Raw genomic sequence first — 461,373 nt, 5'->3', positions numbered from 1 at the left:
AAACCTGAATAGAGCCAGCCAACTGCGGCCGCAACATCTTGTCGACCTGGATTATTTAAATAAATGACCCGACGCCCCGCTTTTTCTGGGGTAACCAACTCAACCGAGCGTAGTACGTGCTCACGTAAATCATGGTAGCGCCATAACACAGGAACTGATGAAGACTGCGGCTGCCAAGGCTCTATTTTGTTCGCAACCGTCCATAATGCGCCGGTTTTCAAATCAGCTAATTGTTTGTAATACTCAACCAGCTCTGGAGTATCAGCAACATCAGCACGCCCTGCTATATTTTCTCTATATTGATCATGCGATTGGGTACCCATTGTTTCCTCCTAATAGCCATTACATTTAGCGATTTTTTGCTTGTTGTATCAGTTGTTGGCGCCCGTATTCATAAGGTGCTGGCCAACTCACCGTGTTCCAACCAAATCGAGCACACTCATGTAGTAACCAAGCAGGATCAGCCAGTAATGGGCGGGATAGCGCACACAGATCAGCGCGCCCTGAAGCAATAATACTGTTGACCTGATCAGCATCAGTAATCGCGCCAACAGCAATAACCGGCACATCACCTTCATTGCGAACACGATCGGCCATCGGTGTTTGATACATACGTCCATAGACTGGCTGCTGTAGTGGAGAGACTTCCCCAGAAGAGCAATCAACAATGTCAGCACCAGCCTGATACATGGCTTGGCCTATGAGAACTGCCTCATCAACTGTTGTACCACCATCAACCCAGTCAGTAGTAGAAATACGTACAGAAAGAGGTTTATCCTCTGGCCATACTTGACGAACAGCACTCACGACAGCGAGAGGGAAACGTAGACGGTTTTCGAGCGTACCGCCAAAATTGTCGGTGCGGTGATTTGCCAATGGTGAGATAAAGCTTGATAGCAAATAACCATGCGCAGCTTGCAACTCTAGCCAATCAAAGCCTGCTTCATCGGCACGTTTTGCAGCTGCGACGAATTGGTCAATGATCTCCGCCATCTGAGACTCTGTTAATTCACTAGGTACCTGTGAAATATTCACTAAATAAGGCAATGCAGATGCGCTGACTAAAGGCCAGTTCCCAGATTTCAATGGATGGTTTTCTTGTTCCCAACCACGCTGCGTGGAACCACGACGTCCCGCGTGCCCTAGTTGAATACCAATTTTGGCATCCGTTTTTTGATGTACAAACTGTGTTACCGATCGCCAAGCATCCACTTGTTGAGAATTCCAAATACCGGGGCAACCTTCAGTGACTCGTGCTTGAGGAGAGATCGCGGTCATTTCTGTCATGATCAGGCTAGCACCACCTAATGCACGGCTACCGATATGTACCAAATGAAAATCACTGACTAAGCCATCCGTTGCGCAATACAGTAACGTTGGTGAAGCAATAACTCGGTTCTTCAACTCAACACCACGCAAACGGTATGGCGTTAGCATTGGTGGTATCTGCTGCGCAGCAGGAGCTAAATCCACACCTGATTTTGCTGCAAACCAGTTTTCGTAATTTTGTAGCCACTGCGAGTCACGAACACGTAAATTTTCATGAGAGATGCGTTGAGAGCGTGTCAGTAATGAATAAGCAAATTGCTCTGGCTCAAGGTTTTCATAACGACTCACATTTTCAAACCATTCTGTTGAGTTACGTGCAGCGTTTTGAATTTTTAGTACTTCCACACTCCGTACTTTTTGATAGTGCTCTAATCCTTTGCGCAAATCACCACCAGTTGCCTTCAGGCTTTCAGTAAGCTCAATGGCATCTTCAAGTGCTAATTTAGTTCCTGAGCCAATGGAAAAATGTGCGGTGTGAGCAGCATCTCCCATGAGCACAACGGGAACATCTTTCCCATCGGTTGGTGTTGTCCAATGTACCCAATTTTCACAGATCACCCGAGGGAAGCGGATCCAAATCGCTGCTCCACGTAAATGAGCCGCATTGGCTATCAATTTCTCACCCTCTAACCATGGTGCAAAAAGCTTTTCGCAATAGGCAATACCATCCTCTTGCGACATTTGATCGATGCCAGCTTTGAGCCAAGTTTCTTCTGTTGTTTCAACAATAAATGTCGATAAGCCTTCTTGGAACTGGTAAGCATGGACTTGAAACCAACCATGTTCATTTTCTGCGAAAAGGAAGGTAAATGCGTCGAAGATCTTCTTAGTACCTAACCAAACAAACCGACAACGACGCTGATCAATGTCAGGTTTGAACACATTTTCATAACGTGTACGCACCGCGCTATTGATCCCATCAGAGGCAATAATAAGATCGGCGTTATATTGTCGAGCAATTTCTTGATCGTCGGTCACCTGAGTTTCAAAAACGAGCTCAACCCCAACGTCTAAACAGCGGTCTTGTAAGATATTGAGTAATTTTTTACGCCCGATCCCAATGAACCCATGACCACCACTCCGATTACATTCACCTTTAAAGTGGATATCAATATCATCCCAATGACTAAACTCAGCAGAAATAGTTTCAGCTGAAACTGGATCTGCTTTGCGCAAATTGCTGAGCGTAGCATCAGAAAAAACCACGCCCCAACCAAACGTGTCATATGGACGATTGCGCTCCACAATGACCACACGATTTTGTGGGTTTTGTAATTTCATCAGCAACCCGAAGTAAAGCCCTGCTGGTCCACCACCGATACAAACGATATTCATACAGTTTCTCCTTTGTTGCGTCGTGCCATCACACAGGTTGCTGCTGGGTTAAGGCGTGATATAGCTCATCAGGGATTGCTATGGCCTGATGCGTTTCTAAAGACGTCGTGACATAAGTTTGAGTGACTTGCATACGCAACTCCCCTACATTACTGGTACAGACCTGACGCAACGTAATTGATTTGCGTCCAATGCGCTCAACCTGCAACTCCAGTTGAACATCATCGCCCATCCGACTAATCGCTTTGAATTCAGCCTCTAAATGTACGGTAGGTAGGCCAAAACGCTGATCAAGAATGTAACCCGCAAAACCTTGAGGAAGCAGTTCGTCCACCCAACGCTCTAATAGGTTGTTAAACATAATGAAATACTGTGGGTAAAATACGATCCCCGCAGGATCGCATTCAGAAAATAGAATCTTATGTGGTCGAGTAAATTTCAGTAGGCTCATTATGTTTTCCTTATTCCATCGCCAAACGCTGGCGGCATTTGCGCAATTCGTTGCCATGTTCATCAGCCAGAGCAGCTTCACGCAGTTCTCGCAAATCAGTAGGAACCAATTGAGCGCCATAACTATCGACAATATCCATTAATATCTGGAAGTTACGTAAGCCTCGCGCATGAGTATCGCTATAACCTTTCACCACCCGCTGACACTGGGCAATTTCAGTCGCTAAAGCCGGATTAGTTTGCGCGGCTTTTAAAACTGCCGATAACCACTGCTCAATACGCTGAGTTTCTAATTGATAGCGCAATGTTGTACGACGCCCACGTCGCCAAGCTGCGAGTAGATATAACTGTAAGAATCCCCCCAGTGAACTGGTAGTGATTGTGCGTCCCTTTTGTGTAAACTTGCGAAGCGCTTTGTGTATCCAATGTGGTCGCATTAACCACTTACCTAAATTTTTGGGAAGGGTTTCGCAAATCTCTTCAATACGTGGATGCATAAATTCATTGATATCGAGCAGTTGGTTATCATTAGCGCGTACTTCATTACGTACGCGTTGAAAACGGCTGTGTCGAATTTTTAAATCGGCAACACGAATGGTGTCCTCGTATGACATCCACAGTGCTAAATGGCGCACTAATGCACGCTGCAAGCGTTCATCATTGCCGCCTTGTTGGCTAAACAATTTGATTAAACGATCTAAATAAAGAGAGGCATATGCGGGATCTTGGTAATCAATTAAACGGCGTACTCCCTCCCTAGCTAAATAGTGAGTGTGTTGAGGGAACTCATGTTCAATACGTGCCAATAATTGGACAACTTGCTTATTTTTCGGGTTAAAAGGTGCCGATTCTGCACTTTGTGGTTTATGAGCTTCCTCGGGGTGAGCCGCCATTTCAGCGCCAAGAGAGAAAGCACGTAAGCTTGGCTTAACACCAACACCACCACGCACAATGGTTTCTTCAAATTGCGCACGACTAAACGGAAGGACTCCAGCACCAAATAATGCGCCAAATAATACTGCACTGATCACACTGCCACTTTCCTGTGCAGCTTTCTCCATATCGAAATGGATGAATTGGCGCGCTGCAAGACTCGCATGACGGATCAATGCTTGACTATCAACACGCCCATCACCCATGGCGGATTTTTCAGCGATAGAGTAGACACGGTGTGTTGAACTAATCAGTGTGGTACGCTCTGGTGTCACAAAACCACGCTGTACTGCTCTGCCAGCTTCCATCAATTCTGATGCAAGCACAACATCCACATCGCCGGGCATTGGCATGAGTGCGAGTACAGGTTTTGGCGTGAGAGGGTTCTCTGCACCAGGGAATAATTCAACATAATAAATAGTTGCGCCAGTACGTTGCGCAACCCCTGGAACCGAAGTGGTTTGCGCAAAGTAACCATTTTCTTCACCTAGATTGACTATCCAATCAGCGAGCACGCCACCACCTTCGCCGCCCATCGCTAAAATCGCTATTTTAATGGGTTGTAATGCAACCATGTGTTTCTCCTTAGAAGCTCAGTTGCTCACGACGACGTGTGTCACGACGTTGCAAATAGCCAATAAACCAGCCGCGAACACGATGACGTAATTTGTCCCAGCCATTTGGATTAGTGATAATCTGTGCTTTGAAAAAAGAAGGACAAAGAACTGCGGCATGGGAAACTTCACCGCAAAGGCCACAACCAACACAGCTGTCCATCACTGTTGCCACCGGATCTGTACGTAATGGGTCTGGGTTTGGCTTAATCGATAAAGAGGGGCAACCAGATAAGCGAATACATGAGTGATCCCCTGTGCATGTATCTGGATCTACACCGAAACGCTCGCGAACCACGCGTTTACCCGCTGCAACATCACTACGCACTTTTTTCTTTTCACGACGCTGTTTATTCAACATACATTCGCTTTGCGCAATCAGCACTTTAGGGCCTTTTTCTTGAGTTGTTAGTGCTTCGCGTAATGTATTAGTCATGGTTTTTAAGTCATAAGTACGCTTAATGGTTTTGACCCATTTAACACCGACGCCTTTTACGGCTTTTTCTATCTCATGACCTGTGCTGCGCGTTGGATTCAATGCTGTTGATGACAAAATATCTTGCCCACCAGTCGCAGAGGTATAACTGTTATCGATGACGATAGTTAAATTGTCGCTACGGTTAAACACGCTATTAGCAATCCCGCTGGTTAAACCGTTATGCCAAAAACCCCCATCCCCCATTACTGATATGGCTCGCTTATCCGCTTGAGCATTTAGCGCAGCCGCTCCTGCGCCACCTAGGCCATAGCCCATAGTGGTATTTCCTAAGTTGAAAGGCGGTAGAATAGAAAATAGATGACAGCCAATATCCGCACTAACGTGGTGTTCACCTAACTCACGTTCGACTAATTTCATTGCGGTAAAAATTGGTCGCTCGGGACAACCGGTACAAAACCCTGGTGGGCGCGAATGGACGGTTTCATCCAAAGTGGGTTCCGCTGCGTTGATATATTCAGGCTCTTCAGCAGCATCTGTCTGTGGGGCGGCTACCGTAATTGTAGGTATACGGATTTGTTTTGCGGCAGCTTTTACTTGCGGTTCAATCTTGCCATATCTTTCTAAAAAAGAACGAATACCAGCTAAAACGGTGGCTGTATTGTACTCACCTGCCATGGGTAACATGTCTTTGCCATGTAACCCAATGTCGATATTGCGTTGACGTAAAATGTTAGCCACATTTTGTTCAACAAAATTCGGTTGTCCTTCTTCAAGAACTAAAATTGACTTTTTATTACGACAAAAACGTTCAAATTCATCGTCAATAAGCGGGTAAGCTACGTTCATCACATACAATGGAATTTTGCTATTACCAAATACATCCGCTAGACCAATTTGGTTTAATGCACGGATCAAGGTGTTATAGCAGCCACCTTGTAAAGCAATGCCAACATCATCGCTATCTTCAGCAAAAAATTCATTCAATTGACGCTCTTGAATAAATTTCACAGCCGCAGGCCAGCGAGCTTCTATTTTTTCTTTTTCATGCAGGAAACTTGCCGGAGGTAATACAATACGGCTGACATCGCGAGTTGGATTTTCTAATGCATCTTTTACGGTAAATTTAGGATGCTGATTATCGGAACAAATAAATTGCCCATGAACATGGCAAGACCGAATACGCATCTGCAACATAACGGGTGTATTGCTCGCTTCAGAAAGATCGAATCCATCTTTTACAGCTTGAACAATTGACGGTAAATTAGGACGCGGATCAAGTAACCACATCTGTGATTTCATTGCAAACGCATGACTACGTTCCTGCATAATCGAGGAGCCTTCGCCATAATCTTCACCGACGATGATCAAGGCTCCACCCAGTACACCACCTGAAGCCAAGTTAGCCAGTGCATCAGAAGCAACGTTAGTACCTACTGTTGCTTTAAATGTCACAGCACCTCGTAGTGGATAATTGACCGATGCCGCAAGTGTTGCAGCAGCAGTCGCTTCACTGGCACTATTCTCAAAACGGATACCATAATCAGATAAAATATCTTGTGCATCAGCAAGCACATCCATTAAATGCGAGATAGGCGCACCTTGATAGCCTGCCACATAAGAAACACCGGATTCTAATAAAGCTTTGGTGACTGCGAGGATCCCCTCACCACTAAAAACTTCACCTTCCCCTTGCCGTAATTTCTGCACTTCTTGTACAAACGATCGCTCAGCCATTTTAACCTCACAATGAACGTCAGAACGTTGTTATCATTTTTGCGTTTCTTTCTTGTATCTTTTTTGTTACCAAAAGGTCAATGCATGATTAATCATGTATATTAGATTTCTGCAAAGAGTGGATAAGCCCTGCATTGATTGGACAAAAACCAGTAAAAACAATAAGGAAATACGATTTATATCGGGGAAGGAAAATAGAAGAGAACAATAGGACTATGAATAAACGATTAGCTCACTTAGTCAAAAACACCACTAATAACCATAGTTAAGCTAGTGTTATAGTGTAATAATCTAAAATAAATGAATAAACATCATTATTAATTTAACGTTAGCTTATAAAGGCAACAGAATATAAGAATAAATATGATTTATCATGAATATTTCACCATTATATAATTCAAATAGCTTTATTTTTTATACTGATAACACCATCACATTAACTAATATTGGGGGATTTTTTTGCATTTTATGGATAGTTTTTGCACACAACTACCTATGTCTACCACATCATTCGTGCTATGTTCGAGACACAATAGTTACAAGTATTTTAATAAAATGTTAACAAAGCGAGCTCTATTTCGCATTGTCATTCCTTGAAAAAGGCTTATGGATAAATAAAAAAAGAATGGATCAGGCACTGCGTAAATAAAGCCTCTATTCTGAATAATTCAAGGTGCAGCTAGGCGACAAGTGAATGAGTCGCTAGGAGCATACATCAGTATGTGATGAGCAGCGAATGAGCGTAGTCAACACACTGCAACTTGAAGTATGACGAATATATAACAATAAATAGCCTGACGAATTTATTTGGAGGTCCTACGATGTTGAGCAACTCGTGGTCCCAATCATCTGCACCCCAGATTGAAAATCAGCTCTGTTCAACAGAGCGTTTGCTATTTACTTCGGCTGATCCTGAAGAGATCAAATCTATGGTTGGCCGAGTGATGAAACCACACCAGTTTAATTTACTTAACCCACATCAACGCCTAGATGCTCGCATGCACTATATCCCAATGGGAGATATTTCATTGAGCCGCCTGCGTTATGGTGCTGATGTACGGATTGCCCCAGGCCAACTAGAAGATTTTTTTCTGGTACAAATGCCACTTTCCGGAAGCGCAGTGATTGAAAGTGGCGGAAAGCGATTAGAATCAACACCTCATATGGCATCATTACTCAGCCCAGAAGAATCAACGAGTATGTGTTGGAATAGCGATAACGACCAGTTCATGTTACGTATTTCACGTTCATTATTAGAGCGCTCACTCGTTGGACAACTCGGACATACTTTAGATAAGCCTTTAGTATTTGAATTAGGGTTTGAATGGCAATCTTGTATTGCATGGCGAACCCTAATGAATTATTTGATTGAATGCGCTACAGGCACTCCCGATCTTTTACAACATAAATTGATTATCTCTCAAGTTGAACAATTAGTATCTGTCACTTTGTTATCAACTCAATCCCATAATTATACGGAAGATCCCGGAACTCGACGTGCCACGATCCGTCCAAGGCATGTTAGGCGTGTGCAGGAGTACTTAGAAGCCCATGCTCACGAGCCAATTACGGTAGAACAGCTCGCACATATCGCAGGTGTTAGCCTTCGCAGTTTATATGCAGGGTTTAAAGAATTTCTAGATATCAGTCCTATGCAATATTTACGTGACTTACGAATGGAACGTGTACGTTCTGAATTACTTTCTGGCGAAGCAGTCAGTGTTGCTGGTGTCGCGCTACGGTGGGGTTTTGCACATATGGGGCGTTTCAGCGCTGAATATAAGCAACGCTACGGTGAAACGCCAAGCCAAAGCATAAAAAAGACTTAATTGTTGCACCTCAATAAAGGCTTCTCTTTATTACGTAAGAAAAGCCTTCATCCTTTGCTATTACATGAGACTATACCCTAAATAATTTAAGGTGCAGCTAGGCGACAAGTGAATGACTCACAGAGAGCCTACATATAGTAGATGACTAGTACGAATGAACGTAATCAACAACGCTACAATTTGAAATATCACGAGTATAGCCCAGTAATCACCTTACTGGGCTACGTCATATTAGAAAGGAATCGAGGCCTTTAAGTAAAGCTGTGAGCCTTCAGGACGATTTCTCACTTCGAAATCTTTTTCCCATTTAGCCGTAAATAGCCAGCCTTGCTGGTTAGCATAACGAATGGATGGGCCAATCGAATAAGCACGAGCCTTACCTTGTGCTGAATTAGGACCACTATCATCCGTTGTTTGTAGGAAAGCATAGCCCCCCACACCAGCAACCCAGCCATTTCCAAAACCCCAGCCCAGTGCATAATCAGCATGAAATGCCTGACCTGAACGCGTTTTTGTCTCATCATTACGGAAGTTAAAATCATACATCATCTTTAAGTCCGCATTTACACCTACGGGTGGAATATAGCTAATTGCCCAAACAGGTTGAATGGTCCAATAGTTTTTACCTAAGCTAGATGGGTCAGTTTTACTGTATTTACCTGTTGGTGTAAAAGTATCTAATCCAATAACATAATGTAAATCAGCGGATGGGTGATAACCTAACCCTGCCCCCACCGTAATATCACCAAGGCCACGACTGGTTTCTTTATGGCCCGCCGCTTTTGCCGTAACATCCAGTAATGGAATAACCGTATGAACAACAAAGTCACCGTTCAATATTTTTTGATCAGTTACCCAAATCAAACGTGGTGCTAATACATTCACGTTCACGCTAAAACCTGGGATAGGTACTTTATTTCCTTTATTATCTCTGACGCTGTCATAGTGTGCATTCCCCGCGTACATCAATACATGCAGCCCCGGTGGAGGCAATGCCCCTGACATAAAGTTTTCTAATCCATCCGGATAGATACCTAATCCACCGCCTTCAGTTGCCATCGCACCGAACGAAAGTGCACCTAAACATGAACCTGCTACCAACTTACTGATCATTCTTTTATTCATCATTTATCCTGCCATAGTGGTTGCGGTAATTGCTGTGTTTGTCTTTGCTTGTTATGGTGTACATTCCGTTGCACTTATAGTTACTTCCTACGTTTTACTGCTAATTTTTGTGCAACAAGATAGCCAGATCCCCCACCTAAACCGGGGCCTGGATGTGTTGATGCGCCAATGTGGAAGAGATTTTTGACTGCTGTTTGATGTGTTTTCGTTTGTCCTGTGGCAGCAAATGGGCGTAACCAGAAAAACTGATCAGGAGAACAGGTTCCTGAATAGGGGTCGCCGCCAACAAGGTTACAATTATAATTTTCAAGATCAGCCGGAGAGATTGCAGTTCGGCCTACAATCAATGATGAGACTCCGGGCATGACTAGCTCTAGACGTTGTTGAATACGATCGGCAACAGCTTCTCGCACTTCATCGTTCCAAGTACCATCTGCGGGTATATTAATGAGCCCCGCAGCATCACCTTTTAATTGCCGAGGCAGCTCTTGCATCTGGATCCATAAGATCCAACCACCTTCTGGTGCACGGCTAGGATCAAGCGCCGTTGGTTGGCCAATACCGAAAGTCGGTTTATCCGGCAAATAACCGTTGTTTGCTTGCGTCACAGACAAGCAAACTTGTTCCATACTTTCCGTAAAGTGTACCAGTGGAACATGCAATAATTCAGAATTGCACCATGGTGGTGGGGCACTCAAGGCAAAGTGAATTTGCATGCCTGCTCGCCCATAGCGATACCCTTTTGCTTTTTGCCTCACTTGCTGTGGCACATCGTCAAGCAAACTGCCGTATAGCTGTGTTGGAGTGACGTTGCACACCACGCTCTGTGTCGCCAACAACACTTGACCGTTAACTTTCACACCAGTTGCACGCCGTTGCTTTCCTGTGCCTTCAGTGATGATTTTTTCCACATTCATGGAGGTTTGTAATTGCCCACCATGCTGTTCAATAACGCGAGAAAATGCCTCGACAATGCGATAACTACCGCCTTTTACAACAGGCATTCCACCGGCAACCACCGCTGCAAAGGTTAATTTACCAATTAATGCCGAACTTGCTTCATCAGGTCCTAAACCTGTATGCAACACCCATGGCGCCATCAAGGCACGGCTAAAATCATGCTGTAACTCACGTTCAGACCAGCGCCTAAAGCTTTCGACCCCTGCTTTAGCAAAATCGAGTAGCCCATCGACACCGCGTTTACGCCATTCACTGAACAATAGCTTTAGCATGCTGCCGCTGTAAGGGTTCTGTCCGAGCAAGCCAAAAGTCAAAGAGGCATCTTCACTAAACAATTTTTCTGCCATTTGCCGGAAAACTTGCCCATCACCTTCTGCCACTTGATCTAACTGTTTTGCCGCTTCAGTAATATCGCGTTTTAATGCTATCGACTGCCCATTCGGTTGTACTAATCCAGTTGAATAGTCACATTGAGCAAATTCTAGCCCTTGCTGTTTTAAGTAAGGTTCGAGTTCTTGGTAGCCAGGACTACCAACAAATAACGAATACCAACAAGAAAGCACATCGTGGGTGTATCCCTCATAGAGATTTTCGGTGCGAATACAACCACCCAATCTATCATTGCGCTCTAACACTAAGACCGATTTTCCACGTACCGCCAATAAGGCGGCACACATTAAGGAGTTCATACCACTCCCTACGACAATCACTTGGGGGTTAGATTGCATCGCCATACATCACCCCACCAATGCAAGAACACGCAATGGGCTACCAGAACCCCCTTCAATTTTTAATGGCGCAGCAACGATAACAACCCCCGTTGCTGGCAATTGATCGAGATTTTTCAAGCACTGTAGGCCATACTTATTATTACCATGCATCAACGTATGACATGGGTAAGGGATCGGCCAGCTATAGGATTGGCCTGCGTCGGTATTAATAGTTTCAACACCAAATCCTTTCACATCACGTTGATGAATTAACCATTCGACGGCTTCTTGTGAAGGACCCGGTGTATGTGCTCCATCTTCACGCATATTGACGTAAGCTTCTGGGTTATCGGCTTTTTTAGACCAATCTGTTCTCAATAGTACCCATGCCGCTGCGGGAATTTTCCCGTGTTGAGCCTCCCACTTTTGTAAAAAATCAACGGTTAATACCCAATCGGCGTTTTCCGCCACCTCTTTACTGGCATCAACCACTACAGCAGGGGCAATAAAATGCTGTAATGGAATAGTGTCGACGGTGTTGTTCGCCTGATCTTTGCCACTAATCCAATGAATGGGAGCATCAAAGTGGGTTCCTGTATGCTCCCCACAACTAAAGTTGTTCCAATACCATGCAGGGCCGTTCTCATCGTAGCGAGAGATTTGCTCCATGCTAAATGACCATACCTGACCAAACTGTTCAGGTAGCTGCAATGCCGGAAATGACGGTGACAATGTTTGAGTCAGATCGACAATGCGAATTTGGCCTTTTTGTAACTGTGTCGCGAATGACATTAAGGTTTGCTGGTTCATAGTGTCTCCTGCGCTTATTGCGCGTCATGTAGGGCAGTAAAGCTACCGCCGTGGAAAACTAAAGGTTTACCTGCCTCGCTACCAATGCGACGCACATGACCAACCATTAATAAGTGGTCACCGATATGATCTTGTTTGTGGTTTTCACACACGAGTGTGGCAATAGCTCCTCGTAATGCAGGCATACCTTCTGGCGTGATGTGCACAGCAACATTTTCAAACTTGTTGGTGATCCGTGGGTTAGCAAAGCGTAATGCAAGCTCTTGGTGATCTTTACCCAGTATATTGATGGTGAAGTGCGTACAATCACGGAAGACATCTAAATTGGGTGAATGATTAACTAAGCTCCATAAAACCAAAGGAGGATCGAGGGATAGCGAAGCAAATGAGTTGATAGTCAACCCAACATCGCGGCCATCGGCAGTACGCGTCGTGACAATCGCAACCCCTGTTGGGTAGCATCCCAACAGGTTACGCAATACTTTCGATTCAAACTCGGTATGTCCCCATTCGCTCTCACGCATTGTTATATCCTCTGCAATCATCGACATACATCTACCCTCTCTTGTTATGACGCTCGCGCATCTTCCGTCATTAATGATTGAATGTAGGCATCACAAGCGTGCCCATCTTTCCACCAAGGAAATAGCACTGGAGGATAGTTAAACGCATTTGCGATTGTGTGTGATAAGGCTGGCAGCTGTTGTGCTGCTCCCAATAAATTGAGGATATGTGGCTCTGGTGGGGCTAACAGAGAGTTAGTCCATTCAACCACATGACGCCCATATTTCCAGAATTGCTCAAAGGTGTCGTTCATCCATTGAGCAGTAAATGGCTTGTCACCATGGGCGAGGATCGCATCATAGTAGACTTTGCACGCTTTAGTGGCGTTGTTTGACCCTTGTCCTGTTAGAGGATCATTGGTTACCAATGCATCCCCTAAACCAAACACTTGTTTGCCTGAAGGCAGTGTCAGTACTGGCTTACGAACGGTAGGTGCAAATCGACCAGCTAATATCCCGTTATCATCCGTTAACTCAATATAACGGCAACGTTCAGCCTCCCACGGTAGATAGGTATCAAGGATTTTTTTACTGTATGCTAAATGCTCTTGTGGTGTTCTTGCTTCATTCCACTGATCCATTGGCCCGCCGGGGATCCCTTCAAACACCATGATATGGCAGGCACCCGTGGTGGTCAGTGATGGAAACACAAAGTATTCACCAACACCGGGGATCAAATTAAAAGAAACTTGTGAGAATTCAGGTGTTGGGGTCATACCATGTACATAGGTTAACGCCAATGCACGCTGCGGTTTATCATAAGGAGAACGTGTTGCATCACGTTCTAATAATTTAACAATTTCCCCTTTTCCGCCCGCCAGCACAACCAAATCATGGGTCTCAGCTAATTTTTCTAACTCAGCGACCCCCACATCCTCAATGCGTAAATTACCGCCACGTGCCGCAAACAGCTCCATCCAATATGGCATTTTGATCCGCTGATCGACCGCCTGTGCGTAATTATCGAGACGCGAACGCCATGTAATTGCTTTCTCACCACATTTTTCTGGATTTGGTATCGTAAAACCAATACCTTCTACAGGCGGGCACTCTTCTTCCCAAAAGTTAATGCCAAGGTCACGCTCAAATTGCAGTGAGATATCAAACATGCATTGGCTTGACATCACGCGGCCATTCTTAACATCATCGGGTGTTCTGTTTGTCGCAACGGTCACTTGATAACCTTTATCTAATAGGCCAAGAGCCAATGGCATCCCCGCCTGACCACCACCTACGATCGCTATACTACGCATAGTTATTTCCTCAATACTGTTTTACAAAATGAAGGCTACCGAGGGTTACTCAGCAAGACGTGGAATTGCGGGTTTGGCTTGTTCTGGGCCCATAGTGGAGTAGCCACCATCAACCGCGTAATCAGCACCAGTGACAAAACTGGCAAGGTCAGACAATAAGAAAGCCACCACTTGAGCGACCTCTTCAGGATCACCTACACGTTTTAGTAAGTGATAATCGGCAGCAACGCGGTCTGTTTTTTGACGGTCGCCTCCAGTGATTTCATCCATCACACGAGACCATGTCCAACCGGGAGAAACTGAATTCACTCGAATACCATCTGCCGCATAATCCATCGCTTGGCTGCGAGTCACTTCGAGCATGGTGGCTTTGGAGGCAGGGTAGAGCCAGCGCCCTGTTTGTGCGACGGAAGAAGAGATACTGGTAAAGTTAACAATCGCCCCTTTACCTGCTTGTACAAAATGAGGTTGAGCGAATTGTGCCGCCATGACTGCACTCACAACATTAATATTTAAAGCGGTGAGCCAATCCTGTCTTGTGGATGACTGGCCTTCATCAAGATAAGTTGCGGCCAGATTGACTAAAAAATCCAGTTGACCGTATTTTTGTGCAACACGATCAATTCCCAATTTCAGCTGCTGATCATCAGTAATATCAACAGCCAAAAAATCAATATTTGGCTCTGATTGAGCAACTTTTTCACCATTGGTTTGGTCAATATCAAAAATCGTGACCTTAACACCATAAGAACTCAATACTTTGGCAACAGTCGCCCCGATCTTAGTTGCACCACCCGTGACAATGGCTATTTTGCTATTCAAACCTTTCATTTGCTGTGCCCTCTTTGCGCTCATTCGCTCACAATAAATTCACAATTAATTAACATGAGGCATGATTACGTAAAAAAGAGAAAAAGCTGTAGCCGCTGTATGCAATGATTATCCATACAGCGCGATAATTTTAGATTTAAAACGATGATATTATTGGATAAATATCCAATTTAAGCACTGGATATCCAATTTACGAAAACTGTGATTGATGAAGGGAAATGGCGACCATCAAAAAAAGAGCACCATTGCCATTAACAATAGTGCTCTTAATGAGGAGCTTAATTTATTTCTTTTTAATTAATAATGGTAATAATAATGCAGCCGATAACAAGGTTGCCATGATCATGGCCATAAAGAAGCCATTCCAGCCTGTGCTCTCAATGATCTTAGCCAATGGATAGCCCGCTAATGCCGCCCCTAAATAGCCAAATAACCCAACAAACCCTGTTGCCGCTCCAGCTGAATCTTTATGGGAGGCTTCCGCGGCGGCCATACCAATCAACATTTGTGGACCAAAAATAAAGAATCCAACAAAGAAGAAGCATACGGATATCAACAAATAGCCCATTTCAGGAAATAGCCATAAGAAAGCAGCAACAACACCAATGCCAATCATAAAAATGATGTTCATTGGCGTTCGATTTCCTTTAAAGAAAAAATCCGATCCCCAGCCTGCAACTAAGGTGCCAATAAACCCTCCAATTTCTAAGAAAGAAAGTGCAGAGTTCGCCTTAATCAAATCATATCCATATTCTTCAACTAAATATAAATTAGTCCAATCATTTAATCCAATACGCACAATGTAAACAAGAATATAGGAAGCCGCTAATAACCAAACATATTTATTGGTAAAAATATATTGTACTAATATCGGCCAAAGTTTTAATTTCCGGCTAGAAGCTTCTTGTTGTAATTCGAGTTGGTCATTACGCCAATGCCCAACTGTGGGTAGCCCCATCGTAGATGGCTTATCACGTAAGCGTAAGCAAACAAATAGTCCGATCACAATGGCTATTACCCCTGGAATATACATACCATAGCGCCAACCATAATGTACCGCCAAACCACCTGCTAATAATGGAATAATCGCCCCACCCACGTTATGTGAGGTATTACAAATAGACCACCACAGGCCACGCTCATTACGTGAATACCATGAAGTTAATGATTTAGAGCATGGCGGCCATCCCCAACCTTGGAAAAAAGCATTTAATATCCAAAAGAAGGCAAATAACCACAAACTTGAACTCATGCCAAAAAAGATATTAATAAAACCAGTAATGATTAGGCCAACCCCCATGAAAAAACGAGGGTTTGATGCATCACTCATAATACCCGAAGCAAAACGCGATACACCATAAACTAAATAGAATGCAGTGGTTAGAATACCAACATCAGAAATACTAATTCCCAGATCCTTGATCATTTCTGGCATCACGTAATTAAAGCTCTTACGCGTAAAATAGTATGTGGCATATCCTGCATATAGCGCGATCATAATGTGAATGCGCCAATAGCGGTACAAGTCATCAATCTCTTTTTTATCGGTTATCGGCTCTTGGTCAGGCAATGTTTTGATCCATCGAAACATAACATTCTCCTTAATAATAATTTTTATTTTTTGAGTGTTATTTGTATTGATGCAATACATCTAAGGCTTGTTGATGGAGTTCAGGCGTCCCTGCTGCAACAACAGTTTTACCTGAATGCATAGTTAAAGGTTTGCCTTCCCAATCCGTAATTTTTCCGCCCGCACCTTCGATAACAGGTACCAGTGCGCAATAATCCACCTCTCTCATCCCCCCGCTATCAATACTTAAATCGATACGTCCGGTTGCGAGACAAGCATAGGAGTAACAAGCTGCGCCATAGACGCGCCACTTAGTTTTAGGAATGATGTGTTCATAACCAGCACGATGTTCAGGTAGGACAGGTTCAGTATTACTGGAAGACATCAGAGCAAGCTCTAATTGAGTACATTTGCGCGTTTCAATTGGTAGACCATTTAACGTTGAAGGATGACCTTTTATACCAATCCAACGTTCTAAAACCGCGGGGTGTTCGATGATCCCCAGAACAGGCACACCATGGTGGCAAAGCGAAATTAAAGTACCGTAAATCGGGATCCCCGCAATAAATTGCCGAGTACCATCAATTGGATCAATTACCCATGTAAATTCAGATCCCCCTAACTGAAAACCGTACTCTTCACCTAAAATATTATGATCTGGATGAAATGTTTGAATGATTTGACGAATTTCCCGCTCAACGTACTGGTCGATCTCAGTTACTGGGCTTTCGTCATCTTTAGTATCAAAATAAATATGTTCGTAAAGCTTATTTTTTCGATGCTCAGTCAGAATGTAACGAGCTCTATCCGCCGCAATCTGAGCCGCCTGTAAAAAAATACGATAATCCATACTCGCCTCTCTTTTGTTTATTGTTCTTCGTAACAACCGTCTTAGCGATCGAGAAATACTCACTGCCTGATTGTTTTTGTTGTGTTTTTATTGCATTGATTGTTGCTGACAATAACTCATTTACTTTTATTGTGAAATTATTGTTACATTTTTGTTTCAGATTATAGCCTGCGGGATTTTGCTAAGATGATCTTGATGAGTTTCAATAGAAATGGTGCGCAATTCGGCATAACAGCAAAAAAATGCTATTCAAATATCGAAAAATCAGAGAGAGCGAGTCAGTATTAACCGAAAGAACAGAAATAGAGCCATTAAAAAGCGAGACTCGAAAGGCTCGCTAAGATATTAGAAGGGTGTAATCTAAAACTAGGGTCGTTCCAAAATACGAGCACCGGGTCCCTTTCGTCCTAAAACATCATCAGGGTTGCGTAATGGACAGTCACTCAATGATAAGCAACCACAGCCAATACAGTGATCCAGCTCATTTCGCAAACGCGTTAACTGACGAATTCGTTTATCTAAAGAGACTTTCCATTGTGTCGACATTTCCTTCCATTGCTCTGACGTTAATTTGCTATTAGCGGGAAATTTACCTAATGCATCTTGAATTTCTTTTAGAGGGATCCCCGTACTTTGCGCCACTTTGATAATGGCAATATAACGCAAAACGACCGCCGGAAAGCGCCGCTGATTACCTTGTGTTCTGGTACTTTGAATGAGCCCTTTTGATTCGTAAAAATGTACCGTTGAAACAGGTACACCTGAGCGTTTCGCAACCTCACCAACCGTTAATGCCCTTGTATAATCAATCTTTATTTCGCCACTACCACGGCTTTTTGTCGCTTTTGTGTCTTTCTCTACCATTTTTAGCTACCTATACTTGACCTCAACTTAACTTAAGGTTTTATAGTGCCAGCCTCTGAGTTTGTCAATTCAGTTTATTCCACATTATTTTCCTGCATGAGGTGGTGACAGCGCTTATTAAATGTCATGCAGGCTAACTTAATTTTTAAAGGGGATGGGCTATGCCATTGATCATTGCCAGAATTTTAGAGAGCAGCACACTATGGTTTATCGCTCGATTACTGTTACTGGTTTTATTTATTTCGTCAGGTTTAGCAAAAATTTTTGATTACCAAAACAGCCTGATAGAAATGCGGGCTGCGGGTTTACACCCAGATTGGTTTTTTGCGATTGCATCTGCATTTGTCATGTTAGCCAGCTCAATTTTAGTACTGCTTAATCGTCTACTGTGGCTTGCTACTGGTGCTCTCGCTGTTTTTCTATTTCTTACCATCATTATTGTTCATACATTTTGGCTTTACAGTGGCCCAGAAGCCCAAATTGCCCTGTTTTGGGCTATTGAACATGTCTCCGTTATCGGTGGACTCATGGCTCTCGCCATTGCAGGGCATTTCCGTGATCTTTATTACGCTGTTAAAGCACAGAAAAAGTAGGTACTAATAATGAATAAAACCACCCTTATTACATTAGGTGCGCTGATCATCGCTGCTGGTGGAGGTATAGCTGTTTACACTTCTTACGCACAAGATGGTGAAAAACAACAAGCTGCATATCAATATCCGCCAGTAAAAGTCGCCTTAGCACCTGTTACTCAAGACAGTGCGCCGCGTACATTTTATGGTGTAGGTGAGCTAGAAGCAGGCAGCCAAGTCTTTGTTGCCGCAGAAACTAGCGGACGTATCACCAAAATTGATTTTGAATCTGGGCAGCAAGTCAAAAAAGGCCAATTGTTAGTCCAACTTAATGATGCTGTTGAACAAGCTGATTTAGCTCGTTATCAAGCACAGTTGCGCAATGCTGCACGTCTCTATAATCGAACTCAAACGTTAGCGGCTAAAAATTTAGTTGCGCAAGCACAAGTTGATAGCACTCTAGCAGAACGTGATATTGCCCAAGGGCTGATCCGTCAGACTCAAGCGTTGATTGCGCAAAAAGCCATTCGTGCCCCTTTTGATGGCACTATAGGTATTCGTCAAGTACATGAAGGACAATACCTGAGTCCCGGTGAGGCAATTGCCAGTTTAGTTGATACTAAGACATTGAAACTCAATTTTTCCCTTGATGAACAAGCGTCTCCCGAATTGCATATCGGGCAAATTGTTGATATTCATGTTGACGCCTACCCAGAAAAAACCTTTCCAGCACGCATCAGTGCTATCGATCCTCTCGTCGGCAAGTCGCGCACCATACAATTGCAAGCCACCCTTGAAAATAGTGATGGAGCGTTAAAAGCAGGTATGTATGCCAATGTTAATGTGGTACGCCAAGCTGCCAGCCAAGTTCTGACAATACCTGAAACCGCCGTCACCTATACCGCTTATGGCGATACGGTATTCGTGGTAGAAGGCAATAACGATGCAATGACCGTCAAACAAGTGTCAGTGAAAACAGGTCAGCGTTGGAATGGAAAAATTGAGATTGAACAAGGCTTGAAGGCGGAAGATAAGGTCGTTACCTCTGGACAATTGCGCCTTAATAATGGCTCCGCAATTACCCCAGTCGCACAAGATACGTTAACTGAAACACCGGTTAATCCTCATCAAGGCTCCTAAGGAGGCGCAATGAAATTTACAGATATTTTTGTTCGCCGCCCTGTGTTAGCACTGGTAGTGAGTTCACTCATCGTATTGATGGGGCTATTTGCCTTAAGTAAGCTGCCTATTCGCCAGTATCCACAACTGGAAAGCTCCACGATTACTATCACAACCCAATACCCCGGCGCATCAGCCAATCTTATGCAGGGTTTTGTGACTCAACCTATTGCGCAAGCTGTTTCATCGGTTGAAGGCGTGGATTATTTATCGTCATCATCGGTACAAGGTAGTAGCTTAGTCACCGTAAGAATGGAGCTCAATCGTGATTCAACCCAAGCACTTGCGCAAGTCATGGCAAAGGTTAATCAGGTACGCTACAAGTTACCAAAAGAAGCTTATGATCCTGTTATTGAACTCTCTTCCGGCGAATCAACGGCTGTCGCTTATATTGGGTTTTCCAGTACCACACTGTCTATCCCTGCATTAACCGATTATTTATCTCGTGTTGTTGAACCTATGTATTCATCCATAGATGGGGTTGCAAAAGTTCAAGTATTCGGTGGACAGCAACTCGCGATGCGCTTGTGGTTAGATGCCGATAAATTAGCAGGCAGAGGCCTATCAGCGGCAGATGTCGCTCAAGCCGTAAGACAAAATAACTACCAAGCCGCCCCGGGTAAGGTGAAAGGCGAATATGTTATTTCTAACGTCTATGTGAATACTGACCTAACCAATGTGGCCGAATTCCAAGACCTCGTGATCCGTAATGATGGTAACGGGTTGGTTCGTTTACGTGATGTAGGAACAATTGAATTGGGAGCCGCATCCACTGAAACGAGTGGTTTGATGAATGGTGAACCGGCTATTTATTTAGGCTTATTTGCAACACCAACAGGAAACCCGTTAGTGATTGTTGACGGCATGAAACAGTTAATGCCAGATATTATCAAAACTCTGCCACCTAACGTGAAAGTTGAGATGGCATTTGAGACGTCGCGCTTTATCAAAGCTTCTATCGATCAGGTCTTTCACACCCTTATCGAAGCATTACTCATTGTTATCGCAGTTATTTATCTATGCCTAGGTTCCATCCGCAGTGTGATTATTCCTATATTGGCTATCCCATTATCCATGCTAGGTGCTGCCGCCTTGATGATGGCATTTGGCTTCAGTATCAATCTACTCACTTTGCTCGCCATGGTATTAGCGATTGGCTTAGTTGTGGATGATGCGATTGTGGTGGTTGAGAACGTGCACCGTCATATTGAAGAGGGAAAATCCCCCGTACTCGCTGCATTAATTGGCGCTAGGGAAGTTGCAGGCCCCGTTATTGCCATGACGATTACTTTAGCGGCTGTTTATGCGCCTATTGGTCTGATGTCTGGCTTAACAGGCGCTTTATTTAAAGAATTCGCTTTAACCTTAGCCGGTTCAGTTATCGTTTCTGGTGTTGTTGCTTTAACATTATCACCAGTAATGAGTTCATTTATGTTGAATTCAAAACAGAATGAAGGCCGTATGGCGCACATGGCTGAACGATTTTTTAATTTCCTTGCGCACTACTATACAAAAGGGTTGAATTTTTCACTGAAGCATCGCTGGATCACGGGTATTGTCGCGATTACCGTGTTTGTTAGCTTGCCAGTATTATACCAATCAGCGCCCCGTGAACTCGCCCCAGTTGAAGACCAATCCGCCGTTTTAACTGCGATCAAATCACCACAACATGCCAATCTTGAGTATGTTGAACGTTTTTCTCGCAAGCTACACGACGTAATGATGGAGTTACCTGAAACGGAAAGTACTTGGATCATTAATGGTACTGATGGTATTTCAGCCAGTTTTGGGGGAACTAACTTAACCTCATGGGAAGAACGTGAGCGGCCTGCCTCAGCCATACAATCTGACTTGCAGGGGAAGGTCGGGGATGTTGAAGGTAATAGCATTTTTGTTTTCCAATTACCTGCTCTACCTGGCTCTACAGGTGGTTTACCGATACAGATGGTACTTAGGAGCCCACAAGGTTATCCAGTACTGTATAAAACAATGGAAGAGATAAAGCAGCAAGCACGTGAAAGTGGCTTATTTATGGTGGTTGATAGTGACCTCGATTACAACAACCCTGTGGTTGAAGTCAAAATTAACCGTTCCAAAGCGAATAGCCTTGGAATTAGTATGCAAGATATTGGTGAGTCGCTGACATTGCTGGTTGGGGAAAATTACATTAACCGCTTTGGTATGGATGGACGCTCTTATGACGTGATCCCACAAAGTGTACGTAGCCAACGCCTCACACCTGATGCGCTCTCTCGCCACTATGTTAAAGCCCAAGATGGCAGCATGATCCCGCTCTCAACAGTCGTTGATATCAATACGCAAATTGAGCCCAATAAATTGACGCAATTTAATCAACAAAATGCGGCTATTTTCCAAGCTATCCCCGCTCCGGGAGTCACTTTAGGTCAAGCAGTCGCTTATTTAGATGATATCGCCAATGAATTACCAGCAGGCTTCAGTCACGACTGGCAATCAGATTCGCGCCAATATAAACAAGAAGGAAACACCCTCGCCTTTGCGTTTATGGCGGCGCTGATCATCATTTATCTGGTTCTTGCTGCACAGTATGAAAGCTTAGTGGATCCCTTAATTATTTTGATCACAGTCCCGCTTTCAATTTGTGGCGCGCTGATCCCACTCGCATTTGGCTACGCCACACTCAATATCTATACCCAAATAGGGTTAGTGACACTGATCGGATTGATCAGTAAGCACGGTATTTTAATGGTGGAGTTTGCGAATGAATTACAAGCACATGAAGGTCTTGATAGACGCCAAGCTATTCTAAAAGCGGCGCAAATTCGTTTACGACCAATCTTAATGACCACCGCAGCCATGGTGATTGGCTTAGTTCCACTACTATTTGCAACAGGTGCTGGTGCCAATAGCCGTTTTGGATTAGGTCTAGTAATTGTAACAGGTATGTTAGTCGGCACGCTGTTCACACTGTTTGTTCTACCTACGATTTATTCCCTACTGGCACGTAACCACAGCGCGACTGCATTAACACCTAGACGCTATGAACTTGCTGAAGCAGATCGTCTATTGAAAGAAGATGAGGAGAAGGCATTATGAATCATCGCATAACAGATCGTCATTCAAAAAATAACCGATCCACTAATGATGTCCCTATCAGTAACATGAATAATAGCTTCGCGATGCTAATGATTTACCATGGCGTTACCGATAGCATAGTCAAACCTGAAGCGGAGAGTAGCGTACCTCAATCATATAAAATGAGGAAATAACTCGCCAAAATAGCCGTTTTAATCAACCAGTATGGTAAGCACTATTTTAGCCGACAAAGCACTCGATGATTAAAACTGATCAGCCAAGTCTGAAGCCTCAATTACACGAAAACAAGCACTAAGTATGATTGAGCTTCAGACTCCATAAGTAAGCATGTCTACAAAAACTCAGCTGAGGAAAACTTGAACAACTTTTCGATTTGCTATATTATAATAGCATGAAAATCGAAAAGGAGGTTTTATGACTACTGCAATTAAGAAAGAAAAGATTGCTACTCGCTCCTCCGATAAGCATCTAAAGCTTTCAATCAATAATGAAGGGTCGAAAGTCACCCGGTTAAAAAACATTTTTAATGATATGCTGGATGTTGCTAGTTCCAGTGAGGTTGTTTTAAAAAATAATAATCTGTCACAAACTGATGATGAGTACGCTATAGATGCAATCATTGAGCTGATCCGTCATAAATACGAAAATTCACCATCCAAAGAGAAACAACGTCTATTAAGACGAGCTAAAAATAAATCGATGTTTTTAGCTAGACTCAACCAAGATGGTGGCTACTTAAGTTCAGCAGAAACAGCTGAATCATTAGGTATCACAAAAACGACTGTTAGGAATTGGAAAGAGCAAGGGAATTTATTCGCAATTAAGCTTGATAATGAGTTCGTTTACCCAATTTTTCAATTTACAGATGAAGAGCACATTTCCAATAAAGGTGTGCTTAAAGGGCTTCCTGAGTTACTCAAACTGATTAATACATTTAGTGACCGGATGCAGTACTCTTTTTTTATGGAAAAAAGGCATGTAGTGCTCAATGGCTTTAAGCCAACTAAAGAAAGTTATACTGTCATTGATGTGCTAAAAACAAATCCAAACTCAGAAGTCATGGAAGAGCTTTATCGCCTAGCGAGATTACATGGATCACAAGATCCAGCCTAGTACACCTTAAAATTAATCTTCTTCAACCGATACACCTAACTCAAAAACAAGGATGTCCGCTACTTCTTTACCATTACTGAAGTCCCAATCAGTAAACTTAGATTGTTGAGATATTTTCACTATCCCTTTGCCTGAAGGATCACCGTGCCATAAAACAAAACATGGCTCAGTGGTTACATTCGATGGATATTCCATTCCATCAAAGCCCGCATGATGTACGACACGAGCGAGATATTGGATATCTTGTCGTACAGATGTTGTCAGGTCATGAAGAGTTAGACTTATTTTACGTATCAAATCAGAGCTCCGTAATATAGTCAGATCTCTTTCTGTTGTTACAATCCCCATATAATAACCATCAAGATCAGATTCAATTAGGCTCTTATTTTGAAAAACTTCTTTCATCGCTGTTTCAGGGGATGTTGCTAGGTACATAGCCCCAGTTTTTCCATCAACCAAATTAAAACGACAATCAGAACCAGCTTGGTTAAAAAAGACATTACTACCACCATGACTCTCAGATTGAAGTCGGTAATAATCTGAATCAGCTGGTAATGTATGACTACATTCTTTCAGCATCTCAGGAGCAATTTGCTTAATTTTAGCAACCACTGCTGAATCAGACTTTTGCGAGCTAGCACTCTTAGATTTATTGGCGGTTTTATTTTGTTGCTTCTGGCGGTTTCCCCCTAATTTTGATGTCAGAATCAATTATTCCTTTTATTATTAAATTAAATATATTTAGCATAAGATGGTTCTCTCATTGCTGATAAGTTTAAATACACTGTGCTTGCCCAGAGTATTGTATGGTTGCAATTTCATACTAAATTGCGGCCTATATCATAGCCAAATTTGGCTAAATATTAATGTGATATAAAAAATTTAATTTAAAAAATTAGCGATGTATTCATATTTTGTCGCCACGAATAAAATCCACAAAATAAGACTGACATTTAATGATCAAATGTCATGATTTTTGCTTAAATCATTGTCCCTAAATCAAATAAAATACTATTGAAATAATATTAGGCTTATAACTTTATATTTAATATGAGGTTAGAAAACCAACGGAATAGAAAAATGAAAGCAACGTTGTTTATAGAAAATTCAATTTAGACGATCAAAAATCACCACAAAATCTTACTCTATACCATCCAAGAATAGGATTTATGGCTATCCTGTTACTGTAAAAAGCTTTGCGAATAAAGCTAGAAAAAATGCTTGCGAGAAATTGCTCATCAATGGTAACACATTCATTCAACATGATGTGGATACTCAATATCGATGAGCAATTCCCTATCACTCCCAGCCGATTAAGCTATTTACGGCCTTCATAAAGGGCAAACACTAAATTACCTTCATGAATAATCGTAGGGTTTCCGGGTAAAGCAGACAAAATATTATCTTGAGAGCCTTCAACAACCACGGCGACATCTTGATAATTATGCTGTTCTAGCAACGTTGGTAACTGATCTAAACGATAGAAACGATTTGCCGCATCAGGGTATTTTATTCCATAAGCTAACTCGCCCGTTTGGTGCAGCATCGTAATATCGCTACGCTTTAACACCCAAGCAAGTGCTGTTCCTAGCCCTACATTGTTGGTCAGCAAATAAGTTTTATCGGACAGCTGGGGACGATACTTTTCAATCAATTTTTGTGGGGTGTTATTACTTTCTACCTTAGCAGGAAGCACATGACCCACGACAAGACTCACAGCCAAAGTACAAGCGGCTGCCACTGACCAAAAACGACGGCGATAGGAAACAATACCAATCACGCCCCAAAACAAAAATGCGCCAGCAGCAAGCAATCTTTTATTCTCTTCATCTACTGCATACACATTTAATTGAGAAAAATGAGGTGCAAAAAACAGTGCTATGGTGACAACTAAACCAATAATGATATTAATTATCGCATTGAAGCGGATCGCCGCAACTCGTTTTTGTTGTAGAATTTTATCGATATAGGCTGCCATTAAAACGGCTAACGGTGCAAGACATGGCAAGATATAAGTTAATAGCTTACCTTTTGTAATACTGAAAAAGAGAAAAGGGATGATAAACCACATCAAGAAATAGATATGCAGACCTTTTTCTTTAACACTATTAATCAATGAAGCGACTAGATAACCTAACCATGGTAGTACAGCCGCAATCAGTATAGGAATATAAAACCAGAAAGGTGAACGGTTTTGCGCATTATCCGACATAAAGCGTTGAACATGTTCCACCCAGAAAAAATAATTCCAATAATCAGGCTCGCGACCTGCAATCACAAGCGCCCACGGCAGACAAACCACAAACATAGTGAAAAGAGAGACAAAAGAAAAAAAGAAAATCTCTTTAAATTGCTTGTAGTAAATTGAACTCACCAAGATCACTAAGCTAGGGATGACTAATACTAAGAAACCTTTAGTCATTAAACCGAGTCCACCAGCCACTCCTAACAGAATAAAGGCCAGTAGTTTTTGCGAAAAAACTCGTGTGGTCAGCCCCCATTGATAAAAGAAAATCGACATAGTAATAAATGCCGTCAATATTGGGTCAAGCACATTGTAAGTACCAATGGTTAGTACCATCAGCATAGAGAGGTAAATTAAAACAGCATTAAAGGCAAGATCGGCTTTTTTCCAAGCCATCTTTGCCGATAGGTAGACAAACACCCCACTGGTGAGGGTACTAAACACCACCCCAAGTCTCACTGAGACATTATTTTCACCAAACAGCATTTGGAAAAATGCATTTACCCAATAGCCAAAAATAGGTTTTTCAAAATAACGAATATCAAGAAGCTCAGGTACACTCCAATTGTAGCTTAAAATCAACTCACGACTGATTTCTGCATAGCGTAGCTCATCTGGTTGCCAGAGAAGCCGTCCATTGAGGGGAATAAAATAAGTTAGTAATACAAACCCAAATAACAGGCACCACTTAAGGTAGGCAATTTTATTATTTGCCATATTCATTTTTTCTCAACCATTCTTGTAATAAATATTTAATAATTAGATATAGGCCTAAATACGATTTTCGAGTAAAAGCGTGACATGTCACGCGATAACCATTTAGCATTAATATGGCTTAACTCACTATTATCAATAGTGCGAGTAAACCTCACATAAACAAAGAAATAATTAAATTATGATTCTTAAACAATCAATAAATAAAGATAAAATAGAGAGTTAGCAAGGCTCTACTGCTCTCGCTAATTTAAGACTGGAGCCTAAGAGAATAGTTCAACGTTTAAAATAAAATAGATCAACCAATCAAAATATGATTATCAATCATTTCTCTTTTGTAAATTCACCAAACGAATAGTCAGCTGGGTTATATTAAAATTTCTAATAAAAAGCAGCTATTGAGCATGAAAATTTCCCAATAGCTGCCAGTATTAAAAATATTATTTCGCTGCGCTTAAAGCTTGCTCTAAATCTGCCAAAATATCATCGATATGTTCAATGCCTATCGAAAGACGGATCATATCACGAGAAACCCCCGCCTTCGCGAGCTCCTCATCATTGAGCTGTCGATGCGTGGTTGAAGCTGGGTGACATGCAAGTGACTTTGCATCACCAATATTCACTAATCTTACAATCAGTTTTAGCCCATCAATAAAACGAGCACCTGCTTCTTGCCCGCCTTTAATACCGAATGACATGATCCCCGCAGGTTTACCTTGCATATATTTCTGCGCTAGTGCATGTTCAGGATGACTTGGTAGCCCTGCATATTTAACCCAAGCAACCTGAGGGTGTTTTTCCAAATACTGAGCTACTTTTTGGGCATTTTCAGTATGACGTTCCATGCGCAAAGCAAGCGTTTCAAGCCCTTGTAAGATCAAGAACGCGTTAAAGGGTGATAATGCTGCACCAGTACCGCGTAATGGAGCAACACGACAGCGTGCAATAAAGGCTGCTGCCCCAAAATGTTCTGTATAACTGACACCGTGGTAAGCGATATCAGGTTCAATTAGCAATGAGAAACGCTCTGCATGTTCCGTCCAAGGAAATTTTCCAGAATCCACAACCATACCGCCAATTGATGTACCATGACCGCCTATATACTTTGTTAATGAGTGCACTACAATATCTGCACCATGCTCAAATGGGCGGCACAGATAAGGTGTTGCAACTGTATTATCGACAATTAAAGGGACACCATGACGATGCGCTATTTCAGCTAATGCCGCGATATCAACAATGAAACCTGCTGGGTTAGTGATAGATTCACAAAAAACCGCTTTGGTTTTATCATCAATTAATGCTTCTAGCGCGGCCAGATCATCATGCTCAGCAAAACGTGTTTCAATACCAAAACGAGGCAATGCGTGCGCCATCAAGTTATAGGTTCCGCCATATAATTTAGCGACCGAAACAATGTTATCCCCTGCCTGAGCAATGGTTTGAATTGCATAAGTGATCGCCGCCATACCAGATGCCACGGCGAGCCCTGCAACTCCCCCTTCTAAAGCTGCAACGCGTTGTTCTAAAACATCGTTAGTTGGGTTCATGATCCGAGAGTAAATATTGCCAGCAACTTTCAAATCAAATAAATCAGCGCCATGTTGGGTGTCATCAAATGCATAAGACGTTGTTTGATAAATAGGGACTGCCACTGCTTTTGTGGTTGGATCGGGTGAGTAGCCTGCGTGAATCGATAATGTTTCTAACTTCATTTGTTATCCTTATTATACTGCCGCTAATTTATCGCAATTCCCACTTTATGGGACTCCATGATTAACGACTATTTTGTTATATAAATAGATATTACCTAACACTTTTCAGCAGACAACCCATCATCACTTGAAATTATTTCATACAGGTTAATATCTTAGTGATCAGCCATCACACGGCATGAACACGAGGTTATTCACTATTTTTAACGTTATTTCTTATAACGTTAAACCATAAAAAAAAGCTCACCATAAAACTAAAGTGAGCTTTTTCTATCAATGTATCGGTTAACGATAGTTTATTGTAACGCGCCGTATATCACTGAAGTAATAGAGGCCAATCCACAAATAAAGGTGAAAATTTGAGCCGCGATTGAAGTGCTATACTTTTTCATTGCAGGTACGATTTGCATTGATACAACAGGCAAAATAAATAAGATGGCAGCAATCATTGGGGCTCCCATCGTTTCGATCATCCCTAAAATGCTTGGGTTTTTGATAGTCACTAACCATGTTGTTAATACAATAAAAAGCATTGAAGCCGTTTCAATTTTCTTAATAGAAAAAGAAGAACGTGATTTAATTAAACCAACTAAACCTTCATGAGCCCCTAGGAAGTGACCAAAGTAACTTGAAACAATCGCCGCGAACGCCACAATTGGCCCTAAGTAAGAGAGGATTGGTGATGGGTTGATATTGGCAATATGCGATAACACGCTAATGTTCTCTTTTTTCGCGACTTCTAACTCGGTAGGATTTAAAGATAACACGACAGAAAAAACGAAAAACATGACAAAACCGGTTAGCATTAGCGCTGCGCCCCCGGTGATCATATCCGTTTTAACTACCGCTTTATCGCCAAACTGTAAGCGTTGGTCTTTGGTAAATTGGCTGATGATCGGGCTATGGTTAAATGAGAATACAATCAATGGGATAGCCATCCATACTACGACTGGCATCGCGCTCCAATCAGGAGCGACTTCTAACATTGATGTGTTCCACTCAGGGATCAAATACAGTGACAGCGCAAGTAAAATAAATACCAACGGATAAACCATCATTGAAGTGACACGTAGCATTAAATCACGGCCAAACAGCACACCGGCAGTCATCGCACCAATCAGCACACCAGAAAGTAACCAACGCGGGAGCGGCTCCATACCAATCTGATTCACTAGAAATGAATCGACGGTATTCGTGATACCAACACCATAGATTAATACGATTGGGTAAATGGCAAAGAAATAAGCAAACGTAATGATATTTGCGCCAACTTTACCAAAATGCTCTTCTACCGTGTCAGTAATGTCTGCATGAGGGTTTTTAGCGGATAAAACAAAACGTGCCAATCCTTTATGAGCAAGCCAAATCATTGGCGTTGCAATGATCGCAAGAATAACTAACGGCCAAAAGCCACCAGCACCTGCTTTAATCGGTAAAAAAAGTACTCCAGCTCCAACCGCTGTACCAAATAGGGATAAAACCCACGTAAAATCTTTATAAGTCCATTTATTAACTGGTTTGTCTGTCGCGTTCATAAAATTATCATTAATTGTTCATATAAAAAAGATGTGCGGATTTTGCATCAATTGATATCAAGTACCTAGCTTATTTTTGTGGTTTTGTCTGGCTTTTTGGCACAGATCGCAAAAAAGCGCTTAATAATGAGAAATGAAATTAATGGTGAAATAAAAGACCGTAATTTGTTTAAACAAACCACACTTAAAATTAACAAATTTTTGATTAATAGCGTTATTAACTATTCGTATTTAAATAAAAAATGGCTGAGAGTTCACCTTCTCAGCCATTTTTAATGATATTCTAAATAAGTCGAGATGCAGGTAGGCGACAAACGAAGATAGTCGAACTACATAGGTAAACGATGTAATTCGACTAAATAAGTGTAATCAACACCACTGCACCTTGATGTATGACGAGTCTATCTAATTAAAGATATACAGGAACCAATATTTCAGTCGCAACGATCACCACAACTAAACCGACAAGAACGGGTATTGATGTCCGCTTCACGACTTCAAACGGTGAAATTTTCGCCATCCCCGATACCGCAACCACGACACCAGACACCGGCGATAATGTGCGACCTAAATTAGAGGCTTGCAGCATTGGGATCACTAAATAAGCAGGGTTTACCCCCATTTGTTTCGCTAAATGAGGGATCAACTCAACAAATGCATAGAAAGGTGCATTACCCGAACCTGTTGTCATTGCGGCTAACATCGTAATAATCACCAATGCAATCATCATTACAATTGCCCCTGAACCAAAAGATTGAGCAAGATCGATCAGACCTTTAATAAAGCCAATAGTGCTTAAACCTTGAGCAAACACACCCGCAGCAACTAATAGCATTACCACGCTGGCGAAAGCATCAGCCATACCTTTATAGCAAGCATCTAGCCCCGAATAGACATGCTTGGCACTAAAGCTACGTATGAATTCAATGATCGCAGCCATAATGATACAACCAACAATAATCGTAACAATATGCAGCTCAGGCGCCCATTTACCATCAAAAATCAGGACACCAATAATGGGGGTAAACGGTAAAATAGCATAAAAACTTGGTGCATGAGTTTTGATTTCGTTCACATCAAGCATTTCTGTTTTAACGTTTTCTTTTCTATCAAGGAAACGTTGCCAAAAGAAATGCGCAATAGACATCGCAACAATCGCTGCAATTGAGATAGGTAACGTGGTTTTAAAAGCAAAATCAATCAGGGGCATCTCAGCAGCTTTTGCAGCTAAAATCACATCGCCAGATGTTGGCGCTAAGATGATAGCAGCAGGAGAAGCACAGATTGCTGCCGCAGCACCACGACTGATCCCAACATTCACCATCACAGGGAATAGTGTCGCCATTAACAACACCCCTAGTCCTGTTGCTGAAGAAACCGCTAATGACATCAAACACGCCACAATATAAGCCGCAACCATCAGCAAATAAGGTGAGTTGATCATTTTTAGCGGTTTCGAAGCAATTTTAACCACCACATCATTGGCACCAATGTGAGTCATATAAGAAGCAAACCCACATAACACCATGATCATCATTCCTAGATCGCCACCACGGCTCATCAATAGGAATTTAATATATTCCAGAATATCGGTAACGCGCCAACCTGTTGCTTTCACCGATTCGGGTAAAATGCTTTTACCCATTATGGCCGTAATGATTAAGAGTAAAATACCCCCTGTCATTAACACACCCGTTGCTGAGTAGCCTTTGATAATATAGCGCCCAACGCCTATCGCAACGATGACGCCGATTAAAAGCTCAATCATGTATTTCTCCTGCCTGTCTCATATTTTAATTTTATCTCACTGTACTCTGCACAAATGATAAGCAAAATTTACTGACGCGGATCATATCAGTAGCGGATAGTTATGATAAAAAATTTGCTGATCATTATATCGAATGGCTAATAATTTTTTGCAGGAAGGAATATAGAGGCTATCTCTCCAAATTTGTAGCATTTTCTGAAGAGAAAGCCCCCTAACAACTTAACAGTTAAAACTCATATTTGAAACGAACGCGAAACCCATAACGTTCATCATCCGATTTATCAATTAATTCTGCTTTTGCAGTATAAATTGTTGAATAATAAGCACCTAAATAAATCTTATAATTATCAAGGTCTAAGATTTTAGGAATTTCATAAGAAGCATAGATGGTATGGAGATCATATTTTCCCGGTACCCCATTGAGTATCGAGTCATCATCTAACACATATTGATATTTATTAGGGTTAAAATCTTTAATGTTATTATGAGCATAAATATAACCTAAAACAAAACGACGCCATTTAGCATACCCACCTACTGAAAAATCCGTTTCAGCATCCGCATCCATATAAGCCATATTAAGCGCCGTTTTTATGCCACTCATATTATCCTTTGCTATAGAATCCCAAACCATACTTAGCCCATAACCATTACGCTTTGACAGATCCTTCCATTGACCATCAATAGTCGTGCCATAGGCGTTATCCATCACTTGGCTTTCCATTGCTAACGCAATTTTAAATGGCTTTGGCTGCCAAACCGCAACAGGTCGGATATAAAGGGAGTTTTTACGATTATCAAGATCATAACCATGGTAGCGCTCGTCACCAAATAATGCGGTACCATCTTCAACTAGCGCATTAATCTCAAAATACCAATCATCGATAGTTTTCGACAGTTGAATGCTACCTCCATCATCCGAACGCCCACGACCTTCCTTCATCATATACACATACCCGTAACCATCGGTGTATAAGCTGTTCGATGTGTTTCCTGAGTAGGAAATAAAGATATCTTGCTCAAGAGGAAACATACTGTAGCCTTCATAACGTCCAACTTTGATTTTCCAGTTATCCTTCTTGCCAAAGTAAAAGAAAGCATCATCTAGCCCCATACCACCGTCAGCTTCAGCTAACGGCTCAGCTTTGAAACCAGCCATATTGCCATTAGCAAGGTAGTGCTTGCCCTCAAAGCCGAGCAAGATCCGCCCATTAATATCCCAGTTATCGTTTTTACCGCCACTCGCACTTTTACTGACTGCTGTACGTATCGAAGTAATTTGCCCTTTACGGCTCGAACCATCCATATTCAATTCAATATCGCCATACATATTGAGCTCACCGTTTTGAGCGTTATATTTGACATTAGATTTTTCAGGCTCTTTTTTGGGCACCTTTTGCGGTTGATTTGATGAAACTTGTTCTTGCACTACCATCATTTGTTCTAACTTGCTGGCTCTATTTTCAGCCTTTACTGCTCGAGAGACGGCTTCTGCCATCTGAGCCTCAAGTGCTTTAATACGCGATTCCATCGCAGCTAAATCGACATTTGCCATAGCAGTAATGGGCAATAGTGCCCAAAAAACGAGTTTTAATTTATATAACGAGCTTATTTTCATGATCATTCCTAGTTGAGGTGACATTGTTTTTATCGCCCAAACCAGTTTGATGAAATGAACTACAAGTTTTATTTTTTATTATGCAAGCAATACTTCACCTTGAACAGGTCAATTAGCGGCAAAGTCGTCGAATTTTAGCAGGTATTAATGGCGGATTTATGAATAAAAAACGGTCTAATGATAACGCATTATAGAGATAAGCACTCGCTAACGAAACTGCTCGAAAATCATATCGCCAGAGAAGCCACGATATTGTAAGTAACGAATTTGTTTACTTTTTTCTTTAAAATCACTCGGGGGTTCATCACCAAATTTTTTACAGCGTACTTGTCGCGCAAGCTCAAACCAATCAACATCAAGGTTTGCAAATTGCAAATCAATTAAAGAAGATGTGAAACCTTTTTGCTTTAGTTCTTGCTTAATTCTCAATGGTCCATAGCCTTTACGAATATACCCCTGTAAGTGCAGTTTAATGACTCGGACATCGTCAAGAAAATGTTGTTCATTTAAGCGAGCAATCACTCTCTCAATCAACGTTTCATCAATAATACCTTCATTTTTTTCATACATACGGCGTTTCATACGGGCGTGTAACTCTACCGTTCCATAATCACGGCGTGACAGCATAAATAATGCGTATTGATATAATTCAGATTCATTCATTAGCGAGCTCTATCATTAAAAATGGGCATTGTTATGCCCATTTTATCTATTCTCTTTAGTTAAGTAAGAAACAAATAACTTAGTGCACCTGTGCACCCGACAGTAATTTATAAATAGTATCCGGTGTGTAACTACCGTCTTGGTAATAAATAGTCCAATCCGTAATGTCATCACGGGTCAATGGATAGATATTCCCTTCTTGCATCGTTTGAACATAGAAAGGATGGTTAATCAAACGACCTTCAAATTGATCACCATTCCAAGATGTTGGCTCAAACCACATATGTTCATGACCATCATAATCTTCTTCGTCATTATGATAACCAATACCGCATTTTACTAAGAAACGCCATTCAGATTCTTCTTCAGTAGGCTTACTCAGTAATTTAGAAAGAAACCCTTTTTTCTGTGCCGCTGGTTTAGGGCCATAGTTATCTAACATGTGAGTAAAGTATTGCCAACGCAATTGAGCTTTACGAGACATATCGGCGGTTTCTTCGTCGGTACGCATAAACATCATCGCATTTTGATCTTCAAAGCCTTTGAAAAAACTTTCCAATACTGGCTCTTCTTGCGTCACACGGAATAACATCACCGATGGGTGCTGATGTGATTCATCACGATCATGCCAATCCCCCATAAAGCGCTGTGAATTTTCATCACCAAATTGATAATTCATCTCTTCAAGCGGTTTTAAATCATCGATAGGCGTTGATTGCCCAACGTGCTTTAACCCCTCTTCAAATGGCAATGCAACTAAATACTCATAACCACTCTCAGTTTGGCCGATAAAAATAGGTTCATTAAATACAATTTTGCCATGAGTGATACTGTTATTCACAAAGCTCCAAAACAACTCAGGAATACCATAATAAGAAGCAATGGGATGAGGAATGATAATTTCCGCTTCAGATAAGCCACAACGCGCCAAACCATGTGTATGGAACCAATACATCGTTGGGCTACGTTCAGCGTCATCTGGCTGTTCATCGCTATCATCTTGATCATAGATTGCATGCACGACATACAATGAATCAATACTTGGCATTAAATCATCTATTAGTTGGAAGTTTAGCCACTCACGAGTAAAAACTTTTCCTGCGGCAGATAAATCCAAACCTAACAATAAGTCAGGTACTAATATTTGGATCATTCTCAATTGCTGCAAATAGCTAACGAGTGGCTGCTCTTGAAAGATACATTCAACAATCACCGCTTGTGGTGCTGCACTTGCCTCCGCATACAATTCAGGGCTGATAGGATCCGTTGCAAAATACGGATTAATCACATATTCAGGGTCACTATGGACAAGAGAGATATAGAAACGCAGTTCTTCATCACCTCGTTTACAAGAAAAGAAAAAATCGCCTTCCCCTTCAGGTAAGTAATCGATTTCACCATCAGTAAAATATTGTTGCTCTTCTAAACGCTGTTCGAGGAGAGATAACGTTAATTCAGAAGCAGGAATAGCCACCATCATGGAGGCTTCTTTTTCACCTTGACCAGCAGCAATATCAAGATATTGTTGTTTATTATTCATTATACAAATCCATAATTTATAGCCTGTTCAAAGAATAGCAGCTTAAATTACCGATTTGTATTGTGAATAATCTTAACGACATCATATCGTGACATTAGACCAACCATTGCAGAATTGTCATTATACTCGCCATACTTCAAGTTATCGTGCCATCACCTATATCAACCCACACCAACCCTCGTGCTTTCTATACTCTCCGCTATCCATTCACGTTCGGTCTAACTGCATTTCGAATGATTTAGAGTATATGCGGCAACCGTTTATTCTACTTTTCAATGAATCAACACTCAGGCACAATACCCTTAACTCAACTGTCCAGTCATGGACATTTCTTTTATAAGCATGGGTTTATACAATGACAGAACTCACAAAAGAGCAAAAAAAATACGTTGACCAGCTCGCGATGGAACGTGTTTATGACATGAATAATGATGATGTGTTAATTAATGCACTAGAAAAAAAAGTTCACCAAATGGAAGATCATTTAAAGGCCTATTTCCACGAACGTGTACACTTTCATCAAAACAATCCAAAATAGTCTCTTCACTTTCAAAGTAAACTCAAAATAAAACCGATATCGCTTAGGTTATCGGTTTTTTCATGTCTTCAGCACGCATTACTTAATCTAGCTCAAGCTTTATTAAAACAAAGCATTTAACGCCATTTATCAATTCTCTCAATATGCTAATCTTAAATACATCTTTTATTGATGTATTTCTTCTGTCTATTTCAATGTCGAGCTTATCTATGACACGCATTCAACTTAGCAAAGCGTTGCTACTCTCTTGCTGTTTTTCAATTCCGTTCAGCTTTGCTGATAATGATCGCCCACTTTTTTCAGTCACCATGAGTGAATCCGGTGTTCCCAAAAATAATAATGAAGGTGGTATAACTCGCTCATCATCAAGCGAATCCCGTATATTGCCTATTTGGGGCGATGAAGCACGTGCGCGCGGCTATGATATCCCTGAGCCATTTGGGGTTAGTTATGGCTATATGAATTTACGGCAAGATATTGTGGTGGATAAAATCGGCTTTGCTAGCGAAAAATACCCTTTCTTAGCCGATTGGGTCACCGTAGAAGCAGGTCACACAAGAGAAAAAAATGAATCTCATATGCTGAAGCTTGATACATGGGTGTTCCCATTTATGAATGTTTATGGGGTTTATGGGAAAACAAAGGGTACATCAACAACAAAATTAAAAGGGGTTTACTTTTTAGGCTCTGAAATGGACGCACTCACTGGTCTCCCCTTCGACCTTGATTTTGAAGGTAAAACCTATGGTGGTGGTGTAACATTTGCTGGCGGATACAATCAATTTTTTAGTACGTTAGATTTCAATTACACTAGAACTAACCTTGATATATTAGATGGCGATATCACCGCATTTGTTGTTACCCCAAGAATTGGCTATGAATTTGTATTTGAACCATTAATTAGTGGTCAAGGAAATACAAAAGTACAAGTATGGACAGGTGCTATGTATCAAGACATTACTCAACGATTTAAGGGTGATGTTAATAAATTAAACTTACCTAGTGAGTTAGATGAATTAATGGGCATATTACCTGACGCAAACATTAAATTCGACGTCAAACAACACCTAGCCCATAAATGGAATAATACTGTAGGTGCGCGCGTTGAATTAACTCGTAATTTTAATGTGCTAACTGAAATCGGTTTTAATAACCGTAATAGCTTCTATATCTCAGGTGAGTTCCGTTTTTAATGTTGCAGCTATACCATTTACAAAGGCTGGCATTGCTCAGCCTTTTTATTACTCTGCCAACACAAGCCGAATTATTACCTGATCAGCAAAAGATAGATACTTGGTTAAATCAGCTTGGTGGCTCGAATAGTTTTGACGAAAGCAAGACGATTGATTGGGGTTTACTGCCCGGCCCTTTTTATACGCCAGAAATGGGCATTGGAGTTGGTACTGCATTAGTAGGTTTATATCGTATCGATAAAAGCGACAAAATAACTCAACCCTCATCAATTGGATTAAGTGGCTTTGCTTCATCCACGGGAGCATTTGGTGTAAATTTCACCAACTATAATTTTATTGACCATGACCAGTGGCGATTATTCGTTTCAGGCACCCTTAATAACATTCCAACCTATTATTGGGGAAAAGGTTACGCTGCGGGTAAAAATGACCATAATAAAGAAAAATACCATTCTCAAGAATTCCAAATCACACCTCGCGCCCTATATCGCCTGACCGATGCCACCTATATTGGAGTAGGCTGGAATTTCTCATCGATTAACGCAAGTGATCCCGATGAAGGTGCTAAACGTTACTTTCAGCAAGCAGAAGGGGGACGCTCGGTCATTAACTCAGGTATCAGTGCTTATTTTAGCTATGATACTCGCGACTTTTTACCAAATGCGCATCATGGGCAAACTTTCGAAACGATTTATACTTATTTTTCCCCTAATTTAGGCAGTGATACACGTTTTCAAAGCACACAACTGCAATACGCTTATTATCATGAGCTTACTGAGAAGACGGTTGTGGCACTGGATAACTATGCGCGATTTACTACCGGTGATGTCCCATGGAGTCAACTTTCTTTATTAGGTAATAGCAATCGCATGCGTGGCTACTATGAAGGCCGTTATCGCGATAACAATATTTTTACGACTCAATTAGAACTGAGACACAAACTTGATTGGCGACATGGCATTGTGGGCTGGGTAGGCACAGGAACAATGAGTGATACCCCTTCCGAATTAGGCGAAGGGCACTGGTTGCCAAGTATTGGCGCTGGGTATCGGTTTGAATTTAAGCCTAGAATGAACGTGCGTCTCGATTTTGGTGTTGGTCGTAACAGTACGGGTTTTTATTTCCAAGTAGGGGAAGCTTTTTAATGCTAAAACCGTTAGCCATAATAATATTTGCTCTCGTGTTGAGTGCATGTCAAAGCAATCCAGTCGCTCATTTACCTTCGGTATCTCCTCAATTAAGCAGTGATAGCCACGAATCCGCCTCTCAAGTATGGCCTGTTATTGAAACTTTAAATCCACCACAGGGTTTAAGGGCATGCTGTGCTTTCGGTTATGATTTACAAGCGCAATTATGGGGTTTACCTGTCCCTTTCTATACTATCGATAATATCGTTGAAGCCGATAAACTGGGTGAACACCATTATAACGATAGTTTTTTAGGTGCAACCGCAGCGTTAATGGGAATAAGCAATGAAAAAATTGGGCTTTTATACACAAATAAAAGTGGTTTTATTGATATTTCCCATGTCCGTGATACCGCTGACTATACCCTGTACTTATTTAGCCAAATCTATCCGCGGTTAGGTGAAAGTTGGACATTAAAATTAAGCGATGAGCTCGCCAGTAGGCAAATCGTTTTTATGGCTTTCGAACCTCCCACTAGCCCTGAACAACGCTACACGCTAAGTGCTTACTTAGCCGCAAAATTAGCTTTTCAGCTTGCCGTATGGCATGAAATAGCACAGTGGTACGGATATCAGTCGGTTCCCGGTTTTTCTGAAGGAATATCGGCCTTTTCCCCAGAAGATCTGTATTCCAATTTATTAGGGGCGCGTTTAGCACTGACGCTGATCATACAAGGACGAGCTCAATCACTCCCCATGTTTTCTCAATCAATGGAAGGGATTTTACCGCAAGCCTTACATCAGCTCGGCGCAAATGATAAACAACACACTCGCACTATGTTTGACCGTGTGGATGGGCTATGGTGGAACAGCTATCGACGAGTCCCTGAAAAATTCCTCGTGCTCACTCGAGACTACCAAACAAGTGACGATCGCTATCCATTAATGCCATCTCAAATTGTACCAGTAGAAGGTTTGCGTTTAAGTTTACCTGCCTCTTATCAACATTATCATTTGCAACAACTCGCACAATTGAGGCTCTTGCCAACATCAAATATGGCTCGACTACCGATACCGCAGGATTTTTGGAGCGAGGTCGATTTCACGACCTTATCTGAAAAAGCGCAAGAACAAGATCAACAACAGCAACGAGTACCGTTTTGAGACAAAAATGACGCGCTTCTTGATAATGTTTCACAATGAAACTTTTGAGCATTTTTCACCCTGACGCCCTAGATGAGTAGCTCATTTTTCAATCATTAAAAAAGCTCATTTTTGTATCTTCAGTCTCCGACAAAAGTCTGAATTTTCAAATTTGAGCAAAAAACAAGCGATTAATCGCTTAATAAATAGACAAAATACCCTTATAATAACCAAGTGAACTGTATGAATAACAACCAAATTTAACTTAAGTTAACTCAATTTACTCGCATAAGCGTTAGAGAGATTAATTAATTCAATGCGGAAACAAAGCAAATAAAAATAAATTTCATTTAATAACAATAGATTAAAAATAATCAAAAATACAAACAAAACAATACAGTAATTTAGTTAAAGCCAGCCTGATAAAAGTAGCTCCCTAAAAATTATTCTGCTACTATTCGCTCGATTTTTGTTCAGAGAAATTAGGAGAAGCAAATGCCCTCTCGAACGATGAGGACAAAGGCCGTCTTCGCTTTCTTACTGTTATTTTTATTTTCGGGTTTGAGTTTCGGCTCAACTAGCACCAGTACCTTACTCAAGAAAGAGTATTCTCACAAGGCCGTGCAGAGCTCAAATCAGGCTCAAACATCTCTGCCTGATTTGCGAAAATACCCGTCCGGTACACCACGTAAGAAAGCGTTTTTGAAAACGGTTGTTCCTGTGATTGAAAAGGTCAATCAAGAAATAATGGCAGAGCGTAAATGGTTACTCTCTGTACGCGCTAATAAAAAATGGAGCGCTCAAGAGTTACGTCGCCTAGCACAAATTTGCAGTAGCTATGGCATGACCTGTACCACCCCAAATCGTATTAATTGGGATAAGTTGTTGAGCCGTGTTGATATTATGCCAACACATTTAGTCGCTACACAGGCTGCCACTGAATCAGGTTGGGGAACTTCACAACTCGCTCAGCAAAATGGCAATCTGTTTGGGATGAGATGTGGCAGCGGCTGCCGAATCAAGCAAGGAAAAGTGAAAGGCTATTCAGCTTACGATTCTGTAGAAGAAACTGTATCAGCCTATATGAAAAACATGAATACCCATAATGCTTACGAGTCATTACGTTCGTCTAGAGCAAAACAAAGATTATCAAAGGATGAGTTAGATACATCAAAACTTATCAGAGATATGAAAGGGTACTCACAGTTAGGTTCTACGTATAACCGTTATTTGCAAGAGATGTACACGAGCAACGAAGAATTGATCACACAAGCTCAGAAAACGGCATCTAATCGAATTTAATTGATATCATCAGGTATAAGCTTTGGCTAAAAATCCACTTCTAATTGAAGTGGATTTGAGGTTGCTGACGAAGCGGGATAAAAGCGTGGTTTTTCCCGCTCCGTGTTATCAGCCGAAAATCAATGAATTGATTTTCCTTGTTTATTTCAAAACCCCTAACGACTGCTGCCAAACATGATATGTTTGTCAACAGTCTAAAATCCACTTCTAATTGAAGTGGATTTTTTTATTAGCGCATATAAACAAAATTTATCCCTAATCCATCCCCGCTTTATTGCAAAATCAATTTTTTCTTATTGCAACTACGTTGATTATTAATATGATGTGAACATTCATCTATACTCTAAATGATTCAAAGTGCAGCTAAGCAACAAAAATGAACGTCTAGTAAGCATGATAAACCTATCACTAGTAAACATGACTATTGTCCACTGTGCTGCAACGAGAAGTCTGACGAGCAACAACAATAATTAACAACTTGAGTCCTCTATGAATTTTTTCTCATTCGAATTTCTTGGCTCTTTTTTGGTGTTTTTCCTTATATATTGGAGCTGCCAGCCTAGTGCAAAGCTTCAAAATGGCTTACTTATCACGGCAAGTTACTTTTTTGTTTATTCGTTTAGCCCTGATTTCGCGTATATTTTATTCGGATACACGCTATTTATTTATTTTCTGACTAATTGGTTATCAAATTGGCTTGCGAGTAAATGGATATTTACGCTTCTTGCTATAGGTATTATTAGCTGCTTCACCGCATTTAAATACTACTCGTTCTTTCAAGAAACATTGCAGCAAACCTTCGACAAATTAGGATTGAATGTTGGGCTACCTATTATCGAATTATTAGCCCCTCTTGGGTTATCTTTTTATGCATTCCATTCCGTAAGCTACACAGTCTCAGTTTGTCGCAAAGAAATTCCTAAAGCAGATTTCTTTGATGTCGTCTTATACCTTAGCTTTTTTCCGAGTATCGTCGCTGGCCCGATCAACCGCGCTAAAAACTTTATTCCACAAATCCAAGCTGACAGCCGTGAAATACTTGATGCAAGAAAAGCCATCCTGCTCATCTCTTTAGCATTAGTGAAACTTTTCTTATTTAGCGCTTATTTATCAGAGAATTTCGTCAATCCCGTTTTTGACGCTCCAGCAGGCTTCGGTGTTGGAGAAATACTCGTCGCAACTTACGCATATGCTTGGAATATCTACTTTAACTTTTCTGGCTATACTAATTTAGTCACAGGAATTGCTTTACTACTTGGTTTTCGTGTCCCAGTGAACTTTAATGCGCCTTATATGGCAAACAACTTAAAAGAGTTTTGGGCGCGCTGGCATATCAGCCTATCAACCTTTATTCGCGACTATATCTATATCCCATTAGGTGGTAATCGCAAAGGTTTCAGCCGAATGAACACCAATGTTTTCTTAGCTATGGTGATATCAGGTTTATGGCATGGTGCAGCGATGACATTTGTCGTTTGGGGGGCAATCCATGGACTCGGTATTGTATTACTGAATTTGAAAACACTCTGCTTAGAGAAATTGGGTTGGACTCAACGTCTTCCAAATAAAGCGCTGTCAGCATTACTTTCGCGGATCATTACCTTTCATTTTGTGTGTTTCGCTTGGATTTTTTTCCGTAGCCAAACTTTCGATGATGCGTTAACGATGCTTTCACAGTTTGCTGCCCCTGGATTTATCAGCTCCCTCGGTTCTAGTTTAGGGCTATTAATTGCATTTTGGGCTTTACTGCTACTCTATCCTTATTTTGTGCAGTCTTATCATTATGTCGCGAAGAAGTATCAAAACATCGCTTGGTACTATTACCCGATCCCACTCGCTGTCATCTTGACCATTATGTTTATGCTTTCACCTTCAGGAATGCCGGGATTTATTTATGCTAACTTCTGAGTTTAAAAAGAATCTAATAAAAACCGGACAAGTCTTGTTTATTGTTTTGATCGCAGGCTTGTTACTCATTTGGCTCAATCAGGGCTCACTGGAACGTTTTTGGCAGCAAAAATATCATCGAGATACTCCATGGTCAGGTCTATCCGGTAACCCTGTGTGGGATTACGGTGCTTATTTAAATGATGGCGCCTTAGCCGCAGGTAGTGCATTTTTATATCATGCATCGGGACAGCAAGCACAAGATGCAAAAGAAGCCGAAGCACTCGTTGCGGCTAATGAAAACAAAAAACAGGTTTTCCCAGAAGGCTATCGAGTTGGTTTGCATTTTGTAAATGGTTATATTTACCCAGCTGAATCATTGTCCATCACCTTCCCTGAGCTACTGAAACGCCAGCCAGTACGTTCACCATTGAAATCAGATAGATTAGGCCCCATAAAAGCGATTAATACAGGACCTATTATTCCCAAAACCATTGCAAAATTGGAAAAAGAGGATCAGGTCCTGTTTGCAGGCGATTCAATGATGCAAGGTGTGGCACCGCATGTAAAAAACATGCTATTGAAAAAATATAATATTGATAGCATTAATTTAAGTAAGCAAAGCACCGGTCTTGCCTACCCACGCTTTTTTAATTGGCCTAAAACCATTGCTAAGGCATTGGATGATAATCCTAAAATTAAAGTTCTCGTGGTTTTTCTAGGGCCAAATGATCCTTGGGATATGCCACCAGATACTGGCTATAAATATGTGAAGTTTAAAAGCGAAATGTGGGAGCAGGTGTATCGTTCCCGCATTAATGATATATTAACGGTAGCGCGTCAACACAATGTCGATGTCATTTGGGTTGGCCCTCCTAATATGCGTAAAACCTCCCTATCAGATGGTATGCAGTTCCTAAGAGGACTCTACCAGTCCGAAGTCGAAAATAGCGGTGAAATTTATTTTTCTGTTAATGATGTCTTTAAATATAAAGATCTCACCTATTCTGATTATTTCGGCGATGATAGCAGCAAAATTAAGCTAAGAAGTGGTGATGGGATCCATTTCAGTCCTAAAGGACAACAAGCGATTGCTGAAAAAGTGTTTTCACTCATCCATTATGATGTAGAAGAAGAAAAGGTCCCTCATGAAGCGGAACAAATTGCGTCAGGCCAGATCCAAAGTAGCGGCAGCTAGCGTTATCGCGTTGCTGTCTCTAGGCCTGTTGTCCTGCCAGCAAGGCGTAGAGCGAACACAGAAAAGCTCAACACGGATGCTGGCTGAAGCCGATGTTCAAGGTCAATTAATCAACAATGCTGAGCCAAATCTAAGTCGCCTTGATAACAAGCTAAAGCAAGGCAACCAGCAAATCCATATAGTACAAATTGGCGATTCACACACTGCGGCAGATTTTTTCAGTGGTGAGCTAAGAACCTTGTTCCAGCAGCGCTATGGCGATGCGGGACCTGGCTTCGTACCTACCATTTCAATACCGGGGCAACGCACTGCGACTATCAATCGTAAAAGTGATAAGCAACAATGGGAACTGTTTAGCAGCCGTAAAGATGAGCGTTTTGATTACCCTCTGGGAGGGCTAGTCGCATTGCCAATGAAACCAACAAGCCGCGTACAATTGGTCCCATTGCAAACCGCAGCAGGCACTTATCAATTACAAGCGCTGTACCAAAACTCATCGGGTGGGCAAATGTTTGTCTCCCCAGCCAGTTCATCACCTATTTCATTACCTACGACAGGTAATACATGGCGTTTCTCTACCCCAGTCAGCACCCAGCTTCCAGCTGAAGTGACGGTGAGTAATGACAACAATCTCAAATTGGGTGGATGGCTACTGCGTTCTAATCACCCGGGTGTCACTTTATCTGCCTTAGGTATTAATGGCGCGACCATTAATATGCTCGATAAATGGCAGCCTCAATGGGTCGAAACATTAGCGGAAATGTCACCTGATATGGTGATCTTAGCCTATGGCACCAACGAAGCCTTCAATGACAACTTAGATTTAGTTGCTTACCAACAAAACTTACGTGAAAAAATCCGTCAAATCCGCCAACGAATGCCAGAGAGCGTAATTTTATTGGTCGGGCCAAATGACTCGATAAAATTTAGTCATGCAGCCAGTTGCGAAGCGAAAATGCCAGTGCATTTAATGAATGTGATAAAAATCCAAAAAGCGATTGCTGCGCAAGAAAACACGCTGTTTTGGGATTGGCAAGCTTTTATGGGCGGCCCTTGCTCTATCCGTTCATGGGCAGCTCAAGATCTCGCTCGACCTGATAACGTTCATTTATCCGCTGAAGGCTATAAAAAGAGTGCCCAAGCGCTCTACCGCCAACTAAGCCAAGTGTTGAATTAATCTTGAAAAAAGGTTGTGAACTCGTTTTCACAGCCCTTTTAAAATATCATTTTAAATACAATTACTTCACAGTGAACCTTTAACAGTCCTAATGGTCAGGTTTGCACGCAAAATCAGTATTGTTTATAACAAAAGAGTGCGGTAGTCTTAACCATACTCTAAATAATTCGAGGTGCAGCTAGGCGACAAGTGAGCGAAGCGCTAGGAGCATAGAAAACTATGTGACTAGTGTGAGTGAGCGTAGTCAACAACGCTGCAACTTGAAGTATGACGAGTATAAACTCTTTAGCGTTGGACGTTTTATGTCTTGTCGGGTGATTAGCCAGATACTAATTTATTGAGCACATTTAGGGTTGCGGTGTTGCCGCCCCCTGAATTGCTTTCAGGTGGCGTCAACACCGCTTCCTCTAGTAAAGAGTGACTCCGAAAGCTTCAATGCTTTCGGAGCTGTTATAGGTAATATTATGCAGATAATTAATCAATTAGCTAAAAGCCTAAATCTCAGTGAGTTAGATGTAGAGCTTTATCTGCAAAATGCACCTAGCAAATACAAAGTTTATAAAATTCGTAAGCGTACAACAGGCTTTCGCCTCATTGCTCAGCCAACAAAAAAGAAAAAACCAAAACTCACTTCAATTCCGCAAGTTTTGGCTTATTCACGTAATTTAGGCGTTTAACTTACAAGAACGCAAAGAACACCATTCCGACAATGGCACCCGTCGTTCCTAAGATAGTTTCCATCACTGTCCATGTTTTTAAGGTTTGTGCTTCTGTTGCACCCGTAAATTTACCGAATAGCCAGAAACCTGAGTCGTTCACATGACTTAAAATCAAAGAACCACCGGAAATACAAGTCGCCAATGCGGCTAGCTGTGCGCCTGAGTATCCTAATTCACCAATGACTGGTAGTACTAAACCCACGGTTGTTAAACATGCAACGGTTGCAGAACCTTGGATAACACGTACTGCACCAGCTAGTACAAAACACGCCACTGCGATAGGCAGACCCGCGCCAATCAATGAATCGCCAAGTGCTGGGCCAACTCCTGAATCCACTAAGATCTGTTTGAACACCCCACCAGCCCCAGTCACTAATAAAATAATACCAGCAGGTTGGATAGCTGCGGAGCACACTTCCATTACTTTTTCTTTATTCATCCCATAGCGAAAACCTAGGCCATAAATTGCCAGCAGACAAGCCAATAACAGTGCAGTGAATGGATGGCCGATAAATTCGAGCCAATGCTCAAGGTTCGAGTTCGGTTCAACAAAATGTGTACCTATTGTTTTTAGACCAACTAAAACCAGAGGGAATAAAACAAGGCTCAAGCTAAAACCAAAACTAGGCATTTTGCCATGATCCATTTTTGGTGCTTGATAATCCGCAGGGATATCAATTGTCACGTGCTTACTGATAAAACTACCAAATAGTGGACCTGCTAATAACATACCAGGAATAGCGGCACACAGACCGATCAGGATCATCCAGCCATAGTCAGCCCCCATCTGTGAAGCGACTAGCATTGGTGTTGGCCCCGGTAATAAAAACGCTGCCGCAGCTGCAACCCCTGCGAATAAAGGTATAGCCATGCGTACAACGTTATGACCGGTACGATTTGCGACAGCGAATACCACGCCGATTAGTAGCACGATGGCGACATCAAAGAACAGTGGTAAAGCACAAATTAAACCTGCGATACCCACTGCGTAATGAGCTCGCTTTTCACCAAATAGATTCAATAACTTAGTCGCGACTTGATCAAGTGCTCCAGTTTCATGAAGGATCTTACCGAACATCGCGCCAAGTGCGACAACAATTGCCAAGAACCCTAGAGTGCCGGCCATCCCTTTTTGCATGGTGGCGGTGATCTCTTGTACTGGCATACCTGAAAAGAGCCCTGCACCGATAGAAACGATCATCAGAGCCACAAATGCATGCAAACGTGCATACATGACGAGGAACAGCAGTAGTACAACGGAGCCGACTGCCGTCAGCACCAATGTTAAAGTACTTAATGTTTCAACAGGGGTGTTCATGGATTGCCTCCAGATACAATTTGATGAATAGCCGTACGCGTATTTTTTATAACCTCATCAAGTGATGGGCGAATATCGACAATATGAACATCCTGTTCTTCTAATGTAGGCTCTTGCAATGCCTGAAATTGGGATACCAACATTTCAGGTTTAAAGAAATGACCTTTACGTGCTTTGAGGCGGTTTTCAATGAGTTCAGCATCTCCTTTCAGATAGATAAAATAGAGGTTCTTATTTCCTTCTCTCAATCTATCGCGATAGCTTTTTTTCAATGCGGAACAAACAACTAATGAAATTGCATTAGTGCGTTGCATGGCAAAAATAGCGTCATTTAGTGCGGCAAGCCAAGGTTGGCGATCTTCATCATTCAAAGCATGACCTGAAGCCATTTTTTGAATATTTGCGCGAGGATGTAAAAAATCACCGTCTAAAAAAGCCGCATTCGTTTGTTGCGCGACACCGTTTGCAACAGCTGATTTACCGCTACCCGATACCCCCATAAGGACAAACGTATAATTTTGTGTTTGGGTATCACTCATTGGAAACTCCTCAGGTGTTAAATAGAAACTAGTGCTAATTTAGTTTACTGATAGTAGGCATTCGATTGTTACCGGTAACAGTTACCAGTAACATTATCAGCAGTGCTGCTATTTTTATCAATTATCTTTGTGGGGAAATAAATAGATTTGTGATGGCTATCGCACTAATTCAGTGCATCACTGATACTCGTCATACTTCCAGTTACAGCGCTTCACATTGAAGGAATGGTGACTACACTCACTTGCATCAGTCACATACATATTTATGCATGCGCCTGACGACTTATTTGCTTGTTCCCTAGCTGCACCTCGAATTATTTAGTGTTTTTTATTTCAAATGCTTTCACCAGGTAGTAACTCAAAACCAACATCAAATAGCGTTTGTGGTAGTTTTTTACCATTAATACGTCCAAGAAGAACTTCGGCAGCTTTACGCCCCATGCTATCTCTTGGTGTTAAGATACTGGCTAGTTTTGGTGTCATGACTTGCCCAACATCATGTCCGTGGAAACCCGCAATGGCTAAATCGTCGGGGATCTTAATACCAAGACGCTGGCACTCAAAGATTGCCCCTATCGCTAGGTCATCATTCGTACAAAATAGCCCATCTGTTTCAGGGTATTTTTGTTTACACTCATGCAGTAATTGGGCGCCTAATGAATATGAGGAGCTGACTTGCGTCATCACATTGCGTGGCTCAAGCCCCGCATCTCGCATCGCCTGCTCGTAGCCTTGTAGGCGAATAATTGTTCTTTCGTCATGCCGAGCACCTAGGTACACCACATGTTGGCAACCGCGATCTAACATCGCTGCCGTCATTTGCCGTGAAGCTTCAAAATTATCAATACCGACCGCAGTATCTAAACAAGGCGATACACTATCCATAATTTCAACGACAGGGATCCCCGCCGTTTTTAACATACGTAAAGTACGCTCGGTATGAGTTCGTTCAGCTAAGATCACGCCATCGATATTATAAGAAAGCAAAAAAGTGAGTCGCTCTTCCTCTTTTTCGGGCAAGTAACCATAGTGAGCCAACATAGTTTGATAACCATGACGGTCCGCTATCGCTTCAATGCCTCGGATCACTTCAGCAAATACTTGGTTAGTTAATGAAGGTAATAAAACCCCAATTGCATGGCTGGTTGCGTTCGATAACAAATCAGGCGCTTTATTTGGAATATATCCTAGCTCCTCAACAGCTTGTGCAATTTTGCCACGTAGCACTTCAGAAACCTGCTCAGGGTTTCTTAAAAAACGACTAACGGTCATTTTAGTGACACCGATGCGATCGGCAATATCCTGTAATGAGGGTCTTTTTTTCTTCATATGTCCAATATAATAAGTGTTACCTAAGTTCGAATGACGATAACTCATCCTGCTTCAAACTGCGGCTAAAATGATGGCATCGTGACTATACTACTACTCATCGCATAGTTTTCTATGCTCCCAGTGACTCATTCACTCATTACCTAGCCGCACCTTGGATTATTTAGAGTGTATGTTCAGCGATCTTTTTATAGATAGCAATGTTTGTTACTGATTTACATCACAGAATAGTCGAGTTTTCCCATAATTGTCTTTTTTGTAGTTGACTCTACAGCATGACTCCGCTAATTTTCGCGCTATATACAAATAAATATAACGAGTCATTATTTAGCGCTATGGGAATCAATCGCCGACACTTTATCAAATCCTGTGCCGCATTAGCTGCATTTTATTATTTCCCTGCTTGTGGGCGAACTCCTAGTACGGTCGAACAAGCCTTGTTTGGTCAATTGCCAAAACCGAGCCAAATTCAACGTGTCATTAGCTCAGGCGCACCATCTGATCTCCTTCTATTCGCTTTAGCACCAGAAAAAATGGTAGGGTTCTCCTCTATTAATTTACAAAAAAATCATAGCGATTTATTTGCTAAACCATGGAGAGAATTACCGATATATGGACGTTTAGCGGGACGTGGTAGTACGCTTTCTCTGGAAAAACTACTCGACTATAACCCTCAACTGATCCTTGATACAGGCAATATTGATGATACATATCGTTCCCAAGCTGAAAAAGTAGCGCAACAAACGGGAATTGCCTATCTGCTGATTGCGGGGGGACTAGAAGACTCCCCTCAGCAGCTACGCCAATTAGGCCAACTCTTGAATGTCCAACAATCAGCGCAACAACTTAGTGACCTTGCCGAACAATACCTCAAAAGTGCCAAACAGTTTGCGCAAAAAAATCAGACCAATACATTAAGTTTTTATTTAGCGAGAGGGGCTAAAGGGCTCCAAACGGGCACTAAAGGTTCAATTCACACCGAAGCGATAGAAATTTTAGGTTTACGCAATGTGGCCGATATGCCTAACTTTAAAGGATTGACCGAAGTTTCTATGGAGCAACTGTACGAATGGAACCCTGATATTATCATTACCCAATATGAAGAAGCTGTTCAATTTATCCACAGCTCACCATTATGGAAAGGGCTCAATGCTATTTCATCTAACCGTTTGTTCACCTTTAGTGGCATGCCATTTGGTTGGTTAGATGGACCTCCAAGTGTGAATCGTTTATTAGGTATGCGCCGTCTACAAAGCCATTTTGATCAACAGCTAGCGCTAAGCATACATGATGATATTAAACAATTTTTCGCACTGTTTTATCACTCGTCACTCACAGATGAGCAAATTGATAAATTAATGAGATCATCATGAGTCGTCTTGCCAAACAGTCTCTTTTAGCGGCCATTTTTATTATTTGTTTTATCGCTGCATTGATAAATGGTAAGTACTCACTTACTCTAAATCAACTATTGAGTTTGCTCTTCTCAGAATTAGGTTTTCAAATCGCGATTGAAGATCCACGTCATCACACTGTGTTTTGGCAAATTCGTTTTCCTCGAACATTAGCAGCAATTATGATTGGGGGCGGCCTAGCGATTGCTGGCGCTGCCTATCAAGGCATGTTCCGTAACCCATTAGTGTCTCCAGATATCTTAGGGGTTTCAGCTGGTGCTGGGGTTGGTGCTGTGATTGGAATATTCCTTGGACAATCACTGATTTATATCCAATTAGCCGCTTTTATTGGTGGGTTATTGACTGTCACACTCGTTTGTCTAATTGCTCGAATGGCACGCCAGCACGACCCCATTTTGTCCCTCGTTTTAGTTGGGGTGGCTATTAGCGCCTTATGTGGCTCTGCGATATCTTTAATGAAAATTTTAGCCGATCCTTATACCCAACTACCTTCTATTACCTTTTGGCTGCTTGGTGGTCTTTCATCTATTACTCAAAGCGATCTATTATCCGCATTACCTATTATGTTAATAGGCATTATTCCGTTGCTATTGTTACGCTGGCGTATGAATTTACTGAGTTTATCTGATGAAGAAGCTAAAAGTCTCGGGATCAATGTCAGCTTAATTCGTGGTATTTTTATTGTTTCAGCAACCTTAATTACCGCTAGTGCCGTTTCTATTGCAGGTATTATTGGCTGGATAGGACTCATAGTCCCACACATAACCCGAATGATAGTAGGCGCTAACTTTCGCTATCAGCTCCCTGTATCAATGATGATTGGTGCAATTATGTTGCTGATCACTGATACATTGGCACGTAGTATCGCCTCAATTGAACTGCCGCTCGGTATACTAACCTCGGCTGTCGGTGCGCCTTTCTTTTTAGCAATCCTGTTGCAGGCAAGGAGAGTTAAATGAGCCTGATGACATTAGAAAATGTTGCTATTGGCTATCATCATCATGCCATTGTGACGAACATTAATTTGTCACTTTTGACAGGGAAAATCACTTGTTTATTAGGCGCTAATGGCTGCGGTAAAACGACACTAATTAAAAGCTTACTCGGCCTAATTCCCATTATAAAGGGTGATATTTATCTCGCTCAAAAATCATTAAAGTCTTATAAGCAGCAAGATATAGCGAAAGTGATTGCTTACGTACCTCAAGCACATGATACGCCATTTAATTTCACTGCTATTGATATGGTCATGATGGGGTTCACCACGCAACTATCAATCTTTTCAATTCCGAGTCATAAAGAAAGAGCATTGGCTCTTTATCAGCTTCAGAAATTGGGCATTGAGCATCTTGAATTGCGTTTATATAGCACGCTAAGTGGCGGCGAAAAACAGCTGGTTTTGATCGCACGCGCCTTAGTACAAAATCCACAGCTGCTGATCATGGATGAACCGGCTGCTAGCCTTGATTTTGGGAACCAAATCCGCTTATTACAACAAGTAGAACAACTTAAGCAGCATGGAATTACTATTTTAATGTCAACCCATCACCCACAGCATGCCGCTGCTGTTGCAGATAATGTGATCCTACTTAATAAACAGCTTGGTGTTTCCCAAGGCACAGTAAAAGATATGTTAACGCTTACTAACTTAGCAGATCTCTATTCAATTGATGAACAGAGCATCGCATCTCATTTTCAATTTCCCTCTCATTTTACTTGTTAAGGCCAAGGTTATGCTTATTGATCAATTAGATTTTGCAAAAATGTATCAACAACATATGCAGCAAGCACAGCGCTCACGCAAAGAGCCAGAACATTGGGATAAAAAAGCACAACAAATGGCAAAAACTTGTGCTAACCCTCAAGATCCCTATTTAGTCCGTTTTCGTGAATTGATTAATGATACTGATGCCGAAACTTTGCTAGATGTTGGTTGTGGTCCGGGCTCCATTTGCTTAAATTTAGCGGATAAATTCACATCAGTGATAGGAATTGACTATAGTCGGGGCATGTTAGAGGCCGCTCAACAACGTGCTCAAGCACTTAATATTCACCATGCCCAGTTCGAGCAACTCGCGTGGGAAGACAGCTGGGCACATTTACCTAAAGTTGATATCGCTGTTGCATCACGTTCAACACTCGTCGATGATCTTAAACAAGCCCTGCTGAAACTCAACCACCAAGCAAAACTGCGTGTTTACACCACACACACCGTTAATCCCACTTTTATTGATGAAGAGATCATCCGATTTATTGGCCGTGAAGTGGTACGTTTACCAACCTATATTTATGCGGTGAATATTTTACATCAAATGGGCATTCATGCTCGTGTGGAGTTTATCGATAGCCCTGATAAAGGCGGCTTTGATAGCTTTGAAGCCTTTAAAGAAAGCGTTAATTGGTCATTGAAAAACTTAACCGCCGAAGAGACTGAAAAACTATACCAATACTACCAACAAAGAGTCAGTGCAGGTAAACCAATCGCCTATCCTTCTCGCAATTGGGCAATGGTATCATGGGATGTTGTGCCACAAGAGGATCTCACGCCATGATTTATCTCCCTGATAGCTTAATTGATCAATTACTACTTGATGATATTCAATATGGTGACCTCACAACACGCTCATTGGGGTTACATCATCAACCCGCTACCATGACATTTACCTCTAGACAAGGCGGATGTATTAGTGGTCTGGAAATCGCATCACGTATGCTTAATAAATTAGGTATTGAACATCAATGCAATTATCGAGATGGTGAAATCGTAGAGGCAGAAAGTTGCTTGATTATTGCTTCAGGTACCGTTGAAACACTTCATCAAGGCTGGAAGGCCGTACAAAATGTCTTAGAATGGTGTTGTGGTGTTAGCCATTACACCCACCAAATGGTGACTATCCTTAAGCAATATCAACCTGATGCCCAGCTGGCCTGTACGCGCAAAACGATCCCCGGTACAAAAACACTCGCATTAACAGCTATCGTTGCTGGTGGAGCGATTATTCATCGAGCAGGTAGTGCAGAAAGTATTTTGTTATTTACTAATCACCGCCAATGCCTTGCTGCGCCAGATGATTGGTATTCGCACATTAATACATTGAGAGCGGCCGCACCCGAAAAACAGATCATTGTTGAAGCTGACAATTATGAACAAGCCACCCTTGCTATTGAAGCAGGTGCCGATATTGTACAACTGGATAAATTCAGCCCATCATTGATCCGCCAGTTGCAACAGAACCTCCTTAAACAAAAACGTAGCTGCCGTTTATCAGCGGCTGGCGGGATCAATCTACAAACTATCAATGAATATGCGCAAACGGGTATTGCTTTGTTTATAACATCAGCGCCTTATTACGCACCACCTAGAGATATTAAAGTAAAAATTTCCACCTCATAACCCAAGTAACAACCTAACTTAAGCGAAACTACAACCAATTTGGCTGGGGGTTTTCACTTAATTAAATAAACGCTAACTATCGTTATATAAAAAATAATATATCGAATTATATAAACTGGAATTTCATAATGAAAATAAAACAAATTACCTATCTGGTTGGGATGGCTTTATTTACAACACATAGCTTCGCGGAAACGACAGAAGAGAAAATCAATCGTGATGTTATGACAGTTTGGAGCACGCCACTTGCTGCTGATGAACATGTCATTACCCAATCACAAATGCAGCAATTAAATCGAACCAATGTTGCTCAAGCTCTGAGTACCATGCCTGGCGTTGTGATCCAAAAATCAGGCAACCGTAACGAAACGCAAGTTAACGTACGTGGTTTCGATAGCCGTCAGGTTCCAGTCTTCTTTGATGGGATCCCAACCTATGTCCCTTATGATGGCACATTAGATTTAGGTCGTTTTATGACCAGTGAATTATCCAGCGTCGAGCTATCAACAGGTTATACCTCTTTACTACAAGGACCAAACCTGATGGGAGGCGCTATCAACTTAACCACTGCAACCCCAAAAAAACCGTTAGAAGCTAATATTAACCTGAATCAAGGCTTTGCTCGTGGTGCAGATAATGCACATAATATCAGTGCTCGTTTAGGTGCTCGCAATGATCTTGGTTTTATTCAAATCAGTGGAAGCCAATATAAACAACGCTTTATGGGCCTACCCGCATCAGAAGACAATAATCCACTCGCTGGCACCCATGGCCGTCGCACTAATTCTGCAACAGATGATAAACGTCTTATGCTTAAAATGGGTTGGACCCCCAGAGAAACTGATGAGTATGTCGTCACGTACTTAAAACAAGATGGCGATAAAAATAGCGCACCAAATGCCGACAGCCCAAAACAACAGATTTGGCAATGGCCTGAATATGATAAAGAAAGCGTTTACTTTAATGGCAATACTCAACTTACGAACGATATTGCATTACAAAGCCGCCTTTATCACGATAAATTCACCAATACCCTTCACCAATACAAATCCGTCAAAGATTATAAAAATGGGGTATATAACTACAGCCATTATGACGACTACAGTAATGGTGCTGATATGCGTATTGATTTTACACTTCGTGAACTCGATATGCTGTCCTTTGCTGCGCATTGGAAAGAGGATATTCACCGTGCTCGTAGCAATAAAGAAGTGCCCTATGATCGCTACAAAGATCAAACATGGTCAGTTGCGACTGAATACCAATGGGTTGCAACTGACAAGCTAGATATTATCGGTGGAATTGGTTTTGATTGGCGCAGTAGTGATGATGGCAAACGCTACCTGTACAATAAAAAAAACGTTGTTACTGGTATCGAAACCTATGATGACAATCGCCAACGTGCATTTAACTGGGAATTGATGGCGCGCTACCATTTAGACAATAATGATACTGTACAGTTTTCTATTTCAGATAGAAGCCGTTTCCCGACACAAAAAGAGCGCTACACCAAAAACAAGATGAAAAATAAAGATAGCTTTGTGATCAACCCTCATCTTGACGCCGAACGCGCACTTACCTATGACTTAACCTATAAAGGCTATATCACCCCTAATTGGTCCTACAATGCAAGCGCTTACTATAATCATGTTTCTGACGCGATTATGGCTCATTATATGTACTATGATCCCACAGAAGATTCAGATGTTTATCAAAATAGAAATAGTGGCAAAGTGAATTACGCGGGTATTGATCTAGGCAGTAATGGACAAATCTCCGATTGGATGTCCATTGGTCTAAATTATAGTTATATTCATGCAGATCCAAAGCATTATAGCGTAAAACATATTGCTGAATTACCGTCACACAAGGCATTTGTCTGGGTCAAATTCACTCCTTATGAGCCTCTCAGTTTCACAATAACAGAGGAAGCAAGAAGTTGGGCTTTTAATTATATTGATAATAATGACAAAGTACGTGGTTTTGCTAAAACAGATATTCGTATTGATTATGATCTAGGTCAAGGTATCTCCGTAAATACATCTATAAATAATTTGTTCGATAAATCATATCAATATACAAAAGGTTATATAGAAGAGGGCCGTAATTATTGGTTGGGTATTGAATATAATTATTAATATGACTTAGGTAAGGTAAGGAGTTTTTCCTCCTTACCTAATTAGAAATCATTTTAATTTTCTATCTTAAATTAAAATTATTAAATAACATCCAAATATATAGGTATTAACACTTAAGACCATTCTTAATAAATAGCCAAATATAATACAACAATGATACCCAAACCTATATTTTAGATACATATATTTTTTACACATGAAATACTTCTTTATTAAGAATAAAAATCCATCCAACGGCAAAAAAAACACCCTATAACTCCATTGCACCTCTCAGTTCAATATATTTGAACTCAGGATTCAAAAAAGCTCATAGCTCAATACTTGAAGTTAATTGCATCCCTATTTAAACTACATGCATTACAAATATTTATAAAAAAACATATAAATTAACAATTTTTCCATTAAAACGTTTTTTCCTTTTATTATAAAAATCAAATTTTTCTATAGTTAAAATTAGAGAGAGTAAGCTACATTTATGACAAAGATCAAAAACTATCTCATTAATAATAAATTTATTTTTGAGACTGAAAAGTGTCTCATTTTTTTAAATAATGAGACAGATCAATTTATTGAGCTTTCAAAGCCTGCATCCCGCTTATTGAGTGAAATAATTATTCTAAATCAAGAGTCCCAAATAGCGACCAGAGATGATTTACTTACCAATGTTTGGGAAAAACATGGATTAGTAGGCTCAAACAATAACTTAAACACCTATGTTAGTGAAATAAGAAAAAAATTTGAGCTTATTGGTATTGATCCAAAATCTATTGTTACAGTACCTAAAAGAGGTTTTCGCTTTGACTGTAAAACAGTAGAAATAATCACCCAAGAAAATAGTGTATCTAGCTTACCAGAAGAGGAATTTATACATTATGGTGACAAACCAAAATCAACTAATATTGTTCATCACGATGAGAACAGTATTAATCCTAATAAAACACATGATAATCAAAGCATAACAAACAAAAATGCTGAGATTCATGAATTCTTAACTGTTGACCAAGAAAATAAGAATGAAACCGCATTAACTCAACCTGTTAAAAAACAAGAAAACATTAGAAAAAATTATGTTTTATTCATTTTAATTGCAATTGTTACTGTTTCATTAACGTTAACTTTTCATTTTATAAAAGATTCTGATGCCAGTATGCAAATGAATGGCTACATTGCAGTGAACCAAAGAGCTCAATGTATTATTCAGATCCCCATTCATTTAGCTGAAAATTCATCTAAAGATCATCTCGATTTTATCAATAGAAAACTTGATAAATATAATGTTGATTGTAATCAGCCGAAACGCATCATTTTACTTTCAGAACCCAACAATATGCAGCCTGCTGATAAAAACCTTTCTATCAGTATTTGTAAAGAAAAAAATACTCAATATGACTGTGTCTCGATCAATGATCAGAGAATTTAAATGAAAAAGTATATTTTATTATCTTTGCTTGCTGTATTTTCAGCCTTATTTACGGCAGTTTTTCTTCATCAAAAAAGCCATAATATTAATATGTGTCATTCAGAACTTTTATGGATAAAAGATAACGGAACAGATGAAGGCTTGATACTAAAATCAAAAACCAATATTCTCATTGACAATGATAATACTGGTAGAATAAAGATGTATGGCTATATAAAACAAAACAATGTATTTTATCGCTTAGATAGAGCTATATACTTTAACTTTCAATCAATTGATAAAAATCATCATTATTCCATACATTTTAGCCAACTATCTATAACAAACTCAGATAATGTGCCAAAAGAGTTATTTGCCAACTTTATTCAGTTAGAAGAAGAAAAGATAAACTACTACGTTAGCATTACTAAAATGGATGATGATATTTATATTCTAACAGATGAAGCTTACTCATCTTTTACTTGTTACGTAGAAAAGTAAAAAATCAAAATACTAGCAACATGAAAAAATAATAAGCACACTATTTTAGTGTAACCATAGCAAGGATAATTCATTTACTAAATATACTAGGAATAACTGTTTCATTAGTCACTAAAGTTGACTTAGTATAAATGGGAACGTTAACATTAACTTTTATACTCTAAATAATTCGAGGTGCAGCTAGGCGACAAGTGAACGAATCGCCAGGAGCATAGAGCACTATGTGACGGGCGTGAGTGAACGTAGTCAACAACGCTGAAACTTAAAGTATGACGAGTATATATTGTATAATCCTTATTGATACAAAATTAATATCCAACCTAATATCAAACATAAATGAATATAGTTATCGCTCATATTTTATATAATTTGGCTGATATCGCTTTATGACAAACGACCGAACAGAATTCATGTTGCTTACTATTTGATTCATCCACTGTTAATGGAGTATGCCCTGATGCTCAATGAGTTTGGCTTAATAAGGCACCTTTTCCCCAAATTGAGTTATACCATCTCTAAATCAAATTATTGAGTGGCAAGCAACAGAACTAAAACTTGTTGGTAACTTTCATTAAAAATGCGAGGATTACCTAGATATTTCTAAATTATGGTAGACTACCCTCAACAGCAATAACAGTTTTGAGTAGGGCTCTCGACCATGAAAAAAATGAATGAAGAAAAGTTGCTCGCAATGGCTGCGCGGTTATGTGGAGCTCGAGGTGTTAGGCTCACATCGCAGCGAGAAACTGTTTTACGTTTGATAGCTAAACAACACGGAGCCATCAGTGCATACGATTTACTTGACCTGCTCCGTGAAGTAGAACCACAAGCTAAACCCCCTACTGTCTATCGTGCTTTAGAGTTTTTGATGGAACAAAGCTTTATTCATAAAATAGAATCCACTAATAGCTATGTTATTTGCCATCATTTTGATAACCCGAGTCATATATCAGTAATGTTAATCTGTGATCATTGCGGCAGTGTCGCCGAAAGTGATTGTGGGGTAATTGAAGCTGCCATTTTAGAATTAGCCAAACAAAATCAATTTCAGCTACGTCATACTGTGGTAGAAAATCATGGGGTATGCCAAGCTTGCAGCGAAATCGTGAATTGCCGAGATCATCAACATTGCGATCATGATCATCAACAGCCCTCAGTAAAAACAAAGAAAAAAACTTAAAAAAAGAGCTATTGATAGGCTGATAGGCTGATAGGCTGATAGGCTGATAGGCTGATAGGCTGATAGGCTGATAGGCTGATAGGCTGATAGGCTGATAGGCTATATTAAACCATCCGTTTTCCTACCCATCACGCTTTAAATTGAAAAATAAACACTTATATCGCGGGCAGATCCCCAAAAACATTAATGGGTACAATCTGCCAGCAACATTTTAATCATCTTTACGATGCAATCTTAGCACCATTCACCATTACGGATCACCCCCACAGCTAACCCCTCAATCGTGAAGTTTTGCTGGCGTAGATCGACAATAATAGGTGCAAACTCAGCGTTCTCCGCGATTAATTCGACACGATTACCTTGTTGTTTAAAACGCTTTACCGTTACTTCATCTTCAATTCGTGCGACCACAACTTGCCCATTATGGACATTTTGGGTTTTATGAACAGCTAACAGATCACCATCCATAATACCAATATCTTTCATCGACATACCATTCACACGCAGTAAAAAATCCGCATGTGGTTTAAAAAGTGCTGGATCAACTTGATAGTGGCTCTCTATATGCTCTTGAGCTAATAATGGTTCACCCGCAGCTACACGGCCAATCAGAGGAAGCCCTTGAGTATCATTCTCTTCTTCAAGCAGTAAACGAATACCGCGAGAAGCACCAGAAACAATCTCAATAACCCCTTTACGCGCTAACGCCTTAAGATGCTCTTCTGCCGCATTAGGCGAACGAAAACCAAGGCTTGCTGCTATTTCAGCGCGTGTAGGTGGCATACCCGTCTGAGAAATGTGATCGCGCACCAGATCATAAACCTGCTGTTGTCTAGCCGTCAGTGCTTTCATCTCGTTCCCCTGTTTGTTTATACAGTCAGACTGTGAGTATATACAGGTAAATGAAGATTTGAAACACTTAAATCACGGAAGTGCCACATTTATCGAGACTAACCGACACTTTAAGACTAACCAGCAAAATAACGCTGCCACAATACTGTAGCCCAGATAACTAGCGCCAATCCAATTGTGATAAATACCGCCGCCGAACCGATATCTTTTGCTCGTCCCGATAATTCATGGTATTCACTACCAACACGGTCGACAACCGCTTCAATTGCACTATTAACTAACTCTACAATAGCTACCAGCACAACAGAACTAATCAGTAATAGCCGATCGACATAACTGACGTCCAAATATAAAGCAATAATTACCGCAAAGATCGCAGCTACCGCCTCTTGGCGAAATGCCGCTTCATGCACCCATGCCGCTTTTAATCCCTTAAGAGAATACCCCGCAGCCTTAATTACACGGGTGAATCCCTTAGTTTGGTTTGCCATATTTATTCCTCAAACTTACAAACGTTCATCATTTTTTGCGGTCAAAGTTAACTGTCAGTAACAGATTTACCCGTTGATTTCTGGTATGCTTACAAAGCATTGTTAACAAGAGGCTATAATCATTTATGTCACTATGGCGTAAAATATATTACAACACGTTGAATTTACCACTTAAATTACTGGTAAAGAGTAAATTAATTCCAACGGACCCAATTTCAGAGCTTGAGCTGGACACGACTCGGCCCACATTATATGTGTTGCCTTACCATTCAAAATCTGACCTTTTAACATTACGTCACCAATGCTTATCTATCGGCTTGCCTGATCCTTTAGTCGATAATGACATCAACGGGACTAAATTACCTGCTTACGTCTTTATTGATGATGGCCCGCGGGTCTTTCGCTACTACTCCCCAGATCCGCGTAAAGAGTCGGTAAAAATATTTCATGCCTACCTAGACTTACATCGCAGTAATCCGAATCTCGACATTCAGCTATTGCCTGCGTCTGTCATGTTTGGTCGTGCTCCTGGGCGTGAACGTGAAGGGCATACTCCTGCACCGCCATTACGTTTGCTCAATGGTATTCAAAAATTCTTCGCCGTCATCTGGCTTGGGCGAGACAGCTTTGTGCGATTTTCACCGATTGTCTCGATGGGATTAATGGCACAAGAGCATGGTACAGATACCATTATCGCGAATAAATTGGCACGTGTTGCACGCATTCATTACTCACGCCAACGTCTTGCGGCTGTCGGCCCCAAACTTCCTGTACGCCAAGAGCTATTCAATAAATTATTGACCTCAAAAGCAATTGAAAAAGCGGTTGAAGACGAAGCTCGCAGCAAAAAAATACCATTGAAAAAAGCCCAGCAAAATGCTGTGAGTATGATGGAAGAAATAGCGGCTAACTTTTCTTATGAAGCTGTACGATTGACTGATCGAGTACTTGGTTGGACGTGGAACCGTTTATATCAAGGGATCAACGTTCAGCACGCAGAGCGCGTACGCCAATTAGCACAAGATGGCCATGAAATCGTTTATGTCCCTTCCCATCGTAGCCATATGGACTACCTACTGCTTTCATATGTTCTCTACCATCAAGGGCTGGTTCCACCGCATATTGCAGCGGGTATTAACTTAAATTTCTGGCCTGCTGGGCCAATTTTCCGCCGTCTTGGTGCGTTCTTTATTCGCCGAACGTTTAAAGGAAATAAGCTCTATTCAACTGTTTTTCGCGAATACCTGAGTGAATTGTTTGCACGTGGTTACTCGATTGAATATTTTGTCGAAGGTGGTCGCTCCCGTACTGGTCGTTTGCTTGAACCTAAAACAGGGACATTATCGATGACCTTGCAAGCCATGCTACGTGGAGACTCTCGTCCTATCACCATAGTGCCAATTTATATTGGCTATGAGCACGTTATGGAAGTGGGAACCTACGCCAAAGAGTTACGTGGCGCAGAAAAAGAAAAAGAAGGCTTTTTCTCAATGATCCGTGGCCTACGTAAATTACGTAACTTAGGTCAAGGCTATGTGAACTTTGGTCAACCGATATCGCTCACCCAATATTTAACTAAGCACGTGCCTCATTGGCGTGATTCCATTGACCCTATTGAGCCACAGCGTCCAAGTTGGTTAAACCCTGTTGTCAGTGGTTTGGCTGATAACATTATGGTCAATATCAATAATGCAGCAGCAGCAAATGCAATTAACCTTTGCTCAACCGCATTACTCGCTTCACGTCAACGTTCATTAACTCGTGAACAATTAATTGAGCAAGTTGAATGCTATCTACAACTATTGCGTAATGCGCCTTATACCGCAGATGCTACCACGCCAAATAAAACGGCTGAGCAACTGTTAGAGCACGCACTACAAATGGATAAATTCGAAGTTGAAAAAGACAGCATGGGGGATATCATTATTCTCCCTCGAGAAAATGCCGTTTTGATGACTTACTACCGTAACAATATCCATCACTTGCTGGTACTCCCCTCACTTATTGCCAGTATTCTGCTGCACAATGAACGTATCAGCCGACAAGAGATCCATTATCAGGTTGGGCAAATTTACCCATTCCTCAAAGCTGAGCTGTTTATGCGTTATAACAGTGAGTCGCTAACTGAAGTGGTTGACACTTTGATAGATGAACTAACCAGTCAAAAGTTAGTCTGTCTAAAAGAAGACGATATTGTGGTATTAAATCCACGCCGTATCCGCCCATTACAGCTATTAGCCGCCGGGGTTCGCGAAACCTTGCAGCGTTATGCCATCACATTATCTCTGCTCAATGCGAGTCCTGAAATTAGCCGTAATACATTAGAAAAAGAGAGCCGTATGTTAGCTCAGCGTCTTTCTGTATTGCATGGCATCAACGCGCCTGAGTTTTTTGATAAAGCCGTATTCTCAACACTAGTAGAAACATTACGCGAAGAAGGCTATATCGATAATGATGATAATGATATTTTCACGGCAAATGCGAAAAAACTGTACGCAGTGATTGCTCGCTTAATGTCACCAGAAATACGTCTAACTATCGAAAGCGTTAGCCAGCCAGAAGAGCGCGCTGCGGAAAAAGAGAGCGAGAAATCAAAACAAGACTAGCGATTTGGGTATAAAGAAATAAAACGGGGCATAATACTATTCATATTCCCTGACTAGTCCTGATATAGGTTGACAACTTTTCAGGTATAAAATGCTCGATGAACCTCATCGGGCGTTTTATAGTTTAATGATAAATGAGGTCGCCTTTCATTATAAATCTGTATTGATTCTTCAACCAACCTCCTAGCCTGTTCTAAATTTCTCGGCTTTATTAACAAATATTCCATTTTTAATATCCCATTGACTCGCTCTGCTAATGCATTTTGATAACAGTCATAGCCATCCGTCATAGAACATTGAATATTATGTTTTTTATGGATTTCCTGATATTCCGACGAACAGTATTGTAAGCCTCGATCTGAATGATGGATCAAGGTCGTGGTTGAACTTCGTTTTTTTAATGCTTGTACAAATGATTTCTTGACGGCTTTTGTTTTCATATTGTCATCAAGATGATAACCCACTATTTTTCGCGAATAAGCATCGGTGATCAGACTTAAATAAGTATCTCCTTCGTGTGTGGATAAATACGTAATATCAGCAACCCACAGTTGCTCCGGTTGTGAAGGGATAAACCCTGATTTAATTAAATTTGGATGTCGATGAAATCGATGATGACTCAATGTTGTTCGATGATATGACCGCTTATTAGGCACTAATAAGCGATGTTCTCTCAACAAAGAAAATAATCGGTCACGACCAATAATTAATTGTTTTTGTTTCAAAAGAAAGTGTAATTTTCTCACCCCAAGCCTAGGGTGAACTGTTCGCTCAGATTTCACAGCACAAACAATAATTGCATCTAATTTTTTCCGCTTATCAGACGTATCTTGACGTTTGTAATAGGCTTGCCGAGTGATTTTCATAAAACGACAAGCTTTGGTTACGGTGAGTTTTTCAACCGTTTTTTCCTTAATAACTCGGCTTTGCGCTTTTTTGAGAGGCGAACTCCAAAATCCCTATCCATCACTTTGACAACCGCCTCAAAAAAATCAGCTTTGAGCTGCATCTCCTCAAGCTCTTTTTCAAGGGCTTTAATGCGTTGTTCAGGTGTTTGTTGCTCCGAGGTTTGGTTCATAGCAGCACCTTTATAAAGAGTATTGGGCGTACCTTCCGACCAATCTAATCTACCATGCTTACGTAACCAAACCAAAACAGTTGAACGCCCCTGTATGCCATATCGATATTGAGCTTGTTTATAGGTGAGCTCGCCTTTTTCTACTTGGTCAACAACCGCCAGTTTAAAGGCAAGAGAATAATCACGTTGAGTTCGTTTACCTATTGGTTTCATTACACTCTCCAATTTTAGATTGGAAAAGTGTCAACTTTATTTAGGACCGGTCACCCTTATAAATAAAGCCCCCGCGTTAAAACGTGGGGCTTTTAGTCATCAAAGATAACATTACTAGTACCATTTTCCGCCTTCTATATCAGATATTAATTGCACAAATAAATGAATAATTAAAAATGCAATCAGCAGAATTAACAACATGTCACTTAAAGTATAGCGAATATAAAAAGATTTTATTAATTCATAGTAAATCAATCTTCCTTAATTAATTCCGCTATTGATTACTTTTTATTTAATCCAAACCAGTGAGTTTTTATTATTAATCTCAATATATCTATTATATTCAAAGAAAAATATCCGTATCGATTCAGATCCCCCTCCTCTAACAAAAAAAATAATACTATTATATAACAGTAGGTTATTTTTAAAGCTCAATATCTATCTAGCTCATTATACTATTATTATTTATCTCCTTGTAACGTTCGGCTATCGTTGTTATTTAAATAGTTTGATAACAGACCTATCTGAGTAAAGTAATTAGTATTTATTACCCAGTTATTAGTAATGGAAATATACCCATTACGGAGACATCACCTTAACGAAAGGGATAGATACATGACTTTTGGTATTAACTATTACAGTCTCAAATCATCTCAGGTACATTTATTATTGCCAATGTTACTGTTGGTATCCATCATACCGACCAATTCAGTATTTGCTGCGAAATTTGTGGATGGAGTGGAAGTAAAGTCTTACGCCTTACGAACGGGTGAAACTGTTGATAGTGTTGCTCATCAGTATAATTTGACGCTGAAGGAACTGAAAACGCTAAATCAAACGCGCAAGTTCACTCGCCCATTTGAAACGTTATCCGCAGGGGATGAAATTGATGTTCCGAGCACACCCCCGAAAAAAACAAGAGTCAAAAATACAACTGTAACAAATTTAGCTGATAAACCAGATCATAAAATACAGGACTGGTTATCTCGTCGTGCCCCTAGCTTTTTCGACGCAATAAACACACAAAGTGCCGAAAAATACCTTTCTAGACAAGCCCAAAATATAGCTATTACCAAAGCCTCATCAACAATAGAGAACTGGTTGAACCAATATGGTACGGCACAAATAGGAGTACAACAAACAAATAAGCTATCACAAAGCGCCATATCAGCAGATATACTGTTACCGATGTATCAAAGCCCAGATTGGCTAGTATTTACCCAGTTCGGTGGTCGTAACTTTGATGATCGCACAACCTTGAACTTAGGTAGCGGGATCCGCCGCTTCAGTGATCCATGGATGTATGGTGTAAACACCTTCTACGATATCGATATTACTGGTCACAACCGTCGGATCGGCATCGGGGCAGAGTTGTGGTCCGACTATCTACATTTCTCTGCCAATGGATATCTACGGCTCAACAATTGGCATCAATCGCGAGATTTTGATGACTACGACGAACGCCCCGCCAACGGATTTGATATCACCGCCAGTAGCTGGTTACCCGCTTACCCTCAACTCGGAGCTAAACTAAAATACGAACAGTATTTCGGGAATGAAGTCGCACTGAAAGACAACGATATTCGCAGTCAAGCTCCAAAAGCAATGACGGTTGGAGTGAACTACACACCTTTCCCATTGATTACCCTCGGGGCTGATTGGCGTAAAGAAAAGGGAGTCAATGAGCTACAACTTGAAGCGCAGCTTACCTATTCATTAGGTGTGCCTTGGAATGAGCAAGTGTCATCTGTATCAGTAGCAAGCCTACGCACACTACCGAGTAACCGAATGGCATTGGTTGAACGCAATAACAACATTGTACTCGAATACCGTAAGCAGGAGCTTATCAGCCTGATACTACCACAAGAAGTCCGTGGTCGAGGCGCTAGCCAGCAGTTAGTCAACATAATTTTGAAAGCAAAATACGCAGCTGAACGCGTAGAATGGGGATTACAGACAGAATTTTCATCCAAAGGAGGGAAAATCCTGTCTGTTGGTAAAAGCCTTACTGCTTGGCTGATCCATCTCCCTCCTTGGCAGGCAGGCACCACCAACACCTATACCCTGAGCGCCAACGCATGGGATGAGAAGGGAAATTCGTCCCCACCTGCCTATATAAAGGTCATAGTGGATGCGGGGCTTTCTGCCTGCCATTCCCATTTAACCGTAGGCTCCGGTACGTTGAATCTAGATCAATCCGAGGTATTGATTCTGACAATACGAGATGAACAAAACGCACCAGTGACTGGGCTCGCTTCATCTATTCAATTACCGTTCACCTTCACGATACCAAAAGGCACATCATCTCTATCGCCTTCGCAAAGTGGCATTAAGTTAACCGAATTAAAAGAAACCGCACCCGGTGTGTACACCAGCACAGTAACAGCCGGAAAACTTCTCGGCACTCTCATTCTTAATCCACAGATAGATGGTATCCGTATCGCTTCAGCAACAGTCGAAGTGATAGCAGCCCCCATAGGGATACAAATATTTCGTAACGGTATTGCCATCGTAGGAAACCCAGTTGTAGGAGATCGCCTAACCGCCACGCCAGATTGCCAAATCAACTGTATTCTACCCACTTTCTGGCAATGGGAAGTCGAAACATCCCAAGGGTCAGGACGGTATCAAGCCATACGTGGTGCAACAACCACTACCTATATCGTCACAACAGACATGCAAAAGCGCAGATTGCGAGTAACGGCACAATAAATATGACCATAAAGCATTTAAAAAAATATAAGGTAAAAATAAGATGAACATGAACCAACAGCAAACCCAAATAATACGCAAAGGCAAACTATCGATCCTGTGTGTCAGTGTCGTTCTCAATCTGCTTGTCACTACACCAGCGCTAGCAGCCACTGTCTCGATTACCTCTCCTGCGACCCAACCAGTTATCGGACATGCGCCAGAGCTAAAAGGAGGTACAGTCAAAGCCAGTGATGATAACGGGGACGGAATATTAGGTCTGGGGGATTCTTTAAAAGCTTCAGACTTTATTTTCAGTGATGAAGATGGCGATAAGCAGACAAGCATCCTCTATGAATGGTATGAAGACGACAATATCATTAACGGCACGACTGGCGATACGCTGAAACTAACCGCGGCGTTGCTAGGTAAAACGATCACGGTCAAAGCGGTCGCAAGCACTGATCCCGCCATTACTGAGCCGTCAAAGAGCTTGTCTGTACCGGCAACAACCTACAGAGATATCAAAAATAACGCGATATCGGGAGGTAAAGGCATTACCACAATAGAAGGCAATATCGCCAAATCAGTGAGTATCTCAGGCATCTCAGGGACACAACCTTTAGTTGGCGAGAAACTAAAAGCCAATACCGTTTGTTACGCGACCTGTGATAATAGTCTGGTTTATCAGTGGCAGATTGAAGATGCAGTGAGTTCTGGCAGATACACGAACATCATGAATGCAACCACATCAGAGTACACGATAAAAGGAACTGACCAGAAACGGAAAATTCAAGTCATCGTCTCTAACCCATAATCAGTATTACCGATAACAGAACTATCCCATTGTGGTGCTTTTTAATCATAAGCAACACCAGCGGTAGAGAATATTCATAAACTGAATGATAAGAGAGTGATTAACCTTTTTATGCGTTTAATAACTCAAACAACGGGGCTAATTATAGAAGGAGGAGTATCCACTTTTGTGATGAAATCAATGCCATAATCTCTTTTTAAGAGCATGCATTGATGAGTAGAGTAAAATATGGTCAGAACCGTGAAGGAACAGAGGTAATTTGCACACCCTGTCACAAAAAATGACAAACCTCACGTTTTTAAACGTGAGGTCAGATTGCTTACCAATAACTTAAAAAAATCCCGATAAATAATATAAAACCAACATAATTATTATTCATAAAGGCTTTAAAACAAGGCGCTCGTTCTCTATTGACCATTAATTTTTGCTGATAAACAAACAATAACGCAGCTAGCAACAAACAAACATAATAAGTGATACCTAATTGGGCAAGTAAACCAATCGCTACCAGCAAACCAAGCATCACGACTTGTAAAACCCCAATAATCAATTTGTCATACTGACCAAATAAAATTGCCGTTGATTTCACACCTATTTTTAAATCGTCATCACGATCAACCATCGCATACTGTGTGTCATAAATCACTGACCACAAGATATTAACTAAAAACAGTAACCAACAAACAAAAGGTAAGGACTCACTGACGGCCGAAAACCCCATAGGGATCGACCACCCAAAAGCCGCACCTAAAACCACTTGAGGTAAATTACTGACACGTTTAACAAATGGATAAATCCATGCGAGTGCCAGCCCTGCAATTGATAGCCAGATAGTCATTGCGTTCAGTGTCAGAACAAGCAAAAACGAAAGCCCTACGAGAGCAGCAAACAATATTTTTGCCTCTTTTTCGGTAACATCGCCACTTGGCAACGGTCGATGTTTTGTTCGCTCAACATGTCCATCAAAATGGCGATCAGCAAAATCATTTATCACACACCCTGCGGCGCGCATCAAAAACACGCCAGCAGTAAACACAATCAGGATGTGCAAACTGGGGATACTTTGAGCTGCAATCCATAGTGCCCAATAGGTTGGCCATAACAACAACAATGAGCCAATAGGCCTATCAATTCGCATCAAACGGCTGTAGGCATGCCATTTAGTTAGCGCCATACTTCCCTCCACTGTCGTGCTCCTTTTATTTTCTATATTTTATAAGCAGGTGATTCAGGTAAAAATAGTTCTGTTAATAATAATGGTTTTTCAGACAACCTTAATAGGGAGCGACGGATCCATCGCGAATTTTGCAACCCTATCTGGATATAATCACGGCTCAGATTATCATGACTGAACAGATAACGCCCCAATGGTACCGCGCCGATATCAACTAGCTGTTGGTCTTCGCCTGTGAGTGTTTCTTGCGGAATTAGCGTCCTTCCCAATAACCATGGAATATTATCACCGTACATAATCACTTCACGTAACCAATAATATTCACTGACAGGTAAACTCAGCGCCTCTTCTTCACTCAAAGCGTCCAAAGTTACGTAGCGTTGTGTATAAGGTATGACAGTAACCCGCTGGCAGTGCTGCTCTAGGCGTTTCGTCATTGACCCCTGCTCATACAACCAACTTAAAATATTATCAGGAACAAGGTCATCAGTCTCAGATAACCAAGTTATAGGGCGAGGGGCAAAAAGCGTTTCATCCATTACTTATAATTCCACCACCATATAGTGTGGTATTGCATCATATTGGTTCTTAACTATAAAGGATATCACGTTGTTTTGCTGCAAGGTTAAAGATAACTAACAATTTAGTTAAAAAGTCATAAATTCAACACAATTTGAAAACTAACCGTAATAAAATTTTTAATTACTAATAGGTTAGCGATAATACAAAAATCATTAATATTGAAATGATTAATAAACTACAGCCTAGTGTATTGGTAGTCGTTAAGGCTTTTGCAATAAACAAGGAAAATCAATTTATTGATTTTTGGCTGATAACACGAAGCGGGAAAAACCACGCTTTTATCCCGCTTCGTCAGCAACTTCAGCCTACCCTATTGGTAGGCTGTCATGAATAACAAACTAGGTTAACGCCATGTTTTATAACAATTAATCAATCCATTTGTTGAGCTATCATGACTACTCACCTCATCACGACTTTCTAATTCAGGTAAAATACGGCTAGCAAGCTGTTTACCTAGCTCAACACCCCACTGATCAAACGTGAAGATGTTCAGGATCGCGCCTTGAGTGAAGATTTTATGCTCATACATCGCAATCAATGCACCTAAAGAATAAGGTGTGATCTCTTTGAGTAAGATTGAGTTAGTTGGGCGATTGCCTTCAAATACTTTGTATGGCGCCACATACTCCATATCTGCTGGGTTTTTCCCCTGTGCTGCAAATTCTGCGTCAACCACTTCACGAGTCTTACCGAATGCTAACGCTTCTGTTTGCGCAAAGAAATTCGATAATAGCTTGTCGTGATGATCACCTAACGGGTTATGCGTTACTGCTGGTGCAATAAAATCACAAGGGATCATTTTTGTTCCCTGATGAATTAATTGATAGAAAGCATGCTGGCCATTTGTGCCCGGCTCTCCCCAAATAATCGGCCCTGTTTGATAAGGCACTTTATGACCATTACGATCGATATATTTACCGTTTGATTCCATATTCCCTTGTTGGAAATAAGCCGCAAAACGATGCATATATTGATCATATGGCAGAATCGCTTCAGTTTCCGATTCAAAAAAGTTGTTGTACCAAATGCCAATTAAACCTAGCAATACAGGAATGTTATTTTCAAAAGCCGTTTGTGTGAAGTGCTTATCCATTGCATGGGCACCTTCAAGCAGCTGCACAAAATTGTCATAACCGACTGAAAGAATGATGGATAAACCAATCGCCGACCACAATGAATAACGACCACCAACCCAGTCCCAAAACTCGAACATATTTGCGGTATCAATACCAAATTTCGCAACTTGTTCACTGTTTGTCGACAGCGCAACAAAATGTTTTGCAATGTGCTGTTCGTCTTTTGCCACTGCCAATAACCAATCACGAGCTGAGTGCGCGTTAGTCATAGTTTCTTGAGTGGTAAAGGTTTTTGATGCAATTAAAAACAACGTTGTTTCAGGGTTTAGCGGTTTGAGCGTTTCAGCTATTTGCGTTCCATCAACGTTGGAAACGAAATGCATATTCAAATGGTTTTTATAAGGGCGCAATGCTTCTGTAACCATGAATGGTCCCAAATCAGAGCCACCAATGCCAATATTCACCACATCTGTGATAGCTTTACCTGTATAACCTTTCCATTCACCGCTAATAATGCGCTCACTAAATTTGTGCATTTTTTCTAGCACAGCGTTGACATCTGGCATCACATCTTTGCCGTCGACATAAATCGGTGTGTTGTCACGATTACGTAATGCAATATGTAAAACAGCGCGATCTTCTGTGCGGTTAATTTTTTCGCCGCTGAACATGCTGTCGATAGCACTTTTCAGTTCAGTTTCCTGAGCCAATGCTAATAATTTATTCAGCGTTTCTTCAGTAATTCGGTTTTTGGAGTAGTCCACCAAAATTTGCCCATCAAATGTGGCAGAAAATTTGGTAAAGCGATTATTGTCTTGCTTAAACAGGTCACGCATATGGGTATCTTTCATTTGCGCAAAATGTTGTTCTAGCGCCCGCCATGCTGCCGTTTGGCTTGGATTAATACTTTTCATGGATAACACTCTCCAAAATATTTGTAATAAATATAAATTGTAACTCTTCGAGGCATCACGACCTATCAGTTTCCTGTGATAGTTAAGATATTGGTCAATTTTTTGTAATTTTTCCAGAGCTTATTACGACTCTACTCTAAATAATTCATGGTGCAGCTAGGCGACAAGCGAAGATAGACGGGGAGCATAGATAAACTATGTGACTCGGCGAGCGTAGCGTAGTCAACAACGCTGCGACTTGAAGTATGACGAGTATATCGGGAAAAACGATAATAAATGGCTCATCATTAAAATTACTGATTAACATCGATTCTTCATTGACGCCATAGCTCTAACCCGATATTTCTATATGCAAAATAGTTTGCCTAAAGGGATTGATATCATGAATGCAGTAGCGTCTTCGTCAGAAAATAGTCCATTCATTATCGCTAAATTTGGTGGCACCAGTGTGGCCAATTTTGATGCAATGAATAAAAGCGCTGACGTCGTTTTATCTAACAGCCATGTTCGCGTAGTGGTACTTTCCGCTTCAGCGGGGATCACCAATTTGTTAATTGAACTTGCCGAAGGCTGTGATACAGATAAACGTAATCAACTACTGCAAAAAGTACAAGATATTCAATATGCTATTATTGATAAGTTACAGTATGCCGATGTCATACGCGAAGAAATTGATCGTTTATTAGAAAATATCGCACATTTAGCGGATTCAGCATCACTTGCCACATCTGATGCTCTCACCGATGAAATGGTCAGCCACGGCGAGCTCATGTCAACCTTACTGTTTGTTGAAGTCCTCCGCCAGCGTGGTGCAAACTCACAGTGGTTTGACGTTCGTAAAGTCATGAAAACCGATGGTAGTTTTGGCAAAGCCGAACCTGATTTACTGCAATTGAAGGAAGCAGCACAACTACAATTATTGCCACGTTTGCAAGATAGTTTAGTGATCACTCAAGGCTTTATTGGTCAGGACAGCAAAGGCCGTACCACCACGTTAGGCCGTGGAGGCAGTGACTATACCGCTGCATTACTGGCAGAAGTGCTCAATTTATCTCGTGTTGATATTTGGACCGATGTACCGGGTATCTACACCACCGACCCACGTGTGGTTCCCGCTGCTCAACGTATCGATGAAATTGCTTTTGATGAAGCCGCTGAAATGGCTACATTTGGCGCTAAAATTCTTCACCCAGCGACATTATTACCCGCTGTACGCGCAGGCATCCCTGTATTTGTCGGTTCAAGTAAAGATCCAGAGGCTGGTGGCACACTCGTTTGCGATAAAACAGTCAACGCCCCACAATTTAGAGCACTCGCATTACGTCGTAAACAAACCTTACTGACCTTGCATAGCCTAAAAATGCTCCATGCACGCGGCTTTTTGGCTGAAATATTTACCATATTATTACGCCATAATATTTCTGTTGATCTGATCACCACTTCCGAAGTGAGTGTTGCTCTAACATTGGATACAACGGGCTCTACAGGCACCAATGGTAGCCTATTGACCAATTCACTGATGACGGAACTTTCTGCATTATGTCGTGTGGAAGTCGAAGAAGATCTGGCTCTCGTGGCCATTATTGGTAATGAACTGTCGCAAGTGAATGGCTTAGGAAAACAAATTTTCGGCGCATTGGAATCATTTAATATTCGAATGATCAGCTATGGCGCAAGTAGCCATAATATCTGCTTATTAGTACCCGGTGCCGATGCAGAAGAAATTGTACGCACTCTCCATTCTAATTTATTTGAGTGATTGAAGATAATAAGGCGGCTAGTATGATAAGCCGCCATTTTTGACTATTTTTTTATTAATTTTTGCACATTATCGGTATATTTCAGCATTGATGCTGTCACACCTTGATGCTCTTGCAGTAACTTTAAATTGGCGATTGCGGCACTATTACCCGCTTTTGCTGCACGCTCGAACCACATCATGGCACGGAAAATATTTTTCTCACCGCCAAGTCCTGTTGCATACATCACCGCAAGGTTATTTTGTGCATCACTCACATCTTTAAATGCCGATTGCTGTAGCAATTCACGGGCTTTCTGCTCGTTTTGTTGCACTCCAGTCCCCGTTAAATAAAACAGAGCCAGTTGGTTTTTAGATTGCACATTACTCTTTTCAGAGGCAAGTAACCAGCTCACCACTTTTTGGCTGTCAACATCCGATAATTGGCCTGCAAGATAGAGCTCGGCCAATTTTATTTGTGCTTCAGGAATACCATCGTCTGCCATACTCATATACCATTCGATGGCTTTATTATGATCGGCTTTAACGCCACCGAGTCCTTGCTCATAAAACTCAGCAACCTTCATGGCGGCAGGTGCTGAGCCATTATCAGCGCCTTGTCGATACCAATCAAAAGCGCTGACCAAATCCTTACCTATTCCGTTCCCTTTTTCATAACCCCTACCCATGGCAAACTGCGCATCTGAATTACCTTGCAGAGCCGCTCGTTTGTACCAATAAATGGCTTGATAGTCATTTTTTTCAATTAAACGGTGGCCTTCATAATAAAAGTCCCCCATATTATTTTGCGCAGTGGCGGAGCCCATATTGGCAGCTTGGCGATACAGATTAATGGCCCTTTCTTCATCTTGTTCTACACCTTCACCATTTTCATACAATACCGCTAAATTATTCACCGCCGAAGCAACACCTTGTTGGGCACTTTCTTCATACCACTCCCTCGCTTTTTTATAATCGACATCACCGCCAAGCCCATCATGGTAAAACATACCCAATGCAAATTGCCCATAGGATTGTCCTTGTTCAGCCGCCTCAGAGTACCATGCCTTTGCTTGCTTATAGTCTTGCTTAACACCTAAGCCGCGCTCGTATAAAAAGCCTAACCCGTATTGGCAATACGCATCGCCTTGTTCTGCACCTTGACGGTACCAACGCGCAGCTTCTTCATATTTCTGCTGATTTTGCGCTAACAGACCTAAATAGTAATCACCATCGGTGTTACCAATATCAGATGCCTTTTTAAACCAAGTAAATGCTTTTGTTGAGTCTACAGGAAGATAATCAGTACCATCCATATACACTAGCCCGATATCGAGCATAGCATCAACATCGCCTGATTCAGCTTCTTTTAGTCTATTAATGAATTCTTCTGGAAGATTATTTTGCGGTGCGGTAAGGGAGGCTGGCGACTGTTGCTTTTCTTTTACAGAGAGCATCTCTGTTGTGTCTGCTTGCGCAAAAGCTGCGTTACCTAAACAAAGCAACAGCATTAAAGATCGTAAATTCATCAGTTCAGTCCATTCACCGGCATTATGCATATAACATAACATTCCTTATGAAAAAGGATAAGTGATTAAGACATAAAATATAGAATAGCAATATTATCTGGGGAAATAATTCCCCAGATAAATGTTCCCTAATTCACTCGATAGCCACCATGCTTACTCGCGAATAGGTTAAATTTCCCCCACTCTACTAGCATTGCTTCTAAAGTTTCATGGCTAACTTTACACAAATCAGCAATTTGCGATACGACAAATTGGTTCTCTCCAACCAGCTCAGGTGAAAAAATTTCAGCTATCCAACCACATTCTTTCACTGTCACTAACCAGCCATCGTTAGTCGCAAATTTATGTACAGGTATCATGCCTTCTTTCGGGCTTTCTTTCGCCAACAGTTTGTCTTCATCACGTTGTGCCTGATGGAAAGCATCGATCTCTTCTTTAGAAGGAATAAGATCGATAGATTGTGGGTTTTCTAAGTAAAGATAGATCTCTTCAGCACGTGCTGGCGTGAGTTCACTGCGCAACCAAATCTTGTTAAAACAATGATCATCGAGCATATCATCCGTATCCAATTTATCCATGATTTGCAAAATGCTCATCATGGCACTGACGAAATCTTCACTCATGAAAAAAGTTTCAGGTGCAGCGCTATTTTGGATCTTGTAGGGATAAACTGCCGTCGCCGGCAGAGTATCTTCAATAATAAATTCATAGCTCATTGTTCACAGTCTCTTTAAATTTCCTATTGTTATAAGATGGTGCCGAACAGATGAAAAATCAATCCTCTGGATCATAACCCAAATTAGGTGCTAACCAACGCTCCAATTCTGTGTTCGACATGCCTTTGCGCTGTGCATAATCTTCTATTTGATCTCGTTGTACCTGAGCAACCGCAAAATATTTGCTTTCAGGGTGACTAAAATACCAACCTGAAACAGAAGCGCCCGGCCACATAGCATAAGAGCTAGTCAACTGCATACCAATTTGCTTTTCAACATCAAGTAACTGCCAAATTTTGGCTTTTTCGGTGTGCTCAGGGCACGCAGGATAACCTGGTGCAGGACGAATACCTTGGTATTTTTCACGGATCAGTTCTTCATTAGGTAAATCTTCATCAGGTGCATAGCCCCAATGTTCTTTTCTTACCTGCTGATGTAAGTACTCCGCAAATGCTTCCGCTAATCGGTCCGCCAATGCCTTTAACATGATCTTGTTATAGTCATCATGTTGTTGTTCATATTGGTCAGCTAAGGCGTCTTCTTCTAAACCACCTGTGACCGCAAATGCACCAATATAATCTGCCTTACCACTGTCTTTTGGTGCCACAAAGTCAGATAAGCAATAATTCGGAAACTCTTTTTTCTCTGTCTGTTGACGTAAATTGAGAGCAATACAATTAACGTTATCACGCGCAGGTGAAGTATATATTTCAACGTCATCCCCCACACGATTAGCAGGGAACAACCCAAAAATTCCTCGCGGTACCAAAGATTGGCTTTCAGAAAGCTGATCTAACATAGCATTAGCGTCACGCAGTAATTTACGTGCTTCTTCCCCCACCACTTCATCCTCTAAGATACGTGGGTACTTGCCCGCCAAAGACCATGTCATAAAAAATGGTGTCCAATCAATATAATGACGCAATGTTTCGATTGATGCTTGTACTTCTTTGACACCTAAAAAACGCGGTACTGGTGGCTGGTAATTTTGCCAATCAATCTTCACTGCATTTGCGCGAGCGGCTTCTAATGATACTGGCGGTGTTTTGGGTTTTTTACGCCCATGTTGTTCACGAACCACTTCATATTCACGGCGTGTTCGTGCAACAAACTCTTCTTTTTGTGTTGCGGAAAGTAGCGCTGAGACCACACCTACCGTGCGGGATGCATTCTGTACATAAGTCACCGAATGATTATAGTTTGGCTCTATTTTGACTGCCGTGTGCGCTTTTGATGTCGTCGCTCCGCCAATCATCAGAGGGATGGTAAAACCTTGTCGCTCCATTTCTTTTGCAACATGCACCATTTCATCCAGTGATGGCGTGATCAAGCCTGACAAGCCAATAATATCGACATTCTGCTCACGTGCTGTTTTCAAGATAGTTTCACAAGGCACCATGACGCCTAAATCAATAATTTCATAATTATTGCACTGTAAAACAACACCCACGATATTTTTACCAATATCATGAACGTCGCCTTTGACCGTCGCTAATAATATTTTACCTGCACTGCTACCCGCCTGCTTAAGTTCTTGAATATAAGGTTCTAAGTAAGCTACGGCCTGTTTCATCACTCGCGCAGATTTGACTACTTGAGGTAAGAACATTTTACCTTCGCCAAATAAATCCCCCACAACGTTCATACCATTCATCAGAGGCCCTTCAATAACTTCTATTGGGCTCGCTGCACGCTGTCGGGCTTCTTCTGTGTCTTGGACAATAAATTCGGTGATCCCTTTCACTAAGGCATATTCCAGACGTTTTTCAACGTCCCATGAACGCCACTCTGCTTGTTGAATTTGTTGCTCACCACTACTCGTTGCACGGTATTTTTCGGCTAACTCTAATAACCGCTCTGTACTGTCCTCTCGACGGTTTAAGATCACATCCTCTACCGCCTCTTTCAGTTCTATAGGGAGATCATCATAGATCGCTAATTGCCCTGCATTTACGATCCCCATATCCATTCCGTTACGGATCGCATAGTAGAGGAATACGGCATGGATCGCCTCACGAACAGGATCATTGCCTCTGAATGAGAACGAGACGTTCGAAACACCACCTGAAATCATCGCGTGAGGGAGCTGTTGTTTTATGTCCTGACAAACTTCAATAAAATCGACAGCGTAGTTATTGTGTTCTTCAATCCCAGTCGCTACAGCAAAAATATTGGGGTCAAAGATAATATCTTCTGGAGGGAAGCCAACCGTTTCGGTTAACACCTGATAAGCACGACGACATATTTCAATTTTGCGTTCACGTGTATCTGCTTGACCGACCTCATCAAACGCCATGATAACCACAGCCGCCCCATACTTACGCACCAACTTGGCATGCTCAATAAAAGCCGCTTCGCCTTCTTTCATTGAAATAGAGTTAACGACCCCTTTACCTTGAATGCACTTGAGCCCTTTTTCAATCACATCCCACTTGGATGAATCTATCATAATAGGAACACGGGCAATATCAGGCTCCCCTGCAATCAAATTCAAAAACCGCACCATGGCAGCTTCTGAATCCAGCATTCCTTCATCCATATTGATATCAATAATTTGTGCGCCATTTTCAACTTGTTGACGCGCAACATCTAATGCTTCTTGGTAATTACCTTCTTTAATTAAACGCTTAAACTTTGCAGAACCTGTTACGTTCGTCCGTTCACCAACGTTAACAAACAGGGATTTTTCGCCGATATTAAGAGGTTCTAAGCCTGATAAGCGGCATTCAACAGGAAGTGTCGGTAAAACACGCGGAGCAATCCCTTGTACCGCTTCGGCCATTTTTTGGATATGCAAAGGTGTCGTCCCACAACAACCACCGACAATATTTAAAAACCCCGCTTGCGCCCATTCATTGATTTGCTCGGCCATATTTTGTGCATCAAGATCATATTCACCAAAAGCATTCGGTAGGCCTGCATTCGGGTGCGCGCTTACATAACATTCAGCAATGCGAGATAACTCAGAAACATATTGCCGTAACTCATCAGGGCCTAATGCACAATTTAATCCAAATGAAATCGGTTTCGCATGACGAAGCGAATTATAGAAGGCTTCAGTCGTTTGCCCCGATAGGGTTCGTCCTGAAGCATCAGTGATCGTGCCTGAGATCATGACAGGTAATTTAATGCCCAATGATTCAAATTCAGTTTCAACCGCAAAAATAGCCGCTTTGGCATTTAAGGTATCGAAAATAGTTTCAATCATGATCAGATCAACACCGCCTTTCACCAAAGCACGGGTTGACTCACGATAAGCTTCAACAAGTTGATCAAAACTCACATTACGATAGGCAGGATCATTCACATCAGGGGAGATCGACGCTGTACGGTTAGTCGGGCCTAAAACGCCTGCGACATAACGTGGCTTTTCAGGTGTCTTTAATGTCCATTTATCTGCACATTCACGGGCAATTCGTGCTGCCGCTTCATTTATCTCAGCGGACAACGATTCCATTTTGTAGTCTGCCATCGCAATGGTGGTTGAGTTAAACGTATTGGTCTCAACAATATCAGCGCCTGCTGCAAAATATTGGTCATGGATGTCACGAATAATTTCAGGCTGCGTTAAAACAAGTAAATCGTTATTCCCTTTGAGATCACTTGGCCAGTCGGCAAATCGTTCTCCACGAAATTGTTGTTCAGTGAGCTTATGACGTTGGATCATGGTTCCCATTGCACCATCCAGTACTAAGATCCTATTTTTTAATTCTTTTTCTAATTGACTGATTTTATACGACACTTGCACCGCCTCCTAAAAAACAACCACCATATACTCAAAATAATTCAAGTTGCAGGTAGGCGACAAGCAAAGATAGACGGGAAGCATAGATAAACTATGTGATTCGGCTAGCTGAGCGTAGTCAACCCCCCTGTAACTTGAAGTATGGCGAGCATAGTCATAAGTTAAATTACTGCCATTATCATCCTATCATAGTTTTCGCGTCGAAAATTCGAGCCTATGATGAGAGTTTTTCAGGTTGTCTCAGATCTAATTTTTCACTGATCCGATGAGTATTTTGGGGTGAGATCATCCATAATAGAAACAAAAATTCATTCCAGTCAGGAGAGACTTAATGGCGACTTCATCAATTAGTAAAAAAATAAAGAAGGCAAAAGGACCCGCAAGTGGCGCGCCAGCAGCAGGTCAAGTCCAGTCATTAAGTCGTGGACTAACACTTTTGGAATATATTTCTGAATCAACAGGCGGTATTGCTCTTACTGATCTTGCGCTGCAAGCAGGCTTACCCAACTCAACTACCCATCGCCTACTGATGACATTAGAACAGCATGGGTTTGTGCGCCAAACTGGTGATCTGGGGCTATGGGTGATCGCATCTAACGCATTTATCATTGGTAGTAGCTTTCTTGAAAGCCGTAATTTACTTGCATTAGTTCATCCTATTTTGCGCCGTTTAATGGATGAATCTGGAGAGACGGTCAATTTAGCTATCTTGGATCATACTGAATTTGATGCAGTGATTGTTGACCAAGTGCAATGTAATGCGTTAATGCGTATGTCAGCGCCTATCGGTGGTAAATTGCCACTACATGCTTCAGGAGCAGGTAAAGCATTTATCGCTACCTTACCTGAAGATCAACTGATCCCATTACTCAGTAAGAAAGGGCTTCATGCCTACACGCCTTATACTCTAACTACGCCATCAGCATTAAAAGAAAATTTACAACAAGCAAAAAAACAAGGCTTTTCCTATGATGATGAAGAGCATGCATTGGGCCTGAGATGTATCGGAGCATGCATTTATGATGAACATAAAGAAGCATTTGCAGCTATTTCTATTTCAGGCCCATTATCTCGCATCACAGATGATCGTGTGACAGAGCTTGGGGCAATGGTGATCAAAGCCGCTAAAGAGATCAGCCGTGAATATGGAGCGATCCGTTAATTGAGATCTGAATACACGGCAAAAAGTCAAAGGTATGTGACATATCACATACCTGAACGCTTAATATCATCAATCCCCTTCTTGTGAACCTTGTAGATATTCAAGCTGATTTAACGATAAAAATTTAGGCATATCACGATACTTTTCAATCAATGCTAAAGCTATCGCCTCTGTTTCTGCGTCCGCCAATCCATCAATATTACGTGGTCGAAAATGCATTTGAAACGCGCTGATCGTTTTTTGTGTCGCGGTATCTAATTCACCTGACAGAGGAATATCTGCATAACCATAAAACCTAAGTGCTTTTTGTAATAATAAAATATTACTTGGTTCATTCACTGATCGATTAGATAAATAGTTTGCAACCGTTTTTGCATCAGGCCAAGCACCAATACCTTGTTTTGACAATGCCTCCCAAGGGAAAGCCCTACCAGGATCTTCTTTACGTAATGGCGCAATGTCACTATGACCAATAATATTTTCAGGCGGAATGTTATAACGCTGCATAATATCTTTAACTAGAGGAATTAATGCAGAAATCTGCGATGGATTAAATGGTGCCCATACCCTGTTACCATTCTGATCCACCTTAAATCCGGCATTCACTATTTCAATACCAATTGAACTATCATTTAAACTACTATGGTATCGCCAACGGCTATCCCCTGCATGCCATGCTCTCAATGCTTCGGGCACAAGTTGCAATATTACGGGGAGGTTATGTGCCTGTGTAGGCTGACTCGGGATTAAATAGTGTGAACTGACTTTGCCTTTAGTTAGCAAGTGGAGGGAGTACTCATCATCAGAAACCGTATAATGTATTATCACATATTGTATTCTTTGGTTACTATTTTGTGATGGATGACTGGTATCAACATAGTAGCCAGTTCGAGAAGAGAGTGTTGAGCAACCCGTTATTATAAATACTAATAAAAGCAATAAATTACGTATCATTCAAAATCCTTTTATGCTGTACTTAACCCATATATTTTCTATTGTACCTCTTTATTTGATTACAAAAAATACACAAAACTCCAACGAAATGGCATTTAAAATGTGAGTTAATCTAAAAAATATTAAATTTATCAGTAAATGTAGTTAATAATTCAATATCAATCTTATTTTTTCATAGCATTTAAATTAGCTTTACCCCATCATTTTCTATCTGTTTTTATTCACAATGCCTCTGAAGATGAATTTTTATTCATACTGGAACCATTTAGGTAAGACGGCAAGTCCCCCCACCTAGAGAATGAGGCAAAACTTCTCAGCGTAGCATCACATGAGTGAAACACTCTTTAATCGAATTGGTAGGGCAACATTCACACGATAATACTTAACCAAGTTAATAGTAATAAGCCCAATTAATAAATACAAAAATCCATTTTTTAGACTTTTATTTAATCCTTTTAGTTGTAAAAATCACCAGAAAAGGTTTGCAGACTCTAGACAGGTTAGAAAGGCGGGGCTTCTTATTTATCTATTATTCGATATTTTTAGATTCCTCTTGGTGATAAAAAATAATACCTCATAGTAAAAAGTGCATTAAAAGATAAACTACCTAGAATTAATATAAAAATATATTACTGAAAACACACCAATTACGCATAAAAATAAATAAAAAAATTCTATTGATATTATTAAAGTTTCTTATTGTTTTTTATGGTAACTAATAAATTCATATCAGTTACCCATATGTATTTAAGATATAAATTATATGAAATAGGTAAAACCCCTTATTTTATTACTGAATAGGCGATTCGTTTTTCATGCTCAACCTCTGTTAGAATAACTTTAACGATATCTCCTACATCAATATCTAAAAAAACAACAATTTCTATAAGCTTATCTAAACTTAGTTTATTAATACCTCGTTCATAGCGAGATATCTGTTGTTGACTTAAATTAATAATATCTGCTAATTCATTACCAGATAACCCTTTTTGCATTCTTGCTTTACGTAAATGATGCCCTAATAAGGCATATACGTTTTTCCTTTTTGTGATAGCCGTATCCCTCCCCTAGAACAGGAAATAAATATTATTTTTTTATATGTTCTATTATAGAACGTCAAATTCCCATTATAAATAGTTAACGACAATTAAATGGTTAAAAATCGATAGCTTAAACTTATCAAGAGGATAATATAATTATTAATTTTTAATTGATTAATAGTAATTCATTGCTTTTAAATAACTTTTTATTTTATTAAATAAAATAACTATTTTTATAATTAATTATTTTCACTTAACACATTCATAATAACTTACATTTTAAATCGTTATAGAAATAGTTAGACACTTAAAACAATATATTTATTTTTAATGAGAAGAGTACTGCTATCAATAATATGATACAGATCATACTTTGGACAGCGAAAAAGTCAAAATACCAATATAAACGGCAACTTAAATAATATGTAATGTTAGAATTAAACAATTATCATCGTTTAGTCTAATTGACCAAATTGTGATCTCAGTACGACTATCCCTGTTTTCCCTTGTAAGTATTGCTTTAAATCTACATCACTCACTTTTAAAACTCGCTTTATTGAAGATGCATTTCTAAAATAAACCTTCTCACCTTGGCGAATAGCAATTCCTACATGACTCACATCTAATTCAGGTTTGCTCGAATAAACACCAATATAATCACCAGTTTTTATCGATCCTAAAACAGAATTATCAATATGTTTAGTTGGAATATATCTAATTAACCGATTTGTTATAGGCAGATCTTGTATGAGTAATTGACCATTATTTTTTTTATTAAGTGTTTTATTTACTAGAATTGAGTTCGAGCTAATCTGTTGTGTAACGTCAGAGATAGAACTATCTGCTTGCTGTAGCCAATCAGTAAAGAAATGCCGGCGGGTCACATATGAAATACCATTTTCTGAATAACGGATTTTTTCTAGGTTCTGAATAAAATCATCATAGTCATCAGAACGCTTGAAAGCTTCTGTATATTCAATAAAAGTCATACAATCCATTGATTTTAAATTTATAATTAACTTCTCTTCTGCTGTGGCTTGTGAATTTAATGTATGGTTGTTATACGGTGTACCGAGCAACTTTTCTGTTATCACTTTGACTCGCAGCTCGGGGGTTAACCCTACTGTATCCCGCTGAATATTATTCAGAATAAAAAGTGACCCCGGTTCCAACACTACCGATACAGCACAACTCATTGATGAAATAAACAATAAAGCCACTGCCATTAATCGTTTTAACATGAAATTCCCATTAAAATTGATAGTGATATCAACCTACTCGATCACCATTGTATTATTGACTTCTAACAACAGATAGATAACACAATTTATTCAAGATAATAACTCGTCACAGCAAACAAGCCCCTTGTTTATAGTCTTCCCCTGAATAATTTTGATTCAGATCACAGATAGTTCGAAATTTATCTATCAACCATTGCAACTACCGCTATTTCAATAAACAATGTTACCGGTAACATAACGTGAATGACGAAAAGATTTTTACGCGATATGCCCGATAGAACCCAAGTTAGTCGCCAAAAATCGCTATAATGAGGTCAGCAATCATGAGCAATTCTAGTCCGATAGAGAAATCTACTCTTGCCGTTCATCCTGAAATCATGCGTATTACGGAGCGAATTATTGAACGCTCAAAAAATACACGAATACACTATCTTAACAAAATTGAACAAGCTCGAAGCAGTACTGTGCATCGGGCCGAGCTAGCCTGCGGTAATCTTGCTCATGGATTTGCAGCTTGCCAACCTGAAGACAAAAAGATCCTTAAAAGCATGACACGCTCTGATATCGCAATTATTAACTCTTATAATGATATGCTGTCAGCACACCGTCCTTATGACAATTACCCCGAGCGCTTAAAACAAGCACTACTTGCAGCAGGTGCAATTGGCCAAGTGGCAGCAGGAGTCCCTGCCATGTGCGATGGCGTTACCCAAGGGCAAGATGGCATGGAGCTCTCTTTACTCAGTCGTGATGTCATTGCAATGTCTACAGCGATCGGGTTATCACACAATATGTTTGACGGCGCTTTATACCTTGGTATTTGCGATAAAATTGTTCCTGGCCTCCTGATGGGAGCCCTTTCCTTTGGTCATCTTCCTGCTATTTTTGTTCCCGCAGGCCCAATGGCAACAGGGTTACCTAATAAAGAAAAAGTCCGTATTCGCCAGCTCTATGTCGAAGGAAAAGTTGATCGAAATGCATTATTAGAAGCAGAAGCCGCCTCTTACCATGGTATTGGTACTTGTACCTTCTATGGTACCGCAAATTCGAATCAAATGGTGATGGAAGTCATGGGGCTTCATTTACCCGGCGCTTCCTTCATACAACCCGATTCTCCTTTGCGTGATGCATTAACTGATGCAGCGGCCCGCCAAATCACTCGTTTAACAGAGCAGTCAGGTAATTATTTGCCTATTGGGAAACTTGTCGACGAGAAAGTGATAGTAAATGGAATTATTGCATTACTCGCCACAGGGGGCTCAACAAACCTAACCATGCACCTTGTTGCTATTGCGCGGGCAGCAGGCATTATCATTAATTGGGATGATTTTTCAGAGCTATCAGCCATTATTCCACTAATTTGCCGTATCTATCCAAATGGGCAAGCCGATATAAACCAATTCCAAGCAGCAGGTGGTGTTGCGCTACTGATCCGCCAGCTATTATCTAAAGGTTTATTACATGAAGACGTACATACTGTTGCTGGTAATGGCCTCACGCGCTATACCATGGAACCATGGCTAAATAATGGCCTTTTAGAATGGCGCGAGGGGGCCAAAAATTCATTTGACCAACATGTGATCGCCGATATTAATCAGCCTTTCTCTCGGCATGGAGGCACTAAGGTTTTAGCGGGTAATTTAGGCAGAGCAGTAATGAAAACATCGGCCATACCTGAAGATAATCAACTGATCGAAGCACCGGCTGTTGTATTTAACAATCAGCACGATATTTTACCGATTTTTGAATCTGGAGCGTTAGATAAAGACTGTGTTATTGTCATTCGCTTTCAAGGCCCTTCAGCTAATGGCATGCCAGAGCTACATAAGCTCATGCCACCATTGGGTGTATTAATGGATAGAGGCTATAAAGTAGCACTTGTTACCGACGGTCGATTATCCGGAGCTTCTGGCAAAGTTCCCGCGGCGATCCATGTCACACCTGAAGCTTATAATAATGGGCTGCTAGCCAAAGTCCAAGATGGTGATCTGATCCGAGTGAACGGCTTAACGGGTGAATTAACGCTACTCGTTGATGAAAAAGAACTCGCTAACCGCCAAGCCTATCAACCTGATTTAAGTTCTGAGCATTCAGGCTGTGGGCGTGAATTATTTGGTGCTCTCAGAAGCAATTTTTCAGGTGCGGAAGAAGGCGCTTGTAGCATTAACTTTTAAGTTATTTCAATGAATTAGGTAAATATTATGCATAATTGGAAACTCGCTGCTGTAGATGTACTCAATGCCGGTCCTGTCGTTCCTGTTATTGTCATTCATAAACTTGAGCAAGCTGTTCCTCTCGCAAAAGCCTTAGTAAAAGGTGGCGTGAAAGTCCTTGAAGTGACATTAAGAACAGAGTGTGCCGTTGCAGCAATCCGTCTGATTGCCAATGAAGTGCCAGAAGCCATTGTCGGTGCAGGAACGGTTATCAATGCGCAACAACTTGCTGCTGTCACTGAAGCAGGAGCCCAGTTCGCTATCAGCCCAGGCCTTACTGAAGAGTTACTCAGTGCAGCAACCAAAGGCACTATTCCATTGATCCCTGGCGTTTCAACTGTCTCTGAATTAATGTTAGGGATGAATTACGGACTAACAGAATTTAAGTTCTTTCCAGCAGAAGCTAATGGTGGAGTTAAAGCTCTAAAAGCCATAGTAGGCCCCTTCCCACAAGTAAAATTCTGCCCTACAGGTGGTATCTCCCCAGCAAACTATCGTGATTATTTAGCGTTAAATAGTGTGCTATGTATTGGCGGCTCGTGGCTAGTCCCTGAAGATGCTTTAGAAGCAGGTGATTATCAACGTATCACCGAACTTGCAAAACAAGCTATTAGCGGTGCAAAACTCGCATAATTGCGATTCGATTTTCTGCTAATAATATGAAGCGGGAACCCCCGTTCCATCCCGCTTCACCAACAGTCTCAACCATAAATCATCCCGCATTATGTGCTGGTTATCATTTCTTGAGTATGATTAAAACGCAGCTCTTCATGGTATGCGTAAACATCTTCAATATGACCGTTTCGAATTCTTTCTTGTAATCCTTGCCAATATTGCGCTGTAAACAGATCCGCATGCTTCTGTTGTAGATAACTACGTATTTTAGGATCTTGACATAAAAATTGAGGAAACTCCTCTGGGAAAACATCATTTTCCCCCACACTATACCAAGGTTCGCTCGATAGCTCCTGCTCGGGATACATAGGTTCTGGAATTTGTCGAAAATTAACTTCGCTCATATAACAAATCTCATCGTAATCATAAAATATCACACGACCATGACGTGTTACCCCGAAGTTTTTAAATAACATATCACCAGGGAAAATATTTGCGGCAGCAAGTTGTTTTATTGCTTGGCCATACTCATCAATGATATGGCATAACTGAACTTCATTTGCATCATCCATATAAATATTCAGTGGCGTCATTTTTCGTTCCATATACAAATGACGAATAAGTATTTTGTCACCTAAATCTTCAATCAATGAAGGCGCTTCTTTTAATAATTCCTCCATTAATTCATCACTGATAAAACGCTTATCAATAATAAAGTTTTCAAACTCCTGTGTATCAGCCATACGACCGACTCGATCATGTTCCTTAACTATGCGATAGCACTCTTGTACACGCTCCCGAGTGACTTCTTTTTGTGGCGCAAATTTATCTTTAATTAACTTAAAAACACGATCAAACGAAGGGGAAGTGAATACTAACATCACCATGCCCTTTACCCCTGGAGCAATGGTAAATTGTTCACGAGAAAAATTAATAAAAGCCAGATATTCACGATAGTATTCGGTCTTGCCATGTTTTTGACAACCAATCGCCATATATAATTCAGCTATTGATTTACTTGGTAAAATATCCCGTAGCCAAAAAACTAAAGCAGCAGGAAATGGAGCATAAACCATGAAGTAAGAACGAGCAAAACCAAAAACAATACTCGCTTCATCAAATCCCGTTAAACAAGCATCCACGTAAATCTCATCCTGCACATTACGGTGAATGGGCAATAAAAATGGATGGATCTCATTATTAATAACTAACTTTCCAACTAACCAAGCGGCTTTATTACGATAAAATAGCTCATCAACAATATGTAATGATACAGTTTCATGAGTAATATTAGGAAATCGCTGCGTTAATACGTCAACAATAGATTGCACATCATCAGATAAACAGTGCCATTTTAACCGTAAAGGTAACGTACTCAGGATCCTTGTCAGCACCTCAGATAAACAAGTATTAACATGATATTCCTTAGTCAATCGTCTCGGTAATTCGCTGAAACGGCGCGCAGGCTGTGAAGTGAAAATAAATAGATTTTCCTGAGTTAATTCACGATGCTTAAATAAGCGGCAATAAACTGAATTAAAAAAGCTTTCTGCAATTTCGAAACGAGGATAGCCCGGTAGTAATTCGGTAAAAACATGTTTGATTTTTGATATTTTTTCAGGTGTTAATGATTGAGTTAATCCCATAAATTGCAGTTGAGCAACTACCAGCCCTACATGATGATCATAAAGCTTGATCCTTTGTTTCATCGCATCTTGGACTGCATGCCAATCTGCTCGTTCAAATCGCTCTTGTGCCTCTAAGGTAATTTCTAAGAAACGACCATATTGAGCATCGAAGCCCTGCAAGATAGTTTGTGAGATGATCTGCTCAATCGATAATGTCATAGCGGCTCCCGATAAAAAATGGCACTCGAAAGTGCCAATAAAATAAACAAATATCTATGAACAAAAGAAAAGCATACTTGGCTTAATTAGAACTGCTCTTCTTCCGTTGAGCCTGTTAGTGCCGTAACCGATGATGCTCCACCTTGGATCACTGTCGTGACTTTATCGAAGTAGCCTGTCCCGACTTCTTGCTGATGCGAAGAGAAAGTATAGCCTTGCTTAATTGCAGCAAACTCACGTTCTTGCACTTTCTCAACGTAATGCTTCATTCCTTCGCCTTGGGCATAAGCGTGTGCCAAATCAAACATGTTAAACCACATACTGTGAATACCCGCGAGTGTAATGAATTGGAAGCGATACCCCATTGCCGAAAGTTCATCTTGGAAACGGGCAATTGTTGCGTCATCCAAGTTTTTCTTCCAGTTAAATGAAGGAGAGCAATTATAAGCCAATAATTTACCTGGATATTGTTCATGAATAGCTTCGGCAAACTGTCGAGCCGCTTCTAAATCAGGCTTCGATGTTTCACACCATACTAAATCAGCATAAGGAGCGTATGCCAATCCACGACTGATTGCTTGCTCAATTCCCGCATTAGTTCTGAAAAAACCTTCATTAGTTCTTTCGCCCGTAATGAAGTCCGCATCATAAGGGTCACAATCAGATGTTAATAGATCTGCCGCGTCCGCATCCGTTCTCGCGATGAGGATCGTAGGCACCCCAGAAACATCAGCAGCTAAACGTGCAGCAACCAATTTTTGCACCGCTTCTTGTGTAGGAACCAGTACCTTCCCTCCCATATGACCACATTTTTTAACTGCGGCTAATTGATCTTCAAAGTGTACAGCGGCGGCACCCGCCTCAATCATGCCTTTCATCAATTCGAACGCATTGAGTACGCCACCAAACCCAGCTTCCGCATCAGCCACAATGGGCAAAAAGAAATCGATATACTCTTTGTTTTCAGGACCAATACCATTCGCCCACTGGATCTGATCTGCTCGACGAAAAGTATTATTAATCTTTTTCACCACTGATGGCACAGAATCAACAGGGTACAATGATTGATCAGGATACATACTTGATGCGGTATTCGCATCAGCAGCAACTTGCCAGCCTGAAAGATAGATCGCTTCAATACCTGCTTTCGCTTGCTGCAACGCTTGACCACCCGTTAATGCACCGAGTGCATTCACATAACCTTTCTTAGAATTGCCATGCAGTTGATCCCATAATCGCAGCGCACCTTTAGTCGCTAAAGTATGTTCAGGATTCACTGACCCACGCAGCTTCACCACTTCTTCAGCGCTATAAGGACGAGATATCCCTTTCCAACGTGCTTTTTTCCATTCATTTTCTAATTGGGTTATCTGCTCTGCGCGTGATATCGTCATGTTAATATTCCTTATAATGTAGGGTAATTCGGATGTTTTTATGTTCTATTAATCAATAAGTTGATAACCAGGAATGGTTAAAAATTCAATTAACTCATCTTGTGTAGTGATCCTTCGCATTAAATCCGCGGCTTCACGAAAACGCCCATTCTGGAAGCGTTGATCACCAAGCTCTTTTTGAATCACTTGCAGTTCCTCATCTAGCATTTCTTCAAAAAGTGCCTTAGTAACCTTTTCACCATTTGAAAGCGATTTACCATGACGTATCCACTGCCAAATAGAAGTACGAGAAATCTCAGCTGTTGCGGCATCTTCCATTAGCCCATAAATAGGGACACAACCATTACCTGAAATCCATGCTTCGATATACTGAACGGCCACTCGAATATTCGCTCGCATGCCTTCTTCAGTTCTTTCTCCTTCACAAGGCTGTAATAGCTCTTGAGCACTAATTTCTGGATCCGTTTCACGTAAAACATGCAGCTGATTTTTATGACTACCAAATGCTTGATTAAATACATTCATTACAGTATCAGCCAGCCCTGGGTGAGCTACCCATGAGCCATCATGACCATTACTCGCCTCAAGCTCTTTATCCGCCTTAACCTTAGCTAATATCGCTTTATTCTCTTCTTCATCTTTACTTGGAATAAACGCAGACATTCCCCCCATAGCAAAAGCGCCCCTACGATGACATGTTTTGATCAACAAGCGAGAGTATGCACTTAAGAATGATTGGGTCATCGTCACGACCTGCCGGTCAGGTAGAACCTTATCTGAATGCTCTTTTAACGTTTTAATATAACTAAAAATATAATCCCAACGGCCACAATTTAGTCCAACGATATGGTGGCGCATGTAATACAAAATCTCATCCATTTGAAAAACAGCCGGCAATGTTTCTATCAAAACGGTTGCTTTAATCGTTCCACGTGGTAGACCCATAGTATCTTCTGCGGTACTAAATACATCGCTCCACCACTTAGCTTCCTGCCAAGATTCAAGTTTAGGTATATAAAAATAAGGACCACTACCTTTCTCTAATAAGGTGGCGTAGTTGTGAAAAAAGTAGAGAGCAAAGTCAAATAATCCACCTGGGATAGGCTTGCCTTCAAATAGAACATGCTTCTCATCTAAATGCAGACCCCTTACTCGAGCAATTAAAACCGCAGGATCTGACTTGAGTTGGTAGACTTTACCGTTTTCATTGGTATACGAAATATCTCCTCGTATAGCATCACTTAAGTTTATTTGACCATCGATCAACTTATCCCAAGATGGAGAAAGCGAGTCTTCGAAATCGGCCATAAAAACTTTAACATTTGCATTAAGTGCATTTATCACCATTTTTCGTTCAACAGGCCCAGTGATCTCAACACGACGATCTTGTAAATCCTCAGGTATATTTTGAATCTTCCAATTGTCATTTTTAATGGAATGAGTTTCTGAAATAAAATCAGGAAGAATACCCGAATCAATTTTTTTCTGTCTGACTAGGCGCTCTTGTAATAGTGATTCTCTTTGAGCTGCGAACTTCTCTACTAATTCAGAAAGAAATACAATAGCTTCAGCTGTTAACACCCTGCTATCCTGCTGATTAAAGCTATTGATAAATGTTAAGGTCGATGTTGATAACTGCTGCTCCATAGGTCAATCCTCATTCTTATCTGCCGATAGAATTAAGATTAACTCAAAATAAAAATAAATCAAAAACGGTTTCCATTTTAATAAAAACTAACCATATATATTTGTTTTTAAAGAGATTTAATTACAAACAAATTATGACCACCAATTCCTTTTAAACCTAAAAAAATGTTAAATATACGTTAAATCAATGTGTTGTATAAGAAACAAATTTTGGTCAATTTATATTGAAAAACAAAAAAGCAGCCATTTTTAGGCTGCTTTTATGTCTATCCACTATAAAATATTAATTTTTATATCTATAAATACGTGACTTTCTGAATATTAAGTCCAAATAATATAAGCTTATTAGTTATTAATTTTTAATTTAATCTAATGTAGGTTGCATGTGAGAAAGATCGAATGGTGTGATCTGGTACACAAAATAATTTAACCAATTTGAAAAAAGTAAGTGGCCATGACTTCTCCAACTAATAATGGGAGGGTTTTCCGGATTATTGTCTTTAAAATAATTACATGGAATATTTGGTGAAATTCCTGCATTAACATCACGATAATATTCTTGTGCTAAAGTGTCACCATCATATTCAGGATGACCCGTTACAAATGCCAGCCGCTTATCTTTAGAAGCAAATAAATATGCGCCAGCTTCTTGAGAGCTCGCTAATATATCTAAATCAGTGTGCTTACGAATCAGCTCTTCTGGAAAATCAGCATAACGAGAGTGTGGTGCATAAAATGTAGCATCGAACCCTCTGGTTAATAGAGCAAAAGGTTCTAATGTTTCGTGCTGATAGATCCCTGATAGCTTCTCTTCACGTGTCCACTTTGGTAGATCATAAAGAACCTTAAGAGCAGCTTGTACAGCCCAACAAACAAATAACGTTGAAGTAACATGCTCTTTCGCCCAATGAATCACTTTTTCTATTTGCTGCCAATAAGCCACATCATTGAATTCAACCAATCCTAAAGGGGCACCTGTAACAATTAATCCGTCAAAGTTTTGCTGTTTGATATCTTCAAAATCACAATAAAACGTATTTAAATGTTCCGTTGGCGTATTTTTGGATTCACGTTGATCAATTCTCAAGAGTTGAATATCAACTTGTAACGGAGTATTAGATAACAAACGTAAAAATTGGTTTTCAGTCTCAATTTTTTTAGGCATCAAATTAAGTATCAATACTTTCAAGGGGCGGATCTCCTGCAAGCTTGCTCTCGTCGTTGTCATGACAAAAACATTCTCTTCTCGTAAGAAATTTACCGCTGGCAACTCATCTGGTAAACGAATTGGCATCATTCATCCCCTTTTATACATTTATACGTTTAGACTTCTAGAATGCTAAATAATCTAGCGAATGTTGTAACACTTGTCGAGTCTTTCAGGGCAAATTGAAATAATTTCAAGTAATTAGTAGAAAACTACCTATGTCCAAAAATATAACATAAACATAACCGATTGATTATAATCATATAATATGAATGGTTATTACTTTATATAATTCAAAGATTATTAGATTTTTTTCTTATATAGTATATGGGGGATAAAAGAGAAAAGAAGCCGCCGTTATAACTAATTAATAATAACCCTACGTTAGAATAGTATTAGACATCAAAAAATACGGCTTATAGCAGCGATCCAGAAGATATAGGATGGAGTTGGCATGACTTTGCTTATGATGTTGCCGGTGCCGTCGCGGGTTATAGTCTGTATAACACAATGAAATAGTTATCTCTTTATAGCTTTATCGCACTTTATCTCACCAAATCACTTCTCACAAAGCGCTAAAATATTTCTTCCCAAACGCAAAAAAGCCACCCATTGGGTGGCTTCTTCACTAATTTAATGTCTGGCAGTTCCCTACTCTCACATGGGGAGACCCCACACTACCATCGGCGCTACGGCGTTTCACTGCTGAGTTCGGCATGGGGTCAGGTGGGACCACCGCGCTATTGCCGCCAGACAAATTCTGTTTCGTTCCCGTTTGCAGTTATCTCAACGCAAACCAGAACCTCAATCTCAAACAAGCTGCGTGTCCCTCACCTTTCGGCTTCTCACTACGCAAAAACAACTCAATCTCTCTAAAACACCTTCGGTGTTGTCAGGTTAAGCCTCACGGTTCATTAGTACTGGTTAGCTCAACGTATCGCTACGCTTACACACCCAGCCTATCAACGTCTTAGTCTTAAACGTTCCTTTAGGACCCTTAAAGAGTCAGGGAAGACTCATCTCAAGGCAAGTTTCCCGCTTAGATGCTTTCAGCGGTTATCTCTTCCGCACTTAGCTACCGGGCAATGCCATTGGCATGACAACCCGAACACCAGTGGTGCGTCCACTCCGGTCCTCTCGTACTAGGAGCAGCCCCTTTCAATCTTCCAACGCCCACGGCAGATAGGGACCGAACTGTCTCACGACGTTCTAAACCCAGCTCGCGTACCACTTTAAATGGCGAACAGCCATACCCTTGGGACCTACTTCAGCCCCAGGATGTGATGAGCCGACATCGAGGTGCCAAACACCGCCGTCGATATGAACTCTTGGGCGGTATCAGCCTGTTATCCCCGGAGTACCTTTTATCCGTTGAGCGATGGCCCTTCCATTCAGAACCACCGGATCACTAAGACCTACTTTCGTACCTGCTCGAGCCGTCACTCTCGCAGTCAAGCTGGCTTATGCCTTTGCACTAACCGCATGATGTCCGACCATGCTTAGCCAACCTTCGTGCTCCTCCGTTACTCTTTGGGAGGAGACCGCCCCAGTCAAACTACCCACCAGACACTGTCCGCACCCCGGATTACGGGGCAACGTTAGAACATCAAACATTAAAGGGTGGTATTTCAAGGTTGGCTCCATGCAGACTGGCGTCCACACTTCAAAGCCTCCCACCTATCCTACACATCAAGGCTCAATGTTCAGTGTCAAGCTATAGTAAAGGTTCACGGGGTCTTTCCGTCTTGCCGCGGGTACACTGCATCTTCACAGCGAGTTCAATTTCACTGAGTCTCGGGTGGAGACAGCCTGGCCATCATTACGCCATTCGTGCAGGTCGGAACTTACCCGACAAGGAATTTCGCTACCTTAGGACCGTTATAGTTACGGCCGCCGTTTACTGGGGCTTCGATCAAGAGCTTCTCCTTACGGATAACCCCATCAATTAACCTTCCAGCACCGGGCAGGCGTCACACCGTATACGTCCACTTTCGTGTTTGCACAGTGCTGTGTTTTTAATAAACAGTTGCAGCCAGCTGGTATCTGCGACTGGCTTCAGCTCCATGGGTAAACCACTTCACCTAGCGCCAGCGTGCCTTCTCCCGAAGTTACGGCACCATTTTGCCTAGTTCCTTCACCCGAGTTCTCTCAAGCGCCTGAGTATTCTCTACCTGACCACCTGTGTCGGTTTGGGGTACGATTAATGATAATCTAGAGCTTAGAGGCTTTTCCTGGAAGCGGGGCATGAGCTACTTCATCACCGTAGTGACTCGTCATCAGACCTCAGCATGTAGTGAACCGGATTTGCCTAATTCACCTGCCTACATCCTTAAACCGGGACAACCGTCGCCCGGATAGCCTAGCCTTCTCCGTCCCCCCATCGCAATTATCACCAGTACAGGAATATTAACCTGTTTCCCATCGACTACGCATTTCTGCCTCGCCTTAGGGGTCGACTCACCCTGCCCCGATTAACGTTGGACAGGAACCCTTGGTCTTCCGGCGTGCGGGTTTTTCACCCGCATTATCGTTACTTATGTCAGCATTCGCACTTCTGATACCTCCAGCATGCCTCACAGCACACCTTCGCAGGCTTACAGAACGCTCCCCTACCCAACAACATCTAAATGTCGCTGCCGCAGCTTCGGTGCATGGTTTAGCCCCGTTACATCTTCCGCGCAGGCCGACTCGACCAGTGAGCTATTACGCTTTCTTTAAATGATGGCTGCTTCTAAGCCAACATCCTGGCTGTCTGAGCCTTCCCACTTCGTTTCCCACTTAACCATGACTTTGGGACCTTAGCTGGCGGTCTGGGTTGTTTCCCTCTTCACGACGAACGTTAGCACCCGCCGTGTGTCTCCCGTGATAACATTCTTCGGTATTCGTAGTTTGCATCGAGTTGGTAAGTCGGGATGACCCCCTAGTCGAAACAGTGCTCTACCCCCGAAGATGAGTTCACGAGGCGCTACCTAAATAGCTTTCGGGGAGAACCAGCTATCTCCCGGTTTGATTGGCCTTTCACCCCCAGCCACAAGTCATCCGCTAATTTTTCAACATTAGTCGGTTCGGTCCTCCAGTTAGTGTTACCCAACCTTCAACCTGCCCATGGCTAGATCACCGGGTTTCGGGTCTATACCCTGCAACTCATTCGCCCAGTTAAGACTCGGTTTCCCTACGGCTCCCCTATACGGTTAACCTTGCTACAGAATATAAGTCGCTGACCCATTATACAAAAGGTACGCAGTCACACCCGAAGGTGCTCCCACTGCTTGTACGTACACGGTTTCAGGTTCTATTTCACTCCCCTCGCCGGGGTTCTTTTCGCCTTTCCCTCACGGTACTGGTTCACTATCGGTCAATCAGGAGTATTTAGCCTTGGAGGATGGTCCCCCCATATTCAGACAGGATAACACGTGTCCCGCCCTACTCGTCGAGTTCACAACACCAACACCTTCGGATACGGGGCTATCACCCTTTACTGCCGGACTTTCCAGACCGTTCTCCTGATGCTGATGCTGATTAAGACTCTGGGCTGCTCCCCGTTCGCTCGCCGCTACTAGGGGAATCTCGGTTGATTTCTTTTCCTCGGGGTACTGAGATGTTTCAGTTCCCCCGGTTCGCTTCGTTTGACTATGTATTCATCAAACGATAGTGCAACGAATTGCACTGGGTTTCCCCATTCGGAAATCGTCGGGTATAACGGTTCATATCACCTTACCGACGCTTATCGCAGATTAGCACGTCCTTCATCGCCTCTGATTGCCTAGGCATCCACCGTGTACGCTTAGTCGCTTAACCTCACAACCCGAAGGTGTCTTTTTTGTCAGTCGACATGAAACCCGACGGTTTCTGTCTGTTGACGACATCTTCAAGTTGAGATTTTTGAGAGACTCTCACATTGTTTAAGCGATAAACAATGTGCGTTGTTTTCAATTTTCAGCTTGTTCCAGATTGTTAAAGAGCATAATTATTCGCAATAGACTATTTAATTAACTAATCTATTCTGAATAATTCAAAAGTATTATGGTGGAGCTAAGCGGGATCGAACCGCTGACCTCCTGCGTGCAAGGCAGGCGCTCTCCCAGCTGAGCTATAGCCCCATAACAGGTTTGACAGTATCATCGCCGTCTTTAATCGGTGTGATTAAAAACGAAATCGAATTAAGGCAAGGCGTAGCTTAGCGACGTTTACACTAGGTAAACGAGCTGAGATACAACGTAGCATTCATTCGATTTTGGTAGGCCTGAGTGGACTTGAACCACCGACCTCACCCTTATCAGGGGTGCGCTCTAACCACCTGAGCTACAAGCCTATATGATACCGTTGACTCTATTTCATCAGACAATCTGTGTGAGCACTTCACAAAAACACTTCAATGGTAAGGAGGTGATCCAACCGCAGGTTCCCCTACGGTTACCTTGTTACGACTTCACCCCAGTCATGAATCACAAAGTGGTAAGCGCCCTCCCGAAGGTTAAGCTACCTACTTCTTTTGCAACCCACTCCCATGGTGTGACGGGCGGTGTGTACAAGGCCCGGGAACGTATTCACCGTAGCATTCTGATCTACGATTACTAGCGATTCCGACTTCATGGAGTCGAGTTGCAGACTCCAATCCGGACTACGACGTACTTTATGAGTTCCGCTTGCTCTCGCGAGGTCGCTTCTCTTTGTATACGCCATTGTAGCACGTGTGTAGCCCTACTCGTAAGGGCCATGATGACTTGACGTCATCCCCACCTTCCTCCGGTTTATCACCGGCAGTCTCCTTTGAGTTCCCGACCGAATCGCTGGCAACAAAGGATAAGGGTTGCGCTCGTTGCGGGACTTAACCCAACATTTCACAACACGAGCTGACGACAGCCATGCAGCACCTGTCTCAGAGTTCCCGAAGGCACAAAGCATCTCTGCTAATTCTCTGGATGTCAAGAGTAGGTAAGGTTCTTCGCGTTGCATCGAATTAAACCACATGCTCCACCGCTTGTGCGGGCCCCCGTCAATTCATTTGAGTTTTAACCTTGCGGCCGTACTCCCCAGGCGGTCGATTTAACGCGTTAGCTCCGGAAGCCACGCCTCAAGGGCACAACCTCCAAATCGACATCGTTTACAGCGTGGACTACCAGGGTATCTAATCCTGTTTGCTCCCCACGCTTTCGCACCTGAGCGTCAGTCTTTGTCCAGGGGGCCGCCTTCGCCACCGGTATTCCTCCACATCTCTACGCATTTCACCGCTACACATGGAATTCTACCCCCCTCTACAAGACTCTAGCTGACCAGTCTTAGATGCCATTCCCAGGTTAAGCCCGGGGATTTCACATCTAACTTAATCAACCGCCTGCGTGCGCTTTACGCCCAGTAATTCCGATTAACGCTTGCACCCTCCGTATTACCGCGGCTGCTGGCACGGAGTTAGCCGGTGCTTCTTCTGTCGGTAACGTCAATCGCTGATGATATTAGCATCAACGCCTTCCTCCCGACTGAAAGTACTTTACAACCCTAGGGCCTTCTTCATACACGCGGCATGGCTGCATCAGGCTTGCGCCCATTGTGCAATATTCCCCACTGCTGCCTCCCGTAGGAGTCTGGGCCGTGTCTCAGTCCCAGTGTGGCTGATCATCCTCTCAGACCAGCTAGGGATCGTCGCCTAGGTGAGCCATTACCCCACCTACTAGCTAATCCCATATGGGTTCATCCGATAGCGCAAGGACCGAAGTTCCCCTGCTTTGCTCCTAAGAGATTATGCGGTATTAGCCACCGTTTCCAGTAGTTATCCCCCTCTATCGGGCAGATCCCCATACATTACTCACCCGTCCGCCGCTCGTCAGCGAGAAGCAAGCTTCTCCTGTTACCGCTCGACTTGCATGTGTTAGGCCTGCCGCCAGCGTTCAATCTGAGCCATGATCAAACTCTTCAATTAAAAGTAGTCTGATGCTCAAAGAATGTCTTACTGACCGTAACGTTCTTTTGTTCGGCTAACTTTGTCAGCTGCACATTGCCTCACCTTGCCGTACCTAAGTACTGTCTCGGCTCATCGCTGCTTGCTTTCGCGTTACCCTTCCAAAATAAGCGTTACTACCTTATTTCATATATATGAATTAACGTGTTAGTCACTCTTCAAAACTTTAAAATCAAATATTTTTTTGATAGTGTCTTGTGAGTGCCCACACAGATTGTCTGATAAATTGTTAAAGAGCGTTGCGACTTTATCTTTCGATATTAACCGTTTAGGTTGTTGTCGCGAGGTGTCGTATACTACGTTTTTCTATCAGAAAGTCAAGTGATTATTTTTAACTTTTTCTTTCTTTTTCACCTCAACTGTCATCGGGGTTATTTTTCAAACCTCACCACCGGAGCGGCTTGCCGTGTCAGTGGATGCGCATTATAGGGAGTCAGAAAATTCTGGCAACCCCTTTTTTGCATTTTTTTATTCAACTGCTGCATTACACAGCAAAAGCGGTGTTTATACAGAGTTATACACAAAGTTATCCACGACAATAAAAATAATTGAAATATATCGCGCATTACGCAAACGTTTGCGTTACAATTAGCCTGAAAATTCATCGTTGATTTTCTTTTTATGGTCTGAAATTGTAGTGGCTTCTTCTATATCTATAACCATGTCGATGTAATCACACAGCAGCAATAGTAAATAGGTATATAAGAAAAGCCTTTATTCTTTAAACTCACTGTTACGGTTTTATTGCTTTCAATATCCAAGGGATCTATCTCATGCAACAGCTTCGTCCAATTCGTCGTGCCCTGCTAAGTGTTTCTGATAAAACAGGTGTTGTTGAATTCGCTAAGGCGCTTTCTCAACGAGGTGTTGAACTGCTCTCTACGGGTGGAACTGCAAAACTGCTCGCCGAATCAGGTTTAAAAGTCACTGAAGTTTCAGACTATACAGGTTTCCCTGAAATGATGGATGGCCGCGTCAAAACACTGCATCCTAAAGTGCATGGTGGGATCTTAGGTCGCCGTGGTACCGATGATGAGATCATGCAACAACATGACATCCAGCCCATTGATATGGTCGTCGTTAACTTATATCCATTTGCACAAACTGTCGCAAAACCTAGCTGTACATTAGAAGATGCCGTTGAGAATATCGATATTGGTGGGCCAACAATGGTTCGCTCTGCGGCAAAAAACCATAAAGATGTTGCCATTGTGGTTAATAGCAATGACTATGAAAAAATTATTGAAGAGCTCGATAATCATAATAATTCATTAAATTGGTCTACACGTTTTGACTTTGCGATTAAAGCGTTTGAGCATACGGCAGCGTATGACAGCATGATTGCCAACTATTTCGGCGAGTTGGTTGCACCATACTATGGCGACACCACTCAACCATCTGGCCGTTTCCCACGTACCTTGAATTTAAACTTTATTAAAAAACAAGATATGCGTTACGGTGAAAATAGCCATCAAGATGCCGCATTCTATATAGAAGAAGATCCAAAAGAAGCGTCTATCGCTACTGCTACACAAATTCAGGGCAAAGCTTTATCTTATAATAATATCGCTGATACCGATGCTGCCTTAGAGTGTGTTAAATCCTTTGAAGAGCCAGCTTGTGTGATCGTAAAACATGCTAATCCGTGTGGGGTCGCTATTGGCAATAATCTTCATGCAGCTTATGACCGTGCATTTAAAACAGATCCAACTTCTGCATTTGGAGGCATCATTGCATTTAACCGTATGCTTGATAAAGCAACCGCAGAAGCCATCATCGAACGCCAGTTTGTTGAAGTGATCATCGCTCCAACAGTAGCGACTGACGCACTTTCTGTATTAGCCACTAAGCAAAATGTCCGTGTCCTCACTTGTGGTGAGTGGGATAAGCCTGTTGCAGGCCTAGATTTTAAGCGTGTTAATGGTGGTTTATTAGTACAAGATCGTGATTTAGGTATGGTCGAACAAGACAATCTCCGCGTTGTCACTAAGCGCCAGCCTACTGAGCGTGAATTTAAAGATGCCTTGTTCTGCTGGAAAGTGGCTAAGTTCGTTAAATCGAATGCAATTGTTTATGCCAAAAATGATATGACTATTGGTATCGGTGCAGGGCAGATGAGTCGCGTATACTCTGCGAAAATCGCAGGTATCAAGGCTGCTGATGAAGGTTTAGAAGTTGCTGGTTGTGCGATGGCATCAGATGCATTTTTCCCATTCCGTGATGGTATTGATGCAGCGGCTGCTGTCGGCGTCACTTGTGTTATCCAGCCTGGTGGGTCAATTCGTGATAATGAAGTAATTGATGCCGCTAATGAGCATGGTATCGCGATGATTTTCACTAATATGCGTCATTTCCGCCATTAATAATCTGGAGTTTAAGTATGAATATTTTAATTATTGGTGGCGGTGGCCGTGAACACGCTCTAGCATGGAAAGCGGCTCAATCACCACTTGCAGATAAAGTTTATGTTGCTCCCGGTAATGCAGGAACAGCATTAGAATCCGCACTTGAGAATGTTGATATTGCGGCAACTGACATTGATGGCTTACTGCAATTTGCAAAAGATAAGCAGATTGGTTTAACCATCGTCGGTCCTGAAGCGCCATTAGTGATTGGTATTGTTGATGCATTCCAGAGCGCTGGATTAACTATTTTTGGCCCAACACAGGGCGCGGCTCAGCTAGAAGGATCTAAAGCATTCACCAAAGACTTTTTAGCTCGCCATAAAATACCAACTGCCGATTACCAAAACTTCACGGAAGTTGAACCTGCGCTCGCTTATTTAGATAAGGTCGGCGCACCAATCGTAATCAAAGCTGATGGCCTAGCTGCGGGTAAAGGTGTCATCGTTGCAATGACACTAGCTGAAGCCAAAGATGCCGTAAAAGATATGCTTGCAGGCAATGCATTTGGCGATGCAGGTCATCGTATCGTTATTGAAGAATTTCTGGATGGCGAAGAGGCAAGTTTTATTGTGATGGTGGATGGTGAGAATGTCATTCCAATGGCAACCAGCCAAGATCATAAGCGTGTAGGTGACGGTGATACAGGCCTAAACACCGGAGGTATGGGGGCATATTCACCCGCTCCTGTTGTGACAGATGAGATCCACCAACGCGTTATGGAACAAGTTATCTATCCCACTGTTAAAGGGATGGATGCAGAAGGTCATCGTTATCAAGGTTTTCTCTATGCAGGCCTAATGATTGACAAAGCAGGCAATCCAAAAGTTATCGAATTTAATTGTCGTTTTGGTGATCCTGAAACTCAGCCAATTATGATGCGCCTACAATCTGATCTCGTTGAATTATGTCTTGCTGGAGCAAAAGGTGAGCTAGCAGGTAAAGATTCATCATGGGATGAGCGCCCTGCATTAGGTATTGTTATTGCCGCGGGTGGTTACCCTGGCGACTATCATAACGGTGATGTGATCCATGGCTTACCAACAAAAGACGCTGCTGATAGTAAAGTGTTCCATGCAGGTACAAAGCTAAAAGAGGGTGAAGTGACGACAGCCGGCGGTCGTGTGCTGTGTGTCACAGCCCTCGGTAATGATATTGCTCAAGCACAGCAAAAAGCCTACCAAGCGGCAGAAAATATCCATTGGGATGGCAGTTTTTACCGTAAAGACATTGGTTACCGCGCCATTGCACGTTTGAAGTAGCGATCACAAAAAGCTAAGCACACTAAGCTGATAAAAAGGTTTCAACAAAACCGCTTTATCAGCTTTTTTATTGCATTTTTCTGTTAGGTTTTGTTTTTTACTAACAGGCAAAAGCTCCAAGTATTTCGTAGCCTAACTAGGCGGCAAAGTAACTTATCCCTAGGAGCATAGATAACTATGTGACTAAGGTGAGTTGTTGAAGCCAACAACGTTAGGATGCGAAAGACGACGAGCGGTGAGGTTATAACGAATCTTTACTCGGTTGCCAGCGGCAAAAATCCGTATCCGCTACCATTAAAAGCTGATTACCTTCTGGGGCCTCCAGCCAAGCAATATTCAATTGCTTATGCCAAACCTTAGCTCGGCTTTCCAGCCAGTTCTGTGCATAAGGTTCAAACTCAACTTTCTTAATATCACCATCACAAGTCACGACTTGATTTTGTGACCAGCGGCCTTGATAAAGTTGAACCCCACCAACGACTAACGCGGTATTAATATCGAGAATGCGTTTAGCTTCGAATTGCCAACGGATAATTTCATCTTGTGAAAGTGCGGTTTTTTGCTCTTTTTCGACTCGCTGCATAAAAATGACATTCTCATTCTTATCAAATCGCAACTGTTCCATAATTTGTTGCTGGCCTGCATTTAGAATTTGGCTACGAATTTGCCAGAGCTGGCCTGAGCGATATTCAAAGAAATTGACTGAAGTATCTGTGCCTTTATAAGGGCTATACACGACCATCAGTACTTGGGGGTTGTCTTTTGCGTCATTAAGACGCCACATGCGGATCACGCCATCATCGGCAATAAATCCACTAGCACTAAATTCAGGAAATTGGGAACGAGAGGAACAGGCGCTGAGCATTGAGAGAACTCCCAATACCAGCAGCCCTTTTCGCATGAACAAAAGGGGTCTTCTAATACCCCTCTTGGTGATCATTGCTTGCAACTTTATTATTTTACTGCTTCTTTCAGTGCTTTACCGGCAGAGAAAGCTGGAACGTTAGTTGCTGGGATAGTGATTTCTTCGCGAGTTTGCGGGTTACGACCGGTACGCTCTGCACGGTGGCTGACTTTGAAAGTACCGAAACCGACCAGTTGTACTTGCTCGCCTTTTTTCAGCGTTTCTGAAATAGCATTCAGAGTTGATTCTAATGCTGCTTTAGCCTGTACTTTAGTCAGGTCTGCTGATTCTGCGATAGCATCAACTAATTCAGTCTTGTTCATAAATTATCCTTACACAGTGTGTTTATCGTTTGCTAAGCATCGAGTGCGTCGGATATGCCAAATTGACACCCCTGATACACGCCCCGATAGCCACTTCTCTTCTCGCCCCTAAATGTAGACCAGTCTAGGGGCAAATGTGAAGTCTTAGTCATCAGCATTACTGTGCTAAGTCACGTTTTGATCATTGAAAACGTCAATTTAGCCTATTGTAATGCCAATATTGCTCACCCCCGCTTCACGGAGGTCAGATTTTAATCCTTTAATTAACTCTAAGTCTCGCTCTTCACAGGCTGCCAGTAAACGGAAAATTTCCCACTGGATATCCCATTCTTCCTCGATAGAGGATAATTCTTTAAGTTCTTCTTCTGACATTTCCTTACCGGCTTGCGTCATTTCGAGCATGGCCACGGTACGAATTGATGCTTCACTAACTGCAATTGCATGACTAAGGGTTTCACCGCTCAGTTTTGAGTGAATGACTTCACCTAAAGCAATACAAGCATCAATAGCAGGATAAACGCCATAAATATCGAAATCATCTGCTGAAGGAATAATTTCTTCCAATTTCTCTAACTGGCTGTCGAAATTAACTTTGCTATCTTTTATGACTAACGTTTCCCACACCAGATCAAGAATCGATCGAAACGCCTTCGCATCAGCAAAACCACTTTGCTGACAAAACATTTGATAGTTGGGATACATTCTTTCGCACAAACACGCCATAAAAGTGACATGTTGCCAGCTTTCTAATTTTTCCAACCTCAAATGAATGGGATTTCTCAACATAATTTCAGACTCATCAATCTCAATACCTCGCAGTTTACCTGAAAAACTGCCAATGCCACATATTTTGCTGATAATTAGCTGTATTTCTCATTCATTCGCTCAAAAAGTAGTCTGTTTGAGGCTATTCCATCAGCAAATCGTGTTGGCTCAGGTAGTCGATAACCTCGCAAACAGCGTTCGACCCATTTGAGGGATGAGTAAATACTCACTTTATGACCCGGTGAAATGAACAAAGGATTACAACGTTTTTTACTTTTTAGTACCCATCCCAATTGTTCATCGCAATGAGTCAATGGCTGAAAACTGCCTTTTTCTTCATCAACAGGCGCGTACTCACCATACAATCGGCTTTTTGCCACCCCAATTGTTGGAATATTTGCCTGCAAACCAAAATGACAAGCCACACCAAAACGCCGAGGATGAGCGATGCCTTGACCATCCACTAATACAATATCGGGTTTCTGTTGCAATTGTTGCCAAGCGGCCATCAATCCTGGGACTTCACGAAAAGATAACAATCCCGGTATATAGGGTAATGTTGTTGGCACTCGTGCTATTTGATACTCCACCAGCTGTAGGTCAGGCCATGACAATACAGCGATCACGGCTCGCGTTATCGCTCCTTGTTGTTCAAACCCAACGTCTGCACCACCAATAAAAGCAGGCTGGATATCACTATCATCTAGAATAATAAGCTGTGCTTTATCGGCTTGCTGTTGCCGTAATCTTTGAGTATCTATAACCATAGCAAATACAACGCGTAATATGTTTAAAGATTAATGATAGAAGATAACAGCGCACTTACAAGAAACATAGGAACTGCTGACCTTTCTCGTTGTAAAAACCAACAGCTCCTAATACACCGTTATAAAAACCGATCAATTATTGATGGTATTGGCGAGAAAACCGGTGTACTGCATCAACGAATGTACCTGCATGCTCAGGTGGAACATCTTGATGAATACCATGACCTAAATTAAAGACGTGCCCGTTGCCGTGGCCAAAGCCAGCCAATATATTTTGCACTTCCTCTTCAATGCGTGCTGGCGGTGCATATAACATAGATGGATCCATATTGCCCTGTAGAGCAACTTTATCCCCGACTCTACGACGCGCATCAGCAATTTCAGTTGTCCAATCAAGTCCTAATGCATCACACCCCGTTGCAGCCATTTCTTCTAACCACTGACCGCCACCTTTAGTAAACAAAGTTACAGGCACGCGGCGCCCCTCGTTTTCACGTACTAAACCATTGATGATTTTATGCATATAGTTAAGAGAGAACTGGAGGTAATCACGCTTAGTGAGCACGCCGCCCCAAGTATCAAAAATCATCACGGACTGTGCACCCGCACGTATTTGTGCATTTAAGTATAAGATCACACTATCAGCGAGTTTATCGAGTAGAAGATGCAGTGCATTCGGGTCTTCATACATCATTTTTTTAATTTTAGTGAAGGCCTTACTGCTTCCCCCTTCAACCATATAAGTGGCCAATGTCCATGGGCTACCTGAAAAACCAATCAAAGGAACATCACCATTGAGCGCTTTACGGATGGCTCTCACTGCATTCATAACATATCCCAGCTCCATTTCAGGGTCAGGAACAGGAAGGTTTTCGATATCAGCAAAACGGGTTATTGGTTTTTCAAAACGAGGGCCTTCACCAGTTTCGAAATATAGCCCTAGCCCCATCGCATCAGGGATAGTTAAAATGTCTGAAAACAAAATAGCAGCGTCTAATGGAAAGCGGCGTAATGGCTGAAGTGTCACTTCACATGCAAGCTCAGTATTTTTGCACAGAGCAATAAAATCACCAGCCTGAGCACGAGTTGCTTTGTACTCTGGTAGATAACGCCCTGCTTGACGCATCATCCATACAGGGGTGGTATCTACTGGTTGGCGCAACAGGGCACGTAGATAGCGGTCATTTTTCAACTCAGTCATTATTTACTCCATTATAATCAGTGGCCGCCGCAAATGGCTAAGAGCGGCTATTGTAGCATGATAGGCATAACAATATCAGCGCCTAAGCAAATTGGTATATCAATAGTCCTCTTGGCGACATAATGCCACTGTATCCTCAATTAAACGTCTCGCTATCGTGTCACCGGGTGGGATCTTGGGAAGATCATTGTAGTGATACCACGCAGCATTTAATAACTCCTTGGGATCGACATTGATTTCACCGCTTTCATAGTCAGCTAAAAAACCCATCATTAACGAATGGGGGAAAGGCCAAGGCTGGGAAGAGACATAGCGAATATTATTAATTTTAATACTGCTTTCTTCCATGACTTCGCGTGCAACCGCTTCTTCTAGCGTTTCACCGACCTCAACAAAGCCCGCCAATACGGTAAAAAGTGGATTTTGCGTATGACGACGATGTTGTGCCAATAAGATATGATCACCACGGCGAATAGCGACAATAATACAAGGGGCGATTTGGGGGTAATAACGCTCATGGCAATGATCACAAAGGCATGCCCACTCGGATGTACTATGACGCATCGCGGTACCACAATAGCCACAATAGCGGTGAGAACGATAAAACTCGGCGAGTTGAACGCCTCTCCCTGCTAAGCGAAATAAACCTTCATCCTGCGAAGTGACTAAGCGAGGTGAAGCCATATCCGTTGGCATTTTTTCAGCAATCAACCAAACTGTTTCCCCTTGCCATTCACCGATAGGCGTCGCTATCTTACCTGATAAAGACCAATGACTGGCGGTTCCTCTCGGGACATCACCTTGCGGCAACCACAAGCGCCCAGCGAAACAAACAAACCACCAACCTGTTTCTGTTCCAGTTAATGTTATTTTTTGCATTTTTTACATCGTATATTGATTTAAATGATTTTATCTCTATATAAGATACGCTTTTTTTACCTGATGTAATCTAGTCATTTTACTTAATCACTTTTCATGATCCTTTTTGACATTTTTTAGACAGTTTCTTCGCAGTATCTACACCCTAAATAATTCGAGGGGCCGCTAGGCAACAAGCAAACGAGATTCTAGGAGCATAGAAACGATGTGACTTGCGCGAGTGAGCGCAGTTCAACAACGCGGCAACTAAAAGTATAACGAGTATAAAAAGCGTCACAAAACCGTCAACTCACTGTCATGTTGGATAACTAGCATGCTAACTAACCAATACGACTCCTCTATAGTGAGAGACAACATGAAAGCTATCGTACCTGCGGTTTTGATTTCGTTAACTACTTCAAGTCTTGCCTTAGCAGCAGATACCGATTTAACTTCACTGATCGATGCAGCGAAAAAAGAAGGTCAAGTATACAGCGTTGGCATGCCAGATACATGGGCTAACTGGAAAGGGACTTGGCAAGATCTTGAAAAAAACTATGGATTAAAGCATCAAGATACGGATATGAGCTCTGCTCAAGAAATTGCTAAGTTTGCCGCAGAAAAAAATAACGCAACAGCTGATATTGGCGATGTGGGAGCCTCATTTGGCCCAGTAGCTGTACTAAAAGGTGTAACTCAGCCCTATAAACCCACCACATGGTCACAAATTCCTGACTGGGCAAAAGATAAAGAAGGCCATTGGGCACTTGCTTATACCGGTACCATCGCTTTCATGATTAATAATGAATTAGTCAAAGATGCGCCCAAAAGTTGGGACGACTTACTCAAAGGAAAATATAAAGTGACCGTTGGTGATGTCGGTATTGCTGCTCAAGCTAATAATGCGGTATTAGCCGCAGCATTTGCACGCGGCGGTAATGAAAATAATCTACAACCGGCAATCGCATTTTTTGCTGAGTTAGCGAAACAAAAACGTCTTTCTGTTAATGACCCAACTGTGGCCAATATTGAAAAAGGCGAAGTTGAGGTTGGCATTCTTTGGGACTTCAACGCATTAAATTACCGCGATCAAATCAATCGTGACCGCTTTACTGTCATCATTCCTTCTGACGGTTCAGTCATTTCTGGTTACACCACCATTATTAATAAATATGCCAAAAACCCAAACGCGGCAAAATTGGCTCGTGAATTTATCTTTAGTGATAAGGGACAAATCAATTTAGCAGAAGGTTACGCACGCCCGATTCGAGCGGAACACCTAACGCTTCCTGAAGATATTAAAGCCAAACTACTACCTGATGAGCAATATAAAAATGTTCATCCAATTAAAGATGGCGATGGCTGGGAAAAATCCTCTCGCACGTTACCAAAAATGTGGCAACAACAGGTGCTAATCCACCAGCAATAATACATATTCAGGAATTTATTGTCTCATGTCTGATAAAGTCATACTTGTTGTTCTAGACGGCCTGAGCTATCAAGTAGCCCATCATTGCATGGGCTATCTTAATGGCCTTATCGAAGCTGATCGCGCAACATTATATAAAATGGAGTGCGAGCTTCCCTCCATGTCACGCCCATTGTATGAGTGTATCTTAACGGGTATTGCCCCCGTCAATAGCGGTATTGTTAATAATGAGATTGTTCGACTTTCTCACTTTGACAGTATTTTTTCGTTAGCACAAAAAGCAGGAAAGACCACGGCTGCCGCCGCCTACTACTGGGTTAGCGAGCTGTACAATCGATCTCCTTTCGTTGCTACGCGGGATCGTTTTACCAACGATAAGCAACTCGCCATTCAACACGGTTGCTTTTACCAAGCTGATCATTATCCAGATGACCACTTATTTATTGATGCTGAATACCTTCGTACTCAATATCTACCTGACTTTTTACTCATCCACCCGATGAATATTGATGATACAGGCCATAAATTTGGGCTGGATTCGTCACAATACCGTAATAGTGCACGTAAAGCAGATATTATTTTAGCTAATTACTTACCTTCATGGATTGAACAAGGCTATCAGATCATCATCACCAGTGATCATGGAATGAATAATGACCATAGTCACGGTGGTACCCTCCCTGAAGAACGTTCCGTTCCATTGTTTGTTATTGGCGAACGCTTTTCACACCAAGCAGCATGTCGTGTAGAACAAACTGCGCTTTGTGGAACCGTTTGTGCCCTGCTCGGTGTTGACTATGTAGATAAAAATATCTGTAACGAGCTATTGGCAGGAGACAAATAATGGCTGACATCAGTACTCGCTACCAGCAAGCAAGCCATCAACAAGGAAAAATAGCGATGTACAAAAAATATTTTTCACGTTTTCACTGGCAAGCTGCTCTGCTAACGCTACCTTTTCTGATCCTGTTCTGTTTATTCCAAATTGCTCCCATGATTTGGGTATTCGTGAATAGCTTTATCTATGAAGAGAGTTGGTCTTTTGCAAATTATCTTGAAATTTTTAGCAACGATTTTTATCTGCAAGCTTTTGAAAACACTATGTGGTTATCGATTATTTGTAGTGTGATTGGCCTGCTAATCTCTGCTGTGACTGCATTTTCAATTTATAAAATGCAGGGCAAAATTCGCAGCATGATGATCTCTTTCACGACCATGGCAAGTAACTTTAGTGGAGTCCCGTTAGCCTTTGCTTTTATTATTATTTTAGGATTTAACGGGGCAATTACCCTACAGCTTAAAGCATGGGGGATTATTGAAGATTTCAATATCTACAGCGCTAGTGGGCTCATGGTGTTGTATATCTACTTCCAAATTCCACTTGGGATTTTATTACTTTACCCCGCTTTTGATGCTTTAAAACCTGAATGGGAAGATGCCGCCAAAACCATGGGGGCGAGCAAGTTTTCTTATTGGTGCAAAGTAGGCATTCCTGTCATTGCACCTGCATTATTGGGAACATTTATTATTTTAGTTGCTAATGCGGTAGGTGCTTATGCAAGTACATATGCACTGACAAGTGGCAATTACAATCTTGTCACGATCCGTATAGCCAGCCTTGTTTCAGGTGATCTCTATTTAGAACCCAATATGGCAGCTGCATTATCGGTACTGCTGATCATGATCCTAGGGTTTATTACTGCCATTCATCATTGGCTGTTAAAACGGAGCTACCATGCCAAGTCATAGCATGACAACAAAAACAAGCCACAACTCAGGACTGTGGCTGCATAAATTAATTCTGATTAGTGTCGTCAGTGTGCTTGCGCTACCCATTGTTGCAACCTTTATTTATTCCATTGCAACACAATGGGGAGCAACCATACTGCCTGATGCTTTATCGCTAAAATGGTATCTACAGCTATGGCAAGATCCGCGATTTTTACTCGCCTTTGGCCGTTCATTGATTATTTGTTTTGGCACATTACTGATTAGCACCTTAGTCATTTTGCCGATGACCTTCGCGGTGTTCTATCGATTCCCAAAACTAAAAGGATTGATGGATTTATTGATCATCCTACCATTTGCTATTCCCCCTGTCGTTTCCTCCGTCGGGCTATTACAAATTTTTGCCGATGAGCCTTTTATGTTAGTGGGTACCCCGTGGATCCTAATTGGCACATACTTCACTATCACATTACCTTTTATGTACCGCGCACTGGCGAATAGCTTCCAAGGCATTAATTTACATGATTTGATGGATGCAGCACATTTACTAGGATCAAGTACTTTTAAAGCCTTTTTATTGATCATATTGCCGAATATCCGCAAAGGATTATTAGTCTCTTTGCTAATTTCATTTTCATTTTTAATGGGTGAGTTCGTATTTGCCAATATTTTAGTCGGCACCCGTTATGAAACATTACAAATTTACCTGTTTAACATGCGTCAAACCAGCGGCCACTTTACCTCTGCGTTAGTGATGTCCTATTTCCTATTTACTCTACTACTGACTTGGCTAGCGACTCGTATGAGTCGTTCTGGAGATGAATAATGAGTTATGTGATTGCTGAAAATTTAACTAAATCCTTCGGCCAAAACCAAGTGTTCTCAAATATCCAATTTACGATTGAAAAAGGTGAGTTCATCACTCTATTAGGACCAAGTGGCTGTGGAAAATCAACATTATTACGTTGCATTGCCGGCCTTGAACAACCTGATAACGGTGAACTGTATATCAACCGTAAAAACATTACCCAGCAAGCCGCTCAGCAACGTGGGGTTGGGATGGTTTTTCAAAGTTATGCCTTGTTCCCAAATATGACGGTTGAAGACAACATTGCCTTTGGTTTGAAAATGCGCAAAGTGGAGAATAGCGAGCGTAAAAAAGCCGTTGCCGAAGTGATCGATATGGTGGAATTACAAGGCAAAGAGCAACAATTTCCTCATCAACTTTCTGGCGGTCAGCGTCAGCGCGTAGCCTTAGCGCGTGCTTTAGTGATGAAACCTCAGATTTTGTTACTTGATGAACCCCTTTCTGCACTTGATGCACGTATTCGTAAACACTTACGCCAACAGATCCGTCACATTCAACGCGAACTCAAACTGACCACCATTTTTGTTACTCATGATCAGGATGAAGCCATGATCATGTCTGATCGCATCTTTTTAATGAATAAAGGGGCGATTATCCAAAGCGATACCGCCGAAAATATTTATACTCAGCCTGCAAGTGAATTTGTCGCCCGCTTTATGGGCAACTATAATCTTGTTGAAGCGGAAAAGGCTAACGCATTACTCGGCCTGAATTTGCAAGGCACACTCGCTATTCGCCCTGAATCCATTTATGTTAAAGAAGCGGGCCGTCACTATGGCGATCATATTTCACACCCTGTTGATGCCATCATTGTTGACCACCAACTATTAGGCAATATTATTCGTTATTCAGTGAATACCCAAGTGGGCAACATGACTGTCGATTTACTTAACCGTTCATCGGAGCGTTTATTTGAACCCGGTACACGACTCGAGTTAATGTTCAATAAAAATGAAATTCGTGCGCTCAGTTAGCCGAAATGGAAAGGAATACAATGCATAATAAATTGGCTATTTTTGATTTAGATGACACCTTAATCGAAGGAGATAGCAGCGTATTGTGGACACAATACTTATGGGACAAACAGGTGATCACCGACCCACGTTTTGTTGAGGCTGATAAACAGATGATGGCTCAATATAACGCGGGCACACTTGATATGACGACATACCTGCGGTTTAGCTTACAAGCGCTGTCAGGTATCACCACTCAAAAAATTGATTCATGGCTAGATGATTTTATCGATGAAGTGATCATCCCTCGAATGTACCCAGAGGGGATCCGCACTTTAGAACATTATCGGCAACAAGCGATCCCGATCATAGTGATCTCTGCAACTGTTTCATTTATTGTGAAGAAAGTCGCTCAACGCTTTGGTGCTGACGTGGCCATGGGGATTGATATTAAACAACAAAATGGTTGTTATACGACTGAAATAGAAGGTATTCCCACCTTCAAGCAAGGCAAAGTTAAACGGTTATTGCAATGGATCAGCCACCAGCCAATCACTGATGCTTATTGTTATTTTTACACCGACTCCGCCAATGATCTGCCAATGTGTCAATTTGCCGATGAAGTGTTTATTGTTAATGGCGATCAAAAGCTACAACAAGCCGCAGAAGAAAATAATTGGCGGCAGTATCGTTGGCACTTATAGCCTTATTTTTAGTTTGTGACCGGTCCTAAATAAAGTTGACACTTTTCCAATCTAAAATTGGAGAGTGTAATGAAACCAATAGGTAAACGAACTCAACGTGATTATTCTCTTGCCTTTAAACTGGCGGTTGTTGACCAAGTAGAAAAAGGCGAGCTCACCTATAAACAAGCTCAATATCGATATGGCATACAGGGGCGTTCAACTGTTTTGGTTTGGTTACGTAAGCATGGTAGATTAGATTGGTCGGAAGGTACGCCCAATACTCTTTATAAAGGTGCTGCTATGAACCAAACCTCGGAGCAACAAACACCTGAACAACGCATTAAAGCCCTTGAAAAAGAGCTTGAGGAGATGCAGCTCAAAGCTGATTTTTTTGAGGCGGTTGTCAAAGTGATGGATAGGGATTTTGGAGTTCGCCTCTCAAAAAAGCGCAAAGCCGAGTTATTAAGGAAAAAACGGTTGAAAAACTCACCGTAACCAAAGCTTGTCGTTTTATGAAAATCACTCGGCAAGCCTATTACAAACGTCAAGATACGTCTGATAAGCGGAAAAAATTAGATGCAATTATTGTTTGTGCTGTGAAATCTGAGCGAACAGTTCACCCTAGGCTTGGGGTGAGAAAATTACACTTTCTTTTGAAACAAAAACAATTAATTATTGGTCGTGACCGATTATTTTCTTTGTTGAGAGAACATCGCTTATTAGTGCCTAATAAGCGGTCATATCATCGAACAACATTGAGTCATCATCGATTTCATCGACATCCAAATTTAATTAAATCAGGGTTTATCCCTTCACAACCGGAGCAACTGTGGGTTGCTGATATTACGTATTTATCCACACACGAAGGAGATACTTATTTAAGTCTGATCACCGATGCTTATTCGCGAAAAATAGTGGGTTATCATCTTGATGACAATATGAAAACAAAAGCCGTCAAGAAATCATTTGTACAAGCATTAAAAAAACGAAGTTCAACCACGACCTTGATCCATCATTCAGATCGAGGCTTACAATACTGTTCGTCGGAATATCAGGAAATCCATAAAAAACATAATATTCAATGTTCTATGACGGATGGCTATGACTGTTATCAAAATGCATTAGCAGAGCGAGTCAATGGGATATTAAAAATGGAATATTTGTTAATAAAGCCGAGAAATTTAGAACAGGCTAGGAGGTTGGTTGAAGAATCAATACAGATTTATAATGAAAGGCGACCTCATTTATCATTAAACTATAAAACGCCCGATGAGGTTCATCGAGCATTTTATACCTGAAAAGTTGTCAACCTATATCAGGACTAGTCATTGAATACACCATTATTTAAATATGATTTGTCTCTAGCCCATAGATATGTGATTTCCCCTAAATCACACATATGTCATTTCCCCTAAATCACACATATGTCATTTCCTCTAAATCACACATATGTCATTTCCTCTAAATCATTCATTCGAGAAAAAGGCGGCAAGTAAAGATATCCCAAGGAGCATACACAAGTATGTGACTTGGGTAGCTGAGCGCGGCCAACGCATTTATCGTATGAATGATGACGAGGAAAGACAAGTAAAGATATCCCAAGGAGTGCATACACAAGTATGTGACTTGGGTAGCTGAGCGCGGCCAACGCATTTATCGTATGAATGATGACGAGGAAAACGCTTGAGAATAATGGGGAGAACACTATACTGGGATCTCTTGTCGGAGTGCTCAGTGGTGTAAACCACGGGCTGAGACCGTTAATTCGGGATCCGCGGAACCTGATCGGGTTAATACCCGCGAAGGGAACAAGAGTAATCATTTAGCGTCTAATTTTGGTTGTTTCGCCGCTCACCTTTAGGTTGATGAAAAAACTAGCAATATGGCGAAACTAATAGTACCGCAAAATTAACGCACAACGTCTTACCATTACTCCATCCGACTCCAGACAAGCAACTTTCTTACGATAAACCAGAGCAATATGTTTGCTCGTGACAATGTCAGGAAATTGCTATGTCCCAAAATAATGTTATCCCTACAACTGATCTTTCGCCGAAAGCAGCACCTGCTCGCACCCGTAAACAACAACGCGATGCTGCTGAAGACTTCATCAACACCATTTCTGGTGTTTCATTTCCAAATTCACAACGTATCTACCTTACTGGCTCAAGAGATGATATTCAGGTTCCTATGCGTGAGATACAGCTCTCTCCAACCCTGATTGGCGGTGATAAAGATAACCCTATACTGGAAGACAATGAGCCAGTTCCTGTTTATGATACTTCAGGCCCTTACGGCGATCCCGCTTCAGACCTAAATGTTCATAAAGGGTTAACAAAAATTCGTGAAGGTTGGATACGCGAAAGAAATGATACCACCCAAGTCGACAGCCTAAGCTCTGACTTCACACAGCAACGTTTAGCCGACGCAGGACTCGACCATTTACGTTTTAATCATCGCCCACAGCCTTTAAAAGCACTCGCTGGTCACTGTGTGACTCAACTTCACTATGCACGCAAAGGCATTATCACGCCAGAAATGGAGTTTATTGCTATTCGTGAAAACATGGGTCGCGAGCGTATCCGTGGTGAAGTATTACTTCAGCAGCACCCAGGCCAAAGCTTTGGAGCCAATCTACCTGAAAATATTACGCCTGAATTTGTTCGCCAAGAAGTTGCTGCGGGTCGCGCTATCATTCCAGCCAATATTAATCATCCTGAATCAGAACCGATGATTATCGGCCGTAACTTTTTAGTCAAAGTTAACGCCAATATTGGAAACTCCTCAGTAACCTCTTCTATTGAAGAAGAAGTCGAAAAACTGATTTGGTCGACTCGCTGGGGTGCCGACACTGTAATGGATCTGTCCACTGGCCGTTATATCCATGAGACTCGTGAATGGATTTTACGCAACAGCCCTGTACCAATCGGTACCGTTCCTATCTATCAAGCGTTAGAAAAAGTCAATGGCGTTGCTGAAAACCTCACTTGGGAGATGTTCCGCGATACGCTACTTGAGCAAGCCGAGCAAGGTGTCGATTACTTCACCATTCATGCAGGTGTCCTACTTCGTTATGTGCCAATGACTGCGAAACGTCTCACCGGTATCGTCTCGCGTGGTGGGTCGATTATGGCGAAATGGTGCCTATCTCATCATCAAGAAAACTTTTTATATGAAAACTTCCGCGAAATTTGTGAAATCTGCGCCGCCTATGATGTTTCTTTGTCATTGGGCGATGGATTGCGCCCCGGCTCCATTCAAGATGCCAATGATGAAGCGCAATTTGCAGAATTACATACATTAGGTGAATTGACGAAAATTGCTTGGGAATATGATGTTCAAGTGATGATTGAAGGCCCGGGACATGTGCCAATGCAGATGATCCGTCGTAATATGACCGAAGAGCTTGAACATTGTCATGAAGCCCCGTTCTACACACTAGGCCCACTGACGACTGATATTGCACCTGGTTATGACCATTTCACTTCAGGGATTGGTGCTGCAATGATCGGTTGGTTTGGCTGTGCAATGCTGTGTTATGTCACACCCAAAGAGCATTTAGGCTTACCGAATAAAGAAGATGTTAAACAAGGGCTGATCACTTACAAAATCGCCGCTCATGCCGCTGATCTCGCCAAGGGGCATCCCGGCGCACAAATTCGTGATAATGCCATGTCTAAAGCACGTTTTGAGTTCCGTTGGGAAGACCAATTCAATCTTGCCTTAGATCCTGACACGGCACGTGCTTATCATGATGAAACCCTCCCGCAAGCTTCTGGTAAGGTGGCGCATTTTTGTTCCATGTGTGGACCTAAATTCTGCTCGATGAAAATCTCACAAGAAGTTCGTGATTATGCCGCGAAAAAAGAAGCGGGTATGGAGCAAATGTCTGAAGCATTTCGCTCTCATGGTAGCGAGTTGTACCACAGTGCAGAGGTTGTGACCGATGAAAAAATTGCCTAATACCCCTTTTCCACCAACAGAACGGTATCTCGGTTTGTACCCTGTTGTGGACTCTGTGGAATGGATTGAACGCCTGCTAAATGCAGGTGTTACTACAATTCAATTGCGTATTAAAGATAAACAAAATGATGAAGTACGTGATGCTATCCAACAAGCCATTGCACTAGGAAAACAACACAACGCACGCCTCTTTATCAATGATTATTGGCAATTGGCTGTTGAACTTGGTGCTTATGGTGTTCATCTCGGACAAGAAGATCTTGAAACAACCGATCTTGTGGCGATACACCAAGCGGGATTGCGTTTAGGTGTTTCAACTCATGATGAACACGAACTTGCCATCGCTAAATCAGTGCGCCCTTCTTATATCGCAATGGGGCATATTTTTCCTACTGAAACGAAGGTGATGCCATCATCCCCTCAAGGACTGGAAACCCTAAAATCGATGGTTGAGGCAACGCCTGATTATCCCACTGTGGCTATCGGTGGGATCTCTATCGATAAAGTACCAGCGGTACTCGCAACTGGGGTAGGTAGTGTTGCGTTGGTTAGTGCGATCACAAAAGCTGATGACTGGTTAGCGGCAACCAAAAGCTTGTTGCAACTCGTCGAAAATCATTGATTACCTGAATCAAACCGATCGTTTGTGCCTCAAGCCGATCGGTTAATTCAAGGAGCATATCATGTTAAATGATCAAGAATTTATGCGTTATAGCCGTCAATTATTACTCGAAGATGTTGGTCCTGAAGGGCAAGCTAAGCTCAAAGCAAGCAAAGTATTAATTGTTGGCCTCGGCGGTTTAGGTGCCCCTGCTTCACTTTATTTAACGGCGGCAGGTGTCGGTGAATTATGGCTCGCAGATCACGATGAGTTGCATATTTCTAATCTGCAACGGCAGATCCTGTATAGCACCGATGACATTCCACAATCAAAAGCAAAACTCGCTTCTGAGCGGCTTAAAAACTTAAACCCTTTAGTCAAAACACATGTGCTACAGCAGAAATTAGATGCGAAAACGTTACTGCCTTTAGTTGAGCAAGTCGATTTAGTGCTTGATTGCTGCGATAACATGGCCACTCGGCATGCGGTCAATGCAGCGTGTGTCCTTACCAATACGACATTAGTCAGTGGTAGCGCGGTGGGTTTTGGCGGTCAATTAATGGTACTTGAGCCACCATTCAATCACGGTTGTTATGCCTGTTTATATCCAGATCAAGAAGAGCCACAGCGGAATTGCCGTACTGCGGGTGTACTTGGTCCTGTCGTTGGTGTGATTGGTACATTACAGGCACTAGAAGCAATCAAATTACTGATTGGGTTACCTTCATCACTCAGCGGTAAGTTGCGATTATTTGATGGTAAAAACCAACAATGGAATACATTGCAGCTGACACCTTCAGTTGAATGTCCAGTCTGTCGAGAAGAAACATGCGCCTTATAATTAATGACCAACCGATGGAGTTTAGCGCTCCCTTAACAGTGACTCAGTTGTTAGCGGCTCTACAGCAAACTACTGCGGGTACAGCATTAGCCATCAATCAAGTCATCATTCCGCGTCATCAATGGGATTCGCATACCGTGAATGACCAAGACAATATTTTACTGTTCCAAGCTATTGCAGGGGGCTAAACATGTTAACAATTGCAGATGTCACTTTTCAATCACGCCTTTTTACAGGTACAGGTAAATTTGCCAACTCGACTCTGATGCAAGATGCTATTTCAGCATCAGGTAGTCAATTGGTCACGATGGCCATGAAACGTATCGATTTACGTGGCAGCAATGATGGCATTTTGCAGCCATTGCAAGAAATCGGCGTAAAGTTACTACCAAATACATCTGGCGCTAAAAATGCCCAAGAAGCCATTTTTGCTGCGAGATTAGCACGTGAAGCGCTGGGAACTCATTGGGTAAAACTGGAGATCCATCCTGATGTGAAATATTTGCTACCAGATCCAGTCGAAACACTGATTGCAGCGGAACAGCTGGTCAAAGAAGGATTCGTCGTTCTGCCTTATTGCAGTGCCGACCCTGTTCTTTGCCGTCGCCTAGAGGAAGTCGGTTGTGCGGCGGTCATGCCTCTTGGAGCGCCGATTGGTACTAACAAAGGGCTGGCAACCAAAGAAATGTTGCAAATCATTATTGAACAAGCAACGGTTCCTGTCGTCGTTGATGCCGGTATTGGTGCACCAAGCCATGCTCTCGAAGCGATTGAAATGGGGGCAGATGCTGTACTGGTTAATACTGCCATCGCGGTGGCTAAAAATCCTGTTCTCATGGCTCAAGCATTCAAATTAGCCCTAGAAGCCGCTGAGTTTGCGCGACTTGCAGGGCTAGCAGCCACAAAACAGCATGCCGAAGCCTCTAGCCCATTAACTGAGTTTTTGGGGGCATTACAATGAACAACAGTTTCCGTCAACGCTGGCAGCAGCTTGATTGGGATGATCTGACATTACGCATCAATGCGAAGACCACTCAAGATGTTCAAAATGCACTTGCTCGCGACACACTTATATTAGACGATTTTATGGCACTGTTATCACCAGCAGCGCGCCCATTTATTGAACCTATGGCTCAAAAAGCTCAGCGATTAACTCGCCAACGCTTTGGCAATACAGTGGGTTTCTATGTGCCATTATACCTATCCAACCTATGTGCTAATGATTGTACTTACTGCGGTTTTTCAATGAGTAACCGTATCAAACGTAAGACTCTCGATAAAACGGAAATCATCAATGAATGCGAAACCATCCGCAAAATTGGTTTTGATAGCTTGTTATTGGTCACTGGAGAGCATCAAACAAAAGTAGGCATGGATTATTTTCGCGAGCACTTACCTACGATACGCCGCTATTTCAGTTCATTAATGATGGAAGTACAACCACTTAGCACAGAGGAATACGCAGAACTGAAAACATTAGGGTTAGATGGCGTCATGGTTTACCAAGAAACTTACCATGAACCCGCCTATCAATTGCATCATCTTAAAGGTAAAAAACAGGACTTTCACTGGCGATTAGAAACCGCAGATCGCCTAGGCCAAGCCGGTATCGATAAAATTGGCCTCGGTGCTTTAATTGGATTATCAAACAATTGGCGTACTGACTGCTATATGGTGGCAGAACACCTTATTTATCTACAAAAACGTTATTGGCAAACCCGTTACTCGATTTCGTTTCCTCGATTACGTCCCTGCGCTGGTGGTATAGAGCCCGCCTCACTCATGAGCGAAACTGAATTAGTACAACTGATCTGTGCATTTCGTTTGCTAGCTCCGGATGTAGAACTATCGCTCTCAACACGTGAATCACCCTACTTTCGTGATCACGTTGTTCCCTTGGCTATCAATAACGTCAGTGCAGGATCAAAAACCCAGCCGGGAGGCTATGCAGATGACCACGCAGAGCTAGAACAGTTTTCTCCACACGATAACCGTAGTGCCGCTCAAGTCGCTCAATCACTGATCCGCGCGGGGCTACAACCCGTTTGGAAAGATTGGGATGGTTACTTAGGTCGTTAGCCTATCTTTACCTTATCGACATGTTGAGTGGTCATTTGGCGATAAGTAAATGAAAAATGCTGAAAACCAAATATGAGCACTACATTAGCCAGCTTCAAGGACGAAGCTGACTCTTCGAGTCACTATTAAACCGTTTATACGCCAAATAATTTAGAATATGCAGCTAGCACGAGAGAGAGTAATACCATTTGTATGAATTAACATAGCCACACTACGGTAATAAAAAAAACGGTAATTTGAAATACAACAATATATAGCTTATTATTAACCTTTCTTTATCATTTAAGTCAAATTTACACTGATTATTTTTAACTTATTTATTTAGATTTTATAAAATAATAGAAAAAGCAAAATACACATCGCGAACAATTCAAAAACACGTCAACAAAAAATAGGCATTCGTTATTAAATTCATTATAAACACCCAGCATTACCACAATAAATCAATATATTACAACAAATCATTATTATATTAATAAATATAAAAATAATTAGAATGATTCACTAACTTAGTGCCAGAATTAAGTCAAATCATAAGAGGATTTGTTTCAATAGCAATATATTAATTGAAAAATCAGGTAAACAGAAGGCCGGATATCTTAATTCATCGCATGAAAAATGTCCTCTATTAATTATCATTTTTCAATACTCGGTAGCATTTTGAAAAAAATTAATTAGCCTATTATTTGTCTCATCATTATTCATGATAAAAGAAAGATTGCGATAAAAATGGAAGCCTCTTTTTATCGCCGCAATCATAAAATAATACATTCATCATTATGATGTTGGAGAATGAAAATAATGAATATTGTTGATCGGTTTATTTCTTATACCCAAATTAATACCACCACCAATAGGGAAAACGGCGCGGCAGGTATCATGCCATCTTCAGAAGGCCAGCGCGTTTTAGCAAAGAAATTAGAGCAAGAATTAGAAGCTCTGGGGGTCGAAGACATTAAATTACGCGACACCGCCATTGTGACTGCAACCCTCCCTTCTAATCTTGACTACGATGTACCAACAGTCGCTTTCTTTGGCCATTTAGACACCAGTGCAGAACAAACTAACGATACAAAAGCGCAAATCTTACCTTACACAGGGGAAGATCTATGCTTAAACCAAGAACTCAATATTTATCTACGTAAAAGTGAGTTTCCCGAGTTAGCTGATTACTTAGGTGACGATATTATTGTGACCGATGGAACGAGTCTACTCGGTGCTGATGATAAAGCGGCCATCGCCTCTATCATGGACATGCTGCAATATTTCAAACAAAACCCAGACATTAAACACGGTACCATCAAAATTGGCTTTGTTCCTGATGAAGAACAAGGCTTACGTGGTGCAAAAGCCTTTGACGTACAAGAGTTTGGTGCTGACTTTGCTTATACCCTCGATTGTTGTGGTATTGGCGAATTAGTGTATGAAAACTGGAACGCAGGTGATGTTGAAATCGTTTTTACAGGTAAATCTGCTCATCCCATGTCAGCAAAAGGTAAATTAATCAATTCATTATTGATGGCACAAAAGTTTATAGCCATGTTACCTGGGGGAGAAGCACCTGAATATACTGAAGGTCGCGAAGGTTATTACTGGGTCAAACAGATGTCTGGTAATAGCGCACGGACGGTCTTAAAAATGGATGTGCGTGATTTCACAGAAGAAGGCTACCGTGCCCGCATGGCATTTTTGAAAAAATTGGCAAATCACTGTGAAGATTTATGGGGTAAAGAAAGCGTAACTTGTACGCTCGCCGATCGCTATTCAAACGTTTATAACAGTTTACAGGGTGAAAACCGTTACCCTATTGATATTGCGGTTGATGCTTATCAAGCCTGTGGTATTACACCTAAAGTGATCCCAATGCGTGGCGGCTATGACGGTGCAGCTCTGTCACAAAATGGTTTACCGTGCCCAAATATCTTTACTGGTGCACATAACTTCCACTCAATCTATGAATATTTACCCGTTAAATCACTCTATGCTGCCAGTGATGTACTAAAACAGGTAGTCCAGATCACCGCTGAACGCTTCAAACCAGGAGCTAAAGCATGATCCCAATTCTAACGGTTCTCATTATCGTTGTTTTGGTCGCGCGCTTTATCCTTAAAGGTTACAAAGCTGAACCTGTGTTATTTATTGCGGGTTTAGTATTGATGATCTTTACTTTAGCGCTCGGCTGGGGGCCTGTTCTCCCCAAGAATGTAGCATCCACAGGCCTAACATGGCTTGATCCATTTGAAGTTATGCGTGATCTGTTTAGTAGCCGCGCAGCAGATCTTGGATTAATGATCATGGCACTAATGGGTTTTGCCCATTATATGGATCACATCGGTGCTAATGAGGCCGTTGTGCGAGTGGCAACTAAGCCGCTGAAAAATATGCGTTCTCCATATGTACTGCTATTTTTCTCCTTTCTGCTTGCAAGTATCCTACAACTGGCCATTCCGTCAGCAACAGGCTTAGCCGTACTATTGATGGGAACCATGTTTCCAATCATGATTGGGCTTGGCTTATCGCCTGCATCTGCTGCGGGGGTGATTGCAACGTCATTAGGTGTGGCCTATACGCCAACAGCGATTGATGCGATCCGTGGTGCAAAAGCCGTTGATATGTCTGTCGTTGAATATGTGCTGTATTATCAAGGTCCCGCAGCGCTTGCAACTGTTTTAGCTGTCGGTATCACGCATATTTTCTGGCAACGCCACTGTGACCGCAAGGCTGGCTTCATTCCTGAAATCGGTAAAGCAGTACTATCTCATGAAAAAGAAGATAGTAAAAAAAGCATTCCAGGGTATTACGCTATCTTACCTATGCTACCGATCATCATGGCCGTTGGCTCTTCAAACCTGTTTTTTGAAGGGATCCATCTTGATGTGGTGACTATTGTACTGATTGCGATGGCAATTTGTATGCTGCTCGAAACACTACGTCTTCGCGACTTCAAATCAGTGTGTAATGGCTTCCAACACTTTTTAAATGGTATGGGTCATGCCTTTAGTAACGTAGTTGGCTTACTTGTTGCTGCTGGGGTGTTTGCACATGGTATCAAAGTCAGTGGTGCGATTGACCAATTGATTTTGATGGCTGAATCTGTTGGCTTACCACCATTTGCAATGGCGCTGGTATTTGCATTAGTCACCTTAGCTGCGGCAATCATCATGGGATCAGGTAATGCACCTTTCTTGGCCTTTGTGGAATTGATCCCACAGATCGCACATAGCATGGGAGCAAATCCAATTGCAATGATCTTACCAATGCAACAGGCTTCCCATATGGGCCGTGGTATGTCACCCGTTGCAGGGGTCATTATTGCCGTATCAAGTGGGGCTAAACTGCAACCATTTGATGTCGTCAAGCGAACCGCTGTACCACTCATGGTTGGATTCGTGATCCACTGCGCAATTATCGGTCTATTTTACTGATCATAGTTCTATTGAAAAATATCAGAGGGGGAAATACTTCCCCCTTTTTCTATTTATTTGAATTTAACGTTTACCGTACTGATCTAGATAATTACGACTCTCTTTTCCGCAACAAGAATCAATTGTACGATTGATTATGTCCGACATTTTATTCACAGCTGCAATGATATTTGGCAGTTGTTCACACACAGAATTGCAATCTACAGAGTCTTTATGCGGTAAAACTGGTGGTGTCAGGCTATCACACAGTACTTCTTCCAGTACTAACACAAAATTGGCGATACCTGTCGTGTAAATATATGCACGCCCATCGGTTTCTTTTGCCAAACGTTCATATTCCCTTGTCACATTGTCTCTATCCGCAAGGGTGGGAAAACGATCAAGGTTTGTTGGGCTATCATCTGGCGTCCCTTGATAAGTATAAACCTTAACCCCTGCTTCTTGAGCCACAGATATTGCCTCATTGTTTTTCGCTATCGCAGCGCGAGTCAAAATTCCACCACCTCCCTCCATTCCCTCATCACCTAAAACAAAAATTGCTCTACGTGCATCATCACGCCAATCAAAGTGTTTGCTAATATCAATAACAGCTCGGCAAAGATCTTCTTTATTTCCAGCATGATCTCGTCCATCTGATTCTCTAAACGGCAGCCTAGCCTGTAGATCACGTTCATTAACCCCCAACTTGATCAGATACTCACTTGCTGATTGATCAAACTTTGTACCAGCCCATGTCCCTTCAATACCTAAAAATGTCGCACGTAAACGAGATGGGCAATTTGCTGATGCTTTTTCAATTGCGGCATCAATTTGCTTACTAAGGTCGCTTGCCTCATCAGACATTGAGCCGCTCGTATCAATAACAACGACTAAATCTAATGCGATTGCACCATTTCCAGTCACTAATTGAGCTGTTTGACTTCCCTTCATCGTAGTTGATAAATAAGCAGCGGCAGCAGAAGGCATATCAGAAATAAAAGAATTAACCTTATTGTCACTACTATCTATATTTTTATTCATAACGATGCTCCTTTGAATTTTATAGTTTCAAATATATTGAATTAAAATATTATGATGATGTATTTCTGAATGAAGTTACATAATCCCTCAATTGCTAGTTGAGGATGAGCATTATTAATTTATTCTCGCAAACAATCACTCCACAATTAATAGAATGCGTTTTCAAAATTTAACAAAATATTGTTAATTTAATTGTGAAATATAAAAACAGAATTATTATCGGCAATGTTTTTATATATATAATTTTTAAATTCATAGATTTACCACTAAAATAAATCCAAAGAAACAAAATAACCCGTTTTAGCCGTACATCCTATTAATGTTAATCATTTCTCAGGCTCTGCCTTTGACAATTTATCTAGTTTCTTATGGCAGCCCTCAAAATAGACAATAAAATCTTTATTATTAATAGGTTATGCAGAAAAAAGATTTATTCCCACTAAAATTTAATAGTCGGACTAAAATATTATTACAACCGTTTTTAAATATACGAATAAAACTTAATTTTTAAAACACAATGAGAGTCATTCCTCTTTATAGCGTATTTTCCTAATTTAACACTTATTAAAGTTTCAAAAAATGAATAACTACTAGCATGATGGCAAATTTTAATGATAACACTGAATATTAATATTCCAGTGTGAGATTATGCGTTATGTTATTCAAATAGTCATTCTTTTAATTTTAATATTTATTCCTTAATTTATAAGGCCACTTTCCATATATATAACAGAAAAATAAAAAGCTAAAATAAATAACTCAGTATAAAATTCACCTGCATAAATTAAGATTACCACTACCGAGAGATTATTAATGGGTTATCTAATGATATTTACTACCATCGGTTAGGATGATTATTGAAAATAAGTTTTAAACATAAAAAAACCGGTGCATTTTATTGCACCGGTTCTATTATTGCGCTCTAATCAGACTAACGAGTCTTAATTATTATCGCTGCTGAAACCTGCATTTAACAGTTCAGCTAAGTTAGCCGTTGCTTCATCTGCGCTAACTTGTGGAGCTTCCACAACATCATTCAGATGACGACGACGAATACGATCTTGGTGATACGCAAAACCAGTACCCGCTGGGATCAGACGACCAACAATAACGTTTTCTTTCAGACCGCGAAGTTCATCACGTTTACCTGCAACCGCAGCTTCTGTCAGTACGCGTGTTGTTTCTTGGAACGATGCTGCTGAGATAAAGGATTCTGTTGCCAGAGATGCCTTCGTAATACCCAACAGGTCGCGATCGAATTTAGCAGAAATCTTACCTTCAGATTCCAGTTTACGATTCGATACTTTAACACGTGAATATTCTACCTGCTCACCTTCGAGGAATTCAGAGCTTCCTGCATCCGCGATAGTGACTTTACGTAGCATCTGACGGACGATAACTTCAATGTGCTTATCGTTAATCTTAACGCCTTGTAAACGGTAAACTTCCTGAACCTCGTTAGTGATATAACGTGTTACTGCATGTACACCACGCAGACGCAGAATATCATGTGGAGATTCTGGACCATCAGAAACTACATCACCACGTTCAACGATCTCACCTTCAAACACGTTGAGCTGACGCCATTTAGGGATCATCTCTTCGTACGGATCGCTACCATCTAGTGGGGTAATAACCAAACGACGTTTGCCTTTGGTTTCTTTACCGAACGAGATAATACCGCTGATCTCAGCCAGAATTGCTGGCTCTTTCGGACGACGTGCTTCAAACAAGTCAGCTACGCGTGGCAGACCACCCGTGATATCTTTAGTACCCACAGATTCTTGTGGAATACGTGCTAAAGTATCACCCGCGTTGATCGCGATGCCATCATCTAACTGAACAATTGCTTTACCCGGTAAGAAGTATTGGGTTGGCATATCAGTGTTAGGAATAAGAACATCGTTACCATTTGCATCAACAACACGTAATGCAGGACGCAAGTCTTTACCACCACTTGTACGCTCAGCAGTATCCAATACAACAATTGATGACAGACCGGTTAATTCATCAGTCTGACGGGTCATTGTTTGACCATCAATCATGTCAGAGAAACGGATAATACCGGATACTTCACTGACAACTGGCATTGTATGTGGATCCCAGTTAGCAACGGTTTCACCGCCTGCAACTGCCGCACCATCACCTTTAGTTAGATGCGCACCGTAAGGTACTTTATAGCTTTCTTTCGTACGACCGAACTCATCGATCAGACGCAATTCAGTATTACGTGAAGTAATAACTAGTTTGCCTTCTGAATTAGTTACGTACTTCGCATTGAACAGCTTCAGTGTACCTGAGTTACGAACTTGAATGCTAGATTCAGCCGCCGCTCGAGATGCCGCACCACCGATGTGGAACGTACGCATCGTCAACTGTGTACCCGGCTCACCGATTGACTGTGCTGCGATAACCCCGATAGCTTCACCTTTGTTGATGATATGACCACGAGCAAGGTCACGACCATAACAGTGAGCACATACACCGAAGTCAGTTTCACAGCTAACGACTGAACGGACTTTAACGCTGTCAACAGAGTTCTCTTCTAACAGGTCACACCATTTTTCGTGTAGCAGTGTATTACGTGGAACTAGGATGTCAGCAGTACCTGGGATCAGGATATCTTCTGCTGTTACACGACCCAATACACGCTCACGCAGTGGTTCTTTAACGTCGCCACCCTCGATAACCGGAGTCATCAGGATACCTTCGTGAGTACCACAGTCATCTTCAGTCACTACCAAGTCTTGTGCAACGTCAACTAAACGACGAGTCAAGTAACCGGAGTTCGCTGTTTTCAATGCGGTATCCGCAAGACCTTTACGAGCACCATGCGTAGAAATAAAGTACTGAAGAACGTTCAGACCTTCACGGAAGTTTGCCGTGATTGGTGTTTCGATGATTGAGCCATCTGGCTTAGCCATCAGACCACGCATACCCGCTAGCTGACGGATCTGCGCAGCAGAACCACGAGCACCGGAGTCGGCCATCATAAAGATACTGTTGAAAGAAACCTGTTGCTCTTCTTCACCGTCACGGTTAATCACCGTTTCAGTAGACAGGTTTTCCATCATCGCTTTAGCAACACGTTCGTTTGCCGCTGCCCAGATATCAATAACTTTGTTATAACGTTCACCAGCTGTTACCAGACCAGACTGGAACTGCTCCTGAATTTCTGCAACTTCTGCTTCGGCTTCTGCGATGATCCCTGCTTTTTTCTCAGGAATAACCATATCGTCGATACCAACCGATGCACCAGAACGTGCCGCGTAGGCAAAACCGGTATACATGATTTGGTCAGCAAAAATAACAGTCGGTTTCAGACCCAGTACACGGTAACAAGTGTTCAGCATTTTAGAGATCGCTTTCTTACCTAACGCTTGGTTAACCAGCGAATAAGGTAGACCTTTTGGTACGATCATCCATAAAATTGCACGACCAACAGTAGTATCAACTAAACTAGTGTTAATCGTAATGTTACCTTCACCGTCTTTCACTTCTTCAGTGATACGGACTTTAACACGGGCATGCAGTGATGCATGACCTGAACGGTAAACACGCTCAGCTTCTTTAGGGCCGGCCAAAACCATGCCTTCGCCTTTCGCGTTTACACAGTCACGAGTCATGTAGTAAAGACCCAATACAACGTCCTGTGAAGGAACGATGATAGGCTCACCACTTGCTGGTGACAGAATGTTGTTGGTTGACATCATCAACGCACGTGCTTCTAACTGAGCTTCCAGAGTTAGAGGAACGTGTACCGCCATTTGGTCACCATCGAAGTCGGCGTTATATGCCGCACAAACCAATGGGTGCAATTGGATAGCTTTACCTTCGATCAAAATTGGCTCGAACGCTTGGATACCCAGACGGTGAAGTGTTGGTGCACGGTTCAGCATAACTGGGTGCTCACGGATAACTTCATCCAAGATATCCCAAACAACCGCTTCTTCGCGCTCAACCATTTTTTTCGCTGCTTTGATGGTTGTTGCCAGACCACGTAGTTCTAGCTTGCCATAGATAAATGGTTTGAACAGTTCAAGAGCCATTTTCTTCGGCAGACCACATTGGTGCAGACGCAGGTATGGACCTACTGTGATAACCGAACGACCAGAGTAGTCAACACGCTTACCAAGCAAGTTCTGACGGAAACGACCTTGTTTACCTTTGATCATATCAGCCAAAGATTTCAGAGGGCGTTTGTTAGAACCTGTAATCGCACGACCACGACGACCATTATCTAACAGTGCATCAACCGCTTCTTGCAACATACGTTTTTCGTTACGTACGATGATGTCTGGCGCAGCCAGATCCAGAAGACGCTTCAGACGGTTATTACGGTTAATTACGCGGCGATACAGATCGTTCAGATCTGATGTCGCGAAACGACCACCATCCAGTGGAACTAATGGACGTAGATCAGGTGGTAAAACTGGCAGAACGTTTAAGATCATCCACTCTGGTTTGTTACCAGACTGAATAAACGCTTCTAGCAATTTAATACGCTTAGTCAGCTTCTTACGCTTCGTTTCAGAGTTAGTTTCATTTAACTCTTCACGCAGTGTTTCACACTCGTTTTCAAGATCGAGGTTTTTCAGCAGACCTTGGATTGCTTCCGCACCCATTTTCGCGTCAAATTCATCACCGAACTCTTCCAACGCATCTAAGTATTGCTCTTCTGTCAGAATCTGTGCGCGTTCAAGGCTAGTCATACCGCCTTCAACAACCACATATGATTCAAAGTACAGAACACGTTCGATATCGCGCAAAGGCATATCTAACAGCAAACCGATACGGGATGGCAGTGATTTTAAGAACCAGATATGTGCAGTCGGAGAAGCAAGTTCGATATGACCCATGCGCTCACGACGGACTTTAGTCTGAGTGACTTCAACGCCACACTTCTCACAAATCACACCACGGTGTTTTAAACGTTTGTACTTACCGCACAGACATTCGTAGTCTTTTACTGGCCCGAAAATACGCGCACAGAAAAGGCCGTCACGCTCAGGTTTGAACGTACGGTAGTTAATGGTTTCTGGCTTTTTCACTTCACCGAATGACCATGAACGGATCATATCAGGTGATGCCAGAGCAATTTTGATCGCATCAAACTCTTCGGTCTTGGTTTGCGCTTTCAGAAACTTAATTAAGTCTTTCACAAAATGGCTCCTGTCGGAGTTAGACCTGTCAGGTGAGTGGCCCCTGCCGCTCTCCCCTAATCCCAGTACTTATTACTGGCCGGAAGGCAAAATTCGCCTTCCGGTACAAACGAATTACTCGTCTTCCAGTTCGATGTTGATACCCAGTGAACGGATCTCTTTCAACAATACGTTGAAGGATTCCGGCATACCTGGTTCCATCTGATGGCTACCATCGACGATGTTTTTATACATCTTCGTACGGCCGTTAACGTCATCCGACTTAACAGTCAACATTTCTTGGAGCGTATAGGCTGCACCGTATGCTTCCAGTGCCCACACTTCCATCTCCCCGAAACGCTGTCCACCGAACTGCGCTTTACCACCCAGCGGCTGCTGAGTAACCAAGCTATAAGAACCTGTAGAACGGGCGTGCATCTTATCGTCAACCAAGTGGTTCAGTTTCAGCATGTACATGTAACCAACAGTTACTTGACGCTCAAACTTCTCACCAGTACGACCATCGAACAATGTAATCTGACCTGAAGTTGGCAGACCACCCAGTTTCAACAGTTCTTTAATTTCAAACTCTTTCGCACCATCGAACACTGGTGTTGCAATTGGCATACCTTTTTTCAGGTTCTCAGCCAGACGCATAACTTCATCGTCAGAGAAAGTATTTAAATCGACTTTCTGACGTGGGTCATCACCAAGATCGTAGGCTTTCTGGATAAACTCACGCAGTTTAGCAACTTCTTGCTGCTGTTTAAGCATAGCATTGATTTTGTCACCAATACCTTTCGCTGCCATACCCAAGTGGGTTTCCAGAATCTGACCGATGTTCATACGTGATGGTACGCCCAGCGGGTTCAGAACGATGTCTACAGGGTTACCGTTTTCATCGTAAGGCATGTCTTCAACTGGGTTGATTTTTGAGATAACACCTTTGTTACCATGGCGACCCGCCATTTTATCACCCGGTTGGATCTGACGTTTAACAGCCAGATAAACCTTAACAATTTTCAGTACGCCTGGAGCCAGATCATCACCTTGGGTGATCTTACGACGTTTCGCATCGAGTTTTTTCTCGAACTCAGATTTCAGTTCGTCGTACTGTTCAGCTAATTGCTCTAACTGGTTCTGTTTCTCTTCATCAGCCAGAGACAGCTCTAACCAACGATCGCGAGGCAGTTTATCCAGTTTTTCAGCTTCAATTCCGCCGTTAACCAATACAGAACGAATACGTGCAAACAGACCTGCTTCGAAGATACGTAGCTCTTCAGTTAAGTCTTTTTTCGCTTCACGTAACTGAGTTTCTTCGATTTCAAGCGCACGTTTGTCTTTCTCTACGCCATCACGAGTAAATACCTGTACATCGATAACTGTACCGGAAACACCGTTAGGAACACGTAAAGAAGAGTCTTTAACGTCAGACGCTTTTTCACCGAAGATTGCGCGCAGCAGTTTCTCTTCTGGAGTCAGTTGAGTTTCACCTTTAGGTGTCACTTTACCAACTAGGATATCGCCGCCTTTAACTTCAGCACCGATATACACAATACCAGACTCATCGAGTTTAGAGAGTGCAGCTTCACCGACGTTTGGAATGTCAGCAGTAATTTCTTCAGGCCCTAATTTGGTGTCACGAGACACGCAAGAGAGTTCCTGAATATGGATCGTTGTGAAACGGTCTTCTTGAACAACACGCTCAGAAACAAGGATGGAGTCTTCGAAGTTATAACCATTCCATGGCATAAATGCCACGCGCATGTTTTGGCCAAGTGCCAATTCACCAAGGTCAGTTGAAGGACCATCAGCTAACACGTCACCACGTTCGATTGGTTCACCTAACGATACACAAGGCATCTGATTAATACAGGTGTTCTGGTTAGAACGGGTATATTTAGTCAGGTTATAAATGTCGATTCCAGCTTCGCCTGGATACATCTCGTCTTCGTTAACTTTGATAACGATACGTGACGCATCAACGTACTGAACTGAACCACCGCGTCTTGCAACCGCAGTTACACCGGAGTCAACCGCTACTGCACGTTCCATACCTGTACCGACTAATGGTTTGTCAGCACGTAAAGTAGGAACCGCTTGACGTTGCATGTTCGCACCCATCAATGCACGGTTAGCATCATCGTGTTCAAGGAATGGGATCAGTGACGCACCAACAGAAACCACCTGTTGAGTCGAAACGTCCATATATTCAACCTGATCGCGGCTGAATAAGCTTGATTCACCATGGTTACGACAAGTAATCAGTTCTTCAACGAAACCACCATCTTCATCTAATACGGTGTTTGCCTGTGCAATGATGAAGTTACCTTCTTCAATTGCAGACAGATAGTGAATTTCGTCAGTAACGATACCATCACGAACTAAACGGTAAGGGGTTTCAAGGAAACCATACTCGTTGGTCTGTGCATAAACAGACAATGAGTTGATCAGACCGATGTTCGGACCTTCAGGCGTTTCGATTGGACATACACGACCGTAGTGAGTTGGGTGAACGTCACGTACTTCAAAGCCCGCGCGCTCACGAGTCAGACCACCAGGGCCTAACGCAGAGATACGGCGTTTATGCGTGATTTCAGACAGTGGGTTGTTCTGGTCCATAAATTGAGACAACTGGCTGGAACCAAAGAACTCTTTCACTGCCGCAGAAATTGGCTTCGCGTTGATCATATCTTGTGGCATCAGTGCATCAAGGTCGCCCAGAGAAAGACGCTCTTTCACTGCACGCTCAACACGGACCAGACCTACACGGAACTGGTTCTCTGCCATTTCACCAACAGAACGAATACGACGGTTACCTAAGTGGTCGATATCATCGACTTCGCCTTTACCGTTACGGATATCAATGAGCTTACGCATCACATCAATGATGTCTTCTTCACTCAGGATACCTGAACCTTCGATTTCATCACGGCCCAGTGAACGGTTGAACTTCATGCGACCTACCGCAGACAAGTCGTAACGGTCTTCAGAGAAGAACAGGTTATCGAACAAGTTTTCAGCAGCTTCACGAGTTGGTGGCTCACCAGGGCGCATCATGCGGTAGATTTCTACCAATGCACTCAGGCGGTCATTCGTTGGGTCGACACGAACGGTTTCAGAGATATAAGCACCGTGGTCTAGGTCGTTAGTAAACAATGTTTCAATTGTTTTATGACCAGACTGGCTCAGGCGTGCCAACATATCTAATGAAAGTTCCATGTTTGCTGCACAAATCAGCTCACCGGTGCTTTCATCAATGTAATCTCTTGCGACCACTTTACCGGCGATGTATTCAACAGGCACTTCAATGCTGTTGACTTCTTCTTTCTCCAGTAAACGGATGTGACGAGCAGTGATACGACGGCCTTTTTCTACATAGACTTTGCCGTTTGCTTCGATATCAAACGAAGCCGTTTCACCACGTAGACGCTCAGGAACTAGCGTCATCATCAGTTTGTTGTCACGGATTTGGAAAACAGTTTTTTCGAAGAACAGGTTTAAGATGTCTTCAGTGCTGTAATCCATTGCACGCAGAATAATGGTCGCTGGTAATTTACGGCGACGGTCAATACGTACAAACAGGTTATCTTTCGGATCGAATTCGAAATCAAGCCATGAACCACGGTAAGGGATAATACGCGCGTTATACAGGACTTTACCTGATGAGTGTGTTTTACCTTTGTCGCTGTCGAAGAACACACCTGGGCTACGGTGTAACTGAGAAACGATAACACGCTCAGTACCGTTAATAACGAAAGTACCGTTTTCGGTCATGAGTGGAATTTCACCCATGTAGACTTCTTGTTCTTTGATGTCTTTTACGGTGCCTTCAGGTGCTTCACGCTCATAAACAATGAGGCGTAACTTAACACGCAATGGCGCAGAGTACGTGACACCACGGATTTGACATTCTTTAACGTCAAAAACAGGCTCACCTAGGCGGTAGCTGACATATTGCAGTTCAGCATTGCCGCTGTAGCTCTGAATAGGAAACACAGAACGGAATGCTGCTTCCAGCCCGTTCTGACCATCAGGATCTTGCTCGATAAACTTCTGGAACGAGTCAAGTTGGATAGAAAGGAGATAAGGTACATCCAACACTTGTGGACGTTTACCAAAATCCTTACGAATACGTTTTTTCTCGGTATAGGAGTAAACCATAGGGTTCCTCAGCTCGCTGATCAGTGACCCACTCTGTCCGTCCATAAGGACAGCATCGCTAACGCTATTTTTTGAAATGGAAAATGAACACTTTCCGTAATACTCATTGCTATTACTCTTAAATCATTTCATTGTGCCACTCTGACTACCGAGCTACCCGAGCGGGTCGTAGCTGAGAACACAGTATATTAAGTCGTCAATAGAAAGAAGTATTGGAGGGTTTGTTAACATCAAAATTGCGTGAAAAAGCTGTTAACACCCAATCACGCTTTACAGCGCAAAAAGGCTGGTGATTAAAAAATCACCAGCCATCAGCCTTTAAGTTAGGCTGCAAACTGAAAACTGAACTTATTTAAGCTCAACAGAAGCACCAGCTTCTTCAAGAGATTTTTTCAGAGTTTCAGCTTCGTCTTTGCTAGCAGCTTCTTTGATAACTGCTGGCGCAGATTCTACCATATCTTTAGCTTCTTTCAGGCCAAGACCGGTTGCACCACGAACTGCTTTGATAACTGCAACTTTGTTACCGCCAACAGCAGACAGAACAACGTCGAACTCAGTTTTTTCTTCAGCAGCTTCAGCTGGGCCCGCAGCTACAGCTACAGCAGCAGCAGCAGAAACGCCGAATTTTTCTTCCATCATAGTGATCAGTTCAACAACGTCCATTACAGACATTTCAGCAACTGCGTCAAGGATTTGGTCTTTAGTGATAGACATAACAAGTGTTCCTAAAATTCAGAAATAGTTTATACGTTAAAAAGCAACGAAGGAAAGGGCTTATGCAGCTTCTTTCTGATCGCGCAGAGCAGCCAGAGTACGAACCAGTTTGCCTGCAGCGGCTTCTTTCATGGTTGACATCAGGCGTGCGATTGCTTCTTCGTAAGTTGGGAGTGTTGCCAGACGATCGATATCTTTCGCTTGGATTAACTCACCTTCAAAGGCCGCAGCTTTAATCTCAAATGCTGGATTCGCTTTCGCGAACTCTTTGAACAGACGAGCAGCAGCGCCCGGGTGTTCGTTAGAGAAAGCAATTAAGGTTGGACCAACAAACGCGTCTTTCAGAACATCATAAGAAGTTCCTTCAACAGCACGGCGGATCAGTGTGTTACGAACAACACGGATATAAACGCCAGCTTCGCGACCTGCTTTACGCAGTTCAGTCATTTTTGCTACAGTTACGCCGCGTGAATCAGCAACAACTGCAGAAAGCGCGCCTTTGGCTACTTCGCTGACTTCAGCAACAATCGCTTGTTTGTCTTGAAGATTTAGTGCCATTAGCTTCTTGCTCCTGGATTAACCGGGAAACCCCGGGACTCACATCACCCAAACACGACATGTGTAGGGCGCTAAAACACGGTGAGCAGAAGCCAAAATAAAATTCTGGGTATCTCTGTCACCGTCTACGCAGGTAAATTAAGTAGTTATTAATAACTAAGAACCACACCTGCGGTCTTGGACGGGGTCTGGAAAGGCCAGACTCCATACCGAAATTCGTGGTTTGCTAACACTTTAAATAGCACTAACAAACTCAAGGCGTCAGATTTTATACAAATCTGACGCAAAGGTAAAGTTTAATTACCAAATTAGCTATCAGCTAAGGTATTAAACTGCTGCTGACAGACCTGATTGGTCAATAGCAACACCAGCACCCATCGTAGTAGACAGGCTAACTTTCTTAATGAAAACACCTTTAGCAGAAGCTGGTTTTGCTTTTTTCAGCGCAACTAGCAGTGCTTCTAGGTTTTCTTTCAGTTTGTCAGCATCAAAGTCAACTTTACCGATAGTAGTGTGGATAATACCGTTTTTGTCGTTACGGTAACGAACCTGACCTGCTTTAGCATTTTGAACTGCTTCAGCAACGTTAGGCGTTACAGTACCAACTTTCGGGTTTGGCATCAGACCACGTGGGCCTAAGATTTGACCTAATTGGCCAACAACGCGCATTGCATCTGGAGAAGCAATAACAACGTCAAAATCCATTTCGCCAGCTTTGATTTTATCAGCCAGATCTTCCATACCAACCAGTTCAGCACCAGCTGCTTTAGCAGCTTCTGCGTTTGCGCCTTGAGTAAAGACAGCAACGCGAACTGAACGGCCAGTACCGTGTGGCAGTACAGTAGCACCACGTACGTTCTGGTCAGATTTACGAGCGTCGATGCCGAGGTTAACAGCAACGTCAACGCTTTCTACGAACTTAGCAGTCGCTAATTCTTTCAGCAGAGCAACGGCTTCATTGATGTCATACTGTTTAGTTGCATCAACTTTTTCACGGATATTGCGCATGCGCTTATTCAGTTTAGCCATTGATTAATCCTCCACAACCAGGCCCATGGAACGAGCAGTACCTTCGATTGAACGCATCATAGCGTCAACATCAGCACCAGTCATGTCCGCAGCTTTAGTTTCAGCGATTTCGCGAATCTGAGCAGAGGTCACTTTACCTACTTTGTCTTTGTTCGGCTTACCAGAACCAGACTTAACGCCAGCTGCTTTTTTCAGCAGAACTGCCGCAGGAGGAGTCTTAGTAACGAAAGTGAAAGAACGGTCTGCATAAACTGTGATAACAACAGGAATTGGCAGGCCTTTTTCTAGGCTGTCTGTTTTTGCGTTGAACGCTTTACAGAATTCCATGATGTTCACACCTTGTTGACCCAGTGCTGGACCAACCGGTGGGCTTGGGTTAGCCATACCAGCTGCAACTTGCAGCTTGACGTAGGCTTGTACTTTCTTAGCCATGAATATTTCCTCTAGATGGGTAATAGCGCCTAAATAATAGGCTCCCCGTTAATTAACACGCCCCGCAAATTAACTTTTACGGCTAATTTTGCGTAACGTAAAAAACAAAAGGCGCGAAATTATAGATAAATTTCACACCTTTTGCAAGCCAGTTTTGTCGCTAAGACTATGCTTTTTCGACTTGGCTGAAATCCAACTCGACAGGCGTCGCACGACCGAAAATAGATACAGAGACCTTCAAGCGGCTCTTTTCATAATCCACTTCTTCCACAACACCGTTAAAGTCAGCAAATGGACCATCGCTAACACGAACCATTTCACCCGGCTCAAACAAGGTTTTCGGACGTGGTTTATCACCAACTTGTTGCAGGCGATTCATAATCGCATCAACTTCTTTATCACTAATTGGTGCAGGGCGATCCGAAGTCCCACCGATAAAGCCCATAACACGAGGTACGCTACGTACTAAGTGCCATGACTCATCATTCATAACCATTTGAACTAATACATAGCCTGGAAAAAACTTACGTTCACTCTTACGGCGCTGACCACTACGGATCTCAACAACTTCTTCCGTTGGCACCATAACTTCGCCGAAAGAGTCTTCCATACCATGTAATTTGATATGTTCGCGCAGGGACTGCGCTACACGGCCTTCAAAACCAGAGAAAGCCTGAATCACATACCAGCGCTTTTTAGGTGAATCTGACATTTAGAATAACCTCAGGCTTGTAATAAACGAAACTAAACGTACTAGGATACCATCTAATCCCCACAGTATTAACGACATAACAGCCGTTACTACAGCAACAATCAAAGTCGTTTGTAATGCTTCTTGGCGAGTTGGCCAAATCACTTTTCGCATTTCAATGCGAGCTTCACGCGCAAACGCTAATGTTTGTTTGCCCTTTGTGGTCCACAAAGCGACAGCCCCTGCAATGGCGACAACAACCACAACAGCAAAAGCACGCAGCGCGAGATTATATTGACGGAAGTAATAGTTGCCAACTATAGCAATCATTAGCAGGACCGCAACCACGACCCACTTAAAGACGTCTACACCGCGTCCACTTCCTTGAGCTTCGCTATTCGCACTCATAATTCAACCTGTTACCATGAAGTATGTATAAAGCCCGCTAGCTTACAAATGTAAGACCAGCTGACCGAACCAATAGAATATGCCAACATATCCCTTATATACCCTCAATTCTTCAAGTTGCAGCGGTGTTGACTACGCTCAGCTAACCGGGTCACATAGTTTATCTATGCTCCCCGCCTATCTTCGCTTGTCGCCTACCTGCAACTCGAATTATTTGGGGTATATACTACCAGCCAAGCTTGCTAAGTCAGAAAGGGGTATCATTGACAACACCTGCAAAGTTAAAAGACAGGCCGATACGTTCGCACTATCTATTTCACAGGCCATTTCTAGCATGCCCAGCAAATTTTTTGCCATTTTATTTATGAAAACGAATTTCTAAATCTGGCAACGGTAAAATATACCATATCTTCTGAGCAAAACCTTAATAAATCTCATATAACTGCACAAAGCTGCTGATACAGTTGATATTTCGTTGTTTCAGAGCCTATCTCACCAATAATTTCAACAACTATTGATGAGATAGGTTCTTAATTTTACAACGTTATACTCGATAAAATCCCAGACACCACGTTATTGATAGTACTAACTGCACCATCAATTAAATGCGTCTTGAATTATTTCAAGTATAAAAAGGGCATCCTATAGATGCCCTTTTCACTAAAGTGGGTTGTGATTATGCAATGATTCTTGCAACAACACCCGCACCTACTGTACGGCCACCTTCACGGATTGCGAAACGCAAACCGTCATCCATCGCGATTGGGTGGATCAGGGTAACGATCATGTTGATGTTATCACCTGGCATTACCATCTCTACGCCTTCTGGCAGTTCGATAGTACCGGTTACGTCAGTTGTACGGAAGTAGAACTGTGGACGGTAACCTTTGAAGAATGGAGTATGACGACCACCTTCATCTTTGCTCAGGATATAAACTTCTGACTCGAACTGAGTGTGTGGCTTGATTGAACCTGGTTTTGCCAGTACTTGACCACGTTGAATTTCTTCACGCTTAGTACCACGCAGCAGAACACCTACGTTCTCACCCGCACGACCTTCGTCCAGCAGTTTACGGAACATTTCAACGCCAGTACAAGTTGTTTTAGCCGTTGCTTGGATACCAACGATTTCAACTTCTTCACCAACTTTGATGATACCACGCTCAACACGGCCTGTTACTACTGTACCACGACCTGAGATTGAGAATACGTCTTCGATTGGTAGCAGGAATGGCTTGTCAATTGCACGCTCTGGCTCTGGGATGTAGCTATCCAGTGCTTCTGCTAATTCAACAATTTTCGCTTCCCACTCTGGGTTGCCTTCCAGCGCTTTCAGAGCTGAACCACGGATAACTGGAGTGTCATCGCCTGGGAAATCGTACTGAGACAGAAGCTCACGAACTTCCATTTCTACCAGTTCCAGCAGCTCTTCGTCGTCTACCATGTCACATTTGTTCAGGAAAACGATGATGTAAGGAACACCAACCTGACGACCTAACAGGATGTGCTCACGAGTTTGTGGCATAGGACCATCAGTCGCAGCAACAACTAGGATTGCACCGTCCATCTGAGCAGCACCAGTGATCATGTTTTTAACATAGTCGGCGTGTCCTGGGCAGTCTACGTGTGCGTAGTGACGAGTAGGAGTATCGTATTCTACGTGAGAAGTAGAAATGGTGATACCACGCGCTTTTTCTTCTGGTGCGTTATCGATTTGATCGAATGCACGAGCGCTACCGCCGTAAGTTTTTGCCAGAACAGTAGTGATTGCTGCTGTCAGGGTAGTTTTACCGTGGTCAACGTGGCCGATTGTACCAACGTTAACGTGCGGTTTTGAACGTTCAAATTTTTCTTTAGACACGACTCTATTCCTTATGGAGTTCCCACTTCACTATAAAGAGGGAACTTAATTAAAGTAGTTAAATCGATTAAAACCGATTATTTAGCGTTACGAGCTTCGATAACAGCTTGTGCAACGTTGGTTGGTGCTGCTTCGTACTTCAAGAACTCCATAGAGTATGAAGCGCGGCCTTGCGTTTGTGAACGCAGGTCAGTAGCGTAACCAAACATTTCTGACAATGGTACTTGTGCACGAACAATTTTGCCAATACCACCGACCATGTCATCCATACCTTCAATCATACCACGACGACGGTTCAGGTCACCAATAACGTCGCCCATGTAGTCTTCAGGTGTTTCCACTTCAACTTTCATGATTGGCTCAAGCAGAACAGGTTTTGCTTTTTTGAAGCCATCTTTAAACGCGATCGATGCCGCCAGTTTAAACGCCAGTTCAGAGGAGTCAACATCATGGTAAGAACCGAAATGTAGACGAACACCCATGTTAAGAACTGGGTAACCAGCCAGAGGACCTGATTTCAGCTGCTCTTGAAGACCTTTATCAACCGCAGGGATGTATTCAGTTGGAATTACACCACCCTTGATTTCGTTGATAAATTCGTAGTCCATTGCCTTGCCGTCTTTGTCTGTTTTGTCCAGTGGGAACATGTCGATAACAACATGACCATACTGACCACGACCACCAGACTGCTTAGCGTGCTTACCTTCAATATCGGTAACTTTCATTGTGATAGCTTCACGGTAAGCAACTTGTGGTTTACCTACGTTCGCTTCAACTTTGAACTCACGACGCATACGGTCAACTAGAACGTCCAAGTGCAATTCACCCATACCAGCGATGATGGTTTGACCCGTTTCTTCATCACTTGATACGCGGAATGATGGATCTTCTTGAGCCAAACGGCCCAGAGCGATACCCATTTTTTCTTGGTCAGCTTTAGTTTTTGGTTCAATTGCAACAGAGATTACTGGCTCTGGGAATTCCATACGTTCTAAGATGATTGGCGCATCAACTGCACACAGAGTATCACCTGTAGTAACATCTTTCAGACCGATAGCAGCCGCGATGTCACCAGCGCGAACTTCTTTGATCTCTTCACGCTTGTTAGCGTGCATCTGAACGATACGACCAAAACGTTCTTTTTTGGATTTAACTGGGTTCAGAACAGTGTCACCTGAGTTAACAAAACCAGAGTAGACACGGAAGAACGTCAAGTTACCAACAAACGGGTCGGTTGCAATTTTAAATGCTAAAGATGAGAATGGCTCATCGTCACTTGCGTGACGTTCAGCTGGAGTATCTTTACCATCATCCAGAATACCTTTAATTGCAGGTACATCTGTAGGTGCTGGTAAGAACTCGATTACTGCATCCAGCATCGCCTGAACACCTTTGTTCTTAAATGCAGAACCACAGGTAACCAGGATAATTTCGCTTGCAAGAACGCGTTGACGAAGAGCAGCTTTGATTTCAGCTTCAGACAGTTCATCACCGCCCAAATATTTTTCCATCAGCTCTTCTGATGCTTCTGCTGCTGACTCAACTAAGAAGTTGTGCCATTCTTCAGCTAGATCTTGCATATCAGCAGGGATATCTTCGTATTCGAAGGTAACGCCCTGATCTTCATCGCTCCACTTGATCGCTTTCATTTTGATCAAGTCAACAACACCGGTGAAGCCTTCTTCAGCACCAACAGGCAGTTGTAGTGGAACTGGGTTTGCTCCCAAACGCGTTTTCAGTTGATCAACAACGCGCAGGAAGTTAGCTCCCATACGGTCCATTTTGTTAACGAACGCGATACGTGGAACTTGATATTTGTTAGCCTGACGCCATACAGTTTCAGACTGTGGCTGAACACCACCAACTGCACAGTAAACCATTACTGCGCCATCAAGAACACGCATTGAACGTTCTACTTCGATTGTGAAGTCAACGTGTCCTGGGGTGTCGATGATGTTAACACGGTGTGGCTCGAACTGTTTTGCCATACCAGACCAGAATGCAGTAGTCGCAGCAGACGTGATAGTGATACCACGCTCTTGCTCCTGTTCCATCCAGTCCATTGTTGCAGAACCTTCGTGCGTTTCACCAATTTTATGGTTTACACCTGTATAAAACAGAATACGTTCAGAAGTTGTTGTTTTACCGGCGTCGATGTGTGCACTGATACCGATGTTACGATAGCGTGATATGGGCGTTTGACGGGCCATTTTTTCCTCTCTCGTGGGCGTTCAATTCATCATATAAAGGGTAGCGGAAGGCTACCCTAAGAAGCATCACTAATGTGGCGAAATTACCAACGGTAGTGAGCGAACGCCTTGTTAGCTTCTGCCATACGGTGAACGTCTTCACGTTTCTTAACAGCAGAACCTTTGTTCTCAGCTGCATCCGATAATTCGTTTGCCAGGCGCAGAGCCATTGACTTATCACCGCGTTTACGAGCAGCATCAACGATCCAACGCATTGCCAGAGCATTACGACGAACCGGACGAACTTCAACAGGAACTTGGTAAGTTGAACCACCAACACGGCGAGATTTAACTTCGACGGTCGGACGCACGTTGTCTAGTGCTAGTTCGAATGCGTCAAGTTCAGTCTTACCAGAACGCTGAGCCAGGGTCTCAAGCGCGTTATATACGATTGCTTCAGCAGTAGATTTTTTCCCGTCTACCATCAGGATGTTCACAAACTTGGCCAGTAATTCTGATCCGAACTTAGGATCTGGAAGAATTTTACGTTGACCAATTACGCGACGACGTGGCATGGATATTACTCCGTTGTTAATTCAGGTTTGCCCAAAACTCTATTAGAGTATTTTGACATTAAGATTAAAAATGTTTGGCCTTACTTAACGGAGAACCATTAAGCCTTAGGTTTTTTAGCACCGTATTTAGAACGGGCTTGTTTGCGGTCTTTAACACCAGAACAGTCCAGTGCGCCGCGAACGGTGTGATAACGCACACCAGGCAAGTCTTTAACACGACCGCCACGGATTAGGATTACGGAGTGCTCCTGCAAGTTGTGGCCTTCACCACCAATGTAGGAAGAAACTTCATAACCGTTAGTTAAACGAACACGGCACACTTTACGTAGTGCTGAGTTAGGTTTTTTAGGAGTGGTGGTATATACACGAGTACATACGCCACGTTTTTGCGGGCAAGCTTCCAGTGCTGGAACGTTGCTTTTAACAACTTTCGAGCTACGAGATTTGCGTACCAGCTGATTAATAGTTGCCATTATTAAAAAAGCTCCTGGTTTTTTGCTTCGTAAACACGGATTTCGACCTCGTTCGCCAGCATGACGATACACGAGGACGCGAAATTTTATTGCCGACTGGCTCAGGTGTCAAGAAATATACAACTTTTAACCCATTTATAGGGCAAAATGTTGTTTATGGCTCACAGTTAGTTGAACAAAATCCTGATATGAGGCTAAAGTTACCTGCTCTGAAATCATATACTGTAAGCCCCGCGCATTAACATCTGCACTTAATGCGTAGATTGGTACACCTTTTTTTTGAAGTTCACCTAGATGGGAAGATTGCCTAATTGCGGCAACAACACCATCTTGCAGTAGTAATACAGCATCATTAGGCGTAATTAGCCTTAATATTGCCGTGAAGTCACACTGGAAAGGTGAAGCGGCTATAGTATAAAGCATAGAAAAGATCCTACAACAGATCAAAATTTAAGCACAACATCAAAGTCAGATAATTTATCGCGAATTTGTGTCGAACTGATGACAGTTGCTTCCACCACCCATTCGCTGTGCTCGCTAATCCCTCTTTCCGCTAATGAATCCGCACAGATATAAATTTTATCAATGTCGTAGAGAGGAAGAACTTTAAATGTTGAAATATAGTCTCTTGCCAATATTTCTTGAGGGCTTTGATGAGCAAGCAATTGGCAAACACCATCAGAGAGAAAAAAGACACTGATATCTTCAGTCAATGCGGATGTGGCTAATAGCGCATCCAGCCCTTCACGACCACTGTTATTTCCATGGGGCATTGATGTAAAAACAAAGGCAAATTTTTTCATGTCAGCCTCAGAAACGGATGGTTCGGTCTGCTATCATCATTGCCTCAGCTAAACTTCCTAGCCCACTCATGGTAAAACCGGCACCTAAGTTGTTTGATGGCAATCTTAATAGTTTAGCTTGCTCATCATCAACAACTCCTCGACGAAGTGCCGCAGAAACGCAAATGTGCATTTCACAGCCCGCTGTTTCTGCCAGTTGCTGCCATGCTTTAACTAAATTGAACTCATCATTGGCGGGGGAGGTTAATTCGTTCGCATTTGCCACTCCTTCACTATAAAAAAAGAGTGTTTTTAAGCGGTGCCCTTCTTTCAGAAGAGCACAAGCAAATTGATAGGCGCTGGTCGCTTGCTGAGTGCCATAAGCAGGCCCCGTTACTAACAAGCAGTATGTGAGAGGTTGTTGACTCATTCCTCACTCTTAAATTGGCGAATATAAAGATAAACCGTATGTTTAGAGATATTTAAACGATCTGCCACTTGGTTGATGGCATCTTTAATATCAAAAATACCTTTTTCGTACAGGTTGAGTACAACTTGCTTGTTTTTCGCATTGTTTGATACGTTACGATCTGCTCCCACCTCTTCAATCGTAAATTCTAATGTTTGTGCAACAAGGTCATCGACTGAAGAAGCAAAGTTAACATCAGAAGTAATCTCTTGTTTTTCTTCTGGAACAAAACTTTTAATAATTTCAGAAAATGGAACATCAAGGTTCATATTAATACACAATAGCCCGATAACACGCTGATGACGGTTACGGATAGCTATTGTGACTGATTTCATTAAATCACCACTTTTTGCTTTGGTGAAATAGGCCTTAGAGACATTTGATTCTTCATCAGCCATATCATGCAGCATACGTAATGCGAGATCAGTAATTGGTGATCCTATTTGACGCCCAGTATGTTGCCCATTGGCTATTCTGACGGCTGAACATTTTAAATCTTCCAATGAATGAAGGACAATTTCACAATGTGCACCTATCAACATAGCTAAGCCATCTACGGCGGCTTCATATGATTTTAAAATTTCATGGTCAACCGCGGTAAAAGGCTCGTTATTTAATAAATTAATATCACTGTGGTCGTTCGAAAGTACTGAGTTAGACATTTTTAAACACCATCCTTCAAGTGTAAGCAAATTCGCCATACTGACGAATGAAGCGTTAATTGTTCGATGCTTTGAGCTTCATTGCATTGTTCGCGGTCAGCAAATATGGCGATAAATAATTAGGCCGAATATACTGAAGGTAAAACTACGAAGGGCTGACGTCAAGCAGTTGCGTACAAGACAGTTTGTTTTATCACAAGTTTTAAACAAAAAAAGTCTTAATTTTAGCAGGTTTTTAAAATATTGAGCGGAGACTAAACTGGTTATAATTTTCTTATATACCTATTAATAATCAATTGATTACTCATTAACCATAGTATTTCTAGGCCAAATAATTAGAGGTGCAATAAATGCACCTCTAATGAAGACACTCAAATTTCGCTGAGTCTTTGCCCTATTGTTGGCAAATTATTTTGTAGCTGGTTTTATATCTAGCAATTCAACATCAAATACTAGCGTTGAATTTGCAGGAATACCTGGAACACCGTTTTCACCATAAGCCAGATCAGCAGGGATCACTAATTGGATTTTACCGCCTTTTTTCACATTAACTAGACCTTCAGTCCAACCTTTGATGACTGAATTTAATGGGATAGTCAGTGGCTCATTGCGTGAATATGAGCTATCAAACTCAGTACCATCAGTTAACATACCTTTGTAGTTAACAACGACAGTATCCTCAGGTTTTGGCTTAGCACCAGTACCTTCTTTTTCGATTTTATACAGTAAGCCTGATTTTGTTTTAACTACGCCTTTTTCTTTCGCATATTTTTCGCGGTACTCAGCACCCGCTTTTTCATTAGCCGCTGATTCATCTTTCATTTTCTTTTCAGCCGCTTGTTTAACTTGGCCTTCAAACTGACGTAAAGTTTCTTCCACTTCAGTATCAGTCATTTTGCTTTTGCCGTTGAAAGTATCTTGAACACCAGCCAGAAGCTGAGCTTTATCTAGGTTTACACCGATGCTTTTTTGCTCTTCCAGTGAGTTTTGCATATAGCGCCCTAAAGACGCACCTAATGCATAGGCATTGCGTTCTTCGGCTGATTTAAATGCGCTACTTGTTGGCGCTTTAGCAGTAGTTTCCGCAGCCATTACTTGTGGAGCAGTAAATGCCAATGCTAATGTTGTTGCCAGAAGACTTGCCTTAAACAGTGATTTCATCCTAATCTCCGATATCTATTATAGGTATATGTTGTTACTTATTGTCTGTCATTCAGTATATACTGGTTATACTTTAATGTGGCAGCGTTGTTGACTACATGCTATTACGCCTGAACACAATGTTTTCTATGCACCTAGCGACTCAATCACTGGTCGCCTAGCCGCACCTCGAATGATTAAAGTATAGAAAAGAATTACAGAATACAGATGGCTAGTTAGACAACATTACCAAAAAGAGGTTTCAGCGCCTATCTGTTTAACTAAAACTTATCTATTGATTTGTAATGTTCGGTTATTACGATGATTAATTTATGATGAAAAACCATAAGGAGCACTAAAAATGGATTCATCGCAGGCTTTTGAACAGCGCCTTGAGCTTTTAGAGAGTAAAGTTGCTTTCCAAGAACTCACGATAGAGCAACTTAACCAAGTAATCACGGATCAGCAAATGCAATTATCCAAATTACAAGAACACATACGTATCGTGGCAGAACGACTAAAATCCTCTCAATCTTCTCACTTAGCAAGGCCTGAAGAAGAAACACCACCGCCTCACTATTAGATAAATTCAAGTAGCTAAATCTATAAATGGATTGCTGATTTAGCTCATTTCAAGTTTCAAAAAGTGAGTTGACCTCTCTAATAGCGAAATAATCTATTTATCCTTTGATATGAAACCGCCTATTATCAATGTCAGGTAATGCTATCTCACTTCCCTTGCTGAGTTGAGGAAGCCAATCATAGGGAACACGGTATGCTCGATAGATCTTATTATGCGCTTCCAGACCAGAAGATTGGTATGGAGAAATATATTCCCAAACAATTCTATTTTCTTTGGTGACTTCAATAAGCCGCCCATTACTTCCTTCGGTAATTAACGTATTTCCATTTAACAGTCTTTGGGCACTACTCACATGAGGGCTATAAAATTGGTATTTATTTATTGTTACTTTCGCGCCCTGCTTCGTTCCCTGTTCATTTGCCGAATATTGCCAAATAATTTCAAAACTAATTGGATCAATTTCCAGCACGCGAGAATAGTCTCGACACGCATTTTTTAAACCATCAGATGAGTTTGGTGTCGATTGCCCATAACCCGCTTTCCAACCGTTATCAAATAGCAAAATATTTCCAGCACCAGGCAATCCTTTTGGGATGAGATGTGCGTGATGTTGGCCAATAATCCAATCTAAATGTTTGAACCTTGCTTCTGTATAATCAGGGCCTATTTGCCAAACAACTTTGCCTGTTTGACGGCTGGTGATACCAACAATATTGGCCTCGCGGGAACTCCAAATAATATTATCTGGATGGAAATTTGGATGACCGTTATCGAAGTGTTTATTGGGACCAAGACGTGACAGGCTGTTAATATGTAAGTAATCGCCTATTTCACCATGACTTATCAAATTAGGATTATGATAAATCACCTTTTTCGCTATCTGATCAAAACCTAATTCGAAAAAATGGTCGTTAAATGCCCATTCCCAAATAATATTTCCCTGCCAATCGATCTCCACAATGACATCATCTAATAGTGGTTTATTGGAGATTTGTTTATTTTGAATATTACGATGACAAAGTAATAAACTATTGCCAGAATCAGTTTTTGCTAATAATTCAGGGGAGTAATAACCAACAGGGTTACCTTCACGTTGGTAATCATGATGTGTTCTTGCAGACCAAGTTGCTATTCCGAATTCATCAACCAAACATTCAAAACGATCAAATGACCAAATAACATTGCCATACCAGTCTAATTGCACAATTTTTTTGTCTTCATGACATTGAAAATTGTGTTCGATTTCACTGCAACAAAGTAAATCTCCGTTAGGTAACATTTTACTAAGAGCACCTAACGCTTTTGGCCAAGCATGGATCTCATTACCATTCATATCAATCAATACGGCACCTTTATTATTTGCCGTATTAAATAATGTATAGCCATTCCATGTTTGATCTTTTTTATAAACAGTTGTTTTTGTAGGATAAACAGACGGGCACCCCATGATTTATTCCCTATTAATGTTAATAAAATAAACAGTAGAACATCGATAGCGAAATAATAATTTAATCGAAGAAAAACAATGAATAACAAAAAAATTTAGGCCTATAACAAGATTAAAAACACCATGACTAGTCCTGATATAGGTTGACAACTTTTCAGGTATAAAATGCTCGATGAACCTCATCGGGCGTTTTATAGTTTAATGATAAATGAGGTCGCCTTTCATTATAAATCTGTATTGATTCTTCAACCAACCTCCTAGCCTGTTCTAAATTTCTCGGCTTTATTAACAAATATTCCATTTTTAATATCCCATTGACTCGCTCTGCTAATGCATTTTGATAACAGTCATAGCCATCCGTCATAGAACATTGAATATTATGTTTTTTATGGATTTCCTGATATTCCGACGAACAGTATTGTAAGCCTCGATCTGAATGATGGATCAAGGTCGTGGTTGAACTTCGTTTTTTTAATGCTTGTACAAATGATTTCTTGACGGCTTTTGTTTTCATATTGTCATCAAGATGATAACCCACTATTTTTCGCGAATAAGCATCGGTGATCAGACTTAAATAAGTATCTCCTTCGTGTGTGGATAAATACGTAATATCAGCAACCCACAGTTGCTCCGGTTGTGAAGGGATAAACCCTGATTTAATTAAATTTGGATGTCGATGAAATCGATGATGACTCAATGTTGTTCGATGATATGACCGCTTATTAGGCACTAATAAGCGATGTTCTCTCAACAAAGAAAATAATCGGTCACGACCAATAATTAATTGTTTTTGTTTCAAAAGAAAGTGTAATTTTCTCACCCCAAGCCTAGGGTGAACTGTTCGCTCAGATTTCACAGCACAAACAATAATTGCATCTAATTTTTTCCGCTTATCAGACGTATCTTGACGTTGTAATAGGCTTGCCGAGTGATTTTCATAAAACGACAAGCTTGGTTACGGTGAGTTTTTCAACCGTTTTTTCCTTAATAACTCGGCTTTGCGCTTTTTTGAGAGGCGAACTCCAAATCCCTATCCATCACTTTGACAACCGCCTCAAAAAAATCAGCTTTGAGCTGCATCTCCTCAAGCTCTTTTTCAAGGGCTTTAATGCGTTGTTCAGGTGTTTGTTGCTCCGAGGTTTGGTTCATAGCAGCACCTTTATAAAGAGTATTGGGCGTACCTTCCGACCAATCTAATCTACCATGCTTACGTAACCAAACCAAAACAGTTGAACGCCCCTGTATGCCATATCGATATTGAGCTTGTTTATAGGTGAGCTCGCCTTTTTCTACTTGGTCAACAACCGCCAGTTTAAAGGCAAGAGAATAATCACGTTGAGTTCGTTTACCTATTGGTTTCATTACACTCTCCAATTTTAGATTGGAAAAGTGTCAACTTTATTTAGGACCGGTCACCATAAACAAAAAGGCCTCCATTAATTGGTTACCCAACTCTTGGAGGCCTTTTATAGATCAGGTGTTAAGGAATTAATCTTTTATCACCTATGATCGATGACTATAATTAGTGGCAACCACAGCCGCCATGTTTGTGACCGTGACCTTCACCGCCACCACAGCAACCACTTTCTTCGCCATGGCTATGACCATGACTACCACCGCAGCAACCACCTTCGTGGTCGTGATCGTGGCCATCAGCACCGTGTACGTGGCCATGAGCCAACTCTTCTTCTGTTGCTTCACGGATTGCCATGACTTCAACATTAAACTTCAGGTTTTGACCCGCCAGCATGTGGTTACCATCGACGATAACTTCATCACCTTCAATACCTGTAATTTCAACAGGTACTGGTCCCATGTCTGTGTCAGCTAAGAAACGCATACCCACTTGCAACTCTTCAACACCCATAAAGACATCTTTAGGAACGCGTTGAACTAAGTTGTCATCGTATTGGCCATAAGCGTCGTCAGAGGCAACTTCAACATCAAAATGATCACCAACAGCACGACCTTCTAATGCTTTCTCTAAACCAGAAATTAAAGAACCACGGCCATGTAGATAGTCAAGTGGCGCATTCGCCGGAGACTCATCAACTAAAACACCATCTTCTGTTCTTACTTGATAAGCCAAGCTGACTACCAAATCTTTTGCTACTTTCATGACATCTCCTACTACCCATAGGGGGAAAAATTTTGTCGATTGTACCGGAAAACAAGACTGCTGTATTGAAAATTGACAAAATTCCCCTTATTCAGGTGTAAAAATACCAATGACTTGTTCCTGTTTTCTCACATGAGGTGTTGCAGTGTCATCAACTTGGCGTTGCTGATCGCCGCAATTGACACATTCAACCACATCAATTTTATCTTCACGCCACATCATCAGTGTGTCTTGTGATTGGCATTTAGGGCAAACTGCCCCTGCGATAAACCGTTTACGTGTTGACGACATAATACTGCCCTTTATTCATCATGGTTCCAGTTATGGGGCTGGCGATGCTCCCTTAACATCTCTTTTTCAAATAGTTCATTCAGCTCTCGTCGCGCCTCTTTAACTCGAGAAACTTGACCACTATCCCCTTCATTTTCAGGAATAATCTCTCTTAAAGTTCGCATATCTAATCGACGGAAATGCTGTTTAGCTCGATAAGCTTTATGGGGGTGCATACCTGTACTAATTAATGCCTTGCTGCCTAATTCTAATGCACTAGAGAACGTTTCACGGCTAAAATCTTGAACACCATTTTGTAATAATTCATGGGCTTCTACCCGCCCTTTTGCTCGAGCGATAATATGTAAATTAGGAAAATTTTCTTGGCATAAGTGTACAATTTCCATTACTTCTTCAGGTACATCACTGGTGATCACAATGGCTTTTGCCTTTTCAGCGCCTGCCGAACGTAATAACTGCAATTCACGTGCATCACCATAGTAAACCTTATAACCATAGCGGCGCATGGTGCTGATTGCTGTGACATCCTGCTCAAGTACGGTAATTTTTACTTTATTCGCCATCAATAAACGCCCCACGACCTGCCCCATTCGGCCAAAACCAACTAAAATCACATGAGGATCGTTATCTTCAACAAAGGGCTTTTCATTTGAAACAGGATGGCGGTTATAACGGTAGTTGAGATACCCATCGATTAATTGCATTACTAATGGCGTTGTCATCATAGAGAGGGTGACAACCACTAAGAGCAGATCCATTTGCCTTTCATCAATCACGCTTGCTCCTGATGCAGTGGCAAAAATCACAAATGCAAATTCACCACCTTGGCTTAATACCCCTGCAAATTGGGCTCTTGCGCCATTACGCAGTTTAGCTATCCAACTGAGGATATAAAGGACCAACGCTTTAACCGCAACTAGCAGCAATACTCCTAGTAAAACTTGCGGTAAATAGCTCCATAGAATTTGTAAATTCAACGACATCCCTACTGAGATAAAAAATAACCCTAGTAGTAGCCCTTTAAATGGCTCAATATTGATTTCTAATTCATGGCGAAATTCGGTTTCAGCTAACATGACCCCCGCCATAAAAGTACCGAGTGCCATTGAAAAACCAAGGCTCTCCATAATCAGAGCTGAACCTAGTACGACCAATAATGCCGCAGCGGTGAAAATCTCATGAACTCCTGATTTGGCTGCTAAACGGAACATCGGACGTAGCAAATAGCGTCCAACGACCCATAAACCAACAAAGGCAATCACTTTTAAACCAATACGGTACCAATCACTGCTTGCAGTATCACCCGCTAGCAATGGGATCAGTGCCATAATAGGGATCACTGCCATATCTTGAAACAGCAATACAGAGAAGCCAAGTTGACCGCTCTCTTTATTCGACATCCCTTTTTCATTCATCAATTGTAAGGCCATCGCCGTTGATGACATCGCCATACCAAGACCACCGACGACAGCTGCTTGCCAAGAAAATTTTGCCAATAATAGCAGGCCTGCCATGATAGAAGCGGTCACCACAACTTGAGCGGTACCCACACCAAAAATAGAGCGACGTAGTTCCCACAATTTAGAGGGTTTGAGTTCCAATCCAATCAAAAACATCAGGAAAACTACCCCCATTTCAGAAAAATGGAGAATATCGTCTACATTGCGAATAAAACCCAATGCGAATGGGCCGATCACGATCCCTGCCAATAAATAACCGAGAACGGCGCCCAAGCGGATCTTCTGTGCTATAGGCACCATCACCACACCAGCACAGAGGAAGATAATTACTGATTCAAATAAATTAAGTTGATCCATCAGGATAAGCCCCCTATTTGCAGAGGCTGCTGTAACCATTCACGGTATCCCGCAATAATTTCCTGTAGATGCTCTTTACGCTGCCTACGTGCAGCATAAATAATATTAGGTTCTAACCATTGCATATCACACATGGCTGCCGTTAACTCAAATGGACGTAAAATCTCACTTAGCGGATAGCGGTTATACCCACCATGTTGATACGCCTCTTGAGGCTCTCCCGTCGTTATAATCGAACGCCAATATTTGCCTTTTAGTTTTTGATACCCCATATCTGTTGCAAAACGACGCGTTAATACTCTATCGAACCACTCTTTTAATAGGGCTGGGCAGCTATAAGTATAAAGAGGATGTTGGAACACAATAATGTCAAATTGACATACTAATTTTTGTTCGGCATTCACATCTATAAAATAGTCTGGATAAATCGCATAAAGATCATGAACCGTCACATGCTCTAAATCCTTAATGGCATCAAGCAATGCTTTATTCGCGACGGATTCTTCAGGGTCTGGATGTGCATAGAGCACTAATACTTTCGGCTTATTTGACATCTTTCCCTCCTCAAAGGCGTGTCAGACGGATAATTTTCCGTTACCATGCTGCCTGCATATTACTTTTATTTTATACTCTAAATAATTCGAGTTGCAGGTAGACGACAAACGAAGGTAGGCGGGAAACATAGATAAACTATGTAAGGTGAGCGTAGCATAGCCACTTATACCTCAATGAAAAGCCCTGCAACTTGAAGTATAACGAGTGCACACCTACACATTTTCGTATGGTCGTATACCAGCTGAAAATTCTAGGGTATTTATTATATAATTTAACATATTTTCAACTGACGGCTGCTATGATTGTTTTCTCTTCCTTACAAATTCGCCGTGGCGTGCGTGTTTTACTCGATAATGCCACCGCAACCATTAACCCAGGCCAAAAAGTTGGGCTAGTAGGTAAAAACGGTTGCGGCAAATCAACACTGCTTTCTTTGCTTAAAGGTGAATTACAAGCCGAAGCAGGCTCTGCCAATTTTCCAAGTACGTGGGCACTCGCTTGGGTGAATCAAGAAACTCCGGCATTAGACATTCCTGCATTAGAATATGTGATAGATGGCGATCGTGAATTCCGCGCTCTTGAACAACAACTACAACTTGCTAATGAAAAAAACGATGGTCATGCAATCGCTGCACTACACGGCCAACTTGATGCCATCAATGCATGGAGCATTCGCTCACGGGCATCCAGCCTGTTACATGGCCTTGGCTTTAGCCAAAACCAATTGCAAGAACCTGTAAAGTCATTTTCAGGTGGATGGCGCATGCGCCTTAACCTTGCACAAGCACTACTTTGCCGTTCCGATTTATTATTATTGGATGAGCCAACCAACCACCTTGATTTAGATGCCGTCATTTGGCTGGAAAAATGGCTAAAAAGCTATTCTGGCACACTCATATTAATCTCTCATGACCGTGACTTCCTCGATCCAATTATCGATAAAGTCCTACATATTGAGCAAGAAACCTTATTCGAGTACACCGGTAACTATTCCTCTTTTGAGCGTCAGCGCGCAACCAAGCTAGCTCAGCAACAATCTCTCTATGAGAGCCAACAAGCTAAAGCGGCTCACTTGCAAAGTTATATCGATCGCTTTAGAGCACAAGCGACTAAAGCCAAGCAAGCTCAAAGCCGTATAAAAATGCTTGAACGCATGGAAATGGTCGCTCCCGCTCATGTGGATAACCCTTTCCATTTTTCATTCCGCCAGCCTGAAAGCTTACCAAATCCATTACTGAAAATGGAAAAAGTCAGTGCAGGTTATGGTGATACAATTATTCTAAAATCAATTAAATTGAATTTAGTACCGGGGTCACGTATTGGCCTGTTAGGTCGCAATGGTGCGGGTAAATCAACGCTAATCAAATTACTCGCAGGTGATTTACAACCCTTGCAAGGTAGCGTTTCTTTAGCAAAAGGGATCAAATTAGGCTATTTTGCTCAGCATCAGTTGGAATATTTGCATGCTGATGAATCACCATTACAACACCTTGCAAGGCTAGCACCACAAGAAACTGAACAGCAACTACGCGATTATTTAGGTGGATTTGGCTTTAAAGGTGACCAAGTCACTGACCCAAGCGGCCGTTTTTCGGGTGGAGAGAAAGCACGCTTAGTTTTGGCGCTAATTGTTTGGCAACGCCCTAATTTATTACTACTCGATGAACCGACTAACCACCTTGATTTAGATATGCGCCAAGCTCTGACCGAAGCTTTGATTGATTTTGAAGGTGCATTGGTTGTCGTTTCCCATGATAGGCATTTACTACGTTCTACCACAGATGACCTTTATTTGGTTCATGATGGTTTAGTTGAACCGTTTGATGGTGATCTGGAAGATTACCAACAATGGTTAGCGGAACAAAATAAAATGGAGTTGCAGCAGGCCCGTGATCTACAAGAAAAAGATCGCCCAGCAAATACAGCAACCGTCACGGCACAAGATAGGAAAGATCAAAAACGCCGCGAAGCCGAATTTCGCCAACAAACGCAACCTATCCGTAAACAGCTGACTGAATTAGAAAAGAAAATGGAAAAACACTCTAGTGTACTCGCTGAACTAGAAGCCACTCTTTCTGATACTGCCATTTACGAGCAAGAGCGCAAAGCAGAGCTCGCTGAATGTTTAAAAAAACAAACAGAGCAAAAAAATGCGTTAGAAGAGGTTGAAATGGCATGGATGGAGCTGCAAGAGCAGCTTGAAACCATGACCAGTGAGTTTGAATCTAACTAAGAGTATCTTAAACTTAATAGTAGGGTAGTTTGCAAACATACAAACTACCCTACTAATTAATTACTTCACACACATCACATAATACTGTCCATCAATCACTTCTGTGCCTTCCGTCTCATGTTCAAACCCAGGGAATTCCTGATCCCATGCCTGCAAACCATATAAGTAGCGAATATGAGGGCTATTTTCATCACCGAAATTTTCACCTGACAGTAGCATAGGAATACCCGGTGGATAAGGAATGATTGAGTTTGCAGCAACTCGGCCTGCTAATTGATGAATAGGAACAGCTTCTACGCGGTTGGCAACGATCTCTTGATAAGCATCTCGAGGGCTCATCATCACTTGTGGTAATTGTGAATAAGCCTGATTTAGCAATGCGCCGGGATTGTTTTTTTGTAAATAGGCAAACATTTTATCGCCTAAATCGTGTAGCCCCATTTCACCATAAATTTCAGGTGCGGATTCAACTACCTCTGGAAGTACCTTTTTTAATGGGGTATTACTGTCATAATGGCGCTTGAAAGAAAGCAGCGTATTCACTAGCGTCCCCCACTTACCTTTAGTGATCCCCATTGAAAACAAGAACATGATTTGGAAATCGGTCGTACGCGTAGGAACGATACCGTAATGGTTTAGCCACGCCGTCACCAGTGCCGCTGGCACACCTGAATCTAATAAATTGCCATCATCTCCCATACCCGGAGCAAGAATACTCACTTTGATAGGATCAAGCATCGCCCAATTATCAGGAATATCATGGAAACCGTGCCATTTATCTTCAGGATGCATTACCCAGCAGCTTTGTTCCTTCATCAATAATTCTACAGGGGCATCTTCGAATGCATGGCGCTTTCCTGTCACTGGATCCTTAACCATTTCTTGGTTCCAAGGCTTAAAGAACCATTCATCATCATTAAGAAACTCTTTATACAAAAAGGCTAATGATTGCCTAAAGTCAATCGCTTCGCGGATCACTTCATCCGTTAATGAGCGCCCACTATTACCATCCATCATATCCGCTGCAATATCATTCGAAGCACAAATGGCATACAGCGGTGAGGTGGTTGAGTGCATTAAATAAGCTTGGTTAAAGCGATTAAAATCAATGGCATTACGGCCATTTCTTACATGAATATACGAGGCTTGAGATAGTGCATTTAATAATTTATGGGTTGAATGAGTCGCAAAAATTGTCGGCTCATCCTCTGATCTTTCTTCATCTCTCATGGCGAAGTGATCACGATAAAGTGGGTTAAAGCGTGCATAGCCATACCATGCTTCATCAAAGTGAATGCGATCTAAAGAATCATCAAGGAGATCTTGTACCTTACGAGCGTTGTAACAAACACCATCATAAGTACAGTTAGTGATCACGCTGTAGGCGGGACGCTGGCCTATTTTATCCGTTGTGAGAGGGTTGCTAGCAATTTTGTGATTAATCGATTCTGAAGACATCTCTTTAGGGTAAATAGGCCCAATAATCCCATAACGGTTCCGGCTCGGAACCATATAAATCGGTTTTGCCCCTGTTAATATTAGCCCTTGTTCAATCGATTTATGGCAATTACGGTCAATCACCACCACATCATCATCGGTCATACAGGCTTGCATGATGGTACGGTTGGAGCCTGATGTTCCCACAACAACTGAATAAGATTGGTCTGCGCCAAAAATACGCGCGGCATTTTTTTCGCATTCACCAAAAGCGCCAGTGTGATCTAATAAAGAACCGACTGCTACGCGCTCAATCCCAATATCAGTACGAAATAGGTTCTCGCCAAAGAAATCATGGTAAATACGTCCAGCGGGGGTTTTAGTAAAACCGACTCCACCTTGGTGGCCAGGTGCTGCCCATGAATACTCATGGACATCACTATATTTGATAAGGCTTTTCATTAATGGTGGCAATAATTGGGAACGATAACGCTGAATAGCAGCCAATACCCGCCCTGCAATAAAATCAGCTGAGTCTTCGAGTATCCATGCAAACTCATCGACTTGCTCCATCATTTTACGATCGAAAGCCACTAAAGCTTCTTCACGGTCACTGAGAAGAAATACGGGAACATCTTCTTGTCTGCGATGTAATTGAGTGATTAAACGATGTGCTTGGGTTTGTTCATCGCGATCCGACATATCACGGCCATACAGTAGGCAATCGATACTGGTATTTGAGCGAATATAGGCAAGACCATCTTCGAAATCACGGATAATAACCGTTTCAACATGTTCATCATTGAGTTCACTTGCAAGCCTAGCCACAGCATGGCTTATCACTGAGTCTTCGTCAGTCAGTTCCGTGTAAACAATTAGCGCCCTCATTAATTGAACCTCTATAAGTTGCATTAAAATAATAATCTATATTAATAGTCTTAACGCAAATAAAGGTTTTTTGCAAAGATAGAACAAATAACTCACTGTTGAAAAAGCTATTTTTATTCATCTAATTTGTTAATCATCACTCTCGCATTCATGACTAACATTTTTGCACGAGCCTCACGCTTTTGTAATAACGCCATAAAAAGTAGGTCGGTTAGGGTATTTTGTGCCGTTCTTGATGAAATTGAGGAACTACGCCATTCATTTTCTTCTGCAATACTCTCAAGAACATAATCAGCTAACTGTGCAAGTGGCGATAATCGGCTACGCGTGATTGCGATGACATTTGCTCCTTGTTTACGACCGATACTCGCTGCGGTAAGCATATCTTTTCGCTTACCTGTAAACGAAATCACAATCTGAGTATCTTGAGGTGTCAATGTCAAAGCGGCAGCAATCTGCACATGATGGTCTGACTCGACCAGTGTCGTAATACCTATTTTTTGTAATTTATAGCTAAGATCTTTGGCTGTTAACCCTGAGCCACCAATTCCAACAATCTGTACCCGTTGTGATTTATCAATTGAATCAACAATTTTCTCAAATAACTTAAAATCAATATGGCGAGTTGTTTCGGTAATCGAGTAGTTTTTTTCCAACGCTAGCTTTTGTGCAACGACCATTAAATTGTCGCTTTGCGCGATCTTATTATGCAATGCAATATGGGGATTCGCTTCATCGAGCTGCTGACGACCAATAATCTCACTCAATGCCAGTTTTAATGCAGGATACCCTTTCACGCCGACTTTCTGGCTAAATTTAACAATAGCTGATTGGCTCACATTTAACGCTTCAGCCAGTTGCTGAGAGGATAAATTCAGAACCCGCTCGGGTTTTTCTAAAATAAACTGAGCTATCTTGCGTTGATTTTCAGCAAGCCTAGGCAATAAACAAGTGATCGTATCCAGCAAAGTCATCTAAATTCCTTTCCTTATTAATTAAATATAATAAATTATTCCTCTTAGAATAACCTCATTACTTAATATTAATCCTTTAAATTCAATAAGTAATTAACCTCGTCATTCTAATTCATACTCAAATATTCTTTCATAGTGACAATTCAGAATAGAGAACGCCGTGATCATTATCACATCACTGGAATAAATAATTCCTTAATATCCCCTCATTAACTGAGGTAGGAGTAATTAATTATGACCATTGATTTAAGCAAAATGGTAACTGAGAGCCGTAACACTGCAAGTACTAACATCGATCAACTCTCTACGATCAATATGTTGCAAGTCATCAATAATGAAGACAAGCAAGTACCATTAGCCGTCGAAAAAGTATTACCACAAATTGCACAATTGGTGGATAAAGTTGCACATGCATTTTTGAATGGCGGCCGCTTAATTTATTCAGGTGCAGGTACATCTGGTCGTTTAGGGATTTTGGACGCTAGCGAGTGCCCGCCAACTTATGGTACGCCTCATGAACAAGTCATTGGTTTAATTGCGGGTGGTCACCAAGCTATTTTCCGTGCAGTTGAAAACGCAGAAGATAAACCCGAACTTGGTGAGCAAGATCTGATTGATATTCAATTCAGTGATAAAGATGTTCTTGTGGGTATCGCTGCAAGTGGTCGTACCCCGTACGTCCTTGGCGCGCTAGCTTATGCACGCAAAATTGGTGCAGTCACCGCATCCATCAGCTGTAATCCCCATAGCCCTGTTGCCAGTGCAGCCGACATTGCCATCACTCCAATAGTAGGAGCCGAAGTGGTCACTGGCTCTTCACGCATGAAAGCAGGTACTGCGCAAAAACTGGTGCTCAATATGATCACCACTGGTGCGATGATCCGTATTGGTAAAGTCTTCGGCAATTTAATGGTCGATGTAGAAGCAACCAATGCAAAGTTGGTTGAAAGGCAAGTCAAGATCGTAATGGAAGCCACTGAGTGTGACAGGCAAACAGCGGAACTCGCATTACAACAATGTGATAGGCACTGTAAAACTGCAATTTTGATGATCCTATCTGGGCTCAATGCACAAGAGGCGCGTCAATTGCTATCAGACAATAATGGGTTCATTCGTACCGCTCTTAACGTTGCGAAATCCATTTAACACGGGAACTGATAGGGTAAATGGCATGGCTAAAATAACTAAAGAAATGATGCAGGAGATCCTGCAAAAGGTCGGGGGAAGTACAAATATTAAGCAGGCAGGTAACTGCATGACTCGCTTACGTTTGACACTCAACAATGACCAACTTGTCGACAAAACAGCAATAAAACAGATCGCAGGGGTGCTTGGTGTCATTGAAAGTGATGAACAACTACAAATTGTCCTTGGCCCCGGCAAAGCACAAACCGCTGCCGACTTAATGAATCAGATCCTCGAAAGTGGTGAACACATTGCCGCAGAAACACTGGACACATCGTTAGAAACTAACCTAAACGCTCTTGCATCATCGAATAAACAGCAAATGAAGCAAAAGCAAACGAGTGCTGTACATCGTTTTCTGTCTAAGTTTGCTACCATTTTTACTCCGTTGATCCCAGGTTTTATTGCTGCCGGCTTATTATTAGGATTTGCAACATTAGCCACGCAAACCTTCTATCCGGAAGGGCTACCAAAAGCACCTGAACAGCAAACATTCGGCGTGCACATGATTTTGTACATGTCTGTGTTTAGTAAAGGATTATTCAGCTTTTTAAGCATCTTAATTGGCTATAATGCACAAAAAGCCTTTGGTGGGAGCGGTGTTAACGGAGCCATTATTGCTGCACTATTTGTGCTTGGTTATGATCCGAACGCCACCTCAGGTGTCTTTTCGGGCATGACCAATTTCTTCGGTTGGGATATTGACCCTAGAGGAAGCATCATTGGTGTCTTGATTGCCTGTATTTTTGGTGCTTGGGTTGAAAAACAAGTACGCAAAATTATCCCAGCTAACCTTGATATGATTTTAACCTCAACAATTACGTTATTGATTGTTGGTGCTGCCGCCTATGTTGTCATCATGCCATTGGGTAGCTGGCTATTCAGCGGTATGTCATGGTTATTTATGCATTTAAATGGCAATCCATTCGGCACTGCTATACTTGCTGGCTTATTCTTGATTGCGGTAATGTTTGGCGTCCACCAAGGCTTTGTCCCTGTCTATTTTGCACTGGTTGATGCGCAGGGTTTCAACTCTCTATTCCCTATCTTAGCAATGGCGGGTGCTGGCCAAGTGGGAGCTGCATTAGCGCTATATGCGAAAGCAAAGAAAGACTCCATTTTACGTAACCAAATTCGCGGAGCCATTATTCCAGGTTTTCTTGGGATTGGTGAGCCGCTGATTTATGGTGTAACGTTACCTCGTGTAAAACCGTTTGTAACCGCATGTTTAGGCGGGGCAGCAGGTGGTTTCTTTATCGGTTTGATTGCTTGGATGGGGCTACCTGTTGGCCTTAACACAGTGTTCGGCCCATCAGGCTTAGTCGCTATTCCACTGATGACCTCTGCCCAAGGTGTATTTGCAGGTATGGCCGTGTATGTCGGTGGTATTGCAGTCGCTTATGTTTGTGGATTTATTTTTACCTATTTCTTTGGCAGCAAAAATATCGATTTAGATTAAGAATGAATCTTTCTAAAAGGGAAGCATGCATTGTTTCCCTTTTATACTGCTAACAAACGTATTTTGTGTGATAGCAGTAACTAAGAATTTGAAATAAACAAGGAAAATCAACGTATTGATTTTCGGCTGATAACACGAGGCGGGGAAAACCACGCTTTTATCCCGCCTCGTCAACAACCTCAAAGGGAAACTGCATGCTTCCCTTTATTTAATCATTACAACGCTGCGACTTGAAATATGGCAAATACATTTATTCAAACCAAATCAGTGGCACACACATCGCAGTCAACAGCCCCATCACTAAATTAAAAATAAACCACGCATGACGGCCCCGTAAAAAATAGCCAATTAATGACCCACCAGCCATCCAAATCAATCCAGCTATTAAATTAACTGTCACTACAGCAATACTCATCACGATAATAGACTGGGCAAATAGATCTCCGGGTAAACTATAACTTCCAACAGCCCCCAATCCCATTAACCATGCTTTTGGATTTAAAAATTGTAACAAACCACCTTGATACCACTTTATATTTTTCGCAGCAGCACTTTCTGTTTTCAATGGCTCATAATTTGCGGTTGCTGTTTTCCATGCTAACCACAGTAAATAGAGGCTACCAGCCACTTTCATAGCAATGTGCAATGCGGGATATAGCAATAAAAGCGCAGCAACGCCAAACGCAGATAAGTAAAGTATTGACTGCATCCCAAGCATTATCCCCAGTAATAAGGGGATACTGCGTCGGAAACCATAATTTGCGGTACTGGAGGTCAATAACATATTATTAGGGCCAGGTGTAACTGCTGCAATGAATAGAAACGTAAAAAGAGAAAAAACTAGCCCCAGACTCATTTATAATCTATCCCCCAAAATTAGCGCACTTGCATCACAAAAAAATAACAGTATGTTATGTGACCCACAAGGGTATTAAGAAATTAAATAAGGCTATGTCAGAAAACTTTCGCCCCATTAATTGGGCTAAAAATCCACATCTTCAAACGTTATTGCCAAGAATTTTTCGGCGGACCCCGAAAATTAAACCCATTTGGCAACGGCTTGAGTTACCTGATGGTGACTTTATTGACCTTGCTTGGAGCGAACCTCCTGAGCAGGCTTGTCATAAGCCGCGTTTAGTCATTTTTCATGGCTTAGAAGGTAATTTTAAAAGCCCTTACGCTCATGGCATGCTTGAAAGTGCCCAAAACCAAGGTTGGTTAGGGGTCGTCATGCACTTTCGTGGTTGTAGCGGTGAGCCCAATCGTCAAAAACGTATCTATCACTCGGGTGAAACCAGTGATGCACGTTACTTCTTGCATTGGTTAAAACAAACTTGGGGGGATGTGCCAACTGGCGCGGTGGGCTATTCTCTCGGTGGTAATATGCTTGCCTGCTATTTAGCTGAAAGTGGTGAAAATGCAGATATCGATGCAGGTGTCGTGGTATCAGCTCCATTAATGTTAGAGCCATGCTCTATACGAATGGAAAAAGGGTTCTCGCAGTTTTATCAACGTTATTTGCTTAATGGTTTAAAGCGTAATGCTACCCGTAAGCTGGTGCGCTACCCTGGTTCATTACCTCTTAATTTGTTGCAATTAAAACAACTAAAACGGATCCGTGAGTTTGATGATGTGATCACAGCAAGGATCCATGGTTTCGAAGATGCTACAGACTATTATCAAAAGTGTAGTGCTCTTCCTCGATTACCACGCATTACTAAGCCTACCCTGATTATTCACGCTAAAGATGACCCTTTTATGGCGCCAGAAGTTGTTCCTGATTTAGCGCATTTACCTGCCAATATTGAATATCAAATGACAGAACATGGGGGGCATGTCGGTTTCGTTAGTGGCACATTGAGAAAACCAGAAATGTGGTTAGAAAAACGTATTCCGCAGTGGTTAGCGTCTTATTTAGGCAATACAAAATCATGATTATCCCTTGGAAAGATTTAGATCCAGATACATTGGAAAACCTAATCGAGTCCTATGTATTACGTGAAGGAACCGATTATGGGGAACACGAAAAGTCATTACAGCAAAAAGTTGATGATGTGAAACGCCAATTGGCATCCGGAGAGATTGTGCTAGTCTGGTCAGAGTTGCATGAATCTGTTAATTTTATGCCTAACAGTCAGTTTCGCCCGTAACCCCGTTTCGCTCATGGCTCGGTTTAGCATGGACGCAAGCGCAACACAGGGAGTCCATGATGTCCAAAAAACATCCAATTATTGCAATCACTGGGTCTAGTGGTGCAGGAACCACTTCGACCAGCCAAGCATTTCGTAAAATATTCCATCAATTAAATATCCAACCTGCAACTTTAGAAGGTGATAGTTTTCATCGTTATACTCGCCCTGAAATGGATATGGCAATTAGAAAAGCCAGAGAACAAGGCCGCCATATCAGCTATTTCGGCCCTGAAGCAAATGACTTCTCCCTGTTAGAGCAGACGCTTTTAGAATACAGCCAACAGGGTAGTGGTAAATCACGTAAATACCTTCATACCTACGATGAAGCTGTTCCCTATGGCTTACAGCCGGGTACCTTTACGCCATGGGAACCCCTACCACCTAATAGTGATATTTTATTCTATGAAGGGTTACATGGCGGTGTTGTCACACCTGAAAACAATGTTGCTCGCCATGTTGATTTACTGGTTGGGGTTGTGCCTATCGTTAACCTTGAATGGATCCAGAAGCTGATCCGAGACACCACAGAACGAGGGCATTCACGAGAAGCAGTGATGGACTCGGTAGTTCGCTCAATGGGTGATTATATTAATTATATAACCCCACAATTCTCACGAACTCATATTAATTTCCAACGTGTACCAACCGTAGATACCTCAAACCCTTTCTCTGCTAAAGCGATACCATCACAAGATGAAAGTTTTATTGTTATCCGTTTTAGAGGGCTCGAACAAATTGATTTTCCTTATTTACTTTCCATGTTAAGCGGTTCATTTATTTCAGCTATGAATACTATTGTTGTGCCGGGAGGGAAATTAGGGTTAGCAATGGAGTTAATCATGACCCCTATTGTTGAGAAGTTAATTAAACAAAAACACGATTAATAGTTAATACATGATGCTTATTTTAAATTAATAAGCATCATAATTAAAAAAATAATATATATAATAAAAAATTATTGAGTTTTAATTTCAAAACTATGAGTAACTTTCACAGCTTTTTCTAACATCAAAGATACCGAGCAATATTTCTCAGCCGAAAGTTGAACTGCACGTTCAACCACTTTTTCCGTTAAATCAGTGCCTGTTACAATAAAATGCAAATTAATATGAGTGAAATAACGAGGAGCCTCATCACGACGCTGTGAGGTTAATTTAACTTCACAACCACTAACGTTATTACGGCCTTTTTGTAAAATAGATACCACATCCACTGAGCTGCATCCACCTACTGCCATCAATACCATTTCCATTGGGCTAGGTGCTTTATCACCTGAATTACCATCCATCATTACTTGATGACCAGAGGAGGACTCACCTAAAAAAGAAAGTCCTTCAACCCACTTAACTCTCGCTTCCATTATTTATTCCCCTAGAAAAAATTTGTATAAAAGATAACATTGTTACATAAATGCTTTCAATCGAATCGACACTTTAAGTAGCTGAAGCGATAAAGCCGAGACTTTCTAGGTTTATTATGTTACAAACAAACTATCACCTGATAGGAGCAAGATCAAAACTCAGGGTTTCAATTGATTATACACTCTAAATGATTCGAGATGCAGCTAGGCAATAAGTGAACAAATCGCGAAGAGCATAGAAAACTATGTCGCTAGTGCAAGTAAACGTAATCAACAACGCGGCAACTTGAAGCATGATGAGTATATTATAGTACTGGTATTAACTTACATTATGGTTAATATGCTAAGATAGTGACTTTAAAAACCAGCTTTCTGGTTATGGTTGACCGGAGGCTGTATTAACATACAGAGGATAACGCTAATGGTTCTCGGCAAGCCACAAACAGACCCTACTCTTGAATGGTTTTTGTCACACTGCCATATTCATAAGTATCCATCCAAGAGCACACTGATCCATCAGGGTGAAAAAGCAGAGACTCTTTACTACATCGTTAAAGGTTCAGTGGCTGTTTTAATCAAAGATGAAGAAGGCAAAGAAATGATCCTCTCCTATTTAAATCAGGGAGATTTCATTGGTGAACTAGGGTTATTTGAAGAAGGGCAAGAACGTTCTGCCTGGGTAAGAGCAAAAAGCGCCTGTGAAGTCGCTGAAATTTCTTACAAAAAATTCCGTCAACTTATTCAGGTTAATCCTGACATTCTTATGCGTCTTTCTGCGCAAATGGCAAGCCGCCTACAAACCACATCAGAAAAAGTGGGTAACCTCGCATTCTTAGATGTGACAGGCCGTATTGCTCAAACACTACTTAATTTAGCAAAACAACCAGATGCAATGACCCATCCGGATGGTATGCAAATCAAAATTACACGCCAAGAAATTGGTCAAATTGTTGGCTGTTCGCGTGAAACTGTTGGCCGTATCTTGAAGATGCTAGAAGATCAAAACTTGATCTCTGCGCACGGCAAAACGATTGTCGTCTACGGAACTCGCTAACATTTAAAATAACCCTCTATCCTTGTGATGCAGGGTTATTTTTTGCCTCTAATTGTATCAATATCCTATCACTTTCTGTTGCAATCATTTTGCGATACTCGTTATCGTCTAGCCGCGTTTCTTTATATTTAAATAATTATCAGTCACATAATATTAAAAACAATCACTTAATTTATTGTTTAAGGAATTTTTAATTTATGGTCGAGCTCACGATAACAATTAATAAACCATCTTTCATCAATCAAAGAACACTTAATGATACTCTGAATGAAATGAACTTTGTTGAAATAGGGAAAATGGTAAATAACATTGTTTATAATATAAAAAACGTTGCCAATATCAATTTAACGATAAATATAAACTATAAAACAAAGAGTGCTAATGCTAAAAAATTAAGTTCGACTTCATCGACAACCAATACATTAATTAATAACGATAATAATTGTTCAGGCAAAATAGATAAAGTAACACAAATAGAACTTGCTTCTCCTATGACAAAAAATATCGCAACCCAAACAGAACAACGGATCGAGATACAGCATAACCCAGATGAGGTTGACGCAAATGATTTATTATCAAAACAAACTAAGCATACCTTACCCACTAAACATGATGAAAATCAAGGAAGTAAGAGTACTCTAAACGAAACGCCTAACACGAAAAAAAAAGCTAACCCCGTACAAGTTGGAAGAGTTCCGCCAGAAGCGACCTTAGGATCTGATACTTTATCTCAATCAGCGCCTTTGATGTTGCACACTCCTCCCGCTCTTCAGGAGGTTGAACAAAAGACTCACATAGCGCCTTTTTCTTCAAACAAAGAAAACAACACTGACCGAGCAAAACAGTCCATCGAGAAAAAACCGAGTCTAATTTCAAATAAAGCAAATAAAATGACTCTACCCATACTCGCTAATACTCAACAACGTGAAAAACAGAGTAATGACTTTATTTTAAATGATGATAGCTCACGAGCTGAACCTACAGCATCTTATAATGACAATCCAACATTGAGTCATGTAAAAGAAATAATTCAAAAGATTGAGCAAAACACCTCTTCCCAGCCCAAAGTGACTTCACAAATTAACAAAGGCCCCCCTGCTCAACAACAAATCGCCTCTCAAACAACCGAATCAACTCCAGCAATCACTAACGGAAGAACACTGACGTATGCAGAAGAAATTCAAACGTCCCTCTCTTCCTATTCCCCAAGCAGAACGGCAAGCCAGAGTGGAAAATTATCTGTGGTAGAGAAAACACCAGATAGTTTACTCGCGCTTGTTCCAAAAAATGCTAGCCGACCCAGTACACTCGATGGAAACACACTACCATCGTTGGCGCTAAGTGAAGCACTTCGAAAACTATTATCGGATAACACTTTCAAGAGTCAGATGAAAAATTCGGCCTTAAATAAATCTCCCAACAAAGACTCAGTAGAGAATATACAGGTAGCTAAAGAAGCCAAATTGCTCTCTTCAATGTTTAATAATATTGAAGATTATTTTGCCAATGAACATAATAAGAAAACACGATATCGTTATACTATAAGCATAGATAATTTTGAAGTTATCATCACAATATCGCCTAAAGACTACTTAAATATCCCTATTGAAGGCCAAAATATAACAAATTTATTAGCTAACTATATTACTGGACTAAACAGTCATAATATCTTTTTAAACGTATTACAGCGAAATTTTGATAATAACGCATTCAGTGACACGGATGGCCAAGATGATGATCTTGATTCAGTCAATAGTTTTTATATTGATGAAGAATTCTCAGATATGGAAGATATCCAAAGCTATTATGATGATTCCTTTGATGAAATAAGCTGGGATATCTTTACTGAAAAACAAAATCAAACACCCCTGAACGCTTTCACTAAGCAGACACAAACCGACAAACAAACACTTGATAATGCTTTGGAGCAGAAGGAAGCAGAGCTATCTACTCAAAAGCAGATCCAAAGAGATACTGAAAAACAACTGCAACAGACCAATGAAAACCTTAAAATGGCTCAAACGCTCCTTAACCAAAAACAATTGGAATTGGACGCTTTCACCAAACAAGTACAAACCCACAAACAAGCTTTTGATAACGCACAAGCCGCGCTGGAGCAGATGAAAATCCAGCTGCAAGCGAGCCAAGAAGCCCTTAAACTGGCCCAGCAACAGACCGAAAGCCAGAAAAAAGCGGCTCAAGTCCTCTTTGAACAAAAGCAAGCGGTACTGGCCACTTTCACCAAGCAGACACAAACCGAGTATTCCAAAGTTACCGAGGCGCAGCAATCCGCTGAAATACAGACAGAATCAAATAAAATAGGTAACCATTCTGGTTTTATCGATCCGTCTTTTTATGAAAAAAAATTTGAAAGAGATATAGAGAGTGATGATGCATTTTCTTCTGATGAAGAAAATGATTATGATTATAAGGATACTTCTGTTATATCAAATCTGGGTAAAGTTCAAAACCCAATTTCAATGAATAAAAACAACCTTTCCCAAAATCAAAATGATACACGTTTATCAATAGCACCTGTACAGCCAGAGAATTATATTGACATATCTGAAGAGATTAATAAATTGACGATATCAAAATCATATTGTCCATATGCAACTAAATATAATAATGATAATGACGACTATGATAATGGTTCACCTCAACTTGAAAAAAAAAACAGATTTCCTACCACCAACACAAATAGAAACGATTTCCCTGAGAAGAAAAAATCTGTTGTTCAAGAAAAAAGCTTATATCCATCTATGACAAAAACAAACCAATTGATAGAGAAAGCTAAATTATTGAGCAAAGACATTCCAAATAAAACAAACTATCAATTTAATAATATTAAAAAAAATCTATCAGAAATGATAGAACAATTATCAGAGGTAGAAGAATCAAAAATAATATCAGCACTTGACCTTGCTATAATAAATAAAACACGCTATTCGCCTAGTATTCTTCTTACTCATTCATTAGCTACAAATAAAAAAACAGATAACTCAATAACACAAGATCGTGCTGTACAAACTGAGCCATGTACAGTGGCACAACAAAAAAATCCAGCTAAAATGACTCAAGGAATACAGACGGATATTTCTTCAATGACGGAGACAAAAAAAGCGTCTACCATTGTATTAACACTTCCAAATACGATACATTCCTCATTAGAAGAAAATAATAAAACCATTCCCCTTGCTCAAACGAAAATATCTACACAAAAAGCTACAGCTAATGCAACAAAATCAGTAAAAAAGACAAGCCCTACTCAGAATAAAGAAAAACTTATCTGTACGAAATATAGTCCTAGTCTACTGACTCAAGGTTTACCAAGTTATATGACAGAAGGGGAATACAGCGCATTAAATGAAATCAAAAAATCAAATTTCCCATCAAATCTTAATGAAAAAGAGTCTATATTATTGAATAAAATCGCGGCAGCTCCCCGTTATTCATTACCAACGATAAATAAAGAGCAGTATAAAATATTAAAGGAAATTTTAAATTTACCTTTTTATAAAAATATAACAGCGACTAATCTTCAGCAACCTACTCTTATATCCCCAGTATCAGGAAAAAGTGGCTCAAGTAAGAAAAGAAGAGACGATGAAAATAAAGAAGAAAAAGACAAGCATGAAAATGAATAGTATGACAAGATATATAAATAATTAAAATTAAGATAAATCGCCCCTATTTTACACTGGGGCGGATTTATAATTCAAATTACGATGCTAATTGATAACTTTTAGATAAAGAGCTTGATAGCAAGAACGTCAAACCACATAAAGCAATAAAGCCCCCTACATAGCCGACATTGATACCAACCAAATAGCTAATCACCAACGGCGTTATCCCACCGATAAAGGTTGTTGCTAAATTATAACCAACAGCAAGAACTACCGTCTGCCCACCAGAAATTGAGAACAGTATTGCAGATAAATTACATAATATCATTGCCCCATTGATAATTATAATTAATTGAGCAATAGACACCAAAATCATTATTCCACTGCTCATTGCAAAATACAATGGAATAGAAAGCAACACCATACCAAATACACCCAGTCTAAATATTTTTTGTGGTGAACTGTATTTATCGGTTAACCATCCACAAATTAGCATAAAGACCAATAAAAGACTTGATAATACAATTGAATATAGACTTTTCAGTTCGCCGAGTTGTAAATGTTCGCTTAGTATAGAGGATGAGATATTTTGCGAATAAAACGTAACAGTCCCAGGTACAGTTAATAAAAATATCTGTAATATTTTAAACCCACTCATTTTATTGTTGCATTTTTCTACCAGTGGTTGATCTGGTAATTTTAAGCGAAACCAAAAGCTAATGGCAATATTCACCAAACCTAATAGTAAGGGTATACGCCAACCAATTGACTGCATCATTTCTACGGTTAATTGATTTTCTAAAACTAACACAACTGCTAATGAAATAATGACACCAATTATTGAGCTACCAACAATTAATGAAGAAACTTTAGAGCATTCTTTTTCAGAAATATTATTAAGTAAGTAGTTGATTAATGAGGGATATTCGCCACCGAAGCTAAAAGATAATATTAATTGCAACATTAAAATCGCGATAGGCGTATATGAACCTAATAATTGAATCGGCAATATTGCCATACATAAGGTTGCAGTCCCAGTAAGTAAACTGGTAAAGACTAAAGCGGGCTTTTTACCCACTCGATCGGCATAGCGACCAATTACATAACCACCAATAGGTCTAGCCAGAAAACGTAATGCAAATATTCCCCATACCATTTCAGTCGCTGAAGAGTAACCTAATCGTTCTAATTCCGCACTTAAATATACAGATATTGCAGCAAATACGGCAATATCATAATATTCTAAAGTATTCCCTGCTACCGCTCCTAATCTGAATTTCCATTTCATTTTTTATTTCCTTGTTGAATATTTTTCAGAGTAATTAATGTATCTAAACAAGCTAATGTAATACCACGTTCTTTAAATGCTTTAAATAAACCACTCGGTGAGGCATGAGGACAACCCAGCTTCTCTTTGATATTCATGATGCGTTTATGCTCTGAGTTTTCAGAGCACCCTTGAATAGCACTAATTTCCTTAATTCGGCATTGAGAAAGCAACATACAGATAGTTATCATTTCTTTTCGAGTAAAACGCACATCTCCAAATTTCATAAAGCCGTGAATATCAATAGGCTGTTGCTTTGTTTCTTCGCCTTCAATCCCAATAATAGGTAATGAAATACTTTCTCGCATTGGTAAAACCATCTGTTGGTAATTTTTCCATAACCTATCTGCATAATCCGAGATGATATGGCGGTGCTTATGAATTTTAATTATATCAGCTACAGATAATTCTTTATTTGAATTAATTGATGCCACTTCAAATACATCTTTATGATTAAAACAAAAATCTAATTTAAATTTATTTTTCTGCGTTTTAGACAATGTAGACATATGAGCATTTGAATAATCATTCCAACATTGAATGCCAGCCCCAAGTCTTTCACTAATACTTAGATCTAAATCCGCATCCCAATACATTAAAAGCCACTCATAATTACTTGATAATGTGCTTACTTCCTTAGTATTTAAATCAATTTTTGAAAAGGAAAAACCAATATCATTCCAATCAAAACAATTCGCAAAGTCATCTTTAAAGCTAAAACATCCTTTTTCCAGAGAAATACTTTCAATATCCATTATTACCATCCCATACTTTATTAGTGAAATGCAGAAACATACATTTAACATATAAAAAATAGGATGAGAATGCCATTCTCACCTAAAAAGAACATATTTAACTGATGATTTATAAATAAATAAAAATAAAATAAATAGCTCTCAAAAAAAATAATTTAATTGAGAGCCCAAGAACTTAGTTGTTAATTAAACTATCAATCGCTTTATTTAATTTCACCATACCTTGATTAATCTCTTCTTCTGAGATAATTAATGATGGTGTAAAACGTAATACATTCGGCCCTGCATTTAACATCATTAATCCTTCAACAGCACAAGCCTGTAGAATATCTTTAGAACGTTCTTTTAATTTACCCTTTAATTCAGCACCAATGAGTAATCCCATCCCTCTGATTTCAGAGAATATGTCATATTGCTGGTTGAGTTTATTTAAATGAGATACAAATAATTCACGGCGCTTAGCAACACCATCAAGGACTTCTTTGGTATTAATAATATCAAATGCCGCATTACCGACCGCACAAGCCAGTGGATTACCGCCATAGGTAGTACCGTGAGTACCCGGCCCCATTGCCTTAGCGATTTCATTAGTCGTTAACATCGCACTAATTGGGAATCCTCCACCAAGTGCTTTTGCAGTGGTCAAAATATCTGGAGTCACACCATAATGCATATAAGAGAACAAATGCCCTGTACGCCCCATACCGCTTTGTATTTCATCAAACACTAACAATGCTTGATTATCGTCACATAGCTTACGCACACCCTGCATAAACTCTTGCGTTGCAGCAGTTACACCACCTTCACCTTGAACAGGCTCCAGAACGACAGCACAGGTATTTTCATCGATAACCGCTTTCACAGCCTCAAGATCATTAAACGGCACATGAATAATATCAGCGGGTTTTGGGCCAAAACCATCCGCATACTTCGCTTGTCCACCAACAGATACGGTAAAGAGAGTGCGCCCATGAAACGCTTGTTTAAATGCGATGATCTTCGTTTTATACGGATTATATTTAGTGATAGCGTAATGACGCGCTAATTTAAAAGCAGCCTCATTCGCTTCCGCCCCTGAGTTAGCAAAAAAAACACGCTCCGCAAATGTAGCATCAATCAGTTTTTGTGCTAAAACCAAGGTAGGCTCATTAGTAAAAATATTACTAAGATGCCATAACTTTTCGCTTTGTTCGCGAACCGCAGCAACTAAAGCAGGATGGCAATGACCTAGTGCAAGTACCGCAATACCACCAGCAAAATCAATGTATTCTTTACCTTGCTGATCCCATACTCGGCTACCTTCTCCGCGTACAGGAATAAACTCAGCGGGAGAATAAATAGGTAAAATGACCTGATCATAAGTCTGCCGATTCACTGCTTGTTGTTGTTTCATACCCCTCACCTACTTTTATTTAGTGCAAAGTGAAAATATAAGCATTAAATATGAATAAAAAATCACAAAAGCGCAATAGCTAAGCAGGTGATAGTGTAAATTTTATTTTTTACTGAGGTAAGTAATAGTCAGAGTCCGTGGATCTTTGCTGCTATTTTTTACAGCTAGACAGAATTAAAAAACAGTCTATTTGGCTGATTTATAATTCTTAATAGACGGGTTCATTGAGGTTTAAGTTAAAATGATGCTTGAATGCCGTCCTGATGATCCGTTCATTATTTGATGCTCTATTGAGAGGCTCTTACCTAGTTCACTAGGCAGCCAACCTCTCACCTTAGCAAAAATATCTTGAATTCGAATAAAAATTCATCTTTAAAGATCAATAATCCTAATACTTTAAAAAGTTATTCAATAATTCATGCCCTTGTTCACTCAGAATGCTTTCTGGGTGAAATTGAACACCTTCAATAGGCAAAGTTTTATGGCGAATTCCCATGATCTCATCAACATCACCGTTATTCAGAGACCATGCCGATACATCAAAGGATGCAGGTAATGTATCCGCCGCAATAACAAGAGAATGATAACGGGTTACCGTCAATGGACGGTTAAGCCCTTTAAACACCCCTTGATGATTATGATGAATAGCCGATGTTTTGCCGTGCATCACTTCTCTAGCTTTCACAACAGTAGCACCAAAGGCTTGCCCAATAGCTTGGTGACCGAGACAAATACCTAAAATAGGGATTTTACCTGCAAAATATTTAATAGCTTCGAGAGAAATTCCCGCCTCATCAGGCGTACAAGGGCCTGGTGAGATCACTAGGTGTGTAGGCGAAAGCAATTCTATCTCTTCGATAGAAATTTCATCATTCCGTTTAACCACGACTTCTGCGCCTAACTCGCAAAAGTACTGATACAGGTTATAAGTAAATGAATCGTAATTATCAATAAGTAAAAGCATAGTAGCCTATCCGACTGATTTTTATCATTATCTATTATATACCCATGCACAACTTTTCACTTTTAGCAATCAGAGTTCTAGCTAAAAAAACAGCAAAAAGTAATAAGGGGCGGGTATCATAACACAGCCGAAGCAGGAAAATAGCCTATTTAAGTCAAGTAATCTGATTTATCTAAACTATTTTCCATATAAAAATCAGGGGATTGTATTTACATACTTATAACAAGCCACTCTTAATTATGAAAATTTATTTTTTTACTAAATGGATTAATAGCTTCTACAACTCTCACGGGAGGATGGGAGAAAGGGAGCTGAGTGGGCAAATGCATGCGATCTACCCACTCATGATAAATTATGGCTTTTTAATTACTTCAGCAGAAATAATCGAAATAGGTTCAACAGGTACGTTTTGGTATGGACCAACATTTTCTGTTTTGACTTTAGATATTTTATCAACAACATCCATGCCTTTCACTACCTTACCAAAAACTGCGTAACCGAAATCACGCTGACCGTGATCTAAGAACGCATTATCGGCAACGTTAATAAAAAACTGGCTGGTTGCACTGTCTTTATTCGCGGTACGTGCCATAGAAATCGTTCCACGCAAATTACGTAAGCCGTTATCCGCTTCATTCTTAATTGGAGCACGAGTCTGTTTTTGCTGAAGATCTTTGTTAAAACCGCCACCTTGGATCATGAAACCAGGGATAACACGGTGGAAGGTAGTTCCGTTGTAATAACCTTCGTTTACATATTGAAGAAAGTTTTCAGTGGTTACTGGTGCTTTTTTATCATTCAATTCGAGTTCAATATTGCCCATCGACGTGACTAACTTCACGTAAGTTTCACCCGCAGCGAGAGCAAGAGAAGATGCACTGATAGCACAGACTGCTAGTAGAGGCACAAAAATTCGTTTTAACATTCAAGATCCCTTTCGCTATAGCTAATGACTTATTTATACTGTAATGACTTCGCACCTTTTAGATGCGAAGCTTCCCACTTCCTTGACTGCTGCTGAGCTTCCTCAGTCTGATGCAAGCCTTAATGGGCAGTAACGACGTATCCGCCGCATTGCTTGTACTATAAAACACGAAACCTTTGGCTTCAATGCTCTATCTTTCAGCGCACATTAAATACTGGTTCACGGTGAATATAATTAAATAACTCGCAATGCGGCTTAGTAAACCTATGAAAATAATTATTCATCTATAACTCGCCAACAATTTCACTATTTATTGTAGGTTATTGCACGCTGAATCTAATCCACCAATTCTAGAGCGAAGATTATTATATTGTTGAATATTTACCTTTATTTACGCCAAATCGCCCTCTCCTCATCAAATATAGTCTAATTTATATAAATACTGATTAAATTGTATTTTTCATCATGTGAAATGAGCTCACTCACTCAGGTTGAAAGAGCATATAAGCATCAACTGCCATTTTAGCTTTGTTTGTCTGTCTCCTATAGCTATAATCCCTGAGCCTCAAAAGGTAAACTCAGGGAGAACAACCAATGGCAATTAAAAATCATAATTATCACATGGCAAAATTTGTCATCAGTGCACCCGATATCCGTCATCTACCTAAAGATACGGGTATAGAAGTTGCCTTTGCAGGCCGCTCCAATGCAGGAAAATCCAGTGCACTAAATGCACTAACCCAACAAAAAAGTTTAGCACGTACCAGTAAAACGCCAGGGCGAACACAACTTATCAACCTATTTGAGGTTGAAGAAGGGATTCGTTTAGTCGATTTGCCGGGTTACGGCTATGCCGAAGTTCCTGAAGAAATGAAGCGCAAATGGCAAAAAGCGCTTGGTGAGTACCTACAAAAAAGAGAATGTATCAAAGGGCTGGTTGTACTGATGGATATACGTCATCCATTGAAAGATCTGGATATGCAAATGATCGAATGGTCGATTGCGATGGAAGTCCCTGTTTTGGTATTGCTCACTAAAGCAGATAAACTCGCTTCTGGCGCCAGAAAAAAACAGCTAATGGAAGTTCGCCAAACACTTGAACCATTAGGTGGTGATGTTGAGGTTGAATATTTTTCTGCGCTGAAAAAGATTGGGATCGATAAACTGCGTATCAAACTCGATAGCTGGTATAGCACACAAGCCTAATTTCCATTTATTTCCTTGTGCGTCATGCTGTTGGCGCATAACGGCAGATTTATATCAATACGTCGAATTTCAGATAAAAAAATGCTCCAGTCAAAAATATTGACTAGAGCAGCTAATATTCAGCTAAATCCGATTACGTGAAGTAAAAGGTCTGAAAGATAGAACATCTTACCTCTGTACCCTACGCCGTATACTTTACTTGATTCTTTGCACAAAAAAAAGCTTTTATGTAATTTTTTTTCAATGCTTACTACGATTCAGCGAATAAAACATCGTTTCAAAAGCCAAAAACCGTATTTTTATTACATATTTATGAGAGCTAAGTCGCATTAATATGTAATGTAAATTTTTTTACTAACTAAGTATAACGACGCTAATAAGAGCAAAAAATAAACTATTCATTCATAATATGAATAAATAGTCATTGTAAAAGCTTGCATTACCAATCATGATAACTAGCAATCGTGACAGTTTTATAACAAAAGAATAAAGGCCATTCTTACATTGTGGCACTTGTAAGACACCTCGATTGGAAATGTAGGCTGTTGCTGATTAAATCGTTGTCTCGGGTAACAATGCCCCGCCATCTACAACAATGGTTTGTCCTGTAATATAACTCGCTACAGGCGATGCTAAAAACACCATCGCCGCGGCAATATCTTCCCCTTCACCTAAGCGCCCTAATGGCACATTCCGCGCAATACTCTGATTAAGCTGTTCATCACCTAAATTAGCCATGGCGGGTGTACGGATCATACCCGGTTCGACACCATTAACAGTGATCCCAAAAGGGGCTAATTCAAGTGCCGCAGCTTTAATGAAACCATTCACTCCTGCTTTGGAAGCCGCATAGTGAGCTAATCCTGGATAAGCCACTTTTGGCCCAGTGACTGAAGAGGTGATCAAAATACGTCCACCACCTTGCTTTTTCATTAACGGCTGAGCCGCTTGGGTTAAATAGAATGGTGCTATTAAATTAACACTCAGCGTTTTCTGTAATAATGGCTCATCAATTTGCATAAAATCAGTCAATGGAAAATAGGCCGCATTATGTACCACAATGTCTAATCGATGATATTCACGTTCTATTTTTGCCACTAATGCACTAATTCGCTGTTGTACAGAACAATCACAACTTTCTGCATCAACGTGATAACCCTGCTCAGTTAATGAGGTGGCGACTTGCTGTGCCTTTTGACGCTGTAAATCCACTACAATGACTAAACCACCTAATTTAGCAAAGGCTTCAACAATCGCTAAACCAATACCTTGAGCGCCACCAGTGACGAGTACTACCTGCCCTTGAAATGCAGTTGGAGAAAATAAGCGTTCCATGATTAATCCTTTGGCTCTGAGATAAGCCTGTCGCCACAAAAGATAAAACGCTATATTGAGGTAAAAAAATGTACTGTGACAATCGTTCTTAGGAACTAAATATAGATTACGTTCGATAGTACAATAAACTCATTTTCACCCTAACTTAATCAAGTGGGCTTATATAGCAAAACATATACATTAAATTAAATTTTTAAATTCGATTTTTTATATTTACATTTTAATAGCAGAGTTATAATTTAATTAAAATATCTTTCTTGATATCCCATTTAAAAATTTTCAGAAACTAATTAGGAATCAACACTAATGAATAAAATAATTAAATTATTTATTTTAATGAGTTCAATAATTATAGGTTATAATTGTAACGCAGAGGACTTATTGCAAATTTATAAAATAACGAAAGATAACAATCCTGTATTAAAAAAAATAGAAAGTGAGCGTTATCAAGCCTATAAAAAAATAGATGAGGCTCGTAGCCCATTACTTCCTCAGCTAAATGTCACTGCTAATTCAAGTTATAAAAATAGTGATGAAATAAATAACAAAAAAAACATTAAAAACTCCGAAGTATCTCTACATGTAATACAATCCATAATTGATATATCTAAATGGCAATCATTATCCATCCAAGAAAAGAATGCTGCTGTATCAAATATTAATTATCAAGTAAGTCAACAAGATCTTTTGTTAGAAACAGCTATTTCTTACTTTAATATATTGAAATCTATTGATGCTCTCACTTATCTAAAAGCCCATAAACTTGCTGTTTATAATCAGCTAGATCAAACGACACAACGCTTTAATGTAGGGCTAACCACCATCACTGATGTACAAAATGCGAGAGCTAACTATGACAGTATCATTGCTCAAGAAGTTCTAGGTTACAACGAATTGAAGAATTCAGTTGAGATATTAAGAAAAATCAGTGGGGTACAATATACTCAATTAGCGAAACTCAATATTAATAAGTTACAACCCACCAAACCCGATAACATCACATTTCTACTTGAAAATGCTCGAATTAAAAACCTTAGCTTATTAAAATCTCGACTTACACAAGAAATATCAAATGATAAAATATCTCTCGCTAAAAGTGGGCATTTGCCGGTAGTGACTTTAAATGCCTCTACAACTCTCAATAGTACTCAGTATGATAAAAATAGTTTCGAAAATCTGTATAAAACAAATAATCATTCTGGAAAAAACCAAACGGCTCTCTCATTAAATTTACCAATTTATCAAGGCAATGCGGTTAATTCTCAAGTCATACAAGCTCAATATGATTTTCAAGCTAAAACAGAGCAACTTGAAAGCGATATTCGAAAACTTATCCACCAAGTCAACTCATCATACAATGATATCTTATCATCAATCAGTCATATTAATGCCTATAAGCAACTTACCGTTTCGACTCAAAGCTCATTGGATGCTACAGAAGCAGGTTATCAAGTAGGCACACGTACCATTGTCGATGTGCTGTCCGCAACTTCCGCTCTTTATCAATCAAAACAAAAATTATCGAATGCTCAATACGATTACATTATCAACCAATTAAAAATGGAGTATTTACAAGGATCTTTAAATGAAAATAGCATTCAACGTATCAATAACATGCTAGAAGATGAAATATTTATTCCCAGTTAACAATATAAAAAGCTTATTTTTTTATGATTGGTAATCTTGATTTTATAACTAGTTTAAACTTCAATAATAATATCAAATCTTCATATATATTCTATATATTAATAGAATATATAGAAACTTAACCTAATATATTTAAATAAACCTGAGTCGAATAAATTATTATCCGACTCAGATCTGATTTTACTTAGTGAGCTTCATCCCAATTCTCACCAATACCGACATCAACTTTCAACGGAACATCAAGTTGCATACTTTGTTCCATCAGTTCACGCACTTTTGCGATCACCCCATCTAATTCACTTTCTTTCACTTCAAATACTAATTCATCATGAACTTGCATTAACATATCAGCATTAGGTTTCTCTGCTCGCAGCCAGCTATCAACGGCGATCATAGCCTTTTTGATAATATCCGCTGCGGTTCCTTGCATTGGTGCGTTGATCGCTTCACGCTCAGCAGCCTTCCGGCGCATTCCATTACTTGATTTAATATCAGTAAGATACAAACGACGTCCTTCTAATGTCTCTACATAGCCTTGTTCCGACGCTTGGTGGCGAGTGTTTTCCATATAACGCAACACACCTGGATAGCGCTCAAAATAGAGATCCATATAACGCTGCGCTTCACCACGAGGGATCCCTAACTGACGCGCCAAACCGAATGCGCTCATACCATAAATTAAGCCAAAGTTAATCGCTTTAGCGCTACGGCGCTGATCATTTGTTACTTGCTCAAGCGGAACGCCAAATACTTCTGCTGCGGTTGCACGGTGAATATCTTTGCCTTCCGCAAATGCGGTTAATAACCCTTTATCTTGCGATAGGTGAGCCATTATACGCAATTCAATTTGTGAATAGTCTGCCGCAACCACTTTGTAGCCTTTACGTGCAATAAATGCTTGGCGAATACGACGGCCTTCTTCTGTTCTCACTGGAATGTTTTGCAAGTTAGGATCACGAGATGATAATCGGCCCGTCGCAGTAACAGCTTGATGATAAGAAGTATGTACCCGCTGGGTTTTCGGGCTAATCATTAGTGGCAGCTTATCAGTGTAGGTTGATTTCAATTTTGCCAAGCTACGGTGCTCAAGTAGTAGTTTAGGCAGCGCATGATCCAACGCTAGCTCTTCCAACACCTCTTCATTGGTCGAGGCTGCTCCACTTGGCGTTTTTTTGATAATGGGTAATTGCAGCTTTTCAAAAAGAATAGTTTGTAATTGTTTTGGCGAAGCCAAGTTGAACTCTTCACCTGCTAATTCAAAGGCTTCTTTTTCGAGCTCAGCTAAACGGGCGGTAATTTGTTTCGATTGAGCCGCTAAAACATTCGCATCAATTAATACACCAGTGCGCTCCATTCTGACTAGAACGGGAACTAATGGCATTTCAATTTCACGGAACACTTTATTCAGTTTAGGCTCAGCTTCAAGCTGCGGGTACAACGCTTGGTGCAGTAGCAAGGTGACGTCGGCATCTTCCGCCGCGTAATTTGCCGCTTGCTCAAGTGCTATTTGATTGAAAGTGAGCTGCTTTTTACCTTTACCTGCGATCTCTTCGAATGATACCGTTTTATGGTTAAGATGGCGCTCAGCTAAGCTATCCATATCATGACGCCCCATGCCTGCAACGCTATTTAGCACGTAAGACTCTAGCATAGTGTCAAATTCGATACCTTTTAACTCAATACCATAGTTGAGCAGCACTTCAGCGTCATATTTTAAATTTTGGCCAACCTTCAATATTTTGTCATTTTCTAATATCGGTTTCATTGCAGCCAAAACATCGTCTAGTGGCAATTGTACTGGCGCATCAAGGTAATCATGACCCAAAGGTAAATAAGCCGCTCGTCCTGCTTCAATAGCAAATGACATACCGACTAAACGCGCTTCTTGTGTGTTTAAACTGTCGGTTTCGGTATCAAAGGCAAACAGTGGTGCGGAGGCGAGTTTTTTGACCCAGCGCTCTAAATCAGCCTGCTCTAAAATAGTTTGATAATTTTCAGCGTTGAGTATTGGTGCTGCAACAATTGCCTCTACTTTCTTTTCAAACTTAGTGGCTGTTGGTGCTGAACTCTTACCATTTTTAGCATCCATCCATGTGCCACTTTCAACATCAGCGAGCCAACGTTTGAATTCGTAGCGACTAAATAACTGATGGAGTTTATCGACATTAGGCTCAGATACCGCTAATTCCTCACAGGTTTTTTCGAGTTCAACATCTGTTTTGATGGTAGCAAGTTGGTATGAAAGGAAGGCCAGTTCACGATTTTCTTCCATTTTTGGCGCTAAGGTTTTAGATCCCCTAAAACCAAGCGGAGCAATATCATCTAAAGAATTATAGATTTTTTCTAAACTACCGATCCCTTGTAATAAGGCGAGAGCCGTTTTTTCACCGACTCCAGGTACGCCCGGAATGTTATCTGATGAATCGCCCATCAGTGCAAGAAAGTCGATGATCAGCTCAGGTGGTACACCATACTTATCTTCAACTTCTTGAGGACCAAGAATAGTATTGGTCATGGTATTGATAAGAGTGATATTCGGTTCCACCAGCTGTGCCATATCTTTATCACCCGTGCTGATCAAAACAGGGATCCCTTTTTGGCTCGCTTGTCTTGCCAACGTACCAATGACGTCATCAGCTTCAACACCTGAAACCACTAATAATGGTAGCCCCATCGCCTCAACCATTTCATGTAATGGTGCGATTTGTTCACGTAAATCATCAGGCATTGGTGGACGGTGTGATTTATAGCTTTCAAACAATTCATCACGAAATGTTTTTCCTTTAGCATCAAAGACGACAGCCACATGGCTTGGCTTATATTGCATAATCAAGCTACGCAACATATTGAGCACACCATACATGGCTCCTGTCGGTTCACCCGCACTGTTGGTTAGTGGTGGGAATGCATGATAAGCACGGTACAGGTAAGATGAACCATCTACCAATATAAGGGGATTTTCTGCTATCTGAGCCATAATCTGTCATCATCTTTTTTGTCAGGAATGAATGCTGATAGGATGCCACAATGTGCTTTCAGATACACGTTGAGTTTGCATCTACTCAAAATCGACCAAGACATTATTCACGTTATTTTGATGTTTTTTCTGATGGTTAATGGTTATTATAACCTGTGGATAACTCTGTGGGCAAAACTGCGTTCTGGCTTAGATTCAATAACTAAGAAAAGATCAAGTAGTTAAACAAGAAAATAAAATCAATGAGTTAGCTACATGAACATTGATCCTGCGCAAAAAAAGTATTTTTGCTCTATTGTGGATATTGATTACGGAGTGTGACAATTTTTGAAATGTGGCGGCAAACCGCACCGCCACAAGAGAAGGCTATTTTTTATTAACGAGATAGTTCACTACGTTAGAGAACTCTTTCGCATAGTCTGCTGCGTTTTCAACCGCAATACCATTATTGCGAACTTGGTATTTGCCATCAACAAACATTGCTGGAACCCCGCGCAGTTTAAGATCTTGAGCTGCATTTTGCTGTTTAGCAACCAGTGATTTTACAACAAAGCTATTCAGTGCTGCATCATACTCGTCACCACTTACACCCGCTTTAACGAAGGCATTACGGATATCCGCTGGCGTGTTGATAGATTGTGTTTTTTGAATACCTTCAAACAGAACTGGTGTGACTTTATCTTCAACTTTCAACACCATCGCGACTGCCCACGCTTGAGTTAGATTTGGACCTAATGGGCCTAAAAAGTCAACGTGATAGCGTTCCATTTTCACGCCTTCTGGTAGATTTTTTTCTACCGTTTGCGGCACTTTGTACACATTTTCAAACTGATAGCAATGTGGGCAATAGAAAGAGAAGAACTCTAACACTTGCGGTAAGTTTTGCACTGGTTGTTTAATATCAGTGTACTCTTTACCTTCCGTATAATTTGCGGCGGCAGCCCCAAATGACATGGCTATACCAATTAATGCCAACATAATTTTTTTCATATACTATATTCTCCAAAAAACTCATTGAGTTATTAAAATTGAGGGGCTAACTGCAAAGGTGGCTCTTGCAACCGTTCAAGTTGCTGAGCAAATTCGATAGACTGTCTTTGCCAAAAATCGTCCTCTCTGATCCATGAAAACGCCCTTGGAAAAGCAGGATCCTGCCAACGGCGAATAATCCACCCTAAGTAATGAACCATTCGCATCGCTCTTAGCGGTTCAATTAACTTAAGTTCTTTCACATCAAAGTCACAAAACTCATTATAAGCTTCAAGCAAAGTGTCCAGTTGAAGCACTTGCTCTTGGCGAGAACCATTCAATAGCATCCACAAATCTTGTACTGCTGGACCATTGCGTGCATCATCAAAATCCACTAACCATGCCTCATCACGCCATAAGATATTCCCCGGATGACAATCTCCCTGTAAACGCAGCGGTGATGTAATAACCGGCCAATCTTTTTTCACTTGAGCGATTAATTTATCCAGCGATTCGAGAAAGGTTTCTTTCCACTTTGGCGCAATCAACTCAGTTTGCGCCATGATTTGGCGAGGTTGATCAAGATATTCGGTTACCCCTAGTGTAGGGCGAAACATAAAAGTACTTTTTTTACCGATTTGATGGGTACGACCTAATAAGCGACCAACTTCTTCCAGTTGGAATAGATTATCCGCTTCATATTGACGACCACCAATACTCGGAAAAATAGCAAACATAAAACCGCCAAACTCTAATACGGTTTGTCCTGCAAATTCGAGCGGAGCGGCAACAGGTAATTCAGCATCTTGTAATTCAAGCGTAAAATCGTGTTCTTCTTGAATTTGTGAACGGTTCCAACGCTCAGGGCGATAAAATTTGACTACAAAGCGTTTACGGTTTTCATCTTGAAACTGATAAACCCGATTCTCATAGCTATTTAGCTCAGTTAATCCTGATTCAGGGTAAATACCCGCTTCCATCAGCGCATCAAGGATTAAATCAGGGGATATTTCGCTAAAATGAAAATGCGATTGTTCAACGTTATTCATTGCATGTTAGTCTTTTATAATACCGCGGGCGCGTAATAATGCCGTTTTGAAGTCTTCCTCATAATCTTTTTTCAAACCAGGGATCGCTTCATTACTCTCTGTACCACGCATTTTCAGATGATAAATCAGTACATCATCCGTTAACTCAGATAATGAGCCTTTAAACCCTGCTTCATCAGCTAGTTTTTGCAATAATTCAACAAGATTTAGATCTGAGTTGTCCTTCCATACAGGATGTATTAGCTCAATAACTTCATTTAAGCGATGGCATTTCATGTATATTCCTTCATCACAAATATTTAGGCCAAATTAATTGATATCATACAAGAGAAAAAGCGAATTGATGTCAAGCTACGTAAAGTTTAACCTTAATATGCATGATATGCATGAATATTCGTTGAATTTATATACTCGTGATACTCCAAGATGCAGGGCTTCCATTAAGGTACACTAACGACGCTTAGCGAGTTGAGTCATAGTGTTTGTCTATACTCCCCGCCTATCTTAGTTTATCGCCAGCCTATAACTCGCATTATTTAGCGTATAAATTTTAACGAATATGTGTTTTTGTGTATGTTGAAACATTTTATTGAAGATCTTCAGAGATATTGAACATGCGACAATCCATTACGGGGGTGATTTTGGCTGGCGGCTTAGGCCGACGTATGGGCGGGCAAGATAAAGGCCTAATCACTTTACTTGATAAACCACTTTACCAACATATTGCCGAGCGCCTTGAACCTCAAGTCGAGCAATTGATGATCAACGCTAATCGTAATCAAGCACGTTATCAACAAAGTGGGTTCCCAGTTATTTCAGATCTTACCGAAGATTTTTCTGGGCCGCTCGCTGGTATGCAAGCAGCATTGCACGCAGCCAAAACAGAATGGCTATTATTTGTTCCTTGTGATGTTCCTGCATTTCCATTAGATCTTGCGGTAACATTCTTTGAAAATAAAGGTGACAGCCTCGCTTGCTATGCGAATGATACTGAACGTGACCATCCTACATTTGCTTTAATTCATTGTTCTCTCGCACCAAAATTAGATGAATATCTCGCCCGAGGAGAGCGTAAGCTAATGTTCTTTATGCAGGAAATCGCCGCAAAATGCGTTGTTTTTCCATCACAATTAGGCGCATTTACTAACTTGAACACACCCGAAGAGAGTCTCAACTGGGAGCTGCAACAAAAATAATGATGAACCAGAAATCGCTACCCCTACTTGCTATCACTGCATACAGTGGTACAGGTAAAACAACCCTATTAAAAAAAGTGATCCCATTACTACGTCAACGCAATATTCGAGTTGGTTTAGTCAAACATACCCATCACGATATGGATGTTGATAAACCAGGTAAAGACAGCTATGAGTTGCGTAAAGCAGGTGCCGATCAAACGCTGGTGGCAAGCCAAAAACGTTGGGCGCTAATGACGGAAACACCTGATAACGATACAGAGTTAGATCTGCAATATCTTGCTAGCCGTTTTGATGCAAATTCACTAGATCTGATATTGGTTGAAGGGTTTAAACATGAAACGATCAGCAAAATCGCCTTGTTTAGAGCTGAAGTCGGAAAGCCTCTTGATGATCTGCTCGATCAACATGTCATTGCCGTTGCAAGCAATCAAATTATCGATACTGTGTTGCCCCAGTTGGATATTAATAATCCTGAGCAAATCGCTGATTATATTGAGTCTTGGTGGCAAAAAAGCCAGTAACTATATGTGGCTTATCGAGAAAAAATAGGCCACGCTTTATTAATGTCGTATTTGATTAAACATAGGAAATAGGTCGATGAATTGTAATGAATGCAATTTAGTTGAAGCAAATAAAGCATCAGGCCTATGTGACCGATGTGAACAAATTGAGATGACTAAAATTAATGATGTACTTTATCTACCTGCATTAGGTTTAATTATTAGTCTATTGGTTATTCCTTGGGAGCTTTATCATTTTACACAGGTAATATTCAGCTATTTAAAGCATGGTAGTTTTTTGAACAGCTATTTAATTGGAGCAATGGGGTGCTTACTCCTCAACTTTCTGATCACACTCTATGCTTCATGGCGTTTTTTCATGCGTAAAAAAGGCATACGTAAAGTGATGATTACCTATTATATCTTTTCACTGCTTGCTTCATTATACTTTACTGTTATTCCTACTATGTTATATGGCATACAGCTCAAATTCACCGATTTAGGCAATGTCATATCCGGTATTATTGGTGTCGTGATCTGGATCCCTTATTTCTTACTATCAAACCGGATCAATGTGGTGTTTACCAAATAACATTACCTCCACTCAAAACTCCTATTTTTAAATATAGGGATCAATTTAGAAGAATAAAAACCTTTTCGTTTGAAAGAGATAGTTATATTTCCTCTTGGATGAGCCGAGTCAACAAAACAGATATTATCATCAAACATAAAATCACCAAGAAAATAGGAAGCTAGCATTGTCACTACGACATCCTCATCAGTGAATTTTTTTTGGCTCTCTTTAAAAAAGACTGGAGAATAAATATCATGGTCATGAACCCAAAACCACTGCCCCTGAGGATCCCAAGCTAACATTTCATAGCCATCTCCAACAAAAAAATAAACCACTAAGCTACGTTGATAAAGCTTTCCGACCCTACTATCAGCAGATAGTGCGTCAATAAAGTCTTCGGGAAATGAGCGTTCTGCTAAAAAATCAAGTACATTGCCCATGTCTTTAACATCAACAAAATAACCCTCATTACTCATTTCAATATCATATTGATCAATCACTTTAATCACTTCAGGCAGGGTGACATTTAAACGTTTTTCAATCTCTTGATAAAATTCTTTTGTTGGTAGATTCGCTTTTAGGGCTAATGTATTACCTGTATTTTCTTCGAAATAATTATCATCATCCAGTAAATTGAAAAGCGCTTGTAACCGTTGTATCACCGTACGATTATCATCGTGTAATGCCGCTGTCTCCACGCCAATATCAACAATCTTACATTGATGGTCAAAATGGCGCTTTTTCCCTTCTGAATTAATTAAAGAGCCAGTTATTTTCAAAGTTTGCGCATTTTCAGGAATTGAAAACATAGCGATAGAAGCAGGAGTCGTATTAACGTGAGATGATTGATTAGTAGGATCCAGTGTTGCCATCAACTGTCCATCGATAAATATTTTTCCCTCAAGCTGAGTTTCTTTATCAAGATATGAGTAAAAAGAGGTCATTCCTTTTGCTGAGGCCATAAAAGAATTTCCAAATATAAGAAATAAACAAAGTAATAAATAAGATTTCATCAATCACTCAAGAAAAAGGCCGAATCCAATAGATTCAGCCTATTATATGACCTATTTACTGAGGTAGTTAACGCATCGTGACAAATTCTTCTGCCGCAGTTGGGTGAATCGCCACGGTATTGTCGAAATCTTTCTTCGTTGCACCCATTTTCAGCGCTACTGCGAAGCCTTGTAAGATTTCATCCATGCCAAAGCCAATACCATGAATACCGACAATTTTCTCATCAGCCCCCGCACACACTAATTTCATACGGCATGGCTGGCGATGAGAGGTCACAGCAGTGTACATCGCCGTAAATGATGACTTATAGCATTTGACCTGATCTGCGCCATATTTTTCAATCGCTTCAGGCTCAGTTAATCCAACAGTACCAATTGGTGGGTGGCTAAATACAACCGTTGGTATATTGCTGTAATCTAAATGTTCATCAGGCTTATTATTAAATAAGCGCTCAGATAAGCGGCGACCTGCGGCAACAGCAACTGGGGTTAATTCAACCGCTCCCGTGTTATCACCTACCGCATAAACACCTGCAACATTAGTATTTTGGTATTTATCAACCTTGATATAACCTTTATCATTCAGCTCTACACCAGTCGCTTCGATATTTAGGTTATCTGTCATTGGCTCACGACCAATTGCCCAGATCAACACATCGACCGTTTGCTCTTTGCCATTTTCTAGCTTCAGAGTCAGAGAACCATCTGCATTCTTAATCACTTCTTTTGGTACTGATTCAGTGTGCAGCGTTGGACCTTCAGTGTTCATTACTTCCACTAACGTCTCAACAATCAGAGGATCAAATGAGCGAAGCGGTGCATGTTTACGCACAAATAGATGCGCTTCACTACCAAGACCATTTAATACCCCTGCAAGCTCTACCGCGATATAGCCAGCACCAACCACAGCAACACGTTTTGGTAGCTCTTCTAATTCAAAGAAACCATCCGATGTCATACCATACTCTGCACCTGGAATAGCAGGGATCACAGGACGACCGCCCGTTGCAATTAAAATATGATCAGCGGTATAAATTTCACCATCGACTTCAACAGTGTGTGCATCAACAAAACGGGCAAAGCCGTGGATCACATCAACTTTGTTATTACCTAAAACACGATCATAAGATTGGTGGATACGATCAATGTAAGCTGTACGGCTCGCAATTAAAGTTTTCCAATCAAAACGGTTAATTGTCGCGTCAAAACCATAGTCAGGACCGTAAGCACGGATCGCTTCTGAAATTTGTGCAGCATGCCACATCACTTTCTTTGGTACACAACCGACGTTTACACAGGTTCCACCCAATGCTTTCGCTTCGATCAGGGCACATTTTTGTCCATACATCGCTGCTCGGTTCATCGAAGCAATGCCGCCACTACCACCACCAATTGCAATATAGTCGTAATGCTTGCTCATAACTTGGTTATCCCATTTTTACTCGTCATACTTCAAGATGCAGGGTTGTTGGCTGCGCTCCGCTGGCCGAGTCACATAGTTCATCTATGCTCCCCGTCTATCTTCGCTTGCCGCCTACCTGCATCTCGAACTATTTAGAGTATTGATTAATTAAAAAGCTAATACTTACCATTATGCTAATTATCCCTCTAAGCACAATAGTTTCAATGGATAGGAATTTCCTTTTAATGCAATAGGTTTTGCCTATTCAGGTACAACCCATTCAACTAACGTGTGCCCTGTTCCCTCTGGGACAAGTGTTTTATGTAACCAAGGCAGAACATTTTTCATTTGCTGTTCAAGTTTCCATGGCGGATTGATGACAATCATGCCAGATGCAGTCATACCACGTTGATCACTATCAGGGCGCACAGCTAACTCAATTTGCAGTATTTTGCGGATCCCTGTGGCTTCCAATTGGTTGAGCATTCGCTTGATTTGTTGACGTAATACCACTGGATACCAAATAGCATAAGTCCCTGTTGCAAAACGTTTATATCCTTCAACAATGCCTTTTACAACAGCTTCGTAATCCGATTTCAGTTCATAAGGTGGATCCATTAACATAAAACCACGACGACTCGGAGGTGGAAGTTTGGCTTTTAACTGTTGGTATCCATCGCCTTTAGAAACTTGTGCACGTGCATCACGAGAGAATTCCGCTCGTAATAACGGGTAATCGGTAGGGTGTAACTCAGTCAGGGCTAATTTATCCTGCTCACGCAATAAATACTTAGCCAGTAAAGGCGAGCCTGGGTAATAACGTAGTCGCCCACTATCATTCATTTGGCGAACAATATTCATATAAGGAACAAGTTCTTCAGGTAAGTCGGGCTGTTCCCAGATCCGCGCAATTCCTTGCAGATATTCGCCCGTTTTTTCTGCATGCTCACCCGTTAATTGATAGCGGCCAGCACCTGAATGGGTATCAACATATAGAAAAGGCTTTTCTTTCTCTTTGAGAGACTCGATGATGAGGCTTTGAACAGTATGTTTTAGCACATCTGCATGATTGCCTGCGTGAAAACTGTGGCGGTAACTTAGCATGATACTCTTATTTCCTGAGGAAATTCCATAGTCACCCGCATGGCAACTATCGAATAAATTCTTTAAAGATAGTCTGTGAATAAATAGACTGAATGAGCTGTTTTTATCTTGCGATAGTATAGCGAACTTTCGTTCAAATTAGCACTATTCCTAATTTGATGAATTTAACATGACCTCAGCAAAATAAAAAGTTATCCTAAATTAAATTAAAATGTCATTGAGAGGTAAAAATGCGTAATTTAATCATAGCAACCACAACTACCGTTCTGTTGTTAACAGGAACTTCTGCATTCGCCGCCACCAACAAACAAAATGGCTGCGATATTAAAAAACAAAAGATTGAAACTCAAATTGATTACGCCAAAAAGCACGGTAATACACACCGCATTGCAGGGTTACAAAGAGCTCTAGATAATGTGAATACTTATTGTACACCTGAGTCGCTTTATCGTGATAGTCAAAAAAATGTAGCCCAAAAACAGGAAAAGGTTCAAGAAAGAGAAGCTGAATTGCTCGAAGAAAAAGAAACAGGCGATAATGCTAAAATTGCTAAACGTGAACGTAAACTAGAAGAAGCTAAAGCTGAATTGAAGGAAGCCCAAGCTGAACTTGAGTTATATTCAAAATAATTCAAGAAACAGATAGGTGAGCAACTCTATACCTTGAAGTGTTACAAGTAGATAAAAACAGTAATTAACCCTGTTTATATAACATAGTCATGAGGCCTCAAAGCCTATTTGTAAATTGAAATAGGCTTTGAGGTAAAAAGTTTGGTTAATTTAAGCTATATTATAGCGAAAACTAGATAAAACACATGATGAGTAGCAAAGGGGATAGAATGTCGAATATGCAGGATGAAGAGCAAAAAGACACCAACAAATTAAAATCTACACTGAATAAAAGTATCGATAATAGTAAAAAGGCACTCACATTTTCTATGCGGGTTGTGAATTTTATTTGTGCGATCCCTTTTATTGCACATTTGATCCGTACCGCACAACGTTTTACCGACCGAATGGGTAACCAGTTCGGTGCAGCGATCACCTATTTTTCCTTTCTGTCTCTGATCCCCGTATTAATGTTTACCTTTGCGGCTGCCGGTTTCGTGCTAGCCAGCAATCCAGAGCTATTAGAACGCCTAATACGTGGAATCTCGACTAGTATTAGTGACCCAACACTTGCTGGCACCTTAGAAAGAACTATCGATACTGCTATTCGCCAACGCACAACCGTAGGACTAACGGGTTTAGCGTTAGCGGTCTATTCGGGGGTCAATTGGGTTAATAACTTGCGATTAGCCATCTTGGCGCAATCACGCCCAGTGTGGGAGCGTAATGAAGATGAACACGAAAAAATCTATTTCCGCTATTTACGTGATTTTCTTGCTTTAATCGGTTTACTGGTTGCTTTGATCGTGACCATCACACTGACTTCTGTCGCAGGCTCTGCGCAAGCCACCATAGTAAGAACACTTGGATTAGATGGTATTGAATGGCTAAGGCCCGTTTGGACACTGATTGGTCTAGCGATTTCGATTACGGCTAACTTCTTACTGTTTTTATGGATTTTTTGGATCCTACCACGTATGCAACACCGCCGTTCTTCTTTATTAAAAGGCACTTTATTGGCAGCAATTGGCTTCGAAGTGATTAAAACCATCATGACTTGGATCTTACCAAATCTAGCCTCATCACCCTCTGGCGCGGCATTTGGTTCTGTGATTGGGTTGATGGCATTTTTCTATTTCTTCGCTAGGCTAACGCTGTTTTGCGCGGCATGGATAGCGACCGATGAGCCAAAAGATAGTAAAGACAATCAAACACTCACGCCATAGAACATATTGAAGGGATGGTTTGCCATCCCCATCAACAAATAATTTTAAATATTCATTTCTTTAACTAATACCTTTATTAATTCTTTTGCTGGCATTTCACGTGCTTTAGATGCATTTTGACCCGCCCAGTGAGCAGCAAAATCATCACTACCAGATTGGCTAGCAGCCGCATTTAGCTGCTTACCAACATCATAAGCTATCGGATAATCAGGTACTTTCGGGCAATTTTCTTGCTGAGCAATACGAATAAACTGATTCACTATACCTCTTGCTGGACGCCCTGAAATAGCCGCAGTCAATTGCGTATTAGCCGCCTCTTGGCTTTTAAGTTTTTGCCGATAGGCATCACTCGCCGCTGATTCAGGACATAAAATAAACGCAGTACCTAACTGAGCCGCCACGGCTCCCTTTTCAAGAGCGATTAAAATATCTTGTCCATCCATAATGCCGCCAGCGGCAATAATTGGCAGATCAATATGTTGTGATAGTAATTGCACTAAATCATAAGTGGTTACTTGTTCATCATCCGCATCGACATTAAACATACCGCGATGCCCACCGGCCTCAATGCCTTGGGCAACAATCGCATCAATACCGGTCTCTTTAATCAATAGAGCTTCAGCTAAATTGGTTGCGGTTCCCATGGTGTAGATTCCCTGAGATTGTAGCTGTTCAACAACATGCTTTGCAGGCAGATTAAAATGGAAGCTAACTATGGCAGGTTTCATTTCCAAAAATAACGCTAACATTTCAGGGTTATCTAAAAAAGATTGGTAGATTTCCGAAAGCTGCACAGGTGGAACCGCATTGAACTCAGCAAACTTTGGCGAGAGATAATCAACCCAAGCTTGTTCTACTTTAGCATCACGAGTTGGTGTTAAATGGCAAAATACATTCACATTGAATGCCTTATTCGTTAGCGCTTGAGTCGCCGCGATCATTTTTCTTGCTTGCTCAACTGAGCTTGCCCCTAAAGCTAAAGAGCCTAATCCACCCGCCTCTGATACAGCAGCAACCAGCTCAGGTGTTGAAATACCTGCCATAGGTGCTTGAATAATAGGGTAGCGCAGGCCAAAACGTTGTAGAAATAACGCTGAATTATTCATTGTTCTTCCTTTTTATGAGGTAAGTTTACTGCTATCATTCTATAATTAAGAATAAATATAGCATCATATTCACAATAAAAGAAAATGAACTCTGAATCACTGAAAATATTTTGTACGGTCGCTGAAGAACTCAGTGTGACGCGTGCAGCCACTCGCCTTGGGCGAGTACCATCAAACATTACAACACGAATTCAGCAACTTGAGGCCGATCTCGGGGAGCTGCTGTTTATCCGTCAAGGTAAACAAATGCTACTGTCAGAAGCAGGCTCACGCTTTTTACAATATGCGCATCGATTGCTTGCTTTAGAGCAAGAAGCACGCCATGTCACCAGTTTAGGCCGAGAAGGTGGTCAACTCAGAATAGGCAGTATGGAAAGTACCGCTGCGTGTCGTTTGCCTTCATTACTTGCAACATATCATCAAAAAAACCCAACAACACAGTTACTACTCACTACAGGAACATCAAAGGATTTAATCGAACAAGTAAGTAGTGAAAAGCTTGACTGTGCGTTTGTTGCATCAGGGCGATATGATGTTCACCAACTCAATGAAATGGGGATACAAGCAATAAAAATATGGCGAGAGCAATTGCTCTTACTGCTACCTGAACAAGATAAATTAGCCAGATGTCCTTCAGATATCAAAACGCGCTCTCTAGCTACCTTTGCGGCTGGCTGTAGCTACCGATATATCGCTGAACAGTGGTTGAATATTCCTAGTCAACTTGATTGGCATATCCATCAACTCAGCTCATACCATGCCATGATAGCTTGTGTCAGTGCAGGAAGTTGCGTGGCTTTATTGCCTGAAAAATTACTTCAATCAATGCCTCAAGAGCAGCTATCAATTAATTCATTGCCTATTGTAGAGTGTGATACCTATTTAATTTATCGAAGGGGTTATCAAGTGCCCGCTTTTGATGCATTTCAATCGCTAATCGTCTCAACTTGCACCTAAGAGCCTTTCTGAACACATGCTTTTGAAACAATTAAAGTATCTTATAAAACACATACAACATTCATACAGTATTGAAGCATTAAGGGGATTAGCAAAATGAGCACAGCACAATATATGCAACGATTAGAAGATCTACCTTGCGGCGTTGTTTTGTACTATCACAATCAAATAAAAAATAGCATCAGTACATTCTGTGCAAGAGGTAGCGACCTTTCTGGCCAACCACTAACGGTTGATACCCCATTGCGCATTGCCAGTAATAGCAAAACCTTCACAGCAGCCGCCATATTAAGATTAGTTGAAATGGGAAAGTTGTCGCTAAATGATGCAATTTCGCAGCATATCGACCCTAAATTCAATCAATTACTGAGTGAAAATTATAACACGCATAATATTACGATTAGACATCTACTTAACCATAGCAGCGGGTTGTTCGATCACGCTGATGAGCAATATCTCAAACAAGTACTTGCTAAGCCCAATTATCAATGGAGTCGCTTGGAACAAATAGAGCTCTATACACGCAAGCAGTTTCCGATAATTGCACCTTCTGAAACCTTTATTTATTCAGATACTGGTTATATTTTACTCGGTGATATTATTGAGCGCCTTACTGGCCAATCACTTGGCCTCGCAGTCAGAACATTGTTAAACTTCAATAAAATAGGACTAGATAGTGCTTATTGGGAGTGTTTAGAGCAACCGACCACTGAGGCTCCTCGTGCTCGTCAATATTTGAAAGAGATCGAAGGCACACATATTCATGCATCAATGGATCTCTACGGGGGCGGGGGGCTGATCACCTCTTCTCGGCAAATGGCGCTTTTCCTTGAAGCGTTATTCAACGGGGAAATATTTGAGCAGTCAGAAACACTAGAAATTATGTTAAGTGCTGGTGAACATGAAGGAGCACAAGAGTATCGTTTAGGGATCATGGTGAATATTGTGAATGGCATGACACTCTATTCACACCTTGGTTTTTGGGGTTCTGTCGCTTATTACTCACCAAGTACAAAAACCAGTGCGGCAGGATTTGTTGATGATAAACAGTCAAGAGAAGTATTAATTGAAGTTATTGAAGCCATGCTCACACATGGTTAATCAATGATTAGCCATTAACCTTAATCAGGTTAATGGCTATACCCGTTACACTTCAAGTGACAAGCGCTTTCATCAAGGTATGCTGACTACGCTCACTTACACTAGTTGTATACTTATCTTTGCTGCTCGCAACTCATTCACTTATCAGCTAACTGCACCTGAAATTATTCAAAGAATAAATAGTTACTGTGGTGCTTTCACTGCCGGTTCTTTCGCGGTATTAGAGCCAACCTCAGCAGCAGAGGATGACTCTGCTTGAGGCCATAAAACTTTAGTGAATTTCTGCCGAATTTGCTCCGCATCCATCAATTGTTTTTCTTTCGGTTGCGTCAAGACAAAAGCCGCCTCTTGGGACAATAAACGGCGTACTTCCATATTGACTTGCTCTAACGTCTGCCCAACTAAGAAAGACTGCCTTAAGCGCTGGTATTGCTCAGGTGCAATATCAACCACACCATTTTGCTGGGAAATTAAACGCTGGCTAGCCAAGACATCGGTGCTAGTACGTGCATAAGCAGCAAACAGTTGAGAAAGCTGAGCTTGCTTCTCATTGATCATCTCATCAAATAATTCAGGTGAGATACCATTTTGGTTAATCGTTGATAACTCATTCAGCACAACATCAGCCACCGCCATCATTTTTTCAGGAGCCGCAGCGACAGTCAAAGTACAGCTTGCTTTTTGGTATTGAACACGGCAATCCAAATTAGATGTGACTTCATCTTGACTGAATTTTTGGTTAAAGGTTTTTTGCAATGAGCGGTATAGCGCTTCACGCGCTAAGTCACTTCCCCAATAGCGCAACAGTACCACCGAATCATTGATTGGTTGCCAATCAATATCCCAAATCAAAGACAACGAGTCGTTAACTTGTTTCTCTTGGAGGATATCAATAGATTGTGGTTTAACCTGTGATAGTACGGCAACAGAAACAGGCTCTGAGCGTTTACCCTCTAATGACGAAAAAGTCTGTGAGATAGCATCCGACAACATACGTGAGTCGACATGACCCGCAACATATAATGTCATCACATCAGGTGTATACCATTTGTGATAGAACTCGTTAATGCTTTCAAGGTCAACATCATGCTTAATTTTTTGGCCGGGATCATACCCCATCATGGCTGAGCCTTTCAGACGTGCACGCCATACAGGATCACTCGCATCAACAGGTAAAGTTGCAACAGGCGCATTAGTCACACTCAAACCATTACTCAATGACGTTTCTGTGTAGGTGGCCCCAGCCGCAGAAGTTGCTAGCCAATTCAAGGCTTGTTTGAGTAGCTCGGGTTTATTGTGTGGTAAGCTTAAATTATAAATTGTGTAGTCGTAAGAAACCACCGCGGGTGGAATAGGCATATCAGGATCGGTTGCCTGACGCCAAAAATTTTGTAACGTTGTCGCGGGGAATGCTTCTGATTGATGCAATAACGCCATTTTAGGAATGAGATAGCTATAGCCTTTTTCATTCGCCTTTTCTGACAGTGAGCCAGCTTTTATGGCTAACCTAAGTTGAATGCGGTCGTTAGGACGTTGCGGTGTCTGTAGCAGCTGCCAGCTAAAGCCGTTTTCTAGCTTCCCTTGCTGCCATGCTGGATCAGGTTGTAATGGCTCAGCACTAGCAAAACTAGCCACTGATAATAGTACAACACTGATAGTGTAGCGAATTTTCAACCCCTGCATGTAAACCCCTATGTATTTTCTATCCTTGTATTTAACCGCAAAAGTGTGACTGATAAATTAACCAAAAGCGTTAATTATAGGGTTGAACGATATGGTTCATTTCACACTCTAATAATACTCACTATACTCTAAATAATTCGAGATTCAGCTAGGTGACAAGTGGGTGAGTCGCTAGAAACATACACATCATGTCATTGATGTGAGCGAATATCATCACCATACCTCAGCGAAAACGGCTGTAGCCTTAAAGCATGACGAGTATAGTAACGTTATTAGACCACAAAGCCCCCTACATGTTCACCCGTTAATCTGAATTTTGCTGTTTTCTTTGACGGTTATAACTTTTTGCCAATAAACCTATTTCATCATCTTCATGATAACTTGAAATTTGAATATCTTGATTATTGGCATCCTGTAATTCTAACGCAATTTTGCGTAATGGCCTGACAATCATTCGACTTACGCACCACGTCATCGCAATTGCGATAATCAAAACCAGCAATAAATAGGTCGTTATCATTAAAGCCAATGTATTAAAGGCAAAACGATAAACACGATTGGAGTCGACCTGTAACGTCAAATACCCTTGTGGCTTGACTGTTAGCAACGAATTACCATAAGCATATAAAGGTATCGTCATCTCAACAGGGATACCGGTAAATTTTATCGCCCAATCAGGGATAGGGCGAACCGTAGCAAAATCGAGACTCATCACAGTGGTATTATCTACCGTGACGATAGCTTTCCCCATAATACCTGACGTTTTTAAACTGACCAGCAAACGCTTCACTTCATTCAGATCAGAGCTTAATAATGACTCAGTGAGTGGTTTTTGTATTTGCACAACCGCATTACTAAGCTGATCCAGATAATCACTTTTTCTTTGCTCAAGCAGATAGCTAAATTGAATTGCCAAAAAAAGGGCGAGCGAAATCAACGTGATCACAAAAAATGCAACCATACTTTTTAATGTCAATGAACGCTGAACTCGGGTCTTCATGTCAACGAAACCTTCTTCACCAAGCTTCTTTTAGATTACATACTCTTTGTCTGCGCCTTAATTGCCAGACAAAACCGCCCCCACTACACCATTTCATACCCAGTGTACAACTTCAAACCAATATTACATCACTGCAATAGAATACAGGCTATTAATCAAGCCAAATATATATAAATTCGGATACCGCGCCCAACAAGACGGGTTTTATGGGGTATGAATATAATAGGGTGTTACTGAGTATACTTGATTTTATCGAGAAATGAGCGGTTAAAAATGAAAGTTTATGTAATTAAGACAAGGAGCAAATCCTTCAGTTAAAGACGCAAAATTCCCTAAAGTAATGGCAGAAAAAATATATTTTCTGCCATTTTATTAAGATTAACTCACAATCATGGTATTTTTTTCATCTTCATCAACGGCGAAGCAAGCAACTAGCTGACCATCATACTCTTTAAGTGTCGGTTGAAACTGAGTACATTGACCAAACGCTCGGCGGCAACGCGCGGCAAAAGCACAGCCCGGAGGTGGATTCATTGGGCTTGGTAACTCACCTGTTAATTTGATCCGCTCACGCCTTGAATCAGGATTTAGCCTTGGTGTTGCAGACAGCAGTGCTTGAGTATATGGATGTAGAGGATCATTAAAAATTTGCTCTTTCGTTCCCTTTTCAACACAACGACCTAAGTACATCACCATCACTTCATCAGCGATATGTTCAACTACTGACAAATCATGTGAGATAAACACATAAGAAAGGCCAAGTTCTTGCTGTAAATCCATCATTAAATTTAGAACTTGTGCACGAACTGAAACATCCAACGCAGAAACAGGTTCATCAGCAACAACCACATCAGGATCGAGCATCAAACCACGGGCAATCGCAATCCGCTGACGTTGGCCCCCTGAAAACATATGTGGGTAACGATCATAATGCTCTGTTTTCAATCCCACTTTCGCCATCATCGATAATACTTTTTCTTTACGCTGCTCTTTCGACAGTGAAGTATTAATCAATAAAGGTTCTTCCAATATCTGCCCCACTTTTTTACGTGGATTCAAAGAACCATATGGGTTTTGAAAAACAATTTGAATTTTCTGACGACGTAATTTTTCTGCCGCTTTATCTTTCACTAGCAAATTTTGATCTTGATAGTACAGCTCACCTTCTGTTGGCTGCTCTATCATTGTCAATAAACGGCCTAGCGTTGATTTGCCACAACCTGATTCACCCACCACTGCGAGCGTTTTGCCTTTTTCTAACTCAAAAGAAACACCATCAAGTGCTTTCACTAATTTTTCAGCCGAAAATATACCGCTTTTAGCTGAGTAATATTTCTTTAAATTAATGGCCTGTAGCAAGGGTTTATGATTATTTTCACTCATAGTGTTGGCCTCCCCATATCATCCAGCGGCATGTGACATTTTACTTGTCTATCCCCAATTGAGCGCAATTCAGGCTCTTCAACACGACAACGCTCCGTTGCATATGGGCAGCGTGGATTTAATAAACAACCTTGTGGGCGATCGTACTTACCTGGCACAACCCCCGGTAAAGAAGCAAGCCTTGATTTATTAGTGGCAAACTCAGGTAGAGCACGTAACAGCGCCTGAGTATAGGGATGGCGAGGGTGTTTAAAAATATCAGTCGCTTTTGCTGACTCAACCACTTGACCTGCATACATCACAATAATGTGGTGAGCAGCTTCAGAAACTAATGCAAGATCATGAGTAATTAGTACCAATGCCATATTTTCTTGCTGCTGTAATTCAAGCAATAATTCAATAATTTGTGCCTGAATAGTCACATCTAGCGCAGTGGTAGGTTCATCAGCAATCAATAATTTTGGCCGACAAGCAATTGCCATTGCAATCATCACCCTTTGGCTCATACCACCTGACAATTGATGAGGATACACATCAAGCCTTGATTTCGGATCAGGGATCCCAACCATGTCCAATAGGTCAATCGCTCGCTGTTTACGTGTACTTTTACTACCGCCCTGATGCACTTTCAATGCTTCCATGATCTGATAACCCACAGTAAAGCAGGGATTCAGACTCGTCATGGGATCCTGAAATATCATCGCAACATCAGCCCCTACAATCTGCCGACGCTCTTTTTCTGGAATAGTCAGCAAGTCACGACCATCAAACTGCAACGCATTTGCCATGACTCTACCGGGGTAATCAATCAACCCCATAATTGCCAATGAACTAACTGATTTACCAGAGCCTGACTCGCCAACAATCCCAACCACTTGCCCCTTCTCAACGCTATAGCTGATGCGGTCAACGGCGCGGAACGGGGTACCTTCATCACCAAAATGTACCGAAAGTTGTTCTACATTTAACAATGCCATTAGATTACCTCATCACTGCTTGAGTTTTGGATCAAATGCATCACGTAACCCATCACCCATCAGGTTAAACGCTAATACAGTCAATAAAATTGCCAAACCAGGGAAAGTCACTACCCACCAAGCACTTTGAGCAAATTGCAGTACATCAGAAAGCATTGTGCCCCACTCAGGTGTTGGAGGCTGAGCGCCCATGCCAAGGAAACCCAACGCAGCCATATCTAAGATGGCATTAGAAAAACCAAGCGAAGCTTGTACGATTAATGGTGCTAAACAGTTAGGTAAAATATTCACAAACATCTGGCGAACAGCACCTGCCCCTGCAACACGCGAAGCTGTCACATAATCACGGTTAACTTCAACTAATACCGCCGCTCTCGTAAGTCGGATGTAGTGAGGTAATGCCACGAAGGTAAGTGCAATAGAGGCATTAACGATGGAAGGGCCAAAAATAGCGACTAATACTAAGGCTAATAACAAGCTTGGTAATGCTAGCATGATATCAACAACACGCATGATGATGGCATCAACCACACCGCCAAAATAGCCGGCAATGACCCCTAACGTAACGCCTGAAATCAATGACAGGACAACCACTAGGCAACCAACTAATAAAGATAAACGCGCTCCATACATCAAACGAGACAGTAGGTCACGCCCCACATCATCAGTACCTAAAATAAATTGCCAGCTACCACCATGCTCCCAAACAGGTGGAACCAATAGGAAATCACGGAATTGTTCATCAGGTGCATGAGGTGCTAATACACCAGCGAAAATGGCGATTAAGATCATTAAGATGATATAAACCATCCCAACAACTGCACCTTTATTACGTTTAAAATAATGCCAAAATTCTTGAAATGGCGTCATCGGCTTAGGGGCGCTGATAACAGTTGGCTCAGTAGATTGAGACATTTTTAGCGCTCCTTATTTCTTATGACGAATACGTGGATTAACAATGCCATACAGCACATCAACCACTAAGTTAACAAAAATGATTAATGTCGCGACCAGCAGAACGCCCCCTTGTACCACAGGGTAATCACGGCGCTGAAGCCCTTCAATTAACCAACGTCCCAAGCCTGGCCATGAGAAAATAGTTTCAGTCAGAATTGCCCCTGCCAACATCACGCCAACTTGTAAACCAATAACAGTGACAACTGGCAACAACGCATTACGTAACGCATGGATCAAGATAACACGTGCACGACTCACCCCTTTCGCCCTTGCGGTACGAATGTAATCCTCTCCAAGAACCTCCAACATTGACGAGCGAGTCATGCGTACGATTACGGCTAACGGAATGGTTCCAAGAACAATGGATGGCAGGATCAGGTGTTCCACTGCATCAATAAAGTTACCTTCATCACCCCAAATCAAGGTGTCAATTAACATAAAGCCAGTTAATGGGTAGGAATCGTCGAGGAACACACTGTCACTGACCCGCCCCGATACAGGGGTTAAGTCCCATTGAACGGACACTAACATGATCAACATGATCCCCCACCAAAAGATAGGCATTGAGTAACCCGTTAGTGATAGACCGATAGCAGTGTGATCAAAAATAGAACCACGCTTAACCGCGGCTAAAACCCCTACAGGGATCCCCACTGATACAGCAAAAATCATTGCGCAGATCGCCAGTTCCATTGTGGCTTTGAAACGAGGGAAAAACTCATCCCAAACCTCAATACGGCTTTTCAATGAAATACCTAAGTCACCGTGAAATATGCCATTAATATAGTGGAGGTATTGCTGCCATAGTGGCTGATCTAAGCCCAATTCAGCCATTAAATACGCGTGCCTTTCAGGCGATAACCCACGTTCTCCTGCCATGATCATCACTGGGTCACCAGGGATCATATGCACGAAAGCGAAAGTCAGTAATGTGATACCGATAAACGTGGGGATCACTAACCCCAAGCGTCGGAGGATAAATTGCAACATATCCCGAATCTCTTTAATAATGCCTTTGACGGTTCTAAGTCCGTTTGGCTAATCAGAAGCAACAAGCGACTTCTGCCTGCTCACAAAGAACTAAGTTTTCTGTTTCCCTGAAATTCAGAGGTGAAAACGCCCTTCGCAACCAATGGGTGGCAAAGGGCAAGTACAAATTACAAACGATTATTTTTCAATATCAACGTTTTCAAAGTGATGCTTGCCGAGTGGGTCGACAACGTAGCCCTTCACTTCTTTACGTACTGGTTCAAATACCGTTGAGTGAGCGATGATCAATGCAGGCGCTTGGTCATGCATCACAACTTGAGCTTGTTTGTAGAGATCGACTCGTTTATCGTGATCAGCAGTCATACGAGCAGGTTGGATCAGATCTTCGAAACCTTTATAACACCATTTCGAATAGTTAGAACCTTGCTCTTTTGCCGCACAACTAAATAAAGTTGCAAAGAAATTGTCTGGGTCACCATTGTCGCCCGTCCAACCCATCATTACCGTCTGGGGCTCACCATCTTTAGCACGCTTAAGGTATTCCCCCCACTCATAGCTAACGACTTTTGATTTAACACCGACTTTTGCCCAGTCGGCTTGGATCATTTCGGCCATGCGACGTGCATTTGGGTTATATGGGCGTTGAACAGGCATTGCCCATAGGTCAATTTCAAAACCATTAGGGAAACCCGCTTCCGCCAATAACGCTTTGGCTTTTTCTGGGTTGTATTCGTAATCCTTAACATCATCGTTATAACCCCACATGGTTGGTGGGATTAAATTTTTCGCTTTCTGACCAGCACCTTGATACACCGCATCAATAATCGCGTCTTTATTCACAGCCATGGATAATGCTTGGCGAACTTTTTGGTTATCGAGTGGTTTTTTCTCAACGTTAAAAGAGAGATACCCCACGTTAAGACCCGGTTGTTCCATTAACGTGATGTTTTTATCTTCTTTCATGCGTGCTAAGTCAGCTGGATTTGGGTATGGCATAACTTGGCATTCATTTTTTTGCAATTTTGCGTAGCGAACAGATGCATCAGGGGTGATCGAAAATACCAAACGATCAATTTTAGGTTTATTGCCCCAATAATCTTTGTTCGCTTTATACAGAATGCGAGAATCTTTTTGATATTGTTGTAGCTCAAATGGGCCAGTACCAATCGGGTTCAAGTCAACTTTTTCTGGTGTGCCCGCAGCTAACATTTGGTCAGCATATTCGGCTGAAAGAATAGATGCAAAATCCATTGCCATATCGGCTAAAAATGGCGACTCTGGGCGAGTTAATGTAATACGAACGGTATTATCATCCACTTTTTCAACTTTATCGATAATCTTATCCATATCCATTCCCATAAAGTACTCATAGCTACCACCAGAGACTTTGTGATATGGATGATTTGGATCTTTTTGACGCATGAATGTGTAAATCACATCATCGGCATTCAAATCACGGCTTGGTTTAAATTCTTTGTTAGAATGCCACTTAACACCTTTACGTAAATGGAAGGTATAAGTTTTACCATCTTCACTGACTTCCCAGCTTTCCGCTAAGCCAGGTTCAATTTCTGTAGTACCTAGTTTAAATTCAACTAGACGGTTATAAAGAGGGATAGAACTTGCATCATAAGTCGTCCCTGAAGTAAATAGCTGTGGGTTAAAGCCTTCTGGAGAGCCTTCTGAGCAGTAGACTAATGTTTTTGCTTGCACCGAAGCAGAAACTGCCATTGCTGCAAGTGTTAATCCAACTGTCAATAAACCTGTCTTTTTAATAGAGAGCGTCATCTGTATGCTCCTGTGGCGTTCATGTGTTATTTGCTTAAAACCCTAGACCATCATTAATAATGACAGATGAGGGATCTGTATTTTTAGTTATTCACTGTGCAATTAATCAACTGTCGCTCACTTCGTCAATAGCATCTCTCACTAACAGTACAACCAATTTATAACATTTTAGAAACATTTATCGTGTAATGTTGGTTTATTATACAGGCAAGAATTCATTAAGGCAGAGATAATAACCATAAAAAGTGTACCGAATAGGTTTTTATCACTGGGTGATTTATTTTTATATTTGTGATTAAGTGCTGAATTACTGAACGAAAATAGTGTCGCATCTGAGAGAGTGCGGCATAAAGTTCTGAAGCACTTTGTGATAAATATTATTTTAGCCTGTTATTATTTTGCTTATTTTTTATTCAGATAAAAAAGACCACCTTATAAATAATTAACATTTTATTGACTAGTTAATTGCTTCAATAAAGTCCTGATTAACTTGATTTCCTTCTTTACACCATTCAATATCTTCTTAATTGGATGATTAGTAATCAATACTTAGTTTTGCACCTAACAAAATAGGGTCTGCTTTTATCGTTGATGAATACCAAAGTGGTAATTCAAAAAAAACTTTATAGCCCATGCGCTTGTATTGCCCTTGTATTCCAACCTCACCGCCAACCAATTTATTTTTCTGCCAAAAATGTGCTCGTTTATTGGATGTAGAGGCAAAATCTAGTCCACTATAAATTTTATGTTCTTGCCATGGTAATAACCATCCCCACTCATTTTTAATCTTTAGCGTATTTTCGCCTGCATTCTCAATCGGTAAGCTACCTGTAAATCCTCTAATTCCAAACCTGCCTGTAATGGTATTAACTTCAAGTAAAGGATCGAGCTTCGCATGACTTAATTGAAGCTCTACTTCATGCCTGTGATACATTGGTTGATTCAAAAATGTAAATTGTCGCTGATAATCGGCTGAAAACTGATAAATACGTGCACGATCTAACCCTGTGGTTTGCTTCCTCGTTGAACCAAACCAATCAAGGCTCTGCTTATAGCTGATTGAAACAGCAACGCTACCTTGCAAGAAATCGCGCTTATGTGACAAACCGAATAAACCATAACTGCTAAAACGCTGTTGAGTCTTCAATCGATAATTATTTAAAAAAACATCTAATGTCTGAACTTGTGCTCCAACACTCGCTGACGTCGTACTATTCAATGAGCGATGCAAAACATATTCTGCTTGCATTAATAGCAGGCGATTTCGTAGGTCATTTTTCAGTGCTATTTGATCAAATAATTGGATGTTTTTATAAGCAGTGCTTTCTTGATAACCTGCATAAAAACTCAGTAACCAATAATGATAGGGAATTGAATATAACAACGAAGCAGATTTAAATTTTTTCGACGTCCCTTGCCCAATATCACTATCTAGACTAAAAAAGAAAAAATCATTCAATAGCAGTGGGTTGGCTAACATAACGACTTGGCTAATAACCTGATTAGGCTGCTCTTTTGACTGTTTTGATTCAAATAACAACCGTCCTTTAAATGCCCTCACCGCTGTACGTTGAATAATTAATTGATTCATGTTGTCCCTTTCATTATCTGACATGATCTGGATTTGATAAGGTACTAACTGAGTATTGCGTAAATTCGCTAACCCTTGATTTAATTGATGCAAGTGCACTACATCCCCGCGCTGCAAAGGGAAAGCGTTAGCCAATGACCATCCTGTATCAACACCATCTTGGAACTCAATGCCCTGCAATTTTCCGGCTATTAGGTCGACATATAGCAAACCGAAGAGTAAATTTTGTTGTGGATAGTGAATATAAGATGTGACGTACCCTACCTCAGCTAATTGCTGATTGAGATAGTCTGCATACACCAACAACGTTTCGTCACTAGCACACAAGCCTTCAAGTGCTGATTTCCACTCGCTAACATGTTTTGAGGTGACTAAAGGGAATAACTTTAATGGGGTAAAATAGACCTGATTAATGACAACACAAGATGATTTAGGCTCTTTTATAATAGGCATTGCACCTGCATAGGAAGGTAGCCATTTTAATAATAATAAGAACAATAATAGATAAACCACTTTCATTAACAGCATCCTTGTCATGAAAAGTCCATACATACTCATCATACTTCAAGTTGCAGTGGCTTGGCTCACTCACACCAATCGCATAGTTTTCTATGCCGTCAACAATTCATTCACTCAGCGCCTAGCTGCACCTTGAATAATTTAGCGTTTATGGGTAATCAACGACTAGCTACTGCATAGCTATACAAAATAGCGATGGCTAATGATGTGCTAAATATAAAAGCAGATTAAGTTGAAGAAAGGAAACAAAGTTGTTCTGAAAGTAGAATTAGAAATGCAAAAGTTACAGACATAAAAAAACCCAGCTTTATAAGCTGGGTTCTAAAATTTGGTCGGCGAGAGAGGATTCGAACCTCCGACCCACTGGTCCCAAACCAGTTGCGCTACCAAGCTGCGCTACTCGCCGAAAACGAGGTGAATCATACTGTTGAGAGCGCGATCCGTCAACCCATTTTTCACTAAATTTGTTTGTATGTCGATAAAACCATCAACTTGATGTGGTTTTTTAACCAATTACACTTTTACTACAAAAAATAAACGCCCGCAGATTACTACTGCGAGCGTCGGTTGCCTTATATTACTGAGATGTCTTGTATTATTGCAGTAACGAAATATCTGCAACTTTCAAGAACAGCTCACGTAATTGGCTTAATAACGTTAAACGATTAACACGAACCGCTTCGTCTTCATCCATTACCATGACACCAACAAAGAAAGCATCAACAACTTCACGCAATGATGCCAGCTCAACTAAAGCTTCTTGGTAGTTACGTTCAGCAAACATTGGTTCAAGTTTTTCTTGTAGCACAACCAAATGCGTTGCCAATTTCACTTCTTCTGGCGCTTTGAGTACCGATGCCAACACCTTATCAGACAGTTTCTCATTTGATTTACTCAAAATGTTAGAAACTCGTTTATTCGCTGCGGCTAGTGCTGCTGCATCTTCCAATGTGCGGAAATGGCTCACCGCTTTAACACGGGCATCGAAATCAGCAGGTGCAGTTGGACGACGAGCCAGTACCGCTTGAATAGTATCGATACTGTAACCTAGCTCTTGATACCAAGAACGGAAACGACCCAGCATAAACTCAACTACATCATCAACCACATTTTTGTTGGTCAGTTTATCGCCATAGAGACGTACCGCTTCTTCGGTCATTTCAACCAAATCAAGCTGATAACCTTTCTCAACAATAATACGCAGTACACCTAGTGCCGCGCGACGCAACGCAAACGGGTCTTTATCCCCTTTAGGATGCTGACCAATGCCAAAAATACCCGCTAAGGTATCCATTTTTTCGGCTATTGCTAACGCCGCTGAAACATCCGTCGAAGGTAGATCATCACCCGCGAAGCGAGGTTGGTATTGCTCTTTCAATGCTAATGCAACATCTTCCGATTCACCGTCGTGACGTGCATAATGCATACCCATCACACCTTGCGTATCGGTAAACTCAAATACCATATTGGTCATGAGGTCACATTTAGCCAGCAAACCTGCGCGCGTTGCATGATTAACATCTGCGCCAATTTTACTTGCTACCCAGCCCGCTAATGCTTCCAAACGATCAGTTTTATCACGTAATGTCCCTAATTGCTGCTGGAACAAGACGGTTTCTAAACGGGGTAAATTATCTTCCAAACGCTGTTTACGGTCGGTTTTAAAGAAGAATTCAGCATCCGCCAAACGTGGGCGAACCACTTTTTCGTTACCTGAAATAATCTGTTGGGGATCAGAAGACTCAATATTGGCGACGAAAATGAAATTAGGCATCAAATTGCCTGAATTATCATAAACAGGGAAATATTTCTGATCCCCTTTCATGGTATAAACCAATGCTTCAGAAGGAACAGCCAAGAATTTATCTTCAAATTTAGCCGTTAAAACAACTGGCCATTCAACCAATGAAGCGACTTCTTCCAGCAAACTATTGGTTAAATCTGCCTTACCACCAAGCGCAAGTGCTGCTTTTTCTGCATCCGCTTTAATCGTCGCTTTACGTTCTTCGTAGTCAGCAATCACTTTACCACGTTCACGCAGGATCGCAGGATATTGGTCTGCATTATCAATAGTGAACTCCGCCTCACCCATAAAACGGTGTCCACGAATGGTACGTCCACTCTTAATGCCAAGAACCTCACCTTCTACCACATCACTGCCTAACAACAATGTTACGGTATGTACAGGACGAACAAAATGAGTCTCTTTATCGCCCCAACGCATTAATTTTGGAATTGGTAGTTTAGCCAGTGAGCGGCTGACCATATCAACCAATAATTCACCGACTGCGACACCTTTAACTTGAGCACGATACAGCAGCCATTCGCCTTTATCTGTCGTCAAACGTTCTGCTTGATCAACCGTAATGCCACAACCACGAGCCCAGCCTTCTGCCGCTTTAGTCGGTTGACCATCGGCACCAAATGCGGCTGAAATTGCAGGGCCGCGTTTTTCGACTTCACGATCAGGTGATGCATCCGCCAGTGAAGCTACTTTTAATGCTAAACGGCGAGGTGCCGCAAACCAGTTCACTTCACCATGCGCAATATCTGCGCTATCAAGTTCAGCGGTAAAGTTTGCCGCAAATGATTCAGCTAACGAACGAAGAGCCTTCGGCGGTAACTCTTCTGTGCCGATTTCCACTAGGAAAGTCTGTTGAGTCATGACAGCCTCTTAATTCTTATGACACATTGGGAATCCGAGCGCTTCGCGAGAAGCATAATAAGCTTCGGCGACCCCTTTCGTCAGGGTACGGATACGTAAAATATAACGTTGGCGTTCAGTGACAGAAATGGCCTTGCGAGCATCCAACAAGTTAAAAGTATGAGCGGCTTTTAAAATACGCTCATACGCAGGAAGCGGCAGTGGTTTTTCGAGAGATAATAAGTACTGCGCTTCTTTTTCATACTCTTCAAAACATTTGAAGAGGAAATCTACGTTGGCATATTCAAAGTTATAAGTTGATTGCTCAACTTCATTTTGATGATAAATATCACCATAGGTCGTTTTACCAAGAGGGCCATCACACCAAACGAGATCATAAACACTATCAACGCCTTGAATATACATAGCAAGACGCTCAAGACCATAGGTGATTTCGCCTGTTACAGGTTTGCACTCTAATCCACCAACTTGTTGGAAATAGGTAAACTGAGTGACTTCCATACCGTTTAGCCAAACTTCCCAGCCAAGTCCCCAAGCACCTAATGTTGGGTTCTCCCAGTTATCTTCAACAAAACGGATGTCATGAACCGTTGGGTCAATACCCAGCTCCTTCAATGAGCCCAAGTAAAGCTCTTGAATATTGTCAGGTGATGGTTTAATGATCACTTGGAACTGATAATAATGTTGAAGGCGATTTGGGTTTTCCCCGTAACGGCCATCCGTTGGGCGACGTGAAGGTTGAACATAAGCCGCAGCAATAGGTTCAGGCCCTAACGCACGCAAGCACGTCATAGGGTGAGAGGTTCCTGCGCCAACTTCCATGTCCAGTGGTTGAACAATGGTACAGCCTTGGCGCGCCCAGTAATCCTGTAATGTCAGGATGAGACCTTGGAAGGTTTTGGTATCAAACTTTTGCATGTTAGATCCGCACGCGATGCATATGATTTAAAAGAAAGTACGTCAGTATACCCTTTGACCGTCAGATATACAGCACTGAATCGGTGTCTATTTACCCTATAAATTAAAAAAATTTGTTTTCATCACTTTTAAACTGGATACTTATACAGTATAAATAGGTAAATAGTTCTCTCAATACCCACAAGATGGATATCACATGAATTCACCACCAATTCGCTGTCAATGGGTTAATCAAGACCCTGAATATATTGCCTATCATGATAATGAATGGGGTAAACCTACTAAAGATAACCAACAGTTATTTGAAATGATTTGCCTTGAAGGTCAGCAAGCAGGGTTGTCTTGGTACACGATTTTAAAAAAACGCCAAAACTATCGTGAACTCTTCCATCAATTTGATCCAAAAAAAGTGGCATTAATGACAGAAGGTGATGTTGAACGCTTAATGCAAGATCCACGCATTATCCGCAATCGAGCCAAAATTAACGCGATCATTGCCAACGCCAAAGCCTACCTGCAAATGGCAGAAAATGGAGAGGAATTTTCCAGCTTTATTTGGCAGTTTGTTAATAACAAACCCATTGTGAATCAATGGCGATCTTCTTCCCAAGTTCCCGCTGAAACTGCATTATCAAAAACACTGTCAAAAGCCCTTAAAAAGCGAGGGTTCAAATTTGTAGGCTCCATTACTTGCTACGCCTTTATGCAAGCTACTGGCATGATAAATGACCATTTAATGGGTTGCTGCCAATATAAATAAATTAGAACGAATTAGCATCACTTCGCGAACCAAAAGTAATATTCACTAGCTTATGATTAATTGACAAAGAGATTAAACTGAATGTTAATAGTTATTTAGAATTTAGTGTCAAGCATCAATCAGTTCTAGCGGTTGAACTCTGCGGTTTGGCGGAGTATGTTTTAAATTCTATTAACAACTTACTTAACAATATGTGAATAAATGAGATGATATTTTCTAAATTCGGTAATAAGTTCGCTCAAAATTCAGGTATCTCAACATTGATGAAAGACTTGAATGATGGCCTCAGAACCCCGGGAGCAATTATGCTTGGCGGTGGTAACCCTGCTCATATCCCTGAAATGGATGAGTATTTCCAAAAGCTATTAGCTGAAATGAGTGCAAACGGTAAGTTAACTGATACGTTGTGCAACTACGATGGGCCACAAGGCAAAGATGCCATGTTGAAAGCGCTAGCGGCAACCCTAAAAGCGAAACTAGGCTGGAATATCAGTGCAAAAAATATTGCGCTATCTAACGGCAGCCAAAGTGCGTTTTTCTACCTATTTAACTTGCTTGCTGGTCGTTTTGAAGATGGTATCACCCGTAAAGTCCTATTCCCTCTCGCCCCTGAATACGTTGGGTATGCGGACTCAGGCTTGGATGATGATTTATTTGTGGCAAACAAACCTCAAATTGAATATCTACCAAATGGTCAATTTAAATATCGGGTTGACTTCAATACATTAGAGGTCACTAAAGATATTGGGGTTATTTGTGTTTCACGTCCAACTAATCCCACTGGGAATGTGATCACTGATGAGGAAGTTGTACACCTTGATCAATTAGCCAAACAGCACAACATCCCATTATTGATTGATAATGCTTACGGTGTACCTTTTCCAGGCATTATCTTCAGTGAAGCTACCCCATTTTGGAATGATAATGTCATTCTTTGCATGAGCTTATCGAAGCTTGGCTTACCCGGCACTCGTTGTGGGATCATCATTGCTAACGAAGAAATCATTGAAGCAGTGAGTAATATGAATGGCATTATTAGCCTAGCTCCCGGCGGGATTGGCCCTGCATTAGCATTAGAAATGCTGCAACGCGATGAACTGATCTCTTTATCCCAAAATGTTATTGGCCCTTTTTATAAACAACGCGTGGAAGAGGTTATTAACATCATTCGCCGTTATATCCCGGAAGATAAATGCCTGATCCATAAACCTGAAGGCGCTATTTTCTTGTGGTTATGGTTTAAAGATTTGCCAATTACCAGTTTAGAACTTTACCAACGTTTGAAAAAACGCGGTGTATTAATGGTTCCGGGTCATTATTTCTTCCCCGGTATTGAAGAAAATTGGCCGCATGCTCACCAATGTATGCGTATGAATTATGTACCTGAGCCTGAAAAAATAGAGAAAGGTATCGCAATCCTCGCAGAAGAATTAGAGCTAGCTTACCAAACTGTTGAGTGCTGATAGCTGATATATCAATATCAAGTGACGGTGGGTTAAATCACACCGTCTTTTTACTGTTTATGATCCTAAAATCTACCACGCCCCAGAACACTAGCGTTTTATTTTAGGTAAAAAAAAAGCCCTTTTTAATTAAAAGGGCAAAAAATTAGCGAGAACTCCGTAATTAAGAATTACATTACGAATATCATTCATCTTCATTAAATCACTTTTCGTATCTATCCATTGATGGAATAAGCATCTTTTTTACTGCTATTTGAACGAATATACTCTAAATAATTCGAGATGCAGGTAGGCGACAAGTGAAGATAGGCGGGGGGGCATAGATAAACTCTGTGACTCGACTCGCTGAGTGTAGTCAACAACCCTGCAACTTGAAGTATAACGAGTATATATATTTTTTCGTTGCCGCCCCATTACAGTGCCCAAAACAAAATAGCCAATAATTGTGGTGAGATAATACGCAGAAACATGGCTAAAGGATAAACTGTCGCATATGAAAGTGCCGGAGCACCACTGGTTGGGTGAATATTATTAGCAAATGCCAATGCAGGTGGATCCGTCATTGATCCCGCCAACACTCCACATAAACTGAGATAGTTCATTTTGCCAAAAATGCGTGCCACAAGACCAGTGATGAATAGTGGCACGAATGTAATCAGCAACCCGTAACCAATCCAAGTCAAACCATCACCTTTAATTAAGGTATCAATAAAACCTCCGCCGGAATTCAATCCAACAACGGCAAGAAACATCACTATTCCAAGTTCTCTTAAGGCGAGGTTAGCGCTTGGTGGCATAAACCAATATAGCCGCCCTATCGTACCGATACGGCCTAAAATCAGTGCAATCACTAAAGGTCCACCAGCCAAGCCTAGTTTTAAGGCCGCAGGAAAACCGGGTATAAAAATGGGTATAGAACCTAAAACAACCCCCAGACCAATACCAATAAAAACAGGTAACATTTGTACTTGTTGCAGTTTTTGTTTCGCATTCCCCAACAATGCGCTAACCGCTTCTATTGATTCAGGCCTCCCAACAATATTGAGAATATCGCCGAATTGCAGAGTCGAATTATTATTAGCAACAAGTTCAATACCCGCACGGTTAAGGCGAGTCACCACAACATCGTATTTTTGCTTCAGGTTAAGATCACGTAGACGTTTACTTAGCACCGCATCGTTGGTCACAACAACTCTTACCGAATGTAATGTAGAACCCGATGTTGATAATGATGCATCCACTTCTTCACCTAATATCAGGCGAACTTTATTGAGATCATCCTTTTGCCCTACAACATGAAGTAAATCTCCCAATTGAATTTCAGTTGTCGGTTGAGGAACCATTAGCATTTCGCCCCTTTTCAACCTTGAGCAAACTATCTCATCACTACCAAGCAAAGGTATGTCCTGCATCATAAGACCATCAAGGTTGGTATTACGTACCGCAATATTCATGGTTTGCAATGTTTCTCGTTGATGAATACTTTGGCTATTAAATGCAGAGGCTTCTTTATCAACAGCGATTCTAAAAATAATACGGATTAACCACATCACCAACAAAATACCGCAAATCCCCATGGGATAAGCCATCGCATAACCCATCCCCATTTGCCCAACTAATGTAGGGTCGGAACCTAAATCCGTTAAGATTTGCTGCCCTGCCCCTAATGAAGGCGTGTTAGTCACGGCCCCAGAAAAGATCCCTAAGATGATTGGCAACGGAATATTGGCGGATTTATAGATAATTGCAGTGACAATGGCCCCAAGCACAACGACTAATAAGGCAAAACCATTCAGTTTCAAACCGGATACGCGCAATGATGAAAAGAACCCAGGCCCAACTTGAATACCAATGGTATAAACAAACAAGATCAGACCAAACTCCTGAATGAAGTGCAGCATGTGTCCGTTTAACTGTAACCCATAACTTTGGGCAAAATGGCCAACAATTATCCCACCAAATAGCACGCCACCAATACCAAGGCCAACGTTGCGGATTTTCCAATTACCAATCCATAAACCCAGTGCAGCAGCCAACGCCAACAAACTCACAGTAAGAGCTAATTCACTCATAAACCGCTATCCTTTTGACGAAAAGTCACTAACAAAGTATTACGTTCAAGATAAAAACATGTAACTGAATCGATTGTGCCAAATAAAAACAAAGTAATATGTGCAATAGCACACAGTTCAAAGCAAATTAAAACGCCATATATGCGTATAAATTGATTATGTACATACAAATTAAACATTCACTGATACTAATTAACGTCTTTTACAAATAAAAATATTTAGTTTAAATATTTATCGATATTTCTAATACAAAACCAATGATTCATATTATGCTGTGGATTGTGAATTTTGCATTTTGAGCTATTATTGCCACATGAAACAATATGCTCTAAATAATTCAAAATGCGCGTAGGCGACAAGTGAGTGAAACGCTAGGAGTATAGAGTCTATGGGACTAGTGCTAATGAATGCAGTTCACAACACTGCCACTTGAAGTATAACGAGTATAATAGACGATGACATAGGTAAATGAATTATGGCTGTTTTATTGATTACAAGAATACTAGTGTGTTTCACCCCGCTGCTGCTCACCGGCTGCTCTAGTATTATGAGCCACGCAGGACCCAGTGATGGCTACTATCCAGGCTCAAAAAATAGTCTTGAAATGATTAAAGATGAAAACACGGGTTGGGTCATGCGCCCTTTATTAGCCATTGATTTACCGTTTACTGCTGTAATGGATACACTACTCATACCGCTTGATTATGTTAAAGCAGACAGTAATCCAGAAGAAGACTCGCCAAAGAAACGAATAGAAGCACTGGATAAACAAGCCAATGCAAAATCAAACCATAGCCAAATTAATTCTGAAAGTAACGTAAACTGATTTATTCAAATAAAGAGTAGCCAATTTTTAATTTATTCTTTTTGACACGAGTACTAAAAAATTATCAAATTAAAGCTATTAAATAATAATTAAAAAGTAGATAATTCGTTTTGCACTCATCATATTTTATATTGGCTACATTTATCCTACTAAAATACAACTAATCAGTGTTCACTCCTGAACCAACAATATAAATTTGCCTAAACCCCTCATTATCATCCCGCATATAAGCAATTAAACGGTCATCCGGTGAGAAAACAACAGCATCAGCAACAGGAGCAATTTCACTACGTTCAGTTAACCTACGCAGTTCACCTGAAGAAATATCACAACACATCACACTGTTATCACAGATAAAACTAATATGAGTTCCTTGACTATTCCAACTAAAAGCTGACTGGATAGGCGTAGTACTATAGGTGATTTGAGTAAGCTCACCTGTCGAGGTGGCTACCAGCCATAACTGCACAATACCGTCATCATCTTTCATCAAGCAGGCAATAAAACGCCCATCAGGGGAAGAACGTAACCAGTGTCTAGGCTGCTTTGCTAAGCCTGGATATCGGCGATCATGAGTAAAAGTCAATCGTTTCTGCTGCACACCTTTTGGTGGATACGGCATTTGTGATGTTGTTCCTTGTAGAGGAAACTCGCCTTGCTGCGTTAAGTCTTTTTGATCATCAGGAAGATCAACAATAAATACCTCAGGAACAATTTCTCCGTCTAATGAATGAGTATCTCCAATAAATGCAATCGCTCTCCTTTTCCAGCTTCCATCACTCTTTAAATATCCTTTTTGACCAATCCATCCTTCTTCATAAGCACGACTGATGTCATCGCTACCTTGCCGAGGCTCAAGTACCGTGTAGGTGATCACACAACAAAAGTATTCACCACTATATTCACGTGGGTGCTTTTTAGGCTCCACATTAACCGGATGTACAGGAGCCGCTATCGCAACATTACGCTGATCTAAATGAGCATCTTTTTCATGCATAACATGATCATTGTAAGTAAAACTTAACCACTGACCATCAGGACTGAAAACATGAACATGCGTACCACCACGCAATGCTCCTGCGATATAAGGTGACGTAATGCACATCGCATCAATCGGATGCGCTTTACCTAAATTATCATCACTAACATATACCCCTTTTCGATGATGAAAATCATATTGCCATTGTTCATCAGGGAATTCAGGACCATGAATAAAAGCATAGCGAGGGGGATTTTCAGCACTGACAGTGACGACACCAACATGTGCACCATGTTTTGCTCGATAAATTTCCTGCTGCTTCTGACTATTCACATGAACTTTTTCTATTGTTAGCCCAGTAAATGAGCTACCACTAGGGCGCACGTCATACGCTAGCCATTGGCTATCCGGAGTCCAAACATTAATATTAGTAAGCTGATGACTGCGTTTATCATGAGTAATTTGCGTTTCTTTGTAGGGAAGTTTACCGTTCAATATGTTATCCTTTGACATCCGTTAATATAGCTATCGGATTACTTTAACTAATCCATTTTGCAAGGCACTAGAAAATCTCAGTCGAGAATTTCTATAAGTAATATTACCCTTTAGCAATCACTTTAGTGTCGAATAGAATCATTATGTTATTAAGTGTTCTCTATATAATAGGTATTACCGCAGAAGCCATGACTGGGGCTCTCGCTGCTGGCCGACGTAAAATGGACGTCTTTGGTGTCATCATTATTGCATCAGCAACGGCCATTGGTGGTGGTTCTGTTCGCGATGTCTTGCTCGGTCATTATCCATTAGGCTGGATAAAAAACCCCGAATATATTCTCACTGTTGCTGGTGCTGCCATCGTGACTATCTGGATTGCACCTATGATGAAGCATTTACGCCGTCTATTCCTCATTTTAGATGCTATTGGCTTAATTGTATTTTCAATTCTTGGTGCTCAAATCGCCCTTGATATGAATTATAGCCCAGTCATCGCAGCGATCGCAGCCGTCATCACTGGCGTATTCGGTGGCGTACTACGCGATATGCTCTGTAATACCATCCCTCTTGTGTTCCAAAAAGAAGTTTATGCAGGTGTCTCTTTTGCCGCTGCATGGTTATACATTGGGCTTTTATATACGCCATTGCCGCAAGATATCGTCGTTATCATCACCCTTGTTGCTGGTTTAAGCGCTCGACTTCTAGCAATACGCTATCGTTTAGGGCTCCCCATTTTTAACTACGAAAGTCAAGACTAAATCGCTTATAAGCCACCTTAGTGCCCTCAAGTAGGTGGCTTTACTTTTAGATCACCAATAACAAGTAATGCTTCCTGTATCTCAGGTATTAACAGCCACCTTTCTAGCTTCTTCTTCGACTCCAGACTTAATCCTAAACTATTTATAAAGACAGCATCGTTGAGCTGACTTAGCTCTGAAAAAAAAGACAAATACTTATCGTTTAGAGGGATCCCTAAGCCTTTTAACCAGTTTTTTAATGGCTGTTTATAAGCATTTCGAAACTGTACTATCAATTTTGCCACTTTCTTGGAATTAGGTAGATTATTTTGCCAATTTGTTGATAACCATGCTGTCAAACTTGTCAGTTGATGATTCTCAACCCATTCACGCCATGTTCCCTCACTAATTCCTTTTATTTTTAGTTGCTTACCTAGCCAATTTAAACGAGCAACAAATTGCTGATAGCAGTGAGGCTTCGCAGTAAAACAGCTGAAAAAATGAAATTGGCTAAACAAAGAGGTATCCAGTACTTTGCGCTGCTGAGGGCGCCAAATAACCGATTCTAGTTTAGGGATCCCATGCCCTGCCAGCCCTACTTGTATCATATCTCCAGCGACTACATCTTTTTTATGCCAAGCACTTAACGGCCCTAAACTCACTCGATGTACTACTTTACTATCTAATTCAATTGGCTCAATTTCCGCGACAACACTTACCCGCCCAGTTCTACCCACATGGAAGCTAAGCTCAATAACGGTGGATAGCCTGCTCTTGTGCGGATGCTTCCAAGCAACTGCCCAACTATTACTATTGGCTTGCCATGCATCCATTTGTGGTGTGGGAAATGATTTCAACACAATACCATCTGTCGCAAAGGGCATCGATTGCTGATAATAATGCTGCTGCCAAACCCTCACTTGATCCATATTTTCTATTTTGTGGCTATGCTGTTGGCTTAATGTGAATCCTAAATTAGCTAGCTGCTCCCATTGTTGTTTGCCATTTTTGGGTCCATTAGGCCATGCCCAAATAAATACACCGATATTGTTTTCAGGTATTTCAGGCACCGTTTTACGCATTAACCAACCTGCAATTTGATTGCGTGCATTAACCCCACCTTTTGATTGTTGGATATGGTTTTCTAGTCGCCAAAATAGCTCCCCCTGAAATATTAACAGAGGCCGTGATGTCAATATTTCTTTAGGTAATGAGGGAATAAAGTCAGCTTTACCCCTCCACTCCAACCCTTCAATACCATTACCACGGCTGATCATCGACACGAGCTTCCCTTGCTTATAGACCAATGAAACTGCGACACCATCTAATTTAGGTTGTAGCCAGACATTTGTTCTTGTATCCAGCCAATGCTCAATCTCCATTTCATTGAGTTTTTTCAAGCCTGTATGTGCAACAGGGTGCTTAGTGACTCGCTGTTCCGTTGATAAATTTAATAATGGCAATTCAGTCGGTAGGTTTTGGCATGCTTGCCAATGTTGCCAAGTATTGAAAAGTTGATCATAAGTTTCATCGTTAATAGGACTACTGCCCGATAAGCGATATAAACGGTTCCAATGTTGTAGTTGCAAGCCTAACCTTTGGCTTTCTGTCTCTATTGCTGTTTGATTCATCATTGAGCAATGACTTGCGGATGAATAACGACTGTAAAAAATACCGCCCCCAAATACCCAAAATATAAGTAGACACTGTTTTCCTAGAGCAAAAATCCTTTTCACATAATAGCCCCCATCAAGTTTTAACCATCGTAATATGCACCAATTGTGAAGCGATATGTCAAAACTTGTCGGTATTTTCACCTGTTATACAAAACACTTCGCAAAAGGAATGTATTTTGTGAAAAACAATAAATATTTTCTGGTACAGCTTCGCAAATCATCTATTTATTAAATTAATTGCGCTATATACTCTAGATAATTCAAGGACAACAAAGTAATAATAAGTACGCCATAACATGACAAAGTTTTCTCTGAGTAGAATGACTCACATTTAGTGTAAGTTAAAAGATGGCAAATAAATGGTACTTGAATGATAACTATTGAGAACGCTGTATGTTGGTCTAAGTCCGTGTATACTATGTGGGGTTAATCACCTTCATTTATATTTAACTCTCGAGCATTCAAGAAATCATCATGATACAAGGCACTTTATATATTGTTTCTGCACCAAGCGGCGCAGGTAAATCCAGCCTCATTCAGGCGTTGCTGAAAACACAACCGTTGTATGACACTCAAGTCTCTGTTTCTCATACAACAAGACCCGCACGCCCTGGTGAAGTACATGGTGAACATTATTTCTTTGTTTCTGAAGCTGACTTTTTAACCATGGTAGAGAAAAATGAGTTCTTAGAACATGCCTGCGTTTTCGGTAATTACTATGGAACTTCACGACCTATTATTGAAGAAGTGCTCAAAAGCGGAGTCGATGTTTTTCTTGATATCGATTGGCAAGGCGCACAACAGATCCGTACAGCAATGCCTGAAGCACGTAGTATTTTTATACTACCACCATCAAAAGATGAGCTTTATCGGCGTCTACGCGGTCGTGGCCAAGATAGTGATGAAGTTATTGAAAAGCGTATGTCGCAAGCCGTTGGTGAAATCGAACATTACAATGAGTATGACTATCTGATTGTCAATGATGATTTCAACACCGCATTAAGCGATTTGCAGGCAATCATTCGTACCGAGCGTCTAAGATTAGCCCGTCAAGTTCAACGACATGATGCTTTAATCAGCAAATTGCTGGCAGACTGAGAATAGTTTCAGTATCATATCAGGTCATTTTTTTATTTCTTTTGGAGTAGCACACTTATGGCACGCGTAACTGTTCAAGACGCAGTAGAAAAAATTGGTAACCGCTTTGACCTCGTACTGGTCGCGGCTCGCAGAGCTCGTCAGTTACAAGCAGGTGGTAAAGATCCTTTAGTTCCTGAAGAAAACGATAAATTCACTGTTATCGCTCTACGCGAAATAGAAGAAGGTTTAATCAACGGTCACATACTGGATGTACGTGAACGTCAAGAACAGCAAGAGCAAGAAGCGGCTGAAATGCAAGCAGTTTCTGCTATCGCTGAAGGTCGTCGCTAATTACTAAGGTGGGTCTGCCTTGTATCTGTTTGAGAGCCTAAATCAAGTAATTCAGAAGTATCTTCCTAAGGAACAGATTGAATTACTGAAAAAAGCCTATGTTGTTGCACGGGATGCCCATGAAGGACAAACCCGTTCGAGTGGTGAGCCATATATTACTCATCCAGTTGCTGTAGCTTGCATCCTTGCTCAAATGCGCTTGGATCATGAAACACTTATGGCGGCGCTACTTCATGATGTGATTGAAGATACTCCAGCGACATTTCAGGACATAGAAGAGCTATTTGGCACCACTGTTGCGGGCCTCGTTGAAGGTGTCTCTAAACTAGATAAACTCAACTTTCGCGACAAAAAAGAAGCTCAAGCAGAAAACTTCCGCAAAATGATCATGGCGATGGTTAAAGACATTCGCGTCATTTTGATAAAACTGGCAGACCGCACTCATAATATGCGAACGCTTGGCTCCTTAAGGCCAGATAAGCGTCGACGCATTGCAAGAGAAACCTTAGAAATTTACAGCCCTCTAGCGCATCGTTTAGGTATCCACCACATCAAAACAGAGCTTGAAGAGCTCGGTTTTGAGGCGCTATATCCAAACCGTTATCGTGTTATCAAAGAAGTGGTTAAAGCCGCTCGTGGTAACCGTAAAGAAATGATCCAAAAAATCCTTTCTGAGATCGACGGACGCCTCACCGAGGCGGGTGTCCCCTGTCGAGTCAGTGGACGCGAGAAACACCTTTACTCTATCTATCGCAAAATGCATCTTAAAGAGCAGCGTTTCCATTCAATTATGGATATCTATGCCTTCAGGGTGATCGTGAAGGATGTGGATACCTGCTACCGTGTGTTAGGGCAGATGCACAATCTATACAAGCCACGTCCTGGCCGTATCAAAGATTATATTGCCATCCCTAAAGCTAACGGCTATCAATCATTGCATACCTCATTGATTGGTCCACATGGTGTCCCTGTCGAGGTACAAATTCGTACTGAAGATATGGATCAAATGGCTGAAATGGGGGTCGCTGCGCACTGGGCATATAAAGAGCAAGGCGAGCAAGGCACAACGGCACAAGTTCGTGCACAACGTTGGATGCAAAGCCTACTTGAATTGCAACAGAGCGCAGGCAGCTCTTTTGAATTTATCGAAAGCGTTAAATCTGATTTATTCCCTGACGAAATCTATGTATTCACACCAGAAGGCCGAATTGTTGAGCTACCAACAGGTGCGACACCTGTAGATTTCGCTTATGCCGTCCATACTGATATTGGCCATGCTTGTGTTGGGGCACGGGTTGATCGCCAACCTTATCCGCTGTCTCAATCGCTCACTAGTGGCCAAACCGTTGAAATAATTACGGCTCCAGGTGCAAGGCCAAATGCTGCTTGGCTAAACTTTGTGGTCAGCTCAAAAGCACGTGCAAAAATTCGTCAGCTGTTAAAAAACCTTAAACGAGAAGACTCTATTAATTTAGGTCGCCGTTTATTAAATCATGCACTGGGTACAGGCAATAAACTCAGCGATGTGCCGCAAGCGAATATTGACCTTGAATTGGCACGCATGAAACTGAATTCAATTGATGACTTACTCGCAGAAATAGGTTTAGGTAATGCGATGAGTGTCGTGGTTGCGCGTAACTTGCAAAGCAACCCACAAGTCACGCCAGAAGACGAGCCAGCAGTTACCGCTCGCAATAAGCTGTCAATCAAAGGTGCTGATGGCGTTCTGATCACTTTTGCTAAGTGTTGCCGTCCTATCCCTGGTGACCCTATTATTGCTCATATCAGCCCAGGTAAAGGGTTAGTGATCCACCATGAATCATGCCGTAATATTCGAGGCTACCAAAAAGAGCCGGATAAATTTATGGCTGTAGAATGGGATACAGACACCAATACTGATTTTATCGCTGAAATCAAAGTCGATATGATTAACCACCAAGGTGCTCTGGCAAATTTAACCGCAGCCATCAATGATGCAAACTCTAGCATTCAAAGTATGAATACCGAAGAGAAAGATGGTCGTGTTTATTGTGCCTTTATCCGTTTAACAACTAAAAACCGCGTTCAATTAGCGAATGTGATGCGGAAAATCCGTATCATGCCTGACGTATTGCGTGTTAGTCGAAACCGTAATTAAAGATACCTGTAATTAACTATGAATGAACGCCGCTATCGCCGCATTTGCCAAATGATGGCGATGCGGCAACCAGATCTCACTCTTTGTCTCGAAGAAATCCATAAACCCCATAATGTTTCAGCTATCGTGCGCAGCGCAGATGCTGTTGGGATCCATCAAATTCATGCGATTTGGCCCGACCAACAAGTTAAACTTTCTGTCTCTTCTGCTGCTGGCAGCAACAGTTGGGTAAAAGTGATCCCTCATGTCTCAACAGAAGACGCCATTTCACAGATAAAATCACAAGGAATGCAAGTTCTGGTTACGAATCTATCAGAGCATGCTGTCGATTTTCGTGAAATTGATTATACACAACCAACCTGTATTATGATGGGGCAAGAAAAAAAAGGCATCTCGACTAAAGCCCTTGAACTCGCAGATCAGCATATCATCATACCGATGGTTGGCATGGTGCAATCACTCAATGTCTCTGTCGCATCAGCACTGATCCTCTATGAGGCACAGCGCCAACGTCAATTAGCCGGTATGTATGATAGGGAAGACAGTTTACTTTCTGCTCAAGAGCAACAAGAATGGTTATTTGAAGGCGGTTACCCTGTTCTTGCAGAAGTTGCTAGGCGCAAAGGTCTGCCTCGACCTTATATTAATCACCAAGGACAAATCGAAGCTGAAGAGTCTTGGTGGGCACAAATGCAACTAACCGAAAAAATGAGAAAGAAATCATTGTATTCTAAATAATTTGAGATATTGCTAAACCACAAGAGAGCCAGTCGCTGGGCTGTTGACCTTTTTAGTTGTCAAAATCTTAGTTGTAAAAATCAGCATCGAAGATCCCCAGTAGTATAGAAACACGGTGATGAATAACGAATGTATACAGTTACCATATGAAAGACGCAGCAACTTGACGTATGACGAAAATAGGTTAAAGGAGAGCCAATGAATAGCGGGCTGCTTGATACAATTTCACTGACCACTTTACATGGTGTAGGTGCCAGCCAATCAGAAAAATTAAGTAAAATTGGCCTCAATACTGTTCAAGATTTACTGTTACATCTCCCTTTACGTTACGAAGATCATACTCGCCTCTACCAAATTCGTGATCTACTACCGGGTACCACCGCAACCATTGTCGGGGAAGTACTACAAACGAAAGTCGTGTTTGGTCGTAAACGTATGCTGACCTGCTTAATTAGCGATGGAACCGGTAATTTAACCCTACGTTTTTTCAATTTTTCGGCAGCAATGAAAAATAGCCTTGCTGAAGGCCGTCATGTTATCGCTTATGGCGAGGTTCGCCGTGGTAATTCAGGACCAGAAATCATTCACCCCGAATACAAAGTATCCCAAGATACGACGAATATCGCGCTACAAGAGTACCTAACCCCTGTGTATCCCACCACTGATGGGGTAAGGCAGGCAACACTCAGAAAGTTGATTGAGCAAGCTTTAGTGCTGCTAGAAAGCGGACAACTAAAAGAGTTACTCCCCGAAGAACTTAGTCGAGGCTTAATTAGCCTTCCTGATGCAATCCGCCTATTACATACACCACCAGCTAATGTCGCTTTAAGTGAATTAGAAAAAGGCCAACATCCAGCCCAAAAGCGTTTGATATTGGAAGAGCTCCTTGCTCATCACTTAAGTATGTTAGCCATTCGTGCTGGTAATCAACGATTGTATGCTCAGCCTATGCCTACAACAGCACAATTAAAACCACAATTTTTATCGCAACTGCCTTTTTCTCCGACCAATGCGCAAACTCGAGTGGTTGCTGAGATAGAGCAAGATCTCGCGAAAGATGTACCGATGATGCGTTTAATTCAAGGTGATGTTGGCTCAGGTAAAACGCTTGTCGCGGCTCTCGCTGCGTTATCTGCGATTGAAAATGGTAAACAAGTGGCCTTAATGGCACCCACTGAGATTTTAGCTGAACAGCACGCAAATAATTTCAAACAGTGGTTTGAGCCATTAGGGATCAAAGTTGGCTGGTTGGTTGGCAAGCAAAAAGGCAAGGCACGCCAACAACAGCAGGATGCTATCGCCAGCGGTGAAGTGAGTATGGTTATCGGTACCCATGCCCTTTTTCAAGAACATGTCGTTTTTCAGGCATTGGGGCTAGTTATTATTGATGAGCAACATCGTTTTGGTGTACATCAACGCCTTGCCTTACGTGAAAAAGGTGAGTTGCAAGGGTTTCATCCACATCAATTAATCATGACAGCAACCCCCATTCCACGCACACTGGCGATGACAGCCTATGCTGATATGGATACTTCAGTTATTGATGAATTACCACCGGGCAGAACCCCTGTCACGACCGTTGCTATCCCTGATACACGGCGTAACGATATTATTGAGCGAGTTAGGCAGGCTTGTATTGATGAAGGTAGGCAAGCTTATTGGGTATGTACTTTAATTGATGATTCAGAGGTACTTGAAGCACAAGCAGCACAAGTAACCAGTGAAGAACTGGCTCTCGCACTTCCTGAATTAAACGTTGGGTTGGTACACGGCCGAATGAAGCCAGCTGAAAAACAAAGCATTATGGCCGCGTTTAAAAATAATGAAATTCAGCTACTGGTCGCAACTACCGTTATCGAAGTTGGTGTTGATGTACCTAATGCAAGCTTAATGATCATTGATAACCCTGAACGACTAGGGCTTGCTCAATTACACCAATTAAGAGGGCGCGTAGGCCGAGGCGCCATCGCTTCTCACTGTGTACTCCTTTATAAAACACCATTAACACATACCGCCAAACAACGTTTGCAGGTGTTACGTGACAGCAACGATGGTTTCGTGATTGCTCAAAAAGATCTGGAAATCAGAGGACCGGGAGAGTTATTAGGTACTCGCCAGACAGGCAACGCCGAATTTAAAGTGGCGGATTTGCTGCGAGATCAACACATGTTGCCAGAAGTGCAACGTGTCGCACGCCATATTCAGCAGCACTACCCAGAAAATGCTAAATTGCTGATTGAAAGATGGCTACCTGAACGCGAGCAATATAGCCAAGCTTAATTTAATTATCGTTCTATAAATACCTTAGTGTTTTTGGTAAAAATTAAAGTACACAACCAAAAGAGATAGTGGAACATGAAGATACAAATCTTAATTGGTAGTGTCCGGCAAACCCGAATAGGCCCTCAGATAGCGCGCTGGGTTAAGGATATTACTGAAAAAAAATTCCTTACAGAAATCGTTGATCTTAAAGATTGGCATTTACCGATGGATGATGAACCCTATCTTCCTGCTGAAGGAATATATACCCAAGAACATACAATTGCTTGGAGCAACAAAATTTCTGAGGCTGATGCTTATATTTTTGTTTTTCCACAATATAACTGGGGATATCCAGCGGCATTAAAAAATGCGATAGATCATTTGTATAAAGAGTGGGACAACAAACCCGCCTTAATGGTTAGTTATGCAAATCGAGGTGGAGGAAAAGCCGCAGAGCAATTGCAACAAGTTTTACAAGGAATTCATATGCGTATTACGGAAACTAACTTAGAAATTAAACTATCCGACGTTAATTTCTCACCTTCCGATAGTGATACCGACTATCCCGAGTCACTCTATCATTATGAAGATGAACTGGTTTCAGCACTCAATCAGCTGAACTTGTTATACCGATCACGCTAACCGCTTAATAATACTTCCTATAAACGAAAATTGCCGTGAACTATATTCACGGCAATACCTGCTATTTATATGATTTATAATTAGTTAACTAACCACTGAAGGGAATACAGGTAACATTAAGTACAGCTTAATCACAATCGCATTGACGATATCAATAAAGAATGCGCCAACCATTGGGACAACTAAGAATGCAAGATGTGATGGACCAAATCTATCTGTCACAGCCTGCATGTTTGCAATCGCGGTTGGTGTTGCACCTAAACCGAAGCCACAATGCCCTGCCGCTAATATCGCCGCATCATAGTTTTTACCCATGACTCGGAAAGTGACAAAAATCGCATAACCCGCCATAACACAAGCTTGAACGACTAAAATGATCAGCATTGGGATAGCTAAGGAAGCTAGCTCCCAAAGCTTCAAGCTCATCAGTGCCATCGCAAGAAATAGTGACAGACTGACGTTACCTAAAACAGAAACCGCACGGTCAAACACGCGGTAGAAACCAGCTAAAGATAGGCTGTTACTTAAGATCACACCGACAAACAGCACACAGACAAATTTAGGCAGTGCATACGCGGTACCAGATAATAGTGATTCAATGTAGCTACCCGCCATCAAACAAATTGCAATCATAGCAATGGTTTCAATCAATACCATTGATGTGATCATACGACCTGATTGTGGTTTCTCAAATGCTGTTGGTACATCTTTATCATCATTCGCTGTACCCGGTGTTGGGATGTTACGAATGAGAAAACGTGCAACAGGACCACCGATTAAGCCACCGAGGACCAATCCAAACGTTGCACACGCCATGGCAACTTCTGTTGCACTTTGAAAACCGTAGCTGTCTGTAAATATTTTACCCCAAGCTGCACCTGTACCGTGCCCACCCGATAAGGTGATAGAGCCAGCAAGAAGTCCCATAAGAGGGTCAAGACCCAATAATTTGGCTAAGGCGATACCGACAGTATTTTGTACTAACAGTAACCCTACAACCACAAAAATAAAGATAAACAGTGCCTTACCACCGGCTTTCAAACTGGCTAAGTTTGCGTTTAAACCAATTGTCGCAAAGAATGCCAACATCATTGGCTCTTGTAATGACAAGTCAAATGACAGGCTCCAATCAAATACTTGTTTAATCACCAGTAAACTAAAAGCCACTAATAATCCGCCTGCAACAGGCTCTGGGATAGTATATTTTTCGAGGAAAGGAACTGATTTTACAAGTTTACGTCCGAGCAATAGCACAAGCGTAGCCGCCACCAGCGTACCGTAGACATCGAGATGATACATTTACGTACCTCGTCTGTTGTTAATATTATTCAAATTTATTTAAAACCAATTAGACGTTAATTTCATCCTTAAAACGCCAAAAGCAGGTACCCGAATTAGAAAAAAAATCGGAGATAAACACAAGTTAAAACATATAAAAATGTGAAGTTACTTATCTATATATGGATAAATATTTTTCACGCAAACGATTGCTTTTTAAATTACTCGCTTTACAATACTTTTTTTGTTGGTAGAGAACTAAAAAATGAACCCCGAAGCATCCGAAAAATCCGCCGTTGACGTAACGGCAAAAAGTGAGCTCATTTATCGTTTAGAAGATAGACCACCGCTACCCCAAGCCTTGTTTGCAGCAGGTCAGCACCTTCTTGCCATGTTTGTTGCCGTGATCACCCCTGCTATGTTGATTTGCCAATCATTAGGGCTGCCAGCTCACGACACACAACGCATTATTAGCATGTCACTGTTTGCTTCTGGTATTGCTTCTTTGATCCAAATTCGCGCTTGGGGGCCTATTGGTTCGGGTCTGTTGTCAATACAAGGCACCAGTTTCAACTTTGTTGCACCTTTAATTATGGGCGGTGTTGCACTCAAACAAGGTGGCGCAGATATTCCCTCCATGATGGCTGCACTATTTGGTACCTTACTGGTTGCAGCGCTGACTGAAGTGGTTCTCTCTCGCTTTTTACATTTAGCACGCCGAGTGATCACCCCATTGGTTTCAGGGGTCGTTGTCATGATCATTGGACTATCACTTATCCAAGTAGGATTAACCTCTATTGGCGGTGGTCATAGCGCAATCGCTGACAATACTTTCGGCTCCCCTGATTATTTGATCTTAGCCGGTATTGTATTAGTCGTTATTATCTTACTCAATCGTCAAAAAAACCCGTATTTACGCGTTGCTTCGTTAGTCATTGCAATGGCGGTTGGTTACCTTGCCGCTTGGTGGATGGATATGTTACCGACCTCACAACCAAGCGATGCAGAGCAATCAATGGTGACAATCCCTGAACCTTTCTATTATGGTTTGTCCTTTGACTGGAATTTGCTGATACCGTTGATGCTAATTTTTATGGTCACTTCTTTAGAAACCATTGGTGATATCACAGCGACCTCTGATGTTTCAGAACAGCCTGTGCGTGGTCCAATCTACATGAAACGCATTAAAGGCGGCGTATTGGCCAATGGGCTGAATTCAATGGTTTCCGCTGTGTTTAACACCTTCCCAAATTCTTGTTTTGGACAAAACAACGGCGTTATTCAGCTTACAGGAGTCGCGAGTCGTTACGTAGGCTACATCGTTGCATTGATGTTAGTTTTACTTGGCTTATTCCCTGCGGTAGCAGGTTTTGTCCAACAAATTCCTGAACCTGTGCTCGGTGGAGCAACAATTGTTATGTTTGGTACTATTGCCGCATCTGGTGTACGCATTGTCTCACGCGAGCCATTAAATCGCCGAGCGATTATGATAATTGCACTATCACTTGCTGTTGGTATGGGGGTTTCACAACAACCTTTAATTTTGCAATTTGCACCTGATTGGCTGAAAACACTGTTTTCTTCTGGTATTGCAGCGGGTGGTTTAACCGCAATTGTACTGAATTTAATTTTTCCTCACGAAAAATAACCTCTTGTTCACCGCCAGAGTTGTATACACATACACTGGCGGTTATTCTGTACTCTACCTTGAAACTGATATATGGAAATGGAGAGGCAGATAAACTATGAGGTGGTTAACCAAGTTCATCACTGCACTTATACTGCTATTATTACTCGTGATTATTATCACTTACGCAGGGTTGCAGACACGCTGGGGCGCATCCTACGCCAGCCAATTTTTAAGTAAATTCACCAATTATGATATTGATGTTGGGATCATGGGTCATGAATTTTCCAACGCTGGTGAATTCATTTTTCAAGATGTCAAACTCACTTCACGCAATCAAGATCTCGCATTAGATGCAAAACAAGTCGTTGTCGAAATCAATTGGCGTAACCTGTTTAGTGGTACTGCAATTCGCCGCTTAGTGATCACACAAGGTAATTTAATTGCCGCAACCTCAGAGTCTCCTACCCCAATTCCTTTAAGTGCCAATATATTACAGTTTGAAAATAGCAGTATTCAATTAAGCCAAGGGACTAACAAAATCCAAGTGTCTGGATTTACAGGCGGCATCACTCCATGGGCTCCAAGCACCAATTATCCATTTGGTCATGGCGATTTCCGTTTTACAACCAAACAATTAAACATCAATGAGTTACCCCTAAAAAATGTCGCAATCACGGGTAAACTACAAGAAAATCTCACCGAGTTTACTGATGCAAATGGTTATTTGAATAATGGTTACATCAAAGGCTCAGGGAAAAAATTAGCTGATGGTTCTATCACGGTTGATTCGTTAGTAATGGACAAAGTAGGTTGGCAAAATAGCATTCCTTTTGCCTCATTAGGCGATGCGATTGATAGCGATCAGCCGATTTCACTCAAAAAAGTCGCACTCACCAATGTTGATCTGCAAGGTAAAGATTGGGCAGTTTCTGGCCTTAACGCTGAAATAGACCACCTTGATTGGGTTAGAGGTAGCTGGAGCACCCCAGAAAGCCATATAAATTTTAGCCTTAATCAATTAGTCATTAATGATCAGCAGCTTGATACGCTGATTGGTGATATCAAGATCCAAGGCGATAACCTAAATATAGAAAAGCTCTCAGGTTATTACTACAAAGGTGTATTTAGCCTGAACGCTATCTGGCAGCGTAATGATAGAACCTTAACTATCAATGAAGGAAAACTTGCCGGTATTTTGTATACCTTACCTGAAACATGGCTAAACTTTTTCAGCCAACCATCACCACAATGGCTATCAGGCTTAACGATCAAACAATTCGCCTTGTCTCAATCTTTATTAATGAATATTGATGCCAGTTTCCCATTTGAATTTACTGCACTTAGCGGCAATATCGAAAACGTCAGTCTCATTAAACAAAAACAATGGGGGGTTTGGAGCGGTAAAGCCTCATTTAATGCAGACAGCGGTACCATCAACCAAGTTATGGTACGCCGGCCTTATATGGATTTACGTCAAAGTGGTCAATCTTCCGCTGCCGCTTCATTAACGGCCAGTACAGATAGCGGAATTGTAAAACTGGGGCTATTAGTGAAGCAATCGCCTCAGAAAACCCCTTTCTTACTACGTGCATCTGGTACTAATATCTCTCTCTCTGCGTTGAATCAGTGGGGCTGGCAGGGTTTCCCACCACTTGTAATTGGCGATTTTGATACCACACTGCAAGGTGATCTATTCGCCCCATCGGTAGAGAAAAGCCTTAACGGTGAGTTAGTCGCAACACCACTACAAGGGAAACAAATGTACCGAACAGTGGTTAACGGAGTCGTCACATCGTCAGTGGAAAGTGATGCACCGCCAGTAGAATCGCAGCCTATACCCGAAACGTCACCAACGTATCAGTTACCCACAAGTGAACAGCTACCTGCGCTGATCACCCAGTAAAAAACAGTAGGCCAGTGTAATCACTGGCCTACTGAGGTTGCTAACGAAGCGAAATAAAATCGGGTTATCAGCCGAAAATTAATGAATTGATTTTCCTCGTTTATCTCATAATCCCGAACGATTACCGCCGAAAATACTTTCCTATTAGCTTGCTTTCATTCGTTTTTCAACGGGTAATACCATGTATACGCCGCTAAAAACAGCACCAACCTCATTGTTTGCTCCGCTGACCATCACTTCAAGCTTAACCCTAGCCTTACTCCCTCTGGCAAGGCGATCAAGATCACCGCTCATATGTGACATATCAGCGACAGCTGTTGGTCTGCCACTAACAGGCTTGCTATAACGGACATTTGCATCCACTAAAACAATATCACCACCCAATTGATGCTCCTGCATCAATAGCCAAATCAATCCCCAGCCCGTTAGGGTAGCAAGAGAGAATTGGCTACCTGCGAAAATCGTTTCATGGGGATTTTTATTACCCGCTTCAGGCATCGTGGTAATAAATTTTTGCCCTGTGTATTGTTCAACCCGCACCCCCATTTTTTCGCTCAATGGGATATATTTGTACCAAGCTTGTTGTAGCTCACCACACCAATCAGGGCGATGAAGGATTTGATCGAGTGTTTCGATAGGTTTGATCATTAAATAATGACGCACAGGTGTTTTCAATTCACCCGCAATCAGGCCGCGGCTTTCAAAGCCAATTTTCTTAAAGAAGGGAACCGCTTCTTCACGAACGCTTGAGACGATTCGTTTAACACTTTCTTGGCGTGCGATGGACTCCAAAGCCATTAAAATTAGTTTTCCCAGCCCTTTTCCTTGCATGACAGGATTAACAGCTAAGAAACGAATAGCTCCCTCATTATCTGCATTGATGTATAAACGACCTATTGCTAAGATGCGATTTTTATCATCAACCACCATCTGATGGTGCGCTGTTAAGTCATAACCGTCTTTTTCGGAACCAAGGGGCTGATTAAAGGGTTTACGTAACATCTCCCAGCGAAACTGGTAGTAAGCGTCAAATTCAGCATCGTCTTTAGGTGCGCGCAGATGGTACATCGTCTCCCCCTTTAGTAATCAAATTAGACTTGCAACCAGAAAGTCACTGGCCCGTCATTGGTTAGACTGACTTGCATATCTGCGGCAAATTGTCCGGTTTCAGTGATAACACCTTGTTGACGGCTTTGCTCTACAAAGTATTGATATAGTTGGTCTGCTCGTGTAGGCTCTGCCCCCCCAGAAAAGCTGGGTCTCATCCCTTTTTTGGTATCTGCCGCCAATGTAAATTGGGAAACAACGAGTAAACTGCCACCTGCCTGTTGAACATTCAGGTTCATTTTTCCCTGTTCGTCACTAAAAATTCGATAACCAAGTACTTTTTCACACAACCGTTTCGCTTTTTGTTCGTCGTCGTCTTTTTCAACACCAAGTAGAACTAATAACCCAGAATTGATTTGACCAACCACTTGCTCATCAACAACCACCGCTGCGTGAGTGACTCTCTGTATTAATGCAATCATGGTAACTCTGTCAAAAAATGGAGTAACTTCTTATATTCGCCATCCTTCAAGTTGCAGCGCTTTACGCTGAGGTATGGTGACTACGCTCACTCACACCCGTCACACAGTTATCTATGCGCCGGGTGACTCATTGACTTATCACCTAACTGCACCTTGAATTATGTAGAGTATAGGCTGCTGCTCCACGGTGATATGGCTCAATTATTCGACTTCAGCATTGAAGTCATAAGTACGGAAGTATTCAGGTACAGTGTCTTTGTTAACAACATGAATACCTTTAATGCCTAATGCCTCTGCGGCTTGAATATTGGCTTCAACGTCATCAAAGAATATGGCGTCAGCAGCATCAAACTCTTCAGATTCCAAAACATATTTATAAATTTCTGGATCAGGTTTACGCATACCCAAATCTTGAGAGAGATAGAGAAAATCAGAGGAAGCTGCAATTTCAGGATAGTGCTCAGGCCAGTAATCTAGGTGCAGGCGATTGGTATTAGATAGCACTACCACACGATGCCCTTGCTCACGCAGGCGCGCCATAATATCGATGACTTCAGGTCTTACTGCCATAAAGATCGCGTGCCAACCTTCAGCAAACTCTTCAAAACTGAGTGTAATATTCAGCTCTTCACAAAGTAGCTCGGCAAATTCGATATCTGAGATCTTGCCACACTCATGTTGTTGGAAGACATTCCCAAAAGTAAACCGTGATTTGATTTCTTCAGATGGCGTACCGCTCAACTCTGACCATTTATCAAAAACACGATTAAAGTCGATATCAATAATCACATTACCCATATCGAAAATATACAGCATACCGTTTCCTCTTAGTTGTTAACTAAATTCACTTTAATCATTATTCATACAGCTGAACAGCACTAATTACAGATTATGTGTGTTTTTTTATTAATCACTATGTTAGCGCTGCCAATCACAGCAATATAAAACCCAAGAACCTAGCCTGATACGCCCCAACAGGAGATAACGTATGGTCATGTCGTTATACTCATTCAAACGTGGAGCAAGGTAGCTTTTCAATGATAATTTACACGATGAAACGCGAACTGATATTTGACTATCTATTTTCTCTAACCTACTTATTTTACTAAAAAATGAGGACCATTAACCACTGAATCTCGAATAATCAATTCAGAGGTGTAGAGATTATCGTTGGAAAAATAGCCTCCGTCCAACATAGCTATCAAACGGTTTACTACATCATGGATCATCTCGCTAACGGGCTCTTTAACACTGGATAGTGCTGGATTCAAAAATGCGGAAGGCGGGATATTATCAAAGCCAATGATAGAAACATCCTGTGGAACACTTAAACCTGACTGATTTAACTTCTTCATAGCACCAATAGCCATATCGTCATTACTCGCCAGTACAGCGCTAAATTTACATTCAGTCGCGAGCAGTTTTTCAATGGCAGCAGCACCACTAGCAGATGTCCATTTACCGGATACAATCAAATCATCTTGTATCAGAAGCCCTGCATGTTCCAGAGCTTCTTTGTAACCGGACAATCGCTCTATTGCTGTAGGAGAGTCAAGAGCACCACAAATAAAAGCAATGTCATGATGTCCACGGTCAATTAAGTAGCGAGTCGCTGTGTAACTAGAACCTTTGTGGTCACAACAAACGCAATGGCTTTGGTGTTTACGCAACTTACGATTCATCACAATAATGGGTTGTTTATACTGTTCAATAAGCAAATCCATTTCATCCACACTCAAAAAACGTGGATAGATGATCACTGCATCACAACATAAATCGAGCAAAAACTGAACGGCTTCATGTTCCTCACGAGCGCTATGTTTACCATCAACAAGAATGATTTGACGCCCACTGGCTTCGAGTTGCAGTGCGGTTTGTGATAACAACTCACTGAAGTAATTGCCTCTATATAACGTATTTGTCACAACAAGGCCAATATAGCCGGACTTACTGGTTGCTAGATTACGCGCGATTAGATTTGGTCGATAACCAATTTCTTCAATCGCTTGATAAACCAAAATCTTAGTCGCTTCGCTTACATAACCTTTCCCTGTCAGTACCCGTGAAACAGTGGCTTTCGACACACCTGCTTTTTTCGCTACTTCCTGCATTGTTGACATAAACAAATACTTCCTATGGCCTCTGCACTTTTAACTATTCTACACATTTTTATCCAACTGACGAAACGAGCTTCATTTTTTAACACAAATCACAAATTGGAAATAAATGAAAAATTCCCATTGCCATATTTAAATTATAAAAACATTATTTGTGGAACCGGTTACCTAAAAGATACAAATCATAATAAGAGCACCTTACTCATGAAAAATAATAATGTAGATATATCCCTACAGATCCTTGAGGCATTAGGGGGATCTAAAAATGTGGTAGCGGTAACTCACTGTATGACTCGTTTACGTTTCGTACTGCTCGAAGATAATGTGGTTGATACCGCAAAGTTAAAACTGATCTCTGGTGTGCTTGGTGTAGTAAAAAGTGAGCGACAATGCCAAGTCATAATCGGAAATACGGTTGCTAAGACCTATGCAGATGTATTAAAGCATTTAGATGAAAATGTTAAATCAGCAGCCGTATCGACCAGAAAAAATAAAATAACCTTGAAAAGCGTTTTTGCCGGAATTTTAGATGCCTTAATCGGCATTATGTCACCACTTATTCCAGCAATAATTGGCGGTTCAATGGTTAAACTACTCGCGATGACACTTGAAATGGCGGGTTGGTTAGACAAGACGTCTTCTACACTGATTATCCTTAATTTAATTGGTGATGGTGCATTTTTCTTCTTGCCTGTAATGGTGGCTGCTTCCGCGGCAAAAAAATTCAATACCAACATGTCGTTAGCAATTGCTATTGCTGGGATTTTAGTCCATCCCTCCTTTATCAGCCTAATGGAAAAGGCCGCTCAGGGGCAATCCGTTGACTTTATGGGAATACATCTCACGCCAATGAAGTATACCTATACGGTTATTCCTGTAATGGTAATGACATGGCTACTTTCCTATATTGAAAGAGGGATCGACCGTATTACACCAGCGGTGACAAAAAACTTCTTAAAACCGATGTTGATCATACTTGTTGCGGCTCCAATAGCGATCCTGCTAATCGGACCAATAGGGATTTGGATTGGTAGTGCCATTTCTTGGTTGATATATACCATACACGGGTATTTGGGCTGGCTAGCGATTGCCATCATGGGCGCTATATGGCCACTCTTAGTGATGACAGGTATGCACCGCGTATTTACCCCTACAATTATTCAAACCATCGCAGAGACGGGGAAAGAAGGCATTGTTATGCCGTCAGAGATTGGTGCCAACCTCTCTCTGGGTGGATGCTCTCTTGCAGTGGCTTTACGCACAAAAAACCCAGCGCTACGTCAAACAGCACTCGCTGCCGCTGCGTCAGCAATTGTGGCAGGTATCTCTGAGCCCGCATTATACGGTGTAGTAATACGGCTTAAACGCCCTTTAATCGCATCGCTTATAAGTGGGTTTATCTGTGGTGCAGTCGCTGCTATCGGCGGATTAGCTAGCCATTCAATGGCTTCACCTGGCTTATTTACTAGCGTCCAATTTTTCGACCCGCTCAACCCAATCAGCATTGTTTGGGTTGTTGCCGTCATGATCCTCGCCATTGTGCTCTCATTTGTCATTACGCTTATTCTTGGTTTCAAAGATATTCCTATCGAAGAAGAACATAACGAGCAGAGCAGTACAACAGGATCCGCAACACAAATTAATCTAGCGAAATAGTATTAATCAGCTGAGGTAGATATGACAAAGACAGTATTTCCAAAAGGCTTTCTGTGGGGAGGTGCAATAGCGGCTAATCAGGCTGAAGGAGCTTATCTGGAAGAGGGTAAAGGGCTGAGTACCGTGGATGTGATCCCCTATGGTGAAAAACGTCTTAATGTAAAATTAGGTTTAGATACGCGGTTCCAAGTGTATGATGATGAATATTATCCTAGTCATCAAGCAATTGATTTTTATCATCATTATAAAGAAGATATTGCTCTACTCGCTGAAATGGGGTTTACCGTATTTAGGACCTCAATTGCATGGAGCCGTATATTTCCGAAGGGTGATGAAAAAACACCAAATAAACAGGGACTCAAATTTTATCATGACCTGTTTACTGAATGTAAAAAATACAACATTGAACCATTGGTGACTTTATGTCATTTCGATGTACCAATGCATTTGGTTCGTGAATATGGTTCTTGGTACAACCGTAAAATGGTGGAGTTTTTTTGTCATTACGCTCGTACTTGCATCAAGGAATTTAACGGCTTAGTAAAGTATTGGTTAACCTTCAATGAAATCAATATCGTGCTGCATAGCCCATTCTCTGGCGCAGGGCTAGTATTCAAAGAAGGGGAAAATAAAGAGCAGGTGATATACCAAGCTGCACACCATGAGCTGATCGCTAGCGCATTGGTCACTAAAATCGCTCATGAAATAAACCCAGAAAATCAGATTGGTTGCATGCTAGCGGGTGGTAATTTCTATCCATATAGCTGTAAACCCGAGGACGTTTGGGCTGCACTGGAAAAAGATCGTGAAAATCTTTTTTTCATTGATGTTCAAGCACGAGGTGCTTATCCATCCTATGCGAAAAGAATGTTCCGAGAGAAAAATATCGAAATTATTACCGAGCCAGGCGACGATGAGATCCTTAAAAACACTGTAGATTTCGTTTCTTTCAGCTACTATGCTTCACGATGCGCTTCAGCAGAGATGAATAAAAATAATTTGAGTAAAGCTAATCTGGTTGAATCACTTCCAAATCCATACATTTCTACTAGCGAATGGGGCTGGAACATAGACCCACTAGGTCTGCGTATTACCATGAACACCCTATATGACCGCTATCAAAAACCGCTGTTTCTAGTAGAAAATGGGCTTGGAGCAAGAGACTTGATGAATGATCAGGGTGTAGTTGACGATGATTATCGCATTAATTATTTACGTGCGCATATTAAAGAGATAGCAGAGTCGATTGAAGATGGCATTCCTATAATTGGATATATTTCATGGGGCTGTATTGATCTCGTTTCGGCATCTACTGGTGAAATGAGTAAGCGCTACGGTTTTATCTACGTTGACTTAGATGATAAAGGAAATGGTTCTCGGAAACGTACACCCAAAAAATCATTTCATTGGTATAAGCAGGTAATTGCCAGTAATGGCAGTAGCCTAGAGTAAGCCGCCAAACATGATATGTTTGCCAATAGTTTGAAAGCGCCCAATTAGGGCGCTTTCTTAATAAAAACTAATAATAATTAGTCTTCTTTTGAACGACTTGCACGACGGCGATCGTTCTCTGTCAAGTGACGCTTACGCAGACGAATTGACTGTGGTGTAACTTCCACTAATTCATCATCATCAATAAACTCAAGTGCTTGTTCCAGAGTCATTTTGATTGGTGGTGACAAAGTGGTTGCTTCATCAGTACCTGATGCACGCATGTTAGTCAGTTTTTTACCTGTTAAGCAGTTAACTGTCAGGTCATTGGAACGTGAGTGAATACCAATGATTTGGCCTTCATACACTTCAGCACCATGGCCTAAGAACAATTTACCGCGATCTTGCAGGCTGTACAGAGCGTAAGCAACTGCTTTACCTTGACCATTTGAAATCAACACACCGTTTTGACGGCCACCGATTTCACCTGGGCGAACATCGTCATAGTGGCTGAATGTTGAATACAGTAGACCTGTACCTGAAGTCATTGTCATGAATTCAGTACGGAAGCCAATCAAACCACGGCTAGGGATGATATAGTCAAGACGTACGCGGCCTTTACCATCTGGCATCATGTCACGCAGATCACCTTTACGCTCACCCAATGCTTTCATAACGTCGCCTTGGTGCTGCTCTTCAACGTCTAAGGTGACTTGCTCAAATGGCTCTTGTTTACGTCCATCAACCTCACGGTAAATAACTTTAGGACGAGACACTGCCAACTCAAAACCTTCACGACGCATGTTTTCGATCAGAACAGATAAGTGTAGCTCACCACGACCAGAAACACGGAATGCATCAGGATCTTGAGTTTCTTCAACACGTAACGCTACGTTATGAACCAGTTCTTTGTTCAGACGGTCAAGGATCTGACGAGAAGTCACGTATTTACCTTCACGACCACAGAATGGTGAGGTGTTAACGCAATAGAACATGCTAACTGTTGGCTCATCAACTGCTAACGCAGGCAGTGCTTCAACATTACCAACGTTACAAATAGTGTCAGAAATATTCAGTTCACCTAAACCAGTTAGAGCAACAATGTCGCCAGCTTCTGCTTGTTGAGAATCGATACGCTCTAAACCTAAGTGAGTCAGAACTTTACCAATTTTACCGTTGCGAGTTTTACCTTCGCTATCAATCACAGTGACTTGTTGGTTAGGTTTCACAACACCACGTTTAATACGACCAATACCAATAACACCTAAGTAGCTATTGTAATCTAATTGGGAAACTTGCATCTGGAAAGGACCTTCCAGATCGACTTTTGGCGGCTCAACGTGTTCCACAATAGCTTCGTATAGTGGAGTCATGTCTTCTGCCATATCAGTGTGATCAAGACCCGCAATACCGTTTAATGCAGAGGCATAAACGATAGGGAAATCAAGTTGCTCATCCGTCGCACCTAAGTTAACGAATAAGTCGAATACTTGGTCAACAACCCAATCAGGGCGCGCACCAGGGCGGTCAACTTTGTTAATAACAACAATTGGACGCAGACCGTGGTCAAACGCTTTTTGCGTTACGAAGCGAGTTTGCGGCATTGGGCCGTCCATCGCATCAACCACCAGTAAAACACAGTCAACCATAGACATAACGCGCTCAACCTCACCACCGAAATCGGCGTGGCCTGGGGTGTCTACGATATTGATGTGATAACCATTCCATTGGATAGCGGTGTTTTTAGCAAGGATGGTAATACCACGCTCTTTCTCCAAGTCATTGGAGTCCATAACACGCTCATCGACAGTTTCACGTTCACCGAACGTGCCCGATTGCTGCAATAATTTACCAACCAGTGTTGTCTTGCCATGGTCAACGTGAGCGATGATGGCGATATTTCTTAAGTTTTGAATTGACAAGGATTTTTACCGTTTAATTGACAGGAAAGGAATATGCTTTATTAAGCCTATGTTTATTAGGAAGCATACTTTCTACGTTAATTTGCTGTTATTTTACACGTTTTTCCGCACAAGTGGAATAAATGTGAAACTCATCACTGTATAAAAAGTTTTTAACTAAAAAACATTCAGTTGCGTAACAAACGCGGAATATAGCAGAAAATAACTGGTATCAGTACTGATAAATCACAAAGTAACAGCATAATACGCTATATCGTCATGCTTATCAGCTAAAAAAAAGAATAAAAAATAGACTTTGTTTTTGAAAGTTTATTTTTCGACCCTTTTTGGACATTTAGATATATCTAAATTGACCAATTAGATATATCGGATTATATTTATCATAAATCAATTCGATATATCTAAATAAGGAGAATTATATGCGAATTCATTCTTGCCGTCATGTTTATCATTCACGCCATGAAGACGGACATGGTCACCAATGTTGTCATGGCGAAGGTCATGGACATGATGACGGTCGTCATTGTCACGGCGAAGGTCGTGGACACGGTGAAGGTCGTCACTGTCACGGCGAAGGTCGTGGGCATGGTAAAGGTCGTCACTATCACGGCGAAGGTCGTGGGCATGGTGAAGGTCGTCACTGTCACGGCGAAGGTCGTGGGCATGGTGAAGGTCGCCGTAAAGGTCGTGGACTACGCCGTTTATTCGATCACGGTGATTTACACATTATGGTACTTTCGTTGGTCGCTAAAAAACCAAGCTATGGTTACGAAATCATTAAAGATATTCAAGAAGCTTCTAGTGGTCTTTATGTCCCAAGCCCTGGTGTCATTTACCCTACTCTCACGTTACTTGAAGAACAAGGTTTTCTTGAATCAGAAATCGTAGAGCGTAATCGTAAAAGCTTTAAGATCACCGCTGAAGGTGCTGAGCACTTACAGCTTAACCAAGAAACGGAAGCAACAATTTTTCGTAAACTCGCAAAAGCACGTGATATGCAACACGGCGGCAATTTAGCTGAGGATATCGAAATGGCGGTTCATCGTTTCAAAGCACTATTACGCCATAAAATGGTACTCAAGCAGCTAAATGAAACACAAACTCGCCAAATAGCCCAGATCATTAATGATGCTGTACAACAGATAGAGCAAGTCAATACTCTGCTCACCGACCATGATGTTGAATAGCTATATTATTACCCTGACTATCAGCCTTGTATCTACCATATAGCAATACAAGGCTGGTCATTTCTATTTATAGCTTAGAGGCTTCGCAGCCCAATAACCCATTCTCTTTTACAGTTTCATTCATTAACTCAGGTGAGCTAATTTTTTGTATAAAATCAAATGTGTTCTTCTTCGAAGCATCAATCACCGAGCGATGAGTCTGCCCTGCATATTCTTTATATAATACGTTATTGCCGCTGTTGCACAGTGCCTGCATCATCTGTTTCGTTGTTTCTGGTGTGACTGTTGTTTTATCTTCTGAGCCTTGGATGAGTAAAACCGGCACATTTAATTTTAAGGAGGATGGATCTTGTGCTAATAAAAACCGTTTAACCTTATCCAAATCCGCACCCTCTTTTAAGTATTTACCCTGAGGCAATGGTTTTAATGCAGCCAACTCCCCTACACACATGTGTTGCGCCGCATCAAACTGAGGCAATATCGAGTTATCTGCAAGCTTATTAATGTCTATTGATGGGTCTGTCGCCTTCGCACCAAGCACAGTGACAGCAATAAAGAATTGTGCCTCTTTAGGCGCAGAGCCCTCTGCAACTGACTCAATAAACTTGAGTACTCCAGGCCCGACTGGTGCAAGCGCTACAGCACCTTTTAGCGGGTATTTTTCATTTGGTGGTAAACTTGCAGTCCACAATACAGCACCACCACCTAAACTATGTCCAACTGCCACCCATTCATTTGCCAAATTTTCAGGAAGTTGATGAGCCGCAGAAACGATGTCTGCAATATTATTCGCATTGCTTTGCCCATTCAGCTCTAAACGCGGACCATCAGCCCCCCACCTAGCATAATCAGTACGCAGTACAGCATAGCCATGTGCCAACGCTGTATTCAAATAAGCATCTCTATCAGGGTTATTATCTAGCGAAGGCGAGCACTGTGGGGCGACACCTGTTGTCCCATTTCCCCAGCTCAGAACAGGATAACCCTTTTCAGGTGCGGTGCCTTTCGGTATCGCAATGCGGCCAAAAACGGTAACAAGCTCATTATTTGGTGACGTGGAAAGATAAGAAATAAGATATTCTTTTTCTGCGTTCTCATAGCGGGTGCCTGAATCTAATAAGCGGCTAGTTAATAACTGCCCTGCCTTTAAATTATCCGAAACAGCAGGAACTGCATATAGACAAGCAAGCATCAGTCCTAAGAATAAGAACAATTTCGATTTAATGTGCTGATAGATGCCATTTAGCATTATATGTTCTCTTTAAGTGAATTAAATTTAGCCGTTTTAAGTTTTCTCCTATACGACCTATGATTGTAATTTAATGATATAATTACATTTACTGTAGCTTTGCTATTTTTATCAACGAGGCTCCTACAAACGAACAAAAAATAGCCACCCCAAAGTTAACATTTAATTAACAATTATTTCAACCTACAGGTGTCACATAAAAAGATTTTTTATTTGGTGAGCGATAAACTATCAAATACATCATTAAATGACTAAATCAATACGTTTTAGGCTAGATATTTTTATTATTTTTTGTTTATACACTTAATTGAAAAATATAAGATAAATCAAATTATATATTCGGAAGAGCCTATGTTTTCTATAAAAAAAAATTCAACTCTTTTTTTGATATCGTTGATGTTAGTGATGAGTACTCAATCTTATGCTTCTAACACAGATGCCAGTATAAAAATAATAAAATCCTCTCTCTCAAGCTTTCAATTATATATTGGAAATTATTATCTTGTTAAAAATCACTATTACTCTAAAAAATATTATTTATTATCAGCCGAAAATGGAAATTCCGAAGCTCAAACAACTGTAGGTGATCTTTATATAAAAGGAGAGTTATTTGCCACTGATTATAAAAAAGCCATGAAATGGCTAATGAAGGCATCTGAAAGTAATAATCCTAAAGCTCAAGCCTATATTGGTTACTTGTATAGTCAAGGTTTAGGCGTTGAAAAAAATTATGATAATGCATTAAAATGGTATTTAAAATCGGCAAAACAAGATTTTGGATTAGCGCAAAATAATATCGGCTCTTTATACTATGATGGTAATGGAGTACAACAAGACTACCAAGCGGCAATGGAATGGTATCAAAAAGCAGAAAAAAATGGCTATACAAGTTCAGCAAATAACATAGCCTATCTCTATCAACACGGTTTAGGCGTAGATATTGATTACAAAAAGGCGATGGAATGGTATTTAAAATCCGCATCTAAAAATGATGCTGGTGCTATGTATAATATTGGTTACCTATATGAAAAAGGGCTTGGCGTACCTGTAGATATCGAAAAAGCTAAAGAGTGGTATGATAAAGCTTATTCATTAGGATTGGATATCGCTAGATCCAGACTAAATTTATTAAAAATAAAAACACAAAATAAGCATGATAGTTGAATCATATTTAATATGTTTTTTATAGAAATAAAAATGATTACCTAATGAGTAAAATAACAATTTAATTATCGCTTAATAATCAATCCTAGAATAACTAACATACTTACATCTTATTTAATAAATACATTCACTCAAAATAGACGATTGTTAAGTGATTAAACGCTTTATATGCACTATAAATGTTCCCCTTACATGATTGCGCACCAAATTAGTGCAATAAAAACCACAAAACGCACCAAATCGGTGCAATAAGCCCCATTTATTATCTGACTCATTTGCCATAACCTTGTAATACCCAGTATTCCCGCGATTTTAAAAAGTTGGCATGGTTTTCGCTTATACTTATTAGTGAGAAAGTTACATCTTAAATAATTAAAGCTGAAAAGCCCAAAAATAACTGCACAAAGTAACACCATTATATACTCTACATAATTCGAGGTGCAGCTAGGCGACAAGTGAATGAGTCGCTAGGAGCATACATAAGTCTGTGACTGGCGCGCGAATGAGCGTAACTCAACAACGCTGCAACTTGAAGTATGACGAGTATATGTGGTTATTTTGCAGACCCCGACCTGACCAGGAGAGCCGACGATGTCCGCAGAACACGTTTTATCGCTGATAGAAGAGCACAAAGTAAAATTTATCGATTTGCGTTTTACTGATACAAAAGGTAAAGAGCAACATATCACCATCCCTGCTCACCAAGTCAACGAAGATTTCTTTGAAGAAGGTAAAATGTTTGATGGTTCATCAATTGGTGGCTGGAAAGGCATCAACGAATCTGACATGGTACTGATGCCAGATCCATCAACAGCGATGCTTGACCCGTTCTTCGCTGATCCTACACTAATTATTCGCTGTGACATTCTTGAGCCGGGCACCATGCAAGGCTATGACCGCGACCCACGTTCAATTTCTCAACGCGCTGAAGATTTTCTGCGTTCAAGTGGCATCGCGGATACCGTTCTGTTTGGCCCTGAGCCTGAATTCTTTATCTTTGATGACATCCGCTTCGGTAATAGCATGCATAATAGCTTCTACCAAATCGATGATATCGAAGCAGCTTGGAACACTGGCACTAAATATGAAGGTGGCAACAAAGGCCATCGTCCGGGTGTTAAAGGCGGTTATTTCCCAGTACCACCCGTCGATTCCTCACAAGATCTACGCTCTGCAATGTGTACCACGATGGAAGAAATGGGCTTAGTCGTTGAAGCTCACCACCATGAAGTTGCCACAGCAGGCCAAAACGAAGTGGCATGCCGCTTTAATACGATGACCAAAAAAGCGGATGAAACCCAGATCTATAAGTATGTTGTGCATAACGTCGCTCACGCTTATGGTAAAACAGCAACCTTTATGCCAAAACCATTAGTTGGTGATAACGGCTCAGGTATGCACTGCCATATGTCGCTGTCAAAAGATGGTATCAACCTGTTTGCGGGTGACAAATACGGCGGTTTATCTGAAATGGCACTGTACTATATTGGCGGGATCATCAAGCATGCTCGCGCACTGAATGCCTTCACGAACCCTACAACTAATTCATACAAGCGTTTAGTTCCGGGTTATGAAGCACCCGTTATGTTAGCTTATTCTGCGCGTAACCGCTCTGCATCAATCCGTATCCCTGTGGTTGCAAGCACCAAAGCACGTCGTATCGAAGTTCGCTTCCCAGATCCAGCAGCAAACCCATACTTAGCGTTTGCAGCACAGCTAATGGCTGGCCTTGATGGGATCATCAACAAGATCCACCCGGGTGATGCAATGGATAAAAACCTGTATGACTTGCCACCAGAAGAAGCAAAAGAAATTCCAACTGTGGCTGGCTCATTAGAAGAAGCATTAGCTGAATTGGATAAAAACCGCGAGTTCTTAACCCGTGGCGGTGTTTTCACTAATGATGCTATTGATGCTTATATCGAGTTGCTGCGTGGCGACATTCAACGTGTCCGCATGACGCCACACCCATTAGAATTTGAAATGTACTACAGTGTGTAACACGCCGTTCCACTGTTAGTCTTTGTTGCCGTGAAACATTTGCCCCATCTTTGATGGGGCCTTTTCTCCCTCACGATTTTTTGCAGGCAACATTTAATTGACCGTATCCTGATTCAAATTGCAGCTTTGTTGGGTAAATCAAGTATAATGCACCAAAATAGTGCAGGAGCAGAATTACATGAAAACCGAACATTTGCCAGCACCAGAGTACATCCTTGATTCACTGTTAAACAGCGTCTTAATCGTTGATTATGACCTAGTGATCCATTACGCCAATCACGCTGCACTGCAAATCCTCGCACAAAGCCAACGCAAAATATATGGTACTCCATTACCTGTACTCTGTAGTTATTGTTCATTAAATGATGAGTTAATGATTAATAGCCTAAAGGAAGGTCATAGCTTTACAGATAATGAGGTCACCTTAGTATTTAATAATCATTCCCATGTAATGTCGTTAAGCGCGCAGCCTTTTTCAGCACAATTTATTTTGCTGGAGCTTTCCCAACTCGATAGTCAACGCCGCCTCAGCCAAGAGCAGGCACAGAATGCTCAGCAACTGGCAGCAAGAGAGTTGATCCGCGGTCTAGCCCACGAAATTAAAAATCCATTGGGTGGATTAAGAGGTGCAGCTCAATTGCTTGCTAAAGCGTTACCTGAACCCCAACTTAATGAGTATACCCAAGTCATCATCGAGCAAGCTGATAGGCTAAGAGCCTTGGTTGATCGGTTGCTCGGCCCACAATACCCCGGGCCAAAAACACAGCAAAGTATTCATCATAGCGCTGAAAATATTGCTCGTTTAGTTTCATTAGAAAAACCAGATAATGTGAATTTGATCCGCGATTACGACCCTAGTTTGCCTGATCTGGAATACTATCCAGATCAAATAGAGCAAGTTCTACTAAATATTATTCGTAATGCCTTACAAGCACTCGCAGATACTGGTGGTACCATCACACTACGCACACGCACTGCTTTTCAAGTTATGTTGCAAGGTGAACGTTATCGACTCGCTGCACGTATTGATATTGAAGATGATGGACCGGGGATCCCACTGTCTCTCCAAGATACGCTGTTTTATCCGATGGTCAGCGGCCGAGCGGGAGGTACTGGACTCGGTTTATCTATTGTACACAGCTTAATTGATCAACATTCAGGCAAAATTGAATTTACCAGTTGGCCCGGTCATACCGAGTTTTCTATTTATCTGCCAATTAAAAAATAGGAGGTGACAATGCAACAGGGAAAAATTTGGGTTGTTGATGATGACAGTTCTATCCGCTGGGTGCTTGAAAGAGCACTTAATAGCGCATCATTTCAATGTACCTGTTTTGATAGTGCCGATAGTGTCCTTGAGGCCTTAGAACATGGCCAACCTGATGTATTGTTATCAGACATTCGCATGCCGGGTGTCGATGGTTTAGCGTTACTCAATCAGCTAAAACAATCTCACCCACTGCTACCTATTATTATTATGACCGCACACTCTGATCTTGATGCAGCGGTCAATGCTTATCAATCAGGTGCTTTTGATTATTTACCCAAACCTTTTGATATCGATGAAACCGTTGCTTTAGTTGAACGTGCGTTAAGCCATAGTCGAGAGCAAAATCACATAGAAAAAGACAGTAAACTAAAGACTGACAGCGTATCTTCCACCATGATTGGTGAAGCACCCGCGATGCAGGATGTTTATCGCATCATTGGTCGCCTCTCTCGTTCATCGATTAGTGTCCTTATTAATGGCGAGTCAGGTACCGGTAAAGAGCTCGTTGCACATGCCCTACACCAGCACAGCCCACGTGCTAATGGGCCTTTTATTGCGCTTAACATGGCTGCGATCCCCAAAGATTTGATTGAATCCGAACTGTTTGGCCACGAAAAAGGGGCATTTACTGGGGCAACACAAGTCAGACAAGGGCGTTTCGAACAAGCGAATGGCGGCTCGTTGTTCTTGGATGAAATTGGTGACATGCCTTTAGATATTCAAACTCGGCTATTGCGCGTACTCGCTGAAGGGCAATTTTATCGTATTGGCGGTTATACACCGGTGAAAGTCGATGTACGGATTATTGCAGCAACTCACCAAGATCTCGAAAAACGGGTAAAAGAAGGCTTATTCCGCGAAGATTTATTTCATCGCTTAAATGTCATTCGAGTCCAATTACCGCCATTAAGAGAAAGAACTGAAGATATTCCACGCCTTGCCCACTACTTTTTACAAAATACCGCCAAAGAATTGGGGGTTGATAGCAAGGTACTACATCCAGATAGCCTGCATATTCTCCAACACTATTATTGGTCTGGTAATGTTAGACAGTTAGAAAATGTCTGCCGTTGGTTGACTGTCATGGCTGCCAGCCAAGAGATCCTCCCACAAGATTTACCAGAGGATTTATTAGATAATCGTCATCAAGAAGATGCAACGACCTCACCAATGCCTAGCAATGTGCCATGGTTTGAGTTACTTGAGCGCTGGACTCGAGATGCACTTGCCGATGGTAAAGAAAACTTACTTGCACAAACCACACCGTTAATGGAGCACACCATGCTGAATTGTGCATTGAAATACACCAAAGGACATAAGCAAGAAGCTGCACGTTTACTCGGTTGGGGCCGTAATACATTAACGCGTAAATTAAAAGAGTTGGGGATCGAATAAAGCCTCTATTTTCCAAAGTGAGAATGGCTTAACGATATTCGTTTGCTCGCCGATCATTTCACCTCAGCCAGTAGCCAATTTTGAAAAATCATCATGGCTGAGGTCACCGGACGTGATTTTAAACGGCTCAACCAGTACCCGCCAAGCGTCACACTCGTCTCAAAAGGTTGTACTAATGTTCCTGCACTGAGCTCATGTTCAAACATGCAACTAGGTGCTAAAGCGATACTGTCAGTCAATAATGCCGCTTCAACCATTAACCTTGATGAATCAAATATCGGCCCTTTGACGCGCCATGGTTCAAGATCGGCTGCAATCTGCCATTTTTCCCACTCATCTTTACGATAAGAACGCATCAAATTATGCTCTTTAAGATCTAAGGGATGACTGAGTTTGTTTGCGATTTTTTCAGAACACAGCACCGTATGAGCCGCCGAAAACAAAGGTGTATTTTCAGCTAATGGCCACAAGCCTTCACCAAAACGGATGGCAAAATCGACGCCTTCTGCGGCTAAATTGACCACGTTGTTATGCGTCATGATACGTAAATCAATATACGGATAAAGATCAGCAAAGGCCGCTAATCGAGGCAATAGCCAACCAACAGCAAATGTTCCCACGACCGAAACACTCAGCACCTCATGGTAATGACCATCTTCAAATTGCTGCAACAAAGACTCTATTTGATCAAAAGAACGGCTCAAAACGGGGAGTAAGGCTAACCCTTCATCTGTTAGCGCAAGTCCTCTCGGCAAACGAATAAATAATACCACTCCGAGTTGCTCTTCAAGTAAACGCACCTGTTGGCTTACTGCGGCCTGAGTAACACTTAACTCTAACCCCGCTCGCGTAAAACTTAAATGTCTCGCTGAAGCCTCAAATGCTCTTAAGGCATTTAAAGGAAGGCGGTGACGATAGCTATCTGTCATAAGTTTTTCTTTTATCTCATCGAATTTTATATCGTTTTAAATCGTTATTTAAAGTAGGCATACTTGATATCCACAGCAGGTTAACACCTATTTAAGAGACAGATTAAACTAAAATAGCAGCATACCTGAAATTCACTAGCAATAATTAAAACTTTTACTTTAACGGATAACTCTATGAAAACTATTTTTCGTCAGGGGCGGCTTTTTATCGCTTTAGGTTTAGCACTGACATCCCTTTCTGCTTCCGCGCTGACACAACAACAAGTTGATGACATTATTAAACCGCTAATGAAGCAAGAACAGATCCCAGGTATGTCTGTCGCTATTTCTGTTGATGGCAAACAACAAATCTTCCATTACGGCGTGCAATCAAGACAAACTCAAGTCGCCGTCAGTGATAAAACCCTCTATGAAATTGGTTCATTATCAAAAACCTTTACAGCCACCCTTGCTGCTTACGCGCAAACACAGGGAAAATTGGATTTCAACCAAAGGGTTAGCTATTACTTACCTGCATTAAAAAACAGCGCGTTTGATCGCGTAACTATAATGAATCTAGCAACACATACATCAGGATTATCATTATTTGTCCCCAATGGCGTAATAACCCATGAGCAATTAATAGCTTATTATCAAAAGTGGCTACCTGAGAAAGCAATCGGTGAATACCGCTCTTATTCAAACCTTGGTGTTGGCCTACTTGGGATCATCACAGCAAAACAACTCAATATGCCATTCTCTCAAGCGATGGAAAAAATGCTGCTACCATCACTGGGTTTGAAGCATACTTATGTCAATGTGCCAAAAAGCCAAGAGCAGTATTATGCACAGGGTTATAACAAGCAGGATCAGCCGGTACGGGTTACCCCTGAAATTCTGGATGCGGAAGCCTATGGTTTGAAGTCCAATGCTAAAGACTTGATCCGCTTTTTGGAGATCAATATGCAAACCACTAAGGTATCAAAACCTTGGCAAGAAGCGATTGAAGACACTCATACAGGGGTTTATCTGACAGACTCATTTGTACAAAATATGATGTGGGAAAGCTATCCATGGCCGGTCTCACTTTCACAATTACTGCAAGGCAATCGTGATGAGATGGCGTTAAAACCGCAAAAAGTTGAATTGATCAAACCCGTAATGGCACCTGAAATACGCGCCTATTACAATAAAACTGGATCAACCAATGGCTTTGCCACTTACGCAGTATTTATACCTGAAGAAAGAACAGCCATCGTAATGCTATCCAACAAATGGATACCTATTCCTAAGCGTATAACGGCTAGCTATCAGTTGTTAGAGAAAATCGATCGCTGATCGTTTGGAGGCTCCAAAATACTCTGGAGCCTCAGTCAATTAAATGACCCGAGAGAATTGGCGCTGACGCATTTGATTACGCAGATAAACATCGAAACACATACAAATATTGCGGATCAGTAAACGTCCTTGTGGAGTGACTTTAATGCCAGTCTCTGTCATTTCAACTAATCCATCCTCTGCCATTGGTTGTAATAATTGCAAATCTTCTGAGAAATAGGCTTTAAAATCGATTGGATATAACGCTTCGATTTGTGCAAAATCGAGTTGAAAATTACAGATCAACGTTTTAATCACATCACGACGTAAACAATCATCATCAGTCAGCACTAAGCCACGCCATAAAGCATGTCCTTGCTCTTCGACTTGCGCATAATACGTTTTTAAATCTTTCTGATTTTGCGCATAGTTATCCCCTAGCATGCTAATCGCAGAAACTCCGAGGCCTAATAGATCACAATTGCCTTGGGTGGTATAACCTTGGAAATTACGATGGAGAATGCCTTCACGTTGAGCAACAGCTAACTCATCTTGTGGCTTAGCAAAGTGATCCATACCAATAAATTGATAGCCCTCTGTTGTCAACGTCGCTATGGTTTCTTGCAAGATATCTAGCTTCTGCTGCGCATTAGGCAGATCTTCATCTTTGATTTTACGCTGCGCAGCAAACAAGTTAGGCAAATGCGCATAGTTAAATACGCTTAGGCGATCTGGCGAAAGCTCAATCACTTTTTTTAAGGTAAATGCAAAACTTTCTGGTGTTTGTTTTGGCAAACCATAAATAAGGTCAATGCTGGTTGAGGTGAAACCAATCTCTTTTGCTCGGTTAATCAGAGCAAAAATAAACTCTTCATCCTGTTCTCGATTGACTAAAACCTGAACTTGTTTATTAAAATCTTGTACCCCCATACTTAAGCGATTAAATCCTTCGCTGCGTAAGTGGTCAATCATATCGAGCTCGATTTCACGTGGGTCGATTTCAATCGACATTTCCACATCATCAGAAAAATGAAAATGTGTCTTCAATAAAGAGACTAAATGACTGACTTGGGTTTTATCTAAATAGGTTGGCGTACCGCCCCCCCAATGCATCTGAGTCACTGTACGATTTTCAAGCAGCGCCGCACGTTGGCTGATTTCTTTTTCAATCACTTGTAGATATTCATCAGCCTTATGTTTTTGCCGGGTCACCAACTTATTACAGCCACAGAAATAACATAATTTATGACAAAAAGGGATATGAACGTAGAGCGATAGCGGGTTATCAGGGTAACGTTGTGTTGCCGCAACAAATGCACTTTCATCATAGTTTTGGTTAAATTCAAGCGCCGTTGGATATGAGGTATAACGCGGCCCTGAATAGTTATATTTCTGGATAAGAGAAAGATCCCAAACGATATTTTGCTCTGACATTAACATTCCTCGATAGCGACAATTCCCACTTGGCGGATCGCACTTTATAAATTTTTATACCCTAATAATTTGAGATGCAGTTTTAAGTATGATGAATACATTGGCGAAATTATATTCATCATATCACAGAGTATAACGCGAGATTCATCACAGAGAGTTGACGTAGCACCAAACATGCTATCAATTGAACGAAATTCCATCAAAACTCCCCCAGCAGAGTTGCCAGAGGAGGAAGAAAAAGCAGATTACTTACTTTTTAAAATACGCATGATGTCATCGAGTTTTTCTTCATCTTCCTCTTCTTCATCATCCGTTAATTCAATACCTAAAATAGACATCAACTCATCAATACGATCTAAACAGGTATCAATGTACTCTTGCTCTTTCGCTGTCACCGTTTCGCCATCTTCTAAACGTGCTAACAAGCTGTCTAAACGATCATCTTGTTCTAGCATTTCCAGTTCTTGCTCTGGTGATAACTTCACTTTTTCTACAGGCTCTTTCACCTTCGCTGGACGCGGCACTGCCACTTTTTCTTCAGCAATCAAAGGAACTGGTTTTTTACTGCCAAGACGCGGGTCATTAACTTGATTTTGGCTAGCTGACTGACCATTAGCTGATTTTTCTTGGTAACGCGCTCCGGCTTTGTTACCGCGATGTTTTTTCTCGCGTTTACGCTCACGCCCTTCCGCATTCAGCTCTTCTTTAGACTTGCGGTACTTTTTCTTAGTTTTGCCAGCAGAGTTGCTCGCCGTTTTTTTGGGTGAATTCATGGTCTGATACCTTGATAAAGTCAGTTTCTGTTGCGGAATCTAGCAGGATCCCGCTAGCAGTGGAAGCTCTTGCGCAGCAATTAGAATATTTTTTTGCATTTTGCTTTTGTTCATTATAGCAAAACGGCTCTCATAACGAGAACCGTTTATCACGAAAGGCGTGGTAAGAAGAGATAATTAAGCGTCAACCAGAACCATTTTTAAAATAAATAAAATGGAAACTAAAATCACACACAGACCTAGGTCACGCCAGCGGCCAGTACCAATTTTCATCGCACAATAAGCAATAAAGCCTAATGCGATACCTTCAGTAATTGAAAAACTGAATGGCATCATCACCGCAGTAATAAATGCAGGTACTGATTCAGTTAAATCATCCCACTTAACACGGGTCAAACTGGATGTCATCAAGACACCGACGTAAATCAGTGCACCCGCGGTTGCATACGCAGGTACCATACCTGCCAGTGGAGAGATAAACATGGTCAATAAGAACAACACACCGACAACCAGTGCGGTTAAACCAGTACGGCCACCAACAGAAACACCCGAGGAGCTTTCAATGTAAGCGGTCACTGATGAAGTGCCCATCGCAGAACCCGCTACTGAACTTAAGCTATCCACATACAAGGCTTGTTTCATGCGTGGGAAAGTACCGCGTGCATCAGTAATTCCTGCTTTATCTGTCACGCCGATCATGGTGCCTGAAGAGTCAAATAAGTTAACTAACATAAAGGCAAAAATAACCCCTGATAGTGCCAGATCTAACGACCCCATAATATCAACTTGACCCACTACCGTTGTAATACTTGGTGGTAGAGAGAAAATACCATTAAACTGTACATCCCCTAGTGCAAGGCCGATCAATGTCGTGACCACAATCGACACTAATACTGCGGCATGGATATTACGCGCAGCTAGGATGGCAATAATGAAGAAGCCAAGCGCCCCCAACCAGACATTATGTTGAGTAAAATTACCAATAGAAACTAGAGTATCTGGATTCGCAACGATGATACCTGAGTTTTTTAAGCCCATCATGGCAATAAATAAGCCAATCCCACTAGTGATACCCACTCGTAGACTTAATGGAATGTTCGCAATGATCCAATAACGAATGCGAAATAAGGTTAAAATAAACAAGCCTATCGCACCCCAGAACACAGCCCCCATAGCGACTTGCCACGAATATCCCATTGCGCCAACAACCACAAAGGCAAAAAAGGCGTTAAGCCCCATTGCAGGCGCAACAGCGATAGGTAGATTTGCCAATAATCCCATTAGAATACTACCAATCGCCGCAATTAAGCATGTAGTCACGAATACCGCTTTGATATCCATACCTGCGACTGAGAGAATTTGTGGGTTAACAAAGACAATGTAAACCATCGTGAGAAATGTGGTAAAACCCGCAACGACTTCTGTTCTTGCCGTTGTACCGTGTTCTTGTAATTTAAAAACACGCTGAAACAGACCCTGCTGCTGCACAGAGCCAGAAGATTGATTACTCATGAAATATTGCGCCCAAAAAAAGTTTTTTTCGCCCTATCCTACAACAAACAAAACAAGAGTGTTACCGTTAAAATGCAAAAAAGAAAACGTTTGCGTAAATATAACCGATAGGAATGCGCTAACTCACTGATACAGAAAGGCGAATCAGAACATGCAGAAAAAAAAGAAATTTTAATGGCGACCATTCAAAGCCGCCATTAATGACCAATTAAGATAAGGCCAATAATTTTTGTCGACGCCAAAATAGCAAAGAACGCTTTATGGATGGTGCAGTGGATTGATTTTGACGACTTATTCGTTTTGCGACAAGGTTTGCAACAATTTCTAGCGTCAAACACATTATGAAATAGATAAACCCAACAAATAAAAATACTTCCATCGGATACACCATTTCACGATTATTGACTTGGTTAGCTAAGAATGACAATTCAGCAACCCCTACCACGTAAGCCAAAGAAGTATCTTTGATCAGGGCTACCCATTGATTAATAAATGATGGCACCATCATACGTAGCGCTTGAGGCAAAATAATTTGCCATAATACCTGCCAGCGACTAAAACCTAACGATAAACCGGCCTGCCACTGCCCTTGACCAATCGCTAAAATACCGGCTTTTACCGCATGTGCGAGATAAGCTGAAGTAATCAGAGCTAATGCACAAATCACCGACGTAATACCTGGAATATCAGCGTTAAAGACAATTGGCAGTAAGAAATAGGTCCAAAAAATCAACATAATGACGGGTATTGCACGGAAAAAACCTAAAAATGCAGCAAATAGGTTCATCCAAAAACCACGTAGCATCGCCAAAGCAACACCGCCCAGCGTACCAAGTATAATCGATGCAATACCTGCAATCAGGCTGATGATTAGAGTCAACAAAGCGCCTTCAATTGGTCCATCAGGAAAAGTACCAAATAACAGATACTGCCAATTTTGCTCTATTACAGAAAAATCCATTTTATACCCTCACCGCTAAATTACGTTGTGCTCGCCACTGCCCCCACGCTTCCATTACCGCAATAATGGCAATGTACAACACTGTCGCGATACCAAACGCAGTAAAAGTTTTGAGTGTTTGGCTATCGACTTGACGTGATACATAAGAGAGTTCTGCAACGCCAATTGCCATCGTTAATGAAGAGTTTTTTACCACATTCATGTATTGCCCTAACAAAGGTGGCATCGCAATCTTTACCGCTTGTGGTAACACAACGTACCTCATTGACTGCCATCCCGTTAAACCCAATGCAAAAGCAGCGTACTTTTGGCCTTGTCGTACACCACGAATACCTGAACGAATTTCCTCCGCGATAAAAGGAATGGTATATAACGTAAGCCCAACAAAACCGGCTAAAAACTCATATGATGGCCAACTCAAAGTGATCCCTAAAAAAGTGGCCTCATGGGGAGTATTTAACCAATCCATCACGTCAGGTGACAAAATATCACGTGATGCGAAGGCCCAAAAAAACAGTTGAACTAACAACGGTGTATTACGGAAAATCGAAATATAAATATTCACTATCCAACGCAATGGCGCTATTTGGCTATCCCTCGCCGAGGCAACCAAAAAACCTAATAGCGTTGCAGCCACAATGGTACAAACCGAGATCCAAATCGTCAGCAATAGCCCATAGCCAAACCATGTTAAATACTCGGGAGCCAAAAAATGCTGCGACAGAAATTCACCGCTAATAAATTTTTCAAACATAGATGCTGCCTTTGATAACCAACAACCCCGCTATTGATAGCGGGGTTGTTGTCACTGATTAAGAACTACAAATTACTTTTGCTGATCGAGCGGCGCGAATTTAAAATCACCGCGTGGTTGAGCAGCTTTTGTATCTGGGCCAAACCAGCGGTTATAAATCACTTCTGCTTGACCCTCTTTTTCGAGTTTCAATAACGCTTCATTGACGTTTTCAACTAGACGCTGTTCACCTTTAGAGGCTGCCAGCGCTTGATATTCGCGTGTAATACTGAATGGTAAAATTTCAAAATCCGCTTTTACTTTTTCAGGTAAATTACCTAATAAACCAACCAGTTTTGCATCATCTTGAGTGATTGCTTGCACATTACCATTACGCAGAGCAGCGAACGCCTGTGGAGTATCATCATAAGAAATCACTTTAGTATCAGGATAACGTTCACGCAGCGTCACTTCTTGAACAGTCCCTTTATCGGCACCGATACGCAGTGGCGCAATATCATCAGGGGTTTTTAACACGCCTTTACGAGCGATAAACTTCTGCCCTGTCGCAAAGTCAGGGATAGAAAAATCCACTTGTTTCGCGCGTTCATCAGTAATGGTGAAATTAGCGCCAATTAAGTCTACTTTACCTGAAGTTAGCAGTGGAATACGGTTAGCGGGATTGGTTGGACGCAGTTCTAATTTGACGCCAAGGTTATCAGCGATTGCTTGCGCGATATCAACATCGTAGCCCGTGAGTTTTTTGCTTTGTGGGTCAATAAACCCAAATGGTGGATTGCTATCAAACACTGCGACACGAATAACACCGGCTTGCTTGATGTCATCCAGTTTATCTGCCTTGGCAACGTTAGCCAGCAGCGCAAATCCTGCAAGTAATGCAGTAGTTAAAACACGAGCTTTCATTGAACACCCCTGACGGTAAATTTGTGTAAATCGACCATCTCAAGTTATCAAGGAAGCCTTATTTCTTGAAATACTATTAATTAATATATTTATAATAAAAAGGAATATGAGTATTGTGTTTTAAATCATGTCGCGCATTGCTGGCGAAGAGAACATAAAAAGTAAAATATAATTTACTTAAAGGCCGATAAGTTAATTATTTTTTACCTTAAGGGGATTTTATCTGTAGCGTAACCGAACGCTCTGATGGGGATGCACACAGAATTGAAATATTGGTGATATTGGTGATATTGGTGATATTGGTGATATTGGTGATATTGGTGATATTGGTGATATTGGTGATATTGGTGATATTGGTGATATTGGTGATATTGGTGATATTGGTGATATTGGTGATATTGGTGATATTGGTGATATTGGTGATATTGGTGATATTGGTGATATTGGTGATATTAATATTAAAATATATAACACTCTAGAAAATGAGAATAAAATAAATAAATCTAAATATGCATGCCCTAAATAGTTCGTTCTACAGCTAGGCGGCAAAAGAGCGAAGCCCTAGGAGCATACATAAGTATGTGACTAGGGTTCGCGATTGCAGCCAACAACGCTGTGGAGCGAAATATGACGGGCATATGGAACCCTAGGAGCATACATAAATATGTGACTAGAGTTCGTGATTGCAGCCAACAACGCTACGGCGCGAAGTATGACGGCTATTTTTTGGTCATCATTTTCTCTAGCTGATCCCCGCCTACATGCCTGAAATCTTGGCCTTTGACATAGTAGAATATAAACTCGCAAATGTTTTGGCAGCGGTCACCGATACGTTCGATAGAGCGCGCGCAAAACAACGCAGTGAGTACGCTAGGTATCGTTCTTGGATCTTCCATCATGTAGGTCATCAGTTGACGCACAATACCTTCATACTCTTGGTCAACTTTTTCATCTTCACGATAGATACGGATAGCTTCTTCCAGATCCATACGGGCAAAAGCGTCCAGTACATCATGCAACATTTGTACAGTATGTCGGCCTAATGATTCAAGGCTAACCAGCAGCGGTTGATGCTGATGAGAGAATTTTTCGAGTGCTGTTTGGCAAATTTTATCAGCCACATCACCAATACGTTCTAATTCAGCAATCGTTTTTGAAATTGCCATTATCAGACGCAAATCACTTGCCGTTGGTTGCCGTTTAGCGATAATTTTCACACATTCTTCGTCAATTGCCACTTCCATCATGTTGACTTTGTGGTCATTTTCGATAACTTCGCGTGCTAGAGCCTCATCCTGATTGTGCATGGCAGTGATCGCCTTGGTGAGCTGTTCTTCAACCAGCCCTCCCATGGTCATCAATTCAGTATGGATATGTTCCAGCTCAGCATTGAACTGCCCAGAAATATGTTTGTTGTGGTTCAGCGTATCCATAGTCGGCTCCATATCAACCGTAACGGCCAGTAATATAATCTTCAGTTTGTTTCATTTCAGGTGTGGTAAACATCTTGTCTGTTTCATTGAACTCAATCAGCTCACCTAAATACATAAAGGCCGTATAATCAGAACAACGTGCAGCCTGTTGCATGTTATGAGTCACAATCACCACGGTATATTCAGATTTTAACTCGCTGATCAACTCTTCAATACGTCCTGTAGAAATGGGGTCGAGAGCGGAGCATGGCTCATCCAGTAATAATACTTCTGGACGGATCGCAATACCTCGCGCAATACATAGGCGCTGTTGCTGACCACCAGATAAGCTATAACCACTTTGGTGCAACTTATCTTTTGTTTCATTCCACAGTGCGGCTTTAGTTAGTGCCCATTGAACACGCTCATCCATATCAACACGTGATAATTTCTCAAATAAACGTACACCAAATGCAATATTGTCATAGATTGACATCGGGAATGGGGTTGGTTTTTGGAATACCATACCAACTTTGGCGCGTAATAGAGCGATATCTTGCTTATCCGTCAGGATATTTTGACCATCTAACAGAATTTCACCTTCTGCACGCTGTTCGCCATACAGCTCGTACATTTTGTTAAAAGTACGCAGCAGCGTTGATTTACCACAGCCTGATGGACCGATAAATGCAGTGACTTTATTTTTTTCAATATCTAACGAGATATTTTTTAACGCGTGGAATTTTCCATAATAAAAGTTAAGGTCACGTACTTTAATTTTACTGTTTGCAATTTCATTTGCATTAATCATGGCTACTTCTCTCTATAATTCTTTATTCGATCCGGGTTTAGTGTTTTTTCTGAGCAAACACAACGCGAGCGATAATATTTATTAACAGGACACAGAGGGTGATCAACAGAACCCCTGCCCACGCCAGTTCTTGCCATTCAGAGAACGGGCTCATCGCAAATTTGAAGATAGTTACAGGTAGGTTAGCAATTGGCTCGCTCATATCTGTACTCCAGAACTGATTCGATAATGATGTGAACAGTAATGGGGCAGTTTCACCTGCGATACGTGCAATAGCTAATAAGATACCCGTAATGATCCCGGATACTGATGCTTTCAACGTAATAGATAAAATCATTTTCCACTTTGGCGTACCTAGCGCATATGCCGCTTCACGCAAGCTATCAGGTACCAATTTGAGCATGTTTTCTGTAGTACGAATCACGATAGGGATTTGCAATAATGCTAATGCAATCACCCCTGCCCAGCCAGAGAAGTGTTGAACTTGAGCAACAACGATAGTGTAGACAAATAGGCCAACAACAATCGAAGGTGCGGAGAGCAAAATGTCATTAATAAAGCGAGTGACAGATGCCAGCCATGACTTACGACCGTATTCAGCTAAATAGATACCCGCTAAAATACCGAGCGGAGTCCCTATCACAGTCGCCCATAAAATCAATAATCCACTACCTGCGATCGCGTTAGCCAGACCACCACCTTCAGTGTTTGGTGGAGGAGTCATTTCAGTGAACAGATTCAAGGACATACCATCAATCCCTTTTGTCACTGTTGAGAACAGGATCCAAACCAACCAAAACAGCCCAAATGCCATGGTTAACATAGAGACAAACAAAGCCATGCGGTTTACTTGGCGACGCCATGCTTGCCGGCGAGCACGTTCTTTGTCATTAACAATCATGTGTTGAGATGTCGACATATTAACGGCCCTCGTTCTTCGCTAAACGCATCACCATCAACTTGGATATTGCGAGAACAATGAAAGTGATAACAAACAAGATCAACCCAAGTTCCATCAATGCAGAAGTATGTAAACCACTTTCCGCTTCAGCAAATTCATTCGCTAACGCTGAAGTAATACTGTTACCCGGCATAAATAATGAGAAACTATCTAATTGGTAAGTGTTACCGATCACGAAGGTAACAGCCATAGTTTCACCAAGTGCGCGACCAAGGCCTAGCATAACCCCCCCAATGACCCCGTTGCGAGTGTAAGGTAATACAATGTTCCAAATCACTTCCCATGTGGTACAACCGATACCATATGCGGACTCTTTCATCATGACAGGGGTTTGTTCAAATACGTCACGCATTACTGAGGCAATATAAGGAATGATCATAATGGCAAGGATGATCCCCGCGGCCAAAATACCAATCCCAAATGCAGGACCTGAGAAAAGCTCGCCGACGATCGGGATGCTCGACATCACGTTGCCAACAGGCTCTTGGAAATATTCAGCAAACAGAGGCGCAAAAACAAATAGCCCCCACATACCATAAACAATACTTGGAATTGCGGCGAGAAGCTCAATAGCAATACCCAACGGGCGCTTTAACCAATTGGGAGCAAGTTCAGTTAAGAACAATGCAATACCAAAACTAACAGGTACAGCAATAATCAGAGCGATCAGCGATGTCACTATCGTGCCATAAATTGGCACAAGGGCACCAAACTGCTCTGCGGGAGCATCCCACTCTTTGGTCCATAAAAACGAAAACCCAAATTTCTGCATACTCGGCCACGAGGCAAAAATAAGGGAAATAATGATGCCACCAAGCATTAACAATGTGATTAGCGCAGCAATCTTAACTAATGCGCCAAATATCACATCGCCTGACTTACTCGGTGCTTTAAATGCCGTTGTTTTTTCGGCCATGCGCTTTTTCTCATCCTACACCTACTTTACTAGTAGGATTTAGTTACTACGTTAGAAGGCGGATGGTGTTCCTCATCATCCGCCTACCATTACCAGCCTTTAGGAGGCTCTCGCCTCTCTTGCCTCACATCTTAGAACAAGGGTTTCCCTTGGCTATCTTTAATTTCTGTTTTCCATGCTGCACGAACTGCGGTAACCACTTCTTGAGGCAGAACCGCGTAATCTAGCGCTTCAGCCTGTTTGCCACCTTTTTCATAACCCCAGTTAAAGAAGTCGAGAACCGCTTTACCTTTCTCGGCATTCGCTTGGTCTTTATGGACTAAGATAAATGTGGTTGAAGTGATTGGCCATGCGTTATCGCCATCACGGTTAGTCAAATCTTGAGCGAATGATTTCGACCAATCCACTTTTTTCGCAGCTGCGCTGAAACTCTCACCTGTTGGTGAAACGACCTTACCATCAGCAGAAACTAACTTAGTATAAGCAAGGTTGTTTTGTTTTGCATAGGCATATTCAACATAACCAATAGAGCCCGGTAAGCGCTGAACAAAGGCGGCTACGCCATCGTTACCTTTACCGCCGACACTGTTTTTCGGCCAATTAACGGTTGAACCCGCGCCGATATCATTTTTCCAATTTGAGCTGACTTTTGACAGGTAGCTTGTGAAGACAAAAGTGGTACCTGAACCATCAGAACGTCTAACCACAGCAATGTTTTGGTCTGGCAGGTTCGCATCTGGGTTTAATTTAGCGATAGCGGGATCATTCCATTTAGTGATTTTACCCAGATAGATATCACCTAACGTTGCACCATCTAAAGTCAGCTGCCCTGACTGAATACCTTTTACGTTAACCGCCAATACCACACCGCCAATCACGGTTGGGAACTGAAACAAACCATCTTCTTTTAGTTTTTCATCAGTCAATGGCGCATCTGACGCACCGAAATCAACTGTTTTTGCATTAATTTGTTTAACACCACCAGAAGAACCGATCCCCTGATAGTTCACTTTATTACCTGTTTCTTTCTGATAAGAGTCCGCCCACTTAGCATAAACGGGTGCTGGAAAGGTTGCTCCTGCACCGGTTAAGCTTGTGGCAGCAAAAGAAGACATTGCAGTCATTGAAAGGGTTGCTGCCATTACGCTAGCTAAGGTTGTACGCATCATTTTCATAATCCCTCCGGGGATGTATAGAAACAATTAAGTGTAAATTGTTGGTGAAATGTCACGGTAGGAAAAATAGGACAATTTGATGACAGCAACATGTCTAATTTATGACAGTTTTATGACAATTGATTTTTTTGATATGCCGATTGTCAAAAAATATCAACTTAATTAACAAAATAATTATAAAAATCAAATAGTAATTATTTTGTCATGAAATCAGTCTGTATTGAAACAAAAGTGATAAGCTGTCATAAAAAGATCTGAATCAGCATTAGGTATAAATCAATAAACTCGTAAATACGAGTTTATTGATTGAAAAATAATTAATCACTTTCTTTTAATTTAAATATTGGATGCTCTTTAAGTTGGGCAATTACCTGATCCATGCCTGCTTTACCATCCCCATGAGATTGCGATTCTATTCTTTTAGCAATACCGGCAAATTTCGCCATCGGTGGTGGTAGCGGTGTATTTATCGACCCCATTATTTCATCAGCGGTGACTTGATATTTCTCTGCATTCTTCTTGAATACCGCATGCTCTTTTAATTGCAAAATAACCGCATCCATTCCAATTCTACCTTCCCCATGAGGCTGTGATGCAGTTCCTTTAGCAATACCGTCAAACTTCGCCATCGGTGGTGGTGATGGCGGTATATTTATCGACCCCATAATTTCATCAGCGGTGACTTGATATTTCTCTGCATTCTTCTTGAATACCGCATGCTCTTTTAATTGCAAAATAACCGCATTCATTCCAATTTTACCTTCCCCATGGGGCTGTGATGCAGTTCCTTTAGCAATACAGTCAAATTTCACCATTGGTGGTGTAATGACTGAATTTACGGATGGCATCGGAGGAGGGGGCGGCGGTGTAACTACTCTAGAATCTAGTGATGGGGCTAAAGATAATGTGGGAGTTGTTTTCACTGATACTACTTTTAGAATCTGTGTAGCTTTAGACTTCACTGTTTTTTGTAAGCTAAAATGTTCTAATTTATTAATAAATCTTTTTATTTTCTTTAAAAAACTCGTTCCAATACTCTTTTTTGGATATTCTGTTGTTATCTTTGAATCGTGCAAACGTGTCACAGAATTTCCATTATTAACTATTCCTTTCATATTATTCATATCATATACCCCAATAATTTTATTCCAGCCAATTATCAAAGCAAGATAATCACTAAGTCTTTTATATAACGATGATATTATTTATAAATTATAAAGTTTTGCTTTATAGGATGAATAACTAGGAGTGAACATACCTGAAAAGTAAGAGGCAATAAGATGGCAAAGGCCGCTAGATCTTCACCAACGCTCCATCTAAATCACTCTTCTTTTTCTTTTAACGGTAGGTGTGCGCGAATGGCAAAGCCGCCACGTTCGCTTTTATGAATTTCGATACTACCTTCGTGGGCATCGACAATACGGCGGATAATCGCTAACCCTAGACCCGTACCGGTATTACTACGTGCTTTTTCCCCCTGCACAAAAGGTTGGAATAAGCGTTGAATATCTTCTTCTTTGATCCCTGCACCATCATCTTCCACTTGGAACCAAACCGAGTCTTCATTTTTGCCACTGCTGACTTTAATCCACCCCTTCCCATAACGATACGCGTTGACAATCATATTCGTGATAGCACGCTTAATCGCTAATGGGTTACCATTAACAATCAAATGACCCGGCTCAAATGCCGTTTCAATTTCGCCTGTCACGCTACTTTCTGAGGTAACCGCTTCATTTAAGATTGCGTTCAGGTCACAGAACTCCATATTCATTTCTTGACCTGTTTTCAGGTAATCCATAAATTGCCCTATGATTGCATCACACTCTTCAATATCTTTATTGATTGATTCAGCAAGATAGCCATCTTCAGGACTCATCATTTCCGTTGCTAAACGAATACGGGTGAGAGGCGTACGCAGATCATGGCTGACCCCAGCCATCAATATGGTACGGTCATTTTCAAGCGTTTTGATTTCAGCTGACATATGGTTAAACGAGCGGATCGCCGCTTTCACTTCTGTGGCACCTTTCTCTTTCATCGCAGGTAAAATCACACCTTTCCCTACTTGGCTCGCATGATATTCAAGCTCAAGTAAAGGTTTGTTTTGGTAACGAATATATAGCCAAACACCAGCAAAAATAGATAGAAAGATCGCTAAAGTGTAACGGAACACCAAAGAAAATTGGTTCTGCCCGATTTCAGTCAAAGGGACTCGCACCCAGATATCAGGGGCAAGGTAGGAAGTTAGCCATAAGATCGGATATTCACGGCCAAGCTCTAAGCGTACCTGAGCTTCACCGCCAATATAATCAGACATGTTTTCACTGAGAAAATCATACTCTTTAGCCCAATTCAAACCTTCTTCCATTGCTGCTGACTGGGCATAAAAGGTAATACCTAATTCATTATAGATTTTTTTTCGTAAAGCAGGTGATACCCGTACTGTGGTTCCGTCTTGCAACACCATTTTTTCCGTCATTAATGTTCGTACTTCATAAGCCAGTACTTTGTTGAATTGCTGCAAACTTGGCATTACAACGAAATTCAACACCACCATATAACTGGTGACTAAGCTGGCAAAAAGTAACGCAACGAACAAAAATAACGAGCGAGAAAATGTACTACGTCGAGAGAACCTCAGTCGCTTCATGCTTTACTGCCGTCCGGTACAAATACATAGCCCAAGCCCCAAACAGTTTGGATATAACGTGGGTGAGCTGGATCTTCTTCAACCATACGACGTAAACGTGAAATTTGGACGTCAATCGAACGTTCCATCGCACTGTATTCACGACCTCTTGCTAAACTCATTAGCTTATCACGAGATAATGGTTCCCTTGGGTGTGAAACCAGTACTTTCAGTACCGCAAATTCACCACTCGTTAAAGGCATATTTTCTTCACCTTGGAACATTTCACGCGTACCAAGATTAAGTTTAAATTTCCCAAAAGTGATCACTGCATCGTCTTGAGATGGCGCGCCCGGTAACTCATTCGCTTGGCGACGTAATACTGCACGAATACGAGCCAATAATTCACGTGGATTGAAAGGCTTAGGTATATAGTCATCTGCACCAATTTCTAGACCAACGATACGATCCACTTCTTCGCCTTTTGCGGTCACCATAATAATTGGAATTGGGTTGTTTTGACTGCGTAAGCGGCGACAAATTGACAGACCATCTTCACCTGGCAACATTAAATCTAGCACGATTAAATGAATAGATTCTCTGGTTAAGATCCTATCCATTTGCTCGGCATTCGCAGCACTGCGAACTTGAAAACCTTGCTCTGTCAGGTAGCGTTCTAGCAAGGCACGCAAACGCATATCATCATCGACGACAAGAACTTTATAGCTTTCTTGCATTTTGTAGCCCTCAAGATGTGCAATCTATCAAAATTATTTTTAAAAATTAAGAATATACTATCATATTCCAAGCTGCCTGAGTGTCACCGTCATATAACCAATAACAGCCATCAAACCCGAATTATTTTGTGTATAAGCTAAATATAAAATAGTTAATGTTATAATTTACCATCAACTTGAAATTTAATGAATAATTTTACACGTTATCCGGTTAGTGGTTTATAACTAATATCTAAGACACAATAGTTCACAATTCCACCAGGAGTACGTACTGTGATTTCATCGTCAACCTGCTTACCAACTAGTGCGCGAGCCACTGGAGAGTCAATAGATATCCAATTTTTTGCTGGATCAAATTCATCAGCACCCACTAACCGGAATATTCTGATATTTTCATTATCATCTTCAAGTTTAACCCATGCCCCAAAAAAAACACGTCCTTCTTGCCTTGGGTCAGGTTCAACTATTCTCAGTTGATCCAGTCTTTTAGACAAAAAACGCACACGACGGTCAATCTCTCGTAAACGTTTTTTGCCATAAATATACTCCGCATTTTCTGAACGATCCCCTTGTGCGGCCGCCTCAGAAACAGATTGAGTCACTCTAGGGCGCTCTTCTCTCCAAAGATATTTAAGCTCTTTGTCCAGCGCATCCCAACCTTCACGTGTAATTAAAAGACTCTTATTCATATTTTTAATCAATTAAAAAAGAAGTTAGATAATTATAAATTATACGCAAGACCTTTCTTTGATTTGAATAAACTTCACCCTAGAAATTCTGCGCCTATGCAAGTATAACAGTGCAATGAATTTTTTAACTGTTCTTTGATGATTAGGTATTAAAAAGCGACATGAATGAAACTCTAAGCCAGATAATCGCAGCAGAGCTGCAAGCACAACCTAAACAGGTATTTTCTGCTATCACCTTATTGGATGAAGGTAATACCGTTCCTTTCATTGCTCGATATCGTAAAGAAGTAACGGGTGGGCTAGATGATACGCAGCTTCGTCAACTTGAAAGCCGTTTAGGGTATTTAAGAGAGCTAAATGATCGTAAGCAAACCATTCTTAAATCAATTGAAGAACAACAAAAACTAACCCCCGAACTTGCTGCCGCTATTAACGAAACACTCAATAAAACTGAACTTGAAGACCTCTATCTCCCCTATAAGCCTAAACGTCGTACCCGTGGGCAAATTGCTATTGAAGCAGGCTTAGAGCCTTTAGCTGATGCTTTATGGAGCGATCCAAGCCAATCGCCTGACGAATTAGCACAAAACTACGTTAATGAACAACAAGGAGTGGCAGATACCAAAGCGGCTCTTGATGGTGCACGTTATATTTTAATGGAACGTTTCGCCGAAGATGCTAGCCTGTTAGCTAAAGTTCGTGACTATTTAATGAAAAATGCCCATATTGTTGCCAAAGTAATTGATGGTAAACAAACTGAAGGCGCGAAATTTAGTGACTATTTTGAACATCAAGAACCTGTCGCATCAGTACCTTCTCATCGCGCGTTGGCTATGTTTCGTGGGCGCAATGAAGGCATTTTACAACTTTCACTTAATTGTGACCCTCAGTTCGAAGAACCACCAAAAGAAAGTTACTGTGAAGAAATTATTACCCGCCACCTTGATGTTCGATTAAATAATCAACCAGCAGACCAATGGCGCAAAGCTGTCATTAGTTGGACATGGCGTGTGAAAGTTTTGTTGCATCTCGAAACAGAAATTATGAGCGCATTGCGTGAAAAAGCCGAAGAAGAAGCAATCAATGTATTTGCTCGTAACCTCAATGACCTACTGATGGCCGCGCCAGCAGGTATGCGCTCAACGATGGGACTCGATCCCGGCCTACGTACCGGTGTTAAAGTTGCGGTTGTTGATGCAACAGGAAAACTGATTGCGACTGATACTATCTACCCACATACCGGCCAAGCGGCAAAAGCAGCAGCCATTGTTGCAGCATTATGTCAAAAACATCAGGTCGAACTGGTGGCAATTGGTAATGGTACCGCATCAAGAGAAACAGAACGTTTCTTTGCTGAAGTACAAAAACAATATCCAGAAGTGACCGCACAAAAAGTGATCGTCAGTGAGGCGGGGGCATCCGTGTACTCTGCATCGGAGCTGGCAGCACAAGAATTCCCTGATTTAGATGTTTCCCTGCGCGGCGCCGTTTCTATCGCACGTCGCCTGCAAGATCCTCTCGCAGAGTTGGTGAAAATTGACCCGAAATCTATCGGTGTAGGCCAATATCAGCACGATGTTAGCCAAACTCAGCTAGCACGTAAGCTTGATGCTGTCGTTGAGGACTGCGTAAACTCAGTGGGTGTTGATTTAAATACCGCTTCAGTTGCGCTACTCACTCGAGTCGCAGGTTTGAGCAAGATGATTGCTCAAAACGTCGTCAGTTGGCGTGATGAAAACGGTCGCTTCAATGATAGAAAGCAATTATTAAAAGTAGCTCGCCTTGGCCCTAAAGCCTTTGAACAATGTGCGGGTTTCCTGCGCATCACTAATGGAGATAATCCACTTGATGCATCGACGGTTCACCCAGAAGCCTATCCAGTGGTTGAAAAAATCCTTGAGGTTGTTCGCCAGCCACTCAAAGAAATCATGGGTAACTCACAGGCCTTGAATAACTTAAGTCCGCGTGATTTCACCACAGAGCAATTTGGTGTGCCGACAGTTACCGATATCATTAAAGAACTAGAAAAACCGGGTCGTGACCCTCGCCCTGAATTCAAAACTGCCACCTTTGCTGAAGGTGTTGAAACCATGAATGATTTAACACCTGGCATGATCTTAGAAGGCTCAGTCACTAACGTCACCAATTTTGGTGCCTTCGTGGATATCGGTGTTCACCAAGACGGCTTAGTACATATTTCATCGCTTTCTAACAGCTATGTTGAAGACCCACATAAGGTGGTTAAGGCTGGTGATATTGTTAAGGTGAAGGTGATTGATGTTGATATCCCTCGTAAACGTATTGCACTCACGATGCGTCTTGATGAACAGCCGGGAGAGTCGAATAGCTCACCTCGTCGAGCCAATAACCAAGCCGATAAGGGCGCACGTAAAGCACCTACACCACAACGTGACATATCACGAAAAAATAACGCCTCAGCCGGCAACAGTGCAATGAGCGATGCTCTTGCTGCTGCATTTGGCAAAAAGCGTTAATCAACCTCAACCTCTACAATCATTTTAATAGATTGATTGTAGAGGTTTTTTATTATCACCAAACCAATTTCATTCAGTTAATAATTAAAAAAGTGAATACATTGAAACTTCTTTATTCACCTCAATCATTTCCTTGAAACGCCGTTTCTTCCTCGTAAACACAATATATCGTTGATCCACATCAATTCAATTTGACGAAAAAAGAGGCTAAATATAGCTAATCATTGATGATTATAATTCTTATTATTAATTAGATTTATTTCTGTTTAACCACGTTTTTTGCTTGTGTATATCTATATTTCTAATAATAATTATCAATATTATTACCCATAATGAATGGAAGGCTTTATGTCATTACTTCCTCAACACAGTTATAAAATATTGGGATTCTCACCAGAGATAAGCCCCGCTTACCGACAAAAACTATTATCATTAGGCCTCTTGCCCGGCTCTATTTTTAAAGTTGTCCGCTTCGCACCTTTAGGCGATCCAATACAAATCGAAACTCATCGAGTCAGCTTAGTACTGCGCAAAAAAGACTTAGCACTACTCAATATTGATGAAGCCACTTCGGCGTAACATAACGCAGCAATCTGAACGTTACTATTGGTAAAATTTTATGAAACCACTAACTATCGGCCTAATTGGCAATCCAAATGCCGGTAAGACCACCCTATTCAATCAATTAACTGGTTCTCGCCAACGAGTGGGGAACTGGGCGGGTGTGACCGTTGAAAGAAAGGTTGGCCGTTTTAATACACCAGAGCATAATATTGAATTAGTTGATCTTCCCGGTACCTACTCGCTAACCACGATTTCAGAGCAAACATCGCTAGATGAGCAAATTGCCTGCTACTTCATCTTAAGTGGTGAAGCCGATATGTTAATCAACGTAGTGGATGCGTCTAATTTAGAGCGCAACCTTTATTTGACGCTGCAATTGATTGAGCTAGGCGTGCCATGCATCGTTGCACTGAATATGTTAGACATTGCGCAAAGCCAACACATAGATATTGATATTGAACAGCTCCAACAGCAGCTTGGTTGCCCTGTGATCCCATTGGTTTCAACGCGTGCAACAGGGATTGATAAACTCAAACAGGCCATTGATAGCCATCCACAAAACAATATGCAAGCGCTGGTTGAATACCCAACCGCATTGCTACAGGAAGTGGATTCCTTATCAGAACAAATATCAGCGCAGCAGTTTAGCCAACAACAACGCCGCTGGTTAGCATTACAAATTCTTGAAGGTGATATTTATAGCCGCCAGCGCGCGAATATCTCGAATGAACAACTACATGCAACTCAGCAAAATCTCAAAAATAGCTTAAACGAAGAGCCTGAATTACTGATTGCCGATGCGCGCTACCAATCCATTGCCGCAATCTGTGAAAAAGCGATCAATAACAGCGCCGCAGAACCAAATAGACTTACACAAACTCTTGATGGCGTGATCCTCAATCGCTGGCTGGGTGTACCGATTTTCTTATTTGTAATGTATTTGATGTTTGTATTGGCCATCAATATTGGTGGTGCATTACAACCTTTCTTCGAAGGCGCCTCTGAAGCGATCTTTATTCATGGTATACAGTGGGTTGGAGCTTACTTCAGCTTCCCTGATTGGTTAACCATTTTCCTCGCTCAAGGCGTTGGTGGTGGTATTAACACCGTTCTGCCATTAGTACCACAAATCGGCATGATGTACCTGTTCTTATCTATCTTAGAAGATTCAGGTTATATGGCTCGCGCTGCATTTGTGATGGACAGATTGATGCAAGCTTTAGGCCTACCGGGTAAATCATTCGTCCCACTTATCGTCGGATTTGGTTGCAACGTTCCGTCCATTATGGGGGCTCGTACATTAGATGCGCCACGTGAGCGCTTAATTACAGTATTAATGGCCCCTTTCATGTCTTGTGGCGCACGTTTAGCTATTTTCGCGGTGTTCGCTGCGGCTTTTTTTGGTAAAAACGGTGCCAGTATCGTGTTCTCCCTTTATCTACTCGGTATTGTCGTCGCCATTCTGACGGGTTTGTTACTCAAACATACTTTAATGCGCGGCGAAGCATCTCCTTTCGTGATGGAACTACCGGTTTATCACGTGCCACACGCGAAGACTTTGCTGATACAAACTTGGCAGCGTTTGAAAGGCTTCGTGATCCGAGCCGGTAAAGTCATTGTTGTGGCGAGTATGTTTATTGGTGCGCTCAATAGCTTCTCGTTGTCAGGAGAGCCTGTTGATAATATTAATGACTCTGCTTTAGCTTCTGTAAGTAAAGTGATCACCCCGGTGTTACAGCCGATTGGAGTACATACTGATAACTGGCAAGCGACCGTTGGCTTAATTACCGGTGCAATGGCTAAAGAGGTGGTAGTGGGTACATTGAACACGCTTTATACCGCTGAGAGTATCACCACTGAGCCTTTTGATGCGGCTTCCTTTGACTTACTTGCAGAGCTTGAAGATGCCGTCTCTGAAACATGGGATAGCTTAAAGGAAACCTTTACGTTGAGTGCGCTTTCTAACCCGATCGAAGCAAGCAAAGGGGATGGGGAGATGGCAACAGGCTCTATGGGAACCATGGCGGCTAAATTTGGCTCCGATATCGCAGCCTACAGCTACCTGATCTTTGTGTTGCTGTATGTGCCTTGTGTTTCAGTGATGGGGGCGATTGCACGTGAAACAAATAAGAGTTGGATGACCTTCTCTATTTTATGGGGGCTTAACGTTGCTTATAGCTTGTCAGCCCTATTTTATCAAACAGCAACATTCAGCCAACACCCACAAAGTAGTGTGATCACTATTATTGCGGTCGTGGTATTTAACCTTGCGTTGTTTACGGTATTACGTCGTATGCGTAGCCGAGTCACACTAAACTTAGCCAACAAAACGGCAAAATCCTGTTGTGACTGTTCAGATAAAGTCTGTCATTAAGAGGTAAACATGGTCAGCTTGTTACAAATCAGAGACTTAGTGGCGCTGTATGGGCAGGCTGACCTTGAGCTGCTCAGCGAACAACTTAAAGCCCCCAAACCCTTGATACAAGCAATGGTAGACAAGCTCATCGCCATGGGAAAATTGAAAAAAGTAGATTTAAGTGCCTGTTTAACAGGCACTAGCTGTAAAGGTTGCCCCGAAAGCAATGACTGCTCACACTATGTGCTTACCCTTCCAGACGCGCTAAAAAATCCAACACATACTCACAAAACTCATCAGGGTGAGAAATAAAGGGAGCATGAGCACTATGGCGCATCACTACTGAAGGAGAGTTCGGATACATATCATCCAGTATAGTCGCAACTTTACGTGGCACTAAACCATCTAGATAGCCATAAATACGCAAAAATGGCACGGTAAGATCCTTTAACTCTTCACGTAAATCCACAACGCGCAAAATTTCCAAACCTGCATTGAGGATATCCACTTTGGGTATTGGCTGTTCGAGTACTACCGTTCTAAGCAGTTTGGCATCATTACGTGCACTTTCAGTCCCTAACGTTTGTAGCGCTAAAAAACGCTCTACTGTGCGTTGGAAATCCATTGCAAGTTGCTGCTCAAAGCCCAATAACACCTCGGACTTGATCCCCGGCCAAGCATGGTCATGAGCTTGAAAACTTGGTGATGATGCCACCGTGATCAACCCTTTCACCTCAGCAAAATGGTCGAGAGCAATACGGCTTGCCACTAAGCCACCGAGTGACCAGCCTAACCAAATGGCATGCTTAGGTGCTTGTTGCCATACCGTGTTAGCCATAGATTGCACATCCATAGCGTCAAAACCTTGGCTACGCCCATAACCGGGTAAGTCAATTAAATGCAAACGAAAATGCGAACCCAATCGAGGAACGACTGAACGCCACACTTCCGCATTCAATCCCCACCCGTGGAGGAGCACAAGATCTTGAGCCCCCTCTCCAATTGTCTCCCAATAAAGCTGTGTCATGGTTACACTCTCTTTTTTCACAGGAATATGCTTATGCTAACAATGCAAGGTGCCTGTTGGCTATGCCTACAAGCCTTAAAATTAACTCACCATGGCATTTGTTCTTTTTGTCTTAGAAAGCTACCTTCGATGCCAATCTGTTGTCTTTGTTGTGGATTACCTACAGAGCATAACCATCTGGCTTGTGGCCGTTGCTTACAGCACCCGCCTTCATGGCAAAGGCTAATTAGCGTTAGTCCTTATCAACCACCTTTACGCAAACTGATCCATCACTATAAATTTAACCCACAACCTCAATTAGCATTTGTGTTAGCAAGGGTATTCGTTTTGCATTGGCTTAAGGGGTATCGACAACATTTTTGGTGCAAACCACAACGGTTAATCACTATCCCATCACACCCCAAACGATTATGGATGAGAGGATTTGACCACATCGCCTCAATTGGTGAATATTTATCCAATTGGTTAAATATCCCATATTCACGAAATTCATTATTGCGTACTCGTGATACACTGGCACAAATAACATTAAAACGTAATTACCGTCATAGTAATCTTAATGGCGCATTTACCTTAACTGGTTCTGTTGTAGGACAACATATCGCGATTATTGATGACGTGTTGACGACAGGAGCCACCATGCAAACAGCGGCACAATTGCTGATTTGTGCGGGAGCACAGACTGTACAAGCTTGGACGATATGCCGAACCTTGTAGTATAGGGTCAAATGGGCGTATTATAACCAACTAATGCGGTCAACTATACCCCAAATAATTCGAGTTGCAGTTAGGCGACAAGTGAAGATAGACGGGGAGCATAGATAAACTATGTGACTCGGCTAGCTGAACGTAGTCAACAACACTGCAACTTGAAGGATTTCTGGTAGATTATTAAATTGAGCAAATTATGATTAATATTACTGAAGCAGCACAGGCTCATTTTGCCAAATTGTTGGAAAACCAAGAGCCAGGCACCCAAATTCGCGTGTTCGTTATTAACCCGGGCACACCTTCAGCTGAGTGCGGCGTATCTTATTGCCCACCAGATGCCGTTGAAGCGACTGACCAAGAGCTAAAATTTGAGCTTTTATCCGCTTACGTAGATGAAATCAGTGCACCATTCCTCGATGACGCTGAAATTGATTTCGTCACCGACCAACTTGGTTCACAACTGACACTCAAAGCACCTAACGCTAAAATGCGTAAAGTGTCTGATGATGCTCCGCTAATCGAGCGTGTTGAATACGTCCTACAGTCACAAATTAACCCGCAACTGGCAAGCCATGGTGGTCGTGTATCACTGATGGAAATTACCGATGACGGCTTTGCAATTTTACAATTCGGTGGTGGTTGTAACGGCTGTTCAATGGTTGATGTAACATTAAAAGAAGGGATCGAAAAAGAACTTCTGAAAATGTTTGAAGGCGAGCTGAAAGGTGTGAAAGATCTGACTGAGCACCAACGTGGTGAACACTCGTTCTACTAATTGCTGAAAACCATTTCGCAATTAAATGTTACAGGACAAAGAAGAGGAACTTCTTTTCTTTGTCCTACTCAATGAAAGCCAACGAAATTGGTTTTCATCATTAACTTTAGGACTGCAACTAAACAGCCCTTGTTTGTTACGGTCTGAGTGCCCTTTATTATCTGACTATTCGGTATATTATGGAACAATTTGAGACACTCACCCCTGCACAGGCATACCAACATTGGGTAGATGGCTCCGCAGTTTTAGTTGATGTTCGCGACCCACAAAGCTTCCGAGCTGGGCACGCGAGTGGTGCTTATCATTTAACCAATGAAACTCTCAGTGAATTTCTAGCACAGACAGACTATGAACAAACCATTATGGTCATGTGTTATCACGGCCATAGTAGCCAAGGGGCTGCACAATATCTTATTAATATCGGCTTCGAGTCAGTTTATAGTATAAACGGCGGCTTCGAGGCTTGGTTAAGGGAATATCCACAAGCCGTTACGGCTCTCTAAGTGAGAAGCACCTTTCATGATCCATGTTGTTTCCTTCGAAAATCCCAGAGTCGCTCAGGCATTTGTCGATTATATGGCAAGCCAACATATCCAATTAAAAATTCATACGATACCAGAGCAACAGCAAGTTGAAATTTGGCTTGATGATGAAACGCAAACTGAGCGAGTACATCATGAGCTTAAACTGTTTTTACAGAACCCAACTGATCCACGTTATACCGAAGCGAGTTGGCAAACAGGAACAACACAGACTGGCTTTAAATATCGTAACCACCTCACATTAGACTATTTAAAAGCACAATCAGGGCCATTAACCCTTGCTGTAATGCTAATTTGCGCAGGTATCTACCTGTGGTTATCAATGACTCAACATCTTGGTGTATTGCGTTACCTTGCATGGCCTAGAGAAGGACAACAATTTGAACTGTGGCGTTGGTTTAGTCCTGCTTTCGTACAATTCTCTCTTTCTCAACTAGGATTTAACCTCGTATTATGGTGGTATTTAGCTAGCCAAGTTGAACGTAGGCTTGGTACGGGCAAGCTGCTAACACTCTTTCTCGTGTCAGCTTTGTTCTGTAATTGGGGCCAATCTATTTATAGTGAATCTAACTTTGGTGGGCTATCTGGTGTCGTTTACGCCTTGATCAGCTATGTTTGGTTAATAGGCGAACGCCAGCCTGAAAAAGAAGTTAGTGCACCACGTGGTTTAATGATTTTTGTGGTTGTCTGGCTCTTTTTAGGCAACTTAGGTATTTTAGGTACTGATATCGCTAATGCCGCACATATATCAGGGTTAATTATCGGCTTATTAATGGGATTATGGGATAATCGCCATACTTTCAAACATCAGAGCTCCAGATGAAGATAATAGACAGAGGCTAACACCGTGAAACAGACCCAGAGACATGATGCAATCATCGAACTCGTTCGCCTTCAAGGCTATGTAAGCACTGAAGAGCTTGTCGAACATTTCGAGGTTAGCCCTCAGACAATCCGTCGTGACCTCAATGATCTCGCTGAACAAAATAAAATTCAGCGCCACCATGGTGGCGCTGCACTCCCTTCCAGCTCTGTAAACGCCGCTTATAACGACCGTAAGATCATGTGGTCAGATGAAAAAGCGCGTATTGCCCAGCGGGTTGCTAGCCAAATTCCAGATGGCGCGACACTGTTTATCGATATAGGTACGACACCGGAAGCCGTCGCCCATGCATTAGTCAATCATAAAAACCTACGTGTAGTGACTAATAACCTAAACGTTGCAACCCTATTAATGGCCAAAGAAGATTTTCGCCTGATCTTAGCGGGTGGTGAAGTGCGCTCACGCGATGGCGGTATTGTTGGTGAAGCAACCTTAGACTTCATCTCACAATTTAGGCTCGATTACGGTATCTTAGGGATCAGCGGCATTGATATGGATGGGTCATTGCTTGAGTTCGATTATCATGAAGTCCGCACTAAACGTGCCATTATTGAAAACTCACGTTGCGTGATGCTCGTCACTGACCATTCAAAATTTGGTCGTAATGCGATGGTTAACCTTGGCAACATGAATCTTATCGACTACTTATTTACCGATCAACAACCGCCAGACAGCATTCAAAAAGTGATTGAACAGCATAATGTCCAATTAGAACTTTGCTAATTTTTTGAGATGGTAGATCCTCTACCATCTCATCATTTCTCCTTCATCTCTATCTGTTGCTCCCCTAAAGACGATCGCTCGTTAATGTTCGAACATGTTCATTTCCTCTAAATAAACTTATAACTATTGTGGTTATTGAAAAAAAATTGTTACCTTTATCACGCAGTTGTTGTTTTTTGTCGCTAAATAGTTGGCATATTAATCGGTTTTGATTACAATGAATGAGCGAAAACGAACATTATAGAAAGTGTTTCGAACATCTCAGGGGGATGCATGGAAACTAAAGACTTGATTGTAATCGGCGGCGGTATAAACGGCGCTGGTATTGCGGCAGATGCCGCTGGCCGTGGACTATCTGTATTGCTGCTTGAGGCTCAAGACTTAGCCAGTGCAACTTCATCTGCGAGTTCAAAGCTGATCCATGGTGGATTACGTTATTTGGAACATTATGAGTTCCGCCTCGTTAGCGAAGCACTAGCTGAACGCGAAGTCCTGTTAAAACTGGCACCGCACATTGCATTTCCAATGCGCTTCCGTTTGCCACATCAACCTCACCTGCGCCCAGCGTGGATGATCCGTATTGGTCTGTTCCTATATGATCATTTGGGTAAACGTACCAGTTTACCTGGAAGTAAGGGATTAAAATTCGGTCAAAATTCTGTATTAAAACCAGAACTTAATAAAGGTTTTGAATATTCCGACTGTTGGGTTGATGATGCTCGTTTGGTGGTATTAAACGCTCAAGAAGTTGTTCGTAAGCATGGTGAAGTTCGCACGCGCACTAAAGTGACGCGTGCATACCGAGAAGATGGCCTATGGGTTGTTGAAGCTGAAGATTTACGTACTGGCGAAAAAGCAACGTGGAAAGCGAAAGGCCTAGTCAACGCGACAGGCCCATGGGTGAAAGAGTTCTTTGACGATGGTTTAAAACTCAAATCACCTTATGGTATTCGTCTGATCAAAGGTAGTCATATTGTCGTACCTCGTGCTCATGATGAACCACAAGCTTACATTTTACAAAACGAAGACAACCGCATTGTTTTCGTTATTCCTTGGATGGATGAGTTTTCTATCATTGGTACCACCGATGTTGAATATAAAGGTGATCCAAAAGATGTTCGTATCGATGATAATGAAGTGAACTATCTGTTGAAAGTCTATAACGACCACTTCAAGAAACAATTAACTAAAGATGATATTGTTTGGGATTACTCAGGGGTTCGCCCACTGTGTGATGATGAATCAGATTCACCTCAAGCAATCACTCGTGATTACACATTAGATATTCACGATGAAAATGGCAAAGCACCATTATTATCTGTATTCGGCGGTAAATTAACCACTTATCGTAAACTTGCCGAAGCCGCTGTCGGAAAACTTGCCCATTATTATCCAAATGCGGGAGCAGCATGGACCAAAAATGGTGTACTACCGGGTGGTGATATCGAAGGTTGTGATCGTGACGGCTACGCGCGCTTACTACGCCAACGCTACAACTGGTTGCCTGAAGGGCTAGCACTGCGCTTTGCAAGAACTTACGGTAGTCAAAGCAAGCTGATCCTTGATGGTGCAAATTCCCTCAGCGATCTTGGCGAAGCATTTGGCCATAACGTCTACGAAGCTGAACTACGCTACCTTGTTGAACATGAGTGGGTAACTGAATTAGATGACGCTATTTGGCGTCGTACCAAATTGGGCATGTGGCTGAATGAAAGTGAACAACAGCGCATCGCACAATGGTTGGCTGAGCGTTTGAAAGCAACTCAGCCGGCAGCAATTTAGCAATAAAAATCTCGTTGGCAATGCACTAAAAACCAGTTAGCGTTTAGCTAGCTGGTTTTTACTTTTTAATGAATATGTTACCTAAATAATTCAATGCTCAGCTAGGCGCAAGCAAGTGACTAGGTGTATAAAAAATTATGTGACTGGTGCGAGTGAGCCAAGTCCATCACTTGCAATTTGTAGTGTGACGGGTATAGTTTGCCTAATTAAATAGCTAAGTTAATTTCTCACTGTAAGGTATCCCACGACGATGATTTGAGATCTGCCAGAAAATGCTAACAAATACCTCATTCGGTATTTCTTTTTCTATTTTGGCAGACAATGGTCATCCATCGCTTTTATCCCTAAGAGATAACCCAACGTTGTCTGCCCCTGTTCTCAGGAGGTACACATGACTGTTGCATGTCATTTCTCACAACTTAGTATTGAATTTAATCAAACCACTCTATTTGCTCATTTGAGTGGAACCTTGCTATGCCAAAAAAATGCGCTCATTGGCAATAATGGCAAAGGCAAATCGGTTTTAATGCGTCTACTCGCAGAACAAATAACGCCAACATCAGGTAATCTAAAATGGGTGATGCCCTTTATTCATATAGATCAGTTAACCCGTTTACAAGGTGATTCGATTGCCGATGCATTAGGTATCAGTGAACTCACCAATGCGTTTGCAAGGGTTAATTCAGGCAATCCAACACTGAATGATATAAACCTCCTAGAGGATAAATGGCATTTACCTGCCAAATGGCAAAGCCTATTAGATTCAGCCAAATTACCCGTATCATTAGATACTCCCATTAGTCACCTTAGTGGGGGAGAACGCACACGACTTGCCTTATGTCGCGCCTTTTTAAATAAAGATCATTTTTTATTATTAGATGAGCCAGATAACCATCTTGATCATGATGGCCGTCAATGGTTAAGCGATAAACTCGCAGAACATAATGCAGGTTCATTGGTGATCACCCATAACCGTGCTTTGTTAGCGCATATGCATACTATTTTTGAGTTAACCGATAAGGGATTACATGAATATGGTGGTGATTATGCGCTATATGAAGAGCAAAAAAACTTTGCGACTGCGGCAATTGAAGCCAAAACTGAGCGATTAAGTCACCAAATTCGCCAAGAAAAACGCCAACAACAAGCCACACTGCAAAAAGCAGAACAACGTCGTAAACAAGGTGAAAAAGTTCGCTATAGCGGCTCGCAATCGTTATTACTGCTTGATATGAAAACCAATCGAGCACAAAAAAGGCAATCAAACGTTGCAGAACGCCATCAAAGAGTCATGAGCGACTTGCAGCAACAACAACAACAAGCCCAAGATCAGCTAATCCATACTAAACAACAGAAAATGGTGCTGAACTACCAAGCTGATGGGAAGAAAGTCACGGTTTTTGCGTCACAATTACAACTATCTTATGGCTACCTTGAGCCTTTATCATTTACTGCTTATACCGGGGAACATTGGCATATCAAAGGTCTTAACGGCAGTGGAAAATCAACATTGTTGAAAACGCTTGCGGGAAAAATCTCTGAGCGAGCAGGTGAATATCGCATCAGCCCAATGTTCTGCTATCTCGATCAGCACTTAAATTTATTAGATAAAAATTTACCCGTCGCTGAAGCATTGCAACGTTACCAACCTGCATTGACCGTTGAACAGTGGCGTACTCAGCTGGGTATGCTAAGAATTCGAGGAGATAAATCCCTACAGCCGCTCCATCAACTTAGTGGTGGGGAGCAGCTAAAAGCAACATTATTGGCGCTGATAAATAGTCCAACTCCGCCCGCCGTATTGTTATTGGATGAACCAGACAACCACCTTGATATTGATTCAAAAACATTACTAGAAGCGCTATTACATGACTACCAAGGCACATTATTCCTCGTTTCGCACGACGAGGTATTTGTTGAACAGTGTGGGATAACTCATACCCTTTGTTTAGGTAATTAAACAGCACCGAGCTTTAACCCACTCAATAACCAACTATGAGTCATGGAAACAAGACAAGAAAGGGAATTGCGAGTCCGAAAAAACCACTTAGCCCTCATTTTGAGGGCTTTGTAGCTTTCGGCTTTGATTCAAGGCTAGCGAATAAACGTCTGTTTCACTCTGTCTGAAACCAAGAGATATGGGATCCAAATAAAACAATAAAACACACTGTTTACTACTGTCATCATATAGCCATATTTGACTTCAATACCAAAAAAGTTTGGAAATACAAAACGAGAAGCGATGATCATTAAACTGTATAACAGCATAGATATAATAAATAAGACTTTAGCTTTTTTTTGCCATTTTAGTGCGGCAACAAACGTCCATATTAATAACAAAACCAATATGCCATGGCCTGCTTGTAATGAATAAAACGCTGTAGAAAAGCCACTAACATAAAAATCAGAATTAACATTTGTGACTAAATGCCACACTGTTTTGATTTGATTGATATCGAATAGCACCATCATTAAGGTTTGATACAACATATAAAACAAACCAATCACAGGGAAAATAAGCCATCCACCAATCCCCTGTAGTGGTGCTTTTTGTGGAGCCGTTGTAGCAGTCGGCTGGTTTACATCCATTTTTTAATAACCTTATTGCTTAATATACTCTAAACCATTCAAGATACAGCTAGGCGACAAATAAACGAGTCGCTAGGGGTATAGAAAACACTGCGACTGATACGAATATCTCAACGAGAAATACCGTAACTTAAGGCATAATGGGTATGCCATGTTCTAGATAAGACTTGAGCACATTGGCTTGATTATGCACCCTATCCTTTGCGCTATACAATAATGTCAGATTACCTTGCTGTGATTGTTGCACCAAAGTTTCCCACGCTTGCGTATTATTATTTAGCTCTTGATAGTAACTCGCTACAAATTTATCAAATTGATCTGGATGTTGATGGAACCATTTACGCAATTCATTTGATGGTGCAACTGCTTTATTCCACTCGTCATACTGTAAATCGATTTTTTTTATTCCACGCGGCCATAATCGGTCAATCAGTACACGGTATCCATCTTCAGGCGAAACTGGGTCATAGACTCTTTTACAGTAAATCATGCGCCCTCCTTTCAACCGCCGTAATGTTTATATCGTTAATTTACAAATGTATTTTTCACTCTAACAGAGGTTAAAAAATAAGGGATCCAAATCGCACAAACCACTGCACCACGAATAATCTCTTTCACATCTTTGTCATCGACAGGAACTGCAAGCAACTCTTTGACTAGAATAACATCAGCAATGATTAATATCAGTGAAAATACGTAGAAAAATATAATTACTTTCACCGCCAATTTCTTTTTCGTGAAAAACAGATAGCAAAGATATAGCAGTGTTCCATAAAGAATGACATTACCCATGACCTCAAAATACGTTAGTTCTTTAAATAACGGCATAAAATAAGAGGATGTTGGGTCTGTTAACAAATTCCAATATTCAAAGACATCTGCGTAGGCTACCCAGAATGAGAATGGCAAATAAAACAAAGACACAATGAGCCCGAGCATTGGCAATATTAGCCATCCCCCTAACCCTGCTGGTTTTAAAGGTGGTTTAGCATCACGGGCAGTAGGTGATTTATTCGGAATATCTTGAAGAAATGCCTTGTTACTACCCTCACGTACAGAGCAATCTTCTGAATCATTCATCATCACATCCTTGCTTTGTTTTATTCAACAGCATCAAAATATTATGATTATTATACTCTAAATAATTCACGGCACAGCTTAAGCTACGAATGAACTCGTTGCTAGTAAAATAGAAAACGGCGTGACTAGCACAAGTGAGCGCAATCATTATACCTTCACGAAAAGCGCTGCAACTTGAAGTATGACAAATATAAACTCTAACTCTTTTCAAGTAAGATGACACGCTTGAAATCCAAATTAATCATGCCAAAATGCGTTGTATCACAATATAAAGGCTCACATCATGCCAACTGCAATCTCACCGCTTATTCTACCTGTAAATTTTCGCGCTGATGATTTTTTTGCATTTCATTTAAGAGATAGACAAAACATTGCAGAAATCGTCGAAAACAATGTACTACGTAAAGGCATACTTTGGGATAACTCGCCGGCGCAGCTGATTATTACAATCGACCAACAAATGGCCACTATCAAACTAGAAGTGGATGACTCAAGTAATATCGCCAATGATCAAAAAATGATAGAGATTGGCAAGCACATGCTTGGCTTACAACAAGCGATTGAACAGTTCGAAACGCAGTATTTATCTCATCCAATCATTGGTCAGTTAATCCAACATCAACAAGGCCTACGTATCTATCAATCTGCTAGTGCATTTGAAGCCTTAGTATGGGCAATTATTGGCCAACAAATCAGTGTCACTGCCGCGATTGCAATACGCCGACGCTTTATTCAAGCAACGGGGAGCATGCACTCATCGGGTATTTGGTGCTTTCCTAACGAGCAACAGGTCGCTGCGACTGACGACGATACCTTGCGGCAAACGGGTTTTTCTGCGGGGAAAATTGTCGCGATCCGCGCCCTCTGTGCTGCGATTATCGACAAACAGATCGATTTATCGGTCCAAATAAATCAAAACAATCACCAAGAGCTGGCTAACCAACTCCTCAACCTAAAAGGTATTGGCCCATGGACAGTCAGCTATGCACTTTTGCGCGGTTTCAATTACCTTGATGGCTCGTTACATGGTGATGTCGCGGTGAGGCGTAACTTACAACCCTTATTAAAAATGGCAACACAGCCAACAGCCAAAGAAACTGAAAAATGGTTAACGGAGTTTTCTCCTTGGCGTGCTTTGGTTGCGGCACATTTATGGCGAAGTCAGTCTGCGGCAGGATACTAGAACCCACCACGATGAGTCATGGCGGATCTCGATACTCTGGATCATTCCAGATACAAATGGGTGATGAATAAAGATAGGTGAGGTGGCTTATTCAACGTAGTCACCCACACTATCTTCAAGCATGACCGGTATACTCTAAATAATTCAAGATGCAGGTAGGCGACAAGTGAAGATAGGCGGGGAGCATAGATAGACTCTATGACTCGACTCGCTGAGTGTAGTCAACAACCCTGCAACTTAAAGTATAACGAGTATATACCCCAACCGAAAAACGGATTGGGGTATGAACATTAACGTAGCCAGTTAGTTTTTGCTAACTCAACGACTTCATCACCGCGGCCACTGAGGATGGCTTTTAACATATATAAACTAAAGCCTTTCGCCTCTTGTGCATTGATGGTTGGTGGCATAGAGAGTTCCTGTTTAGCCGTAACGACATCCACGACTACAGGGCCATCATGTGCGAAAGCTTCTTTTAACGCTGCATCAATGTCTTCACTTTTCTCAACACGGATCCCTTTGATACCTGCTGCATTTGCTACCGCAGCGAAGTTAGGGTTATGTAAGTCTGTTCCTTCTGTGAGGAAACCACCCACTTTCATTTCCATGGCAACAAAGCCGAGCACACCATTATTCAGAATAACCACTTTTACCGGTAGATTCATTTGTGCCAGTGATAGCATGTCGCCCATCAGCATACTGAAACCACCATCACCACTCATTGTGATCACTTGGCGTTTTTTATCAACAGACTGAATACCCATCGCTTGTGGCATCGCATTGGCCATCGAACCATGGTTGAATGAGCCGATTAAACGGCGCTTACCGTTCATTTTCAGATAACGAGCAGCCCAAACCGTTGGCGTTCCTACATCACAAGTGAAAACCGCATCATCATCAGCTAATTCGCTGATCCGGCTCGCCAAATATTGCGGATGAATAACCCCTTCTTTACCCGGTTTTGCTAAATCATCTAAGCCTTTACGCGCTTCAACATAGTGCTTCAATGCACTATCTAGATGGTGACTATCTTGTTTAACGTCTAAATGAGGCTGTAATGCAGTTAACGTCGTTTTAATATCACCAATCATACCCATATCGATATGACAATGTGAGCCTAAGCTACCTGCATTGATATCAATTTGAATGATCTTAGCGCCTTGCGGATAGAACGGACGATATGGGAATTGGGTGCCTAATAAAACCACAGTATCCGCATTCATCATGGCATGATAACCAGATGAGAAACCAATTAACCCTGTCATACCTACACTATATGGGTTATCCCATTCAATATGCTCTTTACCACGTAATGCGTGTACAACTGGGGCTTTCAATGTTTCCGCTAGTTTGATCACTTCATCGTGTGCGCCTGCACAGCCAGCACCACAGAACAGCGTGATATTTGTTGATTGATTTAGTGCATCTGCCAATTTTGCAATTTCAGAGTGCTGAGGCATGATCAATGGAGCCTGTGGCTGATACCATGTATCAACCGCATTCTCAGGCGCGTCGCGTAATGCGATATCACCCGGTAATACGATCACAGAAACGCCTCTTTCTAGGATGGCTTTGCGCATTGCAATACCGAGAACTTGTGGCAATTGCTCTGGGTTAGAAATCATTTCACAATAATGACTGCACTCACGGAATAGCTCTGTTGGGTGAGTTTCTTGGAAGTAATTGCTACCAATCTCACTTGATGGGATATGTGCAGCAATGGCCAATACTGGCACGCGGTTACGATGGCAATCATATAACCCATTAATAAGGTGCATGTTACCTGGACCACAAGAACCCGCACAAACCGCGAGTTCACCTGTCATTTGAGCTTCAGCGCCTGCTGCAAACGCGGCAACTTCTTCATGGCGAGTGCCTAACCACTCAATGGTTCCAAGGCGGCGTAAGCTATCACTTAAACCGTTTAGTGAATCACCAGTAACGCCCCAAATACGCTTAACACCTGCGTTATCTAGAACTTTTGCGACATAGGATGCGACAGTCTGTTTTTTCATAGTGGCACTCTTTCAAAGTCAAGATTAGGTTAAAATCATTCACGGAAGCTGATAATACACTCTCCGCAATACTTCATTTTTATTAAACTAATTTATATGCTGCACCTAGTGTAACTAATTAAATTGACTGTTCCTACCAGCTAAAATCAATCGGCAATAAGAACAGAATAATCATCCACTAATATCAAAAGAAGAGTCTAGGTTCAGCATAAATTAAGTTTTAAATTAAACTTAAACATGGCAAAAAAAATAATATTTACAATTATTTAATAAATTACAAACTAAGAATGGCAAATAAATATTCTAAATTATCGAATGCAGGCCAAAGCGTAAAATAAACAGAAAAAATATCTGTAGAAAAAATCTAATGAGTCGAAAAGGGTAAGAGATGTAAATATCACTTTTCAGACTAAACATCAAAAATAACAGCACTAATCAGCATAAATAGCCAGCATTTTACATTTAATCGATATTATTATACAATTGCTCGAATGTTAGGTCATATAAAGGTTCCAATTTTGCTTTTTTTACCCAATTTATTACAACAAAATTGCACTCATTATTCCTCTGTTCTTCACATTTCCCCTCGCAATTATTAGCGATAGTTCTACCCTTATTATTAGTAATAAAGTTCAGCGTGACATATGCCATATTGAGGACTTTTTAAAATAGTGATTGATTTATTGATGTGTTCCGCGAGTTATGACTAGTCTAATAACGTAGCCCCGCACGTTTTTGAAATTCAGATAACAGGATGGTTTCATTATGAAGTTCAGAAAGAAAAAAGAAAAACCACTAAATATTAACGACATCACCATTATTGATGATGGTAAATTAAAAAAAGCAATCACCGCTGCTTCGCTGGGTAATGCGATGGAATGGTTTGATTTTGGTGTATATGGCTTCTTAGCTTACGTACTTGGCCAAGTCTTCTTCCCTGGCGCATCACCGAGCGTCCAGATGATAGCCGCATTAGCCACATTCTCCGTGCCATTTCTCGTCCGCCCATTAGGTGGCGTGGTTTTTGGGATTTTAGGTGATAAATATGGCCGACAAAAAGTCTTGTCCGTCACCATTATTATTATGGCGGTCAGTACCTTCTGTATTGGTTTAATACCATCGTATGCCAGTATTGGTATTTGGGCTCCGATCTTATTGTTGCTAGCTAAATTAGCACAAGGCTTCTCTGTTGGTGGTGAGTACTCAGGCGCTGCTATCTTTGTTGCCGAATACTCTCCTGACCGTAAACGTGGCTTTATGGGCAGCTGGTTAGACTTTGGTTCTATCGCGGGCTTCGTCCTAGGTGCCGGTGTTGTTGTGCTGATCTCAAGTATCGTTGGAGAAGAAAACTTCCATGAGTGGGGTTGGAGAATTCCATTCTTCTTAGCACTGCCACTTGGTATTATCGGCCTATATCTACGTCATGCACTTGAAGAAACCCCTGCATTCCAACAGCATATCGAGACATTAGAAAAACAAGATAAAGCCAACATTCAAAATCCACCGAAGGTTTCATTCCGTGAAGTGGTCTCCAAATATTGGAAGAGCCTGATGATCTGTGTTGGCTTAGTTATCGCAACGAACGTAACTTACTATATGTTATTGACATATATGCCAAGTTACCTATCGCATAACTTGAATTATTCAGCCGACCACGGTGTGTTAATCATCATTGCTATCATGATAGGTATGCTATTTGTCCAACCAATCATTGGCTTAACCAGTGATAAAATTGGTCGTCGTCCATTCGTCATTGCAGGTAGTGTAGGTTTGCTTATTTTAGCTTACCCAGCCTTTATGCTGATTGACAGCGGCTCTGTTGGTCTGATTTTTGTTGGCTTACTGATTTTAGCTGTTTTACTTAACTGTTTTACTGGGGTAATGGCGTCAATTTTACCCGCGATTTTCCCAACGCATATTCGTTATAGCGCCCTTGCAATTGCCTTTAATATTTCGGTCTTGATTGCTGGTGCCACGCCAACGGTTGCAGCTTGGTTAGTTGAATCAACCAATAATCTGTACATGCCAGCCTTCTATTTGATGGTTATCGCACTGATTGGTTTGTATACTGGGATCAGAATGCCAGAAACTGCCAATAAACCACTTCGAGGGGCCACACCGGCAGCATCTGACCGCGCAGAAGCGAAAGAAATTTTAAACGAGCACTATGACAATATCGAACAAAAAGTTGAAGATATTGAACAACAAATTGCTGAACTTGAGAAAAAACGTCAATCGTTAATCAACCAGCACCCAAAATTGGATTAAGCACCAAGCTAAGAAAGGAGTAGATGATGACGAAAAAACGGGCTTGTCATATAGTCTGGTTTCGTAACGACTTAAGAGTTACCGATAATAAAGCGTTATCATCTGCTTGTGCTGATCCTGAAGCAAACGTGCTCGCCGTGTTTACCGCCACGCCGGAACAATGGCGAGCACATGATCTCTCACCACGACAAATTACTTTTATTCATCAGAACTTACTTGAGTTACGCCATTCACTGGCGCAGTTAGCGATCCCTTTAATTTGCCATACCGTTTCTGATTTCACACAAGCAGCGCAGTGGGTGCTTGATTTTGCCCAGCAACAACAAGCCGACCACGTGTTTTTTAATCGCCAATACGAACTGAATGAACAGCAACGAGACCAATGGCTAATTAATCAATCTACATCTTTTCATGTTCATGCCTTTGATGATGCACTGTTGTTACCCCCTACTTCAGTGACAAACCAAAAAGGTGAGATGTACCAAGTCTATACACCATTTCGTCGCGCTTTTATCACACAGCTCGTCACAACCGATTACCACTCAGCTCCTGCTCCTCAGGCGAGAGGAGAAAAACTGACCGTACCAGCGGTATCGACCCTGTTCGATTATGATTTTGTTGATATTGCGCCACATTTTCCCGCAGGTGAGCATGCTGCACGGCAGCAGCTAAGGCAATTTTGTCGCCTGAAAGTAAAAAATTACTCACAACATCGCGATATCCCATCCATTGATGGAACCAGCCAATTATCACCCTATTTAGCTATTGGTGTCCTATCACCTAGGCAATGCTTAAATCGTTTACTGGCTGAAAACCCTCATGTTTTTGATTCGCCCGATAGTGGCGCATTTACATGGCTAAACGAACTGATTTGGCGTGAATTTTATCACCACATGCTAGTGGCGTTTCCCCGTTTATGCCGTCATCAACCGTTTATTGAATGGACACGGTACATTCAGTGGAATAACTCGAAAGAACAACTTAAAGCATGGCAAGAGGGTCAAACAGGTTACCCGATTGTGGATGCCGCAATGCGCCAACTCAATACCACTGGTTGGATGCATAATCGACTCAGAATGATCACCGCGAGTTTTCTTGTCAAAGACTTATTAATTGATTGGCGGCTTGGCGAACAATACTTTATGCAGCGGTTGATCGACGGCTCATTAGCCGCCAACAATGGTGGCTGGCAATGGTCGGCTTCAACAGGTACCGATGCACAACCTTGGTTTCGCATTTTCAACCCAACGACCCAAGGCAAAAAATTTGATCCACAAGGTGAGTTTATTCGCCAATGGTTACCTGAACTACAGGCAGTACCCGATAAATATATTCACTCCCCCCATGAATGGGCTGAATCAAATCAACTTAAACTGAACTATCCAAAACCGATTGTTGACCATAAACAAGCTCGTTTGAACACGTTAGAAGCATTTGAAGCCAGTAAACGTGACAGCTTGAAAAACCATTAATCATCAAAGTAATAATTTCACTTAATCAGTATACTGTGCACAGCAAACAGAAAATCAAACAGGAGTGATTATGCAGGTTATTTTACAAGTTGATTTCCCCTATCAGGGACCTTGGGGTGATGAAATGGCAAGCGCAATGGAAGAACTCGCAGGATCGATTAATCAAGAGCCAGGCTTTATTTGGAAGATATGGACAGAAAATCCCTCTACACAAAAAGCAGGGGGTATCTATCTATTTGCTTCACCACAACAAGCTCAAGCCTATCTTGAAAAACACAGCGCCCGTTTAAAATCCTTTGGCGTCCCTGAAGTCAGAGGCGAAATTTTTGCTGTGAATAACGCGCTGAGCCAGCTCAACCAAGCGCAATTTATCACTAAGTAATACAATCTAAGGAAAAAACCTTGTGTTTATCGTACACAAAAGTTTTTTCCTTATCGATAGCCGTCACTACTACACAAAATCCCCTTCACGACGCTCAACTAACGTCAGAATACTATATAGCGCAACTACCACACCATGTTGGTTGAATACCTGAACATCCCACTCAACCACACCGTTTGGCTTATCTTCTTGCGTTTTTTGCGCCTTTTTAATTTTCTTCTTACAGGTTAAACGTACTTGAATTGTGTCGCCAATTTTCACTGGTTCAATAAAACGTAGATTTTCCATTCCATAGTTAGCGATCACAGGACCAACGGCTGCATCAACAAATAAACCAGCTGCCGCGGATACCACAAAGTAACCATGAGCGACACGTTCACCAAACAGTGACTGCGCAGCGCCTATTTTATCCATATGAGCATAAAAATGATCACCACTTAGGCAAGCAAAATTGACTAAATCGGCTTCCGATACAGTACGTCTGGCAGTTAATAATGTGTCGCCAATGACTAAATCTTCAAAATATTTTCTAAATGGATGTACTGGGTCTGCATACACTTCAGCGCCACGACTCCATTGCTTAGTCACTGCGGTCAACATTGATGGACTCCCTTGAATAGCGGTCCGTTGCATATAGTGTTTAACGGCTCTTAACCCACCTAGCTCTTCACCGCCACCCGCTCTACCGGGACCACCATGCACTAACAAAGGAAGCGGGGAACCATGGCCTGTCGATTCCGTCGCCGCTGCCTCATTAAGGATCAACATTCGCCCATGTGCTCTAGCACTATGACGAATAACCTCTTGAGCGACGGATGCTTCTGCCGTAACCACAGTTCCAGCAAGGCTTCCTTCTCCCATAATCGCGAGCTCAACAGCTTGCTCCGTAGTCTGATAACTCATCAATGTCGCAACAGGGCCAAAAGCCTCCGTTTCATGTACTGCTCGATGCGTATAAGGATCGGCACAATATAGCAAGGTCGGAGGGTAAAATGCCCCTGTATGAATATCGCCACCTATGATGTTGACGCCTTGAGTTGTTCCACCACACAGTATTTCACAGCCATTTTGTTGCAAGAAAAGAACTTTTTCTTGCACATCATCGCGTTGCTCTTGGTTAATCAACGCCCCCATACGAACGCCTTCTACCGCAGGATCACCAACAGTGATACCTGACAAACGATGCAATAGCGCCTGCTTGACAGCTTCCAATTGAGATCCGGGCACAATGATACGACGGATAGCAGTACATTTTTGTCCAGACTTTGATGTCATTTCACGTACTATTTCTTTAATAAATAAAGAAAACTCAGGTTGCTCTGGCTGCACATCCACCCCAAGAATGGCACAATTAAGGGAATCTGCTTCCATCGTGAAAGGAATGGATTTTTCGCGTAACCGTGGATGGGATTTTAATTTTTGCCCAGTTGCCGCCGAACCTGTAAATGTCACAACATCTTCAAAATCAAGATGTTCAAATATCTCACCCACACCGCCGCAAATTAGCTGTATTGCACCTTCGGGCACCAACCCACTTTCAACAATTAAACTTACCATCGCTTGTGTTAATTGAGCTGAGGCAGTTGCAGGTTTGATAATCGCAGGGACGCCGGCTAACCAAGTGGGCGCGAGCTTTTCTAACATCCCCCAACAAGGAAAGTTAAACGCATTAATGTGTAAGGCGACACCACGACGAGAAGTTAAGATATGACGTGCAATAAACTGCCCTTGTTTGGATAAAGGGATCATCTCATCTTCAGGCCAAATGGTATCGTCTGGTAGCTCACGATTTGCTAGCCCTGAAAAAGCAAACAGTGTTGCAATCCCCCCTTCAATATCTACCCAGCTATCCACCTTTGTTGCGCCTGTTTGTGCCGATATCTCATAAAGATAATCCTTACGCTCTAATAAATATTTAGCGACGGCCTTAAGCATTTGCCCGCGTTGCTGAAATGTCATGGCAGCCAATGCGTCACCACCATGTTTGCGCCCATAAGCGAGACTATCAACTAATGGTAAACCCTCTGTCGACACTTCATATAGAGCTTCACCGGTCAATGCATGATAAATCTTACGGCTTTCACCCTGACCAAATAACCATTGACCCATTATATAACTTGTTAATTGCTGCATTACGCCCCCAAAAGAAAACAATAATCAACATTGATACTAAAATATGTATCATAAAATTAAGCTTAGATACCAATAAAATTTAACAAGTCAGAAACAAAATTAATTAAAACAACTCAAAACCCCCTCATAATATCGCCTCAAGGATAATCCAATCAATTGAATTTAAAAGAATTCAAAATTATCATTGTGAGCTTCATCGCAAAACACAAACAATCAACATTGATTTATTTGTTAACGATTCCTAGCATTAATGTTAATTAATTATGATTCATTTTTATTTTAATGAGTTAAAATTCGAATCATCTTAGGTGAAAAAATGGATAATCAATATCAAGAAAACTTCGAAAATAAACTCGAAGCCGACATCAATATCGAACCAAAAGATTGGATGCCCGATGCCTACAGGAAAAACCTGATCCGTCAGATAGGCCAACATGCTCACTCGGAAGTTATTGGTATGTTACCTGAAGCAAATTGGTTAACTCGTGCTCCAACGCTACGGCGTAAAGCGATTCTATTAGCCAAAATTCAAGATGAAGCAGGGCACGGTCTCTATCTCTACAGTGCTGCTGAAACCCTTGGCTGCTCACGCCAAGACATCTACCAAAAGATGCTTGATGGCAAAATGAAATACTCTTCGATTTTTAACTACCCCACTCTCAATTGGGCAGATGTTGGCGTAATTGGTTGGCTAGTTGATGGTGCTGCCATCGTAAACCAAGTTGCATTATGCCGAGCTTCATACGGCCCTTACGCTCGCGCTATGGTGAAAATTTGCAAAGAAGAGAGTTTTCATCAGCGCCAAGGTTATGAAGCTGTCACCGTGCTTGCCAATGGCACTCCACAACAACAAGCCATGTTACAAGATGCTATTAATCGTTTTTGGTGGCCAGTACTGATGATGTTCGGCCCCAATGACAGTGATTCGCCACACAGTGCGCAAAGCATGGCATGGAAAATTAAACGATTTAGTAACGATGAGCTACGCCAAAAGTTTGTTGATAACACAGTTCCTCAAGTTGAAGCACTCGGAATGACGATCCCTGATCCTGATCTGCAATGGGATGAGTCAATTGGCCACTATCGCTTTGGCGAAATTGACTGGGAAGAGTTTTATCAAGTGATTAAAGGTGAAGGTATCTGTAATTACGAACGTGTTGAAGCCAAACGAAAAGCTTGGGAAGACGGCGCATGGGTTCGTGAAGGCGCGATGGCATACAGTCAAAAGCAACAAGCCATTCAAGCTGCCGCTTAACTTTAAATTGCAGTGTTGTTGGCTACAGTCACAGTGCTTACTAGGCCGCTAGCGACTTATTCAATTATTGCCTAACGACATCTGAAATTACTTAGACTATGGAATTGAAAAAAAAGGAAAAAATAATGAGCAATCAAGACTGGCCATTATATGAAGTTTTTGTTCGTAGCAAGCAGGGACTCGCACACCGCCATGTTGGCAGCCTACATGCTGCCGATGATCAAATGGCATTAGAGAATGCTAGAGATGCCTATACACGTCGTAGCGAAGGCTGCTCAGTATGGGTAGTCAAAGCCACATACTTAATTGCCTCACAACCAGAAGATAAAAGCACATTCTTTGATCCGGCTGATACTAAGGTTTATCGCCATCCCACTTTCTACACCATCCCTGATGGCATCAAAAATATGTGAAGGTGAAAAATGAACCAGCACGAAGCACTCAAACAATATGTCTTACGACAAGGCGATACTCCTTTAGTCTTAGCGCAACGCCTCTGTGAATGGTGTGGCCACGCCCCTGAGCTAGAAATCGACCTCGCTATATCAAACATTGGCTTAGATTTACTGGGACAAGCCAGAAATTTTCTCAGCTATGCGGCGACGCTTGCAGGGGATGAGTCTGATGAAGACAAGATAGCCTTTCTGCGTGATGAACGTGAATTCTGTAACCTATTACTGGTCGAGCAGCCCAATGGGGGTTTTAATGACACACTGGTACGCCAATTTTTTATTGATGCCTATCACGTACCGCTGTATCAAGCACTGACTCACAGCGCAGATCCACAACTTGCCGCTATTGCCGAAAAATCATTGAAAGAAGCCCTCTATCACTTGCGCTTTAGTCGCCATTGGATGATCCGTTTGGGTGATGGCAGCGAAGAAAGTCACCAAAAAATCCAACAATCAGTCAATCAGTTATGGCGCTTTACTGGCGAGCTGTTCCATGCCGATGATATTGAAATTGGACTCGCTGAAATTGGGATTGCCGTCGACCCTCGCAGCATACAGCCACAATGGCTAACCACTATTAATGAAACGTTTGAACAAGCAACCTTAACGTTACCTCAGCAACATGCCTATCGAACAGGCGGCAAACAAGGCAATCACACTGAGCATCTAGGTATCCTTTTAACCGAGTTGCAATTTGTTCAGCGCGCTTATCCTAATTGTGACTGGTGATGCTATGGAACAGAGACAATCCCTGAATGGCCTACAATCGCCACAACTTCATCAAATTTGGCAACAATTACAGCAAATACCCGATCCAGAATTGCCAGCACTCTCAATTACCGATCTTGGCATGATCCGCAACGTGCTCGCAACATCCAATGGCTGGAAAGTACTTTTTACACCCACTTATTCAGGTTGTCCTGCAACAGAATTTTTACTCAATGAAATAAAACAGGTTTTACACCATGCTGGTTTTTCAAATATAGAAATCGAAGTCGTACTCACCCCTGCATGGACAACCGATTGGATGAATCAAAACGCCAAACAGCGCCTACGCGATTTTGGTATTGCCCCACCGGTGGGGAAATCTTGTGAACATCCAGAGCACTCGGGGCCAATCCGTTGCCCACGCTGTGATAGCCAACAAACTGAAAAAATTAGCGAGTTTGGCTCTACAGCCTGTAAAGCCTTATATCGCTGCCGCGAATGCTTTGAACCTTTTGATTACTTTAAATGTATTTAAGGGCACATTATGACTGTATTTCACCGCTTAAGTATTGCCGCTATTGAACGTGACACCCCCGATGCGGTGGCTGTGACATTTAATGTCCCCGATAGCTTGCGCAAACACTATCACTATCGCCCAGGACAGCACCTTACTCTTAAAGCGTTAATTAATGGCGAAGATTTGCGCCGTTGCTACTCCATTTGTAGCTCACCAGATGAAAACACATTAAAAATTGGTGTTAAAGCCATTTATGAAGGACGCTTTTCAAATTTTATTAACCAACAACTGAATGTCGGGGATAGCCTTGATGTGATGATCCCACAAGGAAAGTTTGGCTACCAACCTGAAGCCAATACCCGAGCTCGTTATCTTGCTATTGCTGCGGGGTCTGGGATCACACCGCTGCTTTCCATCATTAAATCCACTCTGCAAACCGAGCCATATAGCCATGTGACTTTAATTTATGGCAATAAAAATAGTCGCTCAGTGATGTTTAAAGAAGTCATTGCCGATCTTAAAAATCGCTTTGCTCAACGTTTGCAAGTGCTCTATTTATTCAGCCAAGAGCAACAAGAAAGCCCGCTCCTCAGTGGGCGCATTAATAAATCTCAGCTAATAGCACTTGATCAGCAACTACTCAATTTCAAGCAGTACCACCGCGCCTTTGTATGTGGTCCTGAAGCCATGATGGATGAAGTACAGCTGACATTGGCGGAATGTGGGATGAACTCAGATCATATCCACAGTGAGCGTTTTAATACTTCATCCCTAAAATTTAAGCCACCAGCGGCTGTCGCTTCTGATAACCGGCAAGTTAGCCTTCAACTGGATGGACGAACATTGACAATCACCATGGATAGTCAAGATGACAGCATTCTTGATGCTGCATTGCGTCAAGGAGCTGATCTGCCCTATGCATGCAAAGGTGGTGTTTGCGCAACCTGCAAATGCAAATTACGTTCAGGCGAAGTTGAAATGGGGGTGAATTATAGCCTAGAGCCCGATCAGATCGCTGAAGGCTACATATTAAGCTGCCAATCATGGCCGAAAGGCGATGGTGTCGTGCTCGATTTTGATGTGTAGGAGGCAATATGCACACAGATTGGATCCTCACACACACAAACAACCGCGTACTGACATTAACGTTAAACCGCCCAGAAGTGCGTAACGCATTAAGTACGGATTGCCTAAAACAACTCGTCGAGCACCTTGAGCGGGCTGATAACAATCCAGAGATTGGTGCAATATTGATCACGGGTAACTCACGCTTTTTCGCAGCAGGAGCTGACCTAAAAGAGCTACAGCAACAAACCGTTGCTTCCGCTATCACAGATAAACGCCCTGCTATTTGGCGCCGCTTTAATCAGATCACAAAACCGATCATTAGCGCTGTGAATGGCTATGCATTAGGCGCTGGCTGTGAGCTAGTACTCGCCAGCGATATCACTATTGCAGGCGAATCTGCACGTTTTGGGTTACCTGAAATCACATTAGGTTTGATACCGGGAGCGGGTGGCACACAACGTCTAGTGCGTGGAGTTGGGAAATCTCTTGCCATGCAAATGATCCTCACTGGCAACGCAATTGATGCGCAACAAGCCTTACAAGCAGGGCTTGTAAGCCAAGTTTGTGTTGATGGTCTGGTGGTTGAATATGCACAAAAAATTGCGCAACGCATCGCAACACACGCTCCCTTAGCAGTGAAAGCCGCTAAAGCGGCGATTAATGCAGCTCAAGAAATGTCACTTACTGATGGCTTGCAGCTCGAACGCCAATATTTTGTCGGGTTAGCTGGTACCGATGACCGCCAAGAAGGGATCAATGCCTTCTTTGAAAAACGACAGCCCAAATTTACAGGACAATAACATGCAAGACAGCGCCATGATATTAACCACGCAACAAGAAGGCGTATTAACGATCACCTTAAATCGCCCCGACAGGCTCAATAGCTTCAATGATGAGATGCATCATCAATTAAGCGAAGCATTAAAAATAGCTGAACGCGATGAAACCGTTCGCTGTTTAGTGATTACTGGTGCAGGACGTGGTTTCTGTGCAGGGCAAGATCTCAACGACCGTAATGTGACGGCCAGTGACCAAGCCCCTGATTTAGGGTACTCGGTTGAAACCTTTTATAACCCGCTCATTCGTCGAATGACTAATTTACCCAAACCGATTATCTGCGCAGTAAATGGTGTCGCTGCGGGTGCGGGTGCTGCCATTGCATTAGCTGGCGATATCGTAATTGCCGCCAAAAGCGCTAATTTTATTCAATCTTTTTGCCGCTTAGGCCTAGTTCCCGATTCAGGTGGCAGCTGGTTTTTACCTCAGTTAGTTGGGCATGCACGAGCCATGGGAATGGCATTACTTGGCGATAAAATCAGCGCAGAACAAGCTCTTCAATGGGGAATGATTTGGCAAGTCACCGAAAATGATCAGCTCACTGCGACCGTTAATGCATTAGCCCAACATCTTGCAATACAACCGACCTATGGGTTGGGTTTAATTAAAAAAGCTATCTATTGCGCCGCAACCAATACGTTAGATGCGCAATTAGATCTTGAACGCGATTTACAACGTTTAGGCGGCCGCAGCGATGATTATCGTGAAGGCGTAAACGCATTTTTAAATAAGCGCGAACCTGTATTTAAAGGGCACTAACATGACTTCAATGATCAATACTGTTGCTGTCATTGGCGCTGGAACAATGGGTATCGGCATAGCACAAGTTGCAGCTAATGCAGGACACAATGTCTTACTTTTTGATATCAATGCACAGGCACTTGAGACAGCGAAACAGTCTTTAACTGAACGCTTGAATAAACGCGTTCAGCAAGGGAAAATGCCAGCTCAAGCAGCAACATCCTTGCTTTCGCGACTCACCTTAGTTCATAACATGGCTGAACTGGCGCCAGCACAGCTAGTGATTGAAGCCGTTGCTGAAAAATTAACCATTAAACAAGCCATTTTTAATCAACTTGAAGGTATTTGCCATCAAAATACCCTCTTCGCCAGCAATACTTCCTCACTATCGATTACAGCAATTGCGAGCCAACTCAAGCACCCAGAACGATTCGCAGGCCTACATTTTTTCAATCCAGCGCCTATTATGAAGCTCGTCGAAGTGGTCCGTGGCAGGGAAACTGCTGAATCGGTGGTGAACCAGCTCAAAGCACTCTCTCTTGCATGGGGTAAAGTCCCTGTTGTTTGCCGCTCAACACCTGGGTTTATTGTCAATCGAGTCGCTCGCCCTTTTTATGCAGAAACCCTACGCGCACTCGAAGAACGAATTGCCGCTCCGGCAACACTAGACAGTGTATTGCGTGATGCGGGCGGTTTTGCAATGGGTCCACTACAACTGACTGACCTTATCGGTCATGACGTGAACTATGCTGTCACCGAGTCTATTTTTCAAGCCTTTGGCTATGATCCTCGCTTTCAAACCTCTTTTGAACAACTTGAGTTAGTACAAGCGGGACATTTAGGCCGAAAAACAGGCCGAGGGTTTTATCATTATCATAAAGCCGCGCCGCTTCCTGATGCCAAAATTGCAGAAAAAATACCTCACAACAACTCACTTTTAATCACCGCTCGAGGCGCTTGGCAAAGTTTACCTACATTTGCGCAATTATTGCGGCAAAACGGGATCTGCCTCGAAGGATCCAAATGTGATGCTCATAAGCATCCAACACTTTTTATTGGCGATGTTATGGTTATGTTAACCAACGGTGAATTAGCATCTTCTCAAGCACAGAAAAACAATCAAAGCGTGGTTCTATTTGATTTATCGGCTGACTATGGCAAAGCACCCGCTATTGCTATCAGTTGCGCAGCACAAAACAGCCAGCAAGAAAATCAAACTGTTATCGCTTTTTTTCAATCATTGAACAAGGATGTGATCGTGCTACCTGACTACCCCAGTTTACTCAACATGCGCACAGTTGCCATGCTATGTAATGAAGCGTTAGACGTAGTAAATAAAGGAATTGCCAGCCCAGAAGACACCGACAACGCCATGTGTTACGGCGTTAACTACCCAAAAGGCCCTCTAACTTGGGGAGCGGAGATTGGCTGGCAAAATATTCTTAATACATTGGAACAGCTCGCAGAATTTTATGGTGATGGTCGCTATCGAGCCAATCCATTACTTAGGCAATTGGCGGCAGGTCATCAAACGCGATTCGCTAAGGAACTTCAATGAATACATCGACAGATATGACATTAGCACAACAATCGGCACAGATTATGTATCGAGATGATGCATGTGCAAAAGCGATGGGAATGTCCATTGAGCAGGTTTCGGAAGGTTTTGCGCAACTGTCCATGTGTATTACATCACAGATGTTAAATGGCCATAAAACCTGCCATGGGGGGCAACTATTTAGCTTAGCAGATACCGCTTTCGCTTATGCATGTAACAGTCATGGTCTTGCTGCTGTTGCATCCAGTTGTTCGATTGATTTTATTCGCCCAAGTTTTGAAGGCGATACACTAACCGCGATTGCGCAAGTGAAATACCAAGGCAAACGAACTGGGCTATATGAGGTTGAAGTCATCAATCAACACGGAAAAACCTTAGCTTGGTTCTCCGGACGTGCTCACCGCCTCGGCCACCACTTAGTAGAGGAAAAGTTATGAGAGATGCTTTTATTTGTGATGGGGTAAGAACTCCAATCGGCCGTTATGGTGGTGCTCTGTCCTCTTTACGCCCTGATGATCTTGCTGTTTTACCGTTAAAAGCATTAATGGAAAGGCAACCACAACTTAATTGGTCACTTACTGATGACATCATATTAGGCTGTGCCAATCAGGCGGGAGAAGACAACCGTAATGTCGCAAGAATGGCAGGTTTATTAGCAGGCCTTCCATTATCCGTCTCTGGTACAACAATTAACCGATTGTGTGGCTCAGGGCTTGATGCGATAGCCTTGGCTGCTAGAAGTATCAAATCAGGCGAAGCAAACTTAATGATTGCAGGGGGAGTTGAATCGATGAGTCGAGCCCCTTTCGTGATGAGCAAGGCAGAATCCGCTTTCTCTCGGCAACCACAGTTGTTTGATACCACGATTGGTTGGCGGTTTATCAATCCATTGATGGAGCAGCAATTTGCGACAGATTCAATGCCTGAAACCGCAGAAAACGTTGCGCAAGAGTACGCTATCAGCCGAGCTGATCAAGATCACTTTGCCTTACGCAGTCAACAACGTACTGAACAAGCACGGCAAAAAGGTATTTTTGCACAAGAGATTGTGCCTATCACCATCACACACCGTAAAGGTGACATTGTCGTCACTGAAGATGAACACCCGCGCCCAGAAACGACTTGGGAACAACTACAAAAACTCAAAACCCCTTTTCGCCACAATGGTTCAGTCACCGCAGGTAATGCATCTGGGGTAAATGATGGCGCGGCAGCACTGATCATCGCTTCGCAAGAAACCGCCAATACGCAAGGGTTAGTACCTAAAGCACGCATCATCGCCACAGCAACCTGTGGTGTAGAACCACGGCTGATGGGCATTGGGCCACTGCCAGCAGCACAGAAAGTACTAAAGATGGCTGGGCTCACAATTGAACAAATGGATGTGATTGAACTTAATGAAGCTTTCGCCGCGCAAGCACTCGCGGTCTTAAGGGGCTTAGGGCTCCCTGATGATGCTGCACAGGTTAATCCAAACGGTGGGGCTATTTCATTGGGCCATCCGCTTGGGATGAGTGGCGCTAGATTAGCCATTACGGCGACTAATGAGCTGCATCGCCGACAAGGTCGTTTTGCCCTGTGCACTATGTGCATTGGGGTCGGTCAAGGGATAGCGATGATTATTGAACGCGTTTAGACAAATAATCACCGTCTGTACCTGATAGTCGATTCATTTATATAAGGCCTGAACCCTACATCGCAAACTTCAGGCTCAGCTGCATTGTGCCATTAAGCGGTGCCCCTATCTGCTTAACGCGGTTTATAGGTAACGCTTAAACAAGCAGTATCCAAATAATTATAAGGATAAGCAATTATGAGCATTCAACAACAACATACCGTCGACTCAATTGAATTTGCTTCTAGAGATGAAATTGAAGCTTTACAGCTATCACGGCTGAAGTGGACACTCACTCACGCTTACGAAAATGTACCGATGTACCGCAAGAAATTTAATGATGCAGGTGTTCACCCTGATGATTTTAAACAACTGAGCGACATCGAAAAATTTCCTTATACCACGAAACAAGATCTCCGTGAAAACTATCCCTTCAATACCTTCGCGGTTCCTATGAATCAAATCATTCGTATCCATGCATCATCGGGTACAACAGGGCGCCCAACGGTGGTGGGTTATACACAACAGGATATTGATAATTGGGCCGACTTGATTGCTCGTAGTCTACGCTCAGCAGGTGCGGGCAAAGGTGACAAAATTCATGTTGCCTATGGTTATGGCTTATTTACCGGCGGTTTAGGGGCTCATTATGGTGCTGAACGCCTTGGTGCTGCCGTGATCCCAATGTCGGGTGGGCAAACAGAGAAACAAGCGCAATTAATCGCTGATTTCAAGCCTGATGTTATCATGGTCACACCATCATACTGTCTCAGCATTATTGATGAACTTGAAAAAATCATGGGTGGAGATGCAAGTAAGTGCTCACTAAGATTAGGTGTGTTTGGTGCAGAACCTTGGACTGAAGCTTTGAGAACAGAAATTGAAACGCGTCTTGGTATTAAAGCACTTGATATTTATGGGCTGTCAGAAGTGATGGGGCCAGGCGTTGCCATGGAGTGTGCCGATTCAGGTGAAAGCGGGCCAACTATCTGGGAAGATCATTTTTACCCAGAGATCATTTCACCAGACACACTACAACCTTTGGCTGCTGGAGACAATGGTGAGTTAGTGTTCACTACGCTTACAAAAGAGGCTATGCCCGTTATACGTTATCGAACTCGTGATTTAACTCATCTAATGCCAGGCGTTAATCGTCATATGCGTCGCATTGGTAAAATTACAGGACGTTCTGATGACATGATGATTATACGAGGCGTGAATGTTTTTCCATCGCAGATTGAAGAACAAATCATGCAGTTCAAGGAGCTTTCTCCACATTATCAATTGGAAATCAGCCGTAAAGGGAATATGGATAGCTTATCAATTCGTGTTGAATTAAAGCAGCCCGATGCTCTAACTTATGATGAGCGTTGTAACATCTGTCATAACCTTAAGCATCGCATAAAATCAATGGTTGGGGTTAGTACACGTATCAGCATTGTAAACTGTGGCGATATTCCTCGCTCACAAGGTAAAGCTGAGCGCGTTATTGATACAAGAATTGCAATATAAGCTCTATACTCTAAACAATTCAAGATGCATCTAAGCGACCAGTGAATGAGTCACTCGTCGCGAAAAATACTCGGTGACTGACGCAGGTCAGTGTCGTCACCTACCTCAACCTAAAACGCTGCAACTTGCAGTACCTATGAGTCATTAACGTCATTATTGATATACGCATTCTACTTCGGATAAGCCGCCGTAACTTGCAGTCTGTAAATAGTTATTGTCTACTGTTCGCATAGGTTTTTGATACAAAAATTTGCCGGATAATCAAAAAATGGACACTAAACTTAGTCAATTTATACAGCATGCACTGACTAGCCAGCCTATTAGCGGCACATCGCTTATTATCTCTCTTTATGGTGATGCACTGCATCACCGTGGCGGTGAGGTCTGGCTAGGGAGTTTAACTAACTTATTAGAACCCATGGGGTTTACTGATCGTTTTGTACGTACCTCCGTATTTCGTTTACAAAAAGAAGGTTGGTTAGATGCTGAGAAAATTGGTAGGCGCAGTTACTATCGGATCTCCGAACGTGGTCAAAACCAATTTCGCCATGCAGAAAGTAAAATTTATCAAAGTGAACAACCTGATTGGGATGGTAAATGGGATTTACTTTTACTCGAAACTGCGGATAAAGAAGAGAAAGCTAGGTTAAAAAAAGAGTTAAGTTGGTTAGGCTTCGGCCAATTAAATACCTCATTAATGGCAGCTCCTAGCAGTGCTCAAGGTGATATTCCAACTTTGCTCAATGAGCTTAATGCCTCTGAGCAGGTGATTTATTTTCGAGCCGATTATCCTTATAGTCGGTCAGAAAAAAACCTCAAGCAGCTGGTTGCTGATAGTTGGTCATTGCAGCAAGTTGCAGAGCACTACCACCACTTTATTACCCTATTTCGTCCGTTGGCTTTATTACTCAAAGAATTAACTGACGAACAAATATCACCTGAACACAGTTTTCAGCTACGCTTATTACTGATCCATTTTTATCGCAGGATCGTGTTAAAGGATCCACAACTGCCCGACGAACTACTTCCAGCACAATGGGAGGGGCAAATAGCAAAACACTTATGCACTAATATTTATCAACGGGTTGAGCTTGCAGCAACACGCTATATCAGTGAAAGATGTGAAACAACAGTTGGAGAGCTCCCTCAGCCAACTACTTTATATTTCAAGCGGTTTGGGGGCGCGTTAAAAGAAATTGCTGCATAAAGTATAGCCAATGCAAAATTCAACAGGAGAAATTTACGATGTCTTTTTACCAAATAGATGGGCTTACCCCCGTCGTTGGCCCTGACAGTTTTGTTCATCCAACCGCTGTGGTCATAGGCGATGTTATAATTGGCAAAAATGTTTACATTGGTCCGAATGCAAGCCTAAGAGGGGATTTTGGTCGTTTAATCATCAAGGATGGCGCTAACGTTCAAGACAACTGTGTTATGCATGGTTTTCCACAATTCGATACGATCATTGAAGAAGATGGTCATATTGGCCACGGTGCTATCTTACATGGATGCCACATTAAACGTAATGCATTAGTCGGTATGAACAGTGTCATTATGGATGGTGCTGTTATTGGTGAAAACTCGATTGTTGGCGCATGTGCATTTGTCAAAGCAGAAGCTGTATTTGCCGACAATATGCTGATTGTTGGTACCCCAGCAAAAGCACTAAGAGAGCTATCAGAACAAGAAATTGCATGGAAAAGCAGTGGTACTGTTGACTACCAAGACTTAGTGAGTCGGTGTAAACAGACTCTCCGTGAGGTCGAACCTTTGGCTCAGGAGGAACCCAATAGGCCTAAATTAGTCTTCGAAGGTATCATTCCCAAATCAGCACTTTAGCTTTGTATAACTATTCATGTGGTATTCTTCTATTAAGTACTACATGAATAATTTATTAGCTCATAATAACTTCTTAAATTATAACTCCTACCTATATTCCAAACCCTTCGAAGTAGAATTGAGCAACAAGTGCTCCCAAAAAACATACACATATACTGTAAACAATTCGAGTTTCAGGTAGACAACAAATGAAGATAGACAGGGAGCATAGATAAACTCTATAGTCTGGCTGGCTGAGTGGTAGTCACCTTCTTAGGCTGAAGTATACTAAGCCCCAACAAGGCAATTAATAACATGCTTACTATACGCATTGTCTACTGCCTTATTTAAAGATTAGCCGATGATAATAAAATAATTATAAAGTTTGCTGGCTCCATGCCGATACTGTTAACTCGAAACATAACACAAGTCATATTTGGGTTAGTTGTATTACCCCTTGGAAATAAACCTTATAATTAATAATGTTATTGTTGAGGTTTTAGCTATTACTGCAATAGGCATAGACTTGAATAGGTTAATAATTACTCATAAATACCTTGTCCTATCTACCAAAACAACGGTTGTTTTAAGTAAATATTATTATTAACAATCATATTTCTTGTTGATAATCACCAAACTATATAATAGTTTATTTTTTATAAACCATATTTATTAGTTAAAAATTTTAATTTAACAGATATATAAAGTTATAAAATCAAAAGAAAAATTCATCAATCATCATCATTATTTAACTACTCACAAAGAGGTATATTATTTAACATATTGATTTAAAATAAATAAAAAAACATAATTTCACAAAAAGAAATAATTAGTAACAAGTTTTTAACCCTACTTTTAATATTAAAGAATACACATAACTCTGTAATAAGTAAAATTACAAAATAAAACTCTAATCTCATTTCTTATTACGTCTTTTTTCGCGTAATAGCTAACCATTTCAGAGCATAACCCGACATTTAATTTTTAAATCTAATATGAGTAAATTTAACCCTCTTTTTAAACAGATGATTATACGTATAATAGCGCCCTATCAAAATTGATATAAATCAAATTTATCTGGTAGTTAAACAAGAGTGAAATACAAATACACTTTTACCAAAAGTGTGATTTTGTATTTTTATATTAAATTTAAAATTCAGATAATTAATAAATATTTTTAAACTGGCTGAGTTTAATTTCCGGTGAATAACCAGACGTTAACGGCTTGCTATTACTTATTATTGACATACACACAGCTCTTCTCGGAGAAGAAAATGAATAACAAATTTGCATTATCTGCTGCGACAGCATTAATTCTTGCGGCAACACCTGCCATGGCGGAAGACAGTTCAGCAGGTGGTGTGATCAACTTTAGCGGTGCGATTACAGATACAACTTGTACTATCAATGGTGGCAAAAGCGCTGACTTTACAGTGGCTTTAAACCCTATCAGCGTAGATGAAGCGGGTACCAAACCAGGCATCATCACAAAAAACAAAAAAACCGTTTCTCTTACTTTTTCTAACTGTACTTCAGCAAACAAAGCCGAAGATGCACCGTTAAAAATCTATTTCTCTTCTGCAAATAATATTTCTACAGATGGTAAATATTTGCTGAACACCACTGTAAATGAAAATGATGCAAACGTATCACGTAACGTTGGTTTTGCTATTACAAAAACAACAGATCAAACTCCTCTTGTATTAAACCAACCTTTGGTTACTAATATTAAAGGTAATGAAGCAACGCCTGAAACGTTAGCATTAGATATTTATTACTACAAAACGAATGCACTGCCAGCAAGAGTAGGTAGCTTAAGCTCTAATGTAACTTACACCATTTCTTACCTGTAATATACTCTCAATTATTCGAGGTATAGCATTAATAACAGCATAAAAAAATATGCAATTAATATGAATAAATTAATTCAATAATGCTTCCTTGTAATAATACAGAGCATGTTAATATACCCGAAATAATTAAAGTTACAGCAAGGTGTCAATTAAATAAAACACTAGGTAACGACATAAGTAACTAGTGCTAATGAATATATACTCTAACTAATTCAGGATATAGATAGGCGACAAGCAAAAATAGCCGAGAAGCGCATAGATACTCGGTGAATAGCGCATAGTTCCCCATATGTCTTGAAGTATGATAAGTATAGACACCATGCCTTAATACAAGCACTACCGCTTAAAGTATAAAGGGCATACCTATGGTCAAGTTAATCTATTAACTTGACCATCCCATCCCTCTGAGTTTATAAAAATGCGCTTAATTATTTTATTTTCCTTACTTATCAGTATTAATACAGCATTCGCTAATATTGTTGTTAATGGTACTCGTGTTATTTATCCAGAAAAGAATAACGAAACTATCGTTCAGTTAATCAATAACGGTGATGATCCTGCATTAGTTCAATCATGGATTGATGATGGCGATATCAATTCAACTCCTGAGACAGCAAATGTGCCTTTTCTACTTTCCCCACCCGTTGTTAAAGTCTCAGGGAACGCAGGTCAACAATTACGTATTAAAAAATTACCTGCGCCACTGCCAACAGATCGTGAATCGGTTTTTTACTTGAATGTGCTAGACATTCCACCAACGCCTGATCATCTGCAAGGTAAAAATACCATGCAGTTAGCCATTAAAACACGTATTAAGCTTTTTTATCGCCCAACATCATTACAAGCCGGTGTTGAGCAAGCTATTGAGCAACTCACCGTTAAAGCCGAAAATCAAAGTTTTCGCATTACCAACAACAGTCCTTATTACGTCACTATCGCAAATATTAGTAATAAAAGCGGTAATAAAATGCTTGCTGACTCGCTGATGATTGCACCCTTTTCTAATAGCTTAGCGCCTGCCAAAACCGCCATTACAGCCGGTCAAAGCTACAGCTTATTATATGTTGATGATCTGGGTGCTTATAAAAATAAGTCCTTGATTACTAAATAAAAAAGAGAATCTGTAATAATGAAGTTGTACGGCCATCATTGGAGCCTACTCGCAGTTTGTTTGCTTCTCGGAACATCAAAAAGCTGGGGCGTCAATTTTGATACCTCTTTGCTTGCGGGGGATTCTGCAAAATCGAATCTATCTCGATTTTATGAAGAACAGAGCATGCCTGCTGGTATTCAAGAAATGGATACTTATATCAATGGTGACTGGAAAGGCCGTTATCCTTTTGTTTTTACAGATGAACAGAACACTATCTTAATCAGCAAAACAGAAGCTGCATTATTTGGTATTCAATTACCTGAAACAACTGAAGAGACACAAGATTACACATTAGAACAATTGGTTCAGGGTGGTCGTTATGATGTTGATGTCAGTACACTCAGCATCAAAATGACCATTCCACAAAGCTTTTTACTGCGTACTGAAGTCGGCTATGTCCCACCTGAGTCATGGGAAAGTGGGATCCCAGCCGCTATGCTGTCATATAACACCACCTATTATAAAACTAACAATAAAAATGGCGATAAATCCACCAGCGATGATATCTATGCAGGTCTTGAATCAGGTATCAACCTTAACTCTTGGCAGTTTCGAGATAGCAGTTCAGTGCGTAAACATGCGGGTAGTAGCCTAAAATGGGAAAATAACACGCGTTATTTACGCAAAGCTTTACCACTCTATAAATCTAATTTTGTGGCCGGCGATTTTTACTCTCAAGGCACTCTCTTCGACTCAGTACGTGTACGTGGCGTATCTCTGGCCTCGGATATCAATATGCGCCCCACATCGCAACAAGGATTTGCCCCGATTGTACGCGGAGTTGCGCAAACGAACGCCCTTGTGAAAGTCATACAAAACGGCAGCGTTGTTTACCAAGAGAACGTTCCTCCGGGACAATTTACGATTGATAATATCCAGCCAACCGGCTCTGCGGGTGATCTGTTAGTTATCGTAAAAGAAGCTGATGGGCAGGAGCAATCCTTTACCGTGCCGTTTTCTGCCGTACCGGGTATGTTAAAAGAAGGCGTAAGCAATTATGCATTACTTGCCGGTAAGGTAAATCAAGAAAATGGCCATTATCAACCAGAGTTTTTTCAAGGGACTGTTGAATATGGTTTTAATAACCTGATAACGGGTTATGCAGGAACTATCGCGAGTGAAGATTATCAAGCCTACTTGCTTGGAACAGGCTGGAACCTGCCGATTGGTGCAGTTTCTGTTGATGTTACCCATGCAAATACTAAGCTACCAAATGAAACTTCCCGTGGGCAAAGTATGCGGATCTCATACAGCAAATTCTTGGATACTACCGCGACTAACTTTACCTTAGCAGCCTATCGCTATTCAACAAAAGGCTATTACAGTTTTAGCGATTCAATCCATGCTCATGAAGGCTATCGCCTCTATCAAGAGACCCTCGATAAACAGACACAAGGCTCTCGTCCTAATCAAGAAACAACCTCTTTTGATATGAACACATGGGACTCAATGCGTGGTGTGCGCCCTAAGAATACATTTACGATTAACTTAAACCAACGCCTTCCTGAAAATTGGGGAACGGCCTATATTTCAGGCTCTCAGCGTGATTATTGGTCAACGACACCAACAACTCGCGAATACCAATTAGGCTACTCCAACGCATATGCAAATATCAGTTATTCTATCTCTGCCAGTAGAGTCCGCGACGGTAAAGGCAAAGAAGAGAACCGCTATTATCTCACCTTCAGCCTGCCTATGAACTTATTCGATAATAATGTATGGATAAGCACAGGTTTGACAGCGACTGATTCACATTATCAACAGAGCACCGTTTCCTTAAGTGGTACTGCATTGGAAGCCAACCGCCTAAGTTATTCCCTATCTGGAAGCAATCAACAAGGCGGACAAAATATGGCGAGTGCAAATCTTGCCTATCGTTCAAATATTTCCACGGTAGGCAGCTCTATCAGTGAATCAAATGATTATCGTCAAATAGGTTTGAGCGCTCGCGGTAGTCTAGTCGCTATTCCTTGGGATGTGCTGGCTTCCAATGAAATTGGCAACACCATGACCATAGTACAAGCACCAAAAGCACAAGGGCTCATGGTAAATGGAGACCAAAGTATCATAACTAATAAAGACGGATTAGCACTGGTACCTTACGCGACACCTTATCGTAAAAACTCAATCACCCTTTCGAATACAGAAAATGTTCAAGGTGCTGAAGTGATTGGTAATATTGCGAATAGTGCCCCGATTGAAGGATCCGTGAGTTTAGTTAAATTCAAAACGGATACCCGTAGCTCATGGGTTAGCCGTGCCTTCCAAAAAAATGGCAAAGCACTACCTTTTGGCGCTGAAATTACCGATCTTGATGGCAATGCACTCGGCTACGTAGGCCAAGCCAGTGTCTTATATTTGAAAGCTGAAACTTTCCCAGAAAGTGTCGTTATTCAACTGAATGATGGTGATTGCGTGATCAATCACTTGCCTGAAAATTTAGATGGCGTCGCTGGCATCTGCCAGTAATGGAACTCGTATCATGATCAAATACCTATATTTATTATTATTGATGGCCTTTAGTGGCTATAGCTACGCAATTTGTTATGAACAAGGTGTACGCTACGCACCACCAATCAGTATCGACCTTTCGGATAAGCTGACGCCCGCGACGCCCGAATGGGTCACCACCATTGCAACCCAGTATTCAGGTAACTTTAATTGTTCCACGACGCAAAGCGAATTTGGTTATACTAAAATTCTCAATACCGATGAAAAATACGCCACCATATTAAGCTTTAATAATGGGAAGTATAATGTCAGAGCACAAATCATTAACGATATCCCAAACAGAACGCTGAAAAAAACAGGCCGACATTCAGCATCTGAGCTAAATACCCCCGTCACGATCAAATTCTCTCTCGTGCCAAAAACAGGCACAATGGTTAGCGGTGATACCGTCAATTTACATGATATTTTATTTGTTACCGATTTAAGCGGCATGTCATTGTTTGATATTTTATTGTGGCCAGTTAAACAAATTATTAAGATCTTACAATGGCTATTTAATGGGTTTCATTGGCCATACGACGATCGCGATATGTTTGGTCAACCGATGATTTTAAAGTACGCCCCTAAACTAACCACCTGCGTCTTCAAAAATTCAGGCCTTGTGGTCACTTTACCTACATTGAGCAGTCATCAAGTGCTCAACGACTCCCACGCAGGCTATACACCATTTGCACTCAATATGCGTTGTGAAAACCTTGGTGGAGGCAACAATATTGCAGAGCGGTCGATTGATATCTTTTTATCCAGTAATAATCTACTTAGCTCTGATAACTCGGTGCTGATAGATAAAACAGCTAATGCAGCACAAGGTGTCGGTATACGCTTAGTCAAAACCAACACACCAAATACCCCTATCGTTATCTCACAAAACCCCAATAACCGCGGGAAAGCGACGTCACTGTTTTATGTGAATGCAGGTGGGCAGTTAGAACCTAACTTTAGCATTCCAATGGCAGCGTATTATTATGCATGGGATCCAAGACGAGTCACCCAAGGCACCATAAAGACATCTGCGACCTTAAATATTGTTTATCCATAAATAATTAGGGCGCTATTTAGCGCCCTAATTAATATCATTATTTATTCGCTTTACTACCAAATGGCGGCTTAGCGAACCAAACCGTGATGATCAAGGCAATAAATACCCATCCACATAACCAGAAGATTTCATTAGCAGCAATAATCAGTCCTTGGCTAGTGATTTCTTGCGCAATAAAACCGGATGTTTGCTCATTACTTAAACCATGCGCTCCCATTTCTTTATACATCTCAAGGGATTCAGGATTGTAATCGGTAATATAATCCGTTAACTGACTATGATGAACCGCTTCCCTATCACTCCACATGGTCGTTGTAATCGAAGTACCAATTGAGCCTGCAAGGGTACGGAAAAAGTTAGCTAAACTCGATGCCGATGCCAGTTTTTCAGGCGGTAGCCCTGACAATGTTAATGTCGTCAATGGCATAAAGAAACAAGCAACTGCCATCCCTTGCACCAATTGAGGCCATACGACCGCGGTAAAATCCATACTTGGTTCAAAAGTATAAGCTCGCCAGAAGAAACAGATCGCATAGAACACAAAGCTAAAAGTGACTATCCAACGTATATCAAGGAAGTCTGATAGCTTGGCAACCGGCGCTGAAAATAGAACAGGCAGTAACCCTATCGGTGCCAACGCCAAACCGGCCCATGTCGCGGTATAGCCATATACCTCTTGTAATAGTTGGGGTAACAAGACAATTGCCCCAAAGTAGGCCATATACGCTAAGCTGACTGAGATAGTCCCGATAGTAAAATTACGTGATTTAAACAGTGCTAACTCGACGATAGGGTTTTTATCGGTCAACTCCCAAATCACTAAGAATACTAGCGCAATCGCTGAAATCACCGCTAAGATGACGATTTCATTAGATGCTAACCAACCTAACTCTTTCCCTTTATCCAGTAATACCTGTAAACAACCAACACCAACGGATAGCAATGCTAGCCCAATGACGTTGAACGGAACTTTCACCACCTTCGATTCCATTCCTTTTAAGATTATGGAGCCAACAATGACCACAAAAATCCCCAAAGGAACGTTCATAAAGAAGATCCAGCCCCAATGGAAGTTATCACTGATATAACCGCCAAAAATAGGACCAAATACAGGAGCCAAAATGATAGTCATCGACCAAAATGCCAACGCCATATTTTGCATTTTAGGTGGATAACAGCGCATGATCAGACTTTGTGATAGCGGGATAACGGGTCCGGCTACTGCACCTTGTAATACACGGTACAAAATCAGCATACCAAGACTATCTGAAAAGCCACACAGCAATGAAAAAATGGTAAATAATGCAGTCGCCCACAAAAATACACGCACTTCACCAAAACGTTTGGCAAGGAACCCTGAAATCGCAATTGATATGGCGTTAGAAACACCAAATGAGGTGATCACCCATGTACCCTGAGACATCGAAACACCGAGATCACCTGCAATCGTTGGAATTGCAACGTTAGCAATAGTCGAGTCCAGTACCTGCATAAAGGTCGCCAGCGACAATGCTATCGTTGCCCATACCAGTTTTGAGCCCTTTAGTGGTTGAATATCGGCCACATCCACTCCTTTTCGGGCTAATCCGCGTTTTCGTTAATGATAGTGTCGATAACAGCATCGACCTCATTGAGTTTCAGTACCAATACATCACTCTCAAATGCCGGCGTTTCGCGCTGAACCTCAGCTAAGACCGGACCATTTTCATCTTTAATATCAATAGTTGCGTTCATCGATAAACCAATACGCAATGGATATTTAGCCACTTGTTCAGGATCTAACTCTACACGTACAGGCAAACGCTGAACCACTTTGATCCAGTTACCCGTCGCATTTTGTGCCGGTAATAGAGAGAAAGCACTACCTGTTCCCATATCGAGCCCTACCACTTTCCCAGTAAACACAATATCGTCACCATAAAAATCACTGGTTAACGTCACGGGCTGCCCGATACGTACTTTTTCTAACTGGGTTTCTTTGAAGTTAGCATCCACCCAGACAGGTTGTGCGGGCACGATAGCCATTAATGACCCTTGTGGGCCAACTTGTGAACCGACTTGTACGTTACGACGCGAAACATAACCCGTCATTGGGCTTTTCACTTCAGTACGTTGCAAGTTAATCCACGCATTGCGCACACTATCAGCCGCTTGTTGGATAGCGGGCTGCTTTTTCAGCTCTGTATTGCGCAATAATGCGCGATTCGCATTATATTGCTGAATAGAAATATCCAGAGCTGCTTGTGCGAGTTGCACCGCTTCTTGTGAATGCTGCAAATCTTCTTTCGATATTGTTCCGCTACGACCTAAAGCCACGCGACGTTGGTAATCTTTCTGTGCTTGCGCAAGTGATACTCTATTTTTTTGGATCTGAGCTTGATACTCATCACCATTAATATACAGCTCTTTAGTTTTACGCACGGTGGTGGCTAAATCGTGTTTTGCTTGTTCATACGCTAACGTTGCATTGGTTTTATCCAATACCACCAGCACATCACCTGCTTTTACTAAATCGGTATTTTCAAAATTTACTTGCGTCACATTACCGGTTGTTTGCGCAATAATAGGTATTTGTAGCCCCGAAACATACGCATCATCAGTATATTCCTGAAAGCGTAATACCAAAAACCAGTAAGCGCCATAAGCAACAAACAGCAAAACAATAATAATGGAAGCTATTGCCATCCATAGTTTTCTGCGTGTTTCATTTTTTTTCGTTTTTTGATTAGTTTCGATTGAATTTGTCGGTTGATCCATAATAACTCTCTGGGTCTTACTCATTTATTAATCACTGCTCTTATCTTTACGGAGTAATACTAATAAAGCAATAGCGATTTCCATTTAACAAATTAATTTTTTGACATTCTGACTAATTAGAATGTTATATTTTTCATCGATAAATGATAATAATGTTTAATAGCGAACATCTTAAATAGAAAGTCATTAACATAATGAATTACAAAGATTATTTTTGTTGACTTTTTACTCTACAGATTTATTATCTCCACAAACAAGATTATTTTTAATTTATTCGTTTTTTACTCTAAATAATTCGAAGTTCAGCTAGGCAACAAGTGGCTCCATCACTAGCCATATACATAAGTATGTAACTGGCAAGTAAATGCGGTCAACAACGCTGTAACTTGAACTATAACGAGTATAGATTGTTTTCATCAACACCGCCCATTTACTTATTCTTATAATTATATTTGCTGCCTAATGGGATCATTTTTGATTAATCTCAACATTTCCCATTATAAAATTAGTTAGTCATATCGTTATACAGAATAAGAAAAATCAAGTTATTACTATAGAGACCACTATACTTTAAATAATTCGAGTTGTAGGTCGACAGTAAACGGAAATAGGCAAGGAGTATAGATACACTCGGTGACTCGGCTAGCTGAGCGTAGTCAACAACCCTGCATCTTGAAGTATGACGAGTATATAACTTCGATCTTTCAGGAGAAATGATGAAAGCAATTGAGCAGCAATCAGGGCAACAACAGATCATTGAGCAGTTATTTGCAGGGAAATATCGTGATCCCTTTTCATTTCTCGGCATGCACCGCGTGGGAGAAATAACCTATTTTCGCGTATTACTACCGAATGCTCAGCAAGTCACGATTTTAGATAGATTCACTGCCACGCCCGTTATTCAGCTGTCTCAAATTGATCCTCGAGGTTTCTTTTCTGGCCATATTGCCTCTTTAGATAAAAACTTTACCTATATCTTGCAGATTAACTGGGGGGATACTCAGCAAGTTATTGAAGATCCTTACCGCTTTGGAACACTACTTAGTGATGCAGACACTCAGCAAAATTTTTCATTTGAAAAGTTGGGTGCGCACTTACGGCAACTTGATGATATCAGTGGTACCCATTTCTGTGTTTGGGCTCCTAATGCGCAACGAGTTTCAATCGTTGGCGACTTCAATTTTTGGGATGGTCGCCGCTATCCAATGCGTTATCGTCCTGAAAGTGGGATCTGGGAAATTTTTCTACCCGCAATCAGCGCAGGAACACGCTATAAATATGAAATACTTGATGCGAATGGTGAGCTACAATTTAAATCAGACCCTTATGCCTTTCGTAGCCAATTACGTCCTGATACCACATCAATTGTTTCCCCTCTTCCACAAAAACGTTATCCGACCAAAAAACAAGCACAAGCTAATCAACGTAATGCCCCTGTTGCTATTTACGAAGTCCACCTAGGTTCATGGCGACGGACACAAGATGGCACAACGTGGCTAAGTTATCGAGAACTCGCAACAACATTACTCCCTTATGTTAAAGATATGGGGTTTACCCATCTCGAAATATTGCCAATCAGTGAACACCCTTTTGATGGCTCTTGGGGCTATCAACCATTAGGAATTTATTCACCAACCAGCCGCTATGGTTCACCACAAGACCTGATAGATTTTATCGATGAAGCGCATCGACAAGGTATTAATGTGATCCTCGATTGGGTTCCAGGGCATTTTCCTTCTGATGCCAGTGGGTTAGCCAACTTTGATGGTACGGCACTCTATGAATACGCTGATCCAAAAGAAGGCCGACATCGTGATTGGGACACCTTGATTTATGACTATCGCAGCCCCGAAGTTCGCCGATTCTTAGCCGATAATGCAGTATATTGGGTGGAACGTTTTGGATTTGATGGATTGAGAGTCGATGCTGTTGCATCCATGATCTACCGTGATTACAGCCGCCCAGATGGAGAATGGATAGCTAATGAGTACGGCGGCAACGTCAACCTTGAAGCAGTTAGCCTACTACAACACACGAACGAATTACTGCATCAAATTCAGCCGGATACCTTAATGGCGGCAGAAGAATCAACCAGTTTCTCTGGCGTCACACTTCCACCTTCCCTTGGTGGATTAGGCTTTAACTACAAATGGAACATGGGTTGGATGCATGACACCCTCGATTATTTACAGTTAGACCCAATTGCTCGTAAATTTCATCATAATAAAATGACCTTCGGTGTGATGTATGCATGGAGTGAAAACTTTATTTTGCCATTATCCCACGATGAAGTCGTCCATGGTAAAGGCTCACTGTTGCGCAAAATGTCTGGCTCCCCTGAACAAAAATTTGCCACACTGCGTGCCTATTACGGATTTATGTGGGCGCATCCAGGTAAAAAACTCCTTTTTATGGGGGGAGAGATGGCGCAGTGGCGTGAATGGGATCATGACGGTCAGCTAGACTGGGAACTGCTCGATATTCCAACTAGCCCCCATGCAGGCGTACAACGTTTTGTCAAAGATCTCAATTTCACCTATCGCCACACACCCGCGCTATACGATCATGATCATCATCCAGAAAGCTTTGAATGGCTGATCGTCGACGATCACGATAACTCTGTATTTGCATTTATCCGTTACGCCGCCAATGGCGATGCATTGTTTATCGTGAGCCATTTCACCCCAGTGACTCGTGAACACTACCGTATTGGCGTCAAAACTGCGGGAGAATACCAAATCGTGCTCAACAGCAACGCACATATCTATGGTGGAAACGATGCGCAAGACACTGCATCCGTGACCAGTCAACCAATCAAAACCCACGGGTGTGACCACTCGATCGAGTTAACGCTGCCACCACTCTCAACGCTGTATTTCAAACTTAAGTCACCACTTAAACATACACGGCTAGCCTCGAAACAGAAGTAAGGAGTCAAAATGAAAATATTACATGTTTCTGCCGAATTCTTTCCTTTAGTCAAAACAGGTGGCTTAGCCGATGTCGTCGCTGCACTACCGGCTGCACAACGACAGCATGGCTCCGATGCAAGAGTTTTACTCCCCGGTTTTCCGGCGATTATCAATCAAGCCACCGATAAACAAAAAGTCACCACGCTAAACACTTATGCAGGTGAAATCACCCTCTATTACAGCCAATATCAAGATACACCAATGTATATCATTGATGCGCCACATTTATACCAACGCGAAGGCAGCCCTTACCACGATGGTTATAATAATGCTTATCACGATAATTATCGTCGATTTGGAGTATTAGGCTTTGTGGCGGCAGAGCTTGCTAGAGGTTGTGACTCACTATGGCAGGCAGAAATCGTCCATGCACATGACTGGCATGCTGCTCTAGCCTGTGCTTATCTTGCTGCTTACGGTTATCCCGCACGCTGCATGTTCACGATCCACAATATCGCCTACCAAGGGCTATTTTCGCCACATCATATTCATGAATTATGGTTACCCACTGAGTTTTATAATGTGAATGGTTTAGAATTTTATGGTCAACTTTCCTTTATGAAGGCCGGTTTATTTTATGCCAACCACACCAATGCCGTCAGCCCAACCTACGCAAAAGAAATCTTAGATCCTCATTATGCGAATGGTTTAGATGGCTTATTAAACCAACTCAATCAAGAGCAGCGGCTGAGTGGAATTTTGAATGGTATCGATACCGCCGTATGGTCACCTTCTCACGATAAATTGCTTGCACACAAGTACAGTGATCGCAGCCTAAAAAATAAGCCAAAAAACAAACTTGCTATCCAGAAGTTACTTGGCCTAGCCCAACAAACTGAGCAGCCCTTGTTCGCGGTTGTCAGCCGCATGACCCGCCAAAAAGGTTTAGATCTGATCCTAGAGGCTTTGCCTGATCTACTCAGCTCAGGTAGCCAATTTATTTTACTGGGTAGTGGGGATCACGATCTGGAAGATGCTTATCGTCATATTCAATCACAATACCCCGATCAAATTCGCGTGATTATCGGCTACGACGAACCTATGTCTCATCAAATTATTGCGGGCGCCGATGTATTGATGGTACCAAGCCGTTTTGAACCCTGCGGTTTAACTCAGCTATATGCACTACGCTATGGCACATTACCACTGGTGCGACACACGGGTGGCCTAGCGGATACGGTAACAGATTGCTCGCTGGAAGCGCTTAAACATAAAACTGCGACTGGCTTTGTATTTCACGAAAGTGACTCTACCGATTTGAAAGCCGCAATTGATCGGGCATTTGCATTATGGGGATCCCCAACACAATGGCAACAAGTACAAAAAAATGCCATGGCAAAAGATGTCAGCTGGCATAAATCTGCCGAGGCATATTTAGCCATTTATCGTCGCTTGCTGGATCAGTGATATTTGGAAGAGATAAAGCGGTATCCTCCGCTTTATCTTGCAAATAATAGTGCATTACTCTTACGCCTTTCAGTAAGAGTTTGTTCAATCTCTTTTTGTATTGTTTTTGATACTGATATTTCTTGAGCCAGTTTTGGAAAATAAGTTAACGTGTCAACAATTTGTTGAATACAAATACGTGCTTGCTCCTGTCCACTCCCCTTGTCGTGCAACAGGTTTGCCATCAACTTTTACGGTTGGTGAACCGCTAATCACTTGAGTAGCGCCATGTTTTCCATGGCCTGTCCCCGTATCTCCAAGAAGAATAATTTTTGGCATAGTTAACCTTTATCGAGTAATTATAAATTTATCGCCATCAAAACGAAGCTTAGGATTCACACCAACGGATTGACCTGATTCTAAATGTTTAAAATAAACTGGAGAACTAAAAACGGAGATAACTCGATTATCAAGATATTTTGAAATCTTACTGGCTGCTGAAATTTTCAGCGGCTGTAATTCAAATTCCTCCTTATCAAATAATCGAGAAAAACCTAATGAATTATAGTAAGAATCAACGCTGCCTCCATCCGCGGCGCTGGACTCTTCAAGCATTTCAGCATATAACGCTTTTAGCTTTGTATCATCTTGCTCATTCATTGCAGACCATAAGTTACTATAGACTTCCTTTAATTTAACTTGCTGCTCATGAGGTAATTCATTTAAATATTCTAATTGATTGTCAAATTGAGATGATGTAACCCATTTCCATTCAGGAAAGTCATTAATTACCTTGAAGTCTTGATCAACCATATAAAATTTATTATTGTCATTATTGATTAATTCCAATGTTGGACTTTTTTGAAGCTCAATCCATTCAACGTTTAAATTTTTAAAAGAAAATGCTTGTTTCATATTATAACTGATGTCGTTAGTTGGATTGTAATTAACAAAACCAACACTTTCCATCTTGTTACTATTAAAGCGATTTCTTACTAAAAAATTAAAACTACAATTAGTATCATCAGGAAAATGCAATGAAGTCTCATTTAAAGAGAAAAAAACAATTGTTAATTTGTTATTTTTTTTAAGAAAGACCCAATTCCGAATGTAGTGTCGAAGGTTTTCATATCACTATTATAAATCAATTCAACATCATTTATATAGAATTCCATCCCACATTCTTTTAAATTAATGCCTATTTTATAGTCATACTTCTTGAATTCTCTATCTATCATTTTTGTTGCACCTGCGTTAAATGAAATAATAATTAAAAATAATATAATCTTAGCCATAATTTACTCTTTAAAATTATAAATAGGGATAGTCGCTTCCATTTTAGGTGCGAGAATAAAATCTCCTTCCAAGAGTTTCCACTTGATTGTAGAATCATTAACTTTAGAATTATTATTTCTTCCACCTTTACCGCTAGACTCTGATTGCCCCACAGCACCCGCCTTAACCTCAAATTTATAGTCAAACTTTAATCCGTCATGACCTGCGATTAGACCTACAATATCCTGATCCGCTTTTAACCCAAAATAAACACCACCGCTAAAACCACCTTCAATGTTTAGCATGCCTTCAACAATAAAAATTCTAATACCAAACTCCCCTCCTGCGCGTATTGCAACATTTAGAGAGCCTTTCATTTCAGTGCTTAATTTGACCTCATCATCATAAGTTAACTTTAACCCGCCATCTAATAGGCGCCCTTCAATAAATAAATCCAGAAATATGATGACATACCTATTCAAATCCGGCCTATTCCGCGATTCCTCCATTTCTTTCTTTTTCTCTTCCATATACTGACAAAACTCACGCCAATGTTTTCCTGTTTCCACTCTTGTCAGAAGAACATTAATGATATCGATACGTAATCCCAAACCAATAAGTGACGTAAAAGATAAGTCCAGATCATATCTTTTTTGACATAGAGCTGGGGTGACTGGCAACTGCTCAAAAATTTGATACTAACCCCTGCTTACTTCAAAGTAAGTAGAATATTCCAAGTTGCCAAACCGACGCCCTTGAATATATTCACCCCATTCTCAGATTGCATCTATATGATTTTATTACCTTAGTATCAACTAATAGTCGTTCATCCGACCGCAACTAATACACAGCCATTCGAGCAGCCACAAGTCACTTTATGACCTTCGAGTGCGACGGGGATCCCGTTGATTTTCATTAAACTGTCCCCCTCGGCGATAGTGCCCGTTTTTTTGCATGACGGGCAATAAACCGAGTCGCCCACACAGGCGACGCCTTCGGTTTGTTTGGCTAGGGAAGAGCCTGTCAATACTGTACCGCCGGTATTGGTGGTGTCGTTTTTTAAAATGATTTTACGGCCGTTAACTGTGCTGCGCATATTGATATCCTTACATATTTAGTGCTTCACTATTGTCAATTCCAAATGAACTTTTTCATTAATCAGTTCAACAAGCTTTTCTTTTTTCTTCGGGAGTCATTACACTGACTTTATAGTTCTGAGCTTCTATGATATTAAGTCAAAACTCCACGGGATAAGCCCTGAAAATTGTAACTGACCAAACCACTTTGGCCTGAGTTCGTCTTGAAAACAGTTCAACCCATCTAGATACTGTGCAATAACACAAAGAAAAATAATATTCTCTTTACGTATTGGCATTGAATTAATATTCTTTAACGCTTGTTTTAAAAATAAATCTTTTTCTTTATAGTTATCACTAAATTGTTTATTCATATCCTTTAATAGAAACAAGTCAATTTCTGATTTTAGTATCGAGGGGTCATCACCGATAACTGCATAGCGTTTCTTGGCATATTCAATTATTTCACGCACATTGTTAGATAAATCTAACGCTTGATAATTTTCAATCGTTTCGTCTAGCCATGCTTTACTTTTGGAGGCTTTTAGCAAAACCACTTGCTCAAGATGTTCTTGTTCTGCTTGGTATAATGGCGACTCAGTATAAAATTGTCCACAGTAGAGCATTAACGTCGTTTGTGTCACGCAAAGATATTGGCTTGCTCGACCAATGGATTCAAAATACAGGTAATTCTTTTTTAATAGATTAAATAATGTCTCTCGTTTAATTTCATAATATATTAATGCAGATTGATGTTCCTCCTCAAAATAGTTAACCGCATCAAGATAAAAGGCTTGCAGCTTATTATCGCGAATGATTTGTTTGCTTTGTGCCGTCAACCTCATGACATTCCCCCATCTCTTAAGGCGGTTAACTACCGCCTATGTTCTGTAATTAAAATAGCTTATTAATAACTTGCAGCTCGGGATTAATCGTAATGAGGTCATCAATTATTTGGTTATAGATAGCGGGCCTATTTTGCTTCCAACCCACCATATCCGGACGATGCTCTATCGCCATCGGGGTTTTTAATAACGGATGATCAATGACAGGGGTAGTTAAGCCATGTTTAGCGCGAAAATTTTTGACTGCTTGATATTCAAAAGGCCAAGGAATTAAAAGATTTAATTCTATTTCATATCCTGTTGATGGTTGTTGATTAGGGTCATCAGTAAATAATGCAGACCATTCAATATGTCTGTCACATAAAGTAATCAACCATTGTTCTATAACATCATGACTTTCAGTATAAAGTGCTTCTTGGCAGAATCGTTGATAAAACGGGTCGATAGGAATACCTGCACTCTCCCAATCTATGGTCTGCTCTTTTTCACTTGCCAGCATTTCAATGGCTAACACACCTAATTTTTGAGGGCGGGTATACATTGGAAGGGATTTTGCCATTTTTCCCGATTGAATACTTTCAATGATTTTATCGTAGCAAAGATGTCCAACTCTAAAATCGTCACAAGCAAAATCCATTAATAAAATTTCACCCTGTTCTGATAAATTTAAAAAAGAGCCTTTACGTTCAAATTTATCAAAATAATCTAGTACAAAAATCAAGTTTTTATGGATAAAAAACCTTTCAAATGCATAAAGATATTTATAGTTATTTCTGAAAACCTCTACCAAATAAGTAAATGCAATAGATGATGAGTCAGAATCCAACGCAGACATGTAATCAATGTATCTTTCACTTGCCACACCATCTGAATATTCTTCTATGCTTTCAATAAAATCTTCATATATACTCTCATTAACCTTTGATATATCCGCTTTTGTCAATTTTACTTTATTTTCTATATACTTTATGACATCATCATTTCTACTCATTTCCCTAATTCCTCTAGGTAATAAAAGCTTGAGTACTTATTATTTCCACCAACATTAAAGCTGTCATCTATAGCAACTGTTAACTTATAACCAACAATATTTTTCTTATTACTTTGATTTTCAATTTGTTTCAATAGCTTAAACTGTTCCTTGCTTAAATTATAGTCATTATTTCCATATCGAAATGACTCCATTGCAGTTTTTGAATGTAACTTTATATTGTATAAAAAATTATTTTGTATCTCGCTTGGTTTTCCCGATGTTGGTGTTGCATTTGGCCCAAACTTATCCTTCATCGTTGTTTTGATTTCAAACGTCACCCACTCAGGTGGAGGCGGCTCAATTTTACAAATTAAATCAATACCTTGTCCTTTTGCGTTTTGCAATGCTAACATTTTTTCGGGAACAAAGCGTTTACCCAATAAAGGATTTAATTCATTTCCATCTTTATCAAGACGGGAGGATTTGTTGGCTAATGGGGCTTTACCATAACGCGTTTTCATGAACAACTTATCAAATAGCGTGCCTTTTTTAATCTCATTAACAACGTGCTGCTCGCCGAGATACCCCACAAACTGCGCCATTTTCAAGGAAGCAAGCCCATCATAAAATAAATCAGAAGTTAATACCTTTTGTAACTCATGTTCAGACTTTAAGTTGATTTCAATGTGCCCAGTAACTCGACGTTCAGCACCATTCGGCTTACCTTGTATCCGTAACACACAACTGCCATCGGGTTTTGGGCCAAAACACGTAACAATCGTATCATCAAAATGGCGTGTAAACGTTTTTCCAACGACATTAAAGCGAGTAATAATCGTATTTTTTAAGAGTTTTGCGGCTTCTTCACTGACAACTTTTGCCGTAATACCGTTAAGGTAACCCTCTTTAAATTCGAAGAGCTTAGCCATAATAGTCCTTTATTCTATTTACCTTGAGACACGTTATGCAATTTAGGTTCTCCTTGAAAGGACTCTAAATAGAGTGTGCCCCCAACCCCCATACTCCCTACACTGGTAATAGCTTGCGTTTTAACCTTTTTACCAAAAAACATAAACAGGTTCATGGCATGATACGTCGTGACAAAGCTTTTTGTGTTCCCCGTCTGAGAATCAAGGTATTTCATGGAGTTTAAAAGGACGTTATACCCTTTTTCTTTGTTATATCCCCACAAAGCCGTAGAATCCTCAATCAAGTCATTTGTCGAAAAAATCACATTTAATCCATCGGCAATTAAAGGGATCACTCTGGCACCATTTTTCACCGTTGTAATTGCGGCCCCGACCCCAAAAGCTAAAAAAATCAAATCAACGGCAATAGACTTACCTAAATTAATTTTTTCCTCCATACGTTGTTGACGAATGTCTCGAATAATACGCTTAACAACTTCTTCTGCTAGCTCAGGGGAATTTTTTGTCTTCACCTCCTTACTACCCCGTGTTGGAAGGTTATAAACTGTAAAGCTCGGTGTAACTGTTATCGTTCTTAAGTTTTTACGGTAATCCACATCTGATAACGCAACATTGGTATACCCTGTCATAATCTCATAAGTATCCCCGGCATGAGGATCACCTTCTAATTCCTCAAATGGTTGCATGCCATGTGTTTTTTCCCGTGCAAGCTCAAACTCAAGTCGATAATAACTTTTGGCAAATTTATAACGTGTGCCACGATAAAGAAAGGAAGCATCTTCAGGGCGCTCTGCGGCAGGGATAAAGGCCAACATAAAGCTGAAATACGATTCCGTTCCTTCACCGCCATCCGGACTAAAATGGGCTCTTATCGCGTCTTGTAGTTGAGAATAGCCCATAATTTCGGCGGCAATCTGGCTGATCCTTGGCTCTACCGTGTTATCTTGACTTTTCTGGTTGATATGCTCCATAAAGGATTCAAAAGAAATCCCTGTCGGCATGGGCTCAGGCTCGATTTCATTAGGACACGCCTCATTGTACGTTTCCTCCCAAGCTTCATCGAAAGGGCTACGAGCCTCAGCATTGAAGGTATCAATGACTTGTTTATCATCCGATAACATCACACACGACTTAACACTGAGCTCACACGACTGAGTGTCTATCGGATCACTCACTCGTTCATCCGTAAAACGTTTTTCACATTCCATCACAGCTCCTTTACGGCAAGTTGCCACTCTCATCTACTCACGGTGATTAAAATAACTTATTAATAACTTGCAGCTCGGGATTAATGGTAATGAGGTCATCAATCATTTGGTCATAGATAGCGGGTCTATTTTGCTTCCAACCCACCATATCTGGACGATGCTCTATCGCCATCGGGGTTTTTAATAACGGATGATCAATGATAGGAGTGCTTAATCCCTGTTTAGCGCGAAAATTTTTGACCGCTTGATATTCAAAAGGCCACGCTAATAAAATTTCCATATCGATTTCATAGCCTGTAGATCTTTGTTCGTCAGAATTGATACCAAATAGGGCTGACCATTCCACATGTTTATCACATAGCGTAATAAGCCATTGAGCGACAACATCATGATTTTCATTATAAAGTGCTTCTTGGCAGAAACGTTGATAAAAAGGATCAATGGGGATACCTGCACTTTCCCAATCAATGGTTTGATTTTTTTCACTTGCCAACATTTCGATAGCTAATACACCCAATTTTTGAGGGCGAGTATACATCGGCAATGAATCCGCCATTTTACCTGATTGAATGCTTTCAATAATTTTATCGTAGCAAAGGTGACCAATTCTAAAATCATCACAAGCAAAATCCATAAGAAGGATTTCTCCTTGTTCGGATAAACTCCATACAAAACCATTATCTTCATCATCATAATAATTCATTAGAAACAATAAATTAGAGTGATAAAAAAATTTTTCAAAGAAAAAGTTTTTCTCTTTTTTATTATAAAGTTCATTTAAATATCCCATAGCTATAGAACTACGATCTCTATCCAATAGAGAAAAAAAACTAATAAAATCCATAGGACTACTATTATTTTTTGCCTCATTAAAATCATTTTTGAAATCACTAAATATTTCATGATTTAGTTCAGTAAGATCAAGATTTTTCATTGCAAAATTTTTTATAACATATTTTTCTATGGAATTTATCGTTTTCATTTTGTTAACTCCTCAAAAATATACAGTTGTTTATATTTCAAATTACTTGAAACATTAAATTTATCATCTATCCCAATAGTTAATTTATAGCCTTTGACTATTGAATCCTCATCTTTTTTTCTTCTACTATTTCGCTTTATATCCTGAATAAGCTCTGTCATTTCCTTTCTAATGCTTTGATTTATTGAATATTCATTCACCTTAGATCTTAAAGAGCGTTCTGCTAGATCGATATGTTTACTCAAGTTACCAATTGGGTCTTTTTGGTAATCACTGACCTTTCCCGCTCTTGGTGTTGCATGCGGACCAAAGCTTTCTTTCATCATTGTTTTAGATTCGATGGTGATCCACTTTGGTGGTGGTGGATAAGGGGCAACTTTACAGATAAGATCAATTCCATGTCCTTGCCTATTCTGTAGGCTAAATACACTGCCAGGCACAATTTTTTTATCTCCTTTTAATGTAGATAAAAATGGAACAGCAGTTTTTCCACGATTTTTAATATACCCTTTACTCAATAAATCACCTGAATTAGCGGCTTTTCTTGCGTGGTTTTCTCCAATGTAACCCACAAATTGGGCGAGCTTCATCGCTGCAATATCGTCATATAATTTTTGCTCTGACAGAACCTTATGTAGATCCTCTTTTTTGATATTTAGCTCAACATGTCCTTTAATATTCTGTGATTGCCCATTTGGCTTGCCCTCTATACGTAAAATATATCCGCCTTCTACTCGAGGACCAAAAAGGGTAATTTTAACATTGTCTAAATGTCGTTCAAATGAGCGTACCTTTGGGACTATATGTGACACATTAATTTCATCCAACCCTTTGGTTTGATGGGTATTTGTGATTCTTAATGTATTTGTTTTTGCCATTTTGCTATCCCATCGCCTTATTTTATATTTTGTGTCATTGTCAACGTGCTTTCTTGCCCAACAAAACTTTCAAGGTAAACAAGACTTGCACCACCAGAGGCACTGGTGACACCGGTTAAGGCTTTGGTTTTGACATTTTTTCCAAATAAAATAAACATATTGGCGGCGTGATAACTGGCTTCAAACGCTTTAGTATTCCCTGTTTGGCTATCAAGGTATTTCATTGAATTTAACAGCACGTTATACCCTTGGTTTTCGTTATATCCCAAAAAGGCCGTCATATCTTCAATCGTTTGATTGCCCATCAAAACCACATTAGCGACTTCGCCTGCTACACGGTAAGCCACTTTCCCCCCTAATCGGATAGCGGCGCCAACCCCAGTAAATAACAACGCGATATCGACAGCGATCATCACCCCTTGTGCAAATTTCTCGCCATTTTCATCCGCTTTATTTTGGATATCGATATCTGAGGCAATATATTCAATCAGTTCATCGGCTAACTCTGTGTAGGTTTTCACCGTAAGGCTATCACCCCGAGTTGCCTCTCGCTTTTTGTGCCCTTTTTCATCTACTGTCCACTTATCAATCCAAGCATCGACTACCGTGTATCTCAGAGATACGGCAATCACTTTTTGGAGATCATTGACCGCTGTCATTTGTACATTAGAAGGTGTTGCCATCTGTTGAATATCATGCACACTCCCTGTCGGGCTTGTGTAAGCTTTACTGGTATAAGGTTCAAATGTGCGTTCTAAAAAAAATTCAATTTTATAGTGGTGACGTCCAAATTTATGCGATTTCCCCTTATAATGAAATTCACTGCCTTTTGGGCGTTCATGTTGAGAAACAAAAGCCAACATAAAACCGAGAAAAGCCTCAGGCGTCCCGAGTCGCTCCCTTAATGTCTCAAAAAAGCGATTATGTCCCATAATCTCTTCCGCAAGTTCTTTCATTTTATTCGGTGCGCTAGTGGACTGACTTATCGTTGAAACATATTCCAACAATGAATAGTAATCGACACCAACCGGAATTTTTTCTTTGGGAACTGTGCCGTCTTCATTTTCAGGATACTCTTCCCAGTCTTCATCAAACGGACTGGCAATATTTTGATTGTAATAATCAATATCGGCTTGTTCATGACTTAAAAAAAAGCAATCTTTGGTACTTTGTTCACACGGTTGGGCATCAACAGGATCACTCACCGGTTCATCTGTAAAATGTTTTTCACATTCCATCACGGCTCCTTTACTGCAACACAAGAAACTGGTTGCCACTGACATCATCAGCAAGAATAAATAACAGATTATCCATAAATTCGAGGTAGTCGTTCACCGGTAAGTAAGGCAATAACGTTTTTACGGTGACGGGGTCGTAATAACGAAACATCAACCAGGTTTTCAGTTCTTCATCATAAACTTGGTTAAATTTACGTAAATGATGCGCTAACTTGTCGAGAGATAAACGAGAGCGCAAATAAATGCCCAAGGGTGCTTTTTGACTATTTTCGAGTAGCCATATGACAAACGGTGAATCGGCTTCTAGCTTCACTAAATAAGGCGCATAAAACGAATAATGCTCTGCACTGTCACCTTTCCATAAACAACGATACTCCACCTCAAAGATATCCAATAGCGCCGCGATATCAGGGCGTTTAATTGCATCGATGATCGCCCAGCTTTGACTCAGCGTTGTCAGTTTACCTTTAATCACCTGCTTCTGGTCATGACGAGTGAACAGTACATCGCCAAACAAATAGGCTTGCAGCATCGCGGGTTTATTGCTCTTATCTGCCTCATAAGGCAATAACGTTAAGCGTGATGAACTCATTGAGCCTCTCTCTCCTTCTTCGCTTTCGCACAAATTTCACAAAACGGTTGTCCCTCTTCTGTCGCTGCCATCAGCGCTTTCACTTGATCGACACCGCCGCCGCCAATATCCAGTGATGAAGTATTAATTTTGAGTTGTTTCGCCTTAATCGTGATCCCTGAACTGTCTATCACAATGCTGCCCCCTGATCCTGCAAGTGTCAGCTGGTTTTCCGCATGAATAATGTAGTAAGGCGATTGCGAAAACAGTTTAGTTTTCACTTCTTCATGACGCTGGCCTTCTACCACCGTTTTTTGATTACCACTGATTTGTGTGTGCTTATCTGCAAAAATCACCGATTTATGGCTGCTGTTAATTACTTCCGTTAAGTTCTGATCAATTTGAATTTCTTGATCTTGCAAAATATGGATCACCGAATTGCGACCAATTTTCTCATAATGATCACGCCCTACATCGGTGCGCTTATCTTGACCAATGCGCTCTTCTTGATCGACCCCCACCTGTTTTTGTCGGTTATGACCGATGGTATGGAACTCATCATTGAGGATATGGGTACGGTGATCTTTTTGCGCATGTAGATAAATCTCTTCGCGACCGTTATAATCCTCAAAGCGCAGTTCATTGAATCCCTCACCTTTGTGGGTTTTGGTACGAAACGTGGTGCGCGTCTTGTCTTTGGGTAAGTCTATCGGCGGACGATTTCGACCATTATAGGTACAGCCGGTTATGATGGGTTTATCTATGTCATTGTTTAAATAGGATATTATGACCTCCTGCCCGATTCTGGGGATCGCCATAAACCCAAATCCATCGCCGTTCCAACCCTGTGCAACTCTCACCCAACAGGATGCGCTGTGGTCGGGCTTTCCGCGTCTGTCCCAATGAAAATAGACCGTCACCGCCCCTTGTTCGTTGGTGTAGATTTCTTCCCCCGGCGGCCCCACTACCGTCGCGAGTTCATTGCCATCGGCAGTCGGTTTATAACGGTACGGCGGTCGCCACTCTTGGGTGCTTGGCATAAAAGTAATGGTATTGGTCAATTGGGTGCCTTGACCGCCGCTGTTGTCGGCAAGCGGTTGTACGCCGTGGTGATGCGCAGTGACCACTTGCCAATCATCGTTCATCTTGCTGCTGGGGTGGTTGCTCAGCGAGAAAATTCGCCCCGGTGCCAGTTCGATACAGTTGCTCGAGGCCGTACCCACTTCACGGTTGTTTTGCGATTGCTCGTAACGAATTTGATTGAACACGTTGCCTTCGGCGTCGTCTTGAAAGCGTCCGTAGCTTTCAAACACTTCGTGTTGTTGGTGATTTTCACCCGTCACTTGGTGGCTCAGCGGGTGGGAGGGACGTAATGGGTTATAGTCTTTATCAATACGAATATCGCTGCACAGGTTTTCTACATAACGCCATGCGGTCACCGTGCTGTCAGTGATATCGGTCTCCGATTGTGGGTTATAGGTCAGGTACAGTCCCGCCTTCATCCCCAAATGGCGGTCGCTGTAAAACATCATCGAACCTTCCTCAAACCAGAAGGTGATGCCTTCTTCAGCCGCGAGGCGGCACCAGAAATCGAACATCGTTTCGCGCTTTTGGGTAATATAGCGGCGTTCAAGATGCTCTTCGGGGTGATACAGCAACTTGTCGTTGGGAATATGCGCTTCCTGCAATAAGGTGTTGAGCACCTTCGGCACCGTGGTGTTTTGGAAGATGCGGCTGTCTTGTTTAAGGGTCATCACCCACATTTCAGGGCGAATAACAAACTGATACCACGTCTTCACCCCGTCAGTATTTCCCTGCTCAACGCTCGCCAATAACCCCTCAATTTTTCGGGTGACTATCCCTTCTCGCATCACCGTGAGTGAGCATTTATCCCCCAGTACTCGCTTAAAATCGATATTGGGCAATGGACTCACCGCTTGAATGGTCAGGGTGAACAGTTCCGACAACCCTTCGTGCAAGTCAAATTGGGTGACTTGAAACGTGCCTTCGGGAAGATTGGCAATTTGACACGTAAACACCAACCCTGAATAAAGCTTACGATTGGCTATCGCCTCGTAGATATCAATGCCACTCGCTTGAGGTTGGTTAGCGAGGGCCGAGCCTGATGGCACATCAAGGCGTGGCGGCTTGGTTTTATTCACTAACGATTGCCAGTGGTTCGCGGCTTTTTCCGCATCGGATAAGGGCTTTTTCGGTATATTGGTTGGCATCAGTGGTTTCCCTACTTAATTCAATGTGTCATCAGGCGCAGTCGGTCACCACGCCATCCTTTAATGATGGTTACAACAGCGATTTATAGCCTTGTAACGGTGAGGGCGATAAATACCACGTCGGTAAATCGCTATCGCCAAAGTTCACTGACATCTCTAACAACATGTTTTCAGATAAACAAAATGGGAAAAAATGGTACAAATGCGTCACAAACATAAAGGCCTCACCTTCATTTTCAAATTGCGCTCTATCGAGGGTTAGGCTCAGCGATAAGCAGCGGTGAGTCTTACCTTTCAGAATGTAATCATAGAGATGCGTATCCAGTGCAACACAGCCCGAAAGGAGACGTTCCAGTTTTCGGGTCACTTGCCGGTCGTTTTCACGGTATAAAATATAGTCTGATAACATCTGCTTGATGGTCGACAATGACATCAACATAAAGGCATTGGCGCTGTAATGGGAAAGCAGCTGCCAATAATATTTATCATTCACAATCGGCGGATAACAATTTGATAATGCAGTGATATTTTTCGTTACCACCCCTTCAGGTACGGCTTCATCGTGCCGATTTAAGACGCCCACACGGCTGTCTTGATAATGTTCAAAACTAATGTATTGGCAGGAGAAACACAGGCTCGGCGGTAACGTCATTGGTTCACCCTGATTGGTATAGAAATTCAAGTAATACAGGGTGCGCCCGCGAATATCGGTATCGATAGTCAACGCATAAAACAGCGCTTGTTGATATTGAGGGAGTAATCGCGATGCCGCCGTGAAATCGGTCATCGGGTAAAAATCGCAATACACCCCACGCTCGGCTTCATGAGACTGCAATGCCAGCTGAACATCCGATAAACTCGCCAAATAGTGATTAGCAGGGATAGGCAATAAATAAGACGATTCACCGTACTGAAAATCCATTTTCAATTCGTTTTGTTTTTCGCGATCAATCGTCGGCACACAGTTTAAATAGAAGCTTTCTTCGCATTGGGCGGGGGTGATTGGCAACTGCTGATTGAAGTAAATATTGATCACGACTATGGGATCAGTTTGCCAATCCAGTTCTTTCACTATTGAGGGTACATCAATATCAATAAAATGATGCACATGCGGTAGATAGAAGCCTTCGAGCAACTGCTGAGGTGCCGATAGACCACGCTCCGATTGCTGAAAAATTTGATACTGTTTACCGATTTTCGGTTCAAAGTAAAAATCGATATTGTTACCACGATATTGCTTATTATTATGAGACAGCTCGATATAATCAAAATATTGGCTAAAACCTAGCATTAAAGCATCTGCAACAATTTTTTCTTTACTTAAAAACAGGTTCAAGGCTGCTGTTGCCTGTGAGGTCGCTTCACCACGATACTTCACACTCAGTGAAATGCAGCTGCGGTTAGGTTGATGGGTAATTTTTTTCTCAACAATTGAAAATGGTTGTAGAGTCATGCCGTAGCACAAACTAAAACTACTGCCATCAGGTCCTAAAACTGAATTACCGGCTGGAATATCATAAGGATAGCTAACCACCTCAGTTTGATCGACCTGAATAATGGTGGTCGAAGGTAACCCTTTGATAGCCTGAGAGCCTAGACGCTGTAATAGCGGTAAGGTGATCTCAGGAAAAGCATCATCGATTTTTTCTTGCAATCGCGCGGAAAGAAAAGCAAACCCTTCAAGTAGGTAGCCCGTGTGCGGATCTTGTGGATCTAAAACATGCGCAAGGTGAGGTTTCTCTTGTGCATAATTATCAGCCAATTTCTGCAAATATTGCTTTTCTTGTAGGTATTTAATTTCACTCATTATTTATCTCTTTCCGCCGTCATGCTATCGACCTATGTTTTAGTATGAGTTGGGTTTTAGTCCCTGCTTTTCCGCCTGCTTTTGCAGTTCGTAGTAACGCGCCAGTAAGCCGTTAATTTGCCCATCAATATTGCTAATCAGCGTTGGCGAAATTGGCTGTCCACTTTCGATTTGCAGTGCAAACTCACGCAGTTTTTCTTCTACTGGCGTGCTTTTGTTATGTTGTTTTTGAATGTCATAAATCGCCGTTTTTAAATAAGACAGAGTGAAACTCCCGCGATTACGCTCTTGCATAACAATCTTGTCTGACAACTGTTGTAATAACGACGATGTTTCTGACCAACTGTTATCAATAGGGGCATTCTCTAACCGAGTCGTAATGAGATTTTGCCAATTGCGGCTTGCGTAGGCTTGATCGGCATCGTTCGGCCAGAGCCTTTTTGCTGTGTCCACTAGGGCATCAGACTGTTTTAAACTAAAGACTGGGGATTGTTTTTCTAATAGATTAAGGCTGTCTGAATAGCTGGCTAGTTCAGGTTTAAATAACCAGTGCGCTGCGGCACCTTCAGGTACTGAAGTGGTCGCAACAAGCGCTTGTTTGAGTGAGTAATATATCGGATAACCAATACTTGCAAAGACTACGGCACTCGCAATTACGCCGATAAGAAAGCCTTTTGTTGCACTCATTTTGTCATGGATAGGTAACGGAGCAGGCTCTGAAGGCGTCGGCGTTTCAATAACAATCGATTGTATTGACGGTTCTTGCTGAGCTTTCGGTTGTTGGATATACACCAACGGTGGCAGTTTTACCGCTTGGCTTTTTATTTTACTCAGAGAGTCTTCGCGCTGTTCTAGATTTTTCGCCGAGTTTTGGAAGAACCACAGTAGATTTTCTAGCTTAGGCACCTTTGACCATGTGGTTTGTGCCAGTTTATCGATAATCAGCTGTAGTGCTCGTTCGGAACGGTAGATCAGACGTAAATCATTGGTATCAAAAGTAAGTTGGCGCAGGGTAGAGCCTGCGCGGCTGTTAAACCAATTTAGAATATCGGCACGATGGTGTGGCTGCTCTGGCCACAAGTGCTCCCACTGAGTGACAACGACACTGGCTAGCAGTTCACACCCTTCAGTAAAACCACTTAATCCATGCAGCTGTAATCGTGCCATGGTGTAATAAATACCACTTTGTAAATCAATACCGTGGTTTTTGAATAATGTTAGGCAAAGCGATTCAATTAATGTCCAGCTCACTTCAGGACGAGCGGGATGGTTCAGTTTATTGAACTCGGCTTTCAAGGCGATAAATTCAGGGGTCTCCAACGGAGACCCTCCCACTTTGATCACTAAATTTTCAGATTGCGTACTCATTATTTCGCTATTCCTTTGTTGTTATACCGAAAAGCACATTAGTAAAGGGTTTCCGGTAAACGGAATCGGGTAAATAATCCCCCAAAGAATGGGTTGTTAGATTCGTCGATTTGTACACGGTAAGTCATGTCACCGCCATCGATACTGAAACGAACATCGAAGGAGTTTGGTTTTACATTCATTAACTTACCGCTGTCGATCAGACGTAACTGCGCCCATGGGCCACTAAAACTTAAGGCACGCGGCGATTTATCACCTGAAAGCGGAACTAACGTGAGCTTACTTTCAATATTTGAACGCATGGAGTTTGGCCAAACCATGTGCACGGTATTACTGCGACCATGTGAATAATCAATAATCTGTCCATCAAGGTTCAAAATACTGCGACGCTTGTTGCCTGAGAGTGACAGTGGTTCAACCGCAAACTGGGTTTCAAGGTTACCTTGAGCAGTAAAGAAGGTGTCTCGAATACGATTTGCGACTTCGATTTGTGCCAATACATCAGGGCGGATCAGCGACTGCCCATCGATGTTTTCAATCAAGTTATTTTCTACAAACAAGCGTAGATTTTGCTGATAGAAGCTATCGATAGTGCCATTTGGTTTAAAGAAACGTTCAAATTCACTCAGTGGTACGTCTTGGGTTGATTTCGGATTGAATGGATAACGCCCTGCAATATAAGCGTTATATTGTTTGACCACATTTTCATTCCATTCCACTTCCATGTAACGGATCGCTTCTTTTTGCACCACATTCCATGCTTGGTCAGCAAGATCGCCCACCCAACGGTTCAATGGCTCTGGCAATGTTTTGGCCATTTGTGATAACTCAAAAATCACATCGCGATTGTTGTCATTCAAACGCATCGATACCGCTTTTAATGCCGCTTTGCCCGGAACAGGTGAGTTTTGAATACTCAACAAGTAACGGTGTAGGTCGTTCAGTTTTTGATTGAGATTTTGGAGGTTTTCACCGTTATTACTGACTAAAATCTCCGTTTCTGGTGAAAACTCTCTGTCTAGTCGACTTAACAGCTTGTATTTAGGCTCTTCCATCAGTTTCTTTTGTTCTGACGAAGATAATGCGCTATCAATGGCAGGCAGAGAGGTGTTGTCTCTGAGTACTTGCAGTGCGCGACGTAGTGGCTGCTCACCACTAATGATTTGTTCCAATGCGTTGATTTCGTCTTGGATGGTATCAAACTCGCGGATCTCTAAGTTGCTCATCGCGCCACGCCATTGCGCAGTGTAGTCGCTGAGATATTGCTCGCTGATCTGACGTTGGATCTCTTTACGATCACTGTCACTGTATTGAGTATTACGTGCTAGGTTCAGCACCCAAGCATCCAATAATGTCAGATCAACCAGCTCATCATTTTGTCTGATGAAATAGTTAATGAGTCCCGAACGGGTCAGAAATTGTGGAATTTCTAGCTTATCTTCATCAATTGCCGTGAATACTGAGTTAAAACCAGGGCCAATTTGATGGCGTAGGTTAAGTGGCGATGACAATGTTTGGTTGGCTTTCAATTTGAGTGTTTGGTAAACACGTTGATACAGCGAGAGGGCACTGAGTTCTTTTTGTGCATCACTGATTGGTTTTGCAAACGGCGCAAAGGTTTTATTGGCAATAGCCGAGCCGCTATTACGTTCTGCCTGCCAGTCGGTATGCTCTAACGCATAATGTAAGTGACCACGTAGTTGCGATTGGATGTCTCTTTGCCCTGTGAAGATTTGGCTCCAATAATTCGCCATATAGTCCTCAACTAAACCATTGTTGCGACCACTTTTATCTTCCAACATGCGCATTACACGCAAGATTTCCAACTTCTCTTCACTGCCTTTTTCTGCGCTATTTAACTCAGTGAGCAGTCCTGCCATGATCGCAGGCAAAAAACGCTCAGTCAGCAATTGTAGATAAACGCTCTCAACCTGTGGCCCCACTTTTTGACCTTGATATAGGCCCATTTCCGATAGTAAACCACTCTTCTCGCGATGGTTTCCATAGGCCAATGTTGCTTCTCTTAATGGGTTCAATACAGGAAGCTGCTTGCTGCCATCCACATCTTTCGTGGTGCTCGATTCTATCGCACGGAAAGATTTCACTTCGTTGAGGACGTTTTCACCCGCACGGTAGTTTTTATTGTAGTAATGGCTCCAACCATTCCATACCACCAGCAAACCAACCACACTCACCGCTGAAGCAACCAGCAAGCGAGTACGGTGTTTTTTCAACCAATAATGGTTTTCTGCCGCAAGATTTGGTTCACTAAATAACACATCACTGAATAAGTTTTGGGTGAAATATGGGTGAGTATCGGCGATCGGCCAAGTGGTTAACGGTGCTGTAGGTAAATGATATTGAACAGAAGCCGTTTGGCTAAAGACATCATCGATTTGCCCAACTTGTGTTGCTGAAGTGAGATATACCCCTCTTAGACGGATATTTTTTTGCTCGTTGTTCGCTATCAATGAGGATATCAGTTTGGTAACACTGCTTTGCAAACCTTCAATTTGGCGAACAAAGCTGAACAGATCGCTACGTTGACTGCCTTCAGGGCGATTTAGCATCATCTCAGGCAATGCGCTATTCATTTGGCTTACCCATTGCGTCCAAAATGCATTGAGTTGCTTTTCCCAATTTGCATTTTCTTTAGCGCTAAAAGAAATACCGAGTACTTGGCTGCGTTGCTGAGCGTCCAACGACTGGAACATCGCGTCGAATCCACGTAATAAATCGAGCTTAGTGAATACGATATACAGTGGTAACTGACTATTGAATGTCATACGCACCTCTTCAATGCGCATGTGTAAATCAGCAATCAACTGGCCATTTTTTTCTTTCGAGTTCGTTAATAACGCTAAGGTATCAATGGTTAAAACAATTCCGTTCATCGGTTGTCTTGAACGATTAGTATTTAACCAATCCAGCAATTCATTCCATAAACGATGGTATAGCTGAGGCTTATCGTCTGGTCCCATCGGTTGGGTTAGTAATTTGCCATCAGGAACAAATAACACAGCGTTATCTGCCAGCAAACATTGAATATGTATAGGTAATTTATGATCACTGACAACATTTTCAGTCGGTGCAATATCCAAGGTATTGAGGCTGTTTTTCAACAGGGTTTGCTTGCCACTCTCATTATCGCCTAAGACAAAGTACCAAGGGCGTAGATAAACTGAGTTGGTATGCCCATTTAGATGGCGAGTGAATTGGGCTTTCCAGTAATCAAGGTAACGGTTCTGGAAATCAATATCATGACGAACAGGATCAACAACGGCTAGCTCAACATCTAGCTTGAGGCTTTCTAGTTTTTTCACCCGTTTCCATGTGGCGTAACCTATCCAACTGACAATAACCAGTACGATCACAATTGTTGCCAACCAACGTGCACTCAGCTCTTTCAGTGGATAGTCGTCTTGATAGCGAAATTCAGGCCCCCACCACCAAATCCAGATAATCAAAATGGCAGGGATCAGTGCTAAGCACAGCAGTAAAAATGATTTAATTTTTGATTTATCGCCAAAAAACAGTTTCTTAAGAGAACCTGTTATTTTTGGTATGGATAGAAAAGATAATTTCATTGTTGTGAATTCCTATCAAAGGTCATTTCCTGCTTTTCTTGCGCTTTGCGTGCTAAACGATTGAGCAAATCGGGCTCCCAGTCTGATAGCGAATAATGTAATGCGGCAGTATGCAGTTGCAGATAAAGGTTCTCAGCCATGTGTGTCATACCTGCTTGCTCAAATAACTGTGCAGATAACAACTGGCTATAAAAACGTGCTCTAGGCTCTTCTGTTGCAGCAATAAAGCTTTCAACGCGTTTTAGTGCTTCACTGAGCCCATGCTCTTCAAAACATTGTAAAATCTCTTGTTGCTCAGCCTGTAAACTGTGCGAACCCGTTGCTGATTGGCTATTGGCTGATTTTTGGAAGCCATTCAACCAAGATTGCACCTCTTCAGGTAAGAAAGGGCTCATATCGGAAAAACTGAGCTTAGCCAGATCAGGTAAACGATTTAAAAATAGCTGTAATTCTTGAGCGATAGCTTCTCCTACCAGCCCGTAGCCTAGTTTTTCTGCGACCTGTCCAGCCAACATATGGCCTTCAAGCCAATACGGAGACAACGTCAGGCTTTGTTCAATATTGTTCAGCAGCGTTATTGATGGCTGAGCCATTTGATTTTTATAATCAATGATGCGGTCTTGAGAAACGGGCGCTAATGGTGTTTTGCCATCATTATTCGCCATAGGTAACGCATTGATGGCATGCCAAATTGCATAACGACGTAAGCAATAACCTACCGCGTCCGAAGGGGCTTGCTCACACAACGCCTCAGAGACTTTAAGCAGTGTTTGCTTCCATTGACGTTCATCGCTTTGATTGACTTCAACCTTAGGTGTACTGATAACAGGGGCTTGCACTTGAGGAGCATTGTCAACGACGGGTTGTTCACTGGTGGCAGGCGCGGTAGCTGCGACGACTAAAGCAGGTTCACTTTGTTCGATGCGGCTATAACGACGGCTAAGTGTATCAACTTCTGCTGATAAATCAGGACATTGTGCATGCCATGATTTCGCCAAGAAAGCAAAAGAACCCAAAATATTATCACGCTGGTTTACATTTGCTTGTCGGCAAAAACTGTCTTGAACGGTATCAAAACGCTTCAGAATTTGTCCTGCTAAGCGTTGTTTCAATCGCCTATTTTGTGGATAGCAGTTTTCCCAAAAATGGCGTACAAACTCGGCTAATAAGTCAGCCGCCAGTGCTAACTCATTGGGTTCCCCTGCATGTTGCAAGGTGCGCAATAGATGTACAAGCAAGCGGAAGTCTTTGGTTTCATTAGCAAACAGCTGTAGCGCTTTGCGTTGGATTTCATCTATATTTAGTTGAGTGTGGCTTAACGAGCCAAACTTAATCATTTCCCCATCAATGTATTCCCAATCGGGGTTATCATCCGCGATAGGTGCAACTTGCTTTTCCTCATCAAGAGGGGCCAGTAGCTGCTCTTTCCATTTTAGTTGTTTGTTCATCGTCATGATAATTACCAGTGGCAAGCCGCTCTGAGCGGTTTTATCTCTTCCGACATTTCAGAAATATTGAAGGTTAACCGGTCATTGTTGGCGAGCTTCAAAGTCAATTTTTCACCATTTAACAACCGCTTAATTTCATCAATACCAGGAATGCCACGGCTAGCTTCTAAAACGTAGCCGTTTTCACGCAGAAACCAGTCAGCGGTAAATTGGGTTTTATCGGTGGTGAGCATCACACTACCTGCCTCTTGCTGGCGTGGTAGCGCGACCTGTAGCCGAGTAATGTTGTCGATACAGCTGATCATCATGACCGGACGTGGCGGTGCAAAACCAATAGCAGGTATGGTCATGATCACGGGATAATCCCCTGTTTCCGGCACAGTGACTAAGAAACCTGCACTGTTGTCTTCTCGGTGCATTTCATGTTCCATAGCTTGGCGCCACGCCTTACCCATTTGGCTCGAATCAAGATGCGTTTCGACTGGCGAGTCCGATATGATCTTGTCATAACAGGCAAGCCGGATCAGTTGTGATGATTCTAAACGGCATTCTGATAGCGCTTGGGTTAACGCTTGCAGTTCCGTCGTGTCCGCTGACGCCGTTGTCGTAGCCAGTAAGGCAGCAATTAGCCCTCCTGCTAGCGGTGAAATATTCATCTCATGCTCCCGTATTTTTTCAATTTATAGATTAGGGACCGCTTTGATAAATTCAGGCTCGATGCCATCGTCTCTAAATCACCATCAAATTGTTGTTGTCGGTCTTTTAGAATTTGCTCTTCGTAGGCTTCTATCGCGACAGTTAAGTCATCTATTTGCTTAAAATCAGACAGATTGTTATTTCCTATTGGCGTCGTGGGTATCGTTAGCGCATTCACCGCAGCTTGTAACTGCCGCTCACGATCTTGCTGTAACGAATTGAGATATTGCAGATGAGCAATTTTTTGTTGCGTATGTGATAACTCAAGAATGCTCTTAAGCTGATGATGAAATAAGGCGCAATAAATAGGGAAAATGCCTTGATCACAACTTTCCATATCCAGTGCTTGACCAAACAGGGTGATCGCACCACACGTTTTATTGCGCAAATCTCGCAGTGGTAAGCTATATAACCCCGTTCTCGGAGGAAGTTCTGCAACAAACTGCCGAAAGTGGCTGTCGTTAATATATGTGCCTTGCTTTAAATCTTCCCATAATACCACTTGCCCTTTTGATATCAGTTGGATCAATGGATGGTCAGCATCGCTAATATCGACATCCAAATACCCTTGCTCAACTTGGCTACATTGCTTAATACTCCAACTTTGTAAACGATTTTCAGGTTGGTTTATTAATGAAACAACGAGAGCACTAAATGGGCTACGCGTAAAGCTGAACGCCAAAAATTGGCTCGCCAATACGTCCAAGTGAGTGCATTCAAGCAAAGCTAGGGCATTTTTCAGTCGTGATTTCATAGTTCAGTATTCACCGTCGCAACGAACTCATCGTTCAGTGTGGATAATTGAATAAGGTTAATCGCTTCATTTCTCGCACTGTGTTGGAGCAACAATAGTGATAACGGGGGTAATAATGCTCCGTCGATAATTGACTCTAAAATTCGAGCGCCATTTTCTGCTCGGGAAGCACGACGCAGAATTTCATGAGCGACACTGTCATCAAGTTCAACTTGTGCGCCAAAACGTTGCTCAAGCAACGAGGTCAAACGAGCGAGTTTGCCACTGACTATTTGTTGTAAAACTTCTGGTGGCAGCGGTAAGTAAGGAATAACTTCCATACGTGCCAAAAGTGCAGGTTTGAAAAAGGCCGTTAATTCAGGATACAGTGCATTTTGCAACTCATCCGGTCTATTTGCATAAGCCGCAATAACCTGATCGCCAAGGTTAGACGTTAGGAAGAACGCGACGTTTTTGCAGTCAATCACTCGACCTTCACCATCCGCTAACTCACCTTTATCAAAGGCCTGATAGAATAAATTCAGAACATCTGGGTGTGCTTTTTCAACTTCATCCAATAGCACGACAGAGTACGGTTTCTGACGAATAGCTTCCGTTAACACACCCCCTTCACCGTAACCCACATAACCCGGAGGTGAGCCAATTAAGCGTGAAACGGTATGTTTTTCTTGGAATTCTGACATATTGATCGTAGTCAGATACTGAGTGCCGCCAAACATCAACTGAGCGATTTGGATCACTGTTTCGGTTTTACCTACCCCACTTGGGCCTGCCAACAAAAATGCCCCAAGAGGACGCCCAGGGCGACGTAAATCAGCACGTGCAGTCAATAAATGCTTATGTAAACATTCAATTGCCAACGATTGGCCTTTGATGGTCTGTTCTAAGTAGGTAGGTAGCTCGGTCACAACGGATAACGCATCTTGTGATAAGCGATTTAATGGCACCCCTGTCCACTCCGCGATCACCGCTGCAATCTGTTTTTTATCCACATGAGGTGATACCAGCAAATGCTGCTCATGCAGTTCATTAAGCTGCTCATTTAACTGTTTGAGTTGCTCTTTAAGTACTAAACTGTCGTTGATTGCGAGCTGTTCATCGCTTTCCAGAAGTTGTGCCCTTAACGCAACAATTTGCGAAACAATAGCTTGCTGGGTTTCCCATGCTATTTGCAGCTCTTCAACTTGTTGCTCGATGGCCTCAGATTGTTCAGCGAGCAACTCAAGGCGAATGCTGTGGTCATTCAATCCAAGCTGCTGCTCACGCTGTAACACATCGGTTTCCATACCAATTTGGTGTAGTTCAGTTTTCAGCAACGAGAGCTTTTTCGGTGGAGAAGAAAGATTAATAGCTGCGCGTGCACCTGCTGTATCAAGAACATCAATCGCTTTATCAGGAAGCTGACGCCCAGAAAGGTAGCGCTCACTCAGCTCAGCACTAGCACGCAACGCTTCATCATCAATAAATACTTGATGCGCCTTTTCATAAATAGAACGTAGCCCACGCATGATAATCACAGCTTCTGCTGCGGTTGGCTCTTTAACTTGAACTAATTGGAAACGACGCGCTAAAGCGGCATCTTTTTCAAAATACTTTTTGTATTCACTCCATGTTGTCGCCGCAATAGTACGCAATTCACCACGCGCTAACGCAGGTTTCAGTAAGTTAGAGACATCTAACCCCCCCTGCTGGTTACCTGCACCAATCAGAGTATGGGCTTCATCAATAAATAGAATGATCGGATGTGGCGACTGGCTCACTTCCTGCATGATGCCTTTGAAACGTTTTTCAAACTCACCTTTAACCGCAGCGCCAGCCTGTAATGCGCCGAGATCCAATGTCATTAATTCACAGCCACGTAGCTTTTCAGGAATTTCACCCGCAACAATGCGTAGTGCTAACCCTTCAATCAACGCGCTCTTACCCACCCCGGGCTCACCCACAACCACTGGGTTGTTTTTACGGCGACGGCAAAGGATATCGATCATCAAATCAATTTCATGGTCACGACACAACACGGGATCTAGCTGCCCATCACGTGCTTGTTGCGTCATGTTTTGGGTGAATTTAGCCAGTAATGAATCCGTAGGACGAGTCTCTCCTGCTTGCTGCTGCGCTTCTGTCAAAGGTGCTTCCGCCGAGCCTGCCGTCCAACTGTCAAAATTCAACCTTAGTTGCTCTCGATTGACCTGAGAAAGTAAATCAGCAACGGGTTTCGATAAATAACGCAGTGGCATTTGCAGTAAGGTCAAAAATAGAGTCCCTGAACGCAGCTCACTGTGGTTATATTCAGTTGAAGCTAATAACCAACTGTCTTTCATCCATTCAATCAATAATGGAGAGAAACTTGGGTAGCTTTGGGTAATTGCATGGTGTGGTGGAATTTGCACTTCAAGCAACTCAACCAGCTCGATGATATCTAAATCCGCTTTATGGCTGATCAGGCGAATGTCAGTTAATGGTGTTTCGACCAACTGCTGAAAAAACTGTGAAACAGTAATTTCAGGTTGTTGGTGGCTAACACAATAAGCTGCCGCACTTTCTAACGCATGCTTCGCTATAGGATGTAAGCGGTTAACCAATGTCGAAAGATCAATCTGAATCATAATGCGTCCTAACCGAGTAATGTATTAAGTTGTTCCACGATACTGAGTGTCTGATGATTCAGTCGCGATGAATAAATGGTGTAAATGACAGCGGCCAAAATCACGACAGCAATCACGATATAACGGACACCGAAGCGCTTACCTAGGCGATAGCGATGATGTTTATTACCGCCTTCATCAAATAAAACGATAGGTTTCGCATCCCCTCTCAGCTGTTGGATTTGTTTCTGCAAGCGTCTTAGTAAGTGATTAAATTCATCATTTTGCCCAGTCGTCACTTTGTAACGACCCCGATAGCCGAGACACAAACACAGATAAATAAACTCCAACAAATCAAGGTAACGTTTCGGCTCACCGAGTAACCGTTCAATTAATACGAATACTTTTTCACCACCCCAAGACTCATTATGAAAATGTACCAATAGTGACTGTTTGACCCAGTCATTTTGCTGATCCCAACCTAAGCCCAATGCGGTTTCATCAATAAAGGTGCACAGTACATAACGAAATGAAACAATGGCTCCCGGTTCATAACCTTGAGTTTGTAATTGCTGTTCTATCGAGGTGATATCGGTAACGACCTGCTGGTAAAGCTTCTCAGACAGCGGTGTTTCTGACATGGCTTTCATTCTCAACACCATGCCTAGCAGTGGTGTTGCAGCATCAATCATTGGGTTGATGCTGTTGCCTCTCAGTGGTAGCTGATAATTTTTTTGTAAATGGTTCTGTTTGATATAGTCATCAAAGAAAGCGGCATTAGTCATTATCTATCCCACCTCTTACCGCCCACAACTGGATGTCCAATTCAGGGAAGTTGCCAGAAACATGGAATGCGATGTTGGAATGCTGCCTAATCTCTTTCCATACCTCACAGTTTTTATCGAGCTCAAAATAGTTATAACCCGAATGATATGGGAGCTCGCGCGGTGCGGTTGAAAGCGGAATCAACTTGACCCCAGGGATCTGTACACTCACCACTTTACGAATATTACTTACTGACGTGATCTTCGATTGTTGTGGGAACTGTAAACGTAGCTGCTCTTGCGGCATGTTCGCTTTAACCGCAATGATAAAGTTGGCTTTTCGTAGTAACAGTTTGTCGTGGATCGTCGCAACACGAATACCGTGATCTTGGATTTCCATTGGAATAGAAACAGCACGAGGCGTTAACACCACACTCAACGCTTCCCTGATATCTTTAATCAGGGGGAAGTAGCTTTCAGCCAAATTAAAATGTTGATATTTAGCAACACTTTCTGACAATCGAGTGTTTTTAGTGAAGGTTTGTAATTCCCCACACAACTCCAGTAAATCGCGGAACAGCTTTTCAGGGTGAATAACTGGCTCTTGAATATAGTGGGTATATAACGGGTAAGTACGGTTAACTACCTGTAGCATGAGAAACTCAGCGACATCCGCAACACCTTGTTGCCCCGGAGAACCGATACGTGATGCAATCTGTTTGGCGCGTTCAAACAGGGCTCCTTGTAGTTCAACTAAAAATTCGCTCAGCCTCGGGAAGATACGGATATTTAAACAAGCAGGGATAAAATCTGTTTCTAGGATTAAACCACCATCAGCACCACGCTCTCTTATTTTACAAATAGGTAGCGTGACATAAGCATCCATTTCCTTGGAGCCTTGTTTTAGGATCGGTCTCAATTTAGCCACATGAATTGGACTAACATCGCCCCCTTCCGTGTGTAAATCACGCACATCTTCCATACTATCGCTATAGCGTGATAATAAACGGTTACCACTGTGCTCAGTCGACACTTCATTAACCGTGCTATTCACTAAAGGAAATGCGAGGTAAATAACGTTGTTATCACCTTCGTTAATATTTTTAATATCAATAGGCTGAGGAAGAATATCTTGATCTGGGAGTGAAAAAACGGTGCCATCTGGCATCACACCGGAAGCCTCTTTGATACCAATGCGCCCCATGCTGTACAACTCTTCACTCATGGTTAATGAGGTTAATCCCCAATAATGTGAGATATAACTCTTCAGTATGCTTTCCGTGACATAATCTTGATGGCGTTGCTGTTGCTGAAAATGTTGTGGCTTAATGAATAAGCCCTCACGCCAAACCACTCTGTTTTTTGTCGACATACTAGTCATCTTCCTCTTGTCTAAATTCGATTTCATTTCCTCTAATATGCGCTAGAAGGAAGTAATGGCGCCCCTTACCACGAGCTTTGACGATTTTTTTCCATTCAGCATTGTCGGGATCGGAGTAATAACCGATCACACCGATATAGCGGTTATCAGGGTAAAGTTCGATGTTGGGTAATGGCTTATATTGCCCCGGTAAAATGGTGTAGTCCTGATGGTCGATATAGTTCTTTTTCAGTACCTTTTCGAGATTTCCGTCTTGCTCCTCAATTTGATCAAAATCGAGCGCCGCAAACAGAGAATCTTCATTCATATAAACGATTTGTAAGTTGATCGGTGTAGCCTCACCATCCTGATTAGGATTGATATTTGGCTCCGCTAAAATCGTTAACGAGATGGTCGATGGTCTATCTTCCGGTGGACCGATTGGAATCGACGGATCTAAGATGACTTGACCTATTTTCGATACTGCTTCCAATGGCCTAGTACACCCACTAAGTACGACCATAGAAAACAGTAAAAATAGGTAACCAAATAAGGTTTGCACTCGCATATTACGCTTCCTCAAGCCCTTTTCTTAAGGCTCTGTCATAGGCATGGGTGTAAACTTCATAAAACAACTTTTCAAAGCCTTGCTGACGCGAAGAAGACAGTTCTTTGTAATAGTTGTTATACATTTCCCATGCCCAAGCATCGTCGGTTGATGTGTTATCTGATGCGCGGCGGTAGTGCGCAAAACGGTTTAACAAGTGCTCAGGTGAAAACGCAGCAAGCATGGTAGACAACGCTGTAGAGATTGCCGCTTGGTTTGCTTGATAATGCAGTTGCATATTATGTAAGCTCTCAGCAACCGCTGAAGGCGCAGAAAGGTGTACAGGGCTACGAGCATCAGTAAACATCAGTGCCATTGTTTCCTGATAACTGCTATTAAGCCGCAATGGGTTGTCCTCAATCGGACGTAATTGTTTATCTTGTAAGCTTTCTTGCTGTTGTTGTAATGCAAGTAAGCCTTCTATCGCAGAGCGAACCGTTTTTCCCAATTCCACTAAAAAATCATTCGCTTGCTGCGAAGTTTGGAGATTTAAGTGAATACCAAGCCCTTGCATTAATGGGTTTACAGCGACGTGCTCAATATCGGTAATCGAGTCATCGAGTGTTGGAGTGATTTTTGGTAAATCCATAAATTCCTGAACCATGGTGTTCCCTTGATTATCTGAAGATGGGTTAGCAGAAAATTGAGCGAAGTGAGTGCCATTCATCAATAATGGATCGGCAGATTGCTGTTTTGTCTGTGAAATCAGACTTAAACTCTCATTTTCTAATGCTTGAAGTGGATCATAAGTTAGCGAACCCTGCACTGTCGGTGCGAGTTCATAATGAATCGGCTCATGGGACTGCGTTGGCGTCGTATCAAACAAAGAATCAAGAGGATTACTGTTGCTGGAAACCAACGACTGCGGTGTTACAGCCATTAAGTCTTCTTTAGGCTGCCCTGTTAAACTGATATTCACAGAAAGCTTAAGTTGACCAAGTTTAATTTGATCACCATGAGCAAGCCTGACCGCATCAAGGTAACTTGGTACAATTGCATTGTTGACATACACCGACTCGGTGCTGGCCTTAAGACAAAAGTGTTTATCCTTCCATAGGATAGAGCACTGTACTGGCGCAACCGAGTTATGACTGTCTTGTATCTGCCATTCACATTGTGGGCTACTGCCTATTTGGCCGCCGTCTTGCGAAAATGTCATACTCGAAACATAACCGCTTTCGAGTAGTTCACTATTTATCAAACGAAATGAAATTGTCGGTAAATACTTATCCATGCGATTTATTCCAGTACAGTAATGGTGACGTTAGGCCGCTGTTCAGGCTTACCTAAGAAGCTTTGCCACCCTAATTGGTTGTGTTGCTGGCGGCCCAAACACAGCCCTTCAGCTTGCTCTTCTGCGATTTTCAATCGCAAATCCCACGCTAATTGTTCGTGAAAGATGTAAGACACAAAAGCAACAAGAGGAAGGAAATCAGCGCCATTTGGTAAAAACGCCATATAACGCTCAAGTGATAGCTCACTAAGCTCAATAGTGCATTTGCCATTACAATCATAAATGTGCGCACCCAAGCTGAAATTCTCACCGAGTAGCATACGAGGTTGTGACTTTTTCCCTGCCTGATGTGAAATCACACCTAACCGGTTTTGCTGGTTTTCAGGGATCGGCACTTTGCGAGTTTCCCATCCGATCACATTGACATGCTCGAGGTCGAAACAATGTGCAACTAAACTACTAATCACATCGGGGGAACGACTTGGACTGGCTAATAACCCTGCATAAGCCAACATCTTGCTATGATTGATATGTACGCGTTCGCGGTTGACTTCATTGCCTAATCCCACCAGTGAAAACATATAGCGGGAGAATGAATCAACGCCTTCATTTTCAAAGCAAATGTAATAACGATACTTACGCCAAATGCGATGTAACAAAGAAACTAGACGATGATTGAATAGGTTCAAATAATCAGTCACACCGGGTAGCTGTTGGGCATCTTCCCAAGCAAAATCATCAAGGTAATAGCTGGGTAATGGTGACTGACTTCCATGTAAACCTAAAAATGAAACTTCAAGTTCAAGCCGCCCTTGTTGATCTTTATTAACTGAAATCACATCCCTAGTAGGGAAGGCAATGTTGGCACACGATGTAAAGCGGATAAGTTCATCCGCTTTCTCTTTTTCTTGTGTTGATGTAGATTCAGTTATCAACTTATTGAGCAGTTCAACAAGTTGATAAAAGTTGTAATCGGTAACAGCAGTGCCAGCCTCATCTAGCCAGCGCTCGATTACCTCAGTGTTTGCTGATTGATTTGAGCCGGCCACCGATAGGTTTCCTTGTTGTCGATATTGAAGACTTCCAGTTCATGAAACATGTTCACACTGGTGTATAACGCAAAAAACTGAGCGATCACGGTACAAAATAAGTACAAACTCCCCTCACTCAAAAAAGCACTTTGACGTACAGTTAGCGTTGTTTTCAGACCTCTCACAGGTAAACCACGGTAAGAATGCTCAATTGGCGTGGTTTGTAAGCCAATTAATGCATCTAAACATTGCTGAGACTGCCTTGCGGTCTGACGATGAAATACTGCGGGTAAATCGTATAGTTGAAGAATTTGCTTTAATGACGTTAAATTCAGTAGTGATTGATAATTCAACGAAAGATTAGTGAGCTCAGACCAATACAGTGTTTGCCCTAGTAATGGGTATAACGGCATGCTTGGTTTGAATAAATTACTCGCGGATACCACACCATCAGGAACGCAGGCCTTATCAAGAGAAATCGCATGTGTTGAAAGCCGTGAAGCGACATTTCGATTAGTGCAATTTAGAGAAACAGAAACTGTTTCTTCACAATTTTGCAGTTTCGTTTCACTATCACGGACAAAAGACATCGTGTGAGAATAGCCAATATCTTCTTTTGCGTGATTAATCTTTAGTCGATAGTAGCCATGGTTTTTGTTTTTGAGGTTGTGGCTTTGATGATGAAAACTTTCGAATGCTGTGTAATTGACGGCATACGGTGTGCCATTTTGTGGGTACCTTAACCCCTGCACTTGGTTAACTGAAAAAATGTCATAACATAGTGGGGTGCGATAACTAGCACTCAATACGTAATCATAATTTTTACCTGTTAAATCAATTGCTTCACTATCTATAGTAAAAAGATTCGCGATAGGTACACAGTTAAGTTTGATACTATCATCGCGGATCATCACTGCATCAGGGATTTCGCAATCAAAATTGATAACAAGCTTAAATGAATCCGTATTCAATGCTAAAGGAAGATCATCAAGTCCCTTAAAATCCATAAACATAAATGCTTCAGGGAAACAAAAGTACTCCTGAAGGATACGATAGCCATCGTAGCTATTTTTAGGGTAAGGCAGTAAAGCATCTTCTTTTTTAAAGCCAACAGGGATAGCCGCAAAATTATCTAAAGGAAGACGATGATGTTCAGCCAACAGTGTGACATTCTTAATTTTATGGCTTAACAGATAGAATAGCTGGTTAGTGGTGTATGTTGCGCCATTTAAATGAATACGTAATTTATCTAGCCCTATTTCAGCAAGCACGCGGGGCTTATCTAATTGAAAAGTAATTTCAATACTTGCAGCCTCCTGCTGAACCTGTGAAATTTTTGCAGGCAGCAACCAGAGATCGCGACACTGGCTAAAACGGCATTGGTGCAAGCTATCCGAATTAGGGTTATCACCTTGCACATACAATGGCCTCGCCACGAAAGGATGGCCCGCCGAAACTTTGCTTGCCTGATCCAGTACGTGAGTATCGACTTGATATTCCACAATTGTCATACTTGGAAAAGGACGTGCGTACGCAGGCCACAGCATATTGACTAAGCTGCTAGTTAGCTCAGAGAACTGCCTGTCGAGCTGTTCACGCAGGTTTCCAGATAGGTAGGCGACGCCTTCCATTAGGCGAGCACCATCAGGATCCTGTAACGGGCTAGACAGTAAGTCAACGAGGTGAGGCTTTTCTATTGCTACCTCGCGAGCGAGTTCTCTCAGGTACTTTTGTTCATTTTCAAAATATGGGTTTGAGGACATATTAGAATTGTTTCAATTGATATCGTCGGTTATTGTCGAGCTGCATGTTGAACTCGATGAGTTGGCGCTGGCTGTCTAAATCAATAAAAGCGGTGATGCTGAATTGAAGCAACAATGCATCTGCATCGCTTTCAATAAATGAGACCTGTACATTACGGATACGAGGTTCATAGACTCTGATGCAATCTGAGATGGAAACTTCAAGGCTCTTGCGAAAATCCATAGCCGCTTGCGTTGCGTCATTTAAATCAGGCACACCTAAAGCAGCTGAGCTTTGGCAAGCATCAGGGCGACTATTCAAAATTTGATTTAAATTTTGTTTGATTGATTTAACCAATGCGTTCATACGAGCATTATGGGAAGAGCCTGAGCTCTTCCCTTGGATGCGCTCAAATAAACTGGCAGTCTCTGAAGACTCCCAGTTATAGTTAGCGGCCATGACGCTTACTCTTTGTCTAAGCGGCCAACAAGCGACAATTCAAAGTTTGCACCCATATATTTAAAATGAGGGCGAACTTGGATTGCCACTTGATACCAACCTGGATCCCCTTCGACATCGAGAACTTGGATCTGTGCTGAACGCAATGGGCGCTTGCTACGCACATCTGCTGGTGGGTTTTCTTGGTCAGCAATGTATTGCTTCAGCCAGATGTTCAGTTCACGTTCCAAATCTTGACGCTCTTTCCATGAGCCGATTTGTTCACGCTGAAGCACTTTAATATAATGTGCTAAGCGGTTGATAATGAACATGTAAGGTAATTGAGTTCCCAATTTATAATTGGTTTCAGCAATTTTACCTTCATGGGTATTTGGATAGGATTTTGGTTTTTGCACTGAGTTTGCAGAGAAAAATGCCGCATTGTCGCTGCCTTTACGCATCGTCAAGGTGATAAAACCTTCTTCCGCTAATTCAAATTCGCGACGATCAGTGACTAAAACCTCAGTTGGAATTTTAGCCTGTAATTCACCCATCGCTTCAAATACATGCACAGGTAAATCATTCACTGTTCCACCACTTTGTGGACCAATAATATTTGGACACCAACGGTATTTGGCAAAGCTATCGTTAATACAGCTTGCTAGCAAGAACGCCGTATTACCCCATAGGTAATGGTCATGGTCTTGCTTCACATTTTCGTTGTAATTGAAAAGCTTAACTGGGTTTTCTGTTGGTGAATATGGCAGACGTAGCAAGAAACGTGGAGCAGTTAGACCCAAGTAACGTGAGTCTTCAGCTTCACGCAATGCACGCCATTTGGTGTGCGCAGGACCTTCAAAAACAGATTTGATGTCTTTGATTGCAGGTAACTCAGCGTAACTGTTAATACCGAAGAAGTTAGGTGATACCGATGATAAGAATGGGGCATGTGCCATTGCGCCAACCGCGCTGACATATTGCATCAATTTCAGATCAGGTGTGGTGTTGTTGAAGGCATAGTTACCAACCACAGTTGCCACTGGCTCACCACCAAACTGTCCATAGCCTGATGAGTAAACATGTTGATAGAACCCTGATTGAACAATTTCAGGAGAAAATTCAAAGTCTTCTAACAACTCTTCTTTCGTTGCGTGAAGAATATTAATTTTGATATTTTCTCTAAAATCAGTACGGTCAACCAACAATTTCAATGAACGCCATGAAGATTCCAGCTCTTGAAATTTAGGCGCATGCAGAATTTGGTCAACTTGCGCACTTAACTTGTTATCCAATTCAACCAGCATCTTATCAATCAATAGCTTATTGATTTGCTCATCTTCATTTTGGCTAGCAAAGATATTGCTGATAAATGCAGCAACACCCTGTTTTGCAATACCATAAGCTTCTGACTCAGGCGACATACGTGATTGAGCCATAATTTCATCTAGTAGCGAACCACTGGATGATGAGGAAACTTGTTGTTCCTGAGTTTCACTATTTAACGACATGAAATAATCCTCTATAAACATTATTTTTGGCTAGCGATATCAAGCTCTTTCAACAGCTGCTCACGAGTATCTTCATTTTCCAGAAGCTCTTGCAGACGTTTTCTAAAAGCTGGGATATTACCAAGAGGACCTTTTAAGGCGACTAATGCCTCTCTCAGTTCCAATAGTTTTTTCAATTCAGGAACTTGACGCGCAACATTATCAGGAGAGAAATCTTGTAAGGATTTAATATCTAAATTGACATTAAGCTCAGAATCACTTTTCTCATCAAGTGTATTTTCAACATTGATGTTTAAACTAATTCCAGCACTTTCCATCACTGAATTAAAGTTATTTTGATTTACCGAAACAGCTTTACGCTCTTCAATAGGAGTTTCCTCCGTTCGACCAATCATATCACCTACGATCAGCATATTAAGCGGTAACTCTATTTCAGATTTAGCTCCACCATCATTAGGAGTATATTTGATATTAATTCGTTCTTTTGGTGCGACACTACCGAGATCTTTTTTACTCATTATAAGTTAAGCTCCTTATTAGCTTAAAATCTTATTGCATGATTAAAAAATGCTCAAAATTATAATGAATAATAAATTCAGAGCATAGGACTTCTAATGAGCAATCACTCACCCATTAAAAGAGTTAAATTGTCCCGGTGATAAAAAAAGAATAATTATTGATATTTTACTTTAGTTTCCACACATCCTATATAAATTCGGCTTATGGTCAATAGTAAATTGCTACTTAATGCAAATGTTTTTTGCAACCATATGTTGCAGAAAGGATAAAATCATTGAAGAGTCAAACAATTAGAACAATTATGGAGGAGTTAGAAAATACGAGAATACACTTAACATGATTAGATAGTTAATTAAATGCCACATTTAACTGTGGCATTGGTAATGATAGAAATTCTAACGTATATAATGAGTATTTAATTTATCCTTTATCCTGTAGCAACCCTTTAAAATATAGTTAATTATCCGTATAACTCATCGCTAAATTCCATACGTTAATTAATAATTATATAACGCTGCTTATACATAAAATACAAAAAAAGACTAATTAAATATGAATAGATGAGTGTTCAATGAAAAATAATTGGGCTACAATTCATAATTATCTAATTAACACAAGCATAAACAAAAAAATAAAAATTAGACTATATTAATTATATTTAAATGAGTAATAAATTTAGGAATAAGATTAGTAATAATCAATATTGATTATAGTTTAGTTTGTTTATTATGTATAATATTTTAATGCTAGTTGAGCCATTTTTAGGATTACCATATAGTTTATACCATTAATCAGTGTATAATCATTATCTCCTACCTACTATGTACATAAATATCCCCAACTATTTGTGAATTCATTAAAGTAATTCTCTAGAAAATTAAAATCGCACACTATAGGTACTCTTATTTAACTTTTCTATCTGAATCACGATCTCCTCAACAACTCAAAAAAAGTTATTTTAATTTTTACACGTTAATATTTACCAAAGTGATTAAATCACATAGGATAATAATTTACAGTATTATTTTATTTGTTATTTAAGAGCAGCGAGTACGTTAAAAACGTACTCGCTCAGACTGTTAACGAACATATTATGTTTAGCTGGAGCGATTAAGCTTTAATATCTACATGCCAATCTTGGCCTTCCCAGCCTCGGCCATCAAATCGACGTGTAAATCGCAGCGTTTTTCCCGCTAATGCACTGATATTTAATGGAACACCATAAAGCCCTAAACCAAGAGGTTGGCTACTTTGTTCTTGAATATCCTGCCAATTATCATAACCATAATGTAGAACAAATGGCTCTTGTGCCTCAATCCACAGCTCATGAGTAGTGGATACAAAACCACAAGGCTGGCTATCACGCCAATGACGAGCTCTAGCCATTGGCGGCTGAACGCCATAACGCCCACTGACTGATTTTAATTGCTCAATAGGGATACCGGTTTTCTGTACATAAATCAGCTTAATCAGCTCCGCATGAGCCCAAATCAGTGGCATTGCACTACCGCTCGGTCTTCCGGTTATCAACCCTCGTTCAGGAATACTTTCCTTATCCCATATTTGCTCAGGCAACATCCCGCCTGTACTGGCAGAGGCTAAAATCGCATTCAAGTACGGTGTAACATCTTGTTTGCAAGCCGCAGCATAATGGCCTCGTTCACCACTTAATAACGGCCACAAACGCCCAACGCCACTACCATCAAATGCACGTCCGTCTTCATGTTCGCCATAACCATCTTCGTTATAGCGATAGTAATATGGGCCTGCGGGTAATTGCATGCATAGCAACTTATCAACCAGTTTTGTCGTATCTTCAATTCGTTTATCAGTGGCTTTCCGTAATCCTAAACGAACTAAATACAGATACTCCATGCCTAATAGCGCACGTGTACTGATAGTTTCGTTGTTACGGTTGCGTAACATCACATCACCAAAGCGTGCAGAATGGCTATTTGGGTTTAAACGAACATAATGCCCATCAATTCCTAGCTCGCGATCGAGTTTGGTATCCTTGACATAGACCCAAGACTCAAGACGCTCATTCCAATCATCAGCTAAATCAAGTGCATATTGTTTATCACCTTCTTCTAAGAATCCGGCTTTTGCCCCAGCCACCAGTGCCGCAATCGAAACTGACAAAGTAAACGGGTTAATACCTGCATTCTCTTCCCAGCGATCTTGTGGGCTAGCTGGACCATATTGAGCGATAAATGCTAATGCCTTACGTGCCATTCGAATTGCAGCACCTTGCATTTCACCCAATAGCCCTTGTTCATGTAGTTTCGCAGCAAAAAGTACCGGTAATGCCACTTCGTCCAGTTGTATGCCTTGCCAATAAGGTTGACCGTCGGTGAAGTTATTTTGCATCCAATGACCATCAGGCTGCTGAATAGCAATCAAATAAGCCATTAATGCACGCACCTCGGCAATTAAACCACAAGCCAACATAGCAAAACCGACTTCAACAGAGTCGCGTGGCCATACGAGGTGATAACCCCCAGCGTCTTTATGCGTATCCCCCCACGGAGTGCTTAGACTTGCCACTAATGAGCCAGGAAAAGTGCGTCCTTCGTGTGTTTTGATCACCGCAATCGAGGTACGAACAGCATCGGATAAATTTTTAGGTAATTTGTCCAAACCGGGAAAATTGACCGTTTCATTCCATGCTGCCCATAAATAAGCGTACTGGCGTCGCGCTTCTTGGTAGCCCGCTGCAATCGAGCTCGCCGCCAGCGTTGCTGCGCCTTGTGCACTATCTGAAAACGCTAACGCTAATACCCCTGAGTTACGATTGAGTTCCCCCATCATCGCGAGATTACCCGGCCCTGCTTGCTGGTATTCCCAGCTCATATAGCCATTTTGGCTAAAATCCTGCCACCCATCAGAGCTGCCAACATAACCCACGCTGGCGCGGTTAAAACCGCTTTCTGCCGCTAATATCAGATGGCGTCCTTTTTTATGTGCCGTTAAGCCATGAGGAGAGACTGAGCCATAATTATCATCACCATCGCCGCCGATATGTGGCGCTAACAGCGGATATAACCTTAGCCCTTCTCCTTCTAGGTGATACCGAATCAGCAGCACATCACGCGCAGGATCCGTAATAATTTCTAATTCAAGGCGATAGCGTTCATGGTGGTGAACAATTTTAGGGATCGGTAAAGAAGATGATGGTGTAGTCAACTCATATTGATTGACTCGCTTCACTTCAGACCAAAAATCATCCCCTGCAATGATAAAACCTAAATCACGAATATGGGGGGTACTACAAGAAGGCCAATAGACTTCATTTAAAATACCATACCCTACAGTAAACCATACGCGACCTTGCCCTATCGCCGTTCCGACCATATCTTTTGCACTGCTGGTCCATGTTGCTGTGCTACCCGGTCCTCCGGGGGCGTGTTGCTGATTCATTCGCTGTTCTCCTGCTCGAAGAGAGAACGCCATTGATGCCCAGAACGCATAATTCTTGATTGTGTATCAGGCCCTTGAGTTCCCGCTTTATACAAATCAGGCATGCCTTGTTGCCAAGCTTTTAATGCAGGATCAATGATCCGCCATGCCCATTCCACTTCATCAAAACGTAAAAAGTGAGCCCCCTCACCATTCAATGCATCAATCAGTAACTGCTCATAGGCGGATACCTCATATTGGCCAGGCTGAGTATAAGGTGCACTCAGTGTGATCCCATGTGTATTCAAATGCATACCGGGTAATTTTGCCGTCATGTGCATATCCATACCCATGGTTGGGGATAACCTAAAGACGAGCCAATTATTATCGACTTCAACGTCCCCCGGCAGCGCGCCCGCTGGAGCTTTAAACTGCACCGCAATTTCTGCGTAGTTATTGGCTAACCGCTTACCACTACGCAGATAAAATGGCACGCCTTTCCAACGCCAGTTATCAATCTCAATTCGCAATGCCGCGAAAGTTTCTGTATTCGTATCCACAGGGATCCCCGGCTCGTTACAATAATCCGTTGCCGTTTCACCATTGACTTGCCCTGCGCAGTATTGCCCGCGCACCGCCCAATCATTTGCGTTCATATCATCGGTCGGGCGAATTGATTTCAACACTTCAACTTTATGATCACGCAGAATTTCACCATCCCAGCGACCTAATGGTTCAATCGCTGCCAAGGTTAATAGCTGCATTAGGTGGTTTTGTAACATATCGCGCATGGCGCCCGAGTGGTCATAATAGACCGCTCGGTTTTCAACCCCTAACGTCTCTGCATAGGTAATTTGTACTTGCTCGATATGCTCGGCATTCCAAACAGGTGCCAATACACGATTAGCAAAGCGGAAAATCATCAAATTTTGTGTCGCTTCTTTACCAAGAAAGTGGTCGATACGATAAACCTGTGATTCGTCCCAATAAGCGTGGACTTGTTCACGTAGTAATTTTGCAGACGCTAAATCGGTACCAAATGGTTTTTCAATGATAATACGTCGCCAATTGTCACCCTCTTCTTTGGATAATCCTGCTTCCCCAATCGCTTGCGCTGCCTGTCCAAATAAAGTTGGCGGTAATGCGAGATAAAACAGAGCCGATGGCGTTAATTTGCCTTCCAGTGCTCGTAATGCATCCGCTTCAAGTGAACCACTAACAAAATCTAGCTGTTCACTAAAAGCTTTCCATTCTGTCTCATTGAAGTCTGTAATAAATTCAGCAAGGGCATCATGAATATGTTTTAAAAAAGCGTCGCGATCCCATTTATCAATCGAATAACCAATAATATTCAAGTCAGGGATCAAACCCAGTCGATGCAAACGAAATAGTGATGGCATTAATAATCGTTTGGTTAGATCACCACTTGCCCCTAAGATCACTAAAGAAGAACGGCTCATTTGGATCCCCCTTGATCGGCGGATTTTTCTTTATGTCCACCGAACGCATGACGCATTGCCGATTGAACACGATCAGCGAACAAATCATTATCACGGGAAGAGAAACGTGAATAGAGCGCGCTAGTCAGGACTGGTGCAGGCACACCAAGATCGATTGCCGCAGTGGATGTCCAACGGCCTTCTCCTGAGTCAGAGACTCGGCCTGCATAATTTTCGAGATCGGGTGATTGATGCATCTCTTGTGCGATCAAATCAAGCAACCATGATCCAACGACACTACCTCGGCGCCATAGCTCACTGATCTCACCAACCGGTAGCTTATATTGATAATATTCAGGATGCTCAAGTGGTGCAGTTTCGGCATCCGCCGCAACTGGATTTAGCCCTTGATCCGCATGTTTCAGGATGTTCAAACCTTCCGCATAAGCGGCCATCAAGCCATATTCAATGCCATTGTGAACCATTTTGACAAAGTGGCCGGCGCCACTAGGGCCGCAATATAAATAACCTTGTTCCGCTGGAGAAGGCTCACCGTTATTACCTTCCGTACGTGGTGCGGCATCCACTCCCGGAGCTAAGGCACGAAAAACTGGCTCTAAATATTGATAGTGCTCTTTCGGCCCACCAATCATTTGGCAATAACCACGCTCTTCACCCCATACTCCGCCACTGACACCCACATCCATATAGTGCAGTCCTTCGGCTTTTAATGCATTGGCTCGGCGAATATCCTCAGTGAAATGAGAATTACCCCCATCAATCAGCGTGTCACCTTTTTCTAATAATGGCTTCAGTTGAGCGATCACTGTGTCAACCACGGCCGCAGGTAACATCAACCAAATATGTCTTGGTGCCTGCATATTTTTCACCATCTCTTCAAGAGAGTGGCTAAAAATGACGCTATCAGGCAATTGCTGGCGGATCGCTGCATTTTGGTCATATACCACACATGAAATGCCGGCTTGCTGGATGCGGCGTACCATCGCAGCGCCCATTCTGCCAAGTCCAATAAAACCTAGTTGAAGCTGATTTACAGATGATTGATTCATAGGTTATTTCCCCAAATTCTGATCCCACCAAGAAAGGCTTTGTCGTTATCTCCACGTCGGACATACTTAGGTAATTGAGTAAAGTGATGTACATTACCTCCACCAATCACAATGTAGTCCGGCATTAATGCTTGATAAAAATAGTCCACAATCGTCAATACGCTTTGTCGCCATACCTCATCGCCAACCAATTCACGATAATGCTCACTCGCATAATATTCATAATCATGCTCAAGATAGGGGAGATGGGCTATCTCCATAGGTTGTAGTTGCTGATTAACCACCAAAGCGCTCCCTAGCCCCGTTCCTAATCCTAAAAACAACATACTGCCACCTTCATAGCTACCTACAGCCTGCATGGCTGCGTCATTAATCAGGCGAATTGGGCATGGAAAAGCATTCACTAAATCAAAATCAACCCAGCCCTCCCCTAAATTAACCGGTTCTTTAAGAATACGGTTACCTGAAATAGGCGAAGGAAAACCAATACTCACACTATCAAATGAAGTAGGGTCAACATATTGATTAATATCATGAATAAATTGTTCTGGTGTCATTTTATCGCCAGAAACAAATTCAATTGCTGGTGTATTTGGTGCGGTATAGAGTTTGACGTGAGTGCCGCCGACATCTATCACTAAGATCCGTTTGGTGCTAGGAACATTCGAGATAGTGATCACACAAGATGTTTGACTCTTTAAAGGCATAGAAAGGTTTCTCCGCTTTAACAGCTTCGACAATGGATGCTTCCACTCTATTAGACCTATGTGTACTCTCAATAATTCGAGGTGCGACTAGATGGCACAACGTGAAGTATTACGAGTCGTTAGTCTAAACCTTTTCCCTTTGGGCGATGTAATAGCTGGCATTAATACCAGTCAAGAATTGATAATAAATTTAAATTTTATTTTTAGTTGATTAAAAAAGTATACCCATAAATAGTTTTAATAAAAGTAAAAATGACGTCAATTAAATAATACTTAATTAGCATTTTATATTCATTATCATTTAGCGATGTCATTAGTGTTTAATTTCAAACTTTAACAAAATAGCATTGGAAAGCAATAATCATATAAATACCATCGGTTTACGCTCTTTAAATTTTATTTTTCATCATCTATGATTATTAAAGAATAGGACGCTCGATTTTCTAACTCTATTACAACCTTCTATGAAAACTACATTTATTGAACGTTAAACATTAAGGTGAAATGATGAAAAAATATTTTGTTATCGGTGCGGTTATTACCTCATTAGCGAGTATGTCTGCAATGGCAGCAGATAAGAAAGATGAAGCTAAGCCTGTTGCAGAGTGGACCTGTGAAGAATTTTTAGCTATCGACGATAATTTCTATCCAACCGCGGTCGGTGTTGGTGAACTATTAACCAAAAAAGATAAAGTTGAAGATGCGGTACTTGATGTTGATGGTATCCAAACCATCACTCCTCTCGTGATCGATGCCTGTAAAAAAGATACCAAAGCAAACTTTGTCGAGCAGGTTAAGAAAGCCAAACAATAATAAGGCTCAATGTGCGTAGCTAACGGCTACGCACCTATATCTATGAAGCACCCATCTCAATATTCTCTACAGCCAACTCAACACTGTTAATTTATTTCAGTATTCTTGTTAGCACTGATTTATCACCTTGCCTCATTCGTGTTAATTCCCTCTTAAAGATACTTTAGTTAATGAATCTCGTATTTATTTTTTGCACATATCAATGGTAGTATTCGTACAAGATATGATTATCAATATCATTTACATTTAGATTTTCATTTACTAAGGGATACTATGTCAATTCACTGCCACTACACACGATTAGCGGCTGCTGTTATCGCTGCTACAGCCTCTTTTAATGCTCTCGCTCAAGAAGATGCAGATAAAATGATTGTCACTGCGTCAGGCTATTCACAACAATTACGTGATGCACCTGCCAGTATTACCGTCATCACCAAAGAACAACTACAAAATAAACCCGTCCGTGACCTTGCTGATGCTGTTAAAGATGTTGAAGGTGTCAGTGTTGTTGGCAGTGCGAATAAACAAGATATTAATATTCGTGGTCTACCGGGTGAATACACCCTGATACTAGTGGACGGACGCCGCCAAAATAGCCGTGAATCGCGCCCAAATGGTAGCGGTGGTTACGAAGCTGGTTTTATGCCTCCCGTTGAGGCTATTGAACGTATTGAAGTGATCCGTGGCCCAATGTCTTCTTTATATGGTTCTGATGCCATGGGCGGGGTAATTAATATTATCACGAAAAAAGTCACCAATGAGTGGCATGGTAATGTCGCCATGGGCGGTATTTTGCAGGAAAACAGTGATAGCGGTAACTCAACTGACGGTAACTTCTATCTTTCAGGCCCCCTGATCAAAGACAAGTTAGGGTTACAATTATATGGCGGGGGAGATTATCGCCAAGAAGATAAAATTCTTGAAGGTCATGACCAAAAAGATAATCGCAGCCTGACCGCTAAACTGACTTTCACGCCATTAGAAAACCAAACCTTTTTACTTGAAGCTGGTAGAACAACCCAAGAAAGAACCGCAACACCGGGTAAATCAATTAGCGACTACGAAATCCGCGGCGGATTAAAGCAAGATAACGACAAAACAGAGATCCATAACAACCGTAATCATATGGCCTTAACCTATAAAGGTGATTGGGATGTGATCAAAACTGAAATGAGCGTTTATCAAGAACAAACAAAACGCAAAACTAAGTCACAAAAACGCGATGATGCCACAGGAAAATGGGTCGGTGGTTATGAAGAACGCGTCCCTGACATCACCAATACGGTCGTTGACGGCAAAGTTGTCGCCTTTTTACCTGATAACGTGCTCACTGTCGGTGGCCAATATCAACATGCTAAATTAAAAGACAGTTCGCTGGTTGCACCAGAAACCATGGAAAAGACCTCGATGTCGGTAGATCAACACGCCTTATTTGTTGAAGATGAGTTTACTGCAACAGATGACCTGATTTTAACCGGTGGTTTGCGGTTAGATCACCATGAAACCTATGGCAATCATTGGAACCCAAGAGGTTATGCCATTTATTATCTGACTGATGAAATCACCATTAAAGGTGGGGTTTCACAAGCTTTCCGTGCGCCAACCTTACGTGAAATCAGTGCAGGTTATGGGACATCAACCCAAGGTGGTAAAGGGATCATTTATGGCAATCCAAATTTAAAACCCGAGAAAAGCCTGAACGAAGAAATCAGTATTGCGTATGACCATGCATCAGGGTTCAATGCCAGCCTAACCTTCTTTAATACTGACTTTAAAAACAAGCTAACAAGTTATGCAACAGGGGAAAAAGAGTCAGGAACTAACTTTAATATCTACAAATATGACAACGTGGGTAAAGCGAATATTAAAGGCATTGAAGTTGCAACGGGGATCCCACTGGCTGAAGATTGGAAACTTAGCCTGAATTACACCTATGTGGATTCAAAACGTGAAAGCAATGACGAAAAACTGTCTAGCGGTCAGTCACTCAAAGGCTATCCGTTAGATAAAACGCCAAAACATACTGCAAATGCAAAATTAGATTGGCGCTACAGTGACGATCTCAATCTGTATACCCGAGCCCACTACGAAGGTGAACAAGTTTGGGCATCCCAACGTAATGGTTATACCAAACCACGCTACCGTAGCGGTTACACCACGATGGATGTTGGGATGACTTATCAACTGTTGAAAAATACTAAGCTCAATTTAGCGGTACTGAATATCGCAGATGAAAAAGGCCCTAAAATCGATAAGCAAGGCGGTAACTGGGACGTTGAAGACGGTCGCCGTTATTGGGCAAATGTTGATGTGAGTTTTTAATATATTTTAACCTTAAAAAGCAGGTATCATCTGATATCTGCTTTTCTGTATGCTGTCTATCTGAATATGATAAATAAATTAATTATTTCTGGTTTAATACTCACCGTGACGTTGTCTACTGCCTTTGCTCGACCATCACAAGTACCTCCCTCATTAGATGAGCGAGTCAGTCAATTCTATGACGTACAACATCACGACATGGAAAATACCCGTAGTACTCAGGGAACACGCAGTTATCGGGTTTTTAGTGCCATACCACATGCTGCGGGTAATTCACGGCCAATACTCTACATGCTTGATGGAAATGGCTTATTTCCATTGGTTGTCAACCGTGCAATACAACAGCTGCCTGCTGATAAGCTACCTATCATTATTGGTATTGGTTATCCAATTAATGAAGCTTTTCCTAAATCATTGCGTGATTACGACTACACTCCGCGGGTTTCAGGGAGTGATTTCCAACAAGGCGGGGGTTCTGACGAATTATACCAATTTCTTAATAGTCAAATTCGTCCTTGGGCTGAACACGTTTTTAGTTTTGATAAACAAAAGCAAACTCTCTTCGGGCACTCATTTGGCGGTTTATTTACGTTGATGGCCTATCAAAACCACCCCGATGCATTCAATGCATTTGTCTCGGCGAGTCCTTCATTATGGTGGGGTAAAGGTGAAATGATTAATTTGGGCAAACTCACTCAGCCACAAAAAGCATCACCACTGTTTATCACTTTAGGTGGTTTAGAAGAAAAGCCTGATTTATCAAAACTAAGTGAAGAACAAATTAAGCACTATCAATCCCGCTCTAGCTGGATTAGTGCACGGCAATTATGCACTGAAATTGATAACCACGAGCGCATATGTGAATTTACTTTATTCCCTGATAAAAACCATGGCAGCGTTATCCCAGATGCTATCGATAAAGCGTTGGACGTCGCTTCCCAATAATGGTCAGTAGTCGTTAACGTTTAAAATAAAATAGGAAAATCAATTCATTGATTCTCGACTGATAACACGGAGCGGGTCCCCCCACGTTTATCCCGCTTCATCAATAACCTCAACCCTTCATTGGTTGATGGGTTTTAAAATATCACTATATAACTTAGTTAACATACCATTTGCAGCAAATTCTCTACGGATCCATTGTGTGACTAACCCTGTAGCTGAGTGCTGGGTGGCTAATAACATGTGTGAATCCTGTCGTGGATTTTGGATCTGCTTAATCACCAATAAACCACTTTTTACATGTTCTTTCACCAGATAATCAGGCAGAAAGCCGATCCCTTCCCCTAAAATCTGGCATTGGCATTTAGTATTAAAATCAGGAACTTGTATCGCTTCTTGACCATGTAGCAGCCAACCTACTCGTTTATTAATTGTATGTGCCGTATCTTCCACCATGATGTTTGGATATAACCGTAGCTGACTCTCAGCAATAGGCTCAGGCATCAATGCCAGTGGGTGAGTTGCCGCAATGGCAAATTGCCAATGAATAGCACCTATTTCGGTATAATCAATGCCGCCTCCATCCATTAATGTGCCAGGCGCCCCAATTGCAATATCCGAATGGTTATTAATGATCGCATCCCATACACCATTATACACCTCAGTCGTTACCGTGATCTGGCAAGTAGGAAATTGCTTTTTAAGGATTTGTAATAGCTTAGCGGTATGATACGGGGTATATAACAGCTGATTGATACAAATACGCACCCGTGCTTCTATGCCCTGTTCAATCGAATAAATGCTTTTTTTAATCAGATGAAAGTTATTTAGCAAATCAGTGGCTTTACGGTAAAAATAATAACCCGCTTCCGTCAATTCAATATTACGAGTATCTCGGATAAACAACGCGACATCGAGGTAGGTTTCAATGCGTTTGATGGTGTAACTGACAGCTGAGGTGGTAATTCCCAATTCCTCTGCGGCTTTGCTAAAACTGGCGTATTTTGCCGCGGTGGTATAGGTCAGTAAATTTTCTTCGGTAAATATCGAGTTCATACTGGAAGTCCAAACAGGAGAAAAAACAATCAAAAAGAACAGGTTCTGTGAATTATATTTAATAACTGCTAAATCAGATTAATTTAGCCGCGCTATTTACTAGATTAACAGAAATAGATCGACATACCGAGGCATAAATAATGAATGCCACTTTTCGCCTAATTTTACCTAAAAAAAATTAACAAAAGCAGATAACCAATTAATATTTATAAGCTTATAACTAAAAGTCACATAGAACAACATGCTATTTCTGAACAATCAATTTACATTTTTAACCGTTATGAAACGCTTAATTTGATACCCGTCACAAAACTCATTAAATTATTTTTCCACTCGCTCATTAGCCAATATTTCTTGATGTCTTTGCCGTTTTTTTGGACAAAAAATATCAAAAATGGCTAAAAAATAATGCTTCTCCGCACAAAAAAGTATAATTATTGAATATAATTCAATAATGGCATTCACTATTGATGAATTAAATTTAAATGGATTTTATTTCTATTAAGTGCTTGCTATGCTGAGTTCATCATAAATATCAGATAGATTTTTATACTCTAAGTAGTTCGAGGCGCAGCTAGGCAACAAGCAAAAGAGTCGCGAAGGGCATAGCAAATACGCTGACATGTGCCAGTGAGCACAGTCACTTATACCTTAACGAACAGCGCTGTCACTTGAAGTACAGCGACTATAAAGAGATATTGGGTTTAACAACCTTAACAGGGGACTATCATGACAATCGAACAGGAATTTTTATCCGCCGCAGAGCAAGGCAATCTAGACATATTAAAAAGCTGTCTTGAAAAAGGGGTTGATATCAATATCACCAACCGCCAAGGACGTACTGCTATTGTCAATGCCAGCCTCAATAAACATTATGAATGCGTTAAATTTCTGATTAATGCAGGTGCTGATATTAATAAACAAGATCAAACCTGTTTTAACCCATTTTTATTAAGCTGCTTAAATAATGATTTAACATTATTGCGTATCGTACTTCCAGCGAAACCAAATTTAGATTTATTAACTCGCTTTGGTGGCGTAGGCATTACCCCTGCTAGCGAAAAAGGTCATGTTGAAATCGTTCGTGAGCTACTAGAAAAAACAGAAATTAATGTTAATCACACCAACTTTGTTGGCTGGACACCCTTACTTGAAGCTATCGTGCTCAATGATGGCGGAGAGAAACAACAACAAATCGTCAAGCTGCTGCTCGACCATGGCGCAAACCCACATATGACCGATAAATACGGTAAGAAACCTTTAGAGTTAGCACGTGAAAAAGGTTATCACGAAATTGCGGAATTGCTGATAGCGGCTGGCGCATAATGCATCACAAGGAGGCTTGTGGATACCATCAAGACTCAACGACAACAACTGTATGGTATTTCGGCTGATGTAGCATTTCTGCAATTGTTAGATCAGCCTGCTTTTTCAGGTACAGTAGAGCAAATATTTCATAAAGCACTCAATATTTCTGTAGGTGATACACTTTTTACTTTGCTCAGTACTGAATTAGATAATGCGCCAAACAGTTGTCGAATATTAAACAATGATTTTACTCGATTAAATTTACAGGAAGGGGATCAGGTTTATTTTTCTGAAAAAATTATTTATTTGGCTGACCATTATTTTTTATCTTTTTCTTTTTGTCAAAAATGGCTTCCAAAAGAAATTTTTTTTAATCCTAATAAAATAAACCAAAAACAGTACCTTTCTTTTTTAAATAACAAGGTAAATATCATTGATGAACTTCTAAAAACAGAAGGGAATTCGTTATTTAATTATTGTGGTGATAACTTATTTTATTTAGCTACATCTGAAAAATTAAATTTATTACGAAATGAATTAATTAATGTATTGCTAAAACAGCAGTATCAAATACTACCAGATATTATTAAACAATTTATTGGGTTAGGCATTGGTTTAACACCATCGGCAGATGACTATTTAGTGGGGCTAATGGCATTTTTATTGCTCAAGCACCATCCACTACAACATCTTAAATGCCAGTTTCAACAAGGTATTAATAATGCACGCACAACAACCACCAAAGTCAGTGCCATTACCTTAGAAAAAGCCATTAATCATCAATATCGAGAAAACATATTACAGCTACTGCAAATGTTAGTAGCAGCAAGCAAAAAAGATATTTATCCACAGTTTCGTCAGATTTTAGATATCGGGTCTAGTTCAGGCAGCGACATGCTATTTGGCATTCGTGACGCTTTGTATCTTACCCATTATTTTGGAGAAAGGTATGTCGACTAAAGTTGTCATCAAAAAGAATACGTATTTTGATTCCGTATCACTGATGTCTATCTCCACAAAAGCGAATCAGCTCGATAATGTCGAGCAAGCCTTTGTGGCGATGGCAACAGAAATGAATAAGGGAGTACTCAGAAATTTAGGGCTATTAACCCCTGAATTAGAAGACGCTAAAAATGGTGATTTAATGATCATCATTAAAGGCAGCAGCGATGAAGCTAATGAAGCGACTTTAATTGCCATTGAAGAACTCTTTAATAAGAAAAACCAAGGTGGTTCACAGCACGAAGCCAAATATGCCACCATTAATTCAGCCCATACCCATATCCCTGAAAGCAACTTGGCGGTGATTTCAGTTAATGGCCAGTTTGCTGCTCGTGAGGCGCGTATTGCACTCGAAAACGATCTCAACGTTATGCTGTTCTCGGATAACGTTTCCATCGATGATGAGCTAGCGCTCAAGCAACTCGCCAGCCGTAAAGGTTTATTAATGATGGGACCTGACTGCGGAACCGCGATTATTAATGGTGCGGCACTCTGTTTTGGTAACAGCGTACGCCGTGGCAGTATTGGTATCATTGGGGCATCAGGAACGGGTAGCCAAGAGCTTAGTGTACGTATTCATGAATTTGGTGCAGGTGTTTCACAGCTGATCGGGACAGGTGGGCGCGATCTGAGTGAAAAGATCGGCGGGATCATGATGATTGATGCCCTAAAAATGCTCGACGCCGACGATGAAACCAAAGTGATCGCTTTAATTTCCAAACCACCAGCACCTGCGGTTGCTAAAAAAGTCCTAGAGCAAGCCGAGAAATGTCATAAACCTGTCGTCGTTTGCTTCCTTGGTAGCCAACCGATCCCAGAAGATAAAGCTGGACTCAGCTTTGCGCAAAGTACCAAAGAAGCGGCGTTAAAAGCGGTTCTACTAACGGGGATCAAAAAAGAAGATCTCAATCTGCACTCTTTAAATTGGCCGTTAATTGAAGAAGTACGAGCAAAACTCTCCCCTCAGCAAAAATATATTCGAGGTCTATTCTGTGGCGGAACCTTATGTGACGAAGCCATGTTTGCCGCCCTCGAGAAATATGATGATGTTTACAGCAACATTCAGCCAAACCCTGACTATCGTTTAAAAGATCTCAATCGCAGTATCGCTCACACTTTCCTTGATTTTGGTGATGATGATTTTACCAACGGCAAGCCACACCCAATGATTGACCCAACGAATCGTATCGAGCGCCTATTGCAAGAAGCGCGTGACCCTGAAGTGGGTGTGATCGTCATGGACTTTGTGCTCGGTTATGGCTCTCATGAAGATCCCGTTGGCGTGATGATTGAAGCTATCAAAGCAGCAAAAAATATCGCTAAACAAGATGGTCGTGAATTAGAAATTTTAGGTTATGTGCTGGGTACAGACCAAGACACACCCTCAATGGAGGCACAAGTAAAAATGCTAACCGATGCAGGCGTGATTTGGGCAAGTAGTAGCACCAATACCGGTTTGTTAGCACGTGAGTTTGTCTGGAAAGGGGAGAACGCATAATGACTTCATTATTTAAGCAACCATTGAATGTGATTAATGTTGGCATCGAAATGTTCAGTGATGATCTGAAAAAACAACATGTTCCTGTCACACATTTAAATTGGACTCCTCCGGGACAAGGCAATGTTGCCGTGATCCACGCGCTAGACAAAATTGAAAGTAATGCAGCGCTACAGGAAAAAATTGCCGCGGCCAATGCACAAGCGCTTGAGCGGATTATTCAGTCACAACCTGTATTAGTCGGTTATGACCAAGCAATTAATGTCGTACCCGGTATGACTAAAAATACCATACTGCACGCAGGTCCCCCTGTGGCATGGAAAGATATGTGTGGCGCAATGAAAGGTGCGGTCACAGGCGCATTAGTCTTCGAAGGCTTAGCCACTGACTTAGCTGATGCAGAGCGTGTTGCCGCTTCCGGTGAGATTATTTTCTCACCTTGTCATGAACATGATTGTGTGGGTTCGATGGCAGGTGTCACCTCTGCCTCCATGTTTATGCATATCGTTGAAAACAAAACTTACGGTAACCGCGCTTTCACTAACCTGAGTGAGCAGATGGCGAAAATTTTACGTATGGGCGCCAATGACCAAAGCGTGATCGACCGTTTAAATTGGATGCGAGATGTATTAGGCCCAATGCTACGTGATGCGATGAAACTCGCAGGCGAAATTGACTTACGCCTGATGTTAGCTCAAGCATTACATATGGGTGATGAATGCCACAACCGCAATAATGCAGGCACCACTTTACTGATCCAAGCGTTAACCCCTTATATTATCCAAACGGATTTTACTGTCGCCCAGCAAAAAGACGTATTTGATTTTGTGGCAAGTAGTGATTATTTCTCAGGCCCAACATGGATGGCAATGTGTAAAGCCGCCATGGATGCTGCCCATGGCATCGAATACAGCACGGTTGTCACGACAATGGCACGTAACGGGTTTGAATTCGGTTTACGTATCAGCGGATTACCTGGTCAGTGGTTCACAGGACCATCACAGCAAGTTATTGGCCCAATGTTTGCGGGCTATAAACCTGAAGACTCAGGTCTTGATATTGGTGACTCGGCGATCACGGAAACGTATGGCATCGGTGGTTTTGCGATGGCAACAGCGCCAGCGATTGTTGCTCTTGTGGGTGGGACTGTTGAAGAAGCCGTTGATTTTTCAAGACAAATGCGTGAAATCACCTTAGGTGAAAACCCGAACGTGACCATTCCATTACTTGGATTTATGGGTATTCCAACTGCGATTGATATTACTAAAGTCGCCGCTAGCGGTATCCTTCCGGTCATCAATACGGCTATCGCTCATAAAGACGCAGGTATCGGTATGATTGGTGCCGGTATTGTTCATCCACCATTTGATTGCTTTGAAAAATCAATGTTAGCTTACGCAGAAAAATACGCTTAGTTGTGCAATAAGTGCCCAGTTTCAGCTGGGCACCCAACAATAACAATTTTTTACCAAGGGCTTTTAATTGTTTGACTGCACACGCGGTCTCTTCCTTGAAGGATACATTCCATGAGTATAATGAAACTAAAATGGAAACGTGGTGACTGGGCGGCCTACTTTGGCCTAATGACCAATAACTTAACTAACCTACTCACCATGATGGGGTTGCTGATCTTTGTGGTCGGTATCCCGAAAGAGATTGTTTATGGGCGTATTGCCCCCGCTTTTGGTTTTGCCGTATTGCTCGCCAGTATCAGCTATGCCTATTTTGGACAGCAACTGGCAAAACAAACCGGACGCGATGATGTTACCGCCCTGCCATCTGGACCCAGTGCACCGTCTATCTTTACAGTGACCTTTTTGGTCATCATGCCAGTCTACCAAACAACCCAAAACGCCGAGTTTGCTATCCAAATTGCACTCGTTTGGTGTTTTGTTGAATCGATGATCCTTGTCGGCGGCTCATTCCTTGGCGAAACCATTCGTAAAATGATCCCGCGTACCGTATTACTTTCCTGCCTATCTGGATTGGGTTTGTTATTACTTGCCATGAATCCGATGCTGCAAGCATTTGAAGCACCAACGGTTTCATTTATTGTGTTACTGCTGATTTTTATTAACTGGTTTGGTAAAAAACCTATTTTTGCCCGTATTCCAACAGGCTTATTACTGCTCATTGCCGGTACTGCACTAGCATGGATTTCTGGCCTACAAAGCCCTGAAGCGATTAAATCCTCGATGTCATCATTTGGCTTTAACCCACCAGGTATTCATATTGATAGCTTCTTACAAGGCCTACCACACGCACTGCCTTATCTTGCATCTGCCGTCCCACTAGGCTTAGCAAACTATATTTTTGACCTTGAGAACATTGAAAGTGCGCATGCCGCAGGCGATGAATACAATACTCGTAAAGTAATGTTAGCTAACGGTTTATCATCTACTGTCGGCTGTTTTATGGGTAATCCATTCCCTGTCACTGTGTATGTCGGTCATGCAGGTTGGAAAGCGATGGGGGCAAGTATTGGTTATACATTAGCTTCTGGTATCACCATGTTTATCGTGCCACTGTTTGGCTTAGGTGCCTTCATGTTAGCCATCATTCCAATGACCGCTATCGTGCCAATCTTAGTATTTATCGGTGTTGTCACGGCTAACCAAGTGGTGCGAGAAACACCTAAAATTGAAGTCCCTGTGATCTTTATCTGTTTGTTCCCTTGGATAGCCAACTGGGCCCTTACCATGATGAATAGCATGATGGGCGCGGCAGGAACCTCTGCTGCACAAATTGGCACCGATGTTTTACTCAGCAAAGGGGTTTACTATCAAGGTTTGGTACATCTAGGTAATGGCGCACCGCTAGCCAGTATGCTTTGGGGCTGTATCGCCATCTTCGCAATCTTAAATCAACCTCTACGTGGTGCTATCGCCGCTGCTGTAGGTGCGTTATTAGTATTCTTTGGAATAATTCACTCCCCAATGGTAGGAATTGCACAGGGATCTGCCTTGATGTTTGTGTACGCTTACCTCATGATGGCGGGCTTGTTTGTTATGAAGTATTTTTTGGATAAAGGCAAAACTGTAGAACAACAACAATCTGAAAAAGCTGAAAAAATAAGTAAATCAGCGTAATACCACTAACCTTTAATTGTTGGTGCGCCTAGCGCATCAACAATGACACTCTGTATCAGGACACATAAATAATGAAAGAACTCGTGGTTGTTGCCATCGGGGGCAACAGTATTATCAAAGATAACAACAGCCAGTCTATTGAGTCTCAAGAAAAAGCTGTGCAAGAAGTCGCATCTCATGTCTGCGATATGTTGGAAGGTAACTACAATATCGTACTCACTCACGGTAATGGCCCGCAAGTTGGTTTAGATTTACGTCGTGCGGAGATCGCTCATTCAGTAGAAGGTTTACCATTAACACCATTAGCTAACTGCGTTGCCGATACCCAAGGTGGTATTGGCTATTTAATACAACAAGCGCTGACGAATGCTTTGGCATCACGCCACCACCGCCAAGCCGTTACAGTTGTGACTCAAGTGGAAGTGGATAAAAACGATCCTAACTTCCATTCACCCACCAAACCTATTGGGGCATTTTTCAGCTTAGAGCAGGCCGAAGAGCTAAAACAAGCCAACCCTGATTGGCACTTTGTGGAAGACTCTGGGCGTGGCTACCGCCGTGTCGTTGCGTCTCCAGAACCAAAACGTGTTATCGAATCAGCTGCCATCCGCACATTGAGTAACAACGATTATGTCGTCATTGCCGCTGGTGGCGGCGGGATCCCTGTCATCAGTAACGGTCATGGTGGCTATCAAAGTGTTGATGCCGTTATCGATAAAGACTTATCGACGACGTTGTTAGCAAAAGAACTGCAAGCTGATATCTTGATCATTACCACTGGTGTTGAAAAAGTGTGCATCCACTTTGGCAAACCTGAGCAGCAAGCACTCGGTGAAACGACCACTACGGCCATACAGCAATATATGCAGGAAGGGCACTTCCCAGCAGGCAGTATGCTACCAAAAATTGAGGCTAGTCTGTCATTCATCGCTAATGGTGGTAAACGTGTGATCATCACCACGCCAGAAAAGCTACCACAAGCATTACGTGGCGAAACCGGTACTCATATCATTCAAGGTTAATGATTTACACTCTAAATAATTCGAGTTGCAGGTAGGCGACAAGCGAAGAGAGGTGGGGAGCATCGATCAACACGGTGACCCGTCGAGCGTAGTGTAGTCATTTATACCTTAGCAAAAGCCCTGCAACTTGAAGGATGACGAGTATATCCAGTCGGGTTACACACTGTAACCTGACATCGCTTGATTAAGGAGTTTCTATGCAATCTAACAGAAGAGAGTTCCTTACTACTGGTGCAAAATTAGCGGCAACTTGCACTCTATTTGGTGCTATATCTGGTATCGCAGCCGCAGAAACCAATACACTGCCTACCAGTAGTACATCAACAATTAAAGATAAACACTATTATCTTGATGATGTATTACTGGAAACGGGCTTTAACTACCGTGATAACACGGTTATTGGGACTCAAACTTCGTTACAAACCCTTGAAATTAACGAGGGTAAAATAGCGGCTATCTTACCTAATAAACAGCATACAAATAGTGAGCTAAGTTACTATAGTGCTGGTGGTAAATTAATGTTACCAGCTTTTCGCGACATGCATATTCATTTGGATAAAACCTTCTATGGCGGCCCTTGGCAAGCCCCTGGATCACGCGAAGGTAAAACCATACTGGATATGATCGCTCTGGAACAAAAACTCCTGCCTGAATTACAACCTTATACTCAAGAGCGTGCACATGCGCTGATCAAACTGATCCAATCTAAAGGATCGACAACTGCACGTAGCCATTGCAATATCGAACCGGTTTCAGGTTTGAAAAACTTAGAAGCGCTGATCACCGTACTGAATGAGCACCAACAAGATCTCACGTGTGAAATCGTCGCGTTTCCACAGCACGGTTTATTATTGTCCAAGTCAGAACCTCTGATGCGAGAAGCCATGCAGGCAGGTGCTCATTATGTGGGCGGACTTGATCCTACCAATGTGGATGGTGCGATGGAAAAATCTCTCGATACCATGTTCCAAATTGCATTGGATTATAATAAAGGTGTTGATATTCATTTACATGAAACCAGCCCAGCAGGCCGCGCAGCCATTGAATACATGATTGATACTGTCGATAAAAACCGCAGTTTACGAGGTAAAGTCACTATCAGCCATGCATTCGCACTCGCTACATTAACCCCTGAACAAGCCGATGAAACAGCTAAACGCCTTGCTGAACAACAAATTAGCATTGCCAGCACCGTGCCAATCGGCACGTTACATATGCCATTAAAAACACTCAATGAAAATGGCGTATTTGTAATGTCTGGAACGGACAGTGTGGTTGACCATTGGTCACCTTTTGGTTTAGGTGACATGTTAGAAAAAGCCAATTTGTATGCGCAGCTATATACCCGCCCTGACGAGTTATCGCTATCGCGTTCATTAGCTATCGCAACGGGTAATAAACTACCGTTAAATAATAAAGGTCAGCAAGTTTGGCCTGTGGTAGGCGATGATGCAAGCTTTGTATTAGTCGATGCATCATGCTCCGCCGAGGCAGTTGCACGCATCTCCCCAAGGCAAGCTAGCTTCCATAAAGGTTATTTAGCTTCTGGCGCTGTGGATAAAAAAATAGGTTAGTCACTCCTACCAAGGCGGGAGCCAATCCCGCCAGCTGCAATTTAAATCAGCCCGATATCATATATTAGTTTTGCTTTATGCATTTTCCATCACTCCACATAAAGTAGGTATAGAACCTACTGCAATTTGACTCAAAAACAAATAGTAGGTACTATACCCACATCAACGAATGGAGGATTGATGAGCAGTGCAGAGTTAATCAAGAAACTGATCGCTGATGGGTGGGTTAAAGCTAGGCAAACAGGTAGTCATATAACTTTAACCAAAGAGGGATTTGATAAAATAATCACTGTTCCTCATCCGAGAAAGGATTCTTCAAAAGGCGTCATTCGACAAGCACAACAAATTTCAGGATTGAAATTGCTATAACACAGGAAGTGGGATCAAAGCGTGGTTTTTCCCGCTCCTTTCTCTGCAAGCTCATCAACACAAGTAGAGGCTAGAAAAATATGATATATCCACTCTTTATCTTTAAAACTGAAGATGGTTTCGATGGCTACTTCCCTGATATTGAAGGATGTTTTTTTGCTGGTGACAGTGTTGAAGACACAATTAAAAATGCTCAAGCTGCTTTCGCACAACACATGGAAGTATTAACAGAAAATGGTGGCCACGTACCCGCACCACGTGACCCTGCTGTTTATATCGGTGATGTAAGGTTAAAAGAAGATAACGGTATGCTTGGGCTCGTTGAAATAGATCCAGCAAAATACGAGTCAAAAGCCATTAAGTTCAATTTAACAATGCCAAATAATTTATTAACTGCAATTGATAAATACATTGCTCAAAGCGGGCACTATAAAAACCGCTCCGCATTTTTAGCTGAATTAGCGAGAAAAGAAATAGCTAATCATTAAAAAATAGGTTAGGAAGCTACTCTGTATACCGCAGTACATCTGAATAGTATTAGCAGGAATTGCTCTTCTTCCATGTGTTCATTTGTTAACTTTGTTCATGGATCATGAACAAACAGCAAAAGTAAACTATCAAACAATACCAAGGCGGGAGCCACTCCCGCTCTGTTATTAATTAAGAGTTTAATACTTTTAATATCAATGGAAATTCACTAAAGCCTTCTCTATCTAAAAAATGCCCTGCATTTTCTACGGTAATAACCTCTGTTTCTAACAAAGTCGCTAATGTTCTAGAAGATTGTGGTGAAACAATCGAATCGTTGCTCGAAATAATTGAAATACGCTTATCTGACAATGATTTTAAATTCGCATAATCGAGGGAAATATCAGTGTGCGCTTTTAGTTCAGGCAATGTTGCTTGCTCTTCGGTAAAACCAGAAACTAGCAGATAACCACCTACCTGCTGCTGTTGGCTAGCGAGATAACGCAATAACGTGACACAACCAAGACTGTGGCCGATCACAACAGTATCTTTATCCAATTCAATCTGTGCATCTAGCAAATGTTGCTGCCAGCGTTGTGGGTCAGGCGATAATGGATCAGGCATTGCAGGTACCTTCACCACGACCCCTTGCTGTTCTAACTGTGCCTTTAACCAAGGGAACCAGTTTTTCTCAGGTGATGCCGTATAGCCATGAATAATAATTACTTTTTTAGGCTCTGTTGCAAATAGAATCGTGAAGCTGAGCTTTTCCGCTCAAAGTGGATTAAAGTCCGAATACTCTATTCACGAGGCGCACTTCTCCTAACGGTTGGCCATAGTAAAAATGTTCTGCTTGACCTTTGCGAAGCGCACGCATCACCTCAATTCCTTTAATGGTCGCATGTGCTGTTTTAATTGATTTAAACCCTAAGGTGGGATTTATCACGCGCTTCAATTTTCCATGATCACATTCAATGACATTATTGTGAAATTTGATTTGTCGATGTTCTACATGTGTAGGGCATTTTCCTTCTTCTTTGAGAAGGTTAAGCGCTCGGCCATAAGATGCGGCTTTATCTGTATTGATAACCCTGGGGATTTGCCATTTTTTAACGCGATTGAATATTTTTCTTAAAAATCGATAAGCTGCCTTGGTATTACGACGAGGCGAGAGATAAAATTCAATGGTGTACCCTCGGCTATCGACAGCTCGGTAAAGGTACGTCCATTTCCCATTCACTTTGATATAAGTTTCGTCTAAATGCCAATTGTTGAGGTCGGAGGGATTACACCAATACCAACGTAACCGCTTTTCTATTTCTGGTGCATAACGTTGAACCCAGCGATAGATTGTCGTGTGATCTACATTTACACCGCGCTCAGCCAACATTTCCTGAAGTTCTCGGTAACTGATACCGTATTTGCAGTACCAACGTACAGCCCAAAGAATGATAATACCAGTGAAATGACGACCTTTAAATGCATTCACCAAACGGACCTCATTAATGAAATAGTTAATTTAGCATACCGGCTACTTAAACTTTGCAACAGTGCCGGAAAAACGTTCTTTAGAAAAAAGCGATAAATCAATTCGTTTACTGGGATTGGGGAGGCGTTAATAGCGTTAAGCAACGGTCGAGGATAACGGGATTATTGAGGATCAGGATTTTGAGTTGATTGCGCGTGCGGGTCATGTTTTGGAATAACATTTTATTAGCAGGGTAATAAGAGTCACCAGTATAGGTCAAATCGCCATTTTTATCATAATTAAAATAAGGATCAACAATGACGGCAACATTATCAAATTCTTGCCCGATAACACCATGAGATTTTTGATTCGAATTATCTAAATAACGCTGATGAGTACTTGAACCTATCAATTGGGGAGTGAATTGTAATATTTCCCATTCTTTCGATTTTAAATCTAGCATAAAAAACATCATATCTGAAATATTGTCATAATATTCAAAACTTACATTACCACGATTTAAAACAGGGTCATTTTTTTTATTATTAAAAAAACCGCGAATAAATGCAGCAACCTCTTTATTTGTTCTTATTTTTTCTGATAGCGAATACGTAACGGCGCCAGCAAGAGATGATATTTTATCGGGGATATTATTTATTATTTCATTATGGTTTAAGGTTTGTGATTTATCATAAGAAAAAATACACTTACAACTACTTTGTCTAATTTTTTCTATAAAGTTAACATATTGATACGCTCTCATTCGTTGCGCTTCGTCTATGAAAATAACATCGTAATCATTGACATTGATATTCTCAATCTGTTTTATCGGTTGAATATCCCACCCTTGGTTATTTAAATAATGTTGCCCTGGATTTAAACCTCCACCATGAATGATCAATATTCGTTTACCTGAAGACTTTAAGTCATTAGCTATATCATAAACTAACAGAGTTTTTCCTGTTCCAGCACTACCAATAACCGCTGTAAAATGCTCCTCTGAAAGAGCATTAACTCTGGCAACCACATCCCGTTTGATATTACTTTGTTGCCCTGTTAAAAAATACTGTCCGTCTAAAAATTTATCCGTTGAGTTAAAAGGTGAAACTAAATAATTCGAAGGATTAAATAATGAATTTATATTTTTAATCTCACTCAAGATTTGACCTAATAATATTCCTTGCAGAAATTCAAAATCGACTACATTTAGGTTGTCATCTTTTAGAAAATATAACGAATCTGTCGATAACTCATAGGTGAAATTAAAAATTTTTTCATTGAGAAATTTCAAGTAGTAGCGATTTTGGATTAATTGTTTTTTTATTTTTTCTTCGGTACATTCGCGTTTTAGTTCTATATTGACAATATAATTGTCACCAATTCGGAGTAAATCAAACTCTTTACTGATTTGAGGGATTTTGTAACCGACAAAAAAATGATTAAATATTCTTTTATCAACGCATTCATAACCTAACTTTTTGACAAAGTTTTTTAATACTTCGACTTCATCCGGTTTAATCTCGATACCATAATATTGATAATAACGCGTAAAATAAGCTTCACTTAATGTATTTGCCGCTTGTGTGAGTGAGATTAAATTAATATCTTTCATTTGGGTTTCCTTACACCGTATAAAATGGTTATTTGGATGATTATACGCCATCTTCCCTAAATGATAAGGTATCGCTGAACCCACTTATAAAAGATAAAGCTTAAAATATAGGTTAAATTATAGTCTAAGCATCAATGTCATAGGGCTAATAGGGGATGCAGTAAAACCATAGTATTCATAAAATTGTTTTGCTTTATCATTCAAAGCATGAACGAGTAACGCACGAACCCCAGTATTTTCAGCAACAGCTCTAACTCTAATTACAGCATCCTGTAATAACGAAGCACCTAGTTTTCTTCCCTGAGCACGTAAATCGATTGCAAATCTTCCAAGAACAATAACTGGAATTGGCTCAGGCATATTTCGACGAACCCGTCCTGTAGCTTCATTATGTGAAATTGCTCCAGTCGCTAATGCATAATAACCCCAAACATGTTGATATGAATCTGCAATAACAAAGGTTCGACTGGCTCCATTCAAATGGTTAGATAGAGCCCGACGCTTTAGCCAATCATCTAAAGATGATTCACCACAAAAAAAATCATCCAGTCTATGAGATGATGATAATGGTTTAGGAGCTAATAGTTGCAGATTCACTATATTTCCTTCCATGGTGTTTCTATTGACATTAAACGATCTAGACCAGGGTTGCTATTAACTGGAGCATCAAGTAATAAATTAAATTGCTGAAATTTTTCATTATCTAATTGAAAAAAAACTTGGTCTAGTAATATTGCTTGCGCTCTTTCACAAGCGACTTCAAGCATAAAATCAGATCGGTTCTTACCAAGAAGACTAGCAGCTTCATCGATTAAGTCTCGTTGTTCAGGTAAAGCCCGAAGATTAATTGCAGCATTACGCATGACAGTAACTCCTATATACACATACACAATAAATATACAATATCCTGACGTATATCTATTGTCAACACATTCACATATTGCATATAGGTATACCCCAAAGCGACAATCTAAAATGTATCAAATCACTATCAATGCAACAACCTATATGCGATACTTTTTATGGGATAACTTAAATGCGATAGATAGGTGAAAATATGTTCATCCGTGCTTACCTTCGAGCCTCCTCTGAAGATCAATATGCAGATAGAGCAAAAAAGATGCTAAATGACTTTGTTGAAGAACGAGGTGGCCGAATTGCGAATTATTATCGCGAACACATCAGTGGAACAAAATTAGAACGCCCCGAACTCTCTCGTTTACTCAGTGACAGTCAACAGGGGGATATTTTGCTCGTTGAGCAAATTGATCGACTAACTCGATTAAATAACATCGATTGGTTAAAACTGAAAAAACAAATTGAACACCATGAGTTGCGTATTGTGAGTCTCGATATTCCGACATCTTGGCAAGCTCTAAATAATCAAGATCTGACACAGAATGATCCTATCACTCAAGCCGTCCTTTCGGCCATTAACACCATGTTAATTGATTTAATGGCCGCCATGTCCCACAAAGATTGGATTAGCCGTCGCGAACGCCAAAAACAAGGTATTCAACGCGCACAATCATTAGGTAAATACAAAGGAAAGCAGGCGGATAAAGAGCGTCATGATAAGGTGATTTATTATCGAAAAATCAAGGGACTGAGTATTCGTGAAACCGCTGAAGCGACTGGCTATAGTCGTTCTCAAGTGTGCCGTATTCAGTTAAATGACAAACAGAAATCATAAAGACAATCTATTTCATTTTCTGTTATTAATAAGGGGGGCGCAGTTTATGTCACTTGATGGTTAGGAATCTCAATCAATGAAGTAACGTACGAATCGAGTGTATTGGGTGCTATGTTTTTATTAAATTCTGATTATTTATTCGTTGATTAACCATGAGAACAGTCATTCGTTTAAATTATGACCTAAAAGCCTAATTATAGGCACACTGCTCCTAGGCTGCAGTTTGTAACTATGAAACATCAGTCCTTTTGGTTGACCGCGCATTTCCCAAGCCATTTGCAGAGCTTTTAAGGTCAACGTGGTGTCGGGGGACGTGGAGAGTGCCCAACCAACAGGTTTCCGTGCAAAAAGGTCTAACACAACAGCGAGATACGCCCATCGTTTTCCTGTCCAAATATACGTCACATCGCCGCACCACACTTGATTGGGGGCGGTGACGGCAAATTGGCGGTCGAGTAAATTAGGGATGTCGACATGTTCTTTTGTCCCGCGTTTATAACGATGCTTCATATGTTGGCAACTCATAATATCAAGCTTTTTCATTAGCTTACCGGCAAGATAACGGCTCATTTTTACACCGTACTGCGTTGTCACTATCGTCGCAATCGTCCTTGCGCCCGCAGAGCCTCCACTTAAGTTCCAAGCGTCTTTGACTACGCTCCGTTTAATCGCTCGCACTCCATTCGGTACGGCATTCTTCATTCGATGATGCCAATGGCGATAGCTACTGCGATGACGCTCAAAAAGTTGGCAGAGCGTTGTAACGGGGTAATGCGCTCTTAGTTTGTCAATTATCGCGAATCCTTCAGTGAGTCCGACATTAAGAGCGCCGTAGCCTTTTTTAGAATTTCGTTTTCCATTTCAAGACGTTGTATCTTTTTTTTTCATCTCTCGAAGCTCAATCTGTTCGGGGGTAAGCGGAAGTCCCGTCGGTGTTTTACCTTGTCGTTCTAATTTCAGTTTTTTAACCCAACGATTAAGTGCGGCAAGGCTTACGCCCATTGCCTGTGCGGCTTTAGCCACGGAGTAATGATGGTCAACCACCATTTTAGCGGCTTCGAGTTTAAACTCTGCTGAATATTGCTTAACCATGTGCTCACCTGTGATGTTATTGAGGCAAGAATATCACCTCTAGTCAGGTGGCCAAATTAACTATGCCACTTCACTTCTAATGTGACAGGGATACCATTAATTTTCATCAAACTATCACCTTCAACGATAATATCTATTTTTTTACATGAAGGGCAATAAACCGAGTCGCCCACACAGACGACTCCTTGGATTTGTTTGGCTAGAGAAGAAGCTGTAAGTGCACTACCTCCAGTATTCGTAGTATCATTTTTTAAAATGATTTTCTACCGTTTACGATACTTCGCATCATTGCACCATTTATCTGATATTTGAATATTCAAATTTTTCTAACTTAGCTATTTCAAGAACGGCCTAATAAAACAAGTCATTGATATTTAAATGGATATCAAATTAAATCCAAGATCTAGCACATCCTCAAGTTCACAATCTTTAGAAATTATTTCAGTAACATGTTTGGGTACTTTATGCTCTGAAAAAACTTAACGCAATAAGATTTAAATATTAAATCATTATGGGGGCGCCCATCATATCACTTGATACAAAATGTATATGTCTTTTTGACAGTTTATTGATGTCCTCTGTTCATTTCACTGAAAATCAATATTCATCACGCATACTCAATCACCAATTTTTACCCTAATATCGAACGACAAAAACAACAGCAATGCGTAATATGTCAAATTTAGTTTCAGAATGTGTGTTAATATTTCAATCGCAATCTGGTAACTCACGTTATCATTTCCCAAGAAACTTAACATCTTATAAAAAATCTATTTAAAATCATAAAGTAATACACATAAAATCAAAAATCATTGGCAATAACGATCAATATAAATCAAATCAATAGCCATGAACTATCATAAACAGCAAAATTGATCGTCTTAAACTATTTCCCTCTCCTCTTAATTTACCTTAGTCTTTAGCACCAATAGTTTTGATATTAACCATATTTTACTTCAATAAAACAAGTGAATCATGTTAATGAGATACAACATATTAAATATAAATGTTCGCATAGGTGCATTTTTTCGAAAACATAGAAGATTACTAGGTATATCGGGGGAAAAACTAGGTCAAAAATTAGGTCTTTCCCAGCAACACATCTCTCGACTAGAACGAGGACAAGCAACATTTTCAATCGACATCATTCTGCAATTATTAAATGAGATTGATAAAACGTTACTTGATTTAATTATTGAAGTATTTTATGAAGATTCCGGTGAAGTTTTAATTGAATATCAAAGTTTACAACAATTCAGTACTGAATTAACGCAAAAAAACTAGCCTGCATTTTACATTAATCTATTTTTCTGGGATTATTTTAAGTTTTAAGATGAATTAGATTGGCTATTTATGTTGATTTTTAATTAAAGTTTTATTTTTTATTATATAAAAATTGGATTATGTATGCTTAAGCGTATTCACTTTATTCTAACATTGTTATTAATGAGCATAACAACATCAGTATGTGCCTCACCTTCCATTGGTATTGGTAGTATGTATGATATATTTAATCCTGATTCTAAAAATATAACTAAGCGAGTTTATAATACAGGAACATCTACTGCATTTGTTAGGGTTGATGTTCTTGAAATTACACCTGGAGATAAAGGAATTTCTATTGAATCATCACAAAAAACGATTAATGGAAATAAATTAGAAAAAGATAGATTAATTGTATCTCCTTTAAGGTTGATTATACCTCCATCTGGATTTCAATCTGTTAGAATGATTTGGCCTGGAGAAAGAGAAAAAGAACGCTATTTTAGAGTTCGATTTACTCCTGTCCTTCCTCAGGAAAATGATGGATTTGAAATGAATAAAGATGCAATTGAAAAATATAAAAAAGAAGCATTAGATGTTGGAGTAAATGTTTTAACAGGCTATGGAAGTATTGTGATAGTTCAGCCCAGAGATCCTATTTTTAATACTGTTATTAATAAAAGTAATGGTCATATTAAAGTGATAAATGATGGTAATGCTACTATTGTTTTAGAAGATATTCGGTATTGTAACTTGAATTCTATTGATTGTGATATATCAACTCGACAATTCATTTTACCTGGAAAAACCTTCAATTTAGAAAATAAATCAGAAAGTAAGATTAGTTTTACCTTAGTTGAAGGTAGTAAAAAGAAATTACTAAATTATTAATATCATCAAATAGGTTTAATCTTTGAAATTTATAATTTAGTTATAATGTTGTTTATATGTTGTTTATATTTTATATAAGGTTATTTAAATGTTAAAAAAATCATTGATGGTTACTTTGTTATCTGGTGCTACTTTTGCTTCTATGTTTGCAAATGCAGCCGATGAGCAAAGCTATACGATTGAATTATCAGCGACAATCCCAGCTGAGACTTTTCAGGTTATCCCTGTTGAGAGTGGTTGGATTAATCAAACTCAAGAAATGGTTTATGATTTAGGTACCAAGAAATTGCAAGCTTTTTCAAAGCAATTTCAATACAAAAATACATCTGGTGGTATTCAGGCAACATTAACTAATACAGATGCAAAGGGTGATCCTCTTTTATCTAATGGGTCAGAGATTATTCCATTAGCTGTGACATTTAATGGTGTTAAATTAAGTAATGAAGCCGTGACTGTTGTTGCTGCAGATCAAGCAAAAGCAGGTGGTCGTACTGACCTTCGTATTACTCAAAAAGAGAATAAGGAGTTAACGGAAGCAGGTTCATTTACAGGGCAAGTTTCTATGGTCTTTGAACCCGCTTTAGTTGTCACACCGCCATCAGATAATTAATTTTTAAAATCAACTGATGCTTTTTATTTAATAATGCCTGCCATTTATATGGCAGGCATGTACGGATAATTCCCTGATGAAAGTATTACTCCCTTTACTTCTTATTCCTAGTATTGCTATTGGTTCAGACATTCTTTTAGCGAATAATTCTATAAAAATACCTAATGACTTTAGAAATTATTTTTATAACTCTGAAGTTATGGTTCAAGTTTATCTTAATGACCTACCATTATTTGATGGTTCATTTTTGCTTAACGAAGATGGAGAGATCAGTCTTATTCAAATTTTTGATGAGGAAAACTCTTTCGACCAAGCTGTTAAAGATGAATGGAAAATAGCCTTAACTAAAGGTATATCTTTAGGTGAGTGCAATAAAAATTGTCCAAATGGATTAATGTCGGCAGATTATCGTTTAGATACATCTGCGTTAAAGTTATATACATCAAAATATGAGATACAAAAGACTAACAATGCTTATATCTCGTTACCTCAAACTGTATCAAATGGCGTTATTATGCATAATAATGTATCTGCTGTTTCAACAGGTGATTCTCATGCATGGAATTTGAATTCTTCTGTTGTTTCATCTTTATTAGGTTGGACACAGAAAGTATCATTCCAAACGTATAGTTCAAGTCAAAGAAATCAATCTCAAGAAACTAATATCTATGAGCTTTATACTCAAAAAGAGTTACAAGGTGATTTTTTTAGATTTGGGCTATTTTCTCCTGATAGTGATAAAGGAAATGTAGAAACAAATGGATTTAGCACTGGTTCTGTTACGGGAGTTATGTGGGGAACATCAAATACTTTACTTGTAAATGAGGAAAGCGTTAGTGCGTCTCCTATTTATGTTACGGCAGCAAACCCTGCTGTTGCTGAAATTTGGCGTGATGGCAAGCTTATTTATTCACAGCAGCTTCAATCGGGAGTTCAAGCATTAGATACTCGACGTTTGCCTAGCGGCATTTATGACATCACGATTAATATTTTGGAAAATGGGAAAATTGTAGATACACAACTATCACAGATATACAAACCATTAGGTTGGCGAAATCCAACTCAAAAGTGGCGAGTTAATGTATGGGGAGGAATAAAGCAGGACCTAACATTTGGTGATCATAAAAAGCAAGATAATGATTCTTCTATTATGGGGGGAGGGGCAGTTGATTATCTTTTAACTCCTAGAGTTGTACTAGGTAGTAGTATACAAAAAACAAAACTTGAAAACCAAATTAGTGCTCGGACCGATATCAATATATCGCCAAATAATAGTTTTTATGGTCAATATATTATCAGAGATGGCGAACGTCAAAAGAATCAAAGTATAGATCTTCGTTATTATCGAAATCTGTTCGCAGGAGGTTCGATGAGTTCTTTTTGGCGACATACATCTAATGATTCAAACAATCAGTTCAGATCTGATCGTTACGTTGGCAATACATGGGGGACTTCCTTATATACTAAATTACCATGGTCAAGTTCATTGACATTAAATGGACAGTATACAAAAAGCTCTTCAAGAGAAGGATTTGGTATTGATGCTGCAATAAATAAAAATACAACCTTAGCAGATAGAAATGTGAGTTTTCGGTTGAGTGCTTATGATAGACCTGGTTTTAATCAAGAGAAAAGAGAGCAAGGCATCACGATAGGGGTAAGCTTTTCTTTAGCTCCTCGAGAATCACAGATCTTATCTATGAATATTGGAATGAACGATAAAAATAATTATTCAAGCCTAGATTATCAATGGAAGCCACAAGATAACAACAATTTTAAATGGTTGGGGGCGGGGGTTTCTGAAAATGCAGGGCGCGTATCAATTAATGGGAATGGTGCGATAGAAACTCGTTCTCTTAGTAGTGACTTTTATACTCAGCATAATATACAAGAACATAGTACTACATCTGGGATTAACTTAAGCCAGACTCTTGCTTTTGGAGGCGGTAAAATTGCTATAGATAGCGGTTCTAATGGCGTGGGAATGGATTCTGCATTTATTGTTGACTTAGAGTCTGATAATCCCAGTTTAAATATAATGGCATCAGATAGTCTCACTGATACCAAATTATATCCAGGGAGAAATGTTATACCCGCAGCCTTATGGAAAAAAGAAAGTATTCAGTTTTATAGTGCAGGAAATAGTAATGCGAAGGTTTTTCCTAGTAGTGAATATGTACAAATGAATCGAGGTAGTGTGAAGTATTTAAAATTAAAAGCAGTTAAAGCAACAGTACTCATCGGTGTTTTACAAGATAGCCATGGTCAAATATTAAAACATCGCCAAGTCGATAGTGATATAGCGCGTGGTGTAATTAATGCAGATGGAGTTCTAACATTGGAAATGGGAGAAAATAATAAAACACTAACGGTGTTAGATAAGGATTTATCACCTACATTATCTTGCACTCTTCCTGAGGAACCGTCTAATAATGTTCAGTTTTATTCGACTATTCATTGTCAACCTATTGGAGGAGCATAATGCATTATCCTTATTATATACTAGGACTATTTTTGTTGATAAGCAGCTTTATTGCTCCGTCCGCAACTATTGACTTAATCGCAAAAATTGAGCCGAGCATTAACAATGATACTGTTGTATTTACTAATATGACCCCTCAGGAGGGATACTGTAATTCATGGCCACAACAATGCCCTTCAGAAATCAGTATTAATTTACCGTTATCTACAAAAATTTCGTACCCGATAAAGGCGAACAATGAACCACGGCAAGGAGCATACTTTAATTTTCCAAAAACAGAGAAAATTATTACTGTTAGAAATCATAGTACTGGAGAACCGTTTGATGTCAAATTTAGAATAACAAATTTTTCTGCGCGATATGAACGTAACATAGGACAACAAAATTGGATTGGTGGTTCCTTTGTGTATACTCCTGATGGACAGGGGTGTGGGTATGGCGGAGTTGGTTGGGGTAATTCGGGTTATTATGAGTTTATGTGGAAAACTCTCGATAATACTAATCCATGTTATAAAATTAGCACAATAGACAGAGATGAACCAGCACTCTTTCGCCAGATGAGCATCGGCTATTCATTAAAAGCCAAAGATTCTCTTTTAACTGTTGGTTCTGGTATATATGACGGTAAAATTTCTTTTAGCGTTGGACCCGGTGGTGATTTTGATTTTGGTGATAATTATCTGGCCAGTGATAGAATTGTTGATATTAATCTTAGACTCATAGTTAATCATGACTTAATTGTCAAAACATCTCCTGATGATCGTATTCTAGCATTGGAACCCTGCAAAAATGGTAAAGTATGTACACAAGAGCAAGGAAGAAATAACTGGGAGCGTTGGATGGTTAGTAGGATCACACCTGAAATGACAGCTAAAAGTAATTTTCAATTATCCTCTAGTGGCGCTTTTACTGTTTATTTGCAATGTGAGTATGAGATAGGTGAGAATTGTGCATTGAAAAGTGATAAAAATGAACAGCTTGTACCTATTCAATCTTATTTAACATTGCCTGATAATATTATTAGCCAACAAACAAATAATCGTGTGATTCATGCTCCTATGTCTATTCAAAAAGATAATTCGAATATCTTTATATCACAACATATAGGGAGTAATCGTAACGGTAGTATTGATTTTTTAATTAATCAGCGAAATGTCGATACAATGTTAATGACTCGACCTGATACATATCGAGGGGTTGTTACTGTTATTTTCGATCCCAATATTTATGGGATGTAAAGATATTTTTTTATTTTGAACAGATGGTCACTTTATATTATTTTATAAAGTGACCATTTTTTATATTTTATCGAAAAAATCTATAGGGAAAACATACAACGCTCTAAAATATATAATTACAGTATCTATATCAATGTGATTAACGCTTTTTTATATTGATTATATGATCATCAGTATCACTTATATGTCCATTGTACAACGCTTGCTTAAAATTTTCGCCTTCGTGTATTTTTATACTATGTTTGTTTTCTATTTTTTTGATTTTACTAAAAATACTCATTTTAAACCCCTTTCTTTTTAAAATACCTAAATGATGATTATACAAATTTAATGTATTGGCATACGTCTATGCTCATTATAAATTCAATTTTTACTTTCTTTAAATAGGCTGTTTAATTGCTCGACTTAGAGCCTATCCCAATAGGTTTTTATTCCAGACAATGACACCACAGGCAAAATGCAGCATCGCCTCATAATTCTCGACTTTCTTCTCCCAACGAGTCAGGACACGACGGTAGCGATTCATCCAACTGTGTGTTCTCTCTACAACCCAACGGTGAGCCTTAAAATCCGTGTTTTTGATGGCTTCTGACTCATCCTTCCGTGACTGGATATGAGGTTCATAGCGACGACTTTTCAGATACGATCCCAACCATTCCGCTTCATACCCTTTGTCCATGCACAACCGGAGCCTCTTGCATGGTCTGCCCGTCTGGAGGGCATCGAGCGTATCCGCAACCAGCTTTATGTCGTGCGTATTTGCTCCGGCTACAACCAGTGCAAGCGGAAGCCCATTCGCGTCAGTCATCAGACTGCGCTTTACGCCCTGTTTCCCACGGTCTGTAGGGTTCCGGCCTGTTTTTTTGAGCCTGCCAGGGGGGATTTTGTCATACAACCATCAATCGACAGCCACGACCAGTCAATAGCGTCCAACTGTTCGCTGGCAAGCAACCCTTTTTGCCAGAAGCGTTCAAATACGCCAGCATCCCGCCACTCCTGAAATCGTCGGTGAGCAGAGCTTGACGAGCATATACCGGTGGCATTCAGCGCATTCCACTGGCAACCCGTCCTGAGTACGAAGAAGATGGCGTTCATTGCAGCGCGATTATCAACCCGCTTGCGGTGAGTACCCAGAGGATGGTGAGTTTTATGCTCCGGAATCAGTGGAGCCATTTTCTCCCAGAGTCCATCACTGATCTGCCACTTGTTGCCCGTCACGCTTCGCCCTCAGAAATTATCATTATGTATTATCTGACAATTCCTTTTGGGATAGGTTCTTATAGTACCTCTGCTACAGCCTAAAACTTTTTGAACTTGGCTCCATGAGTGGCCGCTATCTAGTAAACGGTTGATTGCATCATATCGATTTTGATTTACCTGACGGCCTTTATATTTTCCTTCTTTTTTAGCTTTTTCTATTCCCTGTTTTTGTCTTTCACGACGTTGCTCATAATCACGTCGTGCAACTGCGGCTAACATATCAAGTAACATATCGTTAATAGAGGCAAACAGTCGACTATCAAAATCATTCATATTTGCAGATAGCCAAGTTGTCGGTACATTAATAGCCATGACACGGATATCTTTTTGGTGGATCATTTTTTTCAATTTATTCCAATCATCCATAGTTAACCTAGAGAGCCGGTCAACATCTTCAATTAATAAAATATCTTGAGTTTGACAATCCTTAAGAAGCCGAAACAACTCTGGGCGATCTAAACGTGAACCTGATTCATTTTGGCTCTGTTGCAAATAGAATCGTGAAGCTGAGCTTTTCCGCTCAAAGTGGATTAAAGTCCGAATACTCTATTCACGAGGCGCACTTCTCCTAACGGTTGGCCATAGTAAAAATGTTCTGCTTGACCTTTGCGAAGCGCACGCATCACCTCAATTCCTTTAATGGTCGCATGTGCTGTTTTAATTGATTTAAACCCTAAGGTGGGATTTATCACGCGCTTCAATTTTCCATGATCACATTCAATGACATTATTGTGAAATTTGATTTGTCGATGTTCTACATGTGTAGGGCATTTTCCTTCTTCTTTGAGAAGGTTAAGCGCTCGGCCATAAGATGCGGCTTTATCTGTATTGATAACCCTGGGGATTTGCCATTTTTTAACGCGATTGAATATTTTTCTTAAAAATCGATAAGCTGCCTTGGTATTACGACGAGGCGAGAGATAAAATTCAATGGTGTACCCTCGGCTATCGACAGCTCGGTAAAGGTACGTCCATTTCCCATTCACTTTGATATAAGTTTCGTCTAAATGCCAATTGTTGAGGTCGGAGGGATTACACCAATACCAACGTAACCGCTTTTCTATTTCTGGTGCATAACGTTGAACCCAGCGATAGATTGTCGTGTGATCTACATTTACACCGCGCTCAGCCAACATTTCCTGAAGTTCTCGGTAACTGATACCGTATTTGCAGTACCAACGTACAGCCCAAAGAATGATAATACCAGTGAAATGACGACCTTTAAATGCATTCACCAAACGGACCTCATTAATGAAATAGTTAATTTAGCATACCGGCTACTTAAACTTTGCAACAGTGCCTTTCATCGAAAAGTCCAAAGTTTACTCGTAGCCCTTTGGTATCAAGGGCTACAGACGATATGTAATTTAATAATATAAATAGACTATGCCGCTAAGCTTAATGACTCTTCTGAAATGAGAGGATCTAAATTCTCCAGTAATCTTTCCAGTACAATATTATCTTTTTTAAGGCCAAAGGTGTAATTACCAGCTAACTGTATATGCTGCCATGCAACAGGCGATAACTCAGCTATCATATTGACCGCTTCTTGATTATTTTCACGCGAAAATTTTTCAATCAAACTGGATAATAATGCAGAATTATAATAAATAATGCAGTTAGCGATGATACGAGCACAATCATTCCATTGTTCTATCTGGTAATCATCACCACCTCTAAATTGATTACCATTAATTGACGCGATTGCACGCCGTAATTGATGGTAAGCTTCACCCCGATTAAGTGCTTGCTGGACGAACTGCCTGAGCATTTTGTTATCAACATAATCGAGAACGTATAAGCACTTAATTAATCGGTCATATTCACGAAGAGCCGCTAAGGTGCGATTGTTTTTCTTACTGTTAGAAAGCTTAGTAATCACCGTGCTTTGTGTTGTCGTTTTACGGCTTAATGAACAAATTATCCATTGAATATTTTCCCACTCTTCCTGAATGAGTGATAAATTGAGCGATTTTTTAAGTTTCAGGGAAAGGATCTCATCATATTCTATGTCAAACAATTCATTAAAAACGTGTTTAAATTTTGCATATCGCGGGGCAAACTGATATCCAAAAAGATCAAGGATAGCAAAATTTACGTTGTTAACGCCATGCGTATCTGTTGCTAATGTTTTGGGCTGAATATGACTGGTATTATTATAGAGTAAATCGAATGCGTGGTGGGCCTCATATTCATTGGCTGAAATCACTTTCGTGTTTATTGGTACATGATTTGAAACTAATGTGAGTGCCGATACACCTTTCCCTTTTCGGAAGTATTTGGCAGAAAAACGGGCTTTAAATGTATTGATTCGGCAACCATGTTTTTGGCCATCAATGCTACTAAATGGGGTACTTTCGTTAATCGTATAATATTTGAAAATGGGGAGTTTTGCTAAAGCATCAGATATCATATCATTAGCTTCACTCGTTGTTTCAGGTCTAATATACCCATCATTGACGGCTCTAAGCACACCGATGGCTCTATCTGATATTGATGACATATGATGAACACCATAGTTTGAGCCATTTCCAAATATGCAAGCAAGTAAATCGCCCTCTTTGGCCTTAGTGTTTTTCTTTTTTGAGGCGATATTTTTGAATGCATCTAAGTAACCCGTTTTTTGATGAACATAGTCCATAATTTCAATGATCCCCATATGTTGGAGCTGGTTATATATGGGATTATCAATATCATCTTTCCAGCGTTTATTCGCCAGTTTCCATGTTAACTGATTTGAACGCGGTTGAAGTGTCACGAAATCATTGGCTCCATCATGGATATTACGACCAATACGCTCTATTTGATCGCTCAATTTTTGCGTTAATTCCGAAAGCGTTTGTTCTATTGGCGTATTGAGCCGAGTTAACCCTGTTTTTTGAATGATGACATGGCTTTTTTTCCACTCGGCGGCTGAAATCAAATCATCGGCTAAACGCTTGTTATTAGCGCTTTCATTGATGTAAATATGGTTACTCTCAATCATCCTAGCTACTTTTTGGTATAAATAGTATTCAAATCGTTGAGTATTAACCTGTTCATCTATCAAGATAAAAGGTTTATCGTTTTTTAACAGTAATCGCTGATCGACGGTAGAAATGTGCTTATCTTTTTGAAGTTCTAATTTTGCTGTTAATAATTGGGAAGACAGCAGGTGTAATCCTGGTTCGCATTCGATATCAATAGCGAGAAAAAGTGATCTCATCGTATTCGCAATTTTTCTGTATTGTGTATCAATGTATAGCCACTCATAATGGGTTTTATCAAAATTATTCTTATTAAGATGTTGACTTATTAACTGAATTTCATCTTTAGAGATCATTGTAAATGCATTTTGGCGAATATCACCAAATTGCGTATTGTCACTGACGGTTTCATCAACAAAGAGGTGTAAAATATTACCCGCATGCATTAACTTTTCACGAATAATTTCCAGTTCTTCTGCAATGCGTAACTTAGCTGAAGCACTCGCAGCTTCCCTTTGCTTTCTCGTCACATACAAAAAAGCTGTTACCAATTTATCATTAGTTTCTTGATAGCGAAAAAATAGATAACAAACCAGATATAACATGCCTTGCCATTCGGAAAATCGACGAATTTTATAAATCGATTGATGTTGAATAATCGATGCATAATAGCTTAAGTTACCTAATGATAATCTCAATTCACCAACAAGACGTTTTACGTCGGGATACACACTTTTTATGGTGTTATGCGTTTCAATTTCACTTGCGAGCTCTGTAGGTGTAAAATCTTTAGCTGCGCCTTGTTGACCAGATAGACTATTTAATACTCCTTTTGTATGCAGTATCTTCTTTAATTTTTTATGTATTATTGGTGGCACGCTATTTGACAGGATCAACTCGGTTCGATGCCTCTCATTAGCTAAAATCGTGGTGACCATATTTTGCAAAGTGGAATAACCCACTAATCCAATTCTGTTTTGACCTAAAAAAGCGAGGCATTCATCAAAAATATATTTGGGATATGTGCAGATTGTTGCGACATCATTTAAGCGCTCTATCAAAGCTTGTTTATCTCGCTTTAATAGCCGCGAAAAACCGAGTATTTCATACATTTTCGCTATCAATGTTGCACGAGTACTTTTAGCAATAAAGGGGTATTTCGGTTTTCTATTTGGAAAATGAGTCGCATAAATGTAGTCAACATCGTGTTTAACCTCTCGTAGCTTAAATTGAGCAACAACAGGCTTAGCGCGAAAATAACCGATCAGAAGAGTTAAATATATTTTCGTTTCAATTTTTCCCATTTTAGCGAGGATTTTTTTGATACTCGGATCTAATGAAAAATATTCTTCACGCTCAATTTGATTAAATATTGGACGAGAATAGAGCTCATGAATTTCCTGTTCAGTCAAAATTTGAATACGGCCTGATTTAATCTCTTTCATTGTGGTTATGTTCTATCCTCTAAAAATAAACAACATCATATAATGAATGCGCGCGTAATCGATACAGAAGTGCAATTTAAGTCTACCTTAACTACACTAAGTGAAATCCAGTGTAGTAAGTATGAAAAACAGATGTATAATGCACCGAAATAACAACACTAATGTATAGTGCACCGATGAAGACAAATATAAGAATTTATGGATATCTACGTGCTTCTACGCATGAACAAGATGCCTCAAGAGCAAAAAATGAACTGTTGAAATTTGCTGAAGGAATGGGGCTACAAATTGCCTGCTGGTTTGAAGAAAATGAGTCAGGCGCTCAGCTTCACCGACCTGAACTCTTTCGCTTACTCAATGTGGCCATGCCCGGAGATATTATTTTAGTTGAACAAGTGGATAGAATTAGCCGCTTGAATACCGATGACTGGGAAAAATTAAAATATCTCATTGGACATAAAGGGTTAAAGGTCGTTTCTTTAGATCTGCCAACCAGTTACCAGTTTATGAGTCGCACCGATGAATTTACAGAACGAATGCTTGCAGCCCTTAACAGTATGATGTTAGACATTCTGGCAGCGGTTGCAAGAAAGGATTACGAAGATAGACGGCGTCGTCAAGCGCAAGGAGTGCAAAAAGCCAAACAAGAAGGGAAGTATAAAGGTCGTCCGGTCAATAAGATATTACACCAAAAAATTGAAGGTCTTCTAATGGAGAAAAAAAGCTATAGCCAAATAGAAAACCTGATAGGTTGCTCACGGCATACTATTTCGAAAGTATCAAAATTGATGAAAATAGTACAATAAATGTCCCTCTATTCGTTTATCCAGTTTATAGTCATACGGCTTGGTATGACATAAGAGAGATATTTAAGTATACACAAGAGATTGGATACTTTTTAATTAAATAATTTATATTTATCACCATAAACCGAGCTTCATGACAATCATGAGCACGCATTAAAAGGGAGATTGAATGTCATCATCACCACAAAAGTCTCAAACGTGGGGGAAGATAAATCCGCCCGTTTTCTTTGTTTCTGCTTTTATTATTTTATGTGTCGTTGCAGTAGCCGCTATTTTTCCTCAACGTTCTGAAATTTTGTTAAAAACCCTACAAGCTCAACTTTTTGAGAATGCCAGTTGGTTTTATATTCTGGCCGTTGCATTAATTTTATTGACCGTCGCCTATTTAGGGATCTCTCGATTTGGCCAAATCAAACTCGGTCCAGATCATGCTCAACCGCAATTTAGTTATCTTTCCTGGTTCGCTATGTTGTTTTCTGCTGGAATGGGCATTGGACTGATGTTTTTCGGGGTCGCAGAACCCGTGATGCACTATCTTGCTCCCCCCCGTTGGAGACCCACAAACTGTTCAAGCTGCAAGAGAAGCAATGGAAATTACATTTTTCCATTGGGGCTTACATGCTTGGGCGATTTATGCCATTGTCGCCTTAATTCTCGCTTTTTTTAGTTATCGACATGGCTTACCGCTTACATTGCGTTCAGCTCTCTATCCCATCATTGGTGAACGTATCTATGGCCCAATGGGACATGCCGTTGATATTTTTGCTGTTGTTGGCACCGTTTTTGGCGTTGCAACTTCGCTTGGATTTGGTGTTTTGCAAGTCAACGCAGGATTAGCACATTTATTTGGTTTTCCTGTCAGTCCAACGATGCAAGTAATTTTGATCGTGGTGATCACGGGATTAGCGACGTTATCAGTCGTCAGTGGTTTAGATAAAGGCATACGAATTCTCTCTGAACTCAACCTAAGTTTAGCGGGTTTATTATTATTATTAATTGGGATTTTAGGCCCGACAGTACTGTTACTTAAATCTTTTGTCCAAAATACCGGGGCTTATCTTTCAGATATCATCAATAAAACCTTCAATCTTTATGCCTATGAGCCGCAATCGAGTGAATGGTTAGGGGGATGGACATTATTGTATTGGGGATGGTGGCTTTCATGGTCCCCTTTTGTGGGCATGTTTATTGCGAGGATCTCTCGAGGCCGTACTATTCGTGAGTTTGTTACAGGTGTTTTGTTTGTTCCTGCTGGGTTTACACTGCTTTGGATGACTTTTTTTGGAAATAGTGCCATCCATTTGATCCGTGATAATGGGGCTGAAATGTTGGCACAAGTCGTTCAAAAAGATGTTGCTCTCGCCTTATTTGAGTTTTTAAATTACTTTCCGTTTTCATCTGTTCTTTCTTTTGTCGCTATGCTGATGGTCATTGTTTTTTTTGTGACATCTGCAGACTCTGGGGCCATGGTTGTCGATACGTTAGCCTCGGGTGGTGAAATACACACACCCGTTTGGCAACGTATTTTTTGGGCCTTTTTGATGGGGGCCGTTGCAATCACACTTTTACTGGCCGGCGGATTAACGGCATTGCAAACTATGACGATAGCGACCGCGTTACCTTTTGCGATTATTTTATTGATTGCTATCGTCGGATTGCTAAAAGCTTTACGGATTGATGTGTATAAAAAAGACAGTCAACAGCTTGCTACCTTAGCACCGAATACCGGACGTGGGGGGTTATCATGGGAGCGTCGATTACGTAAAATAGCGTTCTTTCCTAAACGTAATCAGGTTAAACGTTTCATGGCGGAAGTGATTGAGCCGGCTATGCAGTCAGTCGTTACTGAGTTGGAAAAGCAGGGGACCGAGGTCGCTATCCATAATGAGAAAGACGATAGGGTGACTCTTGAAGTACAATTTGGTGAGAATCTCAATTTCCTCTATGAAATACGATTACGGGGCTATTTGACGCCTTCTTTTGCATTAGTGGGTATGGATGATGATGAAAATAATGAGTCTCAGAAATACTACCGCGCTGAAGTTTATTTAAAGGAAGGTGGGCAAGACTACGATATTATGGGATGGAGTGAAGCGCAGATTATTCATGATATCCTCGATCAATATGAAAAACACATTCATTTTATTCATATTGTCGATAAATCGTAGCCACTTATTATGATAGAGAGGTGACGAAAGCGAGTCACCTCTCTTGGTAATAATGACTATAGACGAAAAGACTAACGAATGATGAGTAATGACACGGGCGTTTTATGTATCATCTCTGTCGTATGACTTCCGGTAAAAAATTGCCTCAATCGCGAATGACCAAAAGCCCCCATGATGATCAAATCAATATGGTGTTGTACTGCAAAGTTACACAACTCATCAACGATGCTATTGTCACCCTCAAGTAAATTGACTTTCACCTGAATACCGGCTTGATGAAGTTGGTTTTGTGCTTTTTTGAGCTGACAGTCTTGGTTACCGTACATCACCAGATAGCAATCACTACCGGCTAATAATTTCACTTGTGTTAACCGATGAATGATTCGTTCACCTTCCTCGCTGCCATCAAATGCAATCAGCATCTTTTTCGGTGGGGTAAAGTTTCGCTTGCAGATAAGCACTGAGTTTTTTTGAAGTCGAATAATGCCTTCGAGTTGACTGCCAATATGACCCGTTAATTCAGATTGCTCGCCTCGACGACCGAGTACAACAATATGCGTATCATCTTGATTGAGTACTTCGGCTAACGTTCCTTGTCGCTGAAGTGTATTAACATCATGAAGACCTAAATCTTGAGTGATTTTTTTTGCACTCATCAATAATTGTCGGCCTTCCTCTCGGGTTAAGCGCGCTCGCTTTTCCTCAATATCCACGAGTTCACTCAATAAAGTTTCTCGGGTATCAAATCCGATGATCCCACTTAAATCATGGTGTGCTGATGTCGAGATTTTTTCATTCATGTGTAACAGTGTCAGTGGTAGGTCGAGTGTTTGGGCTATCCAAGCACTGGCGTGGCAAACAGCAATTGCCGAAGACGAACGGTCAATACACCCAATTACACAATTTTTTTGAATGATATCTGCTACCATAATTAATGACCTCCCATGAATTTTTCAATTTTTTTCGGGTCGTCATGAATACCAAATTTATCAACCAATGTTGCAGTGGCTTCATTCATCCCTTTAATTTCAACATCAATGCCTTCACGTCTAAACTTAATCACCACTTTATCTAACGCGCTGACGGAGGTGATATCCCAAAAATGAGCATGATCCACATCAATAATCGCTTTATCAATGTCTTCTTTAAAATCAAAAGCATTAACAAAGCGTTCTGATGTAGCAAAGAAAATTTGTCCTCGAACCTCATAATGGCGTGCTTTTTTATCTCTGCTTGATGTAACTGTCATGTATCGCGCGACTTTATTAGCAAAATTAAGCGCTGCGATGAGCACCCCGACAAGTACCCCGTAAGCCAGATTATGGGTCCAAACGACAACAATGACGGTGGCTATCATAACGACACTGGTTGATAGCGGATGAACTCGTATATCAGCAAGGGATCGCCAAGAAAAGGTTCCAATTGACACCATAATCATCACAGCAACTAACGCCGCCATGGGGATTTTTGATACCCAATCATTAAGAAAAACCACCATTAACAATAAAACAATACCGGCAACCAGTGTCGATAATCGGCCTCGGCCACCCGATTTTATATTGATGATGGATTGACCAATCATCGCACATCCTGCCATCCCGCCAATAAATGCAGTGGCAATATTCGCAATACCTTGCCCTTTGCATTCTCGATTTTTATCACTGGTTGTATCAGTCAAATCATCCACAATCGTTGCGGTCATCATCGATTCTAATAAGCCAACAACGGCAAGCGCTAGTGAGTAAGGTAATATGATCAGTAGCGTTTCGATATTCAAGGGAATATCAGGCACAAGGAAGATAGGTAAACTGTCAGGCAAAACGCCCATATCACCGACTGTGCGGATATCAAGACCCAGACTAATTGAAATTACCGTTAATACAACGATACACACTAATGGTGAAGGAATGGTCTTATTGATTAATGGAAACAGATAGATAATCCCTAAGCCTGCCGCGGTCATGGCATAAACATGCCAACTCACATGGGTTAACTCTGGAAGTTGGGCTAAAAAAATCAAGATAGCTAACGCATTAACAAACCCCGTTACGACAGAGCGTGAAACAAACCGCATTAAATTACCGAGCTTTAAATATCCTGCGATAACTTGAAATATCCCGGTTAAAACCGTCGCGGCTAATAGATACTGAAGGCCATGTTCTTTCACAAGAACGACCATTAAAAGTGCCATTGCTCCCGTTGCGGAGGAAATCATACCGGGGCGTCCTCCGATAAAAGCAATAATTACCGCAATGGAAAATGCTGCGTATAACCCGACTTTAGGGTCGACGCCGGCAATAATTGAAAAAGCGATTGCTTCAGGAATTAACGCTAAAGCAACAACAATACCGGCAAGCACATCCCCACGGATGTTACCTAGCCAGTCCTGACGAGTGGAGGACAACAGCATATTGGATTACCTTGTAATCTATCAATCCCTTGATGGGCGAGTGTATTTTAAATAAGCGAAATTATCCCTAAGAAGGGATGACGAAATTGGCTGATTTAGTATCAACCTAAAAGGAGGGCGGGAGCTCAGGGTGGCGTAAGACGCATAATATAATTATCTGTTCCTATTGATAGCAAGTTTTAAAAAATCAAGACTAACAGTACGTAATTAAGTTCCCTATTAGCATGAGCGCATTGGTACTATACATCAATGCACGCACCATGATAAGTATATTACTTAACTCTGACAACTTGTATGTCTACAATAAGCTCACCATCTTCTTTGATAAACTCATGTTGTTGCGGATGAGATAATATCTCCAATACGACTTCAGATGGTCGGTAAAGTTTAGTTCCTATTGGTGCAATATCAAATCAGTATTGGGTATTGCAACATAAAATCAATCAGTTGGTCATCGGTATAAATATCATTTTCTAAGGCTAATTGTTCATACCGTTCAACATTTTTTCGTAATAACGCCCTTACCGTAATTTTCATATCGGCAATAAGTTTTACTAACATATCCTTAGACGGTGGGGTTTCTAAATTTTAATTTTTCAATGTAATAGCATCGAGTGTTAATGCTATCGTATAAGATATCGCCTGTATCCCTTGATATTACAGGGCTAAGAGCAAACTTTGGACTTTTCGATGAAATGGGCGCGTAACCCCTTCTACTAGTGCATTTGTCATCACAGTAAGATAAATATCCATTTAATGGTTTGCATTAAATAAAAAAAGAACACCATAATAGCCATCTTTACGGATATCCGTAAAGATGGCTTATAGTAGAGTTTAGTTTGATTGGTGTTCTAGCTTATGGATGTTATTGGGATACTATTGCATTATTTATTCTCCGCCCAATGGGATCAAAGCGGTTTGACTCCCATTCTGTTATCCTATCTACCCACTTATATGATAAACATATCCTCCACTGTGAAAAATCCCCCCTTGTTCAAGACAAACATCACGTCCATAGCGTTCATAGTCAAAGTAATGGGATAAATGCCCCAGTTGGGCTAAATCATAACAACCACTTTCTTCTATCCAGTAATAACCTAAATCATATTCATTATTGACCCCCGCTAATTGCTGGAAAGAATCTAAATTATCCGCTAAATGAATTAAATCATGGATTGAACTCGTTGAAGAACTGATTTCAATGGCTGCCTGATAAAGGTTAATTTCATCAGGCGATAACATGGCTAATCGCGAGGCTAACTCATTCAACTCATCTAAAAGGCTATATTCTGAAATGTAAGAAGAAAGGCCATCAATGGAGGATTCATAGTCGGTCAAAAAATACTCTTCATAGTGAATGCCATCAATGCCAATCCGCATTAAACAGTGTTCGATCTCTTTTGAGGTTGCCGGAAGCTCAAGCCACTCACCAACCAGTTCACCTTCGTTATATTTACCTAAATTCGTAATAAAAACAGAAATCATCCCCGATTTTAGGCATGGGGAAGCCGTCGCTGTTATACGCATATTCGTGTCCTATTATTGATGTATTGTGATTTAATTAATGGCGATATTTTGATAAAGGGAGCTATTTCCCTTTAGAAGATGATATTGATATAAAAAGCCAATCAGCTGAAAAACAGGCAACTCGCTTTAAAAATGATTAATGACGTTTTAGATCAAGATGATGAGTAGACTCACAGTCCCGATAACATGTTATGTTTTTTACCATGATTTATTTTTGTGTGGGTTAAAACGAAAAAAGCCCCTGCCAATAAACTAGGGTCAGTTCAGACTCACAGACTCCTAAGAGATGAAACCCCATCAGGGGTTTCCGTTAACTTATGGCTATCAATCAAACGTGTATTCACACTCGATACATTCATAACGATCAAATACCACGCCATCTAAAGCTGAACCACTCACAGCCCAGCAGTAGCTCCAGCGACTAAACGTCCAAATAGAGCGCCTACCGCAGCACCAGCAATCGTCCCTACAACAGGAACAGCAGAGCCGATAGACGCTCCAGCTAGTGCGCCTGATACGCCACCAGCAACAGCTCCTGTCTTTTTCCCAATATGACGTTCACGAATGCGAGTTGAATCGCAGGCCGGGCAACGAATGTAATTTTCCATAATAATTTCCTTTTAGGTTGATTTAAAAGCAAAAAAGCCCCTGTCCGTGAGGACAGAGGCTTTCAGTGATAAAGCTTCTTTATTGAATGAGATGTATTACGATAAATCGTGGTTAGTTATCATGCGTTTTGACGATGAAAATTCCCATGAACAATATTGCCACCATTTCTCAATGAATCGATATAGTCGGCATACCACTGCATCATTTCTCGCCTACCTTCTAAATATTGCGCATGGTTATAGGTTCCTCGAATAGAGTTTTTATCGATATGCGCGAGCTGGGTTTCAATCCATGCTGAATTAAATCCTTGTTCATGCAGGATTGTACTCATCGTGTGACGAAAGCCATGTCCTGTTAGTCTTCCTTTATACCCCAACAACTCAATAACCTGATTTACGCTTTCCTTACTGATCGGTTTTCTATGGTCATTACGGCCTATAAACACAAGCTCATAATGCCCTGACAGTGGTTTGAGTGAATTAAACAGCTCGATCACCTGTTTAGATAGTGGCACTACATGTGGTCGCTTCATTTTCATCACTTCAGCAGGAATTTCCCAAATCCCTTTTTCTAGATCAATATCCTGCCAACGCGCATAGCGGAGCTCTTGTGTACGTACAGCTGTCAGCAGAATAATTTTAGTTGCCGTTTTGGTGATCACACTACCTGTATACCCTGCTAGATCCTTTAGAAAATAAGGTAACTCTTCAGCGGTTAAAAATGGAAAGTGTTGTTTCTTCGGTGGAGCTAAAGCAGAAGCCAGATCAGGGGCTGGGTTATATTCAGCTCGACCAGTAATAATTGCATAGCGAAAGACCTCCCCGCAGCGCTGGCGGACTTTGCGCATCTTCTCTAAGGCTCCGCGCTTCTCCATCTTACGCAAAGTTTCAAGTAGCTCTAAGGGCTTAATCTCTGCTATCGGACGCTTACCAATGTAAGGAAAGATATCCTTTTCAAAGGTATCAATAATTTCATCACGGTAACGTAGTGACCAGCGATCCGCTTTAGAGGTGTGCCACTCACGAGTTACTGCTTCAAAAGTACTTTCAGAAGCTAAGTGCTTTTCTAATCTAGCTAATTGCTTTTGTTCACTTGGATCTTTATTTTGAGCCAACAATTTTTTCGCATCATCACGCTGGTTTCTTGCTTCCGCTAATGTCACTTTCGGGTAAACACCAATAGAAAGCATTTTTTCTTTGCCTGCGAAGCGGTACTTCATTCTCCAATATTTAGAACCATTGCGATTAACGATCAGATATAACCCACCTGAATCAGAAAGTTTGTAGGGCTTATCTAGCGGCTTTGCCGTTTTTATTTTTATATCACTCAGAGCCATAATAAAACCTCCGTAAGCCCTATCTGTTTCAAAGAAAATGAGAATTTGGGGGTGCAAGATATAGCATACCTAAATGCACCCCCGATTAACACCCCCAACTGGGGGTTGATGTGGAGTAACCTCAGTTGAACTGAGTTGACTATGATTTGCTTTTATAGGTTGAATTTAAAGGATTTAATTGACTTCAGTGGAGGTGTGTTGAGCTTGTGTGGCGGAAGATCACAGGAGTCGAACCTGCCCGGGACTGCTGGCAGCCCCAACTGGATTTGAAATCCAGTCGCCTCACCGGAGACGACGATCTTCCTTTTTGATTGAGCACCAATTATAGCCCGAATCAATAGTTTTCCAAAGCTTACTGAATGAAATAGTCACATTTATTGATAATTATTAAGAACAAAAAACGTTATCTTGTATTGAGGTTTCTATTTCTGCCCCCATATAATTTTCATATTCACAGTGGCGTGTTACATTCGTTCACTCGAAGTTAGCCGTTTCACTTATTGTCAATACAGTAAGCCTTGGCCTACCCGTGCAAGCCTGCAATCACAGGATGTTTATATGACAAACCCATTATTAACCGATTCTGTACTACCCCAATTTGCTAAAATTGAACCTGAGCATGTATTCCCTGCGGTTCAACAAGTCCTGACGGAATATCGTCAAACTGTCGAAAATATCCTATCAGCAACTAATCAATATACATGGGATAACCTATGCCAGCCGCTTGAAGAAGCAAGCGATAAGTTATCACGTGTATGGTCACCTGTTGGCCACCTTCATTCGGTCAAAAATAGCCCAGAGCTGCGTGAAGCCTATGAAAAATGCCTACCATTGCTTTCTGAATTCAGCACATGGATGGGTCAGCATGAACCGCTATATCAAGCTTATAAGTCTCTCAAAGATAGCGCACAGTTTGCATCCCTAAGCCAATCGCAGAAAAAATCCATCGAAAATACCTTACGTGACTTTGAATTGTCTGGTATTGGCCTGCCAGCTGAAAAGCAGCAGCGTTATGGCGAAATTGTCGCACGTATGTCTGAAATTGCCTCTAAATTCAGCAATAACGTTCTTGATGCCACCATGGGTTGGACTAAGCTCATTAAAGATGAGAAACAATTGGCTGGTATGCCGGAAAGCGCTATTGCCGCCGCAAAAGCCATGGCGGAAGCTAAAGGTGAGGAAGGCTATTTGTTAACACTGGATATGCCAAGCTATTTGCCTGTTATGACCTATGCTGATAACGCTGAGCTGCGTCGTGAAATGAGTCACGCGTACAGCACTCGAGCATCAGATCAAGGACCTAATGCAGGTAAATGGGATAACAGTGAGCTAATTGAAGAATTGATGGCATTACGTCATGAACTGGCTCAACTACTTGGTTTCAAAAACTTTGCTGAAAAATCACTGGCAACTAAAATGGCGGAGTCGCCTGCACAAGTATTAGACTTCCTGACTAATTTAGCTGATCGTGCACATCAACAAGGTAAAGATGAATTAGCCGAATTAACTGCTTTCGCTAAGCAGCACTATGGTGTTGATAAGCTTGAATCTTGGGATCTGGCTTATTACAGCGAAAAACAAAAACAACACAAGTTCTCACTCAGCGACGAACAGCTACGCCCTTACTTCCCGGAGCAGCGTGTTGTAGAAGGCCTATTTGAGGTTGTTCATCGTATCTATGGCCTTACCGCCAAAGAACGCAAAGATATCGAAACGTGGCATCCAGACGTGCGCTTCTTTGAGCTTTATGATGACACCAATACCCTACGTGGTAGCTTCTATCTTGATCTGTACGCGCGAGAACACAAACGTGGCGGAGCATGGATGGATGACTGTGCAGGTAGAATGGTACACAAAGATGGCTCGTTACAGAACCCTGTCGCCTATTTAACCTGTAACTTTAATAAACCTCTTGGTGATAAACCTGCTCTGTTTACTCATGATGAAGTGATCACACTGTTCCACGAGTTTGGCCATGGTCTGCATCATATGATGACCAAAATCGATGTAGCAGATGTTGCTGGCATCAATGGTGTGCCGTGGGATGCCGTCGAATTACCAAGCCAGTTTATGGAAAACTGGTGCTGGGAGCCCGAAGCGCTCGAATTTATTTCTGGCCATTATGAAACTGGCGAACCATTACCTCGCGAAATGCTTGATAGCATGTTAGCGGCTAAAAACTATCAATCCGCTATGTTTGTTTTACGTCAGCTAGAGTTTGGTCTATTTGATTTCCGTTTACATGCTGAATATGACCCAGCTAAAGGTGCTCAAGTGATGCCAACCTTATATGCGGTAAAAGAAAAAGTGGCCGTTGTACCATCGCCTGAGTGGAGCCGTTTCCCACATGCATTTAGCCATATCTTTGCCGGTGGCTATGCAGCGGGCTATTACAGCTACTTATGGGCCGATGTACTGGCAGCAGACGCTTACTCACGCTTTGCGGAAGAAGGTATATTTAACCGTGAAACAGGCCAATCATTCCTCGATAACATTCTCAGCCGTGGTGGCTCAGAGGAGCCAATGGTACTGTTCGAACGTTTCCGTGGACGTAAACCTGAGTTAGATGCGATGTTGAAGAGCTATGGTATCGATGGCTGATCACGTCAAGATCCAACTGATCTGTGAAGAGGGTGCCGATCAAGGCACTCTTTCCCAACTAGCGGAAAAATGGCAACTCATCCACAGCCCCGATGCGGTTATGGCATTGGTTCTCACCCCTGAAAACTTACAACTGCGTAAAATGGATGAACCTAAATTAGGCGGTATTTTTGTTGATTTTGTGTCAGGGGCAATGGCACATCGACGTAAGTTTGGTGGTGGCAGAGGAGAAGCGGTTGCAAAAGCCGTGGGGATCAAAAAGGATTATTTGCCAGATGTCATAGATGCGACAGCAGGTCTTGGCCGAGATGCTTTTGTGCTAGCCTCTGTGGGTTGTCAGGTACGCATGTTAGAACGTCATCCTGTGGTAGCAGCCTTACTTGATGATGGCCTACAACGTGGTTATCAAGATAGTGAAATCGGTGAATGGCTGAAACAACGGATGTCATTAATTCATGCATCAAGTATTACGGCCTTAGCGGATATCACGACACCACCTGACGTGATTTACCTTGATCCGATGTATCCACATCGTCAAAAAAGTGCGTTGGTTAAAAAAGAAATGCGCGTTTTTCAATCACTAGTAGGCGCAGATGATGATGCAGATGCTTTGTTAGCGCCCGCTTTAGCGCTAGCAAAACGCCGTGTGGTGGTGAAACGCCCTGACTATGCAGAACCCCTTGCGGGGCAAAAAGCGCCGTCCGCAGTCACAACCAAAAGCCATCGTTTTGATATTTATCCATGCATTAAAACATAACAACGAAAGGCGTATGTACCAGTGAGTTATCAATATAATACAGCCGCCTTTTCGCGTATGTTCATTTAATCAGGAAATTACAAAATACCCTGTGCGAGCATTGCATCAGCGACTTTCACAAAGCCTGCAATGTTTGCGCCTTGTACATAGTTAGTTTGCTTCGCTTCACCACCAAACTCAACGCAGTGGTTATGGATATCTAACATGATGTGATGCAAACGTGCATCAACCTTCTCCGCCTTCCAGCCCATACGTGCCGCATTTTGTGCCATTTCTAAGCCTGATGTTGCAACCCCGCCTGCGTTTGCGGCTTTACCTGGTGCAAACAATACACCTGCCTCAAGAAAACGTTCTGTTGCTGGGATCGTTGTTGGCATATTTGCACCTTCAGCCACAGCTTTCACACCATTTTTGATAAGTAGTTCTGCCGCTTCAAGATCCAACTCATTTTGAGTGGCACATGGTAACGCGATATCAACAGGTACACACCATGGTTGCTTACCAGCCAGATAGGTTAAACCAAACTCTTTTGCATAAGCCTCGACACGGCCATAGCTATTTTTGATTTCTTCTAGGCGCGCAAGTTTTTCAGGGGTAAAGCCCGCTTCGTCAACAACTGTTCCGTTAGAGTCTGATGCAGTAATGACTTTAGCACCTAATTCCATACATTTTTCAATTGTGTATTGAGCAACATTGCCTGAGCCTGACACAGCAACACGCATGCCTTCAAAGCCTAAACCATGGCGTTTTAACATTGCGTTAGTGAAATAAACCAAGCCGTAACCGGTTGCTTCTGGGCGAATTAAGCTACCACCAAATGAAAGACCTTTACCGGTGAATACACAAGATGTGTCGTTAGATAATTTTTTCATCATACCGGCCATAAAACCAACTTCACGACCACCTACCCCAATATCCCCAGCTGGAACATCAGTATCTGCACCCAAATGGCGATACAATTCAGTCATCAAAGCTTGGCAGAAACGCATCACTTCACCGTAGCTTTTGCCTTTTGGATCAAAGTCAGAACCACCTTTACCACCACCCATCGGTAATGTTGTCAGTGCATTTTTCAATGTTTGTTCGAAGCCAAGGAATTTTAAGATAGAAAGGTTAACTGATGGGTGAAAGCGCATGCCGCCTTTAAATGGGCCAATAGCGGAACTATATTGAACACGCCAAGCACGGTTTACATGTACTTTGCCTTGATCATCTACCCAACAGACACGGAATTGGATCACTCTTTCTGGCTCAACAAAGCGTTCAAGTAATGCTTGTTCACGATATTTCGGGTTATTTTCTAGGAATGGCCAAAGTGAGGTAAATACTTCACGAACGGCCTGAAGGAATTCAGGTTGCTGAGGGTCTCTTTTTTGTACAGACTCCAAGAATGAAGATAATGAATTCATTGGTTGTGTCTTCCTTTTTTAAATTTTATGTTGTGATGTTTCTCACCCTTTCTTATGATTATTTTTTAGGAAATGTGAGGTTGATTTGTATTTGCTTATTGAATATATCACTAGTTTGTATTCAAGTTTCAAGGTTTTTTTTTATTCTGGTGTAAAAAAAATTTCTTGACCTACCAATAACTCACTTAATTTAAATTTTTTTACCCAAAAAAAACGCCTGCATAAGCAAGCGTTTTTAGTGAATAATGTTTCAATTCTAACTGAATCGATTATTCTTCATCGTCATTCAGCGGAACAATCAACATATCAACATGAACAGTATTAATCAACTGACGCGCTGATGACATCAATTTGCTCCAGAAGTCTTGGTGATGACCACAAACCACTAAGTCCATGTCATACTTTTTAATTGCATCGACTAGAACTTGGCCTAAATCACCACTACCACTCAGTGTTTCTTGGATCTCATAACCTGCACCAGCAGAAAGATCCTTTAGCGAATTACGCGTTTCATCCGTGATACGTTGTTGCATGTCGCCCAAATTCACATCGATAAGACCGGTGTAGAGATCTGAGTAGTTCACATCAACATGGATCATGGATACTTTAGCCCCGTAAGGTTTCGCCATAGAAACCGCTTTATCCAGTAACACCTTACTTTCAGGTGATAAATCTACCGCTACGAGAATATGTTTGTATGCCATAAAGTAAACTCCTTCCGAATGCTGATTTTATGATAAGTTAAGAGCCTATTCTGTTAGCCTCTTAACTCACCACATATCTTATAAGCTCTAAATAATTCGAATTCGAGATGCAGCTAGGCGACAGTGAAAGCGCCGCTAAGTGCATAGAAAACGATGTGACTGGCACAAATGAGCGTAGCCAACATACCTCAACGCAAAACACTGCAACTTCAAATACAACGAGTATAGTTAATATACCTGCATATCGTGATACCAATTGTCACGTCGATCACATCTGTGCAGATTAGCCACGTCAATCTTTAGCCGCATAACATTTTATAAAACAATAACATCATCTACTTAATATTAATATATAAACGAGAATGATGTGTGATATTTCGCAATCAATGCTTTGAATAATTCGAAGTGCAGCTAAGAACATCGATAACACTGTGATTAATGGGCTATCATACCTTAAAAGAGGCCCCTACAACTTGAAGTATAACCAGTACACCCGAAGTGCTAGCAAATTGTCCTTTTATTACACCTTTTCACCCAATATCACGTTCCAATCCACACCAATACAAACAAAAATCGTTTAAAAATGCTTCCTTTTGCACTTTTTTTAGGCAGCGTATTATCCTACAATGAATAATGAGCTTGATTGTCACTGTGTTTGCTTTATTTCCTTTGTTACAACAGCGCTGGCTGATATCTGAGGAGGTGAGTATGTTCAGTATGATTGCCTTGTTCTGGGCCTTATGCATTCTATGTATCATTAATATGATACGCTATTTTTCTTCGATCCGCGTTTTACTCTATATCCTACGGGATACCGACCCACTACTTTACCAATCTGTTGATGGTAATGGTTTTTTTACTACTCATGGGCAATTGAATAAACAACTAAAACTTGTACGTTACATTAACAATAAACAATATCTAGACCATTTTGATCCAGAGGTCATAGCGCGCTGTGAAAGGATCCGTAAACAATTTGTGCAAATTAGCCAACTAAGTTTACTTGTTGCCGTTAGCTTAATTTACTTACTTGTTACCGCTTAATGAAGTGGTAGAAGCCACTTTTCATCGACATTCTTGTTAAGACAAAAAAATAGTGATGAACTTATTCAGCTCATCACTATTATTGATTTTATTAGTCTTTTCAGTAAGAACGACTAAATCACCATCAATGCAATCCAGTACAAACCACCCGAAAGGATAATCGAGACAGGCAGAGTCAGTAGCCACGCTAGCGCGATGCTCTTAATTGTTTTGCTCTGTACACCACCGCCATCAACAACCATGGTACCTGCCACCGCAGATGACAAGACTTGAGTCGTGGAAACTGGCATACCAGTATAACTTGCCACACCGATTGATACCGCTGCCGTTACCTGTGCAGAAACCCCTTGTGCATAGGTCATGCCTTTCTTACCAATTTTCTCACCGATAGTGACAGCAACTCGCTTCCAACCAAACATGGTTCCGATAGACAGTGCTAATGCCACCGCAATAATGATCCATAACGGCGCATACTCAACCGTGTACAACAGGTCATTACTCAGCTTTTTCAGCAAACTGGCATCTTGTGAGCTCGTTTCAGGCAACTTCGCTACCGCATTCGCGGTATCAGAGATACACATCAATAAACGGCGCATATGGTTACGTTGGTCAGGCGTCAGTTCATCATAGTTTTGAATGCCATTTAGCATTTTTTGCGCTTGAGCCAGAACAATTGACGTACGTGAACTATCGCAATGGAATTCTTTACTGAGTTCATCTTCATCGACAATAGCTGGGGTATTTTCAATCGCGTGGTTTAGAGCCGGTTTATGTGTCTCATAGTATTGTTGTAAGTGGACAACGGCATCATGTGTTCTAGCGATATCATAACCGCTAGAGTTCATATTGACGACGAAGCCCGCAGGAGCAACACCTATTAACACAAGCATGATAAGACCAATACCTTTCTGGCCATCATTCGCACCATGGGAGAAACTTACGCCAACAGCGGAAAGGATCAACGCAGTACGAGTCCAGAATGGTGGCTTGCGCTTACCATCTTTTTTCTCCCGCTCTGCTGGCGTTAAGTGGATGCGACGACGTTTTTTAGTTCCACTCCAATAGCGGCGTAGAATAAAAATCATCAACCCAGCAATCACAAAACCAATAGCAGGAGAAAGGATAAGAGACATGAAAATGCTGATCATTTTAGGTATGTTCAACGCATCAACGATGGATGAATCTGTGACTATTGCGTTAGTTAAACCAACACCGATAATCGCCCCGATCAAGGTATGAGAACTTGATGCAGGGATACCAAAATACCAAGTTCCCAAGTTCCAAATGATTGCAGCTAACAATAGTGAGAACACCATTGCAAGGCCGTGAGCTGAGCTCACATTAAGCAAAAGATCTGTTGGTAGTAGGTGAACAATTGCGTAAGCAACGCTCAACCCTCCCAGCAGAACACCAAAGAAGTTAAACACACCCGCCATCACGACCGCAAACTGCGCCCGCATTGCACGAGTATAGATAACCGTAGCTACCGCATTCGCGGTATCATGAAAGCCATTTATAGCTTCATAGAACAGCACAAATAACAGTGCCAGAACTAACAATAAGCCAGTGTAAAATTCTAAACCTGTAAAAAGATGTAGCATAGACGTTAAGCCATTTTATGTTGGTCATGAACGCGGCGCATTATCAGTGACAAACGCTAGCGGTGGAAGCGAAATCTAACCTTTTTTTGATTTAACTACCAATCAAAAAAGTACAACATGATTATTATCCTATATTTATCAATATATTACATGATTTGTTTTTATTCTGATTTTTCGAAACTTTTTTATCAGAATTTCACTCAAATCTGAGTTAATTCATCTTTTTTGGCGAATTTCTCGGAAGCTGCCCACTTTTTTCGACAATCATTCTAAGCTAATTAATCGCATAAAGCCTTTAACCGAACAGCAAAAAACCAGCTCAAAAGTTCAGCAAAACCTAATTATAATATTGTATTCAAGACTTTTCATTGCCCGTGACATTACAATGATTGAAATATAACGTAAAATAGATACTCCCATCATGATTAGTATTTTAGAATCAAATATATATAGAGAATTTTTATTGTGAAAAATTATGACGTTATTATTCTTGGTGCAGGTGCTGCGGGACTATTTTGTGCCTCACTAGCAGGAAAACGCGGACTAAATACGCTTGTCTTGGATAACGGCAAAAAACTCGGCAGAAAAATTCTTATGTCAGGGGGAGGACGCTGTAATTTTACCAATATCTATGCTGATCACAGCAATTACCTTTCCGCAAACCCACATTTTTGTAAGTCAGCACTTGCTCGCTACACACAGTGGGATTTCATTGCCTTAGTCAACAAATACAACATTCCCTATCATGAAAAAACATTAGGTCAGCTGTTTTGCGATAATAGCGCTCAAGATATTGTGGATATGTTAGAAGCAGAATGTGATTTGCCAAATATCACGATTAAATTACGCAGTGAAGTAACCCGTGTAGAAAAAATAGATAACCGCTTTGTTATCACTTCAAATGGAAATGAAGTAAGTACACACTCACTTGTGGTTGCAACCGGAGGATTATCGATGCCGGGCCTTGGAGCAACACCTTTTGGCTATCGACTTGCGGAGCAGTTTGGCCACCATATTTTGCCGACTCGTGCCGCTCTAGTGCCTTTTACACTCCATAAGCCTTTGTTAGACCACCTGCAAGTTCTATCCGGTGTGTCTGTCGCAGCAACGGTCACAGCCGCAGATGGAACGTTGTTTAAAGAAAACATTCTGTTTACCCACCGTGGCCTATCTGGACCCGCCATTTTGCAAATCTCCAACTATTGGAACCCTGGTGAGTTTGTGAGTATTAACTTACTTCCTGAAACGTCTCTGACTGAATATTTGTCCGAAGAGCGCCAATCTCACCCCAACCAATCACTCAAAACCACACTGACTAAACTATTACCTAAGCGCCTAATTGAAATACTACAAGAGCTAGGGCAAATCCCTGAGTGCACACTCAAACAACTCAATCACCCACAGGTTGAAGCTCTGCATAACACACTCCATCAATGGCAAGTGCAACCAAATGGCACTGAAGGCTATCGTACAGCGGAAGTCACATTAGGAGGTGTTGATACACGCGAGATCTCGTCCAAAACGATGGAGTCGTTAAAAAGCAAAGGGCTGTATTTTATTGGTGAAGTGGTCGATGTGACCGGCTGGCTCGGGGGATATAACTTCCAGTGGGCATGGAGCTCTGCGTCTGCATGTGCAGAAAATCTCCCTTTTAAGGCCAATTAAAAAACGCTAACGATGTCCGGCTGTTATCTAAGCAGCCATTGTGAGCTTTACCTTATCAATAACAATAACCACAAAAAATATAAATTATTTTAATGTAATCTCTACATGTTAACGAATAATAGCCCTACTATTAATATGTATTGTTCAAAAATCTCGTTTTAGTGGAAAAAATTTAATCCATTGAAAAATAATGGATATTTTTAATTTTTATAGAAATCATATAATTGCGATTTTTATTATAAATTATATCTTTTTGATTAAAAAAAACACTTTACAAACGATAGTGATAACTATTATCATCAAATCACTCCCACGACATAGCTTACTCAGCTACTGTTTTGGCAGTACGACATTGCTCACATTGCTTCCAGTGTTTAGTTTAGCCAGCCTTGCGCTGGCTATTTTTTTGTCTTCTTTTTTATTCAAATTTTTTGGATCCTATGGTCAATCCTATCTACTTCTCTCTTTAGTCAAATTAGCTAAACTATTACCAACAAGTTTAGAGCTGACCCACACTGAGTTGGGTAGGCTTTTAAGGAGATGACACAATGATCTATTTACGTAAAGCAAATGACCGCGGCCATGCTAATCATGGCTGGCTAGATAGCTGGCATACTTTTTCGTTTGCTAATTACTATGATGAACAATTTATGGGCTTCTCAGCACTACGTGTCATCAATGAAGACTTTATTGATGCGGGTCAAGGCTTTGGTACCCACCCCCATAAAGATATGGAAATTTTAACTTATGTTCTTGAAGGCACCGTAGAACATAAAGATAGTATGGGTAATATGGAGCAAATACCTGCCGGTGAATTCCAAATCATGAGCGCAGGTACGGGTATACGTCACTCAGAATATAACCCTGATGATAAAAACCGTTTACACTTATATCAAATCTGGATTTTACCTGAAAAAACAGGTATCAAGCCTCGCTACGCACAAAAACGTTTTGATTCCGTAGGTGGTAAGCAATTAGTTCTATCGCCAGACGCAAGAGAAGGCTCATTAAAAGTCTATCAAGATATGACACTATGGCGCTGGGCATTGCCGAAAGATGAAACGCACACTTATGCAATTGCTGATAAGCGTGTTGTTTGGATCCAAGTCGTCAAAGGTGCAGTTGAAGTCAATGGTCAAACCGCAACCACCAGCGATGGCTTAGCGATTTGGCAAGAGAACCAATTGACGATCAAAGCAAGCGAAGGTAGTGAAATCTTACTGTTCGATTTACCTGCCGCTGATTAATGTTCCATCCATATCAAAAAGGCCCTCTATTGAGGGCCTCCGCGTTTTAAAACTCACCGCTAATTACAGCTTAGGACCGGCTTTAACCAGAGCCTCACCCGCTGGAGTGTCTGTATACTTATCAAAGTTTTTCACGAAACGATCAGCCAAATCTTTCGCTTTCTCATCCCATTGTGATTTATCTGCATAAGTATTGCGTGGGTCAAGAATATTAGTATCAACCCCCGGCAGCGCTGTCGGTACTTCCAAATCAAAGATCGGTAATTCAATAGTATCCGCTTTCTCGATGTCACCACTTAAGATCGAATCGATGATTGCACGCGTATCTTTGATTGAAATACGTTTACCAGTACCGTTCCAACCTGTGTTAACTAAATAAGCTTTAGCGCCAGCCGCTTCCATACGCTTCACTAATACTTCTGCATACTGTGTTGGGTGCAATGAAAGGAATGCAGCCCCAAAGCAAGCAGAGAACGTTGGTGTTGGCTCTGTAACACCGCGCTCAGTACCTGCTAATTTCGCAGTAAAACCAGATAGGAAGTGATATTGGGTTTGCTCTGGCGTCAAGCGAGAAACTGGAGGCAATACGCCAAATGCATCAGCAGTTAAGAAAATCACTTTTGTTGCATGGCCAGCTTTAGACACAGGTTTAACAATATTGTCGATATGATAGATAGGGTAAGAAACTCGTGTATTTTCTGTTTTTGAACCATCATCAAAATCAACACTACCATCAGCCAATACGGTGACGTTTTCTAACAACGCATCGCGCTTGATAGCGCCATAGATGTCTGGCTCAGCTTCTTTAGAAAGGTGGATCGTTTTCGCATAGCAGCCACCTTCAAAGTTAAACACGCCATCGTCATCCCAACCGTGCTCATCATCACCAATTAGCTTACGTTTTGGATCTGTCGATAGAGTCGTTTTACCTGTACCTGATAGGCCGAAGAAAATGGCAACATCGCCTTGCTCGCCCACGTTAGCCGAACAGTGCATAGATGCGATGCCTTTTAATGGCAGCAGGTAGTTCATCATAGAGAACATACCTTTCTTCATTTCACCGCCGTACCATGAACCACCAATTAACTGCATACGTTCAGTTAAGTTGAAAGCGACAAAGTTTTCTGAGTTCAAACCTTGCTCTTTCCAATTTGGGTTAGTGCATTTCGCTCCGTTCATCACAATGAAGTCTGGTTCAAAGCCGACCAATTCTGCATCAGTTGGACGAATAAACATGTTTTTAACGAAATGAGCCTGCCACGCCACTTCCGTGATAAAGCGTACTTTCAGGCGAGTATCTGCGTTTGCACCACAGAATGCATCAATGATAAATAAACGTTTGCCTGACAACTGTTCTGTGACTAAATGCTTTAACTCACTCCAAACTTTTTGAGTCATCGGTTTGTTATCATTTTTGCCTTTACCCTGATCAGCCCACCAGACAGTATCGCGAGTGACATCATCACGTACGATATATTTATCTTTTGGTGAACGACCGGTAAAAATACCAGTATCAACAGCAACGGCACCTAATGTTGTCACGGTACCACGCTCATAACCTTCTAATTCAGGTTTGGTTTCTTCCTTGAATAGCAGCTCATAACTAGGGTTATAAACAACTTCTGCTACATCATGAATGCCATACTGCTCGAGATCCTTCGGGGTCATACTTTTAGCGCTCATTATTATTGCTCCAGGTAATCATAATTAATCTACAGATGATCATAATTCTTTACGACTAATTAACAGCGATAGCTATCAAAGAATTGAAAATGTATAATTTTTTTTAATTCATTATGAGACTTAGAGCACGTAATAAGCCTTTAAAAATATATAAAAAGGGTGCAAAATTGCACCCTGATCACATAATTAGGTTGCTAAATCGTATCAGTGAAGTTGCTGATTTAGTTCCTTTTTTAACCCTTGAATATCAGATTCAATAAATATGTAGTGCGCGCCACAATATTCACACTCCATATCAATTTTTCCATCTTTTTGCAATATATCGGCAACATCTTCTTCTGATAAAGTGAGTAACGTACTTTCGCAACGTTCACGTGAGCAAGTACAACGGAACTCTACCGCTTGAGGATCATATAAGGTCACGTCTTCTTCATGATATAAACGATGCAAAACTTCTTTCACATCAAGCTCACTCAGCTCTTTACCTTTAATTGTGGCTGTCAATTGTACTAAGTGATCGAAAAATTCATGACTCGTTTCATCTGCCGCAGGTAAAACTTGTAATAACATGCCACCAGCAATCGCTTTTCCATTTTCTTCGCCTACACGAATGAATAGACGAGTTGGTAACTGCTCTGACTGCATAAAATAAGCGTCAATACACTCTTCAATGGTTTCACCCTCAATCGCTACGATCCCTTGATAACGCTCACCTTGAGTTGGTGTGATGGTAATGACCATATAGCCATTACCAACCATTTGTTTCAATGAGCTGCCTGCTACGACTGGACCATTGATCCGAGCAACACCTCGCATTTGCTGTAAATTATTACCATTGATAACCGCTAAATTCACAGGTCCATCACCTTGAATTTGCACAGTAATATCACCATCAAATTTTAATGTCGCCGTCAGCAAACTGGTTGCCACTAGCAATTCACCCAATAGCCCTTTCACAGCTTCAGGGTAATCGTGATTATCTAAGATCTGTTGAAAAGTATCGTCGACAGTAATCATTTCTCCACGCACAGCGTGCTGTTCAAACAGGAAGCGATGGAGTAAGTCTTGTTTAGCCATAATGTCTCTCTATTACGTTGGCTCCTTAGGAGGAGCCATGGGAATTCGTTTGTTTAAATTTTAGCAGGGTTCGACGCTCTTTTTTATCAGGTCGCCGTTCCGGATGAGGCATAGTTAATGCATTCATCTTCCGTGCTTGTGCGACTTTGTCGCGCTGCTCTAGGCTTTCTTGGGTTTCACGATACAGTAACTGTGCATCAGGAGCGCCTCGGCGCTGGCTACTTATCTCCAATACTTCGACAGTACGTTCATCATTTCCTTGCCTCAGCCTAATCAGTGCATTTAGCTCAACTATCTTACCGGGTTTGGTTCTTTGCCCGTTATAATGAACTTTTCCACCATCAATCATATCGCGAGCAATCGAACGAGTTTTATAAAAGCGCGCTGCCCATAGCCATTTATCAAGGCGAACCGGTTCTGTTGATGTTTGTTTCATGATGTTACCTCACTGTAAATCATCAAAATGAGGCTGCCACCATTCGAAAATTAACTTTGATTGGAGGGATTGCCTGCCTCGAAGCACTTATCGTAATACTGTTGAATATTACGCAAGCGCCTTTTATTGTTTATGACACGAGATACAACTAAAGTACCATTCAGTATCACAACGATAGCAAGAAAAAGTGCAAATAAGGAATTACTGACATATTGAGACATTACTGCGTCACTTGGCTTACTATGAAGCGTAATGTGCAATGTGCCGTTTGCATCAGTGGATAATTGGGTAACAATACCTTCAACATCGAATGGAGTATTCACCAGCAAGCCAGCTATTCGTTTCAGCTCCAACCAACGTTGTAAGGGAGTCAAATCATTAAAGACGCTCCCTACGATAGAATCTACTAATGCTTTATTTTCATCACTAATGAATAACACCCCCCCAGGAGGAGGACTATTCAATTTAGCGGCCTCTTTTTCAACTTCGCCTTTGATAAATTCATATGTGGTGGCTTCAACGAGCTTTTCCAAGGCCTCTGCACTTCCTGCGCGTAATAAAACATGCGCACCACTCAATTTACCTGTAGAGGCCTTCGCAACCAATGCGTCCCAATCATCGGTACTACCTAAATTAATTAACGCATTTTTTAATTTTGGACAGGCCTTTTCTTCGTAGCATAATTCATTGGTTTTCAATATGATCTCAGAGAAATCAAAAATAATATTCATGCCTGACTTCATGATATCGCGTTGCAATCGAGGGTTAACGCCAACACCGCTTTTTTCAGGATGTAATTGACTTTGTACTGCATTTAATAAATTTGTCGCACGCTCTACAATCACCGATTCCGGATCAGGAGACAAGCTCATATTGTTCCAATAAATACCTGAGCAATCAAAAGGCGCAAATTGTGCTTGATTTGAATCAGAGAAATTAGGTGGCCGATAGCACATTCCAACGCCTTTGGCCATTAAGCTATCGCCGATTTTTAATTGATGTGTTTCCAATTCAGTGACATTGGTGACTTTTACGGTTTCAGCACCGTCTAGCCACGCAACCCCTAATTTAATAGGTAAACTCATTGATTGATAAGAAAACATTAAAATCAAAACTAATAACCCTGTTGCGAGTATTACAAGGTTTTTTTTATATCGGCGATACGGGTAATAACGTTCCTCTTCATGTAATGAGAGAAACTGCCCATAACGCAAAACATGCCCTGATGAGTACATGTCTATATTGGTCGCTTTATTCAATTCACGCTGAATATACGGCTCCCAATGAGGGGGGTAATAAAGATCGGTACCACCGATAGAAACTGTTGATGATTGCCTTTTATCCAATTCGCCATACAATTCCCACCGTTTAGGCTGCCCAAATACACATTGCACATCTTGTAAGGACTGGGGAAATACACGAACGCGGAATAAAGCCAATAACCCAATAATTAAACAAATAAACGCACCAATAAAACCCCATGACTGCAAGAAAGGAAGCGCTAATAACGCTAAGTACCCTAATAAAAAACTCAAGCAAATAAAAAGCGTGCCAACCCAGCTTGATGAATGATTTAAGCGATGCTCTTCGACGGTTTCTTGGCGCACACGTAAAACCTGTACATTTGGCTCGCCACGTTCATGAATCGCAGCTTCCGGTGCCGTTCTTTCACTGACTTCATCCCCAGACCATTCATCATTAAAATCCTTCAATGAAAAACCATTCAAAGAAATAATAAGTGGTAGATGATTTGTATCAACCAACTCCATCACGTTTTGTTGCTGTAAATAAGGTTCGAGCTGTGAAGGAAGCTTAACTTCAAGGGTATCGATAAAATAACGCCAGCTATCCGTTTTTTCTTGGCGCAAATTAAAACGCGTGACTGAATTACAAACCGTTGCGATGACTGGATTCTTTTTTAATTGCCACCGTGATTGTTCAACATTTAGGGAAGAAGACAAATTAGAGCGCAGATATTGTGAAATTGTTTGGTAGTCGGAGTCAATCATCTTTCGAAAAGAGGGCTCAGCCTGAGAAGGGATCTGATAGACACCAGAATTCCGCCCCCGTCTGAAATACAGAAAGGAAGCCATTATAGTTAGGCTAATAATTAATATAGCCGTTATAATGACGTAATTAAGCATCTTTGCCCCAATGAAATAATATCAAGAAAAGCATAGCAATCACTACGCTGCCCCTAAATAAGCCAATTCCTATTCTATTTCTAATTTTTATCTTAATTTACAATACGTTGTAATTGAAAAAATTTATTTATTAATCTGTGCTATTTTTATACGCTTTCAAGCCACCAAAATATGTAAAACTGTTTACAAAGTTGTTTCAACACTCATGGTTTAATATCGAAAATGCAGATACTCGTTTGCTTTACGCCACAGCCCTTTAATACGCTAACCACGCAATGATTACTCACGTATTTCGAGTATCGCACTCTCTATTTACCACACTCAACACACAACTTGAAGCTTCGCAAGTATAACGACTGAATTTTATTAGCCCTATAATCTCTATCAATTTTTTTTGAGATGGGTCATAGTGATGTGAGCCATAACAACTTGCAGTATAAAAAGTGACATTTTTTTGTCTCTATTATTTTTTATTCATCTACCCTATTCGGGGATCATTATGACAGAGCTTAAAAAGCCAAAAATTCTGAGTATTCAGGACGTTGCTCATTCAAAACTATTCAGTATTCAATCTGTTAACCTCGAGTTTAGCAACGGTGAAAAACGCATTTATGAAAGAATGCGCCCAGGGAAACGGGAAGCCGTTCTTATCGTTCCGATCATCAATGACAGTGTGATCCTCATTCGTGAATATGCTGTCGGTATTGAAGACTATGAACTCGGGTTCCCTAAAGGTGCCATCGACCCTGGTGAAACACCAATAGAAGCAGCACAACGTGAACTAAAAGAAGAAATAGGCTTTGGTGCCAACCAAATCAAGCAGGTAGCGAAACTCACTATGTCGCCCTCTTACTTTTCGAGTAAAATGAATATTCTGATTGCAGATGATCTCTATAGTGAGAAATTAGAAGGTGATGAGCCAGAACCGCTGCAACAAGTCAGATGGCCCATTGCTCGTATGATGGAATTACTTGAACACCCTGATTTTAATGAAGCACGTAATATCAGTGCACTATTTTACCTTGAACGCTTTTTAAAACATCGCGTTTAAATGTTTTACCTCTAAAAATAAATAGGAAAATCAATCACGATTTTCCTATTTAACTCATATCAATAATGCTCCCTTGCAAAGAGAGAATTAAAACAGTTCTTGGCTCCCACCGCCCTCTTCAAAGATGGTCGTGCCCACTTCTTGAACTACATGCTCTTTAGGCTCCGTTCCCTCAATAAAGTACTCTTTACGAGAGCTGCCTAGTTTGCCTGTGCGGTTATCAATAGATACTGAAATTACCCCTTTAGGTGGCTTCATCATCGTTACAGGCACCCCCTCAAGGATAGACTTCATAAAATCATCCCACATAGGTTGAGCACTCTTAGCGCCTGCTTCACCACCGCTAGCGGCGGTACGGCCTAACGAACGTCTATTATCATCAAAACCGATCCACGCTGATGCAACAACATCTGGGCCATAACCTGAGAACCATGCATCTTTTGAGCTGTTAGTGGTTCCCGTTTTACCACCAATATCACGGCGCCCCCCCAAATCTCTCGCTGCACGCCAGCCCGTTCCTGACCAACCCGGCTCACCGTATATATTGGTCATCATTGCATCTCGGATCAAGAAAGCCAATGGCGTGCTGATCACATGAGGTGCATACTTATCGTCTGCTGTTACCTCTTCGGGCGTGGCTGATGCCATTTCCATTGTTGGCTCTTGTTGTACCGTATTATCATCTGATTGAGTGACTTCTTCCGTCGACTCATCATCAACACCTTTCAACGCGATGGTACGCTCAGTATTACCGTAAATAACTGGAATATCAGTACAATCAGGGCAAGCAATTCTTGGCTGAGCTTCAAACAATACCTTACCATCAACATCTTCGATTTTTTGAATATAGAAAGGGTCAACAAGATAGCCACCATTCACCATTACTGCATACCCTCTTACCATCTGCATTGGTGTGAAAGAAGGCGCACCAAGGGCTAAAGCTTCTGTGCGATTAATATTCTCAGCAGGGAAACCAAAACGCGTTAAATAATCAGCGGCATAATCAACTCCCATTGCGCGCATTGCACGCACCATCACGACGTTCTTCGATTGGCCTAAACCTTGCCTTAAGCGAATTGGCCCATCATAGCGAGGTGGTGAGTTTTTAGGGCGCCAATCTGAACCCGCCCCTGCATCCCAACGGCTAATCGGCACGTCATTCAGTAATGAAGAAAGTGTTAGCCCTTTATCCATCGCCGCTGTGTATAAGAATGGTTTGATGTTTGAACCCACTTGGCGTAACGATTGAGTGACTCGATTAAACTCACTCATGTTGAAATCAAAACCACCTACCAACGCAATAATTGCGCCATTATTTGGATTCAATGCGACGAAAGCACCGTTTACATCAGGTACTTGTCCTAACCACCAACTGTCTTTTACCTTGCGGATCCAAATTTGCTCCCCAGCTTTGATAACCGCATTTACTTTATTTGGCGTTGCGCCTTGCTGAGTATCAGAGATAAATTTACGTGCCCAACGGACACCCGCTAACGTAATTTTTTCCGTTGAACCATCCGCCAATTGAACAGTAGCTTCACTGTCCGTAGCTGAAAGCACAACAGCGGGCAGCAGCGGGCCATAAACAGGGGATTTTTTCAGTTTTTCAATAATCTGTTCGCTAGTCCATGCCGTTTCCGGCGCACTCCACAACACTTCTGTAGGGCCACGATAGCCGTGGCGAACATCATAATCGATCAAATTATTACGTACTGCATCTGTCGCAGCAAGTTGGTCTTTACGAATAACCGTGGTGTAAACCTTATAGCCATCGGTATAAGCATCTTCACCATGTTGTTCGTAAAGTGTTTGACGAGCCATTTCTGCTAAATAAGGCGCTGAAAAATCAATTTTTGGCGCATGATATGACGCCTCAATTTTTTCACTTTTCGCTTGCTCATATTGATCTTGAGTGATGTATTTTTCTTCTAACATTCTCCCAAGCACCACATTACGACGGTTAACTGCACGCTCATAAGAATACAATGGGTTAAATGTTGAAGGGGCTTTTGGTAAGCCAGCAATCATCGCGATTTCACTGAGGGTTAACTCATTGACCGTTTTACCAAAGTACACATAAGCCGCAGCACCTACACCGTAAGCTCGGTTACCTAAATAGATCTTATTGAGATACAACTCCATAATCTCATCTTTGGTAAACAATTGCTCAATTCTCACCGCAAGAAACGCTTCTTTTGCTTTACGCATCAAGGTTTTTTCTGGACTCAAATAGAAGTTTCTTGCTAGTTGCTGGGTGATAGTACTCGCCCCTTGGGATGCATGCCCTGATGACGCCATTACCGTGACCGCACGAAAAATACCAATAGGGTCAATACCATGGTGCTCATAAAAGCGGCTATCTTCAGTGGCAATAAATGCCTTGATCATAAGGGGTGGAATATCAGCTAATGGCAATGGTATACGGCGCTTTTCGCCATACTGTGCGATCAACTCTCCATCTGCACTGAAAACCTGCATTGGCGTTTGTAAGCGGATGTCTTTCATTGTCGCAACGTCAGGCAGCTCACCTTCGACATACTTGTACATGCCAAAAATCGAAGCTGTTCCCAAAAAAATGCAACAAATAACAATAATGAAAAAATATTTTACGAACTTCACCGGATAATTCCCATGCTCAACAGACAGGAGGGTTTAGATATATATGGCGCGTAGTATAAAGCTTATACAGCTCAATAGAAATCGTAATTTAACGGTTAATAATAAGGATATTATCTATGTATTCACAACTCTGGCATGTTGGGATCGACCTTTGCCAAACAACAATACAGCTTGTGGCAGCACGGCGGAGCCGTAAACATTGGCATCTATGTGAATGTTGGCAACACCCTATTCCAAACCAAATTTCCGACCTATCTGAAAATAAAAAACGCGCTATCCTACTGGATATATTAGTACAATGGCGTCGGAAATTACCGAAAAATTGTCAAGTTTCTATCGCATTTCCCTCGTTAAGAACGATAAAACAACAAATAACGTTACCTGAACAACTCACATTACAACAGCCTGAATTGGGTTGGTATTTACGTGCCCAAGCAGAAAAATTGTTTCCATTGAGCATAGAAGAACTCACAATTGATTATAGAGTGATCAACCGCAGCGCCTATTTAAATGGCGTTCGCCGCTCTGAAATCTTGTTTTGGCAAGAGTTGTTTCAAAATAGTGGTTTTATACTAACCGCAATTGATGTTGCACCATGTGTTTTACGTTATCTTGCCCGCTTAGCGGGGCTGCCCGATGAAAGCTGGTTAGTGCATTATCGGCAAGGTGAATGGTTATGGTCGGGCCCAATAAGCCAACCGGCAAACTACAATCAAATCCAAGATAGCGATATTACCACCCTCAATCAATTACTCCCTCTTCTCACTGAAACCAATACATCTCAACCGCACCCAGTGTATTACATTGGCGACGACCATCAGTCACAAGCCAAACATTCATGGAATCTACTACAAGCATTTCAGCGATACTCTATTAAACTCCCTCATCAACTGGGTGACTATGTAATTGCAGCTGGCTTAGCGCTACGCCAAAAAGACAATGAAGGCGATAAATATGTATCAGGTTAATTTTTTGCCTTGGCGGCATCAGCGAATTACCCGCCGAAAATGGCAGTGTTTGATAATACTGATCATGCAAAGTAGCTGCGCCTTACTGATGATGATCTATTGCTATTTCCAGCAACAATCACAGCAGCAATATCTGCAAACCACTAAAACACAACTTGAACAACAACTCATGCTTAATCAGCAACAAATAGATACGATTAAACAGCAACAAGCCCAGCTGGAGCTGTGGCTTAGCCATCAACAAAGGCTCGATGAAGACTCACAAAATAATTTACGGCAACTGGATATTCTTAAACAATTATCCGTAATTACCCCAACAAAGAGTTGGCTAACCCATGTCGTTCTTACCAATAAACATTTAAACATCACCGCATATAGCTATGATTTTCAAGATATAAGCCAATTAATAAATCAAATAGAAAACAATCCTCTGTTGCATCAAACACAACTCATCAAAATGGGTAAGACACGCCAAGTGAATTACTTACATGTCAGTGCAAACATCTCGGAGGAAGGGCATGAACAGTAACACTTCTGCCTTTTGGTATCGTCCTTTGTGGCAACGGCTCTTGCCTACGAGTGTGGCTATGATACTTATTTTATTCACTTATTTTTATTTCTATTGGCAACCAATTGCACTTCAATTAGCCAAGCTAGAGCATGAGATACACGATCTCGACGCTCAATCACAATATATGCAAATCACACATCAACAATTACCCTCTCTTGAACTACTGAATTCGCAAATAGTCGCACTAAAACACAAGGTGAATTCATCTCAGCGAGATCCAAGTGAATTTATCACTCATTTACAGCAAACCGTTACCCGTACAAATGTTGTTCTTAATCGATTACAACCCTCAACAAATACAGAAACTCAGAAAAAAAGTTATACAATTGAAGTTCAAGGGGATTACCCTCAACTTTATCGTTTTATTCATGCTCTAATATCACCACCAACTCATCAAATAGGGTTGCTCTCCGGAGCCAGTTTCACACCACATAATGGCCAATTAGCAGCTACTCTAACTATTTCATTTATCACGGATGATAAAAATAATGCGCAATAAATTATTTTTTGTAGTTATTGGTATTTTAACGATTTCATTTAACGCTAGTTCACAGGCGTTACGCGACCCATTTATTCCTCAGTTAATAGAAACTAATCATGAAGTTTTATCCCAACAGCCCCCTTCCGTAACACCACCTCCAGAAAACCTATTTACTGAAAAAATTTTTACGTTGACCTCAATTAACGCTAAAGATGCCCTTGAGCAATTAAACCAAGTAGGCAATGCGCTGTTATCTAAAGAGGGCAGCGCCACCAGCCATTTAGCAACTAACAGCTTAGTGATTAAGGAAACCAAAAACCGATTACAACTTATCGGTGAGTGGTTAAAACAATTAGATATTCCTAAACAGCAAGTTCAGATAACCGCACACATTATCAGTAGTAGCCGAACAGCACTTCAAGAACTGGGGTTAGAGTGGGGTATGTTATCTGGAAGCCCAAATAATAGTCGTTATCAACGTTATAATCGTTATGACGCAGTTTCTGTGGCAGGGCAATTCAATTTTAATCTACTCAGGCTCGGAGAAGGCTTACTCGAACTCAAACTGAATGCATTAGAAAAAGAAAACTTACTGTCAATTATTGCTAGCCCTCGACTAGTCGCATCTCATAAACACCCAGCCAGTATTCAGCAAGGAACTGAAATTCCTTATGTAACCAGCACAGAAAAGAAAACACATGTTCAATTTAAAGATGCGGTATTAGGAATGGAGGTAACACCCACAATTTCACGAAGTGACCACATTGAGCTATTACTGAAAATTAGCCATAACTCACCAGATAAGGCGCTTACGGCAAGTGATAACCACTACTTAGCGATCAACAAGCAAGAAATAGTCACTTCAGTAACCATTCGAAATAATGAAACCTTGATACTTGGAGGCATTTTCCAACAAAAGCAAGAAAGCACCGAATCAGGTTTACCTATTCTTTCTGAGATCCCTTTTCTAGGTAGATTATTTACACATACAGGTAAACATATTGACCGTAGGGTTCTTATGGTTTTTATTACACCTAAGCTGATCAATATTTAGCACCAAACAATAACCAATATATTTCAATGTATTACAGAAACATAAAAGGAATATGAAGCCTAAAATTTATTTTTTATGTCATAAACCTACCGGATAAATTTGACGCTGGCGTCGTTTTAGCATACAAGGTTATCCATTGAGTGTTCTAACTATCGGTAGATTAAAGAACAAGCTATCAGCCGCTTATTAAATAGCCGCAATTAATTTGCTCTATAAATTAGCAGGTACTCTGCATCTTTGACATCAGGGTAATTCTGCTAAAACTCATTGTTGAACAAAACGTTAGGCAACATAGACGGCATAATTATAGAAACCAGTAACACCAAATGAGGCACTTTGTTCGCTCAGTGCCTCATTTATATAGTTGCAATTCAGGTTGATGTATTGAGATAATTTTCTTATCTGATCTCACTTATCACTCATGAGGTTTCAGTTTAGGTCCCGTCGCTAATTTGATTGGCGGGGCGGGTTATCATTAACGAATAATCGTAGTAATACCAAAAAACATGGCAGAGAAACGCAATATCTTTCTGGTTGGACCGATGGGTGCCGGCAAAAGCACTATTGGTCGTCAATTGGCTCAACAGCTTAATATGGAGTTTTTCGACTCTGATCACGAGATTGAAAAACGCACTGGCGCAGATGTAGGCTGGGTCTTTGACCTAGAAGGCGAAGAAGGCTTTCGCGATCGCGAAGAAAAAATCATCAATGAGCTTACCGAAAAACAAGGCATCGTATTGGCAACGGGTGGCGGTTCAGTAAAATCGAAAGAAACCCGAAATCGCCTATCCGCTCGTGGTGTTGTTGTGTATCTTGAGACCACTATCGAGAAACAATTATCTCGTACTCAACGCGATAAAAAACGTCCATTATTACAAGTGGATGAGCCAGCTCGCGAGGTTCTTGAGAAATTGGCATCTGAACGCAACCCTATGTATGAAGAGATTGCTGACATTACAATCCATACAGATGAGCAAAGTGCCAAAGTTGTCGCTAGCCAAATCATTGAGCTGTTAGAAAAAAACTAACTCAACCCAGTAATGGCACAAGGTAAAGCAAGATGGAAAAAGTCACTGTTACTTTGGAAGAACGTAGTTATCCAATCACTATTGCTTCAGGTCTTTATAACCAGTCAGATGCATTTTGGCCACTGAAGTCAGGTCAGCGTGCGATGGTGGTGACCAATGAAACACTCGCGCCTATCTATTTAGATAAAGTTACCCGAGTACTTGAAGCATTAGGTGTCTCAGTAGATTCCATCATATTACCTGATGGTGAACAATATAAATCATTGTTTATTATGAATGATGTGTTCACTGCCTTACTGGAAAAACGTCATAGTCGCGATACGACCCTTATTGCTTTAGGCGGTGGGGTTATCGGCGATCTAACAGGATTTGCTGCGGCAAGTTATCAGCGTGGGGTACGCTTTATCCAAGTTCCTACCACGTTGCTTTCGCAAGTAGATTCCTCTGTTGGTGGTAAAACCGCAGTTAACCACCCACTAGGCAAAAATATGATCGGGGCATTTTATCAACCCGCCTCTGTTATTATCGACCTTGATTGCCTAAAAACACTGCCTAAACGTGAACTATCATCAGGTCTTGCCGAAGTGATTAAATACGGCATTATTCTTGATGGTGAGTTTTTTAGCTGGTTAGAAAGCCATATTGATGCGCTCATGGCATTGGATAACCAAGCAATGGCTTACTGTATCCGTCGTTGCTGTGAACTCAAAGCACAAGTCGTCGCTGCTGATGAGAAAGAAACCAGTGGGTTAAGAGCGCTACTGAACCTTGGCCACACCTTTGGTCATGCTATTGAAGCACATATGGGTTACGGTGTTTGGTTACATGGTGAAGCCGTCGCTGCGGGTATGGTTATGGCAGCTAAAACCGCAGAAGGTATTGGTACCTTTACCTCAGCTCAAACACAGCGCATCATTGCCCTATTAGAACGTGCTGATTTACCTGTTACAGGGCCAAAACAAATGACCGCCGATGACTATTTACCTCATATGATGAGAGATAAAAAAGTCATGGGAGGCAAATTACATTTGATCTTACCTACCGCTATCGGTCATGCAGAAATGCGCTCAGACATAGAGTCGCAAACTGTATTGAATGCGATATCTTCCTGCTTACCATGAAAATCTGAATCTGATTGTATAATTTACCGCCAGAAACAGCGAATAACGTCTCTAAAACCGAGGGTTTTAAAATGTTTCTGGCAGATATGTCTTAAAGTCGTTAAATTATGCCATATATCTAAAGTTTCAGGTTACAACACTAACTCAAACACTTAGACTTTTAACTATGTGTTAGCTATTTCGTATATCATATGAAAAACGGGATGACGAAAACTATCCTTTGCAGGATTGCAGGTATACACTACTAGCTAGTAAGCAGCCGTAATACAGAGACACATTTATCTCGATTACAAAGCAATATATTTTTGGGAGGGCAAAATGGACGAATTTAAACCAGATAATCAGCCTCAAGCACAAAATGATCTACGGCCAGATACATCCGACCGACCAACAGGTCGTAGCCGTCAACAATCATCATCGGCAAAGCCTAAGCTGACGTTATCACGCCAGCACATTATGATTGGTGTCGGTGTATTGGTACTGTTATTGTTGATTATTGCCATTAGCTCAGCCTTAAAAGCACCAACTGAACATGAAAAGCAGCAAATTGATAGTTCTGACTCAAGTGGACGTAATATCGATCTGTCAGGTTCTTCCTCATTGAGTAATAGTTCACAGCAAGGTCAAACCCAAGAAATCAACATGCCGCCAGTGAGTCCAACTCCAACTCAGAGCGAACCACAACAGCAGCAAAATAATTATGGTGAACGGATAGAAATCCCAGGTGATGTTGCAGATGCATTGAACCAAGGCCAATCAATTAACCAAGGTTCAACAAATAATACGCAAACACAAAATATTGCTCCACCGCCAATTACTCAGACGCCATCTGTGCAAAACCCACAGACAACGCCAGTAAAACCAGAAAAAGTTCCAACAAAACCTGTTGAAACCAAACAACCGGCACAACCAAAACAGCCGGCGAAAACCGCCACCGCAGGCAATAGCCAAAGTGGTAACTTAATGTCTGCACCAGCAGGGAACTATACATTACAATTAAGCAGTGCAAGCCGCTCTGACACATTAGAAGCTTTCGCTAAACAACATAAACTGACGAACTATAAAGTTTATAAAACAATCCGCAATGGGAAAACTTGGTATGTATTAATCCATGGTAATTATCGCTCAGTGAATGAAGCAAAAAGTGCAATTTCCACTTTACCTGCTGATATCCAAGCGAAAAAGCCATGGGTAAGAAATATGAAACAAGTTCAACAGGATCAAAAATAATAACGTTTTATAGCGGGCGCACTATGCTGTCCTGACAGAGTACTCAATTTTACTCTAAACGTTTGTAACAATAAGACGGCATGAAAAAAACACGCGCTTTTTTGAAATGGGCCGGCGGCAAATACCCACTAGTGGAGGATATCAAAAAACATCTTCCACAAGGGGATTGTCTGATCGAGCCCTTTGTAGGAGCTGGTTCTGTTTTCCTAAACACCAGCTATGACGCTTACGTCCTAGCTGACATCAACAGTGACCTAATCAACCTCTACAATACTGTAAAATATCGCACAGACTCATTTATTGGGGAGGTGCGCGAGATCTTTACGCCTGAATTTAATACCGCTGAGCAGTATTACTTAAAACGTGAAGAATTTAATCGTTCCATAGATCCTATCAAGCGTAGCGTATTATTTTTATATTTAAATCGCCATTGCTACAACGGTCTATGTCGCTACAACTCACGCGGTGAATTTAACGTGCCATTTGGCCGCTATAAAAAACCTTACTTCCCAGAAGAAGAACTATTGTGGTTTGCAGACAAAGCACAAAAGGCAACCTTTATCACCCAACATTATGAAAGTACTCTTTTATCTGCGGAATCAGGATCAGTGATTTATTGTGACCCGCCTTATGCACCACTTTCCGAGACGGCAAACTTCACTGCGTATCATACCAATGCTTTTAGTGCACAAGAACAAAGAAACTTAGCTCAGTTAGCCCACTATTTGTCTTCAGATCGCAAAATTCCCGTTCTGATTTCAAATCATGACACACCCGCAACTCGTGAATGGTATCATCAAGCTAAATTACACATAGTCAAAGTGCGTCGTACTATCAGCCGGAATATACTTAACCGAAATAAAGTAAATGAACTGCTAGCGTTGTATAATGGTGAGCCAACCCTCAATCTGCCAAAACAAATTGTGAAAACAACTGCTAAGCACTTCTCGCCCGGCGTGAAATGACTCTCAGGTAACATTTAAATAATCGGAGACAATAATGAAAGATTTTCTCATTGCCCCATCTATTTTATCTGCAGATTTTGCCCGTTTAGGTGAAGACACCGCAAAAGTACTGGCCGCAGGTGCTGATATCGTACACTTTGATGTTATGGATAACCATTATGTCCCTAATCTCACATTTGGCGCGCCTATTTGTAAAGCACTACGTGACTATGGCATCACAGCTCCTATTGATGTTCACCTGATGGTCAAACCCGTTGACAGAATTATTCCTGATTTTGCTAAAGCAGGTGCTAGTCATATCAGCTTCCATGTTGAAGCGAGTGAACATGTCGATAGAACATTACAGCTGATAAAAGAACATGGCTGTACTGCTGGACTCGTATTTAACCCTGCCACTCCACTGAGTCATTTAGAGTATGTTATGGACAAAGTGGACATGATCTTACTGATGTCAGTGAACCCTGGATTTGGTGGGCAATCTTTTATTCCACAGACCCTCACTAAATTGCGCCAAGTCCGTAAAATGATCGATGAGAGCGGCTATGATATTCGTTTGGAAATCGATGGCGGTGTTAAAATCGACAACATTGCGGAAATTGCCGCTGCTGGTGCAGACACCTTTGTTGCAGGATCTGCCATTTTTGGTCAGCCCGATTACAAAGCCGTCATTGATCAAATGCGTAAGGAATTACAAAAGGTATCTCAATGACACAGCCGAGTTTAGAAAACATTAAAGCAATTGCATTTGATTTAGATGGTACTCTGGTTGACAGTGCAGGTGGATTAGCCGAAGCACTGGATAACGCCTTAGTAGAGCAAGGTTTTTCGCCCGCAGGCAAAGAGCGCGTTTCCATTTGGGTAGGTAATGGTGCTGATGTCATGATTGACCGCGCATTAACATGGGCGGGAGCAACCATCACACCTGAGCTTCATCAGGCAACGCGCCACAGCTTTGATAAGTTCTATGCAACATCAGTCACAACAGGTAGTGAGCTGTTTCCTGAAGTGAAAGAAACCCTCGAAAAACTGTCACAACATGGTTTACCTATGGCGATTGTGACCAACAAACCGACTCCTTTTATCGCACCACTTCTCAAAAAGCTGGCTATCGACAGCTATTTTTCACTGGTGCTTGGTGGCGATGATGTAAAAGAGAAGAAACCTCATCCAGCCCCGTTGTATCTAACAATGGGTAAGTTTGGTTTACGAAAAGAGGAATTGCTTTTTGTTGGTGATTCCCGTAATGATATTATCGCTGCACAAAGTGCACAGTGCCCTTGTGTTGGCCTAACCTATGGTTATAACTATGGCGAATCTATCGCACTAAGTGAGCCTGACTGTGTATTAACACACTTTTCAGATATCCTGCCTAGCATTGGCTTATCTGATACAAAATAACGAAAGGATATAAAAAGAAATGAGTGAACCCACTGCAACACAAAAGCCATCCCAAAAACCTATCGTATTCAGCGGCGCGCAGCCTTCCGGTGAATTAACCATCGGTAACTACATGGGTGCGCTGCGTCAGTGGGTACAGATGCAAGATGATTACGATTGCATCTACTGTATCGTTGACCAACATGCCATCACAGTTCGTCAAGATCCCGACGAACTACGTAAAAGAACTCTCGATACATTAGCACTTTATCTTGCTTGCGGCATCGATCACCAAAAAAGTACTATATTTGTCCAATCCCATGTTCCACAACATGCACAACTGAGCTGGGCACTGAATTGCTATACCTACTTTGGCGAATTAAGCCGCATGACTCAGTTTAAAGACAAATCAGCGCGTCATTCAGAAAATATCAACGCCGGTCTATTTGATTATCCTGTATTAATGGTGGCAGATATCTTGCTATACCAAACCAACAAAGTTCCTGTTGGGATTGACCAAAAACAGCATCTTGAATTAAGCCGCGATGTAGCCCAACGTTTTAACGCGATTTATGGGGATATCTTCACCGTACCAGATCCGTTTATTCCAACAGGTGGCGGCGCTCGCGTAATGGCATTACAAGATCCAACAAAGAAAATGTCTAAGTCGGATGAAAACCGCAATAACCTGATCGCTCTACTTGAAGATCCAAAAGGTGCAGCGAAGAAAATTAAACGTGCCATGACAGATTCAGAAGAGCCACCTCGTGTTATTTATGATATTGAAAATAAACCTGGGGTATCAAACCTGTTAGATATTCTGTCAGGCATTACAGGTAAAAGCATCCCTGAGCTGGAAACTGAATTTGCAGGCCAGATGTACGGTCATCTAAAAGGTGCCGTTGCTGAAGCCGTGGCAGGGATGTTGACGACCTTGCAAGAGCGTTACCACCACTTCCGTAATGATGAAGCTTTACTCAATAAAATCATGGATGAAGGTGCAACCAAAGCAGCAGCTCGTGCGCAAGAAACACTGGATAAAGTATATCAAGCCATCGGTTTTGTTAAACGCCCTTAATCGATACAATAAATTTATGGTCGCTAACTAAACGTTGTTGGCGACCTTTTACTGTAGAAAACGAGTTTCCAGTTCAGTCTGAGTATAAAGCACTGTTCGCTGTATCTGCTCAATATCCTTTACGCCACCTAATTGCATATTAATCCTAAGCTCTTTATTCAGATGCTCTATCACTGAATTGACCCCCTCTGCACCACCTAAATGCAAACCATATAAAATCGGCCTTCCTACTGCAACGATATCCGCCCCACTAGCGAGCGCTTTGAATACATGAGAACCACGGCGCACCCCACTATCGAATATAATTGGTACCCGTTTATTAACCATTTTTGCAATTGCAGGTAGCATATCAAATGAAGCTGGACCGCTATCTAACTGGCGACCACCATGGTTTGAAACCCAAATAGCATCAGCGCCAGCCTTAATAGCATGATGCGCATCGACAGGCGATTGGATCCCTTTAACAATCACAGGCAATCCTGAAAGCTGTTTAACATATTGAATATCAGAAAAAACTAATGCTTGTTTAGCTTCGACTAAAACTTCACTTGGCGTCAGCTGCTGTTTACCCCGCTGATATTTTTCAAATGCTTCTAAGTTGGCAAATTTTCCAGGATAGTTAAAATTATTACGCACATCATCTTCACGATAACCTGCAACTGTCGAATCTACCGTCAAAATGATCGCTTTAGCTCCATTTTGTTTTGCATAATTCAGTATAAACGCATTAAATTCAGTGTTTTTATTGAGATAAAACTGGAAAAAAAACGGGTTTTCTCCTGCAACCTTGGCCACTTCTTCAATCGTTTTATTGCTATAAGTACTTAATGAGAAAATAGACCCCGCCTTCGCCATACCTTTGGCGCTAGCCAGTTCACCATCTTGATGAGCTAACCCTTGAGCGGCCATAGGAGATTGAATAATAGGTGTTTTTAAAGGGATCCCGAACAGTTGTGTTGATAAGTCAATATCCGAAGTTTCAATATTTTGCATGACTCGAGGCAAAATAAATTTTTGATTAAAGCTGCGCCTATTGTTTTCCAAAACCAGTTCATCTTCAGCACCACCACGAATATATCCAAAAGCACCTTTATCCATGTTTTTTGATACCTCGTCAGCCAACTCATACAAATTAATAATATTTAATGGTTTTTCTTGTGTACTAGCTTGAGTCATTTCCCCATATGCATTGCCAACGAAAAACAGTGAAGCTAATAAAGGGGCAACTAATTTTTTCATTCAATTCTCCTGTAATTTATAGAAATAATATAAATACACTCAAAACAATTCGAGTTGCAGGTAGGTGACAAGCGAAGGTAGATGAGGAGCATAGATAAACACTTTGATTCAGCTAACTAAGCGTAGTCATTTATACCTTAATGAAAAGCTCTGCGACTTGAAGTATGACGAGTATAGGCCGCTTATCAAAAACCTAAGCGACCTAGCGACACATTCTATAAACTAACGGTGAGAACTTAATTACTCATTATTGATCAATAACCTTTTACACCTTGGTAGAAACATTAAATATCATATTATGATTTACAATAACTAATTACCCTCTTTCTGAGTAGTCACAATTTTGATAAACACAATTCTAAAAATAGAATAATTAGCGATGCATTCATTGTTCCGAAAATGAAACAATGAAGCCTATTTTTGCTACTACTGCTTCCCTAAACACTGCTCTATGATCTGCTCATCAAAACAGATTTTAGGAGCACAACCATGAAAAAAATCATTGGTATCTATAATGCACCACTAGGCCACTGGGTTGGTGATGGCTTTCCTGTCCGTTCATTGTTTAGTTATAGCAATCACGGAAAATATCTGAACCCATTTTTATTACTCGACCGCGCTGGCCCGACTGATTTCCCACCGTCAAATACAGGAAATAGAGGGGTAGGAGAACATCCACACCGTGGTTTTGAAACAGTCACTATTGTTTATAGTGGTGAAGTTGCTCACCATGATTCAACTGGTGAAGGTGGGGTCATCGGACCGGGTGATGTCCAGTGGATGACTGCGGCATCGGGTATTTTGCATCAGGAATACCACTCAGATAATTTTATGAAAACGGGCGGTACACTAGATATGGTGCAATTGTGGGTCAACCTACCTGCAAAAGACAAATCGGCCGCTCCAGGGTATCAATTGCTAGAAAGTCACCAAATACCCAATATTGCTTTGCCAAATGAAGCGGGAACATTACGAGTTATCGCAGGTGACTATCTTGGCAATGCGGGCTCAGCTCGTACATTTACCCCTATTGATGTGTGGGATCTACAACTCAATAAAGGTAAAAACGTTGGTATTCAAACCAAAGCAGGTCGTTATATAGGCTTAGTGATCTTACGCGGATCAGTAATTGTCGATGGTCGAGCGAATATAAACGAAAGTGAATTAATCATTCTAGATGATAGCGACACCAATATCATCCTAGAAGCCACTGAAGATGCATTGGTGCTGTTCTTAAGTGGTGATCCGATCAATGAACCTGTTGTCGGTTACGGACCTTTTGTCATGAATAGTGAGCAAGATATCAAAGACGCTATTGATGATTTTAATAACGGAAAATTTGGTCGTATTACACAAGATCATTAAACATAATCGTTCCCTGATAATACATTTATCGGGGAACTGATTTTTTTGCTGCCGCAGGTATATTTTCAGCTAAATACATCAATAACAATTTCACGGCAGGTAACATCCCCTTCCTTGAAGGATATACCGCATGAATGATACCTTCAGGAAAATGCCACTCAGGTAGCACTTCGATCAGTTCACCCGTTTTTAATTCCTTTTCAACCACTTCAAGTGGTAACCGCGCAATACCAAGACCACTCAATGTCGCCTTATGTAGCGTCAAGATATCTGTTGTCGCTAATCTAGGGGTGAAATGCTGTGTGAAACTCGATTCATCGTTATGTTTCAAGGTCAAGGTATAACGCTGTGAATGCTCAGAATTGGCCAACATAGGGTAATCCACCAGCTGTTCTGGTGTTTGTAATGGAGGGCTTTCTTTAAACAACAATGGGCTAGCAACCAATAAGCGTTGTGAATAACCTAACACCTTCATCATTAGCCCAGAATCATCTAATGGCCGTGGGCGAACTCGAAGCGCTAAATCTAACCCCTCACTGATGACATCCACAGGACGATTAACCGCTAAAATCTGAATATTGATTTCAGGACACTTAACCATAAAATCGATGAGCAGATCTTGCATATACACCTGTAATAACGCGATAGGACAAGATAGTTTAATGGTTCCTTTAGGTTGAGTTTGTACAGAACAAATCAACTCTTCAGCTAACTCCGCTTCCTCAACCACGTTTTTACATTGCTGATAAAAGGTTTGACCGATTTCAGTCACATGAAATTGGCGAGTTGAGCGGTAAATTAAAGAAACATTGAGTTTTTGCTCAAGATCAGCAATGCGACGGCTCAGCTTAGATTTCGGGATCCCCAAAGCAAGACCCGCTTGTGAAAACCCGCCATGTTCAACAACTTTAACGTAATAGTAGAGGTCATTTAAATCATATCGCATTACTTACCTCTTTATATCAACCCCGTTTGCCAAACAGCCGATGGCTGAACTCTTCAATTCGCCGATGTTCTAATCTGTTCTGCATAGTTAGGCTCCAGCTAGCAGACAGCCCTGCTGTTGCTAATAGGCGATGATATAACTCTTCATCAAATGGTGCATGAAAAGCGATCATAATGGCTTCTTGTACTGACACATCACTATTGCGACTTAAAAGCTTTATGGGTGTTGTAGCGCTCACAGAACCCGTTTTTACCACACGATATAGCCAACCACAGCGCCCATTTTCTTGCATCATCTGTGCGAAATTTTCAATACCTGTGAGACCATTAAGCTTATAGCAAGGGGAACGAGGCTGGGTAACTTGAATACGTGCATCGCCCCATGCATAAATATCACCAATGAAAACATTTTGTTCGGTCATACCTTGTGTGGAAATGTTCTCACCAAAAGCAGGAGGAACAAATAGCGCTTCAAGTTCAGGGTAAGCATTTACCCAAAATTGATAATGCTCTGCTGGGTAATGACATAATGCGCGATCTGGACCACCATGAAAACGTTTTTCAGCTTGTTCATCACCCTCAAGCCCTAACTGCCCTAATGATAACAACCCATCAACTTGACGCTTATGAATCGCACTATTTCCACACGCACGTGTAGATTGAACTTGGCCGATATAGACTTGTGGATGAATTAACATTGATATCACACCTTAATAATGGCTTTAAATTCAGTAAATTAATATTTATGACTGGAGATTATCATAAACCTAATTGGTGCTCTAACGTAAAAAACTTCAGTAGCTCATAAGCCACTCGATAGTAAACCAAATAGATAACCACCAACCAAGTCAATGAAAACCATGAAAATTTAAACCACTCTAAAATAATCCAAGGGCTCGCAAATATTCTATACAGCGCCATACCGGGCATGCGCAATAAAGGTTTATTTCTCGGCCACGCATACCATGCTAAGCCAATAAAGATAAAAAAGACCATTGCTCTAGCACCTTGCGCAGGTCCCACATCTAACGCAACAAAGAAAGTCGATAACGATAAAAACAGGCCAATAATTAAATTCAGCACCACTAACAGGGTCACAAAGAATTCAATTATCAAAAACCATTTAAATAGTTTTGGTTTTGAATGTAGCCAAAACATTATTATGTCGCTAATAAATAAATAAAAAACAATGATAACGGCAGCAATAATTGCAACCGTGGGGCTAACCTCTGGTCGGGCAGCCACCATATTCAGCAGTAACCCCCAAAATACACACAAAAAAATACCACGCCAATTAAACGCTATCCTAGGTTGCTGTACAAAGGACTGCACCGCTGGATTGAATTTATCTTTCAGTTCTGGATATTCATAGGTTAATTGTTCAACTTGCTGTGATATTTGAGGAATGAGTCCAGGGATCAAGCGAACTTTGAAAGAGACTTTTTCTTGCTCACTTACCAATAAACGCATTGATGCAGCAACCAGATAATCGCCTTGTGCCGCTTCGATTTGACATTGTTTCCAAGCACGAGCGACCTCAGTTTGGCGTAGTTGCTCATTAATTGCATTTTGTACATAGAACGGAATGGTGTGTGTTGAGCTATATTCATTCAGCCGCCAGCCCAAAAATGTTGAAACATGTTCGACAATGGCTTCAGTAAGGCCTTCTTGCTGTGATAATACCCACGAAAACTCTTCATGAAACTGCTGATGAATGAGTAAGCTGCCCCGTTCGGCTACCTCAGCCCATAGTAAGGCAAGTTCGTTCATGCCAAACTTTTCATCTTTAATTAACAGGCCAGCAATACGCTCAAGTTGCTCCGAGTTATAAGGGATCTCAACAACGGGTAATGCATCTATTTCAACAGGAGTCTCAAGCACATTGATATTAGAAAGAGGGTAGGTCATCGTCAGTTCAGATTGATAAGGTGAATCTGAAACCTCTTCTTCCACTGTTGATGAATCAATGGAAATTAAAGATTGGTCATCATCGTCCTCACTGTCATGAAAATCAGCGTACAGCGCATATTGTTTTGCTTCTTCAAAAGCTTCACGTAGTTGCTGATATTCCTCAGGGTGACTATCAGGGCGATATTTTTTTACTTGCCGTGCGTAGGCACGACGAATTTCCTTTTCATCCACCGTTGGGGCGATGTCTAGTATTTCCCACATACTCATTAATGTGAGTCTCCCTCATAACGACCTAAAAATTGCTCGACCTGTTCGCGAATTGCAGCGATACGGCGCTGATCTTGGCTATCTAAAGCTCTTTCAAACTCCGTTGTCACTTGGTCTATCCAATAACGATCTTCACCCAGTAAAAACTCATATAAACGAGCACAACGTGCTAATAACACTCTGTTTTCTTGCCTATCTCTTGGGTGTTGTTTTAGATCTGCTATTTTCAGTAAACTTTGTGCAATTTGCTCTTCGCTCATCTGCCCCGGTACTTTTTCTATTACCAGACGAAACACTTCAGGGTTGCCTTGATAACGACATTCAATTTCTAACAATCCATCAACGGTATAAGTGAATCGGACATCAATATCTACCTCTCCCGCAGGTTTTGCAGGAATATCAATATCCATTTCACCAAGAAACACGTTGTCTTGTACACGACGAGCTTCCCCTTGATAAATCTTTAATAGAATATGTGTTTGATTATCTTCAACTGTGCTAACCGTTTGCATCTTACTAACAGGTAAAAAAGTATTTCGCTCGATCAGCGGTAAAAAATAACCTGACTCATAATGCACTGCATTTTTTTTAGAGGTTTCGATTCCCAACGAAAAAGGCATCACATCCGTTAAAATAACATCATCAAGCGCAGCATCAGCCATGACCATTCCTGCTTGCACACCCGCACCCAATGCAACGGCTTCATCTGGATTCAGGTCATGCCGCGGGAAACGACCAAAAAGGCGAGCGACCGTTTGGCGAATTAAAGGCATGCGTGTAGCACCACCCACTAATAAGATGTCATCAAGGTCATTGAGAGTGAATCGAGAATCATGCAATGCTTGCACAATTGGCTGCTGCAATCGGGTTAATAAAGGTTGGCAGCAAGTACTGAACTCTTGCTCATTCATCGTCCATTGCCACTCTTTATCCTGCCAAGACCAAGCCACCGTTGCTTCATTCCCTTGGCTTAAAGCGATTTTTAATAATTCTGCTTTTTCCAGCAGCGGTGCCCTAACTTCAGCTTGAGAGGCTTTTAATTGAGGCTGTTGATTCAACATCCATTGATAGATAGCTTCACTGAAATCATCTCCGCCTAAACGCACATCACCGCTACTCGCACAAACCTCAATGACCCCTTCAAACATATCGATAATAGAAACATCAAAAGTTCCCCCACCAAGATCAAACGTCAAATATTTGTGCTCTTTATTTTCCAATAAACCAAAAGCCAGCGATGCTGCTGTTGGCTCATTAAGCAATCTCAATACGTTCAACCCAGCAAGCTGCCCCGCTGTTTTCACTGCTCGGCGTTGTACATCATTAAAATAGGCAGGAACGGTGATCACTGCATCTTTTACGGAATAACCTAGCCAAGCTTCTACATCATCTTTTAATTGCCTCAAAAGTAAGGCTGAAAGCTCCTCTGCGCGAAAAGTAAGATGGCCTAATGGTAAGGTCGCATTGGTTCCCATAAAGCGCTTAAAACTGGCTTGAGTCAATTGTGGATGGCTTTGCAGACGTGCACGAGCTGAATGACCCACTAAAATCTGCTCGTCATCATCAAGGCCAATCACAGAAGGTGTCAGCACATCTCCTTGTTTATTTGGAATTAAAACAGAGCGTCCTTCAATCCACAAACTCACCGCGCTATTACTGGTACCAAGATCGATCCCCATCACCATACTAGATGCCATTTTATCTTCCTTATTTCCCTTATTGCCGACAATTTCAACTTCAGAGCAAATGAAGCCCGTGCATACATTTATAGATTAACAATATTAATAAACTTGATTATAAATAAAACAAAAAAGTTTGGAACGAGACAAAACTGAGATTGATTCAGGAAAGGAAAGCGATAGAGGCAATAGATAGGCAGCAAGTGAAGAGAGGCGGAGAACATTAGATAAACACTGTAACTTAGTGGCTACGATACCAACCTACAATTTGAAATATAAATAAAAAAGGCGCAGCCAATAAAGACCACGCCCACGAGTTTTTGTTAATTTAATAACTTACTTGGTTTTATCTGCAAAACGTTTCGCAGCTTCGTCCCAGTTTACTACTGACCAGAACGCTTTAATGTAATCAGGGCGACGGTTTTGATATTTCAAGTAATAAGCGTGTTCCCATACATCTAGGCCAATGATTGGATAGCCTGATGCACCAGAAATAGCTTCACCCATCAGAGGGCTATCTTGGTTAGCAGTTGAAACAACAGCAAGTTTACCGTCATCTTTCAGAACCAGCCAAGCCCAGCCAGAACCGAAACGAGAAGCAGCCGCTTTTTCAAACAGGTCTTTAAACGCATCAACGCTACCGAAGTCACGCTCAATCGCTGCTTTTAGAGATCCATTCAACTCTGTACCTAGCTTCAAACCTTTCCAGAAAAAGCTGTGGTTTGAGTGGCCGCCAGCATTGTTACGCACAAAAGTACGTTGGTCAGCAGGGATTTTATCTAGCTGCTGAATAAGCACATCGATGTCTAGATTTGCTAATTCAGGTAATTTTTCTAATGCAGTATTCGTATTGTTTACATAAGTTTGATGATGCTTGGTGTGATGAATTTCCATGGTTTGCTTATCAAAATGAGGTTCCAGCGCATCATAAGCATAAGGTAAAGCAGGTAATGTATAGCTCATTGTATTGTCTCCAGTGACTTATTAATTTACACCGTTTACTCAAAAGGTACGGCACATCGGGTATATATGCTCTAAATAATTCGAGGTGCAGATAGTCGAGAAGTATAGATAAACACGGTGACTCAGCGAGCGTAGCCTAGTCACTTATACCCCAACGAAAACCCTGCAACTTGAAGTATCACGAGCATACTTCACACCTTGTGAAAATAACTTTTATTATAGTGATTTTACTGTTAATGAAAATCATTATCAAACCCATGGTGTTTATGTGGTCTTTCTCATTAACTAGCATTGGCTATTTATTTAGCAACTAATACCAACATTAGCACCCTTTGATTTTCTTTAATATTACCTTTAATAACATAATTAGATAATTATTCCATTTAGACATTTCGCATCAAATGATAATCCTGTTAAATCCATTACAATTAATACGTGATCTTCCGCGCAAAAGAAAAACAAATTTATATTTCCTGCTTTAGTTAACCATTTTTTGACATAGTATTAACATCTGCAAGGAGATAAAAATATGACTCAAATAACTAAGCATCCCGTTCCTGCTGAAATTGCAGAAAATGCCCTGATAAACGAGCAACAGTACAACACAGAGTATCAACTCTCTATTCAAAACCCTGAGCAATTCTGGGGTGAGAAAGGGAAAATAGTTGATTGGATCAAACCCTATACTCGAGTAAAAAACACCTCCTTCGACCCAGGCCATATCAGTATTCGCTGGTTTGAAGACGGAACTCTTAACTTAAGCGCTAACTGTTTAGATCGCCATCTGGCAGAAAAAGGTGATCAAACCGCCATCATTTGGGAGGGCGATGACCCTTCTCAATCTAAACATGTCACTTATCGTGAGCTACATCATGATGTTAGCCAATTCGCCAATGTGCTGAAACAGCAAGGTATTCGTAAAGGCGATGTGGTTGCCATTTATATGCCTATGGTCGTTGAATCCGCAGTTGCCATGTTAGCTTGCGCACGCATTGGTGCCATTCATACCGTGATCTTTGCTGGCTTTTCACCCGAAGCAGTATCTGGACGTGTTATCGACTGTAAAGCTAAGCTAATTATTACTTCCGATGAAGGTTTACGTGCTGGCCGTGCTATTCCACTGAAGAAAAATGTTGATGATGCATTAACCAATTCTAATGTTACTACCGTCAAAAACGTCATTGTTTACCGTCGTACAGGGAATGTACCGAGTTGGGTAGAAGGCCGTGACCTATGGTGGCATGATTTGGTTCAAGGGGTTAGCGCAGACTGTCCTCCTGAAGAAATGAATGCAGAGGATCCATTATTTATTCTCTATACTTCAGGCTCAACAGGTAAGCCAAAAGGTGTATTGCATACCACTGGCGGTTATTTGGTCTACGCCACGCTGACTTTCAAATATACTTTTGATTATCATCCAGGCGAAGTCTACTGGTGTACCGCTGATGTCGGTTGGGTAACAGGCCATAGCTATCTACTCTATGGTCCATTATCGAATGGCGCTCAAACATTAATGTTTGAGGGGGTACCTAACTACCCAGCTGTTAATCGTATGAGCCAAGTGGTTGATAAGCATAAAGTTCACATTCTTTATACCGCTCCAACTGCCATCCGTGCATTAATGGCTGAAGGCGATAAAGCAATCGAAGGTACCGACCGTAGTTCACTGAGGATCCTCGGTTCTGTTGGTGAACCAATAAACCCTGAAGCTTGGGAATGGTTCTATAAGAAGATCGGGAACAGCCGTTGCCCTGTTGTTGATACATGGTGGCAAACAGAAACGGGTGGCTTTATGATCACGCCACTTCCTGGTGCTACGATGCTGAAACCAGGTTCTGCAACATTACCGTTCTTTGGCGTTCGTCCTGCTTTGGTTGATAACCTTGGTGAGCCTCTAGAAGGTGCTACCGAAGGTAACCTTGTGATTGTTGATTCATGGCCAGGTCAAGCGCGCACCTTATATGGTGATCATGAGCGTTTTGAACAAACCTATTTTTCAACCTTCAAAGGGATGTATTTTAGTGGTGATGGTGCCCGTCGCGATGAAGACGGCTATTATTGGATCACTGGGCGTGTCGATGATGTATTAAATATTTCAGGTCACCGTCTAGGAACGGCTGAAATAGAATCAGCTTTAGTTGCCCATCCAAAAATAGCAGAAGCAGCCGTTGTGGGTATTCCACACAGCATTAAAGGGCAAGCGATTTATGCTTATGTCACTTTAATCTCAGGGGAAGAACCATCACCTGAGTTGTATACCGATGTCCGCAATTGGGTACGTAAAGAAATCGGCCCAATCGCAACCCCAGATGTTCTACATTGGACGGATTCTCTTCCGAAAACCCGCTCTGGTAAGATCATGCGCCGTATCCTACGAAAAATTGCATCAGGTGATACTAGTAACTTAGGAGATACCTCTACGCTAGCAGATCCAGGTGTTGTCGAAAAACTACTCGAAGAAAAACAATCAATGAGTATGTCATAACGCCAAAAGGCCGTCTCTATTGAGCGGCCTTACATAAAGTATAACGTATAACAGAGGAGAACTCTGATGAATGCTACTGCTTATCAACAGGTAGAGAATAACCCTCGCTTTAAAGAATTGGTAAGGAAACGTGGTCGATTTTCATGGTTGTTGTCAGCTATCACATTAATACTGTATGTCGGTTTTATTTTTCTTATTGCCTTTGCTCCTAGCTGGCTAGGAACACCAATCTCTGAAGGTTCTTATATCACCCGTGGCATTCCTGTCGGTGTGGGGCTCATTGTTATCTCCTTTGTATTAACGGGTATCTATGTTATTCGTGCAAATGGTGAATATGATCGCTTAACCGCTGAAATACTAAAAGAGGTGCAAAAATGATAAAAATCTTACCCCTTATCCTACTTTTTGCCTCTTCAGCAGCATTCTCTGATGCACTGACGGGCGATGTTGAGCGACAACCGGTCAATATTCAAGCCATTATTATGTTCTTGTTATTCGTCGGATTTACACTTTATATTACTTACTGGGCTTCAAAAAGAACTCGCTCCCGTTCAGATTACTATACTGCTGGCGGTAAAATTACCGGTTTTCAAAATGGAATGGCAATTGCCGGCGATTTTATGTCTGCTGCATCATTCTTAGGTATTTCAGCTCTAGTTTATACATCAGGCTATGATGGGCTGATTTACTCCATCGGCTTTCTAATCGGCTGGCCAATTATTCTATTTCTTATTGCAGAACGTCTGCGTAACCTCGGTCGCTATACATTCGCTGATGTAGCCTCATATCGATTAAAACAGAGACCAATAAGGATCTTATCCGCTGTAGGTTCACTGGTTGTTGTCGCCCTCTATCTAATAGCGCAAATGGTTGGTGCAGGTAAACTGATCGAATTGCTTTTCGGCTTGAATTACCATATCGCTGTCGTGATCGTTGGGATCCTCATGGTGTTGTACGTCCTATTTGGTGGGATGTTAGCGACAACATGGGTACAGATAATCAAAGCAATCCTCTTATTAGCCGGTGCAACATTTATGGCTGTCATGGTCATGAAACATGTTGGCTTTAATTTCAATACACTATTTAAAGAAGCGGTAGAAGTTCATAAAAACGGCATCGCGATTATGAGTCCCGGAGGCTTAGTTTCTGATCCGATATCTGCGCTTTCACTTGGCTTAGCATTGATGTTTGGTACCGCAGGGCTACCTCATATTATCATGCGCTTTTTCACCGTTAGTGATGCGAAAGAAGCACGTAAAAGCGTATTCTATGCAACAGGTTTCATTGGCTACTTCTATATTCTCACTTTCATTATCGGTTTCGGTGCGATAGTTCTTGTTAGTGCAAACCCAGACTTTAAAGATGCAGCTGGTAAGCTTATTGGTGGAACCAATATGGCGGCAGTACACCTTGCAGATGCAGTCGGTGGAAATTTCTTCCTTGGATTTATCTCTGCGGTTGCATTTGCCACTATACTCGCCGTTGTGGCTGGTTTAACATTAGCCGGTGCCTCGGCTGTATCCCATGATCTTTATGCAATGGCGATTAAAGATGGTAAAGCTAACGAAAAAGAAGAATTACGCGTATCTAAAATAACCGTCGTTATATTAGGATTCGTTGCCATCGGATTAGGGATCTTATTTGAAAACCAAAATATCGCCTTCATGGTTGGCTTAGCCTTCTCTATCGCGGCAAGCTGTAACTTCCCTATCATACTGTTATCCATGTATTGGAAAAAACTGACCACTCGTGGCGCCTTAGCCGGCGGATGGCTAGGCTTAATTACTGCGGTTGTGCTTATGATTTTAGGTCCAACCATTTGGGTCAGCATCTTACATCATGAAAAACCGATTTATCCTTATGAGTATCCGGCATTCTTTTCAATGATTGTCGCCTTTGTAGCTTCGTGGCTATTCTCTGTAACGGATAACTCAGAGCGCGGCAAAATGGAAAGAGAGCGTTTTAGAGAACAGTTTGTTCGCTCTCAAATTGGTTTGGGAATTGAACAAGGCAAAACACATTAACCTTTACTACCTCTAGAAAGAAACATAAGCAAAGCGGCTTTTAATTGAGCCGCTTTTTTAATCCTATAAAACTGAGTTATTTTGCATAGGTCAGTTTTTCGGTGCTTATCCACTCATTTATCAACTCAAAAAAATGAGTAGGTTCATTTCTTGTTTCTACTTTAAAACGCTCAAATTCAGCTTTATTATTAGGTACATACATTGATAACAATGAATTTAATAATGTTTCTTTATCCGCAAATTTTTGGCTAATCTTAAACACCTTATAAAGAATAACGGTTAATATAAGGCTAACCACCGCGATACTAGCCATAGCAGCAAAACTGTAATCTATTTGTAGAAACTGGCGTACTTCATTAAGCAATAAAAAGGGCGTAAAAAACATCACTAATAGAGATAATATTATTGCCCCATCTTGGCCATTATTGAATTCAAGCTCCTTTTGCTTACTAACAGCAACAATATCCCTAAATATTTGGCTATTAACAGATTTTATATTTTTCATCTTATTCACCTTGATAAATAAGTGCATTACCGTGTGCAAAACATTCATAACATCTGATTAAGTTACTTATTACTAGTATATATTTAACTTTTTGCAACATCAATTTAACATTTATTATCTATTTTAATGAGAAAGTATCTTAAGAAAAGCAAGTAAATAGAAAACATAAAACAACAAAATCAGTGATCATAAAATCATTTTTTATAGCTTATATATTGATATCAATAGCCAAATTATAAAAGCTGTCTAACTAAAAAAGACACCATTTAACATTTAAACAAATTAATTTATGAAAAACTAATTGTTAAAGTTATAAAGCTTACTTATCGATATCATATTTATGAAAAATATTATTTCTTTCCAAACGCAAAAAAGCCACCCAATGGGTGGCTTCTTCACTAATTTAATGTCTGGCAGTTCCCTACTCTCACATGGGGAGACCCCACACTACCATCGGCGCTACGGCGTTTCACTGCTGAGTTCGGCATGGGGTCAGGTGGGACCACCGCGCTATTGCCGCCAGACAAATTCTGTTTCGTTCCCGTTTACAGCTATTTCACCACAAACCAAAACGTCAATCTCAAACAAGCTGCGTGTCCCTCACCTTTCGGCTTCTCACTACTCAAAAACAACTCAATCTCTCTAAAACACCTTCGGTGTTGTCAGGTTAAGCCTCACGGTTCATTAGTACTGGTTAGCTCAACGTATCGCTACGCTTACACACCCAGCCTATCAACGTCTTAGTCTTAAACGTTCCTTTAGGCCCCTTAAAGAGTCAGGGAAGACTCATCTCAAGGCAAGTTTCCCGCTTAGATGCTTTCAGCGGTTATCTCTTCCGCACTTAGCTACCGGGCAATGCCATTGGCATGACAACCCGAACACCAGTGGTGCGTCCACTCCGGTCCTCTCGTACTAGGAGCAGCCCCTTTCAATCTTCCAACGCCCACGGCAGATAGGGACCGAACTGTCTCACGACGTTCTAAACCCAGCTCGCGTACCACTTTAAATGGCGAACAGCCATACCCTTGGGACCTACTTCAGCCCCAGGATGTGATGAGCCGACATCGAGGTGCCAAACACCGCCGTCGATATGAACTCTTGGGCGGTATCAGCCTGTTATCCCCGGAGTACCTTTTATCCGTTGAGCGATGGCCCTTCCATTCAGAACCACCGGATCACTAAGACCTACTTTCGTACCTGCTCGAGCCGTCACTCTCGCAGTCAAGCTGGCTTATGCCTTTGCACTAACCGCATGATGTCCGACCATGCTTAGCCAACCTTCGTGCTCCTCCGTTACTCTTTGGGAGGAGACCGCCCCAGTCAAACTACCCACCAGACACTGTCCGCACCCCGGATTACGGGGCAACGTTAGAACATCAAACATTAAAGGGTGGTATTTCAAGGTTGGCTCCATGCAGACTGGCGTCCACACTTCAAAGCCTCCCACCTATCCTACACATCAAGGCTCAATGTTCAGTGTCAAGCTATAGTAAAGGTTCACGGGGTCTTTCCGTCTTGCCGCGGGTACACTGCATCTTCACAGCGAGTTCAATTTCACTGAGTCTCGGGTGGAGACAGCCTGGCCATCATTACGCCATTCGTGCAGGTCGGAACTTACCCGACAAGGAATTTCGCTACCTTAGGACCGTTATAGTTACGGCCGCCGTTTACTGGGGCTTCGATCAAGAGCTTCTCCTTACGGATAACCCCATCAATTAACCTTCCAGCACCGGGCAGGCGTCACACCGTATACGTCCACTTTCGTGTTTGCACAGTGCTGTGTTTTTAATAAACAGTTGCAGCCAGCTGGTATCTGCGACTGGCTTCAGCTCCATGGGTAAACCACTTCACCTAGCGCCAGCGTGCCTTCTCCCGAAGTTACGGCACCATTTTGCCTAGTTCCTTCACCCGAGTTCTCTCAAGCGCCTGAGTATTCTCTACCTGACCACCTGTGTCGGTTTGGGGTACGATTAATGATAATCTAGAGCTTAGAGGCTTTTCCTGGAAGCGGGGCATGAGCTACTTCATCACCGTAGTGACTCGTCATCAGACCTCAGCATGTAGTGAACCGGATTTGCCTAATTCACCTGCCTACATCCTTAAACCGGGACAACCGTCGCCCGGATAGCCTAGCCTTCTCCGTCCCCCCATCGCAATTATCACCAGTACAGGAATATTAACCTGTTTCCCATCGACTACGCATTTCTGCCTCGCCTTAGGGGTCGACTCACCCTGCCCCGATTAACGTTGGACAGGAACCCTTGGTCTTCCGGCGTGCGGGTTTTTCACCCGCATTATCGTTACTTATGTCAGCATTCGCACTTCTGATACCTCCAGCATGCCTCACAGCACACCTTCGCAGGCTTACAGAACGCTCCCCTACCCAACAACATCTAAATGTCGCTGCCGCAGCTTCGGTGCATGGTTTAGCCCCGTTACATCTTCCGCGCAGGCCGACTCGACCAGTGAGCTATTACGCTTTCTTTAAATGATGGCTGCTTCTAAGCCAACATCCTGGCTGTCTGAGCCTTCCCACTTCGTTTCCCACTTAACCATGACTTTGGGACCTTAGCTGGCGGTCTGGGTTGTTTCCCTCTTCACGACGAACGTTAGCACCCGCCGTGTGTCTCCCGTGATAACATTCTTCGGTATTCGTAGTTTGCATCGAGTTGGTAAGTCGGGATGACCCCCTAGTCGAAACAGTGCTCTACCCCCGAAGATGAGTTCACGAGGCGCTACCTAAATAGCTTTCGGGGAGAACCAGCTATCTCCCGGTTTGATTGGCCTTTCACCCCCAGCCACAAGTCATCCGCTAATTTTTCAACATTAGTCGGTTCGGTCCTCCAGTTAGTGTTACCCAACCTTCAACCTGCCCATGGCTAGATCACCGGGTTTCGGGTCTATACCCTGCAACTCATTCGCCCAGTTAAGACTCGGTTTCCCTACGGCTCCCCTATACGGTTAACCTTGCTACAGAATATAAGTCGCTGACCCATTATACAAAAGGTACGCAGTCACACCCGAAGGTGCTCCCACTGCTTGTACGTACACGGTTTCAGGTTCTATTTCACTCCCCTCGCCGGGGTTCTTTTCGCCTTTCCCTCACGGTACTGGTTCACTATCGGTCAATCAGGAGTATTTAGCCTTGGAGGATGGTCCCCCCATATTCAGACAGGATAACACGTGTCCCGCCCTACTCGTCGAGTTCACAACACCAACACCTTCGGATACGGGGCTATCACCCTTTACTGCCGGACTTTCCAGACCGTTCTCCTGATGCTGATGCTGATTAAGACTCTGGGCTGCTCCCCGTTCGCTCGCCGCTACTAGGGGAATCTCGGTTGATTTCTTTTCCTCGGGGTACTGAGATGTTTCAGTTCCCCCGGTTCGCTTCGTTTGACTATGTATTCATCAAACGATAGTGCAACGAATTGCACTGGGTTTCCCCATTCGGAAATCGTCGGGTATAACGGTTCATATCACCTTACCGACGCTTATCGCAGATTAGCACGTCCCTTCATCGCCTCTGATTGCCTAGGCATCCACCGTGTACGCTTAGTCGCTTAACCTCACAACCCGAAGGTGTCTTTTTTGTCAGTCGACATGAAACCCGACGGTTTCTGTCTGTTGACGACATCTTCAAGTTGAGATTTTTGAGAGACTCTCACATTGTTTAAGCGATAAACAATGTGCGTTGTTTTCAATTTTCAGCTTGTTCCAGATTGTTAAAGAGCATAATTATTCGCAATAGACTATTTAATTAACTAATCTATTCTGAATAATTCAAAAGTATTATGGTGGAGCTAAGCGGGATCGAACCGCTGACCTCCTGCGTGCAAGGCAGGCGCTCTCCCAGCTGAGCTATAGCCCCATAACAGGTTTGACAGTATCATCGCCGTCTTTAATCGGTGTGATTAAAAACGAAATCGAATTAAGGCAAGGCGTAGCTTAGCGACGTTTACACTAGGTAAACGAGCTGAGATACAACGTAGCATTCATTCGATTTTGGTAGGCCTGAGTGGACTTGAACCACCGACCTCACCCTTATCAGGGGTGCGCTCTAACCACCTGAGCTACAAGCCTATATGATACCGTTGACTCTATTTCATCAGACAATCTGTGTGAGCACTTCACAAAAACACTTCAATGGTAAGGAGGTGATCCAACCGCAGGTTCCCCTACGGTTACCTTGTTACGACTTCACCCCAGTCATGAATCACAAAGTGGTAAGCGCCCTCCCGAAGGTTAAGCTACCTACTTCTTTTGCAACCCACTCCCATGGTGTGACGGGCGGTGTGTACAAGGCCCGGGAACGTATTCACCGTAGCATTCTGATCTACGATTACTAGCGATTCCGACTTCATGGAGTCGAGTTGCAGACTCCAATCCGGACTACGACGTACTTTATGAGTTCCGCTTGCTCTCGCGAGGTCGCTTCTCTTTGTATACGCCATTGTAGCACGTGTGTAGCCCTACTCGTAAGGGCCATGATGACTTGACGTCATCCCCACCTTCCTCCGGTTTATCACCGGCAGTCTCCTTTGAGTTCCCGACCGAATCGCTGGCAACAAAGGATAAGGGTTGCGCTCGTTGCGGGACTTAACCCAACATTTCACAACACGAGCTGACGACAGCCATGCAGCACCTGTCTCAGAGTTCCCGAAGGCACTAAAGCATCTCTGCTAAATTCTCTGGATGTCAAGAGTAGGTAAGGTTCTTCGCGTTGCATCGAATTAAACCACATGCTCCACCGCTTGTGCGGGCCCCCGTCAATTCATTTGAGTTTTAACCTTGCGGCCGTACTCCCCAGGCGGTCGATTTAACGCGTTAGCTCCGGAAGCCACACCTCAAGGGCACAACCTCCAAATCGACATCGTTTACAGCGTGGACTACCAGGGTATCTAATCCTGTTTGCTCCCCACGCTTTCGCACCTGAGCGTCAGTCTTTGTCCAGGGGGCCGCCTTCGCCACCGGTATTCCTCCACATCTCTACGCATTTCACCGCTACACATGGAATTCTACCCCCCTCTACAAGACTCTAGCTGACCAGTCTTAGATGCCATTCCCAGGTTAAGCCCGGGGATTTCACATCTAACTTAATCAACCGCCTGCGTGCGCTTTACGCCCAGTAATTCCGATTAACGCTTGCACCCTCCGTATTACCGCGGCTGCTGGCACGGAGTTAGCCGGTGCTTCTTCTGTCGGTAACGTCAATCGTTGATGATATTAGCATCAACGCCTTCCTCCCGACTGAAAGTACTTTACAACCCTAGGGCCTTCTTCATACACGCGGCATGGCTGCATCAGGCTTGCGCCCATTGTGCAATATTCCCCACTGCTGCCTCCCGTAGGAGTCTGGGCCGTGTCTCAGTCCCAGTGTGGCTGATCATCCTCTCAGACCAGCTAGGGATCGTCGCCTAGGTGAGCCATTACCCCACCTACTAGCTAATCCCATATGGGTTCATCCGATAGCGCAAGGACCGAAGTTCCCCTGCTTTGCTCCTAAGAGATTATGCGGTATTAGCCACCGTTTCCAGTAGTTATCCCCCTCTATCGGGCAGATCCCCATACATTACTCACCCGTCCGCCGCTCGTCAGCGAGAAGCAAGCTTCCCCTGTTACCGCTCGACTTGCATGTGTTAGGCCTGCCGCCAGCGTTCAATCTGAGCCATGATCAAACTCTTCAATTAAAAGTGTTTGATGCTCAAAGAATGTTTTACTGTCGCCTGATTTCCGAAGAAACCAGATTACCTATTAGTTCATATGTATATGAATTAACGTGTTAGTCACTCTTCAAGACTTTAAAGTCAAATATTTTTTTGATAGTGTCTTGTGAGTGCCCACACAGATTGTCTGATAAATTGTTAAAGAGCGTTGCGACTTTATCTTTCGATATTAACCGTTTAGGTTGTTGTCGCGAGGTGTCGTATACTACGTTTTTCTATCAGAAAGTCAAGTAATTATTTTCAACTTTTCTTTCTTTTTTCACCTCAACTGTCATCGGGGTTATTTTTCAAACCTCACCACCGGAGCGGCTTGCCGTGTCAGTGGATGCGCATTATAGGGAGTCAGAAAATTCTGGCAACCCCTTTTTTGCATTTTCTTTTCGTTAGCGTTTTTTTTCATCAAAATGGTGAAAAATCAGCTAAGTCCAACGTGAAATTGATTATTTCAGCAGCAATTGCTCGCCTACTCACGTAATATAATCGCTTAGAGTTACGTATTGGGATTAATTATGGAATTTAGTGAGCAGCAAACTGCTTCGCAAAAAAACCTTTCTTATGTTATTGCAGAACAGCTAGGTCAATTGATACTCAAAGGCACTTATTCACCTAGTTCAATACTTCCTAATGAAGTAGAACTCGCTGATAAGTTTCAAGCTAGCCGGACAGCAATAAGAGAAGCCGTTAAAATTTTAGCGGCTAAAGGCATGTTATTAGCTCGTCCACGTATTGGAACACGAGTGATGCCTTCTTCACATTGGAACTTTTTGGATCAAGATTTGCTTAAATGGTGGATTAATAGTGGCGAGCAATCCGTTGTTATTAAGCATTTCCATATTGTACGCCTCGCGATAGAGCCTCAAGCCTGTTATCTTGCTGCTCAAAATGCTACCGATGAACAAAAGCAATCGCTGAAATTATTAGCAAATGAAATGCAATTACTCGCAAAACAATTTGATAGACAGCATTGGATTGATGTTGATCACCGTTTTCATCTCGCCATTTATGAAGCTTGCGCAAATCCATTTTTACTTTCTTTTGCGAATTTGTTCCGTTCGGTTTATCAATTTTACTTTGATGCAATAACGGAGAATGATGTGATTGAAGTTGATATCCATAAACAGCTGGCCAATGCCATAATAAAATGTAATAGCGCCAAAGCGTTCGATCTTTGCTATAAGTTATTAACCATTACAGGGAAACAAACCTAACACGATAACTTCCATGTTTGCTTTAACTTTCTATTTAATAGGTTACCGATGTTAAAAACAGCCAAAAGCATGTCAGGTCTTCCATGGATTGCGGCAATGGCATTTTTCATGCAAGCCCTTGATGCAACCATTTTGAATACGGCTCTACCTGATATCGCCAAGAGTCTTCATCACTCGCCACTCGCTATGCAGTCAGCCATAGTGAGTTATACGTTAACTGTAGCACTGTTAATACCAGTAAGTGGCTGGTTTGCAGATCGATTTGGTACACGCCGTATTTTTATTATTGCCGTTTCCTTGTTTTCATTCGGCTCTCTTTTATGTGCATTATCACCATCACTCACATTCTTAGTCACATCGCGAGTTATTCAGGGTATTGGTGGTGCAATGATGATGCCTGTTGCACGTTTAGCGTTGATCCGTGCCTATCCGCGAAGTGAATTATTACCCATTTTAAATTTTGTCACCATTCCAGGCTTAGTTGGCCCAATACTCGGCCCTCTATTAGGTGGAATATTGGTAACCTATGCAACATGGCATTGGATTTTTATTATCAATATACCAATAGGTGTATTAGGAATTTTGTACGCGTTAAAATCCATGCCTGATTTTAAAATGCCAAAACGTAAATTTGATGTCCTTGGATTTATCTTATTCGGCTTTGGTTTAGTCATGCTATCGGTGAGCTTAGATTTATTTAGTGATACTTCACTTCCTAACTATGTCCCTACATCCCTTGTTCTTGGCGGCTTTTTTTGTTTGTTCCTATATATTTTCCATGCAAGACGCATTAAGCATGCCATCATTCCATTAAATTTATTTAAAACGCGCACTTTTAGTATAGGTATCAGTGGCAATATAGCGACTCGCTTAGGAACAGGCAGTATTCCTTTTCTAATGCCACTCATGTTACAGGTTGGTTTTGGCTACGAAGCTGTTATTGCCGGTATGATGATGGCACCAATGGCGATTGGTTCGATTATTGCGAAGTCTTCGGTCACAGGTATACTCACTAAATTTGGCTATCGTAATACGTTATTTACTGTAACTGTGATTATCGGTTTTATGATAGCTCAGTTTTCCTTGCAATCACCGAGTATGTCCATTTATTTATTGGTGCTACCTTTGTTTGTGCTTGGTATGGTGATGTCGACTCAATTTACGGCCATGAATACTATCTGTTTAGCTGATTTAACCGATAATAACGCCAGTGCTGGTAATAGTATGTTGGCCGTTACTCAACAGTTATCAATCAGTTTCGGTATCGCAGTCAGTGCAGCAATATTGAGTTTTTATGAAGGCAAACCCGGTGGGAATACGGTTGATAATTTCCATTACACCTTTATCACTATTGGTGTTATTACCTTACTTTCTGCATTTGTCTTTTTATTGTTAAAGAAAAATGATGGGCAAAATCTAATAAAAAGTAAGGCTAAACAAGCAGCCGATAAAAGCTAACGATATTTAACCGATTGGCGCTCAATCAATTTGGGCGTCAATACTAAAACATTTGCAGAAGCTTCAGGGTTATCCATCCTAAAAATAAGCTGATTAACGGCTAATTTACCAAGTTCATCTTTCGGTTGATGGATTGTCGTTAATGGCGGGATCATATACGGTGATAAATCGATATCATCATAGCCAATAATTGAAATATCATCAGGGACTTTTAACCCTTGGCGAAATACCGCCTGATAGGCTCCCACTGCCATTGCATCATTACCCGCAAAAATCGCTTTTGGTGGGTTAGCAAGCTCTAACAGCTTATTCATTGACTCAAAACCACCAGCAAACTCGAAGTCACTAAAAATAATATATTCATCAGGGATAGATAGCGAAGCTTGTTTCATCGCGGCTAGAAACCCTTGAAAACGTGCTTGAGCTGGTGATTTATCTTGTGGGCCAGCGATACAAGCTATTTGAGTGAAACCCGCTTCAATCAAATAACGCGTAGCCATTTCGCCACCAAGAAAGGAGTTATCTTGAATAATATCACCACCAGATTCGAAAGGTGACCAATCCATCATCACGGTAGGTACTGATGGATAGCGTGAAAGGACTTCTTTTGATGGTCCTTGAGCCTCTGTACACATGATCAATAAGCCATCAACCCGCTTTTGTAATAAGGTTTCTAAACTGTGATTCATCCGTTGAAGATCGCCTTCTGTGTTACATAAGATCAAGCTATAACCTAATTCATAGCAACTGCGTTCTACACCACGTACCACTTCGGCATAGAAGGGATTATTACTTGTTGTCAGTAGCATCCCAATCGTATTAGTGCGATTCATTTTTAAGCTGCGGGCAAGCGCTGACGGCGCATAATTTAGCTGCTCGATTGCATTTTTTACCCGCAATGTCACGCTTTCGCTAACATAACGATTTTGATTGATGACATGAGAAACTGTGGATGTTGATACACCTGCAAGGCGCGCAACATCTTTCATTGTTGCCACAAGCTATTCCTGTTGAGTTAAAAAGGTATCAATTTCATTGCGCCATGGCACAGAAGGCTGAGCACCTGCGCGAGTTACCGCAATAGCGGCAGCTGCATGGGCAAAACGAACTGCTTGTGTGTCATTTTTTCCCTCAAGCAATGCCGTCACATAAGCCCCATTAAAGGTATCTCCAGCTGCAATAGTATCGACGGCTTTGACTTTAAATCCAGCAATAATTTTGCCTAATTTACCTTTTTCACTAAACCACACACCTCTAGCGCCTAATGTGATTATCACTTTACTAATACCTTTATCATGCAAGGCTTGAGCCGCAGCTTGAGCACCATGATCATCATTAACAGCAATACCTGTTAAATGCTCTGCTTCCGTTTCATTTGGCGTAATAATATCAACAAGTGAAAGCAATGAATCAGGAAGCGCTTGAGCAGGAGCAGGATTTAATATTACTTTAGTATTATTTTTTTGTGCAATCTCAGCGGCTAGCTGTACTGCCTCAATTGGCGATTCTAATTGCATAAGGACGGCATCAGCATCAATGATTTTTTGTTGGTAATGATTAACCCGTTCAGTTGTTAAATGTGCATTTGCACCTGCATGGATACCAATAACATTTTCACCTTGCTGATTAACAAATATTAGCGCAACACCTGTCGTTTCATTTTTAACAGCATCAATACATTCAATATGTATGCTATCTGTTTCCAGTTGTTTTTTAATATTTTGCCCAATGCTGTCGTCACCAACACAAGCAATAAATGTTATATCCGCACCACTTCGACCAGCAGCAACAGCCTGATTAGCACCTTTACCACCAAATGCAACTTGGTAATGATTTCCCCTAACAGTTTCACCGGGTTGGGGGAATTGCTCAATATTCAAAATATGATCAGCATTGATACTACCTAAAACAACAAGTTTAGCAGTGCCCATAACATCAAGTTCCTTGTATTCTTTTTTAATTCAATCAGCAGAGCAAACCGCCGTTAATTACAACGGCGGTTTTTTAAGTTTTATTTTTTTACAACCAATTCCAATTCAACAGGAACGGTTGGCTCTACTTTTTCACCTTTTAGGATCTTATCGGCAATTTGCACCCCTACAATACCGATTTGATCAGGACGTTGTGCAATAGTGGCCCCTAATTTACCGCCTTCAACTGCTTTAATACCATCATTGGTACCATCAAAACCAACCACTAATACATCATCACGACCCGCGGTTTGTAACGCTCTTAATGCCCCTAAAGCCATTTCATCATTTTGAGCAAAAACAGCCTGCACAGCAGGATGCGCTGTCAGTAGGTTTTGCATCACGTTCAAGCCTTTTGTTCTATCAAAATCAGCTGGTTGGCTTGTTAGCACATTGAATTTATGTTCTTTAGCCCCTGTATTGAAGCCTTCACCACGTTCACGTGCTGCTGAGGTACCTGTAATACCTTCTAGTTGAATAACTTTGGCATCATTACCGGTTTTTTGTGCAATAAAGTCAGCAGCCATTTTACCGCCCATGCGGTTATCAGATGCGACATGGCTAACCACTTCCCCTTTATTCGCAGCACGATCAAGTGTGATCACAGGGATTTTTGCTTTATTTGCCATAATAATGGCATTACCAACCGCATCTGAATCCGTTGGGTTAATCAACATCAGTTTAGTGCCACGAACGGTTAAATCCTGAACGTTAGCTAACTCCTTCGCTGGATTATCCTGTGAATCCAGTACAATCAATTCATAACCAAGTTTATCAGCTTCTTTTTGGGCGCTGTCTTTCATAGTTACAAAGAATGGGTTATTCAGCGTTGAAATCACTAACGCAATACTCTCTTTTGCCATTGCATTAACACTAACAGTTGCGGTTAATGCCATTACTGATAATAAGGTTGCTAACTTTTTCATTTTCATAATCAGATTCCTGTAGGGTATTATTTTTTGTTATCAACGAGTACGGCAAGCAGAATTACGACGGCTTTTACAATCATTTGATAGTTGGACGATATGCCTAATAAGTTTAGGCCATTGTTTAAGAAACCTAAGATCAGCGCACCAATTAAAGTTCCCACAATGCGGCCTTTACCACCAGCAAGACTTGTGCCCCCAAGCACAACCGCTGCAATTGCATCGAGCTCATAGCCATTTCCAGCCATCGGCTGCGCAGAAGAGAGACGAGCGACTTCAATTACACTCGCTAATGCTGCTAATAGGCCACAAAGGGAGTAAACAATAATTTTAATACGGTCAACATTGATACCGGATAAGCGAGTAGCTGATTCATTACCACCTAGGGCATAAATATAACGACCTAAACGAGTGTGGTGTAATAAATACCATGCTGCGGCAAAGACAATGATCATCAGCCAAATTGGCGTTGGAATACCTAATGGACGGCCAATACCAAACCAACCAAATAAATCGGCATTATCACTAAATCCTGTATTGATTGGGCTACCATCCGTATAAACCCGAGTAACACCACGCAGTAATAACATCATCACCAAAGTGGCAATGAAAGCTTGTACCTTACCTTTTGCAACGATCACCCCTGTACATGCCCCAATTGCAGCACCAAGCGCAAGTGCACCAGCGACAGCAACAAAAGCATTAACATCCGCTCCAACCATTGAAGCAGCAACAGCACCTGTTAATGCCAGTAATGATCCAACCGATAAGTCGATCCCTGAAGTCAAAATAACCAATGTCATACCAACTGCCATGATCGCATTGACTGAAGTCTGCTGTAGGATATTAAACAGGTTATTAAGGGTAAAAAAATTGGGGCTAAGTGATGAAACAACGGCAATTAACACTAATAAAGCAATAAGCGATTTTTGCTCCATTAACCATTCTTTGCTGAACCAGCGTTTTGATGTTGTGTTATTCGATGTCATGCTGATAACTCCTGAGCTGATCCGTAACTTTTCCCAACAGCCGCTGCCATGAGAACTTCTTGTGTCGCTTGTTTCGCTGAAAATTCACCACTGATATGCCCTTCGTGCATAACAAGAATGCGGTCACTCATTCCTATCACTTCTGGCATTTCAGAAGAGACTAAAATGATACTCAGACCTTCTTTCTTAAACTGGTTAATTAACTGATAGATTTCTTTTTTTGCGCCAACATCCACGCCACGTGTTGGCTCATCTAAAATCAACACTTTAGGTCTGGTCATCAAACCTCTAGCAATAGCCACTTTTTGCTGATTACCACCTGATAAGTTGCCGATGATTTGATCCATAGATGGTGTTTTAATATTAAATAAACGGATAAAATCGCCGACAGTTTGCTGTTCTTCTTTATGATTAAGATTTCCACCAGCACGGCTAAAATAACGTAATGCAGTTAAAGACATATTTTCTTTTACTGACATACCAAGCACTAGACCATCACGTTTACGATCTTCAGAGATATAAACAATGCCGTTATTTAATCCGTCTTGAGGGGTTTTTAAGGAAAGCGTTTTACCTTCTAGGCGTATATCACCTGATTTTTTGGGTGAGGCACCATAGATAATCTTCATTAGTTCAGTGCGCCCAGCCCCCATAAGTCCTGAAACGCCTAAAATCTCACCACTACGTAGAGAGAAATTGGCATGTTCTACACCTACGCCTGATAAATTTTCAACTTGTAAACGCATTTCACCAACAGGAATATCAATGCGTGGATATTGGTCTTCTAATTTACGACCAACCATCATTTCAATTAATGTTTCTTCTTCTAATTCATTCACTGATTTCTCACCAATGAATTGCCCATCCCTGAAAACCGTCACATCATCACAAATTTCAAAGATCTCTTTTAAACGATGAGAGATATAAACAATGCCACGACCTTGTGTTTTAAGTTCTTCAATAACACGGAATAATGAAGCGGTTTCAGTATCCGTTAATGCATCCGTTGGCTCATCCATAATAATAACTTGGGATTCAAAGCTTAATACTTTCGCTATCTCAACCATTTGCTGCTCACCAATAGAGAGTTCAGCGATCAGCTGGTGGCTGTCATAATCAAGATTAAGGCGTTTTAGGAGCTTATCGGACTCACTAAACATCGTTTTCCAATCAATTTTGCCAAATCTATTCACAAATTCACGGCCGAGAAAAATATTTTCAGCAATGGTGAGTTCAGGAATTAGATTCAGTTCTTGATGGATGATACCAATACCAGCTTCTTGTGAATGCTTAGGGCCATGGAAGACTACTTCTTTGCCTAAATAACGGATAGCGCCGGCATCTTTACTGTAGATCCCTGTTAATACTTTCATCATGGTGGATTTACCCGCACCATTTTCCCCAACAAGAGCCATCACTTTCCCAGGATAAACTTTAAGAGCGGCTCCATTTAGCGCTTTTACACCCGGAAAAGATTTATCAATACCGATAAGTTCTAATAAAGGTTGCATATACACCTCAGAAAGTGACACCAGAACAGAGAATTACATTGGCAAAAGGTGAACATTCCCCTGTTCTAATAACAGCTTTACTGTCGCGTGTTAGCTGTTTAAAGCTTTCATGGCTACAATATTCCACCTCTATAGCTTTTCCTTGAGTTAGCTCTAACGCTTTTAAATGTGTCAATATTGCCTGTTCCATCTGAGGATTAATGGTCGTAATTTCCCCTGCCAAAATCACTTTTTCTATCTGCATTTCCTGCGTTACCACATTCAATACAGACATAAAATCAGGTAAACCATGGGTGACTGCTAGATCTATTCGCTCAACTTGCTGAGGGATAGGCAGCCCAGCATCAGCAATAGTGATATGGTCTGTATGGCCTAACTTAGCAATCACTGACGTAATATTAGAATTAAGCAATATACCTTTCTTCATTGTTCCCGCCATTTCCTTGTTAGCGAAACGTTTCGCTAAACTTAATCATAGATAAAAAATTGAACAACTCAATCTTATTACGCAAGATTTGTGATCGTTATCGAAACGTTTCGTTGACAAAAAAAAGTACTAAAAAAATGAATGTATTGAATTAATTAAGGCTGAATCGTTTTTGTGATTAAATATAATATTGATAATTAGAAGTACAGCTAAGCATTCAATACGTGAGTTGCTTGAAATATAGATAAATATGCAACTAGAACGAGTAAATGAAGCCAGCAATGCTGTGATTTGAAATATAACGAACATATTAGCAATCAAAGAAAAATGACAAAATACGTTGCACTATTTGTCTTAAGATCGCTAACCTAGGGAATATATTGCCTAAGTAATAATTAAAAGCATCAAGGAAAAAACATGCAGCTAGCGGAACGAATTGCCCAACTTAGCAACTATCTTGAAAGTGGCTTATATGAACGCCAACATGCGATCCGTTTATGCCTACTTGCAACGTTAAGTGGAGAAAGCGTTTTTCTTTTAGGGCCCCCAGGTATCGCTAAAAGCTTAATTGCACGCCGCATGAAGTATGCATTCCGTCATGCTAATGCATTTGAATATTTAATGACCCGATTTTCCACACCGGAAGAGATCTTTGGTCCTCTCTCTATTCAAGCCTTAAAAGATGAAGGTCGCTATCAACGCCTAACAAAAGGTTATTTACCTGATGCTGAAGTCGTATTTCTAGATGAAATTTGGAAAGCAGGCCCTGCTATATTAAATACCTTACTGACAGCAATAAATGAGCGCAAATTTCGTAATGGCGATGGTGAAAGTAATATCCCGATGCGATTACTCGTCACCGCTTCTAATGAATTACCCGACGCAGATAATAGCTTAGAAGCTCTATTCGATAGAATGTTAATACGTATTTGGCTGGATAAAGTCCAAGAAAAACAAAATTTTCGTGCGCTATTAACCAGTAAATCATTACCAGATGATTCGTTAGTACCTGAACATTTAAAAATCAGCGATGATGAATATTATGAATGGCAGCAACAGATCCCCCAAATTACGCTGCCCGATCACTGTTTTGAGTTGATTTATCAGCTACGTCAACAATTAGACGCAACCGATAAACAACTCTATGTTTCCGACCGACGTTGGAAAAAAGCGATTTATTTGCTACAAGCCAGTGCCTTTTTTAATGGCAGGAATACCATTTCACCTCTCGATATTATCCTGCTAAAAGATTGTTTATGGCATGACATGCAATCAATGAATGCATTACCTCAATTACTAAAATCAATTCTGGAAGAGGATGGATGGCAGCAAAGAAAATTATCACGTGAAATGGAGATGCTCTATCAAGAATGGACATCATCAACTCAAGATCAAAACAACCAGAATGCTTTTAAAGTCAATAAAAGCACACCTATGTTTGCTCGACGTCCAACCTATACATTACCTGAAGATATTCAAGAAGGTCGCTTAACACTGTTTTTACACAAACCATTACAGCTGCATGATATGAAAGTGACCTTTATTACCACTGACAAAAAGCTGTTAACCCAATTTTTAACTAAAGGAACAACACTCTCAGCTCACCTAAATGGGATTGGCTTTGCACAAGAAATTGCTGCTGAAATTAATAATTTGAATCAAATACAATTACTTGATGTTAGCCATCAAACCTCAACGCTCTATTTACAGCAGTCAGCAACCCGTGTAGATAAAACTGACAACACTGTTTGGTTAGAAAAGCTTGATAAAATCCAACAAGATATCCAGTCAGCACGATATCAATTTGAAAAACAGCAACCTAATCTGTTTATAGAATCCTATTGGCTAGCAGGTATAGAAGGAAGCTTTATTAAACTTTCAGAAAAGCTGTCACAGTTACGTAATCAAATAACTGGCAAAGTGGCGGACAATAATGCTTAGTTTAGCCACGCTAGACTTATTGCTCTCAGTAAATGAAAGCCAACTAATAGAAGAGATTATTATATCTCTTCTCGCTACACCTCAATTAGCCGTTTTCTTTGAAAAACATCCGAGATTAAAAAAAGCATTGTTAAAAGATTTGTCTGAATGGAAAAAGGATCTCAAACAAAAGTTACAAGATGCGTTAGTTCCTGCTCAATTAACCGAAGAATTTCAGCTTTACCAACAATCCTTGGGTCAACCAACGACATTATTTTTTGAACAATTGCCCTCGCTAATTGAAAAGTTAGAGAAAATTGATTCGCCTTTTTATGCAGAGGCAAGCAAATTAAGTTCAGGAAAAATAGATAATCGTAGCGCTAGACAAAGCTTATTTATTCAGCGTTGGCGAATTAGCTTAATTTTACAAGTCACCACCTTACATAAAGAATTATTAGAGCAAGAAAAAGAGCAATTATTGGCTGAATTGCAACGCCGGTTGGCTTTAAGCGGCAACTTAGAAGAGATTTTAGGCGAAAACGAAAGAGCCGCAGGGCGATTATGGGATTTAAGTAAAGGACTCAATACCACTTCTGCTTATAACGATAAATTATTAAATCGTTATAGTGAGTTTTTACGCCAGCAGCCTGAATTAGAAAAAATTGCACAATTACTCGGTCGAAGCCAATCCGCCCGCTCATTACCTGAAGATAGCGTCCTTTTGGAACCGGTCACTATTATGGAAAAAGTCCCAGAAACTGTTCCTGAGCAAGTTGATGGTATAGGACAAAGTGACGATATCTTGCGATTGTTACCCACTGAGCTAGCAATGCTAGGGATAGAAGAAATCGAATTGGAGTTCTATCGTAAGTTACTGGAAAAACAACTCCTTACTTATCGTTTACAAGGAGAGAGTTGGCAAGAAAGGCATGTGCTACGCCCTGTCACTCATCATCAAGATGAAGAGCAACCAAGAGGCCCTTTTATTGTTTGTATAGATACATCAGGGTCAATGGGAGGATTGAATGAACGTTGTGCAAAAGCATTTTGCCTTGCTTTGATGAAGATTGCGCTAGCGGATAATCGTTCTTGCCACGTTATGTTATTTTCCACTGAAATTGTTCACTATGATCTACTCTCAGTGGATGGATTAGAGCAATGTATGCGCTTTTTACATAAAACATTTCGTGGAGGTACTGATTTAGCGGCTTGCCTTCAAGAAACAGTGAAAAGATTAGAGTCCCCTTCGTGGGCAGATGCTGATGCAGTGGTAATTTCTGATTTTGTTTCTCAACGTTTACCAGATGAGTTAGTTCAGAAAATAAAATCGCTACAAAAGGTAGGAAAATACCGCTTCCATGCGGTATCAGTCTCAAATTATGGGAAGCCCGGAATCATGAAAATATTTGATCATATCTGGCGCTTCGATACCGGGTTAAAAAGTAGATTACTGCGCCGTTTCAGTCGCTAGAGATTAAAGCATACCTGCAACTGATTCACGCATCTCAGGTGACCAAACACCACACTGAACCTGACCAATGTGCTGACGTTGTAGGAGAAGCATCACTAAACGTGATTGGCCAATTCCACCGCCGATAGTTTGAGGCATTTTGCCTTGAACCAATGCTTGGTGCCAATCTAGCTCCATACGTTTCTCATCACCTGTTAACCCTAACTGGCGAGTCAAGCATTCAGGGCTAACACGGATCCCCATTGAAGAAATTTCAAATGCATCTTGTAAAACAGGGTTCCACACAATGATATCGCCGTTCAAGCCTTTAAAGCCTTCTTCGTTTTCAGTAGTCCAGTCATCGTAATCAGGAGCACGTACATCATGTGCTTCGCCACTAGAAAGTTTACCGCCGATACCGATCAGGAAAACAGCCCCTAATTCTTTAGCAATCGCACGCTCACGGCCTTTCGCATCTAAATCAGGGTAACGTTGTAACAGCTCTTCACTGTGGATAAAGTGAATTTGTTCTGGCAGGAACGGTGCCAGTCCAAATTCAGTACTAATAGCGGCTTCTGTTTGTTTTATTGCCTGATAGATTTTACCCACTGTCTGCTTCAGATAAGGAAGTGTACGCTCCTCATCTGCCATCACTTTTTCCCAATCCCATTGATCGACATAGACGGAATGGATTGGTGTTAAGCGATCTTCGTCCGGACGTAACGCTTTCATATGTGTATACAGTCCTTGGCCTTGTTTAAAATCGAAACGACCTAATGTTTTACGTTTCCATTTAGCCAAAGAGTGAACCACTTCAAAGGTTGCATCAGGAATTGATTTCACTTTCACTTGAACGGCTTTTTCATGACCTGATAAGTTGTCCTGAGTACCATCACCTAAACGACTCAGGATAGGTCCTTGAACTTCAATTAAGCCAAGCTCTTTTTCAAGCAAACGTGAGAAATAAGATTTAACAAAGCTGATTTGCTGTTGTTGTTCGATAAATGATTTGTCCATTGTGTTCACCCATAATTTGTTAGCTATGTTAGCCGATGTGTAGATTAAGCAACAAAATGGGGTATAAATTCAATATGCATCATTAAAAAAACACTTTATCGTTTATTTTATTAAAAAAAATAGGTATAAAAATAACAAATCGTTAAAATAGAGGGTTAATAATGCCTGAAAATTATCAAATCGATAATCTCGATCGTGACATACTTCACGAGTTAATGAAAAATGCACGAACCGCTTACGCCGAATTAGCGAAAAAATTCTCTGTTAGCCCAGGAACAATTCACGTTCGTGTTGAAAAAATGAAGCAAGCAGGGATCATTACCGGAACTCGCATTGATATCAGCCCGAAACAACTCGGCTTTGATGTCTGCTGTTTTATTGGCATTATTTTAAAAAGTGCCAAAGACTATCACACAGCGCTCAAAAAATTGGATGCTTTAGAAGAAGTGGTTGAGGTGTATTACACAACAGGCCAATACAGTATTTTTATCAAAGTAATGTGTCGATCGATCGATTCCCTTCAAGATGTACTTATCAACAAAATTCAAACGATTGATGAAATTCAATCCACAGAAACGCTAATCTCGCTACAGAACCCGATCATGAGAACGATTAGCCCTTAAAAAAAAATTTATATAACCACATTATCCACAGGTAGATCCCAGCTCATTCACAGCGTACAATAGCGCCTTAATATTGCTATTGGGAATCACCATGACAAAAGTAACCCTAATAAGTGGCAGCACAATGGGTAGTGCTGAATATGTTGCAGAGCATATGGCAGAGATCTTAGAAGAACTTGGCTATGAAACCGATGTGCAACATGGTCCTGATTTAGATTCACTACCTAATGAAGGCTTATGGCTGGTGGTGAGCTCTACTCATGGTGCAGGTGATCTCCCTGAAAGTATTCAGTCTTTCGCTGAAGAAATAGAAGCTCAATCACCTGATCTTAGCAATGTTCAATTTG

369 protein-coding genes, 6 tRNA genes, 6 rRNA genes, 6 pseudogenes and 1 riboswitch (2 of these 388 running past the window's edge) are annotated in these 461,373 nt (G+C 41.4%); of the genes and pseudogenes, 167 read left to right on the top strand and 220 right to left on the bottom strand.

Features of this window, described 5'->3' with window-relative positions; genetic code table 11:
- The 5 genes in view from M1E96_RS02165 to M1E96_RS02145 are tightly spaced (at most 28 nt apart) and all read right to left on the bottom strand, a layout consistent with a single transcriptional unit that may run on beyond the window.
- Positions 1 to 323 carry the 5' end (the start) of a cupin domain-containing protein gene (locus tag M1E96_RS02165; RefSeq protein ID WP_272581141.1) on the bottom strand. It extends 805 nt beyond the left edge of the window, so only the first 323 of its 1,128 coding nucleotides appear in the window; it begins with the start codon at positions 321 to 323; its stop codon lies beyond the left edge, outside the window.
- A gap of 25 nt (positions 324 to 348) precedes the next feature.
- A complete protein-coding gene (locus M1E96_RS02160) occupies positions 349 to 2,664 on the bottom strand; it encodes a bifunctional salicylyl-CoA 5-hydroxylase/oxidoreductase (RefSeq protein ID WP_140178837.1) in 2,316 nt (771 codons plus the stop codon).
- A 28-nt stretch (positions 2,665 to 2,692) separates the two neighbouring features.
- The gene (locus M1E96_RS02155) at positions 2,693 to 3,115 is read right to left on the bottom strand and encodes a thioesterase family protein (RefSeq protein WP_272581143.1); all 423 of its coding nucleotides are present in this window, start codon (positions 3,113 to 3,115) and stop codon (positions 2,693 to 2,695) included.
- A gap of 10 nt (positions 3,116 to 3,125) precedes the next feature.
- Positions 3,126 to 4,622: an indolepyruvate oxidoreductase subunit beta family protein gene (locus M1E96_RS02150; protein WP_369427350.1), complete on the bottom strand. Its 1,497-nt coding sequence runs from the start codon at positions 4,620 to 4,622 to the stop codon at positions 3,126 to 3,128.
- Between the two features lie 10 nt (positions 4,623 to 4,632).
- On the bottom strand, positions 4,633 to 6,834 hold the full coding sequence (locus M1E96_RS02145) for an indolepyruvate ferredoxin oxidoreductase subunit alpha (protein WP_272581145.1): 2,202 nt from the start codon (positions 6,832 to 6,834) through the stop codon (positions 4,633 to 4,635).
- Between the two features lie 821 nt (positions 6,835 to 7,655).
- Here M1E96_RS02145 and M1E96_RS02140 point away from each other — a divergent pair.
- Positions 7,656 to 8,663, top strand: a complete 1,008-nt coding sequence (locus tag M1E96_RS02140) for an AraC family transcriptional regulator (RefSeq protein WP_070925702.1) — start codon at positions 7,656 to 7,658, stop codon at positions 8,661 to 8,663.
- Positions 8,664 to 8,894: 231 nt separating this feature from the next.
- On the opposite strand, the gene M1E96_RS02135 is transcribed toward M1E96_RS02140, so the two are convergent.
- The 9 genes from M1E96_RS02135 to soxR form a co-directional block, all read right to left on the bottom strand.
- Positions 8,895 to 9,791 (bottom strand): transporter, encoded by an 897-nt coding sequence (locus tag M1E96_RS02135; protein ID WP_349485547.1) that lies wholly within the window; start codon positions 9,789 to 9,791, stop codon positions 8,895 to 8,897.
- A 77-nt stretch (positions 9,792 to 9,868) separates the two neighbouring features.
- Positions 9,869 to 11,482, bottom strand: a complete 1,614-nt coding sequence (locus M1E96_RS02130) for an NAD(P)/FAD-dependent oxidoreductase (RefSeq protein ID WP_349485546.1) — start codon at positions 11,480 to 11,482, stop codon at positions 9,869 to 9,871.
- Between the two features lie 3 nt (positions 11,483 to 11,485).
- Entirely contained in the window at positions 11,486 to 12,268 is a 783-nt protein-coding gene (locus tag M1E96_RS02125; RefSeq protein ID WP_318708062.1) for a cyclase family protein, read from the bottom strand.
- 14 nt (positions 12,269 to 12,282) lie between these two features.
- Entirely contained in the window at positions 12,283 to 12,819 is a 537-nt protein-coding gene (locus M1E96_RS02120; protein WP_272581150.1) for a flavin reductase family protein, read from the bottom strand.
- A 17-nt stretch (positions 12,820 to 12,836) separates the two neighbouring features.
- Positions 12,837 to 14,084: a styrene monooxygenase/indole monooxygenase family protein gene (locus tag M1E96_RS02115; protein ID WP_369427349.1), complete on the bottom strand. Its 1,248-nt coding sequence runs from the start codon at positions 14,082 to 14,084 to the stop codon at positions 12,837 to 12,839.
- A 45-nt stretch (positions 14,085 to 14,129) separates the two neighbouring features.
- Positions 14,130 to 14,915, bottom strand: coding sequence for an SDR family oxidoreductase (locus M1E96_RS02110; RefSeq protein WP_272581151.1), 786 nt, complete (start codon positions 14,913 to 14,915; stop codon positions 14,130 to 14,132).
- A 283-nt stretch (positions 14,916 to 15,198) separates the two neighbouring features.
- Positions 15,199 to 16,506: an MFS transporter family glucose-6-phosphate receptor UhpC gene (uhpC, locus tag M1E96_RS02105; protein ID WP_070925712.1), complete on the bottom strand. Its 1,308-nt coding sequence runs from the start codon at positions 16,504 to 16,506 to the stop codon at positions 15,199 to 15,201.
- Positions 16,507 to 16,543: 37 nt separating this feature from the next.
- Positions 16,544 to 17,335 (bottom strand): inositol monophosphatase family protein, encoded by a 792-nt coding sequence (locus M1E96_RS02100; protein WP_070925714.1) that lies wholly within the window; start codon positions 17,333 to 17,335, stop codon positions 16,544 to 16,546.
- A gap of 366 nt (positions 17,336 to 17,701) precedes the next feature.
- On the bottom strand, positions 17,702 to 18,199 hold the full coding sequence (gene soxR, locus M1E96_RS02095; protein WP_319068294.1) for a redox-sensitive transcriptional activator SoxR: 498 nt from the start codon (positions 18,197 to 18,199) through the stop codon (positions 17,702 to 17,704).
- Between the two features lie 161 nt (positions 18,200 to 18,360).
- Here soxR and M1E96_RS02090 point away from each other — a divergent pair, with 161 nt between their 5' ends.
- The 5 genes from M1E96_RS02090 to M1E96_RS02070 all read left to right on the top strand — a co-directional run bounded on the left by M1E96_RS02090 (position 18,361) and on the right by M1E96_RS02070 (position 24,138).
- Entirely contained in the window at positions 18,361 to 18,792 is a 432-nt protein-coding gene (locus M1E96_RS02090) for a DoxX family protein (protein ID WP_369096972.1), read from the top strand.
- A gap of 9 nt (positions 18,793 to 18,801) precedes the next feature.
- On the top strand, positions 18,802 to 19,911 hold the full coding sequence (locus tag M1E96_RS02085; protein ID WP_319068292.1) for an efflux RND transporter periplasmic adaptor subunit: 1,110 nt from the start codon (positions 18,802 to 18,804) through the stop codon (positions 19,909 to 19,911).
- A 9-nt stretch (positions 19,912 to 19,920) separates the two neighbouring features.
- Positions 19,921 to 23,025: a MexW/MexI family multidrug efflux RND transporter permease subunit gene (locus M1E96_RS02080; RefSeq protein ID WP_369096974.1), complete on the top strand. Its 3,105-nt coding sequence runs from the start codon at positions 19,921 to 19,923 to the stop codon at positions 23,023 to 23,025.
- The gene (locus M1E96_RS02075) at positions 23,022 to 23,198 is read left to right on the top strand and encodes a hypothetical protein (protein WP_175442468.1); all 177 of its coding nucleotides are present in this window, start codon (positions 23,022 to 23,024) and stop codon (positions 23,196 to 23,198) included. The genes M1E96_RS02080 and M1E96_RS02075 overlap by 4 nt, the downstream gene beginning before the upstream one ends.
- A 241-nt stretch (positions 23,199 to 23,439) precedes the next feature.
- Complete coding sequence (locus M1E96_RS02070; RefSeq protein WP_369427348.1) at positions 23,440 to 24,138, top strand: hypothetical protein; 699 nt, start codon at positions 23,440 to 23,442, stop codon at positions 24,136 to 24,138.
- A 12-nt stretch (positions 24,139 to 24,150) separates the two neighbouring features.
- Here the strand turns inward: M1E96_RS02070 and M1E96_RS02065 are convergent, their stop codons facing one another.
- From M1E96_RS02065 to M1E96_RS02030, 8 genes are all read right to left on the bottom strand, one after another.
- On the bottom strand, positions 24,151 to 24,849 hold the full coding sequence (locus tag M1E96_RS02065; RefSeq protein WP_319068287.1) for an RES family NAD+ phosphorylase: 699 nt from the start codon (positions 24,847 to 24,849) through the stop codon (positions 24,151 to 24,153).
- Between the two features lie 607 nt (positions 24,850 to 25,456).
- On the bottom strand, positions 25,457 to 27,106 hold the full coding sequence (arnT, locus tag M1E96_RS02060; protein ID WP_319068285.1) for a lipid IV(A) 4-amino-4-deoxy-L-arabinosyltransferase: 1,650 nt from the start codon (positions 27,104 to 27,106) through the stop codon (positions 25,457 to 25,459).
- A gap of 431 nt (positions 27,107 to 27,537) precedes the next feature.
- On the bottom strand, positions 27,538 to 28,812 hold the full coding sequence (locus M1E96_RS02055) for a bifunctional O-acetylhomoserine aminocarboxypropyltransferase/cysteine synthase (RefSeq protein ID WP_070925730.1): 1,275 nt from the start codon (positions 28,810 to 28,812) through the stop codon (positions 27,538 to 27,540).
- A gap of 296 nt (positions 28,813 to 29,108) precedes the next feature.
- On the bottom strand, positions 29,109 to 30,347 hold the full coding sequence (locus M1E96_RS02050; RefSeq protein WP_272581161.1) for an aromatic amino acid transport family protein: 1,239 nt from the start codon (positions 30,345 to 30,347) through the stop codon (positions 29,109 to 29,111).
- Positions 30,348 to 30,756: 409 nt separating this feature from the next.
- Positions 30,757 to 32,115, bottom strand: a complete 1,359-nt coding sequence (gene dcuC / locus M1E96_RS02045) for an anaerobic C4-dicarboxylate transporter DcuC (RefSeq protein WP_070925734.1) — start codon at positions 32,113 to 32,115, stop codon at positions 30,757 to 30,759.
- 226 nt (positions 32,116 to 32,341) lie between these two features.
- Positions 32,342 to 33,733, bottom strand: a complete 1,392-nt coding sequence (locus tag M1E96_RS02040) for a carbohydrate porin (protein WP_070925736.1) — start codon at positions 33,731 to 33,733, stop codon at positions 32,342 to 32,344.
- 207 nt (positions 33,734 to 33,940) lie between these two features.
- On the bottom strand, positions 33,941 to 34,396 hold the full coding sequence (locus M1E96_RS02035; RefSeq protein WP_140178812.1) for a regulatory protein RecX: 456 nt from the start codon (positions 34,394 to 34,396) through the stop codon (positions 33,941 to 33,943).
- Between the two features lie 79 nt (positions 34,397 to 34,475).
- Positions 34,476 to 35,936, bottom strand: a complete 1,461-nt coding sequence (locus M1E96_RS02030) for a DUF4026 domain-containing protein (RefSeq protein ID WP_070925741.1) — start codon at positions 35,934 to 35,936, stop codon at positions 34,476 to 34,478.
- A gap of 355 nt (positions 35,937 to 36,291) precedes the next feature.
- Here M1E96_RS02030 and M1E96_RS02025 point away from each other — a divergent pair, with 355 nt between their 5' ends.
- The 9 genes from M1E96_RS02025 to M1E96_RS01985 all read left to right on the top strand — a co-directional run bounded on the left by M1E96_RS02025 (position 36,292) and on the right by M1E96_RS01985 (position 46,177).
- On the top strand, positions 36,292 to 36,474 hold the full coding sequence (locus M1E96_RS02025) for a hypothetical protein (protein ID WP_369427347.1): 183 nt from the start codon (positions 36,292 to 36,294) through the stop codon (positions 36,472 to 36,474).
- 209 nt (positions 36,475 to 36,683) lie between these two features.
- Positions 36,684 to 37,667 (top strand): hypothetical protein, encoded by a 984-nt coding sequence (locus M1E96_RS02020; RefSeq protein ID WP_140186630.1) that lies wholly within the window; start codon positions 36,684 to 36,686, stop codon positions 37,665 to 37,667.
- Complete coding sequence (locus M1E96_RS02015) at positions 37,667 to 38,812, top strand: BamA/TamA family outer membrane protein (protein WP_349485541.1); 1,146 nt, start codon at positions 37,667 to 37,669, stop codon at positions 38,810 to 38,812. The genes M1E96_RS02020 and M1E96_RS02015 overlap by 1 nt, the downstream gene beginning before the upstream one ends.
- Positions 38,812 to 39,957 carry a DUF4056 domain-containing protein gene (locus M1E96_RS02010; protein WP_369427346.1) on the top strand — a complete coding sequence of 382 codons (1,146 nt, stop codon included), beginning with the start codon at positions 38,812 to 38,814 and terminating at the stop codon, positions 39,955 to 39,957. Before M1E96_RS02015 ends, M1E96_RS02010 begins: the two co-directional genes overlap by 1 nt.
- 474 nt (positions 39,958 to 40,431) lie before the next feature.
- Complete coding sequence (locus M1E96_RS02005; protein WP_140178799.1) at positions 40,432 to 41,238, top strand: protein bax; 807 nt, start codon at positions 40,432 to 40,434, stop codon at positions 41,236 to 41,238.
- Positions 41,239 to 41,727: 489 nt separating this feature from the next.
- Complete coding sequence (locus M1E96_RS02000) at positions 41,728 to 43,146, top strand: MBOAT family O-acyltransferase (protein WP_319068273.1); 1,419 nt, start codon at positions 41,728 to 41,730, stop codon at positions 43,144 to 43,146.
- Positions 43,133 to 44,323, top strand: coding sequence for an SGNH family hydrolase (locus tag M1E96_RS01995; protein ID WP_070925751.1), 1,191 nt, complete (start codon positions 43,133 to 43,135; stop codon positions 44,321 to 44,323). The genes M1E96_RS02000 and M1E96_RS01995 overlap by 14 nt, the downstream gene beginning before the upstream one ends.
- Positions 44,274 to 45,500 (top strand): SGNH/GDSL hydrolase family protein, encoded by a 1,227-nt coding sequence (locus tag M1E96_RS01990; RefSeq protein ID WP_369427345.1) that lies wholly within the window; start codon positions 44,274 to 44,276, stop codon positions 45,498 to 45,500. Before M1E96_RS01995 ends, M1E96_RS01990 begins: the two co-directional genes overlap by 50 nt.
- Positions 45,501 to 45,964: 464 nt before the next feature.
- Entirely contained in the window at positions 45,965 to 46,177 is a 213-nt protein-coding gene (locus M1E96_RS01985) for a hypothetical protein (protein ID WP_070925755.1), read from the top strand.
- A gap of 1 nt (position 46,178) precedes the next feature.
- Here the strand turns inward: M1E96_RS01985 and gntU are convergent, their stop codons facing one another.
- The 3 genes from gntU to gntR all read right to left on the bottom strand — a co-directional run bounded on the left by gntU (position 46,179) and on the right by gntR (position 49,405).
- On the bottom strand, positions 46,179 to 47,537 hold the full coding sequence (gene gntU, locus M1E96_RS01980) for a gluconate transporter (RefSeq protein ID WP_140178792.1): 1,359 nt from the start codon (positions 47,535 to 47,537) through the stop codon (positions 46,179 to 46,181).
- The gene (gene gntK / locus M1E96_RS01975; RefSeq protein ID WP_070925757.1) at positions 47,534 to 48,076 is read right to left on the bottom strand and encodes a gluconokinase; all 543 of its coding nucleotides are present in this window, start codon (positions 48,074 to 48,076) and stop codon (positions 47,534 to 47,536) included. Before gntK ends, gntU begins: the two co-directional genes overlap by 4 nt.
- Positions 48,077 to 48,409: 333 nt before the next feature.
- On the bottom strand, positions 48,410 to 49,405 hold the full coding sequence (gene gntR, locus M1E96_RS01970) for a gluconate operon transcriptional repressor GntR (protein ID WP_070925824.1): 996 nt from the start codon (positions 49,403 to 49,405) through the stop codon (positions 48,410 to 48,412).
- Positions 49,406 to 49,740: 335 nt separating this feature from the next.
- Between gntR and M1E96_RS01965 the strand changes: the two genes are divergently transcribed.
- From M1E96_RS01965 to zur, 9 genes are all read left to right on the top strand, one after another.
- Positions 49,741 to 50,778 carry an ABC transporter substrate-binding protein gene (locus tag M1E96_RS01965; protein ID WP_272581166.1) on the top strand — a complete coding sequence of 346 codons (1,038 nt, stop codon included), beginning with the start codon at positions 49,741 to 49,743 and terminating at the stop codon, positions 50,776 to 50,778.
- A complete protein-coding gene (locus tag M1E96_RS01960; RefSeq protein WP_319068259.1) occupies positions 50,775 to 51,779 on the top strand; it encodes an iron ABC transporter permease in 1,005 nt (334 codons plus the stop codon). Before M1E96_RS01965 ends, M1E96_RS01960 begins: the two co-directional genes overlap by 4 nt.
- The gene (locus M1E96_RS01955) at positions 51,776 to 52,543 is read left to right on the top strand and encodes an ABC transporter ATP-binding protein (protein WP_272581168.1); all 768 of its coding nucleotides are present in this window, start codon (positions 51,776 to 51,778) and stop codon (positions 52,541 to 52,543) included. The genes M1E96_RS01960 and M1E96_RS01955 overlap by 4 nt, the downstream gene beginning before the upstream one ends.
- A 10-nt stretch (positions 52,544 to 52,553) precedes the next feature.
- Positions 52,554 to 53,372 carry a bifunctional 2-polyprenyl-6-hydroxyphenol methylase/3-demethylubiquinol 3-O-methyltransferase UbiG gene (locus M1E96_RS01950; protein WP_272581169.1) on the top strand — a complete coding sequence of 273 codons (819 nt, stop codon included), beginning with the start codon at positions 52,554 to 52,556 and terminating at the stop codon, positions 53,370 to 53,372.
- Positions 53,369 to 54,214 carry a ModD protein gene (gene modD, locus M1E96_RS01945; protein WP_272581170.1) on the top strand — a complete coding sequence of 282 codons (846 nt, stop codon included), beginning with the start codon at positions 53,369 to 53,371 and terminating at the stop codon, positions 54,212 to 54,214. Before M1E96_RS01950 ends, modD begins: the two co-directional genes overlap by 4 nt.
- Before the next feature lie 128 nt (positions 54,215 to 54,342).
- Complete coding sequence (locus M1E96_RS01940; protein WP_369427344.1) at positions 54,343 to 56,352, top strand: TonB-dependent receptor plug domain-containing protein; 2,010 nt, start codon at positions 54,343 to 54,345, stop codon at positions 56,350 to 56,352.
- 475 nt (positions 56,353 to 56,827) lie between these two features.
- Positions 56,828 to 57,772, top strand: coding sequence for a helix-turn-helix domain-containing protein (locus M1E96_RS01935; protein WP_319068254.1), 945 nt, complete (start codon positions 56,828 to 56,830; stop codon positions 57,770 to 57,772).
- Positions 57,773 to 58,252 carry a hypothetical protein gene (locus M1E96_RS01930; protein WP_369096985.1) on the top strand — a complete coding sequence of 160 codons (480 nt, stop codon included), beginning with the start codon at positions 57,773 to 57,775 and terminating at the stop codon, positions 58,250 to 58,252.
- Positions 58,253 to 58,910: 658 nt separating this feature from the next.
- The gene (gene zur / locus M1E96_RS01925; RefSeq protein WP_272581175.1) at positions 58,911 to 59,432 is read left to right on the top strand and encodes a zinc uptake transcriptional repressor Zur; all 522 of its coding nucleotides are present in this window, start codon (positions 58,911 to 58,913) and stop codon (positions 59,430 to 59,432) included.
- A gap of 234 nt (positions 59,433 to 59,666) precedes the next feature.
- On the opposite strand, the gene lexA is transcribed toward zur, so the two are convergent.
- The gene (gene lexA / locus M1E96_RS01920; protein WP_070925773.1) at positions 59,667 to 60,284 is read right to left on the bottom strand and encodes a transcriptional repressor LexA; all 618 of its coding nucleotides are present in this window, start codon (positions 60,282 to 60,284) and stop codon (positions 59,667 to 59,669) included.
- Between the two features lie 116 nt (positions 60,285 to 60,400).
- Positions 60,401 to 60,775: a diacylglycerol kinase gene (locus M1E96_RS01915; protein WP_070925775.1), complete on the bottom strand. Its 375-nt coding sequence runs from the start codon at positions 60,773 to 60,775 to the stop codon at positions 60,401 to 60,403.
- A gap of 125 nt (positions 60,776 to 60,900) precedes the next feature.
- Here M1E96_RS01915 and plsB point away from each other — a divergent pair, with 125 nt between their 5' ends.
- Positions 60,901 to 63,381 (top strand): glycerol-3-phosphate 1-O-acyltransferase PlsB, encoded by a 2,481-nt coding sequence (gene plsB / locus M1E96_RS01910; protein WP_272581176.1) that lies wholly within the window; start codon positions 60,901 to 60,903, stop codon positions 63,379 to 63,381.
- A gap of 80 nt (positions 63,382 to 63,461) precedes the next feature.
- Here the strand turns inward: plsB and M1E96_RS01905 are convergent.
- Positions 63,462 to 64,672 (bottom strand): IS3 family transposase gene (locus M1E96_RS01905; RefSeq protein ID WP_319069321.1). Its coding sequence is split into 2 segments (ribosomal slippage): positions 63,462 to 64,324 and positions 64,324 to 64,672, totalling 1,212 coding nucleotides; the frame shifts between segments, so codons are not numbered across the junction.
- Positions 64,673 to 65,287: 615 nt separating this feature from the next.
- Between M1E96_RS01905 and M1E96_RS01900 the strand changes: the two genes are divergently transcribed.
- Positions 65,288 to 67,384, top strand: coding sequence for an inverse autotransporter beta domain-containing protein (locus tag M1E96_RS01900; RefSeq protein ID WP_272581337.1), 2,097 nt, complete (start codon positions 65,288 to 65,290; stop codon positions 67,382 to 67,384).
- 43 nt (positions 67,385 to 67,427) lie between these two features.
- Positions 67,428 to 68,180 carry a ZirU family protein gene (locus tag M1E96_RS01895; protein ID WP_272581338.1) on the top strand — a complete coding sequence of 251 codons (753 nt, stop codon included), beginning with the start codon at positions 67,428 to 67,430 and terminating at the stop codon, positions 68,178 to 68,180.
- Positions 68,181 to 68,499: 319 nt separating this feature from the next.
- Here the strand turns inward: M1E96_RS01895 and ubiA are convergent, their stop codons facing one another.
- The 3 genes from ubiA to pgi all read right to left on the bottom strand — a co-directional run bounded on the left by ubiA (position 68,500) and on the right by pgi (position 71,926).
- Positions 68,500 to 69,354, bottom strand: coding sequence for a 4-hydroxybenzoate octaprenyltransferase (ubiA, locus tag M1E96_RS01890; RefSeq protein WP_272581339.1), 855 nt, complete (start codon positions 69,352 to 69,354; stop codon positions 68,500 to 68,502).
- A gap of 32 nt (positions 69,355 to 69,386) precedes the next feature.
- Positions 69,387 to 69,893 carry a chorismate lyase gene (ubiC, locus tag M1E96_RS01885; protein ID WP_272581340.1) on the bottom strand — a complete coding sequence of 169 codons (507 nt, stop codon included), beginning with the start codon at positions 69,891 to 69,893 and terminating at the stop codon, positions 69,387 to 69,389.
- A gap of 386 nt (positions 69,894 to 70,279) precedes the next feature.
- A complete protein-coding gene (gene pgi / locus M1E96_RS01880) occupies positions 70,280 to 71,926 on the bottom strand; it encodes a glucose-6-phosphate isomerase (protein WP_272581341.1) in 1,647 nt (548 codons plus the stop codon).
- Between the two features lie 382 nt (positions 71,927 to 72,308).
- On the opposite strand from pgi, the gene lysC reads away from it, so the two are divergent.
- A complete protein-coding gene (gene lysC / locus M1E96_RS01875; RefSeq protein WP_070925793.1) occupies positions 72,309 to 73,685 on the top strand; it encodes a lysine-sensitive aspartokinase 3 in 1,377 nt (458 codons plus the stop codon).
- Positions 73,686 to 73,729: 44 nt separating this feature from the next.
- Here the strand turns inward: lysC and M1E96_RS01870 are convergent, their stop codons facing one another.
- The 3 genes from M1E96_RS01870 to metH all read right to left on the bottom strand — a co-directional run bounded on the left by M1E96_RS01870 (position 73,730) and on the right by metH (position 79,651).
- Positions 73,730 to 75,223: an SEL1-like repeat protein gene (locus tag M1E96_RS01870; RefSeq protein WP_319069171.1), complete on the bottom strand. Its 1,494-nt coding sequence runs from the start codon at positions 75,221 to 75,223 to the stop codon at positions 73,730 to 73,732.
- Positions 75,224 to 75,321: 98 nt separating this feature from the next.
- Positions 75,322 to 75,909 carry a hypothetical protein gene (locus tag M1E96_RS01865; protein WP_070925795.1) on the bottom strand — a complete coding sequence of 196 codons (588 nt, stop codon included), beginning with the start codon at positions 75,907 to 75,909 and terminating at the stop codon, positions 75,322 to 75,324.
- Positions 75,910 to 75,967: 58 nt separating this feature from the next.
- Positions 75,968 to 79,651 (bottom strand): methionine synthase, encoded by a 3,684-nt coding sequence (metH, locus tag M1E96_RS01860; protein ID WP_369427343.1) that lies wholly within the window; start codon positions 79,649 to 79,651, stop codon positions 75,968 to 75,970.
- A 334-nt stretch (positions 79,652 to 79,985) separates the two neighbouring features.
- Between metH and iclR the strand changes: the two genes are divergently transcribed.
- The gene (gene iclR, locus M1E96_RS01855) at positions 79,986 to 80,816 is read left to right on the top strand and encodes a glyoxylate bypass operon transcriptional repressor IclR (RefSeq protein WP_070925799.1); all 831 of its coding nucleotides are present in this window, start codon (positions 79,986 to 79,988) and stop codon (positions 80,814 to 80,816) included.
- Between the two features lie 69 nt (positions 80,817 to 80,885).
- Here the strand turns inward: iclR and M1E96_RS01850 are convergent, their stop codons facing one another.
- From M1E96_RS01850 to M1E96_RS01840, 3 genes are all read right to left on the bottom strand, one after another.
- The gene (locus M1E96_RS01850) at positions 80,886 to 81,770 is read right to left on the bottom strand and encodes an N-acetylmuramoyl-L-alanine amidase (protein ID WP_272581345.1); all 885 of its coding nucleotides are present in this window, start codon (positions 81,768 to 81,770) and stop codon (positions 80,886 to 80,888) included.
- Positions 81,771 to 82,552: 782 nt separating this feature from the next.
- Complete coding sequence (locus M1E96_RS01845; protein ID WP_070925825.1) at positions 82,553 to 82,822, bottom strand: helix-turn-helix domain-containing protein; 270 nt, start codon at positions 82,820 to 82,822, stop codon at positions 82,553 to 82,555.
- Between the two features lie 443 nt (positions 82,823 to 83,265).
- Complete coding sequence (locus M1E96_RS01840) at positions 83,266 to 84,051, bottom strand: N-acetylmuramoyl-L-alanine amidase-like domain-containing protein (protein WP_272581346.1); 786 nt, start codon at positions 84,049 to 84,051, stop codon at positions 83,266 to 83,268.
- A 323-nt stretch (positions 84,052 to 84,374) separates the two neighbouring features.
- Here M1E96_RS01840 and edd point away from each other — a divergent pair, with 323 nt between their 5' ends.
- Both edd and M1E96_RS01830 read left to right on the top strand, forming a co-directional pair.
- Positions 84,375 to 86,225, top strand: a complete 1,851-nt coding sequence (gene edd, locus M1E96_RS01835; RefSeq protein WP_272581347.1) for a phosphogluconate dehydratase — start codon at positions 84,375 to 84,377, stop codon at positions 86,223 to 86,225.
- A 27-nt stretch (positions 86,226 to 86,252) separates the two neighbouring features.
- Entirely contained in the window at positions 86,253 to 86,897 is a 645-nt protein-coding gene (locus M1E96_RS01830) for a bifunctional 4-hydroxy-2-oxoglutarate aldolase/2-dehydro-3-deoxy-phosphogluconate aldolase (RefSeq protein ID WP_140178754.1), read from the top strand.
- Positions 86,898 to 86,986: 89 nt separating this feature from the next.
- On the opposite strand, the gene aceK is transcribed toward M1E96_RS01830, so the two are convergent.
- The 9 genes from aceK to M1E96_RS01785 all read right to left on the bottom strand — a co-directional run bounded on the left by aceK (position 86,987) and on the right by M1E96_RS01785 (position 98,891).
- Entirely contained in the window at positions 86,987 to 88,726 is a 1,740-nt protein-coding gene (gene aceK / locus M1E96_RS01825; RefSeq protein WP_319069178.1) for a bifunctional isocitrate dehydrogenase kinase/phosphatase, read from the bottom strand.
- Positions 88,727 to 88,812: 86 nt separating this feature from the next.
- Positions 88,813 to 90,120, bottom strand: a complete 1,308-nt coding sequence (gene aceA / locus M1E96_RS01820; protein WP_070925811.1) for an isocitrate lyase — start codon at positions 90,118 to 90,120, stop codon at positions 88,813 to 88,815.
- Positions 90,121 to 90,168: 48 nt separating this feature from the next.
- The gene (aceB, locus tag M1E96_RS01815) at positions 90,169 to 91,767 is read right to left on the bottom strand and encodes a malate synthase A (protein ID WP_272581350.1); all 1,599 of its coding nucleotides are present in this window, start codon (positions 91,765 to 91,767) and stop codon (positions 90,169 to 90,171) included.
- Positions 91,768 to 92,131: 364 nt separating this feature from the next.
- Positions 92,132 to 93,061, bottom strand: coding sequence for a homoserine O-succinyltransferase (gene metA, locus M1E96_RS01810; RefSeq protein ID WP_070925815.1), 930 nt, complete (start codon positions 93,059 to 93,061; stop codon positions 92,132 to 92,134).
- Positions 93,062 to 93,612: 551 nt separating this feature from the next.
- Positions 93,613 to 93,728 (bottom strand): 5S ribosomal RNA (rrf, locus tag M1E96_RS01805).
- 139 nt (positions 93,729 to 93,867) lie between these two features.
- Positions 93,868 to 96,772 (bottom strand): 23S ribosomal RNA (locus M1E96_RS01800).
- A gap of 226 nt (positions 96,773 to 96,998) precedes the next feature.
- Positions 96,999 to 97,074 (bottom strand) — tRNA-Ala (locus tag M1E96_RS01795).
- A gap of 135 nt (positions 97,075 to 97,209) precedes the next feature.
- A tRNA-Ile gene (locus M1E96_RS01790) sits at positions 97,210 to 97,286 on the bottom strand.
- A 67-nt stretch (positions 97,287 to 97,353) separates the two neighbouring features.
- A 16S ribosomal RNA gene (locus tag M1E96_RS01785) occupies positions 97,354 to 98,891 on the bottom strand.
- The 16S, 23S and 5S rRNA genes sit together here with 2 tRNA genes alongside, the layout of an rRNA operon.
- 812 nt (positions 98,892 to 99,703) lie before the next feature.
- Here M1E96_RS01785 and purH point away from each other — a divergent pair.
- Positions 99,704 to 101,293, top strand: coding sequence for a bifunctional phosphoribosylaminoimidazolecarboxamide formyltransferase/IMP cyclohydrolase (gene purH / locus M1E96_RS01780; protein WP_337979752.1), 1,590 nt, complete (start codon positions 99,704 to 99,706; stop codon positions 101,291 to 101,293).
- A 17-nt stretch (positions 101,294 to 101,310) separates the two neighbouring features.
- Positions 101,311 to 102,594, top strand: coding sequence for a phosphoribosylamine--glycine ligase (gene purD / locus M1E96_RS01775; protein ID WP_140182952.1), 1,284 nt, complete (start codon positions 101,311 to 101,313; stop codon positions 102,592 to 102,594).
- A gap of 241 nt (positions 102,595 to 102,835) precedes the next feature.
- On the opposite strand, the gene M1E96_RS01770 is transcribed toward purD, so the two are convergent.
- The 6 genes from M1E96_RS01770 to nudC all read right to left on the bottom strand — a co-directional run bounded on the left by M1E96_RS01770 (position 102,836) and on the right by nudC (position 107,433).
- Complete coding sequence (locus M1E96_RS01770; RefSeq protein WP_319069158.1) at positions 102,836 to 103,459, bottom strand: DUF1481 domain-containing protein; 624 nt, start codon at positions 103,457 to 103,459, stop codon at positions 102,836 to 102,838.
- Between the two features lie 89 nt (positions 103,460 to 103,548).
- Entirely contained in the window at positions 103,549 to 103,821 is a 273-nt protein-coding gene (locus M1E96_RS01765) for an HU family DNA-binding protein (protein ID WP_004924821.1), read from the bottom strand.
- A gap of 198 nt (positions 103,822 to 104,019) precedes the next feature.
- Positions 104,020 to 104,607: a YjaG family protein gene (locus M1E96_RS01760; RefSeq protein ID WP_272581321.1), complete on the bottom strand. Its 588-nt coding sequence runs from the start codon at positions 104,605 to 104,607 to the stop codon at positions 104,020 to 104,022.
- 74 nt (positions 104,608 to 104,681) lie between these two features.
- Positions 104,682 to 105,353: a deoxyribonuclease V gene (gene nfi, locus M1E96_RS01755; RefSeq protein ID WP_272581322.1), complete on the bottom strand. Its 672-nt coding sequence runs from the start codon at positions 105,351 to 105,353 to the stop codon at positions 104,682 to 104,684.
- 136 nt (positions 105,354 to 105,489) lie between these two features.
- On the bottom strand, positions 105,490 to 106,554 hold the full coding sequence (gene hemE / locus M1E96_RS01750) for a uroporphyrinogen decarboxylase (RefSeq protein ID WP_070928519.1): 1,065 nt from the start codon (positions 106,552 to 106,554) through the stop codon (positions 105,490 to 105,492).
- A gap of 99 nt (positions 106,555 to 106,653) precedes the next feature.
- Positions 106,654 to 107,433: an NAD(+) diphosphatase gene (gene nudC, locus M1E96_RS01745; protein WP_070928517.1), complete on the bottom strand. Its 780-nt coding sequence runs from the start codon at positions 107,431 to 107,433 to the stop codon at positions 106,654 to 106,656.
- Between the two features lie 355 nt (positions 107,434 to 107,788).
- Here nudC and M1E96_RS01740 point away from each other — a divergent pair, with 355 nt between their 5' ends.
- The 15 genes from M1E96_RS01740 to dcuC (M1E96_RS01670) all read left to right on the top strand — a co-directional run bounded on the left by M1E96_RS01740 (position 107,789) and on the right by dcuC (M1E96_RS01670) (position 123,985).
- On the top strand, positions 107,789 to 108,841 hold the full coding sequence (locus tag M1E96_RS01740) for an ABC transporter substrate-binding protein (RefSeq protein ID WP_070928515.1): 1,053 nt from the start codon (positions 107,789 to 107,791) through the stop codon (positions 108,839 to 108,841).
- Between the two features lie 25 nt (positions 108,842 to 108,866).
- Positions 108,867 to 109,685, top strand: coding sequence for an alkaline phosphatase family protein (locus M1E96_RS01735; RefSeq protein WP_272581324.1), 819 nt, complete (start codon positions 108,867 to 108,869; stop codon positions 109,683 to 109,685).
- Between the two features lie 56 nt (positions 109,686 to 109,741).
- A complete protein-coding gene (locus tag M1E96_RS01730; RefSeq protein ID WP_233445789.1) occupies positions 109,742 to 110,590 on the top strand; it encodes an ABC transporter permease subunit in 849 nt (282 codons plus the stop codon).
- Positions 110,577 to 111,395 carry an ABC transporter permease gene (locus M1E96_RS01725; protein ID WP_272581325.1) on the top strand — a complete coding sequence of 273 codons (819 nt, stop codon included), beginning with the start codon at positions 110,577 to 110,579 and terminating at the stop codon, positions 111,393 to 111,395. Before M1E96_RS01730 ends, M1E96_RS01725 begins: the two co-directional genes overlap by 14 nt.
- Entirely contained in the window at positions 111,395 to 112,411 is a 1,017-nt protein-coding gene (locus tag M1E96_RS01720) for an ABC transporter ATP-binding protein (RefSeq protein WP_070928508.1), read from the top strand. Before M1E96_RS01725 ends, M1E96_RS01720 begins: the two co-directional genes overlap by 1 nt.
- 20 nt (positions 112,412 to 112,431) lie before the next feature.
- Positions 112,432 to 113,094 (top strand): HAD family phosphatase, encoded by a 663-nt coding sequence (locus tag M1E96_RS01715; protein WP_319069149.1) that lies wholly within the window; start codon positions 112,432 to 112,434, stop codon positions 113,092 to 113,094.
- Positions 113,095 to 113,163: 69 nt separating this feature from the next.
- Positions 113,164 to 114,374, top strand: a protein-coding gene (locus M1E96_RS01710; protein WP_319069321.1) for an IS3 family transposase whose coding sequence is annotated in 2 segments (ribosomal slippage) — positions 113,164 to 113,512 and positions 113,512 to 114,374 — 1,212 coding nt in all. Because the reading frame shifts where the segments join, the coding sequence is not laid out codon by codon here.
- Between the two features lie 415 nt (positions 114,375 to 114,789).
- Positions 114,790 to 114,901: riboswitch (TPP riboswitch) on the top strand.
- A 188-nt stretch (positions 114,902 to 115,089) separates the two neighbouring features.
- Positions 115,090 to 117,039 (top strand): phosphomethylpyrimidine synthase ThiC, encoded by a 1,950-nt coding sequence (gene thiC / locus M1E96_RS01705; RefSeq protein ID WP_140187700.1) that lies wholly within the window; start codon positions 115,090 to 115,092, stop codon positions 117,037 to 117,039.
- The gene (gene thiE, locus M1E96_RS01700) at positions 117,023 to 117,661 is read left to right on the top strand and encodes a thiamine phosphate synthase (RefSeq protein ID WP_070928506.1); all 639 of its coding nucleotides are present in this window, start codon (positions 117,023 to 117,025) and stop codon (positions 117,659 to 117,661) included. Before thiC ends, thiE begins: the two co-directional genes overlap by 17 nt.
- A 61-nt stretch (positions 117,662 to 117,722) precedes the next feature.
- Positions 117,723 to 118,481 carry a HesA/MoeB/ThiF family protein gene (locus tag M1E96_RS01695; RefSeq protein ID WP_140182946.1) on the top strand — a complete coding sequence of 253 codons (759 nt, stop codon included), beginning with the start codon at positions 117,723 to 117,725 and terminating at the stop codon, positions 118,479 to 118,481.
- Positions 118,469 to 118,669, top strand: a complete 201-nt coding sequence (gene thiS, locus M1E96_RS01690) for a sulfur carrier protein ThiS (RefSeq protein ID WP_070928502.1) — start codon at positions 118,469 to 118,471, stop codon at positions 118,667 to 118,669. The genes M1E96_RS01695 and thiS overlap by 13 nt, the downstream gene beginning before the upstream one ends.
- Positions 118,670 to 118,671: 2 nt before the next feature.
- A complete protein-coding gene (locus tag M1E96_RS01685) occupies positions 118,672 to 119,442 on the top strand; it encodes a thiazole synthase (protein ID WP_070928501.1) in 771 nt (256 codons plus the stop codon).
- Positions 119,439 to 120,560, top strand: coding sequence for a 2-iminoacetate synthase ThiH (thiH, locus tag M1E96_RS01680; protein WP_272581326.1), 1,122 nt, complete (start codon positions 119,439 to 119,441; stop codon positions 120,558 to 120,560). The genes M1E96_RS01685 and thiH overlap by 4 nt, the downstream gene beginning before the upstream one ends.
- Before the next feature lie 801 nt (positions 120,561 to 121,361).
- The gene (gene pepT / locus M1E96_RS01675; RefSeq protein ID WP_272581327.1) at positions 121,362 to 122,615 is read left to right on the top strand and encodes a peptidase T; all 1,254 of its coding nucleotides are present in this window, start codon (positions 121,362 to 121,364) and stop codon (positions 122,613 to 122,615) included.
- The gene (gene dcuC / locus M1E96_RS01670; protein WP_070928493.1) at positions 122,612 to 123,985 is read left to right on the top strand and encodes a C4-dicarboxylate transporter DcuC; all 1,374 of its coding nucleotides are present in this window, start codon (positions 122,612 to 122,614) and stop codon (positions 123,983 to 123,985) included. The genes pepT and dcuC (M1E96_RS01670) overlap by 4 nt, the downstream gene beginning before the upstream one ends.
- Positions 123,986 to 124,048: 63 nt before the next feature.
- Here dcuC (M1E96_RS01670) and M1E96_RS01665 read toward each other — a convergent pair whose 3' ends face one another.
- The 18 genes from M1E96_RS01665 to fkpA all read right to left on the bottom strand — a co-directional run bounded on the left by M1E96_RS01665 (position 124,049) and on the right by fkpA (position 146,314).
- Positions 124,049 to 124,951, bottom strand: coding sequence for a VWA domain-containing protein (locus tag M1E96_RS01665; RefSeq protein WP_272581328.1), 903 nt, complete (start codon positions 124,949 to 124,951; stop codon positions 124,049 to 124,051).
- Positions 124,952 to 125,946: 995 nt separating this feature from the next.
- Entirely contained in the window at positions 125,947 to 130,167 is a 4,221-nt protein-coding gene (gene rpoC, locus M1E96_RS01660; RefSeq protein ID WP_140182942.1) for a DNA-directed RNA polymerase subunit beta', read from the bottom strand.
- Positions 130,168 to 130,281: 114 nt separating this feature from the next.
- Positions 130,282 to 134,310, bottom strand: coding sequence for a DNA-directed RNA polymerase subunit beta (rpoB, locus tag M1E96_RS01655; protein ID WP_070928492.1), 4,029 nt, complete (start codon positions 134,308 to 134,310; stop codon positions 130,282 to 130,284).
- A gap of 348 nt (positions 134,311 to 134,658) precedes the next feature.
- Positions 134,659 to 135,024: a 50S ribosomal protein L7/L12 gene (gene rplL / locus M1E96_RS01650; RefSeq protein ID WP_070928490.1), complete on the bottom strand. Its 366-nt coding sequence runs from the start codon at positions 135,022 to 135,024 to the stop codon at positions 134,659 to 134,661.
- Positions 135,025 to 135,084: 60 nt separating this feature from the next.
- Entirely contained in the window at positions 135,085 to 135,582 is a 498-nt protein-coding gene (gene rplJ, locus M1E96_RS01645; protein WP_070928488.1) for a 50S ribosomal protein L10, read from the bottom strand.
- 327 nt (positions 135,583 to 135,909) lie between these two features.
- Entirely contained in the window at positions 135,910 to 136,611 is a 702-nt protein-coding gene (gene rplA, locus M1E96_RS01640; protein ID WP_070928486.1) for a 50S ribosomal protein L1, read from the bottom strand.
- 3 nt (positions 136,612 to 136,614) lie between these two features.
- Complete coding sequence (gene rplK / locus M1E96_RS01635; RefSeq protein ID WP_004264379.1) at positions 136,615 to 137,043, bottom strand: 50S ribosomal protein L11; 429 nt, start codon at positions 137,041 to 137,043, stop codon at positions 136,615 to 136,617.
- Positions 137,044 to 137,209: 166 nt separating this feature from the next.
- On the bottom strand, positions 137,210 to 137,755 hold the full coding sequence (gene nusG, locus M1E96_RS01630; RefSeq protein WP_070928484.1) for a transcription termination/antitermination protein NusG: 546 nt from the start codon (positions 137,753 to 137,755) through the stop codon (positions 137,210 to 137,212).
- Positions 137,756 to 138,142 carry a preprotein translocase subunit SecE gene (gene secE, locus M1E96_RS01625; RefSeq protein WP_070928482.1) on the bottom strand — a complete coding sequence of 129 codons (387 nt, stop codon included), beginning with the start codon at positions 138,140 to 138,142 and terminating at the stop codon, positions 137,756 to 137,758.
- 676 nt (positions 138,143 to 138,818) lie between these two features.
- A complete protein-coding gene (gene tuf / locus M1E96_RS01620; protein ID WP_337979750.1) occupies positions 138,819 to 140,003 on the bottom strand; it encodes an elongation factor Tu in 1,185 nt (394 codons plus the stop codon).
- Between the two features lie 77 nt (positions 140,004 to 140,080).
- Positions 140,081 to 142,213: an elongation factor G gene (gene fusA / locus M1E96_RS01615; RefSeq protein WP_070929361.1), complete on the bottom strand. Its 2,133-nt coding sequence runs from the start codon at positions 142,211 to 142,213 to the stop codon at positions 140,081 to 140,083.
- An 83-nt stretch (positions 142,214 to 142,296) separates the two neighbouring features.
- Entirely contained in the window at positions 142,297 to 142,767 is a 471-nt protein-coding gene (gene rpsG / locus M1E96_RS01610; protein WP_004262486.1) for a 30S ribosomal protein S7, read from the bottom strand.
- 98 nt (positions 142,768 to 142,865) lie between these two features.
- A complete protein-coding gene (gene rpsL / locus M1E96_RS01605; protein WP_004923923.1) occupies positions 142,866 to 143,240 on the bottom strand; it encodes a 30S ribosomal protein S12 in 375 nt (124 codons plus the stop codon).
- A 135-nt stretch (positions 143,241 to 143,375) separates the two neighbouring features.
- On the bottom strand, positions 143,376 to 143,663 hold the full coding sequence (tusB, locus tag M1E96_RS01600; RefSeq protein ID WP_070929362.1) for a sulfurtransferase complex subunit TusB: 288 nt from the start codon (positions 143,661 to 143,663) through the stop codon (positions 143,376 to 143,378).
- A 20-nt stretch (positions 143,664 to 143,683) separates the two neighbouring features.
- Complete coding sequence (gene tusC / locus M1E96_RS01595; protein WP_070929363.1) at positions 143,684 to 144,043, bottom strand: sulfurtransferase complex subunit TusC; 360 nt, start codon at positions 144,041 to 144,043, stop codon at positions 143,684 to 143,686.
- A gap of 7 nt (positions 144,044 to 144,050) precedes the next feature.
- Entirely contained in the window at positions 144,051 to 144,452 is a 402-nt protein-coding gene (gene tusD, locus M1E96_RS01590) for a sulfurtransferase complex subunit TusD (protein ID WP_318710198.1), read from the bottom strand.
- Entirely contained in the window at positions 144,449 to 145,153 is a 705-nt protein-coding gene (locus tag M1E96_RS01585) for a transcriptional regulator (RefSeq protein WP_070929365.1), read from the bottom strand. The genes tusD and M1E96_RS01585 overlap by 4 nt, the downstream gene beginning before the upstream one ends.
- A gap of 408 nt (positions 145,154 to 145,561) precedes the next feature.
- On the bottom strand, positions 145,562 to 146,314 hold the full coding sequence (gene fkpA, locus M1E96_RS01580; RefSeq protein ID WP_272580460.1) for an FKBP-type peptidyl-prolyl cis-trans isomerase: 753 nt from the start codon (positions 146,312 to 146,314) through the stop codon (positions 145,562 to 145,564).
- 340 nt (positions 146,315 to 146,654) lie between these two features.
- Between fkpA and M1E96_RS01575 the strand changes: the two genes are divergently transcribed.
- The gene (locus tag M1E96_RS01575) at positions 146,655 to 146,876 is read left to right on the top strand and encodes a SlyX family protein (RefSeq protein WP_070929367.1); all 222 of its coding nucleotides are present in this window, start codon (positions 146,655 to 146,657) and stop codon (positions 146,874 to 146,876) included.
- A 97-nt stretch (positions 146,877 to 146,973) separates the two neighbouring features.
- On the opposite strand, the gene M1E96_RS01570 is transcribed toward M1E96_RS01575, so the two are convergent.
- From M1E96_RS01570 to kefG, 6 genes and pseudogenes are all read right to left on the bottom strand, one after another.
- Complete coding sequence (locus M1E96_RS01570; protein WP_319067823.1) at positions 146,974 to 148,323, bottom strand: aryl-sulfate sulfotransferase; 1,350 nt, start codon at positions 148,321 to 148,323, stop codon at positions 146,974 to 146,976.
- Positions 148,324 to 148,477: 154 nt separating this feature from the next.
- Positions 148,478 to 149,685 (bottom strand): annotated as a pseudogene (locus M1E96_RS01565) (IS3 family transposase).
- Positions 149,686 to 149,845: 160 nt separating this feature from the next.
- The gene (slyD, locus tag M1E96_RS01560) at positions 149,846 to 150,442 is read right to left on the bottom strand and encodes a peptidylprolyl isomerase (protein ID WP_070929369.1); all 597 of its coding nucleotides are present in this window, start codon (positions 150,440 to 150,442) and stop codon (positions 149,846 to 149,848) included.
- A gap of 87 nt (positions 150,443 to 150,529) precedes the next feature.
- The gene (locus M1E96_RS01555; protein WP_070929370.1) at positions 150,530 to 150,733 is read right to left on the bottom strand and encodes a YheV family putative zinc ribbon protein; all 204 of its coding nucleotides are present in this window, start codon (positions 150,731 to 150,733) and stop codon (positions 150,530 to 150,532) included.
- 11 nt (positions 150,734 to 150,744) lie between these two features.
- A complete protein-coding gene (gene kefB / locus M1E96_RS01550; protein ID WP_272580462.1) occupies positions 150,745 to 152,550 on the bottom strand; it encodes a glutathione-regulated potassium-efflux system protein KefB in 1,806 nt (601 codons plus the stop codon).
- On the bottom strand, positions 152,550 to 153,104 hold the full coding sequence (gene kefG / locus M1E96_RS01545; RefSeq protein ID WP_070929372.1) for a glutathione-regulated potassium-efflux system ancillary protein KefG: 555 nt from the start codon (positions 153,102 to 153,104) through the stop codon (positions 152,550 to 152,552). Before kefG ends, kefB begins: the two co-directional genes overlap by 1 nt.
- Before the next feature lie 299 nt (positions 153,105 to 153,403).
- Here kefG and M1E96_RS01540 point away from each other — a divergent pair, with 299 nt between their 5' ends.
- Complete coding sequence (locus M1E96_RS01540; protein ID WP_369427342.1) at positions 153,404 to 155,338, top strand: ABC transporter ATP-binding protein; 1,935 nt, start codon at positions 153,404 to 153,406, stop codon at positions 155,336 to 155,338.
- A gap of 60 nt (positions 155,339 to 155,398) precedes the next feature.
- On the opposite strand, the gene adiA is transcribed toward M1E96_RS01540, so the two are convergent.
- Both adiA and M1E96_RS01530 read right to left on the bottom strand, forming a co-directional pair.
- Complete coding sequence (adiA, locus tag M1E96_RS01535; protein WP_140179610.1) at positions 155,399 to 157,663, bottom strand: arginine decarboxylase; 2,265 nt, start codon at positions 157,661 to 157,663, stop codon at positions 155,399 to 155,401.
- A gap of 113 nt (positions 157,664 to 157,776) precedes the next feature.
- The gene (locus tag M1E96_RS01530) at positions 157,777 to 158,637 is read right to left on the bottom strand and encodes a MurR/RpiR family transcriptional regulator (RefSeq protein ID WP_070929373.1); all 861 of its coding nucleotides are present in this window, start codon (positions 158,635 to 158,637) and stop codon (positions 157,777 to 157,779) included.
- A 234-nt stretch (positions 158,638 to 158,871) separates the two neighbouring features.
- Here M1E96_RS01530 and murQ point away from each other — a divergent pair, with 234 nt between their 5' ends.
- Together murQ and murP are read left to right on the top strand one after the other, a co-directional pair.
- Positions 158,872 to 159,783, top strand: a complete 912-nt coding sequence (gene murQ, locus M1E96_RS01525; protein ID WP_272580464.1) for an N-acetylmuramic acid 6-phosphate etherase — start codon at positions 158,872 to 158,874, stop codon at positions 159,781 to 159,783.
- A 25-nt stretch (positions 159,784 to 159,808) separates the two neighbouring features.
- Positions 159,809 to 161,281 (top strand): PTS N-acetylmuramic acid transporter subunit IIBC, encoded by a 1,473-nt coding sequence (gene murP, locus M1E96_RS01520; RefSeq protein ID WP_070929375.1) that lies wholly within the window; start codon positions 159,809 to 159,811, stop codon positions 161,279 to 161,281.
- Between the two features lie 250 nt (positions 161,282 to 161,531).
- Here the strand turns inward: murP and M1E96_RS01515 are convergent, their stop codons facing one another.
- Positions 161,532 to 162,137 (bottom strand): LysE family translocator, encoded by a 606-nt coding sequence (locus M1E96_RS01515; RefSeq protein ID WP_070929376.1) that lies wholly within the window; start codon positions 162,135 to 162,137, stop codon positions 161,532 to 161,534.
- A gap of 95 nt (positions 162,138 to 162,232) precedes the next feature.
- Between M1E96_RS01515 and M1E96_RS01510 the strand changes: the two genes are divergently transcribed.
- From M1E96_RS01510 to M1E96_RS01500, 3 genes are read left to right on the top strand one after another with little or no spacing between them, the layout of a single operon-like run.
- On the top strand, positions 162,233 to 163,216 hold the full coding sequence (locus M1E96_RS01510) for a hydrolase (protein WP_272580465.1): 984 nt from the start codon (positions 162,233 to 162,235) through the stop codon (positions 163,214 to 163,216).
- On the top strand, positions 163,213 to 163,431 hold the full coding sequence (locus M1E96_RS01505; RefSeq protein WP_070929378.1) for a YheU family protein: 219 nt from the start codon (positions 163,213 to 163,215) through the stop codon (positions 163,429 to 163,431). The genes M1E96_RS01510 and M1E96_RS01505 overlap by 4 nt, the downstream gene beginning before the upstream one ends.
- A 59-nt stretch (positions 163,432 to 163,490) precedes the next feature.
- Positions 163,491 to 164,357 (top strand): phosphoribulokinase, encoded by an 867-nt coding sequence (locus tag M1E96_RS01500; RefSeq protein WP_140179789.1) that lies wholly within the window; start codon positions 163,491 to 163,493, stop codon positions 164,355 to 164,357.
- Between the two features lie 71 nt (positions 164,358 to 164,428).
- On the opposite strand, the gene M1E96_RS01495 is transcribed toward M1E96_RS01500, so the two are convergent.
- On the bottom strand, positions 164,429 to 164,833 hold the full coding sequence (locus M1E96_RS01495) for an OsmC family protein (protein ID WP_369427341.1): 405 nt from the start codon (positions 164,831 to 164,833) through the stop codon (positions 164,429 to 164,431).
- A 421-nt stretch (positions 164,834 to 165,254) separates the two neighbouring features.
- Here M1E96_RS01495 and crp point away from each other — a divergent pair, with 421 nt between their 5' ends.
- A complete protein-coding gene (crp, locus tag M1E96_RS01490) occupies positions 165,255 to 165,887 on the top strand; it encodes a cAMP-activated global transcriptional regulator CRP (protein ID WP_004923862.1) in 633 nt (210 codons plus the stop codon).
- Between the two features lie 197 nt (positions 165,888 to 166,084).
- On the top strand, positions 166,085 to 169,534 hold the full coding sequence (locus M1E96_RS01485) for a coiled-coil domain-containing protein (protein ID WP_369427340.1): 3,450 nt from the start codon (positions 166,085 to 166,087) through the stop codon (positions 169,532 to 169,534).
- 76 nt (positions 169,535 to 169,610) lie between these two features.
- Here the strand turns inward: M1E96_RS01485 and M1E96_RS01480 are convergent, their stop codons facing one another.
- From M1E96_RS01480 to ppiA, 5 genes are all read right to left on the bottom strand, one after another.
- Positions 169,611 to 170,801 carry an MFS transporter gene (locus M1E96_RS01480; RefSeq protein ID WP_272580467.1) on the bottom strand — a complete coding sequence of 397 codons (1,191 nt, stop codon included), beginning with the start codon at positions 170,799 to 170,801 and terminating at the stop codon, positions 169,611 to 169,613.
- A complete protein-coding gene (locus tag M1E96_RS01475; protein WP_337979745.1) occupies positions 170,798 to 171,595 on the bottom strand; it encodes a hypothetical protein in 798 nt (265 codons plus the stop codon). Before M1E96_RS01475 ends, M1E96_RS01480 begins: the two co-directional genes overlap by 4 nt.
- A gap of 175 nt (positions 171,596 to 171,770) precedes the next feature.
- Positions 171,771 to 172,988: an aspartate aminotransferase family protein gene (locus tag M1E96_RS01470; RefSeq protein WP_272580469.1), complete on the bottom strand. Its 1,218-nt coding sequence runs from the start codon at positions 172,986 to 172,988 to the stop codon at positions 171,771 to 171,773.
- Positions 172,989 to 173,376: 388 nt separating this feature from the next.
- Positions 173,377 to 173,952, bottom strand: a complete 576-nt coding sequence (locus M1E96_RS01465) for an aminodeoxychorismate synthase component II (RefSeq protein WP_272580470.1) — start codon at positions 173,950 to 173,952, stop codon at positions 173,377 to 173,379.
- A 352-nt stretch (positions 173,953 to 174,304) separates the two neighbouring features.
- Entirely contained in the window at positions 174,305 to 174,877 is a 573-nt protein-coding gene (gene ppiA / locus M1E96_RS01460; RefSeq protein WP_140179621.1) for a peptidylprolyl isomerase A, read from the bottom strand.
- A gap of 594 nt (positions 174,878 to 175,471) precedes the next feature.
- Here ppiA and yihA point away from each other — a divergent pair.
- Positions 175,472 to 176,083, top strand: a complete 612-nt coding sequence (yihA, locus tag M1E96_RS01455) for a ribosome biogenesis GTP-binding protein YihA/YsxC (RefSeq protein WP_140179623.1) — start codon at positions 175,472 to 175,474, stop codon at positions 176,081 to 176,083.
- A 552-nt stretch (positions 176,084 to 176,635) separates the two neighbouring features.
- Here yihA and M1E96_RS01450 read toward each other — a convergent pair.
- Positions 176,636 to 177,418, bottom strand: a complete 783-nt coding sequence (locus M1E96_RS01450) for an SDR family oxidoreductase (protein WP_272580471.1) — start codon at positions 177,416 to 177,418, stop codon at positions 176,636 to 176,638.
- A gap of 306 nt (positions 177,419 to 177,724) precedes the next feature.
- On the opposite strand from M1E96_RS01450, the gene tolC reads away from it, so the two are divergent.
- A complete protein-coding gene (tolC, locus tag M1E96_RS01445) occupies positions 177,725 to 179,065 on the top strand; it encodes an outer membrane channel protein TolC (RefSeq protein ID WP_337979744.1) in 1,341 nt (446 codons plus the stop codon).
- Positions 179,066 to 179,249: 184 nt separating this feature from the next.
- On the opposite strand, the gene polA is transcribed toward tolC, so the two are convergent.
- The 4 genes from polA to M1E96_RS01425 all read right to left on the bottom strand — a co-directional run bounded on the left by polA (position 179,250) and on the right by M1E96_RS01425 (position 184,336).
- Positions 179,250 to 182,042, bottom strand: a complete 2,793-nt coding sequence (polA, locus tag M1E96_RS01440; protein WP_272580473.1) for a DNA polymerase I — start codon at positions 182,040 to 182,042, stop codon at positions 179,250 to 179,252.
- A 366-nt stretch (positions 182,043 to 182,408) separates the two neighbouring features.
- Positions 182,409 to 183,032, bottom strand: coding sequence for a thiol:disulfide interchange protein DsbA (dsbA, locus tag M1E96_RS01435; RefSeq protein WP_272580474.1), 624 nt, complete (start codon positions 183,030 to 183,032; stop codon positions 182,409 to 182,411).
- Between the two features lie 32 nt (positions 183,033 to 183,064).
- Positions 183,065 to 184,060, bottom strand: coding sequence for a serine/threonine protein kinase (locus M1E96_RS01430; protein WP_318707883.1), 996 nt, complete (start codon positions 184,058 to 184,060; stop codon positions 183,065 to 183,067).
- 6 nt (positions 184,061 to 184,066) lie between these two features.
- The gene (locus M1E96_RS01425) at positions 184,067 to 184,336 is read right to left on the bottom strand and encodes a YihD family protein (protein ID WP_070929397.1); all 270 of its coding nucleotides are present in this window, start codon (positions 184,334 to 184,336) and stop codon (positions 184,067 to 184,069) included.
- Positions 184,337 to 184,668: 332 nt separating this feature from the next.
- On the opposite strand from M1E96_RS01425, the gene mobA reads away from it, so the two are divergent.
- From mobA to M1E96_RS01410, 3 genes are all read left to right on the top strand, one after another.
- A complete protein-coding gene (gene mobA / locus M1E96_RS01420) occupies positions 184,669 to 185,256 on the top strand; it encodes a molybdenum cofactor guanylyltransferase MobA (RefSeq protein WP_319067852.1) in 588 nt (195 codons plus the stop codon).
- Positions 185,257 to 185,258: 2 nt separating this feature from the next.
- Complete coding sequence (mobB, locus tag M1E96_RS01415) at positions 185,259 to 185,780, top strand: molybdopterin-guanine dinucleotide biosynthesis protein MobB (protein WP_140179791.1); 522 nt, start codon at positions 185,259 to 185,261, stop codon at positions 185,778 to 185,780.
- A gap of 76 nt (positions 185,781 to 185,856) precedes the next feature.
- Positions 185,857 to 186,351: a DUF2569 domain-containing protein gene (locus tag M1E96_RS01410; RefSeq protein ID WP_272580477.1), complete on the top strand. Its 495-nt coding sequence runs from the start codon at positions 185,857 to 185,859 to the stop codon at positions 186,349 to 186,351.
- A 2-nt stretch (positions 186,352 to 186,353) separates the two neighbouring features.
- Here M1E96_RS01410 and M1E96_RS01405 read toward each other — a convergent pair whose 3' ends face one another.
- The 3 genes from M1E96_RS01405 to M1E96_RS01395 all read right to left on the bottom strand — a co-directional run bounded on the left by M1E96_RS01405 (position 186,354) and on the right by M1E96_RS01395 (position 189,852).
- Positions 186,354 to 187,346 (bottom strand): hypothetical protein, encoded by a 993-nt coding sequence (locus tag M1E96_RS01405; protein WP_319067854.1) that lies wholly within the window; start codon positions 187,344 to 187,346, stop codon positions 186,354 to 186,356.
- Between the two features lie 67 nt (positions 187,347 to 187,413).
- The gene (gene gorA, locus M1E96_RS01400; RefSeq protein ID WP_070929402.1) at positions 187,414 to 188,766 is read right to left on the bottom strand and encodes a glutathione-disulfide reductase; all 1,353 of its coding nucleotides are present in this window, start codon (positions 188,764 to 188,766) and stop codon (positions 187,414 to 187,416) included.
- Positions 188,767 to 189,009: 243 nt separating this feature from the next.
- The gene (locus tag M1E96_RS01395; RefSeq protein WP_140186267.1) at positions 189,010 to 189,852 is read right to left on the bottom strand and encodes a 23S rRNA (adenine(2030)-N(6))-methyltransferase RlmJ; all 843 of its coding nucleotides are present in this window, start codon (positions 189,850 to 189,852) and stop codon (positions 189,010 to 189,012) included.
- Positions 189,853 to 190,082: 230 nt separating this feature from the next.
- Between M1E96_RS01395 and M1E96_RS01390 the strand changes: the two genes are divergently transcribed.
- Both M1E96_RS01390 and yhjD read left to right on the top strand, forming a co-directional pair.
- Entirely contained in the window at positions 190,083 to 190,481 is a 399-nt protein-coding gene (locus tag M1E96_RS01390) for a DUF1090 domain-containing protein (protein ID WP_070929404.1), read from the top strand.
- Positions 190,482 to 190,690: 209 nt separating this feature from the next.
- Complete coding sequence (yhjD, locus tag M1E96_RS01385; protein ID WP_139158705.1) at positions 190,691 to 191,686, top strand: inner membrane protein YhjD; 996 nt, start codon at positions 190,691 to 190,693, stop codon at positions 191,684 to 191,686.
- 44 nt (positions 191,687 to 191,730) lie between these two features.
- Here the strand turns inward: yhjD and M1E96_RS01380 are convergent, their stop codons facing one another.
- Positions 191,731 to 192,792, bottom strand: a complete 1,062-nt coding sequence (locus M1E96_RS01380; protein ID WP_272580479.1) for a nitronate monooxygenase family protein — start codon at positions 192,790 to 192,792, stop codon at positions 191,731 to 191,733.
- Between the two features lie 84 nt (positions 192,793 to 192,876).
- Between M1E96_RS01380 and M1E96_RS01375 the strand changes: the two genes are divergently transcribed.
- The gene (locus tag M1E96_RS01375) at positions 192,877 to 193,749 is read left to right on the top strand and encodes a LysR family transcriptional regulator (RefSeq protein ID WP_272580480.1); all 873 of its coding nucleotides are present in this window, start codon (positions 192,877 to 192,879) and stop codon (positions 193,747 to 193,749) included.
- A gap of 96 nt (positions 193,750 to 193,845) precedes the next feature.
- The gene (locus M1E96_RS01370; protein WP_272580481.1) at positions 193,846 to 194,850 is read left to right on the top strand and encodes a serine hydrolase; all 1,005 of its coding nucleotides are present in this window, start codon (positions 193,846 to 193,848) and stop codon (positions 194,848 to 194,850) included.
- A 183-nt stretch (positions 194,851 to 195,033) separates the two neighbouring features.
- Here the strand turns inward: M1E96_RS01370 and M1E96_RS01365 are convergent, their stop codons facing one another.
- The 11 genes from M1E96_RS01365 to glyQ form a co-directional block, all read right to left on the bottom strand.
- Complete coding sequence (locus tag M1E96_RS01365) at positions 195,034 to 196,533, bottom strand: pitrilysin family protein (RefSeq protein ID WP_272580482.1); 1,500 nt, start codon at positions 196,531 to 196,533, stop codon at positions 195,034 to 195,036.
- A gap of 304 nt (positions 196,534 to 196,837) precedes the next feature.
- Complete coding sequence (locus tag M1E96_RS01360) at positions 196,838 to 197,533, bottom strand: HAMP domain-containing protein (RefSeq protein ID WP_272580483.1); 696 nt, start codon at positions 197,531 to 197,533, stop codon at positions 196,838 to 196,840.
- Between the two features lie 378 nt (positions 197,534 to 197,911).
- Positions 197,912 to 198,916 carry a dipeptide ABC transporter ATP-binding subunit DppF gene (gene dppF / locus M1E96_RS01355; RefSeq protein WP_070929409.1) on the bottom strand — a complete coding sequence of 335 codons (1,005 nt, stop codon included), beginning with the start codon at positions 198,914 to 198,916 and terminating at the stop codon, positions 197,912 to 197,914.
- On the bottom strand, positions 198,913 to 199,893 hold the full coding sequence (gene dppD / locus M1E96_RS01350; RefSeq protein ID WP_140186273.1) for a dipeptide ABC transporter ATP-binding protein: 981 nt from the start codon (positions 199,891 to 199,893) through the stop codon (positions 198,913 to 198,915). Before dppD ends, dppF begins: the two co-directional genes overlap by 4 nt.
- 12 nt (positions 199,894 to 199,905) lie before the next feature.
- Entirely contained in the window at positions 199,906 to 200,808 is a 903-nt protein-coding gene (gene dppC, locus M1E96_RS01345; protein ID WP_335674206.1) for a dipeptide ABC transporter permease DppC, read from the bottom strand.
- A 12-nt stretch (positions 200,809 to 200,820) separates the two neighbouring features.
- Positions 200,821 to 201,840, bottom strand: a complete 1,020-nt coding sequence (gene dppB / locus M1E96_RS01340) for a dipeptide ABC transporter permease DppB (RefSeq protein WP_140179652.1) — start codon at positions 201,838 to 201,840, stop codon at positions 200,821 to 200,823.
- 177 nt (positions 201,841 to 202,017) lie between these two features.
- Complete coding sequence (gene dppA / locus M1E96_RS01335; RefSeq protein ID WP_140186275.1) at positions 202,018 to 203,628, bottom strand: dipeptide ABC transporter periplasmic-binding protein DppA; 1,611 nt, start codon at positions 203,626 to 203,628, stop codon at positions 202,018 to 202,020.
- A 535-nt stretch (positions 203,629 to 204,163) separates the two neighbouring features.
- Positions 204,164 to 205,756: a ShlB/FhaC/HecB family hemolysin secretion/activation protein gene (locus tag M1E96_RS01330; protein WP_349485627.1), complete on the bottom strand. Its 1,593-nt coding sequence runs from the start codon at positions 205,754 to 205,756 to the stop codon at positions 204,164 to 204,166.
- Between the two features lie 311 nt (positions 205,757 to 206,067).
- Positions 206,068 to 206,144 (bottom strand) — tRNA-Pro (locus M1E96_RS01325).
- A 189-nt stretch (positions 206,145 to 206,333) separates the two neighbouring features.
- Positions 206,334 to 208,403, bottom strand: a complete 2,070-nt coding sequence (gene glyS, locus M1E96_RS01320; protein WP_369427339.1) for a glycine--tRNA ligase subunit beta — start codon at positions 208,401 to 208,403, stop codon at positions 206,334 to 206,336.
- Between the two features lie 9 nt (positions 208,404 to 208,412).
- Positions 208,413 to 209,321: a glycine--tRNA ligase subunit alpha gene (gene glyQ / locus M1E96_RS01315; protein ID WP_070929413.1), complete on the bottom strand. Its 909-nt coding sequence runs from the start codon at positions 209,319 to 209,321 to the stop codon at positions 208,413 to 208,415.
- Between the two features lie 196 nt (positions 209,322 to 209,517).
- On the opposite strand from glyQ, the gene M1E96_RS01310 reads away from it, so the two are divergent.
- A complete protein-coding gene (locus M1E96_RS01310) occupies positions 209,518 to 210,081 on the top strand; it encodes a DNA-3-methyladenine glycosylase I (protein WP_369427338.1) in 564 nt (187 codons plus the stop codon).
- A 206-nt stretch (positions 210,082 to 210,287) separates the two neighbouring features.
- Positions 210,288 to 211,544, top strand: coding sequence for a valine--pyruvate transaminase (locus tag M1E96_RS01305; protein WP_140179656.1), 1,257 nt, complete (start codon positions 210,288 to 210,290; stop codon positions 211,542 to 211,544).
- Between the two features lie 413 nt (positions 211,545 to 211,957).
- Here M1E96_RS01305 and M1E96_RS01300 read toward each other — a convergent pair whose 3' ends face one another.
- Positions 211,958 to 213,616 (bottom strand): putative transporter, encoded by a 1,659-nt coding sequence (locus tag M1E96_RS01300; protein ID WP_070929416.1) that lies wholly within the window; start codon positions 213,614 to 213,616, stop codon positions 211,958 to 211,960.
- 475 nt (positions 213,617 to 214,091) lie between these two features.
- Here M1E96_RS01300 and M1E96_RS01295 point away from each other — a divergent pair, with 475 nt between their 5' ends.
- Positions 214,092 to 214,442: a YceK/YidQ family lipoprotein gene (locus M1E96_RS01295; protein WP_140186280.1), complete on the top strand. Its 351-nt coding sequence runs from the start codon at positions 214,092 to 214,094 to the stop codon at positions 214,440 to 214,442.
- Positions 214,443 to 214,602: 160 nt separating this feature from the next.
- Here M1E96_RS01295 and M1E96_RS01290 read toward each other — a convergent pair whose 3' ends face one another.
- Positions 214,603 to 215,934, bottom strand: coding sequence for a DUF3748 domain-containing protein (locus tag M1E96_RS01290; RefSeq protein ID WP_319067864.1), 1,332 nt, complete (start codon positions 215,932 to 215,934; stop codon positions 214,603 to 214,605).
- A 125-nt stretch (positions 215,935 to 216,059) separates the two neighbouring features.
- On the opposite strand from M1E96_RS01290, the gene M1E96_RS01285 reads away from it, so the two are divergent.
- Positions 216,060 to 216,674, top strand: a complete 615-nt coding sequence (locus M1E96_RS01285; protein ID WP_070929419.1) for a trimeric intracellular cation channel family protein — start codon at positions 216,060 to 216,062, stop codon at positions 216,672 to 216,674.
- Between the two features lie 26 nt (positions 216,675 to 216,700).
- Here M1E96_RS01285 and ligB read toward each other — a convergent pair whose 3' ends face one another.
- Positions 216,701 to 218,389: an NAD-dependent DNA ligase LigB gene (gene ligB, locus M1E96_RS01280; RefSeq protein WP_319067867.1), complete on the bottom strand. Its 1,689-nt coding sequence runs from the start codon at positions 218,387 to 218,389 to the stop codon at positions 216,701 to 216,703.
- Positions 218,390 to 218,803: 414 nt separating this feature from the next.
- Between ligB and gmk the strand changes: the two genes are divergently transcribed.
- The 6 genes from gmk (at position 218,804) to M1E96_RS01250 (ending at position 225,539) form a co-directional block, all read left to right on the top strand.
- Positions 218,804 to 219,427, top strand: coding sequence for a guanylate kinase (gene gmk, locus M1E96_RS01275; RefSeq protein WP_319067869.1), 624 nt, complete (start codon positions 218,804 to 218,806; stop codon positions 219,425 to 219,427).
- 57 nt (positions 219,428 to 219,484) lie between these two features.
- Positions 219,485 to 219,760, top strand: a complete 276-nt coding sequence (rpoZ, locus tag M1E96_RS01270) for a DNA-directed RNA polymerase subunit omega (protein ID WP_070929422.1) — start codon at positions 219,485 to 219,487, stop codon at positions 219,758 to 219,760.
- Positions 219,761 to 219,779: 19 nt separating this feature from the next.
- Positions 219,780 to 221,897, top strand: a complete 2,118-nt coding sequence (gene spoT / locus M1E96_RS01265) for a bifunctional GTP diphosphokinase/guanosine-3',5'-bis pyrophosphate 3'-pyrophosphohydrolase (RefSeq protein ID WP_070929423.1) — start codon at positions 219,780 to 219,782, stop codon at positions 221,895 to 221,897.
- Between the two features lie 18 nt (positions 221,898 to 221,915).
- Positions 221,916 to 222,635, top strand: coding sequence for a tRNA (guanosine(18)-2'-O)-methyltransferase TrmH (trmH, locus tag M1E96_RS01260; RefSeq protein WP_070929424.1), 720 nt, complete (start codon positions 221,916 to 221,918; stop codon positions 222,633 to 222,635).
- Positions 222,636 to 222,833: 198 nt separating this feature from the next.
- Positions 222,834 to 224,915 carry an ATP-dependent DNA helicase RecG gene (recG, locus tag M1E96_RS01255; RefSeq protein WP_319067873.1) on the top strand — a complete coding sequence of 694 codons (2,082 nt, stop codon included), beginning with the start codon at positions 222,834 to 222,836 and terminating at the stop codon, positions 224,913 to 224,915.
- Between the two features lie 75 nt (positions 224,916 to 224,990).
- Complete coding sequence (locus M1E96_RS01250) at positions 224,991 to 225,539, top strand: NADPH-dependent FMN reductase (protein ID WP_272580491.1); 549 nt, start codon at positions 224,991 to 224,993, stop codon at positions 225,537 to 225,539.
- An 84-nt stretch (positions 225,540 to 225,623) separates the two neighbouring features.
- Here M1E96_RS01250 and gltS read toward each other — a convergent pair whose 3' ends face one another.
- Positions 225,624 to 226,838: a sodium/glutamate symporter gene (gltS, locus tag M1E96_RS01245; protein WP_070929426.1), complete on the bottom strand. Its 1,215-nt coding sequence runs from the start codon at positions 226,836 to 226,838 to the stop codon at positions 225,624 to 225,626.
- Positions 226,839 to 227,082: 244 nt separating this feature from the next.
- On the opposite strand from gltS, the gene M1E96_RS01240 reads away from it, so the two are divergent.
- Together M1E96_RS01240 and M1E96_RS01235 are read left to right on the top strand one after the other, a co-directional pair.
- The gene (locus tag M1E96_RS01240) at positions 227,083 to 228,465 is read left to right on the top strand and encodes a uracil-xanthine permease family protein (protein WP_272580492.1); all 1,383 of its coding nucleotides are present in this window, start codon (positions 227,083 to 227,085) and stop codon (positions 228,463 to 228,465) included.
- Positions 228,466 to 228,562: 97 nt separating this feature from the next.
- On the top strand, positions 228,563 to 230,350 hold the full coding sequence (locus tag M1E96_RS01235) for an AsmA family protein (RefSeq protein ID WP_319067877.1): 1,788 nt from the start codon (positions 228,563 to 228,565) through the stop codon (positions 230,348 to 230,350).
- A 144-nt stretch (positions 230,351 to 230,494) separates the two neighbouring features.
- On the opposite strand, the gene fabY is transcribed toward M1E96_RS01235, so the two are convergent.
- From fabY to M1E96_RS01215, 4 genes are all read right to left on the bottom strand, one after another.
- Complete coding sequence (fabY, locus tag M1E96_RS01230) at positions 230,495 to 231,418, bottom strand: fatty acid biosynthesis protein FabY (protein ID WP_070929432.1); 924 nt, start codon at positions 231,416 to 231,418, stop codon at positions 230,495 to 230,497.
- A gap of 23 nt (positions 231,419 to 231,441) precedes the next feature.
- Complete coding sequence (gene dtd / locus M1E96_RS01225) at positions 231,442 to 231,879, bottom strand: D-aminoacyl-tRNA deacylase (RefSeq protein ID WP_070929434.1); 438 nt, start codon at positions 231,877 to 231,879, stop codon at positions 231,442 to 231,444.
- 201 nt (positions 231,880 to 232,080) lie between these two features.
- Complete coding sequence (gene yihX, locus M1E96_RS01220; RefSeq protein ID WP_070929436.1) at positions 232,081 to 232,695, bottom strand: glucose-1-phosphatase; 615 nt, start codon at positions 232,693 to 232,695, stop codon at positions 232,081 to 232,083.
- A gap of 281 nt (positions 232,696 to 232,976) precedes the next feature.
- Positions 232,977 to 233,999, bottom strand: coding sequence for a LacI family DNA-binding transcriptional regulator (locus M1E96_RS01215; RefSeq protein ID WP_369427337.1), 1,023 nt, complete (start codon positions 233,997 to 233,999; stop codon positions 232,977 to 232,979).
- A 201-nt stretch (positions 234,000 to 234,200) separates the two neighbouring features.
- On the opposite strand from M1E96_RS01215, the gene ascF reads away from it, so the two are divergent.
- Positions 234,201 to 235,652: a PTS cellobiose/arbutin/salicin transporter subunit IIBC gene (gene ascF / locus M1E96_RS01210; protein ID WP_319067880.1), complete on the top strand. Its 1,452-nt coding sequence runs from the start codon at positions 234,201 to 234,203 to the stop codon at positions 235,650 to 235,652.
- A 21-nt stretch (positions 235,653 to 235,673) separates the two neighbouring features.
- Entirely contained in the window at positions 235,674 to 237,104 is a 1,431-nt protein-coding gene (ascB, locus tag M1E96_RS01205; protein ID WP_319067882.1) for a 6-phospho-beta-glucosidase, read from the top strand.
- Positions 237,105 to 237,181: 77 nt separating this feature from the next.
- On the opposite strand, the gene typA is transcribed toward ascB, so the two are convergent.
- Positions 237,182 to 239,005, bottom strand: a complete 1,824-nt coding sequence (typA, locus tag M1E96_RS01200; RefSeq protein ID WP_140179675.1) for a ribosome-dependent GTPase TypA — start codon at positions 239,003 to 239,005, stop codon at positions 237,182 to 237,184.
- Between the two features lie 419 nt (positions 239,006 to 239,424).
- Here typA and M1E96_RS01195 point away from each other — a divergent pair, with 419 nt between their 5' ends.
- Positions 239,425 to 240,192, top strand: a complete 768-nt coding sequence (locus M1E96_RS01195; RefSeq protein ID WP_349485633.1) for a PadR family transcriptional regulator — start codon at positions 239,425 to 239,427, stop codon at positions 240,190 to 240,192.
- A gap of 67 nt (positions 240,193 to 240,259) precedes the next feature.
- Here the strand turns inward: M1E96_RS01195 and M1E96_RS01190 are convergent, their stop codons facing one another.
- Positions 240,260 to 241,441, bottom strand: coding sequence for a S9 family peptidase (locus M1E96_RS01190; RefSeq protein WP_140179678.1), 1,182 nt, complete (start codon positions 241,439 to 241,441; stop codon positions 240,260 to 240,262).
- Between the two features lie 405 nt (positions 241,442 to 241,846).
- On the opposite strand from M1E96_RS01190, the gene M1E96_RS01185 reads away from it, so the two are divergent.
- From M1E96_RS01185 to glnG, 4 genes are all read left to right on the top strand, one after another.
- Positions 241,847 to 242,605 carry a tetratricopeptide repeat protein gene (locus M1E96_RS01185; RefSeq protein WP_337979741.1) on the top strand — a complete coding sequence of 253 codons (759 nt, stop codon included), beginning with the start codon at positions 241,847 to 241,849 and terminating at the stop codon, positions 242,603 to 242,605.
- A 591-nt stretch (positions 242,606 to 243,196) separates the two neighbouring features.
- On the top strand, positions 243,197 to 244,606 hold the full coding sequence (gene glnA, locus M1E96_RS01180; protein ID WP_272580499.1) for a glutamate--ammonia ligase: 1,410 nt from the start codon (positions 243,197 to 243,199) through the stop codon (positions 244,604 to 244,606).
- Positions 244,607 to 244,784: 178 nt separating this feature from the next.
- Entirely contained in the window at positions 244,785 to 245,834 is a 1,050-nt protein-coding gene (gene glnL / locus M1E96_RS01175; RefSeq protein ID WP_140179684.1) for a nitrogen regulation protein NR(II), read from the top strand.
- 9 nt (positions 245,835 to 245,843) lie between these two features.
- Positions 245,844 to 247,271: a nitrogen regulation protein NR(I) gene (glnG, locus tag M1E96_RS01170; RefSeq protein WP_140179686.1), complete on the top strand. Its 1,428-nt coding sequence runs from the start codon at positions 245,844 to 245,846 to the stop codon at positions 247,269 to 247,271.
- Positions 247,272 to 247,324: 53 nt separating this feature from the next.
- On the opposite strand, the gene M1E96_RS01165 is transcribed toward glnG, so the two are convergent.
- The gene (locus tag M1E96_RS01165; RefSeq protein ID WP_140179688.1) at positions 247,325 to 248,200 is read right to left on the bottom strand and encodes a LysR family transcriptional regulator; all 876 of its coding nucleotides are present in this window, start codon (positions 248,198 to 248,200) and stop codon (positions 247,325 to 247,327) included.
- Positions 248,201 to 248,374: 174 nt separating this feature from the next.
- Here M1E96_RS01165 and ampC point away from each other — a divergent pair, with 174 nt between their 5' ends.
- Positions 248,375 to 249,517 (top strand): class C beta-lactamase, encoded by a 1,143-nt coding sequence (gene ampC, locus M1E96_RS01160; RefSeq protein WP_272580500.1) that lies wholly within the window; start codon positions 248,375 to 248,377, stop codon positions 249,515 to 249,517.
- Positions 249,518 to 249,556: 39 nt separating this feature from the next.
- Here ampC and hemN read toward each other — a convergent pair whose 3' ends face one another.
- The 15 genes from hemN to greB form a co-directional block, all read right to left on the bottom strand.
- Positions 249,557 to 250,930, bottom strand: coding sequence for an oxygen-independent coproporphyrinogen III oxidase (gene hemN, locus M1E96_RS01155; RefSeq protein ID WP_272580501.1), 1,374 nt, complete (start codon positions 250,928 to 250,930; stop codon positions 249,557 to 249,559).
- 245 nt (positions 250,931 to 251,175) lie between these two features.
- On the bottom strand, positions 251,176 to 251,703 hold the full coding sequence (gene yihI, locus M1E96_RS01150) for a Der GTPase-activating protein YihI (protein ID WP_272580502.1): 528 nt from the start codon (positions 251,701 to 251,703) through the stop codon (positions 251,176 to 251,178).
- A gap of 177 nt (positions 251,704 to 251,880) precedes the next feature.
- Positions 251,881 to 253,215, bottom strand: coding sequence for an NCS2 family permease (locus M1E96_RS01145; RefSeq protein WP_369427336.1), 1,335 nt, complete (start codon positions 253,213 to 253,215; stop codon positions 251,881 to 251,883).
- Between the two features lie 208 nt (positions 253,216 to 253,423).
- A complete protein-coding gene (locus M1E96_RS01140; RefSeq protein ID WP_070929460.1) occupies positions 253,424 to 254,176 on the bottom strand; it encodes an amino acid ABC transporter permease in 753 nt (250 codons plus the stop codon).
- Position 254,177: 1 nt separating this feature from the next.
- Positions 254,178 to 254,930 carry an amino acid ABC transporter permease gene (locus M1E96_RS01135; protein WP_070929462.1) on the bottom strand — a complete coding sequence of 251 codons (753 nt, stop codon included), beginning with the start codon at positions 254,928 to 254,930 and terminating at the stop codon, positions 254,178 to 254,180.
- Between the two features lie 72 nt (positions 254,931 to 255,002).
- Entirely contained in the window at positions 255,003 to 255,833 is an 831-nt protein-coding gene (locus tag M1E96_RS01130) for an ABC transporter substrate-binding protein (protein ID WP_369427335.1), read from the bottom strand.
- A gap of 719 nt (positions 255,834 to 256,552) precedes the next feature.
- Positions 256,553 to 257,266 carry a phosphate signaling complex protein PhoU gene (phoU, locus tag M1E96_RS01125; RefSeq protein WP_070929466.1) on the bottom strand — a complete coding sequence of 238 codons (714 nt, stop codon included), beginning with the start codon at positions 257,264 to 257,266 and terminating at the stop codon, positions 256,553 to 256,555.
- Between the two features lie 13 nt (positions 257,267 to 257,279).
- Positions 257,280 to 258,056: a phosphate ABC transporter ATP-binding protein PstB gene (gene pstB, locus M1E96_RS01120; RefSeq protein WP_070929468.1), complete on the bottom strand. Its 777-nt coding sequence runs from the start codon at positions 258,054 to 258,056 to the stop codon at positions 257,280 to 257,282.
- A 37-nt stretch (positions 258,057 to 258,093) separates the two neighbouring features.
- Positions 258,094 to 258,975, bottom strand: a complete 882-nt coding sequence (gene pstA / locus M1E96_RS01115; RefSeq protein WP_070929470.1) for a phosphate ABC transporter permease PstA — start codon at positions 258,973 to 258,975, stop codon at positions 258,094 to 258,096.
- A 1-nt stretch (position 258,976) separates the two neighbouring features.
- Positions 258,977 to 259,933, bottom strand: a complete 957-nt coding sequence (gene pstC, locus M1E96_RS01110) for a phosphate ABC transporter permease PstC (protein ID WP_070929472.1) — start codon at positions 259,931 to 259,933, stop codon at positions 258,977 to 258,979.
- A gap of 131 nt (positions 259,934 to 260,064) precedes the next feature.
- Positions 260,065 to 261,108 carry a phosphate ABC transporter substrate-binding protein PstS gene (gene pstS, locus M1E96_RS01105; protein WP_140179701.1) on the bottom strand — a complete coding sequence of 348 codons (1,044 nt, stop codon included), beginning with the start codon at positions 261,106 to 261,108 and terminating at the stop codon, positions 260,065 to 260,067.
- A gap of 317 nt (positions 261,109 to 261,425) precedes the next feature.
- Positions 261,426 to 262,232, bottom strand: coding sequence for a hypothetical protein (locus tag M1E96_RS01100; protein WP_272580503.1), 807 nt, complete (start codon positions 262,230 to 262,232; stop codon positions 261,426 to 261,428).
- A 197-nt stretch (positions 262,233 to 262,429) separates the two neighbouring features.
- Positions 262,430 to 263,761: a two-component system sensor histidine kinase EnvZ gene (gene envZ / locus M1E96_RS01095; RefSeq protein WP_369427334.1), complete on the bottom strand. Its 1,332-nt coding sequence runs from the start codon at positions 263,759 to 263,761 to the stop codon at positions 262,430 to 262,432.
- Entirely contained in the window at positions 263,758 to 264,477 is a 720-nt protein-coding gene (gene ompR / locus M1E96_RS01090) for a two-component system response regulator OmpR (RefSeq protein WP_008914404.1), read from the bottom strand. Before ompR ends, envZ begins: the two co-directional genes overlap by 4 nt.
- Positions 264,478 to 264,680: 203 nt before the next feature.
- Entirely contained in the window at positions 264,681 to 265,166 is a 486-nt protein-coding gene (gene greB, locus M1E96_RS01085) for a transcription elongation factor GreB (RefSeq protein WP_140186292.1), read from the bottom strand.
- A gap of 161 nt (positions 265,167 to 265,327) precedes the next feature.
- On the opposite strand from greB, the gene M1E96_RS01080 reads away from it, so the two are divergent.
- The 4 genes from M1E96_RS01080 (at position 265,328) to M1E96_RS01065 (ending at position 270,893) form a co-directional block, all read left to right on the top strand.
- Positions 265,328 to 267,661 carry a Tex family protein gene (locus tag M1E96_RS01080; protein WP_272580505.1) on the top strand — a complete coding sequence of 778 codons (2,334 nt, stop codon included), beginning with the start codon at positions 265,328 to 265,330 and terminating at the stop codon, positions 267,659 to 267,661.
- Between the two features lie 348 nt (positions 267,662 to 268,009).
- Positions 268,010 to 268,240 (top strand): ferrous iron transporter A, encoded by a 231-nt coding sequence (gene feoA, locus M1E96_RS01075; protein WP_070929478.1) that lies wholly within the window; start codon positions 268,010 to 268,012, stop codon positions 268,238 to 268,240.
- 40 nt (positions 268,241 to 268,280) lie between these two features.
- Positions 268,281 to 270,599, top strand: a complete 2,319-nt coding sequence (gene feoB, locus M1E96_RS01070; protein WP_337979740.1) for a Fe(2+) transporter permease subunit FeoB — start codon at positions 268,281 to 268,283, stop codon at positions 270,597 to 270,599.
- Between the two features lie 9 nt (positions 270,600 to 270,608).
- Entirely contained in the window at positions 270,609 to 270,893 is a 285-nt protein-coding gene (locus M1E96_RS01065; protein ID WP_272580506.1) for a FeoC-like transcriptional regulator, read from the top strand.
- Here M1E96_RS01065 and bioH read toward each other — a convergent pair.
- Positions 270,829 to 271,608, bottom strand: coding sequence for a pimeloyl-ACP methyl ester esterase BioH (bioH, locus tag M1E96_RS01060; RefSeq protein WP_336193743.1), 780 nt, complete (start codon positions 271,606 to 271,608; stop codon positions 270,829 to 270,831). The genes M1E96_RS01065 and bioH overlap by 65 nt on opposite strands.
- A gap of 33 nt (positions 271,609 to 271,641) precedes the next feature.
- On the opposite strand from bioH, the gene M1E96_RS01055 reads away from it, so the two are divergent.
- The 7 genes from M1E96_RS01055 (at position 271,642) to M1E96_RS01025 (ending at position 278,984) form a co-directional block, all read left to right on the top strand.
- Positions 271,642 to 272,325 carry a phosphoribosyltransferase family protein gene (locus M1E96_RS01055; protein ID WP_336193744.1) on the top strand — a complete coding sequence of 228 codons (684 nt, stop codon included), beginning with the start codon at positions 271,642 to 271,644 and terminating at the stop codon, positions 272,323 to 272,325.
- Between the two features lie 190 nt (positions 272,326 to 272,515).
- Positions 272,516 to 273,094, top strand: coding sequence for a Fe-S biogenesis protein NfuA (gene nfuA, locus M1E96_RS01050; RefSeq protein ID WP_272580509.1), 579 nt, complete (start codon positions 272,516 to 272,518; stop codon positions 273,092 to 273,094).
- Positions 273,095 to 273,273: 179 nt separating this feature from the next.
- Positions 273,274 to 273,597 carry a thiosulfate sulfurtransferase GlpE gene (glpE, locus tag M1E96_RS01045; protein ID WP_070929482.1) on the top strand — a complete coding sequence of 108 codons (324 nt, stop codon included), beginning with the start codon at positions 273,274 to 273,276 and terminating at the stop codon, positions 273,595 to 273,597.
- A gap of 16 nt (positions 273,598 to 273,613) precedes the next feature.
- The gene (gene glpG, locus M1E96_RS01040; protein WP_369427333.1) at positions 273,614 to 274,459 is read left to right on the top strand and encodes a rhomboid family intramembrane serine protease GlpG; all 846 of its coding nucleotides are present in this window, start codon (positions 273,614 to 273,616) and stop codon (positions 274,457 to 274,459) included.
- Positions 274,460 to 274,483: 24 nt separating this feature from the next.
- A complete protein-coding gene (locus M1E96_RS01035; protein WP_070929484.1) occupies positions 274,484 to 275,242 on the top strand; it encodes a DeoR/GlpR family transcriptional regulator in 759 nt (252 codons plus the stop codon).
- Positions 275,243 to 275,515: 273 nt separating this feature from the next.
- Positions 275,516 to 277,024 (top strand): glycerol-3-phosphate dehydrogenase, encoded by a 1,509-nt coding sequence (gene glpD, locus M1E96_RS01030; RefSeq protein WP_070929485.1) that lies wholly within the window; start codon positions 275,516 to 275,518, stop codon positions 277,022 to 277,024.
- A gap of 391 nt (positions 277,025 to 277,415) precedes the next feature.
- Positions 277,416 to 278,984: an ATP-binding cassette domain-containing protein gene (locus M1E96_RS01025; RefSeq protein ID WP_319067904.1), complete on the top strand. Its 1,569-nt coding sequence runs from the start codon at positions 277,416 to 277,418 to the stop codon at positions 278,982 to 278,984.
- A gap of 134 nt (positions 278,985 to 279,118) precedes the next feature.
- On the opposite strand, the gene M1E96_RS01020 is transcribed toward M1E96_RS01025, so the two are convergent.
- The 3 genes from M1E96_RS01020 to M1E96_RS01010 all read right to left on the bottom strand — a co-directional run bounded on the left by M1E96_RS01020 (position 279,119) and on the right by M1E96_RS01010 (position 280,693).
- Positions 279,119 to 279,613 carry a DUF2569 family protein gene (locus M1E96_RS01020; protein WP_140186298.1) on the bottom strand — a complete coding sequence of 165 codons (495 nt, stop codon included), beginning with the start codon at positions 279,611 to 279,613 and terminating at the stop codon, positions 279,119 to 279,121.
- Between the two features lie 130 nt (positions 279,614 to 279,743).
- Positions 279,744 to 280,103, bottom strand: coding sequence for a DUF488 domain-containing protein (locus M1E96_RS01015; RefSeq protein ID WP_272580511.1), 360 nt, complete (start codon positions 280,101 to 280,103; stop codon positions 279,744 to 279,746).
- A gap of 35 nt (positions 280,104 to 280,138) precedes the next feature.
- Positions 280,139 to 280,693, bottom strand: a complete 555-nt coding sequence (locus tag M1E96_RS01010) for a DUF2569 domain-containing protein (RefSeq protein WP_140186315.1) — start codon at positions 280,691 to 280,693, stop codon at positions 280,139 to 280,141.
- A 283-nt stretch (positions 280,694 to 280,976) separates the two neighbouring features.
- Between M1E96_RS01010 and M1E96_RS01005 the strand changes: the two genes are divergently transcribed.
- The gene (locus M1E96_RS01005; RefSeq protein WP_319067907.1) at positions 280,977 to 281,876 is read left to right on the top strand and encodes a DNA-3-methyladenine glycosylase; all 900 of its coding nucleotides are present in this window, start codon (positions 280,977 to 280,979) and stop codon (positions 281,874 to 281,876) included.
- Between the two features lie 290 nt (positions 281,877 to 282,166).
- On the opposite strand, the gene poxB is transcribed toward M1E96_RS01005, so the two are convergent.
- Positions 282,167 to 283,891 (bottom strand): ubiquinone-dependent pyruvate dehydrogenase, encoded by a 1,725-nt coding sequence (gene poxB / locus M1E96_RS01000; protein WP_272580513.1) that lies wholly within the window; start codon positions 283,889 to 283,891, stop codon positions 282,167 to 282,169.
- A 765-nt stretch (positions 283,892 to 284,656) separates the two neighbouring features.
- Between poxB and proP the strand changes: the two genes are divergently transcribed.
- The 3 genes from proP to M1E96_RS00985 all read left to right on the top strand — a co-directional run bounded on the left by proP (position 284,657) and on the right by M1E96_RS00985 (position 288,013).
- Positions 284,657 to 286,159, top strand: a complete 1,503-nt coding sequence (gene proP, locus M1E96_RS00995; RefSeq protein WP_070929488.1) for a glycine betaine/L-proline transporter ProP — start codon at positions 284,657 to 284,659, stop codon at positions 286,157 to 286,159.
- A 26-nt stretch (positions 286,160 to 286,185) separates the two neighbouring features.
- Positions 286,186 to 287,631 carry a deoxyribodipyrimidine photo-lyase gene (gene phrB, locus M1E96_RS00990; protein ID WP_272580514.1) on the top strand — a complete coding sequence of 482 codons (1,446 nt, stop codon included), beginning with the start codon at positions 286,186 to 286,188 and terminating at the stop codon, positions 287,629 to 287,631.
- Between the two features lie 70 nt (positions 287,632 to 287,701).
- Complete coding sequence (locus M1E96_RS00985; protein WP_070929490.1) at positions 287,702 to 288,013, top strand: monooxygenase; 312 nt, start codon at positions 287,702 to 287,704, stop codon at positions 288,011 to 288,013.
- Positions 288,014 to 288,082: 69 nt separating this feature from the next.
- On the opposite strand, the gene paaZ is transcribed toward M1E96_RS00985, so the two are convergent.
- Positions 288,083 to 290,146, bottom strand: a complete 2,064-nt coding sequence (gene paaZ / locus M1E96_RS00980; RefSeq protein ID WP_337979736.1) for a phenylacetic acid degradation bifunctional protein PaaZ — start codon at positions 290,144 to 290,146, stop codon at positions 288,083 to 288,085.
- Positions 290,147 to 290,462: 316 nt separating this feature from the next.
- On the opposite strand from paaZ, the gene paaA reads away from it, so the two are divergent.
- The 17 genes from paaA to M1E96_RS00895 all read left to right on the top strand — a co-directional run bounded on the left by paaA (position 290,463) and on the right by M1E96_RS00895 (position 308,783).
- Positions 290,463 to 291,401 (top strand): 1,2-phenylacetyl-CoA epoxidase subunit PaaA, encoded by a 939-nt coding sequence (gene paaA / locus M1E96_RS00975; RefSeq protein ID WP_272580516.1) that lies wholly within the window; start codon positions 290,463 to 290,465, stop codon positions 291,399 to 291,401.
- 125 nt (positions 291,402 to 291,526) lie between these two features.
- Positions 291,527 to 291,814: a 1,2-phenylacetyl-CoA epoxidase subunit PaaB gene (paaB, locus tag M1E96_RS00970; RefSeq protein ID WP_070929492.1), complete on the top strand. Its 288-nt coding sequence runs from the start codon at positions 291,527 to 291,529 to the stop codon at positions 291,812 to 291,814.
- 9 nt (positions 291,815 to 291,823) lie between these two features.
- Complete coding sequence (gene paaC / locus M1E96_RS00965) at positions 291,824 to 292,582, top strand: 1,2-phenylacetyl-CoA epoxidase subunit PaaC (RefSeq protein WP_272580517.1); 759 nt, start codon at positions 291,824 to 291,826, stop codon at positions 292,580 to 292,582.
- Between the two features lie 4 nt (positions 292,583 to 292,586).
- A complete protein-coding gene (paaD, locus tag M1E96_RS00960) occupies positions 292,587 to 293,096 on the top strand; it encodes a 1,2-phenylacetyl-CoA epoxidase subunit PaaD (protein WP_272580518.1) in 510 nt (169 codons plus the stop codon).
- 9 nt (positions 293,097 to 293,105) lie between these two features.
- Positions 293,106 to 294,164, top strand: coding sequence for a 1,2-phenylacetyl-CoA epoxidase subunit PaaE (paaE, locus tag M1E96_RS00955; RefSeq protein WP_272580519.1), 1,059 nt, complete (start codon positions 293,106 to 293,108; stop codon positions 294,162 to 294,164).
- Positions 294,165 to 294,172: 8 nt separating this feature from the next.
- The gene (gene paaF / locus M1E96_RS00950) at positions 294,173 to 294,946 is read left to right on the top strand and encodes a 2,3-dehydroadipyl-CoA hydratase PaaF (RefSeq protein ID WP_140179741.1); all 774 of its coding nucleotides are present in this window, start codon (positions 294,173 to 294,175) and stop codon (positions 294,944 to 294,946) included.
- Position 294,947: 1 nt separating this feature from the next.
- On the top strand, positions 294,948 to 295,742 hold the full coding sequence (paaG, locus tag M1E96_RS00945) for a 2-(1,2-epoxy-1,2-dihydrophenyl)acetyl-CoA isomerase PaaG (RefSeq protein ID WP_140179797.1): 795 nt from the start codon (positions 294,948 to 294,950) through the stop codon (positions 295,740 to 295,742).
- 1 nt (position 295,743) lies between these two features.
- Entirely contained in the window at positions 295,744 to 297,282 is a 1,539-nt protein-coding gene (locus M1E96_RS00940; protein WP_337979735.1) for a 3-hydroxyacyl-CoA dehydrogenase, read from the top strand.
- Entirely contained in the window at positions 297,279 to 297,719 is a 441-nt protein-coding gene (paaI, locus tag M1E96_RS00935; RefSeq protein WP_140186309.1) for a hydroxyphenylacetyl-CoA thioesterase PaaI, read from the top strand. The genes M1E96_RS00940 and paaI overlap by 4 nt, the downstream gene beginning before the upstream one ends.
- Positions 297,716 to 298,918, top strand: a complete 1,203-nt coding sequence (pcaF, locus tag M1E96_RS00930; protein WP_272580522.1) for a 3-oxoadipyl-CoA thiolase — start codon at positions 297,716 to 297,718, stop codon at positions 298,916 to 298,918. The genes paaI and pcaF overlap by 4 nt, the downstream gene beginning before the upstream one ends.
- Positions 298,919 to 299,095: 177 nt before the next feature.
- Positions 299,096 to 300,409, top strand: coding sequence for a phenylacetate--CoA ligase PaaK (gene paaK, locus M1E96_RS00925; protein ID WP_140186311.1), 1,314 nt, complete (start codon positions 299,096 to 299,098; stop codon positions 300,407 to 300,409).
- A gap of 268 nt (positions 300,410 to 300,677) precedes the next feature.
- Positions 300,678 to 301,616, top strand: a complete 939-nt coding sequence (gene paaX / locus M1E96_RS00920; RefSeq protein WP_070929500.1) for a phenylacetic acid degradation operon negative regulatory protein PaaX — start codon at positions 300,678 to 300,680, stop codon at positions 301,614 to 301,616.
- 38 nt (positions 301,617 to 301,654) lie between these two features.
- The gene (paaY, locus tag M1E96_RS00915) at positions 301,655 to 302,248 is read left to right on the top strand and encodes a phenylacetic acid degradation protein PaaY (RefSeq protein ID WP_070929501.1); all 594 of its coding nucleotides are present in this window, start codon (positions 301,655 to 301,657) and stop codon (positions 302,246 to 302,248) included.
- A gap of 1,253 nt (positions 302,249 to 303,501) precedes the next feature.
- Positions 303,502 to 304,080 (top strand): fimbrial protein, encoded by a 579-nt coding sequence (locus tag M1E96_RS00910; protein ID WP_070929502.1) that lies wholly within the window; start codon positions 303,502 to 303,504, stop codon positions 304,078 to 304,080.
- A 418-nt stretch (positions 304,081 to 304,498) separates the two neighbouring features.
- On the top strand, positions 304,499 to 305,191 hold the full coding sequence (locus M1E96_RS00905; protein WP_272580523.1) for a molecular chaperone: 693 nt from the start codon (positions 304,499 to 304,501) through the stop codon (positions 305,189 to 305,191).
- Between the two features lie 18 nt (positions 305,192 to 305,209).
- Positions 305,210 to 307,702 (top strand): fimbria/pilus outer membrane usher protein, encoded by a 2,493-nt coding sequence (locus M1E96_RS00900; RefSeq protein WP_272580524.1) that lies wholly within the window; start codon positions 305,210 to 305,212, stop codon positions 307,700 to 307,702.
- A 13-nt stretch (positions 307,703 to 307,715) separates the two neighbouring features.
- Positions 307,716 to 308,783, top strand: a complete 1,068-nt coding sequence (locus tag M1E96_RS00895; RefSeq protein WP_070929504.1) for a fimbrial protein — start codon at positions 307,716 to 307,718, stop codon at positions 308,781 to 308,783.
- A gap of 37 nt (positions 308,784 to 308,820) precedes the next feature.
- On the opposite strand, the gene M1E96_RS00890 is transcribed toward M1E96_RS00895, so the two are convergent.
- Together M1E96_RS00890 and emrA are read right to left on the bottom strand one after the other, a co-directional pair.
- Positions 308,821 to 310,347 carry a DHA2 family efflux MFS transporter permease subunit gene (locus M1E96_RS00890; RefSeq protein WP_140179757.1) on the bottom strand — a complete coding sequence of 509 codons (1,527 nt, stop codon included), beginning with the start codon at positions 310,345 to 310,347 and terminating at the stop codon, positions 308,821 to 308,823.
- A 17-nt stretch (positions 310,348 to 310,364) separates the two neighbouring features.
- The gene (gene emrA, locus M1E96_RS00885) at positions 310,365 to 311,540 is read right to left on the bottom strand and encodes a multidrug efflux MFS transporter periplasmic adaptor subunit EmrA (RefSeq protein WP_140179759.1); all 1,176 of its coding nucleotides are present in this window, start codon (positions 311,538 to 311,540) and stop codon (positions 310,365 to 310,367) included.
- Positions 311,541 to 312,256: 716 nt separating this feature from the next.
- Here emrA and glgB point away from each other — a divergent pair.
- A complete protein-coding gene (glgB, locus tag M1E96_RS00880) occupies positions 312,257 to 314,470 on the top strand; it encodes a 1,4-alpha-glucan branching protein GlgB (protein WP_070929506.1) in 2,214 nt (737 codons plus the stop codon).
- A 9-nt stretch (positions 314,471 to 314,479) separates the two neighbouring features.
- Positions 314,480 to 315,919 (top strand): glycogen synthase GlgA, encoded by a 1,440-nt coding sequence (glgA, locus tag M1E96_RS00875; protein ID WP_272580526.1) that lies wholly within the window; start codon positions 314,480 to 314,482, stop codon positions 315,917 to 315,919.
- Positions 315,920 to 315,951: 32 nt separating this feature from the next.
- Here glgA and M1E96_RS00870 read toward each other — a convergent pair whose 3' ends face one another.
- From M1E96_RS00870 to M1E96_RS00705, 34 genes are all read right to left on the bottom strand, one after another.
- Complete coding sequence (locus M1E96_RS00870) at positions 315,952 to 316,143, bottom strand: hypothetical protein (RefSeq protein WP_175442572.1); 192 nt, start codon at positions 316,141 to 316,143, stop codon at positions 315,952 to 315,954.
- 103 nt (positions 316,144 to 316,246) lie between these two features.
- On the bottom strand, positions 316,247 to 316,867 hold the full coding sequence (locus M1E96_RS00865; protein ID WP_272580528.1) for a hypothetical protein: 621 nt from the start codon (positions 316,865 to 316,867) through the stop codon (positions 316,247 to 316,249).
- 101 nt (positions 316,868 to 316,968) lie between these two features.
- Positions 316,969 to 317,193, bottom strand: coding sequence for a hypothetical protein (locus M1E96_RS00860; RefSeq protein ID WP_369097021.1), 225 nt, complete (start codon positions 317,191 to 317,193; stop codon positions 316,969 to 316,971).
- Positions 317,194 to 317,196: 3 nt separating this feature from the next.
- Complete coding sequence (locus M1E96_RS00855) at positions 317,197 to 317,703, bottom strand: hypothetical protein (RefSeq protein WP_306803407.1); 507 nt, start codon at positions 317,701 to 317,703, stop codon at positions 317,197 to 317,199.
- A gap of 296 nt (positions 317,704 to 317,999) precedes the next feature.
- Complete coding sequence (locus tag M1E96_RS00850; RefSeq protein WP_140179768.1) at positions 318,000 to 318,269, bottom strand: PAAR domain-containing protein; 270 nt, start codon at positions 318,267 to 318,269, stop codon at positions 318,000 to 318,002.
- A 126-nt stretch (positions 318,270 to 318,395) separates the two neighbouring features.
- Positions 318,396 to 319,094, bottom strand: coding sequence for a hypothetical protein (locus M1E96_RS00845; protein ID WP_272580531.1), 699 nt, complete (start codon positions 319,092 to 319,094; stop codon positions 318,396 to 318,398).
- A 49-nt stretch (positions 319,095 to 319,143) separates the two neighbouring features.
- A complete protein-coding gene (locus M1E96_RS00840) occupies positions 319,144 to 320,085 on the bottom strand; it encodes a hypothetical protein (RefSeq protein ID WP_272580532.1) in 942 nt (313 codons plus the stop codon).
- A complete protein-coding gene (locus M1E96_RS00835) occupies positions 320,082 to 320,996 on the bottom strand; it encodes a hypothetical protein (RefSeq protein WP_369427332.1) in 915 nt (304 codons plus the stop codon). Before M1E96_RS00835 ends, M1E96_RS00840 begins: the two co-directional genes overlap by 4 nt.
- A 14-nt stretch (positions 320,997 to 321,010) precedes the next feature.
- Entirely contained in the window at positions 321,011 to 322,204 is a 1,194-nt protein-coding gene (locus M1E96_RS00830) for a hypothetical protein (RefSeq protein WP_337979733.1), read from the bottom strand.
- A gap of 46 nt (positions 322,205 to 322,250) precedes the next feature.
- The gene (locus M1E96_RS00825) at positions 322,251 to 323,186 is read right to left on the bottom strand and encodes a hypothetical protein (RefSeq protein WP_337979732.1); all 936 of its coding nucleotides are present in this window, start codon (positions 323,184 to 323,186) and stop codon (positions 322,251 to 322,253) included.
- The gene (locus tag M1E96_RS00820; RefSeq protein WP_070929516.1) at positions 323,183 to 324,064 is read right to left on the bottom strand and encodes a hypothetical protein; all 882 of its coding nucleotides are present in this window, start codon (positions 324,062 to 324,064) and stop codon (positions 323,183 to 323,185) included. The genes M1E96_RS00825 and M1E96_RS00820 overlap by 4 nt, the downstream gene beginning before the upstream one ends.
- Positions 324,065 to 324,081: 17 nt before the next feature.
- Complete coding sequence (locus tag M1E96_RS00815) at positions 324,082 to 325,302, bottom strand: hypothetical protein (protein ID WP_349485607.1); 1,221 nt, start codon at positions 325,300 to 325,302, stop codon at positions 324,082 to 324,084.
- 10 nt (positions 325,303 to 325,312) lie between these two features.
- Positions 325,313 to 325,894 (bottom strand): DUF4123 domain-containing protein, encoded by a 582-nt coding sequence (locus M1E96_RS00810; protein WP_070929519.1) that lies wholly within the window; start codon positions 325,892 to 325,894, stop codon positions 325,313 to 325,315.
- Positions 325,891 to 328,104, bottom strand: coding sequence for a type VI secretion system Vgr family protein (locus M1E96_RS00805; protein WP_369427331.1), 2,214 nt, complete (start codon positions 328,102 to 328,104; stop codon positions 325,891 to 325,893). The genes M1E96_RS00810 and M1E96_RS00805 overlap by 4 nt, the downstream gene beginning before the upstream one ends.
- Before the next feature lie 70 nt (positions 328,105 to 328,174).
- Complete coding sequence (locus M1E96_RS00800; protein ID WP_070929520.1) at positions 328,175 to 329,911, bottom strand: type VI secretion system baseplate subunit TssF; 1,737 nt, start codon at positions 329,909 to 329,911, stop codon at positions 328,175 to 328,177.
- A 39-nt stretch (positions 329,912 to 329,950) separates the two neighbouring features.
- A complete protein-coding gene (locus M1E96_RS00795; protein WP_349485608.1) occupies positions 329,951 to 331,279 on the bottom strand; it encodes a VasL domain-containing protein in 1,329 nt (442 codons plus the stop codon).
- 38 nt (positions 331,280 to 331,317) lie between these two features.
- Entirely contained in the window at positions 331,318 to 334,866 is a 3,549-nt protein-coding gene (gene tssM, locus M1E96_RS00790) for a type VI secretion system membrane subunit TssM (protein ID WP_369427330.1), read from the bottom strand.
- Entirely contained in the window at positions 334,863 to 336,320 is a 1,458-nt protein-coding gene (gene tssA / locus M1E96_RS00785; protein WP_272580542.1) for a type VI secretion system protein TssA, read from the bottom strand. Before tssA ends, tssM begins: the two co-directional genes overlap by 4 nt.
- Before the next feature lie 5 nt (positions 336,321 to 336,325).
- Positions 336,326 to 336,970, bottom strand: coding sequence for a type VI secretion system-associated protein VasI (gene vasI, locus M1E96_RS00780; RefSeq protein ID WP_070929523.1), 645 nt, complete (start codon positions 336,968 to 336,970; stop codon positions 336,326 to 336,328).
- Complete coding sequence (locus tag M1E96_RS00775; protein WP_070929524.1) at positions 336,967 to 337,764, bottom strand: Fis family transcriptional regulator; 798 nt, start codon at positions 337,762 to 337,764, stop codon at positions 336,967 to 336,969. The genes vasI and M1E96_RS00775 overlap by 4 nt, the downstream gene beginning before the upstream one ends.
- Positions 337,761 to 340,370: a type VI secretion system ATPase TssH gene (tssH, locus tag M1E96_RS00770; protein WP_369427329.1), complete on the bottom strand. Its 2,610-nt coding sequence runs from the start codon at positions 340,368 to 340,370 to the stop codon at positions 337,761 to 337,763. The genes M1E96_RS00775 and tssH overlap by 4 nt, the downstream gene beginning before the upstream one ends.
- Positions 340,371 to 340,378: 8 nt before the next feature.
- Positions 340,379 to 341,134: a type IVB secretion system protein IcmH/DotU gene (gene icmH, locus M1E96_RS00765; protein ID WP_070929525.1), complete on the bottom strand. Its 756-nt coding sequence runs from the start codon at positions 341,132 to 341,134 to the stop codon at positions 340,379 to 340,381.
- A complete protein-coding gene (gene tssK, locus M1E96_RS00760) occupies positions 341,127 to 342,485 on the bottom strand; it encodes a type VI secretion system baseplate subunit TssK (RefSeq protein WP_180737813.1) in 1,359 nt (452 codons plus the stop codon). The genes icmH and tssK overlap by 8 nt, the downstream gene beginning before the upstream one ends.
- A gap of 1 nt (position 342,486) precedes the next feature.
- Positions 342,487 to 343,041: a type VI secretion system lipoprotein TssJ gene (gene tssJ / locus M1E96_RS00755; RefSeq protein ID WP_070929527.1), complete on the bottom strand. Its 555-nt coding sequence runs from the start codon at positions 343,039 to 343,041 to the stop codon at positions 342,487 to 342,489.
- Position 343,042: 1 nt separating this feature from the next.
- On the bottom strand, positions 343,043 to 344,314 hold the full coding sequence (tagH, locus tag M1E96_RS00750) for a type VI secretion system-associated FHA domain protein TagH (protein WP_070929528.1): 1,272 nt from the start codon (positions 344,312 to 344,314) through the stop codon (positions 343,043 to 343,045).
- A gap of 5 nt (positions 344,315 to 344,319) precedes the next feature.
- On the bottom strand, positions 344,320 to 345,363 hold the full coding sequence (gene tssG / locus M1E96_RS00745) for a type VI secretion system baseplate subunit TssG (protein ID WP_070929529.1): 1,044 nt from the start codon (positions 345,361 to 345,363) through the stop codon (positions 344,320 to 344,322).
- Positions 345,327 to 347,108 carry a type VI secretion system baseplate subunit TssF gene (gene tssF, locus M1E96_RS00740; RefSeq protein ID WP_369097040.1) on the bottom strand — a complete coding sequence of 594 codons (1,782 nt, stop codon included), beginning with the start codon at positions 347,106 to 347,108 and terminating at the stop codon, positions 345,327 to 345,329. Before tssF ends, tssG begins: the two co-directional genes overlap by 37 nt.
- Before the next feature lies 1 nt (position 347,109).
- Positions 347,110 to 347,547 carry a type VI secretion system baseplate subunit TssE gene (gene tssE / locus M1E96_RS00735; RefSeq protein ID WP_369427328.1) on the bottom strand — a complete coding sequence of 146 codons (438 nt, stop codon included), beginning with the start codon at positions 347,545 to 347,547 and terminating at the stop codon, positions 347,110 to 347,112.
- A 5-nt stretch (positions 347,548 to 347,552) separates the two neighbouring features.
- Complete coding sequence (tssC, locus tag M1E96_RS00730) at positions 347,553 to 349,034, bottom strand: type VI secretion system contractile sheath large subunit (RefSeq protein WP_070929532.1); 1,482 nt, start codon at positions 349,032 to 349,034, stop codon at positions 347,553 to 347,555.
- Positions 349,035 to 349,054: 20 nt separating this feature from the next.
- Positions 349,055 to 349,552 carry a type VI secretion system contractile sheath small subunit gene (gene tssB, locus M1E96_RS00725; RefSeq protein WP_070929533.1) on the bottom strand — a complete coding sequence of 166 codons (498 nt, stop codon included), beginning with the start codon at positions 349,550 to 349,552 and terminating at the stop codon, positions 349,055 to 349,057.
- A 1,111-nt stretch (positions 349,553 to 350,663) separates the two neighbouring features.
- Positions 350,664 to 352,973 carry a glycoside hydrolase family 15 protein gene (locus tag M1E96_RS00720; protein WP_272580546.1) on the bottom strand — a complete coding sequence of 770 codons (2,310 nt, stop codon included), beginning with the start codon at positions 352,971 to 352,973 and terminating at the stop codon, positions 350,664 to 350,666.
- On the bottom strand, positions 352,970 to 354,412 hold the full coding sequence (zwf, locus tag M1E96_RS00715; protein ID WP_319067947.1) for a glucose-6-phosphate dehydrogenase: 1,443 nt from the start codon (positions 354,410 to 354,412) through the stop codon (positions 352,970 to 352,972). Before zwf ends, M1E96_RS00720 begins: the two co-directional genes overlap by 4 nt.
- Positions 354,409 to 355,461 (bottom strand): phosphogluconate dehydrogenase (NAD(+)-dependent, decarboxylating), encoded by a 1,053-nt coding sequence (gene gnd, locus M1E96_RS00710; RefSeq protein WP_070929535.1) that lies wholly within the window; start codon positions 355,459 to 355,461, stop codon positions 354,409 to 354,411. The genes zwf and gnd overlap by 4 nt, the downstream gene beginning before the upstream one ends.
- Entirely contained in the window at positions 355,458 to 356,168 is a 711-nt protein-coding gene (locus M1E96_RS00705) for an ROK family protein (RefSeq protein WP_070929536.1), read from the bottom strand. The genes gnd and M1E96_RS00705 overlap by 4 nt, the downstream gene beginning before the upstream one ends.
- Before the next feature lie 507 nt (positions 356,169 to 356,675).
- Here M1E96_RS00705 and hdeA point away from each other — a divergent pair.
- The 3 genes from hdeA to M1E96_RS00690 all read left to right on the top strand — a co-directional run bounded on the left by hdeA (position 356,676) and on the right by M1E96_RS00690 (position 360,248).
- A complete protein-coding gene (gene hdeA / locus M1E96_RS00700; RefSeq protein WP_070929537.1) occupies positions 356,676 to 356,981 on the top strand; it encodes an acid-activated periplasmic chaperone HdeA in 306 nt (101 codons plus the stop codon).
- Positions 356,982 to 357,254: 273 nt separating this feature from the next.
- Entirely contained in the window at positions 357,255 to 359,303 is a 2,049-nt protein-coding gene (locus tag M1E96_RS00695) for a TonB-dependent receptor (protein ID WP_272580547.1), read from the top strand.
- A gap of 66 nt (positions 359,304 to 359,369) precedes the next feature.
- Positions 359,370 to 360,248, top strand: a complete 879-nt coding sequence (locus tag M1E96_RS00690) for an alpha/beta hydrolase (RefSeq protein WP_272580548.1) — start codon at positions 359,370 to 359,372, stop codon at positions 360,246 to 360,248.
- Between the two features lie 117 nt (positions 360,249 to 360,365).
- Here M1E96_RS00690 and M1E96_RS00685 read toward each other — a convergent pair whose 3' ends face one another.
- Positions 360,366 to 361,301, bottom strand: coding sequence for a LysR substrate-binding domain-containing protein (locus M1E96_RS00685; protein WP_070929540.1), 936 nt, complete (start codon positions 361,299 to 361,301; stop codon positions 360,366 to 360,368).
- A 729-nt stretch (positions 361,302 to 362,030) separates the two neighbouring features.
- On the opposite strand from M1E96_RS00685, the gene M1E96_RS00680 reads away from it, so the two are divergent.
- The 9 genes from M1E96_RS00680 (at position 362,031) to M1E96_RS00640 (ending at position 371,651) form a co-directional block, all read left to right on the top strand.
- Positions 362,031 to 362,627, top strand: a complete 597-nt coding sequence (locus tag M1E96_RS00680) for an ankyrin repeat domain-containing protein (RefSeq protein ID WP_070929541.1) — start codon at positions 362,031 to 362,033, stop codon at positions 362,625 to 362,627.
- Between the two features lie 18 nt (positions 362,628 to 362,645).
- Positions 362,646 to 363,569, top strand: coding sequence for a DUF2877 domain-containing protein (locus M1E96_RS00675; RefSeq protein ID WP_272580550.1), 924 nt, complete (start codon positions 362,646 to 362,648; stop codon positions 363,567 to 363,569).
- Positions 363,559 to 365,109: an acyl-CoA synthetase FdrA gene (gene fdrA, locus M1E96_RS00670; RefSeq protein ID WP_272580551.1), complete on the top strand. Its 1,551-nt coding sequence runs from the start codon at positions 363,559 to 363,561 to the stop codon at positions 365,107 to 365,109. The genes M1E96_RS00675 and fdrA overlap by 11 nt, the downstream gene beginning before the upstream one ends.
- Positions 365,109 to 366,524, top strand: coding sequence for a DUF1116 domain-containing protein (locus M1E96_RS00665; protein ID WP_337979726.1), 1,416 nt, complete (start codon positions 365,109 to 365,111; stop codon positions 366,522 to 366,524). Before fdrA ends, M1E96_RS00665 begins: the two co-directional genes overlap by 1 nt.
- 111 nt (positions 366,525 to 366,635) lie before the next feature.
- Positions 366,636 to 368,198, top strand: a complete 1,563-nt coding sequence (locus tag M1E96_RS00660; RefSeq protein WP_140181196.1) for a xanthine permease — start codon at positions 366,636 to 366,638, stop codon at positions 368,196 to 368,198.
- Between the two features lie 71 nt (positions 368,199 to 368,269).
- Entirely contained in the window at positions 368,270 to 369,220 is a 951-nt protein-coding gene (locus tag M1E96_RS00655; RefSeq protein ID WP_070929544.1) for a carbamate kinase family protein, read from the top strand.
- A gap of 197 nt (positions 369,221 to 369,417) precedes the next feature.
- Complete coding sequence (locus M1E96_RS00650; RefSeq protein ID WP_070929545.1) at positions 369,418 to 370,794, top strand: amidohydrolase family protein; 1,377 nt, start codon at positions 369,418 to 369,420, stop codon at positions 370,792 to 370,794.
- 180 nt (positions 370,795 to 370,974) lie between these two features.
- Entirely contained in the window at positions 370,975 to 371,163 is a 189-nt protein-coding gene (locus tag M1E96_RS00645) for a type II toxin-antitoxin system HicA family toxin (RefSeq protein ID WP_070929546.1), read from the top strand.
- Between the two features lie 80 nt (positions 371,164 to 371,243).
- Positions 371,244 to 371,651, top strand: coding sequence for a type II toxin-antitoxin system HicB family antitoxin (locus M1E96_RS00640; RefSeq protein WP_140186906.1), 408 nt, complete (start codon positions 371,244 to 371,246; stop codon positions 371,649 to 371,651).
- A gap of 172 nt (positions 371,652 to 371,823) precedes the next feature.
- On the opposite strand, the gene M1E96_RS00635 is transcribed toward M1E96_RS00640, so the two are convergent.
- From M1E96_RS00635 to M1E96_RS00615, 5 genes are all read right to left on the bottom strand, one after another.
- The gene (locus tag M1E96_RS00635; protein WP_369427512.1) at positions 371,824 to 372,384 is read right to left on the bottom strand and encodes an RBBP9/YdeN family alpha/beta hydrolase; all 561 of its coding nucleotides are present in this window, start codon (positions 372,382 to 372,384) and stop codon (positions 371,824 to 371,826) included.
- 31 nt (positions 372,385 to 372,415) lie between these two features.
- A complete protein-coding gene (locus M1E96_RS00630; RefSeq protein ID WP_121875320.1) occupies positions 372,416 to 373,120 on the bottom strand; it encodes an IS6 family transposase in 705 nt (234 codons plus the stop codon).
- A gap of 106 nt (positions 373,121 to 373,226) precedes the next feature.
- Positions 373,227 to 374,711 (bottom strand): DNA/RNA helicase domain-containing protein, encoded by a 1,485-nt coding sequence (locus tag M1E96_RS00625; protein WP_163761891.1) that lies wholly within the window; start codon positions 374,709 to 374,711, stop codon positions 373,227 to 373,229.
- Positions 374,712 to 374,828: 117 nt separating this feature from the next.
- Positions 374,829 to 375,308 carry a GNAT family N-acetyltransferase gene (locus M1E96_RS00620; protein ID WP_163761890.1) on the bottom strand — a complete coding sequence of 160 codons (480 nt, stop codon included), beginning with the start codon at positions 375,306 to 375,308 and terminating at the stop codon, positions 374,829 to 374,831.
- Positions 375,308 to 375,574, bottom strand: a complete 267-nt coding sequence (locus tag M1E96_RS00615; protein ID WP_123382784.1) for a DUF1778 domain-containing protein — start codon at positions 375,572 to 375,574, stop codon at positions 375,308 to 375,310. The genes M1E96_RS00620 and M1E96_RS00615 overlap by 1 nt, the downstream gene beginning before the upstream one ends.
- A gap of 194 nt (positions 375,575 to 375,768) precedes the next feature.
- Here M1E96_RS00615 and M1E96_RS00610 point away from each other — a divergent pair, with 194 nt between their 5' ends.
- Positions 375,769 to 376,404 (top strand): recombinase family protein, encoded by a 636-nt coding sequence (locus M1E96_RS00610; RefSeq protein WP_163761889.1) that lies wholly within the window; start codon positions 375,769 to 375,771, stop codon positions 376,402 to 376,404.
- A 228-nt stretch (positions 376,405 to 376,632) separates the two neighbouring features.
- Here M1E96_RS00610 and M1E96_RS00605 read toward each other — a convergent pair.
- Both M1E96_RS00605 and M1E96_RS00600 read right to left on the bottom strand, forming a co-directional pair.
- Positions 376,633 to 377,496: pseudogene (locus tag M1E96_RS00605) on the bottom strand (IS3 family transposase); the annotation flags it as partial.
- Positions 377,497 to 377,552: 56 nt separating this feature from the next.
- Positions 377,553 to 377,782, bottom strand: a pseudogene (locus M1E96_RS00600) (PAAR domain-containing protein).
- A 695-nt stretch (positions 377,783 to 378,477) separates the two neighbouring features.
- Between M1E96_RS00600 and M1E96_RS00595 the strand changes: the two are divergent.
- From M1E96_RS00595 to M1E96_RS00575, 5 genes are all read left to right on the top strand, one after another.
- Entirely contained in the window at positions 378,478 to 378,780 is a 303-nt protein-coding gene (locus M1E96_RS00595; protein WP_163762230.1) for a helix-turn-helix domain-containing protein, read from the top strand.
- A 123-nt stretch (positions 378,781 to 378,903) separates the two neighbouring features.
- Positions 378,904 to 379,650 carry a hypothetical protein gene (locus M1E96_RS00590; protein WP_163761887.1) on the top strand — a complete coding sequence of 249 codons (747 nt, stop codon included), beginning with the start codon at positions 378,904 to 378,906 and terminating at the stop codon, positions 379,648 to 379,650.
- An 88-nt stretch (positions 379,651 to 379,738) separates the two neighbouring features.
- Positions 379,739 to 380,260: a CS1 type fimbrial major subunit gene (locus tag M1E96_RS00585; protein ID WP_369427327.1), complete on the top strand. Its 522-nt coding sequence runs from the start codon at positions 379,739 to 379,741 to the stop codon at positions 380,258 to 380,260.
- 76 nt (positions 380,261 to 380,336) lie between these two features.
- Complete coding sequence (locus M1E96_RS00580) at positions 380,337 to 382,742, top strand: TcfC E-set like domain-containing protein (RefSeq protein WP_163761885.1); 2,406 nt, start codon at positions 380,337 to 380,339, stop codon at positions 382,740 to 382,742.
- Positions 382,742 to 383,980 carry a hypothetical protein gene (locus M1E96_RS00575; protein ID WP_318559261.1) on the top strand — a complete coding sequence of 413 codons (1,239 nt, stop codon included), beginning with the start codon at positions 382,742 to 382,744 and terminating at the stop codon, positions 383,978 to 383,980. Before M1E96_RS00580 ends, M1E96_RS00575 begins: the two co-directional genes overlap by 1 nt.
- A 139-nt stretch (positions 383,981 to 384,119) precedes the next feature.
- Here M1E96_RS00575 and M1E96_RS00570 read toward each other — a convergent pair whose 3' ends face one another.
- The 5 genes and pseudogenes from M1E96_RS00570 to M1E96_RS00550 form a co-directional block, all read right to left on the bottom strand.
- Positions 384,120 to 384,260, bottom strand: a complete 141-nt coding sequence (locus M1E96_RS00570; RefSeq protein WP_163761883.1) for a hypothetical protein — start codon at positions 384,258 to 384,260, stop codon at positions 384,120 to 384,122.
- Between the two features lie 132 nt (positions 384,261 to 384,392).
- Positions 384,393 to 385,198, bottom strand: a protein-coding gene (locus tag M1E96_RS00565) for an IS5 family transposase (protein WP_369427326.1) whose coding sequence is annotated in 2 segments (ribosomal slippage) — positions 384,393 to 384,845 and positions 384,848 to 385,198 — 804 coding nt in all. Because the reading frame shifts where the segments join, the coding sequence is not laid out codon by codon here.
- Between the two features lie 9 nt (positions 385,199 to 385,207).
- Positions 385,208 to 385,738 (bottom strand): annotated as a pseudogene (locus M1E96_RS00560) (recombinase family protein); the annotation flags it as partial.
- A gap of 32 nt (positions 385,739 to 385,770) precedes the next feature.
- Positions 385,771 to 386,475: an IS6 family transposase gene (locus M1E96_RS00555; protein WP_121875320.1), complete on the bottom strand. Its 705-nt coding sequence runs from the start codon at positions 386,473 to 386,475 to the stop codon at positions 385,771 to 385,773.
- 149 nt (positions 386,476 to 386,624) lie between these two features.
- The gene (locus tag M1E96_RS00550) at positions 386,625 to 389,651 is read right to left on the bottom strand and encodes a Tn3 family transposase (RefSeq protein WP_369427325.1); all 3,027 of its coding nucleotides are present in this window, start codon (positions 389,649 to 389,651) and stop codon (positions 386,625 to 386,627) included.
- 176 nt (positions 389,652 to 389,827) lie between these two features.
- On the opposite strand from M1E96_RS00550, the gene M1E96_RS00545 reads away from it, so the two are divergent.
- Positions 389,828 to 390,457 carry a recombinase family protein gene (locus tag M1E96_RS00545; RefSeq protein ID WP_173914476.1) on the top strand — a complete coding sequence of 210 codons (630 nt, stop codon included), beginning with the start codon at positions 389,828 to 389,830 and terminating at the stop codon, positions 390,455 to 390,457.
- A 169-nt stretch (positions 390,458 to 390,626) separates the two neighbouring features.
- Positions 390,627 to 392,625 (top strand): annotated as a pseudogene (locus tag M1E96_RS00540) (BCCT family transporter).
- Between the two features lie 71 nt (positions 392,626 to 392,696).
- On the opposite strand, the gene M1E96_RS00535 reads toward M1E96_RS00540, so the two are convergent.
- The 7 genes and pseudogenes from M1E96_RS00535 to M1E96_RS00505 all read right to left on the bottom strand — a co-directional run bounded on the left by M1E96_RS00535 (position 392,697) and on the right by M1E96_RS00505 (position 398,811).
- A complete protein-coding gene (locus M1E96_RS00535) occupies positions 392,697 to 393,554 on the bottom strand; it encodes a universal stress protein (protein WP_104873092.1) in 858 nt (285 codons plus the stop codon).
- Positions 393,555 to 393,556: 2 nt separating this feature from the next.
- The gene (locus M1E96_RS00530) at positions 393,557 to 395,035 is read right to left on the bottom strand and encodes a SulP family inorganic anion transporter (protein WP_173914478.1); all 1,479 of its coding nucleotides are present in this window, start codon (positions 395,033 to 395,035) and stop codon (positions 393,557 to 393,559) included.
- Between the two features lie 272 nt (positions 395,036 to 395,307).
- Positions 395,308 to 395,620: pseudogene (locus M1E96_RS00525) on the bottom strand (ArsC/Spx/MgsR family protein); the annotation flags it as partial.
- 357 nt (positions 395,621 to 395,977) lie between these two features.
- Positions 395,978 to 396,562 (bottom strand): antirestriction protein ArdA, encoded by a 585-nt coding sequence (locus tag M1E96_RS00520; protein ID WP_104873093.1) that lies wholly within the window; start codon positions 396,560 to 396,562, stop codon positions 395,978 to 395,980.
- 395 nt (positions 396,563 to 396,957) lie between these two features.
- Entirely contained in the window at positions 396,958 to 397,170 is a 213-nt protein-coding gene (locus tag M1E96_RS00515; RefSeq protein ID WP_231405885.1) for a hypothetical protein, read from the bottom strand.
- 119 nt (positions 397,171 to 397,289) lie between these two features.
- Complete coding sequence (locus M1E96_RS00510; RefSeq protein ID WP_104873094.1) at positions 397,290 to 398,507, bottom strand: integrase arm-type DNA-binding domain-containing protein; 1,218 nt, start codon at positions 398,505 to 398,507, stop codon at positions 397,290 to 397,292.
- 209 nt (positions 398,508 to 398,716) lie between these two features.
- Positions 398,717 to 398,811, bottom strand: a tRNA-Sec gene (locus tag M1E96_RS00505).
- A 254-nt stretch (positions 398,812 to 399,065) separates the two neighbouring features.
- Between M1E96_RS00505 and prlC the strand changes: the two genes are divergently transcribed.
- Positions 399,066 to 401,108, top strand: a complete 2,043-nt coding sequence (prlC, locus tag M1E96_RS00500; protein WP_070927545.1) for an oligopeptidase A — start codon at positions 399,066 to 399,068, stop codon at positions 401,106 to 401,108.
- Positions 401,101 to 401,865, top strand: a complete 765-nt coding sequence (gene rsmJ / locus M1E96_RS00495; RefSeq protein WP_272580619.1) for a 16S rRNA (guanine(1516)-N(2))-methyltransferase RsmJ — start codon at positions 401,101 to 401,103, stop codon at positions 401,863 to 401,865. Before prlC ends, rsmJ begins: the two co-directional genes overlap by 8 nt.
- Before the next feature lie 77 nt (positions 401,866 to 401,942).
- Here the strand turns inward: rsmJ and gdhA are convergent, their stop codons facing one another.
- Both gdhA and uspA read right to left on the bottom strand, forming a co-directional pair.
- On the bottom strand, positions 401,943 to 403,274 hold the full coding sequence (gene gdhA / locus M1E96_RS00490; RefSeq protein ID WP_070927541.1) for an NADP-specific glutamate dehydrogenase: 1,332 nt from the start codon (positions 403,272 to 403,274) through the stop codon (positions 401,943 to 401,945).
- Between the two features lie 269 nt (positions 403,275 to 403,543).
- Complete coding sequence (gene uspA / locus M1E96_RS00485) at positions 403,544 to 403,978, bottom strand: universal stress protein UspA (protein WP_070927539.1); 435 nt, start codon at positions 403,976 to 403,978, stop codon at positions 403,544 to 403,546.
- Between the two features lie 708 nt (positions 403,979 to 404,686).
- Here uspA and uspB point away from each other — a divergent pair.
- On the top strand, positions 404,687 to 405,022 hold the full coding sequence (gene uspB / locus M1E96_RS00480) for a universal stress protein UspB (RefSeq protein ID WP_070927568.1): 336 nt from the start codon (positions 404,687 to 404,689) through the stop codon (positions 405,020 to 405,022).
- A 113-nt stretch (positions 405,023 to 405,135) separates the two neighbouring features.
- Here the strand turns inward: uspB and pitA are convergent, their stop codons facing one another.
- On the bottom strand, positions 405,136 to 406,623 hold the full coding sequence (gene pitA / locus M1E96_RS00475) for an inorganic phosphate transporter PitA (protein ID WP_272580620.1): 1,488 nt from the start codon (positions 406,621 to 406,623) through the stop codon (positions 405,136 to 405,138).
- Between the two features lie 465 nt (positions 406,624 to 407,088).
- Between pitA and M1E96_RS00470 the strand changes: the two genes are divergently transcribed.
- Both M1E96_RS00470 and M1E96_RS00465 read left to right on the top strand, forming a co-directional pair.
- Positions 407,089 to 408,288, top strand: a complete 1,200-nt coding sequence (locus tag M1E96_RS00470) for an NAD(P)/FAD-dependent oxidoreductase (RefSeq protein WP_272580621.1) — start codon at positions 407,089 to 407,091, stop codon at positions 408,286 to 408,288.
- Between the two features lie 548 nt (positions 408,289 to 408,836).
- On the top strand, positions 408,837 to 409,535 hold the full coding sequence (locus tag M1E96_RS00465; protein ID WP_369097134.1) for a pirin family protein: 699 nt from the start codon (positions 408,837 to 408,839) through the stop codon (positions 409,533 to 409,535).
- 63 nt (positions 409,536 to 409,598) lie between these two features.
- On the opposite strand, the gene pckA is transcribed toward M1E96_RS00465, so the two are convergent.
- From pckA to M1E96_RS00445, 4 genes are all read right to left on the bottom strand, one after another.
- Positions 409,599 to 411,218 (bottom strand): phosphoenolpyruvate carboxykinase (ATP), encoded by a 1,620-nt coding sequence (gene pckA, locus M1E96_RS00460; protein WP_070927531.1) that lies wholly within the window; start codon positions 411,216 to 411,218, stop codon positions 409,599 to 409,601.
- Between the two features lie 204 nt (positions 411,219 to 411,422).
- On the bottom strand, positions 411,423 to 412,295 hold the full coding sequence (hslO, locus tag M1E96_RS00455) for an Hsp33 family molecular chaperone HslO (protein WP_070927529.1): 873 nt from the start codon (positions 412,293 to 412,295) through the stop codon (positions 411,423 to 411,425).
- A gap of 25 nt (positions 412,296 to 412,320) precedes the next feature.
- On the bottom strand, positions 412,321 to 412,731 hold the full coding sequence (gene hslR / locus M1E96_RS00450) for a ribosome-associated heat shock protein Hsp15 (RefSeq protein ID WP_070927527.1): 411 nt from the start codon (positions 412,729 to 412,731) through the stop codon (positions 412,321 to 412,323).
- A gap of 50 nt (positions 412,732 to 412,781) precedes the next feature.
- Positions 412,782 to 414,875 (bottom strand): IgaA/UmoB family intracellular growth attenuator, encoded by a 2,094-nt coding sequence (locus tag M1E96_RS00445; RefSeq protein WP_369427324.1) that lies wholly within the window; start codon positions 414,873 to 414,875, stop codon positions 412,782 to 412,784.
- Positions 414,876 to 415,374: 499 nt separating this feature from the next.
- Here M1E96_RS00445 and nudE point away from each other — a divergent pair, with 499 nt between their 5' ends.
- Positions 415,375 to 415,926, top strand: coding sequence for an ADP compounds hydrolase NudE (gene nudE / locus M1E96_RS00440; RefSeq protein ID WP_070927523.1), 552 nt, complete (start codon positions 415,375 to 415,377; stop codon positions 415,924 to 415,926).
- An 87-nt stretch (positions 415,927 to 416,013) separates the two neighbouring features.
- Here the strand turns inward: nudE and mrcA are convergent, their stop codons facing one another.
- Positions 416,014 to 418,545 carry a peptidoglycan glycosyltransferase/peptidoglycan DD-transpeptidase MrcA gene (mrcA, locus tag M1E96_RS00435; RefSeq protein ID WP_272580625.1) on the bottom strand — a complete coding sequence of 844 codons (2,532 nt, stop codon included), beginning with the start codon at positions 418,543 to 418,545 and terminating at the stop codon, positions 416,014 to 416,016.
- 116 nt (positions 418,546 to 418,661) lie between these two features.
- Between mrcA and pilM the strand changes: the two genes are divergently transcribed.
- From pilM to trpS, 11 genes are all read left to right on the top strand, one after another.
- Positions 418,662 to 419,513 (top strand): pilus assembly protein PilM, encoded by an 852-nt coding sequence (gene pilM, locus M1E96_RS00430; RefSeq protein ID WP_140182486.1) that lies wholly within the window; start codon positions 418,662 to 418,664, stop codon positions 419,511 to 419,513.
- Entirely contained in the window at positions 419,500 to 420,042 is a 543-nt protein-coding gene (locus tag M1E96_RS00425; protein ID WP_070927517.1) for a PilN domain-containing protein, read from the top strand. Before pilM ends, M1E96_RS00425 begins: the two co-directional genes overlap by 14 nt.
- Positions 420,032 to 420,583, top strand: a complete 552-nt coding sequence (locus M1E96_RS00420) for a hypothetical protein (RefSeq protein ID WP_337979694.1) — start codon at positions 420,032 to 420,034, stop codon at positions 420,581 to 420,583. The genes M1E96_RS00425 and M1E96_RS00420 overlap by 11 nt, the downstream gene beginning before the upstream one ends.
- Positions 420,573 to 421,619, top strand: a complete 1,047-nt coding sequence (locus M1E96_RS00415; protein ID WP_272580629.1) for a secretin N-terminal domain-containing protein — start codon at positions 420,573 to 420,575, stop codon at positions 421,617 to 421,619. The genes M1E96_RS00420 and M1E96_RS00415 overlap by 11 nt, the downstream gene beginning before the upstream one ends.
- 506 nt (positions 421,620 to 422,125) lie before the next feature.
- Positions 422,126 to 422,647 (top strand): shikimate kinase AroK, encoded by a 522-nt coding sequence (aroK, locus tag M1E96_RS00410; RefSeq protein WP_070927511.1) that lies wholly within the window; start codon positions 422,126 to 422,128, stop codon positions 422,645 to 422,647.
- Positions 422,648 to 422,679: 32 nt separating this feature from the next.
- A complete protein-coding gene (gene aroB / locus M1E96_RS00405) occupies positions 422,680 to 423,768 on the top strand; it encodes a 3-dehydroquinate synthase (RefSeq protein ID WP_272580630.1) in 1,089 nt (362 codons plus the stop codon).
- A gap of 318 nt (positions 423,769 to 424,086) precedes the next feature.
- Entirely contained in the window at positions 424,087 to 424,998 is a 912-nt protein-coding gene (locus M1E96_RS00400) for an SPOR domain-containing protein (RefSeq protein WP_272580631.1), read from the top strand.
- An 80-nt stretch (positions 424,999 to 425,078) separates the two neighbouring features.
- The gene (dam, locus tag M1E96_RS00395) at positions 425,079 to 425,963 is read left to right on the top strand and encodes an adenine-specific DNA-methyltransferase (RefSeq protein WP_140187129.1); all 885 of its coding nucleotides are present in this window, start codon (positions 425,079 to 425,081) and stop codon (positions 425,961 to 425,963) included.
- A gap of 34 nt (positions 425,964 to 425,997) precedes the next feature.
- A complete protein-coding gene (gene rpe / locus M1E96_RS00390) occupies positions 425,998 to 426,672 on the top strand; it encodes a ribulose-phosphate 3-epimerase (protein WP_070927505.1) in 675 nt (224 codons plus the stop codon).
- The gene (locus M1E96_RS00385; protein ID WP_070927503.1) at positions 426,669 to 427,361 is read left to right on the top strand and encodes a phosphoglycolate phosphatase; all 693 of its coding nucleotides are present in this window, start codon (positions 426,669 to 426,671) and stop codon (positions 427,359 to 427,361) included. Before rpe ends, M1E96_RS00385 begins: the two co-directional genes overlap by 4 nt.
- Positions 427,362 to 427,380: 19 nt before the next feature.
- The gene (trpS, locus tag M1E96_RS00380) at positions 427,381 to 428,418 is read left to right on the top strand and encodes a tryptophan--tRNA ligase (protein WP_272580633.1); all 1,038 of its coding nucleotides are present in this window, start codon (positions 427,381 to 427,383) and stop codon (positions 428,416 to 428,418) included.
- 48 nt (positions 428,419 to 428,466) lie between these two features.
- On the opposite strand, the gene M1E96_RS00375 is transcribed toward trpS, so the two are convergent.
- Positions 428,467 to 429,657: a lactate oxidase gene (locus M1E96_RS00375; RefSeq protein ID WP_272580634.1), complete on the bottom strand. Its 1,191-nt coding sequence runs from the start codon at positions 429,655 to 429,657 to the stop codon at positions 428,467 to 428,469.
- Positions 429,658 to 430,146: 489 nt separating this feature from the next.
- Here M1E96_RS00375 and M1E96_RS00370 point away from each other — a divergent pair, with 489 nt between their 5' ends.
- A complete protein-coding gene (locus M1E96_RS00370; RefSeq protein ID WP_272580635.1) occupies positions 430,147 to 431,022 on the top strand; it encodes a pirin family protein in 876 nt (291 codons plus the stop codon).
- Positions 431,023 to 431,047: 25 nt separating this feature from the next.
- Here the strand turns inward: M1E96_RS00370 and M1E96_RS00365 are convergent, their stop codons facing one another.
- The 5 genes from M1E96_RS00365 to sodA form a co-directional block, all read right to left on the bottom strand.
- Positions 431,048 to 431,968 carry a LysR substrate-binding domain-containing protein gene (locus tag M1E96_RS00365; protein ID WP_070927497.1) on the bottom strand — a complete coding sequence of 307 codons (921 nt, stop codon included), beginning with the start codon at positions 431,966 to 431,968 and terminating at the stop codon, positions 431,048 to 431,050.
- Positions 431,969 to 431,984: 16 nt separating this feature from the next.
- A complete protein-coding gene (gene yiiM / locus M1E96_RS00360; RefSeq protein WP_272580636.1) occupies positions 431,985 to 432,665 on the bottom strand; it encodes a 6-hydroxyaminopurine reductase in 681 nt (226 codons plus the stop codon).
- A gap of 61 nt (positions 432,666 to 432,726) precedes the next feature.
- Positions 432,727 to 434,145, bottom strand: coding sequence for a DnaJ domain-containing protein (locus tag M1E96_RS00355; RefSeq protein ID WP_272580637.1), 1,419 nt, complete (start codon positions 434,143 to 434,145; stop codon positions 432,727 to 432,729).
- Positions 434,145 to 435,842: an Hsp70 family protein gene (locus M1E96_RS00350; RefSeq protein WP_272580638.1), complete on the bottom strand. Its 1,698-nt coding sequence runs from the start codon at positions 435,840 to 435,842 to the stop codon at positions 434,145 to 434,147. The genes M1E96_RS00355 and M1E96_RS00350 overlap by 1 nt, the downstream gene beginning before the upstream one ends.
- Before the next feature lie 318 nt (positions 435,843 to 436,160).
- On the bottom strand, positions 436,161 to 436,787 hold the full coding sequence (gene sodA / locus M1E96_RS00345; protein WP_070927488.1) for a superoxide dismutase [Mn]: 627 nt from the start codon (positions 436,785 to 436,787) through the stop codon (positions 436,161 to 436,163).
- A gap of 529 nt (positions 436,788 to 437,316) precedes the next feature.
- On the opposite strand from sodA, the gene acs reads away from it, so the two are divergent.
- The 3 genes from acs (at position 437,317) to actP (ending at position 441,296) form a co-directional block, all read left to right on the top strand.
- On the top strand, positions 437,317 to 439,272 hold the full coding sequence (gene acs, locus M1E96_RS00340; protein WP_369427323.1) for an acetate--CoA ligase: 1,956 nt from the start codon (positions 437,317 to 437,319) through the stop codon (positions 439,270 to 439,272).
- Between the two features lie 66 nt (positions 439,273 to 439,338).
- Positions 439,339 to 439,650 (top strand): DUF485 domain-containing protein, encoded by a 312-nt coding sequence (locus M1E96_RS00335; protein WP_070927484.1) that lies wholly within the window; start codon positions 439,339 to 439,341, stop codon positions 439,648 to 439,650.
- Complete coding sequence (gene actP, locus M1E96_RS00330) at positions 439,647 to 441,296, top strand: cation/acetate symporter ActP (RefSeq protein ID WP_070927482.1); 1,650 nt, start codon at positions 439,647 to 439,649, stop codon at positions 441,294 to 441,296. The genes M1E96_RS00335 and actP overlap by 4 nt, the downstream gene beginning before the upstream one ends.
- A 76-nt stretch (positions 441,297 to 441,372) precedes the next feature.
- Here the strand turns inward: actP and M1E96_RS00325 are convergent, their stop codons facing one another.
- The 6 genes from M1E96_RS00325 to M1E96_RS00300 all read right to left on the bottom strand — a co-directional run bounded on the left by M1E96_RS00325 (position 441,373) and on the right by M1E96_RS00300 (position 447,491).
- On the bottom strand, positions 441,373 to 441,801 hold the full coding sequence (locus M1E96_RS00325; protein ID WP_272580639.1) for a hypothetical protein: 429 nt from the start codon (positions 441,799 to 441,801) through the stop codon (positions 441,373 to 441,375).
- A 408-nt stretch (positions 441,802 to 442,209) separates the two neighbouring features.
- A 5S ribosomal RNA gene (rrf, locus tag M1E96_RS00320) occupies positions 442,210 to 442,325 on the bottom strand.
- Positions 442,326 to 442,464: 139 nt separating this feature from the next.
- A 23S ribosomal RNA gene (locus M1E96_RS00315) occupies positions 442,465 to 445,370 on the bottom strand.
- 226 nt (positions 445,371 to 445,596) lie between these two features.
- Positions 445,597 to 445,672, bottom strand: a tRNA-Ala gene (locus M1E96_RS00310).
- A gap of 135 nt (positions 445,673 to 445,807) precedes the next feature.
- Positions 445,808 to 445,884 (bottom strand) — tRNA-Ile (locus M1E96_RS00305).
- Positions 445,885 to 445,951: 67 nt separating this feature from the next.
- A 16S ribosomal RNA gene (locus tag M1E96_RS00300) occupies positions 445,952 to 447,491 on the bottom strand.
- A gap of 545 nt (positions 447,492 to 448,036) precedes the next feature.
- Between M1E96_RS00300 and M1E96_RS00295 the strand changes: the two genes are divergently transcribed.
- Positions 448,037 to 448,735: a FadR/GntR family transcriptional regulator gene (locus M1E96_RS00295; protein ID WP_070929795.1), complete on the top strand. Its 699-nt coding sequence runs from the start codon at positions 448,037 to 448,039 to the stop codon at positions 448,733 to 448,735.
- 48 nt (positions 448,736 to 448,783) lie between these two features.
- The gene (mdtD, locus tag M1E96_RS00290) at positions 448,784 to 450,193 is read left to right on the top strand and encodes a multidrug transporter subunit MdtD (protein WP_369427322.1); all 1,410 of its coding nucleotides are present in this window, start codon (positions 448,784 to 448,786) and stop codon (positions 450,191 to 450,193) included.
- Here mdtD and rbsR read toward each other — a convergent pair.
- From rbsR to rbsD, 6 genes are all read right to left on the bottom strand, one after another.
- Positions 450,190 to 451,191, bottom strand: coding sequence for a ribose operon transcriptional repressor RbsR (rbsR, locus tag M1E96_RS00285; RefSeq protein WP_175442587.1), 1,002 nt, complete (start codon positions 451,189 to 451,191; stop codon positions 450,190 to 450,192). The two genes, mdtD and rbsR, sit on opposite strands and share 4 nt — an antisense overlap.
- Before the next feature lie 3 nt (positions 451,192 to 451,194).
- On the bottom strand, positions 451,195 to 452,124 hold the full coding sequence (gene rbsK, locus M1E96_RS00280) for a ribokinase (protein ID WP_140187342.1): 930 nt from the start codon (positions 452,122 to 452,124) through the stop codon (positions 451,195 to 451,197).
- 80 nt (positions 452,125 to 452,204) lie between these two features.
- Positions 452,205 to 453,095, bottom strand: a complete 891-nt coding sequence (gene rbsB / locus M1E96_RS00275; protein ID WP_369427321.1) for a ribose ABC transporter substrate-binding protein RbsB — start codon at positions 453,093 to 453,095, stop codon at positions 452,205 to 452,207.
- Positions 453,096 to 453,115: 20 nt separating this feature from the next.
- Entirely contained in the window at positions 453,116 to 454,078 is a 963-nt protein-coding gene (gene rbsC, locus M1E96_RS00270) for a ribose ABC transporter permease (protein WP_070929798.1), read from the bottom strand.
- Entirely contained in the window at positions 454,075 to 455,589 is a 1,515-nt protein-coding gene (gene rbsA, locus M1E96_RS00265) for a ribose ABC transporter ATP-binding protein RbsA (RefSeq protein ID WP_319068243.1), read from the bottom strand. The genes rbsC and rbsA overlap by 4 nt, the downstream gene beginning before the upstream one ends.
- Before the next feature lie 7 nt (positions 455,590 to 455,596).
- The gene (gene rbsD, locus M1E96_RS00260; RefSeq protein WP_070929799.1) at positions 455,597 to 456,016 is read right to left on the bottom strand and encodes a D-ribose pyranase; all 420 of its coding nucleotides are present in this window, start codon (positions 456,014 to 456,016) and stop codon (positions 455,597 to 455,599) included.
- Between the two features lie 417 nt (positions 456,017 to 456,433).
- Between rbsD and ravA the strand changes: the two genes are divergently transcribed.
- Entirely contained in the window at positions 456,434 to 457,957 is a 1,524-nt protein-coding gene (gene ravA, locus M1E96_RS00255) for an ATPase RavA (RefSeq protein ID WP_140179975.1), read from the top strand.
- Positions 457,950 to 459,407: an ATPase RavA stimulator ViaA gene (gene viaA / locus M1E96_RS00250; protein WP_272580856.1), complete on the top strand. Its 1,458-nt coding sequence runs from the start codon at positions 457,950 to 457,952 to the stop codon at positions 459,405 to 459,407. The genes ravA and viaA overlap by 8 nt, the downstream gene beginning before the upstream one ends.
- A gap of 3 nt (positions 459,408 to 459,410) precedes the next feature.
- On the opposite strand, the gene asnA is transcribed toward viaA, so the two are convergent.
- On the bottom strand, positions 459,411 to 460,403 hold the full coding sequence (gene asnA / locus M1E96_RS00245) for an aspartate--ammonia ligase (protein WP_140179971.1): 993 nt from the start codon (positions 460,401 to 460,403) through the stop codon (positions 459,411 to 459,413).
- Positions 460,404 to 460,564: 161 nt separating this feature from the next.
- Between asnA and asnC the strand changes: the two genes are divergently transcribed.
- Both asnC and mioC read left to right on the top strand, forming a co-directional pair.
- On the top strand, positions 460,565 to 461,026 hold the full coding sequence (gene asnC / locus M1E96_RS00240) for a transcriptional regulator AsnC (RefSeq protein WP_070929802.1): 462 nt from the start codon (positions 460,565 to 460,567) through the stop codon (positions 461,024 to 461,026).
- A gap of 91 nt (positions 461,027 to 461,117) precedes the next feature.
- Positions 461,118 to 461,373, top strand: partial view of an FMN-binding protein MioC gene (mioC, locus tag M1E96_RS00235; RefSeq protein ID WP_272580854.1) — the 5' portion only. The gene runs 185 nt beyond the window's last position; only the first 256 of its 441 coding nucleotides appear in the window; its start codon is at positions 461,118 to 461,120; its stop codon lies off the right edge, out of view.

Origin of the sequence: Providencia sp. PROV236 (genome assembly GCF_033676985.1) — a bacterium.
Taxonomy (GTDB): Bacteria; Pseudomonadota; Gammaproteobacteria; order Enterobacterales; family Enterobacteriaceae; genus Providencia; species Providencia manganoxydans.
The sequence above is the reverse complement of the archived record's forward strand: the minus strand, read 5'-3'. Positions and strand labels throughout refer to the sequence as shown.

Excerpts from the sequence above, each read along its gene's own strand:
- M1E96_RS02020 (WP_140186630.1), top strand. The coding sequence starts at position 36,684 with ATGACACGCATTCAACTTAGCAAAGCGTTGCTACTCTCTTGCTGTTTT.
- yiiM (WP_272580636.1), bottom strand. The coding sequence starts at position 432,665 with ATGTTAATTCATCCACAAGTCTATATCGGCCAAGTTCAATCTACACGT.
- M1E96_RS02070 (WP_369427348.1), top strand. The coding sequence starts at position 23,440 with ATGACTACTGCAATTAAGAAAGAAAAGATTGCTACTCGCTCCTCCGAT.
- yihI (WP_272580502.1), bottom strand. The coding sequence starts at position 251,703 with ATGAATTCACCCAAAAAAACGGCGAGCAACTCTGCTGGCAAAACTAAG.
- M1E96_RS01290 (WP_319067864.1), bottom strand. The coding sequence starts at position 215,934 with ATGTCAAAGGATAACATATTGAACGGTAAACTTCCCTACAAAGAAACG.
- soxR (WP_319068294.1), bottom strand. The coding sequence starts at position 18,199 with ATGGTAGAGAAAGACACAAAAGCGACAAAAAGCCGTGGTAGTGGCGAA.
- thiE (WP_070928506.1), top strand. The coding sequence starts at position 117,023 with ATGAAAAAATTGCCTAATACCCCTTTTCCACCAACAGAACGGTATCTC.
- M1E96_RS01100 (WP_272580503.1), bottom strand. The coding sequence starts at position 262,232 with ATGAATAATATGAAAGGAATAGTTAATAATGGAAATTCTGTGACACGT.
- lysC (WP_070925793.1), top strand. The coding sequence starts at position 72,309 with ATGAATGCAGTAGCGTCTTCGTCAGAAAATAGTCCATTCATTATCGCT.
- M1E96_RS01665 (WP_272581328.1), bottom strand. The coding sequence starts at position 124,951 with ATGCCTTCTGCTGCCGCTGCTTATTTATCAACTACGATGAAGGGAAGT.
- ascF (WP_319067880.1), top strand. The coding sequence starts at position 234,201 with ATGAAAAATAATAATGTAGATATATCCCTACAGATCCTTGAGGCATTA.
- M1E96_RS00865 (WP_272580528.1), bottom strand. The coding sequence starts at position 316,867 with ATGGAAAGTGTTGGTTTTGTTAATTACAATCCAACTAACGACATCAGT.
- purH (WP_337979752.1), top strand. The coding sequence starts at position 99,704 with ATGCAACAGCTTCGTCCAATTCGTCGTGCCCTGCTAAGTGTTTCTGAT.
- adiA (WP_140179610.1), bottom strand. The coding sequence starts at position 157,663 with ATGAGGGCGCTAATTGTTTACACGGAACTGACTGACGAAGACTCAGTG.
- envZ (WP_369427334.1), bottom strand. The coding sequence starts at position 263,761 with ATGAAGCGACTGAGGTTCTCTCGACGTAGTACATTTTCTCGCTCGTTA.
- M1E96_RS01685 (WP_070928501.1), top strand. The coding sequence starts at position 118,672 with ATGTTAACAATTGCAGATGTCACTTTTCAATCACGCCTTTTTACAGGT.
- M1E96_RS00840 (WP_272580532.1), bottom strand. The coding sequence starts at position 320,085 with ATGAGTAGAAATGATGATGTCATAAAGTATATAGAAAATAAAGTAAAA.
- tssM (WP_369427330.1), bottom strand. The coding sequence starts at position 334,866 with ATGAAATTATCTTTTCTATCCATACCAAAAATAACAGGTTCTCTTAAG.
- M1E96_RS01730 (WP_233445789.1), top strand. The coding sequence starts at position 109,742 with ATGTACAAAAAATATTTTTCACGTTTTCACTGGCAAGCTGCTCTGCTA.
- M1E96_RS01010 (WP_140186315.1), bottom strand. The coding sequence starts at position 280,693 with ATGAATGATTCAGAAGATTGCTCTGTACGTGAGGGTAGTAACAAGGCA.
- M1E96_RS00705 (WP_070929536.1), bottom strand. The coding sequence starts at position 356,168 with ATGCCTTTAAAGAGTCAAACATCTTGTGTGATCACTATCTCGAATGTT.
- gdhA (WP_070927541.1), bottom strand. The coding sequence starts at position 403,274 with ATGAATTCATTATCTTCATTCTTGGAGTCTGTACAAAAAAGAGACCCT.
- gntK (WP_070925757.1), bottom strand. The coding sequence starts at position 48,076 with ATGAGTGATACCCAAACACAAAATTATACGTTTGTCCTTATGGGGGTA.
- M1E96_RS00465 (WP_369097134.1), top strand. The coding sequence starts at position 408,837 with ATGATCTATTTACGTAAAGCAAATGACCGCGGCCATGCTAATCATGGC.
- ppiA (WP_140179621.1), bottom strand. The coding sequence starts at position 174,877 with ATGTTAAAACGAATTTTTGTGCCTCTACTAGCAGTCTGTGCTATCAGT.
- tusC (WP_070929363.1), bottom strand. The coding sequence starts at position 144,043 with ATGAAAAAATTTGCCTTTGTTTTTACATCAATGCCCCATGGAAATAAC.
- aroB (WP_272580630.1), top strand. The coding sequence starts at position 422,680 with ATGGAAAAAGTCACTGTTACTTTGGAAGAACGTAGTTATCCAATCACT.
- M1E96_RS01365 (WP_272580482.1), bottom strand. The coding sequence starts at position 196,533 with ATGCAGGGGTTGAAAATTCGCTACACTATCAGTGTTGTACTATTATCA.
- glyS (WP_369427339.1), bottom strand. The coding sequence starts at position 208,403 with ATGACTCAACAGACTTTCCTAGTGGAAATCGGCACAGAAGAGTTACCG.
- M1E96_RS01405 (WP_319067854.1), bottom strand. The coding sequence starts at position 187,346 with ATGAAATCTTATTTATTACTTTGTTTATTTCTTATATTTGGAAATTCT.
- M1E96_RS00900 (WP_272580524.1), top strand. The coding sequence starts at position 305,210 with ATGAAGTTGTACGGCCATCATTGGAGCCTACTCGCAGTTTGTTTGCTT.
- pcaF (WP_272580522.1), top strand. The coding sequence starts at position 297,716 with ATGAGAGATGCTTTTATTTGTGATGGGGTAAGAACTCCAATCGGCCGT.
- M1E96_RS00355 (WP_272580637.1), bottom strand. The coding sequence starts at position 434,145 with ATGAGTATGTGGGAAATACTAGACATCGCCCCAACGGTGGATGAAAAG.
- M1E96_RS01995 (WP_070925751.1), top strand. The coding sequence starts at position 43,133 with ATGCTAACTTCTGAGTTTAAAAAGAATCTAATAAAAACCGGACAAGTC.
- kefG (WP_070929372.1), bottom strand. The coding sequence starts at position 153,104 with ATGTCAAATAAGCCGAAAGTATTAGTGCTCTATGCACATCCAGACCCT.
- M1E96_RS01430 (WP_318707883.1), bottom strand. The coding sequence starts at position 184,060 with ATGAATAACGTTGAACAATCGCATTTTCATTTTAGCGAAATATCCCCT.
- ubiC (WP_272581340.1), bottom strand. The coding sequence starts at position 69,893 with ATGGATGAAACGCTTTTTGCCCCTCGCCCTATAACTTGGTTATCTGAG.
- M1E96_RS00850 (WP_140179768.1), bottom strand. The coding sequence starts at position 318,269 with ATGCGCAGCACAGTTAACGGCCGTAAAATCATTTTAAAAAACGACACC.
- M1E96_RS01005 (WP_319067907.1), top strand. The coding sequence starts at position 280,977 with ATGCCAACTGCAATCTCACCGCTTATTCTACCTGTAAATTTTCGCGCT.
- fusA (WP_070929361.1), bottom strand. The coding sequence starts at position 142,213 with ATGGCCCGTCAAACGCCCATATCACGCTATCGTAACATCGGTATCAGT.
- gntU (WP_140178792.1), bottom strand. The coding sequence starts at position 47,537 with ATGAACACCCCTGTTGAAACATTAAGTACTTTAACATTGGTGCTGACG.
- M1E96_RS01145 (WP_369427336.1), bottom strand. The coding sequence starts at position 253,215 with ATGAGTAATCAATCTTCTGGCTCTGTGCAGCAGCAGGGTCTGTTTCAG.
- paaA (WP_272580516.1), top strand. The coding sequence starts at position 290,463 with ATGGATAATCAATATCAAGAAAACTTCGAAAATAAACTCGAAGCCGAC.
- M1E96_RS00940 (WP_337979735.1), top strand. The coding sequence starts at position 295,744 with ATGACTTCAATGATCAATACTGTTGCTGTCATTGGCGCTGGAACAATG.
- fdrA (WP_272580551.1), top strand. The coding sequence starts at position 363,559 with ATGTCGACTAAAGTTGTCATCAAAAAGAATACGTATTTTGATTCCGTA.
- phoU (WP_070929466.1), bottom strand. The coding sequence starts at position 257,266 with ATGGATACGCTGAACCACAACAAACATATTTCTGGGCAGTTCAATGCT.
- rplL (WP_070928490.1), bottom strand. The coding sequence starts at position 135,024 with ATGTCTATCACTAAAGACCAAATCCTTGACGCAGTTGCTGAAATGTCT.
- M1E96_RS01130 (WP_369427335.1), bottom strand. The coding sequence starts at position 255,833 with ATGAAAGCTCGTGTTTTAACTACTGCATTACTTGCAGGATTTGCGCTG.
- M1E96_RS01015 (WP_272580511.1), bottom strand. The coding sequence starts at position 280,103 with ATGATTTACTGTAAAAGAGTCTATGACCCAGTTTCGCCTGAAGATGGA.
- tssA (WP_272580542.1), bottom strand. The coding sequence starts at position 336,320 with ATGACGATGAACAAACAACTAAAATGGAAAGAGCAGCTACTGGCCCCT.
- M1E96_RS01055 (WP_336193744.1), top strand. The coding sequence starts at position 271,642 with ATGCTAACAATGCAAGGTGCCTGTTGGCTATGCCTACAAGCCTTAAAA.
- gntR (WP_070925824.1), bottom strand. The coding sequence starts at position 49,405 with ATGAAGAAAAAAAGACCCTCATTACAGGATATTGCCGATCGCATCGGT.
- tssB (WP_070929533.1), bottom strand. The coding sequence starts at position 349,552 with ATGAGTAAAAAAGATCTCGGTAGTGTCGCACCAAAAGAACGAATTAAT.
- M1E96_RS02130 (WP_349485546.1), bottom strand. The coding sequence starts at position 11,482 with ATGGCGATGCAATCTAACCCCCAAGTGATTGTCGTAGGGAGTGGTATG.
- tusD (WP_318710198.1), bottom strand. The coding sequence starts at position 144,452 with ATGAGTCAACAACCTCTCACATACTGCTTGTTAGTAACGGGGCCTGCT.
- M1E96_RS00515 (WP_231405885.1), bottom strand. The coding sequence starts at position 397,170 with ATGGAAAATTACATTCGTTGCCCGGCCTGCGATTCAACTCGCATTCGT.
- M1E96_RS01765 (WP_004924821.1), bottom strand. The coding sequence starts at position 103,821 with ATGAACAAGACTGAATTAGTTGATGCTATCGCAGAATCAGCAGACCTG.
- M1E96_RS00530 (WP_173914478.1), bottom strand. The coding sequence starts at position 395,035 with ATGCTGTTGTCCTCCACTCGTCAGGACTGGCTAGGTAACATCCGTGGG.
- M1E96_RS01960 (WP_319068259.1), top strand. The coding sequence starts at position 50,775 with ATGAGTCGTCTTGCCAAACAGTCTCTTTTAGCGGCCATTTTTATTATT.
- M1E96_RS00985 (WP_070929490.1), top strand. The coding sequence starts at position 287,702 with ATGCAGGTTATTTTACAAGTTGATTTCCCCTATCAGGGACCTTGGGGT.
- M1E96_RS01065 (WP_272580506.1), top strand. The coding sequence starts at position 270,609 with ATGGTCAGCTTGTTACAAATCAGAGACTTAGTGGCGCTGTATGGGCAG.
- M1E96_RS02160 (WP_140178837.1), bottom strand. The coding sequence starts at position 2,664 with ATGAATATCGTTTGTATCGGTGGTGGACCAGCAGGGCTTTACTTCGGG.
- M1E96_RS01235 (WP_319067877.1), top strand. The coding sequence starts at position 228,563 with ATGAGGTGGTTAACCAAGTTCATCACTGCACTTATACTGCTATTATTA.
- M1E96_RS01695 (WP_140182946.1), top strand. The coding sequence starts at position 117,723 with ATGTTAAATGATCAAGAATTTATGCGTTATAGCCGTCAATTATTACTC.
- M1E96_RS01770 (WP_319069158.1), bottom strand. The coding sequence starts at position 103,459 with ATGCTCAGCGCCTGTTCCTCTCGTTCCCAATTTCCTGAATTTAGTGCT.
- fkpA (WP_272580460.1), bottom strand. The coding sequence starts at position 146,314 with ATGAAATCACTGTTTAAGGCAAGTCTTCTGGCAACAACATTAGCATTG.
- dppD (WP_140186273.1), bottom strand. The coding sequence starts at position 199,893 with ATGGCATTGTTAAATGTAGAACAACTTTCGGTACATTTTGGTGATGAA.
- M1E96_RS01935 (WP_319068254.1), top strand. The coding sequence starts at position 56,828 with ATGACAAAGATCAAAAACTATCTCATTAATAATAAATTTATTTTTGAG.
- M1E96_RS00815 (WP_349485607.1), bottom strand. The coding sequence starts at position 325,302 with ATGGAATGTGAAAAACATTTTACAGATGAACCGGTGAGTGATCCTGTT.
- M1E96_RS00650 (WP_070929545.1), top strand. The coding sequence starts at position 369,418 with ATGCAATCTAACAGAAGAGAGTTCCTTACTACTGGTGCAAAATTAGCG.
- M1E96_RS00370 (WP_272580635.1), top strand. The coding sequence starts at position 430,147 with ATGAAAAAAATCATTGGTATCTATAATGCACCACTAGGCCACTGGGTT.
- gmk (WP_319067869.1), top strand. The coding sequence starts at position 218,804 with ATGATACAAGGCACTTTATATATTGTTTCTGCACCAAGCGGCGCAGGT.
- uspA (WP_070927539.1), bottom strand. The coding sequence starts at position 403,978 with ATGGCATACAAACATATTCTCGTAGCGGTAGATTTATCACCTGAAAGT.
- M1E96_RS01330 (WP_349485627.1), bottom strand. The coding sequence starts at position 205,756 with ATGACAAGGATGCTGTTAATGAAAGTGGTTTATCTATTATTGTTCTTA.
- M1E96_RS01575 (WP_070929367.1), top strand. The coding sequence starts at position 146,655 with ATGGATTCATCGCAGGCTTTTGAACAGCGCCTTGAGCTTTTAGAGAGT.
- M1E96_RS01540 (WP_369427342.1), top strand. The coding sequence starts at position 153,404 with ATGATTGTTTTCTCTTCCTTACAAATTCGCCGTGGCGTGCGTGTTTTA.
- M1E96_RS00610 (WP_163761889.1), top strand. The coding sequence starts at position 375,769 with ATGTTCATCCGTGCTTACCTTCGAGCCTCCTCTGAAGATCAATATGCA.
- M1E96_RS01135 (WP_070929462.1), bottom strand. The coding sequence starts at position 254,930 with ATGTTTGAAAAATTTATTAGCGGTGAATTTCTGTCGCAGCATTTTTTG.
- M1E96_RS00535 (WP_104873092.1), bottom strand. The coding sequence starts at position 393,554 with ATGGTAGCAGATATCATTCAAAAAAATTGTGTAATTGGGTGTATTGAC.
- glpE (WP_070929482.1), top strand. The coding sequence starts at position 273,274 with ATGGAACAATTTGAGACACTCACCCCTGCACAGGCATACCAACATTGG.
- ampC (WP_272580500.1), top strand. The coding sequence starts at position 248,375 with ATGAAAACTATTTTTCGTCAGGGGCGGCTTTTTATCGCTTTAGGTTTA.
- phrB (WP_272580514.1), top strand. The coding sequence starts at position 286,186 with ATGACGAAAAAACGGGCTTGTCATATAGTCTGGTTTCGTAACGACTTA.
- M1E96_RS02040 (WP_070925736.1), bottom strand. The coding sequence starts at position 33,733 with ATGAAAATAAGCTCGTTATATAAATTAAAACTCGTTTTTTGGGCACTA.
- poxB (WP_272580513.1), bottom strand. The coding sequence starts at position 283,891 with ATGAAAAAACAGACTGTCGCATCCTATGTCGCAAAAGTTCTAGATAAC.
- M1E96_RS01305 (WP_140179656.1), top strand. The coding sequence starts at position 210,288 with ATGATATTTTCTAAATTCGGTAATAAGTTCGCTCAAAATTCAGGTATC.
- glnL (WP_140179684.1), top strand. The coding sequence starts at position 244,785 with ATGAAAACCGAACATTTGCCAGCACCAGAGTACATCCTTGATTCACTG.
- M1E96_RS00625 (WP_163761891.1), bottom strand. The coding sequence starts at position 374,711 with ATGAAAGATATTAATTTAATCTCACTCACACAAGCGGCAAATACATTA.
- M1E96_RS00295 (WP_070929795.1), top strand. The coding sequence starts at position 448,037 with ATGGAATTTAGTGAGCAGCAAACTGCTTCGCAAAAAAACCTTTCTTAT.
- M1E96_RS00585 (WP_369427327.1), top strand. The coding sequence starts at position 379,739 with ATGTTAAAAAAATCATTGATGGTTACTTTGTTATCTGGTGCTACTTTT.
- rplJ (WP_070928488.1), bottom strand. The coding sequence starts at position 135,582 with ATGGCACTAAATCTTCAAGACAAACAAGCGATTGTTGCTGAAGTCAGC.
- dppC (WP_335674206.1), bottom strand. The coding sequence starts at position 200,808 with ATGTCTCAATCTACTGAGCCAACTGTTATCAGCGCCCCTAAGCCGATG.
- yihA (WP_140179623.1), top strand. The coding sequence starts at position 175,472 with ATGGCAATTAAAAATCATAATTATCACATGGCAAAATTTGTCATCAGT.
- M1E96_RS01080 (WP_272580505.1), top strand. The coding sequence starts at position 265,328 with ATGAATGAAACTCTAAGCCAGATAATCGCAGCAGAGCTGCAAGCACAA.
- M1E96_RS01830 (WP_140178754.1), top strand. The coding sequence starts at position 86,253 with ATGCATAATTGGAAACTCGCTGCTGTAGATGTACTCAATGCCGGTCCT.
- sodA (WP_070927488.1), bottom strand. The coding sequence starts at position 436,787 with ATGAGCTATACATTACCTGCTTTACCTTATGCTTATGATGCGCTGGAA.
- paaX (WP_070929500.1), top strand. The coding sequence starts at position 300,678 with ATGGACACTAAACTTAGTCAATTTATACAGCATGCACTGACTAGCCAG.
- crp (WP_004923862.1), top strand. The coding sequence starts at position 165,255 with ATGGTTCTCGGCAAGCCACAAACAGACCCTACTCTTGAATGGTTTTTG.
- M1E96_RS01915 (WP_070925775.1), bottom strand. The coding sequence starts at position 60,775 with ATGGCAAACCAAACTAAGGGATTCACCCGTGTAATTAAGGCTGCGGGG.
- pitA (WP_272580620.1), bottom strand. The coding sequence starts at position 406,623 with ATGCTACATCTTTTTACAGGTTTAGAATTTTACACTGGCTTATTGTTA.
- feoA (WP_070929478.1), top strand. The coding sequence starts at position 268,010 with ATGTCATTACTTCCTCAACACAGTTATAAAATATTGGGATTCTCACCA.
- paaE (WP_272580519.1), top strand. The coding sequence starts at position 293,106 with ATGACTGTATTTCACCGCTTAAGTATTGCCGCTATTGAACGTGACACC.
- dtd (WP_070929434.1), bottom strand. The coding sequence starts at position 231,879 with ATGATTGCATTAATACAGAGAGTCACTCACGCAGCGGTGGTTGTTGAT.
- paaK (WP_140186311.1), top strand. The coding sequence starts at position 299,096 with ATGAGCATTCAACAACAACATACCGTCGACTCAATTGAATTTGCTTCT.
- M1E96_RS00800 (WP_070929520.1), bottom strand. The coding sequence starts at position 329,911 with ATGAGTGAAATTAAATACCTACAAGAAAAGCAATATTTGCAGAAATTG.
- M1E96_RS00695 (WP_272580547.1), top strand. The coding sequence starts at position 357,255 with ATGTCAATTCACTGCCACTACACACGATTAGCGGCTGCTGTTATCGCT.
- tssH (WP_369427329.1), bottom strand. The coding sequence starts at position 340,370 with ATGATTCAGATTGATCTTTCGACATTGGTTAACCGCTTACATCCTATA.
- M1E96_RS00870 (WP_175442572.1), bottom strand. The coding sequence starts at position 316,143 with ATGGCAAACCTGTTGCACGACAAGGGGAGTGGACAGGAGCAAGCACGT.
- M1E96_RS02090 (WP_369096972.1), top strand. The coding sequence starts at position 18,361 with ATGCCATTGATCATTGCCAGAATTTTAGAGAGCAGCACACTATGGTTT.
- M1E96_RS01760 (WP_272581321.1), bottom strand. The coding sequence starts at position 104,607 with ATGTTGAGAAATCCCATTCATTTGAGGTTGGAAAAATTAGAAAGCTGG.
- rpsG (WP_004262486.1), bottom strand. The coding sequence starts at position 142,767 with ATGCCACGTCGTCGCGTAATTGGTCAACGTAAAATTCTTCCAGATCCT.
- tusB (WP_070929362.1), bottom strand. The coding sequence starts at position 143,663 with ATGCTTTATACTATAGCCGCTTCACCTTTCCAGTGTGACTTCACGGCA.
- polA (WP_272580473.1), bottom strand. The coding sequence starts at position 182,042 with ATGGCTCAGATAGCAGAAAATCCCCTTATATTGGTAGATGGTTCATCT.
- M1E96_RS01515 (WP_070929376.1), bottom strand. The coding sequence starts at position 162,137 with ATGAGTCTGGGGCTAGTTTTTTCTCTTTTTACGTTTCTATTCATTGCA.
- tagH (WP_070929528.1), bottom strand. The coding sequence starts at position 344,314 with ATGGATAAGTATTTACCGACAATTTCATTTCGTTTGATAAATAGTGAA.
- M1E96_RS00910 (WP_070929502.1), top strand. The coding sequence starts at position 303,502 with ATGAATAACAAATTTGCATTATCTGCTGCGACAGCATTAATTCTTGCG.
- M1E96_RS00365 (WP_070927497.1), bottom strand. The coding sequence starts at position 431,968 with ATGCGATATGATTTAAATGACCTCTACTATTACGTTAAAGTTGTTGAA.
- M1E96_RS02145 (WP_272581145.1), bottom strand. The coding sequence starts at position 6,834 with ATGGCTGAGCGATCGTTTGTACAAGAAGTGCAGAAATTACGGCAAGGG.
- M1E96_RS01850 (WP_272581345.1), bottom strand. The coding sequence starts at position 81,770 with ATGATACGTAATTTATTGCTTTTATTAGTATTTATAATAACGGGTTGC.
- uspB (WP_070927568.1), top strand. The coding sequence starts at position 404,687 with ATGTTCAGTATGATTGCCTTGTTCTGGGCCTTATGCATTCTATGTATC.
- M1E96_RS00640 (WP_140186906.1), top strand. The coding sequence starts at position 371,244 with ATGATATATCCACTCTTTATCTTTAAAACTGAAGATGGTTTCGATGGC.
- M1E96_RS01215 (WP_369427337.1), bottom strand. The coding sequence starts at position 233,999 with ATGTCAACAATGCAGGAAGTAGCGAAAAAAGCAGGTGTGTCGAAAGCC.
- M1E96_RS00510 (WP_104873094.1), bottom strand. The coding sequence starts at position 398,507 with ATGGCTCTGAGTGATATAAAAATAAAAACGGCAAAGCCGCTAGATAAG.
- M1E96_RS02005 (WP_140178799.1), top strand. The coding sequence starts at position 40,432 with ATGCCCTCTCGAACGATGAGGACAAAGGCCGTCTTCGCTTTCTTACTG.
- M1E96_RS01940 (WP_369427344.1), top strand. The coding sequence starts at position 54,343 with ATGAAAATAAAACAAATTACCTATCTGGTTGGGATGGCTTTATTTACA.
- M1E96_RS01530 (WP_070929373.1), bottom strand. The coding sequence starts at position 158,637 with ATGACTTTGCTGGATACGATCACTTGTTTATTGCCTAGGCTTGCTGAA.
- glnA (WP_272580499.1), top strand. The coding sequence starts at position 243,197 with ATGTCCGCAGAACACGTTTTATCGCTGATAGAAGAGCACAAAGTAAAA.
- dcuC (WP_070925734.1), bottom strand. The coding sequence starts at position 32,115 with ATGATTGAGCTTTTAATCGGCGTCATCGTTGCGATAGGCGTTGGGCGC.
- M1E96_RS01300 (WP_070929416.1), bottom strand. The coding sequence starts at position 213,616 with ATGAGTGAATTAGCTCTTACTGTGAGTTTGTTGGCGTTGGCTGCTGCA.
- M1E96_RS00420 (WP_337979694.1), top strand. The coding sequence starts at position 420,032 with ATGAACAGTAACACTTCTGCCTTTTGGTATCGTCCTTTGTGGCAACGG.
- nfi (WP_272581322.1), bottom strand. The coding sequence starts at position 105,353 with ATGGTTATAGATACTCAAAGATTACGGCAACAGCAAGCCGATAAAGCA.
- M1E96_RS02100 (WP_070925714.1), bottom strand. The coding sequence starts at position 17,335 with ATGGATTATCGTATTTTTTTACAGGCGGCTCAGATTGCGGCGGATAGA.
- M1E96_RS00685 (WP_070929540.1), bottom strand. The coding sequence starts at position 361,301 with ATGAACTCGATATTTACCGAAGAAAATTTACTGACCTATACCACCGCG.
- rpoZ (WP_070929422.1), top strand. The coding sequence starts at position 219,485 with ATGGCACGCGTAACTGTTCAAGACGCAGTAGAAAAAATTGGTAACCGC.
- asnA (WP_140179971.1), bottom strand. The coding sequence starts at position 460,403 with ATGGACAAATCATTTATCGAACAACAACAGCAAATCAGCTTTGTTAAA.
- glgB (WP_070929506.1), top strand. The coding sequence starts at position 312,257 with ATGAAAGCAATTGAGCAGCAATCAGGGCAACAACAGATCATTGAGCAG.
- M1E96_RS00655 (WP_070929544.1), top strand. The coding sequence starts at position 368,270 with ATGAAAGAACTCGTGGTTGTTGCCATCGGGGGCAACAGTATTATCAAA.
- thiS (WP_070928502.1), top strand. The coding sequence starts at position 118,469 with ATGCGCCTTATAATTAATGACCAACCGATGGAGTTTAGCGCTCCCTTA.
- M1E96_RS00830 (WP_337979733.1), bottom strand. The coding sequence starts at position 322,204 with ATGGAATGTGAAAAACGTTTTACGGATGAACGAGTGAGTGATCCGATA.
- M1E96_RS01425 (WP_070929397.1), bottom strand. The coding sequence starts at position 184,336 with ATGAAATGCCATCGCTTAAATGAAGTTATTGAGCTAATACATCCTGTA.
- prlC (WP_070927545.1), top strand. The coding sequence starts at position 399,066 with ATGACAAACCCATTATTAACCGATTCTGTACTACCCCAATTTGCTAAA.
- rpoB (WP_070928492.1), bottom strand. The coding sequence starts at position 134,310 with ATGGTTTACTCCTATACCGAGAAAAAACGTATTCGTAAGGATTTTGGT.
- M1E96_RS00580 (WP_163761885.1), top strand. The coding sequence starts at position 380,337 with ATGAAAGTATTACTCCCTTTACTTCTTATTCCTAGTATTGCTATTGGT.
- M1E96_RS02035 (WP_140178812.1), bottom strand. The coding sequence starts at position 34,396 with ATGAATGAATCTGAATTATATCAATACGCATTATTTATGCTGTCACGC.
- greB (WP_140186292.1), bottom strand. The coding sequence starts at position 265,166 with ATGAATAAGAGTCTTTTAATTACACGTGAAGGTTGGGATGCGCTGGAC.
- zur (WP_272581175.1), top strand. The coding sequence starts at position 58,911 with ATGAAAAAAATGAATGAAGAAAAGTTGCTCGCAATGGCTGCGCGGTTA.
- M1E96_RS01985 (WP_070925755.1), top strand. The coding sequence starts at position 45,965 with ATGCAGATAATTAATCAATTAGCTAAAAGCCTAAATCTCAGTGAGTTA.
- M1E96_RS02055 (WP_070925730.1), bottom strand. The coding sequence starts at position 28,812 with ATGAAGTTAGAAACATTATCGATTCACGCAGGCTACTCACCCGATCCA.
- M1E96_RS01725 (WP_272581325.1), top strand. The coding sequence starts at position 110,577 with ATGCCAAGTCATAGCATGACAACAAAAACAAGCCACAACTCAGGACTG.
- M1E96_RS00845 (WP_272580531.1), bottom strand. The coding sequence starts at position 319,094 with ATGAGGTTGACGGCACAAAGCAAACAAATCATTCGCGATAATAAGCTG.
- emrA (WP_140179759.1), bottom strand. The coding sequence starts at position 311,540 with ATGGATCAACCGACAAATTCAATCGAAACTAATCAAAAAACGAAAAAA.
- tssJ (WP_070929527.1), bottom strand. The coding sequence starts at position 343,041 with ATGCGAGTGCAAACCTTATTTGGTTACCTATTTTTACTGTTTTCTATG.
- paaD (WP_272580518.1), top strand. The coding sequence starts at position 292,587 with ATGGAACAGAGACAATCCCTGAATGGCCTACAATCGCCACAACTTCAT.
- feoB (WP_337979740.1), top strand. The coding sequence starts at position 268,281 with ATGAAACCACTAACTATCGGCCTAATTGGCAATCCAAATGCCGGTAAG.
- hslO (WP_070927529.1), bottom strand. The coding sequence starts at position 412,295 with ATGGCTAAACAAGACTTACTCCATCGCTTCCTGTTTGAACAGCACGCT.
- pepT (WP_272581327.1), top strand. The coding sequence starts at position 121,362 with ATGAATATTGTTGATCGGTTTATTTCTTATACCCAAATTAATACCACC.
- M1E96_RS02125 (WP_318708062.1), bottom strand. The coding sequence starts at position 12,268 with ATGAACCAGCAAACCTTAATGTCATTCGCGACACAGTTACAAAAAGGC.
- M1E96_RS00895 (WP_070929504.1), top strand. The coding sequence starts at position 307,716 with ATGATCAAATACCTATATTTATTATTATTGATGGCCTTTAGTGGCTAT.
- rbsC (WP_070929798.1), bottom strand. The coding sequence starts at position 454,078 with ATGACATCGAATAACACAACATCAAAACGCTGGTTCAGCAAAGAATGG.
- M1E96_RS00820 (WP_070929516.1), bottom strand. The coding sequence starts at position 324,064 with ATGGCAAAAACAAATACATTAAGAATCACAAATACCCATCAAACCAAA.
- yhjD (WP_139158705.1), top strand. The coding sequence starts at position 190,691 with ATGTCGAATATGCAGGATGAAGAGCAAAAAGACACCAACAAATTAAAA.
- M1E96_RS00325 (WP_272580639.1), bottom strand. The coding sequence starts at position 441,801 with ATGAAAAATATAAAATCTGTTAATAGCCAAATATTTAGGGATATTGTT.
- hdeA (WP_070929537.1), top strand. The coding sequence starts at position 356,676 with ATGAAAAAATATTTTGTTATCGGTGCGGTTATTACCTCATTAGCGAGT.
- dsbA (WP_272580474.1), bottom strand. The coding sequence starts at position 183,032 with ATGAAAAAAATTATGTTGGCATTAATTGGTATAGCCATGTCATTTGGG.
- paaI (WP_140186309.1), top strand. The coding sequence starts at position 297,279 with ATGAATACATCGACAGATATGACATTAGCACAACAATCGGCACAGATT.
- M1E96_RS02120 (WP_272581150.1), bottom strand. The coding sequence starts at position 12,819 with ATGTCGATGATTGCAGAGGATATAACAATGCGTGAGAGCGAATGGGGA.
- gnd (WP_070929535.1), bottom strand. The coding sequence starts at position 355,461 with ATGAATCAATCATCTGTAAATCAGCTTCAACTAGGTTTTATTGGACTT.
- tssC (WP_070929532.1), bottom strand. The coding sequence starts at position 349,034 with ATGTCGTTAAATAGTGAAACTCAGGAACAACAAGTTTCCTCATCATCC.
- rbsD (WP_070929799.1), bottom strand. The coding sequence starts at position 456,016 with ATGAAGAAAGGTATATTGCTTAATTCTAATATTACGTCAGTGATTGCT.
- pstS (WP_140179701.1), bottom strand. The coding sequence starts at position 261,108 with ATGAAAATGATGCGTACAACCTTAGCTAGCGTAATGGCAGCAACCCTT.
- M1E96_RS00385 (WP_070927503.1), top strand. The coding sequence starts at position 426,669 with ATGACACAGCCGAGTTTAGAAAACATTAAAGCAATTGCATTTGATTTA.
- rbsA (WP_319068243.1), bottom strand. The coding sequence starts at position 455,589 with ATGCAACCTTTATTAGAACTTATCGGTATTGATAAATCTTTTCCGGGT.
- pstC (WP_070929472.1), bottom strand. The coding sequence starts at position 259,933 with ATGGCCGAAAAAACAACGGCATTTAAAGCACCGAGTAAGTCAGGCGAT.
- M1E96_RS01165 (WP_140179688.1), bottom strand. The coding sequence starts at position 248,200 with ATGACAGATAGCTATCGTCACCGCCTTCCTTTAAATGCCTTAAGAGCA.
- kefB (WP_272580462.1), bottom strand. The coding sequence starts at position 152,550 with ATGGATCAACTTAATTTATTTGAATCAGTAATTATCTTCCTCTGTGCT.
- rpe (WP_070927505.1), top strand. The coding sequence starts at position 425,998 with ATGAAAGATTTTCTCATTGCCCCATCTATTTTATCTGCAGATTTTGCC.
- pilM (WP_140182486.1), top strand. The coding sequence starts at position 418,662 with ATGTATTCACAACTCTGGCATGTTGGGATCGACCTTTGCCAAACAACA.
- hslR (WP_070927527.1), bottom strand. The coding sequence starts at position 412,731 with ATGAAACAAACATCAACAGAACCGGTTCGCCTTGATAAATGGCTATGG.
- pstA (WP_070929470.1), bottom strand. The coding sequence starts at position 258,975 with ATGTCGACATCTCAACACATGATTGTTAATGACAAAGAACGTGCTCGC.
- M1E96_RS01360 (WP_272580483.1), bottom strand. The coding sequence starts at position 197,533 with ATGAAGACCCGAGTTCAGCGTTCATTGACATTAAAAAGTATGGTTGCA.
- M1E96_RS00400 (WP_272580631.1), top strand. The coding sequence starts at position 424,087 with ATGGACGAATTTAAACCAGATAATCAGCCTCAAGCACAAAATGATCTA.
- thiC (WP_140187700.1), top strand. The coding sequence starts at position 115,090 with ATGTCCCAAAATAATGTTATCCCTACAACTGATCTTTCGCCGAAAGCA.
- nudC (WP_070928517.1), bottom strand. The coding sequence starts at position 107,433 with ATGCAAAAAATAACATTAACTGGAACAGAAACAGGTTGGTGGTTTGTT.
- iclR (WP_070925799.1), top strand. The coding sequence starts at position 79,986 with ATGGCGACTTCATCAATTAGTAAAAAAATAAAGAAGGCAAAAGGACCC.
- uhpC (WP_070925712.1), bottom strand. The coding sequence starts at position 16,506 with ATGTTTCGATGGATCAAAACATTGCCTGACCAAGAGCCGATAACCGAT.
- M1E96_RS01720 (WP_070928508.1), top strand. The coding sequence starts at position 111,395 with ATGAGTTATGTGATTGCTGAAAATTTAACTAAATCCTTCGGCCAAAAC.
- icmH (WP_070929525.1), bottom strand. The coding sequence starts at position 341,134 with ATGACTAATGCCGCTTTCTTTGATGACTATATCAAACAGAACCATTTA.
- M1E96_RS01310 (WP_369427338.1), top strand. The coding sequence starts at position 209,518 with ATGAATTCACCACCAATTCGCTGTCAATGGGTTAATCAAGACCCTGAA.
- M1E96_RS00860 (WP_369097021.1), bottom strand. The coding sequence starts at position 317,193 with ATGGCTAAGATTATATTATTTTTAATTATTATTTCATTTAACGCAGGT.
- M1E96_RS01465 (WP_272580470.1), bottom strand. The coding sequence starts at position 173,952 with ATGCTTTTACTTATTGATAATTACGATTCATTTACTTATAACCTGTAT.
- asnC (WP_070929802.1), top strand. The coding sequence starts at position 460,565 with ATGCCTGAAAATTATCAAATCGATAATCTCGATCGTGACATACTTCAC.
- M1E96_RS01735 (WP_272581324.1), top strand. The coding sequence starts at position 108,867 with ATGTCTGATAAAGTCATACTTGTTGTTCTAGACGGCCTGAGCTATCAA.
- mdtD (WP_369427322.1), top strand. The coding sequence starts at position 448,784 with ATGTTAAAAACAGCCAAAAGCATGTCAGGTCTTCCATGGATTGCGGCA.
- M1E96_RS00445 (WP_369427324.1), bottom strand. The coding sequence starts at position 414,875 with ATGCTTAATTACGTCATTATAACGGCTATATTAATTATTAGCCTAACT.
- M1E96_RS02010 (WP_369427346.1), top strand. The coding sequence starts at position 38,812 with ATGCTAAAACCGTTAGCCATAATAATATTTGCTCTCGTGTTGAGTGCA.
- M1E96_RS01140 (WP_070929460.1), bottom strand. The coding sequence starts at position 254,176 with ATGGATTTTTCTGTAATAGAGCAAAATTGGCAGTATCTGTTATTTGGT.
- M1E96_RS01190 (WP_140179678.1), bottom strand. The coding sequence starts at position 241,441 with ATGCTAAATGGCATCTATCAGCACATTAAATCGAAATTGTTCTTATTC.
- aroK (WP_070927511.1), top strand. The coding sequence starts at position 422,126 with ATGGCAGAGAAACGCAATATCTTTCTGGTTGGACCGATGGGTGCCGGC.
- glyQ (WP_070929413.1), bottom strand. The coding sequence starts at position 209,321 with ATGCAAAAGTTTGATACCAAAACCTTCCAAGGTCTCATCCTGACATTA.
- M1E96_RS01990 (WP_369427345.1), top strand. The coding sequence starts at position 44,274 with ATGAAGCGGAACAAATTGCGTCAGGCCAGATCCAAAGTAGCGGCAGCT.
- tssF (WP_369097040.1), bottom strand. The coding sequence starts at position 347,108 with ATGTCCTCAAACCCATATTTTGAAAATGAACAAAAGTACCTGAGAGAA.
- M1E96_RS00795 (WP_349485608.1), bottom strand. The coding sequence starts at position 331,279 with ATGAGTACGCAATCTGAAAATTTAGTGATCAAAGTGGGAGGGTCTCCG.
- recG (WP_319067873.1), top strand. The coding sequence starts at position 222,834 with ATGAATAGCGGGCTGCTTGATACAATTTCACTGACCACTTTACATGGT.
- M1E96_RS01715 (WP_319069149.1), top strand. The coding sequence starts at position 112,432 with ATGCATAATAAATTGGCTATTTTTGATTTAGATGACACCTTAATCGAA.
- dppA (WP_140186275.1), bottom strand. The coding sequence starts at position 203,628 with ATGACGCTCTCTATTAAAAAGACAGGTTTATTGACAGTTGGATTAACA.
- M1E96_RS02140 (WP_070925702.1), top strand. The coding sequence starts at position 7,656 with ATGTTGAGCAACTCGTGGTCCCAATCATCTGCACCCCAGATTGAAAAT.
- murP (WP_070929375.1), top strand. The coding sequence starts at position 159,809 with ATGGCTAAAATAACTAAAGAAATGATGCAGGAGATCCTGCAAAAGGTC.
- pckA (WP_070927531.1), bottom strand. The coding sequence starts at position 411,218 with ATGAGCGCTAAAAGTATGACCCCGAAGGATCTCGAGCAGTATGGCATT.
- M1E96_RS00335 (WP_070927484.1), top strand. The coding sequence starts at position 439,339 with ATGAATGCTACTGCTTATCAACAGGTAGAGAATAACCCTCGCTTTAAA.
- M1E96_RS01185 (WP_337979741.1), top strand. The coding sequence starts at position 241,847 with ATGAGTACTCAATCTTATGCTTCTAACACAGATGCCAGTATAAAAATA.
- actP (WP_070927482.1), top strand. The coding sequence starts at position 439,647 with ATGATAAAAATCTTACCCCTTATCCTACTTTTTGCCTCTTCAGCAGCA.
- M1E96_RS01865 (WP_070925795.1), bottom strand. The coding sequence starts at position 75,909 with ATGAGCTATGAATTTATTATTGAAGATACTCTGCCGGCGACGGCAGTT.
- arnT (WP_319068285.1), bottom strand. The coding sequence starts at position 27,106 with ATGAATATGGCAAATAATAAAATTGCCTACCTTAAGTGGTGCCTGTTA.
- ubiA (WP_272581339.1), bottom strand. The coding sequence starts at position 69,354 with ATGGCGCTAACTAAATGGCATGCCTACAGCCGTTTGATGCGAATTGAT.
- modD (WP_272581170.1), top strand. The coding sequence starts at position 53,369 with ATGATTTATCTCCCTGATAGCTTAATTGATCAATTACTACTTGATGAT.
- M1E96_RS00645 (WP_070929546.1), top strand. The coding sequence starts at position 370,975 with ATGAGCAGTGCAGAGTTAATCAAGAAACTGATCGCTGATGGGTGGGTT.
- metA (WP_070925815.1), bottom strand. The coding sequence starts at position 93,061 with ATGCCAATTCGTTTACCAGATGAGTTGCCAGCGGTAAATTTCTTACGA.
- tolC (WP_337979744.1), top strand. The coding sequence starts at position 177,725 with ATGAATAAAATAATTAAATTATTTATTTTAATGAGTTCAATAATTATA.
- M1E96_RS02150 (WP_369427350.1), bottom strand. The coding sequence starts at position 4,622 with ATGGTTGCATTACAACCCATTAAAATAGCGATTTTAGCGATGGGCGGC.
- rplA (WP_070928486.1), bottom strand. The coding sequence starts at position 136,611 with ATGGCTAAACTGAATAAGCGCATGCGCAATATCCGTGAAAAAGTTGAT.
- M1E96_RS00905 (WP_272580523.1), top strand. The coding sequence starts at position 304,499 with ATGCGCTTAATTATTTTATTTTCCTTACTTATCAGTATTAATACAGCA.
- M1E96_RS01485 (WP_369427340.1), top strand. The coding sequence starts at position 166,085 with ATGGTCGAGCTCACGATAACAATTAATAAACCATCTTTCATCAATCAA.
- paaB (WP_070929492.1), top strand. The coding sequence starts at position 291,527 with ATGAGCAATCAAGACTGGCCATTATATGAAGTTTTTGTTCGTAGCAAG.
- tssK (WP_180737813.1), bottom strand. The coding sequence starts at position 342,485 with ATGTCGACAAAAAACAGAGTGGTTTGGCGTGAGGGCTTATTCATTAAG.
- M1E96_RS00680 (WP_070929541.1), top strand. The coding sequence starts at position 362,031 with ATGACAATCGAACAGGAATTTTTATCCGCCGCAGAGCAAGGCAATCTA.
- M1E96_RS01740 (WP_070928515.1), top strand. The coding sequence starts at position 107,789 with ATGAAAGCTATCGTACCTGCGGTTTTGATTTCGTTAACTACTTCAAGT.
- ompR (WP_008914404.1), bottom strand. The coding sequence starts at position 264,477 with ATGCAAGAAAGCTATAAAGTTCTTGTCGTCGATGATGATATGCGTTTG.
- dam (WP_140187129.1), top strand. The coding sequence starts at position 425,079 with ATGAAAAAAACACGCGCTTTTTTGAAATGGGCCGGCGGCAAATACCCA.
- M1E96_RS02030 (WP_070925741.1), bottom strand. The coding sequence starts at position 35,936 with ATGAATAATAAACAACAATATCTTGATATTGCTGCTGGTCAAGGTGAA.
- dcuC (WP_070928493.1), top strand. The coding sequence starts at position 122,612 with ATGATCCCAATTCTAACGGTTCTCATTATCGTTGTTTTGGTCGCGCGC.
- M1E96_RS01025 (WP_319067904.1), top strand. The coding sequence starts at position 277,416 with ATGACTGTTGCATGTCATTTCTCACAACTTAGTATTGAATTTAATCAA.
- hemN (WP_272580501.1), bottom strand. The coding sequence starts at position 250,930 with ATGTCAGAGCAAAATATCGTTTGGGATCTTTCTCTTATCCAGAAATAT.
- vasI (WP_070929523.1), bottom strand. The coding sequence starts at position 336,970 with ATGAATATTTCACCGCTAGCAGGAGGGCTAATTGCTGCCTTACTGGCT.
- M1E96_RS01510 (WP_272580465.1), top strand. The coding sequence starts at position 162,233 with ATGTCAGAAAACTTTCGCCCCATTAATTGGGCTAAAAATCCACATCTT.
- nfuA (WP_272580509.1), top strand. The coding sequence starts at position 272,516 with ATGATTAATATTACTGAAGCAGCACAGGCTCATTTTGCCAAATTGTTG.
- bioH (WP_336193743.1), bottom strand. The coding sequence starts at position 271,608 with ATGACACAGCTTTATTGGGAGACAATTGGAGAGGGGGCTCAAGATCTT.
- paaC (WP_272580517.1), top strand. The coding sequence starts at position 291,824 with ATGAACCAGCACGAAGCACTCAAACAATATGTCTTACGACAAGGCGAT.
- pstB (WP_070929468.1), bottom strand. The coding sequence starts at position 258,056 with ATGATTAATGCAAATGAAATTGCAAACAGTAAAATTAAAGTACGTGAC.
- nusG (WP_070928484.1), bottom strand. The coding sequence starts at position 137,755 with ATGTCAGATTCACCTAAAAAGCGCTGGTATGTGATTCAGGCTTTCTCT.
- gorA (WP_070929402.1), bottom strand. The coding sequence starts at position 188,766 with ATGAGCAAGCATTACGACTATATTGCAATTGGTGGTGGTAGTGGCGGC.
- M1E96_RS01240 (WP_272580492.1), top strand. The coding sequence starts at position 227,083 with ATGAACCCCGAAGCATCCGAAAAATCCGCCGTTGACGTAACGGCAAAA.
- ravA (WP_140179975.1), top strand. The coding sequence starts at position 456,434 with ATGCAGCTAGCGGAACGAATTGCCCAACTTAGCAACTATCTTGAAAGT.
- M1E96_RS02135 (WP_349485547.1), bottom strand. The coding sequence starts at position 9,791 with ATGATGAATAAAAGAATGATCAGTAAGTTGGTAGCAGGTTCATGTTTA.
- M1E96_RS00690 (WP_272580548.1), top strand. The coding sequence starts at position 359,370 with ATGATAAATAAATTAATTATTTCTGGTTTAATACTCACCGTGACGTTG.
- rbsB (WP_369427321.1), bottom strand. The coding sequence starts at position 453,095 with ATGAAAATGAAAAAGTTAGCAACCTTATTATCAGTAATGGCATTAACC.
- rpsL (WP_004923923.1), bottom strand. The coding sequence starts at position 143,240 with ATGGCAACTATTAATCAGCTGGTACGCAAATCTCGTAGCTCGAAAGTT.
- M1E96_RS01250 (WP_272580491.1), top strand. The coding sequence starts at position 224,991 with ATGAAGATACAAATCTTAATTGGTAGTGTCCGGCAAACCCGAATAGGC.
- M1E96_RS00595 (WP_163762230.1), top strand. The coding sequence starts at position 378,478 with ATGAGATACAACATATTAAATATAAATGTTCGCATAGGTGCATTTTTT.
- M1E96_RS01955 (WP_272581168.1), top strand. The coding sequence starts at position 51,776 with ATGAGCCTGATGACATTAGAAAATGTTGCTATTGGCTATCATCATCAT.
- M1E96_RS00575 (WP_318559261.1), top strand. The coding sequence starts at position 382,742 with ATGCATTATCCTTATTATATACTAGGACTATTTTTGTTGATAAGCAGC.
- purD (WP_140182952.1), top strand. The coding sequence starts at position 101,311 with ATGAATATTTTAATTATTGGTGGCGGTGGCCGTGAACACGCTCTAGCA.
- paaY (WP_070929501.1), top strand. The coding sequence starts at position 301,655 with ATGTCTTTTTACCAAATAGATGGGCTTACCCCCGTCGTTGGCCCTGAC.
- M1E96_RS02085 (WP_319068292.1), top strand. The coding sequence starts at position 18,802 with ATGAATAAAACCACCCTTATTACATTAGGTGCGCTGATCATCGCTGCT.
- M1E96_RS00615 (WP_123382784.1), bottom strand. The coding sequence starts at position 375,574 with ATGCGTAATGCTGCAATTAATCTTCGGGCTTTACCTGAACAACGAGAC.
- M1E96_RS01950 (WP_272581169.1), top strand. The coding sequence starts at position 52,554 with ATGCTTATTGATCAATTAGATTTTGCAAAAATGTATCAACAACATATG.
- slyD (WP_070929369.1), bottom strand. The coding sequence starts at position 150,442 with ATGAAAGTAGCAAAAGATTTGGTAGTCAGCTTGGCTTATCAAGTAAGA.
- M1E96_RS00425 (WP_070927517.1), top strand. The coding sequence starts at position 419,500 with ATGTATCAGGTTAATTTTTTGCCTTGGCGGCATCAGCGAATTACCCGC.
- mobB (WP_140179791.1), top strand. The coding sequence starts at position 185,259 with ATGAACCAGAAATCGCTACCCCTACTTGCTATCACTGCATACAGTGGT.
- trmH (WP_070929424.1), top strand. The coding sequence starts at position 221,916 with ATGAATGAACGCCGCTATCGCCGCATTTGCCAAATGATGGCGATGCGG.
- M1E96_RS01450 (WP_272580471.1), bottom strand. The coding sequence starts at position 177,418 with ATGGAACGCTTATTTTCTCCAACTGCATTTCAAGGGCAGGTAGTACTC.
- M1E96_RS00545 (WP_173914476.1), top strand. The coding sequence starts at position 389,828 with ATGAAGACAAATATAAGAATTTATGGATATCTACGTGCTTCTACGCAT.
- M1E96_RS02155 (WP_272581143.1), bottom strand. The coding sequence starts at position 3,115 with ATGAGCCTACTGAAATTTACTCGACCACATAAGATTCTATTTTCTGAA.
- M1E96_RS00590 (WP_163761887.1), top strand. The coding sequence starts at position 378,904 with ATGCTTAAGCGTATTCACTTTATTCTAACATTGTTATTAATGAGCATA.
- secE (WP_070928482.1), bottom strand. The coding sequence starts at position 138,142 with ATGAGTGCGAATAGCGAAGCTCAAGGAAGTGGACGCGGTGTAGACGTC.
- M1E96_RS01965 (WP_272581166.1), top strand. The coding sequence starts at position 49,741 with ATGGGAATCAATCGCCGACACTTTATCAAATCCTGTGCCGCATTAGCT.
- pgi (WP_272581341.1), bottom strand. The coding sequence starts at position 71,926 with ATGAAAAGTATTAATCCAAGCCAAACGGCAGCATGGCGGGCGCTAGAA.
- zwf (WP_319067947.1), bottom strand. The coding sequence starts at position 354,412 with ATGAGCCGTTCTTCTTTAGTGATCTTAGGGGCAAGTGGTGATCTAACC.
- M1E96_RS01840 (WP_272581346.1), bottom strand. The coding sequence starts at position 84,051 with ATGTTAAAACGATTAATGGCAGTGGCTTTATTGTTTATTTCATCAATG.
- M1E96_RS01195 (WP_349485633.1), top strand. The coding sequence starts at position 239,425 with ATGCGAATTCATTCTTGCCGTCATGTTTATCATTCACGCCATGAAGAC.
- dppB (WP_140179652.1), bottom strand. The coding sequence starts at position 201,840 with ATGTTGCAATTTATCCTCCGACGCTTGGGGTTAGTGATCCCCACGTTT.
- M1E96_RS02110 (WP_272581151.1), bottom strand. The coding sequence starts at position 14,915 with ATGAAAGGTTTGAATAGCAAAATAGCCATTGTCACGGGTGGTGCAACT.
- M1E96_RS02080 (WP_369096974.1), top strand. The coding sequence starts at position 19,921 with ATGAAATTTACAGATATTTTTGTTCGCCGCCCTGTGTTAGCACTGGTA.
- yihX (WP_070929436.1), bottom strand. The coding sequence starts at position 232,695 with ATGCTGTATATTTTCGATATGGGTAATGTGATTATTGATATCGACTTT.
- M1E96_RS00720 (WP_272580546.1), bottom strand. The coding sequence starts at position 352,973 with ATGAATCAGCAACACGCCCCCGGAGGACCGGGTAGCACAGCAACATGG.
- M1E96_RS02075 (WP_175442468.1), top strand. The coding sequence starts at position 23,022 with ATGAATCATCGCATAACAGATCGTCATTCAAAAAATAACCGATCCACT.
- M1E96_RS00375 (WP_272580634.1), bottom strand. The coding sequence starts at position 429,657 with ATGAAAAAATTAGTTGCCCCTTTATTAGCTTCACTGTTTTTCGTTGGC.
- tssE (WP_369427328.1), bottom strand. The coding sequence starts at position 347,547 with ATGGCCGCTAACTATAACTGGGAGTCTTCAGAGACTGCCAGTTTATTT.
- plsB (WP_272581176.1), top strand. The coding sequence starts at position 60,901 with ATGTCACTATGGCGTAAAATATATTACAACACGTTGAATTTACCACTT.
- M1E96_RS00855 (WP_306803407.1), bottom strand. The coding sequence starts at position 317,703 with ATGGAAGAGAAAAAGAAAGAAATGGAGGAATCGCGGAATAGGCCGGAT.
- murQ (WP_272580464.1), top strand. The coding sequence starts at position 158,872 with ATGACCATTGATTTAAGCAAAATGGTAACTGAGAGCCGTAACACTGCA.
- M1E96_RS01380 (WP_272580479.1), bottom strand. The coding sequence starts at position 192,792 with ATGAATAATTCAGCGTTATTTCTACAACGTTTTGGCCTGCGCTACCCT.
- hemE (WP_070928519.1), bottom strand. The coding sequence starts at position 106,554 with ATGACTGAGTTGAAAAATGACCGCTATCTACGTGCCCTGTTGCGCCAA.
- M1E96_RS01505 (WP_070929378.1), top strand. The coding sequence starts at position 163,213 with ATGATTATCCCTTGGAAAGATTTAGATCCAGATACATTGGAAAACCTA.
- acs (WP_369427323.1), top strand. The coding sequence starts at position 437,317 with ATGACTCAAATAACTAAGCATCCCGTTCCTGCTGAAATTGCAGAAAAT.
- rbsK (WP_140187342.1), bottom strand. The coding sequence starts at position 452,124 with ATGGGCACTGCTAAACTTGTTGTTTTAGGTAGTATCAATGCTGATCAT.
- M1E96_RS01475 (WP_337979745.1), bottom strand. The coding sequence starts at position 171,595 with ATGGATATTGAAAGTATTTCTCTGGAAAAAGGATGTTTTAGCTTTAAA.
- aceK (WP_319069178.1), bottom strand. The coding sequence starts at position 88,726 with ATGACATTATCGATTGAGCAGATCATCTCACAAACTATCTTGCAGGGC.
- M1E96_RS01410 (WP_272580477.1), top strand. The coding sequence starts at position 185,857 with ATGAATTGTAATGAATGCAATTTAGTTGAAGCAAATAAAGCATCAGGC.
- paaF (WP_140179741.1), top strand. The coding sequence starts at position 294,173 with ATGCACACAGATTGGATCCTCACACACACAAACAACCGCGTACTGACA.
- rsmJ (WP_272580619.1), top strand. The coding sequence starts at position 401,101 with ATGGCTGATCACGTCAAGATCCAACTGATCTGTGAAGAGGGTGCCGAT.
- M1E96_RS01020 (WP_140186298.1), bottom strand. The coding sequence starts at position 279,613 with ATGGATGTAAACCAGCCGACTGCTACAACGGCTCCACAAAAAGCACCA.
- M1E96_RS01495 (WP_369427341.1), bottom strand. The coding sequence starts at position 164,833 with ATGGAAGCGAGAGTTAAGTGGGTTGAAGGACTTTCTTTTTTAGGTGAG.
- M1E96_RS02025 (WP_369427347.1), top strand. The coding sequence starts at position 36,292 with ATGACAGAACTCACAAAAGAGCAAAAAAAATACGTTGACCAGCTCGCG.
- M1E96_RS00520 (WP_104873093.1), bottom strand. The coding sequence starts at position 396,562 with ATGCGTATAACAGCGACGGCTTCCCCATGCCTAAAATCGGGGATGATT.
- M1E96_RS01500 (WP_140179789.1), top strand. The coding sequence starts at position 163,491 with ATGTCCAAAAAACATCCAATTATTGCAATCACTGGGTCTAGTGGTGCA.
- ascB (WP_319067882.1), top strand. The coding sequence starts at position 235,674 with ATGACAAAGACAGTATTTCCAAAAGGCTTTCTGTGGGGAGGTGCAATA.
- M1E96_RS00825 (WP_337979732.1), bottom strand. The coding sequence starts at position 323,186 with ATGAAAACGATAAATTCCATAGAAAAATATGTTATAAAAAATTTTGCA.
- M1E96_RS00660 (WP_140181196.1), top strand. The coding sequence starts at position 366,636 with ATGAGTATAATGAAACTAAAATGGAAACGTGGTGACTGGGCGGCCTAC.
- M1E96_RS01375 (WP_272580480.1), top strand. The coding sequence starts at position 192,877 with ATGAACTCTGAATCACTGAAAATATTTTGTACGGTCGCTGAAGAACTC.
- M1E96_RS01555 (WP_070929370.1), bottom strand. The coding sequence starts at position 150,733 with ATGTCGTCAACACGTAAACGGTTTATCGCAGGGGCAGTTTGCCCTAAA.
- M1E96_RS02050 (WP_272581161.1), bottom strand. The coding sequence starts at position 30,347 with ATGAACGCGACAGACAAACCAGTTAATAAATGGACTTATAAAGATTTT.
- M1E96_RS00570 (WP_163761883.1), bottom strand. The coding sequence starts at position 384,260 with ATGAGTATTTTTAGTAAAATCAAAAAAATAGAAAACAAACATAGTATA.
- M1E96_RS01480 (WP_272580467.1), bottom strand. The coding sequence starts at position 170,801 with ATGAAATGGAAATTCAGATTAGGAGCGGTAGCAGGGAATACTTTAGAA.
- rplK (WP_004264379.1), bottom strand. The coding sequence starts at position 137,043 with ATGGCTAAGAAAGTACAAGCCTACGTCAAGCTGCAAGTTGCAGCTGGT.
- M1E96_RS01295 (WP_140186280.1), top strand. The coding sequence starts at position 214,092 with ATGGCTGTTTTATTGATTACAAGAATACTAGTGTGTTTCACCCCGCTG.
- glgA (WP_272580526.1), top strand. The coding sequence starts at position 314,480 with ATGAAAATATTACATGTTTCTGCCGAATTCTTTCCTTTAGTCAAAACA.
- trpS (WP_272580633.1), top strand. The coding sequence starts at position 427,381 with ATGAGTGAACCCACTGCAACACAAAAGCCATCCCAAAAACCTATCGTA.
- M1E96_RS01470 (WP_272580469.1), bottom strand. The coding sequence starts at position 172,988 with ATGAAACAACAACAAGCAGTGAATCGGCAGACTTATGATCAGGTCATT.
- M1E96_RS00550 (WP_369427325.1), bottom strand. The coding sequence starts at position 389,651 with ATGAAAGAGATTAAATCAGGCCGTATTCAAATTTTGACTGAACAGGAA.
- paaZ (WP_337979736.1), bottom strand. The coding sequence starts at position 290,146 with ATGCAGCAATTAACAAGTTATATAATGGGTCAATGGTTATTTGGTCAG.
- glpG (WP_369427333.1), top strand. The coding sequence starts at position 273,614 with ATGATCCATGTTGTTTCCTTCGAAAATCCCAGAGTCGCTCAGGCATTT.
- aceA (WP_070925811.1), bottom strand. The coding sequence starts at position 90,120 with ATGACGATATCACGCGCAGAGCAGATAACCCAATTAGAAAATGAATGG.
- lexA (WP_070925773.1), bottom strand. The coding sequence starts at position 60,284 with ATGAAAGCACTGACGGCTAGACAACAGCAGGTTTATGATCTGGTGCGC.
- paaG (WP_140179797.1), top strand. The coding sequence starts at position 294,948 with ATGCAAGACAGCGCCATGATATTAACCACGCAACAAGAAGGCGTATTA.
- M1E96_RS01570 (WP_319067823.1), bottom strand. The coding sequence starts at position 148,323 with ATGGGGTGCCCGTCTGTTTATCCTACAAAAACAACTGTTTATAAAAAA.
- aceB (WP_272581350.1), bottom strand. The coding sequence starts at position 91,767 with ATGGAGCAGCAGTTATCAACATCGACCTTAACATTTATCAATAGCTTT.
- M1E96_RS00805 (WP_369427331.1), bottom strand. The coding sequence starts at position 328,104 with ATGCCAACCAATATACCGAAAAAGCCCTTATCCGATGCGGAAAAAGCC.
- thiH (WP_272581326.1), top strand. The coding sequence starts at position 119,439 with ATGAACAACAGTTTCCGTCAACGCTGGCAGCAGCTTGATTGGGATGAT.
- M1E96_RS01895 (WP_272581338.1), top strand. The coding sequence starts at position 67,428 with ATGAACATGAACCAACAGCAAACCCAAATAATACGCAAAGGCAAACTA.
- gltS (WP_070929426.1), bottom strand. The coding sequence starts at position 226,838 with ATGTATCATCTCGATGTCTACGGTACGCTGGTGGCGGCTACGCTTGTG.
- M1E96_RS02000 (WP_319068273.1), top strand. The coding sequence starts at position 41,728 with ATGAATTTTTTCTCATTCGAATTTCTTGGCTCTTTTTTGGTGTTTTTC.
- M1E96_RS01900 (WP_272581337.1), top strand. The coding sequence starts at position 65,288 with ATGACTTTTGGTATTAACTATTACAGTCTCAAATCATCTCAGGTACAT.
- M1E96_RS01585 (WP_070929365.1), bottom strand. The coding sequence starts at position 145,153 with ATGTCTAACTCAGTACTTTCGAACGACCACAGTGATATTAATTTATTA.
- M1E96_RS02015 (WP_349485541.1), top strand. The coding sequence starts at position 37,667 with ATGTTGCAGCTATACCATTTACAAAGGCTGGCATTGCTCAGCCTTTTT.
- nudE (WP_070927523.1), top strand. The coding sequence starts at position 415,375 with ATGACAGAGCTTAAAAAGCCAAAAATTCTGAGTATTCAGGACGTTGCT.
- dppF (WP_070929409.1), bottom strand. The coding sequence starts at position 198,916 with ATGAGTGAAAATAATCATAAACCCTTGCTACAGGCCATTAATTTAAAG.
- M1E96_RS00350 (WP_272580638.1), bottom strand. The coding sequence starts at position 435,842 with ATGGCATCTAGTATGGTGATGGGGATCGATCTTGGTACCAGTAATAGC.
- M1E96_RS01285 (WP_070929419.1), top strand. The coding sequence starts at position 216,060 with ATGTTATTAAGTGTTCTCTATATAATAGGTATTACCGCAGAAGCCATG.
- viaA (WP_272580856.1), top strand. The coding sequence starts at position 457,950 with ATGCTTAGTTTAGCCACGCTAGACTTATTGCTCTCAGTAAATGAAAGC.
- fabY (WP_070929432.1), bottom strand. The coding sequence starts at position 231,418 with ATGTACCATCTGCGCGCACCTAAAGACGATGCTGAATTTGACGCTTAC.
- M1E96_RS00775 (WP_070929524.1), bottom strand. The coding sequence starts at position 337,764 with ATGAAATCACGACTGAAAAATGCCCTAGCTTTGCTTGAATGCACTCAC.
- M1E96_RS01370 (WP_272580481.1), top strand. The coding sequence starts at position 193,846 with ATGAGCACAGCACAATATATGCAACGATTAGAAGATCTACCTTGCGGC.
- M1E96_RS01390 (WP_070929404.1), top strand. The coding sequence starts at position 190,083 with ATGCGTAATTTAATCATAGCAACCACAACTACCGTTCTGTTGTTAACA.
- M1E96_RS01870 (WP_319069171.1), bottom strand. The coding sequence starts at position 75,223 with ATGCATAATGCCGGTGAATGGACTGAACTGATGAATTTACGATCTTTA.
- M1E96_RS00835 (WP_369427332.1), bottom strand. The coding sequence starts at position 320,996 with ATGGCTAAGCTCTTCGAATTTAAAGAGGGTTACCTTAACGGTATTACG.
- glnG (WP_140179686.1), top strand. The coding sequence starts at position 245,844 with ATGCAACAGGGAAAAATTTGGGTTGTTGATGATGACAGTTCTATCCGC.
- M1E96_RS02115 (WP_369427349.1), bottom strand. The coding sequence starts at position 14,084 with ATGCGTAGTATAGCGATCGTAGGTGGTGGTCAGGCGGGGATGCCATTG.
- M1E96_RS00810 (WP_070929519.1), bottom strand. The coding sequence starts at position 325,894 with ATGAGTTCATCACGCTTAACGTTATTGCCTTATGAGGCAGATAAGAGC.
- glpD (WP_070929485.1), top strand. The coding sequence starts at position 275,516 with ATGGAAACTAAAGACTTGATTGTAATCGGCGGCGGTATAAACGGCGCT.
- proP (WP_070929488.1), top strand. The coding sequence starts at position 284,657 with ATGAAGTTCAGAAAGAAAAAAGAAAAACCACTAAATATTAACGACATC.
- M1E96_RS01395 (WP_140186267.1), bottom strand. The coding sequence starts at position 189,852 with ATGCTAAGTTACCGCCACAGTTTTCACGCAGGCAATCATGCAGATGTG.
- M1E96_RS00665 (WP_337979726.1), top strand. The coding sequence starts at position 365,109 with ATGACTTCATTATTTAAGCAACCATTGAATGTGATTAATGTTGGCATC.
- M1E96_RS01930 (WP_369096985.1), top strand. The coding sequence starts at position 57,773 with ATGAAAAAGTATATTTTATTATCTTTGCTTGCTGTATTTTCAGCCTTA.
- M1E96_RS00415 (WP_272580629.1), top strand. The coding sequence starts at position 420,573 with ATGCGCAATAAATTATTTTTTGTAGTTATTGGTATTTTAACGATTTCA.
- edd (WP_272581347.1), top strand. The coding sequence starts at position 84,375 with ATGAGCAATTCTAGTCCGATAGAGAAATCTACTCTTGCCGTTCATCCT.